This window comes from Bacillus shivajii (assembly GCF_020519665.1).
Lineage (GTDB): Bacteria > Bacillota > Bacilli > Bacillales > Salisediminibacteriaceae > Bacillus_CA > Bacillus_CA shivajii.
The window spans coordinates 115,343-576,715 of sequence record NZ_CP084703.1 but is presented as its reverse complement, the minus strand read 5'-3'; the positions used below and the strand labels follow the sequence as shown (position 1 = coordinate 576,715).

Genomic DNA, 461,373 nt, shown 5'->3' with positions numbered 1-461,373 from the left:
CGTCCTTAGGCAACTTCATCACAGATGCGATGAGAGATGCTGTAAGTGATGCTGATATGGCCATTACGAATAATGGTGGTATCCGCGCAAATATCGAGGAGGGTGTAATTACTGCTTCCGATATTTACACAGTGGAACCATTCGGTAACGAACTTACTGAGATGGAGATCACCGGAGAAGATTTAAGAGATGTTATTGAGTATTCTTTCTCCAGAAGCGACAGCATAGATCTGCAGGCATCCGGATTAAATTACACGATTTACACGGATGAAGACGGCGCGTATGTGGACGCTGATCTTTATGTCGATGGCGAGCTAATCGACGACAGCAAGACTTACACGCTGATTACGAATGACTTTATGGCAGAAGGAGGAAGTGGCTATGACTTCTCTGAAGCCACTGTCATTCAGGAGGCTGCCGGCTATATCACAAACGCGATGTTCCAATATATGGATCGCTTAATGGAAGAAGAAGGAGCAGTTGACTACGAAGACGGTGAAGGTCGCATTTCAATTGAAGAAGCGACAGAAGAAGATTAATAGTTTTTTTGAGGGGCCGCAGGTGCGGTCCCCTTTTTTGCACTTTTCGGTTAATTGAAATTGTTGTAGATGAAGCTGTTATCAACGCTTTAAAAGGACACAAAAAAGTTCAAAAGTTCGAGGTAATTATAAATTTGTTCTTCCCCTAGCGCACGCGTTGTACAACAATTGATTACTTTAAACAATTATTAGGCTTTTGGTTTTTCTTTTCCCATAGAATCAAATAACTGTGTAGCTGATAAGGCATTGAATGGTAATGTGACATTGTGTTTAAGTCCTTCGTTGTAAGATGCTTTTAAGTCTGTCATTAGAACGCCTAATGAGGTATCTGCAGTCCAGTCAGAAATATCGTTCCAATTTCGAACTACCCAACTATCACCTGTACTTTCTTGAAGTAAGTTTAATATCTCTTCCTCAGGCAAGTCATATTTCTTCGCTAATTTAAGTCCTTCAGCTACTGCATTTATGTTAATACCCAGAATCATATTGTTAATTAATTTTGCCGCCTCGCTGTTACCTGGTTTATTACCGTAGTAGAACGTATGGGACCCTATCGCATCAAAGTATCCCTTGAAATGATCCACGATTGCCTCAGAACCTGATGTCATAATTGATAATGTACCAGCTTGAGCACCTGAAACCCCACCACTTACCGAAGCAGAAATTATTTTTAATTCACTTTCTTCATCGACTTTCTTACCTAATTTATTCATTGTATCAGGGTCGAGAGTACTCATGACAATAATTGTTTTATCTTTTGGCTGGGCAGATAATAGACCATCTTCTCCAAAAATGATGTCAACATTTTGTTCATAGTCACGAACCATTGAAATGATCGCTTCGTCAGCTTGTTCTGCTACCTCTTTTAAAGTATCTGCCATTATTATTCCAGCACCGTTTGCCTTTTCATATACCCCTTTGAAAGCGTCATAGCCTATCACTTCAAAACCGGCTTTCTTTAAATTAACTGCCATTGGAAAGCCCATCGCTCCTAGTCCTACAAATCCGATTTTTTTACTCATTAAAATTCCTCCTATTTTTAAAAAAAGTTATAATCTATCACATCATTAACTTTATAAAAAGTTGATTAGCTTTGTGTTTGTATGATAAGTCGACACAATCGTGTTAAGGTTATGACCTTAAGAATCATTAAGCTAACCCTAAAAGAAACATGACAACAACAACAGCTATAGAAATATCTGGTTAACACTTATTCTGATAAATCTATTTTTAAAGGTCTTTTATTGTTAGTCCAGTTATTTTATTCAATATTATCAAGAATTCAGCTTAAGGAACAATTGATATGGCTCCTGACTCGATTGTAATAGCCCGGTGAACCGTTCGAGTCTACTAGCCTTACAGAAATAATGTTTCTTTAGCCCAAAATTAATTTAGCTCTATTATGAAATTACCTCGAATTCAAGTCTTCAAGGTACTGGCCTGTATTTGGCATTTAATTTTTGTATGAAATGGCAATTAAGGTTATACAAACACCTGAATTTTCATCCATACGCTATGAGCTTGACACGGAGCCTCTATGGTCATCAAATCAGGCAACACGGCAAGTATATAGCTTGCCAGGCGTAGTAGCCTATCATGACCATCTCTCCGTATAAAGCTGTGTTTATTCATGAATTTGTGCATACGCTTATTTGCTAAAAGATACATTTTTTAAATGCCATAAACACCGGAAGCACCGCCTAACAAAAACTTTTGGAGATATCTTTTCTTCAAAAGTTTGTTAGTGGTGCTTTTTTGCTTTTTTAAAACGATGAATAACTATGAACAATAGTGGAATGTGAATTATGTAAGCAAAATGAAAAAGACTTCTCAGCAGTTTAATCAACTAATGAGAAGCCTCTTTCATATACTTGATGTTAGCATTTTGTTAGCAAATCACTACAAAATCCTATTATATCAAGGGTTTCAGGGGCAGATTACATCATGCCGCCCCTAAGGTGAGAGTGTGTAATATCTTACACGCTGTGTGCGTAGAGTGCGTTATATCAAGGTTTTGTTAAATTTTGTCTGTAACATCTTTAAAGTGAATTGACCGTTTTTAATGAACTCCGTGAGCAAAAATGTGAGCAACATCGTTGATTTATTATCTAAAAAATAACTTCACTTACACATAACAGGATAAAAGAGTATAATTTTATCGGTCCTAATTTAAAGTAGCAGAATGAGCATAGGAGTTATTTTGACACCCACGATGCTATTTAATATATTTTAAGAACAATGAAAAGATAGGATATTATATACTTTCTTTCCTCCACCTCATTATAACATTGTTAAAAGAAGGAGTTTTCCATTCTTCTAACCACTCTTTATGAAATTTAATACTTTGTGATCTTGGTTCAGGATTTGGCAATTCCAATTTAACAATACTTGGTATTGGGGTAGAATCGCCAACAACCAAACATTCTCCAGCAGAAAGAGTTGGCAACACCTCAGATATAGACCGAGAATTATCCGGCAATAAATTTTTGATATAACTTTGATCATTAATATTTGTTAACCGTAAATTTATAAAATTATTACACTGCGCTAGTATTGTGTCTGAAACTTCTGAAGGCCTTTGACTAACAACCATTAAGCTCAAACCATACTTTCTACCCTCTTTAGCAATTCTTTCAATTGACTTTCTTGCTGCCTTATAGTCATTTCCTCCTGTTCGAGGAATATAATTATGCGCCTCCTCACAAACAACCATAAATGGTATATTATTGTGTTCTTTCTGTTCATGTTGTAGTTTAGAATAATGAAATGCAAAATCAAAAATAATACGTGATATTAAGCTAACGGTGGTACTCAAAACTTCAAATGGAATACCACTTAAGTCAATAATTGTAACATTTGATTTATCTAAATATCCCATAAATTGTTTTAATATTTCTTCAAAATGTTCAGTCCTATATTTAGAATTTTCTTCGATGTCTTGATTTAGTAATAGAAAATCTAAGCGCTTATCATTTACTTTTGTTTCAAATCTAGATAAAAATCTGTTAAATTCACCGTTAAATGAACCATTAGATGCTTTAGTAGCTTTTGTATTATTAGAAGTAGTGAATTCCAATTTACGTTCAAAATATAAACTTCGGTCCTCAACAAGCTCACCATTGCTCAACTTTGGAAGATGTTGTTCTCCCTCTATTTTGTTGATAACTTCCTCATTTAAATTATAAATATAATTAAATACTTCATTAATATTAAAATAAATTGGTGAATCATATGTAACTTTTTTAAATTTAGGATTATATTTCTCTTTATTTAAAATTACTGCTCGTTTAAATTGAGACACTTGATTATGAGAATTTTGTTCATTACTTTCTATAAATAAAGATTCTAATTCTTCAGAGTTCATTAACCAATATGGTAGTTTTAATTTTTCTACATCTAAATAATTCAAGTCAAAATTTTCGTTCTTACCAATTTCAAATGCTGATCTATATTCTGAATGTATGTCAAAAATGATTATATGAGAGTTCTTTTTCTTGTCTTTATTTATATTTTTTGCTTCATTAATACCTACAACGTTTTGTAAAATTTTTGCTACAGAACAAGACTTTCCGGATCCTGTTGAACCTACAACAGCAACATGCTTACTAAAAAATTTATCTCCATCCAACGTGAAATCAATCTTATCGTTTTGAGCCAATTTTCCTAGATGAAACATTTTATTATCTTTACTATTGAATATTTTACCTAGTATGTTATTTTCAACTAAAAATACTGGTTCGGTTGGGGAGGGGAGGGAGGGGTTACCCTGATAAAATTCTTCCCCTTTAAATATTCCTATTGGTTGTACAGTAAGAATAAATACATCTTCATCCTTTTCTGTTGCAATCTTAATATTTTGAATAACACATAGTACAAAGTTATGGTTGCCCTCTTGAATTTTAACATACTTACCTATCTGTAATTCCGATTTAGCGCTTTCAAAAACCTTCAAATTATCGATTTTCACCAATATAGATTGAGGAGAACTTTCTACGACACTTCCTATTTTTTTATCCATATCATATCTCCTTTATAATTGATAATAAATATTTCAATTCCTTTAAATTATTAATATCTATACGCGATACGTTTACATCTACTGTATCTATTAAACTGATATCTATTTCTCCTAAAACAAATAAATCATCGCACTTATTCATATTAATATATTGGTTTACTTCATCTGAAAAGCAAGTTACCTTAGCTTTAAATTCTACCCAGTTATCTTTAACAATTCTTTTAGGTTCTTTTGCGAATTCCTTAAAGTAAAATGTGTCACCAATATAGCCAGTAATTATAGAAATATCTCTTAACACAAACCTTTTGTGATATTCTGACAATCTATTTTTATCTGTCTTTATAAAAAAGCATGGAGTTTCCGTATGTAATTTAATTTTGGAGTTATAATATTCAAGATAGTCTTTAACGAAAAGAATAAATTCATCATCAAAATCTTCAATTGAATTCGGGTCAATTAAGAAATACCGTAATCTAGAATTAGCATTTAATGACGGCATTAATTGTTTCCTTTTTATCTTTAATAGTTCCTTACGAGATAATAGTTCACTTGTCCATCGACTCATAGCTGTTTTTTTGTTCTTATTTAAGAAACCTATTAATTTGTCTTTGTTCGTTATCCTTTTACCTGCTTCTGGTAAAATACTAAATTCGGCAATATATTGAATAGCATTAGGATAAAATAAATCATTAACATCATCAGTTGAGAATCCTTCTACTTGTAATAACCCCTTGGATTCTTCAGTTAAATTTTCATAAGAATCACCAATTTCAAAAACAAAGTGGTTCTTTAAAAAATCATCTATATCAACAACTAATTCAAGTTTATTTATTCTGTAATATTCCTTTATTTGAGCTTTTTCCTCAGAAGTTTTACTAGGCTTTTTTAATAAGTCTTGGATTTTTTGATCCTTTGGAGGCTTAATTTTAGATATGTATTTATTAATATAATCAAAGTTAGTTGTTGTAATAATTTCCTCAAGTTGTTTTTTTGTGATCTTTTTAATTCCAATTCTTTCATTAGGAAAATACGCATATAGAATATATTTAATGTTAGGATTTTCATTTTCCAAAAAATGACACATCATTTGAAGAACCGGTTTATATATATCAGATAAATTAAATTGTTTTTTAGACTCGTGGTATTTGCACTGTATTGCGCTAGTAAAGTTAGAGTCTTTTACATCTATATCTTCTATAATTCCCTCTATTTGTATAGCTTCTTTATAACCACTTTTCAAAATTACATTTAATGTTTTGTTGAACTGATATAAAAATCCCTTTATTGTATGATCAGCTTCCCTACTCATTGCAACCTCCCTCTATAAATATCCTGTTATTACTGGATTTCTCATCAATTGTATCTACTATAATATTAAAGTATCATACAAATTAAACGAATTATCGACAAAGTCACATCGAACCTCTGATTTTCGTAATGTTTAATTATATATTCCCTTGATTCTATTTCAAAGAAAAAGATTGGTGTTTACTCTATTTTGAAATCATTGGTGAATATTGTCAATGTAAATCTTGTTTTGACAAATACGTTTGAATAAGCCCTGTTTATTCTGTCCATACTTAAACCAAGTTGTTAGTGCAACTTGTATGTCAATCAAGGAAGAGGTGTAAACAACACCTCTTCCTTTTGTTATTTCTAATTAACTTTCAAACCTCCAAAAAATTTCCCATTTACTCTTCAAATATAAAAATCCCAAGATATAATGATTTTCGATTAACCGGTTAGTTCATAAAAATTTAATAATGTAACAAAACAAGCGAAGACCGCGTTCAAATGACAGAGGATAAAAGTAAGAAACGAGAACTAAATGAAGGCATGATTGATAGGTTGCTAGACAAATGTAAAGAGGCGAGGGTTTCGAAGTACATTATCGAAAGGTTTGTTCATTACTATGTTAGGCAAGGGGGTGATAACGGTGCAAAATCTGATTCAGCTACTAAACGAGTTAGAAGTACCAGCAATTGAATCAAAGATCGTTATTGTACCAAGAGAACGTAACACAGAAAGTGACCTCTCCTATCAGTTACAGATAAATCTAGATTCAGACACGAAAAGTAAATAGTATAAATTTAACCCTTCCCGTCAATGAATGAAACGACAACATGGCTATCCAATAGTCATTAAGACTGTTCAAAATAAAATGGCAAGACTATTAAAGGTTTCAGGACTGAATCACGAGTTAACACCACATTCACTAAGACACACCATACATCACTCTTAGCAGAAGCCGGTGTAGGGCTTCCACAAAATATGGACCGACTTGGCCATTCCGATGTTCAATTCACCAAAAATATATCCCCTTTTGTCACAAAAAATGAAAAAGAAGCTTCTCACAAGTTTCGTCAACTTATGAAAAGCTCCTTTATATATGTTAGCAAAATGTGATCATTTCACTCTCACCTTACTTAAAAATCCCATTATATCAAGGGTTTAAGGGGCAGATTACATCATGCCGCCCATCTGTCCCCAGGTAGTAACATCTTATTCAAAGTAGCTTAAACGTGCGTTAAATCAAGGTTTTTATATTCCAACAATGTAACATTTAACACTAAAATATACTACTTTTTTTAGGGGAGCAGTACCTTTTTAGTACCTTTAATCTGAAATCAAGTAATATTTCACCATTTGTAAAGTAACTTTTTCATTCATACGATTACATCTTAATTCAAATAGTACGTTAATGAAATCACAATATTCGCTAAATTAATTATTCATTCTCATCCCCAGTTGTGTTCATGCCATGAGTAGTACTCTTCTCTTACATTAGCTATTAAAACTATAAAAATTATTTACTTTTCGCAAAGATTACACGGTGATTTTCTACGAACTTTGTTTCTTATAGCTGTGTATTCTTCGTTTCCACAGATATTACATTTCCAAAATACTTTCTGTTGAGAATGAATAGAGATTTTCAAAATGTCTACTTTTTTATTTTTTTTATAATCCCAATGCTTTATTAACTCTGGCAGAGAATTTATTAGCAAGTTATATTTCTTTGGTACCCTTCCAGAACACCTAGGACAGCCACTACCCTTTTTCTTATTTCTCTGATCAACTCTTGCACTATATCTATAGGAACATTTTAAGCACTTCCAAGTGGCAGTATAAGAAGACCTAGGGCTTACTTCTAAGGGGGATTTAATATTGCCCTCCAAATCCCACTCCATTGTTAATCTTGGATTATTTGCAGCTAAACTATTTTCTTTTAAAATTCTTCTATTACTACAATATGGACATCTTTGTTTAGATAAGGTTATTTTACAAATTCTTTCTTCCCAAAAATGCCCTTGATCGCATTTCCACCAGGCTTTTTTCCCACTTCCATATGAAACAATATAGGGTGATAAATCATTTTTACCATAGTCCCACATTCTTAGTATGTTAGGGAACTTTGCAGCCAAACTATTTTCTATTTTAAAGCATTCTCTACAGGTAGGGGTCTTTATTTTTTTACATATCTGTTGTTGGTAACTATGCCCCTTTTCACATATCCACCAGGCTTTATGGTTTGAACCTGGAACATAATTAAATATTGTTTTTTTATTTTTTTCGTTATCCCACTGTTTAATTAATTCAGGATGATTATAACCGAGTGAATTCATATAAGTCACTTTTTTATTTGAACAATACGGGCAACCATTTCCTTTAACTCGATTTACAATAGTTGATTGCCACCTCTCTTTACACACTACACATATCCACCAAGCTTTATTGTTACTTCCATAAGGAAAGTAACGTGGCCTAAGTAGACCATTATTTTCAGTATCCCATTCTTCTTCTAAATGAGGCTTTATACTCAAAAAATTATTCTCTAGTATTTGGCTAATGTACTGTTGCTGTATTTTTATTGAATCTCTTCTGACATCGATATCGAGCGTTATATGATTAACATTAGCATAATTAAAAAGATCTGCCATTAATAATTTTAATTTCTTATTTAATTCATCAGTAGAATTGTTTTTTAGTTGATAACATATATTACCTACATCAACTCCTTGTAACTCATGCCCCCTGAACCTCCATAAAATAATATCCGATAGTTTTAATTTATTGTTCTTTTCAATATCTTTTACTTTGTTTTTTATATGGTAATAACCATCATACTCAATCCCTAACTGAAGTGAAGGAATGAAAACATCAATCTCTATTTGATTAAATTTATATCTATTTTCAGCATCCCTAAAGTGCTGCTTCACATAATAAAATATTGCTTGCTCATTAAATGAAGTTTTAAATTGACTGGAACACTGTCTGCAACCTAGATATAAGTTGGTTCTATTTTTAGGTGATTGTTTAAATTCATGACCTGATATACATATCCACCAGCAATTCTTTGTGTAATTTGCTGAGACTTCAGAAGGCAGTTTTTTATTCTTTGTTGGATGCCACTGCTTTGCTATATCGGGCTTTTTGACTTCTAGGGAATCCTCATAAACAACTATTTTGTTATTACATACAGGACAACTATTCAATTTCTTATCTTTAATTACCATTTTGAATTCATGTTTCTTTTCACATATCCACCAAGCTTCACTGCCCGAACCACTAGTTACACCAAAAGGGTTCATTTTGTTTTTCGAAGGATGCCATTGCTTTGCTATTTCCGGTTTATTCCTAGCCAAACTATTTTCATAACAAACTTTCTGGTTTGAACAATATGGGCATTTAGAGGTTTTTATTGAATAAACTCTTTTTTTAAAATCATGCCCCCTGTTACAAATCCACCAAACTTCTTGACTGGATCCATAAGGTACATCTTCAGGTTTTAGTGGATTATTTTTTCTGTAATTCCAATATTTCAATAAATCAGGGTATTTTTCATAAAAGGATTTCATCTAATCATTCCTAACAATTTGTATTAATATAGATTAACCCCTTAATACCTCTTTTTGAGTATTAGAGAAAAAGCTATAATCCTCTAGTAATACAGTATTTTTTACGCTCTTAAATTTGACTGGTTTTACTTTGATCCATGAAGTGTAGAAAAGACTGATATAAAGGGATTTTTGATACTTTCATTTTAATGAGGTTTAGTGCTATTTTTCAAAGTAGATAATCAAAAGATCATTAAGGATCATCATTAATATATTTATGGCGGGCAATATGAGGTAATGGTGCATGTGCTACACACATTAAAAAATATGGTTGGTGTTCATAGTAGATTCACTTGTGAGGTGCAAAATCGTTTATCGTAGACCAAGTCACAACCGTCAACTCTAAACGATGTATATCCTGGTTAAATGCCCATTATTCCAATTCATTAAAAACTTTGTTCCTACAGCTACTCCCTATCCTCTGTAATTCTTTAAATTCCAACAACAATGTTAGCAGAATGTTTATTTCTTCTCTCATTACCGCCCATAGCTACTAAGAATCCAACTAATTTATGGTCACTCTCAGTGACCTGAATAGTAGAGTCATCATTGGATTCAATACTCAATATCATCTTTCGTTAACTAATTATCACTTTATTTCTCTCCCAGCAATTAAAAAGTTCAGTAATAAATAAACAAAAACAGTAGAGCAGCGAGAATTTGTTCCGCTATCGCTCTTTAATTAAAAGGGGTTGTAACCTTTGTCAAAGGGTATAAAAACTATATAGATTGCTCCTAAAAAAACAAGCCAAAAAAGTACTGATGTAAGTCGTTGCCTGAAGTATTTGGTCTTTTTTATTAAAAGGCCAAATACCAAGGAATAGAGTACGAATAGTAGATATGATAATCCGAACCAGTTAATCCACGTATTTCCAATATATTCAATTCCAGAGCTCTCATAAGTATTTTTTAGAGTACTTCTTGAAAGAAAAAAACCAATTATTAGAAAGAAAAGTACTTCAAAAAATCGAATAATATCCTTTTTCCACCACTGCAAAAATCTCCCCTCCTATTTAACACTTCACTTGTTAAAAGCATTATTTCCACAACTCCACTAAACTTTCCTTTAGCTGTATCCTCAATAATTATCATTGGTGTTAACTACATTACCTGCTATGTCTATAAAACGGATATTTAGATCATCAGTTTGAATTTCGTTTTCAGTGTCAATAAATACCCAAGATCGATTATTATTATCAAGTTCTAAAATCATTGCTTCATTATCATTAAGTAAGACCTTTTCTGTATCAAATGCATACTCATCTGGTATCCACCCTGTAATAAGACTTGAGGTCCTTGAAATGCTGTTTGAATTGTCTCCGGTAGAAGTAGAATATGAACCCATCCTCCAACCAAAAGAATTTTCTTCAAATAGGGCGAATGCGAAACGGTTCCCAGCATCAAATAAAATTACTGCATAATTGTCATTTTTGCTAATCGTTTTATCAACAATATCATCTTGTTTGATGTTTTCTAGAACAAGCAAATTATCAAACGCTTCCTCTACTGAAGAAAAACTTATACTTTTTGTTTCAATAAGTGCGAGAGAAACATACAGCATTAATAAAGTTATAATTACAGTTAAAATGACTTTTTTGTTAAAATGAAACCGTCTTTGTTTCAATTGTTCTCCCCCCATTCTTCATTAGTACTCTTTTCCTAAACTCCCTTTTCTTTAAGTGCATTATTTCACAACACCTATATATTCGCTCCATCCATTTTAACATAATTATCCAATTTGTTTTTTTCTTACTAAGGATTTCACAAGTTAAATTACAGCAAAATCAACAAAAAAGTATGTAATTTCCGCTATGAAAATCCATACATTTTTATTTTCCATATTTTATTTATGCCTCTAAATCATATATATTCGTATACCCCCATGTTTCCAATTCAATATATATTTACCTCAACAAATTACAATTAATAATGAATAGTAATTTTTGTCCTTCTGACTGACAACAAATACAGCACAAGGTGGAAAATATTGTTATCCACAAGACGGATAACAATTTTAAAAGTGAAAATTTTGTGGAAAAGTAGAGAAAACATACAAACGGCAGGTACTCTGCTCATGACCTATTTCAAAGTATACATGATATAATTTTTTTGTATTAAAAGTTATCATAATTACCATCGTCACAAACAAAAATTTTATAAAACAGTTGAAATTATCGGATTATTTTATTAATATCAATATTAGAAACACTCCCCTTATAAAGTTACCTCAAAATTATCTTCGAAAGGAGCCTCTATTATGGCAAATAGTGAAATTAAACGTATGACATCTGCGTATGAATTACTCTATGAAATCGAAACCTCTTTAAAGGATCACGTAAGTCAAACGTTATCCAAAACTTACGGGAATCATTGGCCAATTGTCCTAAAAGACAAAAAACGCTTCGAAAAGGTCTACTTTCATGACCTCATCGTCTACTATGGGAAGTATCCCCCTCTTGATAAATTTTTCTCATTATCCCAGCGAAAGAAATTATACAGATTAACAAATGTTCGAAATAAAATTGCACACATGCACCATTTATCTTCTTCAGATTACGAACTCCTAACAGAATGTCACCAGCTAGTTTTCCAAAATCTTAGGAATGGAAAAGCATCAAAAGAAAAAACACCACCACTGACTAAAGTATAATAATATAACAGGTAGGTGATTCATATGACTAAAAACAAAACTAGTACAAATAAATGTAAGCAGAGTATTAATAAGCAATCACAGAATGCGTTCGTTAAAATGTTAATTGATCAAGGAGCAGAGGTTAAGTTCACGGACTCATTAGTCGAAGGGTATACAGGACCAATTATTACAAACGATAATGAAGATAACGGTTCAAACAATGCTTAATTCGTCTTCAATTTATATATAAACGACCGTTTAAACAGATTACTTGTATGAATAGATACTATATAAGTGACCAGTACTATTGAAGAAAATAGGTAGGGGCATACACCCTTTCACCCTGTATGCCCCCTGAACAATTTAACCGGATATTTGAGAGTAAGTGTATGACACTTTTAAATTTACGACCTTTTATTAACCCCCTCTTCATTATCCTCTTCCGCTAGATAAATTTTTGTTACTTGATCACGACCGTGCCCTAGGAGCTCTGCAACCTCTTTTCTTGCTTTCTTCTTTTTCATACCATTATCGATACGTAGTTTATATTGCCACCTAGCATAAGAATGTCTCAGCCCATGAAAATGCAAAGGCTTTTTGTCATCCTTTTCATCATCGGTAAAGAATGTCCGATAATTGCTAATCCAATTTTGAATAGATTTCATCGCTTGCTTGTGTGTTCTGCCATGCCTCAAAAAGATTTTTTCATTTGTCTCGACTTTCAAGATCTCCGCAATCAATCGTTTTGCAGCCGGATTAATTGGGGCATCTCTAGGAATTCCACCTTTAGTATTACTCAAAGCTAAATACTCTTTCTTCATAGCATCCCGTACTTGAGTCCTGGTCACCGCTGTTGTTTCTTCTATCCTTAACCCAAGTAATCTACCGAAACGAATAGCCCAATCAATATCTGTTCTACCCATTTCTCTTGCTATCGATAAGGCATGCTGTACTTCATCATTTGACCAAGCACGATCAACTCCACCCATTTTTCTTTTTTCAGCACCTACGAGAGAATAATCTCCAGACAACTTCGGATACCGCTTTTTCGGCAACATTGAATGTAGTTTTTTAATACTTGAAATATCCGTTTTTATCGTAGTTGCTGTGATTCCTGACTCTATCGATGCTTTAACAAAGGACTCTAGATGCTTATCACTAATATTTTTAAAGTTCTTAGAAGAATATTCTATCGCAAGATGCTTACAAAACACACGTACACCAGCACGGTACCTCTCTGTCCCTCGCTTACCTTGATAATGTGTTCTCCAATCAAATACTTTTTCAGCTTGCCTCCATAAATTATCAAAAACACTTTTTTGTTTTTCAGTCATATACCAGCTTCTTTTATCCATTTTTTCACCTTCCTTAATTTGTACATAGGTATCCCATTGGCAAAGGGTCGAATTTCATGTCTATTTCATATCTAAGCACTTTAAGAAACGCTTCATATCAGGGATCGGCTTTTTCCTCCCTACGTTGTCTCACTCTTTGTACTTAGACCAAAACAAAAACATGTTGCGTTCAATTTTATTTATTAGTTAAGCAGCAAACGGCATAAGAATCCCGCTTAGCGGATGCCTCTCGGCTATGCCTAATGCACAAATTACTTACACGTCATATACGTGCCACCATCTTGGTGAGTGCATCGTAGATTTCTCCTTTTCCTTATGAAGGGCTACGACCTCCCTCACATGATCGACTTTACCAACTTGTTTCCCACCTTTATTTGGTGTCGCCATATCTATGACTCTTCGTATTAGCTCGCCAGCTCCCTTATTTTGAAGCATATTTACTGGATTGCGAGATAAGGGACTCGCTGAAGTTTGAAAACGATACTGTTTCCTCCATTTCAATTTTTCTTTTACCACTAATTTTTGACCTTCTGTCCGTTTAATCATTTTGGCTATTCTTTTAAATATCATTTTAAAATCCTCCTCTGCATTCTCTGGTTTAAAACACAAAAAAGGCGCACCGATCCTCACTACGTTCATTAGTGATTTTCGATACGCCTTACGCGTTGATTTAATAATTTTAGATTATAGCATACTTTTGGTTCTTTGAACGTTCTCTTTCTGCAGACCGAGCTTACGATCGGAAAGTATACGTCCCTACTTGCTCACCTAGAGCCTATTTATCTGTCTGCCTTCATTTAGCTCTCACTAAGTGAGGAAATGTACACAGACTAAAATAAGATAATTGGAATATAAATCAATTTTACCATTGTCTCTCAATTTTTCAAGTCTATTTGAAAAAAAGATATGATTCACCTTATATCAAATTTGTTAAACACTTCACAAAGTGATCTTATATAAAATTATCAATTAGTTAGACTAAGATTTAGTTTACAAACGATACTATCTGGTTTTGATGAAATGCGACCTAAACAATTTAATTATTAATGGATAACACCGCCAAAAAAACGAACGTATGTTCTTGATTTTTCAACAAGATTTGTTATCCTTATTAAAGGAGCGTGATTTTCATGAACTTAAAGGATAACCGTGATCGCGGAAATATAAAGTGGACAGCTATGATGTTACCAGAGCATGTTTCAATGCTTAAAGAAAAGCAGCATGAGATGTTAAAATGTCAAAAGCCAAAATTGGATCCTCAACAAATTGAAGAATATGAGTTTCAAATTGCAGAAGCAGTGGAATACAATTTGACATTAACTTTTGAATATTGGAAAGATGGCTTTAATGTGGAGTTTGATGGTCAAGTACATTTTGTAGACCATGTCTTAAAAAAGCTTCATGTTGTCAATGAAAATGAGGTTGAATATATTTCAATTCAATGCATTGCATCTATTCGGTAATATTTACAACTCTATATATTCCTTCAAGTCATTATGTTTCCAATATTAGTAGTTCATAACTCTTCTGTTAATTTTATTTTTTTAAAATTAGAAGAGGGCACAAACACCAACTTCGCTTCTGATAGAAATGACGTTTCATCAAATACTATGCTGGTTTATGGCGGCGGTGACTACTGACTTTCGTTCCATCAGCTCTTCTATAAGAGCTAACAGTAACGGTCATAGGGCCACGACGGCGAGGGCTGCAACTACACTTTCCACGACGTTTTGCCATATTGACCACCTCCAATCTCTAAGAGATTAGAAGTGAGCGGTTGGTGAGTGACCTCTTAATTAATAGTTCAACAAAGTCAATCAAAAACCTTCATAAACTTGAGCATAATAGCCTATTACTCATAAACATTAAACTGGGTATTTCTACAAGAATAACAAGTTAAACTACCAGATAAGGGTGAAACAGGCTTATGACAATACATACATTTTCTTTTTGTATGACAACTAACTTCAAATTGTTTACTATTTTCATTGCTTTGCCTCACCTGAGCCTTGTTAGTATGTTTCTTCACGATAACAGCCAATCTCTCTTCCGCTTTCTTCTCCGTAAGAAACATGTCAACTCCATACTTAGCCTCTATTTTCCTTTTAGATGTTGGAATATCAACTAAAAAAAATTTATCATGAACTTTGTTTAAAACCCTCCCTGTTTCTACTTTACCAAAGGTAATCACGTATACCAGGTGTCCTGGAGTAATAGAATATTTCATATACTAACAATCTACTCCCTTTTTCATAAAATCTTTACTGTTTGAATGCATATAAAATAGAAAAACAAATACCCTCCATTCTCTCTCCGACTAAAGTTTCCATAGTTTAGTCTTTTCCACCGCTTAGAACAATGCTTTTACGAGAAGTGTTTGTATGGTACTCATCTCCTATAATATACCATAAAAATTGACCCTCTTAGTTGATATATACATTAATATTAGTGTACATTTGAGGTTAGGAATACATTATTACATGGGGAGTGAAGAGTATGATTAACAACATTATCAAAGAGGACTTAGAAAAATACATTAATAAGGGTTTTTCTAATTTACTTAAGCTTAATATAGAATCAATAGATGAATTAAAGACAATCAAATTAAGTGATTATCATATTAAAGCTAGCACCAAGGTCTTGAACAAGGACCAAAGAGAATTCACATACAACTTAATTACCATCAAAGGACTTGATTATTTATTGTGCTATCAGAATGTAGGCGACGAGTATTTCAACGGTTTTATAAGAGCATACGTAACGTGCCTTGATGACCAACATTTTTCAATTCCCGAATTTAATTCAGATAATAATATGTACAGAGCGCTTTATGATTCGGATATATACAAAGTTGATCACTCACTTGAGGATAATTTGTATGAGTCAGAGGTGGATATACTACCATAATCTAAGAAAAGTCCATACAAAAGTATGGGCTTGTCTGTGTAAACGACATTAAGAATGGCGCGCAATCTGACAACAGATTTTACACGCCATTTTCCTTTTTTATTGATTTTTTAACATTAATAGAAAAAATTCTTATTAAACTAATCTCCCGTTAGTTGCACAAGATTCTCCTGATGCGCAATAACTAATCGGATATGTTATGTTGCTGTTCAAAAAAAATTAGCCCAGCCCTTCTAGACTGAACTAAGATCTCCTCAATGTCTTCTTCAACTAATGCTCTCCGTTAGTTTCAGTTCATTACTTTTCAATGTAATATTTTCTATTAGGCATTAACTCTGCTTTTAATTCTATAAATATAAATTGTTAGAAGAATAGAAGTAATGAGAGAAGATATAACGAAAGGATTGCTCCACCATGTAACATTATAAACCGTACTGAAAGTAACCTCATTTGGCAATGTACCAGCTTGTTCATAGGCATCAACAATATCTGGAACATTAGTAACAGTTAATATGTAACCAGAAACCCATTGGGAAAGTAAAAATATAGCATTTAATGATAATAAAGAAATTAAAAAAATGGATATAATTTTTATTGGTTTGTTCCTCATATAAACACTTCCTTTCAATTCATAAATAAGTACATCCTTTCACAAAGTGAATTTATTTTTTATTTCTCTCATATATTGCTACTGCTAGGGTTGAAAGCCCAGCTAATATCGCTATTGGCAAAGCCTTTGCCATATGTGCTTCTGCATTATACTGATTATTATATACGATTAACAAAGAGAAAATGGATATCGCCATAACACTTATTAACGAATATCTTATTATGTAATTTGAGTTTTCATTTTTCATACTTCCGCCCTCCCTTTATGAGAATAAAAGTAGCACCAAGTTATAATGTTCTTCACCCTCTTAGTAACATAACAAGATCTGCTGGATCTTACCCTAAAGCACCCGTTAGTTAAAACGTTTACTGAATATCGCTAATTATTTGTGGGTCGTAATCCAATTCCATCTGGATGGTTTCCACATGTTGTTTGCCATCTATCGTTGTCCATTGAATAACCATAAAGGTCCTGTTTTCAATTTCACTGGGAGTTAGATGTTTTTCAGGATAAAATCCCCCTCCACCTTGCTTTGCAGGTCCATCTTCAAGTATGTCAGCATTAAAGGTGGACACATGGTGTGGTTTCTCCCCATCTTCAAAAAAATCATAAACTTTGACCTCGACTTCTCCATTTAATCCACTTGTCTCACCTAAAAAAGTCACTGAATGACTTCCAGAAGTACCTTGTTCCCCCACTCCCTGCCAAGCGAGTTGATAATCTGTTATCTCCCATTCCTCGCCTTGACCACTCATTTTCAATAAGTATTGAGTATTATCTATGGTGGTAGGAAAATACAGTTTAACAAAAGCGAAAGTAAGGAGGTTGGTAATGACAATCATTCCAACAACCCATGTTAGCTTTAATTTCAATTTATTTCTCCTCCCAACTAATCCAAACCTTTCAAGCCTTTATATAACGCTAAACTCCCCATTAGTTTAACATTATTTCCCATCTCATTGGCACAAAAAATAAGCCGCAAAGCTGCAACTCAAAATTTACTAACGCTCTCCGTTAGTTATACTTTTTGAACTTTTATTTCTTTTCATTTTCCTCTAATTTTAATTTAATTTGTTCTAATAACTCATTCTGTTTATCCTGTTTTTCTATGATTTTATCAGTCATCTTTTCAATCGTCTTTGTGATAGACCATAACGATAGAATAATAACAATTACTACTCCAAACATTCATTCACCACTCTCTCTTTAAATCTCTCGATAATTTAACCAAAGAGGAGTTATTTTGCTCCCCCGTTAGCGACACAGCGGCAGCGATAGTCTGTTCCGCTAATGCTCTCCGTTAGTGAAATTTACTTTTTAGGTAATTTAATGAACGTTTTATACATAATCAAAATATATGAAAAAATAAAAATTACCCAGATAAATGAAATTGCAGAAGTAAAAAATTGAAATAAATAAACACCTGCTAAAATCCCCATAGAAACGAGACATAATTTTAATAATGCAAAATCCCATATTGAATAATCCTTTGTAGTTTGAAAAACTTTTTGTACCCAACCCATTACTATATCAACCCTTTCCTTTTCAGATTAAAAGAATAGCCGAATATTTAACTATCCCTGATTTTTACTAAACTCCCCTTTAGTTTAACATCATTTTCCAGATGACTGGCACAAAAAATGAGCTGCAACATTGCAACTCGAAATTTTACTAACGCTTCCCGTTTGTTTAAGTACAATAGTTCACATAGTATTTATTCTTTACTTCTCACAACACTTAAAATTTCAGAAACCCCCATTGCAATACTTGCATTGAGCATTCCTAACACTGTCCAAATTAAAGTCATTCCATCATATTCCCCTATAAAATTCATTACAAAGAAAATAAAACAAAATGCAAATATCATTAGTCCGAAAACAAATAAAAATCTAACCAAAACTATACCTCCAGTAAAGCTCCCTGATAGCAGAATAACAGTAGTTGCGGCTTATTCCACTATCGCTCCCAGTTTGTTAAATAAGGGTTAAAGATTATAAAACTAAAACCATCAGTTCATCATCGAAGTATGTATCTTCAATTTTTAATCCTCTATTATCTATTCCATATGTCTTAAAACCTATTGAATGGTATAGATTTTTTGCAGGTAAATTACTTGATGTTACTGTTAAGTAGACTTGTTCTATCTCTTTTATATCTTTAGCCTTTTTTATTGCCTCAGTCATTAAAATTCTCCCAATACCACATTTACGCTTATCAGGATAAACATACATTGCAACAACGTTAGCTCTATGTTTTGTCTTGGGTTTGGTTTCTAAAATTAAAGTTACAACCCCTGCAAGCTCGTCTTCAACAAAAGCACCAAATGTAAAAAAATGCTCAAAATTTAAACGATTTTCAAAAGTTTCTAGAGAATATTCTTTTTCCTCTTCATAACTGGAACTGAATGCTTCAGGCACTGATTTTAACGCCTCTAATCGTATTTCTCTATAAATTAACGCATCTTCTGGTTCAAGTATTTTAATTACCAAAATAATCCCCCTTATTCTTATTAAATTCTTCTCCCCGTTAGTGTGATTCACATATTAATAGTTAGCGATTATTACTTTATAGAATGGACTATTTATTTTTTTGATAATAAATAATAAGTCTATGAACTTGAAAAAATAAAAAACCTAAGAGAAAAGTATTGATTAAGTAACCTCCATACAAACTTATATCAGCAATACCCTCTTCTTGTATGTCTTTTAGAATTAAAGCGAGTGTTATTACAGTTGGAAAAATGATAACCCACAAAATTAACTTTCCAGACCATTTTGGCATTGCCATCACTCCTTTTTAAAATCTTCTTTGTAAGTATTCGTTCTTGGAGAAACCTCCCCGTTAGTTTAAGTGAAAATCTTCACAAAATCACTACACCCTAACCAAATTTTAACATATACAACCAATTTATTGTTTAATTCATATGGAATGTTTATTGCGCATCAACCGTCTATTATGTAATAGTGCTCACATTTATTCCTAAATGAACTTAAATTAAAATGTATAAGTTCGAGATAAATGATCGTTTAAAAATAAAATTCGAACTTTGTTTTTACTACTTAAATGATTCTTTTTGCAAGGGGTGTATACACCCTCCTAAAGGTGTATACACCCCATCTAAAAAAAGTTCATTTTCTCTAGTAACATCAATGGGTTAAGGGTGTATACACCTAGAGAAAAAAACTGTGAATTATCCTTTAATAATAAGGGGGGGGTGTATACACTAATAATACTAATTAAGTAATAGTTATAGTGTACATAATTCTTTATTTCAAAGGCTGTTAACACTGAACAATATTTACAAATTAGTTTTTAGAATAGTTTTCTTTACCCGATATACTCAGAATATCTAAATCATGAAACTGTTACTATTTGAGCGCTGGTAAATGACATGTCATTTTGTGGTAACTTTCCTTTCATACGTTGGTACAAATTATGTCATAAATGGTACGTTTGGGTGGCAGTAAATCAAAAGGATAATTGCAACTTGTTTTTTACTACTTAAAAGATACATTTTTGCTTGTTGGGATCCCACCTCCAAAGTGGGATCCCAACATGTTAATTGAAGTTCTCATTTTCCAATTCCTTCAAGGTATAAAACGTGGATCCCACTTAAAGAAAAAAACAGTTTATAATCGAATAAAGTAAAGAAATTGGGATACCTGAGATACTAATTAAATGACAGTCCAAACAGAAAATACAACATTTGAATCGAATCAATTTAACGAACTGCAAATTCTAACTTTTTATGTACACACAACCTGTTAACAACCGTTAACAACGTTAACACGCTAATATTAAGGGCTTTTTTGTTAACAATGTTCCTAAAAGAAAGAACATACAGATTTAACTACAGAACAAGATCTCTCAATACCATTAATACTACAACCAAAAATAAGCTATTAATCACACACTGAATAATTCAGCATAAAAAAAGAACTCATTAACTTAGAGTTCTTCTTATACCTTTTATTAATTTTGTGAGATCAGGTAAGATGTTTGCTCTCAACCGCTGCAAACGAAGGATTTCTTAAACCCCATTTAATATTAACCATTTTTTTTCGTAAGTTCATCAAGTTGTTCAATAACTCTTCTAGCGATATTCTTTATTTCAAAAGGATTCATATTAAAATGTTCTGCAGCCCTCTCGATGGGAGTTTTCTGTTTGTCCATCTCGAGATATTCTCCAAAGTCCTTTGCACTCTTTGCCATTTCCACATCAACATAAATTATATACTCATATACTTTCCTATCAAATTCATCGAGGTATCTCATTGCATTCCGATGCTCCAAGTCATTAATTAACTCTTCAATTTCAAACCTTTCATCTTGAAACATAGTTTTCCCACCTTTAATGTATTTTACTATATTATAACTACATTTGAAATTATTGGGGATATACCATATTACAATTTATCTATTAAATGAACCCTAGAAAAATTACTATGATGCCACTACAACTACTTGGAGTAAAACCGAATTCTGTATCTATTTTGACACACTTTTTGATCGAGTTCTGTATCTAATTTGAATGGTACTAAAGACAAAAAAGATACAGAATAATAATTCTGTATCTTTTATCTTAATTTTGCGTTATTAATTTATGTTTTTTATACTTACCTTTTTGATCTGTTTCTATTCTTATAAAATTCCCTACTAAAAAGGAACTTTCGCAAAGTTAGTAAATCCAATTGGCCTGAAATCAATTGGGCCAAAATACTCTTGGTATCTTTTAGATACCCAATTAGACATCATTCCCATTTCACCTTCTTTATCTACAACTTGAATCGTTACCCGTTGTTCCGGCTTGTCTCTATATAAGTGTTTTTGAAGTTTGAATCTAAATAATAAGTCATCATCTGACAAAGAGTATCCAATAAATATAACTCGGTCTGCTTCCCTTAATAGGGCATCAGCTTTTGTTTGAAGTGTCAACCAATGACTGTGTACTTGATGCTTCTCTTGCATTGGAGGAAATAAGAATTCCTGTAACTTTGAATGATCATACTTACAATCTGTATTTGTATATGACTCCACTAATTTGTCAAATCTTCTTGGTCTAAAACAGGTTGGACAAATCATCCAGTCTAGAGAACCATGAAGTTTAATAACCTGCAACCTATTAGAACCTAAATCTATTTTCTGTCTATCAGCCTCTTCCCCTTCTTGGTCAAAATTTAAAATATAATCTATTTTGTCAGGAGAATATTGATTCTTCAAAGACTGATCAAAGAACATATCATAATTTAAGTTTATAAAACTAATTTCATTATTTGATTCAATAATAGGTTTCAGATTATAAATAAGTTGATCGTAATCTTGACTCTCTGGATCTCCATTGTTTAATTTATTCATAAATTGTCGCATATCATTTATAAGTTCGGCTTTAAATTTTCTTAAACGTGAAAGTGTAATATGACTACTGAAATTTTCCTCCCGATCTAAAGCAATTTCAATAAAATTTAATACTTGACTGAAGGAAGGAAAGCTTTTAGCTCGGTCAATATCACTACCAAAAGCTTCACTAATAAACTGAATAAGTTCGTCTCTTGGACTTTTTTCTTTTAGCATTGCGTAGAGCAATTGATTCCCATCTGGCATATATTTAAAGGAAGCTCCTGCTCCAAAAACAACTACTGTTTTTTCAAATTTTCTAATGGAATTTTCGTTTAATAAAACATCTAATGATTGAATATCTTCTTCTTCTAATTCATAGTCTTGAATTGAGCCCTGAGTAGAAAATGAAAAGCTATTAAAATCTCTTGCTATAAGTTTAATATTACCTAAATCTCGCCAAATTTTTTCATCTAAATATCTAAGTCTTGCACCATATTCTTCCCATTCTTTTATTAAAGAAGAAAAGTGAATATCATTAACATCAATTTTTATTTCTCCGTAGGTAGCATCATGACTAACATCTTTTCTTTCTATATTTAGCATGACAGTAGCAGAATGACTTAATGTAGTTAACCAAGCATTAAGGTGAGTAGTTTGATGATATGTCTGTTGTTGATAATTTAATTTCATTTTTTCACCTTCTTTAAGGTGAATTCTTTTCTGACACGTATATTAATGTCATCCTTTATGAGTTGTTTTAACTTAGCTATTTCTTCGTGTTTAGAGCTAGTATCTCTTAGTCCAGCAGCTAGATTTATTCTCACTATTAAGTTATGATCTTTAACTAGTTTTAATAATGTTTGAATCACTAAATCCTGGAGATGGACTGAAGATTCAGTCAATAAAGGGAGTAATTGCGGTAGCCAATATGCTGAAACTGCTTTTACACCAGTATCTTCGTCACCTGATGCCATAAGCATTTGTTGTACAGTGCTACGTAATAATTCTTTATTTCCTCTATTATTATCCCACAAAACCCCTAATGACTTTACACATTCAGCTTTCACTTCATCTGTTAAACTTGGCAAAATTCCAATGATTCTCTCTAGTACAATTGATAGTTCCTCTTCTGTTAACTTTATTCTAGCTAAAACCAATACTGTACCTACAAATACCGACGCTTGGCTCCCCATTGAACCAGTAAATAGACCTTTCTTTTCCATTAAATCAACCTTAGTTAATGACCTTTGAAAAATGTCACTCTTTATTTCATAATTTGCTAATATAGAAGGATTTGTAATAATTGAAATTCCTAGGTTATTTAAAGTTGCGTATTGTTCTTCTGGCTTCTTCGTTTTAACTGAAACATATTTTAGTAATACTGGTAGAGCAGCGTCTAAAAGCTTCTTGTCACTTATTGTTGATAGTATACTAGCTAGTATGGCTCCAAACCTATAATAACCATACGAAATTGTTCCACTCGATCTACTTTTTATTTCTTTATCCAGCTCTTTTATTACCCAGTTCACTATTGAGTTAAAAGATGATTCACTTATTAAAGTCAAAAACTCTGGGTACATTGAAATGATTACAATACTTTTATCATTACTCCACCATCTCTTTTCCAGGTAATCGGCAATTTCCTTCCTATGCTCTTCTTCAGCGTCTTTATTCATTTTGACCAACACATTTATTAGCAATTCTGAGTGTTCTTTTTCTTCCTTTAGATACTCTTTAACTTTATCTGAAGCTATCTTTAGATATTGTTGACTGATTTTTTCCCATGAAGGGATTTTGGATAACACTCTTATTATTTCATTTTTTAGTAGTACGTCACCATGATTATATTCAGTAAACATTTTATCTAAAACTGATTCTTGAGTTTTTTGATCCAATCTATCAAAAATCTTCCCTAACCCTCGAATTGACGGTCTTTTATAATCAAAGAATTTATTAAAAGAATAATTTAATTTAATTGTTTTAAGTAGTATACTAAGGACTAGGTGTAGGTCCTCTGTAGATACATAGTCCATCATTATATTAAGGGTATAGATCCTACCCAGTTTAAAGTGCCGGGCTTCCCTATCTACGAATAACCATATAAAGAAATCATTTAGTTGTTCTTTATTTTCAAAAGGAAAGTGGTCTTCAATAATACTTCTAATAGCTTTTTCATTGTTTACTATTACTGCATCATATAATGATATACGGATAAGTTGCTTATCATTAAGGGCATAACCTGCATTAATATAATTTTTAAGTCGCTCCGTAGATAAACTCATAACACCATTAAAACTTCCTACTATCTGAAAATATTGTTCAGAAAGGTTATAATTCCGATCTGCATTAAATAAATTATTTGAAGACCTAAACCCTGACTTACTCAACAAAAAATTTTGAAATAACTCATTTCGGATTTCAATATCAGAATTCTTTAGGTGTCGGTCGACATTTATCAATTCACCTTGGACTGTTTCCATTTTTCGCCTATTTGTATTAAGAGTAAATGCATCTTTTTGTGTTTTTACTATCTGCTCAGACATTCGGACGTTTAAATCTATTTCTTCTTTTAAACGTTTTCTTTCTAAATCATCGAGTTTAGCCTCTTTTAAAACCTCCTGTGCTTTTAGATAGCTCGTTAAGGTAAGTTCATATTCATTTTTAAAATAGTGATGAAAACCTTCATTCATATAGTAGATTGTAGATAGGTACTTATCATATCTCGATTCTTTTTTTGCTATTTCAAGTAATAATTGGGCTGTTTCAAAACTTTCACTTCTTACAAGAAAGCCATGAATATAAATAGCAACCGAGAACAGTGGAATATGTTCTGAACATTTAAGTAAATCATCTAGTTTCCCGTCTTCAATTTTTTCTTCGTTAAGTACAGTAACCATCAGATTCAATATTTGTTGTCGTATATTCCACTCTTTTTCAATATGGGTATCTTTTAGTTGTTCATATAATTCACAAAGTTTTAAGGAGTATTGACGTATTCTTTGTATCTCGTACCTTTCCACCCCTACCAATACTTGCAGAAAATAATAATAATAATATTCCGCACTAGTTATAGATGGGGCAAACTTTTGGTTAGGGTCATCCAAATAATGATAAGCATCTTCAACCCCAAACTCAAAACGACGGTAGACAACATGTTGGCATAGCACATGTAATTCTTTTCCAGTTATTTCCTTCTTCCCTATTTCAGTTTCCTTTGCGTTGCAACCGAACCCTTTATAAAGAAATTTATATATCGGCTCTATAATTGAGTTCACAATTTCACTCCTATCTAAATTTGGCAAGATATGTATTAACTATTTTACTTGAATTTCAATCCTATTAACAGATTTTAACCCTTATTCTTACATTAATAAATATTTACAAAAATATCCCCTCATTTGTTTTATAGATTTCCATACATAATTGTTATCCTTTACACGGATAACAAGACCCAAGTAAAATTATTATGCACCTATCATATTTAAACGAATGTTTAAAACTTTTCCTAAATGACTCCAATTGAGTCTGTTTTTTCTAAGTACTTACCTAAAAAAAAGTTGAATTAACTTATTTTCTGTCACAACTTAATTGAATTTTACTAGGACCAACTATTACCATCAAAACCTTAAGGAAACTGATCGTCAGAGAGAAACTATTGTCTAAAAAACATAAAAAACTATAAACTAAATAATTAAACATAATTTTGTTCAATAAAAGTACACTCTGCACGAACATATTAATATGTTGTAAAATCAATATAGGCATATGTTCAAACAGACTTGTTCTAAAGGCTAGAGAAAGTGTGATGGATATCCACAGAAGTACCGGAGTCGCAAGAAGTACAATAAACCGTATTAAGAAAGAATTAACTAAAATTGACTTATATAAAAATTTTCTTTAAAAAAGAAATACCCACTTCATCTCAAATATTGTACTAAAGCAAGATTTTTTATAAATCAAAAAAAAAGCAATGGTGGCACCATTGCCTTCTCGACCTTATTAGTTGATAATTAACTTGTCTTTAAACATGTACTCGTTACTGCATGGACAGTGTATCTGCAAAGTCGTAAGATATAATGTTTCTGTCAGCAGTGTTTTTCCAACCATCTTCTTCATGAGAATAGTTACTAATTGCAACAGAACCATAATCCTTAAAAAACTCGTTAATACTATGAAGAATATTGGTTTCTTCTTCGTTAAATACAGATGGGTCAAATTCTTGCTGTGCTTTAATATTAATAAACGTATACTCGTTAATGAAATCATAATCAATATCAATAAACTCATTTTTTTCAATTGTTGACAATAGTAGGTCATGATCCTTTGGAACAGGTCCATAAGGTAAACGGACATATGGCATGCCACTAATAGATATCATATTCCGTTTATAATTAAAGAAATCTGCATAAAAAAGTAATTTCATTAGTTTAGTTTTTTGTACACTGTTTTGGGTAAAGAATAAGATCATATTAATAAATTTATAAAAATCAAAGGAACTATATCCTGAATCAATTGTTTTTTCGTGCAATTTGTAATTTATATTTAATACTTCAATTAATCCCTTTTCCACTGAGTTTTGCTCAGTGTTTTTTAATTTTTCTATAATCCTCGCTTGCTCTTTTTCAGTAAATTTATGCTTGTTTGACTTAAAGTAATCATCTATTGCTTCTGGCTTTTCTTTTAAAACTTTTAATACATGCATATGTGAAGAGTCAGGAATGTATTTTCCGCTCTCATATCGTGCAATTGTAGCTTTACTCCATCCCAAAATACGTGAAAATAAATCCATAGACAGACCGTACTGCTGTCGAATAGCTTTAATATCTTGTAAAGAAAGGTTAACACGTTCTTCATACAAAGAAGTTAGAGTTTTCATGGTTTCTGAGTCCAACAACTCATCGTACAAGTCTTCTCCACAGGGACATTGTAAAACACGTTCGATGATTTCAAAAGTTTCACCTTTGAAATTGTATGAAGCTTTTCGTTGAACAATAGCAGCTTCAACATCCCTTTGGCAGTTATCACAAAACTTAACTTTTGTTGATACCATCATAGTGTCCTCCATTTTATTTTCCCCCATTATTAATTTATTTTATCTATATTGAAAGTATTATTACCAGTCTTCGTGGAAAGATAAACATACACATCCACGGTTATCGATTTTCATTTTAATGTAGGTTAAGACACCGTTTACTTCCTTTTTAAAAATCCAAAGAATTTTTCCGTCATGAGGTCTATCATTGTCAATAACAGGACCAGCTTCATAATGGTTTGGAGTAAGTTTTAACGTTTCATCCCACATTTGATCGACACCAGTTACGCCTATATCAAGAAGAGCTTCTATCCACTTTACTCTTTTTCCAGATGGATGGTTGTAAGTTCTTTTGATAAAGTCTTTCTTGCCTCTAGAGATGAGTTGTTTAGCTTCACGGAGAAAAGCTTTCTTTTCTTCTTCAGTAGCCACGCTAAAACATCATCTCCCTTAAATGTAGTATATCCAATATCGGTATCAAATGATACCAAAAAAATACCGATTCGACAAAACTTCCGTTAATTCGACAAAAATGCTTATAACAAAAGAAAAAAATGGAGGACATAATACAAGTATAGATTTTATTTCCAATATTACAACCATAATAAAACAGGAGAAAGAAACATTTTCTGCCTCATTCTCCTGAGACTTTGTAAATCATACCTGCTTTTCATTCAGAATTCTTTTTAATTCTCCCACTTCTTCTTCCATTAGTGTGACTCCCTTTCCCATTTTCACATGATCTGGTGCCCACTCTCGAAGATCATACTTTGGATCACGCCCATTCCAAATAACGAGATTGAGTTCTTTCTTCCATCCTTTCGGCGATTCAGATAATACACCGAGATGTTCGATGATTTCATATTTTATGTCTGCCACCGTAATCTACTCCTTAAAATATTACAAATGTACTTAATCGCGTCCTCGTAGTTCATTGTAAACTTCATCAATCATATCTTCCATTAAAAACTCTTTGAACTCTGCATCTTCAAGGATCTTCATGAAGAATTCCTCGTTGTTTTGCATACGATTTACGACAAAGTCCATAAATGTACGATTAAAACTAAACTTAAAGTTATCCTTAGTATTGCTCTTAGCTTTTTGTGCCAAATCTTCATCAGCTTTCATGTCTTCAACAATCTGGTCTCTTGATAATTTATCCGATTGCGTAAATTCGGTTCCAAAACGTTCATTCATTCTTTCAATGATCGAGGAAAGACGCTCTTTTTCTTCTTCTCCACCTGCAGCAGTTCCATGTTGCCCTGGAATGAGGTATTCACCACCAGTCTCATCAAGCGAAATACTTCCTTCAAACGTTTTTTCATTTCGGTAATATTCTAAAGCAACATCATCGGAAAGGTATACAGGGTCTTCGGCTTTTCGTGGGAGTTTCTTCAATAGTGAACTCAGATAAATAAATCTTTTGTGTAGATCGACATCAGAAAAAGGTCCAATCTGCAAAACAAAAGCATACGTTCTAACGAATTTCATCGCTGATGATTTAAAGTAATCTTGGTTTTCATCATCAAGCTCGTTAGTAAATCTCTGCACCGCAGGATCAAGGGCCGAATTAAGCTTCCCTTGAAAGCGTGCGCTTTTCGCCGGCTGATCACTGTATTGAAGGTTAGTAACGGCATCTACTTCCTCTTCGGTATACACTTGCATCGCATCGAGTTCATGTTGAACGTCATAAAGAATATTAGGGTCGGTTGTTTCACCCAGTCCAGTGACCTCATAATACGTTTGGAAGGCTGCTTGAATCGTCTCAGGATCATTCACAAAATCTAAAATAAACGTGTCATCCTTACCTTTGCACGTTCTGTTTAAGCGTGAAAGAGTTTGCACTGCCTTAATCCCATCAAGGGGCTTATCAACATACATCGTATGGAGCAATGGCTCATCAAAGCCTGTTTGATACTTCTCTGCGACAAGCAGGACTTGATAGTCATCGGTATGAAACTTCTCTGGCAATTCTTTCTCACTGAATTCGTTCAATTCTGCTTCCGTATAGGGGATTCCACTATCTTCAACCGTCCCCGAGAATGCAACAACCGTGCGCAAATCAGTATAACCCTTTGCTTTAAGGTATTTGTCAAAAGCAATCTTATATCGAACTGCATGAAGGCGACTCCCTGTGACGACCATCGCTTTCGCTCGTCCATTGATTTTGTGTCGAGTAACTTTTCGAAAGTGTTCTACCATGATCTCTGTTTTTTGTGCGATGTTATGTGGGTGAAGAGAGACGTAACGAGCTATTTGTCGGCTTGCCTTGTTCTTCACTACTTCCGGGTCCTCTTCAATGCTTTTTTCAATTTTATAAAACGTCTGATAGGTAACGTAGTTTTTTAACACATCATGAATAAAGCCTTCTTCAATCGCTTGGCGCATGGAGTAAAGATGAAATGGTTCATATGTGCCACCTTCTCCAGGGGTTCCAAACCTTTCCACGGTCTTTGGTTTCGGTGTAGCTGTGAAAGCGAAGAAGGAAATATTCGACTGATCTCCACTTTTCGCAATCTCTTCGATCATGCGTTCTTCAGCATCCGTTACTTCCCCTTCTTCCATCATGCTCTGTTCATAAGCTTCTTCCAACGTTATATCAGAAAGAAGGGCAGTCATCGCTGATGAAGCCTTCCCACCTTGTGAACTATGAGCTTCGTCGATGATGATTCCATACTTTCCACGGCTGAATTCACCAACTTTATCAAGAATAAACGGGAACTTTTGTAACGTTGTGATAATGATTTTTGTCTTGTTTTGGATTGCTTTCGCTAACTGGTTCGAATCTTCATCGATTTTCTCGACCATACCCGCCTTATGCTCCAGTTGATAAACTGCATCTTGAAGTTGCTTGTCTAGCACCCGTCGGTCTGTAATAACAATAACACTATCAAAGATCGGTTGTTCTTCTTCATCATGAAGTTTTGCCAAACGGTGAGACAACCACGATATACTGTTGGTTTTGCCACTCCCTGCCGAATGTTGAATTAAGTAATTCTTTCCTGATCGGTGTTCCACCACATCGGCTTCTATTTTTCGTACCGCATCAAGTTGATGGAAGCGAGGAAAAATCACGACTTCTTTCTCGTCAATAATATCACCATTACTGTCGCGAATATTTTCTTTTTGGATATAGACAAAACGAAAGAGAATGTCGATTAAACTCTCAGGTTGAAGAATTTCCTTCCATAGATACGATGTTCGGTAATCACCTTCCACAATTGGATTTCCTTTTCCTCCATTGTTACCTCGATTAAAAGGAAGAAAGAACGTCTTGTCTTTATTTAATTGTGTCGTCATATACACTTCATCGGTATCGACTCCAAAGAAGACAACGGCACGTTTCTTAAATTGGAAGAGTAACTCATTTGGGTCGCGATCTTTCTTAAACTGCTTCATCGAATCTTCAACAGTTTGCCCCGTCAACTGGTTTTTCAACTCCATAACTACCATTGGTAACCCATTGATTGAGAGCATCATATCAATGGACTTGTGGCTTCCAGTACTATAATAGACTTGGCGACTAACGGTAAAAATGTTTTGTTTATACTTTTCAATAAGCGTTCGGTTCATATCTGTTGGTGGTTTGTTGTAAGCAAGTTTGAGTGTGACGCCATAGTCTTTGACTCCATGACGTAAGCAATCGATCATTCCCCGGCGACTAAGCTCTTTACCAATGCGATTCATGACTTTGAACTGAAATTCTTCTTTATACGCTTTTCTTAACCTCTCCATCGACTTTGGTTGGGTCGCTTCAAAAAACGTAAAGAGTGTTTCTTGATCGATCGCCCACTTCTGAAAAGTCGCAAGAGCAGGGCCAGTTAACACTCGCTGTTGATACCCTCCTTGTATCAATTGTTGTTCAATGTTCTCTTCAAAGCCTCTTTCACTCATGTCGATACTCACGATGACGACACCTCCCCCTGTTTGGTTACATCCACCATCTCACGAACATCAATTTTACCTGTCACTGCTTCGTAAATGAGAGATTGGCGGTATTCTTTGAGTTTATTTATTACTTTTAGGTTGTTATCTATTAAATAATCAATTTCATTACTTATTTTATCTAAATAATTTGCAATTTGATTCTGTTCTTCTATCGGAGGAAGAGTGACTAGTATTTTCTTAAAGTCTTCAGAATATGTCCTCCACCTCATTAACATTATACCTCTACCATATTTGTAACAATCTCCCTTAAAGTAAAAATTCCTGAAATAATAATGGTAATAATCTTTATTTACCAAATCTTTATTTAACGGTCTATAAACATCATAATCTGGGCTTGTAACTCCATCAAATTTAGAGATGCCTATGGAGCCCATCCATGCAAGCAATTTATTTACTACAATATCTCCTTTTCTAACTATCTTATAATTTATTACAGTTTGTGATTTATTACCTTTTTGTTCCATATCCTTTCTTGGCCTAACACCAATACTTGTGAATAACGACAATAGTTCCGCTTCTTCGTTAAAATTCCTATCATTTACTTCAGAGAAAAGGTACTTAATCCTTTTCTCTTCCCAATGCTCAGGAATCTCCCCAATCCATTCCACACCAGAGTCCTTCATATTCACATTCGGGTCAAGTCCTTTCGTGACCGCTTCTGCAATGACCGACTGACGCTGTTCTTCGAGTAGTTCGATCAGTTTTTCTTTGTCTGTAATGAGAGAGTCGATGTCAGCGATCTTCTCTTCAAGAAATTTAACTATCTGAGTCTGTTCTGCTAAACTCATTACTAATAATGGCATTCTTTTTAAGTCTGAAAAACTCATTGATTGCCTTACTCCTGCACCTAAATTATAGAAAACCTTACTTATATCATAGGAGTGTAGTAAAAAGTAATAGAAATAACTATTGAATTCTTCTCTTTTCTTTTGGAGAGTAGTATAAGCAGAAGTAATAATCCCCTTACGCTTTACGTAACCACATCTAAGACTTTTTTTATCATTTTGCAAATCAGTCAAACGCAAAACAATGTTTCCCTCATTTACAATGTTATATGTTTCAAAGGACTCAGGTAAAAGCCCCATATTAGTTTCAACATTTCTCGACACTATATTTCCATAACTTAGGGAAAGCACATTAGTTTCCAGATTTCCAAAATTCTTATTTTTCAATTCACTAAATAACACGTAGAGTGGCTTTACCTCCCAAGATTCAGGAATATTACCAATCCACTCAATCCCACTTTCTTTATATGAGGGATATCTTTTAACTTTTTTCTTCACACCATCACCTTCTTCAACTTCTCTAAGATACTTGCTTCGAGTTCTTGAATTTCTGCCTTGATTTCGCTAGATGGTCTGAGTTCTTGATACTTGTAGAAGTGCCTTGTGAACGGAATTTCGTAACCAATCTTCGTCTTTTCTTCATCGATCCAAGCATCGGGTACGTGTGGCGATACTTCTCGTTCAAAGTAGTCATGAATGTTCTGTGTTAATGGTACGTTTTCTGTATCTCGCAACTCTGGATCAGGTTCCGCGTCACCTTTTTTATTCTTCACACATACGTCGGCAGTTTCATCTTTCTCCGATAGTGCTGCAAGAATCGCTTTCTGTAATGGTGCTTTCATCACTATTCCTTCGTTCGTAAACGTTGCTTTTAGTTTCTCTATGAACGTTTCTCGGTTTTTATATAATGTTTCATCATTCAACGTCTGTAATGCTTCGATGATTGCCTGTTGCTGTTTCTTGCCTTCTTCTCCCTCTTTTAGCCCTGCTTCACCTTTTTTCTTAGATTTTGCAAGGTTTTGGAACGCTTTTTGCTCATGCAAACGTTCGATTCGTTCTTCATCGACTTTGAAATTAAGTTTCAGCGGTCGTTCAACTACGATCTTTTGGTAGCCAAAATCCTCGTTATCAAAGATTTTTACATTTTCGTTTTCTTTAAACTCCCCATAAATACGAATAATCTCATCGATCTGCCCAGGTGAAATTTCATGTCTTTTTTCTCCCATGCTCTTGCGCATCTTCTGATAGAAATCCACTGCATTTACGAGTTGTATCTTTCCTTTCCGCCATGCAGATTTATGGTTGGTTAAAATCCAAATGTACGTGGAAATACCCGTATTGTAAAAAAGGCTTGTTGGCATAGCGACAATACCCTCTACAAGGTCATTTTCAATCATGTAGCTACGAATTTCACTTTCTCCACTACCAGCATCCCCTGTAAACAAAGGTGAACCGTTCATAATGATTGCTAATCGAGAGCCTTTAGGATTCTCATCACTGACAGGCTTCATTTTCGATACTAGATGTTGCAAGAACAGCAATTGACCATCACCAATACGAGGTAAACCAGCACCGAAACGTCCGTTCATCCCTAAATTCTCATGTTCTTCACGAACAACTCTTTCTGACGGCTTCCACTCAACACCATACGGTGGATTTGTGATGAGGTAGTCAAACCTTTCTGTTGGAAAAGCATCGCGCGTTAGCGTATTACCAAATTTAATATTCTGTGCTTCTTCGCCTTTAATCAGTGTATCAGCCTTGCACATCGCAAACGACTCTTCGTTTATCTCTTGAGCGAAAAATTCTAACTCAGCAGATTCATTCATTTCTTTTAAATATTCTTGAGCGATGGACCCCATGCCACCCGTACCAGCACAACTATCATAGAGCGTTTGTGTGATTCCTGGTTTCGTTAAGATGTCGTCATCATCATTAAACATCAATCCTACCATGAGGCGAACCACTTCACGAGGCGTGTAATGGTCCCCTGCTTCAGCATGTTCTGAATAACGACGGATCAATTCCTCGAAAATGTATCCCATCTCAAGATTCGAGACGACATCAGGGTGTAAGTCAACTTCTGAAAAACGTTTTACTGTTAGGTATAGAAGATCATTACGATCCATCTTTTCAATTTGCTTATCAAAGTCGAAATACTCGATAATCTCACGAGCGACTTTTGAAAAACCATTTATGTAATCACGAAGGTTTTCCGCAATGTTATCTGAATCATTGAGGAGTTTCTTAAAATCGTAGTTACTCGTGTTGTTGAAGAGTTGCTTAGATTTCCGGTTCAAAATTTCGTCTCTTGCTTCCTCAGGTAAATGCTTGAATTGTTCATAAGTTTTTAATACGTCCTCTTTGGTATCTTCTAAAACATTATCAAAACGGCGTAAAACCGCCATCGGTAGAATTACTTTACCGTAGTCTTCAGGCTTATAAGGTCCCCTTAATATTTCTGCAATTGTCCATAAAAAATTCACTTTATCTTGAAAGTTCACCATTTCATATTCTCCTTTATTTTTCACTAATGTATTGTTGTTCCTCTCTTTTCCTCAATTCACGGTAGAACGAGCTCCTACTAACTTTGGTAATTGCACAAATCTCTTTTACAGTCTTATCACCTTTTTCATACAACTCTATTGCATGATTCATACCAGGGTGCTCGTCCGTATATTTTTTTACCCGACCTCTAAACTTCCCTTTAATCTTTGCTTGTTTGATTCCTTCACGCTGTCTCATACGAATCATTTTACGTTCATATTCAGACAAACCGGACATGACTGTTAACAAAAACTCTGAAAAGGGGTTTTCATCTGTCATATCAAACCATGTATCTTTTATTGAACGTAGAGCCACTCCTCGTCCTTTCAACTCATCAACTAGTTGGAGTAGATCTACAGTTGAACGACTAATCCGATCTAAACTATGTACTACAATAACATCCCCATCAGTTACTTCGGACAACAATTTATGAAGAACTGGGCGGTCAGTTGTTGCTCCACTCATTTTTTCTTCAAAGATTGTCTCACAACCTTCTTCTCTTAGAGATGATCGTTGACGATCCATATTTTGATCCACACTTGAAACACGCGCATAACCATACTTCAAAATATCACCTCATTTTAGGATATATTTACTATTATTTTACACTTATTTTTGGAACAAGTAAATGGGATGTTGAAAACCCTTGAAAATCAACACCCAAACAAAGTCCCAATAGAGTAGAGCCTATTGGGACTTTGTACTATATACCCTTAATATATTGTATTACATTTTCACCTAAAACACTGGGCTGTTCGAATACCTGCATCATTTTAAATTCAAGGTAAATAAAAACATAAGAACAATCACCTTTTATGATAGAAGTTTTCCCATCTCCATAGGGTACTTTTCATTAAGGGATTATACTTTGTTCCAAATTATCACTTGGAGAACAAAATTCTCTCGGCTCTCAAAGATTCATTTTGAGCAATTTTTTTTCCTACATCTTGAATTGGCATTGGTACCTCTATAGCCATATCTGATACTACACTTCGAATTTTCCCTTTTTTATAAATATCGTCAAGTTCTTTAATTGAAGAATTCGAAGCAAAGCATGTTATCCTACTATTTTCTAACCTTGTATTTAAAATCTTTGCAAATAAATTATCAGCCCACTCAGTATATTTGTGCATTTCTAAACCAAAATTATCGATTATTAATAAATCAACATTAGAATAGAATTCAAAAACAGGGTTTGTACTCCTTTTTTGATTAATTTTTTCTTTGACCTCTTCAAGAATCCCCTCCGCCGTTTTATAGACAGCTAATAGTTTTGGATGCTTTGAGTTAAATTCATTTGATAGGCTGCACAATAGTCGAGTTTTACCACTACCTTTTTCTTTACCTTTTAAATAAATCCCCTTCCTTGTATCCTGAACTGAAGAAAAGTCAAAAACAAATTTTTCAGCTGCATTTTTTGCTAATTCAGCATACTCCCTTCCCTCCTCTTTATATACATCAAGACTAAAGTCACTGAAACGAACATCCTTAAAAACCTCAGGTACACTAGAATGGCTAATTTTAAGTTTATTTAGTTTCAATTGGTTGCACTTACATTCTTCTTTCCACTCATCTCTGACTGGCTCGGTACGTAACGCCCAGTCCTTATACCACACCCATCCCGAACCATCACATTCCCTAAATGGGCATGCATCACTAACATTACTAAGTTTAACTTTCCCTTGATTCACAATAGAGTTTTCGTCGTCTGTTGAGTATTTCTCTCTCATCATCTTCAGCCGGTCTGGAAGTAGGTTCTTTTGGTATTGTTGAATCTCTTTCATTTTTAAAGCTCCTTTCCTTTTTAGCATTAAATTGATCAATAACTATTTCAGCCTGCTTTTTTGTTTTTACTCCTTTTTCCTTCCAATTAGTCAAAACTTTATTAACATAACTAAAATTATTCGCCCTATAACTTAAAGCTATATTCATAGCTAACTCAACTAGCATAATCGGTTCATCAAAAGAATGACTATTCAGCCAATTTAACAATCTCTCTTCTTCATAGGTTGTTTTTGGATTGAAATTTTCCCTATAAAAATTAATAACATTTTCATAGATTTCTTTGTTTTTTTCTTTAATATTATTTTTTGTTGTATTTTCTGTAGTAATCTCTGGTATTGCTTTTACCTCATGTTCATACCTTTTTACATTTTGTAAGTTCGAGCTTACTTTAAATAAATCCGAAATTTCTATTTTATATCCCTCTAACGAATAACCTTTACTTAATAGAGCATTCTGGATTTTTATTAAGTTGACACGATACTGTTTAGTTCTATCCCATTTATAATTCGGATTATCCCTTTCATCGAGAAAACCCATTTGTACTAGTTTTTTTAAATAATCTCGCATGGCCTTTGGACTAACGTTAACCATTGTTTCTTCTACTAACTCTTCAGCCTTTTTGTATATCCAACCATTCCTTAGATGCACATCTCCACTGATTTCATTACGTGCTTTTTCTTCTACGATAAAATTATCAAAGTCTCTAACTCGCTCAGACCAATAAATCATCTGATTTAGGACAACTGCCAATTTAAAATTACCTGTAATATGAATTAACTCTTCTTTAATAACTGCTCTTTTTAATTTCCCCATATTTTTCATCCCTTACGTATTAGCACCGTGTAAAACCATGCACAATAACTATTCCTATAAGTGGAGAAGTTAAGCATGCTGAACCACAGCTAATCGCATTAGTTCTTCTCCGAAAACCCCCTCATTTCCGATATTTAATGCTTCACACAGTATCTACACCAAGCAACTCTAGTTAATTAACGGTATTCAAACTAAGGGGAATCAACTTGCTTAATTTTATCCCCATGTATTATCAAAAAAATATTTAACCAACTCACCACTTTTAAACCTCACATTAAGACACTGTTCCTTAACGTTTAATTTGACACTTTCAATATTCTTTCTACTATATTTTCTTTTCATCTCATTTCCCATTACTGATACGTGTAATTGATGCGTTCTGTCAAATATATTTCTATGTCTATATCTTAAAGAACTGTAACCTTTGATAGTCAAAGCAACCCACCACCATGTTTAGATTTTCATCTAATAGAAAGAGGGTCCCCCCTCTTCCTATTAGACCAAATCTTTAATTTAAGAAATCCCTAACTTTTTAGCCTCTTTTCGATTTTCAATCCAATTTTTTAGGTCTTCCTTATAAACTCTTTTTGAAAAACCAATGTCAAAATTCGGTATCCCTCCATGCTTAGGCTTTAATTGAAATAACTCATAAACCCTTCTCCTTGATATTCCTAGATACTCCGCAATGTGTTTTGCTGTTAAGATCTCCGGAAGTTCGTCCATTTTTTTCATAATAATCCCTCCGTTTTTGTTTCGTTTAATTAACACATAACAATAACACAATCTAATTACGTGAAAGTGTTTCGTGTTTCGTTAACGAAACAATAATACAAAATGATCATTTTTGTCAATAGTGTGTTTCGTTTTTATTTGAAATGGTTTATAATAAAAGTAAGATAACTTGGGAGGTATTTTATGGATCGCAAACAGTTCGGAAAGCTAATAGCAAAGTTAAGGAAAGAAAGTGGCTATGATAGCCAAAGAAAGTTTGCAACAGTAACAGGAGTCAGTAATGCATCAATCGCTAAAATAGAAAATGGTACTCAAAAAGCAAGGCCAGACACCCTAAAAGCCTTTTCTAAACACTTAACAGATATAACTTATGCAGACCTGATGGAAATGTCAGGATATTTAGAGGGGAGTATTAAACAAGAAAAGCATGATAAATACTCTAAATACGAGTTTATTTCAATGATTGAAGAGTTAACCATTGATCTGATTAAAAAGATGAGTAAAGATGATAAGTTTCTTCCCTTTGTTGAGGCAAAATTAAAAGAGTTAGAAGAGGTTGGAGGTAACCGCGATGTTGTCAAAAATGCTTCTTCTTTTATTAAGTTTTTTGAAAACCAAAACTTAAATATTCAAATCAATTTATATAGTAATATTCAACAAATTTATACGTTACCAGAAGTAAAAAATGAGATTGACTATTATAATACTCAAGATTCCTCAACAGAAATCGTAACTGACGAAGAAGTTAATGAAAGAATATACAAAATAGTTATGCATTATAACAATACCATCTCTGAGAATGAATCTAATTACGAAATTGTAAAACCTGAATTGATTGGAAATCACCATGCTTTCGCCTTAAGTGTATTAGATAACAGCATGCAAGGAATTGGTTTATTTAATGGAGATGTTGTGATATGCAAAAAGGAAGATGAGCTAAGAAGTTATATTTATGATACTAAAATTTGCTCAATCATTCTTCCTAATGGAGATGAAGTTATTAGGAAGATTCAATTTATAAATGAAGAAATTTTGCTAATACCATTCCACCCTGACTTTAATACAGAGATATTTTATAAAGATGACATTTCAATTACAGGTGAAGTAGTGCAAATAATTCGTACTTTAAATCAATAGTAGGAGGTTTAAATGAATGAAAGGATATTATTTCAAACCATACTGCAAGTGCAATAATAAATGTAGGTGTGATGCTACCTGGTACTTTAAACTTAGCCATGGTATCAATCCGCAGACTGGACAACCACACCAAGTTAAAAAAGGTGGATTTAAAACAAAAAAAGCAGCAAAGGAAAAAGCAAGAGAGATAGTCGATGATATTGATAATGGAACCTATATATCGGAAACACCCGTTACTTTTGAAGAGTTTGCTTATGAATGGTTAGGTATCTATCAAAATACAGGAAATGTTAAAGAAAGCACAATTCGAGTTAGGAATCACGAAATCAAGAGGTTATTGGATTACCTAGCACAGATAAGGTTAACAAAAGTTACTCGGAATATTTACCAAAATGCATTAAATGAATTAAAAAAACGTGGCTTTGCTCATAACACCTTAGATGGAGTACACCGAACTGGAAGAATGATCTTTAAAAAAGCAATCGAGTTAGAACTTATAAAAAAAGATCCTACGGAGTTTGCGTACATACCTAAAGATGTAGCAACAGTTGAAGACATTGAGAATAACTCTGATCTTCCAAATTATCTAGAATTAGACGAGTTAAAATTATTCCTAAATACCGCAAAAGAAAAAGGACTAGATCAAGACTATACAATATTCCTCCTATTATCACATAGTGGGATGCGCGTGGGGGAATTGTGCGCATTAAAGTGGAGCGACATTGACTTTCAATCTTCGACCATAAATATTACAAAGACATATTACAACCCTAGAAATAATGCAAAACAATACAAAATATTAACACCTAAAACTAAATCATCGGTAAGAAAAATCGCTGTTGATAATAATGTATTAAAGGAGTTGAAGAGTCACCTACACTTCCAAAATAAAGTGAAACTCAGAAAAGGAGCGAACTACAATGAAGAAGGATTTGTTTTTACACTAATTGACAATCACGCAGGTTACCCATGGAATCCTAAAAAAGTCGGAAATAGAATGAGAAGAATTTTAAAGCTTTCATCCCTTCCCGAAAGTTTTACACCACATAGTTTAAGGCATACTCACACTTCACTTTTGGCACAAGCTGAAGTTGAATTAAGTATCATTATGGAGAGACTGGGGCATATCGATGAAAAAACAACTAGAAATGTATATTTACACGTTACAAAGGATATGAAAATAGAGGCCATCCAAAAGTTTCAAAAACTAATGGATGACCTCTAATTAGACTTTATAGTACCTTTTTAGTACCTTTGAGGGCACTTGGGTGTTAAGAAGCTTATCACATCAAGCTTCAGATGGCATTATTACATCATGCCGCCCATTCCACCCATGCCGCCCATGCCGCCCATGTCAGGCATGCCGCCGCCAGCGCCTTCTTCTTCTGGAAGGTCAGCAACTACAGCTTCTGTTGTTAAGAACATAGCAGAAACGGACGCAGCATTTTGAAGTGCAGAACGAGTTACTTTTGTAGGGTCAACGATACCAGCTTCAACCATGTTTACATAGTCGCCATTTGCTGCGTTGAATCCTACTCCTACGCTTTCACCTTTTAGACGCTCAACAATAATGGAGCCTTCAAGGCCTGCATTTTGAGCGATTTGGCGTACAGGCTCTTCTAATGAACGAAGCACGATGTTAACACCTGTTGCTTCATCACCGGAAGCTTCAATTGCTTTTACAGCATTGATCACGTTAACTAGTGCCGTACCACCACCGGATACGATTCCTTCTTCTACTGCTGCACGAGTAGAGTTAAGTGCGTCTTCGATACGAAGTTTCTTTTCTTTCATTTCTGTTTCCGTAGCCGCACCAACTTTAACAACTGCAACACCGCCAGCTAACTTAGCAAGACGCTCTTGAAGTTTTTCTTTATCGAAATCAGAAGTTGTTTCTTCTAATTGAGATTTGATTTGGCTTACGCGAGCAGAGATTTCTGCTGCATCTCCAGCTCCGTCAACGATTGTTGTGTTGTCTTTTGTAACAACAACTTTCGATGCACGACCAAGTTGAGTGATGTTTGCAGATTTTAGGTCTAAACCTAATTCTTCAGTGATCACTTCACCGCCTGTTAATGATGCGATATCTTCAAGCATTGCTTTACGACGATCACCAAATCCAGGAGCTTTAACAGCTACTGCATTGAATGTTCCGCGAAGCTTGTTTACAACTAATGTTGCTAACGCTTCACCTTCAACGTCTTCAGCAATGATTAAGATTGGCTTGCTTTGCTGTACAACTTGCTCAAGTACAGGAAGAACTTCTTGAATGTTACCAATCTTCTTGTCAGTAATTAAGATGTATGGATCTTCAAGAACGGCTTCCATTTTGTCAGAATCAGTGACCATGTATGGAGATGCATATCCACGGTCGAACTGCATACCTTCAACAACTTCAAGCTCAGTTCCGAATCCTTTAGATTCTTCAACAGTGATAACACCGTCGTTACCAACGCGTTCCATTGCTTCAGCGATTAACTGACCGACTTCTTCATCAGCTGCAGAGATCGAAGCAACTTGTGCGATAGAATCTTTCCCTTCGATTGGCTCAGAAATGCTCTTTAACTCTTCAACAGCAACACTTGTTGCTTTTTCAATCCCTTTACGGATACCCATTGGGTTCGCACCGGAAGTTACGTTTTTAAGACCTTCTGAAATCATTGCTTGTGCTAAAACAGTCGCTGTTGTTGTACCGTCACCAGCGATGTCGTTCGTTTTGCTTGCTACTTCAGATACAAGCTTTGCACCCATGTTTTCGAAGTTATCTTCAAGTTCGATTTCTTTAGCAATCGTTACACCATCGTTTGTAATTAACGGAGATCCGAATTTTTTCTCAAGTACGACGTTACGACCTTTAGGTCCTAGCGTTACTTTTACTGCATCAGCTAATGCGTCTACACCACGTTTCATGGAACGACGAGCGTCTTCACTGAACTTAATGTCCTTTGCCATGCCTAATCTACCTCCTGTTTTTATGTAGTCGTTTTATTTTTAATTTGAAAGTCAGGTAATCTGTACGCGATTAGCCAATAACAGCTAATACATCGCTTTCACGAAGGATTAAATATTCCTTGCCTTCATATTTCACTTCAGTGCCTGCATATTTAGAGAAGATAACAGCGTCTCCATCTTTCACTTCTAGTGCTACTCGCTCACCGCTTTCAGTTACACGACCAGTACCAACTGCAACCACCTTTCCTTCTTGCGGCTTTTCCTTCGCAGAATCTGGAAGAACAATCCCGCTAGCCGTTTTTTCTTCTTGCTCGACCAACTCAATGACTAAACGATCACCTAATGGTTTTAACAAGGAAAACACCCTCCTTTAAATTTTTATTTCCGCATTTCAGCCACATTTTGTTTCATCATGAAACAGCTTTTGTGCTGATATGCGTTATTTGTTTGTCGATTATTAGCACTCGAGATTGATGAGTGCTAACACAATTATTATAATAATCAAACATAGATTTTTTTGCAACCCTTTTGCCTAGAAAAAATCATGAAAAATAAATCATATCTTGTAACGTTTCTTGCTATATACTAACAAAGGAGTTAACAATCCCTCTTCTACTATCAACCTTCGCAGGAAAAAATATACATACTATTATTGGCCGATCAAGCGATTCTTCTATTCTTACAACATGAGTATATTATGGTACAATAAAGTTTAGTTGTTCAATTAAGAAGACTTCAATGATTGTATATAAACGTCATACGTTCGTCGGTTAACTATATGCAACATGATGAATTCTCATTTTATTTTTTTATAAAGGAGATATGTACGTTGACAAAACGATATTGGCTCATACTTATAGCGTTCGTTGTTATGCAACTTGCTACTTCGCTTGTAACGATCCCGATATTACTTAGTACAGGTTTTTCCGGATCTACAGAAGAACTGTTCGGAATGGCTTTATTAATTACGTTTTCCATTGGGTTTGTGGTTATCGTCTATTTAACAGTGACGTCCAGACCAGATGAACATTTTATGCGCGACAAAGCAGATATTAGTACAACAATCTTATGGTCTATCCTTGGTATATTTATGGCTTTTGCTGCTCAGTATGTTGCGGCATTAATTGAAATGCTCGTTCTTGATATTGAACCAGGATCAGAAAACACACAACAAATAGTTGATATGGCTAATGCTGTTCCATGGTTAATGATTGTTGTAGCAGTTTTAGTTCCAGTCATGGAGGAAATTGTCTTCCGGATGGTTATTTTCGGAAGCTTGTATAAACGATTTGGTTTTTGGATTTCTGCATTATTAAGTGGCTTTATCTTCGCTATCGTTCATTGGGATTTTGAACATTTACTCGTTTATTTAGCAATGGGTGTTGTCTTTGCTTACCTTTATTGGAAAACGAAACGAATTATTGTACCAATTATCGCTCACGTAGGAATTAACTCTTTTGTTATGTTAATTCAAGTCGTTTTCGGTGAACAGATCCAACGTATCGTTGATCAATACGAACAAATGCAAATGATTATTGGAGGATTATTTTAATGGGAAAAAACCCGCGATTTACTGGATATTTATACTTTTTCATTGCTACTCTTTTTGTTATTTTTGCCATCCAGCAAAATAACCGAACTGAAGGCTGGGACGCTTTTACAATTATCCTAATGGCAGTTGCAGCAATTGACTATATGATTGCCTTTCGATTTTTTGGCATCGCAAAGAAACAACAACAAGAAAAGAAATAATATACTGAGTGCCAGGCACCTGGAAAATGATTACCAGGTTCCTGGCACTTTTTTTACCCTTCCCTTATTTACAAAAGATTTTTACTTCTTAGTTTCTAGAATATGAGCGTTGCTTATCTCAATCATTACGTGCTATGTTTTTATTGCACAACATGAATTCTTACTATCTAGGAGGAACATAATGAAACAATTTTTAAAGAAATTCCGTAAAGTGTCTATCCTTGCAATCTTACCAGTATCATTCGTTTTAGCTGGATGTGGCGAGGATACTGATGAAAGTGCTGAAACGTCCCAGTGGGATGAAATACAAGAACGTGGCGTGTTAAACGTTGCTACGTCTGGAACGCTCTACCCTACTTCGTTTCATTCAGATGAAGAAGGCTTAACTGGATTCGAAGTTGAAATCACTCGTGAAGCGGCTCAGCGCTTAGACCTTGATGTTGAGTTTACCGAAATGGGTTTTGACGGGATGCTAACGTCTATTAACAGTGGTCAAGTTGACTTTGCAGTAAATGATATTGATATTAATGAACGCCGAGAAGAAGACTTCCTATTTACAGATCCTTATAAGTTCTCTTATGGGTCGATGATCGTTCGCCCAGATGATCACTCTGGAATCGAAACATTAGAAGACCTTGAAGGGAAGCGTCATGGTGGTGCAGCAACAACGATTTATATGCAGATTGCAGAAGAGCATGGTGCTGAAGGAGTTACGTATGAAAATGTCACAAACGACACATATTTACGTGACATCGAAAATGGTCGTCTTGATGTTGTCATGAACGATTATTATTTACAATCACTAGCGATCGAAGCTTTACCTGAAATTGATGTTGTTATTCACCCTGATCTATTTTTCCATCCTAATAACCAAGCAATGATTATGAAAAAAGATCATGTTGTACTACAAGAAAACTTAAACCGTGTCATTAATGAAATGCTTGAAGATGGAACAATTACAGAACTATCCGAGCAATTTTTCGGCGGGCAAGATGTATCACAAGAGCCGGAAATTGACTTTGCTGACGAATAATAAAGGAGAATCTTTATGAGAGAGATACAATGGGAATACATTTTCGATCCACAATTAGCAATTGAATCCTTCCCGTATGTCATGCAAGGCATTTGGTACACGCTTTTTATCTCTCTCGTCAGTTTGGCCATAGGACTAGTCATTAGTTTATTTTTAGCGATCGCACGCTCTTCCTCTAGAGCGTGGCTTCGCTGGCCTGCTAGAACATACATCTCGTTTATGCGCGGTGTACCAATCCTAATCATCCTATTTTTACTCTATTTCGGCTTTCCTTACATCGGGATTCAGTTTAATGCAGTTACCGCAGCGATCATAGGTTTTAGTTTAAATAGTGCTGCATATATGGCTGAAATTAACCGTTCTGCGATCGCAGCTGTTCCAAAAGGACAATGGGAAGCAGCGAGATCACTCGGGTTATCTTATTGGATGACAATGCGAAAAGTCGTTTTGCCACAAGGGTTTCGTATCGCAGTCCCCCCGCTTTCAAATGTGATGCTCGATTTAATCAAAGCCTCATCACTTGCGGCAATGATTACCGTACCGGAAATTTTCCAAATGTCTCGGATCGTTGCTGGGCGAGAAATGGACTATATGACGATGTTTATTTTGGTTGCCCTCATTTATTGGGGGATCTGTTCGGTGATGACTGTTCTACAAAACTATTTAGAAAAGCGCTTTGAAAAATATGATGCTTATTAACGTAAAAGAAGAGGCTGACAATTTCGTCAGCCTCTTCTTTTATCACTAGTAAACAAATTAACAACTTTGACGCCCTATCCTTTTATTCATTTACTACTTTCGCTTTCATTTCTTCCTCTTTTTGTTGCTTCTTATATTCCTTACCTAGTAATAACCCTGCTGGAATAGAGATTAGTGTTAGTACTGCAATGACTAAAAACCCTTCTGTAATTGCCTGAATGCTTGCTTCTTCAAGCGTCATACCATTTGCTGCCATAACTTGAGCTCTACGAACCTCAAAGTAAACGGATATAAACACAATACCTAAAGCCGAACTCATTTGCCTTAATACATTATTCATCGCAGATCCGCGTGATATGAACTTCTCAGGAATCGCATTCATTCCGGTAGTTGTTGCTGGCATTGTACTAAGGCCCATCCCTATACCTCTTATGGCGTTAAGTACAAACAATACCCAAATCGCCGTTTGTAAGTCGATAAAACCGAATAAAAGCGTTCCAACCGTTGAAAAAATAAGACCACTTGTTACGACAAGTGAAGGTCCTTTTTTATCAAGGATTCTCCCACCTACCGTCATAAATATTCCTGCGAGTAAAGCTGCTGGTAAAAAGACAAGACCTGTCATAATGGCTCCGTAACCATACACATTTTGTACAAGCAGTGGGATGAGAAAAATTCCACCAAACAAACTAATTGAACTAATAATTGCGACCCAAACACTGTATGCGTAAGCTTTAATTTTAAATATCGATAGATCTAGTAAAGGTTGTTCTGTTTTGTTTTCGATTTTCACAAAGAAATACAATGCAATAGCCCCGATGATCAATAACGATATATTCAGTGGGTCATATAAATGCGCGAGTTCACTAATTCGCCCTAAAGCAAGTAAGATCGCCCCAACTCCAAGGGTCACTGTGACAAACCCGCTTCGGTCAAACTTCAAATTGTCTGCTCGCTTCGTTCGCTTTAGATAAAGCATTGAAAAGGTTAATCCTAAAAGACCTGTCGGTATATTACATAAGAATAACCATTGCCATGTACCAAGTTCAATAATGAAACCACCTAATGTAGGTCCAATCGTTGGTGCCATCATCGCTGCAATTCCCCAAATCCCAGTCGCCATCCCTCGTTCTTTTTTCGGGAACACTTGGAAAATGAACACCATGGAAAGGGGCATAATAAATCCGCCACCGACTCCTTGAAGCCCACGGAAAAAAATGAGTGATGATAGATTCCATGAAAACGACCCTAATAGAGACCCTAATAAGAAGAGGGAAACGCCAAACAAATACATTTCCTTCTTTCCGAACTTATCACTTAAAAAACCTGTAAGTGGCATCGTAATCCCCATGGTTACCATGAAGATCGTAATTACCCAACCAGCCGAAACAGCATCGGCATCAAAAACCTCCATGATATGTGGAACAGCTGGATTTAACATACTGTTATTTAAAATGACTGTAAATGTACCAAGTAACACAGAAATTAATACGAGCCATTTATGTGGAATTTTACTCATGTTTTCACCTGATTCCCTTATTAGTTAGCCAAAATGTTCGATTCTCGAAATATATAATTCTACTATACCAAAACATGTGTATGATTTCATGATAGAATTTAGGACTTTTTTGGAAATCAAAAACAAGTTCTTCCTATACAAAAAGCTGCAGGTACATTTCTCCCACAGCTTGTCTAAGTGATGACACTTATATATCGTTTTTGTTCCGTTTTCCAACAATGAAAGGGTATCAACCGTTTCATTACATTGGATAATGTTTCAAGAAGTAGATAAGGGATTGAAGTTCTACAGATAAATCAATATGATGAACTCGGACGTTGTCTGGTACAGATAACCTTGCTGGTGTAAAGTTTAAGATCCCTTTAATTCCAGCATCTACTAACTGATCAGCAATCCCTTGCGCTGCTGCTGAAGGGACAGTTAACATTGCCACTTCTGCTTCACCAGCTATGCGTTCTTTTACTTCATCTAAATGATAAATGGGAACGCTTCCAATTTTTTGACCGACCTTGCTTTCATCAACATCAAATGCCATCTCAATTCTCATATTGTTACTTTTCGTAAAGTTGTAATTTAATAAGGCAGTCCCTAAGTTACCGACACCTACTAAAATAACCTTTCTTATTTCATCTTGATCTAATGTTTTTCTAAAAAAGGTTAATAAATAATTGACGTTGTAACCATACCCTTTCTTTCCTAGCGCGCCGAAATAGGAGAAATCCCTTCGAATCGTCGCTGAATCGACTTTTACTGCTTCACTTAACTCTGTTGAAGATACACGATTTTTCCCTGATGCTTGCAAGCTTTCTAAAAAACGATAATATAACGGCAGCCTTTTTGCAGTTGCTTGCGGTATTTTTGTTTGATCGATATCCATTTTTTTCGCCTCCCACCATCATGAATTGGTTCAATCGCTCTTTTATCTCTTGTAGTCGCCGCTCTTTCCGCCGGTTTTCTCCTGCAAGAAAGTCTCGCCAATGACCATTCCTTTATCTATAGCTTTACACATATCATAAACTGTAAGTGCTGTTGCTGATGCAGCTGTTAACGCCTCCATCTCTACTCCTGTGCTCCCTTTCGTCTTCACACCAACTTCAATAAGAAGAATGTATGTTTCTTCACTTACTTCCCAGTCAAAATGAATATCCACACCTGAGAGTGATAATGGATGACACATTGGAATCCATTGCGATGTATTTTTGGCCGCCATTACTCCTGCTACTTGTGCAACGGAAAGAACGTCACCTTTTTTCATCGTTCCTGCAGTAATGCCCTCGTAAATATCTTTTGTCACTTGGACACTGCTTTTCGCCACAGCTGTGCGAACCGTTTCTTGTTTGTCAGAAATATCGACCATTTTTGCTCGACCTTGGTCATTAAAATGTGTAAACGAACCCATCGGTGCCCCTCCTTTTGTCTCTTCGTCTATTGTACACCATAGTTGGACAAACTGCACAATCCTTCTCTAGATTAGCAAGAATTCATGTTCCACTTTACTACAAATGTTGCCACTTTGCGTAACAGTCATGTACACTTATTTTGTAATGACCCAATGATGTGGTGAGGATGAAATAATATGATTTTATTACAATGTGTACAAATAACAAAGTCCTTTGGGGCTGAAACAATATTATCCAATGTAAAACTTGAAGTCCAAAGTCGTGAACGAATTGCTCTTGTCGGTCGAAATGGCGCAGGCAAGTCAACATTGTTAAAAATTATATCAGGAGAACTATCTCATGACTCTGGAGATATTATTATCCCTAAAAACGTTGAAATCGGTTATTTAGCCCAACATAGTGGCTTAAATACGAACCGCTCAATTTGGGATGAAATGATGTCTGTTTTCACCCATTTAAAACAAATGGAGAAACATTTACGAGAATTAGAAGAAAAAATGAGCAACCCAAGTGCACCAAACTATGAAAAAGTATTGCAAGAATATGATCAATTACAACAAGACTTTAAAGATCAAGGCGGTTACCAATATGAAGCCGACATTCGCAGTATTTTATCTGGGTTAAACTTCTCTGATTTTGATTACGATACACCGATATCCAGTTTAAGTGGTGGTCAAAAAACAAGACTCTCTTTAGGCAAATTGTTATTAACGAAGCCAGACCTTTTAATTTTAGACGAACCGACAAACCACCTAGACATAGATACACTCACTTGGTTAGAAAACTATTTAGCTGGCTATCCCGGAGCAATACTCGTTGTCTCGCACGACCGATACTTTCTCGATCGAATCGTAGATTATGTATACGAGCTAACCTTTCATTCAACAGTGAAGTTCACCGGAAACTACAGTGCGTACTTAGAGGAAAAAGCAAAACGCCTCGAGCTTGAAATGAAAATGTATGAAAAACAACAAGGTGAAGTGAAAAAGTTGGAAGACTTCGTCCAGAGAAACATTGCTCGTGCTTCAACAAGTAATCGTGCCAAAAGCCGTCGTAAACAGCTTGAACGAATGGAGCTGATGACAAGACCAAAAGATGATGATAAATCTGCAAATTTCCAATTTGATATAGACCGACAAAGTGGAAATGATGTGTTAACACTGCAAAACGTAACAATCGGTTATGATGGCGAACCATTAGCAACAAACATTGAATTAAAACTTGAACGTGGTGAAAGTGTTGCATTAATTGGACCTAATGGAATCGGAAAATCAACACTCATTAAAGCGATCGCCGACAAAATAAAACCGATCACCGGGCAAATTCAATACGGCAGTAACGTAAAGATCGGTTACTACGATCAAGAACAGACAGAACTTACCTCTAATAAAACGGTCCTACAAGAGCTATGGGATGAATACCCGCAAACGCCTGAAAAGGAGATCCGCACAGTTCTCGGAAATTTCTTATTTAGTGGCGATGATGTTCTTAAAATTGTTTCAGACTTAAGTGGTGGAGAAAAATCTCGTCTAGCACTTGCCAAGTTAATGATGCAAAATGCAAACATGCTCATTTTGGACGAGCCGACAAACCATTTAGATCTAGACAGTAAAGAAGTGTTAGAAAATGCCTTAATTGATTATCCAGGAACGCTCCTTTTCGTTTCACATGACCGTTATTTTGTTAATCGTATGGCAACACGGGTCGTCGAACTCTCTAGTGATAGGATTACAAACTATTTAGGGGACTATGATTACTATATAAATAAAAAGCTCGAACAAGCCGAATGGGCAGAGCTTGAAGCTAGTAAACAACTTCAAAACAGTCAAAGTTCACCTAACGAAGATAGTGAAAAACAATCGAAGCAAGATTACGAACGAGAAAAAGAGCTGAAGAAAAAAGCCCGCCAACGACAGCGTAAAATTGAAGATCTCGAAAAAATGATTGAAGAAGCTGAAATGAACATTGCCGAATGGGAAGAAGAATTATGCAACCCTGACGTTTATCAAGACCACGAAAAATCATTACAGTTAAACGAAAACATTGAAAAGACAAAGCAAAAAGTCGAAGCACATATGGAAGAATGGGAAGAACTACAACTCGAAGAAGAATAATTACGTGTTGAGCCAGGTATGCCCTGGCTCTTTTTTGTTCGTCACTCTGCGTGATTTGTTCTACATTTTCCTGATTTAATTGCGACTTTCTCCGTTTACTTGCGATTGTCCTCATTCACTAGCGAGCCCGCCTGTTTAACTACAAATTTTTTCAAGGATATTGACAATAAACAGGAAATCAGTAAAATAACAATTGAATTAGCACTCAGTGGTCTAGAGTGCTAAAAACGATTCAGTCTCAAATAATTTACATATAAAGGGGTAATGAAGATGCCGAAAATGGAATTTAAAGCAGAATCTAAACGTCTCTTAGAAATGATGGTTAACTCCATTTACTCACAAAAGGAAATTTTTCTGCGTGAGATTATCTCTAATGCGAGTGACGCAATTGATAAAATGTACTACAAAGCGCTAACAGATGACGCCATCAATTTTGACCAAGATAACTTTTATATTAAAGTAACATCAAACAAAGATGATCGCACATTAACGATTACCGATACTGGAATTGGGATGACAAAGGACGAGCTTGAGGAAAACTTAGGAACGATTGCAAAAAGTGGCTCTCTTGCATTTAAAAACGAAAATGAAATGAAAGACGATCACGATATTATCGGTCAATTTGGTGTTGGCTTCTACTCTTCTTTCATGGTCGCAGAAAAGGTAACTGTTGTAACAAAAGCATATGGCAGTGACGAAGCATATCGCTGGGAGTCAGACGGTGTTGAAGGCTATACGATCGAGCCTTGTGAAAAAGCTGAAATTGGAACGACAATTACCATCTACTTAAAAGAAAACGAAGAAGAAGAAAACTACGACGAATTTTTAGAAGAGTCCCGTCTAAAAAACATTATTAAAAAGTACTCTGACTTCATCCGTTATCCAATTAAAATGGATGTCACTGTTCACGAGCCGAAAGAAGACGATTCTGAAGAAACAGTAGAAACGATCGAAGAACAAACGGTAAATAGTATGGTTCCAATTTGGCGTAAAAATAAAAGCGAGTTAACAGACGAAGATTACGAAAACTTCTATCAAGAAAAGCGCTACGGTTTCGATAAACCGCTAAAGCACATTCATATTAATGTTGATGGGACGATCCGCTACAATGCGATCTTATTCATTCCGGAAACGATTCCGTTTGATTATTACTCAAAAGAGTTCGAAAAAGGGTTAGAGCTATATTCTAGCGGCGTGTTAATTATGGACAAGTGTTCAGATCTTTTACCTGACTATTTCGGCTTCGTGAAAGGAATGGTTGACTCAGAAGATCTTTCTTTAAATATTTCACGTGAAATCTTACAACAAGATCGCCAGCTAAAAGCAATTTCGAAAAACATTAAGAACAAAATTAAAAACGAATTAAAATCACTACTTAAAAATGAACGTGAAAAATACGAGAAGTTTTATGAATCATTTGGTCGTCAGTTAAAATATGGCGTTTATAGTGATTTCGGTCAAAATAAAGGTGATTTGCAAGACCTACTAATGTTCTATTCTTCAACTGAAAAGAAACTTGTTACATTAGAAGAGTACGTATCACGTATGCCAGAAGAGCAAAAGTACATTTACTATGCAACTGGTGATTCTTACGATCGTATTGAAAAGCTTCCTCAAACTGAGCTCGTTGCAGATAATGGCTATGAAATTCTCTATTTCACTGAAGACGTTGATGAGTTCGCGATTAAAATGTTAATGAGCTATCAAGAAAAAGAATTCAAATCCGTCTCTAGTGGTGATTTAGGCCTTGATTCAGACGACGATAAAAATGAGGAAGAAACAACAGAACATAAAGAACTGTTTGAAGAAATGAAGTCTGTTCTTGGAGAAAAAGTAAAAGATGTCCGCGTTTCTAAGCGACTAAAATCACACCCAGTCTGCTTAACGGCTGAAGGTGAAGTCACAATTGAAATGGAAAAAGTATTACAAAACATGCCAGAAAACCAACATGTAAAAGCAGATAAAGTGTTAGAGATTAACCATAGTCATGACATTTTCAATTCACTAAAGCAAGCCTTTGAAAACGATAAAGAGAAGTTTAACCTTTATACAAATTTACTATACAACCAAGCGCTACTTATTGAAGGCTTGCCACTCGAAGACCCAGTCGCTTTCACAAATGACATGAGTAAGATTATGAATTAAATGCTTGAAGCCCTGATGAACCATATTCATCAGGGCTTTTATTATTATTGTTTACATTTTTTCGTAAAATTTTGTTTTCCCGTAATTTAAAACGATTAACATTATATTCAAGCTTGTATTCGTTACTTCTCCACCTCAGTTTTAATCGACCAACCGTAACAAACACAGAGTGTGATAAACATCGATGTAGCTGCTGCGACGATGCCTGAATCATTTAAGAAAAGCAAGGCAATTGAAGCTACAATTCCAAGGTGAACGAGTAACGCTTGTAGATCGTCTAAGCTTCCTTTCCTTTTTCGCCACATCATCATCCCAATCAAAAAGTAACTCGTAATAAATAACTGTGTCCAATAAGAGATTCGAAAGATCTTCCAATTCATCTCAAGTTTCCTTTGAATGATTTGAAATATCCCTTTAAAATCACCACTAAACAGCTGCTGGAATGCTCGAGAAATATGGGTTTCAGACGGTCCTAGTTGAAGTGCAAATAAAATGGCAAAAAGAGTTATTCCACCTACTAAGACCGCTCCAAAAATAACCTCCATACTTCGTTTTTTCAAATATCGCTGGTAAAGGAAAAATAAAAGAACAGCTCCGACAGATATGCTCGCTCCTGCATTTGCACCTAAAGAAGAATGTGCAAGAAACACAAATAATACGGTAATCAGCATAAAAAAGACCATTGAACTCAACCGTAAATAAATATTCATCCTTTGTTTTTCTTTTAGCCACCGTAATAGGGGATACATCATAAACAAGCCGCTTGCTATATAAATGCCTGCAAACTCATTTCCAATCCCATAATACCTTGCCCCAATTACCGGATCATACCCTAAAAATGAACGTTGGATCAGAAAGTAGCCAGTCATGAGATCAATCGACAATGCGAAAAAAAACAAAAAGCATGCGATGCTAAAAGGATGTTTGGCCAGTTTTTTTAGTACAATCGCGCTAAATACACTAGCGAAAATAATAAAAACGACATATAAAAATGCTGGTATTCGTACACCTATGGGTGAGCTAATTAAAAACCACAGCGGTGAGAACACGCCGCTTAATAATAAAATTTCTGCTCGTTTCCTCCAAAGTTCAGTTTGATTCATCAGCCAGATCATCAACGACACTGTAATTAGCAATATAACAAGACCAGAAACATAACTTGAGAGTACTTTCGCTCGTTCTGCAAACACGTGATTGATTTCACCTAAACGGTCTTTAAAACTTTGATAACTCGTGGTTTTTTGTGGATAAGTTCTTTTTTCAATAGGGGATCCTACTGAATCAATCGTCGTATCATCCACATTTAGCGATGAAGCCCAGCTTACCGTCAAATCTGTATGACTAATAAGTGAATCTCTACGTGTTGTATGTGAATAAATAAATGTATCATTACCTAAGTCGCTTCCCCAAATCCACAAAGGAGCGAGCTGATTTTTTCCTGTGTATGCATTGTTATTGATATACGGGGATAAAAACCACACCTCTCCTTCCACGTGCTTTGTAGCTTGCCGTAACAACTGTTCCAAGTTTTTTAAAGTCCTTTCATATTGCTCGTTAAAAAACTCTTTTGTCATAAGCCGTTGTTCTTCCATTAAAAAATGTAAGTCTCCCCATTCGATAACTGTAAAAGTTTGTGGATAACTTTTTTGAATGTTAGTAACTTTCCCAATTGTTTTTTCGACACTTAAAGAAGTTCTTATCGGAATCTGAAGATCAGTGTCGTTTTCTTGTTGAATCATCCCATTTGCATTCCCGCTCTGATCAATCGTAATTAAAGTACCGTACCTCACTTTCTCCTCACTTGTATCAGCGTTTCCGATCACATAAGTGTACACACCATGCTCATTTAAACGCTCACCAAACGTTCCAACTTTTGGTGAGAAACTTGCTTTATTATTCTTATCCACAAGCAAGTGGAAAAACGGATGAACAAGACTACTTTTCGGTTGTTGACCTGTCCAACTTAAAACAAGGTTTTCTGCAAGAGTCCCATTCACTTCTTCCTCTCGTTCAAAGGCATTCCAGCCTTGCACACCTAACGCACGCTTTCCTGTACTGATAGAGACCATATTATTTAAGTAAGAGTATGTACCATCAGCTTTAACATTAAGAGCTGCATAGGCACCACTTTTCCACAATTGGCTCTCTTCTGTATTTTCAATAAGCCAATCTAATTCTTCAAATGAGAAACTAGGTACAAAAATAACTGTTATATGATTGTCTAATTGAGCTTCAGTCTCACTACAAGCTGCTTTTTCAGCGACAACTGTTAATAACATCGTTAATATAACAGCAATAGTAATATATCTTGCACAATAAATTGAGCTAACCTTGTATATTTTCTGACATATCCACATCTTCCACAACCCTATCCACATGATTTATCCATATTTCACAAGGATAATAATACTTATTCACAAAAACAACCACTTATCCACAGTTAAATTGTTAACAACTTAATTAGTCATATTTCAACATATTTTTTACTTTTCCCCATTATCCACAGTTTGTGCATAACATGTTATTAACAAGATCATACATTCGCCTTTTTTTAGTATAGGCTATATTGAATCAATTTCATAACTCAAAATATGAAGCGATATTCCGAATGATGAGTGTGAACTTCACTTCAGACGGACGCTTTCCCGAGGGCTTGTCTTCAGCTAACTTAGGCTCGACAACTCTTCGCCTAAGTGGATCTTCAGACTGCACTGATCCTCAGGGAGTCGCCGTCTTTTGTTACGTTCACTTTCAAATAAAACGTACATTTAATGAAATATTTATAATATCATTCGTTTCATTGCGCAAAAAACATAATTATGAAATTGATTCGCTATATTACATAAAGTTTAATGCCTCTTCCTCTAAAATCCATAAATTTATAGTGTATTTGTCTTTATAGAGCTAGTGTTGTTTTGTGCTTCGCTATCGGTGGATGCTTTCAGCTCTAGACACAAGTGCGACATCAACCATGGCGAATGAAAATAAGTTTTGATTGAATGAGCGAGGTCCACGAGACTCCTGTGGGAATAGCAACGAACAAAGCTTCGTCGAACCACGGTGAGCTGCGCCGACGCATCAAGCTACGTAGCATAGCTAGAAGAGGAAGAAGCAATTTAGCCCGTTGATCCAACATGACGATAGTCATGTTTAGCTGAGGCATTGCCCACGGTAAAGAAGACACTGCGATAGCAAGTGGAACGTAGCTAGAGCAGATGTCGCACTTATGCCTTGAGGTGAAAGCGAGTGGACAAAAGCGAATAATTCATTATTAAACTTCTTTTCATGGCATCGTAAGTAAAAAAACCTTCTTATCCTATTGTGGACAAGAAGGCGTTGCTTTAAAAGGTAAAAAACAGGTTTGTAAGTTAAACAATTATAGTTGTTTTCCTGGCTGACCATTTAAACGGTCATCAGATCTGACACCTTGTTCATACAAAATCGTTCCAGCTGCTGCAATCATTGCTGCATTATCTGTACATAACGATAACGGAGGAATCGTTACATGTATCCCTTTTTCTTCACAAGCTTCTGTAAGCCTTTCACGTAACCCTTTATTTGCAGCGACACCACCGGCGAGTAATAGATGTTTAACTCCCTTTTCTTCAGCTGCTTTCATCGTCTTTGTTACTAACACATCAATAACACTTTCTTGAAAACTAGCTGCAATGTTTTCCACAGGTAAATCTTCATTACGTTGTTTTGCATTGTGTAACTTGTTAATAACAGATGATTTTAATCCACTGAAACTAAAATCATATGAACCTTCCTCAAGCCAAGCACGAGGAAAGTCGATGCTTGCTTCTCCTTCATGAGCAAGTCTGTCAATATGGGGGCCTCCAGGATACGGTAACCCTAACGTTCTTGCTACTTTATCGTATGCCTCACCTACTGCATCATCTCTCGTTTCACCAATTACGTGAAATGAAGCATGTTCATCCATATAAATAAGTTCAGTATGCCCCCCAGAAACGACAAGCGTAAGGAGAGGAAATTCAAGCTCTTTAACGATATGATTCGCATAAATATGTCCAGCAATATGGTGAACACCGATCAGTGGCTTGTTTTGGGCAAAAGCAATCGCTTTAGCCGCATTTACACCAACGAGTAGTGCACCAACTAAGCCAGGCCCTTCCGTTACTGCGATCCCATCAATATCGTCAAATGTTACTTCTGCTTTTTTCATCGCTTCTTCTACAATAAATGTAATTTGCTCTACATGATGGCGTGAAGCGATTTCTGGCACAACCCCACCAAATCGTTTATGACTTTCAATTTGTGAAGAAACGACATTACTTAAAATCTCTCGGCCATTTTTTACGACAGCCACTGACGTTTCATCACAGCTCGTTTCTATTCCTAATATGATTGTTTGATTATTCATTGTCATGATAAATTCACCCACATTATTTGTGCATCTTCTTGATTATCTGTGTAATAGTTTTTCCGTATGCCACCTGCAACAAAACCAAGTTTTTCATATAACTTTTGCGCTGCCTCATTCGAAACACGAACTTCAAGGGTCAGCTTATTGGCTCCTAATGTTTTCGCCATATTCATTGAACCTAATAACAATTGCTCTCCAATCCCTCTTCTACGACAAGATGAGTGGATCGCAACATTTGTGATGTGGGCTTCATCGACAATGACCCAAACACCACAATAACCGATTACTTTCCCTTCTAATGATGCAACTAAATAGTAAGCAAACTGGTTTGTTGTTAACTCATTCAGAAATGCACTTCTACTCCAAGGAGATGGGAAACAGTCATGTTCCACCTCTAACACTTCGTCTAAATCTTCTTCTTTCATAAAACGAATGACAATCTCTTCCCCCATAGTATAGCCGCCTTACTAATTAGTTTACTTTTGTTTATTTTCAGCTAACCATTTCGCCTCTGCTTCTGCCAAACGTAAGTAGTTAGGTGAAAATAAATGTGTAAATTGATCTACTTCTTTTTTTGAACCAATATAAGCTAGTTCACTCGGTCGCGGATAAGTGATTGCTGGTTCCGCTATATGAGCACGGTCACCTAGCAACGATCGAACGACCTCTTCTTGCTTTTCCATTTCTGGGCTGATAAATATGATATCCTCGTCTAATTGTTTCATATCTTCTAACCATTCTTTATGTTGAATGATCTGATCTTCTTTTTTCTGAACAATGCTGCCACCTTCATATTGATAGAGCCCTGTGAAAACTTGTCCACGTCTCGCATCGATAAATGGAGAGATCACCCCAGGAAAGTACTTTCCGTTTTGTGCCATGACCTCAATACTTGATACCCCCACAACAGGAATGTTCAATGACCATGCCATCGTCTTCGCCGTTGTCACGCCAATTCTCACTCCGGTGTAAGAACCCGGACCTTCATTAACAACAATCCGATCCAAATCTTTCGGACTCATCTCTATTTCTTCCATTAACGTTCGGATCGCTGGCATAAGTCTCAGTGAATGATTCTTCTTTATATGTGTAACAAATTCTCCAGCAACTTTACCTTCTGTTAAAACTGCAACACCCATCACATACGTTGATGTATCAATCGCTAATACATTCATGATTCCAAAATCTCCTTGCATATGTTTTCATATCTTTCTCCATGTGGATAAAAAGATAGTCGTCTCTCTGTTTCGCCATCATGCTTAATGACAATTTCTAACCTTTCATCAGGCAACTGTTCTTCAATCATACTTGGCCACTCGACAACAGTCACTCCTTCTCCTTCGAAGTAATCATCTAACCCTAAGTCTTCCATTTCATCTTCTAACCGATATGCATCCATATGGTAAAGTGGAAGGCGTCCGACATATTCCTTCATAATGGTAAACGTCGGGCTATTCACATTACGTTTAATTCCAAGACCTTTTGCAAGTCCTTTCGTGAAACTCGTCTTCCCAGCCCCTAAGTCACCTTCAAGTGTCAGGACAGTCCCCTTTTCGAGAAGGGCTGCGATTTGTTTTGCCAACTCCCAAGTTTCTTGTTCTGAATGAGATGTATATCTCCACTGATTCATTTTCGTTCTGCCTCCAAATTTACAAGTGGTCATAACCCGTATTCTTGAGCTCACTTTTCACGCCATCTTTGATAAGAAATACTTGTCCATGTCCACGTTCAACATAACCTATTTTTTTCACCTTCAGCTGCTTTCGTTCAAATGCTTCAACAACTTTTGGCCAATCATGACGACTAACCGTTCCAACGAGCTGAAAATCTTCACCGCCGTACAACATCCATGACTCTTGTTTATCTTCCGTTGCTTTCGATATGAGTGGCGCTTTCTCAAGCTCATCCCGTTCTATACAAATGTTTACATGACTGGCATCTGCAATTTCTTTCGCTTCACTAGCAAGTCCGTCACTGACATCATTTAGTGCGACACGCCAATTATGATTTATTAAAATACGTCCAGCCTCTACCTGTGGTTGAGGTTGTTGATGCGCCTCGATATACGGCTTCCAGTCTGTCTTATCCATCGCCGTATGTCCGTGTTCTAATAGTTTCTCTAACCCGAAAGCAGATAACCCTAACTGACCAGTTGTAAACAAAACGTCACCAGGTTTAGCACTTGAACGTAGAAGAGCCGCGTTTTTCTCAACCTTCCCGATTACCGTCACAGTGAGTACAAGATTACTTGATGTAGACACTGTGTCACCACCGATTAAGTCCATCCCATAAGAATCACCGATTTCTTTTAACCCTTTATATAGAATATCAAGTTCATCTTTTTTCCACCCTTGTTTCGGAATGGCAATCGATACGAGATAATATTGCGGAATTGCGCCCATCGCAGCTAAGTCACTAATGTTAACAGCTAGCGCCTTATAACCAATGGATTGGATCGGCATTGTTTCCTTTGTAAAATGGACACCTTCTACCATTGTGTCCACTGCTAGGACCGAGTCAAACTTGTCATCTGATTCAACAACAGCGGCATCATCGCCGATTCCTGTTTTCACAGTCGGTTGGTGATGAGAGGTCGGTTTGACAGATTTAATCCAATTCAATTCATTGTTCATAAGACCACCTACTTTCTATTATTGCTATATTTGCATCATTTCCAAATATAAGAGACTTCTTACCTCTTTTCACCGTTCTTCATTATATCAAATAAAAGATTCATAAAACAGAACTGCCTTTTCTTTTTGGCTATTTACTAAAAGATTGTTGATTTTAGTAAAGTTAATCTCTCGAACTCGTTACAGGCAGACGCTTTCCGCGGGCACGGTCTCAACTTCCCAAAACTCACCATGTTCCTTTTGGGTGATTTTCAGCTCGTGCTGTTCCCGCTGGAGTCGCCGCCTTCCACTCTTCGAATTTATAAAAAATAACACTCTTTATCTGCAACGAGTAATCGCAGAAGCAACGAACGCCACAACACTGACTAAGCTATGAGTTGTGCCGACGGATCCTCATCAAAGAATCAGCTGTTAGTGGAAGGCACAACAAGCATTCGCTTCGCCAAATATACTTCGAGCTGCCTCGACGCATCATTTTCGAAGAAGTGCTTGAAGAGGAAGAGGCACCTAGTCTGCGACGAGCAAGCGTAGTGGCACAGAAGCAATCTATGCGAAAAGAGCCTTCTTTTTTCATAACTTGTTATCAACTTCATCTTTGTTTGAAGAATGATAAGACTGCATTTTTTCATAAAGAAAACGGTACGGATCGGATCCGTATACCGTCTTAATGAACCTTATTTGAATTCAGCAGAAGCAAGTGCTTTATTAAAAACATCAATAATATCTTCTTCATCTTCAATCCCAACTGATATCCGTACCATTGATGCTGTTACACCTAACCGCTCTCTTGTTTCTTCAGGTAACGGACGGTGGGATGTGCCGACTGGATATGTCACACTCGTTTCAACACCTGCTAGAGTTGGAACAACCTTGACCCAATCTAACTGTCTAAAAAATTCATAAACATCGCTGCCATCTGCTAAATCAATCGTTACAATGGCACCGTTTCCTTTATCAGAAGCATGTTTTGGGTAAAAAACTTGTTTAACTTGCGGTTTGTCACGTAATACTTCTGCTAAAACTGATGCGTTCCTGCATTGTTTTTCCATCCGTAAACTTAATGTCTTTAGTCCTCTCGTAGCGAGCCAACCATCAAAAGGGCCAAGGTTACTTCCTAAATGAACGACCTTTGACTTTGCCTTTTCCATTAACTCTCGGTTTCCAGTTAACACACCAGCTGATAAATCACTATGTCCACCAATATATTTTGTTGCACTGTGAACAACAAGATCCACTTCATATTCATGTGGACGAATTAAATAAGGCGTTGCAAACGTATTATCTACCATCGTCTTTAACCCGTATTTTTTGGCTAATTCAGTAAACCTTTGCAAATCTTCGACTCTAAGCAGTGGATTTGTAATCGATTCCGTATATAGCAAAACGGTTTCGTCTCGTATTTCTTTTTCTACTGCATCGATGTTTTCAAAGTTAACAAAACTCACGTCGATATTAAAATCGGCCAGTTCATGAGCAAATAATTGATATGTACCACCGTAGAGATCCTCTGTGGCAATAATGTGGTCTCCTGATTTAGCTATAGCTAATACCCCAGCTAAAATCGCCGAAATCCCAGAAGACGTTGCCACACCCATTTCTGCCCCTTCAAGGTCTGCAACCCCTTTGCCTAAATCATCTGTGTTCGGATTTCCCATTCGAGTATACAAGTAATCTTTTTTTCCTTGAAAAAAGTTTTCCATATCATCTAAATCTTGAAAGGAAAATGCAGATGTTTGATAAATCGGCTTCGTTTTACTTATTTCATTTGACTCTAGTTTTTCCTGAAAATGAACATTTTTCGTTTGGAAACGCATAATTATTCTCCTTTCATAGCTACCTTTTTCTTATCATACTGAATGTAAGTCTCTGTAACAAGAAAAGTCACTTTTTCTAACTTTTTTCACCTTAATTAATGTAAAAATGATCATACCTTCTATTTCCATTCCTTGTTCACTGTTACAATGAAACTATGACCAAATTTTGTAAAGGGGAATGTTTATGATTTATAAAGGTTTTAAAACATTGACTGAATATACATCTATTGCCCTGTATCCGATCATGATCGATTTTCTTTCATTCATGATTGCATTTATTGTATACGGCTTTCATTATCACTCAACCATTTCCTTTAAGTTTTCAATTAACCCTGGCCTTCCATCCATTTCTGACCTATTAGAAAATCCTAATGTCATCCATTCAGTTAATTTTAGCTTAGATGGCGCTAATAGTTTAGGTAGTTTCTCACTTCTCATTATTTTCATGTTCATCTTTCTTGCATTTATAGAAGGCGGGTTCATAGGTTTATTGCACAAAGGTGCCAGAGGCGAGGATGCTAATTTTCATATTTTCTTAAGGTACGGAAAAAAACATTGGCTTGATTTTATCGTCGTATTAATCATTCAATTAGCCCTCTTGTTTGTCTTATTTATTATGATGGTTCCATTTATGATTCCAGGGATATTCTTCGGCATGTTCCTTCTATTCGTGTTACGCATCTTGTTTATCTTTTGGGAATTTACAATCGTAACCGATGAACTACGACCTATCGATGCTCTAAAGAAAAGTAGATTTTACTTCAAAACTAGAATCCCTGAAACATTTGGAGTTATTTTTTCCATTCTTATATTTAACCTAATAAGCGGTCTCATTATCAATCAAATGTCTAGCCCTATCTTTTATATGATCTTTATTATTATGTACGGATATGTGGCAACAGGCTTTCAATTTGCGCTAATGCATACGTTTCACGAGTCAAAAAAAGAAGGGATCCCCAACACTTTATAAAAAATTTGGATCTTTTAAATGTATATTTTCTATCTCGAAGGGAACAATAAAGCTGTAAGAGAAAGTCTCTCTACACCTTTATCCCTTTTCTCACTCTGCAATACAGTAACTTCTTTATGAAATGATTCCCCCTTCATTTCATAAAAAACTAGGTTCGGTAATTACTGAACCTAGTTTTTTTTATCCCCTTTGGACTTCCTTTCAATCCGTTTGTCCGTGACTTTTTGGGTTTGTCCGTAACTTTTTGGATTTGTCCGTAACTTTTGGATTTGTCCGTGACTTTTTGGGTTTGTCCGTAACTTTTTGGATTTGTCCGTAACTTTTTGGATTTGTCCGTGACTTTGTGGATTTGTCCGTGACTTTTGGATTTGTCCGTGACTTTGTGGATTTGTCCGTGACTTTTGGATTTGTCCGTGACTTTTTGGGTTTGTCCGTAACTTTTTGGATTTGTCCGTAACTTTTTGGATTTGTCCGTAACTTTTTGGATTTGTCCGTAACTTTTTGGATTTGTCCGTAACTTTTTGGATTTGTCCGTAACTTTTTGGATTTGTCCGTAACTTTTTGGATTTGTCTGTAACTTTTTGGATTTGTCCGTAACTTTTTGGATTTGTCCGTAATTACGATATAAATTACTCTTTTTCCACACAAAAAAAGACACCCTCAACTGGAGGTGCCTTTGATTGCCCAGCAACGTCCTACTCTCACAGGGGGGCGCCCCCAACTACCTTCGGCACTGTTCGGCGCATGATGAACGGCGCATCTCCGCGTCATTCTCCCTCGCTCACTTCTCATGGACATCGTACATTCCGAGGCTCGCTCCGTCGATTCCTTGATCTACTTGTTCCTCATGCACCTCTTACGACTTCTCTTCATTATGCTTGTTATATCTTTCGATATAAATTCACTCTATTTTTCATACATAAAAAGACACCCTCAACTGAAGGTGCCTTTGATTGCCCAGCAACGTCCTACTCTCACAGGGGGAGAGCCCCCAACTACCATCGGCGCTGGAGAGCTTAACTTCCGTGTTCGGCATGGGAACGGGTGTGACCTCTCCGCTATCGTCACTGGACTTATGAAATTGAGAAGTATTGTACTCTCAAAACTAGATAACATTTGACTGATGACCTTCGGTCTGAAGGTTAATGTAATACTTTGGTTAAGCCCTCGATCGATTAGTATCTCTCAGCTCCACGTGTTGCCACGCTTCCACATGAGACCTATCAACCTCATCATCTCTGAGGGATCTTACTCACTTGACGTGATGGGAAATCTCATCTTGAGGGGGGCTTCATGCTTAGATGCTTTCAGCACTTATCCCGTCCACACGTAGCTACCCAGCTATGCTCTTGGCAGAACAACTGGTACACCAGCGGTGTGTCCATCCCGGTCCTCTCGTACTAAGGACAGCTCCTCTCAAATTTCCTACGCCCGCGACGGATAGGGACCGAACTGTCTCACGACGTTCTGAACCCAGCTCGCGTACCGCTTTAATGGGCGAACAGCCCAACCCTTGGGACCTACTTCAGCCCCAGGATGCGATGAGCCGACATCGAGGTGCCAAACCTCCCCGTCGATGTGGACTCTTGGGAGAGATTAGCCTGTTATCCCCAGGGTAGCTTTTATCCGTTGAGCGACGGCCCTTCCATACGGTGCCGCCGGATCACTAAGCCCGACTTTCGTCCCTGCTCGACCTGTATGTCTCGCAGTCAAGCTCCCTTATGCCTTTGCACTCTGCGAATGATTTCCAACCATTCTGAGGGAACCTTTGGGCGCCTCCGTTACTTTTTAGGAGGCGACCGCCCCAGTCAAACTGCCCACCTGACACTGTCCCTGAACCGGATCACGGTCCGAGGTTAGAATTCCAGTACAGCCAGGGTAGTATCCCACCGACGCCTCCACCGAAGCTAGCGCTCCGGCTTCCAAGGCTCCTACCTATCCTGTACAAGCTGTACCAAAATCCAATATCAAGCTACAGTAAAGCTCCATGGGGTCTTTCCGTCCTGTCGCGGGTAACCTGCATCTTCACAGGTAATATAATTTCACCGGGTCTCTCGTTGAGACAGTGCCCAAATCGTTGCACCTTTCGTGCGGGTCGGAACTTACCCGACAAGGAATTTCGCTACCTTAGGACCGTTATAGTTACGGCCGCCGTTTACTGGGGCTTCAATTCAGAGCTTCTCCCTAATGGGATAACCCCTCCTCTTAACCTTCCAGCACCGGGCAGGTGTCAGCCCCTATACTTCGCCTTGCGGCTTGGCAGAGACCTGTGTTTTTGATAAACAGTCGTTTGGGCCTATTCACTGCGGCTCTCTCGGGCGTAAACCCTAATAGAGCACCCCTTCTCCCGAAGTTACGGGGTCATTTTGCCGAGTTCCTTAACGAGAGTTCTCCCGCGCGTCTTAGAATTCTCTTCCCGCCTACCTGTGTCGGTTTGCGGTACGGGCACCAGTCACCTCGCTAGAGGCTTTTCTAGGCAGTGTAGGATCAGGAACTTCGCTACTAAAATTTCGCTCGCCATCACAGCTCAGCCTTACGGTAAGCGGATTTACCTACTTACCAGCCTAACTGCTTGGACACGGACATCCAATGCCGTGCTTACCCTACCTTCCTGCGTCCCCCCATTGCTCAAATGGTGACGTGGTGGTACAGGAATTTCAACCTGTTTTCCATCGCCTACGCCTTTCGGCCTCGGCTTAGGTCCCGACTAACCCTGAGCGGACGAGCCTTCCTCAGGAAACCTTAGGCTTTCGACGGAGGGGATTCTCACCCCTCTTTTCGCTACTCATACCGGCATTCTCACTTCCAAGCGCTCCACCCATCCTCTCGGTTGAGCTTCAACGCCCTTGGAACGCTCCCCTACCACTGTCCGTAAGGACAATCCATAGCTTCGGTGATACGTTTAGCCCCGGTACATTTTCGGCGCAGAGTCACTCGACCAGTGAGCTATTACGCACTCTTTCAATGGTGGCTGCTTCTAAGCCAACATCCTGGTTGTCTAAGCAACTCCACATCCTTTTCCACTTAACGTATACTTGGGGACCTTAGCTGATGGTCTGGGCTGTTTCCCTCTTGACTACGGATCTTAGCACTCGCAGTCTGACTCCCGAGGATAAGTATTTGGCATTCGGAGTTTGACTGAATTCGGTAATCCTGTGGGGACCCCTAGTCCAATCAGTGCTCTACCTCCAATACTCTTCCCTCGAGGCTAGCCCTAAAGCTATTTCGGGGAGAACCAGCTATTTCCGAGTTCGATTGGCATTTCACCCCTACCCACACCTCATCCCCTCACTTTTCAACGTGAGTGGGTTCGGGCCTCCATCCAGTGTTACCTGGACTTCACCCTGGACATGGGTAGATCACACGGTTTCGGGTCTACAACCACGTACTCATTCGCCCTATTCAGACTCGCTTTCGCTGCGGCTCCGTCTCTTCAACTTAACCTTGCACGTAATCGTAACTCGCCGGTTCATTCTACAAAAGGCACGCCGTCACCCATTAACGGGCTCCGACTACTTGTAGGCACACGGTTTCAAGATCTCTTTCACTCCCCTCCCGGGGTGCTTTTCACCTTTCCCTCACGGTACTGGTTCACTATCGGTCACTAGGGAGTATTTAGCCTTGGGAGATGGTCCTCCCAGATTCCGACGGGGTTTCACGTGTCCCGCCGTACTCAGGATCCACTCCGGAGGAAACGAAGTTTCGACTACAGGGCTTTTACCTTGTCCCGCGGACCTTTCCAGGTCGCTTCATCTACTCCGTTTCTTTGTAACTCCGTATGGAGTGTCCTACAACCCCAAGAGGCAAGCCTCTTGGTTTGGGCTAGTTCCGTTTCGCTCGCCGCTACTCAGGAAATCGCATTTGCTTTCTCTTCCTCTGGGTACTAAGATGTTTCAGTTCCCCAGGTCTGCCTTCTCATACCCTATGTATTCAGGTATGGATACCACCTCATTACAGGTGGTGGGTTCCCCCATTCGGAAATCTCCGGATCAAAGCTTACTTACAGCTCCCCGGAGCATATCGGTGTTCGTCCCGTCCTTCTTCGGCTCCTAGTGCCAAGGCATTCGCCGTGCGCCCTTTCTAGCTTAACCATTTTACTGCAGATCACCTTCGGATTTCTGCGTCAACTGCGCGCCTCATCATCCTCACGTACCAAAAATGTACGTTCCGGGGATTCGTCGCTTGTTTCCTTGAACTCCTTGGTGCTCTTTGTAAAACCAACTTTCTCAATTGGTTCCATCTGCGTATATGGCGTCAAATTAACCTTCTAAGACACTCGGTTGTACTCTGTCGAATCCATTACTGAATTCGTTTCAAACAACCGGTGAAGATCAATCAGTCTTAATCTGTTATCTAGTTTTCAAAGAACAATTTGCTGCAGATGATCGTCGCTCTTCTTCGTCAGCTTGATCTTCTCTGCAAAGCTATCTATCTTGAGAGACAAAAAAAAATAAACCTCTCAAAACTAAACAAAAAGCGCAAACGATCGATAAAGTAATGAGCTAATAGCTCCTTAGAAAGGAGGTGATCCATCCCCACCTTCCGGTAGGGATACCTTGTTACGACTTCACCCCAATCACCTGTCCCACCTTCGGCGGCTGGCTCCAAAAGGTTACCGCACCGACTTCGGGTGTTACAAGCTCTCGTGGTGTGACGGGCGGTGTGTACAAGGCCCGGGAACGTATTCACCGCGGCATGCTGATCCGCGATTACTAGCAATTCCGGCTTCATGCAGGCGAGTTGCAGCCTGCAATCCGAACTGAGAATGGCTTTATGGGATTCGCTCAACCTCGCGGTCTCGCTGCCCTTTGTACCATCCATTGTAGCACGTGTGTAGCCCAGGTCATAAGGGGCATGATGATTTGACGTCATCCCCACCTTCCTCCGGTTTGTCACCGGCAGTCACCTTAGAGTGCCCAACTAAATGCTGGCAACTAAGGTCAAGGGTTGCGCTCGTTGCGGGACTTAACCCAACATCTCACGACACGAGCTGACGACAACCATGCACCACCTGTCACTCTGTCCCCCGAAGGGGAAAGCCCTATCTCTAGGGTTGTCAGAGGATGTCAAGACCTGGTAAGGTTCTTCGCGTTGCTTCGAATTAAACCACATGCTCCACTGCTTGTGCGGGCCCCCGTCAATTCCTTTGAGTTTCAGCCTTGCGGCCGTACTCCCCAGGCGGAGTGCTTAATGTGTTAACTTCGGCACTAAGGGCATCGAAACCCCTAACACCTAGCACTCAACGTTTACGGCGTGGACTACCAGGGTATCTAATCCTGTTTGCTCCCCACGCTTTCGCGCCTCAGCGTCAGTTGTAGGCCAGAAAGTCGCCTTCGCCACTGGTGTTCCTCCACATATCTACGCATTTCACCGCTACACGTGGAATTCCACTTTCCTCTCCTACACTCAAGTCCCCCAGTTTCCAATGACCCTCCACGGTTGAGCCGTGGGCTTTCACATCAGACTTAAGAGACCGCCTGCGCGCGCTTTACGCCCAATAATTCCGGACAACGCTTGCCCCCTACGTATTACCGCGGCTGCTGGCACGTAGTTAGCCGGGGCTTTCTGGTTAGGTACCGTCAAGGTGCCGCCCTATTCGAACGGCACTTGTTCTTCCCTAACAACAGAGCTTTACAATCCGAAGACCGTCATCACTCACGCGGCGTTGCACCGTCAGGCTTTCGCCCATTGCGGATGATTCCCTACTGCTGCCTCCCGTAGGAGTCTGGACCGTGTCTCAGTTCCAGTGTGGCCGATCACCCTCTCAGGTCGGCTACGCATCGTCGCCTTGGTAAGCTCTTACCTCACCAACTAGCTAATGCGCCGCGGGCCCATCTTACAGTGTTAGGATAAATCCCAACTTTTACAATAGAGTCATGCGACTCTATTGGTCATCTGGTATTAGCCCCGGTTTCCCGGAGTTATCCCAGTCTGTAAGGCAGGTTGCCCACGTGTTACTCACCCGTCCGCCGCTGACCTCATAAAAGTAAACTTTTAATTGGTCCGCTCGACTTGCATGTATTAGGCACGCCGCCAGCGTTCGTCCTGAGCCAGGATCAAACTCTCCAATAAATTGTGATGAAAAAATCATCTTAAGAGTTTAATGTCTCTGACATCAAAAAAAAAAAAAAAAAAAAAAAAAAAAAAAAAATTCATTGACGGGATATTTTTATATCCCATTTCGCTTGGCTTTTTGTTTAGTTTTCAAAGGTCAATATATGGTGGGCCTGAGTGGACTCGAACCACCGACCTCACGCTTATCAGGCGTGCGCTCTAACCAGCTGAGCTACAGGCCCTCAAGCAACATTAACTACTATATCATCGATAAGATAATGATGCAAGAGTTATTTTAAAATAATTTTCATGGAGCGGGTGATGAGAATCGAACTCACGACATCAGCTTGGAAGGCTGAGGTTTTACCACTAAACTACACCCGCATATATTATAAATGACTACCTTATTATAAAACACTGAAATATCCTGGTCGGGAAGACAGGATTTGAACCTGCGACCCCTTGGTCCCAAACCAAGTGCTCTGCCAAGCTGAGCTACTTCCCGTATTATTTTTCGGATTAGCGCTGACAACTGATAAGAGATAGTTAATGGCGCGCCCGAGAGGAGTCGAACCCCTAACCTTTTGATCCGTAGTCAAACGCTCTATCCAATTGAGCTACGGGCGCCTATATTAGGCTGTTATATAAAATGGTGCGGTCGAGAGGATTTGAACCTCCACGGGGTCGCCCCCACTAGGCCCTCAACCTAGCGCGTCTGCCGTTCCGCCACGACCGCAACAAATGAAAGATTATTATAATGGTGCGGGTGGAGGGAGTCGAACCCCCACGCCCGAAGGCACTAGATCCTAAGTCTAGCGCGTCTGCCAATTCCGCCACACCCGCACACTAAAATAAAAAAAATGGCGGTCCCGACGGGAATCGAACCCGCGATCTCCTGCGTGACAGGCAGGCATGTTAACCGCTACACCACGGGACCACACTATTTGACGTCTATTATATTTAATTAATGGTGGAGGATGGCGGGCTCGAACCACCGACCCCTTGCTTGTAAGGCAAGTGCTCTCCCAACTGAGCTAATCCTCCCTATTTGTTTGAAATAAGCGGCGAATCTCTTTGTCAGATGCGCTCACTCACATCCTCACGTATGTGGTATACGCTCCAGTGCTCGTTCCCTTTCTTCCTCGACCTTCTTGCTTCTTTCAAACAAAACGATCTGCATAAGGGGCGGCGAATCTCTTTGTCAGATGCGCTCACTCACATCCTCATGTATACGAGACTTTGAAAAAACTAATGGTGACCCGTAGGGGATTCGAACCCCTGTTACCGCCGTGAAAGGGCGGTGTCTTAACCACTTGACCAACGGGCCTAATATTTAATGGCGGAGAAGGAGGGATTTGAACCCTCGCGCCGCTCACACGACCTACTCCCTTAGCAGGGGAGCCCCTTCAGCCACTTGGGTACTTCTCCATAAGAATGGCTCCACAGGTAGGACTCGAACCTACGACCGATCGGTTAACAGCCGATTGCTCTACCACTGAGCTACTGTGGAATATTGTTAGTGTTTTTTTGCGACTTTTATATCTTACACAATCAACAAGATTATGTCAACTGTTTTTTTACGGAGTCGCATTCTCTCTTAATTATATTTATCTGCTTACTTTTAGCTTGTCCCATTTATTAAGGAACAAAAATGAGTAAGGACTTCCCCCAAAAAAAGAAATGGCTCCACAGGTAGGACTCGAACCTACGACCGATCGGTTAACAGCCGATTGCTCTACCACTGAGCTACTGTGGAATAATAACGACAATTATTATTTTAAACAAAGATAATATTAATGTCAAACCCACGTTACTGTAGTTGTTCACTTCCTTAATGTTGTTGGTAGGCTCTCTTGATGAGATTTATATAATAGCATAGAGATTTAATAAAAATCAACTTTTTATCCAGAAATCGTTTTAACAATTTTTAACTTTCCTTTACACTTCCCACAAACATACTTCTTCGTATCTATTCTTCTTTTCCTTTTATAGATTAAATCACAAGAAGTACATTGGTACATATGAATGACCTTAGATTTTTTCCGAGTCCCAGGGAGTGTTTGACAATGCCTCGAGCCACCAACCGCTTTTAGCAAATTTTTAAACTCTCTATCTTTATGCATGTACCCTTTTCCTTCAATGTGTAAGTGGTAATGGCAAAGTTCATGCTTAATGATTTTTACTAACTCTTCATATCCGAAGTGTTCATAATGCTTTGGGTTGATCTCAATATGGTGATCTGCTAATGAGTAACGCCCCCCTGTTGTTCTTAACCTATTATTAAAATATGCATCATGCTGGAACGGCTTATTAAATGAATTTACCGATATCTGTTCAACTAACTGTTGTAATTGTTCATTATTCACTTCCTAGACACCCTCCTTTCCCAAGCCCACTTCAATACTTCAGTATCTATACTCCGCTATTTACAGCTTGTAAATATTACGTTCTTGTTATATCTTCATCAATTTGAAAACAAGGACAATCCTTCGAACATATATTAATTAATACTATCCGAACTATCATTTAATACGAACGAAAGGAGGTTACTTTATGCCCTCTTGGCTACGCAACCAATTACAAGAGGCCTATCAGCGTAAGGACCTGCGTAGAATCCGGATTTTAAACCAATGTTGGTTTTATTATAAAAGATCCACGCCATACTCGTCATCTAAATCACAATAAGATACTACTATAGAAATTTTTTAAGTTCTAATCTTTGATTGCCGAGCCTATAGGCGTTACTAGAACCATAGTTGAACTTATACACTTTAAAATTTTCACAGCGTCGAGTATTTTCTTACCAAAAGATTTGTAGATTCTTAACGATTTTAAAAAAGAGGGGATCCCCCCCTCTTTCCCAAGTTAGCCATTTGTCAGTTGCTTTTCCGGTTTTAACATCGTTAAGGCAATTCGTCCCTTTTTCATATCGACATCATCAACCCATACAGTAACAACGTCACCGACAGAGACAATTTCCATCGGATGTTTTACAAAGCGGTTGGCTAGCTTTGATATGTGGACAAGTCCATCTTCTTTTACACCAATATCTACAAATGCTCCAAAGTCAACAACATTTCTTATCGTCCCTTGTAACTCCATTCCCTTTGAGAGGTCATCCATTGATAACACATCAGTTTTAAGAACAGGCTTTGGAACATCCTCACGTGGATCACGCCCAGGTCTAGATAATGCATCAAGAATGTCTTGAAGCGTTGGAATACCTACACCGTATTTGTCAGCAAGTTCATTCACATTCAATTGCTCTATTCTTTCCTTAATATCAGTTGTCCCTAAATCCTCTTCCTTAATACTTAAGTCTTTCATGATTTCCTTTGTAACGGAATAACTTTCTGGGTGAATGCTTGTACGGTCTAGCGGTTGGTCACCATCAATAATCCTTAAGAAACCTATACTTTGTTCATATGTTTTATTCCCTAAACGCGGGACCTTCTTCAATTGTTTTCTATTTATAAACTTTCCTTCTTCTTCTCGGTATTTCACAATATTATTGGCTACGGATTTTGATAAGCCTGAAACATATTGTAATAATGAAGAAGAAGCAGTATTTAAGTTAACTCCTACTTGGTTTACAACTGTTTCAACGACGAAAGTAAGCTGGTCATTTAACTTCGACTGTGTGACGTCATGTTGATATTGACCAACGCCAACTGACTTCGGGTCAATTTTCACGAGCTCTGCAAGCGGATCTTGTATTCTTCTTGCAATAGAAACAGCACTCCGCTCTTCCACTTGTAAATCAGGGAACTCTTCTTTCGCTAATTTTGAAGCAGAATAAACACTCGCTCCCGCTTCATTTACAATTAAATAGTACAATTTACGATCTACTTCCTTCATTAGATCAGCAATAAATTGCTCAGTTTCACGAGATGCCGTACCATTTCCGATCGCAATCATTTCAATTTGATATTTTTCAATAAAGGATTTCACTTTTTCCTTTGCTTGGTCAACTGCATTTTTTGGTGGTGTCGGGTAAATGACATCAATATCAAGCACTTTTCCTGTTTCGTCTACAACCGCTAACTTACAACCTGTCCGATACGCTGGGTCCACCCCTAGCACAATTCTGTCTTTAAGAGGTGGTTGTAACAATAAATTACGCAAGTTTTCTGAGAAAATATGAATAGCTTGTTCTTCCGCCTTTTCAGTCATTTCTTTTCGTATCTCACGCTCTATGGATGGCTCGATTAAGCGTTTATAACTATCTTCAATTGCTTCTTTTAGCTGTACTTCAACAATGCTCCTACTATGTTTAATGATTTTTGATTTTATATATGTTATTACTCTATCTCGAGGTGCAACAATAGCAACTTTTAATACATCTTCTTTCTCACCTCGGTTTAGGGCTAGAACACGATGCGGGACGATTTTTTTTATTTCTTCACTATACTCATAGTACATTTCAAAGATATTTTTTTCGTCCTCAGCTTTTGATTTTTTCTCCGCTGAGATTTTACCTTCTTTAAATGTCATTTCTCGAATTTGCTTTCGAATATCGGCATCATCTGAAATATATTCACTAATGATGTCTTTTGCTCCTTGAATAGCATCTTCAACATCATTTACTTCTTTTTCTTCATTTATGTATTTCTCTGCTTCCTCTTCTATCGCCCCACTTTTCGGCAAAGCGAATATCCATTCTGCTAGTGGTTCAAGCCCTTTTTCTTTTGCGACTGTCGCTTTCGTTCTCCGCTTTTGTTTGTAAGGGCGATATAAGTCTTCTACTTCTTGTAACTTCGTTGCGTTTTCAATATTTCCTTTCAACTCTGTGGAGAGCTTGCCTTGTTCATCTATAAGGCGAATGACTTCTTCTTTTCTTTTCTGTAAATTAGACGCATACTCCCACGCTTCAAGAATTTGACGAATTTGCTCTTCGTCTAAGCCTCCAGTTAACTCTTTTCGATAACGTGCGATAAACGGGACTGTATTTCCTTCCTCATTAAGTTCTATAACACTTTTAATTTTTGTATCCTTTAATTTCACTTCATTTGTAACCTGTTTTAATAATTCATTTTGCTGCTCCGTCCACTCCAACATAATACCTCCTCAAAATATATACGGTGTGTCCATCATAATTATACTTTATCTTCCCAAAGAATGAAAATTACCTTTGACACACCTCTTCTAGCTAAAAAATATCGAATCATTCGAATTGTCATAATCGTTTTTGTTATGTAAAATAAAAGACGTTATGTAGATGAACTCTAAATGATCATATATTCTAGGAGTGAATGTCATGGGCCTAACATACGAAAAGGAATATACAGATTTTTTTAACAACAAAAAAGATGAATTTCTAAATGAATTGTTGAATGAGGCTGTTAATGCTCGAGAAAAAGTAAAAGAGATTCAACGCATCGGAAATATCGACCTCTTATCGAACGCCCATAACCTTGTTATGTATTCACTCAGTGGGAATGATGAAGTGTTAGAAGCGTTTGCAAAAAAAGAAGGGATTGCGTGGGCTAGCCATGATTTAACGCTCGACTTCAAGCTCGAGTGGGTTCAGTCTATCCGTAGAACACTTTGGCGCTTTCTACAGAGGTTCGAAGAAGAGAAAGACAAACAGACAGGAAGTGAGAACTTCTACAACCTTGAAAAACAAGTGAATGACCGTATCGATCGGTTCTTGACTGGATTTTTCCTAAATTATTCTGAGTATAAAGATCAGCTAATAAAATCTCAACGAGAACTAGTGGAGAATTTATCGGTACCCATCATCCCGATCTCTGATAAAGTCTGTGTCCTACCTCTGATTGGAGAAATCGATGTAGGTAGAGCTAGTAGAATTGAGGAGAAAACACTAAAAGAAATAGGTAGTCTCCGTATCGAAACGATTGTCATGGATTTCTCAGGAATTGCACATATAGACAATAACGTTATTGATCATATAATAAAAACAATCGACGGGTCTAACCTCATGGGATGCTCTTGTGTTATCACTGGCCTACGATCTGAAATTGTAAAGAAATTCACTAGCCTTAACTTAAAATTTGAGAGTAAAGCAGCAACGAAGGCTACATTGCAGCAAGCATTAGAAGATTACTTTGTTTCATCATAAATGAATGTAACCCTAATCATTCCATGTGATGAATGCCTCCTCAAACCTTTGTTAGGTACTTAAATAAATCTCAATGCACAAAAAGGGCTGACTTTATATTGTCAGCCCTTTAAAGCTCTCGTTCTACTTTTACAATAGTAGATTATTAAGCGATCTTTCCTATAAGGATCGTTGTATCATCATCTGAATCTTCCATATGATCAATGAGATGTTCAAGTACATATTTAGGGGAATCCATCCGAGAAATTATTTTATGATATTGCGGGTTAAAGATTAAGCCATCTGAAAATAAAATGAAACCCATCCCTTTTTCATAATTCAAACGCTGGATTTTAAACTCTCGTTTTTTCCCTGACATATAACCACGGTTAGGTACAGGACGATTTAATCTTCCTGATGGTGTATAAAAAATACAGCCAATGTTTCCCACATTACTGTATACAAGTTCTTCATTTATTAAATCTATTTTTAAAATCGTCAATACAGCACCACGCTTATGCCAAAGAACTTCATTACACTTTTTCATCAAGTCTTGTAAATCTAAATCGTGATTCTCTTTAATAATCTCAATCGTTGCTTCAGATGCATTCATCGCTTCTTCTCCACTACCAAGTCCATCAGCTACTGCACAGATAACGTAATCATCTGTTCTTGTAATGAAATAAGCATCTCCCGAACACCAATTACCTTTTTTTGCTACGTGATAAGTGCTGATTTCTATACCATTTATTTTCTGGTGCTCGATCATTATAAACACTCCGTCGGTTCTATACGTATCGATTCTCTTAATTTTTGTAAAGCTCTTCTTTGTAAGCGCGATACATGCATTTGGGATATGCCTAATTTTTCTCCGGTTTCTTTTTGGCTTAAATTATCAAAGTATGTTAACTGAAGAATTTGCTTTTCACGGTCTGTTAATACCTCAAAAGCTTTTTCTAACAGCAGATGTTGATCCGTTTGCTCATATCCAGCTTCATTCGAACCAACAAGATCAAGAAGTGTTACCGCACTTCCTTCATCATCAGCCTCAATCGAGCGATCAACAGATAAAGCTTGATAACTTTTTCCCATTTCCATCGTTTCTAGAACTTCTTCTTCAGAAACACCGATATGTTCTGCTATTTCAACCACCTTCGGAGAACGCTGTAACTCTCTTGTTAAATCTTCAACTGCACTCTTAATTTTAGGTCCTAATTCCTTAATTCGTCTCGGGACATGGACACTCCAAGTTTTATCACGGATGAAACGTTTAATCTCACCGACAATTGTCGGAACAGCAAATGATTCAAAGCTCCTTCCAAACGAAGGGTCAAAGCGCCTTAAAGCAGCAAGTAATCCAATCATCCCTACTTGAACTAAATCTTCATCATGGCGTTGACCTTTGGAAAACTTTCTGGCTAGAGCATAAACGAGATTTTCAAATTCTTTGACGAGCTTCGTTTGAATGACTTCGTCACCCGTACGTTGAAAATCCTCAATTAATCTTAAAATCTCTTCTTTATTGTTCTGTGATTTGTTCTGAGATCCCGTTGTCACTTTGTTCCACCTCATCTCTTTGCAGGAACTTCGTCATAACGATCATAACGCCTGAATCTCCCGTGATTTCCACCTTGTCCATTAACGTTTCAATTAAGAATAACCCGAGACCTCCTTCCTTGAGCTCCTCGATTGGCTGATCTGAAGATACCGGTCCATTCCCTTGTTTTAAATCTTCTATATTTATCGCACCGCCTTTATCTGCAACGATCAGTTCAAGGCGGTCATCAAAAACCCCACAATTAATCATCATTAAAGGGTCGTCCTCCGGGTCTTCATAAGCATGGTTGACAACGTTCGTACATGCTTCAGCAACCGCAATTTTTATATCTTCAATGTCATCATAGGAGTACCCTAATCGGTTTGCAATTCCTGAAACGGTCAAACGTACAACACCAACATATTCCGGTTTAGCAGGAACCTTCATTTCGATATGATCAGATGTGTGTGCCATTCTACGCCTCCTCCCTCTGACTTGCGTCAATATCGATCACTTCATTTAAGCCCGTAATCTCAAATAAACGTTTTACTCGATCGTTTACTCCAGAGATTTTAAGCGTCCCGCCCGCTTTATCAACAGACTTAAGTGCTCCGATAAAGATACCTAAACCTGTACTATCGATGTAACTGACTTGAGACAAGTCAACAATTAGTGTATTTTGGCCTTTTTCTGTTAAGGGCGCTAACGATTCTTTTAATTTTGCAGAAGTATATACATCAACTTCACCTGTTAAATACACAACATCTGCATTATTTTGTTCTTGAATGTCAATTTGTAAATTCATTTTTTCCCCTCCTGCAAACATTTGGATACACAACGACTTAGTACCCTTCATTTACACCTGTTAAACATTTTTTCGTAATATTAAGAGGGTAAAGTCATCCCTTAATTGAAAGTCTTGCATTTTTTCAAGGTCTCGATACACATTGTTTACAATTTCCTGGGCTGAGAGGTGTTTATAGTTCCTTATCATATCCGTTATTTTTTCACGTTCAATAAAGTCACCCTCAGTACGACATTCAGTCACCCCGTCTGAAAGTAACACAATGAAATCACCTGTTTCCATTTGATAGGAGCTTTCGTTATAACTCGTTTTCGGCATAATACCTAATACAAGTCCTTTCGTTTCAAGCTCTTCAAACCTATCTTCTTTTGCTCGATAATAAAAACCCGGTTCATGACCAGCACTTGCAAAGTGAAACTTATGATCCCTCGGATCATAAGAGCCATACATCATTGTAATGAACATGTCATCATCAATGTTTCGTTCAACAACCCGATTTAAATTCTCCAGCAAATCACCTGGCTGTAAACGCTGCTCTGGTAAACTGTCCATTGCATATTTGATCATCGACATACACATAGCCGCCGGAACACCCTTACCTATAACATCAGCAACAGCCACTCCTACACAACCATGTTCATCTTGTATATAGTGGTAATAATCACCGCTCATCTTCCCTGCCGGAACGCTAATCACACCGAAATCAACGTCTTCCATATCGACCTTATTTTCCGGAAGAAGCGATTGTTGCATTCTTGCCGCTACATTTAATTCCGATTCTAATTGCCTTTGACGGTCTCGCAAGCTTTGATGTTCCCGATAAGCAAGACCATAACCAATCATCACTTCAAGAAGTAAATCAAAAGAGTCTACGACTTCTTTCGGAAGGTCAGGCTTAATCTCTTGGAAAACAGATATATGAAGGCTCACCATTTCTTCTGGGGACATATCCTTCTCCATCATTTCCTTACTGAATTGCTGTGCATTATATAAAACTTCTTCACTTTGTTCTGATAAATAATTATTTAACATTTCTTTATAGAGTTGATACATCGAAAGCTTTGTCTCTTCCAAGCAGTGACACCTCCCTACCTGAGCCACTTCACAGCTGTTATCGTTGTCCCGTCATCTTGATCTGAATCGATTTTAAAATCGTTCATTAAACGCTTCACGCCAGGAAGCCCTGCACCAAGTCCTCCTGATGTAGTGAATCCATCTTCCATTACTTTTCTTACATCCTTAATTCCTGGACCTTTGTCTTTTGCAATAATTCTTATGCCTCTTTTTCCAGATGATGACACTTCTTCTATATAAATTTGCCCTTTATTAGCATATAAATAGATATTTCTTGCAAGTTCAGAAATCGCTGTTGTGATTCGTGCTTGATCTACAGTACCGAATCCTACTTCTCTTGCGAGTTTTCGTCCTGCCTGCCTAGCAGCAACGATCCCCCATTCACTATGAATATCCACATGGGTTTGGACTTGCATGCATCAACCCTCCAATTCGAGCTGGAGTCTTTCCAACCCTTTCTCTAGATCTAATGCTGTCGGTACTTCTTCAAGCATAATACCCATGTCAATGAGAGTAATGGCTACAGCGGGCTGAATACCGGTAAGAACTACTTTCGCTCCCATTAAGTTAGACATGTCTACGACATCACCTAAAACTTTGGCAATAAATGAATCAATCATTTCAACAGAGGTAAGATCTATAACAACTCCTCTAGAACCCTCCTCATGTATTTTACTTAGTACATCCTCTTGAAATTGGAGAGCTGTTTGATCATCCAATTCCACTTGAACAGAAATTAATAAGTAATCATGTAGCTTTAATATTGGGATGCGCAAAACCAAATCCTCCTTTAATTCTCAATATCTACGATTTTCCGGTTCGTTATTTCAAGAGCAGCTTCCATTCCTTTTTTCATGCTACTTTTCGTCGGAAACTTACTGAGATCGATCCCTAAGTTAACAATTGTTTGAGCAATTTCAGGCCTTATCCCTACTAATATACATTTCGATCCTATTAGTCTAACTGCGTCTGCTGCTTGAATAATATGATGAGCAACCATTGTGTCAACAACAGGAACCCCTGTAATATCTATTAACACCACTTCAGAACGATGGTTAATGACACCATCGAGTAAGTTTTCCATGATTAACCTAGCGCGTTCTGTATCTATTGTACCTATTAACGGCATCACACTAATTTTATCCACAACAGGGATCAACGGAGCAGAAAGCTCTTTCAAGGCCATTTTTTGCAAAAAAACCGTGTTTTCCCAAGAGCCCGAATATTCATTCACTAAGATGTTTACTACGCCGTCAATCCAGTTTTCAACTTCTTGGAAATATTCAATGGTTTGGGAAGGATTAGAACCTTCTTGAGATATTTTTTCTACAGTAATTTTACGGAATTCTTGTAGCCCTCGTGTTATATAATTTAGAGGCCAACCTAACTGGATCAGCTTTTCTGTAAATTCGATCAGCTCGTCCTGAAATTCGGTTTCATTTTTATCAACTGTTGAAATTAATTTCGTTACAAACTCGCGATTCGTATTTTCATACATCGCATCAGTAATGTTTTGTAACTGGTCTTGTGACCTAAATTGTGTAATTTCTTTCAACCATTCATCGACAATATCATTTTGACTATTAATGATAAGTTCACGAATAAATGAATTCATTCTATCATTGCCCCCACTTTATTCTACTTGTTGCTTCTATTATTTCACTGATTTTTGCTGATTGCAACGAAAGTAGTCCTTTTAACAACATTTCCGACAAGAGACCACATTTATCCACAACACATACCCCTATCTGTATCATTCACCCTCATTTATCATGGCATAATAAAAAAGATACAAAAACAATGTACCTTCTATATTAGTAACGACTATGCACTTTTATGACTCACTTAGCTATTTAGCATAACAAGAAATAACCCGAGAAAATACAAAAGACACCGATTTTTTTCGGAGTCTTTCATTATCATGTTTATATACGGCTTGTTTACCATACCATGAATAAGGATATAGATGTTTAAAAGTCAATCAAACCAAGACTGATCATCAAAGCATCATTAACTTTTGCCATCATATCATCATCCAGATGCGTGATCTTATCCGTTAGACGTTGCTTATCAATGGTGCGGACTTGTTCTAGAAGTATGACGGAATCTCGATCAAATCCATATCTTTTCGCATTAATTTCCACATGTGTTGGCAATTTCGCTTTTTGAATTTGCGCTGTAATTGCTGCCACAATAACCGTCGGGCTAAAGCGGTTCCCGATATCGTTTTGAATAATAAGAACCGGTCGGATTCCACCTTGTTCAGAACCAACAACGGGTGAAAGGTCAGCAAAATAAACATCACCACGTTTTACAATCAATCCCTTACACCCCACTAACTAAGCGATCCAACGTATTCTCGGCCTCCTCCTCAACAAGAAAGGATTCTGTTGCAATGTTCAAGTTAATTTTCGCCATTTCCATATAGCCTTGTTGCATCGTTTCGCGGATTTGTTGTTTCTTTTGTTCTCTCAAGTACATTTTCGTAGCTTGGTGAATTATTTCACTGCGGTTAACATTCTGTCTTTCCAGTAAACCATCAAGTTCGTTCACTAAATGTTGCGGTAAGCTTACCATAATTTTTTTTGTGTTCTCTTCGGACACAAAAAACACCTCCAACGCAGCATCATCCGTTTTTTTAATCCTTCTTTATAATATCACTTGCTATAGGCGATTGCAAAGTGACTTTTTGATCTTTAACAAAGTTTTTTCGGCAATTTTCCCTAAATCCCTCTAAATTGATCTCATTTTCTTGTGTCATCTCCCCTTTTTTGCTTTCTAAAAAATAGAGGATGAAGATTTTCAAACAGAACTTGGCTTATCGTTAAAGAGATTCTTAGTACTCTTTACCTGCGACGAGTAACCGCAGTATCAGTTATACTATCAACCGAAATTATATAAATTCTAATAGTACAAGAAAATGATCTGTTAAAAGATTTTATTATGCACATGTGAAATTTGGTTGTTTTGCATGATAGCCCGAGGTACACGGTAACTGATTGAACAAGGGATTTCATAACTAATTGTCTGAAGTCTTCTCGCCACTTCATCAATCGTAATGTGTTCTTCTCCTTGCTTCCCAAGTAATGTGACTTTAGTACCCTCTTCAACTCTTTCATCTAAAGAGACCATTAATTGATCCATACAAATACGCCCGACGATCGGACGCCTTCTCCCATCCACTAATACATCTCCACCACTATGGGCTCTTATCCACCCATCTGCATAACCGATTGGAATTGTTGCAATCCATTCATTTTCCTTTGTTTCATATGTCGCGCCGTAGCTTATAAATTCACCTTCCGTCATTTGCTTCACTTGAGTGATTCGACTATGAAGAGAAAATGCTTCAATAAGTGGAACTGGTAGTTCGTCTTTAATTTCCTCTGAAGGAGAAAGGCCATACATTGATATACCAACACGAACTAAGTTATAACTTCGTTCTGCAAATCTTAATGTAGTAGCTGAATTAGCACAATGTTTATACGGAACCACTTGTCCCCATTCTCGTTCAAACCATTGAACCATTTTATCAAAGCGACCTTGTTGTATTTCAACATAAGTTGTATCTACTTCATCAGCCGTAGCATAATGCGTATAAATCCCATCAACTTCAAATAATGGAGATTGCTTTAATGTTCTGATTAAAGCTTTTCCTTCCTCAATGGTTCTTATACCAATTCGTCCCATACCAGTATCAATTTTTACATGACATTTTATTTTCGGAGTGTTTTCATCAATTTCCTGAGCTACTTTTTCTACCCAATCTTTTTGAAAAACAGTAAGTGTAATCCCCTTTTCTGCTGCATAAATCGCATTCTCCGGCCTAACATGTCCAAGGACAAGAATAGGTGCTGTTATTCCAGCTTCTCTAAGAGCTATCGCTTCATCTAGGATCGCCACCCCTAAAAATGTCGCTCCAGAGGATAAGGCTGCTTTGGCTACATCGATCGCTCCGTGGCCATATGCATTTGCCTTAACCACCGCCATTGTTTCTACCCCTTTAGGAAGAATCGATTGTATATTGATTAAATTTTCCGATATTGCATTTAAGTTAACTTCGGCCCATGTATCTCGGTAAAAGGGATGTAATTTTGACAACGGATATGCCCCTCCTAGTTAGCGTTTCTTTATAAAAGCTATTTTCAATCTCTTATACCTTCATTTATATAGAAGCAAGCGTAAACTGTATATGAAGAAAAGAGCTTTTATAAAAAAATTCATTGATTGAAAAATGTGTTATTTATACATTATTATTTGCACACTCCGTTGTGTCAAATATTCTTATGAGATTTAACAACAATGCAAAATTTAAATTTGACGACCGTGAAAATTTAGTTTACGTGTAAACAGAAACACCGTTTATGTTGGGAAGTAGACGCTACTTGCTCTCACCATGTCTTGTTTACCACAGACAACACTTCCCAAAACAAACTTCGTTCGTTTTATGTGATTTTTGGGTCAAGCTGTCCCCACTGGAGTCTCGCAGCTTACTTCCATACCAATATGAGACAACCATAAAACTTTTAAACGAATATAGACCGAATGGTGGCCTTGTTCAATAGAAAAAGGCTCAGGTGGATCTAACCATGAGCCTTTCCCTAATTGTTATTTCTCTTCTGTGCCATAAACACTTCTTGCTATTGCAGCTAACTCTTCTTCACTTAGATGTTTAGAAGCTAAGAAGAAATCAGTGCCATTATATGACCAAGAGACTGTTTTTGTATCTCCCTCTTTCGTCAATGCACCGTATGTGAAACCGATATCGATCGGTTCACCACTGACAATGTCTACTGGCGTACTTGCTTCAACAACACGGCTACGTTGCTGAACTAATGTAAATGGCTGTTGGCCATCATAACTTAAAATCACTCGTTTTCCACTCTCTGTTTCTACCTCTTCAGAATGCTCTAACTGTGTGCCATCTGGGGAGAACATTGGATAGTAAACAGTAAATGGCTCTTCTTCCAAAGGCTCCCCCTCTGCAAGAGTTGGAACGTCCATATCAATACGTGCAGCTGTCATATTTCGATCCATATCGAAGTCACCATCATTAAACGTTGCATTCATCTCAAAGTTCGTAAATTCAACTTCTACAAGAACTTTCAAATCAACATCCATGATTTTCGCAGATGCAGGAGACAAATCACCTTTATTTAACATGACTTCTTGCTGATTTAAGTTTTTATTGGAATAGTTCGTGTTTGTTTGAAAAACATAATGATCTTCTGTCGCGGAAAAAGTTCTCTCTGGATCCATTAAAATATCATTAACGAGCGATTCATATAAATAGACTTGGCTATTATTTTCAGGCCAGTCACTTTGGAAACGAAAACTTTTATTAAGTGCTGGAGTTAATACAAAAACACCATCTTCATTTCGCAAAATAATTTGTCCATGTTCTTTTTCTGCATTGTTTAAAGCAACTCGATACAAAGTAGGATCTTTGTGCCAAACTTCCACTTCATACACTTGAGGCTCTTCCCCAGTTTGCAACGTCATCGTCGCTTGTGCCTTGTAGCCAGTTAACCCATCCAACGTTTTATCAAGATCTTCGATGACATCCTCCTGTGTTTTTTCCCCGCATGCAGCGAGTAACAACATTACTGTAGTCAAAAATGCTAGTAAGGAAACTGTCTTTTTCATTTACTCAACCCCTCTGTGTCTTTTCGACGACAAAGGAGGGATATAATTGTCACGAATGGTATCGGTATGACTTTAACACCTTCGGCAGATGATTAATTAAATCTGATGCGGTTATACTAAACACATCGTACTCTTTGAGTCGCTCATCTGCAACTTTACCATGAAGGTGGACAGCATTACAGATCGCTTCTAAAACAGACTGGTGCTGAAGAACAAATGAAAGAATCATCCCAGTGAGCATATCACCTGAACCACCTTTTGCTAAAGCTGAATTCCCGGTCATATTCACTCGCTGTTTCCCGTCAGGCGTAGTAACTATCGTATTAGGGCCTTTTAATACAACGTACATGTTGTAAGTTATCGCAAGTCGCTTTGAAATATCAAACCTGTTTTTCTCTACTGTATCTAAAGAGATATTCATTAGCCTTGCCATTTCTCCAACATGTGGAGTAACGATTGTTGGACCACCTTCTCTACCTTTCTTCCACTTTGATAACTCCAATGACAAATGATACAAGCCATCAGCATCGATAATTAATGGACCGTCAAACTCGTTAAACGTTTTATATAATTGATATTGATTTGCTCTTCCAACACCTGGTCCAAAAGCGATGGCATCGAATTTTTGATCATTGATTTGATCAATTGACAGGCTTGTTAATTCCCCATCTTCACTTCTTAATGGAAGAAACATTGATTCAGTTAATTTTTGTGAAACGGTCGGTAAAATGACATCCGGAACTGCTAAAGTAACAAGTCCTGATCCAGAACGTAAACAAGCTGACGTCGTTAAGATAGAAGCACCTGGCATTTGGACGGAACCTCCTATAATAAGCGACTTTCCTGCTGTGCCTTTATGAGCGTATCGATCTCGGTCTGGCAAGGTTTGTTTAACTTCTTCCTCAGTGATTACTTGTCTTTTCACAGAGATATTTTCATAGACTCTTTTTGGTATCGCAATATCAAGTGCATGTACCTTTCCATAGTAACGATCCATGTTCGGAAGAAAAGTACTGACTTTATAAGCGTCAAAAGTATATGTTTCATCTGCATTTAATGCTAAAAACGACTCTCCACATTCATGTGAAGGCAATCCACTTGGAATGTCTACCGAAACGACTTTCCCCTCCCACGATGTATTCACATACTCGATAATCGTTGAATAAGGACGCCTCGGAATACCCTTTACCCCTGTACCAAGCATCGCATCGATCAAGACATCACTTTCTTTAAGTTGCTCATAAAAACGGTGAGGTTGTTTCTCAAAAGAGTGCCATATATAATGGCTATTTTCATAGATCTCTTTATGCCGAAGTGCTGCTCCCTTTATTTTCCCTTCTTGAGGGATCAACCAGACATTCGTTTTTATTTGTGCTTCTTTTAGCAGCCGAGCAATGACAAAACCATCGCCTCCATTATTCCCTGAACCTATTAAGATGATGATCTTTGAGCCCTTATTAATTGAACGTAATAGTTGCCGAAAAAAAGCCTGACCTGCGTTCTCCATTAATGTTTCTTCACTAAGACCAATATGCTCCATGGTAAAGCGATCTATTTGGTGCATTTCGTCACCCGTTACCACGTACATGTTTTGTTCCCTCCCATCCGCATTAACACTATATGAGGCTGTCCACTACATTATGCAGACTAGCTTGACGAGCTTTCATTTTTTCCTGTCTCTTCAACGACTACTTGGGCAGCAGCATAACTTTTCGTATGTGTAATTGAAAGGTGAAAAGTCTTATCCAAAATATTTTTAACAACTAGTTTCGGTCGCCCAGAAACATCATTTGTGACTTCAATATCTTGAAATGAAAGTTCTTCTCCAATACCAGAGCCAAGGGCTTTACTAACTGCTTCTTTCGCAGCGAACCTTCCCGCTAAATATTCGATTTTTCTGTTCCCTTGTAACTTTTCAAATTTATGTATTTCATTAAAGGTTAAAATCCGTTCTGCAAATCTCTTTTGGCGAGTCATAAGTTTTTCAATGCGTTCTAATTCAATTAAATCAAGCCCTATTCCTAAAATCATGTCCATTCCCTCCGACAAACCTTTATATACCATTCTACACGAACAACGATTTGAATAGTCTAGTAATGTAATTTTTTTAAACTTGTTAAGATAGGTTTAACTTTGTATCCTGTGATAAAATAAATACTAATATCACCATTAAATGGATTATCTTTTCAAAAGGAGACCCACATATGTTTATTCGTAACGAAAGTTTTCAAGGATTTATACGGTCATATCCAGTTATTACAACACTTGTCGCTATTCATATCATTTTATACTTTTGGATCTCACTCTTTCCATTTTTAGGCGGTCAACAAATTAGAGACTTTGGAATCGGCAGTAACTTATTCATTGCCATGGGAGAATACTGGCGCCTTGTCACACCAATTTTCTTGCATGGTTCGTTAACGCATATGTTATTTAACTCTTTTTCTCTTGTCCTTTTCGGACCTGCATTAGAACAGATGTTAGGAAAAGTGCGTTTCCTTGTTGCCTATTTCACCGCCGGTATTTTAGCAAATATCGCTACGTATTTTCTCGGAGATCCATTTTTATTCCATTTAGGGGCTTCAGGAGCAATTTTCGGCTTGTTCGGCATTTATTTATATATGGTCCTTTATCGAAAAGACTTAATTGATGCAGCAAATTCTCAACTCATAATGACAATCCTTATATTAGGTGTCGTCATGACATTTATTAACCCACGAATAAACATCCTTGCTCACATTTTTGGGTTGATTGCCGGAGCTGCAATTGCACCACTTATTTTATATAAAGTCACACGCTTTGGAAAATACAGGCGCGCAACAGACCCGAATGAAGTTACATTTGATCCGAATAGGTGGAACAAGCAAGCAAAGCGAAAACAAACGTTAAAAGTGGTCGGTATTGTAGTCGGAGTTTTGATTGCACTAGCTATTATCGTATCAATCATGTTTTAATAAACCACAGTGAAAGTTTACTGTGGTTTTTTTGTACTCTTTTTATGCATATAGAAAGTCATTTCAACACACAAAAAGTTCTTGACAAAACCCTCTTTATTTATAATAATTATTAATAAGTAATTTATATCAACAGTTGTCTTCGTCATAGAAAAAAGCCTCCTTCAATCGTGAAGGAGACTGTTATAAGTCATAGTCCTATTCGACAAGAGCGACTAGCTCCGGTTTAATATCAAATGATACGATTGTACCTACTTCGAGATCTTGTTCGATCGGCGCATATATTAACATTGGTTCTTGAGATAATTGCGGTTCATTACGAAGGCGGACATACAATTCTTGATATTCGCCACCGTACGTAACTCGTTCAATTACACCACAATATTTTCCTTCTTCAGTTAATCGGCATCCTTCTGGACGAATCGAAAGCTTAACAGTGTCCAAATGCTCTTGCCATTGTTCAGGCAAACAAACTTTGCCGATATGCGTATGAATATGCTTTTGATCGAGGTCCATTGTTCCTGTGATTAAATTCGTTTTCCCTACGAATTGTGCTACAAAACAGTTTTTCGGACAACGATACATTTCTCTAGGTGAAGCAATTTGCTGAATAACACCATCTTTCATAACGACAACCCGGTCAGATACAGCAAATGCATCTTTTTGGTCATGAGTTACGATAATTGCTGTTGTATTTGCTTTACGTAAAATGTTCGTAACATCGAAACGCATTTTTTCACGAAGCCCCGCGTCTAAGTTACTGAAAGGTTCATCCATTAATACTACGTGCGGTTTCGGTGCTAAAGCACGCGCTAATGCAACACGCTGCTGCTGTCCACCAGAAAGCTGGGTAGGATAACGGTTTGCATACTCTTCTAACCCTACAAGCTCAAGTACTTCTTTTGCTCTTTTACGCTTTTCACGAGCTCCCCATTTATTCAGACCAAACATCACATTTTTAAGGATCGTCATATGTGGAAATAACGCATAGTCTTGAAACACCATCCCAATTCCTCGCTTTTCTGGAGGTAGAGATTGAGTTTCGTTATATACTACTTTCCCATCAATGTTTATCGACCCTTCACTCGGATGTTCAAATCCTGCAATCATTCGTAGAGTCGTAGTTTTACCACATCCACTTGGTCCTAGCAGTGTAACAATTTCACCTTTACGTATATTTAAATTGATATTTCTAACCGCAGGGTCCTGTGAACCAAGAAAATATTTCGTTATCGCATCTAATTGTATAAAACTCATACCTTACCCCTCCCTAGCTCCTCGGATGGTTTTAGCAGTGATATGTGAATCGGCTGTTTAAACCTAAAACTTTTAATAATTGTTGCTAATTTAGAATGATTCAAAATTAGTTGAGAATGATTTTCATTGTACATAAAGTATAGCACACGACTTTTTTTACCGTCAATGAAGTTCAAATCGTTGTCACAAATATTTCGAAAACATTTTCTTTTAATAAATGAATAAACACCTTCACTTATTTTATGATTTTCTCCCTCATATTATTTTTCCCTTTGGCTATTTTTGTTAACAACACAACTGTAGTGTTAATTACATTTTTTTACAAAATTTCACTAATCTTTCACAAAATGATTCTCATCACACTTCCATCATCCGCTATGATGAATATGGGGTTCTTAACAAGTAATGAATTTTGAAGGAGGGCAATTTATGAGCAAACCTATGCGCGACCATCAACCAAAACAAACGAGTCAAGAAAATTCATCCTTAAAAGGGACACTCGTTTTTGTCATGTCAATCGGCGGTTTCATATTAGTTTCTTGGTTTGCAGTTTTCTTCTTATTTTTAGGACGCATTTGATAAAAGGGGGCAATCATCGATGCATATACACAAGTATGAAAAAATTTGGTTAATCTTTGGAATTGGATCATTAATCTTTTTCCTTCTTGTTCTAGGAGTTGCAGCTTTTGCATTTGGACAACAACCACCAAGTCATATGGCTACAGTTGACTCACAAAACTTAGATCAAGACCCTGTCTGGTCGGAGCCTGGTTTAGAAAAAATTGATGAAAATACGTACAGAGCAAGAATCGTTGCACAGGCATACGGATATGATCCGGGTGTGATTGAAGTTCCAGAAGGAGCAAAAGTATATTTTGAAGTAACAAGTAAAGACGTCATTCATAGTTTTACAATACCTGGGACAAACGTCAATATGATGATTACTCCAGGACATGTCAATATGACATCACATACATTTACAGAACCTGGTGAACACCTTGTACTCTGTAATGAATATTGTGGCACTGGCCACCACTACATGCAAATGACGATTGAGGTGATCCCACAATGAGACAGTCTAACTTAGCGTTACAAGAAGATTATAGTTATGATATTCAACCAGGTGTTGATCCAAAAGACAGGAAGCTTGGAGTGGCTCATTTATCTGTCGCTTTTGTTGCCTTTCTAATTGGTGTCTTTGGCGGGTTACTCCAAGGTTTGGCTCGTGGTGGGATGCTTGAGCTTCCAGCATGGCTCACTTATTATCAAATTCTAACTGCGCACGGTGTGTTATTAGCTCTTGTATTTACAACATATTTTATTTTCGGGTTCTTCTTTGCAGGGATGAGCAAAACGCAAGGTGCTTTTTCTGACGGCTTAAGAAGATTAGGTTGGATCGGTTTTATCATTACAACAATTGGTACAATCATGGCCGCAACAATGATATTACTAAATGAAGCATCTGTTCTTTTCACGTTTTATGCTCCACTTATGGCACATTGGATTTTCTACGTTGGTTTAACGTTGTTTGTCGTCGGTACTTGGGTTGCATCAGCAGCACTTTTAACTCACTTTTATAAATGGAAAAAAGCTAACCCTGGTAAACCGACACCACTATTTGGATTTATGACAACTGCAACATTGCTACTATGGTTAGTTTCTGGTTTAGGTGTTGCAACAACGGTGTTATTCCAAATGCTTCCGTGGGCACTTGGTTTAACTGATGAGATTAACGTTTTATTAAGTCGAACACTTTTCTGGTACTTCGGACATCCGCTTGTTTATTTTTGGATCATGCCTGCTTACATGGTTTGGTATACAGTTATCCCAAAATTAATTGGGGGTCGATTATTTAGTGCTTCACTTGCAAAATTAGCATTTGTTCTATTTTTGCTTTTCTCAATACCAGTAGGATTCCACCATCAGTTAATGGAAGCTGGGATTACAGAGTTTTGGAAATTCCTACAAACTGTTTTAACGTTCGTCGTTGTGGTACCTTCCTTACTAACAGCGTTCTCCATCTTTGCCACTTTTGAGCAGACAGGGCGTGAACAAGGTGGTAAAGGGTTATTCAGTTGGATTAAAAAGCTTCCTTGGAAAGATGTACGGTTCTTCGCTCCATTTATGGGGATGCTTGTCTTTATCCCAGCAGGAGCAGGTGGAATCATTAATGCAAGTTTTCAGATGAATGCTGTCATCCATAATACGTTATGGGTTGTTGGTCACTTCCACTTAACAGTTGGAACGACTGTACTACTTACCTTCTTTGGTGCAGCATATTGGCTACTGCCTCACCTTACGGGGCGACGTTTTACAAAGCATGCGAATCGTTGCGGGATGGTTCAAACGTGGTTATGGGTAATTGGTATGTTCTTAATGTCAGGAGCGATGCACATCCTTGGTTTATTCGGTGCACCTAGACGAACAGCTTATACGACTTACCAAGACCATCCGGCAGCTTTAGAGTGGTTTGAAGGGATCTTCGTCAGTCATATTACAGTCGGAATAGGCGGAGTTATTTTAACAGCAGCTGGTGTACTCATGTTTTATAACTTTATTTATTTAACATTCTTAGCTCCTAAAGGAGAAACAGAATTCCCAGTGACACCAGATCCAGATGATACTGCAAGAACACCGAAGTTTTTGGAGAACTGGAAGCTGTGGATCGCCATTACGATTGTACTCATTTTATTTGCATACACAATTCCACTTTATGATATGATCGTGAATTCACCTCCAGGATCTCCTGGATTCGGAAACCTCATAAGATAGTCATTAGATAAAACAGGCAAAGGGAGTAATTTAGTCCCTTTGCCTGTTTTCTTATGTACTACTGTCATATATAAAATTAAGAAAACTCCTATGTCTCAAAAAGGTGCTAATGTTAATATATAAGATAGAATAAACATGACAAGATAGAAACTGTATTTATTGAATGACGAAAGAAGTGTGGTACCTTGAATACAAATCAATTAACCGTTTTGATCATAAAGTATTTACGCGAAGCAAAACGCGATGCATTTCAACTACTTCTTGAAGAACTACACCCTTATGACATTGCAAAACTATATCGCGAGCTACCTGACAAGCACCATTTTAAATTTTTAACCTTCCTAACATCTAAGCAAATTGCCGACCTTATGATGGAACTTGAGCCGGAAATGCAAAAAGAAGTTCTTCAAAAGCTAGGTATTGAAAAGTCATCAAAAATCATGGATATTATGGACAACGATGATTTAGCTGATTTATTAAGTGAAATCTCTGAAGAGAAGCTTGATGAATACTTGTCTGCCATGAAGCGTGAAGAATCAAACACGGTTCAGCAATTGATGAGCTATCCACCTGAAACTGCTGGGGGGATCATGACAAATGAATTTGTTTGGATTCGGGATTATTATACCGTTCGTGAAGCAGTCGATAAATTTAAAAGCTTTGCAGAACTGACAAGGAATATTTATTATTTATATGTTATCAATGAAGACAAAAAACTTGTAGGTGTTGTATCTTATCGTGACCTTCTTTTAGCAGATGTAGACGAAAAAATTAAGGGTATTATGTTCAACAGAGTTATTTCTGTTCCAGTCGGTACTGACCAAGAAGAAGTTGCTCAGCTTATTCAACGTTATGACTTTTTAGCTGTTCCAGTCATCGATGAAAACGATGTGTTAAAAGGGATTGTCACTGTTGATGACATTATTGACGTATTTATCGAAGAGGCAAATGAGGATATTGAAAAACTTTCTGCATCTGGTAAAGACATTGACTTTCAAACAAAAGCGACCGTTGCTTCTTACCGTCGTTTACCATGGCTCGTCTTACTTTTATTCATTGGATTAATATCTGGTACGATTCTCGGACAGTTTGAAGAAACCCTGGAAGCAGTAGTTGCGTTAATTTTTTTCATGCCAATGATTGCTGGAATGACAGGGAATACTGGCACACAATCTTTAGCTGTTGTCGTTCGTGGCCTTGTTACAAATGATTTAGATAGAAAAACGGTTGTGAAACTACTTTGGCGAGAGTTAAACGTTGGAATAATTATTGGGATCGCTTGTGGTGTATTGATCTTTATACTCGGCATGGTTTGGCAAGGAATGATGATAGGGGTAGTTGTAGGAATCTCGCTATTTGCTACGCTTATCATCGGAACGATGGCTGGAACAATTATTCCTCTTCTATTATATCGCTTTGGTATAGACCCTGCTGTCGCATCTGGACCTTTAATTACAACGTTAAATGATATCTTTTCGTTATTAATATACTTTGGTATTGCAACAACACTACTTCACCATTTAATTTAATAGCTTTGGGTAGTTGAGGCCGTGCCTGCGGCAAAGAAGCCACCGTGAATGCAAGCGAAGTGAAGTGATGCATGAACGGATGTCGCACTTGTGCCTTGGGGTGAAAGCGTCCGTCTATAGCTAAGACACACAAAATCAACAACAGCATTTTTAAAAGCTAGTGTTGGTTAACAGAGCTAATTTAAAACAGTTGATTAATACGATGCAAGCAACAGTTACTTATATTACGGCATACAAAAAGAACTTGGTTCACTTCTTTGAGCCAAGTTCTTCTTAGATGCTTTTTAAAGTAATTTTTCACCAAATAATGAACCGATCAGTCCTACTGCAGCTTCAGCTGTCTGGTTTTTTGCATCTAAAATTGGGTTTACTTCAACAAACTCCGCTGACGTCACAAGCTTACGTTCAGCAAGCATTTCCATCGCTAAATGCGTTTCTCGATATGTCGTGCCCCCAACGACTGGCGTACCTACACCGGGTGCATCCTGCGGGTCAAGTGCATCTAAGTCTAAGCTAAGATGAATCCCATCTGTATTTCTAGAAACATAAGAGAGCGCTTCTTCCATCACATTTGTCATCCCTACACGATCAATTTCATGCATCGTAAACACTTTGATTCCTTTTTCTCTAATAAGCTCACGTTCGCCTTCATCCAATGAACGTGCACCAATAATGACAATGTTTTCTGGTTTGATTTTCGGTGCAAAGCCTCCAATTTCAGTCAAAGTTGGGTGACCAATGCCTAGACTCACCGCTAGTGGCATTCCATGGATATTCCCTGAAGGAGATGTTTCGCCAGTATTTAAATCACCATGCGCATCATACCAAATAACGCCTAACTCTTTATGCATATGTGCAACCCCTGCAAGTGTACCGATAGCAATACTATGGTCTCCACCTAAAACTAATGGAAATTCTCCGTCATTTACAGCATCTTTCAAGCTCTCTGCAAGTGCTTGATTTGCTTTTACGACTTCATCTAAATCTTTTAAGTTATCTTCATTTTTTACATCATATTTTGGCGGACGCCCGATTTCAATGTCCCCACGGTCATTGACTTCATAACCTAAGTTTTCAAGACGTTCCACAACGCCGGCATATCGCATTGCACTCGGCCCCATATCTACTCCACGCCGCGTCTGACCTAAGTCCATCGGAACACCGATAATCGAAATTCGCTTGTTCATTTCTTTCACGTCCCTTTCCCTTCATTGAAACTAGTAAATTTTGTACCATCTATTATTCAATCGAAAGAAAGATCGTAATGCAATGTGTATAGCATCGGTTATCTCGTTATAAATCTCCTTAAAAGCTTGTTAAACGACATAGCCTTATCTATATGGCCCTTTACTTAGATAAGAGACCTCGAAGAGCAAAGGTTACATTTTGCGGTCTTTCGGCTAAGCGGCGCATGAAGTATCCGTACCAGTCTTCACCAAATGGAATGTAAACACGCATTTTATACCCTTCATTAGCAATCTCTTTTTGTAATTCATTACGAAAACCATATAACATTTGAAATTCAAATTGATCTTTCGGAATATTGTTCTCTTTAGTAAACGCTTTCACTTCATTGATAATATTATGATCATGCGTTGCAATAGCAGCATAGCTTCCGTTTAATAGATGTGTTTTAATAATTTTTAGATAATTCCCATCAATCTCTTTCTTATCTTGATAAGCTACTTCAGGAGATTCTTTATAAGCACCTTTAATAAGACGGATGTTTGTTCCTTTCAAATTCTGTACATCTTTTTCAGCACGATGTAAATATGCTTGGATTGCTGTCCCAACGCTATCATACGACTGTCTTAACTCTTGTAAAATATCTAACGTTGCATCTAAATGTGAGTAGTCTTCCATATCGATTCGAACAAAAATATTATGTTTTTTTGCTGTCTCTAGAATCCTCAGCATGTTATCACGACATAAATTACGGTCGATATCTAATCCAAGTTGTGTCAATTTGAGTGAGAGGTTGCAATTCACCCCTGATTCAGCAATAGCATCTAACGTACGAACACAATAATTTGCCGAATCAATCGCTTCGTCTTTGTTATAGACAAATTCCCCTAGATGGTCAACAGTACATACAAGCCCATGCTTATTTAGTTCTGCCGCCTTTTCCATTGCCTCCTGAATGGTTGTCCCTGCTATAACCTGCTTGGCACCAATCTTTGGTCCCCATTTTGTGGCTTTATTTTTTATAAATTTATTTTGAGATAAAAACAGGAAAAAATTTCTTGTAATCATCACCATTCAACCCCTTTCTTCTTCACGCTTCTCCTCACTCTTCATGAACAGGGCTTTCACGTGATTCGCTCATGATTTTTTCTGAACTTTCGTAATTTTAATAACATACAATATACTTCGTTTATACTTATGCTAAACTTTGGTGTTGAATTTTCGCTCCAAATCGTTAGTTCTTCCGCGTCGATCCAGAAGCCTCCACAGTGCTTACGCCAAGGCTAATCAGAAAATAAAATGAAGTAGTTAAGTTTGACAGCTTTTGTATTCACTTTCCACGGAAGATCCGTTCTGTGGGGTCTCGCCTGGCTCGTTTTCCCGTCGGAGTCTCACACAAGCTGTCAAATAACTAAAGTAATCACGACAAAAAACATCTTTCATATTTCATCGTGCGAAGGTTTTGCATATTAAAGAATGTTAATGCATTTTGAAAAAAAGAGGAGAGCCCGCTTTCACGAAGTTCTCCTCGATCTTAGTCGTTCTCTAACATTCTAATAATCTTACAACGTTCTATTGTATTAGTTCGAAAGAATTTTCTTTACCTTCTCAATTGCCCATGATAAATCCTCTTTTGAAATGACTAGAGGTGGTGCAAAACGAATCACATTTTCATGCGTTTCTTTACAGAGTAATCCTTCTGCTTTTAAAGCCTCACAATAAGGTCTTGCAGGGCCATTCATTTCAACACCGATAAATAGTCCTCTCCCACGAACTTCCTTGATTTTCGGATTGTCGATCGTTTTTAACTCATCCATAAAATGGTTTCCTAGTTCTAACGATCGTTCAACGAGTCCTTCATCTTCGATTACTTCAAGCGAAGCAATTGACACTGCAGCTGCTAGCGGGTTTCCACCAAATGTTGAACCGTGTGATCCTGGTTCAAATACACCAAGAACATCATCATTTGCCGCCACTACTGAAATTGGCATAACGCCTCCACCAAGTGCTTTCCCAAGTATAAATACATCCGGCTCTACACTTTCCCAGTCACAAGCAAACATTTTCCCAGAGCGACCGAGACCAGCTTGAATTTCGTCTGCAACATACAACACATTGTTCTCTTTACATACATCATATGCATCTTTCAAAAATCCGGTTGGTGGAATGTTGATTCCAGCTTCCCCTTGGATTGGTTCAAATAAAAATGCTGCCGTGTTTGGAGTGATTGCTTCTTTCAATGCTTGTAAGTCACCAAATGGGATCACTTTAATTCCAGGTAGCATTGGGCCAAAATCTTTTTTATATTCTTCATTCGAAGATAATGATACAGCGGTCATCGTTCTACCGTGGAAGTTATCTTCACATACAATGATCTCCGCTTCGCCTTGCGGAACTCCTTTTTCACGATAAGCCCAGCGGCGGACAGCTTTTACTGCTGTCTCAACCGCCTCAGCTCCTGTATTCATAGGGAGTACCATATTCTTCTTTGTTAAGCTCGTTACCTTCTCATAGAAAAGGCCTAGCTGATCGTTATGAAACGCACGAGATGTCAACGTGATCCGATCCGCTTGATCTTTTAACGCTTCAATGATTTTAGGGTGACGGTGCCCTTGATTCACCGCAGAATATGCACTTAGCATATCAATATAACGATTCCCTTCAGGGTCCTCAACCCAAACACCCTCAGCTTTTGAAATAACGATCGGTAATGGGTGATAGTTTTTGGCACCAAACTTTTCAGTTAAATCAATAATTTCCTTTGAATTAGTCATGCGCACTCCCCCTTTATCCAATTATTAATCTCAACCAGCCTTAAAACATGTCAGAAACAGTTTTTGGTTGTAAGAAGTGTAGTAAGTAGTCTGGACCGCCTGCTTTTGAGTCAGTACCGGACATGTTGAATCCACCAAACGGATGATACCCAACAATTGCTGCAGTACATCCACGGTTGAAGTAAAGGTTTCCAACATGGAACTCATCACGCGCTTGCTCTAAATGAGCACGGTTGTTCGAAATAACAGCACCTGTAAGGCCATATTCCGTATTATTTGCAATTTCTAATGCATGGTCGAAGTCTTTAGCCTTTGTAAATGCAACAACCGGACCGAAGATTTCTTCTTGCATAAGACGTGCCTTTGGATCGACATCAGCAAATACAGTCGGTTGAATGAAATAGCCTTTAGAAGAGTCTCCCTCTCCACCTGCCATTAACTTGCCTTCTTTTTTACCGATTTCAATATAATTTAAGATCTTATCAAATGCTGCTTGGTCATTTACAGGACCCATGAAGTTTGAGTTGTCATTGTAAGTAGGCCCGACAGTAAGCTCTTTCGTACGAGCGACAACTTTTTCTAACACTTCATCGTATACATCCTCATGGATAACTGCACGAGAGCAAGCTGAACATTTTTGTCCTGAGAAACCAAATGCTGAGTAAGTAATAGCTTCTGCAGCTAATTCTAGATCTCCATCTTGGTCAACGACGATCGTATCTTTACCACCCATTTCAGCAATGACACGCTTCAGCCAAATTTGACCTTCCTGAACTTTTGCAGCTCTTTCATAGATTCGGAGACCAACATCTTTAGAACCAGTAAAGTTAATGAAGCGAGTATTCGGATGATCGACTAAATAGTCACCGATTACAGAACCGCTTCCTGGGATATAGTTGACACACCCATCCGGAAGACCAGCTTCCATTAATACTTCCATAAATTTATACGCAACAACTGGTGTTGTCGTCGCTGGTTTTAATAAAATTGTATTCCCTGCCACTAGTGGGCCAACAGTTGTTCCAGCCATGATTGCAAAAGCAAAGTTCCATGGAGAAATCGTTACACCTACACCAAGTGGGATATAGTTAAATGAGTTGTGCTCAATCTCACGAGAGTTTATTTCAAATCCATCTTTAAGACGGAGCATTTGACGAGCATAATATTCTAAGAAGTCAATCGCTTCAGCAGTATCTGCGTCCGCTTCCTTCCATGGCTTACCTGCTTCATAAACTAAATAAGCAGAGAATTCATGTTTACGACGACGAATCATTGCAGACGCACGGAATAAAACATTCGCACGTGCAGCAGCATCCCACTTCTTCCAAGATTTAAATGCATTATCAGCTGCTTGCATCGCTTTTTCTGCAAGCTCTTGGTCTGCTTTTGAAACGTACCCAACAATTTCTTCACGATTAGAAGGGTTTTCAGAGACAAATTTGTCTTCTGTCATGATTTTTTCACCATTAATGATTAAAGGATACTCTTTCCCTAACTCACCTTTAACTAGCTCTAATGCAGCTTGAAACTCCTTACGGTTCTCCTCTACCGTAAAGTCAGTAAATGGTTCATGTTTGTAAGGTACTACCATGGACTGATCCACTCCTTTTATAAATTATTATCATAAAATTTTCACAGTTATAAATAATGCAATTTCCATGCCAACTTCAAAACCTCGAAATGACAGCCCTTACATTCTGACAATTGCAAAAAAAATTTGCACAAGAAAAATTTTTTTGCGCCTAAATGCAAAAAATATTTGCAGTTCGTCCGTATTCATTTGTAAAATAAGAAAGAGAATTGTTGAAAAATTCCCGCACAAATGATTAAACTACTTGAATCAATTTCATCATTCAAAATTAGATGGGAAATTCCGAATGATGAGCGTGAACTTCACTTTAGACGGACGCTTTCCCGAGGGCTTGTCTTCAGCTAACTTAGGCTCGACAACTTTTCGCCTAAGTGGATCTTCAGACTGCACTGATCCTCTGGGAGTCGCCGTCTTTAGTTACGTTCACTTCTAAACAAAACTTGGCTTTTCGCCATGTCTTAATGACGAAAGCCTTAGTTGCCGTTATACTATCGACCATAAAATATAAATTCTGATAGTACAAATAAAACGTACATCCAATGAAAAAAGTTATAATATCATTTGTTTCATTGTGCAAAAAACGTAATTATGAAATTGATTCACTTATCTAATTAATAAATCTCTGTTCGACACTTCGCACAAGATTCTTTAAAGGAGTCGGTTGGTTATGCAAAAAATAAATTCACTTCCCTACCTTGATCCGATTTATCACCAGCTATTAGATGCTATTGATGTAGGGATTCACGTCATCAACCAAGAAGGACACTCTGTTATTTACAATCAAAAAATGTCGGAAATTGAAGATATGGCAAAAGAGGACGTCATACATAAACAAATTATGGATATCTTCTTATTTAAAGATGAAAATGAAAGTAGATTACTACAGGCTTTAAACAAAGGCTCCGTAAGAAGAAACGCAAAACAAACCTATTTTAATTTTAAAGGACAAGAAATTACAACAATAAATCATACCTTTCCTCTTTATTATGGAAACGAAATCATTGGTGCAGTAGAAATCGCCAAAGATATTACAAAAATCGAGAGACTTACAAGAGAAACAGCTCGCGATAAGCAAGAAGCGAAATATACATTTGATAAAATAATTGGGGAAAGTGAACTCATTAAAGAGGTTATCGGAAGCGCTAAAAAGGCAACTCGAACAACTTCATCTGTACTTCTTACGGGTGAGACAGGGACAGGAAAAGAACTATTTGCACAAAGCATTCATAATGGAAGTGACCGTTCTGCAAAGCCATTTATTAGTCAAAACTGCGCCGCCTTACCTGAGTCACTCATTGAAGGTATTTTATTTGGAACCGTTAGAGGGGCATTTACAGGAGCAACAGAACATCCAGGGTTATTTGAACAAGCACATGGCGGAACATTAATGCTTGATGAAATAAACTCATTAAGCGCACCTTTACAAGCGAAACTCCTTCGTGCAATACAGGAAAAAACAATTAGACGAATTGGAGATACGAAAGATCGTTCTATCGATGTAAGAATCATCGCGACGATCAACGACGATCCTCTGAAATCTATCGAAAAAAATGAACTTAGGAAAGACTTATACTATAGACTCAGCGTCGTTTCAATCCTTATCCCTCCACTTCGTGACCGAAAAGAAGATTTACCCATATTAATTGATCATTTTATCGAAAAATATAATCACCGTTTTCAGTTACAAGTTCCCGATGTTTCAGATCAGGTCATGAATCTGTTTACCCAATATGATTGGCCAGGTAACGTAAGAGAACTTGAGCATATGATTGAAGGGGCTATGAATTTAATTCATTATGATGAAGAAATTGATTACAGCCACCTACCTATGCACGTGAGGACAAAATTCCCTATTGAAGAAACACCCTCTCAACACCATGTACCAAATAAACTTTTGACAGATCAGCCTATCACCCCATTAAATACGTATATGGAGGAAGTTGAACAAACCTATATTCAACATGTCCTAGACATTCATGATGGTAATGTTACTAAAGCTGCTAAAGATTTAAACCTTAGCCGCCAAAGCCTTCAATACAGATTGAAAAAATTCAAAGGAAAAGCGGAAAAAAATAATTACAAAGGTTAAATATTTGAGAAAGTAATATAAAAGGCATACTGACTTAAAGGTCAGTATGCCTTACCATTTATTCAATTTCAAAATTTGGAATAACCGTCTTTGACAACATATATTCCCCAATATAACCGCTACTTTCAGAATAAATTGTTAATGTTTCATGTTCAAAGTCAGAAGCTGTTACTAAAACTCCTCTTAAGAACAGTTCAAATAATTCTTGTTCTTCAACACTACTTATATTTTCATCACCAGAGAATACGAAATGTATCGTTTCATCTGACACATCAATTTCTGTAATTTCTATAAAATCTGGAACGATAGAACGGTACCATGTTTTTTCTTCAATTTCTTTCATTTGATGAATGGTTTCCTCAAAAGTGAATAATTCACCTTCTTCATCTGCTGCAGGCTCACCGATCATCGTGTTCCTTAACAAGTATTCTTTACCATGTTCATCTTCATAAACGTAATAGCCACGATTTACATTTAATGAATCAAGAGCATCAATTTCCCCTTCTTGCCCAAACATAATTCCTCGTTCATCACCAACATAAAATCTAACTTCATCAAATCCATAATGACCAAATAACTCCGATAAAGAATACGTTAAAGCATGATATTGAAATGCTGATAAACTTTGTAAACGATGATCCTCTTCAAAATATAGATTTGCTACCTCTCCGTCATCAAATTCAATTTTTTGAAGTGATTTTAACGGTAAGTCCTCGTGATTAGACAAAACATATACTAATACCTCTTCTAATGTTTCACCAGTTTCTTCTCCTATTTGAACAGATGTTTCAATAAGGGCAACACGTTCTTGACTAATTCCTCCCATATCTACGTCAAATACTCTTGGGACTGCTGTAATAATCGTTGTTGTTTTTTCCTCAACAGCCATACTTTGTTCTTCTCCGTTGTTTTCTTCTACTTCCGAAAACCCAGCTATTTCAGCATCTTCTTCTGTAAGATCACCACCGCTATCTAATGTGATTTCTACATCCGAATCGTCTTCAGTCATTATCGAAGCATTGTCGGCTGAATCATCTACAGCTTGATCCATTGAAGAAAATTCCTGCCCATCATTTTGTAGGAAAGAAGGTATGATAAGTAGAATCAAAAAAATCGCTGCAGCTGAAGCTAATGTCGGATAAATCCAAGGCCTTCTCTTCTTTGCAACTACTTCTGGCTTATGATCTTCTTCATTCATTTTCTTTTGAATGGCATTAAATAATTCATCCTTAGTACGTTCATCATTAACGGGAGGCATACTTTTTAGTTTTTCTTCAATGTCTTTTTCATCCCATTGATTTTTTTTCGTCATTGGCTTACCTCCTTTTCATGTTCTATATCACTGTCTTCTGCGTATTTCTTTAATGCTTTAAGCGCACGGTGTTGTGTTGTTTTCACTTTACTTTCCGTCCAGCTAAGGACTTCAGCCGTTTCCGTTATACTTAATGATTCAATATAACGCAATAAAATGACTTGTTGTTGGTCCTCTGTACACTTAGCGAGGCTTTTATATACTTGTTGCATTTCATCTTTTTGAACAAGAATTTCTTCAGGTAACGGAGCTAAGTCATAAACTTCAAATTCTCGTTCACTCCATTCGAATTCTTGCCCTTCCCACTTCCGCTTTTGGCGACTCTGTTTTCTTATCCAATCTATCCCAACATGCTTTGCTACAGAATATAGCCAAGTCTTTTCACTGCTTCTCCCTTCATAATTTTCATAGGAATTCAGCACTTTAATATATACTTCTTGCACTAATTCTTCTGCAACTTCGCGGCTTCTTACCATATAAAAGATATAGTTAAATAGTTTGTGATGGTAAGTTTCATATAACCGCTCAAATTCCTCTCTCACGTGTTTCCCTCCCCTATTTAATTACTTTGTCGTTATTTGAAATGTATAAGTTACAATAGAAAAACCAAGTTTTTTCTTTTCATGAAAAAACATTGGCTTTTATAAAATCATCCAAATTATATATGTGAAGAAGTTGCAACGATCTTAATGATAGAGACAACGAACCGTTATTTTGTAAATACCCAAACCCAGTATAAAGCCCCTCCGATAAAGCCGATAACTAGCAGTATCAAGGCTAATTGATAATTTTTCATATGCCGTATTCTCTCCCTTTTACCTTTGTTTCTCTTATATTATAGCAAATAAATAATGCTTTAAGTACGACACCAAGATAAAATACGAAAATTTACTCTTTTTTATGTCGGTTTGTAAATAGTAAAAAAGCTGTAGCAAATGATGTTTCCATTGCTACAGCTTTTGATTATGATTTGGGTGTTTTTTTCGGAACTATATCGAAGATTTCTCCCGTTTCAAACATTGCAATAACTTCATTCAGCCATTCGTAATAAGCTTCGGCACCACTCAATTTTTCTAAATCCAGAACTACTTTTTCCTCAATCTTTTCATATGTAGTAGTTTCTTTTAACTCCATTAATAGCACTTTTGTATCTTCGATCGCCTTCATATTACTCTCTGTTGCATTTCGCCATCTCGTAATAAAGACGTTTGAAAATGACTTATACCAATCTTCTTCAGCTTTGTATAAGTCTTTCCTGTTCCCTTTCTCCCAAACTCTTTCTACCATATTCGCCTCAGTTAGCGCACGAATTCCTGTGCTCATACTCGTTTTACTCATTGCTAACGCTTTACTCATATCATCTAATGTCATTGGTGACTCTGAAAAAAACACCGTCCCATATAATCGTCCTGCCGAAGACGTTATATCATACAAATGAACATTATTAGCAATTTCAGTAATAAAACGATTGCGTGCACTCTCTAATTTCTCATAGTCACTGTAATATTTTCGTTCGCTCGTCATATGCGAACCTCCTCCTACTTCTACTATTTAAAATCGTAGCAAATCCCATACTAATAATGAAAGTCGAAGATGGTATACGAATTAAGAGGAATTTGGAGGATATTGTAGTATCTTGTTTATAACTTCCGTACAGTTTTTTCTGAACGAACTTTAAGTACAAAACAAAGGATATATACTGTTTGATTTTATTTTATTTAACATTTATAGTATAAAAGGTCGAATTACTTAGAGCGAAATAACTAAAACAAAAGCTCAAACAGCACGTTATTTGCAAAAGTAAAAAATTGAGGTGGCTATATTGGCTAAAATTAAAGTCGAGAATTTAACGAAAGTATTCGGTAGACGTCCGAAAAATGCTCTGAAACTATTAGAGCAAAACAAATCAAAGGAAGAAATCCTAAAAGAAGCTGGTAATACAGTTGGAGTTAATAAAGCATCCTTTGAAGTCGAAGATGGTGAAATCTTCGTTATTATGGGACTTTCCGGAAGTGGTAAATCAACACTCGTCCGATTGTTAAATCGTCTCATTGATCCAACCGCAGGGAGTGTATGGGTAGATGGAGAGGACTTAGCAAGTATGAGTGACAGCGAGCTAAGAGAAGTTCGCCGTAAAAAAATGAGTATGGTCTTCCAAAAGTTCGGTTTATTTCCATTCCGTACAATTTTAAGTAATGTTGAATACGGCTTGGAAGTTCAAGGTGTTGCTAGTAGTGAAAGACGCGAAAAAGCTTTATCTTCGCTAGAACTTGTTGGTCTTAAAGGATATGAAGAACAGTATCCGGATCAATTATCAGGTGGAATGCAACAGCGTGTTGGTCTAGCAAGAGCACTGGCAAATGATCCTGACATCTTATTAATGGATGAGGCATTCTCTGCTTTAGACCCATTGATTCGTAAAGATATGCAAGATGAATTATTAGACCTTCAAGAAACAATGAAAAAAACAATCATCTTCATTACACATGACTTAGACGAAGCACTTCGTATTGGAGATCGCATTACAATTATGAAAGACGGTGCCATTGTTCAAATCGGTACACCAGAAGAAATTTTGACGAACCCTGCGAACGAATATGTCGAGAAGTTCGTTGAAGATGTGGACCGCTCTAAAGTATTTACGGCTGAAAATATTATGGTTCGTCCAGAAACAGTCAATGTTGAAAAAGACGGCCCTCGTGTAGCGATGCAACGTATGAGAGATGGAGGTATCTCGAGTATTTATGTCGTTAAAAGAAATCGTGAACTGATGGGGATTGTGCACGCAGATGATGTTTCAAAAGCTGTAAAAGAAAACGAAACAGACATCACTCCATTAGTGAATACAGATGTACCATCAGTGAAGATGGATACACCGATGGCTGAGTTGTTTGAAACAGCATCAACTTCTTCTGTACCAATTGCCGTCATTGATGACAACAAGAAATTACATGGAATTATTATTCGAAGCACAGTTCTTTCTGCGCTATCGGGAAATGAGGTGAACGGCAATGCTTGATTGGTGGTATGAAAATATTTATGCATGGTTTGATGGCTTACTAGATTTCTTACCTAGATTAGAGTTTGGTAGTTGGATTGAAAGTTTCGTAGATTGGTTGAGAAACGCTGATTTTATTTTTCAAAATATCCGTTCATTGATTGAATTCATATCTGTGAACGTATTTACTAATTTCTTTGCGCTTATCCCTCCAATTATTTTTATTTTAGTGTTAACTGGAGTTGCGTATAAGCTCACAAAAAATCAAGGTTCATATGGGTTACCTATTCTCGTATTTTTCGGGTTACTCCTTATTGAAAGTATTGGTTATTGGGATGATCTCATCTTAACGTTATCCCTCGTTATTACAGCAACATTAATTTCTGTCATCTTCGGTATCCCTGTTGGTATCTGGATGGCAAAGAATAATATCGTCCAAAGAATTGTTACACCAATATTAGACTTTATGCAGACAATGCCAGCATTTGTGTACTTAATTCCGGCAGTTGCATTTTTCAGTATTGGTATCGTTCCAGGGGTAGTTGCTTCTGTTATTTTCGCAATGCCTCCTGTTGTAAGGTTAACGAACTTAGGTATTCGTCAAGTTTCAACTGAAATTATTGAAGCATCTGATGCGTTCGGATCAACTGGCGCACAAAAACTATTTAAAGTACAGTTGCCAATGGCAAAAACAACAATCATGGCTGGTGTGAACCAAACAATTATGCTTGCTCTATCGATGGTTGTTATCGCAGCGATGATCGGAACAGACGGAATTGGCCGTCAAGTATATTATGCCGTTGGGCGTAACGATATCGCGATGGGATTTGAGGCGGGAATTTGTCTTGTTATTTTAGCGATTATTCTTGACCGCTTAACACAAGCAATAAACACTCAACGATAATTACTATGATGTTTTTCCCCTTTTTTAAAAAGCTCTGTTATCCATAGAAATTGAACTATTTTGATTAACAGAGCTTCTAAAAAAAGGAGTATATATAAAAATGGAGAAAAAAGGAGAGGTCAATTTTGACACTTAAAAAGTTTGGTTTAATTACAGGTTTATCACTGACTCTTATCGCAGCCGGCTGTGGCGCAGATGATGAGGGAGACACTACTGACATTGATGAAAATGCTGGTGGAGAAGATACTACAGAAGAAAATGGTGAAGACACTGCAGAAACAAATGTAGGTGAAGAGTTAGACTACACAATCACTGGTATTGACGCTGGTGCTGGAATCATGGCTGCTGCTGATGATATGTTAGAAGTTTATGGTCTTGAAGATTGGAACGTATCTGCAAGCTCTGATGCTGCAATGACTCAAGCACTTGGAGACGCTTATGAAAACGAAGAGCCAATCATCGTAACTGGCTGGACTCCACACTGGAAGTTCGCTGCATATGACTTAAAGTACCTAGAAGATCCTGAAGGAGTATTCGGTGATGCTGAATTTATCAACACATTCGCTCGTGAAGGGTTAGAAGAAGAACACCCATCTGCTTACCAAGTTCTTGAAAACTTCTATTGGACAGAAGAAGACATGGGTGAAATTATGATGGCAATCGAAGAAGGTCAAGGTGACGCTGAAGCTGCTCGCGAATGGGTAGACAATAACCAAGACACTGTTGCTGAGTGGACTGAAGGCGTTGACACTGTTGATGGCGATTCTATTGAACTAGTATTTGTTGCTTGGGATTCTGAAATCGCATCTACAAACATGATGGCAGCTGTTCTTGAAGACTTAGGATATGATGTAACAATTACTCCACTTGAAGCAAACTTCATGTTCCAAGCTGTTGCATCTGGTGAAGCAGACGCAATGGTTGCTGCATGGTTGCCTGCAACACACGCACACTTAGTTGAAGATTATGGTGACGATATTGTAGATTTAGGTGAAAACTTAGATGGTGCAAAAGTTGGTCTAGTTGTTCCGGCGTATATGGATATCGATTCAATTGAAGATTTACAATAAGATTTGTTATTCCCCTTTATAACAATATAGAAAAGGAGTCACTCGCATTTCATCCGAGTGACTCCTTTTTACTTGTGGTTAACTTGAATCGATCCGTTACTCCCTCTCAGTTTAATGTAATGTACCCCATCACCAAGTGTAGAACTGCCTTGTGAATTCTCTTTAATGATACGCCCTTCATACTCCCTTACCCAAGGGATATTCCCACTCACCTTACCATTGTTCGTTTCAGCATCAATCACAGCATCTATTTGTCTTGGAAGATTGACTCTAATCCTTCCGTTGGTTGTCCTGACTTCCCACTCCCCGCCAACATAGCTACTAGTTATGTCAATCGCACCATTTGTTCCTCGAACAAATAGGCTCTCTGTCAATTGTTGTGGTGCAGAAATTCCCAATTCTCTCTACCCATGCGGTAAACCGCATGGGATCTAACCATTTGTCTCCACAAAATCTTCATTCGTAATCTCTCAAAGCTTTTAATTCCATATGACATCCTCTTCGTTACTTTCGTTGTATTATTCACACCTTCAATGTAGCCATTGTTATAAGGATACATAAACGATTGGAGGATCTCTGTTTGCCATCTCTTAAACATTTTTACTACCCTTTGAAATGAAGGAATGCCGGACTCTTCCACAAAGGTATACCATGCTTCTAAACCAACTTTCGCATTCTCTGGTGTACTCTGTTTAAACCATTGGTCTAGCGCATTTTTCACTTCATATGCCTGTCTTAACTGTGGGTGTGCTTGTAATAGCTTTTCTACCTTCGCTTTGCCTTTCTCATCAAGCTTTTCAGGTGACTTCCATAAGAGTTCTTTACATCGTTTAAGCTTAATACGAGGGTCTTTTTGTAACTCATTCTGTAGTTCACGTCGCACTTCATCAAATGCCCAGTACCCGTGACGCATGAAATGAAACCGATCAGCTATGATTAGTGGACTCCCTAATTGTCTACGTACTGCTTCTTTAAATGCTTTGGATAAGTCTATAACAACGATCTCTACCTTACCGGTGTCGCATTCTTTAAAGTAATTTTCAATCGTTTTCACTTTTCGATCCGGTAATATATCAATGATATGTCGATTTTCTACATCAACGATCACAGTTTGGTACTTTTCTTTACCTGCATCTCCCTTAAACTCATCAATCGCAATCGCTCTTGGAAGGACTTTGTTTACAGTTATCTTCCGTTTGTCAAATAGGCGGAGGTAACGATTCGTACTCATTCCTGAGATTCTAGCTGCGTGTGTAAAACTCATTTCAGAACATAAGGATAACGCTTCTTGAGCAAGCATTGATGTATGTCGTTGGTATTTATCTAGAAAAGATAACTTCTCAAAAAATGCATGGCCACAGTTCATACAACGATATCTGCGTTTCCTTAATTGTAAGTAAACCTTTTTCTCTGCTATCTGAGCTCCTTGAATCGATTGCATTCTATATCCATGGATTCGCTTTGTCTTCTCTTTACATTTTGGGCACTTTTGTTTTCGGACTTCGCTATGAAGTTCAAACCAAAAGCACTGTTCTTCTTCTCCTGAATCAAATACGAATACATGCTTGTCTTTAATCCCTAATAACTTTGTGATAAAATCTAGTTGCACCTTAATTCTCTCCTTGTTTCTTTTTGTGTGGTAACTCAAGGTTAACAAAAAGAGAGAATTGGGTGCTATTTTTTTGTCTTTTTTTAGATCAAAGAGAAACATTGATCCGATAAGGGTGACCACAACATTCAGTATAGAACCAACAAATACATCTCCAAATACTTCATCGACTTCAATTTTTCCATTCGTCGTAACGGCATGTAGTTGACCGCCAATATCAGCAATTATTAACTTCGCATTCGTGCTTTGTACTTCTATATTTCCTTCGACTTCTTTTACATTTACCTCTCCATTTGTTGTATGAACCTGAACGTCACGCTGTATCGATTCCACACTAACCTTTCCATTTGTAACATCAATATTTAGATTTGCAGACTTTGGTACAAAAATTTTAAAATCAATAAAAACATTATTAGAACTAGAAAACCATGATGAAACACTTGTCTGAGAAATCGTATAATAAAATTTTTCTTCGGAATGTTCAATTGATAAAGCTTCTTCATAAGCCACCTTTAAATCATCAACATGATTGTGATTCGATTTCACATCGCCCGTTAAAGTAATCACGTCTCCTTCGACTCCTTCAACAGTGATATTTGCGTTTGGAATTTGAAAGAGAATCTCTTCTAAATCTGATGTTGATGCAAATGTTTCTTCAATTGTTATCGATGTGTTATAGCCCCCTCCTACAAAAGAGAACACATCAGTAAATCCTAATTTTTGTAAGGTAGAAAATCCGCTGATCATTAGCATGACAACAAACAAGAAAGCAATTAGCCCGCCATCAAAAGATAATGGTCGATCCTCTTCCTTATGTTTTAACTTATAAATAAACTCAATCCCTAAAGCAATAAGCAAGATCGGCCACATATATGAAATAATTGCACCCATTTCCCCACCTATTACATTCGATACAATCCAAAGAACACCTAATAAAATGAAGAAAAAACCAGCAGTGATTCGCCCAACTTTTGTACTTTTCACTTCAACCCCCCCTTCATTTCGTTCTATAAACTATCATACATCGAATCTCGGTGGTTTCCATCCTTTTTGATGCTAATATTAAAGTGAGTCTTTCGACATAATTTCTAGATTTTTGCACTCCACATATATTTTTCATGCTATATTTGTAACATCTACTCGAATTAGTCGACTAACTAAGTGATTAAGAAAATGAATATTCACAAAAGGAAGTGATCATCATGAAAAAAATGAAATGGTTATTGTTAAGTTTAAGCTTTGTTCTCGTACTAGCTGCTTGTGGTCAAGGTGACGATATAGAAGAGCAAGACCCAGCAGATGAAACAACCGGTTCACCAACAGATGAAGAAGTCGAAAGCGGCACAGAAGACGATGAGAACAGTGAAGTTGATACAGCAGAGTCAAGTGAAGCGACAGAAGAAGAGGAAGATGCAACCGAAGAAGACGTTGCAATGATTGATAACCTCTCACTATATTTCGCTGACGATCAATTAATGGCGACTTATAGATTAGAAACCGATTATTCTGTTACAGACAATGAAGCTGGAGCGAAAGAAGCGATGGACCTTTGGGTTGCAGGGCCAAATGCAGATAGCTTAATCGGCCTTTTACCTGACAGTGTACAAGTTCAATCTGTTACGTTTGAAGGAGATACTGCATACATTTCATTCAGTAACGACATCCTTGGTGCTAACTTAGGATCTTCAGGAGAGCTAATGTTAACTGAGCAAATCGCGATGGTAATGGAGCAATTTGGGTTTAACCAAACAATGATTTTAGTAGATGAAGAAACACCTGAGACATTCTTAGGTCATATGGATGCATCAGAACCAATTGAAGCAAATTCTCCAGAAGAATACGAGCTTCATGAATAATTGATGGCTATCGGTTGTCCAATGTATTTCATACGTTGGACAACCTTTTTTTCTGCACAAATATATCGATTGTTTTATAATACACGTGAGGGGAAAATAATTTTTACTTGAAAGGAGTTCTACTGCAATGTTAAAAAGTACAAATGAAACAGTGCTTCATTGTTATCCAGGCCTTGTCGCACTCGTAACAGCAAAACATGAAGGGGTTCAAAACATCATGGCTGCCGGATGGCACTCATACATTTCCTATGATCCACCGATCTATGGAGTCGCAATTGCTGAAGAGCGCTTCACTCACCATTTAGTCGAAGGTAGCAAAGGTTACGCAATTAACTTCGTTCCGGCTGAGTATGCCCATTATATCGAAAGATCTGGGAAACTCACTGGAAAAGATGGGGACAAGTTTCGCGAGATTGGCGCCGAATGGATAGAAGGAGACGTGGTCAGTGCACCAATCCTTAAAGATGCCTATGTCGCTTATGAATGTGAAGTTATCGATATCAATACATATGGTGATCACGATTGGATTGTCGGCAACATTCGAAAGTTCCACCAAGACAAAAGCAAATTTAATGAGAGTGGCTTACCGGATTTCGAAAAACTTCAATTACCGCTATACTTAGGGCGATCAAATTATTTAATTGCTGACACAACAACTACATTAAAAAAAATTGATATGAAAAAATAATCGTTAACAACCGTCTCCGGTTACACTTTTTTAACTCAGGTGTTTACGGAGACTTTTTTCTATTTACAGCCCTCGTACTGTTTTGTCTATTATTCTAGCGGTACTGACATAAAGAAAACTCGCCGATTGGCGAGCCTTGGGCGAAGACAGAGGCGTTAGTTGAACTTATACTTAGTTCTTAAAAATTTTCTCTACGTCGATCTACTTCTTCGCTAAAATTTTATCAATTCTTAACGTGTAAACAAAACTTGGCTTATCGTTAAAGAGATTCTTAGTAAGTGAAGTGTGCTTACTTAGAAGCTCTTATGCTTTAGTGCAAGTCCTAATGGCGAAAGCCTTAGTTGCCACAAGCATAACTCCATTGATTAAACTACGAGTTGCGACGAGTAACCACAGGAGCAACGAGCATTCGCTTCTCCGAATATTCTTCGAGCTGCCTCGACGCATCATCTTCCATGAAGTGCTTGAAGAGGAAGAGGCACGTAGTCTGCGACGAGTAACCGCAGGAGCAGTTACTTTAATCCTTTAGCAAAGTTAAAAATTCTTAAAGTGTAAGAAGAAGGTATACCAAAAGCTAGGCTTTGTATATATCCTCTCTTCTCTATTTATTTAAACTTTGTTTTACCTTCATCAAGCGAATGCTATTTAAAGTAACGAGTAATGTTGCTCCCATATCAGCAAAAATAGCGATCCATAATGTCAGCCATCCGAATGGTACTAGCATGAGAGCAAGTATTTTAATAGCAAGTGAAAAGATGATGTTTTGTTTAATGATTTTTAATGTTTTTTTACTTAAATCAACTAAGTATGGGAGCTTTTCAAGTTGGTCTCCCATCAAGGCGATATCGGCTGTTTCTAATGCGACATCTGTCCCGGCTGATCCCATTGCGATTCCAATATCGGATGCCGCGAGGGCCGGGGCATCGTTCATCCCATCTCCAACCATGGCAGTAATATATCCTTGCTCTTTCAAACGAGTAACAGCTTCGACTTTTTGCTCTGGTAGAAGGTGAGATTTGACCATGGTCACTCCCGCCTTTTTGCCAATTGCTTCAGCAGTAAACTGCTGATCACCGGTTAACATAACAATTTCTTCAATTCCTTTTTCACGTAACTTTTCTAGGATAGGATTTGTGCCCTTTCGAACTTCATCCCTTAAAGCAAATAGGCCGAAAAATTCATATTCACTTCCAATAACGACGACTGTTTTTCCTTCCTTTTGCAATTGATCAACTTTTTCTGACCAGTTCTTATTTAAAACATTTGGAAACGTATTTTCTACAAAGGTTGGGCTCCCAATGAATACAAAACCACCATTGACCACTGCCCCCATTCCTTTTCCTGTATACGTTTCTGACTTTTCAACAACCCATTCTGGCAGCTTTATATTTTCTTGAATCGTTTTCCGTACGATCGCTTCTGCAATTGGGTGTGTCGAGTATCGTTCGATTGCAAGAGCATACTCAAGTAATCTACTCCGTTCAATAGATTGTGCTGGGACGACATCTGTGACTTCTGGCATACCACGTGTTAAGGTTCCTGTTTTATCAAATGCGATTGCATTTATTTCTCCTATCTTCTCCAAATACATACCGCCTTTAATAAGAACCCCATTTTTCGCACTGTTTCCAATTGCAGTCACGATAGCCACTGGTGTTGAAATCACAAGTGCACATGGACAACCAACGACTAGTGTTGCTAACCCTAAGTAGATCCATTCGCTCCAGTCAGCTGCAAACATCATAGGTGGGACCATCATTACGAGAAAAGCGATAACAATAATTGCAGGTGTATAATACTTTGCAAATTTATCGATAAATTGCTGAGCAGGTGCTCTTTCTTCTTGAGCTTCCTCCACTAACCTTATAATCTTTGCTAATGTTGTATCTTCCGAGTGTTTTGTAACACGAACTTCTAACACACCTTCTTCATTTAGTGTACCAGCAAAAACATTGTCATCCTGTTCTTTTGTAACAGGAACACTCTCTCCAGTAATTGATGCTTCATTGACAGCTGAAGACCCTTTCAACACTTTTCCATCTAGAGGAATTTGTTCCCCTGGTCGGACGATGATACAGTCACCTACTTTTACATCTTTTATTGGAATAATATTTTCTCTATGCTTACCAAGGACAACTGCTTCTTTCGGTACTTTTTCTATTAGAGAGTGAATGGAGCGCCTCGCTCGGTCCATCGAATATGTCTCAAGTGCTTCACTAATTGCAAATAAAATGACGACGATTGCACCTTCCCCCCATTCTCCAATCAGTACCGCACCAATAATAGCTATAGTCATTAACGTTTTCATGTCAAACTGCAGTTTTGCTAAATTTTTAAACCCTTGTATAAATAGACGATAACCACCAATGGTCATTGCTAATAAAAATATTGTCATTGTGGCGGGATGTTCTTCACCATATTTAAAAAGAAAAATCCATCCAACAGTCACAAGAACTGCAGAAATCATAACAAAGATATTACTTCTCTCTTTCCAAAAAGGAACATTCTCTTGCATACGTTCAGATTCCTTACGAAGCTTTAATCCTTCAAATGCACCGGCTTTTTCTAATTCTTTAACAGTTGGTGTACCTTCTACAGCAATTTTTCCCGATGAAAAATAAACTTTTGCATCCTGTACACTTGGCAAGTCTTTCACATTCTGCTCGAACTGAGCAGCACAACTCGCTCATGTAAATCCTCGAACAATATAAATCTCTTTTTCAGCCATATCAATTCACCTCAATACGTTGCTTAAATGCAACGTCAATTAGTGACTCAATTTGCTCGTTTTCTATACGGTAAAAAGCTAGTTTGCCTTCTTTTCGATAATGTAGAACGCCTTGTTTTTTGAGAGTTCGCAAATGATGTGAAGCTGTTGCAACAGAAGAATCGATAATATTAGCCACATCACATACACACAACTCTCCTTTTTTCATAAGTGCATATAATATGGTTAACCTCGTCGGGTCCGCTAGTGCTTTGAAAACTACGCTGATTGTACGAATTTCTTCCACATTTATTTGAGACTTTGCGCTTGTTACTTTCTCTTCATCATAACAATAGATTTCACACGTATCCTTCACCATACAACTTCCTTCCTTTTCATTCTAATATATATTTGATTATATATATTATGAAAACTATATTCAAATGACAGTTTGAATATAAGGCTTGTCATATTAGAACATCATGACTCATATGAATAGATGAGCCTGTTTTAAGGTATTGGAGGAATTGCCATGTTTCTTTATATTATTCTCTTTATTATTCCGTTACTTTTATATGTGTACGCTGTACAAAAGCGTAGCAAAACACGTACAAAGATGGAAAAAATGATGGTTTCTATGGGTGGAGCAATGTTGTTTGGATTAACACTTGGTTTGTATATCGGAGGAATATTTCATGGGAGCTTCTTTCTCTCAGTTATTGTCGCTACATTGTTATCTGTTCTAGCTGGAATGATCATTGGAGGACCTCACGGCTCCCTCTCTCTTATGGAAGGGATCTTCTCAGGTGGGATGGCTGGGTTAATGGGGGCAATGACTGCTGAAATGTTAATGCCTCAAGAAATTCGGATCTTGCTGCTATTATTTATATTACTAACCTCATTAGCAAGCTGGTGGGTCGTATATTATTGGGAAGCTGAGGAAACGTCTTCTAAACTAAAATCATTTCTTTTAAATACAATAACTTTCTTTTACCTTATTGGTGTAGCGGTAATCTTTATTACACATCCGCCGTTTGAGGAATTGCCTTTAAAGGCTCCAGATCACGAACATATCCCCCATCATTGATGTAATGAATTCCTTTGTCTTATCGACTCCATAAAGAAAACTCGCCGATTGGCGAGCCTTTAAGGCGAAGACAAAGGCGTAGTTGCACTTATACTATACACATAAAAATTTTCACTACGCCGAAATTGCTTCTTAGCTAAATTTTATACATTCTTATAGTGCAAAGAAAAAAGAGGACGTCTCCATTCAGTGAGACAGCCTCTTTTACCATATCACTTGTTAAATTCTAAACCAATAGATAGTGCGTCACTCATACAAATACCTCTAACATTTGTTTTATTCATATTCTTACAGCATTCCATTACGTACTAAAAGGAGGCAATAGTGTTTCAAAGTCTTCCATGATCATAGCCCAAAACTCTCCATGGTCTGTCGTGATATACCCATTACCATAGAATGTTGTAAAAACAATCTCACTTTCATTTTGTGGGTTTACAGCAAGATATTGAATCCCGTCTTGTTCATCCATCTCTGGTAAAGGGACTACCTCATATGATCCATCATCTGCTAACCTTAACAGTTCCATTTTCCCAGTCCATACTGCGGCATACAAATGGTCTTCATGATATGTCATACTAATAACAGGCGCATCAACGTCCATCGCCTCGAATGTATCACCATAGTCCTCAGACAAATATAGTCCTTCACTTGTTCCAACCGCAACAACATTTTCTTCATAAGGATGAACAGCAATAAAATAATTCGGGTGGTTTCCATGATCATATGATGCTTGTGGTAAATTGTTCATCTCACTTTTTGTCCATGTTTCCCCTTCATTTAACGTGTAGTGTAAACCAGTCTCTTCCATTCTGCTGCTGGGCTCTGGATTATAGACATATATTGCATTTGAATAATAGCCTGCTCCTTTGACATGGAAATCTGTTTCTTCTAATAAATCAAGATTATAAATATTTTTTCCACCATCAACACTTTTAACTAGGCCTAATGGATCCTTTCCTTCAAATTTCGTGTCTGAACCTGGGTGACCGCTTGAATAAAAACCGTCGCTTACAGCATTAAAGCCCATGTAATCATTCAATTCTCCACTCGTTGTAAACCATCTACCTTCATCATTTAAAAGCAAACCTTCATGTGTTGCAAAATAAATGATGCCTTCATTGCCAGCAAACCCTAATCCGTGAATATGAGAAATGTCTACATTCTCTTCTTCAATAAAGAAATCATCCTCATCTAATTGAACTGATGCAGCTTCTAATTCATCAGGGGCATCAATTTGTGCATCATCGTTTTCTCCACATGCACCTAATAAAACAAGTGCTACAGTTATTGCAAAGCTTAATTTATTTATATTCTTCATAGGCAATTACCTCCTCTTTGTTGTTTATTCTTCTACAATTCACCTTGAAAATATGACGAAAACATGAAGAAAAATCCAACTTAAAACATATTATTACCTTTACTCATTTCCTTATCAAAAGTTATGCCTCAATAAAAATCACCTTTATTAATTCTCGAGTTTGCTCCGGAGAAGTTATCCCCGCTTCAGCTGTAATTAACAAGTCATAATAAACGCCATCCTTATACCTATTAATCACCCATTGATGATCTCGGTTTAATACAAGGAAGCTTTCACCTTCGATCTCCCATTCTTCTGTTTCCGCAAAATCTGAAATAAGCCGAGTAAAGCCGTCTTGACCAATACTTAAATGTGCGTAATAGTCAAAGTACGAGTGGTAATACACTTGTCGTACCGTTTTCCCTTCAAGAGCATTTCGTTCATTAAATTGATGTAATGCTTCTTCTTGAACTTCATTTTCTGGTGCCTTTCTTCCAAACGTAAATGAATATCGATGCGGCACCTCTGAATATCCGTGGTTTTCCGGTTGTTCGAAGTCTTGGTATTTATGCTCAACATTCGCAGATAACGCTACGATATCCCATTCACCAGGATAATGAAATGGATGATAGGTAAACTTCTCATGAATATGATCAAACGGAAATGTGTTCTTTTCAGTTGGCGTTTCATTTTCTTGACATGCGGACAAAATAAATAGCATGAAAAAAATAAAAAAAGCAAAATGACGCATGTGTATATATACCACCTTTATGAATGTTACATATATTAGAATCAATTTCATAACTCAAAATATGATGCGCTTTCCCGAGGGCTTGTCTTCAGCTAACTTAGGCTCGACAATCCTTCGCCTAAGTGGATCTTCAGCTCGTTGCTCCTGCGGTTACTCGTCGCAGATAAACAGTGTTCCTGCGGTTACTCGTCGCAGCTCGAAGCAGTTCGAAGAAGTATTGCTCGTCGCTGATCCTCTGGGAGTCGACGTCTTTTGTTACGTTCACTTCGAAATAAAACGTACATTTAATGAAAAAATCTATCATATCATTCGTTTCACTGCGCAAAAAACGTATTATGAAATTGATTCATATATTAAACAATTGTTTAAAAACAATAACCTTTTCAATATCACCCTTACGTTCTTTTCATGGTAAAATGAAAAGTGATGATTTTCAAAGGAGTATTCTTATGTATAATGACGATTTTAACAACCGCTTTCAAAAAGATGAAGCATTCCGGCAAAAGGCCCTTCACATTGTAGACAAAAATAGCAATTATTACTTCTCAAAATGGGAGAGGTCCTCTTCGCCATTAAAGTTTGCAGGGTTTAACTGGGCTGCGTTTTTCTTAAGTCCATTTTGGCTTGCTTACAGACAAATGTACGGGATGGTAATGTTGTATTTCATTCTTTATTTAATAGGAATCGTTTTAACGTCCCTTATATTACCCATGATGAACATTGAGCAAATACCGTTTGTACGACTTCTTTTTCCAATTATTATTTCTGCCTTTTTTGGGTTTAAGGGAAATGCCTTTTATGCAAAACGTATAAGAAGAATGATTACGGATGAGGAAACAATAGATAAGCCCACTGCACCACTTTTTAAAGGAAAGGGAACCTCTTGGATAGGCGCAGTGCTTGCACCCGTACTTATCGGTTTCTTATTATATTTACCAGCAGAATGGATTGAATCATATGAAACGTCATTGCCAGAAGGTGTATATGTTTACGATGCGGTCACTGGCCCACCCAAGTCATTAACAGATATAACCACGACACGCAAAGGGCACGTTCAATTTCAAAAATATGAGTCCACTATTCAACTTTTATTTTATAGTGATGAACCAATCGGAGATCGTACTTTCGAAGTAAAACTTGAATTTCGTGAAAAAGAACAAGATCCATGGGAAACCTTGCTCGAACGTCCTTATGGTTACTTTTCTTCCAACAGTGTTAATGTAACTCTGCTTGACGCCGAGCTTCCTTCCACAGCGATCGGTGAATACAGAGCAACCGTTTATATCGATGGTGTTGAAGAAGACTCAACGACCTTTGAAGTAATTATGGAAAGGGCTGAATAAACAGCCCTTTTTTTGTCAAGAAATCTTCGTTCCATTTGGAACATTTTCATCTACATTCAATAGCACAACATCGCCTTTCTCGGGGACTCCCCCCATTACTAGCACCTCTGATTTAAATCCTGCAATACGCATAGGTGGGAAATTTACGACAGCTACTATTTGTTTATTAATAATCTGATCGGGCTCGTACCTTTTAGTAATTTGTGCACTTGACTGTTTAATTCCTATTTCATCTCCAAAATCAATTCGTAACTTGATTGCAGGTACTCTCGCCTCCGGAAATGATTCAGCATTAATCACTGTCCCTACCCGCATGTCTAGTTTCATAAAGTCATCAAATGTTGCCATACTCATTATCCCTCCTTGATTAAACCATTCTTCACCCACTAAATCGTTCCTTCTAAAACCCCAAAAATCAAGAATATAAATCTTTTTGTTATACTAGTAATAATTCATTAAATTTTTATACGACTGAATGAATTTCATAACTCTAAAGATGATGCCAAAATCCGAATGATGAGCGTGAACTCCACTTCAGACGGACGCTTTCCCGAGGGCTTGTAAAAAATGCACTTATGAAATTGATTCGACTCATTTCGTTTTCTCATAGTATTACCAAACTAGATGGAACATTTACCTATTTAGGAGGGAAAGATATGTCAAGACCTTATACCGAAACGATTGCATTGATAAACGGCAGTATGAACCAAGATTCATATACTAGAAAGCTTTTAGAAAAAGTAGAATCTAGAATAAAGGAGCGAGGCTTTAAATCAACTTTTATCGATGTTAGAGAAATCAATGCACCTATATATGTTCCAGATGCTCAACCTCCAAAGTGTATCGTTGAAACCGAGGAGAAACTAATTGGCGCGGATGGGATTGTTGTTGGCTCGCCTGAATACCACGGCTCTTTTTCTGGTGCTTTAAAAAATTTACTCGATTATTACAACTCTTCACATTTTAAAGATAAACCTATTGCACTTGTTACAACAACAGGAGGAGTAAAAGCAGGCACAAACACGATGAATCATTTACGGCTTGTTTTTAGAAATTTGCATGGGCTTGTCATTCCTCCTCAATTTGCAATAAGCAAAAAAGAAGCAACTTCTGAACTATTATTCGACGATAACATGAATGCACGCCTTGAAACGCTCGTCTCTAGTCTGGAAAAAGAAATGAAGAAGAAAACACTCTATGAGAACTACTTCAACAATAAAGAAGATTAATAAATAATTACTCACCAAAATACAATGTGATGTAATCTCACTCTGCTAAAAATGAATTGGTTGACATGAAAATTGTCTCAGTGTGAGTTACACCCTTTCTTCCCTTACATAAGAAGTTGTGTTCTACACATACTAACCCCGATGATTTTTGCCAAAATTTATGACAATTCGTTACATTTTCTAGACAAAGTGGGAAAATCAATTTATCATAACCTATGTTTCCTATAAAAAGTAAGACTAGGAAAACATCATGAGAAAGAAGTCATTACATAATTTTAGAGAGGAGGCCATCCGCCCCGATTAAAAAGCGGATGAACTTTATCAATGAAGAAATTCGAATACGAAACGAAAAAGCCGAGTATCGTCTTTTATATTTCAGCCACACTCGTTGCTTTATTCGTCCTTTGGGGTGCTATTGGACCTGAATCACTCCAAGCTGTATCAGATTCTGCATTAGCATCCACATTAAATAACTTTGGCTGGTTTTATATGTTATGTACAGCACTTTTTATTGCCTTTGTTATTTTCCTAGCAGTCAGTCCTTTTGGACGCTTAAAGCTCGGTAAATCCGATGAAAAGCCTGAATATAAATTTTATACTTGGATCGGGATGCTTTTTTCTGCTGGTATTGGTGTTGGGTTTGTGTTCTGGGGGGTTGCTGAACCAGCACTGTATTACTTAGATCCACACCCTGACTACATACTTGAAAGTGATGAAGTCAAAGCGAATGTCGGTCTACGCTACGCTGTTTTCCATTGGGCATTACATCCATGGGCAATCTTTTCACTCGTTGCACTCACCTTAGCCTACGTTCAATTTAGAAAAGACCAACCAGCTTTAATTAGCTCTGCGTTCCAGCCACTATTAGGAGATAGAATATACGGACCGTTTGGAAAAGGGATTGATACACTTGCAGTCCTTGCAACGTCAACGGGGGTTGCAACGACATTCGGTTTAAGTGCATTACAAATTACAGGGGGACTTTCACATTTAACAGGAACGATCCCAAATAACGCGTTTACGCAATTAACTATCATTGCGATCGTGACAGTATTATTTATTTTCTCTGCGGCTTCAGGAATTAATAAAGGGATACGAATATTAAGTGTTATTAACTTAACAGTTGCTTCGATTCTACTCGTGTTTGTCATAATCGCGGGTCCAACGCTGTTTATTGCAGAAAGTATTGTAACGACTATTGGCGGTTATTTAGCAAATGTGACCCAAATGAGCTTAGATTTAAACCCATTTGGTGACGGTGAATGGTTAGGAATGTACACCATCTTCTTCTGGGCATGGCACATATCATGGGCACCATTTATGGGAATCTTTATCGCACGTATTTCACGCGGACGAACGATTCGTGAATTCGTAGCTGGAGTTTTAATCGTCCCTTCTCTTCTTGCAGTCATTTGGTTTACTGCTTTTGGAGGAACTGCACTTGATATGATCCTTCAAGGGAATGACCGCATTGGTGACCTTGTCGTAAATAATGTTGAAGTTGCATTGTTTGTGATGTTAAGTGAATTTGGGGTAATGGGGATTATCATGAGCATTTTAGCTGTACTCCTCATTATTATCTTCTTTATTACATCTGCTGACTCTGCCTCTTATGTATTAGGAGCAATGACAAGTGATGGAAGCTTAAATCCAAAGCTTTCCGTAAAAGTGATTTGGGGCTTCTTGATCGCTGGTACTGCAAGTGTATTATTATTAAGCGGTGGTTTGACTGGTTTACAAACGGCTTCCATTGTTGCAGCGCTTCCTTTTGCGATGATCATGATCGTCATGCTGTTCTCGTTAATCTTTATGATGGGTAAAGACTTACGAAGCGAACAGAAACTTTTCAGACGTCGACAAACGAAAAAAGTGAAAGAAGAAGTATATGGCGATATGTATGATACGATGAAAGAGAAAGTGTATGACGACATGAAAGAAGATGTATACGAACAAGTGAAAGAAGAAGTGTACGATGATATGAAAGACGATGTTTATGAACAAGTAAAAGATGAAGTGTATGATGATATGAAAGAAGAAGTATATGAACAAGTGAAAGAAGAAGTATACGATGATATGAAAGAAGAAATGTATGAAGAGTTCAAAGAAAAAGTTTATGATGACTTACGTGATGACCTTGAAGATCAACTAAGTGGAGACCTCGAGCCATCTAATGAGAAAGAAGAAACTTCTTCTGACAAGGAGAAAAACAATAAAAAAGAGAAGTAACTTTAAAAGGAGCTTGGATTGGAAAATCAAGCTCCTTTTTTTCTTATGCTACTTTTTTATTATGTTTCGAATGTCCCTTTAACAATTGGTCTCCCTTCATTAACCATCAACTGACCTAAAGCATACACTTTCTCTATTTCTAGTGAATGTTCGTCTAATAATAAGAGATCAGCATCATTCCCCTCAGTAATTTCACCTTTACCTGTTAGACCAAGAATTCTAGCTGGATTAATTGTAATTACCTTAAGTACGTCAGCTAAATCAAGACCCTCATCTTCAACGGCTTCGACAAAAGCTTCGTAGAGGGAGTGAATCTTTCCTACTTTTAACCCGATAAGACGTCCATTTTGATTAAAGTCAGGTAAACTTCCTTGCGCATCTGAAGTAAATGTCATTTGTTCAATCGGCACACCAGCGTCTAGCATACGTTTTAAAGCTTTACTGCTTTTTACTTCCCCTTCCTCTAGAAACTTCGGAACGGTACTTGTTGTAAAATCAACAAAGCCTCCCTTTTTCGCAAATTCGATCCCCTGCTCAAACAAATAAGGATTTCGATTAATATGAGTTGGATAAAATTGTTCAATTGGTATATTCGTTTCTTCGATCACCTTTTTAATAAGAGAAAGCCCATCAGAACCATCTCCAAGGTGAATGTTGACTACTCCTTTCTTTCCTGAGAGCATCCCACCAATACGTGCCTCGGAAGCTATCCGTGCAAGCTCCTTTTCTGTTGGTTGCGAAGAGCGATGGTCAGCAATCGCTATTTCCCCCGCTCCGATAATCACGTCTGTAAAAATCAAATCATCTTCAATTTTACCTGTTAAAGTACGAACGGGAATTTGATAGGAACCTGTATGCACATAACACGATATACCTTCCTCTTTCAAAGCCCTTGCCTTAGCAACAAGACTAGCCATTGTCCTCGTCGTCCCGTCAGTTCCAATCACACCTACGACAGTTGTCACACCACTTGTTGTAGCATCAGTTAGTAAAAGTTCAGGAGTACGAGTATGAAAACTCCCCTCACCTCCACCTCCTGTAATATGAACATGTCCATCAATAAATCCTGGAACAAGCACTTTCCCCTCTCCAGCGATGACTTTTACCCAATCCCATCCTTCAGGTACATCAATATGTTCAGCAATTTTTGCAATTCGCTTGTCTGCAATCAGTACATCTTTGACTCCAAGATTGGTTGGAGCATATACATGTGCATTTTTTATCAGTGTTAACAAAAAATGATTCCTCCTATTAATTTGTTACGAATTTAGTGTAGATTAATTAAAACAGCAATAACCATAAAGGTAATCGCAAGTGCAAAAATTAACAATTGAAATTTAATAATGAACTTAAACCAGATTCCCCAATCTATTCGAGCAGCACCTAGTGTTCCCATTAACGCAGCCGAAGTAGGAACGATAATATTTGTTAACCCGTCACCTAGCTGATACGCTAAAACAGCAATTTGTCGTTCTACGCCTGACATATCTGCTAAAGGTGCCATTAAAGGCATTGTTAACGCCGCTTGTCCAGATCCTGATACGACAAAGAAATTGAAAACAGACTGGAACACGAGCATTAAACTTGCTGAAATGACTTCTGGCATGTCATTAAACAATTGGCCAGCAGAGTAAAGAACTGTATTTAATACCGAAGCAGTAGCTGGATCATCTCCACCGAGGATAATCACGATCCCCTTTGCCATCCCTACAACGAGAGCTGCTGGAACTAAATCTTTCGCACCTTGTGCAAATCCTTCTGCAATATCGTTAACCCGCATATTATTTAGTTTAAAGATGACACCGATAATCCCAGCTACTAAACCAATCGTAAAGAACTGACTAGCAATTTCCGGAATATAATAAGCGTGCTGGACAACCCCCCATATAATCCATGCCACCCCTGCTACAACTGTCAAGATGACGAGAGCATGTCCTTTTGTAAAGTTTACCTTTATGTCTTTCTTTTCATATTCTTTTCTGAAATACTCATCTGATTGATATGATAACGAACGTGATGGATCTTTTCGGATTTTATTGGCATATTTCCACGTATAAAGGGTGCCTACTGCAGTAAACACAAGCCACATTACGATTCGAAATGGCGCTCCCGAAAGAACCGGGACATCAGCAACTCCTTGAGCAATCGCTACCCCGAATGGATTCATCCATGATGTAGCAAATCCAATTTGTGTGGCCACATAAGTGATCATCACTCCCACAATCGCATTATAGCCAAGAGCGACAACGAGAGGAACTAGAATCATTGCAAAAGCAATTGCTTCTTCTCCCATTCCAAACACAGCACCACCAAGAGAAAACATGAAAAACATAACCGGAATAATGAGAGCCTCTTTTCCTTTCGTATGGTCAATAACGGAAAGGATCCCTTCTTCAATCGCACGTGTACGCATAATAATTCCAAAAGCACCGCCAATGATTAAGATAAACGCAACGACCCCTACAGCGGACCCCCATTTACTTCCTGAAACAAGACCTTCAAAAACGTAATTTAAAATTCCAATTCCCCCACCTGGCTCAAAGAGGCTCGTCCCTGGTGTACCAACTTCTTCGTCTATCGTGAAGCTTTCTGGAATTAATACGGTTCTCGTTTCTTCAACCTCACCACTAGTGTAAGTAATTTCTTCCGTTTCGAATGATCCTGCCGGCACAAGGTAAGTAAGTAATGCTGCAAACAAAACGACAAAAAAGATGATCACGTATGTATGTGGCATTTCAATACCTTTTTTCTTTGTATTCTCTTCCATTCACTATTTCCTCCTTTTTTCATTATTCTTCACAAAATATTAAACGCAACTTTCATGCCAAGTTATTATCTAACTTTACCCTAGCTTTACCTCTCAAACTTAGGCAAAACTTTACCTGAACTTTTCTTATAACTTCGATCTCCTTCACTTTCTAGAGTATCCATAAGATGAAGGGCGATACTTATCTTTACATCGCTATATCGTAGTTTCTAAATCGCTACAAGTGGACATATTACAATCATGTCCTAAAATAATGCAGTATCCATAGTACAAAGGTTGTTTGGGAACTAAAAGTACAATCTCTTCTCTCATTACAGGATGTGGAGGAACAGAAATCAATCATCGATATAGGCAAACAAACAATTTTTAGAGAATAAAACAAAAGCATCCCTATGATACAGTACCAAAACTGCCCAAAAAAGAAGTTGTCTCCTTTGGACAACTTCTTTTTTCTAAAATAAATGACTTTGTTAAAAGCTAATGTTGATTTTACAAAAATACACTCGCTTGCACCTCTAGGCACAAGCGCCACGTCCTGTGGCATGCCCGGCATTAGGACATCCTTTCCGTCGAGACAACTCGATACAATAGAACTTCGACTAAAACCCCCACGTCCTGTGGGAACGTCGAAGTCACCAACGAGCGTTTACATCACGAGTAAGCTTCGAGTTGCTTCGACGGATAAACAACAGAGCCATACTAGTAGAGAAAGAGGCAGTCCTTGTGGAAGTTCGTGAAGCTGATGCTCGTCGCAGGCGTCTCGTGATTTTTGAAAATCAACAATGAAAGTTAACAGAGCCAAATAAATAAATATAATCCAATAATAAACGCCAGCGTACTTCCCACAATTGAGTAAGTTATGTATAAAATAAGCGGCTTCCACTTCTTTTTCTGAGCTAATGTAATCGCCTCGACACTAAACGTTGAAAACGTCGTAAATGCTCCGAAGAATCCGAGTCCGATGAATAAAAATGCCCATTCATCATAAATACCAGACTCTAAAAATGGAATTGACCTGTAACCAAGCGCAAAAAAGACACCAAGACCAAGAGAACCTAATATGTTTACATAAAGCATCGCTGTTGGAATTGAACGTTGCTTTGTATGCTCCTTTATCCAAACACCTAACAAATAACGAGCAACAGCACCAAGACCACCACCTAATGCAACAAGGACAATATTCATCCACTCTCACCTCTTTTCATATGCCCTTCCCCTAACTTTTGTCCGAGCATAAGCCCAATAAACGCAGCGATTATTCCCCCAATTACTGAAGCAATCATGTAAAACGTTACTGTTGTTAATGTTCCTTCATCAAAAAGAAAGACGGCATCTGCAGCTAACGTAGACATCGTCGTAAAGCCACCACAAAACCCTACTCCGATCGCTTCTTTTAAAATGACATTCATTTGCTTTATTAAAATGAATCCAGTTAGTAATCCAAGCAATAAACTTCCACTTATGTTTTCAATAATGGTCCCTAGTGGAAATAATAAAGTAGTTGTTTGTAGGTTAATTGCATATCGAAATAATGTACCTAATGCTCCACCTATAAAGATTGCCATTATCACAACTAATTGTTGTTTTTTCACCTTCCTCACCATCCTAAACAGTTTACGACTATTTTGCGAAAACCTCTAAAGGTCTTCTTTTTACAAATAAATGAAATTTTTTTATAAGTTCATGTTTGGAAATGATTTGAATCTGTGTATTTAAAAATAAAGGAACGTCTTCACACATTATTTCAATATAACACATTATATTTCATTCCAATAAATCAAGTCGCATCCTTTTTAAAGGATACTGCAAACATGATTATACCTATACGCGATTAGTTCATAAAGGTGGTGTAAAGCGATGACCGAAGAATTCATTTTCAAAGGAGAAACCGTTGACCTAGCAATTGAAAATGCATTAAAAGAATTGAATGTATCACGAGAAGGTGTCGAAATAGAAATCATTGAACAAGGCAAGAAAAAGCTTCTCGGGCTCGGGAATAAACAAGCTAAGGTGATGGTCATTGAGAAAGAGGATCATCCTTCTCCTAAAGAAGGAATACCATCATGGGAGTCCTGGCTAAAAAATCATGATGAACAAATAGAAGAAATTAATGAGCCTTCAGATGTATTCACACATACAAAAGTTGACTTAAACGGGAAAGCTTGGGTGAAGGACGCACAAATTTATTGCCAAGATACACCTGATAAAAAACCGATTGTCCAAGTACCAAAAGGAGCAACGTTATATAAAAATGGCGAAAAAGTTCATTTACAAACATACATTACTTCTAAAGATGAACTATATATTGACTTAGAGACGACTCGCGTTGAAACAAAATGGGCCGTCAAAATTAACGCAAACAAGGAAGTTGTTCAACTCCATGTTGAACCTGGTTATTATATCATTCGTCAGCTTGTAGACCAGCCTCCTCAAGAATCACTAATACTCGAAATTGAAGAAAAACGCCAAGCAAATAACGAACTAATAGCAAAAGATATCTTTGACGAATTAGAAAAAATGGGTGTATCAATTGGAATTCAAGAAGAAGAAATCACAAAAGCCTGCCGCACCAGTGAACCAAGAATATACACCATTGCTCTCGGTATTCCCCCTAAACACGGGATGGACGGAACAGTTGAATTCTCAATTGACATTGAAGAAAAAACGAAATTGTTCACAGAAGAAATTGATGGAACAATCGATTTTAGAGATTCTGTATATATTCCTTCTATTGACCGTGGACAAGTACTAGGTGTCATCGAACCTCCAACAGAAGGTGAGGACGGGATGAATGTTCTTGGTGAAATCATTCAAGCAAAAGATGGACAACCTATCATCGTAAACCCAGGAAAAGGGGTTGTGTTTCTCGAAGAAGATAACAAAATTTTAGCCATGGAATTTGGTCGACCGAAAGTAGAAACGACAGGCCAGCTTGTTCGTGTCTCTATTATGCCAAAGCTTGTTCACCGTGGAGATTTATCAATTGAAAATGGAAATATCGATTTTGTCGGAGATGTAGAAATTTTCGGTAGTGTCAATGAACAGATGATCATTGATGCCGATGGTTCAATCTATATCCATAACAGTGCAATACAAAGTACAGTCCTAGCGAAAAGTTCCGTTTTTATTCATAAACATTCGATTGGTAGCCAAATTACTGCTGGGAAAAATAATTTAATATTAACCGAGCTCGGTGATAAGCTTAAGCCATTTTTAGCTACCTTTTACCCGCTTATTAATGCAATCTCTCAGCTAAGCAAAAATCCATCGTTTCAAGCAAAATATACGGAAAACAACGGGATCGTCCCACTCATGAAAGTATTAATTGATCAAAAGTTCCCAACACTTAACAAACATGCTGTTCAGTTATTAGATGTAATAAACGAACAACAAGATACACTCGAGAAACGTTGGAAACATTTTGCAAACACCCTTTATAAAGGGATCGTTGTTTTGCATAAGGAAAGCTTTCTTAAACTAGACGATTTAATGAAATTCTACGAAGAGGGACAAGAGCTTTATGACTTCTGTCGAACGCCTGTGGAACCAAATTCAAAGGTTTCCTTATCATATGGGTTAAACAGTAATATTTATAGCAGCGGCGACATTCACATTTTCGGAAAAGGGGTATGGCATTCTGAGGTTTACAGTGAAGCAAGTGTTCAAATAAATGGAGCTTTAGTAGGGGGCGAAGTCTACGGTGAGAAAGAGGTCTATGTAAATACTGCTGGCTCTCCAACTGGTGTGAAAACAATGATAAAAGTACCTGCTACTGGAGTTATTAAGATTGATTTAGCTCACGAAGATACAATGATTCAAGTTGGTAACCGGAAACATATTTTTAAGAAAGATGAGTCAAAAGTGGTTGCAAGATTAGATGAAAATGAATTTCTCCTTCTTCATTAAGAAGAGCCTCGGATTCCCGAGGCTCTTCTAATTAATTTGCGTCAATTTCTTCTTTCATTTTATCAGTGAAGCCAATCGTATATGTTAATACAAACGCAACGCCGATTGAGATAATATTCGCTAAAATATATAAGATAAATTGTTCATTCATATATAAGAGCATTCCTGGTATTACTGTAATTGCCATTCCTGTGCCTTCTAAGTTTACTAATGCGGCGAAGAAACCACCAGCTGCCCCACCAATTAAACCCATGACAAATGGCTTCATATAACGTAAGTTAACACCGAAAATCGCTGGCTCTGTAATCCCTAAAAATGCTGAAAATGATGAAGGTAAAGCTAATGCTTTTAACTTCTTTGCTTTCGTTTTTAATCCGACTGCAAGTGCAGCACCACCTTGAGCCGCAATAGCACAAGTAATGATTGCATTAAATGGGTTCGCACCGTAACGCTCTAGTAATTGGATTTCTAAGAAGTTGAAAATGTGGTGTACACCGGTAATAACAATGATTTGGTGTGCAGCACCGATAATTAAACCACTTAACCCAAACGGAATGTTTAAGATTGCTTCAGTTGCCGACATCACGATGTTTTCAACCGCATGGAAAACAGGTCCAATCACAAACAATGCAAGAAGAATCATAATGAGTAACGTTAAAAATGGTGTTAAAATTAAGTCTAAAGCTTCCGGGACTCTTTTACGAACCGCTTTTTCTAGTTTTGCTCCAATAAAACCTGCAATAAATGCCGGTAGTACAGATCCTTGATAACCAATGACAGGGATAAAACCGAAAAATGTTAAAGCAAGATCAGGATCTTCGGCAACCGCCCAAGCATTAGGCAGCGCTGGACTTACAAGCATTAAACCGAGAACAATACCAATGATTGGACTTCCACCAAACACTTTAAATGCCGACCATGCAACTAATGCCGGTAAAAATGCAAATGCTGTATCCGTTAATATTTCAGTAAACAATAAGAAATTATCTGAGATATCTGCTGGAGTTAATCCGAACAATGCCAATATACTTTCTTGCATCAAAAGTCCACGAAGTCCCATAAATAAACCAGTTGCTACAAGAACCGGAATAATCGGAACAAACACATCCCCGAACGTACGAACAGCTCGTTGGAATGCATTCCCTTGCTTCGCAGTTTCTTGCTTTTGCTCTGATTTAGAACTTTCAGAAACCCCTAGAGAAATTACTTCTTCATGAATACGATTTACTGTTCCTGTACCAAAAATAACTTGATACTGACCCGAATTGTAAAAGGCTCCTTTTACTTTATCCAACTCTTCTACTCTGTTTTGGTCAATTTTTTCTTTGTCATTAACCATAATTCGTAAACGTGTTGCACAATGAGCAACAGAAGCTATGTTTTCTTTTCCACCAATCGCTTCAATTAGCTCTTCAGCTATTTTACGATTTTCAGACATATAAATACGCCCCTTTCATTTATTGTTATAATGTCCAAGTTTTACATCTAAATACGGTAACTGAATGATAGGTTGTGGAATCGATTCCACATTAATAAAAAATAAACAGGAATCAGTATGTAATCGATTCCATAAATTATATTAAACTATCACGAATAAGAAGTCTATACTTCATAGACAATTTTCTTGAATTTTCTCCACCGTTGTTAATTTGATTGATAAGAAGTTTCGCCGCTTCGCTACCTGCTTTTTCATTTTCATAGTCTACTGTCGATAATCGTGGTGTGACATACATTGACATATCTGAAGCACCAATACCAATTAAACTAATTTCTTTAGGAATTTGAATGTTTGCCTCTTTTATGGCCTCCATCGCTCCAATTGCTAATCGATCTGTCACAGCAAACACAGCTGTTGGTCTCACTTTAGATTGTATTAACATATTTTTCATTGCTTCACAGCCAGAATCAATATTAAATACAGCTTGTTGTACCCACCCTTCCTCAATTGGCAGGTCATTCTCCTTCAACACATCGACATAGGCTTTCTGGCGTAAATACCCCACTGCTCGATCTTTTTCACTCACACCGATAAACCCGATTCGATGATGTCCTTTTTCGATGAGTAGCCGAGTAACATCACATGCTGCGGAGTAATCATCATAGACAACAGAAGGAACCGAAGGCATGTCCTGACCTAGTGCAACGACTGGAACTTTCAACTCATGAATTTCATTCATTAGTTTATCATTAATATTTGTTGCTACAAGAATGATTCCATCTACCCTTCTACTTTGTAAAAGTCGAAGGTGTTCTATTTCTTTCTTTTCGTTTAAATTCGTATTGGCAAGTAGAATTTGGTAGCCATGCTTACTTAACTCTTCATCCATACCATTTACAACTCTACTTGAGGTTTCCGTACTAATTTTCGGAAGGATCACGCCGATGACTTTCGTTTTCTTTGTTCTTAATGATTTCGCTTGTTCACTCGGAACATATCCTGTCTGTTCGACAACCTTTAATACCCTTTTCCTCGCCTCACCACTGACATATCCAGAGTTGTTTATGACTCGTGAAACAGTTGTTCTAGATACACCAGCCATTTTAGCTATATCTTTTATCGTCACCAAACCTAAATCACCTTCCTTTTGAAGCGCTCATCCTGAATTATAACGATTTCATTGGATATATACAACATTGTTTCGTGTAGAGAGGCTCATGCTACCGTGTATCTACTATCTACTTATGTTTTAGGTGTTCTTGCTCCTTCGTTGAGGTTATTACTACACGATTGGACAAAAAAGGCACATGACGTCATCACTTATCCATACAAACCTTCAATGATTCCATAGTATATAAGCGAGAGGCCTCTTAAGTTAGAAATAAGGAGGGAATGACATGTCTTACACTACTGGTATCAGCCCACTTATTTTAGTATTGTTTATTTTATTAGTTATTGTTGGCTGCTTCTGCTACTACTAAGAATCACCTTTCGTCTAGGAACATTGAGGATAGAGGAACGCTTAAATAACGAGCGTTCCTCATTTTTTTATTGAAGCGAATTAATTTCATAACTCAAAATAAGATGGGAAATTCCGAATGATGAGCGTGAACTTCACTTTAGACGGACGCTTTCCCAAGGGCTTGTCTTCAGCTAACTTAGGCTCGATAACTCTTCCAGTATCGCTATGCAGCTTTGTCCGTCGAGACAATTCGTAGTTACTCGATGAAGCTATGCTCATCGCTGCCTCTTCCTCTACTAGCGAAGCGTTGTAGTGTATCCGTCGAGGCAACTCGACGCACATTCGTGAAGTAAACGCTCGTTGGATTAGCCGGCATGAAGAAGTCGCTCAAGACTTCAAATGACGGGGCGAAGCGACCTCGAGCGAAGCTACGGCATTGAGTTTGCTTCCTTGCAGCTTTGCGACGAGTAAAACGAAGTGACGCAGGAGTCAAGTAGGCGCTTAGCTGTCTCTTCCTCTACCAGCTTTCCTTCGAAGCTTGATCCGTCCACCGTGCAATACGCCACGTCCTGTGGCATGCGCGGCATTAGGACGTCCTGTCAGTCGAGACAACTCGAAGTACCTCTGAGAAGTAACGCTCGTCGCTGGAGCTAGACGCAACCACTAGCTAGAAATTTATCCACAAGCACATATTTTATAATTTCCTAGACCATGAAAAAAAGTCTATCCCTGACTAAACAGGAATAGACTTTTGATTTAGGTTTAAATCGCGGACGATTAAAGCTTTACTACGTTAGCAGCTTGAGGACCACGGTCGCCTTCAACGATTTCGAATTCAACCTCTTGGCCTTCTTCTAAAGTTTTGAAACCTTCAGCTTGGATTGCTGAGAAGTGTACGAATACATCGTCTCCACCTTCACGCTCGATAAATCCAAAACCTTTTTCTGAGTTAAACCATTTTACTTTGCCTGTCATGTTAACGGCCTCCTTAAGAGAAATAAAAATTGTTGAACCGTAAAACCATTTCATGCCTAAAGAACTTACTTCTGAGGCCGAAAACGTTTTTCGAATTCAAGTACATTTTGATAATATCATACAGCTACTACAGATGCAAACAAGGATATTGTCGAATAATACCTTTTTTCAAAATAAAACTGAATTTTCTTGAGTTTCCTCATGCTTCTGCAGATAGCACAATTAATGTAATAATAGAAACGATTGGGATCGCTGCTAATAAAGGGACAGAGAGAAAAAACAAGGATTGTATTTGCTTTTGGATGCTACTGGTTTCCATACGTTCTTTTGCCATCCGAAAACTACTAAACATATGAATGAGTCCGAAAATCGATACGATAAAAATAATTGCCAATGGTATCGTAATATTGCTAATTACTCCTTCACCGTAAATAAATGTACCTACAATTAATAATACAGGCACCGCTTCAACAATGGCTGTTCGTATAAATAGTTTCGTTTGTTGTTGTTGAATCGTTTTGTCTGTTGCACCTTGTTCCGAGCAATTTCTCATAAGTGCGCGAAAAATCATGGCAAAGCCTATAACAAAAATGGTTGTTGCTATGACTGGTAAGTACTCCACATTTATTCATTCCTTTTCATTATATTATGTTTCATTAATCGTTTCATGGTTCATTTCATAAGTCCTAAAAGCATCTTTACGTAGCTATATAGTGAGTGAACAAATAGAAAGAGTTGTTGCTTATGATGAATGATTATTATTTGCTCTAACGTCGATCGTACGACTGATTTCTTGTGTAAAAGTTTGAATATGTCCTTCAACCTGCTCCATTTCATACCCAGCCACTAAATTCACTTCATATTTTCCCGGTTCAACATTTACCATAACTGTTCGCCCTAGAAGTTGAACACCTTTTTGTAATAACTTTTTCTTTTCGACTTCAATATCCCCTGTCTCGTACTCGTAAATTTCATTATCATACACGGCTCCAATATGAGTGATATGATTATCAAATACAACTGTCGCTTCTTCTACACCATCATAAGTGAAAACAGGCGTTAAATAAAGTGTATCTCCTGTAAAAGCCGGATCCAATGATAGAATGACCTCTTGATGGCCTTGGTTCCCATTACACGCTTGAAAAGAAATTGATGTTAATAATAAGGAAATATAAAGAATGATTTTCATCTGAACACTCACCTCACCCCACATTACAATCATAATCTGATTATTAACCTACGTGAATCAATTTCATAACTCAAAATAAGATGGGAAATTCCGAATGATGAGCGTGAACTTCACTTCAGACGGACCCTTTCCCGAGGGCTTGTCTTCAGCTAACTTAGGCTCGACAATTCTACGCCTAAGTGGATCTTCAACTCGTTGCTCCTGCGCCACTACGCTTGCTCGTCGCAGGTAAAGAGTGTTCCTGCGATTACTCGTCACAGGTAAAGAGTGCTCCTGCGGTTACTCGCCGCAGCTCGAAGCAGTTCGAAGAAGTATTGCTCGTCGCTGATCCTCTGTGAGTCGCCGTCTTTTGTTACGTTCACTTCCAAATAAAAAGTACATTTAATGAAAAAAATTATCATATCATTCGTTTCATTGCGCAATAAACGTAATTATGAAATTGATTCATGTTTAAAGGAACATAGAAATCTACGTATCATCTATTATTTGTCAGCGCTATACACCCATTCGACAACAATTACCAAATCCATCCATTTAGTTATGATATTACTTTAAAGAGCCAACCCTATTCCCACATTGGATAACTATAACCACTCATAATTTCCATTTCATCACCAGGTGCCAGGCACCTGGTGATGAAATGGAAATGATATGAAGGGTGTTGGAAGTGGAATTAATAGATATAATAAAAAGCACCTATTGTTAGGTGCTTGAAATATAATTATTTGCTTCTATTTGTTCTAATGTCGATTTACTCAGTTTACTTAATGCTTCATGATCAGCGATAATCATTAAGTTAGGGTGGTTCTGTAAGACGGTTGCTGGACAAGATTCTGTAACCTCTCCTTCAATCAACTGCTTTAATGCATCAGCCTTTGATTTCCCCGAAGCTAAGAGTACCACCTGTTTACTTTTCATGATTGTAGCAATTCCCATCGTAATGGCATGAGTCGGTACTTCCTCATCTGACGAAAAGAATCGAGCATTTGCTTCTCTAGTAGATTTTGCTAACTCAACAACATGTGTTGTTTCATGAAAAGGGGTTCCTGGCTCATTAAAGCCGATATGACCATTACTTCCTATTCCTAGAAGTTGAATGTCAACGCCGCCTATAGTGTCTATTAACTCTTCATATCGCTTACATTCGGCATCTAAATCATTAGCCACTCCATTTGGTAAATGAGTTTGATCTGGTGAAATTGGTACGTGTTTAAAGAAATGATCTTCCATATATTGATGATAGCTGTTTAGGTGTTTAGCGTCTAATCCAATATATTCATCTAAGTTGATGGTCTGTACTGTTGACATATCAACTTTTTCACTATTAATACGAGTAGTGAGAATTTCATATGTCTTTACTGGTGTACCACCTGTTGCCAAACCGAGTACAAGATTTTTTTCACCCTTAATGCTTTCAAACAACATATCCGAGGCTTTTTCACTCATTTGTTTATAATGATCGACTTGAATGACTTTCATTTTCACCCCTCCTTTATACAACTGAATACTTTTGTTCCAGACACGTACGTTTGTTTTACATCGAATTGATCATCTAAGATTGTAAAGTCTGCGTCATACCCTATATTTAAAGAGCCTTTGCAGTCTTCTATCCCTAATTGTTTCGCAGGATTATATGTTGCCATTTGAATCGCTTCTTCAAATGAACAACCACTAAACTGAACCATGTTTTTCAGTGCTTCATTCATTGTCAGTATGCTTCCAGCAAGTGTTCCATCTTCTAAGGTTGCTTGACCATTTTCCACGAATACGTTTTGGCCCCCAAGCTCATAAGTGCCTTCATCTAAACCTTTTGCTCTCATCGAATCGGTGATGAGAATGATCCCATCAGCCCCTTTATGCTCATAAGCAAACTTCACCATCGGTTCAGCAATATGAATGCCGTCAACAATCATTTCAACAATGACTTCATTATGAAGCAAAGAGCCACCTGCAACACCCGGGTCTCGGTGGTGAATACCGCGCATACCGTTAAAAAGGTGTGTCGCGTGACGAACACCATTTTTTATAGCTGACGCAACTTGATCATACGTTGCATCAGAGTGGCCTATTGATGGAATCACATTCGTGTCGTTTAAATAGTTTACAAAACGTACTTCATCTTCTTCTGGGGCGAACGTAACAAGTCGTATATGACCTCCAGATGCTTCTTGGAATTGTTGAAACAAAGCGATGTCTGCCTTACGAATGTGCTCTTTCGGTTGTGCTCCTGCTCTCTTTTCACATATAAACGGGCCTTCCAGGTGTACGCCAATAACTTCGGCCCCTTGAACATTATCATTTTCTATATGACTTCTAGCTACTTCTAACGCCTTAAGTTTGTTCTCTGGTGATTGTGTTAGCGTCGTTGCTAAAAACGATGTTGTTCCCTCTTTTGGAAGCACCTGCTTCATTGTGGTTAATGCTCCATCTGTGCCGTCCATAACATCTGCATTTTCCGCCCCATGAATGTGCACATCAATAAAACCGGGAACGATTTTCACTGGATCATGAAAATGAACTTCTTCAACTTCATCATTGTATATCTCGTTATTAGCTTCACCTAGCTCAACAATTTTTCCATTTTCAATAGTTAGAAACGGGTTCTCAATTTTTCTGTCCTTCCCGTATAACGTTGCGTTATGAAAAATGAATGTTTTCCCCATTGGATTTCACTACCTTTTTTATGAAAGTAAAGGAATTCGTTCTTTATATTTCGCAATCAGCTTTTCATTGTGACCGTCAGCTCCGTCAATATTGCCGCTCAAGAAGATAGGTGGTGTACCGCCCTTTTCAGCAATCATTACAATCGCTTCTGATAAAATCCCGTTTAAAATGCTTGCTCCAATAACCGTTGACGTTGGTGTGAAAGGTACGTCCACTTTATCATGAGTTAAAACTGCATCACCCTTTACACTTCTATTATCAATAACGACATCGACAGTGTTGAATAAGTGTTTGCCGCTCTTATGCCTTGATGGCTGACTTTGTGAATACTCTAAGGATGTTATTCCAACGACAAATGCGCCTTGTTTTTTCGCATAAAGCGCAACATCAATTGGTACTGGGTTTCTTCCTGACGTCGAAATGACAAAAACAATATCCTCAGGCCGAATATCAGCTTTACTTATAAACTGTTCCGCGTAGTCGTTCTTTCGTTCAAACGTCGACGAGCGAACAGCCCCTTCATGAAGCATGAGACTTTCTTCAAAAATTGGTTTTACAGGAACAAGGCCTCCAGCACGGTAAAAGGCTTCTTCACCTAATACATGTGAGTGACCGGCTCCAAATAAGTGAATAATCCCATCTTTTTCGAGAGTATTAACGATTTTGTTAGCAACAGTTTTAAGCGTTTCGCCTTGATCTTGTTGAATTTCCTGTAATAGCTGTTTAATTTGATGAAAATATTGTTCCAGCATTGAGTTCCATCCTTTCCAACTTACCTTGTCATTTCAATCATAAATTTATAGCGATCCCCACGATAAACGGATTGAACATATTCAAATGGTCTTCCATCTGTTAAAAAGCTTTTTCGTTTTAAAATAAGAACTGGATCCCCAGCGTTTATTTTTAATATTTCACTTTCCTGGTGAGTTGCAACAGCTGGTTCGATCGTTTGTTTTGCACCCTTAATTTTCAACCCTAAATGTTCTTCAACATATTCATATAACGAGCTTTCCGCAAGGTCGATCGTTACATTTTTAAAAATCGCTTCTGGTAATGTTGTCACTTCAAATGCCATTGGCTCGTTATTTGCAAGCCTAACTCGACTCACTTCAAACCCTCTCTCCCCTGCTTGAAGGTTTAGCTCTTTACATAGAGCTGAAGATATTTCTACTGCCTGGAAATCATGTATTTCAGTACTAGGTAAAAAACCTCTCATTTTCATATCTTCAGAAAAACTTGTTAGCTTAGTTAATGGCTGTTCGAACTTTTTTTCTGCTACAAACGTACCTTTTCCTTTCTCCCTGTTTAACAGACCTTCATTTACAAGGTTTGTAATTGCTTGACGGATAGTCATTCGGCTAACATCGAACTTTTCAGATAGGACTCTTTCTGATGGGAGTAGGTCACCTGCCTTGAGGTCACCATTATCGATTTGTTTTTTTATCCCTTCTTCTAACTGATAGTAAATCGGTACGGGGGAATTTTTATTAATCAACGTCATTGCACACCTTTATTTTTAGATTCGTTCCTTTTATTATATTCAATTAACATATAGTTGTCTAGACCACTATGCCACAAATAATAACCTTGTTGGTTACTATTTGTAGTTAGGCAGCATTGCAGCTCCGATTACACCTGCATCTTTTCCTAGCTCCGCTTTCTTTATAATAAGGTCTTCTTTTAAACTTTCGTATAAGTAATTTTTTGCCTTATCATTTACCATTGCTAGAGCTGCGGACTGCTCCATTACACCACCGCCAAGGACAAAAACAGATGGGTTAAAGCTGTTTGCGATGTTCCCTATCCCTATCGCTAAATGAGTCATCGCTTGATCAATAATTTCATAGGCATCACGGTCGCCACTTTCCATTTTTTCAAACACAGCTTTTGCTCCACCACTGATTTCGTATTTTTCGTGGGCGAGCATACCAATTGCTGTTCCTGAGGCAAGGGTTTCTAAGGCACCTCCATTCAAATTTCCTACTTTCTTTCGATCTGATTCAATCACCATGTTGCCGATTTCACCAGCATTACCTTGTGCTCCATGGAAAATCCTTTCATTGATCACAATGCCACCACCAATGCCAGTGCTAACCGTAATGTAAAAAACTGTTCCATAGCCTTTTCCGGCACCAATAATCGCCTCACCAAGAGCCGCAGCATTTGCATCATTATCAACCGTTACATTCTTATTAAACGCTTGTTCGAGCATTTCTCGTAAAGGAACATTCCTCCACCCTTTTAAGTTTGGGGGATCTAGTATGACACCATCAAATGGATTTAAAGGGCCTGGGCACCCAACACCAATCGCCTCATATGATTTTCCAATTGTTACTTCATGAACCATCCCTTTCAGCTTTTCAACTAATGCTTCAGGTCCTTTTTCTGATTCTGTCGGTATCATTTTATGAGTTATCATCTTCCCATCCCTTGAAACAAGTGCTGCTCGCACACTTGTCCCACCAATATCTATTCCCACTGTGTAATTAGTCATTGTCGTTCCTCCCTTTATAAAGATCTTTAATGTTAGTTAAGACTGTGTCGCTTTATGTAAATGAGCTGCAAATTCAATTCTCTTTTATTTTACTATGAAAATTTGATGAGGAGTGAAGAGAATACGATCTTTTGCGTTTTTTAGTAATGGCCATTTTTGGACTTTTTTCTATCCATCTATCATTGTTATACAGTTGTAATCTCATACCCATAATCGAAATCATCAGACATGTATAAATAACCACCCCTCCTAAGTTATTCTTCGCCTCAACCATATTATATCAAGTACAATTCATTTGCCCATAACATTGAAATACATAAATATAAGATATTGTTAATAAAGGTGCCTGGCACCACAAAATGTGTCCAAATAGTGAAATCTATAGTAATAAAGAGTAAATATAAGTAATTGAGAGTAAAACCCTAATGTTTAACGCTTTCATTGGGTTTTGATATTTAATAAATATCTGTTAAACTTTTAATGTTTTTGCCGGTCGAGCTTCTTACGGAGAGGCTCATATATTTTACAACATGATAAAAAATAGAAAGAAGAGGTGCATGAATTGAATTTTACTCAAAAACTAAAAAATGAATGGTTAGGTAACGTAAGAGGTGACGTGCTTGCGGGCATTGTTGTGGCGTTAGCTTTAATTCCAGAAGCAATTGCCTTCTCGATTATTGCGGGGGTCGACCCAATGGTAGGGTTATACGCATCGTTTTGTATTGCAATTGTCATCGCATTTGTAGGTGGTCGCCCTGGAATGATTTCAGCAGCGACTGGGGCAATGGCGCTCCTAATGATTACACTTGTTGCGGATCACGGATTGGAGTACTTGCTAGCAGCAACAATTCTTACTGGTATTTTACAAGTTTTATTCGGAGTCTTTAAGCTTGCTAGATTTATGAAGTTCGTTCCACGTTCGGTGATGATCGGTTTCGTAAACGCATTAGCGATTTTAATTTTCACATCTCAGTTACAGCATTTTGTCGGTGAAGCTTGGCAGATGTATTCATTAGTCGCTCTAACGTTATTCATTATTTACGTATTACCTAAGTTTACGAAAGCTGTCCCTTCAACACTTGTTGCAATTATTGTCGTTACAGGTATTGCAATCATCATGAATGTAGGTGTTCGTACAGTTGGAGATATGGGAACACTACCGTCAACTTTACCAGTATTCGCATTACCAGATATTCCATTAACGTTTGAAACATTAATGATTATCTTCCCTTACTCACTCGCTTTAGCTATGGTTGGTATTTTAGAGTCACTTTTAACTGCTTCTATCGTTGATGATATGACAGATACAGAAAGTGATAAAAACAAAGAAAGCCGTGGCCAAGGGATTGCAAATATGGTAACTGGTTGCTTCGGTGGTATGGCAGGTTGTGCAATGATCGGACAATCTGTGATTAACGTAAAATCTGGCGGTCGTGGACGATTATCCGCACTCGTTGCAGGGGTTGTATTAATCATTTTAATTATTGCCCTACAAAATGTCGTCGTTCAAATTCCGATGGCAGCATTAGCTGGAGTCATGATCATGGTATCAATTAGTACATTTGACTGGAGTTCTTTACGCAACCTCCATAAATTGCCACGTACAGATGCAGCAGTGATGGTTGTTACCGTCTCAGTCGTTGTGTACACACACGACTTAGCACAAGGGGTTTTTGCAGGAATTATTTTAAGTGCGATTTTCTTTGCGTGGAAAGTATCGAAAGTAAAAGTAGAAAAGACGTTATCAAATGATGGCGTTCGTACGTATCATATCGAAGGTCAATTGTTCTTCGCCTCTGTCACTGACTTTTTAGATTCCGTTGACTTTAATGAAGACGTTGAAAAAGTTGTCATTGACGTATCAAAAGCTCAACTGTGGGATGATTCAGCAGTTGGAGCGATCGATAAAATTGAAATGAAGTTTGAACAGCGTGACATCAAGGTTGAGATGAAAGGTCTTAACAGTGAAAGTTCCGTATTGATGGACAAAGTCGGTGGATTAAGTAAAGCATCAGGACATTAAAAGAGGGACGGAGGAACGAAAATGTTTAAACACTTATTATTAGCAGTAGACGGTTCAGATCACTCACTCCGTGCCACAGATAAAGCGATTGAACTCGCAAACTTGTCAGGAGAAGAAGCTTCAATTGAAGTCATCTACGTGGTAGATGGGAAAAAATCAAAGGCAGACGTTCTTCAATACGGCGATTCTGATTCTGTGTCAAGAAAGCGCGTAGAGATGCTTAAGCAATTTGAGGAAAAAATTGAGGCAGCTCGGCTGACAGCTAAAGTAACTGTCCTGCACGGTGAGCCAGCAGAAACAATTATTGAATACGCAAATAACGGCTCATTTGACGCATTGGTTATCGGAAGTCGTGGACTGAGCACAGTTCAGACAATGATACTGGGAAGTGTCAGCCACAAAGTGATGAAACACGTAAAAGCACCCGTCATGATGGTGAAATAATAAGAAAAGCGCAAGCGCCCTCGCTTATCGACGATGAAAACTGCCTCTTCCTCTACGAGTACCGCTTCGTCGTATATCCGTCGAGGCAGCTCGCAGCTTAATCGTGCTGTAACCGCTCGTTGGAGGAGCACATTCGAGGAAGTATTCGTGAGATAGGAGAGTTGAAAGACGCGAGTCTTTCATTCTCGACTTATCGTAGCCGAGGTGAGGGAAGTTTCTCACATCGATAGGGGGCTGAGCTAGACAGCTATCCAGGGCCAAAAACTATATACTTTCTTACCTTTCAAGAAAAAACCAGCACTCACATAAAGTGGTGCTGGTTTTTTATACAAGCAACCGAATGCTAACATAAATAGTTCGGTTTGTTTATACAATTATGCTAATAAAGGTGCCTGGCACCATAAAGCCCACCAGCTAATGAGCTGGTGGGCTACTTCAAAGGTTAAAGATATATTATAATCGTTCGTAAACGATTTAAGAAGATGCAGCTTGTTGTTCTGGAACTTCCGGTTTATCCGATGGTTTTCCAAATAAGAATAACGCCCGATCACGATACAAAAACGCGATCGACAACAAGAATGCGAGAACATCAGCAAGTGGGAAGGCGAGCCAGACACCCATAACCCCAAAGTAGTGAGGTAAAATGAGAACTAGTGGTATTAAGAACAACACTTGCCTTGCCATTGACAACACGAGGGCCGGCTTTGCCATTCCTAGTGCCTGATATAAGCCGCCGCTAACCATCTGCGCTCCGATTAAGATCGCAGCCGCAAACATAATTCGCATCCCTTCAACGCCTGCTTCAATAACTTGAGGATCATTTGTAAATACGCGCATAAACCCATGTGGAAAAATCATGACTAATAAGAAAACGAACGTACCAATAGCTGTAGAAACCTTTAGTCCTAACCAGACCGTTTCACGGAGACGGTCCATTTGTTTTGCCCCGTAATTGTACCCAACGATCGGCTGCATACCTTGAAGGACACCCATCATCGGCATTAATGTGAACATCGCCACTCGCTGCACAATACCAAACACACCTACATAAAACTCACTACCAAAGCGAATAAGCATTGCATTTATCGCAATCATCATGACACTCCCTGCTATTTGACGCACTAACGCCGGAAGGCCAACGACGATCACTTCTTTCATGAGGTCAAATTTTGGTGTCATGTAAGCAACTGAAACAGCAATCGAACTTTTTCCTGATAAGAAATAACGCGCAACCACTCCACTTACCGAAGCTTGAGCAATGACCGTTGCTATCGCAGCACCTTGAACACCCATATCCAAACCAAAAATAAAGATCGGTGACAAAATGATGTTTAATACGGAAGGAATGATCATCGTCATCATCGCAAATCGAGCATTACCTTCAGAACGGATGATTGCGTTTGTAGAAAACGCAAATGAGAAAAAGACTGTTCCAAGTAAAATCGGGAACATATAATCTCTTCCATACCCGATAATCTCAGGAGTCGCACCGAACAAAATAAGTAGCGGCTCTAAAAAGGTAAAAGCACTAATAAATCCAATACTACTAAAAAAGACGATTAATAGTAAAATATTCCCGAAGACTCTATTTGCATCTTCTTCTCGTCTTTCTCCTAATCTACGAGAAATTACGGATGCACCACCGATTCCGACAGCAGCTGCAATGGCCATCATAATCATCATTAATGGAAAGGCAATTGTTACCCCGGCTACACCATCAATTCCTACACCATATGAGATATAAATGGTATCAACAACATTATATAAAGCCATAACAAACATCCCGACCATCGCCGGAATCGATAAGTTTTTCAATAACTTTGGAATCGGTTCTGTCCCTAACCGTTCACTTTGTTGTTTTTGCTGCATAGCTGTTCCTTCTTTCTATCGATATTATTCCGAAGTTTTATTTTCTTCTATGTTGCTTCGCAATCTTTTCAACCAAGAGAGAAGCAGTTTTTGCTCTTCTTCTGCAAAACCAGAAACTAACTCCTCCTCAAGATTTCCAACAGCATCCCAAAGCTTGTTTTCTAGCATTTCACCTTTTTTCGTTAAGGATATATGCTTTGTACGTCGGTCTTCTTGACTATCTTCCTTTACAATCAGCTCTCGTTTAAGCATCGTATCAATAATGCCATTCATCGTGGACCCTTTTATTAATAGTTGCTTTTGTATTTCTGACTGAGCCATTTTTCCATTTTGCACGAGTATATATAATACACGCGCTTGCGCCATCGTTAAATGAAATTCTGATAGCTTTTGATTGTACTTATTTTGTAAAAGGTGAGATACGACACTAACATGATGCCCCACCATTTGCTCCATATCTTGCTTGTTCATTTCATTAGCTCCCTAATTAAATATCTTTGGACATTATAACAGATTCGTATGATTTTTTGTTAAAAAATGATAATATTTTTTAGGTAGCTAACATTTCGATTGACGAATTAATTACCAAAACTTCAACTATCTCCAAGTTCTTAAAAGGAACACTTGAGAATTTTAGTATCATCATAAAAGATTTTAGCTGTTCGAGTTGGCTACATCTTTGATTATTAATCTACTAATAAAAGAATCTCGCCGATTTATGGGGGCCTTACGCAAACAGAGGCTTCGTTGACTTATACTTTACACTTTAAAGTTTTGCTCATATACCCTTTCTCAAAATGCAAAAAAAACAGCAGTGATCTAAATTCACTGCTGGTCACTTAATGACAATATGCAAGGCCAAACTTATCGAATTGTCCCGTAACATCTAAAATAAAGGAAAGATCTTGATCTTCGTCGAGTCGTAATGCAAATTCGTAATCCGTCTCCTCATGTTGTAAAGAAACTGCATAACGATCCTCTGCCTCAGAATAAATGACGTCTGTTACATCTATCTGTTCTGTCGTTACTTGGTATTCTTCTTCAACATATTCTTTAGCGAAGTTAGCTGCTGCTTTTTCTGCTTCAGATGTACCAGCAAGCATTAAATATAAGGTGAAAGATGAAATAAGAATGATGACGAAGCCACTCAATAAGAAAATACGTTTCACCTATTTCGCCCCCGTTCCGAAATTGTTATTACTTCTATTATAAGTGATTAGATCGTAATGAGGAACCATTTCCGACTATTTTTATAAGAATTATTAAATTATGTTTTTCTGTTATATATGAAAATATATATTGACAGAACACCTTATCTCTTTTACGATTACAGATGTGAAAATTAAATCCCTCGTTAGGTGAGGCTCCTGTACGGAGATATGCTACTGCCCAAAAACGTCCAAAGACGCCAATGGGTCAACTGGATTCATCGACTTAAGGTGTATTCTAATGTAGCTGGATATCGTCCTATGCCGTGCAGTGCTAAAGCTCTACGAATGGAGGACGTGATGAACAATCATGGTTTATTTTGTGATGCATGTAAACACCTTCATTCGTGAAGGTGTTTTTTTATTATTCGCAAAGAAAGAGGTGGTGTGGAATGGACCCTGTGCCCGATTATTATAGGTGCATGTATCAACGTTTATCAAAAAGAACCACAAAAAGAATAAACAAGGCCATTTCACATCTGAAGACGGCCTTGTTATAAGGAGGCTGTCAACATGGTTAAATTAACTGACCAAAATCGCGAGCAATATGCTCAATCAGTATTACACGCTTTAAACGCAAGTGAGATTGAGCAATATCGCGAATTATTTTTAGAACTTCACCCACAAGATCAATTAGATTTTTTCTTACAGTTAACGAAAGAACAACGTGCGAAAGTATATGAATATCTTTCTTCAGAAGAATTCGCAGCTATTTTCCAAGAGTTAGAGTTAGAAGATCAAAACAAGATTATGCAAGAGTTGCATGAAAGCTACGCTCAAGATATGATCTCTCATATGTCTGCCGATGATGTTGTTGACTTTTTAAGTGAAATTCAAGAATCTCGAGCAAACAAGATCATTGACGGTTTAGAGGACGAAGACGCCAAAGATATTAAAGAATTACTAGCTTATGAGGAAGAAACAGCCGGAGCCATTATGACAAAGGAATTCATTAATATCCGTGCTGCTTCTCCAGTCCGTGATGTCATTGACCTTCTTCGTAACGAAGGTCCTGACGCTGAAACCATTTATTACTTATACGTTATCAATGAAAAACATGAATTAGCTGGCGTTGTATCATTAAGAGATTTAATTATTGCTAATCCGGATAAAAAAGTTGAGGACGTCATGAGCTCTCGTGTCGTATCTGTAAGAACGAGTGATGACCAAGAAGAAGTTGCAAATCTCATTAAAAAATATGACTTCTTAGCTGTTCCCGTTGTAACATCGCAAAATAAGCTTGTTGGTATTATTACGGTCGATGATATTTTAGATGTCATTGAAGAAGAGGCTACAGAAGACTTTGGAGACTTTGCTGCTTCAAGAGGGGCGACAGATGTAAATATTAGTGCGTTTTCAGCTGCGAAAAAACGTTCACCTTGGATCATTTTATTAATGTTCTTCGGACTTATCACAGCCGGTGTTATCGGACAGTTCGAAGAAACGTTAGAAGAGATTGTGTTACTGGCAGTATTCATCCCACTTATTATGGACTCTGCTGGTAATACTGGGACTCAATCACTTGCCGTAATGGTTCGTTCTTTAGCTACTGGATCTTTCGAAAAGAAAGGATTAGTGAACACGATACGTCGAGAGTTTGGAACAGGACTTATGCTCGGATTAATCTGTGCGGTAGTTCTTATGATAGTCGTTCCGTTCTTATATGGTAGTTACTTGTTAGCGTTTATTGTTGGGATATCACTTTTCTTAACATTAAGCATCGCAACAATTATAGGCGCTGTAGTACCAGTTGCCATTAATAAATTAAAGCTTGACCCTGCGATTGCATCGGGTCCATTCATTACAACAGTAAACGATATTCTAGGATTATTAATTTACTTCACGATCGCAACATCGTTACTTCAATATTTATAAATGAAAATCCAAAAAAATTCCAGGTGCCAGGCACCTGGAATTTTTTTGGATTTACTTTATCTCACGCACGAGTGGCTTACTCATACAACGAGGTCCCCCCCGACCTCTTGCAAGTTCTGAACTCGGAATCTCAATTACCGTTAGCCCATTGTCTTTCAGCACTTTATTCGTATGTTCGTTACGGTCATAAGCAACCACCACTCCAGGAGCAATCGTCAATACATTTGTAGCACCATTCCATTGTTCTCTAGGTGAAGCGATGACATCCCCCTTTCCACATGGAAGAAAAGAAATACGATCCAATTTCAGTGATTCCTTTAATACTTTAATTAAATTTACCCCTTTATGACAATGAGTGGAATCTCCTTCATGCCTTTCAATCACATCCACTTTCATATCTTTCGTTTCATTGAAAAGTTCAGGATAAACAACAAATTTGTCATAGTCTATCATTGTGAACACCGTATCAATATGTACATACGCTCGCTTTTCTGGAATTTCCATAACGACTACTTTTTGGAACGTATTCGCTGAAGTTAGTAGTGCCTCCGCAAACTGTTCCACACCTTTACGTTTCGTCCGTTCACTCACTCCAACAAGAACTGTTTCTTCATTCAAAACAAGTTGGTCTCCCCCTTCAAGAGGATGAGCACCTAAAGGACCATAGTACTTTTGAATGTCACACTGTTGAAAATCCGGATGATAGTTTGCAATATATTCAAATAACAAAGATTCACGTGTTCTCGCATTTTCATACATTCGATTTACAGATAAACCATTTCCAATCACAGACGCAGGGTCTCTTGTAAAATAAAGGCTAGGTAACGGATCCAAATAAAATGGTTGACGGTCTCCCATCATCTTGTAAAGGTCCGCATTCGAAAATTTCCTCACTTCTGTTTTCGGAATCCCAGCTGCTATTTTCCAAACGAAGTCTGCATCCGAAAGTGATAGTAAATATTGAATGATTTCTTGTTTCGGGGACCCTAACTTTAACTTACTTTCTTTAACAAAATCCTGCAAAAACTTTTCTTTCACCTTTTGATTTTTAAACGTTTCTATTAGTAAATCATCTAAATAGACAACCTCGATCCCTTCATTTTTTAAAGTATCAGCGAAAATATCATGTTCACTTTGCATTCCCTCTAAAAAAGGGACTGCATCAAACAACAACCTATGCATCGTTTGAGGTGTTAAATGGATCGACTCTAGTCCTGGCCTTTTTAGTAGTACCTTCTTCAATGGAGCAACTTCAGAAAAAACTTGTAGCAAAGGCTTCATACACTTAACCCCTTCCCAAATAAATAAAAAAACACCCTACTATAAAAACGATGCCCATCCAAAGCGTAAATTATTCCATTTCTTCCCACGTGCCAGGCACCCGGAAATAAATTACCAGTCTCCTAGCACGGGTTAAAAAGACAAGAAGCCCTCATGTCTTTGTGACACGAGGGCTTTCCTTTCATTCTTTATCTAATATACCGTTCTCTAGCATTTTGCTAATTTGTTCTTTCTTTACTGGTGGACTAAATAGGAACCCTTGCATTCTTGGTCGATACAAGTTATAAAGGTATTCATATTGCTCTGTCGTTTCAATACCTTCTGTAACAACTTCAATCTTCAAGTTTTCACATAGTTTGAACATCCCAGATAACAACGCTTTATCAAAAGTATCGGTCGGAATACTTTTTAAAAAGTGTCGATCAATTTTTAACCTGTCTACTTTAATGTCTTTTAAATACTTCATTGAAGAGACACCTGTACCAAAATCATCTAATGAAACCCTCACATGAAGCTGTTTTAGTTCATTAGCAAAGTCCTGTACTTTTTCAACATAGGCTGTCACATCACTCTCAGTGATTTCCATTTCAAGTAAATGAGGTGGATACCCCTCATTAATCACTTCTTTTACTTTTTCAATCAAGCTACGATCCATAAGTTGTGTTTTCGAAACATTTATTGAGAGTGACAAATCGCTATATCCTGCCTCATGCCACTCCTTTACATCCTTGACTCCTTGCTCTAACACCCATTCACCAATCTTTTGCATCATCCCATTTTCTTCAGCAATTGGGATAAAGTGATTCGGTAGGATTAATCCACGATCAGGATGATTCCATCGTAATAAAGCTTCTAAAGAACTTACCTCACCTGCATCACTATTAATAATCGGTTGATAATAAACCTCTAGCTCACCATTTCCTAATGCTTTTTGGAGGTCACTTTCCAAAACAACATAATGATTGTAAAATTCTTTGTTTTGAACTTCATCATAGTAATAGTATCGGTTTTTACCACGGCGTTTCGCTTCGTACATCGCTATATCCGCTAGCTGAATAAGTTCTTCGGCTGACTGCCCATCATCAGGATACACACTAACACCAATACTTGATGTAACATTAAATTTCATCTTATTAACCTTTAACGGCTGAGCGATAGCTAGTAACAATTTTTGAATAAAAGCATTCAGTTCTTCATCTTTGCATTGGCTGATTAAAAGGACTAATTCATCCCCGCCCCAGCGCCCAATAATGGCCCCTTCTCCTACACACTCTGAGATCCGTGTAGTAATTTGCCGTAAAACCTTATCTCCAGCATGGTGACCAAACGTATCATTGATCCGTTTAAACAAATCAATATCTAAAAACAAAAGATACACTTTCTCATGACGATTGTTTTTTAAGTAATCATTCACTTTTACCGTAAATGCATGTCGATTTAAATAGCCTGTTAAGCGATCCTGTTCAGCCATCATTTTTATTTCTTGCTGCTTATCAGATAAAGCGATTAGCATTCGATTAATTCCTTCTTCAACGTCCGTGATTTCATCATTACCTTCAGCAGAAACTCGCTTCGTCACATCACGCGAGCTTTCTATATGCTGGATTTCTCCACTGATTCTTTTCATACGAGATAAAATTAGGCGATCTAACCAAAAAAGTGTTAATAACGCAAAACAAATCGTTAAGATACCATATGCAAAAAGTCTCCATCTTTGATTTGTTTGCGCTTGTAGATAAAAATCACGCGTTTCTTCAAAACTAAGCTGACCTAACGTCCCAGTATTTGTATACGGAAAAGCATACATGCCACGAATCGTATCTCCATCAACCCGTACGACGTTACGGACAACCCCTGTGTCATCTGTTTCCGCGGACCACTCGATCGTCAATCCAACATCTTGAGAAATAATACCTAATAATTCATCATTTAATAATCGTCCACCAATCAAAATTCCGTTCGGTTCTTCACTCATATACGAGTCATATATTGGGTGTGATGCTACCATCATCGCTCGATCGTTGACGAGAACGACTCCGTAATGCGCTCTACTAAGCGTGATAAAATTGTCAAAGTGTTTCCCAATATCCAAATGATTTAATAGAGAAACTCCCTCAGCTTCTCGGTCATAATCATGAAAAAAGATATCCCCTTCTCTATCGAGATAATATACGAAATCAATCACATTATTTTCAAAGGTATTTTGCGTCCAATTACTTTGAATATAATGCTCATTTTCTCCATTTAAAAACGTATATGAATCATCCCAAACTCCCCAATCGCGGGTAAAAGACGATAAGTCCTGTAGCCTTCTTACAATCGCACTTTCTACTCTATTGATATCTGTATATAACATTCTTTCTTCAAGCTCTTCGTATTGCCTCATCATTTGTGGATTAATAATGAAGTACACAAGTAGTAATAGAGACGATATTGATATAAAAATAACAACAAATGCTTTCCACGTTAACTTCATTACTGCCCACCCCTATAATTAAATTATCGACAAACCCCGATAATTATCGACCGTTACTATGATTATATTATCCTACTTTTTACATATAGAATAAAGGACTTTTTTTGTGAGATATTTTTGTATCCAAAGCACCTTGCAAACGCTCCAAACCCAAATAATTCCAGGTTCCTGGCGACTGGAATTATTTGGGTTTGTAATATAAGTAAATGTTATATTTAACAATTATTTATTTGTATTTTTCTTATGTTAATTGTTTACATACGATATTAGTAAACATATCTTTTTTCTTAAAAAGGAGGCTTCAACATGGAAAGAAGCGCAAAAGAGTTGGTAAAAGAGACATTTTCAAAGAATGCACAAAAATATTTCGATAGCCGAACTCATGCTGATGAAAGCAACTTACAACTACTTCTCGATTCAGTAACCCCAAAGGCTCATTGGAAAGCTCTTGATGTTGCAACTGGTGGTGGACATGTCGCAAAGCATTTAGCCCCACACGTCCAACAAGTACTCGCCACCGACTTAACAAAACAAATGCTAGAAAACACAGCAAAACATTTACAGCAACTTAAAAATATCGACTACGTTATCGCGGATGCAGAAAGCATGCCATTTTTAGATGAACAGTTTGATCTCGTCACTTGTCGCATTGCTGCACACCATTTTCCAAATTTGAATTTATTCGTAAAAGAAGTGTATAGGATACTAAAACCAGACGGTCTTTTTTGTCTAATTGACAACGTCGCCCCTGAAAACGATCACCTCAAGGTCTTCATGAACACTTTCGAAAAAATGAGAGACCCAAGCCATGTGAAAGCCTTGCCTACATCTGAATGGAAGCATCTATTACAAAATTCGTCCTTTAAACATCTAGAAGAATACTCGAGAAAAAAAGAACTGAATTATAAAGAATGGATGAAGAGAACGGTGGAAAAAGATGAAATTGCTCATGATGTCAACGCCTTCTTCCTCAATGCCAATCGAACAACAAAAGATTATTTTCACATCCAAGAGTATGATGAACACATCGTTTCCTTTTCTATCGATGAATGGATGATTATTTGTCAGAAGTGACACAAATTGTCCATTGACTTCCCTACCCCAATAGGGCAACATAGGCTTTGTGATAAGTTAACAACTCAACCATGTTGTTTAATCGGAGGGAAAAACATGTCATATAGTAAACTATTACTCATTGTTTCTGCTATATTCGCTACTCTCGGAGCTTTTATCGGCTCTCATATGGCTGGTGCCGGTTCTTACGCCTTACGCCCGGTTCATACGCACGTTTTAGTTGTTGGCTGGTTATCATTATTTGCATGGAGTGTCTTTTACAAAGTCTATAAACCTAAAAAGTCTCTTTTGACTACCCTTCATGTTTGGTCGGCAATTATTGGTACTATTGGTTTAACATCAGGTATGTACATCTACATGCTTAATACAATTCAACTCCCAGATGTCATCCAACTTATTTGGTATATTGTTGGAGGAACGATCTTAGCCATTAGTTTTATTTTATTTTTAATTTTAGCTATTATCCAAGAAGACCACGAATAAAGAAATGAGGATGACTCATAAGTGCCTTGCACTTTGCTTTTTAGTCAGCCTCAACATGAGAGGGTGTCCAATGAATTGAACACCCTCTTTCTACTTTCTTATCATACTATTTAACTCATTTAAAAACTCTCTGACTTGTGGTAGATCCACTACTTTGTTCTGATAGCATACCCACGTTTCTCTAACCAATTGTTCACCCGTACCTTCTAGAGGAACTTTTACAAATCCATCTCCTAAATCATCAACGGCACTTTTCGGCAAAACTGACAACCCCACCCCTTTTCTCATTAGCTGCTTACACGTTTCAATTTGATCGACTCGAATCGTTTGCGCAACTTTGATATGTCTTTGTTCACTGAGCCACTTTCGCACAACAGACTTTAACGAATCATCAGCTTGAAACTCTACAAAAGGACGTGGACAATTTGAGGTAAATTTATCAGCACGGTCAATTAAATATAATTGATCTGAAAACAGATGCTTACACTCCTGGCCTCGTACAAACTCTCCACGAACAATTGTAAGGTGATAATGATTAACATTTTCCTTAATCGTCTGACTTAGACCTGTTTTCAGCTCTACCTTTACCTTCGGATATTTTTCAATGTACTTTTCAAGAATAGGTGGCAAAATATATTGACCTATTAACGAAGATACACCTAGGGAAAGCGTACCACCAATTTCTTTTTCTTCCGATTCAATTTCATTACGAACATTTTTCTCTTCTTCTACAACCTTTTTTGCATGCGCAAATACCTTTTCTCCAGCCTTCGTTGGTACTAATTTTCTCGGTGTTCGTATAAATAGATTAACGCCCCAATCGTTTTCTACTTGCTTGAGCCGTTGACTGACAGCTGGTTGTGATATCAAAAGAGATTCAGCAGCCCCACGGATTGTCCCGCATTCATATAATGCGATGATTAATTCATACTCTTCGACTTTCATTTTCCCACCACCGATAACTTTTACTTATGAATTCACTAAATAAAACCATTATTTTTTTATTCGTAACTATAATTTACCATAAAGTTAGTCGTAAAAAGGAGGTTATGCTATGTTCGGAATGAATTTTCATGATCCAATCAATAAGAAGAGCTATACGGAGCGACAAGTAAGTGATTGTTGGAAACAGACGATCGCTAACCTACTTAAAGAGCGTTCTACCAAAAAGGGTGTTGATATTGGCTGTGGCGGTGGTATCTATAGCAGAGGATTGAAGGATCTAGGAATCGACGAAGTCATTGGCGTTGATTTCTCAAAAACCATGCTTAATACTGCAAAATTTGATAGTAAAAATTATGACAACCTTCATTACTCAGTTGGAAGCGCATATAATACGGGACTGCCATCAAATACGTTCAACCTCACCTTATCAAGGGCCGTCATTCATCACTTAGGCGACCTTGAACGTGCCGTTCTTGAGATGTATCGAATTTTGCAACGAAACGGCCAAGTAATAGTGCAAGATCGTACACTAGATGATTGCATGTTACCTGGATCTCACACCCATATTCGCGGGTATTTCTTTTCCACCTTTCCGCAATTAAAAGAGATCGAAACGGAGCGAAGGTACGAAGGTAAAACCGTTATATCAGTATTAAAAAAAGCAGGTTTTAAAAATATCCAAGAACTAAAACTTTGGGAGACTAGAAAAATATATGATTCGAAAACTAGCCTTTTTAATGAAATCATCACTAGAAAGGGTCGAAGTATTTTACATGAACTCACAGAAAAAGAGTTGCAAATCCTCATAAAAGAATTAGATACCATTTTACCAAACGAAACAATTGTCGAAAAAGACCGTTGGACCATCTGGACAGCAGAAAAATAAATACTTGAATCAATATAATAACTCAAAATAAGATGGGAAATTCAAAATGTGAGCGTGAACTTCACTTCAGACGGACGCTTTCCCGAGGGCTTGTCTTCAGCTAACTTAGGCTCGACAACTCTTCGCCTAAGTGGATCTTCAGCTCGTTGCTCCTGCGGTTGCTCGTCGCTGATCCTCCGGGAGTCGCCGTCTTTAGTTACGTTCACTTCTAAACAAAACTTGGCTTTTCGCCAAATCTAAATGGCGAAAGCCTTAGTTGCCGTTATACTATCGACCATAAATTTACAAATTCTGATAGTGCAAATAAAACATACATTTAATGAAAAAATTTATAATATCATTCGTTTCATTGCGCAAAAAACGGAATTATGAAATTGATTCACTTACTGAAGTTTTACAAATTATAATAATACGAAGAAAAACCACCGTCGATAAACTGACAGCGGTTTTCCCACAATTTTACTTACTTGTTATTTGTGCTTTCTTAAGGTCTTGCCCCGTAAGATCGAAACGATCTGCATTCATTACTTTGACCCAAGCATCAACAAAGTCACGGACAAATTTCTCCTTATTATCATCTTGAGCATAAACTTCTGCTAAGGCACGTAAAACGGAATTTGAACCAAATACTAGGTCGACTCTCGTTGCTGTACGTACGACTTCACCTGTATTACGATCTCTTCCTACATATTCGTTATCTTCTACAGGCTTCCACTCCACTCCCATGTCCAGCAAGTTAACAAAAAAGTCGTTCGTGAGTGTGCCGACACGATCAGTGAATACACCGTGTTGTGTACCACCGTAGTTTGTACCTAGTACTCGCATACCGCCAATAAGTGCCGTCATTTGTGGTGCAGTTAGGTTCAACAGTTGTGCCTTATCTAACAAGAGCTCTTCTGGACTTACACTATACTTTTTCTTTTGATAGTTGCGGAACCCATCAGCGACGGGTTCTAGTACTTCAAAGTTTTCTACATCGGTTTGGTCTTCGGTTGCATCGCCACGTCCTGGAGCAAACGGAACGGTTACATCAACACCTGCATCTTGTGCCGCTTTTTCGATTGCAGCACTACCTCCGAGTACAATCAAATCAGCAAGGCTGACTTTCTTATCTAGGTCCTCTTGAATACCTTCTAGAACATTAAGTACTTTCGCTAGTTGTTCCGGCTGATTCACTTCCCAATCCTTCTGTGGAGCTAGTCGGATGCGTGCACCGTTAGCCCCACCACGATGATCTGAGCCACGGTAAGTACTCGCTGCAGCCCAAGCAGTTGTTACTAACTCGCTCACAGTAAGCCCTGAGTTTAGAAGCTTTGTTTTAAGCTCTGCCACTTCTGCATCTGTTAATTCATAATCAACAGAAGGTACAGGATCTTGCCAAATAAAATCTTCTTCTGGAACTTCCGGGCCTAAATACCTTTCTTTAGGTCCCATATCACGGTGTAAGAGTTTGAACCAAGCACGAGCAAATACATCAGCAAACTCATCTGGATTCTCATGGAAACGACGAGAAATCTTTTCGTATTCCGGATCATGACGCAATGCCATATCAGCTGTCGTCATCATCGTTGGAACTTTCTTCGATGAATCTTCAGCATCTGGTGCTAAGTCCTTTTCATCGGGATCAACAATTTGCCACTGCCATGCACCTGCTGGACTCTTTGTAAGCCACCATTCATATCCAAATAATAAGTTGAAATAGCCATTATCCCACTGTGTTGGATTAGCCGTCCACGCACCTTCAATACCACTAGTTATGGCGTCTCGACCTTTCCCGCTACCATGTGTGCTTTGCCATCCTAACCCTTGTTCTTCAATAGATGCAGCCTCTGGCTCTGGGCCAACATGAGCAGCATCTCCAGCACCATGTGCTTTACCAAACGTGTGACCCCCAGCTATTAGCGCAACCGTTTCTTCATCATTCATCCCCATACGTGAAAACGTTTCACGTATGTCGTGAGCACTTTTATGTGGGTCTGGCTTACCGTTTGGCCCTTCTGGATTCACGTAGATAAGCCCCATTTGAACAGCAGCAAGCGGGTTCTCAAGCTCACGATCACCTGAATATCGGTTATCATCTAGCCATTCTGTTTCCGCACCCCAGTAAGTATCCTCTTCAGGATGCCAAATGTCCGCGCGCCCTGCTCCAAAACCGATCGTCTTACCACCCATTGATTCAATCGCAACATTACCTGCTAGAACAAGCAAATCTGCCCAAGAGATCTTGTTGCCATATTTTTGCTTAATCGGCCATAGTAGCCTGCGGGCTTTATCAAGGTTCCCATTGTCAGGCCAGCTGTTAAGAGGGGCAAAACGCTGGTTACCAGCTCCACCACCGCCTCGGCCGTCTCCCATACGATAAGTACCAGCAGCATGCCATGACATACGGATAAATAACGGACCATAATGTCCATAGTCGGCAGGCCACCAATCTTGACTGTCTGTCATTAGATCATGAAGATCTTTTTTCAAAGCATCATAGTCTAGCTTCTTAAATTCCTCTGTATAATCAAAGTCTTCTCCCATAGGGTTTGTTTTTCTATCATGTTGATTGAGAATGTTCAAGTTCAACGCGTTTGGCCACCAGTCTCGATTTGACGTACCGCTAGAACTGTTACTAGTTACACCACCGTGAAACGGGCACTTTCCAATATTAGCATTGTCTTTAGAATCCATACTTTTTTCTCCTCCCTATTCTTGTTTCTAGGATTTTGATGCATGAATCAAATTAATTACATCCCTTTAAACAACCTACATTATTTATTATAAATATAATCTTCTAATTAGTACAATCAAAAAGCTCAGACAAACATAAACACTATTATCATAGTATTTAACGAAATAAAATAGTATAGTTTATTTTCGACACCATTCTCATTTAAAAACAAATATTATCATTTATCACATGAAGATTACTCAATCTGTAATTGGATGCTTCGTCGTATTTGATAAAAATTGAAACAACAACTCGATCTGTTCCTCGGTGTTCCTTCCTTTTGATAAAGGTGGAAGGTCACCTTCATGAAAAAACTGCACACCAGATGTTTCAACTCCTTCACTTAAGTCTCCGCCCCTCCATTCACACTCCACAAACACTTTGTAATAGTGGAAAAGCTGTTTAGGGTGGTCGTGTTTATTTATATCTAAAATAGCTAACGTTTTCTTCGCCTTTACTTGAAGTCCCGCTTCTTCTAACACTTCTTTTTCTACATTTTCATTTAGTGAGAGCCCTACTTCACAGAAACCACCTGGCAAGGCCCAACAATCATCCATTTTCTCTTTAACTAGTAAAATCTGATGATCGTGAAAAATAACCCCTCGAACGTCGAGTTTTGGTGTCGGATAACCTTCCTCATTTTTATAGATGGAAAAAACCTTATCTGGACTTTCTTCAAAATGGTTCGCCATCATATTTGCAGCCATCTCCATTAATTCACAATAACGTTCTTTATCAAACGGATCCTTCGTAAAAGCAAGTCCCGCTTGAGCAATTGCCTGTATCCTTCTTGCATAATCTATTGTTCCTTGTGTCATATGAGCAACATTCCTCTTTCTATTTGGCTATTGTTTAAAAAATTGCCGCTTTTGATAAAAAAATCATCTTTCGAATCGTTTACAGACGGACGCTTTACCGCTTTCTTTTTATCATAAACAACAATCTATGCGAGAAAAGGGCCTTCTATTTAAATGAAAGTATATGAACGATACCGAACGTGTATTCTTGTACAATTTGCCTTCTGTATGTAAAGATGTTACAATGATCTTTGTGCCATTCGAGCACACTATGGTTTATACCTTTTCTAAAATGTATGTTCATAAAGTTAGAGGTTCGCCACAATTCCCTCATGACTTAAGAACATGTTAATACTGGAATCCTGTCCTACATTTAATCCTTATTTTTTCAGGCGCAACCAAGGAGTTGCAACGATGGAAGAGAGGTAGGGCTTTCGTTATTTAAGTTAAGTGTTTTATTGCTGCCAGACAGTGATCATTACCGCGGCCAAAAGGTAATGAACCATATATATTACAAAAGCGACCCGGCACATGCTGGCGTCGCTTTTTCCAATTTTACAGGGTAATATAAAGATTCTATATCAAAGTTGGAATTTCCTTTATTTGTAATGAACATGCGTTACATAGGCAAAATTGTCGATTGTTCTTCAAACACGTTCCTTGTATGATGGTATTCAGACAAGGATTATTTTATTCGGGAGTTTCAAACATCATGAGATATTACACACATATTACAACATCTCTTTCAATGAGTTTAATTTACGGACAACTAACTGATACAGCGCTCCCAACTTCAGTGTTGGTAGGAGTTGCTGTTGGTTCGGTTCTTCCAGATATTGATGAAACGAAATCTTATATCGGAAGAAGAACCGGGCCCATATCTCGATTTGTAAAAATGTTATTTGGCCATCGCGGCATCACGCATTCCGGCCTCGTTATCGCTTTCGCTATATTCGGTGCCATGAACACCGATATTGATTTCTTATTTGGTCTCTCTTTAGGTGTTATTTTTCATATTGTTGGAGATTTCTTTTCAAAAGGCGGGGTTCCTTTACTCTTACCTCTGACGAAGGACCGATTTAAGTTTCCATTGTATCGAACGGGGAAAACGAGTGAGTTTGTTATTTTTTGTGGATCCGTAGCATTTTTATATTATTTTTTCTTTATGTAGGCGTGAAATTTAGAGCCGTTTTTCATGAAAGTAGATGGTTCGTTTGGGTGTAGAAGCTACCCCAAAACTAATATTTATTTACAATGGAAAATGCCTTTTACTAAGCACTGTGGTGTAAAATTATTTTTTTATGAAGAATCAATTTCATTATTCCGTGTTTTGCGCAATGAAACGAATGATATGATAAATGTTTCATTAAATGTACGTTTTATTTGGAAGTGAACGTAACAAAAGACGGCGACTCCCGGAGGAGCAGTGCAGTCTGAAGATCCACTTAGGCGAAGAGCTGTCGAGCCTAAGTTAGCTGAAGACAAGCCCTCGGGAAAGCGTCCGTCTGAAGTGAAGTTTACGCTCATCATTCGGACATTCGCACCTTATTTTGAGTTATGAAATTGATTCATGAAATCTACTTATTTACATTTTTTGTGCGGCTTTATATTCTTGGTTCCCACTACATTACCTTATTTTCAAGCTATTTAAAAGGAGTTTTCACAATGCAACGCAAACCATATCCTGAGTTTTCCTGGTCTCTTTCACGACATAAATCAATGATCGATTGCGCTCGTAAATACGGACTGTCTTACTATGCATCACATAATGGTTGGTTTCGAGATTCGTCTGAATTTGCAAAAGAAGCTTACCGACTAAAAAAGATCACGAACCTTCCAATCTTGTTTGGACAAGAGGTTCACGATATGATCGAATCAGTCATTAATCACTACCTCGCGACTAGCAACATCCCTGACGAGGACCGTTTAACCACTCACATCCGCAATCAGTTGAATCGCGCTTTTCGCGACTCGGTAAAAGGTTATAACGATTGGTTTCAACGGCCGAATAAGTTTAACATGTTACACGAAATTTATTACGGCGGGAAACTGAGACAAGAGGCAATAGAAAAAATCGAGGAAAGGCTAGATGTTTGTATTACGAACTTCTTAAATAGTGATAGTTTTCGAGATTTAACGGAAAGGCGCTCCGAAATCGAGTTTTTAGAAAGTGAGCAGTTTCGCACGATGGAGATTGAAGGTGTAAAAGTCTTCGTTGTGATCGACGTTCTATATAAAGATTTAATAAACGATAAATGGGTGATCGTCGATTGGAAAACTGGTAAGGAGTCATTAGAAGATCGTCATCAGCTCGCAATCTATGCAATGTACCTCAGCCAGAAATTTGGTGCTCGTCTCGACCAAATTCAACTGCGTAACGAGTATTTGTTAACAGGGGATTGCCGTGTTCACGAACTCAATGAATCTGATTTAATGAATGTATATCACATTATGAAACATAGTTTAGTAGAAATGGGGAAATTCCTCGTCGACGAAGATGAGAACAAACCAGTAGATTTGTCTCTATTCCCAAAAACAGAGTACATCCAAAAATGTGACCGCTGTAACTTCCGTCAAATATGCGAACGTGATGATTAGCAAGTGCCAGGCACCTGGAATTCTTTTCCAGGTGCCTGGCACTTTACTTTTACTTCCAATTTTTTTGGATGAACGTTTCTCTCCCTGATTCAATTTGTTCTTGCTTATATTTTTCTGGATTTTTTTTATAAAATTTCTGATGAGATTCTTCAGCTTCAAAAAATACGGTTGCAGGCAAGACTTCAGTGACGATTGGATCTTTAAAGCGGCCGCTCTCTTCAATTTCTTTGCGCGATTGTTCAGCTTCTACTTTTTGCTGATCATTATGATAGAATATTGCGGTTCTATATTGGCTGCCACGATCAATGAATTGGCCTCCATCGTCTGTCGGATCAATTTGTGGCCAATATAAATCTAACAGCTTTTTATAAGGGAATTGTTCAGGATCAAATGTAATTTGGACCGCTTCGTAATGGCCGGACTCTCCTGTTTTCACTTGTTCGTATGTTGGATCAATCACATGTCCACCTGTATATCCGGAAACAACATCAATAATGCCTGGCAATTCATCGAACGGCTTCACCATACACCAGAAGCATCCGCCAGCAAAAGTTGCTTTTTCGTATATTTGCTCTTTCATATGTTTCCCTCCAAATCACTCGAATCTTTTTTCCATTTATCATAACATAGTAAAAGAGTTATAATATATAGTTAATGACGTAACTCATTAATTCAATCATGAAAATCAAAAGGGAGATTGTTACATATGAAAACACGTAAGCCGTGGCGATCGTTTTTAATCTTTATACTTTTAGGGTTTATAGGCTCTCTCACCCTTTTACCAATGTCTATCGAATTAATTAAAGTTCAATCCGAAGAATTCGGAATCGATTTAGGAATGCCGGCTGAGCAACTTGCTTTGCTGACGCTCGTCAATCCACTCATCCTTATTCTCGTCGCAACCGCTGCCGGACACATCCTTGCAAAAAAAGTCCAATTAACATCATTTATTTATGAAAAAGACCTTTACCAAAAACCATTTTGGTCCTCTTTTAAACCAACGATAAAGTTAGGAATTGTTGCTGGAGTGGCTGTCGGTGTGTTTCTCATCCTGACAGATGCCATTTTAAGTCCTTGGCTCCCTGATGAACTAAGTGCAACAAATGAATTTCCTGGCTTCTTCCATATCTTATCCGGCGTATTATATGGGGGAATCGTTGAAGAAATTATGATGCGCTGGGGAGTCATGACACTTCTCGTTTGGTTAATATGGAGAATTTTCCAGCGTAAAAAAGAGGCACCAACTCCTACGACGTTTTGGGTAGCGATCTTGTTTTCATCATTTGTGTTTGCAGTCGGCCACTACGGTGCTACAGCTGCTACCACGACTGTAACAACAATCGTTTATATACGAATGCTCCTATTAAACGGGGTTGCAGGCGTTGTTTTCAGTTGGCTGTTCTGGAAAAAAGGGTTAGAAACCGCGATGGTCGCTCACATATTCACCCACTTAACGATGGGACTCATTAGTTATTTACTGTTTTTCATTTAAGCCATTCAAAATCACTTGTACTTGGATCACCGACACTGATCCAAGTGTTTTTTATTTTTCATATGAATCAATTTCATAACTCAAAATTTGATGCGAAATTCCGAATGGTGAGTGTGAACTTCACTTCAGACGGACGCTTTCCCGAGGGCTTGCCTTCAGCTAACTTAGGCTCGACAACTCTTCGCCTAAGTGGATCTTCAGACTGCGCTAATCCTCCGGGAGTCGCCGTCTTTAGTTACGTTAATGAAATATTTATAATATCATCCGTTTCATTGCGCAAAAAACGTAATTTTGAAATTGATTCATATAAATACTCACGAGCAGATTCCAATCTAATTACATTTATTACATAATTTGTAATTGTCATTGACATCATAATACATAGTAGAAATTTATTTCATTAGGAGTTAACGATGAGAACAAAACATTCCCTTTTACTCATATCCATTTTACTAATCAATATATTCGGAAAAACATGGCGGGTCTTCCCCCAATATTACAAAGGGTTAGGCTTCATTATTTTTTTGAATTGCTGTTATTATTACCTTTGTAAAAGATACCTTGTTTGGGAGTTGAACCCTGGAGGGTTTAATTGGAGGTTTATAAGAGGGTTACATGTGTTTTTAATCACTCCGTTATTTGTTCTATCATATTTATCTCGAATTCCTGAAACGTTTTTAAAAAAAATCATTCATACGACAAAATGGGTGGCCTATTCCACATTTCTTGAACACATCATTCATGAACAGAAAATGATTCAGTTTAAATATGGGTGGAACGTCTACTGGTCTGGCCTTGTTTATTTTAAAATGTATATTTTCAGCTACTTATATCCGAAAAGACCTTTACTTACTTGGCTTTTATCGATATGCTCGGCAATTTTTTTCATATGGAAATTTAATGTGCCGCTAACAAAAAGACTATTAAAAGGGCCTATTTTTATTTTTGTCCCGACACGCTATAAGTTTCTAACAAATTATAAAATTTTATTTGACTCATTTTGGCACTCTTCTATGACTAAAGTGAAAGCAACGCTAATGTACAACTTGAAATTAGCTCAAAAGCGCCTTACATGATCATAATAGTAACATCTCAGACATTTTTTTGCTTGCAACCACCGCTCAAAAACTCTTCGCAAACGAATACCTATTCATTAAACACTTGGACGAAAAACGAATCCAAGTGTTTTATTTTTACTTCATCCTTGTCCGGAGCTAACACTGTTATCCATATTAACTCTCGCCTGAATCCATGATGAACTAAATAAATATAGGGTGTTTTCTAAGAGATTCTTTGCTTAATTATGATGAAATTTATCTTGGAAGACTCAGGTGAAACTTTATCTACGCATTTGGGATTAGGTTTAATTGGTTTACTTAAATAAAACCGAGAGGAGGCTCGCGGATCGCCCGTGGAAAGCGAGTCGGTGATTGGCATACCAACAACTACGATCGTCGATTCAGGTTACGACTCAATTTCCAATTATTTTACAGAAAACCACATAAAACTGTAAATTAATTGGAAATATATAATAAACGATCATTCAGGAGCTAAAAAAATGAAAACAAAACAAACGCTTTTAATTCTTTTTATTTTCATCCTAAATGTATACTTAAAAACGTGGCGACAATTCCCTAAGTATTACAAAGGATTGGCTTTCATCAGCTTTTTAAATTCTTTATACTATTATCTTTGTAAAAGGTACCTCGTGTGGGAGTTCACTCCAGGCGGCTTTAATTGGAAAGTGTTAAGAGCGATCCATGTATTTATCATCTCACCATTAATAACATTGTTATGTCTCTCTCAATTCCCTAATACGTTGATGAAACAAATTGTCCATACGATAAAGTGCACTGTACTGTTCACTTTCGCCGAACACTTTATTCATAAGCACAAGATGATTCAGTTTAAATATGGCTGGAACTTATATTGGTCTGCGCTTGTTTACATGAAAATGTTTTTATACGGTTACTTATATACGAAAAACCCAAAACTTACTTGGTTCCTTTCAATATGTTCACTCGTGTTTTTCACAATAAAATTTAAAGTCCCTTTGACAAAAAGGCTTCTAAAAGGCCCATTCTTCATGTTTTATGCACCACCTCATAAGGTTTTTTCTGAATATAAAACATGGTTGGAAACCTGTTTTCATTCAGCGTTAGTGAAAAAGCATACCATCATGAAAAGCTACGCCGACAAATTGAGAAGAGTTTTTTAACTTTCACCGAATAAAAAGCCTCCTATCAATATGCGTGATAGGAGGTCCTTATAATCTTTATTGTCTTATCCACTTCCAAATTTCTTTCGGTGTTGCATTTTTTCCGTACATTAAAATCCCCGTTTTAAATACTTTTCCAGCTAATTTCATGAGTAACCAAATACTCAAGAAAAGAATGACTAAAGCGAATATAATTTCCAGCCAAACCCATTCTTGCAAGATGGAAAGGCGGATTAATAGGACACCTGGTGATGTTAATGGAAAGTACGTTCCGATTTGTGCAATGAGGCCATTTGGATCTGATAAAATTGGCCCGATTAAAATAAATGGGAGCCAAGGTAACATAAAGATAATTCCTTGGAAGTTACTCGATGCTGAAATGTCTTCTACTGTTGCACCTATCCCGACAAATAACGAGGCAAACAATAAATAGCCAGCAATAGCAATAACAATTAGTACGACTAGTTCTGGAACAAATAAGTATTGCAGGATTGGTATTTCAGAGAAACGCCATAATATGATCGGGAAGACCATCGCAAACCATACGAGAACTTGAATAAGTCCAAGTGCAAAGTACCCAACAATTTTGCCTTGCATTAATTCCGTTGGAGTTAAAGACGATAACACCATCTCAGCAACCTTCTCTTTTTTCTCTTGAGAAGCACTCTGGAAAATCATCATTCCTGTGATCACTACAGAAAATAAGATGAGACCTGCAAAGGCACCTGGGATTAGTCGCTCTGCTGGATCTTGAGCAAGTAATTCTGTTCCCGATGTTTCTTGTTCTACAGTACCTTCTTCTCCCTCTACTTCTACCGTATCGTAGTCAATTGGCTGTACAACAACTCGAATTTCCTCTTGAGATAACCCAATGCTCGCAAGCTGGTATTGCTTTAATACAGGCTCTAAAACAGACAGATGCATCAAATCGTTCTCCGATACATCACTCGTTTTATAAACCGTTAAGAGCGACTGTATGATTTCATCTTCTGTGAGTGGAACATAAATGGTATTACTTCGCTGTTCCAACTCCTGAATAAATGATTCCTCATCTTCAATCGTACCAGCAAAATCTAAACGCATACTCTCTTGTGAGGTAAGTTGATCCACTTCATTTTCAATCGCCAGTTCATCACTTATATATAATTGAATTTGTGCTGGTTGTTCTGGCCCTCCACCCGAAAAGAGAACCGGCACTGAGAAGAAAAACATAAAAATAAGTGGTGTTAAAAATAATGAAATTAAAAAAGATTTGTTTTTTAAATTACGTTTTATCTCCCACCTAGCTACCTTTAAACTGTTACGCATGGTTAACACCCCTTCCTTCATTTGTCGCTATGTCAACAAAGATTTCATGAAGGGAGATCCGATCGATTGATAACTCTTGAATATCCAGCTCCTCTGGAAGCTCTTTTAACCAACGTGAAACCGCAACGTCACTCGTTAAATAAAGAACTGACGTCTCCCCTTTCTTTTCAACACGTTGAACAGAGCCAATCACTTTAAGCATTCCTTCTTCATTTTTCCCTCGTATCGTGCACTTAAAGTTTGCGTATTCCTCTTTCACATCATCGATTGAGCCATAAATAATTTTTCTACCTTTATGAATCATGAACAGCCTATCACAAAGTTCTTCTACGAGATTCATTTGATGTGAGGACAAAAGAATTGCAGTACCTTTATTTGCAAGCTCTTGAATTTCATCTTTAAAAATTTCTTGACTAACTGGGTCAAGTCCTGAAAATGGTTCATCCAATATTAACAATTCCGGTTCATGAATAATTGATGCTATAAATTGCACTTTTTGCGCCATCCCTTTTGACAACTCTTCAATTGAACTGTTTTCATTCCCTTTCAAATCGAATTTCTCTAAGTATGTTAACGCTCGCTCTTTCGCTTTTTTCAAAGGGTAATCCTTCAATTCAGCAAAATAGAGTAAAACATCCATCACTTTTACGTTTTTATATAGCCCTCGCTCCTCAGGTAAGTAGCCAATTTTATGTCTCGGGATGTCTTTTCCATTATGGTTGTGAAAATTGACTGAGCCTTCATCTGGATACATGATTCCCATGATGTTGCGGATCGTCGTCGACTTCCCTGCTCCATTAGGCCCTAATATGGCCATGATCTCGCCTTTCTTTACTTCAAAAGAAATGTCTTTAATAATTTGCTTATCCTTAAAAGATTTACCTAAATCTTTTATCGTAAGTACTGTTTCCAAACTTTCCACCCTCTTCTCTATGCAATAACTCACATAACTCTATACGATTATCATGAGATTTTGTTTCATAAATAGTCAGCGCATTCCAAATTTCATTTTACACCAACTATTCGCCTAAGTAATGTTTTTTATATGGTCATGAAAAGAGCCAAACCTAGAGAGAGACCTCTAGATTTGGCCGTTAGGACAATATGCATTGTTACTGTTGTTAGTAATTATCAAATTTACCTTGGGATAACTGGCAATAAATCTGTTTATTGTTTCTCTTCTTCAATTTCGATTTTCTTGCCGCCTGCAGATAAAAAAGTGAAAACTTCAATGTCGGGCTTCAATTTTGTTAATCCACGAATATACGGGGTCACTAAGTCTTTGAAATTCTCGGAAATCCCTTCTTCTTGGAGTGTGCCGTACACATACATTTTTTTATCATCCATCAAAAATGCAAGATAGCCAACCGCTTCATTTTTATCTGTCACAATATTTAAAACTTGAGCATCTTCTTTATAAAACTCAGGTGAAAAATAGATCTGCACTGTAACCCCTCCAGTTCCGACACTTGATCTTTTATGTAAATTCCATTCACTCATTAAGATGGCATCGATTTTATAAAAACATACACGAAAAAGCGAAAGGCAGCTCTCCTCTTTTTTTCACATAAACAAATCTTTTTTATCAAACAATAAAAGCGGAGGGAAATGCGATGACAACAAGTTCTGGATCACAACAAGAAAAAAAGCTTGAATGGTGGCAGCTTTCATTATTAGGGGTAGCCTGTACAGTTGGGACAGGCTTTTTTCTAGGATCTAGTATCGCTATTTCAATGGCAGGTCCGTCTGTCATTTTAGCTTACGCTCTCGCTGCGATCGGTACATATTTTGTATATGAGGCACTTGCAAAATTAACAATCGCTGACCCACAAGAAGGGTCGTTTCGTATTTATGCAAAAAAAGCGTACGGACGCTGGGCAGGCTTTAGTTGTGGCTGGGTTTATTGGTTATCAGAGTTATTAATCATGGGTAGTCAGCTCACTGCACTATCGATCTTTACACGTTTCTGGTTTCCTCATATTCCTTTATGGATCTTCGCCTGCGGTTATTCCGTTTTGGCGATTATCGTGATTCTAACTGGTGCAAAAGGTTTTGACAGAGTCGAGAATTTGCTAGCTGTTTTAAAAATTGCTGCCGTTGTCATGTTTATCGTGTTAGCAGGTGTCGCTCTATTTGGTTTTTTCGGTGATGGTGTAGAAACCGCCCCAATCCCGCGCACGATGGGTGGCTTTATGCCTAACGGGATCACTGGCCTTCTACCAGCACTCATTTTCGGTTTTTACGGTTTTGCTGGGATCGAAATTATCGGGCTTCTTGCCATTCGTTTAAAAAACATGGAAGACGCGATGAAAACAGGAAAAGTCATGTTTGCACTGCTAGCTTTTCTTTACATTACTTCCATTTCTCTTGCATTAATTCTAATGAATTGGGATCAATTCACGACAGATAAAAGCCCTTTCGTTTCCGCTCTTCGAGAGTACGCGATCCCTTATATTCCCCACATTTTTAACGGGGTCTTTATCATCGCTGGCTTTTCGACGATGGTTGCTTCTTTATTTGCAATGATTCGAATTCTTGTCAGTTTAGCAAATGACCATGATGCCCCATTCGTATTAGGAAAAATGACGAAAAAAGAGACACCTCTTCCTGCAATTGGTGTAACGGCAGGGGCCATTATTGTCTCCATCGTTTTATCGTTACTTTTGCCTGATCGAATTTATGAATATTTTACGACTGCTGCTGGTTTAATGCTCCTTTACAACTGGTACTTTATTATAGGTTCATCAAACCGGCTTTTAGAAATTACAACAGGTGACAAAGTGAAACGAATAATCGGCTTCATTATCGTTATGACCGCAATTGTCGGTACCGCATTTCACTCAATCAGCCGCCCTGGTTTTTATGTGAGCTTGCTGTTTGTTGTGATCATTGCGCTTATTACATGGATCATGGTTCGCATTTGGAAGAAAAATCAGTCCGGAAAAGATCCCGGGCCTGGATCCATTTTTACGAAAATAAAACAGTAGCCGCTTGAATGCCGAAATAGATCCCAAAAGCAATGAGAGATAGTCCTGATAAAATTGAGATCCCTTTGAGCAGCCTGTCTGTTAAAAATTTACGTAATGTGCTCGCGAACCCGGCCATTGTAAAGTCCCAAATCGTAATGCCTAAAAAGATTGCACCGATATATATGATGACTTGCTCTGTTCCGTACGAAGTCACTGTTTTGGCTAAAACCGACCCAAAAATTCCTAGCCAGAAAAGAATCGTTAACGGATTAAACAATGACATGAAAAAACCTGATAAAAAGGATTTTACTCGTGATTCCCCTGCCGTCCGCGTTTCAGAGTAATTCATTTGGCCTGATCCAGATAGACTTTCAATCCCGGTATAGACGAGAACGAAAAATCCAAACAGCCATAAAAAGGATTGAATAAAGGGTTGTTCAACTAAATGTACGACGCCTAAAAAAACTAAGAGCATGTACATTCCATCAGCAATTGTTGCTCCTAAACCGACAAGCCAAGCGTGAAAAAAACCATTTTTTATACCGCGATCCAACTGGGCCGCATTAATCGGTCCAATTGGTGCTGCAAGTGAAAGTCCTAATAACACATATGTGAAGAAAACCGTCATCAAACCAACCTCCATGAATTGCAATAACAGTACAAGCACGCTGCTTGTACATTGTATTCGTGGAGAGTTGAAGTTACGACACGAAGTTTTCGGCAAAAATAGCGGTTCGGGGAGGTTTGGTAGGCAGGTCGAGTGCGTGGTGTTGGTACAGCTCTGTGGCGCGGGAGCGTGTGTATTTTTATACATATACCGGTCTTTTATATTCGTTTTATCGCTCGTTTATACACGAATTGAGTCCACCACGATTGACTCCGGGTCAGTTGAGTCAGACTCAATTTTGTAGGACTCAGAAATCGAGAATAGCATAGAAAATGTCAGAATAATCAAGGTCAGACAACCGATCCAACAAATGGACTTCTTCTTCCAGGTCCATATTCTATTTATAATAAATACTGACTTTGTATATGTATAAAAAATGACAATAAGCTAAAACCGCTCATTGTCCAAATAGCACCATTTATTTTTTATCCAACATAAACTTTAATGAAAAATCTTCCCCACTAATTCGCTTAAACAATTCGTTGTATTTATACGTCCCTGAAGGTTTGATTACTTCATTCAATAGAAACTCTCCGAATTGTTCTGGCTTATCGAGAATTTCCGTATCATATTTTTCCTTAAACACTTGTTCGAGCATCGCACAAGTGACATCCCCCATAAAGTAATTGTGCAAATAAATCGGATGAGTCGTAAAGTGAATCATGTATGCCCAAGGCGGTGCTTCACCAAACGGCTCCTCACCAAGAACCTCTTTATGATTTTTCCAATAAACATCATAAATGTCCTCTAATGAATTCAGTTCATTTTTATAAAGGGCGTGGTCAAAAAAGATTCTGCCGATGCTTCTTAGTGAGTTTAGCTTCTGGTATTCTTTGAGCCTTGTAAATTCTTGTTCCACCTTATCTGTATCTGTAAAGAATTTGTTGTAGAAGGCTGGGCTGTACAAAAATCCTTGGAAAAGGTTAGCGATTCCTTCACTAATGATTCCGCTGACCCCTTTGTTCAAAATAATTTCTTCAGGATCAAGCAAGAAGGAGTGCACACCGTGACCTGTTTCATGCAGCAGCACACCGTATTCGAAATATTTATTTTTCACATTGGCAAGGATTCTTGAATCTTTCCCTGTCTCAACGGGGAAGTTATAACCCCACTCAGACTTGTTTGCTCTTGGAAAAATGTCGTACGTAATGTTCATTTTTGTAAGATCAATACCGAACATTTGGAACAGATCTTTAATATTTGTATAATACTCTGACATATCGACGTCCTGATTTAAAGAAGGAGCGATTTGTGATTGAATGTACTGCTCATCCCACGGCATAATCTCGTCGTCGTTTAAAAATTCTTGCGCATACTTTTTTCTCCCTTCTTTCATCTCTGGGAGAATATCGTGAAGTTCTGCTAGCCAGCTATCAAAGATCGTTGTATCAAGCTCATTTGCCTCAAGCTTGTACGTAACATAGTTCTCTGCACCATATAGCTTCGCATATTCTTTTCGTAAATTAATCAGTTCAATAAACCCGTTATCAACCATCAGTTGATTAATTTGATTTCTTGCAAAAAAAGCTTCCTTTCTTCTTTCACGGTTACTGTCCATACTTAATACTTGAGCTAACTCAACAGCTGACACTTCTTTTCCGTCAAGCTTGTAACGGAACGTGTTGAGAATCTTTGAAAGTTCATTTACTTTCTTTTGAATCTTCACATTTAGCTCATTTAGTTCATCCGACAAGTGGTATGGCTTGAACGAGCGATGTAAAATTTCGACCTTTCTTTGTTCAAGAGGGGACAGATCTTGCTCGAGATACTCTTCTATCGTTTCGAAGTTCTCTTTGTCTTTTAACACATCCATCATTTTTAAGTATTCATCTTGTACACCAAAATCATAGCCCGTTGTAAACAGTGTCCAATTTAACTTACTATATTGGACTTGATGATTATGTAATTCTTCTGCGATAGTTGTTAGTTTTTTCATAGTTTTCTGACACACACCTCCATTAGTAAAGACCATGTTTTTCGCCAACAAAGGCGAAAACCTAGGTCTTTTCTTATACTTTCATTCTTAGTTAAATTTGAAGATTTGAAAGTGAAAAAATAACTACATAAATTGTAACACACCAAGAAGAGCACTTCGACATAAATTTAGACACACGAAACAATTCAAAATAACCAATTCATCCCAGGTGCCTGGCACTTGGAAGTACTTGGAATAAATTAGTTATCGTTTCAATCTTCTCCGACGAGTTTTACTTCAAGTTCAAGTTCGACGCCGAATGTATCTTTTACAGTTTCACGTACCATGTTGATTGTTTTAATGTAGTCTGTTGCTGTTGCGTTGTTTTTGTTCACGATAAAGCCTGCATGTTTCGTAGACACTTCGGCACCACCAAACCCTTTTCCTTGAAGGCCGCTATCTTGAATCAGTTTGCCTGCAAAGTACCCTGGTGGACGTTTGAAGACACTTCCTGCTGATGGATATTCAAGTGGTTGCTTTGATTCTCGTTTATATGTGAGGTCATCCATCGTTTCTTTAATGATAGTTCGATCACCTTCTTCAAGGTTGAAGACCGCTTCTAGCACCATATAGCCTTTTTTTCCGAGAATACTTGTACGGTAATCAAGTTCTAATTCATTTTTCACAAGCTTGAAGCGTTCCCCTTCCTTAGAGACGACCGTAACGTGATCAATCACATCTTTGACTTCTCCGCCATAGGCACCAGCATTCATGACCATCGCACCGCCAATTGAGCCAGGAATTCCACAAGCAAACTCTAGACCTGTTAAATGATGATCTAACCCAAGACGAGAGGCATCTTTAATGTTTGCCCCCCCTTGAGCGATTAACTGAGTGCCGCGAACTTCGAGTCCATTTAGTTTTTTCAAGTTCATGACAACACCACGAATGCCCCCGTCGCGAACAATCATATTCGAACCGTTACCTAGCAGCATAAACGGAAGATTGTTCTCATACGTATACTCAACAACTTTCGCTGTTTGTTCGTGTGTTTCAGGAGTGACAAAGTAATCTGCCTTTCCTCCAATTTTTGTTAACGTATGATTTTTCATCGGTTCATCTTTAAGAACGTTTTTTTCTGTACATATATCAACAAGTTGTTTATAGATTTGATCCATCGTTTTTCCCTCTTTTTCAATGATTTCCTAGTTTAGTATTATGCATTATTCGAGTTTTGACAACCGTTTTGGGCTCCAAATATGCATTTTCCCACATTTCACTATTTTTATCCAAATGTGAAGGTGGCATTTTACTTGTTTTTTACGGCTTCATATGGGAAAAATAAAAGTGAGCAACAGTTCGATCAGAAGTTTTAGATTGGAGGAAAAAATGAAAGCAATCAAGCTATTATATAAAAGGTTTCGCGATCATCGTTTGATCGATTTAGCTGCACAATGCGCGTATTATTTACTGTTATCGTTGTTCCCGTTTCTTATTTTTTCCGTTACATTGTTATCCTACTTACCTTTTACATTTCAGGATTTATATGAATTTATTAAAGTCGATTACATTCCTCCTGATGTGTTAGCAGTTGTTGAAGATCAATGGGATGTTATTACAGGTGAGCATAATACAGGTCTACTCTCTTTAGGGGCTGTTTTCACTTTATGGACGGCTTCTCTCGCATTGAATTCGATTTTGCGTTCATTGAACCTATCCTATCATGTCACAGAAATGCGCAGTATGCTTTTATCCCGCTTCATGTCCATTTTACTTACAATCGGCTTACTGCTTGTTGTAGTTGCTGCCTTTGTTTTTCAAGTAATTGGTGACCGTTTCAGTGAATACTTAGCGTTTTCAATCCCATTACTTGATGGAGCTTTCTTCCGCTGGTTACTTAGCTTTGTGATTTTATTTGTCGTTTTTTCGGTCTTATATTTAATCGGGCCAAATATTCGCCTGCATGTTCGTGAAGTATATATTGGTGCTCTGTTTGCTGCAATTGGTTGGCATATTACATCACTTGGCTTTTCATTTTACCTCGACAATTTTGCAAACTACTCAGCAACGTATGGAACAATCGGTACGGTCATAGCGTTGATGGTTTGGTTTCACGCCTCATCACTACTCATTTTACTTGGGGGAGAAATCAATGCGATGATCAAAGAGGATGATATTTAAAAATAGCAGAAACGCTCGCTATTGAAGGACAAAAAGGCGCATCCTTATTAGGTGCGCAGTTCCTTTTTCGAAGTGAAAAACAATGAAAATCAATAGAACTAGCAATACGTTTAACATGTTGCCTTATTAGTGTGGTTTTTATTAAGATAAGCACTCGAATCCGTTTACAGGCGGACGCTTTCCGCGGGCACGGCCTCAACTTCCCAAAACTCATCAACCTCGTTTTGGGTGATTTTCGGCTCGCGCTGTTCCCGCTGGAGTCGCCGCCTATCACTTCTTCGAGTTATAAATTCACTGCGAATATAGCATGGTTTCATCAATATTTTTTAAAAATATTACTTCAAATAATACCATAATAATTATATATTATTTACTCTTTAAAAGAGGTGCTAATTAATACATTATTTTATATGGAAGCAACCGAAAGAACGCCTATATATCAACAAGTATAAAGGAGAGAATTCAGGCACGCATCACCTCTCAAAAATGAACTGTTATTTAATATTATCTCCCTTTAGTCGGAACTACTTACTCATAAGGTTGGCGCCTTCTGTTTCATTTCTTTTTCTTGCGTTCTGCAAGCTCATTTTCATTTTCGCTCTCTTCAACAAAATGCTTAAGCATCGAAAGCTTATTTTCCCAAAACTGTTCGTAATATGCGACCCAGTCTTTCACTTTTCTAAGTGGCTCTGGCTGTAGTGAAAACCACTTTTCACGTCCAAGCTTTTCAGATTTCACGAGTTCCGCTTCAGAAAGGATCGTCAAATGTTTAACAACCGCTGTTCTCGTTATCGGAAAGTGCTCACTAATTTCGCTTATTGGACGTTCTTTTTCGGCAAGAAGTTGAAGAATCTTCCGACGCGACGGATCGGCGATCGCTTGAAAAACATCGTGTTTAGGTGCCGCAGTCATTACCCTTCAACAGCCTTCTTCAGAGCATCGTAAACGATCGATTCCCAACCATTATTCATGCGGTCATGAACAGTTCCTTGCTTTTCTCCTGTACCAGTAATAACGTCTTCTGCGTTCCCCCAACCACCGTGGGTTAACGTAAATTCCGTTTTACCGTCTACCTCTGTTAATTCAAATGTGACAAACCATCCAGAGCGGTCCCACGTAAAGGATAGCTTATTCGGCTCATCAATTTCAGTTACCTTACAAGGCGATTGGCCAAATGGTGATTCGAGGTAAAACTCATGCCCTTCTTTTGGTTCAAAATTATTCGGCATAAACCATTCTGCAATTCCTTCAGAAGTTGCGACTGCATCCCATACCTTTTGAATTGGTGCATTTAAAACGAGGTGTTTTTGAATTTCAGGTAATTGGTTATTTTGTTCAGACATTGTAACTCTCCTTTTTTATGAAACCTTTTGGTGTTATTTTATAGTTTATATAACCATATGGTGTTATGTCAATCATTGTTTTATACTATTTAATGTTCATGTGCTTTCTCATTGCTTTATTAAATTTAAGAATCAGAAAGCTTAATTACTGCAATGAAAAGAGAGTTCTACGAGGAAACGGGAGTGAATGTTGAAATCATTAAAAATATAGGTGTGACAGACTTTATGCTACCATGGGAGTGGAAAGAGTTTACCGATGTACATCATATTGCTGTTTTTTACCTTGTTCATAAAATAAGTGGACAGTTAACCTGAGCAATTTGCCGGCCAGGACTCGATAGGTGCTACATGGGTCTCTGAGCAAGATGTTTTAAAAGACAATTTCTCACCACTCGTTCTTGAAGCGTTTGAATGGCTGAAAACAGGAGAAATCAGCTTACATATGAAGCGTTATGAAACATGGGAAGTTAACGTTATACAAGTGTTTAAAGGAGTGTCTCAAAATGAACTTACATGACTATAAAGTAACGATGATAGATGGAAAAACGAAGGATTTAGCTGAATACAAAGGAAGTGTCGTTCTTATTGTTAATACAGCAACGAAGTGCGGGTTTGCCAAACAGTTCTCTCAGTTAGAACGGCTGTATGAGCAGTATAAAGATAATGGGCTCGTGATCTTGGGGTTTCCGAGCAATCAATTTTTAAATCAAGAGCCTGGGGATAATGATGAGGTCTTGACCGCTTGCAGAAAAAACTATGGCGTATCCTTTCCCCTCACCGAAAAAGTGGACGTAAAAGGCGCCGACATCCACCCTGTATTTGAATTTTTAACAAAAGCAAAACCAGGCCTTCTAAATGAATCGATCAAATGGAACTTTACGAAGTTTCTTGTAAACCATAATGGAGATGTCGTTGCTCGGTACGCTCCTAAAACAAAGCCCGAAGCAATAGAAAGTAAGATAAAAGAATTACTCGAGTTGTAAACAAGCTATGAAATCCCATGTTGTTCCAGGTACCTCTCACCTGGTGATATACCGTTGCCAGTTGCCGTAAATAAGTCCAGATCATGCTAGATCTGGACTTGATATGTTTTATTTTCGTAATAATTCTAGATCAAACTTCGGAACAAATCCTTCTTCTGCGGCTCGGCCAAGTAGCGATTCAATCGCTTTAAAGCCATCTTCACCAAGGTCTCGCGTAAACCCATTGACGTAAAGGTCAATATGCGATTTTGCTACGTCGACACTCATTTCTTGTGCGTGCTTCATCACGTAATCTTGAGAAGCTTCTGGGTTTTCCCACGCGTAGTCAACCGATTCACGAATCCATTTTGTAATGGAAGACACATCTAATGACCGTTTCGCAATGATTGCTCCTAAAGGTATTGGAAGCCCTGTATCTTCTTCCCACCAGTTACCAAGGTCTGTCATCATATGAAGACCATACTCCCCGTATGTAAAACGGGCTTCATGGATCACTAATCCTGCATCAATTTTCCCATCTCGTACAGCTGGCATAATTTCGTGAAATGGCATGACAATGATTTCACCTACATCGCCTGGTACTTGTTGCGCTGCCCACAGTCTAAACAAAAGATAAGCCGTCGATTTTTCACTTGGGACTGCAACAGTTTTTCCACTTAAAAATGAAGGCTCATCCACTCCTTCTTTTGTTAGAACAAGGGGGCCACATCCGCGCCCAAGCGCCCCACCGCACGGGATAAGGGCGTACTCATCTAACACCCAAGGCAGTGCCGCAAACGAAATTTTCATCACTTCTGGGCCTTCGCCTTTGGCTGACCATTGGTTTGTTTTATCAATGTCTGCATACGTCACATCAAGCGCTGGTGCTCCTTCAATTAATCCATGTGCCCATGCATGAAAAACGAATGTATCATTTGGACACGGTGAATATGCGATGTTCATTTAAAAGACCTCCTTTAACGCTACACTTGCTTTTTCTAATGCTTGTAACGCTTCTTTAATTTTCCACGCTCCGCGGTCTCTCGGTCCAACTGGATTTGAAATGGCTCTGATTTCAACAGTCGGAATGCCTTGCTGTTTTGCTGCTGTTGCAACGCCAAAGCCTTCCATTGCTTCAACAGCTGCTCCAGGTATTCTTTCAGCTAAAACTTGAGTAGTCTCTCTCGTGCCTGTAACCGTTGCTAATGTAAGAATTGGACCTTGATAAGTCGAGAGATCCGCTTTCTTGAGTTTTGTCACGATGGTTGCAACGAGCTGTGAGTCGTTTATCATTCGTGATTCGCCGAATCCCAATTCCTCGATTGGCTTAAATCCATTTGGTGACTCTGCCCCAAGATCTGCAGCAACCTGTTCTGTTGAAACGACAATAGAACCAACTTCAGCAACTTCTGGAAAGCCGCCGCCAATTCCCATATTAATAACGAGATCGTACTTTTGCTTTGTAAGTTGAACCGCTGTCGCAGCCGCCGCATTCATTGGTCCAACTCCAATGACGTGAACATCGAACTTAGAAACGTCCACTAGCCCACGTTCTATCGCTTCTTTTTCAGCGTCTACAGATGTTACAATGAGGATTTTCTCCATGTTCGTATTCATTTCGTTTCTCCTTTTTATGTAAAACTACTTTCAGTTTATCAATTTGGGGAACGTTTAGGAAGTGAGAGGTACAAGCTTAAGAAGTAATAATTATGACTGATTTTTATATCATAGAAAAAGTTGTTTTGCTAGTGAGTTCAGGTTTGTATAGTTGACTTGTTGTCTGACCTCTATTCTTCACTCGTTCTCTCAAAGATTCTCATGAATTGAGTCCTACAAAAATGAGTCTGACTCAACTGACCCGGAGTCAATCGTGGCGGACTCAATAAGTGAATAAAAACGAGCAATAACGAATATTAGACTGCCGAATATGAATAAATATTCACCACACAAAAAAACACCCAAACGTTTAAAAGGAATTCCTCTTCCATATATTGAATAAAAGAAAGAACAACTTCTCTTCCAAAGGGTGTGCGCTTATGAACCATGAGGATTATAAAAGTCGTGATTTAATCGGTGGTATGTACAAAGACCATGAAAAGAAAGGCGGTTTCGATAACCTTCCAGGCAAAGGGAAACCACTGACTCATGAGCAACTAAATTCAGATCCACTAAACAGTGTGTTGAAAAATGCCGGCTTCCTTCCTGAATGGGTGAAACTGCAGCATAAAGTCAGAGATTTAGTTGCTGACTATATATTCAAGCGAGACAAAGGCTTCTTTAACGAAAAGGAAGCGAAAAAATACTTAAAAAATATTAACCAACAAGTGAAAAAGTATAATCGACACTGCCCATATTCTTTGCAAAAGCCACCTATAACGGCCGATTCTATCGATAAAGAAAAAGCTCGTTGGCAATAGAAAAAAATCCAGGTGCCAGGCACCTGGATTTTTTTCTAAGCTGTCTGTTGTTTCGTACGTTTAGCGAACGTTCATTTCACTAGGCTGAGGCCCTTTTCGTTCACCACGATCTAAGCCATTTATTGTCTCCATATCTTCATTTGTTAACTCAAAATCAAACACATCATAGTTTTCTTCAATACGTGATGGTGTGACTGATTTAGGAATGACAATTGTGTTGTTTTGTAAGTGCCAACGAATAATGACTTGGGCTGGAGTCTTCCCATGTTTTTCTGCAAGGGCTTGAATAACTTCATTTTCTAACACTTCTCCACCTTGCATAAGAGGGCTCCATGCTTCCACAAAAATATCATGCTTTTTACAGAAATCTTTCAGTTCATTTTGTGCTAAGTATGGGTGGCACTCTACTTGATTTAAGACAGGCACCACGTCACACTCATCAATAAGACGCTGGAGGTGATCAATATCAAAGTTACAGACGCCAATTGCCTTCACTTTTCCGTCGTGATAAAGCCTTTCTAATGCTTTGTATGTATCAACATATTCGTCAAATTCAGGTGTCGGCCAATGGATAAGATATAAATCGACGTAGTCTAAGCCGAGCTTTTCTAAGCTTTCATCAAATGCTTTTAACGTATTTTCATAGCCTTGATCGGCATTCCACACTTTCGTTGTGATGAACAATTCTTCACGTGGTACATTCGTCTCGCTTAGCGCTTTACCTACGCCACGTTCATTTTTGTAAATCATCGCTGTGTCAATCGAACGGTACCCAACTTCAAGCGCTTTCAAAACTGCCGGAGTCGCTGCTTCATCTTCCACTTGCCAGACGCCAAAACCGAGTTGTGGTATCTTTACGCCATTATTTAATGTCATTTCGTTCATTAAAACCACTCCTATCAGTAAATTAACAATCCCTTTGTAGTATAGCACAGAGATAAAGTGAGGTCTTTTCTCACCATTTATCGCATTGAAAAACCCCTAAAGCTTTTCCAGCTATAGAGGGCTTCGTCCGCTCATTTTTATAATGTTTTTGCTTCTGCATTTAAGTTGTCTGCTGTAACGGCAATTTGATAAACAGCTTCGTTTAATTCTTTAATAACAGCGTTGACACCTTTTAATTCTTCCTCGACATTCGTATTTTGCTCTTTCGCTTTTTCTGTTTCGGAAACAATATGATCAAAGAAGTGATTCGTATTCCCGAGCCCTTCAGCATTTTTTCCAATTAGCTCTTCAATACTAAAGACATCCTTTGATACAGTATCAATCCGGTCTTTCGTCTTTAAAATTAAGTCTGAAACGTTACTAACAGAGTCTTTCGTTTGCTCTGATAGTTTTCTAACTTCATCAGCAACGACCGCAAAACCTTTCCCCGCTTCTCCAGCTCGAGCTGCTTCAATCGCAGCATTTAATGCTAATAAGTTTGTTTGGTCTGCAATTGATTGGACGATGGTAACGATGTCACTAATTTTATCAGACATCCCTTTAAGTGCTTCAATTTCTTCTGTAATCTGCTCCATGTATCGATCGATTTTTTCTACTTCGTCATATTGGCCTTTTAGTTTCGCTTGTCCCTCTTTTGACAAACGTTCAACCTCACCCGACGATTTAGAACCAAGTTGGCTATGGGTTACGACGTCCTCAGCTTTATTCTTTATTTCATCAATCGACGCACTCGTTTCCTCTGATAAAGCAGCTAATTCTTCCGCCGTTCCATTTACTTTTTGTTTTAAAACTTCCTTCGCCTTGGCTTCCTCATTTCGAATACGTTCATTTTCTTTTTCATATGCTTCAAGAACTAGTTGTTGTTCAATATTTAATATTTTTGTCACAGCGATCAACGCTTTAAAACGGTCTTCTGCACTCTTAATTTCTTTTTCTAATATAGTAGCAACGGATTGTAGCAAGTCTTGAAAGGCACACATATACCATTTCGGCTCGAGACCTATTCGAACATGGGTGTGAGCAATAATAATCCGTTGCCTTACAAACTCTTCATCAATTACACCATTAAACATTTCTTGAATATGCCTTGTTAACGTTACTTTCAACCGATCTACCGAACTATGCTCATTAATGATCTCAACTAATTCATCGTTACGAAATAAATTGTTATAAAATTGATCAACAATCTCTTCAATATCTTTTTCTATGTATGGCTTGAGAGATTTCACCACTCCTAAGTCCCTTTCAGTCAGTTGAATCATCTCAAGCTGCTGTTGTAACTCAGCTGATACGTGAATTTCTCCTCTATCCTCCCAGGTTTGCTGGCTTGTTTGTCGCTTTGATTTGGTTAATGATTGTAATAGCAACGTTCATTCCTCCATTATTTTCGGTCGTTAACTTTTGTTTCTTTACTACTATGAAAATAGTAATAATTGCTATATTCATTATAAATGAGCACTATTAAAATGCATAGTTAAATAACTTTGGGAATTCAGAACTTTGCAACCTTATAAATAACTCATTCAAAAGGATTTTGCTCCATGAGAAGCGAAAATATCCATAGAAATGTTCTAAAAAAGTAGAAAAGAACGATTTATCTATAGTTCTAATATGAAAGGAAGATTGGATGTCTTTTAATCAAGTAATCTCTCGCAAAGGAACATCATCATTAAAGTGGGATATGACGAAGGCAGTGTTTGGGACTGACGATATTTTACCGATGTGGGTTGCTGATATGGATTTTTCACCACCTCAAGCTGTTATAGATGCTCTCAACGAGCGTGTGAATCATGGGGTTTTTGGTTATACATATGTTGGTGATTCAGTGTCTGAAGCTATCATCGATTGGCAAAAGCGACGCCACACATGGAATGTCAAAAAAAGTTGGCTTCTATACAGTCCTGGCGTCGTCAAGTCAATCGCAACCATCATCCAAGCATTAACAGTATCTGGAGATAAAGTCTTAGTTCAGTCACCGATTTACGAACCCTTCTTAACGATTCCAAAGGCAAATGATCGAGAACTCGTCAATTGCCCACTCGTTCAAGGAGATTCAAACTATGAAATCGATTTTGAAGCGTTCGAAGCATCACTCAAAAATGGCGTAAAGCTCTTTATCCTTTGTCACCCACACAATCCAGTGGGACGCGTATGGAAAAAAGAGGAGCTTACAACGATTGCCGAGCTTTGTGAAAAATATGATGTGACCGTCGTCTCAGATGAAATACATTCAGACCTTGTCTACAAGCCCCATACACATATTCCATTTGCATCATTATCAGAGGAAATCGCTAAACGTACGATTACATTGATTGCACCTAGTAAAACATTTAACCTTGCTGGCCTCCAAGTATCAGCAATGATTAGCGAAAATGTAGAATACCGGAAAAAAATAAAAGCGATTCATAAAAGCCAAGGACAGTTCACCCTTAATCCTTTGGGAATTTCAGCGATGGAAGCAGCCTATAAAGAAGGTGATGAATGGCTCGAAAACTTGCTCGATTATTTAAAAGGCAATGTCGACCTTGTTAATCGTTTTTTATCTGAACACCTTCCTAAAGTAAAAATGATCGACATTCAAGCCACATACTTAGTTTGGTTAGATTGCCGGGAACTTGGATATACGGATGAGGATCTAAAGAAATTACTAATACACAAAGGGAGGTTAGGCCTTGAGGCAGGACCGAAATTCGGTCAAGGTGGAGAAGGGTTTGTAAGAATGAACATCGCATGCCCTCGTGAAGTGGTCCAAGACGGACTTTTGCGATTGAAAAAAGCATTTGAATAAAGTAATTTGAACAGTAAAGTTGAGCCAGCTCCTTTAACTATAGGAACTGGCTTATTTGTTTAATAAATATGTTTCACACGACCTACTTGTCCATCTTCAAGCCGCACTTTAATGCCATGTGGGTGTTGTGCTGATTTTGTCAGTAAATCTTTAACCACGCCTCTAGTTAGCTTACCTGTACGTTGATCTTTTTTTAAAACAATATCAACTTCAACACCGGTTTGAATGTTTTGTCTATATTGGCCATCCATTACGAGTCCTCCATCTACTATTAAGATATGTTAAGTATACCTTATCTCAGCGTTTTTTTTTCAATCGGTCTTCATATTTGTCCTTTGTTTTTATAGAGGAAGAGGCAACAAAATTTAACACAGCCATTTTAAAAAGACGGGACAACCCCCTTATAGGTGTTGTCCCTCGTTTGATTATAAAATTTCTAACTGCACGATTAGTGCTAGTAGTAGTTGAAGTAGTACTTGAATATTGATAGCGACTTGTGTGTCTGTTCTTGTAACGTCGACCCCTTTTGAGTTTTCGATGACAATCTTTTGGAATGAAAGTTGCTTTGTTTTTGCCGTTTGCAGTAAGTCTTGAGTAATTCGTTCTGCTTGACTACTATCTGCAATTGAAATGTGAATGATTAACGCAATTGCTGCTTGAAGTGCTGCTTGTAATGACACCGCTGCCTTTGTATCAGTTGTTTTGACAGTGATATCACAACAATCCTTAATAAAGATATAGTCCTCCGACTGTTGTAGTGTTTTATTTACTTGATCAGCATTCTGCGTATCATCTGCAGCCATTGGGTGACAAGCATTGGGGTCTAGTGCTGACCAGCGCCCTTTAGATTTACCTTTTCCTGAATAGTATACTTCTTGGTTCATTTTTTCTCCTCCTTTCAATTACAGTCTATTCACTCCACATATTGCCGATTGGACAAGCTCCCTAAGACAAATTCATTAATTTTAGTTCCATTCACGAAAGCCTTTAGACAGATGACTATCTTTTGCCTTGGAAAAATGCTTTGTTTAAAACTACAGCACGAAATGAATCATTTGTTTATCTTTTTCTATTGATGAAATTTTTCAACGTATTGAGATCATTTGGTTGCTCATGAAATGGCTTACTTGTTGGTCTGGATACCGGTTCTTCAGTCGTTTCAACTTGAGGATCTACTTCCTTATCCCTTCCACCATCCACGTCATTTTCTGTCATCGTCTGCTCATGATTCTCCAAAAAATGATCGACACTTTTTTTCAAATCATCGATCATCTCTTGAACTTTTTTTCGATCTTCTCTTGAGATTCTTTGCTTTTTGACTTTCGCATCATGTTTATCAAGCACTTTGCCTACCATCAATTCAATAATTCTTTCTTGTGATTTATCCATTCTTTCACATCCTTTTCATCACTTGTCATCTATTAACAAGCTATGCGTAACCTCTACCCCTGTGCTAAGTGAAATGCGGATTTACTGGTACTGCATGAAATATCGGAAAATGGTATGCTAAGGAAAAAGTAGAAAAGGTGGTTTCAATGGCAGAACAGCTTCAAATTGGTGATATTGTTACAGGAATCTATAAAACTGGAAAATATATTGGAGAAATTATTGGGGAGCACCCACGTATGCCACATTACGTTGTGAAGGTGTTAGCTGTCGAAAAACACCCACAGCAAGGCGACTTACATAGCCCGAAAAATGTTGACGTACCGTTATTTCATAACAGACGGGCCCTTGGCCATAACGAAAAAGCGAATATGCCGAAAGCACAAATTCGGCGATTTGAAGGGGAAGTTCCTGATTACAAAGAATCATTACGCCAAGCACTGCAAGACCAAAAGCAGACGCTTATTGAAGATGGAAGTGACTGGGCAAATAAATCATTAACTAGCCTCGAAACACTAGAAGAGGATTACTTTAATTAATTAATTAGAAAAAGCCTGCCTCATGTACATCCTCGAGGCAGGCTCTTTGTTACACGTTAAGCGTACTATGTCAAATACTTTTTTTAGATTTTTGTTTATACCAAATAAACCCGTCTTAATAATTGGTGATAATTGGTAATAAGAAAGCGACTGACAAAGAACCCTATGAAAGTTAACCACTACTTCTCAAGTCTGAAGTCGTTATCCTCGTGTTCAATACTGTAGGGATGCATTCTGGCATAAGTACAATCTTTTGATTTCATTAACGTACAATTCGCATTTACAGGACGAGGTGGATATTGCTTAACTTCGAGGTCTGAATGCCTCTAGAATTTTGATCCGATCTCACCTCGACCTCAGAAGCAGTGGTAACTTTATTTGTTTTTTAATTATGCAGCTGATAAAGTTTTATGACTTGTGTTAGTTGTACTTATCAGACAGTTGTATGATAGTTTTTTATTGATTTCTTCTAAGATTTCATATGGTGTTACTTTCGAAATAAATGGCCTTTTATCACGAAGCATCGCAAAGGCAATTTTAATAAACTTGTTCCCTAAGGCAATAAAAACTTTACGAGCGTGTTTTCCTTTTTCTTTTAATCTCGCTACAAATGGTTGTAGATCTTTATTGTGCATAGATAGGCAACGACCAAGGTTATAAATGATATAACGAAGGTGAGGATTTCCTTGCTTCGAAATGCGCCCAAAATACCCTTTTCCACCACCTGATTGTTTCATGATAGGATTAGTTCCAGCTTTTTTAATGATTTGTCCAGGGTTCTCGTATTGAGAAATATCACCTATTTCGCTATAAAGTTCTGCAGCGGTGACCACGCCGATACCACGAGTAGACAGAAGGAGCTTGCCCTCCGTTTGAAGAAGGAGTGTTTCAATCTCTTGTCCAAATGAACGGATATTTTTGTTTACCCTTTCTAGATCTTCCAGCTTAGTTTTAAGTACAACTAGTTCTGGTCTAAGCTCTGCAAGCGAGCGAGAAAGGGCCTGGTTTGCCACATACAAGAGCTTTTCAATTGTACTCTTACGCAATTTCAAATTGTGTTCCTTAGAAAGCCTTAGAAGCCCTACTTCTCCTAGCTCAAGGATATAAGAAGGATGTGGAAAATGACTCATGAAGAAGAGGGAAGACTTCCCCCAAAAGTCGCTAAAAACTTTAACTTTTTTCCGTTTGTTTCCTTCTTGGACGGCATAGCCTTGAAATTCACGCCAAATGTGATCCATTAACACCCGGATCTCCATTTGAAGAGAAGAGCGCTTTCTGATTTCTTGTCTCCTCACTCTTGTGAAGGTAAGAAGTTGACGCTGGATACCTTCTGCCAAAGTAAATTCAGTGCCTTTATTATTCTTAATACAGTGGGCAAGGGCTACGAGGTCTATATCATCTGTCTTACACCAATTCAGTGCGCTAGCACGCTCCTCGAAGGTAGTATAAGCATTGAATATTTTAACACCAAATCCTTTATAGCCAAGCTCACGGACAATATCCTCATAGTAATGTCCAGTAGCTTCAACACCAAGGAAAATTCTTTGAGCGTCATTGTTCGTAATCGCATTATTAATCTTTGAACATAAGTAAGATATTCCATCTGTATTGACAGAAAAGAAAAATGGTTTCTCAATAACATCGCCAAAGTAGTTGCATATCAAGGCCTTTTGATGAAGTTTCGCTGCATCAATAGAGACGATGAGTACTTTTTCTAAGTCCACTCCTCTCAATTGATCTCGAAATAAACTTCCTTTTTTGCCTTGAATATGATAACTTTTACTAGTCCCCATATGACTTCAACCTCCATTTTTGTGAGTGGGTGATGAGATTGAGTTCCTTGTCAGGTACTTTAATCTTACTTGAAGTCGCTGGGGATTTTTTATGTTTTTTATTGGTAATTACATTATTTCATACACCAGAATTCATAAAATTTTAGCGGAGTAGAAGCACGACGTAGTGAAAAATTTTTAAGAATTAAGTATAAGTTCAACTAACACCTCTGTCTTCGCCTAAAAGGCTCGCCAATCGGCGAGTTTTCTTTATGATCCAAATATTTTTGTGTTTTGTATATTGTTGACCCATCTTTCAAGAAGGCCGACTTTTTTATACGGTGCGTCACTAAGTTCTTTCGTATATAGTTTATAATTATCTTTGCCATGATTTTTTGCATAGTACATTGCTTGATCTGCGTGTTCAATCAATGTCTCTTTATCTTCACCGTCATCTGGGAACATACTGACGCCGATACTTAATGAAATCTTCGCTTCTTCTCCATTAATGTCATAAGGGTTGCCTACCGTTTTTAATATCCGTTCAGCAATTGCTTGGATTTCTTCCTTACAAGTTTCTTCAAAAACAACGACAAATTCGTCACCGCCAATTCGTGCAATGAGATCTTCGTCCCTAATACTATCATTAAGGCGAGTAGCAACTTCTACAAGTAACTGATCACCGGCATCATGACCTAAGTTATCATTGACGTCTTTAAATCCATCCAAATCAACGAACATGATTGTGAAGTTATGGTTATGTCGCCTTGATCTGGATAAAGCTTTATCAATATGGCGATCTAATGATTTTCGATTTGGAAGATCCGTTAAATCATCATAAAAAGCCATCTGTTTTAGTTCTAGCTCTAATTTTTTACGATCTGTCACATCGATTAATTCTCCATGCACTTTTAATAATTCATGATTAGAGCCAAGAATTGGTGTTGAAATCTTCACAACCCAATTAACGTCACCTTCTGATGTCACTACTCGAAATTCAGATTGAATCGACTCACCTGAAAGTAATCGTTTCTCCTCTTTTTCGATACGTTTTACATCTTCAGGATGAATCATCTCTTTCCATATATGCGGACTCACCATGAGCTGTTCATTCGTTAATCCATAAATTTTTTGGACTTGTTTCGAGAAGTAAATTTGATTTCTTCTCAAATCATATGAAAAAACAGCCCCTTCAAGAGAATTGAAGATTACCTCATACTCGGTATTACTATTAGTTAATGAATCATTTTTTTCCTTTATCTCGTCTATTTCTTTTCCAAAATGGTGATTTTGAGCTAAAAGTTGATCATACTTATGCCCAAGCCACCAAACAACCGACGTTACTAACAAAAGTAAAATAAATCGAAAGGTATATTCCTGACCTATTATTAAATAATGATGAATAGCCTGAGCAATAATAAACAACATAACGACACTAGCAACAATTCGACCTTTAAATGTCATCATTTTTCCCCTATTCTTTTCAATTCGTGTATTGTAGTATGAGTTGCTAAGTACTTTCTAATTGAAGCGATGAAAAATACCCACCACCTATTAATACCCAACACAATACACGTCTGTAACATCTTTTAGTTTACTTGAAAAGTAGAAGAATTGCACTTTAAATTTGACAAAAATCGACTTTATTTGTGATTTTTTTCGACAATAGTTTCACTTATTAGTTCCTGTTTCTTCTTACTCTTGACAGGACTTCCCTTGTCAAGCGATGATATATTGAAAGCAAATTAATGATAGCCGCATACGGGCGGCTTTATAAAATAAAAGATGACATGATTCAGGAGGATTTATGACTAAGAAAACGATTGTATTTACAGGTGGCGGTACCGCAGGACATGTAACACCGAACATTGCGATTATTAATGAAATGGATAAACGAGAGTGGGACATCCAATACATCGGATCGAAAAAAGGCATCGAAAAAGAACTGATCGAGAATATCGATATTCCTTATCATAGTATTTCTAGTGGGAAACTAAGACGTTACATAGATTTCGAAAATGTAAAAGATGTTTTCCGAGTCTTGAAAGGCTGTATCGACGCTCGCAGAACGTTAAAGAAGCTTCGTCCAAACGTGATTTTTTCTAAAGGTGGATTCGTCTCTGTACCTGTCATTGTAGCTGCAAAGTCTTTAAAAATACCAACGTTCATTCACGAAAGCGACATGACGCCAGGGCTTGCGAACAAAATTTCACAACGCTTTGCAACGAAGGTGTTTACTTCGTTTGAGGAAACAGCAAATTTCTTCCCAGCTAGTAAAGTACAAGTGATCGGATCACCGATTAGAAAAGGGATTTTCGCTGGTTCAGCAGACAAAGGAAGAGAATTTCTCGGGTTTGATCGAAAGCTTCCAATCTTAACGATTATGGGTGGAAGTTTAGGCTCGAAAAAAATCAATGAAGTAGTAAGGGGTACATTAGATGAGCTCACAAAAAAGTATCAAGTTATTCATCTATGCGGAAAGAATAACTTAGATCCTGATTTAGAAGGTAAAAAAGGGTATAAGCAATTTGAATATGTAAACGATGAACTCCCTGACATTTTAGCTGCAACTGATTTCGTCCTCACACGTGGAGGGTCAAATGCGATCTTTGAATTTTTAGCGCTAAAGATTCCGATGCTAATCATTCCTCTAAGTAAGCGACAAAGCCGTGGCGACCAAATATTAAACGCCAATTCGTTCGCAGAAAAGGGCTATGCAGTGAAGTTAGAGGAAGAAGACCTAAACAACGAATCATTGCTCGATCAGTTAAATGAGATTGGAAAAAATCGTGGTCAATTTGTTCAATCAATGGATGAGTCGAGGCAAAGTGAAGCGCTTGATATCATCATTGAAGAAATCGAGAAACAGTCGTAAAAAAAACTTGCCCACAATAGAGAATAAAAGTTGCCTGAATAAGCTTATACGCTTGTTCAGGCTTTTTATGTTGCTCTCAAGTGATTAGTAAACTGAAGGGGCTGTACCTGGTACACTTCTACCTAGTATCACTTCACACTTCTCGATATCACCTACCGAATCAATTCACTTTAGTTTTAACTAAAACAGCCTTATTCATGTAGGTTTATGGAAAATCCGCCGATGAAATCGACAAATTCGTTCATTCCTCATTTCACAAACTACCGATACAAACCGTGTTAATATGCGATATAAGATAGTTAAATAAACGTTTGTTTAACTATTTTTCAACAAATTTAGAGCGAAGTTATAAGAAAGTTGTCAAAACGGAAGAATGCACCCCATTCAACATTCAGCGTCAAAATCTTCATACTCTCTTTCCCAACTAACGTCATCATTCTTAGTTTTTGCGCCGAGGATCAAACACTACTTATTTTCATCGACTATACCTCAAGACCCTAAAAAGAGACTTGCCATCATCGATGGTTCAAGCCTCTTTTTTCGCATTACATATTGTTTTTAATTTACCCATTGATCGACTAATTCTCTATTCTCCTCAATCCATTGTCTTGCCCCTTCTTCAGGGTCATCAAGTTCATTAATAATTGACATGAGCGATCCTAAAGAGTCATCATCCATAAACCAATTATCCATCCATTCAACAATCTCTGGGTGTTCCTCGCTAAACCCAAGCCTTGTCATATAGTAAATGTCATCTGGATCACCGTATACGTTTCGGCCATCCTCCAAGTACTTCAAATCATAATCAGCAAATGCCCAATGAGGACTCCAAAGTGTAACAACAATCGGTTCTTCACGCCTGTAAGCATTTTGCAATTCCGTCATCATTGCAGGTTCTGATGATTCTACTAAATCCAAATCAAGATTATATTCTTCAAGCACATCATTTGTTAATCTCATTAAACTAGATCCTGGGTCAATCCCAACAATTCGATCTACATCTAATTCTTCATGTCTTTCACTTAATTCCTCAATGCTGTCAACATCCATATATTCTGGTACAGCAAGTCCAAGCACTGTTCCTTCATACCAGATATCATGCATTTCAATATCCTCTTCATATTCATCGAATAAAGGCTCGTCAGTAATGGGTAACCAAACTTCAGGCGCTATATCTAAATCACCACGCGCAATCCCGGCCCAAACTGGTTGTTTTTCGATCGCGGTAAGACTAACGTTGTAGCCCTTTTCCTCCAACAACAACTTCCACATATTTGACACCGCAATATTTTCTGCCCAGTTATTTAAACCGATATCGATATCACCACGTTGCTCTACATCTCCATCACCAGTCCCTGGGCCTCCTTCATCTGCTGGTGGAGTACACCCTATTACTGTTCCAATGATCATTAATAAACAAACAATATACACACACCGAAACGATTGGATACTTTTCATTTTCTGAATCTCCCTTCATCAACAATTTTCAAGTTGTCATTATAACCAAAGTATTTGCATCAATTGGATAACTATACACAGACACCTAAAGCCTATTATTCAGCCAATGAAAAATTATTTTCATAATAAATACTCGTTCGTAGATACTAAAAAACATGAAAACTCTAATTTCAGGGGTGGAGATATGACACAAGCAAAAGTAAGAGTTGAAAATGTTACAAAGATATTTGGAAAGTCCCCCAAAAAAGCTGTTGAGCTCCTAAATGCAGGGAAATCAAAAAAGGACATTTTAGAGAGCACTGGGAATACTGTTGGTGTAAACAAAGCGAACTTCGAAGTTTATTCTGGAGAGATTTTCGTGATCATGGGGCTATCCGGAAGTGGTAAATCGACGCTTGTCCGATTACTTAATCGGTTAATAGAGCCGACTATTGGACATGTTTACATCGATGAATCTGACATTGTCAAATTGAATAAAGAAGAATTAAGAGAAGTCAGGCGTAAAAAGATGTCAATGGTTTTTCAACGCTTTGCCTTATTTCCTCATCGTACTGTTTTATCTAATGTTGAGTACGGTCTACATATACAAGGCGTGCCTAAAGAAGATCGGGAGAAAAAGGCAACAACCTCTCTTGAACTAGTCGGCTTAAAAGGATATGAAAATAGTTATCCCGATGAGTTAAGTGGCGGAATGCAGCAAAGGGTTGGTCTTGCCAGAGCCTTAGCTAATGATCCTGATGTATTACTTATGGACGAAGCTTTCAGTGCGTTAGACCCACTCATTCGAAAAGATATGCAAAATGAACTTTTAGAGCTTCAAGAAAAAATGGAAAAAACAATTATCTTCATTACTCACGATTTAGACGAGGCATTAAGAATTGGCGATCGTATCGCATTAATGAAAGACGGTAGCATTGTCCAAATCGGCTCTCCAGAAGAAATTATGATGAACCCAGCCAACGACTACGTCGAACGTTTTGTTGAAGATGTCAACTTATCAAAAGTATTGACTGCTGAAAATGTTATGAAACGAGCCGAATCACTAAAAGTCGATCGAGGACCTCGTGTAGCATTACAGTTAATGAAAGAAGCTGGACATTCTAGCTTGTATATCGTTGATAATAAACGGAAATTGTTAGGAGCTGTTACAGCAGATGCTGCTTCTTCGGCAATAAAAAATGAACAAAAAATAGAAGATATCCTTATCAAAGACTTACCTACCGTATCACCAGATACGGTACTTGAAGACTTATTTGAAAAAATGACCTCCTCGTCACTTCCGCTACCTGTCGTCGATGAGGAAAACCGATTAAAAGGAATCATTATTCGAGGAAGTATTATTGGAGCATTAGCTGGAGATGATGACTATTTAAATCAAGGTGAGGTGAAAACAGATGAATAACTTCCCTGCAATTCCACTTGGATCATGGGTTGATTCATTGGTTGATTTTTTAACCTATAATTTCTATGGTTTCTTTGAAGGAATCGCAATCGTTGTAGGAGCCGTTGTCGATTTACTTGTATCCATATTATATATGATTCCACCATTTGTATTTATTGCCGTACTCGTTGCACTTGCCTGGTGGACAAGTCGCTGGACCATCGCTTTATTTACCGCCATTGGTCTATTGCTTATCTACAACTTAGGATATTGGATGCCAATGCTTGATACATTAGCACTAGTATTATCTGCGGTTGTTATTTCAATTATTATCGGTGTGCCAATCGGCATATGGGCTTCACAAAGCGAAGGTGTACAAAATGTCGTCACTCCAATTTTAGATTTCATGCAGACAATGCCTGCGTTTGTATATTTAATCCCTTCAATTTTATTTTTTGGAATTGGTGTAGTACCTGGTATTATTGCTTCTGTCATTTTTGCGATGCCACCCACCATCCGGCTTACAAATCTAGGCATCCGGCAAGTACCAGCAGATCTCGTTGAAGCAGCCAATGCATTCGGTTCAACAACAAGGCAAAAGCTTTTTATGGTACAACTTCCTTTAGCCACAAAAACAATAATGGCAGGAATCAACCAGAGCATCATGCTTGCGTTATCAATGGTTGTTATCGCTTCACTTGTTGGTGCCCCAGGTCTTGGTGCCGATGTTTATCGAGCGGTTACACAAATTCGAGTGGGTCTAGGGTTTGAAGCTGGTTTAGCCATTGTTATTTTAGCGATTATTTTAGACCGCATTTCACAAAACTTTGGGAACTTGAAACGAAGTTAGATCTTTTAGAACACAGAAAAAGAGTACTTCCATTTATGAACCTCGGAAGTACTCTTTTTTAACGATTATTCCACTTCAACAACAAAAGGAAAAACAAGAACATCTTCATCTTCAAACTTAAACTCTGCCCACACTTTATACGCCCCTTGTTCTGGGAAGTATGCATCAAAGTCTGTCGATTCTTTAGAGGTAGGGTGAACGTGAATAAATTGTTCAATGTTCTCATCGATAATGACGACATGGCCTAATGCACCTAAATACGACATCGGCGTTTCACCTTTTAAATCGAATGACAAAGTGACATGTTCACCAGATACCAACTCAGAGAAGGATAGCTCTACTTCTTTACCATTTTCAACTTGTAAGAGCTCTTCATCCGCGGACAATCCTACATTTCGTTCCGTAGCCTCTCCAGCATGAATACGAATCGGCTCAATGACATACTTTTCACCTTCAGGTTTCATATCAACAAATACATAGTACTGACCATCATTTAAGGAAGCCTCTGTTTCAAACAGACCATCATCAATTTTTTCAGGGTGGAAATGATGGAATTCTTCTAAATCGTCTCGAACAACGATGAGGTGCATTAGCCTTTCATGTGTTTCAAGAAGGGTTGGTCCATGGCCATATTCGTCTTGAACCTTGACCTGAATTAACCCACCTTCAAATGTTACACCTACCTCGACAGTCTGTTCACCGCTTGGTTCTCCATGACCGTCATGCACTCCATCATCATGAACATTTTCTGTCACTTCTTCATGATCTGCTCCATGATCTTCATGCATCTCTCCACTCGTTAATGGGTTTTCTCCAGTAATAAAACTATACCCTGCAATAACAGCTGTCAGATAGACAATTCCTGATATAACCCAAACTTTTACACCACTCATGTTTCACCCCTCCTTACTTTACAAGTTTCACTTTTTGTAAGCGTAATGCGTTTAATACGACCGAAACTGAACTAAAGGCCATTGCAGCTCCAGCTACCCAAGGTGCAAGTAGACCAATTGCTGCAATCGGAATCGCTGAGGTGTTATAAACGAATGCGAAAAACAAGTTTTGTTTAATATTACGCATCGTCTTTCTACTCATACTAATTGCATCTGCAACACTATTTAAATCACCGCGCATTAGAGTGATATCCGCTGCTTCAATGGCAACATCTGTCCCTGTTCCAATTGCCATACCGATGTCTGCAACTGCTAAGGCTGGTGCGTCGTTAATACCGTCACCGACCATCGCAACTTTCTTTCCTTGTTTTTGCAGTTTTGCGATTTCATCACTTTTTTGTTCTGGTAAAACTTCAGCAATAACTTCTGAGAGCCCAACTTCTTTGGCAATTGCCTCCGCTGTTCGCTGGTTGTCACCAGTAAGCATAATCACTTCGAGACCAAGGCCTTTCATACGTTGAATTGCCGTTTTTGATGTTTCTTTCACTGTATCTGCAACAGCTACCACTCCTGCGAATATTCCGTCTACAGAAATTAACATCGCAGTTTTTCCTTGGCTCTCTAAGGTTTCCATTCCTTTTTCTGCATCAGATAAACGAATGTCATACTTCTTCATCAACTTCCGTGTACCAACAAGCACTTCACGTCCTTCTACTGTGGCACGAATACCATGTCCTGGAATCGCCTCAAAGTCACTTGGGTCTGTTAATTCAATTCCCTTATCCTTCACACCATTTACAATCGCTTGAGCTAGCGGGTGTTCTGAGTTCTTTTCGGCTGATCCGACGAGATGAAGGACTTGCTCTTCAGTAAAATTGCCTGAAACAGAAACATCCGTTAATTCTGGTTCACCTTTCGTTACTGTACCTGTTTTGTCTAAAACAACCGTTTGAATCGCTTGCGTATTTTCTAAATGCTCGCCACCTTTAAAGAGGACACCAATTTCCGCTGAACGTCCAGACCCTGCCATAATGGATGTTGGCGTAGCAAGACCTAAAGCACATGGACAAGCGATAACTAAAATTGAAATCATCGGAATTAACGCGGAACGAAGATCTCCTGGTGTAATAATAAAGTACCATGTAAGGAAGGTAAGTATAGCAAATGCTACAACTACAGGTACGAAAATACCTGATACTTTATCAACCATTCGTTGAATGTCAGCTTTTGACCCTTGTGCTTCTTCAACGATTTTTACAATTTGTGAAAGTGCCGTATCTTTTCCTACTTTTGTTGCTTTCACTTTTAATAAACCGTTTTTGTTAATCGTCGCTCCGATTACTTCATCCCCTTGCGACTTATCAATTGGAATGCTTTCACCTGTAATCATGGACTCATCAACAGCCGATCTTCCTTCAATTACTTCACCGTCTACGGGGACTTTCTCACCTGGTTTCACGACGACTGTATCTTCTGTTAGTACTTCTTCAATTGGTAACTCAACCTCTTCTCCATTTCGAATAACGGTTGCTGTTTTTGCCTGAAGACCTAACAGCTTTTGAATCGCTTTGCCCGTTCTACTTTTCGCACGAACTTCAAAAAGTTTTCCTAACACAATCAATGTAATAATAATCGCAGCTGCTTCAAAGTATAATTCCGGCATTCCGACAGAACCAGCACTCATCCACGTCCAGCCGAGATATATACTGTAAAAATAAGCTGCACTTGTTCCTAAAGCAACGAGGACATCCATATTGGCACTCTTATTTTTTAACGCCTTATATGCCCCTGTATAGAACTGAGCACCAACAATAAATTGAACCGGAGTTGCTAACGCTAGCTGGACCCACGGGTTCATAAACATGTCAGGCATATAAATAAACATCGTAAATTCAAAATGTGCAACCATTGTCCATAATAGCGGCAATGTTAAGATCGCCGATAAAAGAAACTTCCCGGTCTGTTTTTCAATTTCCTTTTCCTTATAGTCTACTTTACTTCGTTCATCTTCTTTAGGGAGTAGCTGAAAACCTAGTTTTTTAACTGACTCCATCATATCTTTTGCTTTTACTTCACCGTCATCATACACAACCGTTGCCGTTTCAAGAGCAAAGTTTACATTTGCAGAAGATACGCCCTCCATTTTGTTCAAACGTTTCTCAATTCGATTTGCACAAGCTGCGCAAGTCATACCTGAAACATTAAATTCTTTTTTTTCATTCACAACTTGAAAGCCTAGCTTTTCAATTCTTTTCTCAAAATCCTCAATGTTCGTTTGCTCTGGATCATATACAACTTTTGAGCGCTCTAAAGCAAAGTTTACATTCGCTTCATCTACGCCATCAATCTTTGAAAGACCTTTTTCAATTCGATTTGCACAAGCTGCACAAGTCATGCCAGATATTTTTAGTGTTGCTTCTTTATTTGCCAATGGTTTTCCCCTCCTATACAACATGGGGGTATAGTTCTGTTTTAAGAGTTAGTGATGATGATTTTATTTCTTAAATTCCTTTGCTATCCCCATTCGTCTAAAACTTTGGTGTCATCCCCATCAGTAAGTGCTATGTTTCTACACCTCTAAACCATATTATACATTACGGTAGTAGGGTATATTAAGTCACGAGTTTAAGTACAGATGATAATATATTTAGAAAATACCGTGCTACAAAGTGCAACACGATATTTCCATTTAACTAAACTACGTCAAAACCTTGATCGTCGATCTCTTCTTTTATTTTCTCCAATGATATTTTACTTGTATCAAATTCAACATCAACAAGTCCTTCATCTAAGTTCACTTTCACACTAGAAACACCGTTTAGTTCACCCACACTGCCTTCAATAGATGATACACAGTGACCACAAGACATACCTTCTACTTTAAGAGTTTCTTTTGACATTTTTCATTCCACCTTTTAAAAAATATATTTTATTTCATTAATTTAGAAACAGTTTTCAAAAATTCATCAACAACTTCCGTGTCTTCTTCTTTTAACCTTTCCATCACACATGTTTTCATGTGACTGTCTAATAATAAACGTGAGACGGAATTTAGTGCGGATTGTACAGCTGACATTTGATTTAAAATATCATCACAGTACACATCCCGTTCAATCATGCCTTTGACACCACGAACCTGGCCTTCGATTCGGTTCATTCGTTTAATCAAACTTTCCTTCACATCCGATGGGACTTGACCGTGCATTTCATGTTCTTCACAACATGATTTCTCCTCATTTTCAGCGATTTCTAATTGCTCTGCCAAACCTCTCGCCTCCAATCCTACCATGTATCATCATAGATTTAATTGCATTATACTATACCCACCCATTGTATTTAAAGTGACAAAATTGTTAAAGCATTTCAAAGGTTCCTTTTACATTCCCCCGTCAACACTTCCTTTATTTTATCAAATCCATATCTATCCACGAATTTTGCCATTCTCTCTCTTTTTCTTCCGTTATTTCGGTACACATCTATGACACGGTCTACTAAATTGTATAACTGTTCTGGTTCTAACCCATCCTGCAACAAAACGCCTGTCTGTGCATCTTCTCCTACGGCCTTTCCCCCAATATACAACTCATAGTGATCTTTTCGTTTGATCACCCCGATGTCGTTAATCAGAGGTTCACCACATGCATTTGGGCACCCTGTATATGCTGGACGTAAAGTAAATGGTACTTCTTGGCCAGCAATTCGTTTATTTAATTCAATGGCAACTGGCATCCCCTCTTCTTCTGCTCCTTTACAAAAGTTACACGTTCGTAAGCTTTTCACATAAGGTCCTACTTTATAAACAGCTAGCCCTGCTTCTTCTAATTGTTTCGTGACCTCTTCTACTTTTGATTCTTCAACTTTAATTATTAATTGCTGAAAAGTCGTTAATTCAATTTCTTGATCTTCATCTAAATACTGACTTAAAATCATTAGCTGTTTCGGTTTCAGTTTTGCTCCAAAACCTATCCCACCATTCACTGCTAAAGGAATCATTTTAACTTTTGTCATGTTTAGCCCCCTCCATTTGAAAATTCAAAATTCTTATTATATGCATTATACAATACCCCACACAGGTATACAATGTATATTCTATAAACATTTTACTCTCTAAAAATGCGTAATTCTTTTCCTCAACTTATTGACACGTTATAATATCCTATAAACATAAAAAAAGGATAGTACAAGCATTACAATAAGTCCCCCTTTCACGTTTGAACGACCTGATCATAGGTTACAATAAAGAGAAGGTTTAAAGCTATGAAGCGGTTAATATGATAAATAGGAAAAAGCTTTCGAAAAAAGGAGAGGTTTCGACATGAGTGAGACGAGCCATTTACATAATGAAGCGATCGAAATGTTAAGGGATACGAGCCGAACATTTTTCATCCCAATTACCCACCTTCCTGAACGTTTGAAGGAAGCAGTTACAGGGGCTTATTTATGTATGAGGGCGATCGACGAGGTCGAGGATCACCCTGAGCTTCCTGCCGATGATAAAGTAAAGCTATTACGTTCGATTAGCGAAACGTTACAAGGCGAATCGTACAAAGATGAGCTTGCAGCTATTTTCAAAAACTACAAACATATTTTGCCTGAAGTGTCGTTACGACTTCATGATTGGATCACCGTTTGTCCAAAGGAAGCTTTACGTAACGTATTAGATTCGACTTCAACGATGGCTGATGGTATGGCTAGTTGGGTTGAAAAAAACTTTGATATCCAAACCAAAAAAGATTTAGACGATTACACATATTATGTTGCTGGTTTGGTAGGTGTCATGCTCTCCGATCTTTGGAAATGGTATGATAATATCGAAACAGATAAGGAATTAGCGATCGCCTTCGGTAGAGGTCTACAATCTGTAAATATCTTACGTAACCGTGATGAGGATTTAGATCGTGACGAAGTCGATTTCTTCCCAAACGGTTGGGGATGGGATGAAATGTTTCGTTATGCACGAAAAAATTTAGCAATGGCTGATCAATACATGGAAAGTATAAATAACGAGAAAATCCAACATTTTTGCCAGATCCCGCTTGCACTTGCTCATGCAACACTTGATGCTATAGCTGAAGGGAAAGAAAAAATTAGTAGAACGGAAGTCCATGATATTGTCAATAAAGTTGTCAATGAATAAGTAAGACGAGGAACTTTCTTCAAGGAAGTTCCTTTTTATTATGAACCATTTTCCTTAATATTGCTTTTATGATGTAGGAAATCAAGGAATCGGTACGTATTGACGATTTCTCGTCTTCCATTCATAAATATAAGTTCCCTTCAGGTCATGTTTCCATTTCACTACTTTATTTCTCAGTCCTCCACACACTTCAAATATTTTCCATTTTCCGATGTTTTATTATTATTTTTTTATAGGATGAAAGTTCGAGGCATTTTTACTTATATTACATAATACTATGAAACAATCGTATATAAGCAAAAATACAGTGTAAGCTTTGTTATGCACCCCTGTCCAAAAAGGTGGTCGTTTAATGAAAATTCATGTCATTTTACTCATCGTTTTATTCGTCATTAGCCTTGTTTTCCTTTCGCTTATAAACAGAAGTTCAGATGTTATCTTAGGAAGACAACTACCAGAAGTTAAGACGGCACCGAAACAAGAATTGTTGGCTGAACGTTTCATTAAAAAACATATGATCAATGATGATGGTACTTTTAAAACATCATTTATAAATACTAATGAAATGCCGTACTGGGCTGCTCAAGGAGATGAAACATTATCTGAATCATTAGGGCTATGGATGGAGTATGCTTTGCTAAAAAAAGACATCGAATTGTTCCACAGGGCAGCACTTACACTAGAGGACGAATTCCTTATGAAGAACGGATTAATACGCTGGAAAGTCCATAGTAAAGAAGAGAAAGAAGTCAATGCACTGATTGATGATTTAAGGATAGCACATACTCTTTATAAAGGTTGGAAACTGTGGAATGAAGAGTCATACCTTCTATTAAGTGAAAAAATCAGTGGCGCAATCGTTACACACAATATAGAAAATCATTTGTTTGTCGATTTTTATGATGGAAATTTAAATCAAAGCAGTACAAATATAACCCTTTCGTATTTGCAAATGGACCCAATTGGTCATTTGTATGATAGGGGGGTTGTACCATCAGAGACTTATGAACGAATATTAAACTTATTAAATGTTATATCACCTAGCTCCATCTTTTTTCCGACATCATACGATAGTGCTACAAAATCCATCACCTTTCATGAGATTGTTCATATGATTGATCAAGCGTATCTTGCTAGAAGTTTAAAATATGCTGGGATCGATCACAAATTATTTCTATCATTCATTCAATCGGAAATCGATAAAGGCAAAGTATATGGGAAATACAAGCGTAGTTCACTAAAACCTGCCGTTCATTATGAATCTCCAGCAGTGTATGGATTATTGGTTCTGTATACCATTGAGGCAGGAGAAAGCCAATTAGCCAAGCAACTTTATGAAAGAATGAAACAATTCCAAATTGCAGAAGAGGATCACATGTATTATGGGGGATATATTGATCAATACACAATGAACACACACATCTTCGATAACTTACTTCCTCTTTTAGCAGAGAGGAGAATGATTGATGCAACACTTATTGACTGTAAGTAAAAAGGTAAAGTATTTTATTTATCAACTTTCCCTTATTTTTTCTATCATGATCGGTGGTTATTACTTCCACTTAACTTACACGACCCAAACCGATATCCTTTACTTCCTCACCTTTTTAACACTCGTTGTCATCGGGGTGTTAAAAGGAAGAATTGTCAGTCTAGGGATTAATCTACTAATTATCTTTTTCATTGGTAGTTATAAGTTTTGGGAAGCGTGGGTGTTAGACCCGCAAGATTCACTAGAGCGACTTACTGTTACATTTGGATGGCTCCTTTTATTCCTTATCGGTTCAGCCGTATCGGGGATGAGCCATCAAATCATTACATTCATTTTTAAGGAAAATGAAAAGCTCCACCAAAAATATAATGATCTTGTTATGGTTGACTTGGATACTGGGCTTGATAACCGAAAGAGGTTTGAACTGATATTGGAAAAAGAGTTTAAGCGATCAGCTCGATATCATTATGATCTTAACTTGCTTTTAATTAAAACAAACCACTTCGACGATTTTGAAACACTTTATGGTCAAAAAGAGACGAGACACTTCACTCTAGAAATATCAAAAAAGCTTAATAAAAATACGAGAATTAGTGATTTTAGATTTAGAGTACAGAAAGATATATTTGCAATATTACTTACTAACACCCCCCGAGAGCATGTCGATGTTGTTATTCATAAACTAGAGCAACAGCTAACGAGTCATACATTATTAAACAGTAAGAAAGAAGTCACAACCTCATATTCATTCGGTGTCAGCCACTATCAAAAAGAGATGAAAGGGTTTAGAGATATGTATGAAAATGCTAAACAAGACCTTGAAACCTATATTTATTAAATCATCCTTTATAGGGTTATGTTTCCTTATGTTTCTCCCTTCTCTTATAAGTGCGCAAGAGACAGTAAATGAGCGTAAGACACCGGATATATTAGTCGTTTATCAACAAGGCGTAGACTCTTTGCACTTAAGTGAATTCATCAATTTAATAAGTTACTATTCATTTCATATCACTGTAAAAGCCGAAGAGGAAGTCACTAGCGATCATGTTCAAAATGTTACACACCTCATTTATTGGGGAAGTGATCAATCAACATTCCGTGACAAAGTTAAGGAGTTCATAAGAGGCTTTGAAGGTAACCTTCTACTCATTGGAAAACATAGTTTGGTACCCTTTAAACAAGAGTTTCCAATTTCTATATCAACAACGACACAAGTTAATGGCATCTCTTTTAATGGGAAAAGTCAGTGGCAGCACTTATCTGAACAGATCATGATAGATAAGGTGATTGTTCCCTCTAATGGAGCAACCGTTTTATTGGAGGGCTGGAAAGGGACATCTCAATCTTATCCTGTACTTATTCAGGATGATCAATTGTATTATCTTGGATTACAGACATTTTCTAACGAAGTTGTGCAACTTTATATTATTGAATCACTGCGTACGTTTTTTCAAGTTCCATTAAGTTCCGATCACAATTTCGTGTTAATTATCGATGACGTTCATCCATTAACAAACGTTGATCATTTAGAAACATTAACAGATTATTTATTAAACGAAAATATCCCATTTCTAATCGCCGTTCAACCTGTTTATTACCACTTCGAAAGGAAGAAAAATTATATACTCTCTTCCTCTCCTAGTCTCATTGAGCGATTACAATACCTTCAACACCAAGGAGCAGGAATACTTGCAAAAGGACAGTATAAAGAAAGAGACCTCTACAGGTCCATTCAAGAACTCGTTTCACATCACTTACCCCCAATAGGTCTAAAAATAAATGAACCTACCATTTCAATAAAAGATTTATCAACAATCTCGCAATTATCTTCTACGATCATTAGCAACTTCCATAAGTCATCACTAAAAGGTAACGCTCGTATTGCAAGTTTCGAAAGGACCGAACCATTTGTACTCATACCTAAATCGTTATATGTGACAGAACTAGATCCTCTATTATTTAGCAATCATTTTCAAAAAGAACTTGTTCAAATAGGAACGTTACAAGAAAGTGTAAACGGCATTATTTTCCCTGCATATTTAGAAGAGGAACTATTAACAACGCTCGTAAAATCTATCTATTCAACGTTTAACGACCCATTTTTTGACATGTTGCAATTAAACCATGAAGTAAATGTTCCTTATGCAAGCGTACAATTCAACAAGACGGAAGGCTATACAGTATATGAAGACATTCCCCTTTTTCAAAAAATGATCAATCGCTACTCGTTAAGTTTAATCGAGTTTATATTATGGGTTGTCGTCATAATCGTCGCTTTAACTATCAGCTTGTTTGCCATTCATACGTTAAGACTTCGTATTAAAAAACGAAAACGATTATTTGAGGAGAGAAAAGTGAATGGCAAATAACTTGTTCATCTTATCGTTAACTTTAATTTGGGTCATGCTGTTATATCATATGTTTTTAATGCAAGGCGGCTATTTTCACTTTTTAAAATACCAACACCCTATCGAAAAGTGGCGTAAGCAAATAGGAGATTATCCTTCTGTCAGTGTATTAATTCCTGCTCATAATGAAGAAATCGTCATCGAGCGCACACTTAAAGCGATGGTGAGATTTACTTACCCGAAAGACAAATTAGAAGTAGTTGTGATCAATGATCAATCAAATGACCAAACAGGAGAACTAGCTAGGAATGTGAGTAAGCAATACCCTTTTATAAAAGTTGTGGATACGCAAGCTCCTTATGCCGGAAAAGGAAAAGCGACGGCTTTAAATTATGGATTAAAGGCATCAACGGGTGAAGTTATTGTCGTATATGATGCTGATAACACGCCTGAACGTTCTGCTTTAAACTACTTAGTTTTAGGTTTAAACACTGAAAAAATAGGCGCCGTAGTTGGCAAATTTCGTGTGATCAATGCACAGAAAAACTTACTAACAAAATTCATTAATATTGAAACAATCGGTTTCCAATGGCTAGCACAAGCAGGTCGTTGGTTTTGGTTTAAAATCACGACGATACCTGGTACAAACTTTGCGATTCGACGGAGTATACTCGAAGAGCTCGGCGGTTGGGATCATAAAGCACTCGCTGAGGATACTGAACTCTCGATTCGTGTTTATAATCTCGGATATCATATCCGCTTTTTCCCCGCAGCAATTACATGGGAACAAGAGCCTGAAAATTGGAAGGTTTGGTGGAAACAAAGAACACGCTGGGCAAGGGGAAACCAATATGTCATTTTAAAGTTTTTAAAAAGTTTTTTTAAACTTAAGAGGAAAAACATCATCTTCGACTTACTTTACTTCTTTTTTACTTACTTTTTATTTTTAGTGGGGGTGATGCTTTCCAACACCATTTTTATCGTGAATCTTTTTTATGATTTGAATTTACAAATCGGAATAGTTGCTCTCATACTATGGGTACTCGCTTACCTTTTGTATATTACAGAAGCGATGATTGCCTTAAGTATTGAAAAAACAGAAATGACCGCTCAAAATTTTTTCGTCGTAGCGCTAATGTATTTTACTTATTCACAGCTTTGGATTTTATTAGTCATTTATTCGTTTTTTTTAGAGTGCAAACGTACTTTTTTCAAACAAGAAGTGAAGTGGGATAAAACAAAACGTTTCACTTCAAAACAGTCTTCTGATACGAACGGTGAAGGTGTGAAAGAACATGGGTAAACGAAATCATGATCTATATTCCAACGGCTTACTGAATCGAAAAGATCGGATTGCTCGTTCCAAAAAACGAGGATATCGTCCTTATAGAAAACGAATCAAGACAATAATAAAGGGCTTGTACACCTTCTCCCTCTTTTCTATACTCATTTTTTTAAGTGGAGCTACACCTCATTTCGTAACAACAATGGATTCAGAAAACGAAGTAGAAATAACATACCAAAACAACGAGGATATAAATGAAATACGTAATGAAAACAGTGTCATGTTAACAGAAGACAGCTTTGATGAAACCTCAATTGAAAGATTTTCAACTCACCTTGAAAACTGGTCTGCCCTTAGTCAAAGGGGAGAAACTAGAGAACATGGTCAGATCACCTCATTCGTTGCTGACGATGTAAAAATGGTCGGTCCTAGCCAGGTCGACATGTATTACGAAGCACCACTCTTAAAAAAAGGAGACGATCATTATATTTATTTAACATTCAGTCACTCTCCATTATTATTACCTGAAACATCAACATTGACAGTTGAGGTGAATAACCAACCTGTTCATAGTATGTTTTTAACATCTGAGACAGCAAATCATTCTTCCTTAAAAATAAAACTAGATGAGTCAATGGTAACGGAGGGATTTCATAAAGTTACTTTACTGTTTCAAGGATATATTACCGATGATCTATGTCAACGAGCTGTTGACCCTTCTAATTGGCTCGTTGTTCATTCCAATTCTTTCGTTCACCTTGATGTAGGTGACTTTGTACAACAAACGGACTTATTAAAACATTATCCTTATCCATTCATACAACCTGGTTATACTGAACCGCTACAATTTTACCTTGTCGTCCCTGACCATCCTTCAGAACCTATTATTTCAGCAGCAACTCAGCTTGCTCACTTTTTACGTTCACAAGTTCATACAAGTGATTATGCAGTTATCATCACTGAATCTGAAACATCCGCAATAGATGATTTAAAAAATATCATCGCAGTGGGGCGCTATGACGATTGGAATGGGATCATTAAAGAAACGTTAACAACGCGCAATTTAGATATAGGTCGTAACTACGTAACGATTGATACGTTTATTTTAGATGAGATAAACAAACAGTTTTTATTTTTTGGTGGGGATGAAAACGATTTGATTGAAAAGAAAATTCCTCTTTTAACTGAGCAACACGTTATTAAACAGTTAGCAGGGAGTTCGTTATCTGTTGCCCAGTTACCAGAGACAATAGACGACAATGAAGACATGACATTTGATTTGAAAAGTAAAGGTATGGAGGATTTGCACTTAAATTCTAGATTTAATACTTCACCAGTGATCCGTTTCGACCTTCCACTATATGGGGAAATCGAGGAACACCCAACGTTACATGTAAATATGCGTATATCTCCATTACTTCATGAATTGGTTGATGAAGGGGTAGACGAACACTTAGGAATAAACATTTATATAAACGAAAAGCCTTATACAATTCCACTAAGAAGAGCAGTTGCGCTAGTAAATGAAAGAAATGAGCTCACCTATGAGGTCCCTATCGATATTGAAGATATCAACGCCTCTAAGTATATTGAAGTTATCTTTTCTACGAACCTTGTTAGTCAAGAAGTCGACTGTATACAAAGAGATGATTCTACACGCTGGATCGAAATTGAAAATAGTAGTTTTTTTGATTTCTCTCTTGTTGAAAGCTCAGAGATTAACTTTTCGAATTGGCCAGCTCCTTTTGTAAATGCTCACGGCTTACAAGATACGACGTTTATTCTTCCTGATAAATTAAATGGCCAAATGCTGAGTCAGCTAGCACAATTGACCTCTTCAATGGTTCCACACAAGGAAAATATCAGAAATCTCAATATTGTATATGAACGTAATGTTGAAGATGTAACAAGCCATTTCATCAATGACCATATCATCTCCCTTCATGAAAAGCTTTGGGATACGAATGAAAACACTTTATCGAGTAGCCCTTTTCTTTTAGAAACGTTACAATACATCGCCCTTATTGAACCATCCCTTTGGAATGAAGAAAAAGCAATGGCCACCTTCCAGCCATTTATCACACCTAGAAAAGATCAACCATTTTTTGACCCAGAAATGTTAGTCACTCTTCAAGAAAATGATAAACGAACAACCACCATTGGAATGAGCCAATCCGGAAACGTCATCTTAGACGAAAAACAATTATCTGTTGTAACACCAACTGTTCCTACCACGGAAGAACCAGCACTGCCATGGTGGATTAGCCTATTATTTATCATCATCTTCCTTTTTTCCATATTTCTATTCGTTCTTTTACTGAAAAAGAAAAGAACAAATGAAGATTAAAAATGAAAAGGTTTCTGCCCCTTACTGCATAAAGTGCACGTCAGGGGTAGAACTCCCATCTCTTCTCCTCCCTCCATTCCTCACATACCAAGGTATCAACATTGAGCTTTAACACAGCCTTTTATTAAAGAAAAAAATCAACATTTTTGTCAGATCCCGCTTGCACTTGCTCATGCAACACTTGATGCTATAGCTGAAGGGAAAGAAAAAATTAGTAGAACGGAAGTCCATGATATTGTCAATAAAGTTGTCAATGAATAAATGACAGACTTGATAGCATTGAAATTAAAGGCCTGGTGTACATTCACCACGGTCTTTTTATTTTTCTATACTTTTTCAAGACTCGTTTACCTCTACTGTTACGGTTCACTTTGAAAATAGAGCATTTTATTTTTCATTCATTAACAAGTTTTGTAAGATAGAAAAATATGAGACTTCTCCAAAGGAGGTACTTCAAATGAACGTTCTTATTATTATTAGCGGTGTTATATGCCTTTTAGCACTAGTGACAACAATCATCATTGGAATTAACCCGAAAGATGAGAATTATACAAATACAACAATAAGTAAAGTAGTATGGCTTTCAGTTATTTATATCGTCACTTTTATTCCACTCACGGTTTTCACACTTCTTTATTTTGTTATGCGATGAAATTCACAAAGGTTAAGACTAATAAATCAAAAAAACTAGTGACAGAACCAGCCTTTAAAAGGCTAATCCTAACACTAGTTTTTCAAGCTATAATTTGAACTTACTTACCTCTACCTGTAATTCCTCCGCCATACTTGCTAACGTTTCAGCAGCTGATGTAATCTCCTCCATTGAAGCCATCTGTTCTTCTGCCGAAGCCGCTACAGTTTGCGCATACCCAGAAGATTGTTCCGCAACATTTGCTGCCTCGTTAACCGATGCAGCCATCGATTCAGATCCAGCTGAAATTTGTTGCACCGCTGCAGAAACTTCAGTAATTTGCGTCGAAATATCTACAATAGATTTTGATATCGAACCAAATTCCGTCCCTGCTTCATTTACAGAATTGATTCCTTTTTGAACAGATTCTCGACCTTCTCCCATCACTGAAACGGACTGATCAATCCCTTTTTGGATATCTTCAACAAGATTTCCGATTTGATTCGCAGAGTGATTGGACTGTTCCGCTAATTTACGCACTTCGTCAGCAACAACAGCAAACCCTTTTCCATGTTCCCCTGCTCTAGCAGCTTCGATTGCGGCATTTAATGCTAATAAATTCGTTTGTTCCGCGACATCTGTAATTAATGAAATAATACTACCAATTTCTTTGGACTTATCTCCTAATTGACTGACGACATTCGCAATCTCTGCCGTTTTTGTATCAATTGCTCCCATTTGTTTAACAGCATTTTCAACAACCTTTGTTCCGTTTGCAGACTTTTCATCTGCTGTCGCACTCGAATAAATTACGGATTCAACACTTTTAGCAATTTCCTGCATACCACTTTTGATTTCACTTGCCGTTTGATTTGCCGAGTTTGTACTTTGAACTTGATTATCGGCCCCTGTCGCTACTTCTTGAATGGACTCTGTAATTTGATTCGTTGCCTTACTCGTTTCTTCTGCGCTAGTTGTTAACTCTTCTGAAGAAGCTGCCACTTGTTCTGCATTCGTTGAAATCTGAGAGACCATATTACGTAAACTATCAGTCATTTCATTGAACGACTCATTTAAGTCATATACCTCATCACGGCTTTTAACTGTCAGCTTCTCTATAGATAAATCGCCTGAAGCTAATTGTTTTGCATTTTTCGCTAATCCGATAATCGGTCTTGATATTAGGTTTGAAACGATAATTCCAGAAACAATTGCTAAAATGAATGCAATGACACTCATCGCAACAACAAATACCATTGCTTGGTTCGTTTCTTGAGTCGTTTGCGTATATTGTTCCTCTACAACTCCATCTAACCATTCTGTAAATCCTTCAGCTTCGTCTGCCATCATTCTACCTCGGGGAATGATATAATTGACTGTACGGTCAATTGCTCGATCGATATGGGTATTCCCTAGGTTTAAAGCTAAATTGACTTCTTCCATATATTGTTCATTCATCTCTTCAATTACATCTAAACGTTGCACTGTTTCCTCAATAGTACTCAACGCTTTTGCTTCCTCAATTAATAGAAAGATTCGTTCATTCGCTGCCTCTAATCTTTCAAGCTGTTCTTCGTCTTCAGTTAATAAATACCCTCGCATATTACTACTTTGCCGACTAATATTGTACTCAATTTCTGAACTAATATTTCTTACTTCAATGACCGTATCAATGATATAACTATAAGAATTATTTGATTGATTCATATTTATGTAGGAGACTACGCTTGCCACACCAAAAATTAATGAAACGAACAAAAAACTAGCAATTAACTTTGTCCTTAACTTAAGTTTCAATTTCCTTGCATGATTGTCATTCTTTTTTTTCTTGAATTTCGAAATCATTCTTCACCCTCCACTTAATTTTCTTTGATGACTTTTAAATACTTTTTTCCAGCTCACATTATGGAAAATAAAAAAGACTATTCTAAAATAGTAGAATAGCCAAACATTTACCTAGGTATATCGTATTTGGTAACCAGGCGATCATAGTGACATACACCTTAGACCCTAGGCTTTGCGTCCTATCCTTTCGAGATAGTTTGCCTTTTACATGATTATTTATATTTACTTTTCCAATAAAATCTATTCTATAGAATAATCTTACATAAAGCAACAAAAAAATAGGAAATTCGACACACCCTGACGAAGAATTTCATTTACAATCATTGGAATCTAATCTGCTCTTAAATGGGGTTAACTTATCATATCAACTTCTCGAACAAAAAATTGCCCGCCAGTACGGCAAGCAAAATAGAAAAGGTAAATATTATTTTATAAGTTTTAATGAAATCCCAAGTTATTAGTTTGTTTGTAACTTAGGTACATTCACCTAAAACCATTATTAACTCATTAACTCTTAACGCTCTTCCCAAAGAATTCTCCCTCTTCAAACGTGTGAGGGGTTAGCCCAACGTTAGTGGTGAGTATTTCACTTGCATACATCCAAACCACTTTTTATTACTAAATAGAACTTTTCGTCTTGCACCTTTATCCTTTCTAGATCACACTCGATTTCATTCCTTACTTCAGGCAACCAATTGCGTTCTTGTAGGATTTCAACCATTTCTAATCGCAAGAGCCAGTCGTATTTATCTGTCTTCTTCAATTCCTCCCAAACTGCTGCAATGACAACAATTCCAGCAGTCTGAATACCTGTTCTCACACCTCTGATTTGTTCATATAGATCATTTAACCGAGAGAGTGTAGTCAATGTATTATTACCGCTATGACTATTCAAATGATCATGAAGACAAAACATTGGGATTGTTTCTTCAACAGATAAATGATACAACCCACAATTTGGATCAAATAAAACTTCATCTTCATATGTAACAAAGCAATCACGGAAAGTCACCTGTATCGTTTTATCGTTTTCCCTTATAACCTCTGTAACAATTCCCCTTACTTCAATGCCACTTGTAAATAACAAACTTACTCCTTTTCCAACCGATACTCCAAGCATTGTAAGATCCTTCTCAGTAAGATCCTGAAATTTTCTAGTTACTCCTTTTAATTGGTTAAATGGCTTAAATCTCTTTCCACTTTCTTGGTTACCCTCCCCATTTATATTTAATAGCCATGACATAAACCTTCCATTAACAACCCCTTTATGTACATCATGCTTTTGACGTAATATAAATCTTTTAATTGCAGTTTGAATTGCGGTAAACCTTTCATTACAATGCGTAGAATCAGATTCTGTCAGCATGCAATAATCCTCCCCTTATTATAAAATCATGGATTTGCATTTTTTTCTCGAGAACTCACCTTCAAATGGCTTAACCTATTGTCGACTCTATAAGTACACAAGTTACACATTCCCTTATATTTACAGTATAAAACTTATTTCCCTAATTTTTTGTAAATAAATATGAATATCGAATTACTACGAAGTTATCTGATCCATAAGACACATTCCTTATGGAAACTTTTTATAAATTGTATTGACCACCCGGTCGATACGGTGTTAACATAGTGTTGACCATGTGGTCAACACGCTTTAGGTAAAGGAGGATGGCACGTATTAACTCACCATTTCACAAACTAGCAGCAGAAAAAAAACAGCGCATTATGAACGCCGCTTTTGAAGAGTTTATTCAAAAGGGTTATGAACAAGCATCAACAAACGCGATTGTTAAACGAGCTGGTATCGGAAAAGGAACGTTGTTTCACTACTTCAATAGTAAGAAGGATCTCTTCTTATTTTTGCTCGACCACTGCATTGACATCAGTGACAAAGAATATATAGACAAAATTGATACAACCGAAGGGGATATCATTAAACGATTTAGAGACGCAGCCTTGTTGAAAAAAAGGATGATGGCAAAATACCCCTATTTGTCCGATTTCATCCTTGTAGCCTTTTCATCAAATTCAAGTGAACTAATCAACGCATTACACGAACGTAGACAAACACTAGAGAAAAAAGGGATTGGTAGAATTTACGAAAACATTGATACGACTCTTTTTAAAGACGATCTCGATGTAGAGAAAGCATTACAGCTCATTACGTGGGCACTCGATGGCTATCGAAATGAAAACGAACGAAAACTAAAAGGAAAAACGTTCACCCTAGAAGAGTTCGATCTGCTTCATAAAGAATTTGACGAGTATCTAGAAGTATTAAAAAAAGCTTTTTATAAATAAGTGGGGTGGAGAAAATGTCATTAATTAACATGACGGGAGTTACAAAGCATTATGGCAAGGTAAGAGCGCTTGACGGGCTTGATTTAGACGTGCGAGAAGGGGAAGTTCTCGGTTTTATCGGACCAAATGGTGCTGGTAAGTCGACAACAATTCGGATTTTGCTTGGTCTCCTTCAAAAATCAAGTGGACAAATATCAATGTTTGGCAAAGACCCTTGGAAAAATGCTGTTGAATTACACCGTAAAATCTCTTACGTACCAGGAGACGTTAACTTATGGCCCAATTTAACAGGTGGCGAGGCGATCGACTTATTAGCACGACTACGGGGAGAAGTTAATCAACAACGTCGCAAAGAGTTAATTGAGCGTTTTAACCTTGACCCAACCAAAAAGTGTGGTACGTATTCCAAAGGAAACAGACAAAAAGTAGCATTAGTTTCTGCCTTTGCTTCTGATTCTGATTTATTTATTTTAGATGAGCCTACTTCGGGACTTGACCCATTGATGGAAGCAGTCTTCCAAGAATGCGTAGCAGAAGTAAAAGCTCGTGGAAAAACAGTTTTACTTTCAAGCCACATCTTAGCCGAAGTAGAAAAGTTATGTGACCGCGTTGCAATTATTCGCGAAGGAAAAATCGTAGAATCTGGATCATTAGATGAGCTTCGCCATTTAACTCGTACATTCGTTACGGTTGAGACAGAAAAAGAAATCACAGGTATTGATACGTTATCTGGCATCCATAACCTTGAATTGAATGATCGTGAGGCAAAGTTCCAAGTAGAAACCTCTCAAATGGGTAATACTTTGCAACATTTAACACAATTTGAGGTGAAAAATTTAACGAGTACGCCTCCTACATTAGAAGAATTGTTCATGCGCCATTACGGTGATTCAGAAAGTAAAGATGGTGACACGCAAGGAGGTGACAAAGGTGAGTAAAGAGCAAACCTTTACTGGAACTGGTACGATGCTCCGTTTCATGTTGCGTAGAGATCGTATTCGAATACCCATTTGGATCATAGCCATCACTCTTAGCATTGTTATCTCACTCATTAGTTTTGAAGAGTTATATGTAACTGATGCTGAACGACAAACAATGGCCATGACGATGACAAATCCCGCTGCGATTGCACTTTCAGGTCCTGACCTTTATTTAGAGAATTATACTGTTGGTGCGATGATCTCACACCAAATGATTGGGATGGCTGGAATTGTTGTCGCTTTAATGAGTGTCCTCTTCATCGTCCGTCATACGCGTAAAGAAGAAGAAACTGGGCGGGCTGAGTTAATTCGAGCTTCTGTTACAGGAAGACATGCGAATACTACTGCAGCACTCATCCTCGTACTTGGGTTGAATATCGTTCTTGCGCTAGTTTTAGCTCTTAGCATGGGGGGATTAGGGTACGAATCCGTCACTTGGGAAGGTTCGTTTTTATTTAGTGTTGCATTAGCTTCGATCGGCTTTATTTTTGCTGCCATTGCGATTTTTTTCGTTCAACTCATGGAAACTGCTCGTGGAGCGACGGGATTCGGTACTGGAATGATCGCCGTAGCCTTTACTTTACGTGCTGTTGGTGACATTGATAACAGTCTCTTATCATGGCTTACGCCAATTGGCTGGGCACAACAAACGGCAGCGTTTGTTGACAATGATTGGTCACCATTATTGCCTAGTTTTTCTTTCACAATTATTTTTACCTTAATAGCTTATAAGTTAAGTACAATGCGAGATGTTGGAGGCGGAATGATCCGCCCTCGCCAAGGACGCGCTCATGCCACTTCATTATTGACGAACCCAATCGGTCTTGCTTATCGATTACAAAGAACGAGTTTGATCATTTGGAGTTTTGCCTTATTAATATTCGGAATGTCTTATGGGGCCTTTCTTGGAGAAGCTGAAGAAATGATGGCTTCAATGGAAGATACGCTCAATGAAATGCTTCCTCAAATGGAAGATGGAGTGATTGCTGATAGTTTTGCCGCAATGTTTATCTCTGTTTCAGCAATGGTTGCCGCGATCCCTGCTTTACTAAGTTTATTAAAGCTTCGTGGTGAAGAAAAAGCCGGGCGTATTGAACCACTCCTTTCAGGGGCATTAGCGCGAACTCGCCTGTTAGGAAGTTATTTAGTCATCGCCTTACTTGGCAGTGTTTTCTTATTATTTATGGCAGGCTTTGGCATGGGGATCACGGGAAGTCAAAGTATGAACGATTCTAGTTATCTACTTGACTTGACGATCGCAGGGTTAGCTTTTGCTCCTGCTTTATGGGTAGCAATCGGTTTAGGAGTGGCACTGTTTGGTCTGTGGCCTAAAAAAGCAGCATTTAGTTGGGCAGTAGTTATTTACGCATTTTTCGTCGTCTATTTAGGTGGCGCTTTACAGTTGCCTGAATGGGTCATGAATTTGTCACCATACGAGCACATCTCAAGAATACCTGCTGAAGATTTAGTGATTACGCCGTTACTTAGCTTAACTGCAATTGCTATTGGATTAATGATTGTCGGTATAACTGCATTTACAAAACGTGACATAGATATGTAAGTTGATAAAGGGTTAAACGCACTGGATTATTGTGTCCAGTGCTTTTCTTTGAGTAATTGTATCATTTCTTCTTCGTTTGGCTTCTTACGTGGAATGATTACTTCTTGCGTGCGATCATCCTCTCTCATGTGCTATCATTTCTTCTCATGTGGATTCAACACCTACTCCTACCCCCCTCTGAATACACTACTTTTCCTCTCACATCAAACAAAATTACCTTCCCTCAATCTAATTTCTAACTCAGATAATTCGACAACTGACCATATACAGCAACCTATGTCTATCGAAATTGGCTGAACCTCCACTTATCTTATCGGAAAAAAGTTAAACAAACGTTTGTTTAGTCCGTACCTCTTCACACAATAACTGAATCCCCCAGGTATCTACCACCTGGGGATTAAGGAAAAAGGTTTTCACTCTTCCTCTTTCATGAATTGAACTTGAACTTCTACGACATCGCCGTCCTTAAGGTTGTATGTGTCTCTTAATTTCACGTCTGTTGCGATTTCGATAATTGTTCTTGGGTGCCCCCCTTGCCCCGATGCATTTTTATCGGTCCGAAGTATAAATGCTCTTCTATTGAATATTCTACACTCTTGCAAACTAACAGATACTTCTCCACCATATTCTTCTCGCTCCAACCTTATTGAATCACTTGGTAAATCATAAGGTTCTTTGAGTTTGATATTTAAAGTACCAGGAAAGAGAACCATTCCTGTTTTTTTCTTATAGAAAGAACTAAGTTTTTCAATCCAATAAGAAAAATTCCCATATCCACTAACCACTTCTCCTCTTAACCGTTTCATCCTCTCCCACCTTTTCAACCAGTCCTCTTTTACACCTTATTCTACCGTTGAAAAAGTTTTCCTTCTTATTGCCACCCAACCAACCTCTCAAGAAGTTGAAACGTATAAAGTAGATGAAACGTATATATTGTTAGGAGGGTGAGATATGCTGACTGATTTGAACGAAAAACTAAAACTTGTAAAAGAAAAACAGAGGAAAAAGCAAAAATGGACAGATCATTTAAAGCGCGCGGAACATTTTTTAATCGAAGAAAAAAATCACGCCGCTAAACTGAAAGCTCAGTTGGAGAAAGAAAAAGAAGATGTTGAGCGTCTTGAGAGTTTTTCATTAACAAATGTTTTTTATTCACTGACAGGAAGAAAGCTCGAAAAGCTTGATGAGGAAAAGCAAGCAGTGCTCTCTGCAAAACTCAAGTACACAGAAGCGAAGGAAACGGTTGAAGATCTGGAAAAGGAAATTGCTGAATATGAGTCATTATTAAAAACTGTTGCTGATTCGGGTAGAGAATATCGACGACTATTGGCTGAGAAAGAAGACTTAATCCATGATTCTAACTCTCCTTGGAGTATTGAGTTGTACGCATTATCAGAAGAAGAGGCCGAGCTTCAATCGATGAAAAACGAATACGAGGAAGCAATTGAAGCAGGCCAATTTGCACAAAAAGAAATAAAAAATGCTATCGACTCACTAAATAAAGCTAAAGGCTGGTCAACATTAGATATGTTTGGTGGCGGAATGATTACAACAGCGGTCAAGCATAGTCACCTTGATACGGCCAAGGATGATATACATGAAGCTCAGAAGCAATTGCGCCATTTTCAAGAAGAACTGCAAGACTTAGAAGATCATTTTCATGCAAACTTAGATATTGGGAATTTCCTTACTTTTGCTGACTACTTCTTTAATAGTTTGATTGTAGACTGGATGGTGCACGGAAAAATCACCGATTCATTAGAGCAAATCGAACGTGCCGAAAGCCAAGTAGTGACGATGATGAACAAGTTAAATACAGACCACAAGGAAATTAGCGAAAAGTTAGCAGAAACGAAGAAAGAACGACGTAAATTACTCGAATCTGCTACATGATTACCTTTAACTAAATGGAGCTTCGTCTAAACTCGTTCACCCCCTGTGGAAGTGAACGCTAGTTGAAGTTCGTCTTCATACGTAAATGTCTCCCCATTAAAAGGAGGCTGTGCATGACAGCCTCTTTTCTCATCTCTCATATTTTCGAAAAAATGTTTTGATCGATAATGCACAGTGATGAAATGTAAACATCGCATACGTAATGGCTATTACCGGTACGAGCGGAATCCACGGTTCATCTCGAATATACTGCCTTGTATCACTCAACATACTTCCCCACGTTCCTAATGCATTTTGCACTTCTACCGGACCCTCCTCCATCGTAAACCACTCTTGAGCAATAAACATTGATAGGAAACCGAGTTGGCCAAGTAACAACTTTACCTTCGCAAGCTCTTGAAAAAACAACATAGCCATCGTTGGCCCAAAGTGTCGCACATCATACTTCATTAGCCTAAACCAGCCATTTGACCCTGTGCTAACTGATGCTTCATAAAAGGGCTCATTACGTAAATGTTGCCATTCGTTTGCGAACAAAAAGGTAAGTCTACCTGTTTCAATGGCAACTAAAAGTAAAGTTCTTGCCACCCAACATCTAAATATGGTTTTAAAAAGGAATTCGAATGTACATATTTAAAAGAGGCGATTATATTTTGTAACTCCAATGTTTATACACCAACAACACATATACCATATAGGGTTGAGCTTAGGATGACTAGCCTCTTTCCTTCTCCCTAAGAAACTACAAAATCATGTAAAAACTATATATTCGTTGTAAATACGAACTTTCGTGTATTACGATATCTTCAAATGCGTTTCAACGTAAGGTGGTGATTCCTTTTGCAAAGCTTCTTCCGCAACCATCGTTTTATGTTATTATTCCTTTCAGTCATTTGGTTGAAAACGTTTATCGTTTCTGAAGCTACTTTCCATATCAATATTAATCAATTTTTAGAAGCACTCATTTTTGCACTTAATCCATTGATTTTTTTATTTACCATATACAGCATTGGCTTACTATTTAAACCAAAAGCACAACTGTTCTATTACTTCGCGTTAAGCATGGTACTTTCGGTTATCTTGTACTCAAACGTTGTTTATTACCGCGAGTTTAGTGATATCATTACACTTCCGATGCTGCTTATGAGTTCAAATATGGGAGATTTAAGCACAAGCATTTTTGAGCTCATTCATATTGCCGATATCCTTTACTTCATTGATCTTGCTCTACTTGGATTTCTCATTTATAGGCAACCAGTATGGCTAACTGTTACAAAGATCCAGTTTAACAAGGCAAAGTTTCCAGCAATCATTTTACTTCTTTTACTTGCGGTTGGTCTCACACAACTGAAGGTCGTTGACCAAAAATATTCGTTTAACCGCGACCAACTTATACAAACGCTCGGGATTTATAATTTTTATCTGTATGATGCATACCTTCATACACTAACGACTACTCAAGTGATGTTTTCTGAAGAAGATGACTGGTCATCGATTAAGGAATATTTAGAAGAAAACCGTGGTATGTCAAACCTAAATTACTTTGAAGCAGCTAAAGACATGAACGTCATCGTCGTTTCACTCGAGTCTGTGGAAAGTTTTGTTTTCGGTGAAACATTAAACGGTGAGGAGATCACTCCATTTTTAAATGAACTCATTGAAGAGAGCTATTACTTTGAAAACTTTTATTATCAGACGGGTCAAGGGAAAACATCTGATGCAGAGTTTATCATTAATACCTCCTTGTACCCGTTAGGGCGAGGCGCTGTTTTCCTTACTCATGATGAAAATGAATATCGTGGTCTCCCTGAAATTTTATTAAATCACGGTTACCATACAGCAACATTTCATGCGAACAACCAATCATTTTACAACCGGGATGTCATGTACCCGAATTTAGGGTATGAAGACATTTATTCATTCAGTGATTACAATATTTCAGTCATGAACTCTGTCGGTTGGGGAATGAAAGATATCGATTTTGTTGAACAGTCGCTCGCGTTTATTGAAGAGTTACCACAGCCTTTTTACGGAACGATGTTAACATTAACGAACCATTTTCCTTATGAGCTAGATGAAGAAGATCAATTTATTGATGAGTTCGATTCTGACAGTGAAATCGTCAACCGTTATTTTCCAACGGTAAGATATACTGATGAGGCGATGCGTGTACTCGTTGAAGGGTTGAAAGAAAAAGGTTTATATGAAAATACTGTTCTCGTCATGTACGGCGATCATTATGGCATTGCAAGCAGTCATTATGGTGAACTAGGTAAATTTCTAGATAAAAGAATTAATATGTATGAAGCCATTAAGCTTGAGCGTGTACCGTTGATCGTTCATATCCCTGGTATGGAAGGAGAAACCATTGATACCGTCTCTGGGCAAATCGATGTCATGCCAACACTTTTAAATTTACTTGGTATTTCTGAAGAAAATAAAACAATGTTTGGCTCTGACCTATTCTCCTATAACCGAAACGATTTCACAGTATTACGTGATGGCAGTGTTATTACAGACGATCTCATTTACTCAAATGACCGCTGTTTCGACCACGAAACAGGCGAAGAGTTAAGTTTGGCTACTTGCGAACCACTCAAAGAGCAAGGGGCTCGTGAACTAAATTTTTCTGACAAGATTATATACGGAGACTTGTTCCAGTTTCTTGACTAAATGCAAAAGAGCTGCCCTTCCTGGATGTTTTTACATGCAGGAGGGACAGCCTTTTTTATATTTTTATGATGATTTTACTTCTGCCTGATTTTCTTCTGTGTACCAAATAAATTTACCTGTGTATCCATAGAGGATGACAAAGAAAATGGCCGCAAAGCTTAACCACATATATGGTAGATAAGCTAGCGTCGGAACACCAAACAAGGCAACCATAAATATTCCATTATCTGACCACGGAACCATACCAGAAGTTAATGTACCTCCGACTTCCGTATTTCGTGATAACACTTTACGATCAACCTTTAACTTATCATAATTTTTCTCCATAATTTTTGGCGTTAAAATTAATGATACGTACATCGCACATCCAAACACATTGGCGAAAAATCCTGTTAGTAACGTCGATACAGAAAGTCGGCCCGTGTTCGTAATAAACCTCGTAAAGGAGTCGACAATGACTTGTAAGGCTCCAATATGGTTTAAAACCCCACCAAAACCAAGGCCTAATAAAATAACAACGATTCCACCAAGCATGCTAACAATACCGCCACGATTTAATAAGTCATCTAAAAATTCACTTCCTGATGCAATCGTAAATCCGTTATAAGACGTTTCAAGTGCTGGGACAAAATCCATACTTTGGAAAAACACAGCCCAAATCACGCCAAGTAGTGAACCGAATGCAATCGTCGGAACAGCTGGTTTTTTCATCGCGAGTAATATAATAACGATTGCTGCTGGAATAAGCATAAGCAAACTAATATTAAATGTGTCATCCATCGAAGACAGGATCGAGTTAATACGCTGTTGATCGACCGTACCATCAATGACTGTAAAACCAACAACTGTAAACGCAATTGCACTGACGACAAAAGCAGGTATACTTACATATAACATAGAACGAATATGATCAATCACATCGACTTTTGACATTGATGCGGTTAACACCGTACTATCCGATAAAGGTGAAAACTTATCACCGAAATAAGCTCCTGATAGGACCGCACCTACAACCATTGGCATTGGAATTCCTAACCCTTCACCAATTGCAACCATTGCAATTCCTGATGTACCTGCCGTTCCCCAAGATGTACCAGTTGCTAAAGAAGTTAAACAACAAATAATTAATGTTGCTAACAAGAAAATACTTGGATGAATCGTTTCTAGACCAAAGTAAATGATACTAGGAACAATTCCTCCAGCAATCCACGTACCGATAAGAGCACCGACAGCGATCAAAATAAGTACCGCGTCGAGCCCCCTCGAGATCCCTGCTTTAATCGCTTCTTGTAAACTTTCATAACTATAACCTAATCTCTTACCTAGTAAAATCACAATAAAAAGTGAAATAAAGAGTGCTAGTTGAATAGGTAATTCAAATGTTGACGTAAAAGAAAAAGCAATAACTAAAAATAAACCTAGTACGATAATGACTTCAAATAGAGTAGGCTTTCTAATCGATTCGCTCATTTTATCCCTCCTATTTTTATTCAATGGTGATATAGATTCTTACATCTGTCGACTGAACGTTCGCTCACATAACTTACGAAAGAAATGAATTTTGATATAACTAACACTGTATCACATAAAAGCAATAAAGTTAAAGTGTTAAAGCACTCCACTACTTTCCATCCAGAAACAATTACTCCTCTTCACTTTTACAAGAACCGAAATCCCCTTATGTATGACACGAATGCCTTTATTCACCCCCAAATATGATTTATTTCACTTAGTTATAACGAATAATATACCAGGAATTGTCTTAAAAAACAAAATGTTATAATAATTTACAAGATAAAAAAGGACTGCCCGAGCCGTGTTTTTCACGTCGGACAATCCTCCATAAACTATCATTATTTTTCCACTAAAATCGTATAAACGTCATGCGTTTCAAACGTTTCATTTACTTTTAATCCTGCCGATTCGATATCTTTTTTGAGCTCTTCAGGTGCTAGTCGCTCATGTAAAGGTGGACCAACTTCGCCCTCAACTCTTGCCCACTCAACAATCGCTGCTTTACCACCATCACGGAGCATTCGCTTTATTTCATGAAATGCTTTCACACGATCATCAACTTCATGCATCACAAAGGCTGCGACAATACTATCGACACACTCGTCTGCTAGAGGAATCTCCTCTAAATCTGCTTCAATAAACCCTACGTTTTCAAAGCCTTGCTCTGTCGCTCTAACGCCTAGCATCCCGAGCATTTCCGGTTCAACATCGACCGCATAAACTTCACCTTTCGTACGTTCAGCGAGTGGTAATGTGAAATACCCATTTCCCGCTCCTAAATCCGCGGCATTTCCTTCTGCCGGCAATGCTAATAAATCAGCAACCCATTCTGAGTCGATCAGTTCTTTTCTTTTCGGATCTAATAACCGTTCTGCTTTTTCGGGATTAAACCTGTGACCTGCCATTCAAACTCTCTCCTATCCTTTAAACTTAGTTTATCGCTTTTATCATTTCACTAGTTACAAACTGAAGCTCGCCATTTGTTAAGTCAAAAACCATTCCAATCACAGGAACGTTGTGTCCATGCTCCAAGTATACAGGATGACTTTTCATATTTTCCACTTGAGCCAACACGTTATGTGTAGCTAAACTCTTCGAGGAACAAGCGCCATCCCCTTTACGAGGTAAACTGTCTTGAATATGTGAAAGCCATGACTTCATTTCTTCATCCTCATATTCATTCCAAGCAGCATCGATTCCACCACAACCAGTGTGCCCAATAATAATAATGTAACTGACCTTTAAATAGTGAAGCGCATAGTATAAGCCTGTTGCAAGGCTCTCATCATCATGACTCACCTGATTTGCAACATTACGGTGTATCAACATTTTCCCAAGTGGCATTCCCGTAATGACTGACGGACTTACCCTTGAATCACTACAAGATATCATAAAGAATTCAGGTTTTTGACCTTCTTGTAGTTTTGAAAAAAAATCCGGATCAATCTCATTCATACGCTTTATAAATTCTTGGTTTTTCTCTCGTAACGTTTCAACGTTCATTGCCATCACCTCTTTCAATTTTGGCGAACGCTTCATCAATCGTATGAACAATGTTATCTTCATATTTTTTTCCGAACGTTGCTTTTTTCAAGAGATCTCTTACAGGCCCTTTCACAGTAGCGAAATAAACGTTAATACCTTGTTCATTTTCATGCGTGACCCATTCATCAAGCTCATCAATGGCAACAGCATCCATATCGTTGACTGCGGAAAAATCTAAAATGACATCGGTTACGTTACGGTTGTTTGTTAAATAATTACGAAGCTTCTCCTCTATATAAGCCATGTTTGCAAAATATAGTGCTGAATCAATCCGGATAATGAGCGTGCTCTCATCTGTTTTCGCCTCTGGAAAGCGTTTGACGTTACGATATACACCTAAATCTTCAACCCAACCAAGTTGGGCTATATGTGGCTTTCCACTTCTGTATATGAAAACAGCGAGTGAAAAGACGACTCCAATGGCAATACCTGCTTCGATCCCAATCATTAGTGTCGCGATAAATGTTACGAATAACGACATCGCATCGACTCGTTTGACTTCCCAAAGATGTTTCAATTCTTTCACATCGATTAATCCATAAACAGCAACGATAATGATCGCGGCAAGTACCGCCTGTGGTAAGTAATAAAACCACGAAGTGAAAAAGAGCAACGTAATAATAATAAAAATGGCGGTAAACATAGTGGCCAGCCCTGACTTTGCACCAGCATCGTAGTTTACAGCTGAACGGGAGAATCCACCAGTGACTGGAAAACCAGAGAAGAAGCTCGTTCCAATGTTCGCCACCCCTAACGCACGGAGCTCTTGATTCGGTTCAATCGGATATTTTTCTTTCGTTGCAATCACTTTTGCCATTGCGTATGACTCAACGAAGGCAATAATTGATATCGTTATCGCGATTGGCAGGAGTGCTGTAATAACTGAAGGGTTGATCATTGGGATCGAAAGGCTCGGTAAGCCTTGTGGAATGTCACCAACAATTTTCACTCCAGCATCATGGATGTCGAGAATTTGGACAAAAACAATGGAAAGAACGACAACCACAAGTGGACCTGGTATCTTTGGCACCTTCTTTTTCAGTAAAAAGAGAATGACTATGCTGATTAGACCTATAAGGACAGTTGGGAGATGGACACTTGAGATTTGTCGGACTGCTTCATACAAAAGCACAAAGATATTTTTTGAATTCCCTAAGTCAACACCTAGTAAATGCTTTAGTTGGCTGAAACCGATGATGATTGCTGCCGCAGATGTAAAACCACTTATAACAGCATGAGAGATGAATTTTGTGATTGCTCCTAATTTAAAGACACCTAAAAGGAGCTGAATAACACCAACGAGTAAGGCAAGGAGCAATACGTATGAAATATATTCGTCTGTCCCTGGTTCAGCAAGACCGGATACTCCGGTAAAAACAAGTAATGAGACCATGGCGACAGGGCCTACTGCAAGCTGTCTTGATGTACCAAAAAGTGCATATATAATGAGTGGGATTGTTGAAGCATAAAGACCTATAACAGGTGGCAATCCAGCAAGCATCGCATATGCCATCCCTTGAGGAATGAGCATGATCGCAACTATAAGACCTGCATTTAAGTCGCCACGTAAGTCTTTTCTTAAGTCATAATGTTTTGAAAGCGTATCTAGTAAAGGAAACCAAGAACGCATTATTAGTCACCTACTTCCCTCTAATACGGATGTTCACAAAATTGTCGGGGACCTGGTCCCCGACAATTTTATGAACATTCTATTTATTAGTTTAAGATTTTTTTAACCAGAATTTAAGGACACCGTCTTCTTCTGTATCTTTAAGAAACTCGTTACCTGATGATTTTGCCCATGCTGGAAGGTCAGCTTTTGCTCCTTTATCCGTTACGTGTACTTCGAGAATGTCACCTGCGTTTAATGTGTCCATTTCTTTTTTTACCTTTACGACTGGCATTGGACAAGCTAACCCTTTAGCGTCTAATACTTTTGTACTTTCCATTTTTAATATTCCCCTTTCGTTTTTCACGAGTTTTATTGTGGTTTGGCGGAGACGCCGGTATGGCGACTGCCCAAGCATCTTCTTTATCTATTATTATTCACTTACAGCACAGCGATTTGGACCAATTTCCATTTCTGTTTGTTCTTCATCTGATGGATCGACTTTCCCCATGTTTGTTTGACGAATTTCTTGGTACGCATTTGGTTGTGGTGGTAAGTTTTCTGAAACAGTTTTACGGAATTCACTTTCATCGTCAATGTTTAAACCGTGGTTTTTCTCAAAAAGTACACCAAGCTTTTCCATAATACGACCTTGGCTATCCATCTCTTCATGTTTTGCAAAGTGAGCTGGTAATACGTAAAGCTCTCCACTTAAGTCTGCATAGATGCTGTAAAGCGTGTTACGAAGATCTGCAACCCAGTCTTCTGCTTTACCAGCAAGGTCAGGACGTCCGATGGAGTCGATAAACAGGATGTCTCCTGAGATCAAGTATTGGTCATCAATCACCATTGACGTACTTCCGATCGTGTGACCCGGTGAGTAGATCGGATGGATTGTCACTTTTGTGTTTCCAACTTTAATATCCTTGCCATCTTCAAGCGCTTCGTATTCAAATGTCACTTCCTCTGCATCTTTTGGAGGCAGCCAGTACGTTGCATTTGTTTTCTCACGAAGCTTACGTCCTCCAGAGATGTGGTCTGCGTGTAGGTGCGTGTCGATGACATGCTTTAATGTTAAGTTGTGTTCTTTAAGGAATTCTTCGTATGGCTCTGTCATACGTGCAGAATCGATAATTGCTGCCTCACCGTTTGATACAACAAGGTAAGAAAGACATCCTTTACCTAGACGGACAAATTGATAAATCTCTCCGCCATCTTTTAAGTCACCAAGCTTTACCGGCTCTAAATGTTCACTCCAAGACTTCATTCCACCTTCTAAATAATGAACGTCACGTTCTACGTCTTGCGCTTCAACGATTTGGTCAGCTACAAATTGAGACGATCCTTCTTTCGCACACACAACTAAAAGCGGCTTATCTGTTGGAAGTTGATCAAGAATGTCGTCTACTCCATCCATAAGGTCGAAGTACGGCTTGTTAATAATGTGTACGCCTTCCCCTTCGATTCTCCAATCATCAAATGCATCGGTGTTACGAACATCTAAAATGAAGATTTCTTCACGATTAATTACCTTATTCCCAAGTTCTTTAGCAGTCATTGGTTTCATACTCATAGTAAAGTACCTCCCTTGGTATTCGTTCACAAAATTGTACGGGACCTGGTCCCTGAAATTTCAATTATTCCACTGTTTTTGGCATGGTTCTTGCCCTTTTGTGGCAAATTTATTAGAACGTTAATGTTGTATTTGCATCTTTCGCGAAATCTAGGAATGATGCTGCACCGCCAACTTCAACTCCATCAACGAATGCATCTTTTTCAAGGTCCATAACGTCCATTGTCATTTGACAACCGATAAATTTTACTCCTAAGTCTTGTGCAGTTGTCACAAGTTCTTCAATAGAAGGAACGTTAGCTTTTTGGAAGCCTTCTTGCATATGCTCTGCTCCTTCAGGCATTGGAAGCTGCTTGTGCCCTTCTTTATGAATGAGCTGTAACCCCTCAAAAGTAAAGAATACTGTCACTTCTGATCCAGACGCTGCCGCGGCAGTCGCCAAGTTATATACTTTATAGGCATCGAATAAACCACCGTTTGCCGCAATAATCGCTACTTTGTTACTCATGTTTGTAACCTCCTTAGTATTCATTCACAAATTTGTACGGGACCTGGTCCCTGAATTTTTTGTTATAACACTGTTTTTGGCATGGTTCTTGCGAGTTAATCTGACTCGGTTTCGCCTTGCCATTCGGACATTCCTGGCTTAACGTTCGTTACATTTTTAAAGCCTCTTTCTTCTAGTAATTGAGCGGCCATGTTACTACGATTTCCTGTACGACAAACGACATAAATGTCATCATCTTCGTTTAGCTCTTTAATTCGTGAGTCAAGCTCGCCTAATGGCATTGATTGTGCTTTAGGAATTCTAGCGAATGCATATTCAGCTGGTTCTCGAACATCAATCACTTTAATGTCATCTCCTGATTTCAACTTTGCTTCAAGCTCATCATTATTTATGACGTGTGGATACGTCGTTTCTTCTTTTGCTTCACTAGGGTCTGCTTTACGAATGTAATGAATGAGTACATCTCCATCTTCTTTAGATCCTAAATACTGGTGGCCTGTGTTTTTCGCCCAACCTTGCATATCAGCTAGTGAACCTTGATCGGTTGCTTGAATTTCTAACACTTGCCCTGGTTCTAATTCATCAACCTTTTTCTTTGTCTTAACAATTGGCATTGGGCATGCTAACCCTTTTGCATCTAATACATGATCTACTTTAATACTCATATCGCATTCCTCCTGAATACATTTTAAGGATTATTTCTAAATAACTGACTGAACATCATCTTGTTTAGTGTGTTCAATAAAGGTTTACCTATATACCTAGTGGGGTATTATTCCGCTTAAATTTTTTTAGGGTTATAATTACCATAACCCCTATAGGTATATTACAAAACATATAAAGTTTTGTCAACTCCCCTTGGATCTGAACCTTCGATTAAATGTTACGCCCTCTATAATGAGGGGCCTTAAAACGATGCGTTAATACTAGACAATCACTTCAATAGGGATGTTGTTTTTTTGTTCCTCAACATTACCCCTGTGGGTATATTACAAAACATATAAAGTTTTGTCAACTCCCCCTTAGATCTGAACCTTTGATTAAATGTTACGCCCTCTATAATGAGGGGCCTTAAAACGATGCGTTAATACTAGACAAACACTTTAATAGGGATGTTGTTATTTTGTTTATTAAAATTACCCCTGCGGGTTTATTACAAAACATATAAAGTTTTGTCAACTACCCTTGGATCTGAACTTTTGATTAAATGTTACGCCCTTTATAATGAGGGGCCTTAAAACGATGCGTTAATACTAGACAAACACTTCAATAGGAATGTTGTTGTTTTGTTTCTCGCAATTACCCCTATGGGTATATTACAAAATATATAAAGTTTTGTCAACTGAATTTACTAATTTTTCCTTGATTACGTATTGTAGGAAGATGAAACTTATTTAATAAGGATATTTACCGAATGTAAAACAATTAAAACTTCTTTTTATTCGGCTACCTTACGAAAGATTTTCCTTTATAGCTTATAATTTCAGTCAATTTTTTTACTAGTAGATACTCCTATCTCCTGGGAACTAGTGCAACATCTATAATTCCCTCACCTTGTTCGCTTTCACGGTGTCTTCTGTGAACCTGGATAACACTACAACTTTTCGAAAATAATCTTTCTCCAAATAAACCGGCAGAGCAAACGCCAACAAGTGATTATAGAATTGTTCAAATAAACTACGCTCAAAGTTTATGTTAGACACCTCCAATATTCCACTAATGTTTGTCCACCGCCTTTTTCATTTACCAATAAGCTCATCATATGCCCCTCATTGTATACATATCACTTCTTCATAAGGAAACCTTTAATCTTTTTGTCAACACTTTTCACAAAATTGTACTAGACCTGGTCCCCGAACTTTTTTATTAACTTTCATGAAATTTTCATAAAGGGTCTTTATTGTTATTGGGGAAAGGATGATTTGCATGCACGATGTTTGGATGGTCGGTCCTGTTATCCTTCCTGTTGTCTGGCTGGTTACGGCTATTTCGTTAATCATTGGGTTTCTCTTTTTACGTTATTTTTCTCCTTATAAAGAAAAGAGCCACCAGATAATAAGAGATCGGACGGCTAATGGAGTTATTTTTATCATTATTGGTTTTTATTTCGGCTCAATTCCATTAAATATGACAACCTTTTTACGCGATCCGCTCGCTGTCCTTAGTTACCCTAGTGGGCAATATGAGCTGATTATGGGGCTTCTTATCGCACTCATTTATTTCATTATTCAGCACATCAAAAAACAAGCATTTATGAGAGATACATTAACAGCCCTATTCTTTGTCGTTCTCGTTGCTGATTTCATTTTTGCTTTTTCAACAGGCAGCTCTGGCTCAACTGTTACGACAGAGTCCATTCCATTTCCAGAGCATCCAACCGCACTTTACACAATGCTCATAACTGGAACAGCTGCCATGCTCCTTGTAAAAACAATGCAAATACCTCTAGAAAGACGTGCGGAATACACATTGTTGACCTTTATCGGTTGGAGTTTCGGAAAGTGGACCATTACTTCCTTTGAAGTCACATCACATTTTTTCAGTGTTTATGTTACAGACGACTTCTACTTATTTTTCATGCTCGCAACAGCAGTGGTCTTGATATTAAAAATAGCTATTAAAAAGAAACAGGTGATTGGATGGAAGAATTAGCAAACATTACAATTTGGGCAGCTTTTGCTGCAGGTGTTATCTCATTTATTTCTCCTTGTACGTTACCGTTATTTCCGGCTTATCTTTCTTACATAACCGGGATGAGTGTAAAAGAACTTGAAGCAAATCAGAACCAACAAGTCCGCAAGCAGTTGATGCTTCATACTTTATTTTTCTTACTTGGGGTTTCGTCTATTTTCTTTGCACTCGGCGTTGGAGCAACGTTCTTCGGACAATGGCTACAAGGACTCATTATCGGATCCTCTGGTGACTTAGTTCAGCGGTTAGCAGGTATTTTCATTGTATTTATGGGGTTATTCGTCGCAGGAGTCATCAATATGAACTGGCTGATGAAAGAAAAGCGATTCAGATTTGCGAGAAAACCTGCAGGATTTCTCGGTACAACTTTTGTTGGCATGGGTTTTGCCGCAGGTTGGACGCCTTGTATCGGGCCAATCTTCGCTTCCATTCTTATGCTCGCTACGAGCGATCCATCACAAGGGTTCTTGTACACAGCGTTATATATTACTGGATTTGCACTTCCTTTTTTCGTTTTAACATTTTTTATTGGTTCGACGAAGTGGATCATCAAATACAGCCAAATCATTATGAAAATTGGTGGATCAATCATGATCATTATGGGCGTTCTTCTGTTCACCGGAAAGCTAGCAGAAATCTCGATATTTATCTTGCGGTTGATTGAAGGAACATGGCTCGAAAGACTCGGTTAAAGGAAACACACCGATTTACAAGTCTTAAGACGAAAACAGAGGCTTTGTTGAACTTATACTTTTTATCTACGTCGAATAAGCAACGCAACGATGCCTAAATTTTATAAGGTCTTAAAGTGTAAAAAATAAGAAAGGGTGGATATGAATGAAAAAGTGGATTCTATCTATAGTACTGTTTGGGATGATCGGTTGGACACTATATGAATCAATCGATTGGGAAAGTTCATCAAGGCAAGGAAGTGATGAAGTCGTACCTGAAGAAGCCGAATTTGAAGATGCTAACAATGACAATGAACAAACGGAAAAGGAACAGATTGTCATCGACGAAGATGATATTGGCCTAGACGAAGGAAATTACGCACCCGATTTCACATTAGAAACGTTAGACGGGGAAACAATGAATCTGTCTGATTTTCGCGGTCAAAAAGTGATGATTAACTTTTGGGCAACATGGTGTCCTCCTTGCCGAGCAGAAATGCCAGATATGCAAGAAGTCTATGAAAATCACGACATTCAAATCATTGCCGTTAACCTAACTGAAACGGAACCAAGCGTTGATCAAGTAAAGGATTTTCGTGATGATTTCGGGTTAACTTTCCCTATCCTGCTAGATCATGATATTGAAGTTGCTGGCCTTTATGAAATTCAACCAATCCCTACATCATATATGATTGATACAGAAGGTCGTGTACAAAGTATTGCCTTTGGTGCATTAAATAAAGAAATGATGGTACAACGTTTTGAAAATATCGACTAAAATAAGGATATATACATCATTTTACGAAGGTGATTACGATGAGCCAACTTGTCCTCGTTGTAGAAGACGACGATATGATGAGAGATTTAATCAAAATTTATCTTGAGAAGGACAATTATGAAGTCATCACGGCTGCAGACGGCGAAGAAGCAAAAGAACAGTTTACGATGCACTCGCCATGTCTTGTTATTCTTGATCTCATGCTTCCAAAGGTGAGTGGTGAAGAAGTTTGTGAATGGATTCGAGAACAAGAACGAAATGAAGTGTCGATCATTATGCTAACTGCCAAAACGAGTAGTGAGCAGAAAATCAAAGGTTTGAAAATTGGGGCGGATGACTATATTACAAAACCATTTAGCCCTAATGAAGTAGTAGCTAGAGTTGAAGCCGTACTCCGTAGAGGTGGACAATTTTGTCAGAAAATTAGTCACCGAGGACTTGTCATTAAGCCGCGTAAAGGGGAAGTGCTACTAAATGGCGAGCAAACCAAACTAACAAAGTACGAGTTCAACTTGCTCTATTACTTCATGGAAAACCCGAATGTTGTTTTATCACGCGAACAACTCGTTGAGCAGATTCACCCTTATGCTGAAAGTACGATCATGGATCGTACCATAGACGCTCATATAAAAAAGCTTCGCGAAAAAATTGAAGATACCCCTTCAAAACCTGAAAGAATCATTACAGTACGAGGAATGGGGTATCAATTTGTTCCATAAATCAAATAACAAGTCACCAAGCATGTTCTTTCAACTGACATCGATCAATTTTGGAATCGTCGCTCTTCTCATTATCATTAGTAGTTATACAATCTATACTACCGCTTGTTTTCTTGTGGAGGAGCTCCCGGCTGTATCTGAAGAAAAACAAAGTGCATTTAATGAGCAATTAGCCGTTTTTTTATGGTGGATTACACCGGTCATCATTGTCGTAGGTGCGTTGTTTCACTATATTTTCACAAAAAGAATGATGACCCCACTGCAAGAGCTTGTAAAATCAACAACTGCACTAAAAGAGGGAAAGTATCCTCCTCAAATTACGACAACTTCTTTTCGAGAGATCGATCAATTAACCATGCATTTTAATGAACTGAACACGCGTTTAGAAAAGAACGAAGAGGCACGTAACAAGATGTTAACGGATATGGCTCATGAATTACGCACACCACTTTCTAACATTAACGGTTACCTTGAAGCAATGAAAGATGGGGTAATTAACGGTAACCCTGCTCTCTATCAATCGCTTCATAAAGAGTCAGAACGGTTAATTGACATGGTCGAGCAGATTCATGAAATGAGTAAGTGGAATGAAATTTCTTCTTATTCAATGGGACAAAAAGAAAAACATGATATTCGTACAGTTCTAGAAGAAAGCATCGGATTATTCGAATTAAAAATGAAAACAAAAGGGATTCCGTTCGAGTCTGAGCTTATGCCTAAACAATTATTTATAAATAAAGAAGGCATACAGCAAGCTGTCACAAATTTATTGCAAAATGCGATTCAGTATTATGAAAATGATGACCTCATCCCTATTAAAATTTGTGGTTTTGTCGAAGGCGATATGTATGAAATTCAAGTAACAAGCCCCGGCCCTCCTATTCCAGAAGAAGATAGAGAGTGGCTATTCGAACGCTTTTACCGGATCGACTCATCACGCAGTCGAAAAACAGGTGGGACTGGGTTAGGTCTTGCTATCGTAAAGGAGATTGTCGTTACACATCATCAAGGTGGTGTCGGTGTTACTTCTTCAAACAATATCCATACATTTTCAATGAAGCTACCGATGAAAAATACCCCAAGTAGTTGATGCGCTACTTGGGGTATTCCTTATTCATCAGTTTTTTGTTGACCTGATGAATATGCTTGATCTATTTTGACGACTTCATACTGTTACTTGCGAGTTTCTCCGTTTACTTGCGACTTTCTCCGTTTACTTGCGACTTTCTCCGTTTACTTGCGACTTTCCCCAGTTACTTGCGACTTTTCTCAGTTAATAGTTCTTTATCGACTTTTAACAAGCATCTGGATTGCTTCTTCAATCATTTCTTCACGCTCTGCTTCTGTTTCTGTATCATCTCGTAAACAAACTTCTAAATTTTTGGCGACGACATATGCGGTTGCACGATCCACTGCAGAACGAATCGCTGACATTTGCGTAATAATGGATTTACAATCTTTCTCTTCCTCCATCATTTTTACAATGCCACGTACTTGACCTTCGATTCGCTTCATTCTGTTTTTCATATCTTGTGAGTATTCCATTATTACCCTCCTACGAGTACAAGTTATTTCGATTTGTCAATAAAGTTCACAAAATTGTACGGGACCTGGTCCCGTACAATTATTTTTTTATTGGGCCTGCCCAACTGGACATGCCACCTCGGACATTAATCAAGTTAGAATAACCTGCTTTTTTCAGTTTTTTCGCTGCAAGCATACTACGATTTCCGCTTCTACAGATTAAGACGATTTCTTTATCTTTTGGAAATGTGTTTATTTTAGATCCCAGTTCACTTAACGGAATATTTTTCATCTCTCTTATGTGACCTGATTTAAATTCATGCTTTTCCCTCACATCAACAAAATAAGCACCTTGCTTTGATTCTATTTTTTTCTTTAGATCGTCTGTTGTGATTTGCCCGACACCTTTTGCTGGCATCATTTGCTTTACTAAGAAGATAAAAAGAGCAGCCATCAGTGCATAAATGATTAGATCCATTGTCATTTCTCCTTTAAGAAGCAAGTAAAAAATTCACGAATCCAACAGAGAAACGTCCTTCCTCTATTGAATCCGATCATGTTTTAAACAAGCGAATTAAATAAACAAGTTAATATTTGAGTCTTCTGCTTCTGCAAGGTATGCTGCGACACCTGCAAATTCAAGACCATCAATGAGTTCTTCTTTTTGTAATCCCATAACGTCCATTGACATTGTACATGCGACCATCTTGACATCTAAGTCTTGTGCTAATTCAATTAACTCAGGAAGTGTTGTCACATTGTGTTCTTTCATCATTTTTTTCATTAAGTTAGAACCAACACCGCCAAAATTCATTTTAGATAGACCTAATTTTTTCGGTCCTCTTGGCATCATTTTACCGAACATTTTTTGTAAGAAGTTTTTGTTTTTTACATTGATTGCTTCATCTTTCCGAAGAACATTCAGCCCCCAAAATGTAAAGAACATTGTTACTTGTTTCCCCATTGCTGCCGCTCCTGTTGCGATAATAAAACTTGCAATGGCTTTATCTAAATCACCGTCAAATACGATCATTGTTGCATTATTTTTCGGATTGTTTTCCATGTTTTCCATGAATCATTTCCCCTTTCAAATTTTAATCGTCACATACCGTGTGCGGTATCTTTCCTACAGATACAATATTATACCCTATCAGGTATGTTGTCAACCTTATAAACATAAAAATATAGTTAAGATCTAAAAAAACCGTAGCACCCTTCAAGTGATACGGTTAAGAAGTTACATAAATTTATTTCGATAATGACTCAATGTAAGAAGTGGCCATATATATCGGTAGCTATGATAGTTGATATAAAAATCTCCAGGAAGGCCAGCCCCAGTTGGATAACGGTGCTGCCAACTATCTGTTGCAAGTAAGTTTATTAACTGATTGATCCCCCTCTTCATCTCATCAGTCGGTTGATCATAAAAAGAAATGAGAGCGTCTAAAGCCCAGGCTGTTTGAGAAGGGGTACTCGCATTTAATGGAACATATTTTTTGTAAACATCGCTGTAACAAGACTCCCCCCAGCCACCATCATCATGTTGAACGGACAGTAACCAACCAGTCCCTCTTTTTAGCGCTGAATGATTCGAATGTACTCCAACTGCTTTCAAGCCTGTAATCGCAGCCCATGTTCCATATATATAACAAATCCCCCAGCGTCCGTACCACGAACCATTTTTTTCTTGATGCTTCATTAACCAGTTTACCCCTTTACGTATGTTCGGATAGATTCGGCTTAAATGAACACCATTACCTAAAAATTCGAGCGCCCTGCCTGTTAAATCTGCAGTTGAAGGGTCTAGAAAAACACGTTCTGCATCTTTAAATGGAATAAGAGCAGCAAAAGGCTTATTAAGGTTCCTTTCAAAAGCTGGCCAACCGCCATCATTATTTTGCATCGTTAAAAGCCAAGATGCACCTCTAGAAAAGCTATTTTGGTAATTTCCATACCGGGCAGCGATCCGATGAATCGCTCTTAAAGATGCGGACGTGTCATCGACATCAGGATTGATTGTATTAATATGTGAGAAGCCCCAACCACCTGGCATTGTAAAAGGATTAGTAAGTGCCCAATCACCAAATTTATAATGTTGTTTCGATAATAGGTATTCTCCTGCTTTTATAATCATTGGGGCTGTTTCAGGTACACCCGCTTTTTGCAATGAATGACTAATAAGTGCCGTGTCCCATACGGTAGATGTCGTAAATTGAGCATGCCATTGCCCATTTGTATGGCATATGAATTGTTTCAGGCCTTGAACCGCACGCACAATCATTGGATGACTTCGGTTATATCCGAGAGAAAACAAAGCAAAAATCATGAAAAAGGTAGCCGGTGCGTAACTATAAAGCGTTCCATCTCGTTCGATCCGTTCGAGCATAAATTGCTCTGCCCTTTTAAATGCTGATTGGCGAACCTGTTGTGGGAACTGTTTTATTTTTTCTATCTCTTTTTTTATTAAAGAAAACACTCTTTCCTCTTGGTTATTCTCATTATTAAGCGTTGAAAAACGAGTGATTATTTCATCTAAGTTAGGGGTTTTTTCCGTTTTTAATTGGTAACGTTGGTTTGAGGTAATTAAAATAGGAGCAAAATGAACACGAGCATAGCCTACAAAGTCATAAAAGCTAATTGGTGATGAAGGCGGGAGTAAAATCATTTCAATCGGGACTCTCAGCTCTTTCGGCCATGTGATTTGGCCGGTAACTGCAAGCATTGCTTTTGTAATATATTGCACTTGGTGAAGTCCGCCTTGTTTAATGATAAATGATTTGGCTTGAATCATATTATCTGCTTGAGGATCGACATAACCTGAATAAAGTAAGGCATAGTATGCTTCCACTGTTGCAGAAAGATTCCCCTCTTTTTCATCATGGAAAAGTTTCCATGTCCCATCCTCATCTTGATGTGCTAGTAATCGTTCCACAAGTTTTTGAATAAGCAGCTCATCACGGTCTTCAAGCGTTCTAAGAAGAATAATCATATAAGCATCTGTAAGTGGGCCAGACTCGAAACAAAACTGCCAAGAACCGTCCGCCTGTTGGGATGTACGTAATTTATGCATGATTGAATCAATCGCAGCATGAATGTTCATTTCCATCTATCCCCTCCTCCTCAATATAATCGTATAACAATACTTGAAAAGAAATGCTCCCTTTAACATAAAAAAGCCCATCCAAAGAGTATCTAATTCCATATTTTTACCACGTGCCAGGCACCTGGAAGTTAATGGAACACAACCCTTCATCAAGCATACATGTTTAATATTTTAATGATCAAACTAACGTGGAAAGGAGAGATTAACTTGAATAACCAAGCTATCCGAAATTTAATGAGTCAACATGTTGTTTCTGTATCACCTCAGCAATCTGTACAAGAAGCTGCCGCATTAATGGAACAAAATGATGTTGGTGCGATTCCTGTTGTTGAAAATGGCCAAGTACGTGGGATTATTACTGATCGCGACATTACACTTCGTGCGACAGCACACGGTATGCAAGGGAATGCACCGGTATCCGAGTGCATGAGTGATCATTTAACAGTTGCTGATGCAAACATTGATGCGCATGAAGCTGCTGAAATCATGGCTCAACATCAAGTTCGCAGACTGCCTGTCGTTGAAAATGGGCAGATCGTTGGAATGCTTTCGATTGGAGACTTAGCCACAGAAAACATTTATCAAAATGAAGCTGGAGAAGCACTATCAAACATATCAATCCCAACGCACAACCACCAACACGGGCAACATTAACACTCCTCTCCTAATAAAGGACTGTCCGCAATGAATGAACATGGTTGCGACAGTCCTTTTTCTTAGAAAGAAAAAAGCCACTATGTTACGATTAAATGAGAGAAATCCAACCTGACAAATAGGAGTTGACTGTGCATACATGGCTCTCTGGACAATCTGTTGGACGTGTGAAGGTAAGGGAACTGTAGAAAAAAATATGTTTTTCTTTAAGCAAGAGGTTAAATGTGAAGATTGTGGTGGTAAAGGTCGCGTAAAAACTTCGTCAATCAGACGAAAGATGTTTCGAAAATCATTAAAAAAACACAACAATAATAACAAGAGCTAAACAAAAAATCCCATAAAACAAGCAAGAATTCATCGGAGAATCTTTGTTTGTTTTATGGGAAGTTTTATAATGAACTTCTTCATTTAACGATATGGATTAAATATCCATGTATTAGACACCTGGATATTTGTGATACTTTACGATTTTACTTGAACGTGACCGTTACCGTTGTTCCGACGCCCTTGTTACTTTCAACTTGGATACTTCCTTTATGCGCATCAATAAGTGCTTTTACAATCGAAAGGCCGATCCCGAGCCCACCTGTTTTACGGTTTCTCGATTTTTCACCACGGAAGAATCGTTCATAAATATGATTGAGCTCTTCTTCAGTCATTCCTTGCCCCGTATCTTTCACAATAAACTGAGTTCCTTCTTCACTATGAAACGCTGATAATTCGACTTCATCACCCTCGTCTGTGTACTTCAACGCATTATTAAGCAAGTTGGTCATGATTTGGATGAAACGGTCCTGGTCTGCATAGAAAGTGTTTGCTGTTGTCTCACCTAGCGTAAAAGTAATCCCTTTTGCTTCAAACGATGGCTTAAACCGTTCATACAACGAACTTAGTAAATCCTCAACATTTAACTCCTCAATATAAAGCTGTAGTTGAGGGTTTTCTGCTGCATGTAATTTTTCCATTTCATTAACAAGCCGTACAAGCCTCATGAGTTCTTGGTGACATTGCCCAAGCCTTTCTTCTGTTGGTTCAAATATTCCGTCTTGCATCGACTCAAGTTGACTTCGCAATGTTGCGAGCGGCGTTCTTAATTCATGAGCGAGGTCACTTGTGAACTGCCTCCGCAGTTGCTCCCCTTTATTTAAGGATTCTGCGAGTTCATTAAACCCTTTCGATAATTCCTCGATTTCTTTTACTTCATGCCCTTCAGGAATTCTTGTTTTTAATTGATGTCGCTTTAATGCATTCGTCGCTTGACTGATTTTTTTCAAACCTCTCGTTAACCTCTTAGAAAAAACAAAGCTAAGGATCAACGATAATGCTGTCATAATAATCACTGCACCTATTAAATACTTATTAAACTGAGTAAGAAACTCAATATCCGCTGTTAAAAATGTGGCAGGGTAATACGCAATGATCGTGGCAACCTCTTCACCATTAACGATTAATGGGTATGACTTTTCGTCGAACATATCCGATTCAAGATCTACATCCCTTTGTGACGCGCCCATCATATGGCTTCTCATTCCACCCATTTCAGCAGAATCAAGCAAAAGTTCTCCATCAAGAGTATATAGTTGAAAGTACAATTGGTCTTCAAAACCGTAATGATGCATTAACATGATCGTCGAATCACTTAGGGCTCCTTCTGTTTGAAGATCGCTCTCTATTTCTTCAGTGAGAGTAGAAATTTGTGCCTCACGATTCGTCGCTAAATATTCATCAAACGTTTCTTGAACACCGAAAAAAATCGCAATGGCAACGAGGAAGATTCCTCCTAATGAAAGCGCAAGAAATGAAGTTAACAGTCTACTATGAAGAGTACGAAGCATCCCGTTTGCCTCCAAACTTATAGCCCATACCAAACACCGTTACAATATACTTTGGATGTTTTGTGTCTTTTTCAATCTTTTTTCTAAGGTTTTTAATGTGGACATCAACACTTCGTTCGTACCCTTCATAAAAACCGTCGTCTTGAATGCCCGTTAATAAATCAGCACGACTAAATACACGGCCAGGGTACTTCGCCATTGCGACTAATAAGTTATATTCAATCGGTGTTAAGGCTACCCATTCGCCCTCAAGAGTGACTTCTTTCTTTTTTATATCAATGACTAGCTCTTTATCGTTAAAAGAAAAGACGTCCATTTTATTCAACGTATTCGTCCGACGTAATATCGCTTCCATCCGAACAATCACTTCACGGGGACTAAACGGTTTTGTGACGTAATCATCTGCACCAATGACAATACCCTCAATTCGATCCTCTTCTTGCGTTTTTGCTGTTAACATCATGATCGGTGTATCTGACGTTTGGCGGATTTGCTTGCAAATTTCTTCACCTGGCATATCCGGTAACATTAAATCGAGAATGATAAAGTCTGGGTTGGTTGACTTGATCCTCTCCAAGCCTTCTTTCCCGTTTTCTGACCATTCTACTTCATAGTTTGCCTTTTCGAGATAAGCTTTTAAAACTTCAATGATCATCGGTTCATCTTCTACAATAAACACTTTTATCGCCATGAATGACCCTCTCCATTCTATTATAAGAAAAGCGCAAGCGCCCTTGTCTCTTCCTCTACAAGTTATGCTTCGTAGTTTATCCGTCGAGACAGCTCACAGCTTGTTCGAAGAAGTTTCGTTTGTCGCTCCCGACGATGAAAACTGGACTGAGCCGAGTGAGATAAAGGAGAGTTGAAAGACGTCAGCCTTTCATTCTCGACTTATCGTAGACGAGGTGAGGGAAGTTTCTCACGTCGATAGGACGCTGAGCTAGACAACTATCCAGGACAAAAATCTTATACTTTTTTATCTGTTGAAAAAAGTATATCATACGATTCAATAGCGTCAGCATGCGAAAGAAAATCTACATAACTTCTTCATATCTTCTTCATTCCTTCTTTATTTCTCGTGGTTAAAATGAAGGTAGAAAAACAAAGGAGATGATGAAACATGAAAAAAATGATTATTGGTGTACTTTCACTAGGTTTAGTATTTGGGGCTGGTGCATCGATTGTAGCTGCTAGCGAAGATGGTTTCCCTGGGTTTGAAGATGGAGTCCCTAAATTTGAAGAAATGTTACCGTTTATGCAACAAATGCACCCAAACTGGTCTGATGATGACCTAGAGTCAATGTATAATGCGTGTCATGGTGAAGATGGTAACCGAGGGCCAGGTATGATGGGTTCAAACTTTGGCAATGAATGATTTTCATGGAGCTCTGGCTGTTTGAGTCAGAGCTTCATTGTTTAAACCGGTTATAACATTTTACGTTTACTTTTTAAAACTTTATTTTCTGTGTTCATACTTTCTTTATAATTATCATTTACAATCAGTTGTATACCCTAAGAGGTTTACGAAGCCAACCTTCACTTAAAAAAAGGTTGTGCAAATACGAGGTGACTTTTCATGATGCATGGATATGGTGTTGGTTTCGGAGGATGGGGCATATTTGGAATGCTCTTTCAAATCGCCCTTCTCGTTGGTTTTGTATACTTGATCGTCTATCTCTTCCAAAGTTTCACTCGTCCAAAGCAAAATGAAGAAAAAACAAGCTTACAAATATTAGAAGAGCGCTATGCACGAGGTGAGATAAGCGAAGAAGAATTTAAAACAAAAAAACGAATATTGAAAGATTCATAACAAAACACGATACCATTACAAACATTTAAATAACCCAGCATTAACTAGGTGCCTGGCACCTAGTTAATACTGGGTTTTCTTTGTTGTTTTCGTTTTAAACCTCATCCATCATTCGACACCTCGATCAATTACTAAAACAATCAGGTATGATTCATGACGAATCGATACAAAAAACATCAAAAAATAGTTAAACAAACGTTTGTTTAGTACGTACCTCTCCCTCTTCAAATCATCCAATAAACCCCAGGTGCCAGGCACCTGGGGTTTATTGTGAAAAGGTATTGGTATTATCCTTTTTGGATGAAAACCGTATTGTACTCTTGAGTACTGCTTTCTTTAAGAATGACATGACCATTCTTTTCACACCATGATGATACATCTCTTGTGAAGTTCGAATCTGTCGCGGTAACTTCTAAGACTTGGCCGCTTGATAATTCTTTTACCGTCTTATTCACATTCATCAGGGGACCAGGGCATTGTATGCCAGTAACGTCAATAGAATGATCTGGAGTTAAATCATTTTCCGCATTCTTATTTACTGCACTTTCTTCACTTTCAGTATTTACACCATTATCATTGATAGAATCGGATAGCACTTCGTTTTTTCGATACACGGCAGAATACGTTTTCCAACCACCATCTAAATTTTTCACGTGATAACCGTTTTCTTGTAAAACTCGAGTCGCCAAGTAACCTCTCAAACCGACTTGACAATAGACATAAACGGTTTGATCCTTCGGTAACTCATTTAATCGATCACGTAAGTCATCAAGTGGAATATTTTTTGCGCCTTCAATATATCCTGCTTCAACCTCGATTGGCGTACGCACATCAATAACCGTTTCACCTTTTTCAATCAACTCATCAATTTCGTTCCATTGCACCGTTTCAAGTACATCATCCATCACATTTGTCGCAACATACCCTGCCATATTTACTGGATCTTTCGCTGAAGAATACGGTGGTGCATAAGCGAGTTCTAAATCCGGTAAGTCTTCTACTGTTAAGCCACCTTTAATCGCAGTCGCAATGACATCAATTCGCTTATCTACCCCAGTTTTTCCGACAGCTTGTGCGCCATAAATCTTTCCTGATTCTTTATCAAAAACAAGTTTTAACGCAATCGCTGAAGCACCTGGATAGTACCCTGCATGAGAGCCTGGGTGAATATGAATCACTTCATATGGAATGCCAAGACGTTGTAATGTTTTTTCGTTGTTTCCCGTTGCAGAAACTGCATAATCAAACACTTTTGCAATCGATGTTCCTAATGTTCCGTTATATTTTTCACCTTTCCCATAAATGTTCCCAGCAACTAGACGCCCTTGGCGATTCGCTGGCCAAGCTAATGGAATCATTGTCGGTTTGCCGTTGATATAATCTTTCACTTCAATGGCATCACCAATCGCGTAAATGTGTGGATCGCTTGTTTGTAAAAAGTCATTTACAATAATTCCACCACGTTCACCGACATCTAGTCCTGCATTTACAGCAAGCTCATTTTCTGGACGAACGCCAATCGATAAAATGATCATATCTGTATCAATTTCTTGTCCAGATTGCGTGATCACTTTCTTTCCTTCATTTTCGAAAGCAGCTACACCATCTTCTAAAATAAGGTTGACCCCTTTATCTTCAAGATGACGGTGAATGATCGATGCCATTTCATAATCAAGCGGCGCCATGACTTGATTACCCATTTCAACAACCGTTACTTCGACACCACGATCATATAAGTTTTCTGCCATCTCGAGCCCAATAAATCCACCACCGACAACGACAGCCCGCTTCGGATTTTCTTCGTCAACATAACCTTTAATGCGATCTGTATCAGGAACATTCCGCAATGTGAAGGCTGCTTTCGTTTCGTTTAAACCAGGAATTGGCGGTACGATCGGACGAGCACCTGGAGATAATACAAGCTCATCATATGACTCCTTGTACGTTTCGCCTGTGTCCACTTTTCTTATCGTTACCGTTTTCTTCTCACGGTCGATCGCTGTCACTTCACTCAAGTTACGAATATCCATATTGAATTTTTTCGACATGCCTTCCACTGTTTGAACAAGTAACTTTTCGCGGTCTTGGATCGTTTCCCCAATGTAATAAGGTAAGCCACAATTGGCGAACGAAATATATTCTCCTTTTTCAAACATCACAATTTGTGATTTTTCATCTAATCTTCTTAAACGCGCTGCAGCAGTCGCACCACCTGCTACTCCGCCGACAATAACAATTTTTTTACTCATGATAAAACCTCCTAAACCACTTCATTACCCCTAGTGGTATGTTTTGTTACAATTAAAATGATACCACATAGGGTATATAAAGCAATAATATGTACCATACTGTCACATAACTTTCACACCTTTTAAATTGTGATTAGTATACGTTATGTTAACTAGATATCAGAGATCTCTACTCACAAACTATGTAGAAACCTATAATATTAAACATCTGCTATGCTAAAATAAGAAACAACATTATTAAAATGGAGCTTATTCGAAATGAATATCATTGAGAGATTCTATACATTTATAATATTATTTGCCGTACTAATCGGCATTGCTTTCGGCCAAGTTCATGTGATTCACATAAATGCCGAAACAGTGATCACACCAATGCTCGTCATCATGCTTTACTTAACCTTCTTACAAATTCCATTGGCGAAAATACGAGAGTCATTTAAAAACATGAGGTTTACGTATACATCCGTCGTGTCGTGATTAACTTTATTTGGACTCCAATTCTTGCGTGGATCTTGGCGTCTTTGTTTCTGCCCAACCACCCAGCACTTGCGATCGGGCTCATCATGCTACTTGTCACCCCTTGTACGGATTGGTACTTAATTTTTACAAGGATGGCGCGGGGGAATGTTGCCTTATCTACTGCGATATTACCAGTCAACCTATTATTGCAAGTTGCATTATTACCTATTTATTTATGGATGTTTTATGGTGAAACGGGTGTTGTCGACATGATGACGTTAGCTCAAAGTGTTGTAATCATCGTCATTCTCCCGCTTCTTCTCGCTGCTCTTACAAATGCATGGTTAAAAACTCGATCATCTTCTCGCGAAAAAATATTATCTTATGCAGAGAGTCTCCCGATCATTTTTCTAAGCTTGGCGATTGTCGCAATGTTCGCTTCGCAAGGGCATCTGTTAGTGGAAAACCTCGATCTCATGTTAAAAATGGTTGTGCCAATCTTCCTATTCTTTCTCATTAACTTTATCGGCGTTCAACAAATCGGGCGGCTCATCAACCTCCCTAAGAGTGACAAAGTAAGTTTAAGTATCACGACGCTCGCTAGAAATTCGCCGATAGCACTAGCGATCGCGATGACGGCGTTTCCTGACCAACCGCTGATCGCATTGACGTTAATTGTCGGTCCATTACTTGAACTCCCTCTTTTAGCCGGGGTCACACACGTGCTTTTATCGCTTAACCGAAGGAATAACAAAAGGCATTAGAGAGATCGATCTCTCTAATGCCTCTTCTTCTTATTACGAACATAAGTCTTTATCTTCACTTACATTTCTTGCACACTGGTCACGCACTTTTACTTCATCTAAATACCAGTAAGCTTTATTTTGGTGCATGGTCAGTTTCATGTCCCTTCCAGCTACCGAATCATCCTTGAAACCGTAATTTAAAATATATCCAACTGCTTTATATTCACTAGGGTATTCTATTCTTAACGTTGTTTCCCACACATCTAACCCTAACCAACTCATCGTTTCTTCTTCCAACATCCATTCATACATTAATGCAGTCGGTGTTTCCCAGCTTTCATCCGTAGGGAGATAAAAATGATCCGCGTCCCCTTCCCAATCACGCCATTCGGTAGTTCCACGCATCCAGCCATTTTCTTCAGTCATTGAAAAATCCCTGACATATTCCCAAATTTGAGTATCCGCATCTCTCCATAATCTTGGGGCTTCCTCTTTGGAAATTTTAATATACTCATCTTCATATCCTTCTTGACCTTCTAATTGTTGAATTGCTTCCTTAAGATCTTGTTGTTGACCTTCCAACTGTCGATGAGCTTCATCTAGTTCATTTTCGCGCTCATCTAATTTCGCATAAAGGTCCGCCAATTCCCCTTCTAACGCACCCACTTTTTCTTCACTATTTGAACACGCACTAAACATAACGAACAATAATCCAAAAATGATTAACCGCTTATACAAAATATCCCCCCCAAAATAATAGCCATGAACACAATTCATGCGTTCGAAGCTTATAAATCATTCCAATAAAATGTGGTCTTATATTGTATATATTTTACATAAACAGCCAAATCCCTTTTATTCTTTTTATGACACATCCAGTGCCATTATTTTTTCACACGTCACCCTCCCTCGACACACGTTACTTCAGAGCTTCCAATAGCTGCATTTATTTCTTTGATCAGCTGCTTTAGCTCCTCACCTTTTTCAAATGCCTTTAATGCTTGATTTGTTTTTGGTGCAATCTTATATTTTTCAAAAACGACAATCGTCTCCGGCCAGCTATTTGCAATTCCTGAAACAGGCATGTCTTTTGTAATAACCATGTTCTCCCTCCATCGAAGATTAGATATTTCAATTATAATACGATAGTATCAAATGATAGAGTACATTCACTCGTAAAACACGAATATAGGCGGTGCCGTTTATGACATTAAAATTGAAACTCATCATCTTTTTATCTCTCTCTATCCTTGTCGTTACTGGGCTCATTTTCAATGTCGGCTTTTCAGATGATGTTCACGACATCAAGGAGGTAGTCATCGCATCTCAGAATGACCCTTCAACGGAAGTCATTCATATTGAATTTTTGAATGATCGTAAGGCGATTGCGTTTTACGAACGCGCAACTCATGAGTACAAATACTTTGGTAATGTCGCATTGCAACAAAAGCTGTTTAATTGGCAATCTGCTGGTGGCTCAGCAAGTTATATATCTAAAGATTACCCTTTGAACTGGACATTCTCTAACTTAGAAAAACAAGGGTTTAACGACTACACCGATTTATTAAGTGGAAAGATTACTGACCCTAAAATAGACGTTGTTCAAATTAAAACGAAGAATGACAATGAGTACGAAGCGCAAGTCATTGAATATCGACCAGGAGAAAAATTTTGGTTTTTCGTTAGTGACGGTGAAAATTTAATCGGTTCCACTGTCACTGGACTTTCAAAAGCCGGAGAAATTATTGATGAAATAACAGGATAAACACATGTCATGGGGATTGGCCTATTTTGCATATAGACAAACGTCGTACTGCCAGTTACTTGAATAGGATGTTGTTGACAGATAACAGGAGAGGAGACTGCAATATGAGACATCATCCATTTTTTCATCAACACCCTATGCACGTACATTGCCCAGATCCATGCGCGTTCGGACATATGGGGCCAATGGGACCTATGGGGCCAATGCACCCACAATTCGGAGGGCCACAAATGACAATGCCAGCTCAACATGATCCATTCATGGGACAGCAACCATTCTATGACAACCACATGTGGAATAATCATGGCTTCCCACCTGGATACATGCCGATGCATAATAACGCCTGGGATAATAACTGGGGGAATAACTGGGACAACAACAACTGGAATAACAACAACTGGAATAATAACAACTGGAATAATAGTTAAAAAGTACGATGTAAAGGAGCATAGCACAGCTACGCTCCTTTTAATTTTTACGTGTTATTAAAATTTTTGTGCTACAACGTAAGCAAAAGTTGCCGCTATTACCGCTTTTATTAAAGGCAAATACGGGTAGTACACGTAGGTAGTTATACTACTAGTTGCACCGTCTATTTCTGACATGTCCAAATCTTTTAAAAATATCGATGTAACAATCATGCCCGAAATCATTTCAAAAGCGATTAAAAGTATTACAAACGTAATAATAAATAACATATATTTTTTCATTTTGAACACTCCTATAACTAGTTATTACGTATACCTCGTGATAAAGTTTCAAGCACCACTAATAATTGGAGTATCCTTTCTTGGTTATCTCTCGTTGTATAATTATAAAAAATACCCTTTAGTAAATTCAGTTATACTCTTTTTTTCACGATTTGAGTCCACCACATTTGACTCCGGGTCAGCTGAGTCAGACTCAATTTTGTAGGGCTCAAAAATCAAGAGAAAATAAGCGAAAGTAAGTAAAAACGAGGTCAGACATCCCCATCCAACAAAATGTCTCACCGCACGCCACTTTAAGACCCATAGTTTCCCTAAAACACTATGAATGAAAATAAAAGCACCGGTCCCTGATTAAATACACAACACTGATTTGCTTAGCTAACAAACCAAAACATTCATAAGTTATTCAAATCACTACTCCTTCACTGTAAGACCGAGGGCTTTAGAAAACCCTATCGCCTGCTCAGGGGTTACAATACACCCTGGTAAATGTTCGACAGTTACAGTGATGTTTTCGAATTGGCAACTACTTAAATCAATCCCTTTCAAACTTGTTCCAGCGATGTTAAGTTCCTCAAGGCTACATTCCTCAAACTGTACCCCATTTAACTTACATTCATACAAGTCGGCATTGTTCATTAACGTCTCACGGAACTTCACATGTTTTATATCAGAGAAACCAAACGACGCATAATTCGCTGTACACTCCTCAAACATGACATTCCGAAAAGTTGAACCTGACAAATTTGCACCAGTTAACTTTGACTTAGTAAAAACAGCACGGTGAATAATTGCATCACTAAAATCAACATTAGAAAGGTTACAATTATCAAAAATGACATCAGTCAACTCGATATTCCGAAGCGAAACATTTTCAAATGTCACATTTTTAAAGAACACTTGATCAAAATATAATTTGTCTGTGAATTGATTAAGAATCGTGCAATTAACCAATTGACCAGAACGAAGCTCATCCTCATCGCTCAAGTTTTCCGAGATTTTAAGAATGGGTAAACGTTCCGGTAACTTTGCTCGTTCAATTTTCAAATTATTTTTCATTGTGCCATCTCCTTCACGTGTAGCGAAAAATCTTGTTCATTCTAAAATCTCGTTGTACTTGTCAGACAAGCTTTCTTATAAAAACGACATCTCTCAATTATTCATTCGCCGGTAGTGAAGTATTCCCTTCCTCCGCACATGAAAATAGCATTTTCTTCAAGAGTCATCCATCTAAATATTCGGTCTATTCGGACAGAGATTTGCAATTTCTTTCGAAGTATATGAATGTACACTCTTTTGGTTGAATTTGGTAAAAGTAACATTCCAACTTTTAATACACCATAGGAAGGAAGTTAGGGGAGTCGTGTTGTACGCAAAAAATGAATAAAACGTAAGAACCAATACGATCGGCACATTTTTCACTCCCCTAAAAAAAGTGATTATTTACACTCTTCAACGGGTATATGGCTACGTATTCACTTAAGATTTTATAAAGATGAATTATGCTTCTTTACATATATGAGTGCCCATTTAATGACTGCTATTTAAATCAAACGATCAACTTTACATTCTTCCAAGGGGCGTTGCTGATGAAAACAAAGATTATCAATGAAGCATACTGGCATAGAGCGCTTGCATGTATTGCTGTTGTGATCACTCATGCTGTAAATACAACACTTACGAATTACGAATTTACAATTTCACAATTCAATGAATATGCTCTTATCTTAATTAGATTTATAGCTTTCTTTGGAACACCAACGTTTATTTTCATATCAGAGCTTCTCCTTGCTCATGCATATCCTAACGGTGTTCCAAAAGGTTTTTTTATGAAACGAATCAAGTTTTTATTGTTTCCATTTTTAACGCTTGCTATTGTGTTTGCAAGTGTAGAGAGTCGTACACAAAATGAATTTTTTCACCAAGCCTTTTTCAACATTTTTCTAGGTGGCTATACTGGCTATTTCATATTAATTATCTTCCAATTTTACATTTTGCATGTCATGCTACATAAACAATTGTCAAAATGGTCTCCGAAACTCGTTTTATGTGTCACATTCATGATGAATGTCGCTTACTTAGCTTACTTTAATTTCACGGCGCCAATAAACATTCCATTAGGCGAGTATATTTGGCAACGGGGCTATTGGTTACCATTTCTAGGGTGGGTGTTCTACTTTGCCTTAGGCTATTACTGTGGGAAAAACTATCAAACGTTAAAAGAAAAAGTGACAGAGTATAAAAAACTTATCATTAGCATGACTCTCATGTCACTGCTTCTGATGATCTTTTTCGTTAGAAGTGACACCTTAACGGTTGTTTCTTCAAAAAGAGCGGACATGATTTTTTATACAACTGGAGTCATTTTTCTTGTAATCATGTTAACATCACAGCTGAAACACGTTCCTAAACCAGTTCTTTTTATGAGTAAATATTCGTTCAATATTTATTTGCTTCATAAAATTTTTCTCTATTATTTAGAGCCCATAAATGGGCTACATCCGCTTATCTACTTCCTTTTCGCTATTGCATTTTCTATCTTTGGAGCGGTTCTTGTTTCAATCATGTTACGTGCCTTTTCATTTAGTCCCTATTTTATTGGCAAAACGTTGCCTGTTCCCTCACATTTGAAGCGGAATAACCACCAATATGGCAGGGAGATCCCTAATAAAATCGATGTCATAAATAAAGACAGTTTATAAAAATTTTTTAAAAAAACGAGACAGGTACAACATTGTACCTGCCTCGTTTTGCGTCTTATAAAAATTTACTTATTGCCTCTTCAATTCGCTCATCCGTAAACGGTTTTACAATAAAATCTTTTGCACCAGACTGAATAGCTTCGACAACCATCGATTGCTGTCCCATCGCTGAGCACATAATAATTGTAGCATTACTATTAATCTTCTTAATTTCCTTTACTGCTTCGACACCGTTCATGTTTGGCATTGTAATATCCATCGTCACTAAGTCAGGTTGTAATTCTTCGTATTTCGCAACTGCCTGCTCCCCATCTTCTGCTTCTCCGACGACTTCATGTCCTAATTTCGTTAAAATGTTTTTTAGTTGCATTCTCATAAATGCAGCATCGTCTGTAATTAAAATTTTACCCATTGAATTCTGCTCCTTTTAACATCATGTATGTATTAATTTTTCCGTGTTCTGCTAAATGAACAGGAAGACAAATTGACTTTTCAAAAGCTGTATATTTAGAATTTCCGACGATAACCGTAGGTGGAGAAATATCTAAGGATACCCCTTTTTCTGAAGTGTTAGTAACCATATTGCCAGAAATCATATTCCCTAATTCACCAGTAAATGATTCTAGCATGTCTCCTTCTAGTTCCATACCATATAACGCTTTTCCTACAGAACTAAACGTTTGGCTCTCCCCTTCGAGTAGTATTTGCCCAGACAAATCCCCATTCACTCCAATCAACACACCAATTTCAGTTTGTCTGAACGGCTCTTTTACGATCGAAGGTTTGCTGACTGTCACGTTGGCTGACATGACTTCAGTTATCGCTTTTGCCATACCATTTAATGCGTCAGTAATCATCTCATTATAATCTTTCGTACTAGTAGCTGTTGACATACATTCACCTCCCTAGGACACCATTTACAGTGACGACTCATTTATTTATTAAACTACTTCTTTTAATTTTTGAAATAAGTGAGCATCCATTTCTGTTAGCATATATTGAATGTCCGGCAAGAGGATCAACCGGTCCTCCATCTTTACAACATTCATTGATTTCGTAAACTCATTTTCTGCAATATTTACTGATTCAACTTTGTCTTGAGGGATATCGAGAACATCATAGGCATGGTCGACAAGAAGCCCGACATTTGTATCCTCAATTTGTACGAGGATGATTCTATTTCTTTCATCTGCTTCAGAATGTTGATTTAGTAAATATGTCCGTAAATCTAAAATTGGTGTTACGGCGCCACGAATTTTTGTTATTCCTAAAATATGTTCAGGGGTTTTGGGAACAGGAGTAATCGTCTGTGGCTTTTCGATTGCAATTACTTGCTCGATTGGAAAGCCAAACTCCTCATCACCAACCCGACATACAACAGCTTTATTAAATTGTTCACTCATGGTTGTCCTCCTTCTATTCGCTTCCAAGTCTCTTTTCTATTAAGTATAAATGGTATCTAGGAAAAAGTAAGTAGTTCTTCTTCCTCTTCTCAAAAAAAATTAAACCTAGTAATATATTATACTTAAATTTTAAATGCATCTAAGCCGAACTGCAATTCTTTCTTTACTTTTTACCGATATATCATTTTTTACATCTCACTTGAAACTTTAAACTTTCGAACGAGCGCATCTAAACTAGTAGATAAATCTTGCAATTCACTGCTCATGTTCTTTAACTGGCTCATTGCGGCTGCCTGTTGATCTGTCGCTGCGGCAATTTCTTCTGTACTTGCTCTTGACTCTTCAACGACAGCAGAAGTATGATTTACCGACTCACCGACTTGTTCACTACTATTTGTCAGTTCTTTAATGGTTTGTGTAATTTCAGCCGTTTGCTCTTTTATCGATAACATAGACTGATTGATTTTGTTAATCGTTTGTTCCGTATTGCCTACCTCTTCTACCATCCGATCTATTTCATTTCCACTTAATTTTGTATCTGTAACAATTTCTTCGATGCCATGATGGATCTCATTGACTAAGTCTTGGATTTGTACCGTTGAATCTTTTGATTCCGTTGCAAGTTTTCTTACTTCATCTGCAACAACAGCAAACCCTTTTCCGTGTTCACCCGCTCTAGCAGCCTCAATTGATGCATTTAATGCTAATAAATTTGTCTGCTCGGAAATGCCGTTAATGATTTCAATGACTTCATGAATTTTTTGAGACTTATTACTCAATTGGTTTACGTTTTCGATTGTCTCACTTACTTGTTTTTTCGTAGAATCAGACCTTACTTTTGCTTTAGAAATCGCTTCTACTCCTGTTTTTGCTTGTTCGATGACATATGAAGCTGATTCATCGACATGTTCAACACTGACCGAAAATTGTTGTAAACTTGAAGCAGTCTGAGTCGTTTCTTCAGCAATACGTCCCACTTCCTCGACCAACTTTTCTGAAGCCGTTGAAAATTCATCAACACTTGAAGCAATCTGCTCTGAAGATTCAAATGTCTCACCTAATGACTCTTTCATTTCACTTGTTCTTTTTTGCAACGTCCCACTTGATTGCTGGATTTCCTCAATTAATTTTTGCATTTGATCTGCTGTACCATTAAACACATGTGATAGTGTTTCGAATTCATCTCCCGTTTTCAATTCAATCCGCTTTGTATAGTCGTTTTCCATAAATGATTGCGCTAATTTCGTCAATTCATTTAGTGGTTTTTTGAGAATCAAGCGGATAATGACGTAAGCACCGAAAGCACCTAGCAAAATACCGACTCCCGCAGTTACCACATTGATGACCAGGACATTGTCACTATAATTTTGAGCGACCCCTGTAACCGTCGTGCTTAATGAAGTAATTAAAAAAATTAAAACAATGATTAGTACCGTTAATTTCGTTTGCAGTTTTAGTCGTACTTTAGGTGCCTTCTTCTGTTCAGACTTCCGTTTCATCTTTCTCTCCCCCTCTTTTTATACAAAACTTTTTCATCGCGCGAAGCACTTTTCCCACTAGTCAGATAATTAATGGTGTAGGAACAATTTCTTTTCTAGCTGTTCCCCCAAGAAATCTAACTTAACTGTTCATTTTTTATTTGAATTTCTGCGTTGTAGTAATTGTAATTATTAAAAAATAGATTCTTAAACAGAACTTGGCTTATCGGTAAAGAGATTCTTAGTACTCTTCACCTCCGACGAGTAACCGCAGGAGCACAAAGCAACAGCTTCGTCGAAATAACTCCGACCTGCGACGAGTAACCGCAGGAGCACCGAGCAATACCTCCAAGAATAAACTCCGAGCTGCGACGAGCAAGCGTAGCGGCGCAGGAGCAAGCGAAGTGTGCTTACATAGAAGCTCTTAGGCTTTAGTGCAAGTCCTAATGGCGAAAGCCTTAGTTGCCGTTATACTATCAACCGAAATTATATAAATTCTGATAGTATAAAATAAAAAAAGCCCATACCTCAGGTATGATCATTCTAGAGAATGCAGCTGGCTGGCATACTTTTTTTAGTTTAGCCCCTTTAGCTTTGCGTCCGACCTTTTCAAGTCGTTTGCCCTGAGTATTTAAACTGAATAGGACTATTATAACACTTCAAAATCATTATAACCAACACTTTTCTACACTATCTCTACTTATTTAACATCATCGGACAATTTCCGACACCTGAATTTTATCAGTTTCCCCACACGGTAAAAAATCTCCAAATTAAAAGAAGAGAGCGAGGCGCTCCCTTACAAATTTCAAATATAAAAAACGATTTTCCCAATTTGTTTTGATAAATTCTAACCTTTGAAAGGCTTTATGATATTCTTCGAGCGAATAGATATGATTGATCACCGGTTTGATATTATATTTTTCAATAAACTGTAGCATGTTTTTATATTCTTCTCTGCTCCCCATCTTTGTACCTAATAAATTATATTGTCCGTAGAAAAATTCACGAATGTTTATTTGTACGTCATCACCTGCGCTCCGAAGAATTCTCAGCTTCTACTGAAGAACAGCTATCAGTTGTAGAGGAGCTATATTCACATTCGGAAAACATTAAAGAATTAGCTGAATCATTACAAAATGAAATTGAACGTTTTCACGTATAACTCCTAAAAGCTCAACCACTGATTGGGCTTTTTTATTTTTGAAACAAAAAATGTCGATGAAATCTTCATTCTTACACGTCGAAAATTACAAACGAATCGTATTCTCTGTTTCATTATAAGTTTTTTTGTTGAAAAAAAGTTAAACAAACGTTTGTTTAGTCCGTACCTCTTCGTCACCATCACAGCCCAAAATCAGCGGTATGTTCATACCCACAGAAGGCAACGTAATAAATACAAAAAAAGGCTTGCCCCTATGCATCACACGCACTAGAGAACAAGCCCTATATTTTTACTTATCATTTTTCAGCCCTAAAACCTCTTCTTCCTTCAATCCAGTCACTTCAGTAATAAGTTGTAAGTCTAAACCTTTTTTCAACATCTCACTCGCTACTTGGTTGACTCCTTTTTCAATCCCTTTCTCCATTCCTCTACGTTCATAAGAAACCATCACTTCCATTACCTTTTCTCCTTCTTTCTTATCCATTTGTTTCACCTCTTCGATTAATTGATTTTCCTCTTCTGATGACAACTTCAAGTACGTCTCGAAAAATCCTGTTAGAAGTGTTTGTCTTGCCATGTCTATATTCATTCTTACGATCATACGTAGAAATTCTTTTTTCACTTCTATTCGTTCACTATCATTATATCCCATTTTTGCTAGTAAAGCCGCTGCAACAGGGTTTTCTTTACGAACGAAGTCTCTCCAATTGTGCTTTTTTAATTCTACTTTCAAAAATTGATAATGCAATGTTTTCAAAAATGGAAATGATATTTCAAAGATGTTTGGCTCATTGCGGATTGTGTCGTAGCTGAATATGGCAATCGGTACTATCTTTCGTCGGTATTTCTCATACAGTCTTGAAAAGTAAAGGAACATTCGTTCATTGAAGGAGTCTTGCGCATAACTTTGAGGTTCTAAGTGGATGATAATTAAGCTATCTTCACCTTTCAACTTTGTTTCGGCTAAAAGGTCAACTCGATATTTTTCACCGGCGGTAACATCTGTGTACAATTCTTCAGACAAAAAGTTTAACTCACTGAAATCAATTTCTTCGTAAACCTCTGGGAAAAACAACAACATAAACTCTTCAAAATAGGTCGTTAACAACTCTTTAAACAAGCGATCATGATCTACCGTCATCGGCGTCCCTCCCCCCATACACAAACGTACGTTCTTATTAATGGTATTATAAAATGAAGCCTTAACAAAATCAACAAAAAACCTCCTAAAGCTCTGCTGCTTTAAGAGGCCTTCACTTCGTTCGTTTAGTACTCCTTCTCAAACTTTTTCTTACTTCTGACTGTATCAATCGGACGAACCGCTTTTTCAATTTGATCACGTTTTGATTCCAAAAATGGCGGTAAAGACAACTTCTCCCCAAGTGTTTCATAAGGCTCATCGTCCATAAATCCAGGTCCGTCTGTTGCTAACTCAAACAAAATTTGTGGTGCGACTCGAGTGTACATCGACTTAAAGAAGAAACGGTCAACATAGCCAGATGTTTGGAAACCAATTTGGCCTAAACGATCAATCCATGATTCTAGTGCGTCACGATCTTCGACTCGAAATGCAGCATGATGCACCGTTCCAAAGCCTTGGCGAGCCGTCGGAAGTACTTTGTTAGGTTCAACAACAACTTGCGCCCCATTTCCACCTTCACCTACCTCAAATAAGTGAAACGATCCTTCCTCGTCAATTTCTTTAAACAAGAAAGCTTTTTCGAGTACTTCCTTGAAAAAATCAAATTCCGCAACTCGAATATAAAGTGGCCCTAAACCAGTAATCGCATACTCTAATGGAATTGGCCCATCTTGCCAAGGCGTTCCAGCAGCAACACCATTATCGTTTTCATCTGAAACGAGTTGGTATTGTTGATCGTCAAAGTCAACAAATGATAACGTTTTTTTACCAAACTGCTCTTTAATTCCTGTATGTTTAACACCTTGCCGATCAAACCGTTTCACCCAATAATCTAATGCAGCATCACTTGGTACACGAAAGGACGCTTTATAAATTTCATTTGTCCCATGAGAGCCTTTCGGGATACCAGGAAAATCGAAGAACGTCATATCCGTTCCAGGACTTCCCGTGTCATCTGCAAAAAATAAGTGATACGTCTGAATGTCATCTTGGTTCACTGTTTTTTTTACTAAACGCATCCCTAACACATACGTGAAAAATTCATAGTTTTTCTCCGCACTGCTTGTTATCGCTGTTACGTGGTGTAAACCTTTTATTGCATTCATGCCATTTCCCCACTTTCTAGAGTGTATCCATCAATTTTTTTAAAGAGCTAACCGGAAACTCCGATTAGCTCCTATGATTATTATTGATTTCCTTTTTTAATCCATTCTCCTACTTGAACTGTACGTTTTGCTTGATATAATACACCTTTTTTCACATCTTCAACCATATTCCCATCTTGGTCAACTGTGACACTCACGCCATACGGGTTTCCGCCAACTTCAAATTGGACAGGGTCTGTATATCCTGGTGATGCAATGATTGAACCCCAATGGTGCATCGTTTGGTATAAAGCAAGAATCGTTGCTTCTTGACCACCATGCGCGTTACTTGCTGAAGACATTGCACTTACTGCTTTGTTGGCAAGTTTTCCGTTAAACCAAAGGCCGCCAGTAGTGTCTAAAAACTGCTTCATTTGTGCTGGTACGTTGCCAAAACGAGTCGGTACGCTAAAGATGATCGCATCTGCCCATTCAAGGTCATCTAACGTTGCTTCAGGAACGTCCTTCGTTTCTTCAAGATGTGCTTTCCATGCCGGGTTTGATTCGATCGCTTCTTGAGGAGCAAGCTCTGGTACTTTTACCAGTTTCACATTCGCACCTGCTGCTTTTCCACCTTCTTCTGCCCATTTTGCCATTTTGTAGTTTGTTCCTGTTGAACTGTAATAAATAACTGCTAAATTAATGTTTGACATCTCAATCGACTCCTTTTTACTTCCAAAGATTTTTTTGATGAATTCCATCATGATCACCTAACTTCCTTAGTATGCGAAAACCAGGTATACCATCCTACTTACTTCTTTCCCAACTTTTATGAGACTTACTCATTATATCTCAAATTCAGTTATCTCTATTTCGAGATATAAGGCCTGGAAAATGTAGAACGTAACCCCTCCCCTTATTTTTTGAAAACTTATTTAATATCTCTAATTCGTATTATATACTATCGTTTATTTCGAATTCAAGATATTTCACTTTATTTTTGTAAGTTGTTATAAAAAGTATAGATTTATAGCAATTTAGAAATTCGAAACATTCCCTTTTTCATAAAGTTTACAGAGGATCTGCAGCATAATATCCTAGCTTTTTCAGTTGATCAATGACAAGTTCTTTTTCTTTCGTATCGAGTCCACCAAATATGCTGTTAATTGCTTCTTTGTGCTTTGGGAAGATTTCATTCATCAAAGTATGACCTTCATTAGTAATTACCGCATACGTTATCCGACGATCTTTTGGGCATGGCTTTCTAACCAAATACCCTTTCTTTTCCAGCTTATCGACGACATAGGTAATGCTGCTACTCGCAATTAATACTTGGTCACCAATTTTTTGGATCGGCTGCTCCCCTTTACTGTATATTAGCTCAAGTACCGCAAACTCAGTCGGGTTCATTCCATACGTTTTAATATCCTCTTCCACTCGTTTACGAATCGTTTGAAAGGCACGGGATAAAACAACGAAAAGCTTTAACGATAATTCCTCTTCCAATTGTTTGTTATCTTGAGAATCCATTTATATCATTCCTTTTCAGGCATTATCTCGAATTCGAGAAGATTATATAACAAGTGTTATTTACTGTCAATTTTATTTAGGGGGAATAAAGAGAAAGCGAGCATCACCTTCATGCTCGCACTTCAATTTATTCAACAAATATCATTAATGAACGTACATACTGATCGACCTTTCGTTGTTTTTCCTCATCAGACATTGCTTGGAAGTCATTTTCATCTTCAAAAAAGACATGACTTAATAATATTCCGGCTAAAAGTCGTGTGCATTGTTCTACATCTACCTTTTGATCTTTTCTAGAAAAATGAGTGTCAATGGCACTTCTTAAGCTCGCTGAAATGATTTTCGGAAAGTTTACTTCTTCATCTAAGTTCCCCATAAAGCTTTCAGCAATTAACCTCTGCACAATCTTTCGATTTTTAGAGACCATTTCAAGCCGGTCCATTAGAATCCTTTCAAAAAATAATCTAGAATCTTCTGTATCCCCGTAAGCAAGTAACTTGTTTTGAAAATGCTTTTCGATCATTGACTTTATCACTGTTTTAAATAGATTTTGTTTGTTCGTAAACTTACGAAACAAGGTTACCTCTGCGACGTTCGCCTCTGAGGCTATCTCCTGGGTCGTTGCTTGGTTATAACCTCTTTTAAGAAAAACATCAAGGGCAGCATGTATAATTTGCTCTGTTTTATCTCTCATTAAAATCACCTTCACTATTGTAAGTCAATCATACACACAATATAACACAACGATGATTGGAAGGCATTTTTTCCATCGGTCATCCAGCACTTATTTGGTGCTTATCGACTTTCGTCTTCACAAAGCGATCAAGGATCAAAAGAACAGCCGGCATGACAAATATGATGCTACATAACGCTAGTAGAATATTAATAAAGGTCATTAAACCGAAATGACTTAAGATGACAAAGTCAGAGATAAGTAGCGCACTAAAACCTCCAGCTGTCGTAAGAGACGATACAATAATCGCCTTTCCGATTTTTTCGTTTGCAATATAGACTGCCCCTAAACGGTCAACTCCCTGTTTTCGTTCCTCATAGAATCGTTCCATTAATAAAATTGTAAATTCTGTCCCAATTCCAATAATGAGCGCACCTAATGTGGCAGTCAACGGTGTGTAATCGAGTCCTAGAAAGTGCATGATCAACCCTGACCAGCCAATAATAAAGCTGATCGGAAGAAGTGGTATAAATGCTTTAACCGGGTGGCGATACATAATTAAAAGACCTAAAAAGACTAAACCCATTCCGAGTAACGTCATTTTGTATCTTCCTGTTGATAAGGCAGAAATCATTTCAACATCGACGACTGTTTTCCCTGTGACCGTAACATCCAAGCCTTCTGGAACGCTTGACTCATTTAACGTCTCGTGTAATTGCTCAATAAATGTTTCAAGTTCATACGTTTCCATATGTGCAATGCCAAGCTTTATGACGCCTGCAGTTTCTTCTTCGTTGATAACCATCTTCCGTTGCTCGATCGGAAGGCCATCTAGTAAATGTGGGACGTCACTAGCAGTCGGTAATTCTCCTTCATTTATTTGTTTTAGTAACGTGTTCAATGAATTTATTTTCACAACTTCATTCGTGAACTCTGCCTGAAGTGATTCTGTCATATCTTCAGACCAGTTGAGCACTTGTTGACCGTAAAGGTTTTCTCCTTCATATAGAAGTGCCACTTCTTCAGTTGTCCCAAGAATCTCTCGCAATTCTTGAACTTCTGCTAATTCCTGCATGTCTTGCGGAATGAAATTCTCTACGTTCGTTTCAACCCCTGCATCGAGATCGATATAAATACCTACAACAGCAATAGCAATCGCCAAAGGAATAATGATCCACTTTAATTTTAAAACGAAAGTCGTAATCTTCTTTATCATGTTCTCGAGACTTGAACTTTTCTCACTTTGTTTTCGTGATTTCACCCGTTTAAAGTTAAACGTATCTCGAATAAAGAGTAACGGTATTAAAATGAATAACCCTATAAAGAAACTAATAACAATACCAATCGTTAACATTTTGCCAAAGTCCTGAACCATCGGTACTGGCGACGTATTTAATGCTAAAAAACCGAGGGCCGTTGCTAGTAGCGCAGTAAAAACAGCTGGACCCATATTTATGATCGTTTGTTTAGCAAACTTTTTCGCGTCTTGATTCATCAATTGTTTCCCTCGTTTTCTACTCACTTTCTACACCACCATTTTCATCTTGTGCCATTTCATCTGCATACCTACTATGGAATTGAATCGCATAATCAATACCAAGTCCAATTAGAATTGGAAAAACAGCCATTGAAACCATCGTCAAAGGAATCGATAACCAGCCCATAAATCCTACCGTTCCAATCACAGCGAATAAAACCATTACTAGCGGTAGTAGTCGCCACCTGACACGGAAAATGATAGAAAGAATAATGATCATGATCGTTACAGATAACATCATCATTTTTTGCACACTTTCCATCATCGAACTTTGAATCGCCTGATCAAGAACGGGTTTTCCTGACACGAGTGTTTTTTCTCCTTCGAATGGCTGTTTAGAAAGCGCTTCGTGAATAGAATCGATGATTTCATTCTTTGTAGCATCGTCAACGCCACCATTAAAACGTATATTCATAAGCACATATTCTTCATCAACCACAACACTTGAGAAAACGTCTCGCAGCTCATCCTCCTCATAAATGAGCGCTTCGATGGTTTCCTTCTCTTGCGGCAAACTCGGAACCATGACGTCAGAATAGCTTTCGATTTGTGCCAAGTTATCACGAATATCTAACAAATTTTCACCAAAGGTGTTTAGCTTACTTCCAAGTTGATTCAACTCTTTTTCTACGGATTGAAGTTGCTTATTTGCCCCCATACTTCGGGCTGGCAGTTGTTCAACACTTTCAGGTGATGCAGGTGAGTCGATTTCCATCGTTTGAAGTTGGCTCCCCATTTCACCAAGGCCTTCAATAATCCCGCCAACCCCAAAAAGGGATTGCTCGTGCTGTTTTGCTGTCATATTTTCAATGATTGTTACTGGACTAATGACACTATAAATTTCTTCATACTGTTTCAACGTTGTTTCTATCTCCTGCATTCTTTGAAGGTTGTAAGGAGAAAACAGTTCTTCCAAATTATTAGCCTGGTGCAGCATAATTACAGATTCCCCACCAAATTCCTTTTCCAGTCTTTCATTATCCTGATAAACCTGTGTATCTGTTTGAATGAGTGTATCGTTTCCTGTCGCCATTTCTAGGTTCGCAACACCTGGTACAAGTAATGCAACTGTGACAATGAAAAATGCCATCACTTTAAATGGTCTTGCAGTAACCCATTTCGCAACGAACTTAAAAAAATTCATGCCCTTTCCCCCCGACTAATGAATGTAAGTACTAACTTACATTTGTAATTGTAATGGGGCCCTTAAATTTTGTCAAATGCCATTTTACGTCTAGTTTTAAAACAATGTGGTGGGCAGTGCATATAGGGAGTGCCAGCATGCTAAGGTGCGAAAACCTGTTCATAAAATTAGAGGTAGGAGTTTTAATACAAGCCTTAACATTGAAAATGGCATGGAGATCTGTTTAGCTCTCCATGCCACCTATAGTAGTGTTGTTCGATCATTGTATTTTTCCATTAATCTTTAGATATACTAAGAAAAATTAATTAAGGGTGTGAAACAATTGTTTAATAACGAAATCAAACGAATCCTGCTTGGGAGTACAATCCTTTCCGCTATACTTAGTGCAACGATTATTGTCCTAACCTTGTATCATCATCAACAAGTAACCCGAATACTAAGTGCCAGACACTTGTCGAAAAATCATTGATATTCCTTTTTATATTTATATATTCGATAAAGGCTTCCTCCACCAATAATCATTGCAATGATGATGTATAGATTGCCTCTTTCAGTATCAAACAAATTAAACACCGATCCAATAATGACAATGATTGCTATGATTAGAATGAAAAGGTCAAAGCCTTTCTCGAATTTTTTACTTGCAGGAGCATTACTCATCCTTATCCCCCTTTATGCTTTACAAACTTACCTTCTTAATTATACAACATCTCTATTAATTGTGTTTTCATCAAGTGCTTATAATTTCATAAGCGTATTACAAGCGACTCGCTATTACAATCAACTTTATTGTGCATGCTCCCTTGCAACTTTTCCTTCTCCCTCCGATTGTTTTGCTTGTGTCGTTAATACGACACCACCCATTACTGCAATTGCACCGATGATCTGCATGCTCGTAATTACCTCACCTAACCAAAAATAGGCACCTACCATCGTAAATACGGGCAGAAAATTCAGAAATACTGAAGCTCGAGAAGCCCCCAATTGTTGAACAGCGCGATTATAAAAGATCAATGCAACGAGCGATGGAAAAACCCCTAAATATAAAAGACCTGTTATATAGCTTGGATTCGCCAATGTTGGAACACCAGCAATGAACCATTCAAACATAACAAAAGGTAATAACACAATAACCGAAACACCTGTCATTACGAAAAGTGCCGCATACGGAGGAAGGAGGTGTATCCATTTCTTGACGTAAATTGAATAGATAGCCCACGTCCCTATTGCACCAATCATAATCGCATCACCAATATTCCAATCAATGTTTGCTAGTTGAAAGATTCGGCCATCCATCACGACCCATACAGCACCTATAAAAGATAATATAATGCCGAGCCATTGAACTTTTCGCAACCGCTCCCTTAATAACCAAGCACTTAAAACAACTGTGACAACGGGAATCACCGTTTCAAGCACAGCTACATTCGTCGCAGTCGTAAACTGTAATGAACCATATATAAATGTGTTAAAGAAAGTTACCCCTGTTAACGTCATAATTAATACCGGCTTTTTATATTGCAAGAATGTTGCCCTATGCCTCCAAGCACTAAGAATCCCTATCGGCAATATAACAATAAAAGCTACCAAAACACGAAAAAAGGCAATTGTAAATGGCGGTAATTCGTTAATCGCTTTTCCTATAAGAATATTCCCTGCATAAAAGATGACAACGAAAATTAGTAATATGTATGAATAAATAATATGCACCTCATTTTACAAATTCACAAACACTTTTATAACAACGTAACACTACCAATAACGCTTTCCTCTGATCCAATTATAGATGATTCATTAAAAGAGACATGATCGTCACACCTATAATCATTAATAGTAATGATAAAAAGATAGCTAAGATATTACGTTTCCTGCCACCACGGATTATATATGTTACAGGTACAATAATAAAATATATAATTGTTAAAATAATCAGCGGATACCCAAAAGCATTTGGCAAACAAAGAAGTTCCACATATAGATAGACGTAAAATAAATATGATTGTAATAATAACGTCACTAGAATCGTTGCATATATTTTATGCTTAAACGTTGATTTGAATTGTGTTTTCCTCAGCTGATAAAGAAACAAAACACAAATAATAAATAACAATAACGGGATCATTTGCGACCAAATAGAAATGCCTGTCCCTATACCACATTCTATTCGTAAGTAAATAAAAAAATATAGGATAGAAAATTGAAGTAACGTTGATATAGTAATAAATATCCACATATAGCCGCGTTTCACCCCTGAATGCGGTAATAAAAAGATTTGCAAACACAAAAATGATAGAATGATAACAATAAAAATAAAGAGTAACGTTTCACCCCACATGGTTGACCTCCGTTCCTCATTGAATAATAAGAGCTGTCCCACAAGTGCTCTGCATCTTGTTATTGGGACAGCCCATACAGCTCAATAGATTACCTTGTTAATAATTCGACTGTTAAATCAATAACTCCTCTATTTCCGTGAATAGGACTATGAGTAACCATACTATCAGGTCCTGCAAAGACATATCTTTTTCCTTCAAGAAGCTGGTCCCCCAAGTCATCTTCAAACATTTTCATTTTCCCACTATAACCTAAACCACCATTTAACGTTACCCATCCATCTGTTTCTCTAATATTAAAATTGTCATCATTTAAATGCTCGCTCACCCAATCTAGGAACATGTCTCGCTCATCGCTATTAGAAGGTGATGGTGGCTCAGCGTCCCGATAACATGTCATATCACCCCATGTACTTTCATTACAAGTTGGAGATATAACAAATCTCGGTGTTCCCTCAGCATTTTTTTCAGAACCGATAAACCGATCCCTTCTAAGAGCAGCCCCCATCATCATGTGATATTCCGTTCTCGAAGCGACATAATCTCTTTCATCTGGAGTATGACCAGGGATCACTTCACTATTATTGTTCAATGCTCTTATTTGGTTTTCTACTACTAGTTTTTCATATAAATGACTGTCTCTATCAAGGTCTTTAAAAGCATTTACAGGACCCCACCCAGCTACATCAAGATAAGTACCGAAGTGTGGCGTCGCCCAGGTGACTAGATTATCAATATAAACCACTGGATCTGTATCTAACTCATACATGGAGCGAGTAATTAAACCTCCCATACTATGAGCAACAACATTTATCACAGGCTTATGGTGGGGCGTCGGCCTCTCTAATTTGCCTTCATTTATTAAATTATTTAAGTATGCACGAAAATCAGCATCGGACCCTCTTGCATAAAACGTATCATCACTCTCTCTCCAACAGCGTGCAGTCCTTATATCCGTATCACCACATGTTCTCGATGTAATGTAGGCTTGGTTAGCATAGTTAAATACCATTACATGTTCACTGCTGCTATCAAACATTGTTCTAGGATTAGGAGCTCCATGATATTTGGTATACAATCGTTCATATAAGCGTCCAACATCAAAGGCATTTACTTCTTGGGAAGAGGTATTGGCAAACGTTAAACCATTTGTTTGGGTATAATTGTCTGCTTCTTTACTATCCATTCCCCAAGGCGCTAAATCATTATATGCCCCATATACGTTTCCAACATTTGATTGAACTCCATGTAATAAAAATGTAGTAGGTTGATATTCTTCCAATGGGTGATTGTCAATTTTATCCCAATAACCATCTCCATCTGTGTCGACACGATTCGGATGTGAATAGAAGTCATACACTTGTACTTCTATAAATTCTGGACCAGAACTTGAGGGAACCGTAATGACTCCCGAACCTCTAGGTGGGAAAACGAGTTGTTTACTATCTGCATATCCATCACCGTTCGAATCCGTTACTAAGTCATTAGGATCTGGCTCTTGTTTTAGCTGTGTTGTCGTTCCATCTGATAAACGAATCCAAACACCATCTGATACGTCCTTACTAACTAGTCCAACAATTTCTAAAAGACTTGTGTAAAAGTCACTATAGAGGTTATTATAAACCCCACCAGTCGATGTATATAACGGAGCATATAAATCTTTCCACGTACTCGTTGTAATAACAGAAGTTGTTATATCATCTTCTACTAAATTTTCTATCACATCTTCCATCGAGTTCACATCAGGAAAGCGTGTTTCTTCATTGTAATTTGCATCAGTAATTAAGATCATATGACGACTGGCATTTTCCCGAAAGCCCATTCTTCTTCCTTCTTCAAGAGCATCAACAGCAGATTCCGGAATAGGCCCTCCCCCTGTTGCGGTCATTGCTGCTACTTTATCTTGAAAATCTTCAGGATCTAAAAACCATCCAAGATTTTGTGTTGAATCAGGCCCATCATACGTAATATCTTTATAGTCTATCAAACCAAGGCGGGCATCGACGTTTTCTAAGTTTAATTTTTCAGCAAACTCAATCACATTGTTCCGTACGTTACTAATGGCCCCACCCATTGAACCAGTTGTATCAATGACAAAGACTATATCTGCTACCCCTTTTTCTACAATCGGGGTATCCCAAGAATTATCGTCATCAAGGTCCACACCCCAAGACCTTAATAAAGTAGGAATGTGAGCTACATAATAAATGCTAAAATGATCAACAGTTGTTGAAATCGTATGATTTTCTTGGTCAAGAGTAGTATCCAAGAGTTCAATGTTGCCTTTATCATAGTGCACAATTGCAAGTTCTTCTAACTCATATGAATCATCCATCTTAAACTCTAAATCAGCATACTCGAATTCATTTTCTAGCTGAATGTCAATCGGTTTTCCAACAATATAAATAAGGTCTTCCAATAATTTATTTTCGCTATCATCACTCACCGAAATGGACCGGTTAATATCCCCTTTCCCTTTAATTGTTAGCGATGGAAGTGCAACATTATCATCTGTATGCACCTCTTCTAAATTTTCAATTTCAACCTCTTGAACTAACAATTCTTCTGAATCAATGACTCCATTTCCATTTGTATCTTTCAAAAGTGGATCAAAACCTAGCCGTACTTCACTTCCATCCAATAAACCATTCCCACTCGTATCTGGGTTCAAAGGATCGGTCCCATAAATGTGTATCTCTTCATAATCAGTAAGTCCATCATTGTCTGTATCGGAGTTCCAAGGATCTGTACCATGTTGATATTCTTCTAAATTTGTTAAGCCATCTCCACTAAAATCTAAATCTGCAACTTCGGAATCCATATCAGAAGGATCTGAATTTAACACATAATACTCATAACCATCTGGAATCCCGTTTCCATTTGTGTCAGGATTGTAAGGGTCTGACCCTATTTCTAGTTCAATTTTATCTGGTAAGCCATCTCCATCAGAGTCAACTTCTGCCGTATCAACGATTACGACGTTAGAAATCGGTTCTTCTTCTTCTGCTCCCGTAATAAGTTCTACATAATAGAAATAAATGTTTTCATCCCACCCTAACGTCTCTTCATAGAAGGGCTCTTCTACTGATGTTATGAGCTCTACCGAATCGGCATATTCCCATGTGCCCTCAGATTCATCATGTAATACTTCTCCTCGATAAAGTCGGTATTCATCTACTCCTTCGACAGTAGACCATGAAAAATCAACCACATCTTGATCCCATTCAAAATCTAAGATAAAAGGGCTATATTCCACCACTTCATTTGAATATGGACTGATTTCTTCACCTGAAACGGCCTCTACAACATAGTAATACGTTGTAAACTCCTCAACATCACTATCTACATAGGTTGTATCGGTAACATTAGAAGCGAGTATGTCATAATTACCACTTTCTGTTCCCCGTTTAACAGTATATGAATCAGCTTGATTAATTTCATTCCATCTTAGTATATTTATCGTAGGCTCTGGATGATATAATGACAACCTCGGTTCTGGCTCTAGTTCAAAGTCAGGGTCATACTCCTCATAGTCTATTAACTCTAAAATTGGTGCCTGATTATAATAAACGGTAAAGGAATATGAAGCATTATTAGGTGCATTTTGTCTATTTGAATTATTGGCTGCTTTTAAGTGTAATTCAACTTGCAGCTCTTCAGAATCGACTTTTTCTCCATCCAATAAAATTTCGATAACGTTTGATTTAGCATCAAAAGTTGCACCCATTTCATCTTTGTTTATCAACACTTCAAAACTTCCTCTATTAAATTGCTGATAAAATCTGTTGTAATTTCTGTGAGATTCATCCAAATATATTTCAATTATCGAGCCTTCACTAAGCTGTTGTTTATGTTCAGGGATCGTATGTAGGATAGGCAGTTCGAACTGTTTATCCGAGTTACCTCTCCCTTCAGCAAAAGCACTATGCATGTTCATAGGTGAAATAAGTGTAAATAAAAGTAACGTAATTAAAAGCACACTTAAAGTTTTTTTTAATCTTTTTTTCACATTAAACACCTGCCTCTATTAAATTTTTTATATTAAATAGAACGATTTAACTACTCCCCTTTCCTCATTTTTCAAATCACAATCTATTATAATGATCATTCTATTTTTTGGAAGTTATGGGCCACCACTGTGTACCGGTACTTTGGTGTAAAATGTCAAATTTTGGTGTTTAACGTTTTGTTTGAAGTAAAAAGCAAGATTAGTAGTAATGTCGGAATCGTTAGAGACTGTAAGTATTCAAGGCGGTTTAAACATTATCTCTAAAGAGGTCATTGGTTAATAGTATGATATGTAAAATAAATCCAAATACCTATCATCTTCCATCAATCATTTTCAGGTGCTTTTGGTGCAGGAATATCGTCTTTACTGTTAGTTCGAACCTGCATTTTTATTCCTTCATCACTTTAATTTTTCTCTTGGAGTTATTATGGTGATTATTAACTTGCGGTTATATAACTGTATTAAACCGTTTGTCAAAAAGCCCCTTAGGTTACGAATCCCTAAGGGGCTTTACGTCTTTCAATAGAGTAATCTCTATCGATACATCCCTACACACCATGTTCTTACGCTCCATCATTACCTTTCATTTTACTACCAGACAGAAGTTTAACCCCACCAGCAATAAGAATTAGACTGACCACAAAAATGTGAAAGTATTGGTGATACCACATTCCAACCTCAACCTGCAGTAATTCTGTCAGCCGAGGTGCAAATGACGGAATAAAGACTCGGTCTAAAAGAAAGTAACCCCCAAGCACAATAAACCCAATCCCAATCCACCGCTTATGGTTCATTAAATACGGAATGATCGGCTGATCATCAATAGGCTCCTCATCTTCACGACTTGCTTTTTGCAGCCCATCAAAAAAGCTGTAAAACCAAATGATCGGAATGAGGAAAATAAACACCCCAAGACGTAAGATATCTAATACATAAATGGCTAACAAAAAGGCCGCCATTAACTGAATCCCACGACGTTGATAACCAAGATAAAGGTGTCCAGCCCCTGGGAAAATGGCTAATAGAGTTGCGATCACCTTGCTTTTTTGTCCATCTGCACGACGATTCTCGAGATCATCTAGAAGCGAACGATCCTCTAGTGTTTCTCCGCGCTGTTTTTTATTTAAATGTTGGACAGAGTCAAAGAAGCTGTACACCCAAACGACTGGTAAAAACGCCATAAACACGAGGAAGGCATCTTGTCGCATCAAAAATGATACGAAAAAGATCATGATAGCCGCCCCAAGAAACGCTGTCAAAAACGTAAAGCCTCGGTTCATTAACCCGAGTTGGAAGTGACCGACTCCAGGAATAAATGATAGAACAATCGTAAAGAAACGCTCCGACTCTAGTTGTTCACTACCTTCCCCTTGTTCCATCGCTTGATGGTACTGGCGTGTACTAACCACGAGGGTATCAATAAAACTGACAAGGTAGAAAAAGAAACCAACGGCCCCACCCAACAATAAAAAGTTGATGTTATTTCCAATAACGGTTAAAAACAATCCTCCTCCGGCAGGAAGTACGGTCATAAAGAAATAAAACATCCCTCGAAAAATATTCCCACAATAAAACTGACCCCCACCAGGGAAAAATGAGAGTAAAAAGGCAACTAATGGGTGTCTATGCTGATTATTCATTGTCTACTCCTCCTTCATTTGCTTTTGAAAACGCTCGGTCAAGAATTTGTGCAGTAATCGAAGGTGATTCTTCAGAAAGTGTCGACCGTTGAAGATCGTCCACATAGCTGGTGATCGACTGAAAAACCCCTGACGACATGAGCACGATCGTTAATGAAGCAGCGACTACATAATGAAATGCTGTTTTTTGATAAAATGGCCGATTTGTTTTTTCCTGCTCGGTTACGTTTGAAGAAGAGAAATCGGTCTCGACCTTACTCATCACTGAATCTGTAAAAGCTTTCTCATTATTAACACTTGGAAGGTTTCTACTAGATTCTTCGATCGCTTCTATATAAAGATTCATACACGCATCACAAGTAAACAAGTGATCTTCAAACTCCTGTCTCGTCTCATCAGGTAATTCACCATTTACAAATTTCAGCCATTCACCTTTTGAACGATGCTTCATGAAAAATCCTCCTCCTTCCAATGTTCTCTCATCCACTTTCTTGCACGATGCAGCTTCACCCGTACCGACTTCTCATTTATCCCTTGCTCTTCTGCTAGCTGACGAAAGCTTTTTTCTTCTATATAGTAGCCGTAAACAACAAGCCGATAGTTAATTGGAAGCTCATTGACCCGCTCCCGAACACCTTCTTGTAATTCTCGGTTAAAGTAAGCACCTTCAGCCGTTTCTCGTGAAGCTGTAACGAGTTGCAGTCCGATGTCTTCTGTTACTTCTTCCTTTCGCCTCTCCTGTTTTCGTTTTATATCAATCGAATGGTTGACAGTGATCCTAGCCATCCATGTTTTCAATCCTTTTCCTTCGTAGTTAGGGAGAGACGAATAAATCTTGATAAATACTTCTTGTGCTGCATCTTCTGCATCTTTCTCATTTCTGAGCACCCCGAATGCCGTTTGAAAAATAAACGTACGATACTTCTCAACAAGCATTCGGTAAGCATGGTCATTGCCATGTAACACTTGTTTAATTAATGCTTCATCACGAATGTCTCTCCCCTCCTTTCCGCCTTACACAAAATAGACGAAGCTCATTTACACTTTGACTACAGTTTTTTTGGAAAAAATATAAAAAAATATTATAGAGAATCAGTTTCATAACTCAAAATAAGATGCGAAATTACGAATGATGAGCGTGAACTTCACTTCTAAACAAAACTTGGCTTTTCGGCAAGTCTTAATAAGGAACTTCGGTTAAAGTCGATCACGTCGTGTGATCAACGCCGAAGTCACCACATCCTGTGGAAGTAAGCCTTAGTTGCCACAAGCTCAACTCCTATGATTAAACGTCGAGTTGCGACGAGTAAACGCAGGAGCAACGAGTATCGGCTTCCTCGAAATCCCTTCGAGCTGCGACGAGCAAGCTTAGCGGCGCAGGAGCAATTATCTATCGACCATAAATTTTTAAATTCTGATAGTACAAATAAAACATACATATTTGAAAAATTTATAACATCATTCGTTTCATTGTACAAAAAACGGAATTATGAAATTGATTCTAGAAAGTGAAATATAAATAAGTACCACCTATTTTGTACTGGTGGTACTCTTTTTTCTAAGCAAAATTAATACGACCTTTTTCCCTCAAGCAAATGCTTGTACGCTAAATTCATGATCTCAATCGCCTTTTTCGATTTTTCTTCGTTTTCTATGTATGTTGAATCGAGCAGTACTTCTCTTTCTGCTTGGTGTTTAAATGTTAAAAATGCATGTAACACGCGTTCATTAATTTGTTTCGCTTCCATATTGTTGCGATGGTGCGTTTGCAAATAATGATTGTAGTTAATGATTTTTACCATAGAGACAGAAATAGCATCTTGCGGAAGCTTACCTACAAAGTTCGCCACGCCAGCACCACCAGCAGCACCTAACAATGCGCCTCCTCCAATTAATATTTGCATACCGCCAGCCATTCCGAGACCTCCGGCAGCAATCGCTCCCCCTCCTATCGCTGCTAATCCAGCTGATGTCGCAGCCGCTCCAGAAAGTCCCATCGCACCACCGATTGCTCCAGCGATGACTGGAGCTGCTAACCCTGCGGTTAAAAGGGCTGCGCCTGTTCCTGCAAGGCTCCACTTAATCACTTTTCCCCAGTAGTTATTTACTTCTTTAAGAAAATGGTTTGCCTCCTTTAACATTTGTTTACCTGTCTCCTGAGAAAAGCCACACTCTCTAGAAATGACACCGATTCCTCCGTAGATATCACGTTCCTTCTGCCCCTTTGGAAAACCTTCCATTTCACCGTAAACTGGCGTAAGTACCGCTTCTTGAAGCACTAAATAAAGCTTGTACTGATTTTCTCGTTTCGCTAAAAACTGACTTTTAATCTCTTGAAGTGATTGACTGCGAATCGCCGTTTGATGGGAACCTAACGATTGCCACGTATCGTTTGACCACTTATTCAACCAACGCTGTTTTTCGTTGATTTCCTTAGTGAGTTGATCACCTTTCCAGTTATCATACGAACCTTTCATAGAATGGTAGGAATTTTTTAAGCCGCCTATGAACCCTGGTTCCTTCGGTTTTTGTGAAACACTCTCCTCGCTCTCCATTTTCTGTCTCACAATTCGAATATCCTCATGCACCCTTAATTCTACTAATTTTATAATAAGCGCTAGGCCATAAACATCGATATGAAATTCATCGATGGCCCCAACCGCTAACGATTTGTTCATGTTCCTTCCCCTTCCTATGAAAAAAACGTGGTGTTATTTATATACTACAGAGATTATACCTTGTTTTTCTCGAATAATTAATGAATGAACTTTAATAAAAAAGCTCTTATTGTTTAATGTCGATACTTATCCATGCTTTGTCCGCGAAAAATCTGGTTTATCCGTAACTTTTTGGTTTTGTCCGCAAGAATTTGAGTTTATCCGTAAGTTTTTCATTTTGTCCGCGAAAATTTCAGTTTATCCGTAAGTTAAAATTATTCTAATTAATCCAAGACCAAAAAACACCTCCTAACGAAAGAAGGTGCTTCGGCATTTTACTTATAAATACTGCAAAAGTGACGTTGCAATCGTGAAATAAATTAATAAACCTAAAATATCATTTACTGTTGTAATGAAAGGACCTGAAGCAATTGCCGGATCTAACTTCAATTTATTAATTGCTACTGGTACAACAGCTCCAATGATCGTTGCAATACTTAGTGTTAAGAAAAGTGAAACACCAACGATAAAAGCTAGTAAAAAGCTTCCATAAATAATAGGAACTAAAATCATTAAGACAACGGCACATATTAACCCTAGCATGAGCCCTGTTCCAAATTCTCGTCTTACCGTATGCATGAGACCTTTCTTTTCAAATGTCCCTGTTGCTAAAGAACGTACCATAACAGCGAGTGACTGCGTACCGGTGTTACCAGCTGAGTCCATGATCAGTGGAATAAACACAGCAAGTAATACAATTTCCTCAAGGGTCTCTTCAAATTGTCCAATGACCCCTGCCGTAATCAATCCGAAGAACATAAGCATGATGATCCATGGAGAACGCTTCTTCGCAGCAGTGAACGAACTGATATTAACATCTGTAGCTCCTTTTGTTGCAGAGATCTCTCCAAAGTCCTCATCTGTTTCTTCTTCTAAGACGTCCATGACATCATCAACCGTAACGATCCCGATTAACTCATTTGTCGTTGTCACAACAGGTGCTGCAATGAAATCATAATCTTTGATGATTTTTGCAACTTCCTCTTGGTCAGTATGCGCTTCGATTGTAACAATTTGTGTACTCATTAAATTGACGACTGTTTCATCTAATGGTGCCGTAATTAAATCACGCAACGAGATAACACCAATCAATTTATCTTTTTCATTTACAACATAAAGATAATAGATCGTCTCCGCATCAGGACCTAACTTTCGTAGATGGTCCATCACCTCTGAAACTGTATCTGTTGCTTTAATGGCGATATACTCCTTCGTCATAATAGCCCCAGCAGTTTGCGGTGGGTAAGAAAGAAGTTCGATAACTTCATCTGCTTCGACTTTTTCCATTGCACTTAAAATTTCTTTTGCATTTTGATCATCGATTTCACTTAGAAAATCTGCTGCGTCATCTGCTTGCATGAAGTTAAACATTTTTGCCGCATACGTTTTATCAATCTCATCAATGACTTGCTTTTGCATATCAACGTCTAAGCCTTGGAAAATATCCGCTAGCTCCTCAGCACTTAAATATTGATAAACGTAAGCCCTTTTTTCCTTGTACAGCGTTTGGAAAAGTTCCATTTGATCTGTTGGGTGTAATTCAAGAAACTTTTCACGGAATGTTTCTTTTTGTTGGTTTTTGATCGTTCGAAAAATCTCTTCAAAGTAAGCTTCACGAGCCTCTTCATTTAGTCGATTCATGGTTTCCCTCCTAAAAATAAAGGGTATTTTCATCCTTTATTGATTAACATACCCACTTTTCTTCTCATAACAACTACAAATTTTCACCGAATCATTACATCATAACCACCACTGGAGGTAGAAATGGGTTCTTTCTTTTCTTCTTTCTTGTTGTACATCTGCCTTGATTACTAACAGTTCCGTAATGATTCAAACTGGGATCACTGTCCATTTCCATTTTCCACCTCCATTTATCAAAACTAAAAAACCCATCTTCATACGAATGAAGATGGGTTAGCATGCAACCTTAATCAAATGCACCTGAAATAAACGCCTAAAAAGGCATAAAGATGCTGTCAGATCTTCCTCCATTCGTAGAGCTTTAGCACTGTGCGGCATAGGATTACATCCAGCTACATTAAGAACCACCTTATGTCGATAGTTCCTGTTGACCCATTGGCGTCTTTGGACATTTTTGGGCAGCAGCGTATCTCCGTCACAGGAGCCTCACCTAACGAGGTTTATTAACTTTACCTATGTCATCTTAAAAGACTAAATTCAATCTGTCAACAAGTTCTTTGAAAAAGTTCAAAAGAAATTTCATGAAAAGTATCCCTTTTTCCGTTATAAGTATATGTACCATTCCCGCAACTTGTCCTAGATAAAATACGTATTTTAAATAATATGTTGTTTTTGCCTGTTTATATAACTCTACTTTCCTTTTTTACCCAAAAATCAAACATACATATGTTACGATAACAAGAAAAAGTTATTCAAGACAGTTTGGAGGCATATAATTGAAACAAAATAGCATTGTTATATTCATCATTCCACTTATTTTATTTAGCATAATCTTTCCAGGTATCGCTTTTGCTAACTCATCATGGCAATGGTTAACAGATAGCCCGATGACGCTATTGCCGTATGCCATCCTATTTACGTTAGCAGTAGAAATCTTAGCCATCCTTGTTTTTGGCCAACTCGTAAAAAATCTTTCATTAAAAATAAAAGCAATGATCTTAATTATCGTTGCGAATCTCGCTTCATTTTTACTCCCTTATTTATTTCGAGCGCTTGAAGTTCAAGCTGTTGCTGGCTCTTGGGAAAATGCTTGGTTTGCTGCATTTGAAGCAGGACCCTTTTATATTGTTTTAACAGGTTACTTATTCATGACATTACTTGTTGAAGTACCGATTATTTATTTTTTCTTAAAAAAACATACGACAAATAACAGAATCCTCTTCATTGTGATTGTTTCAGCTAACATATTAACAACAGCTGCGATTGCTGCCATAGAGCGTATGATGTTCTACGGACACTGGTAATAGGGTGAATAAAGGAGGAATAATAATGGAGCTAAGTATCAATTATCTCTTTTCTGTCTTTATACCCGGCCTATTATTTTGGTGGGCATTACTGCTGATTATTGCTCGAATTATGAGTAAAGTAACCGAAAATTCATGGGCAAAAGATTTAATGGTGACTTTTATTCAAAGCATTATGATCCTTCTTCTCATGCCAATTTTATTTGAACTTTTGATGTGAACTCATTTTAAACTCTTTTTCATCCCTTTCACGAGATAACCACCTCTAAATTTCCGTGGTTCATATGAAATGATAAATGCTTTTGGCTCATAACTTTCAATAATTGCAATCACTTCATCCTCCCGGTTACGCGCGGTCAAGATTTGCAAATGATACCGAATACCGTCTCTACCTTTCCCTTCAAAAATTGTCACACCAAATCCTTGACTGCGTAACGTTTCAACAAGCTCTTCATTTAGGTTTATTAAATTCACAGCTAAATTTGAGTAACCAATCGCCAATTTATTCTCAATGAGTCCCCCTAAATAAATACCAACGCCAAAACCAAGCGCATAAGTGAGCATTTCGTATATATTTTGATCCCCACTTAATACAATCGACAAACCAAATACATAAACTAAAGCTTCTAAAAAACCGAAACCTGTTGCCATCCCTGTCCTGTTTTTAACAACAAAAATGATCCTTAATGTTAAGAGCGGAACTAAAATAATTTGTAGCATAAAAATTAAGATGATATTTAACATACCCTCTCCCCCCTATGAATGATTTTGTATTTTCATTTCCATACCCTTCTCACTTAACAATTAATCTTTCCACGTAATAAAGACTTTATTTCTTCACGGTTGTAAAAGAGAGACAAAGTGCAAAAAAACCTGCTGGCATGTTACCAACAGGTCAGTGTACATAATGTGTAAGAAAATCCTTACTCTTTCGGTGTCTCCTCTGAAATCTGCTTTAATGATTTTACTTTTCCATGAGGATTCTGGGCATTTTTACGCTTTCTAAATTGTCTTTCCTTTTGTCCTTTTGATTGTGTCACGTATGATCCCCGCCTTACATAATGACATTTTAAGGTTAAAAAAAGAGTGGTCGCTTGGACCACCCTTTTTACGAGTTGATACTTCCTACTCTGGGGTGAAATCGATGTTTGTCTTCTGGAAACACCTCATTTGTTCGTTCGTTTCATTTTCCTTTTGAAGTGAGTTGTTGCCCTTTAATTGTTCAACACTACCACCCCTCAAGGTCTTTTTAACGACGAATCCCAATAACAAGTATCACTCTTTCGAAGAAGGAATGTTTCATCCCCTCTTCAGTCATTATATTGTGCAAAAAACAAGGTTTTATGCAAATATATCTCAAAAAAATTTAAGGGGGAAATAAGATACGAAATTCCCAATGATGAGTGTGAACTTCACTTCAGACGGACGCTTTCCCAAGGGCTTGTCTTCAGCTAACTTAGGCTCAACAGCTCTTCGCCTAAGTGGATCTTCAGACTGCGCTGATCCTCCGGGAGTCGCCGTCTTTTGTTACGTTCACTTCCAAATAAAACATACATTTAATGATAAATTTATAATATCATTCGTTTCATTGCGCAAAAAACGTAATTATGAAATTGATTCTGGGGCAATAAGTTTTAAAAAAATCAGCTGCCTCCACATGTGCATCGCAACTTAATGATAGAAGGATTGAATTTTTTCTAAGTCGGTAACAAATTCATTCATCTCTTTCTGATTCAAACGGACAAGTAACTGATCATATAGCGTAAGCACTTGGCCTTCCGTATCATCCTTATGCTGATTTAAATACTTAGCAAGCGTGTTACATTGCTGCTCATTTAACCTCGTTTCTGTCTCCAAGTCCTTCACTTGTTGTAATGTAAATTCGTTTGTCTGTTCGTCAAACTGACCAGAAATTAGGTTTCCATCTACTTTCATGCACTCACTTCCTCTAAACGCAATGATTTCTCATTAGTTTTTTTCAATTTATCATAAACATGCATAACTAATATGAATCCCAAAAAAGAAACTCTAGAAAAGCAGAGTTTCTTCAAACGTTATTTTATCGGCATATAAATGTCCAATTCACTGTCTGGACAAGTTGGACTAAATTTTTCCCCATACACTTCGACAATCCAGTCGTATTCATGTTCGTACCCTTGTTCAGCGATCCATGCATCCAATTCATCGTATGTTTCCCTTATTTTATGGATTTCGCCTTTATGAGTCATACGCATGAACTTCCGTGCTGGTATCATCACCGACGACATTCCTTCTGGTAGAGGCGACGTATCATCCACTAGAACCGTTGCATAGTAAGTGCCAACCACATCGGGGGCAGGCGGTTCGCCAGGTCCATAAAAAGCCACCGTCACACCTTCTTCGTGCGGTATTTCATGAGCGATTTCCATTAGCTTTGAGAATGTTTTTGGTATTTCTAAAGGGTAATCCTTAAAACAACAAGAATTCTTAAATCCGATCGCATTGAAACCTTTTTTTACAAGTTCACACGTCACGTTCGATTCCCCTTTCTCCATAAAAATTCAACGCTATTACATTCCACGAAAATTTGGAAATTCCTTCATTTCCAACTAAAGGAGATATACTATCAGCATTCGCAAGCTCTACACCATCACACCCGGAAATCGTTTAAACTACTTGAGGTGAGCCCTAACCACTCTCCATTAAGAAAGGTTTAACAACAGCATATCTCCACCCAAGTATATAAGTTTTGTCCACTAAATGTCGAACCTTTTTATAAGACATTCCTCTACATTCATGGCATACTGTTAATATCTCAATGATTACAAAGTACCGCTTCCAAATTTAAAAAGGAGTACAAGCAAATGAAAAAACTTTCAAAACTTACATCAAAACGAAAATATGTATGGATCACAATTTTACTTTGGGTCATTGTCGCTGGAGCCTTAAGTGCCGCACCATCTGCAAATGATTATACAATTAACACTGGTGCAAATGACCTCCCTAGTGATGCTGCGTCCGTTATCGCAGATGAAAAAATTCAAGCCTACTTCCCAGATGACGACGGTTTACTTGCTTTACTCGTTTTCACCTCTGTTGATACTTGGAATGAGGACAGTTGGGAGCAAGTTAGTGAAGTAAGCGAATGGATTGCTGATGAAGGGAACGTCCCATTTGTTGACGCCGTTGTTCCTTTTCACCAGTTCCCAGACCATGTGAAGGACGCTTTCCTTTCTGAAAGTGGCGAAACAATGGTCCTTCCTGCGGTTTTGAAAAATGGTCTCGAAATGGAAGAAATTAATGAAACAATTGTTGCGATCGATACGTTCGGTAATGACAATTTAGAAGGTGGCCATTTACATATAACAGGATCGGCTGGTATTGCCTCTGACACGATTGCAATCTTCTCAAACGCTGATCTCGTATTACTCTTTTCAACGATCGCGCTTGTTCTTATTTTATTAATTATCATTTATCGCTCACCGTTACTGGCACTATTACCACTCATTGCTGCAGTGTTTGTTTATCAAGTTGTCGATCGTGTTCTTGGTATACTTGCAGCAAACGGCGTTTTTACGATTGAAGCGCAAACATTATCCATTGTGATGATTTTATTATTTGGAGCAACAACAGATTACAGCTTGTTTATTTTCTCTCGGTATCGCGAGGAGCTTAGAGTCATTGAAAACAAATATGAAGCGATGAGCCGTGCTGTTCAAGGTGTTGCAAGTCCGATCTTTTATAGTGGTGGAACCGTTTTTGCTGCGATGCTCGTCTTGTTACTCGCTCATTACGGCCCTTATGAAAACTTTGCTCCGACATTTGCCATTACGATAGCCTTTGTCCTTCTTGCTGGATTAACGTTAATTCCAGCACTGTTTACAGCTGTTGGACGTAGAGCATTTTGGCCGTCGATTCCAAGAGTTGGCGAAGAAACATTAAAGAAAAATCGTTTTTGGAGCAATGTTGGGAACCTCGTTACGAAAAAGCCATGGGTATCTGGGGGCATTGTGCTCATTTTCCTTTTAATTAACGCGTTAAATGTTCCTTCCATTCAATATTCATTTAACTTAATTAACTCGTTCCCTGAGGATATGGGTTCTCGTGTTGGTTTTGAAAAATTAGAAGAAAGTTTTCCAACAGGGGAGTTAGCTCCTGTCACTGTGTTACTTGAACATGACGATGAGTTCACCTTCAACGAAGAGCAGATTGACAACTTGGAGTCCTTACAATCCAATCTCGTTGCAACAGATGGGGTTTATGAAGTGAATTTACCAGACCTTGAAGATAACGAGGAATACGACAATGCGCTAAGCTTCGAACTTCTCTTAGATGGAAATCCATTTGATCATGCAGCACTCGATACATTGGATTACTTAAATCACGAAAAAGAGGATTTCTTAGAATTAAGCGGTCTGTCGCCTGAGACGTACAACCTTTATTTTTCAGGTGAAACAGCAAAACAAGCAGACGTTCGCTCTTTAAATGATCGAGATACGATCGTGGTTTCCCTCGTTGTTACGATCGTGATTCTTGCCATGCTCATGTGGCATACGAATTCACTTGTCGCGCCAATTTATATGATGGCAACGATTCTTGTCTCTTACTTATCAGCTCTTGGATTAAGCTGGTTTATCTTTGAAAACTTCTTCGGGTTTGAAGGGATGAGTTACCGCATCCCACTCTATGCTTTCGTCTTCCTCGTTGCATTAGGGGTCGATTACAACATTATGCTTATCTCACGTATTCGAGAAGAGACGAATCAATTTTCCATCAAACATGCCGTTCAACGCGGTGTTGCTTTAACCGGTGGGGTCATTTCATCAGCTGGTCTCATTCTCGCCGCCACATTTGCGGTTCTAATGACACAGCCAATCTTGGAACTATTTATGTTCGGTTTCATCGTTAGTATTGGGATTTTAATCGATGCTTTTCTAGTGCGTGGAATGCTTGTTCCAGCAATAGTGACGTTACTTGGCAAGTGGAATTGGTGGCCGCAACGTAAAAAACAATATGTAAAAGAACGGTAAATTGATCGAAATGGAAAGCTCTCGTCAATGTTCACGGGAGCTTTTTCACATTGCTAGGTGAAGTGGTGTATATTTATAAAAAACACAATCTTTATTATTCATTTATACTCGGTTTTATTCATGAATTGAGTCCTACAAAATTTAATCCGGGTCACTTGAGTCAGACTCGTTTGTGTAGGACTCAATAAATAAGAAAAAATAAGTAAATGAAAGAAAATGAAAGGTCAAACAACATCACCTCCACCTCCCTCACCTTCAAAACACGAATTCCCACCTACCTCCTGCTCCACGTTATTGCATGAGCGTGAATAAAAAGTCACATATCTTTTTTTATAAGAAACCACCCAATAAATTTCCATTTTATGATACAATGCCTCGAGGAAAGACATATAACGAATATTTCAAAAATAAAGAATTATACATATTTATTGGGAACTTTTTTGTAGGCCATTCGTAACTAATATTAGTCCACCATCACTTTCTTTTTATTAGAATGGTTTCTCAAACAATCCAAGAAAGTGATTCATCTAAAATTTAAGGAGGAAAAAGAATGCTAGAGAACATTGTTTTTGCGATTGTGTTGTTTATCGTCGTACCTATTCTTGCAATCGCCGGTATCGTTGCATTTATTACTTTTAAGATTCGTTACAAGACAGCAAGATCGAACGAAGCACTCATTATTACCGGGCCGAAACTTGGTGACCCAGAGAAAGACAATCGGATTTTCACCGATGAAAATGGTCGTAGTTTAAAGATCATCCGTGGTGGCGGGATATACTTACGCGTATTCCAAACGTGTACGCCTGTTGACCTCAACTCATTCCAGATCAAAATCACAACACCGAAAGTATACACAGCACAAGGTGTACCGGTCATTGCAGATGCAATTGCTTCGGTAAAAATTTCAGATTCATTGCACGGAATTGCAAATTACGCCGAACAGTTTTTAGGGAAGAAGGATAAAGAAATTCAAGATGAAGTATCGAAAGTTCTCGGTACGAACCTTCGCGCGATTTTATCAAAACTATCTGTTGAAAAAATCAATAATGACCGTGAAGCATTCAACATCGAGGTACGTGATATTGCCCAGCACGAACTTGATAACATGGGCTTTACCATTACATCATTTGGTCTAGATGACCTTCGGGATGCAGATGAAGAAAATGGATACTTAGATAACTTGGGGCGTCCTCGTATCGCTGAAATTCGTAAAAAAGCCGACATGGCTGAGTCCGATGCAGAAAAAGAAACGAGAATGTACAAAGCGAAAAACGATCAGGAAGCACAAGAAGAAGAAAATATTAGACTTAGTGCGATCGCTGAATCTCGCAAAGAAAAAGATATTAAAGAAGCACGCATTAAAGAGGAAACAGAACGAGCTCGTGCCCGTTCGGAGCAGTCCTACCACCTCGAGCAAGCGCAATTGAATCAAAAAGTTAAAGAAGAAGAAATGAAGATTCAATACATTGAGCGTCAACGCCAAGTTGAACTCGAGGAAGAAGAGCAAAAGCGTCGTAAAACACAAGCGGATGCAAATGCATATGACATTGAAGCCAAAGCACGCGCAGAAGCAGAGAAAGCTCGCATTGATGGAGAAACGAGAGCGAAAATCGAACGTGAAAAAGGTGCTGCTCAAGCATCCATTGAACGTGAACAAGGTCTTGCACAAGCAGAAGTTATCCGTGAACAAGGTCGTGCCGAAGCAGAGGCAAAAGAACTCATGGCCGAAGCAATGGAAAAATACGGAGAAGCAGCAGTTATGGAAATGTTCATCAAGATGCTGCCTGAATATGCTCGTGAAGTATCTCAACCACTCTCAAACATTAGTGAGATGAAAGTGATCGACATGGGAGGAAATAGCTCTCAAGGCGGTGCATCTAGTGTTGCCAATAACGTGACAAAAACGATGGCCGGTATTCAAGAAAGCTTGAAAGAATCCACTGGCATGGACTTAAAAGCAATGCTCGAAAGCTACACTGGGGTCGTACAACCAACTAGTAGTAAAGGTGAAGAAGCAAGCGCGAAAGAAGAGGCATCGTCTACAGAAAAAGAAAGTGAAGAATCGGATAACAAAGAATCATAATTAGACAGAAGGCTAAGAGGTTGTTCCCTCTTAGCCTTTATTATGTGTTGATACCGCACCAGCAAAAGCTGGTCGCACGTGAGACGGAGTCATCGCACGCAAGACAAAATCAACGCACGTGACACGCAACCACCGCACGCAAGACAAAATCATCCCACGTGAGACGCAACCACCGCACACAAGACAAATTCATCCCACGCGAGACAGAATCACCGCACGCAAGACAAATTCATCACACGTGAGAAACAACCACCGCACGCAAGACAAAATCAACGCACGTGACACGCAACCACCGCACACAAGACAAAATCACCGCACGCGGCAACAATACATAGCAATTAACCTTTCAGTTTCACTTTTTTTGTCGTTATATAACGAGTCACTATGTCTTTAAACAATTCCCTCTCTTGCTTTGTTTCGAAAAACCTTTTTGGCAGTAAAATCGCTTTATTTTTTGACACGTATAATTGAAACAAAACATCTTGCTCATAGACTGAAAGGATGTCTGTCCATTCATAGTGCGTATTTGATCGTTTCAAAGTTTGGTTGATCCCTTCTTCATTCACTGTATATGTCATCTCACTTTTTATCATTTGGTCACTCTTAAACTCTTTGCTTACCTTTAACCTTAGTAAGAAAATAAAAATGAAAGTTACCGTCCCAGCGACAAGTAAGGCAATAAACCCATTAATAATAACAACTAAAATCAATGATCCAGTAATCGCATTAGCAGAAAGAATAAACATTAGAATAAAAGCGAACAGAAAATAACCGAGGACAAACTTTTTATTATGATAACGGTTATGATGGAGCAAATCATCAAGCTTTAACGCACCACTGACCGTTACTTCTTCTTTATGTGTCACCAAACCACTCCCATTAACTTACTTTTTATATCTATCAACTGCTTCATCGTTATAACATTAATAACGATTTACATCTACCCACATTGATTTAATACTTGTAACCACAAAACTAATAAGCCCTGCGGCAAGTAGGCTGAACAACGTTTTTCTAGCTAGATTGTCTGTTAGTCCAAACATTACATATGCTTCGATTTTTTGAAAACTAGTCGGTTCATTCGCCCATTCTATGACGCCACCAATTGGCAAACTGAGCAAAACAAATATTGTAATAAAAACGACGATAAATGTTCGCAGCATTGTTTTATGGAAAACCATGAGTCCATCCCCCTACTCCAAATCTACCTATTTGTATAACGCTCAATTACCTCTCCATCAGTGCCGATTAATTTATATTTAACCTCTTCGGCGTTTGGAAATGTTTCATAAACCGGGGTGATAAACACTTGGTTTTCTAGAAGATCCGTTGTAAATGTCGTGACCTGAACCTCATCATCTACTTCTGAGACAGTAAAATGCACTTCAACTTTCTCAACTTGTTCATCTCTATTTACAATCCCTGTTAAATAGTTCTGCTCAGTATCTGGATGAACGAATTGTTTTGTTTGAAAGTCTGGTGCATCTCCGTCAATTTCCATTGCAACCTCTTCGTTTACATCTTTCTTAAACTTGTTATTTTTCGATTTATATGTGGCAGTCGTAACAACTCGTGATTCACTGTCTTGTCGATCAAACATAAATATGACGATCTTTTCGTCTCGGTCTTCGTGCATGACTTCATTTATCCCACCTTTTGTGTCAGCATTTATCGCAGCTTCTAACGTTGAATAATAGTCATCATCTGAATTCAAGGCATCACATGCTGATAGGAGAAAGAAAATGAAAATACATAATACAAACTTCTTCAGGTTCGTCACCTACTCTCATATTTATAGGGCCTATCTATACATTTCAACAATGAATAGATGAATACCTTTAGAGTCTAAAGCCCATTAAATTAATTCGCTTCTTTTAACACATCGTTTTGATAATACTTTCTTTTTGATGGCTGAGCGGTAATAACGCATAATGCAATGGCAATTAGTAGCATAATCAAAGAGCCTGCAATGACGACCAGCTGAACAGAAATAATTTGAGCAGCTAAAGCAAATATCAGCGTCATGGCGATCACGAATAATGCTTGAACAAATCCGTAAATACTTCCAACTCTCCCCATGACTTCAACTGGGATATTATTTTGATAAAAAGTTAGAAAACCTGTATTAGCAAATGAAAGAAAAAACGCAAGAATAAAAAAGCCTAAAGCAGCCATAAAAAAAGATTGGGAAAAAGCATAAATGACATATCCGACTGAAACAAAAATTGAACCTACTCCAATTAGCAGAGATGTATCAATTTTTTTCACAAAAATCGTATTCACAAAAGCACCAATAATAATCCCTAATCCTGCAATGCTCACTAGGAATCCATATTCACTGTTTGATAAATTCAGCACTTCTTTCGCAAAAACTGCTTCCAAAGAATCAACAACTTCTGTCATAACAAGAACACCACTAAATAAAAAGTAAACCGACATAATATAGAGGCTTCTCCGACTAAAGGTAAGGACAATTTTCCAGTCTTCTTTTAATAAATCGAATGAGATGGTATGAAAGGTCTTTGAATTGTCTAAACGTTTTTCTAAATTAGGCATCAATAAAGTCAATAGTGCTGATATGAGTAATGCACTGGCATTGATGTATATTGCCAAAACAGGAGTCCCAATGAAAAACAGTATCCCAGCTATCGCAGGACCAATTAAGAAAGCACCTGAATCGATTAAACTTCGTAACGAGTTAAAACGTTTCCTCTGATCTTGTGGAATGAGTTTCGTTATGTACGTCATAGATGCTGGGCTAAACATCGAACCAGCCATATTGATAAAAAAGACGACTACATAAATCAACCAAAGCGATATTTCAAAAACCATTGGTAAAAAGACGATACACACAGCACGAAAAAGATCGAATATAACCATTAACGTTCGTTTATTAAAGCGATCGATAAAACTCCCTGCCCAAAAGTTTGTAAACAAAGTAGCTAGTGGTATAAGTATATAGAGTGCAGCAACTGCTAATGGTGACCCTGTCATATCAAACACCATTAAATTTAGTGCAATCAAATAAACCCAAGCCCCGACATTCGAAATACCAATGCCAAATAATAAGATGAATGGATATTTCCACTTTGTGAGCATCTTCACTTCTCTCCCTCCCTACAATTTTTTGATAAAAATAAAAAAATCCCACCCCCAAGACATTTGTCTTGAGGACGAGATTATAATAATCGTGGTGCCACCCCAGTTTATTAATATGTCACCATATTAACCTTATCAAGTACGGCATGAAATCATGCTTATACCTTAGCTCTATAACGGGAGCTCCCGTCACACCATCCCCTTAATAGGTTCCAATGTAACGCTCAGAGTCTTGGTTCAATGAAAATGTTCATACTCTTTTTCAGCAAGCAGAGCTCTCTGTAAAGAACCTTTCCATCTACTCTTCTATTCATCGCGTTTTTAAATATTTTAATAAGATTAACATACGTGGAAAATTTTGTATAGCACTATCCTCGTTTTGTTAACCTCAAAGCCCTACTTTAGTCACATATTTATTTCATTCATAGTTAATCATATATGTAACATACAAATGATAGGAGTTTTCGTTGTTATGCTTTGGGTTTTCAGTGGATTGACGCTTGCCCTAATCGTGTCACTGTTCAAGCTACGAGAAAACATGAACCCATTACTCATAATCGGTGCTTATTTATTCTCTAATATTTTCATCGAATTATCTGGAACGTTTATTAGCATTAATTTAGAACTGACAGAAACTCCGAATATCGAGGTCGGTTTATGGACACAGAAAATAGCTTCACTCGGTTCGAAGCCACTAATTGCCGTTTGGGTGAACTATTTTATTTTTTCAAAGATCAATTGGACGATAAAATTAATGATCGTATCCCTTTCCATCGCCATATTCGTTTTTCATGAGTTCGTGTTTATCAAAGCTGGATATTTAACATTCGAGAACTGGAACATGTACTTTGAATCACTCCGATATATCGTCATTATCATACTTACTGTTGGATGCGTAACATTTCTTAAAAACTTGTTGAAAAAAGAGATGGTGACCTTTTCATGATCATTTATCCACCAGAAAACTTTGATGAAAACGAGATTTTTATCCTCGTCACCTTAGTCATCGTCTGGTTTTTCATTTTTATGCTTAAAAGACATTTAACCCCTGTCGAAATCGTCCTTATCTGGACACTGAACATTTACTTTGCCTTTACGGCAGATATGACACTGGGTGTTGAACCATTAAATTTGTATAGCAGCAACGATACACTGAAGTTTGAAATTTTCGATTTCATTCTCTTTTTTATCGGCTATCCACCTTTTGCTTATTTAGCAGCGAATTACTATAAGCCACGCAGCTTTTCGAGATCTGGAACGATATTATTTGTTATTATTTGTGCATTGTTTACAACCTTTTTTGAATGGTTATCACTTTTTTACGATGTATTTACATTTAAAGGATGGAAGAGTTATATGTCCATCCCCGTTTACATCATCGTGTACGGATTAAGCATTTGGTTACTTAATTATATTCAAAAGAAAAAGCAATGCCCGAGTCAGCAACGTTCATAAAATAAAATCAAAGTTTTAAAATAAGCTGCTTTGTTTTTAACATATGCCCGTAAAAATCTTCGTCGTATTCTTTTACAACCTCAAACCCTTTTGCTTCATAAAACCTTTCACCCGATTCGTTCCCTTTTTCTACTTCGACAAATAGCTTTGATACGTTATGAAGCTCGTGGATTCCGGCATCGAGAAGTTTGCTTCCGATGCCTTTTCCTTGTCCTACAGGATAGATGTAAATAGCTCCTAACTCAGCTTCTTCTGACTCTCTTCGAAAAAAGTTCGCAAAGCCAACGACTTCACCTTTAATCTCGGCTACAAATAATACTGTTTTTTCAACACGTAACGCCATATTTTCATCCGAATATGCTCGACTTACAAACTTGTCTTGAATGTCTCGTGGGATTAAGCCGTCATACGTATCATGCCACGTTTCTCGCGCGATTTTTTGTATTGCAGAAAGATCCTCAAGTGTTGCCTTTCGAACCATTACATCATTTTTCACCAACGACCCCTCCTTAAAAATAAAAAAGCCCGCCTCTATAAATGTGTGTTCAAAAAGGAGGATAAAAAGGACCGAGTCGGTTAAGTTCGCCACGTCCTGTGGCAACACCGACACTAGCACGTCCTGTGCGTCGAAAGTTCGAGGCGGCGCAGCTTTGAGGATCGGAGCGTATGCTTTTAGATACGTGAGAACCGAAAAAGCAAGCCAACAAAGAAATTCGATGTGTCATTTTCACCGGACTTTCTGAACATCATCTATAAAAGAGACGAGCTAATCATCACCCGCGGTACCACTCCAGTTAACCTCATTAGGTTCCCTTACTGTTGTTAACGAGGAACTTCCCCGACATACTCTACTTAACGGTTCAAGTACGTTTCTCAAAAGTGCGGTTCATTACACTAGTTTTACCAGGCTCGCACCATCCCTGACTCGCTTTGAAAACTTGAGTAATTACTCTCTTTCTCATCGAATATTTGTATAATTTTTACTATTGCATACTAGGTGGAAAGCTAATTCAATGAATTTTCTGTATTTCAAATCTAATATTGACCGAGTAAACCTTTTTTCATCGCTACTTTCTCACACAGGTTGAAGACGAAAAGTCCTAAAGCTAGGTAGACGAGTGAGTTCGCGAAAAGAATCGCATAATCAGTTCCTGGAATTTGTGTTAACGTCAAATTTTCCATCATCACATCTCTCACCATATTTACTCCCTTAACAAATGGAGCAAATGCAAGAAACGGTGCGACAGTCAACGGAACAAAAACGAGCGCCATTAATACGAATTGGAAGATTTGTAGAAACGCCTGAATTTGTTTAACAATAATCGCTAACCCTGCAATCATAAAGCTTACACCGACCATGCTCACCATTGTGACTAAAATGATCGGGACCGTCGTTAGCGGATTAAGGTTCAGCCATTGTCCTGAAGTTAGCATTGCTGCAAAAAGCAAGATAACCATAACGAGAGATTGTAACGAAAACTGACCAATGATTCGGGTAAGCATGATCCTCCAAACGCCCATCGGCGACATGTAAAGTTGTTCTAAAGTTCCACGCATCGCTTCTGTAATGACGGAAAAACCGATAAAATTCATCGTCATCATCGTCAAACTCCAAAAGGCAACACTGACAATGGAATATTGGACATTTGTATCAAAGCTAGCCGGATCACCGATAAACATGATTCCAAAAAAAGCTGCGAGAAAAATGAAATAAAACGTTATAAGCAGTGCTACCGTGTTTGGTAAATAGCGCTTCAGTTCAATATATTCTTTTCGAACATTTGCTTTTAATAAATTAAGCCAACGCATAGTCGGTTTCTCCTTTCACGATCTCCATAAACACTTGCTCAAAATCGATCGACGTTCGATCAATCCCTTCAACGAGCGTTCCTTCCGTTTTGAATATATCAAAAAGCTCATAAATATCCTCACTTCGTTCTAAATTCACTTCAACAATGGCTTGATGCGACTCGTTTTTATACGTACTTAAAGGGAACGTAGCGGATAGTTTATCTTGTTGCGCTTGGCTGAGTGCACTCCCTAGTTTTATCGAATACGCTCTCGTTTCAAACAGCTTAAGGAGATTCTCCACCTTCTCATCAACGACGACCGTTCCTTTATTAATAATAATTGTGCGGTCACATAATTCTTGAACAACTGGCATGTCATGTGAACTAATGATGATCGTGCGTTTTTCCTCTTTAACAATTGTTTTTAAGATCTCACGGAGCTCATAGCTAATCTCGACATCAAGACCAAGCGTGGGCTCATCTAGTAAAATGATTTCGGTATTTGCTAAAAGTGCCACTGCAATCGCTAACTTTTGCTGCATCCCACGCGACAGTCCATTCACAAGTTCATTCTCTTTTTCTTTTAACCGAAATTGCTCTAGCAGTTTCTCAACTTGACTTGCAACTTGCTTACGAGACTTGCCACGATTGCCAGCAAAGTACTCTAAGTTTTCTCTAACCGTGAGTCGCCAATACAGATTCCGGTTTCCCTCTAATACCGCACTAATATGACCGAGTGCCTTCAATCGATGTTTATTTATATCAAATCCATTAATATGGATTGAACCCGAATCAGCTTTCAGCAAACCGCAGATCATCTTAATCGTCGATGTTTTTCCTGCTCCGTTTGGTCCAAGTAGCCCGAGCACTTCACCACGTTGCACATTAAAAGAGACACCATTCACAGCCCGAGTTTTTTCTTTCGTTTTACGTTTCACAAACTCTTTACTAATTCCTCGTACTTCAATTAAATTATCCAAGTGATTCATCCTCTCCAACACATATTCTCTTTTCGGTAATTTCATTATATTCGGAAAAATAATGTAATTAAACTTTCTGCAGACGGAAATTTCCTCCGTCTTAAGGTGGAGGTGGTTATGGTGGTGAGTTTCAAGGGCTTACTCACAGGGTATTCCCTTTTTTCGTCCGGTCAATGACCTAAAATCACGCACCACGAGCGCATAAAAAAAAACAGCTTCTGCTCATGTTAAATGAGCCAGAAGCTGTTTCTGACCGCGGGATTCAATATACCGCGCTTAATAAGTTAAGTATATGCTCGTCAGACTACCGATGGCTTACTACCTGGAATGCTCTCAATCGTCTCTTTTCTAGGAATAATCGGACTGATGTTTTGGCGATTTGCTAAAAATTCCGGACGAGGGCTACTTCCAGAGAACGGTGCCTGCAGCTTGTTTTCAATGCTATTATAGACGAAGAATACATTACTTCGTGGGAATGGCGACATATTCCCAGCCGAACCGTGCATCGTATTACATTCAAAGAATAAAACGGATCCAGCAGGTCCTGTCGCTGTATCAATTTGACCGCCTGCTTGGTCAACGAGCCATTCTAGACTATCATGATCAGGCACACCTAACTCTTGTTTTTTCAGTGAGTTTTTAAAGTTGTTTTCTGGTGTCTTACCGGGACAAGAGATATACCATTTGTGAGAACCTGGAATGAGCATGAGTGGACCATTGTATTCATAGTTATCCGTTAAGATAATCGAACAGCTCACCGCTCTCATGTTTGGCATTCCGTCTTCCACGTGCCACGTTTCAAAATCTGAATGCCAGTAGAATTCTTTCCCTTTAAAACCTGGCTTAAAATTGATACGTGATTGTGTGATATATACAGAGCTGCCTAGAAGCTGCTGCGCTACCGATACAAGACGCTCATTTTCTGAAAGACGTTTAAAAAACTCGCTGTTTTTGTGAACTTCAAAAACAGAGCGAACGTCATTACTTCCCGGCTCTTTAATGACATCATCTGCTTGTCGGTTTCGATTTTCTTCCATCATCTGAGACAGTTCTTCTTTCATAAACGTTACTTCATCTTCTGAAAATAATTGTTTACAAAGAAGATAGCCATTGTCTTCATATGATTGAAGATCTTCTTTTGTCAATGGACCTTTCTGTTCATTGGAGCTACTGAAAATCACAGGGTCTTGACGCTTCAAAATCTTAGTGTTATCTCCGATTCTTGAAGGATACAAGTCTACCATTTTACAACCACTCCTTGCTTATAAATTTGTAATTTCGAGGTACATCACCCCTCTACCCCTACTCTACTAATTTAAAACAATTGTGCAATAGTCGTATCCTTTTACATAATGGTCTATAATGGCAAGAACAGCCAAATAGGAAGAATATGGCCATTGAAATTAATATATCACCGTTAAGCCCTTTTTATTTCATTGTATCAACTTCTCCACCCTAATCTAACAAACTACTGTGTTAGGAAGTATTTATAATAAGCTGGGAACTCACGGACCGTGGAATAAAGATCCCTTAACTCAAAAATTTCTGCATGCGCCGAATATACTTCTTCAAAACCTTCTTGTTTAAATGCTAGTTTCGTCCTTGAAATATGAAAATGTTGCGTAATGACCATGACGCTATCTAATCCAAATTGATCCATGATGACACGCGAATTTTCCGCCGTCATCGCTGTATTGTATCCATTATCGTCTTCGATAATTCTATCAGTTGGAATGCCTTGACCTACTAAATCGTTTTTCATCACTTTGGCTTCTTCAAAACCTTCCTCACCGACACCACCACTAACAATCACGTAATCAAAATATCCCTCATCATATAACTCTGCAGCTTTATCTAACCTCGCTTGTAGCCTTTTTGACGGTTCCCCGTCAAGCTCCACTTTGTTTCCTAACACCACTGCAGCATCTGCTTGATTGAGATCATCCGTGAAGCCATCAACGACGATAACTACCGTATGGATCACAAACCACGCTACGAAAAAGATGAAAAAAATCAAAAAGAACCTTTTAAACTTCGTTTTCCATCCTATCAGCATAGTGAGCTCCTCCTTTTTGAAAAATCGCTATCATTATTTTAACATTATTTTCCTCATTTCTGTTAGACCACAAAAATCACATTTCTATAACTTTCTTTCATCCCTCAAATCTATGTGTGCTTCCGATTGTAAAGAAAACGTAAAGACTCTCCTTTGATCTTTATTAAATCTTTACACTCCGTTTATAAACAGTTAACAAATACTATGTAATATTAAAAACGTTGAAACACACGAACTTTAACAAAAACAAGGGGATGATCTTGTGGAACTACCATTACGTGACTTACTATTTATGTTTTTTGGAGGACTCGGTCTTTTTCTATTCGGTATTAAATTTTTAGGAGATGGCCTTCAAAAAGTAGCAGGCGATCGCCTTCGTGATATTTTAGATAAATTTACGACAAACCCAGTGATGGGTGTATTTACAGGTATTATTGTCACGATTCTATTACAAACGAGTACAGGAGCAACTGTTTTAACAATCGGTCTTGTAAACGCAGGATTTATGACATTTAGACAAGCCATCGGCGTCATCATGGGTGCAAACATCGGAACGACAGTTACAGCATTTATTATCGGTTTAAAAATCTCCGAATACGCATTACCGATTATGGCTTTAGGAGTACTCTTAATCTTCTTCTTTAAAAACAAAAAAGCAAATAACTTCGGACAAGTATTTTTCGGGTTTGGAGCATTGTTTTACGGTTTAGATATTATGGGGAACGGTTTATATCCCTTACGTGAATTAGACCTCTTTATAGACTTAACAATTACTATGAGTGAAAACCCGATCCTTGGGGTTGTGATCGGAACAGCTTTTACGGTCGCTGTTCAAAGTTCATCAGCATCGATTGGATTATTACAACAACTATTTGATCAAGGGGCTATTCCCCTCGAAGCGGCCTTACCAGTTTTATTTGGTGATAACATTGGAACAACGATTACAGCCGTTTTAGCAGCGTTAGGGTCTTCATTAGCTGCAAAACGTGCGGCAGCATCACATGTTATTTTTAACTTAGTAGGAACGACGATTGTTCTCATATTCATTGTCCCTTATACGGCAATGATCGATTCATTAAGTTCTTTCTTGAACTTAAACGCACCGATGACAATTGCCTTTGCGCACGGGATTTTTAATACGGCGAACGTCTTGCTTCAATTGCCTTTTATCGCTTTATTAGCGGCGTTAATTATGAAGTTGGTGCCCGGGAAAGAAACGGTCATTGAATATAAAGCGCAACATTTAGATCCAATTCTTGTTCAACAGTCTCCAGCCATTGCGTTAGGACAAGCGAAAAAAGAAACATTACGTATGGCAGAGCTCTCGGAAAAAGGATTAATACAAGCTCGTGACTTTGTGATTACAAATGAAAAACGCCATGCAGAACTTACGTATCAATTTGAAGATGCGATTAACAACTTAGACCGTAAAATTACGGATTACTTAGTGAAAGTGTCTTCGAATTCATTAACATCTCACGACTCTCAAATTCACTCGATGTTGATGGATACAGTTCGCGATATTGAACGTGTCGGTGACCACATGGAAAACTTAGTTGAACTTGCAGAATATCAAATCACGAATAAAGTGAAGATCTCTGAATCTGCGACAGAAGATTTAACGGAAATGTTTGATTTAACAATCGATACATTACAACAAGCGATTCTTTCATTAGAAAACAATGATGTGGACGCAGCTCGCTCGGTTGTATTAAAAGAAGAACAAATTGATAAAATGGAACGTAAATTACGTAAACAACACATTCTTCGCTTAAATGAAGGAAAGTGCAGTGGCTCTGCAGGAATCGCCTATGTCGATATGGTTAGTAATTTAGAGAGAATCGGTGACCACGCCGTAAACATCGCAGAAGCGGTGATTGGGGAAGAATCTTAAAACAAAATTTCTAAATAAGACGACCGTTGACGCCCTCCAATGTAAAAAACGTCTTTTTACAAGAGGCAAACGAGCAAACACGAGGATGACTCATAAGTGCCTAACACTTATAAGTCACCCTCGTTTTTTATTGAGTATAAGCAATAAACATCATCACTATTTTTTATGACTATAATGTTATTTTTATGGGCAAGCTCATTTAAAAAATCATCATTTTCTTCCATCATAGTGAAAAACTCTGAAACGTCATTAGATAACAATCGTAAATAAATGAGAGGAGGACACTGAAGTTTAGAAAATGGTCGTTTTGTAGCAAAAGAAAAACTGTGAGCACATACCAATTTCAAATCTCCCCTTCGATATACGAAGATGAACAGTTCTTCATATGACATTTATCTTATTTAATTACTTGTATGAGAAATAAATGACCGGACATTCGTCATAAGTATAAAAAAGACATAATTTTGTAAGGAGTGTTTTAGCATGAATGCTAGTAATCCCGCCGGTTTTTGGATTCGCCTTGGTGCAAACATTGTAGATGGTATTTTTCTATCTATCGTTTTAGGCATCATTTCGCTCATTATATACGGCCAATTTTTCATTGATTCGTATACGTTTCTCGATCTCTTACAACTTTTATACTTCCTCATTCTTCCTGTCGTTTGGTACGGATACACGTTAGGGAAGCGAGCAGCTGGCATCCGTATCGCGAGGGTTGACGGGCATAAAGTCGGAATCGGAACAATGCTTTTGCGAGATATTGTGTCTGGATTGGTTTATCTTATTTCATTCGGAATCGCCTTGATTGTTAGCATTTTTATGGTTGCGTTAAGAGAGGATAAACGATCCATCCATGACTTCATCGCAGGAACGTATGTAACATACGACACCCCAGAAGATGATGAGCTAATATGATCATCCAATAAATTCCCAGGTGCCAGGAACCTGGATTTTTTTGTATAATACCGGTTATCTTTCATCATTTTATTTAGTATATTTGCACTAAGTTTATGTAAGAAATTAGTTGTGAATTTACAAAAAATTCATTATAATGAAGCTACACCCATTGAGAGAGGAGCATTCATTATGAATAGAAAGTCTGAAAGTCCTTGCTACTTTGATGGAAGAGGTATTGAGAACTTCCGCCTTCAAGCGAGAAATAAGAAAAATGAAGTCATTATCAAACCTAAGAATGTCGGAAAATTAGTGAAATTCCCACATTATCCATATCTTGTTCAATCATAATCTCCAAATAAAAATAAAACAGGGATTATACCGAAAACCCCTGTTTTTTCAATCATTCTATTAAAATTGTTTTGCTACACTTGCTGCTTGTTCTAAACCTTCAGCAATGATTTCTTCCGCATTGTCTGGGAACTGGTTATGGCCTTCAACAATCACTTTTGTAATGTCTTCAATGCCCCAGAAGTTTAGCATGTTGCTTACGTAATTCACAGCCATTTCAGCAGCTTGTGCCGGTCCTTCTGAGTAAACGCCACCTCTTGCATTTAATAATGCTACTTTCTTACCGTTTAATAAGCCAACTGGCCCTTCTGCAGTGTAACGGAATGTCTTTCCAGCTTGTGCTAAATAGTCTAAATACGTGTGTAATACAGCAGGTACCGTGAAGTTCCATAGTGGGAAAGCAAAAACTACTTTGTCAGCCTCAAGGAATTGATTTAAATACTTGTTTACGAGCTGTGTCGCTTCCTCTTCAGCATCAGTTAATTCCAAACCATTTGCAAGTTTAAACATTCCATTGATCTTATTTGTGTCATAGTATGGTAGATTTTCCTCAAACAAATCAAGTTCTGTAATCTCATCTTGTGGGTTCGCTTCTTTATAATTCTCAAGGAATTTATGGTAAAGTTTCACACTTACCGCTTGTTCAACTGGTCTTGAATTTGCCTTAATAAATAATACGTTTGCCATCTAAATAACCTCCAATTATTTGATAAAAGTTGTTATAGCAACTTTGTAATATCATATTGTTGTCACAGCAACTAAGTAGGATAGAATAATCAGCAACTACTGACTATTTTTTAAAACATTCTCTCTGACTTTTGAAAGTAGCCTCTCCAGCTCTTGTAGTTCTTCTTTTGAAAGTCCGTCGCAAACAATTTCATCAAATTCTTCAGAAACAGGAACGACTTTTTTTCCATGCTCTTTCCCAGCAGGCGTAAGATAAAGTTTCACTGCACGACGGTCATCTGTACAATGCACTCGTTTAATAAAGCCCTTTTTCTCAAGGTTTGATGCCATTCTTGCCACATTCGTCTTATCTTTTGCGAGCTTTTCAACGATCTGGTTTTGCGTTAATCCATCTTTTTCCCACAGGAGCATCATAATCAAATTTTGCTCAGGAGCAAGGTTATAAGGCTCTAACCTTGATTTAATAAGACTCGTCAAAAGAAGGTCTGTTTTATGAATTTTTATACTGATATAGTCTTGAAAAGAAAATTTCAAATAAATCCCCTCGCCCATTTAGTTGCTATACATACTAAATACAAAAGCTAGTATAAATAACCTCATACGTATTGTCAAATAAAAATGTCCCTATTATTCGTTCATTTAATATCTTTGATCTTCCACCCGTCTTCCTTGACTAACGTAAATACAAGGTCTCCCCAATCTGCGTTATAAAATAGAATGATCTGATCTTCCATTTTGGAAATGCTAATTAATTCAAGATCACTAGTTGGGATCCACTCCCTCATCGTTGTACTGCCGTTCTCTTTGTTAACGTTAATGGAGAAACTACTAGATTGCTCAATTATCGTTATGTTATCCGTAAGAAGTGACTTTGCAACTTCCAGCTCATCTATTTCTGCAAAAAGCTCGACTGTCTTTTTCGCATCCAAAAAGTCTTGATAAACCATCGGTTTAATGGAGCTTGCCTCTTCCTTTAACTGTGCGACCTCATCTTTTAACCGCTCATTTTCCTCTGTTAATTTTTCGAGCTTACCTTCATCAACAGAATCTGCCGCTTGTTCATTTGGATCATTAAAGACAAATAGAACCGAAACAACAATGAGCGCAACAACAGCAAAACTTATTACATTTTTGTTCATCATTCTCACCACTTCTCTTATGTATGACGTATTCAGTTTATCATGATTTTCCATTCCGTTGGAAAACCTTAAGATTCCCGCTAACAAAATAAAGGATTTCTAACAAAACCGTACAATACTTAATAAAACAGAACAAAACTTAACAACTCGTGACGAAACTCACAGAAACATATAAAACAATCTACTAATATGGACAATAGCAAGTTTATTTTAAGGAGGGCTCGGCATGGGTGATAAAATTTATACACCTGAAGAAATTGCTCAGCTACTGCAAATCTCAAAACATACCGTTTATGAATTGATTAAACGAAAGCAACTCATTGCATTTAAAGTTGGAAATAAAATGAGAATTGAAGAACGTGAGCTGGAGTCCTTCAAAAACCAGCAATCGACTGTTAATCGTGATCCTTTACACTCAAATGAACAAAGTAGTCTTCGTCTCGCTGGAAGTCACGACCTCCTTCTCGAGAAGTTTTGTCAAGACATTCATCAAAATGAACAACATCCACTTCGCATACAAACTTCTTTTATCGGTAGTTTAGAAGGTTGTATGGCTTTATACCGAAACGAGTGTGACGTCGCTGCTGTTCATTTATTCGACCGTAAAAGCAGGACGTATAATCTACCGATCATTGAACAGTTTTTTTCGTCAAGTCCGATTACCGTCGTCCACTTCACAAAACGAAAGCAAGGATTTATTGTGTCCCGAGGAAATCCAAAGGAGATTACCGATTGGCATTCTTTAGCGGAAAACAACATCACGTTTGCGAACAGACAGAAAGGCTCTGGAACGAGACAACTCCTTGATTTCCATTTAAAAGAAGAGCAAATCTCACCTTCATCGATTGTCGGCTATGAAAATGAAGAATGGACGCACTATATGGCAGCGACTCACATCTTAAATGGTTCAGCCGATGTTACTTTAGGCATTGAGCCTGTCGCGCATTTACTCGGCCTAGAGTTTATCCCGATCGTCGAAGAATCATTCGACTTCATTTTTAAGTGGACGGATGAAAATAAAGACAAGCTCGCACAACTGCAAAATACTTTGCAATCAAATGACGAATCGGACGTGCTACATTCCATCTCTGGCTACAACACATCCGACATGGGCAACACGCTTTACACAAATCTATCAACAATTTCATGAATCACAACTTAGGAGGAATCAGCTATGAAACACCAAATGAAACTTTTTTTGTTTTCCACTCTATTTTTCGTTCTACTTACTGCTTGTAACAATGCAACGGATGAAGCAACAGCTTCCGACGAGGCTAACATCGGTGGAGAAATGATTTTATCAACGACGACAAGTACTTATGACAGTGGATTACTAGATGAACTTATTCCTATTTTTGAAGAACAAACTGGAGTCAATGTAAAAATCATTGCTGTTGGTTCTGGACAAGCGTTAGCAATGGGGGAAAATGGAGAAGCAGACGCTCTGTTAACACACGCCCCAGCAGCAGAGGAGATAATAGAAGAAGGCGGTCATGTGATCAATAGACATCGGGTCATGCATAACGATTTTGTCGTCATTGGCCCCGTTAATGATCCTGCAAATATTGAAGAGTTGACTGTTGATGAAGCTTTTCAAACAATTGCTGAAGACCAGCATCTGTTTTATTCGAGAGGGGACGATTCCGGCACACACAAAAAAGAGGAAGAAATCTGGGAGGTTGCTGGAGTATCACCTGAATATGATGACTATATGGAAACAGGACAAGGAATGGCAGACACTTTACGCATCGCAGCTGAGCGTGAAGGCTATACACTCACTGACCGCGGAACGTACTTATTCCTTAAAGAGCAGCTAGAAACGTTAAAAATTCTCGTAGAAGGCGACAAATACTTAGAGAATATTTATCATGTCATGCAAGTAAATTCGGAGCTATCTGATCAAATCAATGAGGAAGCGGCTGAAGCTTTTGTTGAGTTCTTCCGTTCTGAAGAAGTGCAATCCATTACCGGAGAATACGGAATAGAAAAGTGGGGTCAGCCTTTATTTTTCAATAATCAATAACTATTTTTTAGGACGAAAATTGAGGTGTAGAAAATGGAACTCGTCTGGTCTGGACTTATTGAAGCCATTCGTATGATTTTTCAACTAGATCAAGAAGTACTTCATATTACGTGGGTGACAATTCAAGTTAGCTTTTTATCTGTCTTAGTGAGTACGATTGTCGGAATACCTGTCGGGATGCTTTTAGCTTTTAAGCGTTTTCCTGGTAAAAAAATTGTTGTGCTAATCGCTCATGCAGGAATGGGCCTTCCACCAGTCGTTGCAGGATTATGGGTGACAATGGTTTTATGGCGCTCTGGCCCACTTGGGGATTTAGGGTGGTTGTTTACAACGAAAGCGATTGTAATCGCCCAAGTCGCTGTATCCTTACCGATTATTATTTCTCTTACGTATTCAGCGTTTAAAAAATTGGATCGTTCTCTACTATTACAAATTAAAGCATTAGCACCTACAAAATGGCAGACACTCATTCTTTATGTAAAAGAAGCTCGCTTCGGGATCATGGCTGCGATTATGGCCGGACTGGGCAGAGTGTTAGCAGAAGTTGGGGCAGCAATGATGGTCGGAGGAAATCTCAAAGGGGAAACGAGAATTCTTACGACTGCTATGGTGATGGAAGTGTCTCGCGGTAACTTCCACATCGCCATTGCCCTATCATTTATTCTCATGTCTCTTGCTTTACTTGTCACGATTTTATTACTACGTCTTCAACAAAAGGATGTGGCAGCATGAAACCATTCATTACATTTGAAAACATTGTGTGCCACCGGAATGGAAAAAAGACTGTTGGCATCGATCACCTTTCACTAGATAAAGGCGACCGTTTAGGAATCATCGGTCCGAATGGCGCGGGTAAGTCTACGCTATTAAAAGCTTGTGCATTACTCGAACCACCTAATGAAGGAAGTGTGACCTATCAAGGAAAGCCTTTGTCCGTTGCTTCCCCCGCTTTACACATTCGTAGAGAGTGGGCTTGCGTTTTCCAACATTCACAAAGATTCCAAAGTTCCGTGTTTCATAATGTTGAAATCGGCTTAAAGATTCGTAAACTGCCAAAAGAAGAGCGGCATAAAAAAGTGATGAAATGGCTAGAAACCTTTCGAATCGATCATTTAGCAAACGAACATGCCTTTTCGTTATCAGGTGGAGAGGCACAACGGATGAACCTTGCACGCGCCTTCGTGTTGGAGCCATCGGTGCTGTTCTTAGATGAACCGTTCTCCGCCCTCGACTTCCCGACGAAAATGAGTCTGATTGAAGAGTTAAATGGAGTACTTAAGGAAACAAAAACGACCGTGTTATTTATTACCCATGACTTAACCGAAGTAAAGCTTTTGACGAACAGGTTGCTTTATTTAGAAAGTGGAGCTGCCTATGATAACGGTGCAACTGATGAAGTTTTAAATGATCCTTCAAACAAGCTGGCCACGTTTTTGAAGCCATGGCAAATCAAAGAATCATTTCAACACGTTGACATACATGCGAAATGATCCCCTTCATTAATTTCCATTAATCCCCATGTGCTTGGCAACTGGGGATTAATGGTTACCCAATTAATTACTCAACGTGATACACTTCCACATTTGACCAAGTGGATGGCCAATTCTTTTTGACAAGACGCTCCTCATAAATTGCCGCTCTTTCTTTTGTCTCTTGAAAAAACGGTGTTGGCTTTACTTCCATGTTAAGTACATCTCCCACCCCGCAAGGTGCTGTTAAAATAACGTTGCCTTTGGCATCTAACTTTAGCCCTAACGCTGTCGCCGTTTCTGGAAACTTCGAAATCGCATCGACCGAACTCGTATAAGGCTCAATGTTGTTTACAACGTGCATTCTTGCCTGATTCTTCACCGACCAAGGGACGTCTGGTAAAACTAGATTCAGCTCCACTTCCAACGTTTTTTCGTGATCCTCACTTACATTCGCCGGGTCAAAATAAATGACATCGATGTCTGGCATCGAAGTTCGTTCATTAAAACCGTGCAAGGCATCCCAAATTTTCGATCTGACAAATCCAGCGCACACCCACCAGTCTGGAAGGTTCAATGATTTTGAAGCTATCAATATATCCATCATCCACTTGTCTTCTTCAACGAGCTCAACAATCTCTTTCTCACTCTTTATATTCATATGTCCTCCCGCTCCACCTAAAGTGAACGAAATTTTCCGTCTATTATCGTTAGTACTTTAACTATTTTAACATAAATAACCAATTCCCTCCCCCGTATAAAATAGGAAGGATAGTTCGATATTTAAACAAGGAATGAATAATTTTCCTATTCATACAAAAAGTATAAAAAAGTGGGAGGGAAAAGAAAATGGGCTCAACACACGACACTCAGTTAACATCAGCAGAAATCGCCAATCTATGGGCGACTTATATAAACAATACAATGTCCGTTTGTATTCTTGAATATTTCACAAAGACAGTTGAGGATGAAGAAATAAAACCTGTGATCGACGATTCACTACAACTTGCAAATGAATATATCCAGACCATCACTACCATTTTTAATAGTGAAAACATCCCAATTCCTCAAGGTTTTACTGAGAAAGACGTAAACCTTAATGCACCTAAATTATTCACCGACATCGTCCTTATTAATTTCGTAAAAAGCATGGCAAAAGCAGGATTAGGTACATATTCAATTGCACTTTCTTTAAGCTCTCGTGATGATGTGCGCTCTTTATTTCGCTATTGCATCGAAACAACAACAGACATGGATGAAAAATCTTTGCAAGTATTAAAAAACAAAGGGCTTTATATTCGCCCACCATATATTTTGTATGAAAACAACTTGGCCAAAAGGCAATACTAAAATAAGCCCTCCTATCCCTGTTTTTTTTCGAGGGCTTGTCTATGACATTTATGTACTATTATTACTGCTTATGCAGTTTTTTCGTCAGATGTTGCTACTGTATAGCCTTTCTTTTTTAGGTATTCGATCATCTTTAGTTCTTTGTTTTGTAGGTTTTGGTGAACGTATTCGGGGCCTAGTTCCTCATACGGTTCTCCTTTTTTTAAAACGTTATAAGCTATGGTTAAAATTAAATGAGCTGAAGCCATTTGAGCTTTCTTCTTTCCTTGCCGTTTCATAATTCTTTTCCGGTGTGCAGAAATTCGATTATTTTGCTTTGAGGTCGCTAATGCGCATTCAACTGCCATGGTTTTTAATGCTTTGTTACCTTTTACTGTTTTACTCGTTTTTTTTTTACCAGCACTTTCATTATTTCCTGGACTCACACCAGCCCATGATGCAAGGTTTTTAGCAGATTTAAATACATTCATATCAACACCCATTTCTGCAATAAATGTAGCTGCACCAGCTTGATTTACTCCAGGGATCGTATCCAATAATTCTACTTCCTTGCGATAAGGAGTTAAACATTGATCGATTTGTTCTTCCAACTCTTCGATCGTTTTTTCTAAATAAACCATGTGATTCCAATGATAACTTAACATATCACGATGGTGACGACGAATACGTCCATTGATCGCTTCTTCGATCTCTTTTAAGCTTGCTTTTGTGCGCCAATGGACCATGGTATTAAGATCCTCTATTTCAATTTTTTCGCCATTGATCATTGCTTCTAAAATTTTTCGACCTGATTGGCCGAAAATATTTGATAGTACTGAAGTGAGTTTAATATTAGCGTCTTGAAGGACTTTATGGATCCGATTCTGTTCAGCTGTACGATTACTAATGAGCTTTTTTCGATACCGTGTGAGATCACGTAAATCTCTAATATCTTCGGGTGGTACAAAATTTCCTTCAATAAGTCCACTTCGCAATAGTTTTGCAAGCCATTCTGCATCTTTTACGTCAGTTTTTCTACCAGGTACATTTTTCACATGTTTGGCATTGGCAAGGGTAAGCTGGAAGTGAGATTCTAGAATGTTCCATACAGGTTTCCAATACACTCCTGTACTTTCCATTACTACATCTGTTATTTCAAAGGTTGTTAACCAATCTTGTAATTGTAGTAACCCGGTTGTTGTTGTGGAGAAAGACTCTATCAACTTTTTAGGTCTTTTATCTAATGGACCGTACAAAACACAAGCTACCACTGTTTCTTGGTGTACATCTAGGCCTGCACATCGTTCAATCATTGCTTCCATAAGAGAACCACCTTATTAATTTAGTAAACAATACAAATGACAGTAGTTCTGTTTCAAAAATTTTGTATACGTGTTCTAGACACAGTAGTTGGTACTTCTATACTGTCATAACCAGTTTCTTATACGGGGTATCTTTTTCAAGACCCACCAATGTATGTCCAGCCTGGCTGTATTGTTATTAACTGTATTTCCACATATCAAATAAGGTAGTCCATACTTTGGTAGAAATTCGTTTTCATTGTAGATGGTGGCTACGAGAGCGTAGCCATGGTTTTTCTTATCCAGATAAAGTTCGATTTGTTACGAAGAAAAACTTCTTGGCTGGCTTCACTTCAAAAAGACGACCTTTATTAGCCCAAGAAATTACACACCTTTTTACAAATTTAGATGGAAACACATTAGGGAAAACCTTAATGATCGCTTTTGCGCAAGTCGCAGATTCAAAAGAGGTTCGAAGTCTTATATGGAGAGGGAAAGGGATTGCCGAAAAACATATAAAGCTTTTTTCTCAAAAGTTAATCGAGGATCATTTACCGACACCAAGCCCGTGGGATGCAGGGGTGACTAAATCTCAAGAATCACCTTTCTCAGATAAGCTGATCATAAATTTCATTACATTTCTATGTGCATCTAGTATTGGTAATTATGGACTCGCAATGGGGACAAGCCCAAGACATGATTTAGGTTTTCTATTTGCTCGGCTTAGTATGGAGATTGCCTCATACACCGAAGATCTTGCTGACTTCAACATTGAACAAGGCTGGATGGAAGAACCTCCACAAGCAGCAGACCGGGAAAACTTAGCTGATATTTAGAAGCAGAGGGACGGTTCTCTTGCTTCTTTTTGCTATGACTTGGGAAGCAGAAGGACCGTCCCCATGCTTCGACAGCTTACACTTACCAATCAACACCACGCACATCGTTACCAAACAATTTGTCAGCAACTAGATGCCCCTCTTCGTCTAAAGCTCTAATTGTCCATGTTTCCTCTGTGTATTCATCGAGTACGAAAAAGGCATAGTTGTCGTCGACTTCTTTGAATTCATACATATCAAGGTGGTCGTTCACTGTTTCCATTGTAAAATTGTAGGATTCTGATGGATGAAGTTCATCAAAGTGATCACCGACAACGATATATTTTATTTCTGGTGTCGCCGTCTTTACACCAACTAAGAATCCATCATCTTCATTACTACCATACCCAGCAGCTTGAAATGGCATTTGTTCCTCCACATAATATCCATTTGTCCCACCCGCGTATCGATGAAGGAATCCAAAACTCTGTTTGACCTTTGCTAAGCCAAATGTGCGCTGATCTTCATCTTCATATAGAAGTGCTTTTCCATAAACCGTGTCATAGGAACCGACTTCGTTTGCGTTCCCTGGAACTGTTTCTATCGCTGTGAACCGAAATCCAAAGAGTAAAACAACTGCAATGACTGAAAACATCGCGATCATAGAAACAATTGAAAACTTTCTATTTTTCACGACAACACATACAAGTATGACAAGAGCAAACATTATTGATATGACCATAAATGTTCCCATAATAGCTCTACTTTTACATCCAATGCATAACGACAGGTACGCCAATGATTAGTACTGCAGTTATTTTTAGTAGAATTGTAGGCTTTCGACTTAAACCTTCCCGATTTTCCCCTGCTGACCAAAAAAACTGTATTTTGTTTTGGTCAATGATAAAGATGTACACGAGACCCCCCATCGTGATGATCGATGTATACGCCTCATAATCTATGCCTAGGCTTCGGTAAAGGTATTGAATGAAACCTGTAATGAAAGCCGTTAATATTAAGACGATCCAAAACCGGCCAACGATTTTTAACCCTTTCTTCATTGAGTCACTCCTTTATGTACTTATGAATATCACCTTTTATGATTACGTTCATTTTAACGTACGGTTTCACATCATCATTTTTCCTTCGAGTGCACTTAAAAGATTTTACGTTTACACCTAAAACATGGCGGGAAAAACAAAAGTGACTCTGATTTTAAGAAAGGGGCTATCTAGCAATGGAAAAGACACAACGCTTGCCACACAAACATATGAATGAAAAACACAATGGTTTGAGTACTGCCCAAGAAGTCATTTATAGTAAGGATTTTAAGAAAGCAGACCGTGCCGCCGAAGCGGTTATGGCTAAAAGCAACGATTAGCACCAAAATTTATTTTCCCCCACTGACTAAATCGGTGGGGGATTTTTAGTTATTAGAAGCAGAGGGACGGTTCTCTTGCTTCTTTTTGCGGTGCTTTGGAAGCAGTAGAACCGTCCCCATGCTTCTTACACACATACACCATTTCGTTACTATCATTTGTAATGGGCGTTTCATTCCAATCCTCGTAAACATGTAAAATCTCGAAACCATGGGCGTCTAACAGTCGCTCCATCTCCTTCGGAAAAACATATCGTAAGTTGATGTTAGTTCTTTTTTCGTCAATGACGCATCCTTGATTGTCTTTATATTTACGAATCGTCGTACAATGCTGGACTTGATCTAGCGCATCATAACGACTGATTGTGTATACATCAACTTCATGTGACGTTTCCGGATCTGGGTATGTTCGCCAATACTCTTCTGAACTCTGGTGTATTAGGTCTTCTTCTACCGGAAACCTTGTGCCAAAAATGAAAATACCACCGTTTTTCAAATGACGATTGACTGACTTGAGCAGTCCGTCTTGATCTTCGTTTGTAAGGAAATGCTGAAACGAGTTACCGACTGTATAGATGAGCGAACTCTTCACATGCAAGTCCAAATTTGTACAGTCTTGCTTTAACCATTTCACATTAAGGTTCAGGTTATCTGCCTTCTTTTTCGCTTCATCAAGCATCCCTTGGTGGACGTCGACACCGATCAGTTCATACCCTTCCTGCCCCAAAGGAATCGTTGCCCTTCCTGTTCCACAAGCGACATCGATGATCGGGCCATCCATTTTTTCTGCCCATTTTTGCAAAAATGGAATGTCGCCCTTGTAACGTTCATTTTCGCGATCGTATAAAGCAGGGTCGTCATACTCCTCGAAATTGTCTAGTAAGCTTTTATTTTTCATATAAAACTCCTTTAAAGGTCTTCTTGAAATTCGTTATTATCAATAAGTTCTTCCCACTCTTCAAATGATAGTTTTTGGGTCATATTTTTTAATTCTTTCGGTACTTCAATATGACACATCAACTCTAAACTGTTACCATCTGGGTCGTTAAAGTACACTGATGCATTCCCTTGGTGTGGCCTGATAAAAGGCTCGACAGTGGTTCGACTTCCAAATGGAACAGCCTTCACACCGACCGACTCTAACCAATTTAGCGAATCTTTTAAGTCCTCATAGTTCACGCGAAAAGCGAGATGCCTTAATGAAGGATGGTACGCTGTTTCGTACTCCTTGCCTTCCCACAAACCTACCCAGCTTTTCCCTTCTTCAATCCAAAAGAAAGCTGTATCCTCATCTTTCCAAGCAAAATTAAGACCGAGCTTTTTGTAAAACTCCATTGAAACTTCCAAGTCTTTCACCGGTAAATGTGCTTCATATAATCCTTTAATCATGTGATCACCCTCCTTGTGTATAGGTTATATCTCTCACACAACTACTACATCAAGTAATGATCTGAATTTTTCTACGACTTTTGGTGTAAAAGGACTTTTTAATTAATGGAATATATTCTCACGATTGATTTCTGGTTTGAAGAACAACCACAACCTTATTAACTGTAATGATCGATAAAACGATCGCAATCAATATAGCTAGAAGGCTACCGACCAATACTCCGAGTGAAGAATCGACAATGACAAACTGATTCCATATGAAGTTGGCAATCATTATATAGATGATAAAAAAGACAATGACAAGCACGTATCGAACGATATTATTCATATGTGACCCCCCCAGATTCAAAAAACTATAAACCATTACTTAACTCCTCTGCGTTTTTAAAATAAACAAGATTATCAGTCCACCCGCCAAATTCATCAATAAAGCCTTTTCGTACACATTCATACTCCATCCCGACGCTTTCCACGAGTCTAATTGAAGCAGTATTATCAAGGTTGATGTGAGCCTCAATACGATGATAGTGCAACTTATTAAACGCAAGCTTAAGCGCTGCTGCGACAGCCTCTTTACCGTAACCTTTCCTCCAATACTGATTGTGGATCGAATATCCAAATCTTGCCCATTGGAAGTTCTCTCTTTCTATAGTAGAAAAGTCTACGGCACCAAGGTGTGCTCCATCTTCCTTTCGAAAAACACCAAAGACATACGCTTGATCCTCTTTAGCGATCTTCTGATGGTTGTCAACGATCGCATGAAACCAACCCTCGGTACAGTCATTCATATCCATTTTCCCTTCATCATGCCTATGTTGTGAAGGTCTTCTATTCTCAAAACCAGTTAACCAAGCTTCATAATCCCCATTTTCAAAAGGTCTTAAAATGAGTCGGTTTGTTTCAGTTCCAAAATCAAACTTCTTCAAGTAAACACCCCTTCTATTATTCTATGGGCTTGACGTGCGGGAAGCAGAAGAACCGTCCCCATGCTTTCCCATGCTTTATCACTCATACACAAATATTTCTACCTCTCCGTAAAACTCCTCATCTAATGACACTTCGAAGTTCCAAAATCCTCCGACAGGTAATGTTGCGGACCCTGTCAGCCTTCTCATCTCTTCTTCGCTTCTTCTTTGGGGGTCTAGGACTGTGACCATCTCTTCAGTATCTTTATGTATTGCAGCAATGGCTACCTCTTTCCCTTCATATACCTCAAATTCCTCTTCAAATGAAAACACATAATTTAACTCCTCACCCACTGTTACTTCTGGTCTTGGTAACGACATACGAAACAGAAAAACATGGCCATCAAGTGCATCATACCGTTCCATATACATCGTTTCATAGTGTTTACGATATTCATGAAGGTTCTCTAGGTCTGAGCCTTCAAGGTCACTTTCATAAATATCTTTTAAGATAATCTCAAGCCGATCCTCCAACTGTTTCCTCTGTTGTATGAGGGTTTCATTTCGCGATTCAAACTCATAGGATCTTGATTCATATAATTCAGCTTTATACTCGAGCTCATTTATCTCTTGTTTTAAACGCTCATTCTCTTTTTGTAACTGTTCCGTGGTTTCATTGCTCGCTGTATCCAAATTGTCATCAGGCTCTCTGAAAATGAAAAGCGCTATAACGACAAACAAAGCGACAACAGCCAAACTAATCGTGTTTTTATTCATTGCACGTTATTCCTCCTGATGGTATTGAGGCATGGGGACGGGTCTCTTGCTTCTTTTTGCGATGCTTTGGAAGCAGAAGAACCGTCCCCATGCTTCTCCGTCTCATTGACATTCCCCCCCGTTGCAGAAATTCGTTTATATATGTTTACATTCGCTGCTAGTAATGATATACCTTGAAAATGAAACGTATTACGTGAAACTTCCTTTAAACCGTAGTCGTATATTACATATGACATTATCCTAAAAGGAGTGTTTTCATGGAATTTATACTTAATAACCCATTATTAATAGGATTTGGAACTTTATTTGTTCTTCTTCTATTTCTTATTTTAAAAAGGAGGAAAGTGAATTGAAACAAGACGAAAAAAAGCGGCCATTAAGTTTCATCAATACAATATTAGCAACCATTTTAATCGCAGTTGTCATTTACAGATTCACAGTTGATGAAAGTTGGGAGCCATTCCCGAATTTCTTTTTGTTTGTTATTCCAACGTTGTTTTTATTGTTTGGGATCGAGTATGTTCAGGAGGAAATGAAGGTAAGAAAAATCTTAGGTTATGTTTATTTGTTTATTTTTTTCCTTGGTTTAATCGCGATTATTTTAAGACTCACAGGAGTAACTACATAATAGCAGGTGAAAAAATGAAGTGGTCAATTTTACAAATCAGCACCGCTTTCGCAATCATTGCGATCATGGCGGTATTAGAATTTCAAACGGGTTACCGGACGATGGAGCCGACAACCGGTCAATGGACACCAGTCTATTCGGCTTACGTAACCTTTTTTATCATTGCTCTCGTCATTAGCTGTTTTTATTTCTTATTTTTATTTGAAGCAAAAAAAGAAAAAAGTTTATTTAGCAGGAAAATGTGGGGGAACATGCCGAAGAAGGTTCTCATTGTAGGTGCCTTATCAGCGGTGTTATTTATTGCTTTAGGAGCGACAGGCATGGTGTTTGAGTGGGTCGAGGAATGGCGCTTTTTGCTTTATATCTTTCTCGTTTACTTCCTTTTTCTCATTTACGTGTTCATTTTTTCCTTCGAGCATAAGATGAAAAAATTTGCGAAGCCCTACGAAAAAACAGCGTTTATCTCTTACATATGGACGCTCCTGCTCTTCTTTATTTTATTTGTCTTCTTTTAGAAAGTTGGGGATTATATGCCATTTACATTTGTTTTTATGCTCATCATCTTGATCACTTCAGCAGTCGTCATTTATATGAGCTTGTTGGCAAAACGCAATTCTGTCAAACAAGAAAAGGGACTTAGTTTTTACCTTTATTGCTCCATACTCGGTCTTGTCATTTTGACGATGGCCTTTTGGTTTGCTGGCGGGTACATGTTGATATCGGATGAAGGGATTAGCGATCGTTGGTTCACATTCATACATATTTACCTTCCTTTAGCTTGTCTCTTTTTCTCTTTCTTTTTGTTTAGGAAATTCCCGCTTTTAACAGGATTAGGTGGGCTTTTCGCCTTTTGGTCCCTCGCATTTTCAGGACTCATAATTGGCATTACGAGTATGTAGTTGTAATTGAAGAGTTGAAGACTCGAAATCTATTAATAGATTCGAGTCTTACCTTGCACGTTACGAATTTATAAAAATTTTAGCAAAGATGTACCCCAACGTAGAGAATATTTTTTAGAACTAAGTATAAGTTTATCGACTAAAAAAAGCGATGTGCTACCGCAACGTAGGTGCTAGTACGTCCTGTGCGTCGCAAATATGAGTGTACAACTTAGCCTTTCCGATAAGCCAAGTTTTGCTTATCTATTAGATTATGCCTTTGTTCGATATTCTACATTAGATTTATTTAATGTTTCATCTTTTCCGAATAAGAAATGTTTATACATATCAGGAGAATATTTTGAATTTATTGCTTTATGACCAACTGCTTCTGTAACTTCTCGAATCATTGCTGGTGAAGCTCCGCAACATAACCCTAGATAATTAATTCCAATATCATGAGCTTCTCGAGCCCAAGCAGCGAGCTCATATCGATTATGATATAAAGGGTCTAATGAAGTAGGAAAAGTAGTTTCGGTTGGTAAACAACAACTACATCCTCCGTCAGGGAGGTTAAAAAATGTTGGATGTTCTTTGGTGGTTCGATATGGAATAGGAAGAGCACCTACGTAACCATCAACATTTTCACGAATCTTTTCAATATAAGGTTGCATCGTATTCGGACCTCGGAAACAGTTCATTCCGACAACTAAAGCACCTTTCTCCTCTAATATTTGGCAAGATTCTTCAACAGTGTAACCATCACGAAGGATGTTTTCTCCCATTAACCCTAATGTTATAACAGCAGGAATTCCTGCTTTATTAATTTCTTCAAGAGCAATGACAGCTTCTTCATGGAAGTAGAAAGTTTCACCGTTAATAAAATCAACACCTTCTTCTTTACACCAACTAACCATTTCTGCAAACATAGCTCTTACTTTCTCTTTTGATTCTGGATCATTTATATCATAAATATTTGTATTTGAGATGTTTCCAGCAACTAGTGCTTCCTCAACAGGGTGTTCTTTAGCAACTTCTTTTGCTAAACGAATGGCATTTCTGTTTAATGGCTCTAACAATTCTTCTTTTCCAATAATGCGCATTTTTTCACGATGGGCGTTATACGTAAATGCTAGAACAACATCTGACCCTGCTAACATAAAGTCACGGTATGTTTGTTTTAAGGCTTCTGGATTATCTATAGCTACTTCAGGAACAAATGACCCTGCTTGTAAATAGCCACGCCTTTCAAGTTCGAATAAATACCCTTCACCTGCGATAACTGGTCCTTCTTGTAATCTTTGTTCTAAACTTCTTTTAGCCATTGTCATCTACTCCTTTTTTTCAACAATTAAATTTAATTTATAAAAATTCAAGGGGCAAACGGTAAAAGTCATAAAACTTAAGTATATAAAACTATTTAAATAGACCCAATATCTTGTTTCACTTTATTTTTTGCTCTGACTGTTTTGAATGCTCCCTCAAAATCTTTCATTAAGTCATCTGGATTTTCTAATCCGACAGATAAACGTAGTAATCCATCGTGTATTCCTCTTTTTTCTCGTTCCTCTTTTGGCATCGCTGCATGAGACATTTTTGCTGGGTAAGATAGAATTGATTCTACAGCTCCTAAACTAACTGCAAAAACAGGAATTTTTAACTCAGTAACGAATGTCTTAACGGCATCTGCATTTGATAACCTAAAAGAAAGGACTGCTCCAGATCCATTTGATTGACGGAAGTGGATCTCAGATCCAGGATGTTTTTTCAGCCCAGGGTAATAAACTTTTTCAACTTCCGAAACAGTTTCTAGATATCTAGCTATTGTTTCAGCTGATTGCTGAGACTGTTGTATACGTACATGTAATGTTTTTAGTCCTCTTAAGACGAGCCAACAATCTTGAACACCAAGGACGGCACCAAATGTATTTTGTAGGAATGCTAATCGTTCTGCTAATGCATCATCTCTTACAGCAGCTAATCCGGCTACAACATCACTGTGACCAGAAATAAACTTAGTCGCACTATGGAGGACGACATCCGCTCCTAAATCTAAAGGCCTTTGAAGAGCAGGGGTTAAAAACGTATTATCAACAAACGTTAAACAACCGGACTCTTTTGCTAACTGACATATCCTTTGAAGGTCAGAGATTTTCAAAAGTGGATTAGAAGGTGTTTCGATATAGATGACTTTCGTATTCTGTTTTATCTTTTGTTTGATTTCAGTTAAATCTGATGTATCGATAAAGGTGTACTCAATACCGAAACGTTGAAGGACTTCGGTAACCATACGATAAGTGCCACCGTAAACGTCTTCTGATATTAGGACATGGTCTCCTTTTGAAAGGAGCAAAAAAGCGGTCGAAATAGCAGCCATTCCAGATGAGAAAGCAAATCCACTCGATCCACCTTCGAGTTGAGCAATTGTTTCTTCTAATGCTTCTCTTGTCGGATTACCTGAGCGACTATAATCATACTTGCCAAAAGATTCAATATATGATTGATGGAAGGTAGATGTATGGTGTACAGGAACACTGACTGCTCCAGTTTGTTTATCAACAGACTGATCGTTATGAATAAGACGAGTTTCGAAACGATGATTGCGGTTACTCATTATTTGCCACCTTCTTTTCCGCATTTTTTAATGCTTGATCAATATCTTTCTTTAAATCTTCTGCTTCTTCAACCCCTACAGAGAATCTCAATAAGCGATTACAGACACCATTTTTAATTCGAATTTCTTCTGGTATGTCCATATGAGTTTGTGTAGCAGGGTAGGTGATAAAGCTTTCAACTCCACCTAAGCTTTCTGCAAAGGTTATAAGTTGTAAGTATTGTAGAAATGGATCTACTAATTTCTCATCGGAAACACGAAAAGATACCATCCCACCGCGACCAGTATATAAAACATCAGTGATTGCTTCGTGACCTTCTAAGAAACGAACAATTTCTTTTGCGTTTTCTTCGTGTTTTTTCATTCTTAATGGGAGTGTTTTCATCCCCCTAATTAACAGCCATGAATCAAGAGGAGATAATGTGGCTCCTATTCCGTTGTGGTGGAGGGCGAGCCTTTCACACAATGCTTCTCCTTTTGCTACAATTAAGCCAGCTAGCACGTCATTATGACCTCCTAAATATTTTGTCGCACTATGAATGACGATGTCTGCGCCTTCTAAAATAGGCTGCTGAATGAGTGGTGTGTAAAACGTATTATCAACGATTAAATAAAGGTCGTAACATTCCGAAAGATCTGAAAAATGGTTGAGGTTTGCCTCCTGCATCAAAGGGTTTGTAGGAGATTCGATAAAAAATGCTTTCGTATTTTCATTGATTAATTCCTCGAAGCTTTTAGGGTAACGGATGTCTGCATAGTGAAAGACAACTCCGTATTGGTTTAAAAGCTGTTCGAATAGTCGGTACGTTCCGCCATATAAATCATGTGAAACGATGACCTCATCTCCTTGTTTGAATAAGGCAAAAATCGTATGAATAGCAGCCATTCCTGAACTACAAGCAAAGCCTTGGTCACCTCTTTCCAAATTAGCAATCGCTTTTTCAACAATATCTCTAGTTGGGTTTCTCGTTCTTGTATAGTCATACCCCGTCGACTGGCCAATACCTGAATGTTGGTAGCTTGTTGAAAAGTAAACAGGTGGACTAACCGCACCTGTTACTCGTTCGCTACGATTTCCTATTTGAACAAGCTCGGTGTTCATGCTACAGGGTACCTCGTCTCTTTCTATACTCATCCCACGCCCCTCCAAATCTCTTAATAATGAATCAAAATAAAAAGTCGACCCCTTTTTAAGAGGTCGACGAAATAATAATGTAAGGATTCGCCGGACCTCTCATCTTTCAAAGCATTCGCTTTGCTGGATTTGGCACCTTTTGAATAAAAGCTATTCAATGGTTGCCGAGGTTTCAAAGGGCCAGTCCCTCCACCTCTCTTGATAAGAGTCCTTATCGACTGTTGTTTAATTTATATTAGATAATAAATTGAAAATTCAAATTAGTCAACATGTTTATGGGATTTTTTTCTAAAATTATCATGAACTACTTACATGATCATTATCCTTTTTTAACTCTTGTCAGAGAAATAGAAATCGATAAAAGATAATAATCACTTGTTTTGTCTGGCACTTTCACTCCAAATGTTTGTATTTGCATGATAAAGCTCCTCAACTAAAATAGTGTCCTCTAATTATTAAAATCAGTTCTCCAATTAACCCTGCTATGAAAAATAAAAAGTAGTAACTAGCTGAAGTGGTGTCTCGGTTAAAAAGTTCCTTGAAGGCCTTTATTATTACTTTATCAAACTCAAACCACTTTAAAATCCATCCAATAACTAAAAACGACAAAATAGCCATTGATTTCTTCCTTTCGTGAAAAATCTATGATTATTTAAGCCTACTTTAACTTGGCCTGAAATTGTAGTGCTACCTGGTAGATTCATACCTGGTACAAACATACCAGGTACGTGACAACTCCTTGCACCTACAGCCCTTTTGTTAAGTTAGTGGCTTTATGTTCGATTAAATCTACTTCTTTTTTCCAGTAAGTCTTGATACCGTTGTTCTGAACAACTGCTCCATTTGGAACTTGCTTTAAAACGAGAATGAAAGCAAGCATATCGACAGAAGAGGCAGCTGCATTAAGTACAATTAAAACCACAAGGAATGGTGTAAGCATGCCTAACAAACCAAGAATAATAGGTAGAAAGATTGAAAGAATGACAAATGGTGCAACGCTGATGATAATAAACCGAGCTTTTGTCATCCTTTCTTCTGTATAAACGAAGCCTCCGAAGCAAGTGAGACCTAAATACGTACAGTTAGAGCGAAAAAATCGAGGAACAAAAACCGCATGGATAAGTTCATGAACGATGATCATGAAAAAAATTGCTAAAATGGTACCAAGGTGAATAGTTACTGTGAAGCCTTCTGAAGTGAATCCAAACCGTTCCATCGAAAAGTTAAAATAAAGTGCGATGATTCCTATTGCAAGAGCTGCATTCATAAACATAAGCGGAAGCGACAAAAGAATACTCGTCGCAATTCTTCCCGGCTCTTTTAACGGCTTAAAGCCATCTTCGATTAGATCAGCATGCTTCTTATCATCAGTTTTTGGAAGTTCACGAGCGTATTTCATCCCCGCACCACCTTACGTTATTGTTTATTATTCCTATGACGTAACTCATCGCGAATATCTCTTAAGTATTCATTTCTTTCCTTCATGAGCTTGATGATGTAAAAGACAACGACAAGCGTTAAAATTGGAATACCGAGGTAAATGAGTAAGCTAAAAAGACCGAAAAATAGACCTGCTTCCATCACTGTTTCATCCCCCTTTCGCGAAAGAATGGTTACTCAAATGATTCTCACAAGTGGTACCTCCGCATCACATATAATATAGACCATAACCTACTGTTGAAGGTGTCTGGTGCTTTTCTTTGTGTCATCCTCACTTTCGTTAGTTTTCACTTGAAAGCATTTGTGCAGCTGTCTCATGCATTTCTTTCAAACCTGACGCTTGAGCATATTCAGCAACAGTGATGCCACTTGTTGTTAGAAGTTCAACAATATGTTCATCCATTCTTGACCAAGTTTTCCCTCCAGCATTGTCATAAGCGTCGATTAACTTTGTTAGCCCATCCTTACCAAAGAGGAGATGATGGGACATGAAGTCTACAGACACATCAGCGATCCCTACTTCTGTCCAATCAATTAAGCCGGTTACATGATTGTTCTGATCAATAAGGATATGACCTGGGTGTAGGTCTCCATGTTTTACTCCTACATGAGATGGCCAAAGAGACTCTTCAGCTAGCCACGCTTGCCAACGGTCCCATAAATTTTGATTGACATCGTATTGTTCTTTCACACGTTCCATTCTCTGTTTCATGGAGCCTCTTATCTCATAAACGCTAATCATTTCGACACCAATATGATTGAATTCTTGTTGAGGTAATGAGTGTAAATTCGCTAGAGCCTTTCCTAATGAGTGATAATATTCGGATGGTACATTGGTTTCATCAAAACTCCAGACATAGTCTTGTTGTTCAACATCAACCGTTGCGGCAGGAATACCACTTAGTTCCTTATAGGCAATTAAGTCTTCTGAGAAGATTGACCAATTGGGAACTTGGAAGTTTGCATGGTTATGAATGAAATCTAACGCTTTTTTCTCTTGTATTGCATGTCTCATCGATTCTTGTCTACGTGGAACCCTTAGTATCCATTTATCTCCGTTTTGATCTTTCGCATGTGCGACTCGAAAGTCCACACCGGACTCATTCATTTTTATCGTGTCTTCTAATATGTCTAGTCCTTTACGATTTGCTAATTGTTTCATTTCATGTTTGTTCATTTTGATTTCCTCCAAAGGGTGCATTATAAATTACGTGCAATGTTTATTACCTTTTTCGTATATTATAACCATTAACTTACTAGGTTTAAGACCAACAGGATGACAAAGATAGACGAAATGCTCAATGAAAGATCCCCATTTTTCTTCTATTAGCTAAAATATCTTCCATTCCACGAGCCACAACCAATAAGAACATCCCTAATAACCCCAAAGTAAATCCAATATCAAATTGGGATGTCAGTTCGTTCATTCCCATTTAGTTTAACACTTTTTTCCAATAATTTGGCATAAAAAAATGAGTTGCCTATATGCAACTCGAATTTCACACCCGTCTTTGTTTAGTTGAATAATGACAAAAACGCTTGATTTCATTTCAAGCGTTTTTGTATGTTAATTTCAGTCTCAATTTTATTGCTAAATAAATCCTTTTAAGACAACTGCATTGTTGTCACACAAGTATCGTCATTTTCAAATGTTGAAATCTCTGATTCTACCTCTTTTCCGTCATGCACGATCGTTACATGATACGTTTTATCGCGAGGTAGCCATATATCGAGAAATCCGTTTGCTTCTGCTTTTATTGTCTCGTCCATTACGACGTTACCATCGACATCTTCAATGTATACATCAAAATCTTCATTAGCTAACTCTCCCTGACAACCTGTCAGGTTATGAATGCTTCAAGGATGGGTCTCATTGATATACGGAGCAATTGAGACGAAAAACTCGTCTTCAGGTAATTCATAGATGACGTCTTCCTCACCGCCTTTTGTGACGATTAACTCATGTGAATTAATTCTAGCGACTCCTTCAGTGTTGTTTCCAACACTATAGTCATTGACCAACTCTTTAATATCATCGGCTTCTTTCGTTATATTGCTGCTATCTTCGTTTATTCCGAATATAAATGCGATGAGGACAACAGAAAAAATGCCAACCACCGCAAAGAAAACTCCCTTTTTCATTAGACCATTCACCTCCTACCTCTATTATTTTACTTTATTTTCACCTCTTTTCCTCCCCTATTTTTATTTGTTCACAATTCTATCGATTTTTTCATTCGACTTGCGAAATTCCTTGTTGCTTTTTTCACGGATAACGACTACAATTTACAATTAAAATAGATTGATAGATTAGAATTTTCTGACTCTAATATAAAACAGAGGCAACACTTTTGTTTTTACCTTAAATCATACATAGGAGGCAACGCGACATGGTTCAATATGAAAAGGCGAAGTATTATAATTACAAGGAGATCACCGAACTCCTGCATCAATGGCAAGAGGATCACCCCGATCTATTCAACGTCGAGACGTTCGGCAAAAGTTATGAAGGGCGCGATATTTGGTATACGGAGATCACACAACAGCACACAGGTAACGCAGAAGACAAGCCCGCTTTTTATATTGATGCGAATTTACACGCGGGTGAAGTGACCGGTTCAGCTGTTGCGCTTTACACGATTCACTACTTGCTAAACGAATATGGCAACGATGAGTTCGTTACCCATTTGCTCGATACGAGGACCTTTTACATCATCCCGCGTATTAGTGTCGACGGCTCTGAAGAATATTTAAATACCCCTCATACCCCGCGCAGCAGCACGAAGGTTCGACCGTATTTTGAGGAGGAAGATGGCATTTTAGCAGAAGATTTAACCGGAAACGGTGTCATCACATCGATGCGTGTGAAAGCTGAAAACGGTGCTTGGAAAAAATCCGAAAAAGACCCGCGTATCATGCTTCGCCGAGGGCCTGCCGATTATAAAGGAGAGTTTTATCATGTTTTTACGGAAGGACTCGTGAAAGACTTTAACGAAGAAGATCCTCTTTTCAGTGGAAAAACAAAGTATTATCTCGATATTAATCGGAACTTCCCTGCCAACTGGGAGCAAAATGACGTATCAGGGAACTACCCGCTCTCAGAACCAGAGTCGCGCGCTGTCGCTGAGTTTCTTATGGAAAAGAAGAATGTGACCGGCATCATCTCGTATCATACCGCTGGTGGCATCATCTTACGCCCGTCTGCAGAAAAGAAAGATGATGACATGAACCAAGACGACTTGAACATGTTCAAAGCGCTCGCAAAACGTGGAGAAGAGCTGACTGGATACCCGAGTGTCAGTGTCTTCGAAGGATTTAATTATCAAATTCCGAAAAAGCCATTACGTGGCGTCTTCCTCGAATGGACGTATGAACATTTAGGCATCTTCAACTACACGACGGAATTGTGGGATATGGCAAAAAGCGCCGGGATTACGAAGCCTCTCGATAATTACGCTCGCTACTGGCTCGATGTGTCAGAAGAGGATCAGTTGAAAGCATTCGCATGGAACGACAATGAATTAGCTGGAGAAGGGTTTAAAGAGTGGGAGAAGTTTGATCACCCACAATTAGGCGAAGTCGAAATCGGCGGCTGGGATTTGAAATATACGAGACAAAACCCGCCACTTAAGTTTTTAGCCGGTGAATTGCACGGAAACATGTTATTCACGTTAGAGCATGCTGCCGCATCGCCTTTACTACAAGTGACAAATACGAAAGTCGAGTCGCTCGCTGATGACTTGTACCGCGTTTCCGTTAAGGTCGAAAACACGGGCTACTTGCCGACGTATGTATCTGAAAAAGCAAAAGAACGCCAGCAAGTACGTGACATTCAAGTCATTCTCGATGGTAAAGGTGTCGATGTCGTCCAAGGAAAAGCCGTGCAAAAGATCGGCCATTTAGATGGTTATGGGAAAAAACCCGAAGCAAGTTTCTTAATGGCGCCAAACGTCCTATCTACAAAGACCGTCTCATGGGTCGTAAAGGCAAATGGAGCCGATAAAGTGAACGTGAAAGTGACGTCTTGTAAGGCTGGAAATGTGAGCAAAGAAGTGAAGCTATGATGCATGGGGACGGTTCTCCTGCTTCCATTAAAACCTTGTAATAGATAAATCATACATGTTGGTCACCATGAATTTCTCATGGTGACCTTCCTATGCGCGGAATCTGTTCCGTATGCGTAGAAATACTCTCCTCTATGCGTGTAATACTCCCTTCTGTGCGCGCAACCTCATTCTCTATGCGCGCTATACCACCTTCTATGCGCACGCTTAAATCACTCACGTCTCCACTTTCAATAAGTCAATACAACAAAAATAGCAGCCCGAGCGATTTAAACCGCAGAAGCTGCCATTTCATTTCTTATTCTTATACCATCATTGTTTCCATGTCTGTTTCAACTTCGTTAATACCGCTAATGCCGAAGTTTTCGACTAGCACTTTCGCTACATTTGGTGATAGGAAAGCCGGTAGTGTTGGCCCAAGCTTAATGTCTTTCACACCAAGATGTAACAGTGCGAGTAAAACAATGACTGCTTTTTGCTCATACCATGCTAGGTTGTATTCGATCGGTAGTTCGTTGATGTCGTTGAGTTCAAAGATTTCTTTAAGCTTCATTGCGACAACCGCTAATGAGTACGAGTCGTTACATTGTCCCGCGTCAAGTACACGTGGAATGCCACCGATATCATTTAAAGGTAACTTGTTGTAACGGTACTTCGCACAGCCTGCTGTTAAGATGACTGTATCTTCAGGAAGTGTTCTTGCAAAATCTGTGTAGTATTCACGAGACTTCATGCGACCATCACAACCTGCCATAACGAAGAACTTTTTGATTGCGCCAGTCTTCACAGCATCGACAACCTTGTCTGCTAGTTCTGTTACTTGGTTGTGTGCAAAACCACCGACAATTGTTCCTTCTTCAATTTGAGTTGGTGATGGTAGACGCTTCGCGTGTTCAATAACTTCTGAGAAGTCTTTCTTACCACCTTTTTCACGGTCTGGAATATGTTTAAAACCAGGGTATCCTGTTGCTCCAGTTGTGTAAATACGATCCTTGTAGCTTGCTTTCGGTGGAACGATACAGTTCGTTGTGAATAAAACTGGCCCGTTAAAGCTTTCAAACTCTTGTTTTTGCTGCCACCAAGCGTTTCCATAGTTTCCGACGAAGTGATCATATTTTTTAAACGCTGGGTAGTAGTTGGCCGGTAACATCTCTGAGTGTGTATAAACGTCAACGCCTGTACCTTTCGTTTGTTCGAGAAGCTCTTCAAAGTCTTTTAAATCGTGTCCACTCACTAAAATTGCCGGGTTATTGCGGACACCGATTTCAACTTCTGTCATTTCTGGGTGTCCATATGTTGATGTGTTCGCTTGGTCTAACAGCGCCATCACGTCCACGCCAAACTTCCCTGTTTCCATGACTAAGTTCGTTAGATCATCAGCTGTCATTGAATCATCTTCTGTTGCAATTAATGCTTTTTCAATGAAGTCGAATACTTCGTCATTGCGGTGCCCTAAGTTGTCGGCATGCTCTGCGTAAGCTGCCATTCCTTTAAGCCCGAACAACACAAGTGAACGTAAGCTACGAATATCTTCATTGTCTGTTCCTAAAATTCCAACGTACTTTTCTTCAGATTTCGCTTTGAAGTCAGAACGATTGCCTGTCCAAACTGCGAAATCTTTAAACGACTCTTCAAGAGTCCCCTCTTTTTTCAGCTCAGCCTTGATGACCTCACGCTCGACAAGTGCTTTTTCAATACGATCCGCGATCATATCATCATCAAAGTTCGCATTCGTAATCGTTGTGAACAACCCTTCGATAATTAAACGATCTGTCTCTGGACGGTTAATTCCAGCTTTTCTTGCTTGCTGGTTATACTCAGAAACGCCTTTAAGCGTAAAAATTAACAAGTCCATTAGGTTCGATAATTCACTTGGTTTTCCACATACCCCAACATCAAGGTTACACCCGATGTTTTTCATCGCTTCTTGACATTGATTACAAAACATACTCATCTGTAAATCCCCCTCGTTGATTAACACCCTTTTCACAATGTTAAGGTTACATGATGTTTTAAAAAAATGTTGTGACCTAAATCACGTAAAACCAGTTGTCACAGAGATGTCAATTTTTGAGGAAGCGTGGGGAAGCGTGGGGACGGTTCCGGTGCTTCATGGAGAAGTACGCGGTGAGTAGGGGGTTCTTTCTATGTGGAAAAGGGTTCTTCCCCACGTAAGAAGACACTCTTTCCACGTGAGAAGGAGTTTATCGCACGTGAAAACGAACCACCGCACGTGAAATCAATCCACTACACGTGTGATCAATCCACCGCACGTGAGATCAAACCTTCGCACGTGAGAGAGGACTTCCAACCTCTTGCTTTAGAAACTACAAAAAACCAACCTTCACTCTCAAAGTAAGGTTGGCCCTAATTAGCTACTTTCCTTCTGTTTTTTCACGATCAAGAAGGATTTGTTTAATTTCTTGAATGTCTTGCTTTAATTCTTTATTTTCATTGTACAATCGGTCCATTTGCTCTTGGCGAAGTGCTTCGTCGTCTTGGCCTAAGTAACTTAAGATGACGGCGACGACAAGGTTTAAAATGACGAGTGCACCGATGATAATAAATGAAACGAAATAAACCCAAGCCCATGGGATTTCATTAATGATTGGACGTGCCACTTGGCTTGCCCAAGACTCAAACGTGACAACTTGCATTAATGTGAATAACGCCGAGTGGAAGCTGCCGAAAAACTCATCTTCTAGCACTTCACTAAAGAACGTTGTTCCGATAATGGCATAAATGGAAAAAATCAAGACTGACAGGCCTAGAATCCCTGTTAAAGCTGGGACAGATTTCATGAGTGAATCTATGATTTTTCTCAGAGCAGGGATTGCTGGAATCATTCTGATTAAACGCAATACCCTGATCAACCTCAACACACTTACAAATGGCGTTGAGTAGAAAGCTAGACTTGCGACAACGATACTAAAATCAAAGATATTCCACTTGTCGGAGAAATACCCTCTAAAACCAAGACCTATCATCTTTAAAACGAGTTCGATCACAAATACCCAAACAATGATTTGGTCTAAAGCGAGCAAAATGCTGTTACCAGAAAGGTACGTCTCAGCCACAATGATCAAACCGTTAAAGAGGATAATCGCGATCACGATCGGTTGAAAGTACGGATGCTCGACAATTCGTTTCACCTTTTCTCGAAACGAGTTGTTATTTATATTAGGTTCTTCTCTATGTTTTATTTCCACTGTATCAATCCACCTTTTCTGGAAGCGTAGGGACGGTTCTTTTGCTTCCTAAACTACTATTTTAATGAAGCAATGATAAAAAAACAATGGTAGAAGTGGGAAGCGCGGAACTATTCAAATGTTTTCTAGCAATGTCTGATTCTAGAAATAGAATTGACCCCCTACATTTATAGATATTTACTGAATATTATCAACCCTCCTTTATGTGCACTCACATTACTTGTTTACTTTTGTTAATACTCTAAGTTTAATATTCCTGTCCCCTTTTTTAGTTTAAGCTCTTGTTTAGCGTTACTAATATTTAGTTGGTGCTTTTCCTGCATGAATTGTGAAACGTCCCTTCCCCTTATAAAATCGTATATTTATATAAAAATACTAGACTATCACTTACAATGTTCAAAATAATAGTTCTTAAGATCTAGGGAAGTCATAAGTATTTTTCACAATTGTAATTATTTTGATAATTCTAACTATAATATCCATTTTTATGTGCTAATATATTGATGAAATTACATAAAAAGGATGTGGAGAGATGAAAAGGTTAGTTTGTAGTTTTTTAGTTTTAGTTTTGTTCTTTGGAATGATGACTCCGGTATTTGGACAGGGAAAAGGTAACTCTTCAACTACCTCTAGTAACGTCGATGTTTTGAAGCTAGTAGAACCTTATGTTGAGTTACAAGAAGATGGAACATTAGCTTTAGAAGGGGTACCAAGAGGATTGTACCAAGCTTTTGAGCTTGAAAATCTAGAATACCATTTCGACCAGATTAATAAAGAAGTGTTAGATGGTAATTTAGTAATTGACGAAGAGCTTAATATTAGTGAAACCGGTTTTTCAACCTTTCACCATGCTGGATATGGTAGTTGGGCTTACCATTGGTGGGGGTATCAACGATTATTTAATAACAGTCAAGCTAATGAATATTCATCTCATTTGCGTGACAGAGCTGCTGGTGCAGCTATGGTAACAGGGGTTTTCGCTAAATTCCCACCAATATCTGGTATAGCTGGTGTTTCTTCTGGTTATTGGGCTCTCTTAGCAAATCGTGTTGATGCAAACAATAATGGTAATGGTGTTCAAGTAAGTGTTACTTGGGTAAATGTATTTAGCGTAAGTTCACTATAAGTTCAGGCAAAAAAAGTGTATGGCTTAAAACCCATACACTTTTTAATTCTGTTTCTTTCTTACTTTTTTATAGATAATAGGTACTATTACTAAAATCAATATAAAAAATGAAATTTGTGATATAAAAGGAATCAATTCATTCATTTCTTATTTCTCCTTTTTATTAATAGATTTTAGATAAAATTACTTGGGATAAAAAAGCAGTTATAAGAATCAAACCCCCTAAAATATGTAAAATGGATGATGAAGAAATAATAATAATACCACTCCCAATTAAAACTATAAATAATAAAAAGTAAAACATTATTAAAAAGAATGTAAAGTACATTGCCTTTTCCCTAATCATCTTAATTCTCTCATCATTTGCTTGATATTGAGAGTTTAAGTAGCTTAAAGAAAAGAATACAATTGAAACTGAGAAAAGCAGGAACCCCATAGTAGATAACTCAGTGTTATCATTTAACAATTCATTTATGGATATATAAATACTTACTCCTAGAATAAACAAACCTAACAATAAATTTCCCTTCGTTGATTTCATTATAGTCCACACTCCTTTATTTCTTATAATCTTTATCTTCTAAGAAGAAAACATCTTCGACTTTTTTATTAAGCAGCTCAGCAATATGCATTGCTAATGGTAAAGAGGGGTTGTATTTTCCTTTTTCAATTGAAGAAACAGTTTGTCGAGAAACACCTAACTTTTCAGCAAACATATCTTGTGATAAGCCACTCTTTTTTCTAAGTTCCGATACTTTGTTTTTCAAATCTATTCCCCCCTTCAACAAAGGCGACGTAAAGCTTCCTTTACATTATAATCGTAAAGGAAGCTTTACGTCAATGGTTTATATTTTGAAAATTTCATATATTAAGTTATGTAAGAATTCAACATACAAAAATGCATTTTAAGAACATGAGTTACATATAAAACTACCAATCGAAGACGACTACCCGAAACTCCAACCATTTATGAATTGTTAGGCGACCATGTTAATGGGCTCCAACATATTGCAGACAATAAAATACACGTCAGTTGACTGGCTAATTGCAACCGATTCGTTAGTCACTTTTTGTTATCACAAATGATTTTTCTTATTTGTAAGTTATTTGTACAAATATGTAAACCCTGACACAATTGGCTATGTAGTTCATTGGGAATAAAAGGATTATCAGTCTATTTATGTTAGGATTAAGGTAGTTAAACAAGTGATTTACACTTTAACTTTCGAGGAGTAATGCTAAAGAAGTCGAGTTGCTAAAAAGGGGCAAAAGTTATGCAAAGAACGGACCTACCATTTGTTATTGCCATTGCTGGAGTTTCTGGTGGAGGAAAAACAACAGTTACGAAAGATTTAAACGGTCGTTTACAAAACTCTAAAACACTATTCTTTGATGACTACGATTTTGAAGGACCTTACGATATTATTGATTGGGTTCATAATGGAGCTAATTATGATGAATGGAACTTAACTCCATTAACTAGAGATATAAAAGAATTACTAAATGAGCCTTTAGATTACATTCTCATCGACTTTCCGTTTGCCTATAAACATTCGGAAACAAGTAAATTAATTGACCTTACCATTTTTATTGATACGCCATTGGATATAGCTATGGCACGCAGAGTAATAAGAGATTTTAAAAATAGCTCCAACGAAAACATCTTAAATGAGATGAATAATTATCTGTCACAAGGAAGACGGGGCTATCTTGAGATGCTAAAAACGGTGAAACCGGATTCAGACATTGTTGTGGATGGGACACTAACCGTATCTGAAATGACAGATATAATATTCGGGAAAATCTCAAATTAATAAGAAGCAATCATTGTTATGAAGGAGAGGAGTTTTGAGAAATGGGATTGTTTCGGTTCTTATTTTCAAAGTATAAGTGTTTAGTACATACAGCGTTTGGAAAAGAAAAGTATTTTAACGTTGTTAGCAAATTAAAAGAAGAAGGTATACCTTATCAAACAGGTATTAAAAGCAACCCAAACACTTACCAAAATATTGGTCACAATGATTATGCACAATATGATATTTATGTATAAGAGAAAGATGAACATAGAGCACAGCAAGCTATACATAAATAACAATATAATAGAAATGACTTGGTTAGGTTACAGAACCAGCCATCCTCATCCCCTTTTCTTATAATGAAAATATCGTCCCGATTACGATACGCCTTCATTCAAGGTATCTATCAACGCAACCCTGGAAAAGATGAAAATATATGAATCTTTGAAAGGGGCTACAAAGATGTTTGAAATTATAAAAGATATCCTTATCGTTTTTGGACGTATCGTAACGATTTTACCTTTACTTCTATTTATGACCCTATATATGGGAAAGCGTGCGATTGGGGAATTACCGATCTTTGATTTTTTAATTATCGTCACCTTAGGTGCAGTGGTCGGCGCTGATATCGCAGACCCGAATATTCATCACCTTCCAACTGCCGCTGCGATCATTGCCATTGGTGTTTTTCAACGAATTGTTGCCAACTGGAAAATCTCAAATCGAAAAATCGGCCGATTACTGACATTTGAACCAAATGTCGTGATTCAAGATGGTAGATTCATTCGTAAAAACTTGAAGAAAGACCGTTATTCAGTCGATAACATCCTGCAAATGTTAAGAGAAAAAGACGTCTTTGATATTAGTGAAGTGAAAACAGCAGTGATTGAAGCAAATGGGGCTTTATCCGTGTTAAAAAAACCGGGAAAAAATTCTGTGACGCGCGAAGATATGAACATCGTTAAATCAACATCTGCCATTGCCTTCCCTGTGATCATAGAAGGAACAATTTACTCCAATGTCATGAAAGATCTTCACTTAAATGAACCATGGCTAAAACAACAATTAACTGCCCAAGGCATTGATGACATAAAAAACGTATTCTTCGCCTCGATCAATCGAAATCATCAATTACACGTTTCATTAAAAGATGAACGAAACGTAAACATTCCGCCTATAAAGCACTAGGAAGCATGTGGGCGGTTCTCTTGCTTCTATTAACACGAAGTATGTCATTTTTTTAAGGAGTGGAACAATGAATACGAATAAAAAAGCACTTGCAATCTTTTTGATCTTTTTAAGCATTGGGATTTTCGGTTATTTCCTTTTTATAAATGTTTTCATTCCTAACATGATGTAGCATTTTTTAAGATTAAAAGTTTTTTTCAGCTGAACCAACTTCTATATCCGAAAAGTAATAGCAGCTTCTGTATACGGTTACCCTCATATACGGAATAAAACTGTGATTATTATCGCGATGCATGATCACCTAAATGCTTTGACAAACTATTATTAATTACCCTGTTGAAAGGGGTTTAAAGAATAATGGTGATTGATTGGTTAGGATGGTTAGGATATTTATCTTCCTTTATTGTCCTCGTTTCTTTATTAATGAGTTCAATCATTAGCTAAGATAAATCAATTTATTAGGGTCTTCTCTTGCGACCATCCTTTTTTCTGTCGCTCACTTTTTAACTTCTCAGCAAAAATCATTTATATAGAACACCTCACACTTTTCTTGTCTCTTCCAGTCATAATTATTGATTGATTTCATCCGAAATGTAAAGCTCTTTATGGTTGCAACGCTCCGCAACCTCTAGTTGACAGTTGATTTGAAGGGGTTTGTGGCGTGTTAGTATGGGGAAGGACCTCTTGATTGACATTGGCCATTGACAGAAAAAATAAAAGAAAACCTCTCAAACTGAAGGTGAGTTTGAGAGGTTTCAAAGTTCAAATGCGTAATTAAATTTATCATCAATTTGTATACATAACACTAAAATTTTCTAAAGGGAAGTATATGCTTCACCTATAAAACCTTTCACAAATGAAATCTTCTTATCTTTAAGGTCTTTCCAATCGCCTTTTAAGTCGGATTTTGGTAAAGATTCATAGATGAATAACCAATATTGTCCAAAATCCTCCTTATCTTTATTCAATTCTCTAGCCAAACGTTTAAATTTTTTAACCTCAGTGTTTATTTTATAATAATCACAATACAAAAAAGTTAGTAATAATAATAAACAATGGTTGCTACTCCTGATTTCTTTAAAATCTAAATGGTCAAACACAAAATTGTACTTAAGTGCAAAGTAAATAGCATAAGATACTTCTTCAAAGTTATTTGCTTGCAGTCCCTCTTTATACAATAGGTGAGAGTATTCCATGATTTGCTTTATATTTACTTTAAATGCATTAAATACATTATCCTCTAATAAAGGCACTAGGTAAGGGTAAATAATTGAAATATGAAAAACATTTTTCACAAAATAATCAATTGCGTTTTTCGTTAATTCCTTTTTTGCTACTACTTTAATTGCGTATTTTAAAATTGCTGAATTATTATTCTCATGTACTAACTGTATTGCAAGGTCCAAATAAGCTCGGACATCCTTGAAGTCCATATAATCTTTCTTATTATATTTCAAGAATGAATTTAACCTTCTAATCCATTGCTCTGTAGCTGCCATTGGTAATGGGGTAATAGTTGTTTTTTTATGATTTAGGATTAAATTATAGTAACGTAGTTGTTCAGAAAGATCTAATAGAAAGTTTTGCCCTTCTTCATAACTAGTTACATAACATGTATAATCGTCGACATGTCTAATATAATTCCATTTCTTTTTACTTAGCTCATAATCAACAGAAGTCAAAATTATCTCAGATAAAACATTAGAGGTGTGTGGGCCAATCAAAAATCCATGAGTTTCACCATTAGTAGTATTTCTTACATAAAAATCTAATTGATTGTACCACTCGTTGCGTTTATTTTTATTACTCTTTGCAGTATCCTTTCCAACTAATGCCCATGAGAGTGAATGTGTATACATACTTGGAAAACAAGTTGAAATATCAGCATTCACTAAAAACCTGCTTCCAATAAGTAAATCTGGTTCTGGAGTACCATCACTCTTAAAGTTCTTATAATTCATTTCAAAAATCTTTTTGCTTTCTTTAATTTTCCTAATGTGTATTCGACTCTTCTTATAACCATCATTAATAGTATTCCTTCTAAAATGTTCTATGATTTCATCCCAATTATCCTTTAAATGTAGGCAAAGTTTTTGGTAAGCCATAGGATTTGGTATTCCTAGCGAACGAGGAATATTAATATTCCTCATATTTTCATAGTAGATATATGATTGTTCTTTTTTTGTACTATTAAATGTAGGGTTATATGCTTGACAATAATCAAAAAATGCCTTCGATGATAAAAATGGCGGTAATTTCTCATTAAATAAACCATATCCAAGAAGCCCTTCATATAATTCATCAGCAGTTATATTCTTCATGAACTTATAATACTTCTTACTCACTTTATCCTTCCTTACTTAAATATTTTAGTAAAAAAATTCCATTATACACATTAAAATTCTCCATTTTATGACGTGATACCTGCTAAATCCACAATTTTTTGTTCATAACTTTTCACTTACTTAAGGATTTGACCTCTTCCCCTAGAAAGGCTAAAATCTTTCTAGAAGAAAGAGGGGCGATTGCGATGCCTAACTTTACATACGGCACAACGACGATAGAATACGATCTTGAATACAAGGCTGACAAACGGGACATTTCGATTTCCGTTGAATGGCTAAATGGTGTCAAAGTGACGGCGCCGCAAAAAATAGATGAGTCGCAACTTGAATCTGTTTTATATAAAAAAGCGCCATGGATTTTGCAAAAATGGAATGATTGTAGAGAGATTGTCGACCCTCCTGCACCGAAGGAGTTTGTAAGTGGTGAGAAGTTCTCGTATTTAGGGAGAAACTACCGCTTAAAGGTACGAAAGCATGATGAGTTGAAAAAAAGTAAGCTTGTATTTTGGCAAGGAAAGTTCCTCGCTGATATACCTGCTTCTTATTCTGATGAGGAAAGAATTGAAGAGCTTAAACAGCTGTTTAAAACGTGGTACAAGCAGCACGGGGAGTCAAAACTGAAAGAACGTCTCGACATGTATGCGGGGAAATTGAACGTTGCTCCTACGAAATTTGCGTTGAAAGAGCAGAAAATGCGCTGGGGCACGTGTACTAGTGACAATGTAATTTATTTGAACTGGCGGATCGTCATGGCACCAGTTCCAATCATCGATTATTTGCTCGTTCACGAACTCACACATATTAAACACCCGAATCACTCTCGGGATTTTTGGAATTGCCTTTACTCCATATTTCCAGATTACGAACAACGAAAAGAATGGTTACGAAAAAACGGCCCAACGCTTACGATCGAGTAAGTGTTGGGCTTTTAACTACGTGTCATATTTTCCCTTCCCCACTAATCATAAATTACTAATAAAACATATATGAAAAATTAAACTGTCTTCATAAAACAAAACTTATTTTTAAACCTTATATTTTTTATTATTTATTTTTTGATGTTAATATTATTCTATACATTCATTTAATTTAGGAGAATCATATATGATTAATAGATTAGTGTTAGGGGAAGCTGCTTATTTCTACTATCTAAACAGTCCTCTTTCAGAAAGGTATATTAAAGGATTATTTATAAAGGTCTCTAGTAAAAAATCTGGTCCATACACTACCAAGATAATTCAAGATCGATATACGTTTGGAGATAAAAGGATTAAATACTCATTGTGTATCTTTAAATTTAAGGCCAAACCTAACTTTTTAGAGGAAGGCTCTGAAGAAGAAATTAAATATGCATACTTATTGATTTTAGAATATTCAAACATGGTTATTATAAATAAAAAAAATATTAGTGGGCTTAACACATTATTAAAAGACTATATTAGTGATGTTGAATACACTACTATTTCGCGCTTATTTTTAAGCAATACTTCAAACTTTGAAAAACTAACTATGATAAATATGGACATTAGTAATAATGCAATTAGAAGGAGAAACATCGAAGCAAATGATTTAACAAGTGTCTTTTCTCCTGTTTATTCTAGTAAATATATAATTAACAATATAAGAATTAACGATAAAGACAGTAGGATATCACTAGCCCTTAACACTTCTAAGATTAATAAACTTGGTAAGAAAGTTTCTATTGATGAATATTTTCAATGGGCGGTTAGCGTGGTTGATAAGGTTGAAGCTTTTCAGTTAAGAGAGTCATATCTAGATAACTTTTCAGCACCTGTAGATAACCAAGAAGAATTAAAAGAATTAGAACCAACTTCAATATTATTCCTTTTTAATGATTTATTAGCTGATTTTGAAAGAGGGTTAATTGAAGAAGTTAGATATAACTTTAGAGATAAAAGCAGAAAAATAGACCTACAGAAGTATTTAAGTGAGTTTGATACATTATTTAAAGTCGAACGTATAGAAAATAACTATATAGTGCCGAATTCTATTGATAATAAATTAAAATTGAAAAGAAATAAAGTTTCTCTTTCAATTCAATCAAAAAAGTTAAAGAACATAACTATTAATTTCTTTAATAAAGAAGTTAACCTTCAAGAATATATTAATAAAAATCAAAATTACATTATTACATTTTCACAAATAGAACATGTCTATTCTCATAAAAAGTTATTCAAAGATTCAAAATTACTAGGTAATTTAGAAGCGTTTTTAGATGTTTTAGAGCCATATGAAGCTTTAAGTACTATTACATCTGAGAAAGGTAATAATTCTCCTGATTCTTCTAGTTTTAACTCTAACTCATTGTTCTTTTTTATAGAAAATACATTAGCGTCTAATGTTGATTACTTGTTTTGTGATGATTTAGGAAATGAATTTGCTGATTTTATATCTATTAACGATTCAAAAAATATTTGCTATTATCATGCTAAAAGTGGAAATTCAAGATTATCCGCTTCTGATTTTCAAGTAGTTCTTGCACAAGCTCTTAAAAACATAGGGAATATGAGCATTACTTCAACTGACTTAGAACGTAAAATAGAAAAGTGGAATGAAAACATAAAAGATACTAATATATCACTTACAAGAATAGGAGATACAGCTGAAAATGGTGGAAAATGTTTTATTAAAACACTAAGTACACCTAATTCAATAAAAGAAGTTTATATAGTTGTAAATTTTCTTTCTAAATCAGCATTAGAATCGGGACTTAATAGATTAAAGCAAGGAAGGCCTTGCCAACATGAAATTATTCAGATTCTTTGGCTACTTTCATCGTTTATATCAACATGTAAAGAACTAGGATTAATAGTTCGTATAACTTGTTTACCTTGACCTAATCATTAATTGGGAACGTTCGATAAAGAACGTTCCCTTCTCCTACTTCCTATAATGCACCGAAGCTAGATCCATCAACTGCTGTGCAACAGCGTCCAACTTCTCTCGCGGACACTTGATTGCGCGTAACTGTCGTTTGATCTTCTTCCGCATTTCGCGTTTAATGTCGTCTTTTTCGGTCCATTCGATGACGGATTCTTCTTCGATGACTTCGGTGATGATGAGGGTGAGTTCGCGTAACCCTTCTTTATCGTCACCGTAATCGAGTTCTTGTTCAAGCATTTGATAGAATGGCAGTTGCTCGCGTGCTAGGCCATGTTCTTCACTTTTTTCCGAAGAACTTCGCATGTCATCGATCAATTCGCGTAATGCCTCTGCGTATTCGGCGATCTCCATTTGCTTTGCCCGGCGCGCGTTAATCAACTCTTCTAATTTTTCACGAAGCGAAGAATAATAGACCGGGTTTTCGTCGATCTTCACTTTAATTTCATGACGGATCGCGTGCTCCATTTCGGCTGCTTTTGCTTCTGGTGTTTCCGCTTTTTCGAGTTGCTGTTCGAACTTGTTCGATAAAATATTGATTGGATCATGTAGTACTTCAATCGAAGACGCATGCAAGTGTTCAGCAATGAGCTGCTTTACCTTTTCACCACAGTCGGAAATATCCATTCCTTCTTCACGGAAACGAGATTTTGCTAGCTGACGGATCTTCCCTAAAAACTTCAAATCGTCCAAGTATGGTTGTGCTTTCGGATTCGGCATCATCATATCCATACTTTCCGCAAACCGTTTAAACGCTGTTTCAAATTCATTTCGAACGTCTTCTGGTTCCAACACTTGGACACACGCATCTGAGTCCTCGCGATTGACATAGTCAAAGTATCTCATTGCGGCACGGTGTCTCGTTTGCAAACGCGGAAGCTCGCTATCCATCGGCTGCAAGGCACCTTGGACGTCTTGTTTTGTAAAAATACCAAGTGCTTGCTCTAAAAACTTCGAAACGCCGTAATAATCAACGATTAATCCGTAATCCTTTTTGTTGTACGTCCGGTTCGTGCGGGCAATCGCCTGCAATAAGTTATGTTCTTTCAACGGTTTATCCAAATACATTACTTGCTCAATCGGTGCGTCAAAACCAGTTAAGAGCTTGTCACAAACGATAATAAACGCAAGCTTGTCTTCAGATAACGGCTTTTTAAACCGCGCGATATATTTTTTTTCCTCATCAGACGAGATGTGGTATTGCTTCAAGTCCTCTTTATCGTTATGCCCACCCGAGATGACAAGCACAGATTCATAGTCACTCAACTCATCAAGTTTTTCCTTATACATAGCAGCTGCCTCACGTGTGACGGCAACAACTTGAGCTTTAAATCCGTTTGGTTCGATATGCGTTTCATAATGCTTGACCATATCGATGACAACCTGCTCGACTCGCTTCGGTGAGGCAATGATCGCTTCTTCGGTCGCGTACTTTTTCTTAATTTCTTCTCGCGTTTCTTCATCATACTCACGAAACTTGCGGTCAAAAAGATCATCAAGCGTTTCCCCATGAACATGAAGCTGTGGCATACGCGCTTCATAAAAAATCGGTACGGTCGCTCCGTCTTCAACAGCTTGTTCAATCGTGTATTTATCAATGTAAGGGCCAAACGTGCGTGTCGTACTTTTATCTTCTTTATCGATCGGCGTTCCGGTAAAACCAAGGTAACACGCGTTCGGCAATGCGGTACGCATATTCATCGCAAGCCCTTTGTACTGACTTCGGTGTGATTCATCGACCATGACGAAGATGTTTTCAGAAGTCGATAGTTCAGGGTATGCCCCATTTTCTTTATCTTCTTGGAACTTCTGAACAAGCGTCATAATCGTTGAACCAGGTCCTTGTGAAAGAAGCTCCTTTAAGTGATGGACGCCATCAGCTTGTTGAGGATTCGGAAAGCCACAACGCCGGAACGTATTCGTAATTTGATCATCTAAATCTTTTCGATCTGTCACAATGACAATCGTTGGGTTTTCAAGTTGTTCGAGCCGTCGCAACTTCACAGCTAAGTAAAGCATCGTGAGCGATTTCCCGCTCCCTTGTGTATGCCAAACGACACCACCACGATCAATCGGTGACTTTGCATGGCGAATCCGGTCAATTGCTTTTCTCACCGCACGGAACTGTTGGTAACGCGCAAGCTTTTTTATCGTCCGACCACCTTCTGGCTCATAAACGATAAAGTTTTGAATGAGATCAAGGAAGTTTTCTTTCGTCAGCATTCCTGCTGTTAAAATGTCTTGGGCGGTCGGGCTCTCACCAATTTCTGGTGTTGTTAACGGATATGGGTCTTTCCAGAGCCCATAGTGCTGTGCTAACGCACCGATCGTTCCCGCTCTTGCACGATCATTACTCGTTGTAATCATAAACTGGTTGTAATGAAATAATCGCTCTTGGTCGTCTTGGTAACGTCTAATCTGCTTTACCCCTTGTCCGATTTGCTCATGAATGTTCAGCATCGGACTTTTACATTCAACAACGACTAATGGCAAGCCGTTGACAAAAATAAGAAGGTCAGGTCGAATCGTGCCTTTTGCATCTGAAATACTGAACTGATCAACGACAAGGTACTCATTGTTTTCAGGCGTTGAAAAATCAATGAGCTTAACCGTCTGGTTTTTCTTCCCATTTCCTAGGTCTTGCTGAACGGAAATGTAGTTGACGAGCAGATCATGGAACTTCTCGTTTGCTTCCATTAAGCTTGTCGCTTCAATATGAAGTACTTGGCGCATCACCTTCCGCACATTGTCATCACTCATCCACGGGTTTAATCGTTTGATTGCATGCTCTAAACGTCTACGGAGAATAACGTCATGCGCGGTTTCACGTTCAGAATCAAGATCCGGACCATATGCATATTCATAGCCTATCCCTTTCAGCTGTTCAATCATCCGATTTTCAACTAACTGCTTTTCGTTCCAATCTGACGTTGAGGTCATCCCCTCACCCCCTATTCATCATCCACTTTCACACGAACTTCCCCCGTAAGAAGTACTTGCATGAGGCCTTTTTTTAGCGTTTGAAATCTTTGTAATGTACACTTATTTACTTCCAATTTGTTTTCAAAGTTATTTAATATTTCTACAACCTTTTCTTGTTCAGTTAAACTAGGGGTCGCAAATTTTAATTCCTTTAATTGTTCGAGCCTTATACCTTTTACAGTTGTGCCAGTTCCAAGCCTTTCAATTTGTGCAGATTTATTTAGATAACTCCATAATAAAAATTCAGTTGATATAAGCTTTTTGTCAGGTACTAGTGCTTTTAGATCTTGGTTTATTGCTACATCTACTAAATTTGTAAAAGCCTTTCCAACCGCCATCCTAGTTGCAACTATGATATTCCCCTTTGGTATTAAATTTGCTGCACTATTCTCTATAGCTTCTTCTGTAATATATTCTAATGAACTACTTAACTTAAAATACTTTAAGTCTTTTACAGTTATCCAAGGAATGTTACCTGTGTAATATTTAGCAACTTTTCTTGAAGGAGTTCCCCCTCCTACAATTTTCTCAACCAAATCATTTAGTTTTTTCACTTCCCACTCCTCAGGAATCTCGCCAATCTCCGTTTTCTTAAAGCGTGTATGCCCGATTCCTCTCGTAAGAAGTTGTTGCATTAACCCTTTTTTCACTTTTTCGGTTTGTTCAATGATGGCTTCTGTTTTTTCAATTGCTTCATCGACAATAGAAAGAATATCAGCTATTTTTATTTGCTCTTTAAATGGCGGAACTAATACATTAAGTTTATTTAAATTTTTTTGACTAATACCCTTTGCAGTTGTCCCTGTAGAAAATCTATCTAATAATGACTGAAACTTAGGTGACATCAAAAAGTATTTAAAATAAGTATTATCTATACTATCTTGTGTCTTCAAAGCTACAACCCTTTGGCTAAGAATATACTTTTTATTATCTGGTACTTGTCCAACATTACCTAAAGGTGCCTCCATGGTCATCAAGACATCACCTTTGGATAGCTCTTTTTTTGACATCCATTTTTCATATAGCTTTTGAGAACCCATATTGCATTCTAATGAAAAATCAATTTTCCCCATCTTAACATTATTTGCTGAAAGGGCTGGGATTTCTCCCCCCCCCCATTCCATCCCTAACTTTTTGGGGGTTCTACCTCTATAATCTATAATATCCTTAATGCTATCTTTAAAGGAAATTTGCTTCCATTGATTAGGTATATTACTCACCATACCCCAACTCCTTCAAGTAGCCGTACATATTGTCTTCGATTTCATTACGTTCTTTTTCGAGTTTTCGGAGTTCGGCTAAGGCTTCGCCAACATCAATTTGTTCTTCTTCCTCTGTTGTGTCGATGTAACGGGCGATGTTTAAGTTGTAGTCGTTTTCTTTAATTTCATCTAATGACACAGGACGGCAATACTTTTCTACTTCTTCCCATCTGTCATAAGCAGAAACGATTTTTTCAATGTCTTGATCGCGAAGAACGTTTTGGTTTTTCCCTTCTTGAAAATCGTCTGCTCCGTGAATGAAGAACACTTTTCCTTTTTTATCTTCGTCTTTATTTCGGTTCAAAATCAAGATACATGCTGGGATTCCTGTTCCATAGAATAGATTTGATGGAAGACCAACGACAGCTTCAATTAAGTCTTCATCTAACAGTCCTTGACGGATCTTTCCTTCTGCTGCGCCGCGGAATAAAATCCCGTGTGGCATGACGACACCTGCTTTTCCTTCGTGGTTGAGTGTCGAAACCATATGTTGTACGAAGGCTAAGTCACCGGCGTTTTTCGGTGGTAATCCGAAACGGAAACGGCCGTATTCATCACCTTCTGCTTCTTCACGCCCCCAGTTTTTTAAACTAAACGGAGGATTCGCGATGACGCGATCGTAAAGAATGAGTTCGCCGTCTTCGGTCAGCTTTGGTTCACGGATCGTGTCTCCTTTTTCAATTCGGTGGTCACTTAACCCGTGTAAAAGCAAGTTCATCTTACATATTGCCCACGTGTTCAAGTTACGCTCTTGACCGTGAAGGGTTAAGTTCCGTGGATTGCCACCTTCTGATTTAATGTAGTCAACGGATTGAATGAGCATCCCGCCTGAACCAACGGTCGGGTCACAAACACGCATGCCCTCTTCTGGCTTAATTAAATTTACGATTAATTCAACGACTTTACTTGGCGTGTAGAATTCGCCGCCTTTTTTCCCAGCATCATCGGCGAATTGTTTAATTAAATATTCGTAAGCTCGTCCAAGCATATCGGGTTCAGATAAGTTCTCATTACGAAGATCAATCGCACTAAAATGTTGGACTAATTGTAAAAGGAGCTTGTCTGGTAGCTTTTCTTTATCGTTAAAGTCAATATTTGCAAGAACCCCTTGTAGTGATGGGTTCTCTTCCTCTAACGCTTCGAATGCCTTGTTAATAGCATCACCAATGTCTTGTGTACTTGCTTGGATGTTTTTCCAACGTGCACGTTCTGGAACGAAGAATTGGTGTTCGTCGCGATCGTACCAACCGTAATCGTCGCCTTCTTCTTCCTCAATGTTTTGGGCCGTTTCAACGAATACGTCGTTTAATCGTTTTAAAAACATGAGGCCGAAAATGTAGTTTTTATAGTCAGAAGAGTCGATGCTCCCTCGTAGAATGTTTGCTGATTCCCATAAATGTGCTTCAAGTTGTTGCAAAGTAAGTTTGCTCATATGTGTCTTCCTTTCTCCTTCTGTATGTAAGGGGGTAACACGAATTGTGCTACCTCTATGTTGTCACGCTTTTCATCATGATTTTCTCACCATTTTCAATAAATGGTGCTTGGCCATCATCAATGATTGCTTTCATTTCTTTCGTCCATTGTCCGTCACTCGAAAAACGAATTTTGTTTAACTGTCTTCTAAGCTCAGTCAGCGTTGTTTCCCCTCCGAATTGATGTTGCAAAACATGAGCTACAAAGCTAATTGGGTCTTTAATAGCTTGTGCTTTGTCTTGATCTACGATGATGTGATGAGTCGTTCCAACTAGTAAGAAACGTTCGTCTTGCCGTAAACATGAGACGAGTAAGTCCGCTGTCCATTCAATTTCATTTTGTAAAGGTGGTAATGCTGTGCCCTCTATGACCTCTTCCGTTATAACATATGGTTTTTCTGATGAGGCCTGCTCTTTTACGTATGTGTGAACGACCTCATATAACTTTTCTCTCAATTCTTCATTATAGCCGATCACATCTTTATGAATATATTCAGAGTTTGAGCTCCGCTTGTACGTGAGGATGCTCTGAATAAGAAGAGCATTGTAGAGCGCTTCTTGTCTAGCACCAACCTCATCAATGAACCATGTTTCTAATTCATCTCTGGACACTTCCATGCCTTGTTCAAGAATATAGCTTTCTACAAGGCTATTGACAGTTACCGGGTTATCGGTGACTTCTGCGACAATGTGTGGAAAACGTATAAAGTGCAGTTCATCACCAAAACGTTCCCGTAATAACGCATACAATAGGTGTGGTGTCTCAATATTTAATGAACGACATAGTGACTCCGTTTGTTTATATACTCCGTAGATTTGTATGGAGTCATGATGCTCTAGCTGTTGTCTAACGGAATCAACGATCGGCTGCAAATCTTCCTTTGTACGGTCCTCATACCAATGCAACAATGCTACTTGAGCGTGGTCGTAAGAAATAAATGATTCGTGAGTAGAAAGGTTGTATTGTACCGTAAACGGCTTCCAGCCTAAGTTCGTAACAAAGTGATACATTAATTCTTCTGTTTTGACTGGTCTGCCTTTTTGCTCAATAAAATCACGCATTTGCTCAAAGTTAAACCCTATTTGCGCCCCTTCATTTGCAATCCGAGGATATTTCGGGAATATCAATTCGTCTGAGTAATTCCGCCTCAATAAGTCGTACAATGCATACTCTGATGGAATTCCAGCGTGATTAAGTTCCTTTTCAAACATGGAATAGATTTTTCCAATTAAGATGATGTCCCGCTTTTTTAAGAGCACAACTGCGTGATCTTTCATTTCTTCTAGGATGTCATACGATTTTTTCAAAAAGGAGTGGTGGATGTACAAGCCGCGTCCCCACATGACATACTTATCAGCTTCTTCATCGCGTAAAACGATCGAAGCAAAGTCTCTCCCTTTACGAAATGTTCCTGCTTTGATGGCATTTCCTTTGCGAATGAGTTCAGCACTATTTTTATACACTTCAACACCCTTAGGGTATTGCTTCATCACCATTTCAGTAATATCAGCGTTTGTTGAGTTTTTCAGGATCCACTCGTTCGTTTCGCTCGTTTTCATGACGAGTTGTTTACTCCACGCTTTCGTAATATGTGGAGGTACAGAAAGGGATTCTGCCCAATTGTTGAAGTAAGACTCTAGCTCATGATCTGTCAGTAAAGATCCACGCAAATCATTTCGCATCATTTTTGCTAGTTTTCCCTTTTCATCCTCTAATGCTTGTTTTGATACGTTTGTTAACATGTTTAATTCGTCATCATAGCGAATCCCCTGATCGTCGAGTACATATGTGATAATGAAATGTTCGAAAAGCGTTTCGTCTAATGTTTTTTCAAAAAAGCCTGTCTCCTCTATTGGCAGCTTAACAAACTCATGCCAGTCGTACATAAGCGACAGTACCCGTTCAGCAAACCTTTTTAGCATTTGTTGAATGCGTTGCCTTGTAACGCCAAAGTCATTTCCTAATGCGCCAATTGAGTAATTTTCACCATTGAGAAAACGTTCATGACGCCTTTTCATCATCTTATAATCATTTTCAACAATTCGAAACCCTTTTCTTGTTACTGGGTCTTCAAGCGCTTTGACCTGTTCTGTCGCTTCGGTGAACAAAAATATTTCTTGTTCTTCTGGTGTCATGCTTGCTAATTTTTCCGCTCGTTCCTTCGTTTTCTTCTCATGCTCTAGCTCTACAATCAATTGAGCGAAGAATCGCTCTACTCTTCCAAGGCCTACACCTTTTAAGTTTTGTAATGATGATAGGTCATTTGGCAAATCTCTTATGCGTTCATACCCATTGTCTTTCAACCCACTCACAACAGAGTCGACGCCTTGAAAAGAGAACTTGTCTATCGAAAGATCAAATAATATTTCAGGAACCTGATACGTTTTGTTGTTTAAAAATAGGGTTCCTGGTTCGACCTCTATTTCTGTCGCCTCTTTACTACCTTGGTTTAATAGCTGCTGCAAGTGGTCCCAAAACTTTTCAACAGCTTTTGGTCCAGACCCTTTTACTTGCGTATGGAATCCGTCAAGTGACTCAGGCAGTTCACCTAAAGTCGTAATCTTGATGTTTGATAGACCTTGTACGAAGTGTTGACAACTAGGGAAATCGTCAATGTTTATCTCTTTCTCTTGTTGTTCACGTTCTAGTGTTAACTGCTGACCATTAAATGTGAGTCGTTTTATTGATGGCTCTTCATCTTTTTGACTAGCTATATTCTCAATGGGCTCCTCTTTTTCCACCGGTTCCTGGAATTCAGGCTTTTCCGGTTCTTGTTCTTCTACTACATCCGTTTCAATCGTAACGTACACTTCTTCTTTTTTCTTCCCCATTAAAAACCAAGCTGGCTTGTGTTTTGTTGCTTGACTTCCTTTTTTCGCAAAGCGGAAATACACTTTTTGTTTTTTTAATGGGAGTAAGAGGTCGCTTAATTCCCATCCTCCTACCACCCATAACGTCCCACCGCCTTCGCGTTTATCGATCACTTCTAGCTGTTTTTGTTTTAAATAACCTGCGAGAGTAACTGTTTCAACGGTTTTGGGCTGTTCTATTGTTTGTTTTGGTTCGGGTTCAGGTTTTGATTCCTCAATAGGCCCTCGTTCTTGTTCTGTGATTTGCGGTGTCTCATCTGTAATAAAGACAGGCTTTTTATTCAATAAAAACCAAGCTGGCTTACGTTTCGTCGCTTGACTTCCTTTTTTCGCGAAACGGAAGTATACACCTTGATCTTTCAACGCGAAGAGGTCGTCTTTAATCCCCCAGTCACCGATGATCCACAAAGCCCCGCCTTTCTCACGTTTATCAACAACTTCATACCCTTTGCTCTCCAAATAATCCGCGATTGGGGTACCTTCCGTCGATTCAGTTGTTGTTACTCGTTTTACTTGCTGTTCATCTTCTGACTGGTCTTTTTCTGCTGATTCGTTGTTTCCACTTTCAGGTTCAGCTGTCTCTACGACTTCCTGCTCATTTTGTCGTTGTGGTGGCACAGCTGCTTCTCTTGCTTGTTTCAATTCTTCTTGTAATAGCTTGAACTTCTCTTCAAATGTCTCGGTGATCGTCTTTTGTACAGACTTAGCAACGATCTGTTCTAGCTCGCTTTGTTCAACGTTGGAATTACCTTGTGCTTTGGGGAGCTCGTACTTCGGCGCTTTAAAGTTTACATCGCCATATAACTCAACAAACCAAACCGCGATCTGAAACAAGTAGCGATGCGCCATAATCCCATCAGAAACGGAAAGCGAATCGCCCTCATGTGACGCTTTGTTTCCGGCCTTTCGAACCGAGTCAAAGTAGCTTTTTACGTCGTCATCAATGACGCCTTCTTTATATAAGAAACGAATACGTTCGTACTGCGTGTATTCGTACACTTCGTTGTAATCTTCTTGATCCATCACTTTTTTCGCAAGTTTCTCCGCAAAGAGCCTCGCTTTCGTTAAAACGGCATGAGGATCTGTATATAATTGGCTTTCAATGCTTTCTGCCATTTGAGCCAAGTTCTCATCGATGTTTTTTAAGAAATGAAAAAGCGAATTCGTACTCATCGTGATCCTCCTTTTTAACTATGATTCCCAAATTCTAGTATATCAAAGATTTATGCTTAAAAAAGGAGATGAAAGTTGTAAAATTTGAACGTTTTGAGCACTAACAGTTTGATTTATTCGTTGGCTGGGGTTGAGCAGCTCGTTTGGGGTGATTTGTCCGCGAAAATTTGAGATTGTCCGTAACTTTTTCGGTTTATCCGTAAGAATATGGGTTTGTCCGTAAGAATATGGGTTTGTCCGTAAGAATATGGGTTTGTCCGTAAAAATGTGGGTTTGTCCGTAACTTTTGCTCTTTATCCGCGAAAATCGCGATTTGTCCGCTAGTTAAAATAATTATCATTTAGCAACAGACTTATTTAGACTTATAACCAATATTGATTTGTTTACCGCCTTTGAGACAATTACCTTTTTTTCAACCTGGACCAGTTTCTCCGCGAAAAATTCAATTTGTCCGTGACTTTTTCGGTTTATCCGTAAGAAATTGAGTTTATCCGTGACTTTTTCGATTTATCCGTAAGAATATGGGTTTGTCCGTGACTTTAGCGTTTTATCCGTGAAAATCGCGATTTGTCCGCAACTTAAAATAATTATCATTTTGCACAAACCGATTTTAGAGCTGAAATAACAAATCCCCGAGAACTGTGCATTCCCGGGGATTGTTTAAACCTAAAATACTTTAACTTTTTTTGCGGTACAAGTGCATGGTGAGTGGTGCGAAAATGACGATCAGGATCGCCGAAGCAAGTAGCACCCAGCCGATGTCTGCACTTGTCGCGGTTCCGTGCATAAGACCACGAACGGCCGTTACGAGTAATGACACGGGATTTACGTCAACGAAACCTTGTAACCACGATGGTAATGTGTTTGGATCAATGAACACGTTACTGACAAACGTTAGTGGAAAGAGCACCATCATGCTGACACCCATCAATGATTTTTCCGAACGGAGCACTAATCCGAGCACCGTCCAAACCCACGATAAACTAAAAGAGAAAACGAGTAGGACCAACACTCCGAGAACGACTCCAAGGACTCCTCCATCCGGGCGAAAACCAAGGATGAGCCCTAGCCCGATCATGATTGCTGCCGCTATCGAGTAACGGACCGTGTCAACAAGTAAGGCTCCGACAAGGACAGATGGTCGCCAAATTGGAAGCGACCGGAACCGGTCAAACGTCCCTTTCGTTATGTCATTGTTGAGCTCCATTCCCGTATACATCGTGATCGTCACAACCGTCATCGCTAAAATGCCCGGCAGTAAATATTGCAAGTAAATATCCGTTGAACCAGCAATGGCTCCTCCGAATAAGTACGTAAACATAAGTAAAAACATAATTGGAAATACAGTTACGTCGAGCAATTGTTCAGGGATGTACTTGATTTTTAACAAGGCTCGCCAGCCAAACGTCATCGAGTTCGTCAGACCGTTCGCCTGCTTCGGACGACTCCTCTTGGAAAGCACGTCATGGATGGCTTTTTCTTCTACAATGCTTGATTGTTGATCATGCTCTTGACTCATCCTTCAGCACTCCCTTCTTGTTTTTTCTCCTCGTCAGCCGTTCGACCTGTTAACGTAAGGAACACTTCATCTAAGCTCGGCTGGCCTAACGAAAAGTCGGTCACTGTGATTTCTGCTTTCGTTAATTCGGAGAGTGCTTCAACGGCTTTTTCGTTATCGGACACACGCGCTGATAACGAGGCTGGATCGGAAGCGAGTTGGACATCTGTTTTTAATAAGTCCTCAAGTAATTCGGCAGCTGCCGGACGCTGTTCAGGATCTAATAGACGAACTTGTAATGCACCTGAGCCAACGGACGCTTTCAGTTCCCCGCTTGTTCCTTCGGCGATGATCTTGCCTTGGTCAATCACTGCAATGCGATCAGCGAGTTGATCGGCTTCATCTAAATATTGTGTTGTGAGAAGCACAGTCGTTCCAGCATTAACAAGTGCTCTAACAATATCCCACACCTGATTTCGGCTACGTGGGTCGAGCCCTGTTGTCGGTTCATCTAAAAACAAAATCTCTGGTGTAATCACTAAGCTTGCTGCAATATCGAGTCTTCGTCTCATCCCACCAGAATATTTTTTCACTTGGCGTTTCGCTGCGTCATCAAGTCTGAACGCATGAAGCAGTTCATTCGCCCGCTCCTTCGCTTCTTTTCGAGAATAGCCTTGAAGCCTCGCAATAAGGACTAAATTTTCCATTCCTGATAAATTTTCATCAACGGATGCGAATTGACCCGTTAAGCTGACTTTTTTACGAACTTCATCGGCTTCTGATACTAAGTCGTGCCCAAGAATATTCGCACTTCCCCCGTCTGGTTGGAGTAGCGTCGCGAGCATCCTCACTGTCGTTGTTTTTCCCGCTCCGTTCGGTCCTAAAAATCCGTACACCGTCCCCTTCGGAATTCGGAGGTCGACATTATCAACAGCACGGTTGTCACCGAAGTTTTTCACAAGGCCTGTCGCTTCAATCGCAAGCTCTCTGTTATGTAAATGGTTGTCTCCCAAAGTTTTCACCCTTTCCTCACATTTCTTTCCCATATCTATGATAACGCATAATGAAAAAGAATCATCAGTCTTGGGGCTGAAAGTGGAGTCGGTTTTCGGTCTCGTGTTGAATCATTTACTCATGGGTGATGGTTTTGGCTTGTTGTGATTATTCCTGCTCATATATCTTATTGTAAGTTAAAGGAATAGAAACATTACGTATAAATGTTATAATAAGGATTTGGATAGAGAGGTGGTGTAAAGATGAGTGTAAATCGCGAAGAACTCAAGCGTATGATTGATCAAATCCCAGAAGAAGAGGCTCTAGAAGTGTTTGACTTTATTAGTTATTTAAAATTAAAGCGAGAAAAGAAAGCTTTAGACCAGTCAGACCTAGATACGCTATCAGAAGATGAAAGTCTCATCAAACAGGTAACAAAGAGCAGACAAGAGCGGCAGAAAGGACAAGTTTATACTAAAAACCAAGGACTTATGTATTTAAGAGAGAAGGTTGATAATATTGAACGTGAATAAGTCTTTTGATGTCTACTGGTCACAAACTGCACTTAATGAACTTGCAAATATTCTCGCTTCCCCCTCCAGAAGTTAAAGAGAAAATTTACCTCGATTCTTTAACACGTTTATCCTACAGCCCTACTATTACTGCAAAACAAATATCTCATGGTCCCTTAGAAGGATATTGGGTTAGACTTGGTCTATTCCAAGTCATTCTAGTTTATGAAATTGACGAAGATAATTTAATTGTTTGGATCGATGGTATTAAACATAAAAGGGAGAATGTCTATTGGAAAAGATGATCCCCGTGATAGGTTTTTCGATCCCCCTGTAAACTCTCCAAAAATCCACTCCATGTACAATTACTACCTAAAAAAAAACATTATATCAGAAGAGACAGACCATTCGAAACTCTCACATGCTCTAACAACCAACCCATGATGATTCTTGCCTCATTGTGCTTCATTATGTCGAGAAATAGTTAAACAAACGTTTGTATAGTCCGTACCTCTTCTGAGTTGTTTTGCAACTTCTCTCATTTACTTGCGAGTTAGCAATACCCATCATCCGCCTTGCTCAAACACCAACTCACCATCTTCAGAATAGCCTTGGTAAATATGGTAGTCTCCGATCATAAAGTAATACGTATCGCCGTTTATATGAATCATCGTTGCTTCGGATAAGTCGTTAGGAGTCTCACGGTTTGCCATTTTTATTTGCTCAATTTCTGGGTTGTTAACCTTTCCGTGCACGACTCGAATTTCTGTAACGAACTCTCCTTCGTCCGTAAACTCGCGATGAAAGTCATTGTATACCGTAAATTGGTCATGATCCATACGCGTCCAGCTATCCGGACCGACATTTTTCCAACCGTCCACATCAGTTTCCGTAAAATAGGCAATACCTAACCCTTCCATATTCCCTATTTGAGGCTGGTCCCCTTCAGGTATCGTTGAATACATCACAACATAGACACCATCAACCTCTTCAATATGTATCGTTTCCAACACGTCAAATGGAATGTCGTTTTCGATTGCTTCTTCTAGCGTCTCGTTTTCGCCACATGCAGATATGAAAAAGATCGTACAAATCAACAAAACTAGTTTTTTTACCTTAATCATTAAAGCCTCCCCCTTTCGCCCTTTCATCCTACCATATCACTTCCAATACTAACCATTTGCAAATGATAAATGATATGATAGAACTAATACTCGAATGTGAAGGAAGTGAAAAAGTGAGTAATGAAAAAGAAAAATTGCTAAGTGGTGAGCTTTATGATGCCGCAGACCCATTGTTAGTGACAGAGCGACTAAACGCTCGAAGACTTACGAGGATATACAATGAAACGTTGGAAACGGAAGAAGATAGACGAACGGCGTTATTACAAGAACTGTTTGGTTCAACCGGGAAAAATATATTTATAGAACCCACATTCCGTTGTGATTATGGGTACAACATTCATGTCGGTGAGAACTTCTATGCAAATTTTGATTGTGTTTTTTTAGATGTATGTGAAATTCGCATCGGTGATAACTGTGCCATTGCACCAGGAGTGCACATCTATACAGCAACTCATCCATTAAATGCGAAAGAGCGAATCGCCGGTCCAGAATACGGGGTCCCCGTGACGATTGGCGATAACGTGTGGATTGGAGGACGAGCCGTCATTAACCCAGGAGTTAATATTGGAAACAATGTTGTGGTCGCTTCGGGTGCCGTTGTCACAAAGGACGTTCCTGACAATATCGTCGTCGGTGGTAACCCTGCCAAAGTGATGAAAGAGCTAGATTAGGTTGGAAAGAAGGACGTGATTTTTTGAAAAAATTAGGGGGAATACTATTAACTTTAATGCTTTTATTGATTGGGTGTGCAAAAAATGCTCCTTTAGAGACCGAAGCACTCGGCTCATTAGAACAAATCAATGAACATAATCGTTTTTATACAGAGCACAATTTTGATGAATTGCCAGACCCTACATATGATTTTTCAAATAGTGATGAGGAAGAGTTGTCAGAAGAAACGTTACAAACGCTACGATTGAATCATGAGCAATCGTCTTTCCCAGTTACAACCGAAAAAATGATCGAGGATGTGGAAACCTTCCATCTAGCATTAAAACACATGTATGCGTTGTACGAATATATGGGTGGCGACGAAGCGTTCCAAACTGCGCGAGACGATGTTATTGATCATTTAAATGGATTAGATGATGACGCTGAACTCACTCAATTTCAATTTATAAATTTATTAAAAAACCACTATGACTTTATTGAAGATACGCACTTACTTATTGATGAATCGCCGATGGCCGACTTTCAATATACTTTTTATGCATCCGAACGTTTCCAGTTTCAAAAAAAAGATACTGGTGAGTTTTCGTTAATTGGAGAAAACGATGTGATATTATCTTCTATTAATGGTAATGAAAATATAGAAGATTTTTTAAAACCGACGATAAGCGATAATGGAGAAATTGCATTTATTGTTGGAACATTTTCAACGTCGTTAACTCTTTCTGAAAGAGATTGGACATTAGTTTTTCAAAGGGCTGATGGTGATGAAGAAGCCTTTATCGAGCTAAGGCCGGTAACAAGTACATTGGCTAGATATGAATTAGGTGATCCATTTGCTTTTGGTGAAAAAGAAGGGATTCCCTGGCTACAATTAAGAAGTATGTTTTTATTTGAAGATGCCCCGATCGATTATGATGATATCATTGATACGGCCAATCACCTTCAAGGGGAACCTTATTTTGTTTTAGATTTAAGAAGTAATCATGGTGGAAGTATCATTTTTGTTGAAAAATGGCTGGAAGCATTTTTTGGTGAGTCGATTAGCTGGCACTCACAATTTCACCAATTGTTTTCAAACACAAGTTTGACGTTTGTGGAAGATACGATCGACTTTTATTTAGAACACGGTATTTCTGCTCAGACTTTTGAAGAGGAGTTTACCGATTTGTTTAAAATTGAAGAAATTGAAAAGCCGATCGAACCGTATTGGGAAACCGAAGAACGTGCTTTTCAAGCCGTAGATGATAATGACACACACATTTTCATTTTAGTCGATAACAATACAGCATCAGCTGGTGAACATTTTGTATCACAATTAAAAAAGGCGAATAATACAACCGTGATCGGTATGAACACGCGCGGTTCAATGATTAGCGGAGACGCACTGATGTGGCAACTCCCTCACACTCGTATCCAAATGTCTGTCCCAGTAACCTTCAACTATAGTCCTGACTTATTGGAAAAAGAAGCGATTGGGATTCAACCGGACTTCTGGGTGCGTCCAGAACAAGCAGAGCAACGAGTTCTATCTTTTATAAAACAACATACAAAGGACTAATAACATGGATAGCCCAGTTTACGGTCGTGGACTGGGCGTTTTTTTCTTAAAAAGGATCAAGCCCCTCTTTATCGAATACTTCTTTAATCCTTTCTTTCATTGAAAAGGTGGTATTCGTGACGTGTGGATTTGTGAAATAGAGGTCAAGCCACTCGTAAAGCTAAAAGTAACACCAAAGGATTTTCCTTTTTTAGAAAGTGTAATGCACCACGACGCATCGGACTAGACTATGAAAACAATTTTGAAAGCATTTTTTGTAAAAAAGTAACATCACCCCAAAAACGAACGTACGGAGGTTTATGTATTGATGAAAAAGACATTGAAGCAGTTTGAAAGTACGATTGATGAGGTTTTACAGTTAGAAGGACGTAATAATGAGGTGTTACTTGAACCTATTCATGAGGGTAAATGGTCTATTCGAGAAATCGTCGGGCATATGTACTATTGGGATAAATATAACTTGGAGCAAATGGTTCCCAAAATGGCTGCTGGTGCTGACCTCCCTCCATTTCCTAACCATGATAAACAAAATGAAAAAGCGATCTCCTCTCTGAAAGAGAAATCTGTTGAGTCAATCATCCACTCCTTTGTAAAAACACGAAAAGCCATCATTGAAAGCTTACTCGACATAGATTACGATGTGAGGTTTACCATTGGTGGTGGCAAAAGGAAATTTTCGATTGAAAGCTTTATAAAAATCTTCATCAAACATGACGCTCATCATTTAAAACAAATCAATAAAAAATTGTAGTGTCCTTAGTTACTCGTGATAAAAGAAGACAAATCACTTCGTGCATTTGAAAGCTATTCTAACGATTTAGTAAAATACAGACAGAGGTTCTTTCCCTGTTTTCTCTATGTCGCACAGGTGTCACTGATCACCCACTTGACATGTAAGTGAAAAGACAAAGGTCAAGTTGAAACAGCGTATAAAATATCATCGTCATGAAACGTTTTTCCTCCAACACCGTTATAAAGTGTGACTGCAGGTACATTCGATTTGTTCGTAATTAAAAATAACCTCTCACAATCATTCTGTTTACATATCTCAATAAAACTTTTCATTAATTTTTTCCCAATCCCTTGTTTTCGATGCTCTGGCAGTACCTCTACTTGATGCATATACATCATGTTTTTTCTTCCATCAAACCGTTGCAATTCATAGCCGTAAGCAAAGCCAACCAACTTATGTTTATCTTCATATGTGAGTAAATAGTTATTTTTTCCAGACAAAAATAATTCAATTTGTGGAATAGACGCATTTCTATTAAAAAACAATTCCACGACTTTCATCGCTTTCTCGGTATCTGTTTGTGTTAACCTATATACTGACATCAACTTTCCTCCATTATGCCAAAATCTTTTCTTTAAGTACTTCTACCCCAAAAGAACGAAATCCTTTTAATTGAATTCCTATCTTCAATTGTCACAATTCCTAATTTGCATGTGCTCTATGAATGTTATCGTCACTTCATCCACTTTTCCCGAAGAAAACGAGTGAAGCTGTTGTAAATATTCCATAGAGTTCTTGGTAATCCTTTCTATATAAGGAGGGTTATACAATGCTAATGATCTTTGAATTAATGCGAATAGCAATTAAAATAAGAAAAATTACTCTCATCTTTATAACAGTCCTCTTTTTAGCAGGCAGCTCCTTTATCGTACACTGGCTAGAGCCTGAAATGTTCGAAAGTCCATTCATTGGATTTTGGTACGTCATGACGACTGTCACAACGACAGGTTACGGTGATTTCGTTCCAGATACGACAATCGGAAAGGTTTATGGACTTTTTTTATATTTTTTCGGCATCGGTTTGATCGGGGTTGTTATTGGTAAAGTCGTCGAAGGTTATGGGCTATTTCGAAAGCTAAAGGAGGAAGGGAAGTTGCGATACAGAGGAAAAGACCATTATGTTATCATTGGGTGGTCAAACAAGGCACAGCACACAATAAATGAATTGTTAGAGATGGACGAACACGCAAACATTGTATTAATCGATTCCCATACGTACACCCCAGTAGAACATGAAAATATCTTTTATATTCAAGGAGATCCAACCGATAAACGAACCCTCGAACAGGCAAATGTACAAGTTGCAAATGCCGTGCTAATTTTTACGAATAATCAAGATAATGACCCGGTTGCTGCTGATGGGAAGTCACTAATTATTGTTTCCTCCGTGGAGAGTTATGCAGTCGAAATGAACACCGATATTTATACGATCGTTGAAATCTTAAAAAATAAACACATCCCTAATTTTAAACATGCAAACGTTGATGAATTCGTCATCGCTGACGAAGCACTGTCAGACATTATGGCAAAATGTGCGATACATAAAGGCGCGAGTAAGTTAGTGATGAACCTGTTAAGTAGAAAAAGTGGTGTAGATATATGGAAACTAAAAAACACAGGGCTTTGGAAAACATACAATGAAGCTTTTGAAGAGCTAAAAACGTTAGGTGCAAACTTAATATCAGATAGAAATGACTTCCACATATTAAACAAGCTAGAAGAACCGATCCCAGAAGAGGCTGAACTATATGTCATATGCAGTAAAGAGACGTATCAAAAAATTGCTCAATAATAAATGACCGCAAATGCTTAGCTGATTTAGCTAAGCATTTTTCATAAAAAAAGATATTGACAAACTCTTTCTATAGGAGTAAATTATCGATTATCAAAATAACAATTCAAAACCTTTTTATCGCTGAATCTGAAAAGAGCGGAGGAACCATTTATTGGCGCATGTTCTGCGTCTAGGGGTGAATCTTATGATAAGTAGGGGTACTCTTATCCCCTAATCCGACAGCTAACTTCGTAAGCGTTTGAAGAGAAAGGTCTGAAGAAGACCCTTCTTTGAAGAGGTCTTTTTTTGTTGAAGGAGATGAACGTTATGCCTAAAAAAAATCAATTTGCCATCATTGGGTTAGGTCGCTTCGGTGGCAGTGTTTGTAAGGAATTGATAAAACTTGGTCATGAAGTCCTGGTTATGGATAACCGAGAGCACAAAGTCAACGAGTATGCCAACATTGCTACCCACTCAGTTGTCGCTGATTCCACAGATGAAAAAACACTAAAGTCATTAGGTATCAGAAACTTTGATTATGTCATTGTCTCGATTGGTGACGATATTCAAGCAAGCATTTTAACAACTCTTGTATTAAAAGAATTAGAGATTAGTCAAGTTTGGGTGAAAGCAAAAAATGATTATCATCATAAAGTACTTGCTAAAATTGGAGCAGATATGATTGTTCATCCAGAAAAAGATATGGGCAGACGAATTGCTCAACAACTCTCGGATGAAAAAGTCATTGATTATATTGAACTGTCCGATCGCTATAGTATTGTTGAACTAATTGCTACAACAAAACTAAGGGGAAAAACATTGATCGACCTAGATATTCGTGCAAAGTTTGGAGTCACAATACTCGCAGTTAAAAAAGGGGAAGAAATGGATATCTCACCAATGCCTGACACGAAAATTGATGAAGGTGATCTACTCATCGTCATTGGAGAAAATAAAGACATTAAACGATTTGAAGATCAGGCGATGTAACATGAAATTACACAATCCACTAAAAAGATGGAGCTTTTCTCCCCCACAACTTTTAGCTATAGGGTTTGGAGTCGTCATCATTTTTGGTACGTTCATGTTAATGCTTCCGTTGAGCACGACAGAAAGCATCTCTTGGATCGATGCACTTTTTACAGCCGCTTCTGCAACAACGGTTACAGGGCTAGTTGTATTAGATACTGGTTCAAACTTTACAACATTTGGCCAAGTCATCCTTATGATACTTATTAAAGTTGGTGGATTAGGATTAATGACCTTTGCCGTCATTACAATTATAGTACTAGGGAAAAGAATTGGCTTAAAAGAGCGAATCCTGATCCAACAAGCACTCAATCAACATTCCATTGGGGGAGTAGTTCGGTTAGTAAAAATATTATTTATTTTCTCAATCGTAATGGAACTCATTGCTACAATATTGCTTTCTATTCGGTGGGTACCTGAATACGGATGGGGATTCGGAGTTTTTACAAGTCTCTTTCATGCTATTTCAGCCTTCAACAACGCAGGATTTAGTTTATGGTCCGACAGTTTATCAGGATATGTTGGCGATCCAATTGTAAACTTGATAATTACTATTTTATTTATTATTGGAGGGATTGGATTTACTGTTTTGTATGATGTCATGACAACAAAAAGATTTCGTCATTATGCATTACACACAAAAATCATGCTAGTTGGTACGGTTATTATTAATGTTGTAGCAATCATCGTCATTTTTCTTTTAGAATATACAAATCCTCTTACTCTAGGAGAACTTACAACTTATGAAAAAATATGGGCTTCTTACTTTCAAGCAGTAACACCGAGAACAGCGGGATTTAATACGATTGAAATTGGTGATATGAACCCTGGATCTATTGTTTTTATCCTCCTTCTTATGTTTATTGGTGCAGGTAGCGCCTCTACTGCAAGTGGTATTAAACTGACAACATTTATTATCATTACCTTAGCTGTTTTTACCTACTTAAAAGGAAAACGAGAGTCACACATTTTTGAACGCCGAATAAATGAAGATATTATTATTCGAGCGCTAGCTATCGTTGTCACAAGTCTAGCAATCATTTTCCTATCCATTTTCATTCTAAATATTACCGAACAAGCCCCATTTATCATAATTGTTTTTGAAGCATTTTCTGCGTTTGGTACCGTTGGTTTATCAATGGGTTTAACTGACGAGCTATCCCTTTTAGGTAAACAAATGATTATCGTCTTAATGTTCATCGGTCGTATTGGTCCCCTAACATTGGCTTTTGCTCTAGCAAAATCTTCTAAGCCAAACATCTCTTATCCAAAAGGAGATGTGTTCACAGGTTAAAAAGTATGGTAGATAAGGAAAAAGCCGCTTGAATAAAAGTGGCTTTCCTTATAATTTCATTCGGTCACATAATAGTCGTCTTGGCGTGTTTATTCCTTCTTGCGTGCGTTGACTCTGGCCCACGTGCGATTATTTCTTCTCACGTGTGATCAGTTCTGACCCACGTGCGATTATTTCTTCTCACGTGTGATCAGTTCTGGCTCGCGTGCGATTATTTCTTCTCACGTGTGATCAGTTCTGGCTCGCGTGCGATTATTTCCTCTCAAGTGTGATCAGTTCTGGCTCGCGTGCGATTATTTCTTCTCACGTGTGATCATTCCGGCTTGCGTGCGATTATTTCTTCTCACGTGTGATCAGTTCCCGCCCACGTGCGATCTCTACATTGATTCACCCACCGACTAACGCCATTATTTTCCAGGTGACAGGCACATGGAAAATAATGGCGTTTTTCTGAGGGCTACTTCTTTGCTTCAAATGTGATGATTTCGCTGTCTTTTGTCGGTTCCTTTCCATATTCATAATCGGCCGACACTGTAATGTCTTTAAAGCCGACTTTTTCTAAGACAAGTTTGAATTCTTCGGCGCCATACCAACGTAACGGGAACTCCTCGAGTTCAGTTTCAATTAGCTTATTATTATGCCACTTTTCGTATTTGTGGTGGTAGATCGTTGTTTGGTTGATGAAATTGACGTCGACAAGTTTTGATTCTAATGTGATGAGGTCACCGTCTTGATTTTTCCAAGAACGCGTACCTACTTTCCCCATTTCAAACTCTGTTGGGATGAATAGATCGATGATCAATCGTCCGCCATCTTCAAGATGATTATAAAAACAATCGAGGGCTTCCATCGATTTTTTCCGGTCAGTTAATAATAAGAACGATCCCGTTGGCAAGATGACCGCTTCATATTTTTCCGGAAGAGCAAGTGCTGACATATCTGCTTCATATAGTTTTGGCTCAAGCCCGCGCTTTTCACAATGGTTGCGGCAAATTTGAAGCATTTCGGGTGAGTAATCCATGCCATCTACTTCAAATCCGTCTTCTAAAAGTGGTATAAGAATCCTCCCAGTTCCTGCTGCTGGCTCTAAAATCCTTCCTTTGCAATCTTTTAATCTCTCATTATAATACTCAACATCACCGAATGAATGTCCGATTGGCTTATCTAAGTCATACACTTCGGTAGATAGTTGGCTGTAAAAACTGAACATGTTATGCACCTCATTTTTTCCAATAATAAATGGCCAGTATCAAGTGGGTGGTATTCTAAGGCCGTTACCTATGTAACAAATAGTATCCAGGCCTTTTCACCATTCCTGCCATAACAACATACATTCGATACATATTCTTTTTATCCTCTATATTTTTCCAGAAAAAAAAAAAAAAAAACACCCGAGCATAACACTCAGGTGTTGATAGAAAACTAGTTATTGAATTGCCGCTTTCGCTTGAACAAGTCCATGACCATATTGGTGCGAAGCACCTAAGTCAACTGCTGTTTCTTGTAGAAGTTCACGCAGTTCAACATTTGATAAACCTGGGTTCGCTTCCCAAACAAGTGCAGCTACACCAGCAACGTGTGGTGATGCCATAGACGTTCCGTTATAAGAATCATAACCATCTCCAGGAACCGTACTTAGAACACTTACTCCAGGAGCTGATAATTCAACAGCCGGACCAGTACTTGAGAACGTAGCGCGGTTGTTATTTTCATCTACTGCAGCAACCGCAATGACAGATTCATAGTTGGCAGGATATCCGACCGTGTCGTTATTACCGCCACGGTTTCCACTGTTCCCTGCAGCAGCGACAACTAATACGCCCTCTTCATATGCTAGATTACTAAACTCTTCTAAAATCGATGATGATTGAGAGCCACCTAAACTCATGTTAATAATATCCATGTCGTTTTGGATGGACCATTCAATTCCTTCAGCGATACCAGCATAAGAGCCACTACCGTCATTGTTAAGAACTTTAACAGCATAAAGGTTCGTTGAATGGGCAACACCTAGAACGCCTAGGTCATTATCAATCGCACCAACTGTTCCGGCAACATGTGTACCATGACCGTTTCCATCATAAAACGGGTCGCTATTGTCTGCATCATCAAATACAGAATATCCGCCTTTCACATTTGCAGCGAGATCCTCATGAGTATTATCAATTCCCGTATCTAGTATTGCGACATTCAGTCCACTACCTGTATAGCCCATATCATGCACGTCTGTTCCTTGAACATGTGGAACACCCCAAGGTACCGTTTGCCCTAAAGCTTCTGCTACAGCGTTCTCCTCGACATGCTCAATTTGCGGGTGGTTCGCTAACCCTTGAGCCTGACCAGCAGTAAGTTCAAGGTGAAAAGCTGGCAATAAGTCAAATGCGTGGAGAATATCCTCATCCTCTACACCAAAAGCTTGTAAAACTCCTTTTTCAGCAGGGCCATTAAACATTACTAAATAATCATCTGTTTGTTCATCCGCACTCATCGCTGGTACATATAAACCGATCACTAACGTTACGGCCATGAACATCGCAAAAACTTTTTTCATTAAGAAACCTCCATTTTTTTAATTTTCATCTTTGGCCAAAGATTTTTCCTATTGTTATGTAAAACAACAGGCTTTCGAAAGGTTCCGCTGCGGTTAATCAGAATTATCAATTATTTTTATGAAGAAGTCTATACTTTACGTCATTTATAAAGGTTCACGACAAAAATCGACAAAACTTCCTTTGAATCATAGTCCTTCCTTTACGTTTTACCCCTTACTATCAAGGTTATTGGTATTTACTGTATGTGTCTTGTTAAAAAATAGTAAAAACATAGTCATTTCGTTCCAATGTTTAGAATATTCATTATATTGTTTGTTTTTATAGTCCATTAATCTTAGAATGGTTAACATACCGAAGTTCTCTTCTTAGGGAGGATGATGAATTGTGATTGGTAATCGACTGAAAACATTAAGAATACAAAGGAACCTTACCCAAGAAGAATTGTCAGAAGGCATAATTTCTTCGTCCTACATATCTCAAATCGAAAACGACAAGAAAGTGATACCGAGATATATTGCGGAGGATCTTGCAAACAAGTTAAATGTACCTGTTGATTACCTATTAGGAAAAGATTTAGAGAAAAATGTCTCTTCGATTAAGCAGCAACTTGTCAATGCATTTCGTTTCATCGACGAAAAAAATTACGCAGCATTCATACAACAAGTAAACGAGTTAAAACAAAGTCACAAAGAATCTATAAGTCATCCCGATGTAAGGACTTACCTTCAGGTCGCTAATATTTTTATAGAGTTTAAAAAGAAAAATTATCAAGCAGTGAAAACAATGACGACCGACTTAGTCAAAGACGCCCCTCACTTTGATCCGTATCCTCACATGATTATTAATCGGATACAAGGCGGTCTCGCATATTTTCATCATGAATATGAGGAAAGTATCGCTCATTACAAAAAAGCAACCGACATCGCGGCAGTTAATGAGTTTAAAGATCAAATAGGCCGACTTTATCAATTCATGGGAACGTGTCATGCAATCATTGATAACTTTTACAAAGCAATCCAAGCCTTCTACTCAGCACTTCATTGGTTTCAGGAAGTAGCCGATTTAAAGGGGCAAGTATGCACGTATATTAATTTAGGAAATGCTTTAGCAGATATTCAAGAGGAAGAAGAAGCTGTTCGCCATTATAAAAAAGCACAATCCTTAATCGCATATTTGAATGATGCATATTTAGAATCAACGATTGAATATAATATGGCGTTTTCAGAATTTAATTTGAATAACATATCGAAAGCCTTATCTCATTTAAATCGTGCAATTGATATAAAGAAAAAACTCAACGACGATTGTGGATTAGTTAGGTGTCAGCTATTGAAGTGTGAAATCAATTTGGCTGATCAAGACTTAAAAGAAATGCGCAGAACATTATTTAACATGCTATATCGCATGGATCATATTAATGATCCGCAGATCCTCGCACGGTATTACCGTACTTTTGGCGATTACTTTTATACACACGGCAAAATGCATGAATACGAAAACTACTATAAAAAATCGATTAAGTACTATGAAGAAATCAATCTTTCAAAAGAAATTTCAAAGCTCTATTTTTCTTTAGCAGAAAACACCGGCAACGAACAGTACTATAAATATTCTGCTCAACATGTTAATTAATGAAGGGGGTGATACAATGAAGAAATTCTTTTTTGCTGTTGCTGCTGCACTCTTTTTAACTTCTCTCCCAGTCAACTTTGAAGTTGACGTCAGTAGTGACCGTGAATGGGTAGAGCCAGATTCTGTTGGCGACTACCAGTAACCTCTTGAAAGGAAGGGGGGACAGCGTACCAGGGACTTGTCGAATCTTCTTTATAAGAATTAAAGAATGATACAAGTTTTTATGTATAGAAACTAGATTACCCGACAATAATATAAACATAAGTATATCCCCCCTTTCTCATAGACCGGTGCCGTATGCCAAGCACCGGGCTTTTTTTGGTCTAAAGTGGTTATAGAGTGCCAGGCACCTGGTAAAAAATATCCTTCTACAATTCAAGAAATATATGAATTATATGTATAAAAGCTAGATTTTACGTCAATGATATAGACATAAGTATAATCCCCCCTTTCTTATAGCTCCGTGCTAGTTGCCAAGCACGGAGCGTTTTTTGTGTGCAAAGTGCCAGGCACTTGTCGATTTCCCAGGTAACATGTCGAATTCTCATAAGTAATAGACCATCAAAAAAGACTCTATTTGATAGAGTCTGATGAATGGAATATTACTTTTTTTCAGGTTTTACTTTCCCGTCTGACAAGTAATTTAGTACGGAGCTGATGAATACTTTGCTGATATCTTTCATCGAACGTTCATCGACGTTGAACTTCGGGTGATGATGCGGATAGACAGCATTGATGTCTCGGTTTTCACCACCTACGATAAAGTACACTCCTGGTACGTGTTGTTGATAAAGTGAATAATCTTCACTTCCCATTAAAGGTTCTGCTTCCACCACTTTACCTTCATCAAAAATGAGTGTTGCCATCTCTTTCACACGATCTGTTTCTTTCGAGTCATTATAAATTGATGGACAATCACCGAAAAATTCAATGTTCGCTTTTGCTCCTGTTCCTTCACACGTAGATGTTGCCACTCTTCGTAACGCGATCTCAATATTTCTCCGAACTTCGTCATTATATGTACGCACCGTTCCTTTAATCATCGCTTTATCAGGGATAACGTTGTTCGCCTCACCACTATGGAATGACCCCACGGTCACTACTGCCGCTTCTAACGGATTAACGTTTCGGCTAACAATTTGCTGTAAATTCACAACGAGTTGACTAGCTGTCACTAATGGATCAACTGTCATATGCGGCATCGACCCATGCCCGCCTTTTCCCATGACTTCAATTTTGAAGTCATCTTGAGCAGAAGAGAAATACCCTTCACGAACGGCAAATTGTCCAAATGGTATATGACTCATAACATGAGCACCATAAATGACATCGACACCATCTAAACAGCCATCTTCAATCATCACTTTTGCTCCACCTGGTGTTGCCTCTTCTGCATGTTGGTGAATAAAAACGACTGTACCTGAAAGTTCCTCACGTACCTCGCTGAGAACTTTTGCAACCCCTAACAAAGCCGATGTATGAATATCGTGCCCACAAGCGTGCATCACACCAGGAACACGTGAACGGTAGTCTACTTTTTTTTCATCTTGAATTGGTAATGCATCAAAATCGGCACGAAGCGCCACCGTTTTACCGGGCTTCCCACCTTTGAGAGTACCGACAACACCACGTCCACCAACACCGGTTTTAACTTCAATACCTAGATTTCTCAAATATTCAGCAATTTTCTTCGGCGTTTCGACTTCTTCATTAGAAATTTCAGGATACATATGCATATCTCTACGAAAATCTACAAGTTCTGAATAAATTTCTTCTAATCTATCAAAAAGGGAATGAATCAATTTTTCTTCCTCCTTAACGTTACACCGATAAACAAAACTTGGCTTATCGCCAAGTCCTTATGGCGAAAGCCTTAGTTACCGTTATATTCTGTCGAGTAGGAAGAGGGTTCACACCCTCACCCCCTCTCAGAACCGTGCGTGCGGAATTACCGCACACGGCTCCTCCCTATACCCTTTACTGAATATAGCTGATATGTGACCTCAGATTATAAATATCTACTTTCTTTCTTGGTGACGGTAATGGAAATTTATTCATGAAAAGGTTAAACTTATCCCATGTAAAAGATTTCCTTTGACTCCTTCTATTCATCCATTTGAATAGAAGGAGTCTTATATGATAGACAAATTCCTCCACGGTAGGAAGGTTATCAGTGATACAGTAGTAGTTGTAGTAACCCTTTAGTGAACGTTGGAGTCTATCCATAATCGCTTGAATTTTAAGATTGCGTTTTGACTTTAACCACTCTTTTGTTTCTTTTAGTTTTGTTCTCATTTTCTTCTTGTCGGTTTTCCTTTTAACGCGAAACTTTCCTTGTTTACTTTCACTACAATAGTGCGTAAAACCTAAGAATTTAAATGTTGGTGGTTTGTGATTCCCTGTTCTTTGCTCATTTTCCTTGGCAAACCTTCCAAATGGAATAACTTTTGTTTTGTCTTCAGCGATTTCTAGGTTAAACTTCTTCAATCGTTCTTTTAACGCACGGTAAAACTGTTGTGCATCTTTGTGATATTGAAAACAACATACAAAATCATCTGCGTACCTCACTATGTAAGCTTGTCCTTTGCATCTTTTCTTTACATGCTTTTCAAACCATAGGTCTAACACATAGTGTAGATAAACATTTGCAAGAATCGGAGAAGCTAGGCCGCCTTGCGGCGTTCCAAATTCATCTTTGTACCACTTCATATCCTTTACATACCCTGCTTTAAGAAATCTATTGATTAACCTTAATACGTTAGGATCATTGATCCGATGTTTTAGAAATTCCACCATCCATTTGTGATCCACATTGTCAAAGAACCCTTTAATGTCTACATCAACGATATAGTTCGTGTACCTTCTTTCAATATACATATTAAGTACCTTTAGCGCATCATGACAGTTTCGGTTTGGCCTGAAGCCAAATGAGCAATCTAGAAAGTCTTGTTCATAGATTGAATTTAAGATTTTGGCTAAACCTTTTTGAATGATCTTGTCTTCATACTCTGGGATACCTAGGGGACGCTTCTTCTTAGAACCTGATTTATCAATATAAACCCGTTTAACTGGTTGTGGTTTGTAGCTTTGTTTCTTCATTCGATTGATAAGATATTGAAGGTTCCCTTCCAGGTTTTCACTGTATTCTTGTTTCGTTGTCCCTAATATACCTGGTGCTTTATTTCCGTTGAGTTGATGATGACACTCTTTTAGGGAATCTTTATTCAGTAAGTGGATCAGTGAAGTAAATTTTAGTTCTGGGTTTGTTTTCGCTACTTCAGCTATTCGCATCAGTTTTGTTTCCATGAGATATGCCCTCCTACCTCTGTGTGTAGTTCATGTGTCCCTGATTCGATCGATACAAGGTGGATGCCTTTCCTCCGTCAGCGTTACCCGACTTCATTGGTACTACGCATCCATCCGACTTCCTGAATGACATTTGGCTTCCTCACTTTGTATCGCTTGTCTACCATACTTCTTTTCCAGAAGATCATTCAGGACCTCCCGAGTTGCCATACCCTACCAATGTCCAGCGTGCCGAGGTCACAGACTCCGGGGAAACCTATATAAACTTACCATAGTGTTTATACAGGTATTGCTTTCTGGAATTATAAGACCATCAGCTTTCCCATTTATAAGTTTTCGAAGCTCAATCCCTTCAACCACTTGGCTTACGGCCCACTGTCTTACTGTCTACGCTTAAAGGTTATAGTTGCCTACAACCCTCCAAGACTCGTTACGGGTGAGTGGTTAGCTCTTGCCCGGTGGGGTTCCCACCCACTATAAGATATAACCTATGCTCGGACGCTCTATAAATTCTGAAAGATGTATGAAATGTTTCTCCTACTTACGAATTGTATCATAATTAACGGTGACGACCTTCTTCAAGGACACAGTTAACATCCCCTTATAAAAATACATTTTTTAGGAGGGATTTTATATTTTTTCGCTAATATATAGGTTATTGTAAAAAAAGGAGCTGAATATATATGCCACATTTCATTCCACACATTGCAACAATTGAAATTCCTGTTTCAAACCTCGATAGATCCATAGATTTCTATGTCGATGTTCTCGGCGTTGAGGTGATTTTCAAAGGAGAGACGAACGCAATGCTAAGTTTCAAAAAACAAGGTATTCCGACGATCTTTTTAGTTGAAACGAAAAAAGTCGAAAGTTTATCTTTTGAAAACACGTACACTGGCGTCACACATGGTGTGATAGATTTTTACACACCGGACCTCAAAAAACTTCATGTTTCACTAGCCGAAAATGATATCGAAGTCGGTCCTTTAAATGTTCACCCTGAAAATGGCATGGGTGGCTTCGGGTTTAAAGATCCAGATGGCAATCTTTTAAGTGCAACAAATGTGCTTCATGAGGGGCAGTAAAAGCCGAGCGCCGTATAATGGTTACGGTGCTCGTTTTTTTATGAAGGATGATATTCGAAAGGTCCTTCAAAGGCAAAATCGATAAATGTTTTCAATCATACCTCTCCCCTTCAATCACTCGTTCAATAGTGCTTCTTATATATATATTTGAAATCATATGATTTGTTACACATCGCAAAAGCTACGGATTCACGTAGCGATAAAGGACTTCCATTAAAATTTTCTTTTCTTAGGGGATTTTATCGTTTCTTCGGTAATAATGTCGACTCAGCCGTGTGTCGAACTTCACCGTAAAAGCTTGACTTTCCGGATCTTAGGATCGTTCTAAACAAAAAAATTGATTTTTATAGGATAAATTTGGAGAATCTACACACGCTACTATGAGAATATCGAAAAGGAGCAGATAGTTATGCACAAATTTTTATTAGGAATGATGGCGGCGTTTATTTTGTCTTTAGGTTCCCTTGGATTTATGCCATCTGAGACAAATGCTGAAAATATGGATGAAGTAAACGATGTAAAGTTAACAGAGGAGCAAATCGCTGAAATATCTGCATTACACCGCGAATCGCTAGAAAAAAATAAGGAAATCATCAACAAATACGTTGAGTACGGTGTATTTTCAGCTGAAAAAGGTCAAAAAATCATTACTCATTTTGAAAAACATTATGACAAACTCGAGAAGAACGGTTTCATCCCAAAATGGGATAAAAACCGTGGTAAACACGGTGACAAAGGCGAAAGAGATGATTAAAAAACGTTAAGCCAGCGCCCTAAAGGTGCTGGCTTTTTACCCCTTAACAACTTATAATCCCCTCCCAGGTACCTAGAACCTGGTTATAGGAAACCCACTAGGTTTTAGGCTCACGTGAAGATTGATTCCACTTGTTCTTTATATCTTTTTCACTGCTTCTTCTATGTCATCTTCACCTGAAATAAGATCGAACGATCGATTTTGAGTATGCTCATCGTTTAGAGAGGCGACGATTGTTTTTGCGACATCTTCACGTGGGATGGACCCTCGTTGTAAGTTTTCAGCAGCGGTAACTTTTCCTTTACCTGGCTCATTTAACAGTCCTCCCGGTCGGATGACTGTGTATTTGAGTCTACTATCTTCAACGATTCGATCAGCATAGTGTTTTGCAACATAGTAATGTCTAATCTTCTCATTCCAGTTATCCCTGTTGTGTGCTTGGTGTGCACTAACCATTACATATCTGTCGACGCCTGCTTTTTCCGCAGCTTCTACCGTTTTGACCGCACCATCGAGGTCGATCAATAGCGTTTTATCTGCTCCAGTTTGACCACCCGATCCTGCAGTAAAGACGACCGCGTCAAAACCTTTCATTGCCTGTGCGAGATCACCAACAGCCCCTTCTAAATCAGCGACTACTGCTTCAACACCTGACTGTTCGAACGACTGCTTTTGCTCTTGTTTTCTTACCATCGCTTTCACTGTATGCTCATTGCTTTCCTGTAACATGCGTACAAGGTGCCTACCAATTTGTCCGTTTGCACCTATAACAAATACCTTCATTCTTTCAGCCTCCTTGCATAGTTTCGTTCTACCCTAAACTTAGTTTTTGAAGTTGGAAGCTCATGTTGCTTCGCTGATGCAAAATACCTGCACATCGTTGCCTTCTTGATTTTTATTGTTTCATGAAGCGGATCCACGATCAAATCATCTGTTTCAGTCACGTGCCACTTGCTCCTCATACCACTTCGGCACTGTTCGTCGGAACTCGTCATGATCGGCAATAACTTCTAGCGAATATTTTTTAAGCAGCTCATATTGTCCATTGCTCTGCTTCACCCCCCAAACGAGTGCGGAGACAACATGCATCGCGCTATATAATGCATACAAATTCCAAAATGAATCATCAACGCCACGACCACCGTGATAACCGTCAATAATCGCTTTTGTAAACGGAATACTAACTTGTTTTGAGAAAAAAACCTAGTTTTTGCAAGTCATGAATTGGATCTCCCCAGTCCATTCTTTGAAAATCAATGATACCAGCAAACTTTTTATTATGTATGATCAAGTTTGATGGGTGAAAGTCATCATGTTGAAACGTGTTCGGTCTGCGTTTCATGATATCTTCATTTTCGAAAATGTATGTTTGAAGCATCCGCTTTATTTTTTCATCCATAGGTACGTTCTTGAGCTCGTTTAAATACCGGTCACTTTTCTTCTTTTTCACGGACCACCATGACGGATAACCGGCAGGAGCTTGCACTTTATGAAGCTTCTGCAACTCTTCGCCAGATTGAAAACCCGCCTCATACTGCTCTTCCCTTGTTAACTGAGACATCGCGGCTTCAGCATCGGTGCCTGGAAGATAAGTAAGGATCATATAGGCAACGTTCCTCTCTTCTAACACACCAAATTCAAGAGCTGTCGGCACATAGGTCGAATAATCTCCCACCTTTTTAATCGTATCGAACTCATTTTTTCTCCGCTCAAGATCGTCAGTTGAAAAAATTCGTAATAAATGCTGATCATCGATTACATATTTTTCATCATAGGAAAAACCTTTCATAAGCCCAACAACCCGACTAGCATCTTTTAAAAAACGAATGTTTTCGACAAAGTATTGGTCCATATACTGCCCCCTTTTTCAACATTAAGTCGATTTACATATCTGGATATAGCCAAGGTATTGCTGGTGGAATGCCCGCTTCAGGTAAAAGGTACATAAAGACAAACATGAAACATATGAAAAAGCCAAACATCACGACAAAAAACGAAAGAATTGGTTTTACGCGCTTCATTAACGCGTACACTCCGCAAACAATACTCGCAATTCCTAGAAATAACTCGAAAAGTGCGATTGGATATACGGAATAATGTTCGATAATGTAAATTCTCGCGAAATTTAAAAAGGTCATTAATAACATAAAAATAAATTGAAACGTAATTCCAACATATAAAACTTTCAATTTCCTCTCCCCATACTCGAAAATCCCCTTTTAGATGTTCTATGTAACTACTTATACGAAACTTACCTTCCTGCATTCCAATGGAAAATACTAGTTATTTATATGGAAAGCAAAGACATCTCTTTATATACTGAGGAAAAATGTTGCATTATCATATTTATTAATTTATTTTCACTGCTAAATAAGCCCGTTCTGTTTACCGAACTCAACCAAAGCCTCATATGGGTCTCCTGCTAACCCGAGGATTTTACAAAATGCCGGTTCCGTTTTATAACCTTTTTCTTTCAAAGCGATGACTGCTTCTCTTAGATGGGGCTGCTGTTCCAATACCGAGTGCTCAATGACCATATGTAGGTAAGCATATTGCTCTTGCACAGGTTGTGGCTGACCAAATAATTCAAATTCAAACGCTTGAAAAATAAAGTTGGCTTTTATAACAGACAGTCCTCTTATCGTGCGTCTCTTCAATCGAAATTGTTCCTTTCCTCTATACAAAGCTTTGACCTTCTTTTCAAACTGAAAGAAATCAGTCACTTCCATAATCACATCTAAATCAGATCCTTCTACATCAATGCCGATTGGCAACGTGCCGCAAAGAATAGGTTTAAAAGCAGCTAGGTCTTCCATCACCCCTAATTGGCGTATCGCTTGATAAGCAAACTGTTGTTTTTCGTTCCCATATTGTAAATAATCAATTGATTCGAACATGATCGACTCCTTGTCATTTATCGGGATGAGAGTATTTTGTCGAGTACTGTGATTTACTTGCGGCTTTTGGGATGTGGTGACTTTTCTCGTTTCTCCACGACTTCCAAGATTTCTTCACGAATTCCGCGAACAAGTCTCCCGCTTCTCTTTTTCCATCAAATAAATCAACAAATTTCGATCTTCAGGAAATGAAAGCTCTAACTCTTTTAATTCTTCTGCGTTCTTCCAAGCAATTTCATAAATTAATTGATCTGGGTCTTGAATTTGCTCTTCTCCCCCAATGACATTAACGCAAAAGTAAGGGACTTCGACACGAGCCTCCGAGCACTTTTTCACGAAAACTTCGTCTACAACTTCTACTTCATATCCTGTTTCTTCCCAAACCTCACGAATACAACATTGTGCAAATGATTCGTTCGGTTCCTTCCCACCTGATGGGACCGACCACTTCTTTTTTTCCTCTGGCTTTCCTTGTAACACCATTAACAATTTCCCTTCATTATTGATGCAAACAGCTGCTGAGCCTTGCCATTTCTCCATTTTGCCAGCCCCTTTTCCAAAACACCCGCTACTAAAAGGTAAGAATAAACGCTTTTAACTTATATTTACCGTAGTCAAGCAGCCATTCATCGTAAAGATCGTTCATATCCATTTCGTGAACATTGAGCTTTTGTTTTTTGAAAAAATCTTGCCATGTCTCGTAACTGAAAAGTCCTAACGTATGAACGTCTTGATGTATGGAAAGCTTTCCGTTTTCACGAATAAGGAATACCATTGCGGCTTCGTAAGTCTTGTCAGAGGTAATATAATTGTTTTCAAAAATCGTGATATGCACATTGTCTTTTGCTCCATTATATGCAAAGTTATTCTCATGAAAACTTTCCTTTGGATGTGTGACGATGAGGATCACGCCATTTCTTTTACAATGTTTTGCTGCATTTTGTACAGCTTGTTCAGCCTCTTCTTCTGTTGTCATATACATAATTGAATCTGGAATCATGACAACATCGAATTTTTCACCAAGAGCGATCGTTCTCATATCGCCTTTTATATACGTCACTTCAGGGTTTCGCTCTTTCGCAATTTCAAGCATGCCGTCACTTATATCGACCCCTGTAACATCAAAATGCTTTTTGAAATGAAAGTCGTGACCACCAGCACCAGAGCCAAAGTGGAGCATCGTCTTACAATCAAGAGTTGTATGTTTTTTGATTGCGTCAATATATCCCCTTACTTCTTCTTCATACTCTTCTGGAGGCGCAATAATTCGTTCCGTCCACGCGAGATCGTTATATCCTTTCCATGTCAAGAAAACACCACCTATTTTCTGATACCTACTAAAAGTATGACAAGGCCTGTGAAAAACATTAACGGAAACATTATCATCATTAATGCGATCGCGGCAAAGCCACTTCCTTCATGGATTCCGTACAAAATAGAAACAATCCATGAAAATATAGGCGCAACCACAAACATCGTAGTTAAGCCACAAATGATCCACCTTTTTTCACGATATTTTTGACCTATAAATAACGCGACGATGATTGATAATCCAAAAAGAATCAATGCCACTTCCATCTGAACTCCCCCTCAACCCATACGATTAGCTACCAAGTAATCTCGAGCATCCCGGTTGCGCTGTCTCGTCCGTGCAAAAAAAAGTAGACCCTCTCTTTGACTTCATTTATACGAAAAACACCACCATAGCCATGAATTCTATAGTGTCCATCATCATGTTTTTCGTTCAGCTCTTTTTCATCATCTCTCATCCAAGGGACTTCATCCACCTTTTCTCCGCCTGTAATGACTTCTAGCTTGAAGTCGCCTTCTTGCAACCGAAGATTGTAATCAAACGAATACTGATTATCAGCTGGCTCAAAAGAGTAAATGATCTCTCCATTCAACGAATCGACTTCTAAGTCAATATCTCCATATTCGACATGCTCTTTAAGAGTAAGGTAACTACCTTCAACCTCAGACATTACCTCCGGGCTTTCGCACCCATTCATGATGAGCACCACAATCAATAACAACAACGACAAGAAAACCTTAGTTGTCTTCATCTATATCTTGGTCCCCTCCTTTTTTTCTGAATATTATGCAATTTACCACTATAACCATTTTAACATAATTATCCATTTACAAGTGTTTGTTACCTTTTATATTCATGCTAAAATGTTCATAACGAAATGCGAAAAAAGGAGTAAAGAATGGAAGCTTTTATATACGGATTCATTTTAGCTTTTAGTCTCATTCTGCCAATGGGACCACAAAACGTTTTTATTTTTACCCAAGGCATTAACCAACCTACATACAGAAAAGCACTACCCTCAATTTTGACGGCTTCGATTTCTGATACGCTTCTCATTCTCGTTGCGGTGTTTTCATTAACAATGATCGCTGACATCTTTGAAAACTTGAGACCAATCCTTCTTATCGGTGGATTTGTCTTTTTGCTCTATATGGGGTGGACAATTTGGAAAGCAAGTGCGAAAGAGCGTGACCAAGACCCTCCAGCCACAGCGAAAAAACAAGTGGCTTTTGCTGCATCAGTTTCTTTACTAAACCCGCATGCATTACTCGATACGATTGGCGTGATCGGCACCCAGTCCCTTATTTTTTCTGGCGTTGACAAGTGGCTTTATATGACCGCGACGATTTCCGTCTCCTGGTTGTACTTTTTCATGCTTGCTCTTCTTGGTCGACTCATTGGCCATAAAGATAAAAACTTTATTTTTCGTACCGTGATTAATAAACTTTCAGCCATTACGATGTGGGTACTTGCTATTTACATGCTCTTTCACTTGTAAGTCCTGCAAAACAAAACTCAAAATGTCGGGAGAAGTTTCTCTGACGCTACAAAATACGAACATGCAGAAGGTCCAGAAATCCTGACAGCACCGATAAGCATAGTAAAATTTGGATTCCAATTGTAAAAAATAATGGCTCGACTGAACACACGTGTACTTTTACAGGTGTGCTTTTTCTTTTCACTTTTCAATACACAAGCACTCATCCGCTCACACCTACATTAACTAATGGTAACTACGTTTTTCAGGAGGGGAAACTCCTATGTATCCAAATCATTATTATTACTATAATCCATATTACCGTGGCGAGAACCAGTCAGCTCTGGCTAAAGATATGATGAAGGCGATCAATGACGAGTACAGTGCCATTGCTTTTTATAGGAAATTAGCAGATATGGCACATACCGATGAGGCAAGAAGGCAAATTCTCGAGATTCGAAAAAATCACGTACGGCATTTCGATGAATTTAATCGTATTTATAAAAATTTAACGGGTAGAAAGCCAACCCCTGAGGTCAAAGAAGAGTGTCCCAATACTTATAGGGATGGGATTTTAGCAGGGTTCAAAAATGAACAAAAGACTGTTAATTTTTATTTAGATATTGCAGATCGCACTCAGGATGCTTCCATAAAAGAAATATTTAGACGTGCTGCAGCAGATGAACAAAATCATGCGGTTTGGTTTTTATTTTTTCTTCAACAACATTAGACCGAACTGCTATGGAGCAACAGTTGTCCCTAATGAGCTAAAAAATAGATAGGCGCTGGTAGGAGCAATCCACCAGCGCTTTTTGTACCGTAGTTGTTTCGTTTTTTCATTTAGCGATTTACAAGCGAGTTTTCATCGGTTCTTTGCGAGTTTCTTCAGTTACTTGTGACTTTCCTTTTTACTTGCGAGTTCCTTGATTTACTTGCGAGTTTCATCAAATATTTGCGACTTTACTCAGATACTTGCGACTTTCACTACATACTCATTTTTTAAAACGTCGATTAGTAGTTTTGCAACTTCCGAAGTAAATTCGCTGCATCCTTTTCCATGACAATCAAATCCTTGTACTCTTTTTTTACAAAGCCTTGTTCAATCATGTGATCAAATAAAGAAACGAGCGGTGTGTAATAGTCATTTATGTTCAGAAGTGCGCACGGCTTATCATGATAGCCAATTTGTGCCCATGTAAATACTTCGAACCACTCTTCTAATGTACCTGCCCCTCCAGGTAGTGCAATAAAGCCATCAGCATATTGGGCCATGAGCGCTTTTCTTTCATGCATATCTTTAACAACATGCAGTTCGGTTAAGTTTTCATGTGTGATTTCAAGACTTGCCAGCTTTTCAGGCATGACGCCAATCACTTCTCCGCCTGCATCAATTGCAGCATCGGCAACAGCTCCCATGCAGCCGACAGTCGCTCCTCCATACACCAGCTTGATTCCATTTTCAGCAAGATGCTTCCCTAGTTTTCGCGCTTCTTCCATATAAATGGGGTCATGCCCTTCACTTGACCCACAATAAACAGCAATTGTTTTCATCATTTCAATCCTTTCCTAGTCATTATGTTCCTTTATTGTATTACATTTTCATGAAAAAAATAGCTGTTGGATGTAGAGTTTTGGCATGTGTATTTTTATTAATTATATCGTCTTTTATATTCGTTTTTTCGGCTGTTTATTCATGGATTGAAGCGTACAAATTTGAACCTGCTTCAGCTGAACCTGCTTCAAAAATGTAGAGTTCAAAAGCTAAAAATATCTAAGTATTACAGCGAAATTCAAAGGTCAGACAACCACCACCTCACCACGCGGGATAGCATCATAATCTACCTGCTTTCCAGAATATCTTTCAGCCTAAATAATACTGCATAACTACTCAATTTTTCTCTGCCTATCGACAAATAAAAACAGCCCCCACCAGAGAGCTGCTTTTTCCTTCTTCTATCATACGATCTTTTCGATCAATCCATGTTGTTTGTTAAGAGAATATATTTTATTTTGCATTTACGTATTCTTCGCGAATAACGAGTTTTTGCCATTGAATTTGATCTTGAACGCTATCTTTTGTTTCCTTGTTTCCTTTTTTCACTTGGTTGTCTTTTTTCATTTTGAATTCCTCCATTTTTCATCGATGGGATGATGTTTTTTTCTTGGTGGTTTAGTTAAACTAGTTTATCTCAATGACGAACGGGTCATTGGACGTATTTACGACCTTCTTGCTAAAGATTTTCTTTCTAGCAAGACTCATTCGTTTTCGACACTGTTTTCATTACAAATCCAAACTACATGTCCCCGTTTGTCATTTGAGGGTTTCTTTCGGTAACTGGCTGGCTTATTCGACTTGAACGTAGCCCCTATAGTTTTGCGTCACCATCTTTCGGTGGCTTTGCCGTTTCGTACACCGCAATTTGGATTTGACCCAAAGATGATGTAAGAAGAAGGTTATAAGTATATTATATACCATTGTCTGAACATTCTCAATAGAAAGAATAAGAAATTTCGACATTTTTTTCTTGTTTTCCTTTTTCTAATAAATTGGCGCTCTTAAAGCTTATTGCTAATTTAATGAAATGCCTAAGGCGCACCCATGTATCTTTAAGTCTAAAAAGAGAAATTGCTGTGAAATTGCATGATTTTTCATCGCTGATACATACTAAAGTTGACTTAGGGGGGTGAAAAGTCATGGCTTATAAAAACAATAAAAACAACCGTAACAACCATAAAAATAACAATAAAAACAAAAATAAAAATAACCAATTAAACCTCAACAATACGAGTACAGAATTCGCAAATGAAAATGATGCTCAAGATTTAAACAACCGGAATAATCGTAACAATAACCAAAACAACTAATGGTGAAAAAAAAACGTACAAAAGTTCTTTGCTCGCTTTCACCACCTTCGTTAGGCTGTAACTAAAAAACCCCACTTGCATAGTGGGGTTTTTACTCATTAATATACTAACTGAGATATTGTATGAATATCCTCTTTTGCAGATTTGGCATTTGGATTTCGGATAAGTCTGAGCCATATTTTTGAGATTGTCCGGCTCCTGTCCCGCTTACTATCAACGATAAACGTGATTGGCTTGTTCCGTAATGCTGTTTCCTTGATCAATCGATTGGCACGCTCAACTAAGGATGGTACATCAACGTGATGGTCATCATTGTACAGTTTGACAATATCAACATTATCGTCAAAAGGAAGAGCTTCCATATCTTTCATCCGCATATCAACAAGCACATTACCACTTGGGTCATATTCCTCTAAAAAACTATGGTCAATAATTTGAATAGGAAGGCTTTTTGCTAAGCTAGGGAAAAAGATGAATTTCCCTCTTTTAATAATCAAGATTTCCTTTATATCGTTTAATGCATTGCTTGTCCACTGCATAAACAATGTAAGTAATAAGACTGCAGCTGGAAAAATTAGAAACGGTTTCAGTATATAATCGATTGGATTAAAAGCAATCGCCCACACATGTATATTTAATAAGTTAAAAACTGCATATGTTAAAACCATGCTCATGATCGTAGTAGAGATAGCAGAATAAATTTTCCACTCATTTTCTTCCTTTGCATCATGAAAGTAAATATGACTCGCCCACTGCTTTGTAGTGATATAAAAATCTTTCATACGACTGAATGCATAACTTGTCCATTTCACGAATAGGATCATCAATAAGAGAACAGCAGGGAAGACGATCAACGGTTTTACCAAAAATTCGACCGGTTGAAAGCCCATCGTCCATACGTACACATGAAAGTAATTATAAATAGCATAGGTCATCGTTAAACTAACTAAGATATAATACACCATTGTGTAGTTGCTTTCATTTCTTTTTTCACTGCTCAACATATGTAACATCCCCTTAAATAGTTTGTCCGCTCTCGGTTTGCACCCATTGTAGCATGTAGAAATTGTCACTTTTTAAGAATCGTTAAACAATTTCTTTCATAGAATGCGAAGAATCGGCACTACTATTTGCTCGGAGGATATTGATTTTGTCTAACTTTTACCGCTTTGTGCATATTTCGTCTAAAGAAACTCAGTGACCACTAATTTAACCAAAAAGGCTCTTTACGTTTAAATAAAACTTGGCTTATCTCTTAGTAAGCGAAATGTGCTTACATAGAAGCACTTATGCTTTAGTGCAAGTCCTTAATCTGTAAAAAAAGAACTCCACCAATGGCGGAGTTCTCTTTTTTACTTTGTCTATGAAACATTTAAGCTACTTTGACTTATTTTACTGAATCTTTTAATGCTTTACCTGGTTTGAATGCTGGTACTTTAGAAGCTGGGATTTCGATTTCTTCCCCAGTTTGAGGGTTACGACCTTTTCTAGCCGAACGCTCACGTACTTCAAAGTTTCCAAATCCGATAAGTTGTACAGACTCTTCTTTTTGTAAAGACTCTGTAATAGTTTCGAAGATTGCGTCTACAGCTGTTGTTGCATCCTTTTTCGTGAATTCTGCCTTCTCTGCTACTGCGTTAATTAATTCTGTTTTGTTCATGTTTCTCTCTCTCCTTCATTTTTCGAATATTTACCTTGTTTCATACACAGCATTATCGTACAACAAATTAACCCAAAATAACAATGTTGACAACGATAATACTTTTAATGATCCTGATGATTCGTCTCAAAATGATTCTTTATTAGTGTTGACCGATTTTCAAAATTTAAAACAATGAATCTATGATTTTTCATTTTTTTTCGAACCTTTAATTCTTCGATCATGTAAACCATCTCTGTTTTAATCTCAGAAGCCTTTTCAAATTCATACGCATTCCTTGCAAATGCAAGCTCTTTCACTAAGTACTGATACTTTTCTTTTAGTTCCTCCGTTGTTTGGTCAGGTAAAGCTAGCATTTCTTTTACGTTAGGATCGACTTTATACATTTGCTTTCTCCTTCCATCAACTTTTTTTAGAAACCGTATTAGTTGAATTAATTTCATAACTCAAAATATGATGCCTAATTCCGAATGACGAGCGTGAACTTCACTTCAGGAGGACGCTTTCCCGAGGGCTTGCCTTCAGCTAACTTAGGAAACGGAATTTTGAAATTGATTCAGTTATGTAAATGAATATGATTAAGTGGAAATAGATAGTCGTATTTTATATTTTCAAAAAATTATAGATTGAAAGAGACAATGGTTGCCTTCAATCAGCCTCTCTATCCCAATAAACTCTAACTTCTTTCATATTAAAACTCTCACTACATTTCGTACACACGATGAACGGAGCGTGTATCGGGATGCGATAACAAATTTCTTGATGTGAAAATTGCTTATTACACATTTTACACGAAGGTTCGTAACTGATCCTGATCGCTGCACATTCTAGATGATCAACTTTAATTTTCTTCATCGAATTCCCTCTTTATCTAACATGATCAATGTATAGTCAGCGTCTAGATGAATATAAAAAAATACACCCCGAACCATACAGGATGCATTATCCTGAAACGGTAGCTGGCTGGCATTGCTCATTGCTTTAGCCCCTCTAGCTTTGCGTCACTATATTTCCATAGTTTTGCCATTATCATTTCATTACACTTAAATACGTACAAAGACTAATGAGAATTATATTATATGTTTTGAAAAATAGGAAGATATATAGACAAATTCCGACAAATGACTCATTCGGGTCTCAGACCTTTTTACATGTATTAGATCGGCTTTTTTCTCTTTATGTAGAGAGTGGAATTTTATTCATTTTTGGGTCTTTATTATTCGTCAAATCTCCCGTTTATTCATGAATTGAAGCCTACACGTTTGAACCTGCTTCAGCTGAAGCTGCTTCAGCTGAAGCTGCTTCGATTTTGTAGGGTTTAATCCCAGAGAAATCGCGAATTACGTTGTGAAAAACAAAGGTCAGACAACCTCACACTGAAAGCCTCTCCCTTAATACGAAAAACCTTCGACGTAAACCGCTGCATTATTATCAAAAAATAGTGGCCTCCCCTTAAGGAAGACCACATACCGTAAATATTCCCTAATGTATTTATTACTTCTCTATCGCTAATGGGAGCTGTTCTTTCGAAGCATCTCCCCTTTTAAATAACGAAGAATCGCCTATAACTAATATTGTACCGAGCACCACTAAAGACGTTCCACTTGTGAGAAGAATGGCAACCACACCAAATTGCTGTACAAGAAAACCACCGACCAACGGAGATATTAATACGGTCAAGCTGATCACGGAGCTGGCAATTCCAGATACACGTCCGATATCCTTGTCGGTCGTTTCGGTTTGGATCATGAACTGGAACGTTATTGTTAACAAACCGACACCGAGACCGCCGACAAAGCCAAGTGCAACAGGTATCCAAATCATGAATCCCTCTCGCAAAAAACCGAGACCGCCGAATGCAGCACCAATCAGCAGCATACTTGCGCCAAAGAGCCACCCGTAATGGGTCAAGGTCTTAAAACGATTTAAAATCATAATCATCGTTACAGCACCTAGGCCAGTGGCACCCATTAACCAGCCGGCGATTTCAGGTAAATGTGGGGCAATCTCTCTGAACAGCACTGGAAATTGGAAGTCGACCATTTGCAGCGCTGTAAATCCGAGAAAGACCGCAGTTAAGCTTACATAAAGAACCCGTGTTCTTAAGACAACGCTCCAGCCTTCCCGCCACGATGACCAAAAACTGCTTTTCTGAGTCTCATCATCTTTTTTTACCGTTGTTTGTTCTGCCATCTCTTTATTAAGCAAAATGAATAGCAAGATAAATGCTGAAATGGTAAACGCGATTGCATTAATTAAAATACAAAGCTTTGGCGAAACAAAACCGATGAGTGTTGCACCAACAAATGGTCCAATAATTTTCGAAAGATGATTGACCGTCCCGTTTAGTGTCACCGCCTTCAAAATTAGCCTCTCTTCTACCACAAGTTTGATAAGTCCTTGTTGTGCCGGACTGTGAACGACATTGACTGCCGATCTTAATGAAATAATCACTAACGCGATCCACGGTGTATTTGTAAATAAAAGCAAGACTGTCAGTACTGCTGTCGTGAAATCGGAGATCATCATAATTTTTACTTTATGAAATTTGTCTGTCAATACTCCAGCAATTTGACCGAACAGTACTTGCGGCAAAGCAAATGCGACAGGAATCAATGCGATCACGAGTGGACTTGTGTGCCACACATAACTAAATAAAATAATAATCGCGACCATGTCAAACCAATGACCTAGCATTGAAACAGAATAAGAAGCAAACAGCTTCATGAAAATTTTATTTTGCCAAATTGTAGGCTCTTTCGAATTTATACGTTCTTCCATTAATGCCTCATCCCTTCAACAAATATGTGATTTTGTTTAAGGGTACCGCACCAATGTCAGAGGAATATCAGAGATTTTCATCAAATTCTTTTTTTATTAACTTCTTTACTTCCGACAACCTATAACGTTCATTTACTTCTTCTTTTTTTAGCCAAACCATCTCCGCGGCCTCTTTATCGTGATAGATGGTTGTTAATTTTTCTGCGACAAACAGCGTAACGAGCATATGCATCGCAAACTTTGTTTTTTCAATAATGGTAAACGACTGCGAAATCAAGTCGAGCGCTTTAGTACGTTGCTTTCTTTGCAGTAAATAGTAACCTTTTAGTAACAAGAATAACCCATACTCCCTTTGAAATGACTGCTTTTCGAAAAACTGTTCCAACGTTTCGATTTTTTCTTCCGCGAGCTTATGATTCTTTGCACAAAGCGCATATAACAGCCACCATACTTGGTAAAACCCATAGAACCCTGGCATGTCGGTCGTAATCCGTTCATTGGATTCCACAAGCCTAGCGTGTGCTTCCTTCAACCTATCTGATTTAATATCAATTAAAATTCGAAAAAGACCGATGTCTTCATGATACCAAGGTTCAGCTATATTCTGGGATTGCTCGTATTTGATCAAGGTTTTCTGCATTTTTTCAACGTCGTCTTCAAGCAAAACGTCCAAGCCGAGTAATGGAAAAGCTCTCTTCTCAAACGGAAGCGACGAGCGAAGGAGCGTTATGAAATCCCCTTGTAAAAAATGAAGTGTGGCCTCCTGTTCCTCATCAAGCTGTAGTCCGAATGTATTTTTGTCCAATAACTGATGTATCGCTTCTCCCTGTCCATAAAGGTGATATTTATATATTAAGTTTTCTGTTAGTTTGCGGATTTCTTGATCCTGACTGAAAGGAAGCGTCGTTGTTCTACTTTGTTCGGTAAAAACAAGTTTGTATCCATAGCCTTTAACTGTTTCTATTTTTATAAGGTGGCTAAGCGGCTTAAGTTTTTTTCTTAACCGGTAAATATGATCATCTACAGTTCTGTCAGAAGGAACTTGCAATGGCCATACTGCATCAAGAAGCTGCTGACGGGACAATGCCTTGTTTACGTACTCATGTAAATATTGAAGCAGCAAGTATTCCTTTCTAAGCAATTTGACCACCATTCCATCAATATTTACAGAATAATCGTCAATATGGAACGTTAACCCCAATGCCACTCACCTGCCTCGACAAAAATTTAAGTTATTAATATTATCATACCATTCATCGTGTGCATATTTTGGTAACTTTATTGGCATACGGTGCAGGTTTGTATTTTTATTCATTCCAACTTCACTCGCATTCGTTTTTCCTCCCGTTTATTCATGAATTGAAGCGTACACATTTGAACCTGCTTCAGCTGAAGCTGCTTCGATTTTGTAGGGTTAAACGACAGAGAAGGCACGAATTAACACGCGAAAAACAAAGGTCAGACAACTGTAATCGTATATATAAACATGTAAAAAGCAAAAAAGACTGTATAACCACATATACAGCCTTTAAATATTTATAAATGGATGCCTGTTATAATAAACGACCTCACAATTCTAGTCACTGAATACCTTGATATCATACAAAAGAAGCTGGAACGTGAAAAAAATGGTCGTAGGTAACGCAAAATAAGCTACCATAAGTGGCATTCCTTCTATGGTGTTTGAGGCGGCTAAACTATAAGCCGTTGCTTCTATCATAAACGAGAGCATCAACGCTGAAGTGATGCTAAGCGTGAGTTTTACCCCTTTTCGTTCCGCTTTGCCTTCCGCATAACAGCCAATGCTAATCAATAATAAGATGATGAATAAAATGAGATACATATAAACCTCCACAATTTCTGTTTAAATGTTTCTATCAAATTCGTAAAATACTTTCTACTACCAAATCATTTACATGATCACCTTATCTTACCATAAAATATCCAGTTCCACTTTGAGATAATACAACAGATATTGTCATGATAATCATCATCATTTCGATTTTCAGGATATACTGCGTACAATCCGTTCTGCTGCTTTCCTAGCTCCAGAAATATTTCTTGCGACTGGACCTATTTCCAATTCGCTTAATGGTCCTGATACGTATAAATGTTTACACCACTCTAAGGAAGGTTGAATAATTGGATATCCACATTTGGCACACTGTAACTGCTCTTGTTTTATTAGATTTGTTAGCCATTCATCATTTGGCCTATGAGGAATAAATCCAGTTGCTAATAATACAGTATGACTAACGATGTTATACCCATCATTTAATGTTAGCTTTATTTCTTTATTATTTATTACGGAACCACCTTGAACTTCGCCATCGATTATATTAATCTTTTTTTCCTTATCTAACCGGATTAACTTTTTATATAAATCCTTTGGTAAAGAGCCTTTATGTCTCGCTTGGTTGATTAAAATACGTCGTTTTTCGAAGTCTTTTATTCCCTTAAAATAGGACATGAACTTCGGTCCTAACCACCCAGGGTCACTATCAAATGATTCAACTCTAAACGGGTGTCTTTTCAATAAAGTAACTTTACCTGGATATAGTCTAGATAATTTAATGGTTAAGTGTGCAGCAGTAATTCCGCCACCTATAACTGTAATAGGGGGCGAAAATGTATTCAAATCACTGACATTCTCATCATAGATGTGGTGTATTGGTAGCTTACCTGAATGAAGTGATTTCACCCAACCAGGAATATTCAGTTGATTATTTACGCTAATAGCAATGACAATATTTTTCCCAAAAATAACTTCACCATTTACCGTATGGACTCTCCAACTCCCCTTTTCCTTTGAAACATGATTGACTTTCCCTTGAAGCCAAGACTTTTGTAAATTGATTCTATCTAACGTGATATCACAATGTTCGTTGAATAAGTGCAATGAAGGCCTATCATATGGTCCATAGAACACTTTTTCCTCGTTTGTTTTTTTGGCATACTTCTCCAAACCTAAGGGGTCCATATCGATATGGTGAACAGAGGGAGAGCGAAGATATTCCATTCCTATTAACTGAGTATTTCTCTTCCATTTATATAATGGTTCGGGGTTAGGGTCTATGATTTTTAACTTATCTGTGGTTGTCTTTCCACTCTGTATTAAAAAATTAGCGACAGTACACCCATGTACCCCTCCACCTATAATAATCCAATCGTACATATAATCACCCTCCCACTATATAAATCGTAATAATTACGTTTTATATAATATACGAAACAACGAACAATTACAACCTTAAACGGATAGTCCATGGTCCAGACTAATCCGCTAGTTGCTGTGCACTAACTATATATCTTCCTAATTTTAAAATTATGAATATTTTTTAGGTGTGTATTTTTATTCAATTTCCAGCCTCTCGTATTCGCTTTACCTCTCGTTTATTCATGAATTGAACCGTACAAGTTTGAACCTGCTTCAGCTGAAGCTGCTTCGATTTTGTAGGGTTCAATCTTCGAGAAATCTCTAATTACAAAGCGAAAAACTAAGGTCAGACAACCACCATCGTAAATACTAACTTTAAACAAACAAAATAGACTGTATTCCCACATCCTCAGCCTTAAATATTTATAAATTAACCTCTTCCAACCGTCTACGCCCCCGCCCCGAATCAAAAAAAAGCACGACCAACCGTATAAAACGATTGATGTGCTTTTTTTGGTGTACGTTCTTATTGAGCTACAGCATAACGTTTTTTTTCAGACGTCTGCTGTTGTTTTTTCAAACGGGCAATATCTACTCGAATGTACAACGACACAGCAAATGCAATGACAAAGAGGGCGACAAACAAATATAGAGTAGCTGTATAGCTGTTCGTCATCTCACGAATCCATGCCACTAGAAGCGGCCCGCTGAGTCCAGCTGCTGCCCAAGCAGTTAAAATGTAGCCATGGATTGCACCTAGCTGTTTTGTTCCAAACAAGTCTCCAATGTAGGCAGGGATTGAAGCAAATCCCCCTCCGTAGCAAGTTAAAATAATAAAGAGAAGGATTTGGAACATTAACACATTCGTTACGAGTGGCAGTGTCAAAAATGCAACGATTTGGATGCCAAAAAATAACGTATACACGTTAGGTCGGCCGATATAGTCTGATATCGAAGCCCATCCAATTCTGCCGACACCGTTAAAGACACCCATAACCCCGACCATTGTCGCAGCAGTTATCACAGACATACCGGTAATTTCCTGCCCCATCGGCGAGGCTACTGAAATGATCGCGATTCCACAGGTGACATTTATAAATAACATGGTCCATAGCGCCCAAAAACGTTTTGTTTTAACAGCTTCATTTGCTGTTAAGGAAGAGAGGTTTACTGGAAGTGCCTTTTTGAAAAGCCCCTTCTTCTCACTAACATTCTCAATATGATCAGCCATCCACCCTTTTGGAGGTGGTGCTAAATATTGCGACGAGCTAAACATAACAATAAAATAGATAGCCCCAAGAACGAAGAACGTATTGGCAAGTCCGACAGATTCAATGAGACGAGCCATGATTGGGCTACTGATCATCGCTGCAAAGCCAAATCCCATAATAGCAAGACCTGTTGCCATTCCTCTACGATCTGGAAACCACTTCACTAATGTCGATACTGGTGAAATATAGCCTACGCCAAGACCGATACCGCCAAACACTCCATAAAAAAGATATAAAAGCATAATAGACTCGGTCATCATCGCCAAGCCGGAACCTGCAATTCCCACACCGAAAAAAATAGAGGCTATGGTTCCAGATTTCCTAGGACCGTACTTCTCGACAAAGTGACCCATAAACGCTGCTGATAAACCTAAAAATAAGATTGCAATACTAAACGTTAAAGATACTTGCTGCATGCTCCAGCCAAATTGATTCATTAATGGCTGTGTAAAAACACTCCATGCATAAACTGAACCGATTGATATATGAATACCGACAGCTGATAATGCAATCAGCCAACGGTTTTTAATTTTTTTTTTCATCATCGTATACTCATTTCTTTTTGTGACGTTTCAATTTCACGTGTGAGCATTTGCTTCACGTGTTTGACTTTTCCTTTCGCAGGTGGTTTCACATATGAGTTAGCTTGTAGAGAAAGCCGAGAGCTTCCCATTGTTTCAAAACGATCATATCCTTTCCACCTTTCATTACTTTAAAGGTAGGCTCGGTTCAACAGAAGCCGAGCCTATTGTTTTATAGCACCACATCACTCTGTTAGACCGCTGTGGAGTTATGCGAAAATCTCGCAACCCTTCATATAAGAGAGCATGTGACACGTCACAACATTATGATTTGATCGCGCTTGTTCCCTTGTATGCCTTTCGATAAATCTCAGCAAGCTCTGTAACGAGCGGCATTTTTGGGTTTGCCGGTGTACATTGATCTTCAAAGGCAAGGTCAGCGAGCTCGTCAACCTTCGCTTCAAAAGCTTTCTTATCAATTCCGCACGCAGCAATGCTTGTCGGCATATTCATGTTTTCTGCTAGGGAGATGATCGCTTTAATGAGACTTTGTACACCTTCTTCTGTCGTTTCTGCCCGTAACCCAATTGCCTTTGCAATTTCTGCGTACTTTTTGTCCGCTTGGAAATACTCATATTTTGGAAATGCTGCAAATTTTGTTGGACGCTCGGCATTATATTGAATAACATGAGGCAGGAGAATCGTGTTAGACCTTCCATGTGCAATATGGAATTCCGCCCCTAGCTTATGTGCCAAACTATGGTTGATACCTAGGAATGCGTTAGCAAAGGCCATACCTGCAATCGTCGAGGCGTTATGAACCTTCTCTCTTGCTAACTCATCGCTTCCATTGTGGTACGCTGTTGGCAAGTACTCAAAAATCAGCTGAATTGCTTTAATTGCAAGGCCATCTGTGTAGTCATTGGCCATGTTGGAAACATACGCCTCAATCGCATGCGTTAGCACATCCATTCCGGTATCTGCTGTTACATCCTTTGGTACCGTCATGACAAACTGTGGATCGACAATTGCTACATCAGGGGTTAGTTCATAGTCAGCTAACGGATATTTCGTGTTCGTTTGTTTATCCGTTATGACCGAGAACGACGTCACCTCAGAACCGGTACCGGAAGTCGTTGGAATCGCGACAAATTGAGCTTTCTCTCCTAGTTTCGGATACTTAAATACGCGTTTACGAATGTCTAAAAACTTTTGTTTCATGCCTTTAAAATCAGCATCCGGATGTTCATAGAAGAGCCACATCCCTTTCGCTGCATCCATTGCTGACCCTCCGCCAAGTGTAATAATACAATCAGGTTGAAACTTCCTCATTCTCTCAGCGCCCTTCATGACCGTTTCAATCGAAGGATCTGGCTCGACATCTGAGAAAATTTCAGCGTGAACATAGTCCGCGCGTTTCCTTAAATAGTATAAGACCTTATCAACATAGCCCAAGTTAACCATGTGAGGGTCAGTTACAATAAAGACTTTTGAGATATTTGGCATTTTTGATAAATACTGAGTAGAATACTTTTCAAAGTATACTTTTGGTGGAACTTTAAACCACTGCATATTCACATTCCTTCTCGCAATTCGTTTTATATTTAAAAGGTGGACCGCACTGACGTTTGAGGAGACAGAGTTTTTCCCATATGATCCGCAGCCGAGAGTCAGAGACGGCAGATACGCATTATAAATGTCGCCAATTGCACCTTGAGATGAAGGAGCATTTGTAATGATTCTTCCGGCTTTCATTCTCATCCCGAACGCTTGAATCATGGCTTCACTTTCTGAATGAATCACCGCTGAGTGTCCAAGGCCTCCGAACTCTAGCATTTGCTCTGCACGCTCAAGCCCTTCCTCTGAGCTATTCACTTGATACATGGCCAATACCGGACTCAACTTTTCTCTTGAAAGGGGATGATCTGGACCAACGGCCGTTAATTCTGCAATTAAAATCTTCGTATTTGCAGGAACATTAACACCTGCTTTTTTCGCAATTTCATAGGCTGGAAGACCAACAATCTCTCCATTAACAGCACATGCTTCTTCATTTATGACTAGCTTTTCAACCTTGCGCTTTTCTGTCTCAGTTAAAACATGACAACCATTGTACAGCATTTCCTGTTTTACAGGTTCATAAATCTCCTTATCGACGATGACGGCTTGCTCAGAAGCACAAATCATTCCGTTATCAAAGGTTTTCGATAAGATTAAGTCGTTCACAGCGCGTTTAACACTTGCTGTTTTTTCAATATAACAAGGAACATTCCCAGGTCCAACGCCTAATGCTGGCTTTCCTGTGCTGTAAGCTGATTTCACCATCCCAGCTCCGCCGGTTGCTAGTACGAGTGCGACACCTGTATGATTCATCAGCTCCTGTGTTGCTTTAATGGACGGAACTTCAATCCATTGGATACAATGTTCAGGTGCGCCTGCTTCAATCGCTGCCTCACGAAGTGTTTTTGCCGCTTCACTGCTTGATTTTTGTGCGGAGGGATGAAAAGCGAAAATAATTGGGTTTCGTGTCTTAATGGCAACTAAAGCCTTAAACATCGTTGTTGACGTTGGGTTTGTGACCGGTGTTACACCTGCTACAACACCTACTGGTTCGGCAATGTGAATGACACCTTCTTGCTCATGCTCCTCGACAATTCCGACTGTTTTATCATATTTAATGTTGTTGTACACGTACTCGGTCGCGAATAGATTTTTAATGATCTTGTCTTCGTAAACGCCACGTTTTGTTTCCTCGACCGCCATTTTAGCAAGTGGCATATGTTGTTCGAGTCCCGCTAATGCCATCTTCTTGACGATTCTGTCTACCTGTTCCTGATCGTACGTCAAAAATTCCGTTAATGCCTTTTGACCATTGTTCACTAATTCATCAATGACTGTTTCAACACTTTGCTGCTTTTTTTCAGCTGTTGCCATTTTGATTCCTCCTTGATTAAATCCTCGTTTCATTTTTTAGAAAAACATATGTGGATGGGCATTAGGTAATTAAATATAAGTACTTTAGTTTTTTGTGAAATATTGAGCATGATGTAACAAAAAAATAGTTATTCACACACTTTATTTCTTGGAATCTTTGTAATCGAAGCCTCACTGTACAATTTGGTGTTTTGTTTTAATGAACAGTCTATTATTTTGTGAATTATTGATCAAACTATGTCACAAAAATTACTCACATACTGGATTTCTTGGAATCTTTGTAATCGAAATATCACTATACAATTTGGCGTTCTGTTTAATAATACAAACATGATTTACCGTCCAAATATATGATGGAGTGTTACAATTTTCTTCAAACATCATGGCTTCAAATTCATCATTAACGAGCGTTTCAAACATCTCTTTGGAATATGTCTCCGTATCGGTTGTAAATTCTCTCCATTCGCACAAGATCATTTGTCTCAACTCCTTTTCTCTTCTTGAGTACATCGTATCACAAATCTCTTTGTGAAATATTGAACAATCAATGACAGTTTATCATTCAATTCGAAATTATAGATTCCCTTCCTCCGTAATATTACGAAATTTTATTTTTAAAATTCCTCTAGTAAAAGCTTGCTGAAAACAAGTCATTAACAAACATTCATAGATTTGTAGTTTATTAGTGCAGCTGTGTATTGGATTATAGTAGGAAACTTCGCTGGCGGGTTGTATTTTTATTCATTTTAAGATCTCTCGCATTCGCTTTTTCTCGTTTTTATTCATGAATTGAGTCCTACAAAAATGAGTCTGACTCAGCTGACCCGGACTCAAATATGTAGGACTCAATCCCCGAGAAAACATGAATTACTGAGCGAAAAATAAAGGTCAGACAACTACCATTGTAAATATCAACTTTTTAAAACAAAAAGGCTATACATCCCCATATACAACCATTAAATAAATATAAATTCACCTCATAGATCCCCTATTTATCACAAAAACGCCGAGAGGACAATTCCTCTCGGCGTTACTAGCTTATTCTACTGTAACTGATTTTGCTAAGTTACGTGGCTTATCGACGTCGCAGTCACGGTGTAGTGCTGCGTAGTAAGAGATAATTTGAAGTGGAATCACGCTCACAAGTGGAGTAAGGTATTCGTGTACTCGTGGGATGACAAGTGCATCATCTTCCTCTTCGAAACCTTCCATACTGATCATGCAAGGTGATGCACCACGTGCAACAACTTCTTTCATGTTTCCACGAATGCTTAAGTTTACGTGCTCTTGCGTTGCAAGGCCAACCACTGGTGTTCCTTCTTCAATTAATGCAATTGTTCCGTGCTTTAATTCTCCGCCTGCAAAGCCTTCTGCTTGAATGTAAGAGATCTCTTTCAGCTTCAATGCTCCTTCTAAACAAACGAAGTAGTCAACAGCACGGCCGATGAAGAAACAGCTGCGAGTAACACTCAAGTATTCACGAGCGATGACTTCAAGAGCTTCTTTTTGGTCTGTTAATGTTTCCATTGCATTTGCAACGATCGCAAGTTCTTGAAGTGGATCAAAGTCCATTTCAACCCCTGCTGCTTTTGCCGTATCAACAGCTAAGATCGCTAAAACAGCCATTTGTGCTGTGTAAGCTTTCGTTGATGCAACGGCAATTTCTGGACCTGCATACGTGTGTAACGTGTAATCTGCTTCACGAGAAAGCGTAGAGCCAGGTACGTTTGTAATCGTTAATGCTTTATGACCTTGTTTTTTCACGTTGACTAACACACCACGAAGGTCTGCTGTTTCTCCACTTTGGGAGATGAAAATAAAGAGTGGTTTTTCGCTAATTAAAGGCATGTTGTACAAGAATTCACTTGCGATATGCGTTTCAACCGGCTTTTTCGCAATCTTTTCGATCAGCTGTTTTCCAACAAGTCCCGCGTGGTAACTCGTTCCAGCTGCAATAATATAAATACGGTCAGCATCGTTCATCGCTTGGCGAATATCTTCGTCAAGCTTAATACGATCATCTTCGTCTTGGTATTTCGTAATGATATTACGCATAACAAAAGGCTGCTCATCAATTTCTTTAAGCATGAAGTGAGGGTACGTACCTTTTTCGATATCACTTGCATCAAGTTCCGCTGTGTAAGGATCGCGAGACATAACTGTACCGTCTAATGTTTTAATTGTTGCACTTTCACGTGTTACAACAACAATTTCTTCGTCCATTAACTCAACGAATTCATTTGTCACTTGTAGCATCGCCATCGCGTCACTTGCAACAACATTGACGCCGTCACTTAAGCCAACAAGTAATGGACTTTTGTTTTTCCCAACATAGATTGTTTCAGGGTCTTCCTTATCCAACAGAGCAGTCGCGTATGATCCCTTCAATAGACTTAATGTTTTACGGAATGCTTCTTCTGTCGTCATTCCTTCATTTGCAAAACGGTCAATCAGCTGTACGATAATTTCTGTATCTGTATCACTGACTAAGTCAACATCTTGAAGGTACTCACGGCTTAACTGATTGTAGTTCTCAATCACTCCGTTGTGTACGATTGTAAAGCGATTCGTTTCGCTCTGATGAGGGTGAGCATTCACTTGGCTTGGTGCTCCGTGGGTCGCCCAACGCGTATGACCGATTCCGATAAAACCTTCTTCATTCGTGTCAACTACTTCACGAAGGCTTGCAATTCGGCCTTTTTCTTTATAAACGTGAACACCTTTATCATTTGCAATCGCAACCCCTGCTGAGTCGTATCCTCTATATTCAAGCTTCTCAAGACCTTTTAGTAAAATCTCCTTAGCATCCTCTGTTCCTACGTATCCAACAATACCACACATAAAACATTTCCTCCCTCATGTGGGACAAGAAATGCCAGGGGCACTCTTGCCCCACTCTTTATATTCGTTATCATTTATCTTTTAATCATTAGAATTCAAGTATTCCATGAAAAACCAATGTTGAATCTCTTCCCCATAAGGTTTGAATACTTGTGACTCATCATTACGATTCCTTTTGTTCAGAAAGTCGCCTTTCTGTTTTAGGGCATCGTTTTCGGTTGTGATGAGTAAGCAACCGGGAGGCATCCGCCGAACCTTCGATAAACCTCCTCCTCGTCAACTATTCAACCTTTACCGTTCGCTGAATAGTCCAGGCGCTTTTAAAAATGGAAAAAATAGTTGTCCGTTCCTCCTTCCTTATTTTGAATCTCATACATCATACTACACGGCTTGGAGCATGGTCAATCAAAATTTTTGGACATAATCTTGCCCTTATAGACTTGCTTTTTTCCCTCTTTTTCACCTCCTTTAAACGACATTTTTTTTAGTCCAATGGTTGCTAATCAAAGTGGTATGAAACCATGTTAATAGGAGATGACATCCTTCATTAAGTCTATGACGTATTTCTTTAAACATTTCTTAGATAATATAAAATATGCATGGATAACATCGAAAGTGCTATCCATGCGCGTTTTCTACTATTCTAAAGAACCTAATTCCCTTTTCACAACATCAACAATTTTTTGCACGTATTTATCACAAAGCTCTTCAGACGGCGCTTCTGCCATCACACGTACTAGTGGCTCTGTACCTGATGGACGTACAAGAATACGGCCTTCACCTTGCATTTCTGCTTCTACTGCGTTGATTTCATCTGTAATGACACTATTGTTGTGAAGTGCATGCTTATCTGCAACTCGTACGTTCACAAGTTTTTGCGGGTATTTCTTCATTTCAGATGCAAGTTCAGATAATGGCTTACCTGTTGCTTTCACAATTTGGCAAAGCTGAAGTGCTGATAACAGTCCATCACCTGTCGTTGTATAGTCTAAGAAAATAATGTGACCAGACTGCTCTCCACCAAGGTTGAAGCTGCCATTACGCATTTCTTCCATCACGTAACGGTCACCTACTGCTGTTTGCTTCGTCTCAACACCGATTTCCTCTAACGCCTTATAGAACCCTAAGTTACTCATTACTGTTGATACAGCCGTATTATTGTTTAATCGACCTTGTTCTTTCATATACTTCGCACAAATGAACATGATTTGGTCGCCATCAACGATCTTACCATTTTCATCGACTGCAATTAAACGATCTGCATCGCCATCAAACGCGAGACCAATGTCAGCCCCTTTTTCTTTCACAAGTTCAACAAGTGGGTCAGGATGTGTTGATCCAACGCCATCATTGATATTTACACCATTTGGCGAGCTACCAATCGTTGAAATTTGCTCTGCTTCTAAGTCAGCGAATAGATGTGTCGCAAGTGGAGAAGCAGCTCCATGCGCACAATCAATTGCAATGTTTAAACCAGAGAAATCTTCTGTGATTGTCTGTTTTAAAAACTGAAGGTACTTCTGACCACCCTCAAAGTAATCATTCACTTGACCAACTTCACCACCAACTGGCCGTGGTAAGTCATCTTCCATGTCGTTTTCTTGCTGTAAAAGCTTCTCAATTTCTTCCTCTTGACTATCTAACAGTTTAAACCCGTCAGATCCAAAAAACTTAATCCCATTGTCTTCAACCGGATTATGAGATGCTGAAATCATGACACCTGCATCTGCGCTTAATGCCTTTGTTAAATATGCCACTCCAGGTGTAGAAATAACGCCTAAACGCATCACTTCCGCACCGATTGATAACAATCCAGCAACTAGTGCCCCTTCAAGCATATGTCCTGAAACTCTTGTATCTCTTCCGATTAGGATCTTTGGTTTTTCTGTTTCTTTTGTTAGTACATAGCCACCGAATCTACCAAGCTTAAAAGCTAGTTCAGGTGTTAGCTCTTTATTGGCTACCCCTCTCACACCATCTGTTCCAAAAAACTTTCCCATTAGAATCTCTCCTTAAGGTTTTTATCTATATTCGAATGGTAGGTAAATTCATCTTTTAAGATGTATTTTCATCTTCTTCGCCGTCCGAATCAGATACTTGTGAGTTTTCAGAGCCTCTTTCGTAAACAATGAAATTCACATCTGTCCGGCCTTTTTCCACTCGGATGTTTTGAGGCCCTCGATATTCGATCGGTAATTCATGCTCCCCATCTTCTAACTCTTCAGCATTGACGAAAACTTGAATATCATCTCTTTCAAGGCGGTCTAAAACATTTGGACTCCCCATTACAACAATGTCAATCAACCCTTCTGAAGGGGATAAGAACGTATAATTCTGCCCTTCAGATAAGCCGATAATTTCTATCTCTACATCAGAAAATTCATATGTTTCTTCTTCCGTTGTTTCTACTTCAATGATTACTGTCTCGGGTTCAACCCGTTCAACGCCATCTGGTACAGGGACATCAACCTCAAACGTTGTATCACCTGTAATTTCGCCCAAATCAACAGATATCCCATCAATAAAGGAAATATCATTAATCACATCAACAGGGCCATAAATTGTTACCGTATCTGGGTTTGCCGTAATCGAATCAATCGCTAACCCTTCATTTACTTCTCCTTCACGTTCGATGTTCACAGGAACTTCCTTGTTCGGGCTTGTGATCGGTACTGTTACTTCCACAGCAGGTGGATCAGTATTAACCGGGATTTCATTGCCATTCTGGTCAAGAACGATCACAGCCCCGTTCTCTTGAAACGGACTATTTCTTCCTGATACATCGACAGACGTACGCACTGAGGCAATTTGTTCTATAATCCCCTGTGCAGCAGTTACATCAACTGCTGAAGGATTAACCGTTGGGGTCCCTATCGTATACCCTTCTTCGAGCTCTCCTTGATTTTCTAAATCAATTTGAACAGGGAATGAGACCGTTTGTTTTTCCTGCATCGTTACCCGCACAGTCATCGGCACGATTGAGACCGATAAATCTTGAGGAAAACCGTCGTGCCTGACTCGTTCATAATGGTCACCAGCTTCCTTATCCCTTAAATCAACGAATACTTCGTATTGAGGTCTGGCAAGCTGTGAAACCGTCAAAATATTTTGTGGTCCCCTGAGCGTTACTTGAACCGTTTCTGGGGCATCAGTGACAACATAACGATCTTCATCATATAAAATCGTTAGTGGTACGTCTTCTAATACTTTTGAGCCATCTGTAATCCCAGGAATTTCACCTGGCTGGGTGTTCACATTACGGTTATCCATATTCACCATTAAAAAGAGCATGACAGCAATTAATACGGACACCGCTTTAATGACCCACGGGTTACTAAACCATTTATCCATTCTTTTTCCCTCCCCATTGCCAGCGTGAAGAGGAATTGTTTGATTCTTTCTTTATCAATTCTTTTTCAAGTAAGGTACGAAGGTTCTCCTCATCTATATTTCGATGAAGTTCCCCGTTTTTTGTCATTGAAATGCCACCCGTTTCTTCAGAGACGGCTAACGTAATCGCGTCTGTTACTTCACTTACGCCAAGCGCAGCCCGGTGCCTTGTCCCTAATTCTTTTGATATAAACGGGTTTTCAGACAATGGTAAGTAGCAGCCTGCTGCCTCAATCTGATTTTGCTTAATAATGACCGCTCCATCGTGCAAAGGTGTATTCGGTATAAAAACATTAATTAATAACTCCGACGTTAATTTCGCATTCATCGGAATTCCTGTCTCTACATAATCGTTCATACCTGTCTCACGTTCAATCGATATAAGGGCACCAATTCGACGTTTCCCCATATAGTTTGCTGCTTTCACAATATGATCAATCGATTGCTTAACTTCCTCTTCTTCGGCTGTTTGCCCAGAAGAGAATAGCCTACCACGACCGAGTTGCTCTAGCGCACGGCGAAGTTCAGGCTGGAAAATGATAATAATTGCAAGTAAACCGTATGTAACAGCATTCCCCATAATCCACTGCAACGTGTTTAAACCGAGATAGCCACTTAAAAACCATACAGCTAAAATAACGATGATCCCCTTAATTAACTGGACTGCCCTCGTCCCGCGGATCACCATGATTAACTTATATATAACAAATGCCACTAGTGATATATCTATGGCAATAACTAATAATCTCAATAAGGAAATGTCCTCAAACATGGCATGTCCTCCATCATAGTGTTAGCTTTCTATACCCACATTTGTGGTAACTTTATCATTATATCATAAATTTGTGAAATATTAATTCTTCAAATTTCACTAAATTTTAGTCGGTTGAAAATTCATCTAACCTTCGTACACCACTTTCACGAATAGTTTTTCAGAATTACGAATAAGTCATTCCTCTCCCCTTGTTTGCAGCCTCGTTTTTTTGTATGGTGCACATATTATACGTATTTATCATAACAACCTTATTTCGTTTTCGAGCTTTCATTATTTTCGTCACAGACGAACTGTTTGAGTCGGGTTCTCATAAAATTTATTCGTAATCATATCAAAGTTGACTGTATTTACATATAAGTTGATCATATTCTCTCCATGATTGACTGCATTTACATATAAGTTGGTCGTATTCTCTCCAAAGTTGACTGTATTTACATATAAGTTGGTCGTATTCTCTCCAAAGTTGACTGTATTTACATATAAGTTGATCGTATTCTCTCCAAAGTTGACTGTATTTACATATAAGTTGATCGTATTCTCTCCATGATTGACTGCATTTACATATAAGTTGCTCGCATTCACCCAAAAGTTGAGCCCCCCGTCAAAATTAACGTAAAAAAACTGCCTCGTTTTACCGAGACAGATTCATGTTTTTAATCATCTTTTTCCGAGTCATCTTCTTCATCTTCTCCACCAATAAAGCTAACAACTTCTGAGAAAAATGATTTTGTTTGGTACCATAACCAGTCAAAGATTTGGTTAATTTCTTTGATTTCACCAGCAACTTGGCCAGCAGAGGCCATGTATCGTTCACCATTTATGATGGTGATATCCCCCAATACTGCACCGTTTATTTCAATGTCTCCATTTCGAATAACAATATTTCCGGTAATTGTCTCACCCTCTGGGATGACGACAACTCCACGATCTTCATCAACGATGAAATGGCCGTCCCCAGTGACGCTAATCTCTTTGGATCCATCCTGCCATATAGAAGAAAGACTTACGATAAATACAAGGAAAAACACTGCCGCTGTCATGATCATCGGATGTTTTCTTATCCATGTTTTCCATTTGTCGGACTTAGATTGCTTCGGCAGCTGGTTCATGACACCCTCAGTGAAGTTAGATGGTGCCTCGATATGTGAAGCACTCTGAATAATCGCGATTGTTTTGCGCATTTCTCGCATATCTCGCTCGCACTCACTACAATTAACTATATGATTTTCAAACTGCTTTTTTTCAAGCAGGGTCATCTCTTCATCTAAATATTTATGAATGAGTTCTAATTTGTCTTTTTTACAAGCCATCACCATCGCTCCTTCCCTGCCGACTTATGAATCTCGCAGCCTTTTTCTTAATGCTTCTCTGCCCCGATGTATCCTCGTTTTTACTGTCGCAACAGGTAGATTAAGAATTTCACTAATTTCTTTCAAAGAAAGGTCCTCCATATATTTTAGGATGATAGCTGATCGATATTTCGGTGGTAACATCATTACTTCTTGCTGAATCCATTCTTGCATCTCATGTTGTACAACTTGATCTTCTGGTAATTGTTCATCTGTTGAAATTTGTGAGTAATATGTAAGATCCTCGGTACCGGCCACCTGATCTTCTAAATGGAAATCAGGTTTTTTCTTTCGTATTCGATCAATTGCTAAATTTGTAGCTATGCGAAAGATCCAAGTCGAGAACTTACGATTAATATCATAAGACTCAATATTTGTATAGGCCCTCAGGAAAGCTTCTTGAGCGATATCTTGCGCTTCATGCGAATTCCCGAGTAATCGGTATGCTACTTGGTATACTTTATCTTTATATAACTCAACTAGCTCGGCAAACGCCTGTTGATTGCCCTTCTTCACTTCAATTATAATCTTTTTTACGACTAAATCCATTGTATTACCTCCGCTCTTTCGCGGTTATCTCCATTTACGAAAACAACCCGTAAAAGGTTTCAAACAATCTTATTTTACCATTGTTTGTAAAAAATGAAATCATATTGTAAAAATGTTTTATATTTTCTCAATACGGGTACAATGAAAATAACAAACGAATAAACTTTAAAGGAGGCTGCTCATGGGATTTTCCCAATGTGAAAAGGAATTGTTAAAAGAGATTGAGTATGCGCGAAATCAAATGCACCTTTTATCAAACTCCAAGCAGCGAACTTCAAGAGAAGTAGTAGAGATCAGCACTTATCTAGACACACTACTCAACAAATACCAGCAAATCAACGTACAACAATATAAAAAAGCGCAGTAGTTAAAAGAAAAAAAGAAGGAAGCCAAATTCGAGTGATTTGGCTTCCTTCTTTTTTTATTTTTATTCAGTTAAAAATATGAATGTAGCGGCTTTAAGTTAGGGGTTAATGCACCTGAGGCAAAACTTGTCACTATTCGGTTGTCTGACCTTGTTATTTTAAGCGATTTTGTTTGTATGCTCGTTTATTGAACCCTACAGAATTGAAGCGGCTTCAGTCGAACCTGCTTCGATTTTGTAGGGTTCAAATCATGAATATTATAGAGTATACATGCATAATAAATTGTATATTCTTTTACTACAAAACCAATTATAAAGTACAAAAAAACTCGGGTATATACTTACCCAAGTGGTTGTTTATAGTCATGGTGGAGCCTAGCGGGATCGAACCGCTGACCTCCTGCGTGCAAAGCAGGCGCTCTCCCATCTGAGCTAAGGCCCCGAAGTCTAGCAAATGTAATTCAATGACCTGTTTTAAGTTTATTGTTTCACCATACGTTTAAAAGAAAATGGTGAGCCATGAAGGACTCGAACCTTCGACCCTCTGATTAAAAGTCAGATGCTCTACCAACTGAGCTAATGGCTCGTAGCTTATTCAATGATGCGATTTCATGAAGCTTACGGACGATGTTATGCTTTGTGGTCGTACCTGTTTCTTCCTCTGCTAGCTTGTCCTTCGATGCTTGATGCGTCGAAACAACTCGTAGCTTATTCGTGATGTTAACGCTCGTAACTGAGCTAATGGCTCTCTTTGTTTAAATAACCTGCGAATCTCTTCGTCAGATTCACTCACTCGCTTCCTCACGTATTGAGATACGCTCTGGTACTCGTTCCCTTTCTTCCTCGACCTTCTTGCTTCTTTAAAAAAAGCCTAAATAATCAAGGTCCAGCTACCTTATAAGGATACGATGTTATGCTTCGTGGTCTTACCTGTTTCTTTTTATTTGCAAAAATGCTTTTAAAAAAGAGAATGGCAGGGCTAGCAGGATTCGAACCTGCGAATCACGGAATCAAAATCCGATGCCTTACCGCTTGGCTATAGCCCTATGTAATTTGATAAAATGGTGCTGGCCAGAGGACTTGAACCCCCAACCTACTGATTACAAGTCAGTTGCTCTACCAATTGAGCTAGGCCAGCTTATTATATGGTGGAGGATGGCGGGCTCGAACCACCGACCCCTTGCTTGTAAGGCAAGTGCTCTCCCAACTGAGCTAATCCTCCCTATTTGTTTGAAATAAGCAGCGAATCTCTTTGTCAGATGCGCTCACTCACATCCTCACGTATGTGATATACGCTCCAGTGCTCGTTCCCTTTCTTCCTCGACCTTCTTGTTACTTCCTCTTCTAGCTTTCCAACGAAGCACATGCGTCGTAACAGCTCGAAGCAATTCAGTGAAGCATTTACTCGTTGCTTCTTTCAAACAAAACGATCTGCATAAGGGGCGGTGAATTTCTTCGTCAAATGCACTCGTTCGCGTCCTCATGTATCTTCAATACACTCCGGAGCTCACTCCCTTTTTTCCTTGAACTTCTTGTTTCTCTCAAACAAGATATTCTGCATAAGGGACGGCGAATCTCTTTGTCAGATGCGCTCACTCACAGCTTCTACGCTTACTAATGTGAATCAAATTCATTCAAGATGAAGACAAAAAATAAAAATGGTGACCCGTAGGGGATTCGAACCCCTGTTACCGCCGTGAAAGGGCGGTGTCTTAACCACTTGACCAACGGGCCTTATATTGGAGCTTCCTAGCGGGCTTGAACCGCTGACCTCATCCTTACCATGGATGCGCTCTACCAGCTGAGCTAAGGAAGCAATGGCTCCACAGGCAGGACTCGAACCTGCGACCGATCGGTTAACAGCCGATTGCTCTACCACTGAGCTACTGTGGAATAATATCTATGCCCAGCAACGTCCTACTCTCACAGGGGGAGAGCCCCCAACTACCATCGGCGCTGGAGAGCTTAACTTCCGTGTTCGGCATGGGAACGGGTGTGACCTCTCCGCTATCGTCACTGGACATATGTTGCTCCCCGACTCGCTCGGAGAAGCTTTCTTTGAGACATTTGATATATTACTATTTTTTTTCACGCATTGCAAGTAGTTCCGCTAAAAAAATGAAAAGTTTTTTTAGCTGGCTAAAAGGCCTTTATATCTGCTCATTGAGAGAACACCACACTAATTAATCGTGGTCAATTTAGCTCTTTTTTATTCTTTCCAGTATATTGTTTTTGGCGAACATACTTTAAATATTCTTTCGGTGAAGTAAAACGTTTATACAGTTGAAAAATAAGTTGATACCTTTCTTCCATTGCACGCTTTACTATGCCATCAATGCGCGAGTCAGTTAAGTCTAACAACAATTCCTCTAACTCGCGTTTTAATAAATACTCGACTTCTTGTGATTCTTTCCCGTTTAACATAAGACCAAACATATAGACACCTCCGACAAACTAAAAGCTTCCTTTTTCAAAAAATGTAAGAAGCTGCTAAAAAGATTATTTTCTTTTTTAACTAATTTTATTCATAATTGCCTGTCCACCGAATATAGATGAATTAAAGAATGGACAAGGGGGAAAAATAATGAATTTCATTTGGGTTTGGAACGCGAAAACGTTGAAGCGATATATGATTATAGCGATTGCCGCCTTTTTCACAGCGGGGATTTTTTATGTAGAAAGATCTCAGATCCCTGTTTTTTCAACAGATGATAAAGCTGTTGCCATCTATAAAGTGGAAGCAGAAGATAAAGAAACTTCCCTCACATTTAATGTTAGCTGGGGCGAAGAACGGACAATTCCAATATTAGATACATTAAAAGAACATGAAGTAACTGCAACTTTCTTTGTATCTGCAGCTTGGGCCGAGCGCCACCCTGAAGTTGTAGAACGCATGGCAGAAGATGGGCACGAAATTGGTAGTCACGGGTACCGTCATGAACATTACACTCGTTGGGAAGAAGACCAAATTAAAAAAGATATTCAAACTGCTCATCGTATCGTCCAAGAAATTACGAATGAAGCACCGAAATTTTTACGACCGCCAAATGGGTCATTTGATCAGCGTGTCTTGAATGTCGCGGAAAACTTAAATTATGACGTCATTCATTGGAGTATCGATACTCAAGATTGGACAAATCCTGGAGTTGATAACATCGTCGATACCGTCGTCTCTAATATTTCAAACGGAGATATTGTCTTGTTCCATGCTTCAGATTCAGCAAAGCAAACAAATGAAGCATTGCCAACAATTCTTGATGCTCTAAAAGGAAAAGGCTATGAATTCCCAACCATTTCAGAGCTCATTTCTGGATCTGAAATATCAACAGAAGAAGTACGGTAAACAAAAAACCATAAAATCCCAGGTGCCTGGCGCCTGGGATTTTATGGTTTTTATCCTTTTTGTTTCTTTTTGGATGTCTCTGTTTTCTTTTGTTGCTCGACTGGTTCGTGCAGACGATGTAGCACAAGAATTTGCCATGTATTCGCGACTAATAAAGGGACAACCGCATTAAGTAAGAACGTAAAATCATTTTCTCTTAATGCCGGGAACCACTCAATTGATGTAACAACAACCATAAAAAAAACTGTCGGCACAAACGCCGTATAATTTGTATCTTTACTTTTCAAATAAGCAACAATCAAGGCATAAATGAGTAATAATGTTGGCAAAATTGCATATCCTGCCATCGATTCTCCAGGCTCAGCAAATGCCATATGACGGAAGAACATCAAATCAAACAATGCAAATGCAATAATAATGACTTGAACCCTCGTCCAAAGTCTTTGTGATTTAAAGATACCAAGACCAAAACGATGAATCGTTAAGTATGCAAAGAAACCCATTTGAGCAATGACTGTCCATATCCCGGCCGTGATCCCGATCATCAAGATACCACCGAAACTAAAGTTCATTAAATCATTTATATGTGTTTGCCAGTCTAGAATAAATCCCATAAGAAATCCGGCCGTTGTTCCTATAAGTAACGTTGTATAAAATAAAAAGACTACTTTTTGTGATTTCACAACATTTCCTCCTGTACATTTTCAGTCCAACGTTTATTGTATCAAAATTCCTTTTCCCTTCGCTACTCTAATTTTTAACCGACACATCCTGTTCACAAGTGAATAAAACAAAAGCATCCTAAGCATATTATTAGAAAAGCGTAAGACGCCCACCTATCGGCGACACTCTTTACCTGCGACGAGTAACCGCTGGAGCACCGAGTAAATCATCATCGGTAAAGCTTCGAGATGCACCGAGCACGGGCTCTTCGATATAAAGACGAGTTGTGAAGAGCAAACGTAGTAGCGCAGGAATACCAAAAACGTGTCTCTTCCTCTCACAGTAGCGCTTCAAAGATCTGTCCGTTCAGACAACTCGGAGTATGCTTGTGTTGCAGACGCTATCTGTTAGTTTAGACAACTACCAAGAGATAGAATTTTTATAAATTCTTGTCTTTTAAAAAAGAGTACTTGAAAGGAGCTTCGTCTTGTGAAGCCTAACAATTTTGCACTTAAACTATTGCTTATTTTTTTAGCGATCATCATATTTACAAGCTGCGCAGCCGCTGAAGAACAAAACGCTCAGCCTGATTATGAAAGTACAAAAAAAATGATGGTTGATATGTTAAAAACCGATGAAGCTAAAGATTCCATTAAAGAAGTCCTCCAAGATGATGAAGTTCGCCAAGAGCTTGTCATGGAAGAGGATTACGTCAAAGAAACGATTCAAACGACCCTCACTTCAGAAGCGGGAAAAGAATATTGGCAAGAAGTCATGCAGGACCCTGATTTTGCCAATGCATTTGCGGAAAGCATGCAACAAGAAAATGAAAAAATGATGAAAAACTTAATGAAAGACCCCGAATATCAAGGAATGATGATGTCAGTACTGAAAGACCCAGAAATGGAAGAGAAGTACTTAGAGCTCATGCAAAGCAAGGAGTATCGTCAACAAGTTATGACTGTCATGGCAGAAGCCTTTGAAAGCCCGTTTTTCGTTGCAAAAATTAATGAAATCTTAGCGAATGTCGCCGAAGAACAAATGCAAAAACAAGATAAAGGTGACGAAGAAGGTGAGGAAGAAGAAAAAGACGAAGACGAGGAATAATCCTCGAGCTTCGTCTTTTTTTATGCGGATATTCTCTTGGAAAAAATAAAGGTAAATCCAGCTAATCGTGTTTTGGTGTCAACGAGGGTTGTCTGACCTTGATAAAATTCGCTTTTTCGTTGTTTTTCTCAATTTCTGAGTCCTAAAAAATTGAGTCCGGGTCAGCTGAGTCAGACTCAATCATGTAGGACTCAATTGATGAATAAAGCAAAGAATAAACGAATATAACAAGGCCTCATTTGTATAAAAATTCACCGCCCCCACTCTCCTAATGCAAACAAAAAACCCGGCTTCAAGTAGCCGGGTTTTCCAACAATCATTTATTTTTCTGTTTGAGAAATCACTTTGTCTGCAATTTCCATATATTTTTCACCGATTTGGTGGTCTGTATCGTATACAGAAGGCGCGAAGTTTTCTTCGTCAATTTCTGGTTGGCCTAATGGGATGTTTGCTAGCACTTCACTGTTAAGTTCTTTCGCTAGCTTTTCACCGCCGCCTTTACCGAAGACATACTCTTTCTCGCCTGTTACTTTACTTTCGAAGTAAGCCATGTTCTCGACAATACCAAGAATTTCATGTTCTGTCTTTAATGCCATTGCTCCCGCTCTTGCTGCAACAAATGCTGCTGTGGCATGTGGCGTTGTTACGATAATTTCCTTCGACTGTGGAAGCATTGAGTGAATATCTAATGCGACGTCACCTGTTCCTGGCGGTAAGTCAAGAATTAAGTAATCAAGATCATCCCACTCCACTTCACTGAAGAAGTTGTTTAGCATTTTACCAAGCATTGGTCCACGCCAAATAATTGGTGAGTTATCCTCTACAAAGAAGCCCATGGAAATGACTTGTACATCAAAACGAGTTACTGGATAAATCTTTTGTCCAACAACTTTCGGACGCTCTTCAATACCCATCATGTCAGGAACACTAAACCCGTAAATGTCAGCATCAATAATTCCAACCTTTTTCCCTTTACGCGCAAGAGATACTGCTAAGTTAACGGAAACCGTTGATTTACCAACTCCACCTTTACCACTTGTAACTGCGATAAATGTCGTTTTGTCTGTACGGTCTAATAATGAACCGCCTTCTTCTTCTCCTGCTGTTCCACCATGTTTTTGCAGTTCTTCATCAGACATTTTTTCAAAACGGAGTCCTACTGATTCTGCACCGGCACTTTTCACTGCAGTAACCACTTCTTGTTGTAATTGCATTTGCTCTGCCGTTCCTGGCTGAGCAATCGCTAATTTTAAACTAACCATATTATCTTTAATTTTCAATTCAGTAACTGAATTAAGATCAACGAGACTTTTCTTTAATACGGGCTCGTGAACATCTTTCAATGCATTTAGCACTTGTTGTTCTGTTAACATCGTAACACCGCCTTTAATAGGATAAATATGTATTCGAATACGTTTATAGTGACAGTATAACACACCTTTTCCACCATCGTGATGATATAAATCACATCTGTCATAAAACCATCAAAAATGACTTAATACGTCAAAAATTCGTCAAAATAATAATAGAAATTACACCAGGAATAAGACGTCCTGGTGTAATGTAGCTCTGCTTTTTAATTCCCGCTTGGCAGTGGGTCATCACTGTAATAACGCAAAAGCCCTTCATATATCGATGCTGCAACTTGTTCTTGGTATTCTTTTGTTGTTAATAATTCAGCTTCGCTAGGGTTTGATAAAAATCCAACTTCAACTAGTGCACCAGGAATACTCGCTTGTTGAATTAAATATACACTGTTGATTGGCTTTGCTTCACGTGTTGTATTATCAAGGTTTCTACGAATTTCATTTTGGATTTGCTTTGCCATCATTTCATTTCCTTCGATGGATCGATTATAAAATGTTTGTGCCCCTCGCCATTTCGGAGACGGTATGGCATTTAAATGTATACTTACAAAAGCATCCGCATCAGATTCATTTATTAAGCTGACCCGCTTCCTTAAGTCCTCTACTTTTCGTGAGCGGATTTTTTTTGTACTTTCAGCAGCTAAATCATGATCCCCTTCACGCGTCATTAAGACTAAAGCGCCTGCTTCCTGCAAATAATCACGTAAAATAAAACTAATTTGAAGCGTAATATCTTTTTCTAAATCACCAGCTTTTGATGACGCCCCACCGTCGATACCACCATGGCCAGGGTCCACGACAATCACCTTCCCCGATAATGGCAAATGCCAGCCGGTCGAGTCCTCACTCGAAAATTGATACTGAATGAAAATTAATAGTGCCCCAAGGCAAATTAGTCCAATGACATACTTCCACGCTTTCTTCATCTCCCTCGTCCCTCCTTGTCCCTTTTAAATATATATTGGGACGAGGACGTATTTATGAATGCAATTTAATGGAGACGAAGCCGGTGACGTTTTTCTCCTTCTTTAAATCCCGTAGTCCACCATTTATCTAAAAATGCTGTGCACTTTTCTTTAACTTTATCTGATTCGTTGTCGTCGAGATGAAACCATGCTTGAAACTGACTAACACACTGCTGGATATACGCGTCTAACTCATCTTGGCAACGTACTTTCACTTTTTTAGGGGGATCACCATAGTAACCAAACCGACTGAATTCAGACCCTAATAAATACGCATCAATGCCAATATCTAGGCAAAAATCCGTTAAATATAATTTTCCCACTGACTCACCAAATTGTTGTGAAAAAAACGTTTGAAACACATCTGTTTTCATCGTTTGAATTGACAATGAACGCAAAATGCTCCGTTCAAATTTCCATTGTTTTTTCCTTCTTTTTTCTCCTAAAGATGTAATCACATTCATGGTTGTTCGCCTCAACTTTATAATTTCTCTTTAGAGGTAATTTCATGTCTCCTCTTTCATCTTTAGTTTCCTTTCCTAGCTAAAATTCATAAGGACAAAAACTTCCCAATCATAGAGGATCCAACCATGGAACAGCTGGCAGATGTTGTTTCAAATTAAAAAGGTGCCAAATGTATCTTTGGCACCATACTTTTACTTAACGATCAATTCGTAAGCAAAGACACAATGCTCCTAAACAGATTAATTTGCAACAACATTTCTTATGACGTCTTCTACTATCACAACAGTGGCGTCGTTGTCTATTTTTTCTTCTGTAGTCACAACGCAATTGAATATCATCCTGACATTGACAGCCTTTAACCTGATTTACACTCATTATCTTCCCTCCTTTCCATACTGCTAGTACATCTTATTAAGGGGGAAGTTTTTTTGACTAAACCACTGTATTTAGATTAAAAAAAATTACCATTTTAACCAAGTCATCCACATTCATTTGTTTACCAAAAAGACGCCCTGTACCACAGAGCGTCTACTGAACATTTTCTATTTAATTTTTTAAAGGTTGATTTCCATTACCGTTCCCTTGATTTCCATTGTTCTTCAATAATACTTTTAAACCTTGCCCCATGTCAGACGCTAACACGTAATTTCTGTCGACAAACACGCCCCATACATTTGATTGGTCTGGTGTATAACGGCCAATTTCTACAGGATTACTCGGGTCCGTAATGTCTACTGAGATCACGCCACCAGAGTAATATGATAAGTACAACGTATTCCCTCGTACTTTCGGGTCATGTACTGTGTTTGCAAACGTAAAACCTCTAAAGTCATACGTTAAATCAGTCGTAAATTCACTTAATAATACAGGGTTTGTCTTATCTCGTATATCAAAAATTCTTGTATAACCGTATGCATCTTCATAACCTTCACCGTGCGGGTTCGCAACTTCACGTGTTTCAATTAATACAGTACCTCCACGTGCAAGAGCGGCAGAGTGTGCTGCCCCTTTTTGATCATCTGCATATTCTGTTCTACCAAGGTACTCAGCGTTTTCTGGATCACGAATATCAAAGATGACCGTTCCTAGATCCCACATTGACACATACGCATAATGACCATTGTTGTCTGTAATGACACTATGGTTAAAAACAGGTCTTGTGTGGCCGTCCGGAGCATGCCAATGATACCCGTTAAAGTCGTCTGCTACTTCAGGTAAGTCACGCGGGTCAAATTCCCAAAGTAATTCAGGGTTAGCAGGGTCGCTTACATCAACAATTTGGAAATCCTTCTGCTCACCATCTGTAAAATAATCAGCATAAGGATTAGAAAGCAGCATAAGCGCACGATTTCCTTGCATTGTTAAGTACAATTCATGCGTTCCTCTAATATCTCGGTCTAACTCATAAAACCCTAAACGCTGTGGATAATAGGGGTCAGTAACATCATATAATAACGCCCCACCAATACTATCCGGGCGATCTGCATTATTGCGTGATGTCTGCTGTAAACTTACGACAGCGAGATCCCCTTTAAAGTCTGCCGTGTTGACACTTTTTACAATGACTTTTTCTTGCCATGTATGAGGGATATCATGTGCGATTTGCGCAATTTCTACTGGATTTTCCGGATCCTTCAAATCAAAGATTCTCACTCCACCATTGGCGCCATTCGCTGTATGTGTACCAAGGTACGCAAACCCTTTATGCGCATATACATCTGCCGTATTGTTTTGTACGCCATCAACTTCACTAATTTGTACTGCAGCAGCTTCATGTAAAAACTTTAAATTCTTTTCTCCACTTTCTTCTGGTTCCCCTAACATTTCAAGTGCATCATGATCAAAAGGCAGTGCTTCTGTTTTTTGCCCTCCCTCAAATGCATCATGAGCAAGTCCTGTTGGAATCACCGCTGGAAAAACTAGTGCGCCAGCTAACATAGACGATAAAATGACTTTGTTTCGTTTTTTCAAATACAACGCCTCCTAAAGAGTAATAGTTCCTAACTTCTTAGGACAAAGTATATAAAACGCGAAAATATTTCGCTACACGAAGTTTTCTTCTATTTTCGAATAATTTCACGCTTTTGTCAGTCCATTGTCATACATGACTGAAACCGAATGTCGAAACGTGATGAATCCCTTAATTGATAACGTCAATGGCATATAAAAATGCGATGTTCCACCTATCATTTCAGTATTAGTGATCATCTTGTTTTGTCCATATACAAAACCGAAACTTTTCCACTATAAAAACAGTGTCTATATCCCTAACCTCAAAAAAGAAAAACTGTCCCAAAAGTTTGAGACAGCTTACACATCATTAATTGCCTATCATATTTTTAATTAACTTTTTACATATTCTTCTGAATGATTCTTGGATTCTTTAAACATTTAACTTGGATTTCGAAGAACTCTTTCATCCTCTTTTTGCTCTTTTTTCTTATACAGTTTCAACTTCGCTACATTTTCTTTTAATGATCGGTCGTAGTCAAAGTTCTTCATCGATTTCGCTTGCTCTTTTATTACTTCTTCCGTTTCAAGAAGTTGTAAATAAAAGACTTGCTCTGCACTCGTCATTTTATCCCAATGCCCTTCTTCTTTCATTGCACCCTTCCATGTACGAATACGTTCGATATTTTCTGCTAGTACCTTCGTCATTTGTTCTTGCAACGTTTCTAATTTCGCTGCCGTTTCCACAGTAAAAACCCAGTCCTCTTCTGTCAGAGCTCTCCGCTTCCCTTTTAACTCTTGTAAATGAGCCCAAAAATTCTCGTATGTTTTCTTGTATGTAAGCTGATAAGATAATAAAGACTTAATTAATTCATAGCCATCATGAAGCTTATCACTCGATTTTTTATCCATGAGTTTTAACGGAGTACGGAAAAAATCTAAGTCAACTGCAGCCCTCATACGAGACTCTTCTTGAATCTTTTCCATTAACCGATAAAACTGATACAAGCGCTGATGAGCCTTTTTCGCATCTAAAGCAACTTCCTCTTTATCGGAAAAAATCGCCGTCCCTGTTGGTTGCCTCATTTTTAAAAAATCCACTAAAAAATATCTTCTTCCATTTATTTCGTATGAATAAGGATAGACGGTGACTTTCTCCATCCAGAACTTATGCCGTTTTGCTTTTTTCTTTACTTGAGATAGGAGACGATTAAACATATTTCTCAGTCCTTACCTTTGAATAACTTTACTTTCACTTTATTTTACCATATCGTCGAGTAACTCTAGGTTAAAGAACTCCATAGACGATGTTTATGGGCGAATTCGACTATTTCTCACGTGCAATAACCACCTCCTCACTTCCGAGGGAGATAGAAACGTGATTGGGGTCAGGAAAACCCACTCTCACCCCATTACGAAAACGTATCCATTTTATGATTTTTGAATATGCCCCCTACGACCCTTATTTTTTCGTTGAAGTTGCCTAAAAGCCGTGACTCCATCCATTTAGCTTCATATATTAAAGTGAACCAAACTAAATGTGGTGGTGTTTATCATGGCAACTGACACAATAAGAAAAACACCTTACGTTGGTATATTAGTGTCACAAGAAAACGTAAGTCTTCTTATAAATCAAAAACCTAATAAGAAATTATCTTCCTTAAACAAAGCAAACGTTTATGCGAAAACGAACCTTTACTTTTTTTCTCTTAAAGGAATCAATTATGAGGAAAAACATATTAAGGGTGTTCATTATGACTTATTTAAGAAGAAGTGGATGAGAGGGGTCTTTCCATTTCCTGATGTGTTTTACAATCACAGAGGTAACATTAATAGATCATTATCTAGACAACATAAGGAGTATAAAACATTTTTAAACCGACTAGCACAATTAAATACGTTTTATGTTAATTACGTAGAAAGCTTTAATAAATGGGAAGTTTACAATAAATTACGAATATGCTCTTCTCTAAAAAAACATTTACCATCCACGCAATTACTCTCATCAGTAAAGACCTTGCAAACAATGTTTACCAATTCATCTGTGTTATATGTGAAAGCAGCAAAAGGACGGCAAGGGAAACAAGTCATTCGCGTTGAGAAAAAAGAAGATGGGACTTTTGAATATTGTTACTACCACAATCAAACTTTCTTACAAAAAGTACCTAACCTTTACATTCTATACCGTAAGTTGGGAAGATTCTTTGAAAAAAAAGAAGTCATTGTTCAGGAAGCGATCGATTTGTTTGAAGTGGATGAAACAAAGGTAGATATTCGAGCCGAGGTACAGAGAAACGGCCAAGGGGAATTAGAAATAATCGCACTGCCTATCCGGCAATCTCCAAAAACTTCACCCATCACCACAAAATCAGACTGCCATACGTTTGAACATTTTTTCACCTCGATTGTCGGTTACTCAAAAAATGAAGTCAGCCAACTAAAAGAAGAAGTAGAAGCTTTTGTGAAAGACATCTATTTATGCATAGAAAAGCATTATGGACCTACAGGAGATTTAGGGATTGATTGTGCAATTGATAATAAGGGAAAGTTATGGTTTATAGAATCAAATTCACAGTCTGCTAAAGTATCTTTAGAGAGAGCTTACGATGACGATACTTTTCATAAAGCTTTCTTAAACCATCTTGAATATGCAACCTTTTTATTTGAACGTGCCCGCAACTAACCCATGGTTTGGCGAAGTGTACACTGATCTCAAAGGCTTGAAAAAGCCCTCCCCGCTCTAAGAGCAAAGAGGGCTGAGCACATTTCTATACTTACTCGCTTCCGGTTAATCCTTCAATGCTTACCTCAACTCGCCGGTTTTTCTGCCGGCCTTCTTGGTTATCTGATCCATCTGCATGACGATTTCTTGCTATTGGCTTTGTTTCTCCAAAACCTTCTGCAGTAAGCCTTGTTTCATCTACACCTGCATCGACAAGAGCTTCTAAAACAGCTTCAGCTCTTCGTTTAGAAAGGTCCTCGTTATATTCCAAACTTCCATGATTATCTGTATGACCAGCAATATGAACAGCTCCATCTGTTGCTTCAATGACTTGCACGATTTCATGAATTACCTCATCAGCTTCTGGACGAAGGTTATCGTCATCGAAATCAAAAAGAATGCTTCCTGGTAATGTTAATAATGTACCTAAGTCTATATCAACTGCATTAAACTTACTTAGTGTTTCTATCATCTCGATTTCTGCTTGTGACGAACCATCTATCCCCTCAGTAACAATTGCTCTACTCGTTGGTATTGTTCCAGTAATAGTACTGACATCCATCATTTCTTTTATTTCTTTCAAGAACGGTTCCACCGTAACCGTTGATGTTGGGATAGAGTCTCCCTCCTCTACACCTTTAGCTTCTTCATTAATAACTATATCAGAATCTTCTTCATTCATCTGTTCAACATCAGATACTGAATCAGAAGTATTGATACAGGAAGCTAACAGTCCCACAAGTATAAATACTCCGCCGATGGCACTAAGTTTTCGTACTTGTTTTTTATAAGGTAGTCGTTTAGTTATCCTCTCCACGGAATGCACCTTCTCCCATCATCTACCGTCCCAAATCAATAGTATCAAACACAAACTTTGGATTACTTACTATGGCTGAATCTCCACCGAACGTATCATTTAATGTTAAATGAAGGGATGTAGCTTCATCTGGTAACATACCAACAAATACGAGAGACGCTGTCATTCGATCTCCTTCGGGAATATCAAGGCTTTCATTATCTTCAGGTGGTAAGTAAAAATACTGGACTTCCCCTATATCATCTTCTAATACTGCTCCATTTCTTCCCCCTGCTGTAATTGAAATATCTCGTTCGGCTGCATTAATAACACTAATATTGACCGTAATATATTCTTCATTAAAGTTAATACTTTCTAGTGTCAAAATCGTTCCGTTATCATGATATACCGTTTCATCAACTTCCAATGTTTCTGGTAAATGACTCTCCCCTACCTCTGCAGTTAAGTCATCTTCTCTACTTCCTTCCGAATCACTTTGATCTCCAGAATCTTCAGTTATTTCTTCAGAATCAGACTCATTACCATTCTCTACTGCCTCATCTGCGGTTGTTTCTTCATTACCTTCATTGCTAGCCGTATCACTTGCTTCTTGATCCGAATCACTCATTTCCTCAATACGTTCGTTGGCTCCCCCATTTGTTTCATCAGTACCAGATGCAGCATCGTCATTAGAACAACCAACGACCAGCATTGTTGTCAAAAGCGAAATGAAAATAAAAATAAGTAAGTGTCTATTGACTTTGATGTCATTTGCTCTCATTTGATCAACCCCTAATGTATTTTAAAGTTGTAGGAAAACCGCAAACAAATTGGATAAAAGTTCCATAATCACACTGTAAACTATTAAAATTTTCCGAAAACAGTAAAGCAATATAAATAAGGTGATTCATATAAATACCCGTCATTTTAACTATAAATATAATAAATAGTTATTAAATAAAGGTCGCTCTCATGTATTTTTGCCTAGGTAGAATGTTAGGTAAGGTCTTATTGGAGAAGTGAATAAGTGGAATCATGCCTTTAGAATGAGCGTATCGTTTTTTTACATCAAAAAGCCCTCCCTGCTCCATGAGAGCAAAGAGGGCTGAGCGTTGATATAACAAGGATATTAACGCTTTGAGAACTGAGGTGCACGACGTGCTGCTTTAAGACCGTATTTCTTACGCTCTTTCATACGTGCATCACGAGTTAAGAAGCCTGCTTTTTTAAGTGTTAGGCGGTATTCTGGGTCCGCTTGTAAAAGCGCACGTGCAACACCATGACGGATTGCACCTGCTTGACCAGTGTAACCTCCACCATCAACAGTTACTTTTAAATCGTAAGTTCCTTCAGTTTGTGTTTCAGCAAGTGGTTGTCTAACGATAAGTTTTAACGTTTCAAGGTCAAAGTACTCATCAATGTTGCGTCCATTAATTGTGATGTTTCCATCTCCTGGTACTAAATGAACACGTGCAACAGAGTGCTTACGACGACCTGTTCCGTAATATTGAACCTGTGCCAAGAAAATTCCCTCCTTCTAAATTAACCGCGTAGCTCGTAAGCTTCTGGTTTTTGTGCTTGGTGTGGATGCTCGCTTCCAGCATACACGTGAAGTTTCATGCCTTGTTTACGACCTAATGATCCTTTTGGAAGCATTCCTTTGATCGCAAGTTCTAGCATTTTAACTGGCTTACGGTCACGCATTTCTTGCGCTGTCATCGTCTTAAGTCCGCCAGGGTATTGGCTGTGACGGTAGTATAGCTTGTCAGCTAATTTATTACCAGTTAAGTGGATTTTTTCTGCATTGATGATGATTACGTGATCACCAGTATCAATGTGTGGTGTAAAAGTTGGTTTATTCTTACCGCGTAAGATACTTGCTACTTCAGAAGCAAGGCGACCTAGCGCTTTACCTTCCGCGTCTACAACGTACCATTTACGCTCAACTTCGCTTGGCTTTGCCATATATGTTGTACGCATTTGTTTCCCTCCTAAATAACTCTTTCAATCAAACATGAACAATCCTACAAATCAGTGATTAATTTCCGTACCCGGGGCTAGTGGGCTTAGAAATACCATATAACATCTTATAATATATAAACGGCAATGTCAATAAGATGTACACCAGGTTTCGTTGTCTTTTTTTTATTTTTCTTTGCCCAATTTCTGGATTTCCTTCTCTAAAGCCTCGTTATCATAAAAAACATGCGCTAAATATAATCCTGACCCCGGTGCTGTCGGGCTTGCAAGCTCTCGATTTTTGCCTTCTAAAATCCGTGGTACTTCCTCTGGCTCACGATCTCCTTGTCCAATATCAAGTAATGTGCCCACGAGGATACGAACCATTTGATAGAGAAAGCCGCTTCCTACAAATGTAAATGTCCATTCGTCATCACTTTGCTTTATATCAATCGCAAAAATTGTCCGGACTTTATCGATGACTTCTGTTTTTGGTGAAGAGAAACTCGTAAAATCATGAGTCCCTATTAAATGTCCTGCAGCTTCTTTCATTTTTTCTAAAGACAATTGAGCCGGTAAGTGATGCGTATAATTTCGCTTAAACACATCTTGCATGTCCGCTGAATTTACAATATAGCGATACTCCTTACCAACCGTATCAAAGCGAGCATGAAAGTGCGGTTCAACTTCTTTCACTTCTTTGACGACAATATCGTTTGGCAAAAGACTGTTTAATGCTCTTGGCCATCGGTCTTCTGGAATGGATAATGTCGTATCAAAATGTATTGGCTGATTGATCCCATGCACCTTGGCATCTGTTCGCCCAGAGCTAATTACTTTAAAAGTAGGGACTTTATGTATTTTTTTAAGTGCATTCTCAAGCTCTCCTTGCACAGTCCTCGCATTCACTTGCACTTGATAACCTGAAAAATTCGTTCCATCGTATGAAACGATCGCTTTAAGACGCTTCATGACTTTTTCCTCCTATGAAAACAACACTCTCGTACTGGCCGAGATGAGCATAAAAATACCAATAACGCTCAATGCAAACGTATCTTTTCTTTGCCAATCTAGCTCGCGAAATTTTGTCCTTCCTTCTCCACCTGCATAACCTCTCGCTTCCATTGCGACCGCTAAATCTTCTGCTCGTTTAAAAGCTTGGACGAAAAGTGGGATAAAAATTGGGGTAAGTGCTTTTAAACGACGCCATAAAGATCCTTCTGTAAACTGAGCTCCTCGAGCCATTTGTGCCTTTATAATTTTTGACGTCTCGTCCAATAAAGTCGGTATAAATCGTAAAGCGATCGATATCGTTAATGCGAGTTCATGTATCGGTAGTCCGATTCTTTTCAACGGAGATAACAATCTCTCAATCGCATCTGTCAAATCTACCGGTGTCGTCGTAAGCGTCAGTAACGAAGCCATCATAACGAGCATGAGAAGTCGAATAGCAACAATACTCCCTTCAATGACACCACCTAAATAAACCGTCATAAATCTCCATTCGAACAAGACTTGGCCTTCTCTAGTAAAAAATACGTGAAAAAGTAAAGTGAAAAACAGAATAATAAAGATGACGCGCATACCTTTGATAAAAAAACGGAGAGGGATATTTGCGATATACAAAGACGCAATTGTAACTATCATCGCTGCCCCTAGAGAAGCTGGATGACGGCTTATAAATAAAAAGATCATAAATAAAAACACAGCAACCATCTTTGCCCTAGGATCCATCTTATGGATAAAAGACTTACCAGAAACATACTGTCCAATAATCACGTTATCTAGCATCCCCATCTATCCCTCCTCAAATAAGCAAGGATCTCGTCGATTGTTCCATCTAGATCAAACTGTGCTACATTCATATCATTGAAATTTGTTTTTTCTTTTAAACCGTTGAGCAACGATACAGATTGTGGAACAGATAGACCAAGGCGCTTCAGTTGATCCGCTTTAGAAAAAATGTCAGTTGGAGTTCCTTCCATCACAACTCTTCCGTCTTCCATGACAATTACGTTTTTAGCATACTTTGCTGCATCTTCCATTTGGTGAGTAATAAGGACAACGGACCGGTCTTCTTTTTCAATATACCATTCATAAAATAACCTCATGATCTCATCTTGACCTTTTGGATCTAAACCGGCTGTCGGCTCATCTAAGATTAATATACGAGGGTCTGAAGCTAACACACTAGCAATCGCAACCCTTCTCATTTGTCCACCACTTAACTCAAAGGGAGACCGATGATAATACTCCTTACCTATTCCAACCTTAGAAAGGGCTTCAGCAGCCTTTTGCTGAGCTTCATTTTTTGTAAATCCGAAATTTACTGGCGCAAAGGCTACATCGCCAATAACTGTCTCAGCGAAAAGTTGATGCTCAGGATATTGAAAAACCATCCCTACATTTTTTCTTAGTTCATAAAGAGACTTTTGCTTCGTTTTACTAGTGATCGTCCAATCACCTACTGTCATTTCACCCTTTGTCGGCTTTAATAAGCCATTTATATGTTGAATGAACGTAGACTTCCCAGACCCTGTATGGCCGATAACAGACGTATAGGAACCACTAGGCAAATGTAAGGAAACATCTTTTAAAGCCTGTTTTTCAAATGGCGTCTTTTTCATATATGTATAACTTACTTCGTTTGCTTCAATGTACATATCGCGTTCACCAGCTCTTCCTCGCTCATCAAGCCGTTAGGAAGCTCGATGTCACGTTCTTTTAGTCGTTGAATCACTTCAAAAAGAAACGGTGGCTTTAATTGACTTTGTTCTAACGCTGAAAGATGATTAAATAATTCTTTTGGCGGCAAATCATAAAGGAGTTCACCTTGTTTTAAAATGATTACCCGATCTGAATATAATGCTTCCGTCACATCATGAGTAATTGTAACAATCGTCATTTTCTCATTTTGTTGAAGTGTCCTTGCAATATCAAGTACTTCTTTTCGACCTGACGGATCAAGCATCGATGTTGCCTCATCTAAGACGATCACTTTCGGTTTTAAGGCAAATGCACCTGCAATTGCTATACGTTGTTTCTGTCCCCCAGATAGCCGGTGTGGTTCCTCGTCTTCTAAACCAGCGAGCCCTAGCTTTTCAATACTTTCTGATACGCGAACTAACATTTCATGCCTAGGTATTCCAGCATTTTCTAATCCAAATGCAATATCGTCACGTACAGTTGGCGCAACAATTTGATTATCAGGATTTTGAAATACCATTGCTACAGACCTTCTAATATCGGTTAGGTTTCGAGCAGTTGATGAATCGAAACCATTGACGATTACTTGTCCCATATTTTCATCAGGCGTATAAAGAGCAATGAAAAACTTCGCTAGTGTAGATTTACCGGAACCATTATGACCAAGGATTGTAATCCATTCCCCTTCATATATAGACAAGTCAATGGCGTTTAATACGAGGGGATCTTGTTCTCGATATCGAAAAGAAAGGTCTTTTATATAAATCATTTCATTTTCCACTACGTTCCCCTCCAATTTTTCTTACTACCTGCCTCGAAACTATTGATAGTCTATATTATACCGAAAAAAATAGTAGTGGATTGTGTATGAAGTAGATTTGTTCATGAAAATATCGCCCACCGTAAATGCTTAATTTTCGTCGTAAATTTTCTAAAGACCCCAACATATATTTTAGAGCCTAAATTACAAGCATAACTCCATTGATTAAGCCACGAGTTGCGACGAGTAATCGCAAGAGTAGTTATACTCTCAACATTCTAGTAGTACAAAAAAAGGGCACAGAACAAGAACCTTTCCATGAAGGTTCGAGTCTCGCCCTTTTGCAACATTTATTTAAGTTTACACTAGTTCGATAACAGCCACTTCTGCGCCGTCTCCACGACGAGGTCCTAGCTTAAGAACACGTGTATAACCACCTTGACGCTCTTCATAGCGTGGTGCGATGTCATCAAATAACTTTTGGATCGCATCTTGGCCAGTTTCTTCGTCAGCTACTTCATTACGTACGAATGCAGCAACTTGGCGACGTGCGTGTAAGTCACCACGCTTACCTAGAGTGATCATCTTTTCTACGATTGAACGAAGCTCTTTTGCTTTTGGTTCAGTCGTTTCAATACGCTCGTTAATGATTAGATCTGTAGTTAAATCGCGAAATAGTGCTTTACGTGCACTTGAATCACGACCTAATTTTCTGTATGCCATGTGAGTCCCTCCTTCTCAGGTCATATTCTCCGTGGCTAAACAAAAGAAGTAATGATTAAGAGAAGAATCTATTCTTCGTTACGAAGACCTAGACCTAGTTCACCTAGCTTCTCTTGGACTTCTTCTAAAGATTTACGTCCAAGGTTACGTACCTTCATCATGTCTTCTTCGGATTTTTGAGTTAATTCTTGTACCGTATTAATTCCTGCACGCTTTAAGCAGTTGTAAGAACGAACGGAAAGATCTAACTCTTCAATCGTCATCTCAAGCACTTTTTCTTTCTGGTCTTCTTCTTTCTCGACCATAATTTCAGCATTTTGTGCTTGATCTGTTAAGCCAACAAAAATATTTAAATGCTCATTTAAAATTTTGGCGCCAAGAGATACTGCTTCTTCCGGGCGAATGCTTCCATCAGTCCATACATCAAGCGTTAACTTATCAAAGTTTGTAATTTGTCCAACACGAGTGTTTTCTACTTGATAGTTTACACGTGACACTGGTGTATAAATGGAATCTACCGGAATTACACCAATTGGCATGTCATCTTTATTGTTCATTTCAGCCGGGGAATACCCACGTCCACGACTAGCTGTTACTTTCATGTTAAATTGAGCTCCGCTTGAAAGTGTGGCAATATGAAGGTCAGGGTTTAAAACCTCCACATCACTGTCATGCATTATGTCTGCTGCTGTAACTACACCTTCACCTTGTGCATCAATTTCTAATGTTTTTTCATCATCTGAGTAAATCTTAAGAGCAAGTTTCTTTAAATTGAGGATAATTGTCGTTACGTCCTCGACGACTCCTTCAATTGTAGAAAATTCATGAAGAACCCCATCAAACTGTACAGTTGTTACTGCAGATCCAGGTAGAGAGTTCAGTAGGATTCGACGGAGAGAGTTCCCCAGCGTTGTCCCATATCCACGCTCTAAAGGTTCTACAACAAATTTCCCGTATGATGCATCTTCATTAAGCTCTACAGCTTCAATCTTTGGCTTTTCTATTTCGATCATTAAACAAACCCTCCTTCAAAACGTCGAAACCCCGGTTGACATTGGTTTATCAACCGGAATCCCTCATTGGGCACATCCCGACCTGTCACGAAAACCGTCAATACCTTATTAAAGAGAGTCCACAAACGGACCTACTACCTCTTAAACCATTATTGACAAGGGTATGGCCATCCATACCTCTGATGCGACTAAACTCTACGACGTTTTGGTGGACGGCAGCCGTTATGTGGAACTGGAGTGACATCTTTGATCATACTAACTTCTAAGCCAGTTGCTTGAAGTGAACGAATAGCAGCTTCACGTCCAGCACCAGGACCTTTTACGGATACTTCTACAGCTTTCATACCGTGCTCCATAGCAGCTTTTGCAGCCGTTTCAGCAGCAGTTTGTGCAGCAAATGGAGTTGATTTACGAGAGCCTTTAAATCCTAATGCACCAGCACTAGCCCAAGAGATCGCGTTTCCACGAGGATCTGTGATCGTTACGATCGTGTTGTTGAAAGTAGAGCGAATGTGCGCAATACCGGATTCAATATTTTTACGTTGACGACGCTTTGAACGAGTCGTTTTCGCTTTAGCCATAATCGAACATTACCTCCTTTACTTCTTCTTGTTCGCTACAGTACGACGTGGACCTTTACGTGTACGTGCATTGTTTTTCGTCTTTTGACCTCGAACAGGCAAGCCACGACGATGACGGATCCCACGATAAGAACCGATTTCAATTAAACGCTTAATGTTAAGAGATACCTCACGACGAAGGTCTCCTTCTACTTTAATACTGTCAACTACTTCACGGATTTTCCCAAGCTCTTCTTCAGTTAGATCGCGAACGCGAGTGCTCTCAGAAACGCCAGCTTCTTTTAAAATCTCAGATGCTGTGGATTGTCCGATTCCGTAGACATATGTCAAAGAAACGACAACTCGTTTGTCACGAGGAATGTCGACACCAGCAATACGTGCCATGCTTTTACACCTCCTGTGAATTAACCTTGTTTTTGTTTGTGTTTAGGATTTTCGCAAATTACCATGACGGTACCTTTTCGGCGAATAACCTTACATTTTTCGCAAATGGGTTTCACTGATGGTCTTACCTTCATGTTTTCAACCTCCTTATGTTGCGGAGTGACATTAATTTGTCTTTTTATTTATATCGGTACGTGATACGACCACGAGTCAAATCATACGGAGACAATTCTACAGTCACTTTATCACCAGGTAAAATACGAATGAAATGCATACGAATCTTCCCAGAGACGTGAGCCAAAATCTTATGACCGTTCTCTAATTCTACGCGGAACATCGCATTTGGAAGCGGCTCAATCACCGTTCCTTCTACTTCGATTACATCTTCTTTGGCCATGAATTTACTCTCCTTCCTTCAGTAAATTATCATCGATATATGTTGAAATTGCAAACCGCAATTTTGCATTGGTTACACGACCCGTTTCAACAATGCTATTTTTCACTTCCGAAGCAATGATATTTAATCGCTCGAGATGCTGGATATTCTTTTTCTTTGCTCGGTCAACTTTACGTTTATCACCATCGGCAATTCGAACAAAACGATCATCCAGTATTTCTATAACACAAGCGAATTTATCTTTGTCTCTTCCGTTCAAGATTCGCACAAGCTCACCAACTTGCGGAACCGATTCAGGATCTTTCATTCAGCGACCACCTTCATCAATCGGTTTTTGTCAAAATTTCATATCCTGTGTCAACAATAGCAATGGTGTGTTCAAAATGGGCACACATTTTCCCGTCTGCCGTTACGACTGTCCAATTGTCTTGTAACGTTCGAACATGTCTGGAACCAGCGTTTACCATTGGTTCAACAGCTAAAACCATTCCTGACTTAAGTCTGGGTCCTTTTCCCGGAGGTCCAAAGTGTGGGATTTGTGGGTCTTCATGAAGTTCTTGCCCTACTCCATGACCAACGTATTCTCTTACGATTGAGAAACCATAAGATTCTACATACGTTTGAATCGCATGAGATATGTTGGATAGACGCTCTCCTGGCTTCGCTTCCGCTAGTCCTTTGAATAGTGATTCTTCGGTGACTTCTAGGAGCTTGCGGGTTCCTTCGGAAATGTTCCCGACTGGATAGGTCCATGCGGAGTCCCCATGATACCCTTGATAGTTGGCGCCGATATCAATGCTGATAATGTCACCATCTTTGAGTACTCGATCCCTAGGGATTCCGTGTACCAACTCATCATTTACTGAAGCGCATATGCTCCCAGTAAATCCATTATAGCCTTTAAAAGATGGAATCGCATCATGTGAACGAATAAGCTTGTCAGCGATATTGTCCAATTCCTTCGTTGTAATACCAGGCTCAATGTGTTTTTGAAGCTCTTGGTGGGTTAAGGCTACGATTTTACCTGCAACACGCATGATATCAAGTTCTCTCGGCGTCTTACAAATAATCATCGATTAATTCCTTTCAATATCTCATCAAGATCTTCGAAAACTAGTTGAATGTCTTGTTGTCCATTAATATTACGAAGATAGCCTTTTCCTTCATAGAAGTCGACGAGCGGTTGTGTTTGTTCTAAGTTGACTTCCAGGCGTTTTTCAACAGTCTCTGGCTTATCGTCATCACGTTGAATTAAGTCACTACCATCTTTGTCGCACTTTCCGGCTACTTTCGGAGGATTATAAAGTTCATGGTACGTTGCACCACATGTAGGGCAGATCCAACGTCCTGTTAACCTTCTAAATAAATCCTCTTTTGGAACCTTTATATACAATACATGGTCTAACCTACGACCAAGATCTTCTAACATTGATTCTAACGCTTCTGCTTGGGCAACCGTTCTTGGAAAACCATCCAGCAAAAATCCGCCTTTACAATCATCTTGGCTAAGTCGTTCACGAACAATACCAACAGTTACTTCATCAGGAACAAGATTACCTTCATCCATATAAGCTTTTGCTTTTAAGCCAAGCTCAGTACCACCTTTAATCGCAGCACGGAACATGTCCCCTGTTGAAATATGTGGAATGCCGTATTTTTCGACGATTTTTTCTGCTTGGGTTCCTTTTCCGGCACCCGGAAGTCCCATTAAGATCAAATTCATCTCTCTACCCCTCCACCGTTTGAATTTACGATCGAAGGCAAAGGGAGCCTGACTCCCTTCCCTTTACTTTATAAATCCTTTGTAAGATCGCTTTATTAATTGACTTTCAATTTGTTTCATCGTGTCTAATGCTACACCAACAACGATCAATAACCCTGTACCGCCAATTTGGACGGCTGGAGGTAATCCTGCTAATTCTGTGAAGAAAACAGGAAGTATTGATACAACTGCCAGGAATAGCGCTCCGACGAATGTCAAACGATATAGGATTCGAGTGATGTACACTTGCGTCGTTTTACCGGGACGGATACCAGGAATGTAACCGCCTTGTTTTTTCAAGTTCTCCGCCATCTGTTCTGGGTTAACTTGGACAAACGTATAAAAATACGTGAAACCGATGATTAAAGCAGCATAGACTACAAGTCCAAATGGCGCTGTATAATCAAAGTTGGCCGTTACCCAACCTGCAATTGCACTTTGATCCCCAAAGAATCCAGCAACTGTTGGTGGAAAAATGAAGAGTGACATTGCAAAGATGACAGGGATAACCCCGGCTGAGTTCACTTTTAACGGCAAGTGAGTTGATTGACCCCCTTGCGGTTTCCCGGCAACCAATCGTTTGGCGTATTGCACTGGAATTTTACGTAATGCTTGTTGCACAAAAATGACTCCGACCACGATGGCTAAAAGTGCAATTAAGAGCAACAAAATTACGACTATGCTAATAAATAATTGGTCACCTGCGTCAGCGATTTGAGTCGCATAAATTTGGTTTACCCCATTTGGGATTGCAGCAGCAATACCGGCAAAGATCAAAATGGAAATACCATTTCCGACCCCATTAGCAGTAATTTGCTCACCAAGCCACATTAAGAATGCAGTACCAGCCGTTAAGGTCAGTGCAATGAGTAAATACGTTGCAACTGTCGGGTTAGGTACTAAGTTTGGGAATAGACTGTTAAACCCAATTGACATCCCTAATGCTTGAATAAATGCAATGACAATCGTACCGTATCTCGTCACCGCAGCTAGTTTTCTTCTACCTGCTTCCCCTTGTTTTGACCATTCAGCAAATTTAGGGACAACATCCATTCGTAATAATTGGACGATAATGGATGCTGTGATATACGGCATGATTCCCGTCGCAAAGATGGAGAATCGCTCAAGTGCTCCACCACCAAATGTATTCAGGAAACCAAATGCATTCATTTGACCTTGAAAATCTAACGCCTCAGCATTTACTCCAGGAGCTGGAATATGAGCACCGATACGGAAGATTACTAGCATGATCAAGGTAAATAATATTTTCTTTCGTAAATCACCAACACGCATGATATTGGAGATTGTTTGAAACATTAAACCACCTCAGTCGTTCCGCCGGCAGCCTCGATCGCTTCTTTAGCAGATGCAGAGAACTTGTGTGCTTTCACAGTAAGTTTACGTTCAAGATTTCCGTTTCCTAGAATCTTGATTCCGTCTTTTTCATTACTTACAACACCTGATTCGATAAGAAGTGCTGGAGTTACCTCCGTTCCTTCTTCAAAACGATTTAGCGTTTCAAGGTTCACAATTGCAAACTCTTTACGCGTTGGGTTTGTAAATCCACGTTTCGGTAAACGACGGAAGATAGGCATTTGTCCACCTTCGAACCCAGGACGAACACCGCCGCCAGAACGAGCGTTTTGACCTTTGTGACCTTTACCAGCCGTTTTACCGTTACCGCTAGCGATACCACGTCCAACACGATTGCGCACTTTACGTGATCCTTCAGCAGGCTTTAATTCGTGAAGTTTCATATTGGCACCTCCTCAACTGTATAACTTAATTATGCTTGAATCTCTTTAACACTGACGAGATGAGAAACTTTGTTGACCATTCCGCGAATTGCTGAATTGTCCTCTTGTACGACAGTGTGGTTCACTTTACGAAGACCTAATGTCTTCACAGTGATACGCTGATCTTCAGGGCGTCCGATCAGGCTTCGCTTGAGGGTGATTTCTAATTTATTTGCCATGCCAAATCCCTCCTTAACCTAGCAACTCTTCAACAGATTTGCCACGTAGTTTCGCTACTTCTTCAGGACTCTTTAAGCTGTCAAGTCCTTCGATCGTTGCACGTACCATGTTAATTGGGTTGTTTGATCCTAAGGATTTGGATAAGATATCTCCTACACCAGCTAATTCTAATACCGCACGTACAGGTCCACCAGCAATAACTCCAGTACCCTCAGATGCAGGCTTTAATAGTACGCTACCCGCACCAAACTGCCCAGTGATTTGGTGTGGAATTGTAGTTCCTTGGATTGGTACGCGAATTAAGTTTTTCTTACCATCTTCAATTGCTTTACGGATTGCTTCAGGTACTTCTAAAGCTTTACCCATTCCGAAACCAACGTGTCCGTTTTTATCTCCAACGACAACCAATGCAGCAAAGCGGAAACGACGTCCACCTTTTACTACCTTCGCAACTCGGTTGACGGTAACGACTCTTTCTTCAAGTTCCAATTTATTTGGGTCGATACGCATGAATTTCCCTCCTTCTAGCCTTGATTAAAACTTCAGACCAGCTTCACGAGCTGCATCCGCAAGTTCTTTTACACGACCGTGATATAAATATCCGCCACGATCAAATACTACAGACTCATGACCTTTTTCTAAGGCACGCTTAGCTACGAGTTCGCCGACTTTTTTAGCTGCTTCTATATTTCCGCCGTTTTCAAGTTTTAGTTCTTTATCTAAGCTTGATGCACCTACAATTGTAACGCCATTTACGTCATCAATTAATTGTGCAGTCACGTGCTTATTAGAACGGAAAACATTCAAACGAGGACGTTCTGCAGTTCCTGTGATCGAGCGACGAACGTGTGCGTGTCTTTTTTTACGTACAACATTCTTGTCAGCCTTAGTGATCATTGAACGTCATTCCTTTCTTTCCGCTATTTAGGCTTATTTACCTGTCTTACCTTCCTTACGACGTACATATTCGCCTTGGTAACGAATACCTTTTCCTTTGTAAGGTTCAGGTTTTCTTACTGCGCGAATGTTAGAAGCAAGTGCTCCAACGCGTTCTTTGTCGATTCCTTTAATAATAACCTTCGTGTTTTCAGGAACATCGATTTCTAAACCGTCTTCTGGTGTGAACTCAACAGGGTGAGATAGACCAACGTTTAGTACTACCTTGTTCCCTGATTTTTGCGCTCTGTATCCAACACCAACAAGCTCAAGCGTCTTTTCATAACCTTTTGTTACACCTTCCACCATGTTATTGATCACAGAACGAGTTGTTCCGTGAAGCGCACGGTGGTCTTTATGATCAGATGGTCTTTCAACCGTAATCGTGTTATCTTCAACTTTCACGACGATATCATGGTGAAGTTCTTTTGTTAATTCACCTTTTGGACCTTTAACAGTCATTGTATTTCCTTCATGTTTTACTTCTACTCCTGAAGGAATTTCAATTGGTTTAACACCAACACGAGACATACCTTACACCTCCATTCTTGCGTTCAAATTACCAAACGTAAGCCAATACTTCTCCGCCAACTTTTTGCTGGCGAGCTTCTTTATCCGTAATGACTCCGTTAGAAGAGGAAATGATTGCAATTCCTAATCCCCCTAGTACACGTGGAAGCTCATCTGCTTTCGCGTATACACGAAGTCCTGGTTTACTAATTTTCTTAATGCCTGTGATAACACGCTCATTGTTAGCACTGTATTTAAGGAATAATCGTAGGATACCTTGTTTGTTATCCTCGATGAATTCATAATCACGAATGAAACCTTCGCGCTTTAAAATATCTGCAACTTCCTTCTTAATCTTTGAAGCTGGAAGTTCTAAACTATTGTGTCTTACAGTATTCGCGTTGCGAATACGAGTCAGCATATCAGCAATTGGATCTGTCATGACCATCGTATTTACCTCCTTCCCTAAACGGAATTACCAGCTAGCTTTTTTGACGCCCGGAATTTGACCTTTATACGCAAGTTCGCGGAAGCAGATACGGCAAAGCTTGAACTTACGAATGACACTATGTGGGCGACCACAACGTTCACAACGTGTATATTCTTGAACTTTAAACTTTTTAGGTCGTTTATTTTTAGCGATCATTGATTTTTTCGCCAAGGTCTTCACTCCTCCCTTTTGGCAAGTTCTTATTTTTGAAACGGCATGCCCATTTGAGTGAGAAGTTCACGTGCTTCTTCGTCAGTGTTAGCAGTTGTAACAACTACGATGTCCATTCCGCGAACTTTATCAACTTTGTCATACTCGATTTCTGGGAAAATAAGTTGCTCTTTTACACCTAACGTGTAGTTTCCACGTCCGTCAAAAGCTTTCTTTGATACACCACGGAAGTCACGAACTCGTGGTAAAGAAACACTAATGAGTTTATCGAGGAAGTCGTACATACGCTCACCACGTAAAGTAACTTTTGCACCGATAGGCATTCCTTCACGTAGTTTGAATCCTGCGATTGATTTCTTCGCTTTTGTAATTAATGGTTTTTGACCTGTAATTTCAGTTAGCTCCTCAACAGCCTTATCTAAGACCTTCGAGTTCTGAACCGCATCACCGATTCCCATGTTAATTACGATTTTCTCTACCTTTGGTACTTCCATTACGGAAGCGTAATTAAATTTATCATTAAGAGCAGGAACGATTTCCTGATTATATTTTTGTTTCAGACGATTCATTGAGTAAACCTCCTTTCAGCCTCTAGCGATTATTTATCTAAAGATTCGCCAGACTTTTTCGCAATACGTACTTTCTTTCCATTTTCTACTGTATACCCGACACGCGTTGGTTCGCTAGTCTTAGGATCAATAGGCATCACGTTTGATACGTGAATTGGAGCTTCTTGATTTAAGATTCCGCCTTGTGGGTTAGCTTGAGATGGTTTCGCATGTTTTTTCACCATGTTTACGCCTTCTACAAGCACTCGGTAGTCAGTTGGGTATGCTTCAAGGATTTTACCTTCCTTGCCTTTGTCTTTGCCAGAGATTACTTTAACAGTATCTCCTTTTTTGACATGCAATTTTGGTTGAGACATAAGGGCACCTCCTTAAGACGTAAATTTCCGTTCATTTATGATTAAAGCACTTCAGGAGCTAAAGATACGATCTTCATGAATTGGTTTTCACGCAATTCACGTGCAACTGGTCCAAAGATACGAGTTCCGCGAGGACCCTTGTCGTCACGAACGATTACCGCAGCGTTCTCATCGAATTTGATGTAAGAACCGTCTGGGCGGCGCGCACCACTCTTTGAACGTACGATAACTGCTCGAACAACTTCACCTTTCTTGACAACGCCACCAGGTGTTGCTTGTTTTACAGAACACACGATAACATCACCAATGTTCGCAGTTTTACGGCCAGTACCGCCTAGAACTTTAATACACTGTACTTCACGAGCTCCTGAGTTATCAGCTACTTTTAATCGACTTTCTTGTTGAATCATAGACTTCTTTACCTCCCTTCAGGTAAGTAAACATAAACTTCTATTAAATAATTACTGCTTCTTCTACAACTTCGACTAAGCGGAAACGCTTATCTTTTGATAATGGACGAGTTTCCATAATTCTCACTCGGTCGCCGACTTTAGCAGTATTGTTCTCATCATGAGCTTTTAATTTCTTAGAATACTTAACTCGCTTTCCGTAGAGCGGGTCCATTTTGTACGTTTCTACTGTAACTGTGATCGTTTTATCCATTTTGTCGGATGTAACACGACCAACATAGCTTTTGCGGTTGTTACGCTCTGTCACAGTGCAAACCTCCTCTCAGGATTATTCGTTCGTGATACCTAGTTCTCTTTCACGCAATACCGTTTTTGCACGAGCAATAGCTTTCTTCACTTCACGAATGCGGGCTGGATTGTCTAACTGTCCAGTCGCAAGCTGAAAGCGAAGGTTGAATAACTCTTCTTTTAAAGACTTTGATTTTTGTTCAATCTCAGCAGTGGTAAGGTTGCGAATCTCATTAGCTTTCATTTGCGTCACCACCCACTTCTTCGCGTTTTACAAATTTTGTTTTAATTGGCAATTTATGTGAAGCAAGACGTAATGCTTCGCGAGCTACCTCTTCAGATACTCCTGCAATTTCAAACATAATCTTCCCAGGTTTCACTACTGCTACCCATCCTTCTGGAGCACCTTTACCGGAACCCATACGTACCTCTAATGGCTTAGCTGTGTAAGGCTTATCTGGGAAAATCTTAATCCATACTTTACCTCCACGTTTCATATAACGTGTCATTGCAATACGCGCTGCTTCGATTTGACGGTTAGTGATCCAAGAAGCTTCCACCGCTTGTAAACCGTATTCACCGAAATTAACTTCTGTTCCGCCCTTCGCACGACCGCGCATTTTACCACGGTGTTCACGACGGAATTTTACACGTTTAGGCATTAGCATGATTAATTTCCTCCTTCCTCTTGTTTCGTTCCTTTCGTTGGAAGGACTTCTCCGCGGTAGATCCACACTTTAATTCCAAGCTTACCGTAAGTAGTATCTGCTTCTGCAGTACCATAGTCGATATCAGCTCTTAATGTGTGTAGTGGAACCGTTCCTTCGCTATATGATTCAGAACGAGCAATGTCTGCTCCGCCAAGACGTCCAGATACTTCTGTACGAATTCCTTTTGCGCCAGCGCGCATTGTGCGTTGAATTGATTGTTTCATTGCACGACGGAATGAAATACGATTTTCTAATTGGCGAGCGATATTTTCTGCAACTAAACGAGAATCCATGTCTGGCGTTTTCACTTCATTAATGTTGATGTGAACTCGTTTACCTGTTAATTGATTTAATGCTTTACGTAATGCTTCTACTTCAGAACCACCTTTACCGATAACCATACCTGGCTTAGCAGTGTAAATTGTTACGTTTACTCGGTTAGCAGCACGTTCAATTTCAATGGTGGATACAGAAGCTTCTTGTAGGCGCTTCTCCAAGTATTCACGAATTTTAATGTCTTCGTGAAGTAGGTCAGCATAATCTTTTTCTGCGTACCATTTAGACTCCCAGTCGCGAATAACGCCAACACGAAGTCCATTAGGATTTACTTTTTGACCCACACTTATCCCTCCTTCTTTTCTGTAAGAACGACCGTAATATGGCTCGTACGTTTGTTGATTCGGCTCGCACGTCCCATTGCACGTGGGCGGAATCGCTTCAATGTAATGCCTTCGTCAACGTATACTTTGCTGACAACTAAGTTATCAGGTTCCATTTCATAGTTATGCTCTGCGTTCGCAATGGCTGAATTTAAAAGCTTCTCAACAATTGGAGATGCTTTCTTTGGTGTGTGGCGTAAGATGGAGATTGCTTCACCAACTTCTTTCCCACGAATTAAATCAACCACTAAGCGTGCTTTACGAGGAGCAATGCGCACTTGTTTTGCAACTGCTTTTGCTTCCATGGAAAGTACCTCCCCTCTTTATTAACGTCGTGTTTTCTTGTCATCTGCTGCATGGCCTTTGTACGTTCTTGATGGAGCGAACTCCCCAAGCTTGTGACCGACCATGTCTTCAGAGATATAAACCGGTACGTGTTTGCGACCGTCGTATACGGCAATCGTATGACCGATGAATTCAGGGAAAATTGTAGAACGGCGAGACCAAGTTTTGATCACTTTTCTATCTTCACTCTCGTTCATTCCTTCAACTTTCTTCATAAGATGATCATCCACAAAAGGTCCTTTTTTCAAGCTGCGACCCATATTTGTACCTCCCTTCGTGATTGATCTACGGTTCTGCTACTTGAGAACCGTAGCACAATCCCGTTATTTTTTGCGACGACGCACAATGTATTTATCCGTGTCTTTGTTTTTATTACGTGTTTTGTATCCAAGTGTTGGTTTACCCCATGGAGACATTGGTGATTTACGTCCGATTGGCGCACGTCCTTCACCACCACCGTGTGGGTGATCACTTGGGTTCATAACAGAACCACGAACTGTTGGGCGTTTACCTAACCAACGAGAACGACCTGCTTTACCAATGTTAACAAGCTCATGTTCTACGTTACCAACTTGACCTACTGTCGCGCGGCAAGTAGCTAGGATTAAACGAGTTTCGCCTGAACGTAAACGTACTAAGACGTAATCTCCTTCTTTACCTAAAAGCTGAGCTTCAGCGCCAGCAGAGCGAACTAATTGTCCACCTTTTCCAGGGCGAAGTTCAATATTATGAATAACTGTACCAACAGGAATGTCTTTTAATTGAAGTGCGTTACCGACTTTAATGTCAGCATCTTTACCTGACATTACTACAGTTCCTACTTTCAGTCCTTTTGGAGCTAAAATGTAACGCTTCTCACCGTCAGCGTAGTTGATTAGAGCGATGTTTGCAGAACGGTTTGGATCGTATTCGATCGTAGCAACGCGTCCTGGAATTCCATCTTTTTCACGTTTAAAGTCAATCACACGGTATTGGCGCTTATGCCCACCACCTTGGTGACGTACTGTTAAACGACCTTGGTTATTACGACCACCGCGTTTTGATAAAGGCTCTAATAGAGACTTTTCAGGCTTGTCTGTAGTGATTTCTTGGAAATCTAAGACGGACATCCCGCGGCGACCATTACTGGTTGGTTTATACTTTTTAATAGCCATTAGCTTTTCCCTCCTTCACAGTAAATTCGTTCTTATACACCTTCGAAGAATTCTAGTTCTTTACTATCTGGTGTAAGTTGTACAATGGCTTTCTTGCGCTTGCGAGTATAGCCTGTATAACGTCCGAAACGCTTGAACTTACCTTTGTAGTTCATTGTGTTTACGTTAGAAACTGTCACGCCGAAGATCTCTTCAACAGCTTTTTTAATTTCTGTTTTGTTAGCACGAGGATCTACATCAAACGTGTATTTCTGCTCAGCCATAAGATCTGCAGTACGTTCAGTAATGATGGGGCGCTTAATAATATCTCTAGCGTTTGCCATTATGCAAGCACCTCCTCTACCTTTTTCACAGCGTCTTGTGTAATGACGATATTGTCATGATGTGCAATATCAAGTACATTCACACCGTCAGCAGTGACGAATTTTACGCCTGGGATGTTACGAGCAGATAAAGCAACGTTGTCGTTGTAGTCCGCTGTTACAACTAGTGTTTTATTTTCCGTAGACAATCCTTCAAGAACATTAATAAGTTCTTTTGTCTTTGGAGCTTCAAATGATAATCCTTCCAATACGCGGAACGCTTCTGCATTCACTTTGGAAGAAAGAGCAGATTTTAACGCCAAACGACGTTGTTTTTTCGGTAATTTATATCCGTAGTTGCGTGGTTTTGGTCCAAATGTTACGCCACCACCAACCCAGATAGGTGAACGAATCGATCCGTGACGAGCACGTCCTGTTCCTTTTTGTCTCCAAGGTTTACGTCCGCCGCCACGAACTTCTGAGCGACCTTTAGTAGAATGTGTACCTTGTCTTTGTGATGCTTGTTGCATAACGATTGCGTCATATAAAACACTCTCATTAGGCTCAATGCCGAACACTGCATCTGAGAGTTCAATATCGCCTACTTGTGAGCCAGTTTGGTTATACAAAGTAACTTTAGGCATCTGGGCTCCTCCTTTCCTGTTCAATCTTATTCAGCAGATTTAACTGCAGATGTTACAGAAACGTAGCTCTTCTTCGCTCCAGGTACGTTTCCTTTTACTAGTAGTAAATTGCGCTCTGTATCTACACGTACGATTTCAAGGTTTTGGATAGTAACTTGTTCTCCACCCATGCGTCCAGGTAATAGTTTACCTTTACGAACGTGGTTCGGATCAACAGGTCCCATCGCACCAGGACGACGGTGATAGCGAGAACCGTGAGACATTGGACCGCGAGATTGGTTGTGACGCTTGATTGCACCAGCAAAACCTTTCCCTTTAGACGTTCCAGTAACGTCTACAACGTCTCCTTCTGCAAATGTATCTACTTTGACTTCTTGACCAATTTCATAATCCGCAAGATTAATATCACGGATTTCTTTAACGAAGCGCTTAGGGTTTGTCTTCGCTTTTGCTGCATGACCTTTTGCTGGTTTGTTTTGGTTGTTTTCTTTTTGGTCAGCAAAACCAATTTGGATTGCTTCGTAGCCATCACTCTCAACTGTTTTCTTTTGAAGGACAACGTTGTCAGCTGCTTCAACAACAGTTACAGGTACAACCTCACCGTTTTCAGCAAAGATTTGAGTCATGCCTAGTTTCTTACCTAAGATTCCTTTGGTCATGAGTCACACCTCCTATAATTTCATTACATTAAAATGTATTAAAGTTTAATTTCGATATCTACGCCAGATGGCAGATCTAAACGCATCAACGCATCAACAGTTTGCGGCGTTGGATTCACAATATCAATTAAACGCTTGTGAGTTCTCATTTCAAATTGCTCACGAGCATCTTTGTATTTGTGAACGGCACGCAAGATCGTGTATACGGACTTTTCAGTTGGAAGCGGGATTGGACCTGATACACTAGCACCGGATCTTTTAGCCGTTTCAACAATCTTTTCCGCTGATTGATCTAAAATTCTGTGATCATACGCTTTTAAACGAATGCGAATCTTCTGTTTTGCCATTTGATTACCTCCTTTTTCGCCCATTTTTGGAAATAGACTTGCTCATCGGAAATTTATCCTGACCACCTGCCATGGCAAAGGGGCCGGGTGTGTCAGCAACCTTCCAATTCATAGCCTGTCAGTGACCAACATTAAACATTATACTAAAAACCAAGATATTATGCAAGTTTTTTTTATAAATAAAGTATCCGGCCACACTTTTCCTATTATACATAGACTGTATATTCTTTTCAACCACTTATGGGTGAAATATCACAATTAATATTAGAAATTGTTGGCAGATAAAAAAGCATTCGTGGATTGGGATTTAAATATTATACCTTTAGATTATTCTTATTTGCCGGAGTACTTGATATCACCGATCATTTTAATCTGAATTTCATGGTATAAGATATAAAGAAAAACGAGTTTCTACTATATAACATAAGTTTTTTAAAGTAACCAGATCAATTAACCCCTACCATAACTTTTTATTATATTTAATATTTCTCGATCTCGACTTCTAAAAACTATGACATTTTTAATTATCACTCTGTAAAAGCTCACTGTTAATTATGCGACTCACTTTTGTAAAACATTTGCACCATCTGGCACAAGCGCGACATCGGTTCTAGCTTCGCTTTGCTTGGTTTTAAAAGGCCATATATATGAAATGTAGTTATTGCCATTGCTTTAGTGCCGATAGAATAACTATTAATCATGACTTTAAAAATTTCTCCTATTAAAAAAAAGACCCTAGGACGATGTCCTGGGGTCTTTCATAGATGTCAATTACTCAGTGATTTCAGCAACGACACCGGCACCTACAGTACGTCCACCCTCACGGATAGAGAACTTAGTACCTTCTTCAATCGCGATTGGCGCGATTAGTTCTACAGTCATTTCAACGTTATCTCCAGGCATAACCATTTCTACGCCTTCTGGAAGTTGAATTACACCAGTTACGTCCGTAGTACGGAAGTAGAACTGTGGACGGTAGTTAGAGAAGAATGGAGTGTGACGTCCACCTTCTTCTTTTGAAAGAACATAAACTTCAGATTTGAACTTCGTGTGTGGAGTGATTGAACCTGGCTTTGCAAGTACTTGTCCACGGTTGATGTCTTCACGAGAAACACCACGTAGAAGTGCACCAATGTTATCTCCAGCTTCAGCATAGTCAAGAAGCTTACGGAACATCTCAACACCAGTTACAGTAGTCTTCTTAGACTCTTCTTCGATACCGATGATTTCGATTTCGTCACCTACGTTTAATTGTCCACGCTCAACACGTCCAGTTGCAACAGTACCACGACCAGTGATTGAGAATACGTCCTCAACTGGCATCATGAATGGCTTATCTTTGTCACGCTCTGGAGTTGGGATGTAAGCATCAACTTCAGCCATTAGGTCGACAATAGCTTGCTCGTGATCTGCATCTCCTTCAAGTGCTTTAAGAGCAGAACCTTTAACTACAGGAATGTCGTCTCCTGGGAAGTCGTACTCAGAAAGTAAGTCACGTACTTCCATTTCTACTAACTCAAGTAACTCTTCGTCGTCAACTTGGTCAGTTTTGTTAAGGAATACTACGATTGAAGGTACACCTACTTGACGAGAAAGTAGAATGTGCTCACGAGTTTGTGGCATTGGGCCGTCAGCTGCAGATACAACTAGGATCGCACCGTCCATTTGAGCGGCACCAGTGATCATGTTTTTAACGTAGTCTGCGTGTCCTGGGCAGTCAACGTGTGCATAGTGACGAGTGTCAGTTTCGTACTCAACGTGTGCAGTTGAGATTGTAATTCCACGCTCACGCTCTTCTGGAGCACCGTCGATTTGGTCATATGCCATCGCAGTACCTTTACCAGATTTCTTGTGTAGTACGTTAGTGATTGCTGCTGTTAAAGTAGTTTTACCGTGGTCAACGTGTCCAATTGTACCGATATTGGCATGCGTCTTGGAACGATCAAATTTTTCTTTAGCCATTTTGAAATCCTCCTTAAATTAAGAAAGTATAATTTTTTTATTTAGTAGTAAGATGATTTAGGTTTGTCTAATCACCTTTCTTAGCTTACAACAAATTAACTACAGAGACAATAATTCTTGTTTATTGTCCTGATTGTTTTTTAATAATTTCTTCTGAAATGCTCTTTGGTACTTCTTCATAGTGATCAAAGTGCATTGTGTATTGGCCACGACCTTGCGTGTTTGAACGAAGAGAAGTCGCGTAACCAAACATTTCAGAAAGTGGCACCATCGCTTTAACGATTTGTGCGTTACCACGAGCTTCCATACCTTCTACACGTCCACGACGAGAAGTTACGTCACCCATGATATCTCCCATGTATTCCTCTGGAACTACTACTTCTACTTTCATAACCGGCTCTAGAAGAACTGGGTTACATTTTTTCACAGCTTCTTTAACTGCAAGAGATGCTGCTACTTTAAATGCCATCTCGTTAGAGTCAACATCGTGGTAAGATCCATCATAAAGCTTAGCTTTAACGTCGATTACAGGATATCCTGCGATCATACCGTTTTCTAGAGCTTGTTCAAGACCTTGACCTACTGATGGGATGTATTCACGTGGAACAACACCACCAACAATCGCATCTTCAAATTCAAATCCTGCGCCCTCTTCGTTTGGAGTAAACTCTACCCATACGTGACCGTATTGTCCACGACCACCGGATTGACGTACGAATTTACCTTCACATTGAGCAGCTTGGCGAATTGATTCACGATATGATACTTGAGGAGCACCAACATTCGCTTCAACTTTGAATTCACGTTTCAAACGGTCAACGATGATGTCAAGGTGAAGTTCACCCATACCAGCGATGATTGTTTGACCTGTTTCTTCATCAGTATGCGTTTGGAATGTAGGGTCTTCTTCAGCCAGCTTTGCAAGTGCAATACCCATTTTATCTTGGTCAGCCTTAGATTTTGGCTCAACAGATAATGAGATAACAGGCTCTGGGAATTCCATAGACTCAAGAATAACAAGATCCTTTTCATCACATAGAGTATCACCAGTAGAAGTATCTTTTAAACCTACACCGCCAGCGATATCTCCAGCAAAACATGTTGGGATCTCTTCACGGTGGTTCGCGTGCATTTGTAGGATACGTCCCATTCTTTCACGCTTGTTTTTCGTTGCGTTCTTAACATAAGAACCAGCATTAACTGTACCTGAGTAAACACGGAAGAAAGTAAGCTTACCAACGTAAGGGTCAGTTGCAACTTTAAATGCCAATGCTGAGAATGGCTCGTTGTCATCCGCTTTACGCTCAATAGTTTCTTCTTCGTTTCCAGGAACGTGACCTTGAATTGCAGGTACATCTAATGGTGACGGTAAGTAGTCGATTACTGCGTCAATCATTAGTTGAACACCTTTGTTTTTGAATGCTGAACCACAAAGAACTGGGTAAAATTCAACATTACAAGTACCTTTACGAATCGCCGCTTTTAGCTCATCGACAGTAATTTCTTCACCTTCTAGGTACTTCATCATAAGCTCTTCATCAAGCTCAGAAACTGCTTCAACTAGTTTCTCACGATACTCTTCCGCTTGAGCTTTATACTCTTCAGGAATTTCACGTGCTTCACTACGAGTTCCTAAGTCATCCATATAGAAGTAAGCTTGCATGTCAACAAGATCAATAATACCTTCGAAGTCATCTTCAGCACCGATTGGTAACTGAATCGCAGCTGCGTTCGCACCGAGGCGGTCATGCAATGTGCTTAATGAATAAATGAAATCTGCACCGATCTTGTCCATTTTGTTTACGAAAACAATTCGTGGTACATGGTACGTTGTTGCTTGGCGCCAAACTGTTTCAGTTTGTGGCTCTACACCAGATTGAGCATCGAGTACTGCAACTGCACCGTCAAGTACACGTAAAGAACGCTCAACTTCTACAGTGAAGTCTACGTGTCCAGGTGTATCGATGATATTAATACGGTGTTCTTTCCATTGAGCTGTTGTCGCAGCAGATGTGATTGTAATACCACGCTCTTGTTCCTGCTCCATCCAGTCCATTTGAGAAGCACCTTCGTGTGTTTCACCGATTTTATGGATACGCCCAGTGTAGAAAAGAACTCTTTCCGTTGCTGTCGTTTTACCGGCATCGATGTGTGCCATGATACCGATATTACGTGTTTTTTCCAAGGAGAACTCTCTTCCCATTGGTCAATTTCTCCTTCCTTAGTGAAGATGTTATTTTATTTCAGGGTATGTAGTTAAAGGAAGGGAATCCCCTCCTTCACTCTTCCCCCGGCTGTATATTCACCCTTAGTTTCCTAAGGTGGAGCTAAGGGAGTATATTACTTACCAGCGATAATGAGCAAATGCTTTGTTTGCTTCAGCCATGCGGTGAGTGTCTTCACGCTTCTTCACAGCTGCACCCGTGTTATTCGCTGCGTCCATAATTTCATTTGCAAGACGCTCTTCCATCGTTTTTTCACCACGAAGGCGAGCGTAGCTCACTAACCAACGAAGTCCTAAAGTCGTACGACGATCAGGTTTAACTTCGATCGGTACTTGATAGTTAGCACCACCAACACGGCGAGCTTTAACTTCAAGAACTGGCATAATGTTTTTTAACGCTTGTTCGAATACTTCTTGTGGGTCATTACCAGTACGTTCTTGTACTAGTTCAAATGCTTTATAAAGAATAGTTTGTGCTTTACCTCTTTTACCGTCAACCATAATACGGTTGATTAAGCGAGTTACTAACTTTGAGTTGTAAATCGGATCAGGTAATACATCTCTGCGAGGTACAGGTCCTTTACGAGGCATAAGGTTCCCTCCTTTCACGAAATCATTAATTTTTAGCGCATGATTGACGCATTATTTTTTAGGTCTCTTAGTTCCATATTTAGAACGACCTTGTCCACGGTTCTCAACACCTGCAGTGTCAAGAGCACCACGTACGATGTGGTAACGTACCCCCGGTAAGTCTTTCACACGTCCTCCACGAATAAGTACAACACTGTGTTCTTGAAGGTTGTGTCCAATACCAGGAATATATGCCGTTACTTCAATTTGGTTAGTTAGACGCACACGAGCATATTTACGAAGGGCAGAGTTTGGTTTCTTAGGTGTCATAGTTCCAACACGAGTACATACACCACGTTTTTGTGGAGAACTTTGGTTCGTTTGTACTTTCTTGAAACTGTTGTACCCTTTGTTCAATGCTGGCGAGTCGGATTTTTCTACTTTCGCTTTACGACCTTTACGCACTAATTGATTAATAGTAGGCATGCGATATCCTCCTTTCATCTATGATTTATTTAAGCCCACTGGTCCAGGTGGTTCATAATTGTGTAAAAGGAAAGTTTTTGCCTAAAGGAAGGCCAATAGGCAAAAACTTATTTTTACTTTTTCAAGGCAACAATCGCTGCATTCACATCAATTCCACAAGCTTTTCCAAGCTTTTTCATAGAATCGACATTAATAATTGGAATACCTTGTGATTCGGCTAGTTTCACTGCTTTATGCAAAACCTTCGGATCTGCATCTTCTGCAACGACCAGCTCTATAACCTGTTGATTTTCCAGTGCTTTAAGCGTCTGTTTCGTGCCGACGACTTTTTCGTTTGCCTGGTCTACTTTTTCATAAGACATTTTTCATCCTCCAAAGCATCAGGTGTTTGGCACACTTTGATATATTACCATCGTAATCAACGCGTGTCAACATTAATTTGCATTTATTCTTGAATAGATACTTCTTCTACCATTTCATCTGTCGCTTCCTCTTCAACATTCGTTGAAGTGATCTTGCGATATCGTTGCATTCCTGTTCCTGCAGGAACAAGTTTACCGATAATGACGTTTTCTTTCAAGCCGACAAGTTCGTCTCTCTTACCTTTGATAGCTGCATCAGTAAGAACTCGTGTCGTTTCTTGGAAAGAAGCAGCAGATAAGAATGAATCTGTCTCAAGGGATGCTTTTGTAATACCGAGTAAGACAGGAGTTCCCATTGCCGGAGTACCTCCACGCAATAGAATATCTTTGTTCGCTTCATTGAATTGATGCACTTCAACAAGGGATCCTGGTAATACTTCTGTATCTCCAGCATCGACAACACGGATCTTTCGAAGCATTTGACGTACCATAACCTCTACGTGTTTATCTCCGATTTCTACCCCTTGCATACGATAAACTTTTTGTACCTCGCGTAAGAGATATTCTTGTACACCTTGTACACCAGAAACTAAAAGTAATTCTTTAGGGTCAATTGAACCTTCTGTAAGTTCTTGACCTGGTTTCACTTGATCGCCAACTTCTACTTTCATTCTAGCACCGTATGGCGCAACGTAGTTACGTGTTTCAATTTCACCTTGTACGACAATTTCTTTCTTTTCATTTACTTCTTTAATGTCGCTAACTGCCCCTTCGATCTCTGAAATAACAGCCTGACCTTTCGGGTTACGTGCTTCAAACAGTTCCTGGATACGCGGTAAACCTTGGGTAATATCATCTCCTGCTACCCCACCTGTATGGAATGTACGCATTGTTAACTGAGTACCTGGTTCACCAATTGATTGAGCAGCAATGATACCAACCGCTTCTCCAACCTCAACTTCAGCACCTGTTGCTAAGTTTCGACCATAACATCTTTTACAAACGCCATGTTTAGTATCACAAGTAAATGCCGAACGAATGACAACAGACTCTACTCCTGCATCTTCTACGACTTTAGCAGAATCTTCATCCATTTCAACATCTTTTTCTACTAATACTTCACCTGTCTCAGGATGCTTAATTGTATTAAACGCCACACGACCAACAAGGCGGTCGTATAACGGTTCAATTACTTCTGTACCTTCAGTAATTGCCGCAACCTTTAGTCCACGATCTGTACCGCAGTCATCTTCACGAACGATCACATCTTGTGCAACATCTACAAGACGACGTGTTAAGTAACCTGAATCGGCAGTCTTCAAGGCTGTATCGGCTAGACCTTTACGCGCACCGTGCGTAGAGATAAAGTACTCAAGTACTGTTAAACCTTCACGGAAACTTGATTTGATTGGAAGTTCAATAATACGACCAGACGGATTCGCCATCAGACCACGCATACCAGCAAGTTGCGTAAAGTTTGATGCGTTACCACGAGCTCCGGAATCACTCATCATAAAGATTGGGTTCGTATCTTCAAGTGTTCCCATTAATCGATTTTGGATCTCGTCTTTTGCTGCACTCCACACTTCGATGACTTTGTCATAACGTTCCTCTTCAGTAATTAAACCTCGTCGGAACTGCTTTACGACACGGTCCACTTTTTTCTCTGCATCGTCAAGGATTTCTTGCTTATCCTTCAATACAACAATGTCAGATACACCGATTGTAATACCGGCTTTTGTGGAGTAGTGGAAACCTAGATCCTTCATCTTATCAAGCATGACAGACGTTTGAGATACTTTAAATTTCTTAAATACTTCAGCGATAATGTCACCTAAGAAACCTTTCTTAAATGGTGCGACAACATCTCTGTTTTCGTATTCTTTTTTAACATCTGTGCCAGATGGAACAATGTATTTATCAGGTGTTTCAATCTCTAAGTTTGTTGCAGTTGGTTCATTTACATATGGAAACGATCCTGGGAGAATTTCATTAAAAATAATTTTCCCTACGGAAGTTAGGAGTAATTTACCTTCGTGTTCTTCCTTGAAGTTCGTTTTCCCAAGAGATCCAACAGGGATAGCCACTCTCGTATGAAGGTGGACATGTCCATTTCGATACGCAGTAAGTGCTTCGTCTGCATCTTTGTAAATGTTACCTTCTCCAATTGCCCCTTTACGCTCAAGAGTTAAGTAGTAGTTTCCTAATACCATATCTTGAGACGGCGTAACAACTGGTTTACCGTCTTTAGGGTTTAAGATGTTTTGAGCTGCAAGCATAAGTAAACGAGACTCTGCTTGGGCTTCTGCAGATAATGGAACGTGCACCGCCATTTGGTCACCGTCAAAGTCTGCGTTATAAGCAGTACATACGAGTGGGTGAAGCTTAATCGCACGACCTTCTACTAATGTCGGTTCAAATGCTTGAATCCCTAGTCTGTGTAACGTTGGCGCACGGTTTAAAAGGACCGGATGTTCTTTAATGACTTCTTCTAATACATCCCAAACTTCCGGTTGCACTCGCTCAACTTTACGTTTTGCACTCTTAATATTGTGAGCTAAACCTTTGCTAACAAGCTCTTTCATTACAAAAGGTTTAAATAATTCAAGTGCCATTTCTTTAGGTAAACCACATTGATACATCTTCAAGTGTGGTCCTACCACGATAACAGAACGACCAGAGTAGTCTACACGTTTACCAAGTAAGTTTTGACGGAAACGACCTTGTTTCCCCTTCAGCATATGAGAAAGAGATTTTAGCGGACGGTTACCCGGTCCTGTTACAGGACGACCGCGTCGCCCGTTATCAATTAAAGCATCAACAGCTTCTTGAAGCATACGCTTTTCGTTTTGAACGATAATGCTTGGTGCCCCAAGATCTAATAGGCGCTTTAATCGATTGTTTCGGTTAATCACACGACGATATAAGTCGTTTAAGTCAGACGTCGCGAATCTTCCACCATCTAATTGAACCATTGGACGTAATTCTGGTGGAATGACTGGTAAAACATCCATGATCATCCATGCCGGGTTGTTCCCTGAATTACGGAATGCCTCTAGCACTTCTAGTCGTTTGATAGCACGAGTTCGACGTTGACCTTGAGCTGTAACGAGCTCTTCTTTCAACATATTTACTTCTTTATCTAAGTCTATATCTTGTAACAATTTACGGATCGCCTCTGCCCCCATTTGGGCTGTAAAGGAACGACCGTATTTTTCACGATACGTACGATATTCTTTTTCTGAAAGAAGTTGTTTAAGTTCTAATGGTGTATCCCCAGTATCGGTTACTACATAGGAAGCGAAATAAATAACTTCCTCAAGAGAACGCGGAGACATGTCTAAGACAAGACCCATACGACTTGGGATCCCTTTGAAGTACCAAATATGAGAGACCGGGGCAGCTAATTCAATGTGCCCCATTCGCTCACGGCGTACTTTTGCGCGAGTTACCTCTACACCACAACGATCACAAACGACACCTTTGTAGCGTACTCGCTTATACTTCCCACAATGACATTCCCAGTCTTTTTGCGGTCCAAAAATACGTTCACAAAACAATCCATCTTTTTCAGGCTTTAACGTACGATAGTTAATGGTCTCTGGTTTTTTCACTTCACCTCTAGACCAAGAGCGAATCTTGTCCGGAGATGCAAGACCAATTTTCATATACTCAAAGTTATTCACATCTATCAAGGGGCTAACCTCCCTTTCAGCATTCAAGTTCTCCCATTAACCGTTTGATTCACCGGACTCAAGGTTTAAATTCAACTTGTCATTCCCTTGTTCTTCTTCATCATCAAGTTCAAGCATTTCTATTTCCTCTTCATTGCTTGATAGCATCTTCACGTCCATACCTAAGCTTTGAAGTTCCTTGATGAGAACTTTGAATGACTCTGGTACACCTGGCTCAGGTACATTTTCACCTTTTACAATCGCTTCATACGTTTTCACACGTCCAACAACATCATCGGACTTAACGGTTAGAATCTCTTGTAATGTATAAGCTGCACCATATGCTTCAAGTGCCCAAACCTCCATCTCACCAAAACGCTGTCCCCCGAACTGTGCTTTACCACCTAACGGCTGCTGAGTAACAAGTGAGTATGGTCCAGTTGAACGAGCATGTAACTTATCATCAACCATGTGTGCAAGTTTAATCATGTACATGATCCCAACAGACACACGGTTATCGAATGGCTCTCCAGTACGTCCGTCATATAAAACGGTTTTACCATCGCGTGCCATACCTGCCTCATCAAGAGTACTCCATACATCTTCTTCACGAGCACCATCAAATACTGGACTAGCTACGTGAATACCTAAGTTTCTCGCTGCCATTCCTAAGTGCATCTCAAGTACTTGCCCGATGTTCATACGTGATGGTACACCAAGAGGGTTTAACATGATGTCGATTGGAGTGCCATCTGGTAAATAAGGCATATCTTCCTCTGGTAAAATACGAGAAATTACACCTTTGTTACCGTGACGTCCAGCCATCTTGTCACCTTCGTTAATCTTTCTTTTCTGTACGATATAAACACGTACTAATTGATTAACTCCAGGAGGCAGTTCATCGCCATCTTCACGATTGAAGACTTTAACGTCTAAGACAATTCCGTCTCCACCATGTGGTGCACGTAGTGATGTATCTCGTACTTCACGAGCCTTTTCCCCGAAAATCGCATGTAATAGACGCTCTTCTGCTGTTAACTCAGTAACCCCTTTAGGTGTTACCTTACCAACAAGGATATCTCCGTCTTTTACTTCCGCACCCACTCGAATAATTCCACGTTCGTCAAGGTTCTTCAGTGCATCTTCACCAACGTTTGGAATATCACGTGTGATCTCTTCAGGTCCTAACTTAGTATCGCGGGCTTCTGATTCATACTCTTCAATATGAATTGAAGTATATACATCATCTTTTACGAGGCGTTCACTTAAAATGATCGCATCCTCATAGTTGTAACCTTCCCAAGTCATGAAACCAACCATAACGTTACGTCCTAAGGCCATTTCACCTTTTTCCATGGATGGTCCGTCAGCAAGGATTTCTCCTTTTGATACGATGTTCCCTTCACTGACAATCGGACGTTGATTATAGCAAGTACCTTGGTTTGAACGCTCAAACTTTTGAAGATTGTAGCGTACGACATCTGTTTCTACTTCTTTTCCGTCGACTTCTTCAATCTTACGAAGTTGTACATATTTACCTGAGACTCTTTCTATGCGCCCCTTCGTTTTCGAAACGACTGCTGCACCAGAGTCCTTAGCAGAAACATATTCCATTCCAGTACCTACAAGAGGTGATTCCGGCTCTAATAGCGGAACGGCTTGACGTTGCATGTTCGCTCCCATTAATGCACGGTTAGAGTCGTCATTTTCTAAGAACGGAATACATGCTGTCGCAGCTGATACAACTTGCTTTGGAGATACGTCCATGTAGTCTACTCGGTCACGTGGAACAATAATGTTTTCACCACGGAAACGACAAATAATATTTTCATCAACAAATGCCCCGTTTTCATCTAACTTCGCATTCGCCTGAGCTACAACATAATTATCTTCTTCGTCTGCAGTTAAGTAATCAAACTGCGGACTTACTCTTCCAGATTCATGGTCTACCTTACGATATGGTGTTTCCATAAAGCCAAATTCGTTCACTTTCGCATAACTAGAAAGCGAGTTGATTAACCCGATGTTCGGTCCCTCTGGCGTTTCGATTGGACACATACGACCATAGTGAGAGTAGTGTACGTCTCGCACTTCAAACCCTGCACGTTCACGTGTTAGACCACCAGGTCCAAGTGCTGAAAGACGTCTTTTATGCGTCAATTCTGCTAATGGATTTGTCTGGTCCATAAATTGAGATAATTGAGAGCTTCCGAAAAACTCTTTAATAGACGCAATCACAGGGCGAATATTAATTAGAGCCTGCGGAGTAATCATATTTGCATCTTGAATGGACATACGCTCACGTACAACGCGTTCCATTCTTGATAAACCAATACGGAATTGATTTTGTAATAATTCCCCTACACTACGAAGGCGACGGTTACCTAAGTGGTCAATATCGTCTGTGTTCCCTACTCCGTGTAGTAGGTTAAAGAAGTAGTTAATAGATGCAATAATATCAGCTGGAGTGATATTTTTAACTGCTTTCTCTACAACCCCATTACCAATTACGCGAATCGGTTCATCCTCTTCTGTACCATTTGGAGGGTGAATCAAGACGGATTGAAGATCTACTTCTTCATCTTCAACCACTCCACCGTGAAGAGTGATATGTTTAAAACCGACATTATTTTCTAAATAAGGAAGTAAACGATCTAATAATCTGCGATCGATCAACGCACCCTCTTCTGCTAACACTTCTCCTGTGTCAGGATCAACAAGTGTTTCTGCTAGGCGTTGGTTGAAAAGACGGTTTTTAATATGCAGTTTTTTATTAATCTTATATCGACCAACATTCGCTAAATCATATCGTTTCGGATCAAAGAAACGTGATTCTAACAAACTTTTTGCATTATCGACTGTTGGAGGCTCTCCAGGACGAAGACGTTCGTAGATTTCCAGTAGCGCTTTTTCAGAGCCATCTGTATTATCTTTTTCAAGCGTGTTACGTAAATACTCATCTTCACCTAATAGATCAATGATCTCTTGATCTGAACCAAATCCAAGAGCACGTAACAATACAGTGACAGGGATTTTACGCGTGCGGTCTATACGAACATAAACGACGTCTTTTGCGTCTGTTTCTAATTCCAACCATGCACCACGGTTCGGGATTACAGTAGTCGTAAAGCCCTTCTTTCCGTTTTTGTCAATCTTCTCACTGTAATAAACACTTGGTGAACGGACGAGTTGAGAAACAATTACTCGTTCTGCACCATTAATGACAAATGTTCCCGTATCAGTCATGAGAGGGAAATCTCCCATAAACACTTCTTGCTCTTTCACTTCACCTGTCTCTTTATTAATGAGACGTACCTTCACACGAAGCGGAGCCGAATACGTTACATCTCGTTCTTTGGAATCTTCTACTGAATATTTCGGTTCCCCTAAGCTATAATCAATAAACTCAAGCACCAAATTACCAGTAAAATCTTCAATTGGAGAGATGTCTCCGAACATCTCGCGAATACCTTCATCAAGAAACCATTGATAAGAAGCTGTTTGAATCTCAATTAAGTTTGGAAGATCCAACACTTCATTGATTCGGGCATAGCTCCTTCTCTGACGGTGGCGTCCATACTGAACTAGTTGACCTGTCAACTGATTCACCCCTTAAAAACTAACGTTTTTATCATCATAAGAATGGTATACCATTTGTACTTGCCATTCTTTGATACACTTTTTTCAGGCATTGCCTTTTTTTACTTGTGATGTGCTATTTTCTACCTCTTAGGAAAAACACCCTAGACAAGGTTGCTATTCTCACTTTTTTTGGACCGCAGCCAAGCGTAATGCTTGTCACTTCACTTTTCATTGTGAAGCTTTTGAGAATGAATGAACCTCGAGCTCATAGAATAAAATACTCGAGCTGCTCATTCATTCTCAACAGGCGGCCTATAAAGCAATCACTTTATCGAAGCAACCAATTTAGATGTAAATCATTATGTAAAAAACAAAAAAAGGGCCTGTAAGACTTCTACCTAGTCAAAGCATAAAAGACGTTAATAGTTTGTCCAAATTCACCCTTTTTATACACATCACCTATTTTTTCCATCATCTTTTTTGATAAAGATGATAGCATAAGAAAACAAAGGCTTGACTTTTTAAACTCTAGTCATCATACTAACCTTGAATTTAAAAGCATATTTGCCCCATTTTCAACTTTATATTCATACGCATTAAATAACATTAACACAACTAATTTGTTGAGTCAATCTTTTTCCCTCTTATAATGAAAAATCCTTTTGACTTGTTTACAATCTCGACATCTAGCCCTAATTCTTCTAGTTTTTTCATCGTAGAAGGAGCACCTTGCTTCTTTTGTATCACTAGCCAAAGCTCACCGTTTAACTTCAATGCTTCTACTGCTTGCTCATACAACTTGAAAATAACTTCTTTCCCAGCCCTGATCGGAGGGTTCGAAACAATAGCGGAATAAAATTCATCCGGTTGGTTCTCTAACAAATTATTTTGCTCTACAACTACATTACCAACACCATTAACCTTCGCGTTTTCGATTGACAATGAAATTGCACGTTCATTTATATCAAACATGTGTACCTTCCGATTTTCGTATCGTTTTGCGATCGCAATACCAATTGGTCCCCAACCACAACCGACATCAGCAATCGGTCCTGCCACATCTAATGTTTCTTCAAATGTTTCTATTAACAACTTTGAACCGAAGTCTATTCCTTTTTTAGAAAAAATACCTCTATCAACAATATACTGAAAAGTTACTTCATTAATTGTTTCGGTAATCTTCTTTCTCTGACTTTCCACTTCTGGTTTTTCTGAATAATAATGATTAGACATTGGAACACCTCCAATCAAACTACTATACCTTTTACCATTGTCGTCGCACAACATACTTTTTATTAGGTTATTTATCAAGTGATACGAAAAAACTCGCTTTGTCTCCAAAGCGAGTTTTTCAATAAACCATTGTCAAGCTTACTTAAGCTCGATGCTAGCTCCAGCTTCTTCAAGCTTAGCTTTCATTTCATCAGCTTCTTCTTTAGATACGCCTTCTTTAAGTGTTTCTGGCGCTCCGTCTACTAGTGCTTTTGCATCTTTTAAGCCTAGGCCAGTGATTTCACGAACAACTTTAATTACGTTGATCTTAGATGCACCTGCAGACTCAAGTACTACGTCAAATTCAGTTTGCTCTTCAGCAGCTTCAGCAGCGCCACCGCCTGCAACAGCTACAGGAGCTGCAGCTTCTACTCCAAACTCTTCCTCGATCGCTTTAACTAGATCGTTTAATTCTAAAACAGACATTTCTTTAATCGCATCAATAATTTGCTCTTTAGTCATTTTGTTTTCCTCCTATAATTTTAATTATTTTAAACCGCTAGGCGACAAATTGGTATGTTCCGATTATGCACCTTGCTCTTCTTTTTGCTCTGCAACAGCTTTTGTAGCCAATGCAAAGTTTCGTACTGGAGCTTGCATAACGCTGAGTAGCATTCCAAGTAATCCGTCGCGAGATGGTAGTTCCGCAAGTGCTTTTACTTCTTCTAAAGAAGCTACGCGACCTTCGATAATACCAGCTTTAAGCTCAAGGTCTTGATGTTCTTTAGCGAAGTTATTTAACACTTTCGCAGGAGCAATTACATCATCGTTACAAAATGCAATTGCTGTCGGCCCTACTAATTGCTCATCAATATCAGTTAGTCCAGCTTCAGCTGTCGCACGTCGAACCATTGAGTTTTTGTAAACTTTGAAGTCTACATTCGCTTCACGAAGTTGCTTACGAAGTTCAGTCACTTCTGCAACGTCAAGTCCACGGTAATCTACAACAATTGTAGATTGGCTTTCTTTAAGCTTTGTTGTAATTTCATCAACAAGTTGCTTTTTCTTTTCGATAACAGCGCTCATCATGACACCTCCTGTGCAAGATTGTTCATACCGTACCGTATAAAAAATGCCCCCATGCAGACACATGGAGGCAGTAATATCCGAAAACCTATTTTTTAAAAATAGGATCCATACGTTACTTACCTCGGTAGGGAATTAAGCAATTAATTATGCACCTACTGTCTACGGTATGACGATTTATTTAATTAACAAAAACTAGTATATCGACTTCGGTTAGCGAAGTCAATATCTAATTAACCTTTATAGCTGGAAATATCTACCTTAAGTCCAGGTCCCATTGTTGAAGCTACCGCAACATTGCGCATATAAGTTCCTTTTGCTGCTGCAGGCTTTGCTTTTAACAATGTATCAATAATTGTTTCGAAGTTTTCAACAAGCTTGTCCGTGTCGAAAGAAACTTTTCCAATCGGTACATGGATGTTTCCAGCTTTATCAACGCGGTATTCTACTTTACCAGCCTTGATTTCGTTAACAGCTTTTTCAACTTCAAATGTTACAGTACCTGTCTTAGGGTTTGGCATAAGACCTTTAGGTCCTAATACACGACCAAGTTTACCTACTTGTGCCATCATGTCAGGAGTTGCAACAACTACATCGAAGTCGAACCAACCTTGGTTTACTTTGTTGATTAAGTCTTCTTCTCCTACATAATCTGCACCAGCAGCTTCCGCTTCCTTCGCTTTGTCCCCTTTAGCGAAAACAAGAACTCGTTGAGTTTTACCTGTTCCGTGTGGAAGAACAACTGCTCCACGGATTTGTTGGTCTGCTTTCTTTGGATCTACACCTAAACGTGCAGCAAGTTCAACAGTTTCATCAAACTTTGCTGTTGCTGTTTCTTTCACAAGCTCCACTGCTTCGCTCGCACCGTAAACTTTTTCACGGTCAACGGCTTTCAGTGCATCTTGGTACTTTTTACCTTTCTTAGCCAATTTCATTTCCTCCTCAATTGTGGTTTTAGCGGTTAGACCTCCCACTAATAAAGGTTGCGAACCTGCACTTGCAGGCAGGATAAGACATCCTTTACTCGCAACCTCCATCTACAAACATGGGTTTAATTAGTCTTCAATAACAATTCCCATGCTACGGGCAGTACCTTCTACCATACGCATAGCTGCTTCTACATCAGCAGCGTTTAAGTCTGGCATTTTAGTTTCCGCGATCTCGCGTACTTTATCACGCTTTAATGTAGCCACCTTGTTTCGGTTAGGCTCTCCAGATGCAGTATCAATTCCTGCTGCTTTCTTTAGCAACACTGCTGCAGGTGGAGTTTTAGTAATAAATGTAAATGAACGGTCTTCAAATACCGTAATCTCTGCAGGGATAATTAAGCCCGCTTGTTCTTGTGTACGAGCGTTAAACTCCTTACAGAATCCCATAATGTTAATACCTGCTTGACCTAAAGCCGGACCAACAGGTGGAGCTGGGTTCGCTTTTCCAGCAGGGATTTGTAACTTTACAACTTTAATGACCTTTTTAGCCACGCGACACACCTCCTTAAGTCCGTGATGTGGTATACCGAGCAATCGCTCTCCCACTCATATGTCTGCAATTTATTGCAGGAAAAAACGTGAACGATTTGGTTCACGTTAATTAACAACATTAAGATTTTATCACTTCACAAAATAGATATCAAGTCTTTTCTCAAGCAATTATATTTTTTCAACTTGAGAGAATTCTAGTTCAACCGGGGTTTCCCTTCCGAACATGTTTACATGAACTTTCAATTTATTTTTGTCTGGATAAATTTCTTCGATTGAACCAATAAAGTTCGCAAATGGACCTTCTTTTACCTTAACAGATTCCTTGATCTCAAAGTCAACCTCTGCTTTCGGTTCTTCTACACCCATTTGACGTAAAATCATCTCTGCCTCTTCTGGAAGCAATGGAGTTGGTTTCGATCCAGCACCACTAGAACCAACGAAGCCAGCGACACCAGGAGTGTTACGTACAACGTACCACGAATCATCTGTCATAACCATTTCGACGATGACGTAACCTGGAAATACTTTCTTGGTTACTTGTTTGCTTTTACCATTTTTCACTTCAGTTTCTTCTTCTACTGGAACGAGAACTCGGAAGATCTTGTCTGTCATTTCCATTGATTCTACTCGTTTTTCCAAATTCGTCTTTACTTTATTCTCGTAACCGGAATAAGTGTGAACGACGTACCAATTCTTTTCCATGCGTTCAGGACAAACTTGTCCTTCCCTCCTCTAATGGCCTCATATTTTCATATAACTTAGTTTAAAATGAAGCGAATAATCGTTGAAATAACATAATCAGAAATTGCAAAGAAAACCGCAATAAAAGCTACAGTTGCAATAACAACTCCTGTATACCTAACCAATTCATTACGCGTTGGCCATGATACACGCTTCATTTCTGTTGAAACATCTTTTAAAAACTTAGTTGGTTTTTTGATGCCTTCTGCCACCTTCCGCCACCTCCGATATTATGATCATTAATACGATCTATTTCGTCTCCATATGAGTTGTATGTGTTCCGCAAGTCTTACAATATTTCCTTACTTGAAGCCTATCATTTTGCTGGTTATCTGTCTTCATCGTAGTGTAATTACGTGAATGACACTTTGTACACGCTAGGACAACTTTTTTAGACATCGTCCCTCTCCTTTTTCACCTTACGTTCCATACTACATACTTATAAAATTTATCATAGAGCTTGTCTATATGTCAATCTCACTTACCTTCACCATTGTCGACGTTTTTTCCGGTTTTCATAAGTGAAAAATGAAGATTGACTTTAATTAACATATGTAAATAAAAAACAGGGAGAGTCCCTGCTTATAGCTTAACACCTTTTAATTCCACATATCTTTCCAATTTTCTTTTCACGCGTTGTAAAGCATTGTCTATTGACTTAACATGTCGATTTAAGTCCGAGGATATCTCTTGATAGCTTTGACCATCAAGATATAACATTAACACTTTCCTCTCTAAGTCACTGAGTATTTCCCCCATCTTCAGTTCGATATCATCGAACTCTTCTTGGTTAATTAGCAACTCTTCTGGGTCACTTACTTTCGAACCACAAATGACATCTAATAATGTACGATCGGATTCCTCATCGTAAATTGGCTTGTCCAATGAAACATACGAATTTAAAGGAATGTGCTTTTGTCTAGTTGCTGTTTTTATTGCCGTAATAATTTGACGAGTAATACACAGCTCTGCAAATGCCTTAAATGACGAGAGTTTATCCCCTTTAAAGTCACGAATTGCTTTGTATAAGCCAATCATACCCTCTTGAACGATATCCTCGTGGTCAGCCCCTATCAAGAAATATGACCTTGCTTTCGCTCGTACAAAATTCTTATATTTATTAATCAGGTATTCAAGCGCAGTACTATCCCCTTCTCGCACGTACTCAACGAGGCTATCATCTTCTATCCCATCATATTTGGCTTGCAGATTATTTTCTATGAGGTCTAAAGCCACCGCGATCCCTCCGACCCTGCTTATTTCGATGTTTAAAAAGTTGCCTCACAATGATCTTATGTATGTCTTCAAGAAAAGGTTTGCATAAAAACCTTCAATTCCTATTCCCACCTTGAAATGTAAGATCTTTTTAAACAAAGTGAATTATCTAAATATAGAAATATTATACAGGATAAAAATCAAGAGCGTCAAGGTGGTCATCGGTCACCTCGACGCCATTTTTCGAAAATTTCTGCCATTTCATCAGTAATAGGTAGTTTTGTTTTTGCTTTCTTTTTTTTAGTTCGGATTACTTCTTTTTTGATTCCTTTCTCAATGGACTCCATTTCCGTCCTTAATTCACGCGCTGATTTTCTAAATGCACCGCTCGCAAAGATCACTCTTTGCTCTACAAAGTCTGATGTCGCAACATAGATTTGTGTGTCGATTCTTTTTAGCTCATTTACGAGTTTTTCAATGCGCTCATCTGCTGTTTCTTTTTCCCGAGTATATAAAATGTTGAGTCTATAGTTTCTATATTTCTTGCCAACGCCAGGAACCATGTGGGCATCAAAAATAATCATGACTTCCATACCTGTATATGCCTGATATTCTGCCATTTTTTCAATTAAGATGTCTCGAGCATTCTCTAAATCATTTTGCTGTAACTTACGAAGTTCTGGCCAATCTCCAATGATATTATATCCGTCAACAAGTAAAACACGGCGCATTGTTATTTCATTCCTTGTGGATACCTACGACGATATACTTCATACATTAACAAGCTCGCTGCAACTGAAGCATTGAGTGAGGTAACTTCACCTGCTAAAGGAATCTGTACAAGGAAATCACATTTTTCCTTTACTAATCGACTCATTCCTTTTCCTTCACTACCAATTACAAGGCCTACTGGCATATCAAGATCCACTTCACGATAGTCTTGTTCACCTTTAGCATCTGTTCCTACAAACCAAAGTCCGTCTTTCTTCAATTCGTCCATCGTTCTAGCTAAATTCGTTACTCGTGCCACTGGAACATGTTCAATCGCTCCTGCTGAAGCTTTAGCGACAGTGGAGGTAAGCCCAACCGACCTTCTTTTTGGCACAATGACACCATGAGCACCTACAGCATCTGCTGTTCTTAAAATTGAACCGAGGTTATGTGGATCTTCAAGCTCGTCCAAGATAAGAAAAAACGGAGCTTCATTCTTCTTTTCTGCAGCTTCAAACAATACCGACATATCTTGATACTCATATGCTGCAATTTGAGCGACAACCCCTTGATGGTTAGCCTCTTGTACGAGTTGGTCCACCTTTTTCTTTGGAACAAATTGTACATTCACTTGAGCTTTTTTTGCTAATTGGATCACTTGAGACATTTGACCGCGTTGTGAACCCTCTGCAATCCATATTTTATATATCGGGTGTTTCCCTTTTAAAGCTTCAATTACTGGATTTTTACCAGCTATATAATCATTTTTTTGCGTCATCATTATCCTCCTTTCTTTCAATGATCTTTACTGCTTTTTCAACAACTTCATCTAAACGCTGTTCGCTCCCCGTTAAATATAAATAACCAATTAACGCTTCAAAAGCTGTACTATACCGGTACGTCGAATGGTCAGTATTTTTTGGTATCGTCCCAGACTTAGCATTGCGCCCTCTAAGAGCTACTGCCTTCTCCTCTTCACTTAGCCATTCTTCATCAAAAAGCTGATGAAGAACTTTTGATTGTGCTTTTGCTGAAACGTATTCAGTCGCCGTTCGGTGAAGTTTATTCGGTCGGACTTGTCCACTAGCAATGAGGCGGTATCGAACATACATTTCCAATACCGCATCCCCCATATATGCTAACGCAAGAGCGTTCAACTGTTCTGGTTCACTAACTGCCTTATTTAGTTTCACCTTTTCATTGCCCCCTCTTCCAACGTGTTCCTTGAGGGGTATCTTCAAGAATGATATTTTTCTCTTTTAATTCATCACGAATCTCGTCTGCACGGGCGAAGTCACGATTCTTCCTAGCATCAATTCGTTCTTGAATTAAAGCTTCAATATCTTCATCCAAAAGTTCCTCTTCTTTTTCTAACTGAATGCCTAACACAAATGCCATATCATTGAGTTGCGTTAAAAATTTCTCTAGTACATCTTTATTTGTGTGCTTTTCACGTAAATAAAGGTTTGCTGTTTTAACTAAGTCAAACATCACTGCTACTGCATTCGCGCTATTGAAATCATCATCCATTTCCTCAATGAAGCGAGTGTGGTGTTGATCAATTTCATTCATCCACTTCTCTTTATCTTCTCCTAAGTTTGCCGTTTCATTTCGACGGTGACTCACATTTTCATACGTTGTTTTAATACGTTCCAAGGCACTCTTTGCACCATTTAACTGCTCATCACTAAAATTAATAGGACTTCTATAATGCGCATTTACAATAAAGAAGCGTACCACTTCTGGGTCAAACTTCTTTATGATGTCATGGACGAGAATGAAGTTCCCTATTGACTTTGACATTTTTTCGTTATCAATATTGATATAGCCATTATGAAGCCAATAATTGGCCATTTTTTGTTCATTTAACGCTTCAGATTGAGCTATCTCATTTTCATGGTGTGGGAAGGAAAGGTCTTGGCCACCAGCGTGAATATCAATTGTATCTCCTAAATACTTCTTTACCATGGCAGAACATTCAATATGCCAGCCTGGTCGCCCTTTACCCCAAGGACTTTCCCAGTTAACTTCGCCTGGTTTAGCACTTTTCCATAAAACAAAATCTAATGGATCTTCTTTTTTATCACCAACATCGATTCGAGCACCCGCTTGTAAATCATCAATAGACTGGTAAGAAAGCTTGCCGTACCCATCAAACTTTCTCGTACGGAAATAAACATCTCCTTGCGACTCATAAGCATAGTTTTTTTCAATTAATCGCTCGATAAATGAGATAATCTCCGGCATTGTACCAGTCACTCGCGGGTGTTCATCAGCTTTTTGCACACCTAAAGCTTCTGTATCTTCATGGTATGCTTTAATAAACCTTTCTGCTATTGTCGTGACATCCTCGCCCATCTCTTCTGCTGCTTTTATAATTTTGTCGTCAACATCGGTAAAGTTCGAGACATATTTTACTTCGAACCCTCTATATTGCAAATAACGACGGACCATATCAAACACAACTGCCGGCCTTGCATTCCCAATATGAATGTAATTGTAGACGGTTGGTCCACACACATACATCTTAACCTTACCTTCTTCAATTGGTTTAAACGATTCCTTTTTCCTCGATAATGTATTATACATTTGAATGCCCATTACTTTTACTTTCCTCCTTCATTCTTCTCAATCTTTCCGTTTCCAGATTTCAAAACATTGACCTCTTCTTTTAACCTTAATATTTCTTGCTCCAGTTCTCGGAACTTATCAGCTACAGGGTCTGGTAAATTAATGTGATCTAAGTCTTGTTTAATTTTCACACCATCTTGAATTACTACTCTTCCTGGTATTCCAACGACAGTAGAGTTCGGAGGAACTTCTTTTAAAACGACCGAACCCGCTCCGATATTCGAGTTCTTCCCAATTCTCATTGAACCTAATACTTTCGCTCCTGAGGCAATGAGGACGTTATCTTCTATCGTTGGGTGACGTTTACCTTTTTCTTTCCCAGTACCACCTAGTGTAACTCCTTGATATATCGTCACGTCATCTCCGATTTCACAAGTTTCACCAATAATGACACCCATCCCGTGATCAATGAATAACCGTTGCCCGATTTTTGCACCGGGGTGAATTTCGATACCAGTAATAAAACGGCTAACTTGAGATAAAAACCTAGCAATAAAATAAAGGCGCTTCTTCCATAACCAATGAGCAAAACGATGACACCAAATCGCATGAACACCTGCATAATTAATCATAACCTCTACCCTGCTTCGCGCAGCTGGGTCTTGTTCAAGCACGACATCAACATCATTACGTAACGTTTTAAACATCCTTTTGCCCCCTTCCTTTCGATTGTTACAATATAAAAAAAACGCCCCTGTGTCTTTAAGACACAGAGACGCTTACACGCGGTTCCACTCTGTTTAAGCAACATTTGCTGCTTCACTTCCCATCGTTAACGGCTTTTGTGCCGCCCTCAAATAATGGACATGAATGTCTTTCTTCAAGGGGCTCAGAGGTGCATTTCCATTATGCTTTCCTTAAGCTGCTTCCAGCCGATGACAGCTCTCTCTCGTAAGGAAAAACAAAATGTACTTCTCCTCTTCAACGGTTTACGTTTATTGATTTAATACTTTTTCTAACCTCGTAATCACAACTTCTTTACCTAATAACTCAATCGCTTGAGGAAGGTCAGGACCGTGTTGCTGACCCGTTGTCGCAACTCGGATAGGCATAAAGAGTTTCTTACCTTTATGACCCGTTTCTTTTTGTACTTCCTTCATTGACGATTTTATTTGATCCGCTTTAAATTCTTCAAGAGAAGCGATCTTCTCTTTAAATACATCGAGAACTTCTGGTACTTGTTCTTCTTCTAAAACTTGTTTTGCATCTTCATTATAATCGATTTCAGTCTTAAAGAACAACTCTGTTAACTCTACAATCTCTGCACCAAAACTCATTTTCTCTTGATGGAGTGCAATCAGTTTGTGTGCCCACTCACGTTCAGCATCTGATAGTTCTTCTGAAAGCCTTCCTGCTTTAATTAAATGAGGTAGAGCAAGATCTACAACACGATCAACATCTGCTGCCTTCATATATTGGTTATTCATCCATGCTAACTTTTTCGTATCAAAAACTGCAGGGGCTTTAATGACTCGCTCTAGGCTAAACTGCTCAATTAGTTGTTCTTGTGTTAAAATTTCTTCTTCTCCACCAGGGGACCAACCTAAAAGTGCGATAAAGTTTACAATTGCTTCAGGTAAGTAGCCTAAATCCCGGTATTGTTCAACGAATTGTATAATTGACTCATCTCGCTTACTCATTTTTTGACGGTCTTCATTTAAAATTAATGAAGCATGAGCAAACCTTGGTGTTTTCCACCCGAACGCTTCATAGATTAGTACTTGCCTTGGTGAGTTAGATAAGTGCTCTTCACCACGAATGACATGGGAGATTTCCATTAAGCGGTCGTCAATAACTACCGCAAAATTGTACGTTGGTACACCATCAGTACGAGCGATGACAAAATCGCCAATCCCATCGGCTTCGAAAGTAACTTCCCCACGAACAATATCATCAACAACAACTGGCTTATCTTCTGGAACACGGAAACGTACAACAGGTTTTCTTCCTTCTTCTTCATATGCTTCACGTTGCTCTTTTGTTAAATTACGATCACGCCCACTATATTTTGGCGTTTCTCCTCGAGCGCGTTGCGCTTCCCGCTCAGCTTCTAACTCTTCTGCTGACATGTAGCAGTAGTAAGCTTTCCCTTCATCAATTAACTGATTAATATACTGCTTATAAATATCAAGACGGTCCATACTCTTGTATGGCTCGTGCGGCCCACCTACATCTACACTTTCATCCCAGTCGATACCAAGCCATTTCATACTTTCCATCAGCTTCTCCGTAGCTGTATCTACATTTCTCGCTTGGTCTGTATCTTCAATTCTTACAATGAATTTTCCATTTTGGTTACGAGCAAATAAATAGTTAAATAATGCAGAGCGAGCTCCCCCAATATGCAAATGTCCCGTTGGACTTGGAGCAAATCTAACACGTACTTGTTGAGTCATTTTATGACACCTTCCATTCTTTTGTTCTACTTTCATGTATCTTTTTTCGGCAAGCCAAGTCTTATTTATTAGCCTCCCCTATATTATCACTTTTGCGGTACATTCGGTCAAATTTTAAAATAGCATCGTTGTTACTAGTTATGATTTTACAGATTCAAGGAGAACGACTGCCATTGAGGCAATTCCTTCTTCCCTTCCGGTAAAACCTAACTTTTCTGTTGTAGTAGCTTTCACATTCACTTGGCTGATATCAGCCTCTAGCAACTCAGCAATTCGTTGCCTCATTTGTTGAATATATGGAGCCATTTTTGGCTTTTGTGCCATAATCGTGCAATCCACGTTACCTAAAGTCATCCCTTTTGCTTTCGTAATTGCCCATACTTCTTGAAGTAATTTTGCCGAGTCGGCATCTTTAAAGCGAGCGTCTGTGTCTGGAAAGTGCTTTCCGATATCCCCTTCCCCAATAGCTCCTAATACCGCATCTGCGATCGTATGTAATAACACATCAGCATCTGAGTGCCCTACTAACCCCTTTTCATAAGGGATTTCTACCCCTCCGATGATTAAAGGTCTCTCCTCGGTTAACTGATGAACATCGAACCCTTGTCCAATCCGAATCATCATAGATCTTCCTTTCTCTTTTTAATAATCGCTTCTGCAAACAGAAGGTCCTCTGGTGTAGTAATCTTAATATTTTCATAATCGCCTTCAACAATCTCTACGGGCTTATTTACATATTCCATTAAACTTGCATCATCGGTACCTAAATAATGGTACTCATCAGCTTCTTTATGTGCGCGCAATATTTCAGAACGACGAAAAGCTTGTGGTGTTTGAATTGCCCACAAGCTAGAACGGTCAATCGTTTCTGCAACGAGTCCGTCTTTCACTTTCTTAACTGTATCCTTAATTGGTACCGCTACTGTTGCTGAGACACCAGCTTCTACACAATGTACAAGCTTTTTAATGACAGCTGTTTTCACAAAGGGCCGTGCTCCATCATGGACTAACACGACTGGATCACCTTCTACTGCTTTTAGTCCTTCATAAACACTGTTTTGCCTTTCTTTACCACCAGGTACTAACTTAACCACTTTACGAATGTTATTCTTTTCAACTAGTTCTTCCATTTCATCTTGCTCTTCATGGTTAATGACTAAAATGATGCCTTCACAAAGAAGATCCCCCTCAAACACACGTAATGTGTGGATAAGGAGAGGATCTTTATCAATCGTTAAAAACTGTTTATTTTTCCCTGCTTCCATTCTTTTCCCTTGACCAGCAGCAGGTATGACAACGTAGTAGTTCCCCATATTTATCTTTCCTCTTATAGTGCTTTTTCTAGTAATTTCGGTTTTGCGAAAATCATTCTACCAGCAGATGTTTGTAATACACTAGTAACGATGACTTCTATTTCTTTACCAATATAATTGCGCCCTTCTTCTACGACGATCATGGTTCCATCGTCTAAATAAGCTATACCTTGGTTCTGTTCTTTTCCATCTTTAATCACTTGTACAGCCATTTCTTCACCTGGAAGAACAACTGGTTTTACTGCATTTGCTAAATCATTAATATTTAATACTGCAACACCTTGTAAGTCACAGACTTTATTTAAGTTAAAATCATTTGTTACAACATACCCATTTAATAATTTGGCTAATTTCACAAGCTTACTATCAACTTCTTGAATCTCTTCAAAATCCCCTTCATAAATCTCAACCGTCACTGAAAGTTCCTTTTGAATTTTATTTAAGATATCTAACCCTCTACGTCCTCGATTACGTTTTAAAACATCAGAAGAGTCTGCGATATGCTGAAGTTCTTCTAAAACAAAACCAGGAATAATTAGCTTCCCTTCTAAAAAGCCCGTCTGACAAATATCCGCAATTCTTCCGTCGATGATTACACTCGTATCTAATATTTTCAGTGAACCTAAGTCCTCTTCCTCAGAACCTACCTCAGATCTCTTGCGATCCTTCATATTCCCTCTAGTTGTCACTGGAAAGATATTCATTAACTCATCACGTTTTTTAAAGCCTACTTGGAAACCTAAATAACCTAGGAGTAATGTTAAAAAGAGAGGTAATATCGTACTGATCACTGTTATTTGAACAGCCTCTAAAGGTAAACCAATGAGGAAAGCTATAATTAATCCAATACCAAGTCCCATTGTACCAAATAGCAAGTCTGTGACAGGAGCTTTGACAAGTGTTTCTTCTGTTAAACGTATAAAACCAACAATATCATCAACAAACCAAAAAGTAGATAAAAATAAAATAATTGCACCTATTGCCGCCCCAGTATACGCATTCGTTAACCACCCAGGGACATCACCCATATTAAGTAGTTCAATAAGATCTGGTATAAATAAAAAACCTAGCGTCCCGCCAACAAAAAGAATAAATAATTGAATTATTTTTCGAAGCATTTTCTACTTCACCTCCTTTAACCATTATAGACAAGTAGTGAAATTTCAAACATTAATCAAGAAAAATCACAAAAAGTTACATAATTCTTAGTCCTCACACTTCCCTGAGGATACTAATACCTTACCAAACGATACGGAAAACTGTCAAATGAAGCAAAACATAAAATTATATCTTTTATTCACTAGTTCGTCAAGAAGTGATTATATTTGACATCAAATGTGGCGGTCGATAAATAGCTGTTCTTGAATTCTCGTTAACCCTTCTTTAATCTTTCTCGCACGTGCTTCACCAATACCATCAACCTCATCTAGCTCTTCTGTCGTTGCCCTCATAATATGAGGTAAATCTTCAAACCTTTCGATGAGATTTCTCACCACCATAGGTGGGATACGTGGAATCTTATGAAGAATCCGATAACCGCGAGGACAGATAGCGAACTCTGCCAAATTTGTTGTTTTCGAATACCCTAATAATTTAACGATCACTTGATCGTCTAACAACTCTTCACTAGACATTCGTTTTAACTGTTTTATTAGTTGTATTGGGTCTTGCTTTGGATTTTTCATATAGTCTTTCACGAGTAAGACCGCATCTTTTTCAATGTTAGATACGAGTTCTTCCAACTGCATTGAAATTAATCGCCCTTCGTTCCCCAATTCGTTTACGTAATTTAAAATTTCACTTTTAATACGTAGAACCATTTCTACTCGATGCATCACTTGTGATACTTCTTGGAATGTCACAAGTTCCTCAAATTCTAATGCTCCTAAATTTGTAATACTTTGATCTAGTACAGATTTATACTTCTCAAGCGTTTGTACAGCCTGGTTTGCCTTTGTTAATATGACCCCAATATCTTTTAAAGCATACCTATAATCACCTTGATATAAGGTAATGACATTCCGACGCTGCGAAATTGAAATCACTAAATTGCCAGTCTGCTTTGCCACACGTTGCGCTGTACGATGTCTAATTCCTGTTTCCGTAGAATCAATCGCATTATTTGGAACTAGCTGTGTATTGGCGTACAAAATACGGTCACCATTTTCATTTAAAATAATGGCACCGTCCATCTTTGCTAGCTCATACAAATAGGCTGGTGAGAATTCGCAATTAATGAAAAATCCCCCATCCACAATATTCATCATTTCATTATTGTAACCAAGTACAATTAAGCCACCTGTTTTTGCTCGAAGGACATTATCAATCCCTTCCCTTAATGGTGTCCCTGGAGAGACAAGCTGTAAAACGTTACTAATAAAGTTTGAATCATAATTCGAATTTTGGTGATCCACTCGTTGCTCCTCCTAACGTCACTTCTAAAGCTTCGTTTACCGTTGTTACACCGACGACATCGATTCCTTGGGGAATTGACCACCCACCGATATTCTTCTCTGGTATAATAACTCGCTTAAACCCTAGTTTCTCTGCTTCTAGTACTCGTTGCTCGACTCTAGAGACACGTCTTACTTCTCCTGTTAAGCCAACCTCTCCAATAATTACATCAGTAGGAGAAGTTGGTGCATTACGAAAACTAGATGCAATTGCAACTGCAATAGATAAGTCAATGGATGGTTCATCAAGGCGGACGCCACCAGCAACTTTTACATATGCATCAGAATTTTGTAACAGCATACCTACACGTTTTTCCAAAACAGCCATTAGTAAAGAAATCCGGTTGTGGTCGATACCTGTTGCCATTCTTCTAGGGTTTCCAAAACTCGTCGGTGAAATTAATGATTGAATTTCAACTAAAACCGTCCTCGTACCTTCCATCGAAGCAACAACTGCTGACCCAGCCGCTCCGGATGAACGTTCTTCAAGGAAAATTTCAGAAGGATTTAGTACCTCTTCTAACCCTATCTCCTTCATTTCAAATATACCTATTTCATTGGTTGACCCAAACCGGTTTTTTACTGCTCGTAGAATTCGATATGTATGATGACGTTCTCCTTCAAAATATAAGACAGAATCAACCATATGCTCTAAAAGGCGAGGTCCAGCAATTGAACCTTGCTTTGTAACATGCCCGACGATAAAAATAGCAATTCCCTTTGTTTTTGCCACTCTCATAAATGCAGCCGTACATTCACGAACTTGTGAAACACTGCCAGGTGCACTACTTACATTGTCCAAATAAACCGTCTGAATCGAGTCAATAATGACAAGCGTCGGATCAATTTCCTCGATCGCTTTCTCTATATATTCCACATCTGTTTCAGCTAAAACATAAAGCTCATCGCTTGCTATCCCTAACCTGTCCGCTCGAATCTTTGTTTGCTTTACAGACTCTTCACCTGAAATATATAGTACTCTTTTTTTGTTTTTAGACATTTCTGCAGAAACTTGTAAAAGAAGAGTGGATTTTCCTATTCCAGGATCCCCTCCAACCAGGACTAAAGAACCTGGAACGATCCCTCCACCTAATACACGGTTTAATTCATTAATATGCGTATCATATCGATTTTCTTCTTTTCGTTCGATTTTTGTTATCGGCTGGGGCTTCATTGTTTTAGCATTTGGGGATGTAACAAATCCTCTCTTTTTTTCTGTTGGTACAGCTGCAAACTCCTCTACCATCGTATTCCAACTTTGGCACCCTGGACACTTCCCCATCCATTTCATCGATTCATATCCGCACTCTTGGCAAACATACTTTGTTTTCTTTTTCGCCATATGAAATCCCTTCCTATCAATACCTTGAAAAATATTTCTATTTTTTATTCTATCATGAAATATTTCATCTCAAAATTATGAACCATTTTAGCGTACTTTAGAGAAAAAAACCGGAAAAAGCAAATGACTTTTCCCGGTTTTGATCCTAGAAATAACGATTAGCTTGTCATCGCTTCCGAAGTAACGACAAACTCTTCATCCTTCACATCAATAATTACTTTCTGACCTTTTGAAATTGTGCCTCGTAATAACTCTTCAGAGAGACGGTCCTCTACTTGCTTTTGCAATGCTCGACGTAATGGTCTTGCACCATATTCAGGGTCAAAGCCTTCATCTGCAATTTTATCTTTCGCCGCTTGCGTTAACTCAAAATCAATGCCTTGCTCTGTGAGACGCTTTTTCAGCTGATCTGACATTAACGTAATGATCTCTTTAATATGATCTTTCTCTAGTGAATGGAAGACGATGATTTCATCAATTCTGTTTAAGAATTCCGGACGGAAACTCTTCTTTAACTCTCCCATTACTTTTCCTTTCATATCTTTATAATCTTCACCATCTCGCTGTGCTGTAAATCCTAAGCTTTTCGCTTGTCGTAACGTACTAGCTCCAACATTAGAGGTCATAATGATCGCTGTATTCCGGAAATCGACACGGCGCCCTTTTGAGTCCGTTAAGAACCCATCTTCAAGTACTTGGAGAAGAATATTAAATACTTCAGGGTGAGCCTTCTCTACTTCATCAAGCAAGATGACTGAGTATGGCTTTCTACGAACTTTTTCCGTTAATTGACCACCTTCGTCATGGCCAACATATCCCGGTGGTGAACCGACAAGACGAGACGTTGTATGCTTTTCCATATACTCTGACATATCGATTCGAATAATCGCATCTTCGTCTCCGAATAATGATTCTGCAACTGCTCTAGCTAGTTCTGTTTTACCGACACCTGTAGGTCCAAGGAAAATAAACGAGCCAATCGGACGTTTTGGATCCTTAAGCCCGGCTCTAGCTCTACGAATTGCTTTGGAAACAGCTTCCACTGCCTCGTTTTGACCAATGACTCGATTATGAAGAATTTCTTCCATACGAAGTAAGCGATCTGTTTCTTCTTCAGCAAGTTTACTTACTGGTATTCCCGTCCAGCTTGAAACAACCATCGCAATATCATCCGTGACAACTTCGGAATTCTCTTGACCTTGTTTTTCTTTCCATTGCTTTTTCAAGTCATCTAATTCTTCGCGAATTCGTTGCTCGCTATCTCTTAACGATGCTGCTTTTTCAAATTCTTGACTTTGTACAGCTGCATCCTTCTCTTTGCGTGTTTCTTCAAGTTTTTGCTCCATCTCTTTTAAGTTCGGCGGTGCTGTGTAAGACCTTAGACGAACTTTTGATGCTGCTTCATCAATTAAGTCAATCGCTTTATCCGGTAAAAATCGATCAGAAATGTAACGATCTGATAGTTTTACAGCCGCCTCAATAGCATCATCAGTAATTGTTACACGATGGTGCGCTTCATAACGATCACGCAGTCCTTTTAATATTTGTGTTGACTCTTCTAGTGTTGGTTCATCAACTTGAATTGGCTGGAATCTTCGTTCTAATGCTGCATCCTTTTCAATATATTTACGATATTCATCTAAAGTGGTTGCACCAATACATTGCAACTCTCCGCGTGCAAGGGATGGTTTTAAAATATTCGACGCATCAATTGCACCTTCAGCACCCCCTGCACCAATTAATGTGTGAAGCTCATCGATGAATAAAATGACATTAGCTGCTTGACGAATTTCTTCCATCACTTTTTTCAAGCGATCCTCAAACTCACCACGGTATTTCGTTCCTGCAACAACTGTTCCCATATCTAATGTCATTACACGTTTATTTCGTAATGTTTCAGGAACCTCATTGTTTATAATTTGTTGCGCAAGTCCTTCTGCAATGGCGGTTTTACCAACGCCGGGTTCTCCAATTAGAACTGGGTTGTTTTTAGTACGACGGCTTAACACTTGAATGACACGTTCAATTTCTTTTGAACGACCAATAACAGGATCGATTTGGTCTTCTTTTGCAATCGCTGTTAGGTCTCGCGCTAAACTATCTAATGTCGGTGTATTCACATTACTTCCACCTCCATTAGCCGACTGCTGCTGACTATTTGAAGATTCGCTGCTTCCTAACAGCTGTAATACTTGCTGCCTAGCTTTATTTAAGCTGACTCCTAAGTTATTTAAGACTCGTGCTGCAACCCCTTCTCCTTCACGGATTAAACCAAGAAGCACATGTTCAGTTCCAACATAGGAGTGTCCTAGTTTTCTAGCCTCATCCATAGAAAGTTCAATGACTTTTTTCGCGCGTGGCGTATAGTGCACTTGCTTTGTTTTCTCTTCCCCACGTCCAATTAAATTTTCAACTTCAGTTTGAATTTTATCAGAGCTTAATCCAAGGGCACTCAGTGCCTTTGCAGCAATTCCTTCTCCTTCGCGAACTAAGCCAAGAAGAATGTGCTCAGTACCAATATTGTTATGACCTAATCGTACGGCTTCTTCTTGTGCTAAAGCTAAGACTTTTTGTGCTCTTTCTGTAAAACGTCCAAACATCATGTTTCTCCACCTCCGCTTTGAAATTCATCCTCTAATTTTAGTCGTTCTCTAATAAGTGCTGCTCTTCTTTGATCTCTTTGGTCGGGTGATAATATTTCACCTGCATATTGTTGTAAAAATCCTGGTTGTGTTAATATCATTAATTCATTTAAAATGTTACCTCTTACATCCCTAATTAACCCCATGTCAATACCAAGCCGTACATCTGACAATCGTTGTGTCGCTTCTTTAGATTCAATGTTTCGACAGTATGAGAGAGTCCCGTAAGAACGATATACACGATCCTCTATTTGTATTTTTGACTGTTCTAAAAGAAGCTCTCTTGCTGATCGCTCTTGTTGAACAAGCTGCAACACGACACTACGTAAGTCATCAATAATGTCTTGTTCTGACTTTCCAAGCGTCATCTGATTGGAAATTTGAAACAAGTTACCTAATGCTTCGCTTCCTTCCCCGTAAATTCCTCTAACAACAAGGCCTAATTGGTTAATTGCAGGAAGAATTCGTTTCATTTGTTGTGTTATGACTAATGCAGGAAGATGCATCATAACAGAAGCTCTCAGTCCAGTGCCTACATTGGTTGGACAGCTCGTTAAGTAACCGTGTTTCTCTGTGAATGCAAAATCTACTTTGTCTTCCATCCAATCATCTAACTCATTGGCATATTTCAAACCTTGGTTCAGTTGAAAACCTGACAATAACACTTGAATGCGAAAATGATCTTCCTCATTCACCATGACGCTTAATGACTCATCTTCACTTAACAAAACCGCACCTGCTTTAGATTCATCTGAAAGGTTAGGGCTAATTAAATGCTTCTCAACGAGTACTCTTTTTTCATTTTGCTTTAACTCATCCATATGAATGAGTTCTAGTTCCCCAAACTTTCGGTGGGAATGACCCGCAAATTTTTCTTTAACATTTTCTACGATTTGATTTAGTTCCTCTTTTGAAGCAGTTATTGGAAAAGGTTTATCAGCTAAGTTTCTTGCATATCGAACCCTACTGCTTAATACAATATCTGCTTCAGGACCTTGATTATTCATCCAAGGACTAATCGCTTTATTGATAAAGTTTTGTAGAGACATCCCTCACCCCTCCTTCTTCTCATCTAAGCTCTTTTCTAAGGAGCGAATTTGATCTCGCACTTCAGCTGCTTTCTCAAATTCTTCTTTTTGGATCAAACCTTGCATTTGTGACTTTAACTGCTCAATCTCCTTATGAATATGGAGGTCCTCCCCTAGCCTTTTAGGTATTTTACCTCCATGAACAGCATTTCCACTATGAATACGTTTAAAGATTGGGGTTAACTTCTCACCAAAGGTTTTATAACATTCTGCGCAGCCAAACCTACCAATCTCAGCAAATTGAGGGTACGTCATTTTGCATACTTTACAAGATAGTTCGTGCCCATTCTTTGAAATACTTGAATCTGACGAAGTCATTGGCTGCTCAAAGTCGAGTAGTCCTGATAACAATTGATGAATTGAGTAACTATTTGACCCTGGAATATAATCTCCCTTTTCCTTTGCACATTGATCACAAATGTGAAACTCAGTTTTCTTGCCATTTATGATTTTTGTAAAGTGCAAAGAAGCTTCTCTTTGATTACATTCTTGACAGAGCATGCCTTACCCCTCCTTCTTTCACTAATTAATCTAATTCTTTATACTTTAATGTTGATACCATTGCCTTTAATAACCTAGCCCTAACTTCATCCCTATATGGGAGTTTTAAGTTAAGGGTAGATCTTTCGATCGCACTTAACATTAAATTTGCTTCACGTTTTGATACAGCTTCTTCTTCAAGAAGTCTCAGTACAATATTCGTTGCAGAAGCTTGAGGAATTTCCTGACCAATCATTTCAATAATTTGATCGAATAATGCCAACTGATCATCAGGGCGTACCTTAATAATACGGATATACCCGCCACCTCCGCGCTTACTTTCTACTAAATATCCCTTTTCGACAGTAAAGCGCGTACTGATAACATAATTAATTTGGGAAGGAACACAATCAAACTTTTCAGCCAACTCACTTCGTTTTATTTCAATTCCTTCTTGCTTACTATCATCAATAATACGCTTTAAATACTGTTCGATCACATCCGATATATTCCCCATCACAACCCCTCCTGCGAGTAATGAACAGGTTAATTCTTTTACTCATGATTTCAATACCTCTTGGGCATACTTATTATAAAATTGTTTGTTATTTTTGACTTTGACTATCTTTGACTATACTTTTATTATAATCATATTCACATAATCTGCAACCATTTTGCTTAGAGGAAATATCTGTATCTTTATATAGTATAGCCATGAATTTGTTGGTTAATTCTAACGAGAATCTAAGTATATTTCACGAACAAACGGGAAACGTTGTACTTGATCTACTACATTAAACATGACTTCCTCTTTTTGATATTCCACCAATAAGCGATATTCAATCATTTGTTTGTCATTATAAATTTTTTGTTTCTCACCTTTGATGCTACTCACTGACAATTTTTTGTCCTCGAATGCTTTTACAACAAGGTTTAATTCGCTAATATCTTCTTCAACAAGCATAATTACTTGTTTCTTATTATTTTTTGATAAGAAACTAAAATTAATTTTCCCAAGGAAAAATAAACTTAAAATCACAATAACGGTCGTCAAGATTCCAGCAGTATATAACCCTGCTCCCACTGTTAAACCAATTCCAGCTACTACCCATATCGAAGCGGCTGTTGTTAGTCCTCTTACTGTATAACCCTGAACAAGAATTGTTCCTGCACCAAGAAAGCCGATTCCACTTACAACATATGCAGCTAAACGTGATGGGTCAAATGTAACAACCTCTGGATTTTCACTCATATATGTTTCAAATCCATAAAATGACAATAACATAATTAAACAAGACCCCACACTTACCAACATGTGTGTTCGAAAACCAGCGGGGTGATGATGAAATTCTCTTTCAACTCCTACTAATCCCCCTAATAATGCTGCTAATACCAATCTAATAGTCATTATTCCAATATCATCTGTAACAAACCAATCCCATCCCATCTAACTTCACCTACCCTATACTAATTTTGATTGGTTACCTTTTACTTTTCCTAACCCTTCTTGTTAATAAACTTTTTAAACAAGCTATAGGGGGTAAATAATTCACGAATCAAATTCCAAAATTGTTTGACATTGTAATTGGTAATACTTCGACGTTTAACTCTTATTTCCTTTATTGCAACTTTAAATTGAAAGTTACTTACTATATCACTATGCCTCTATCAAACTCTCTTATTATCTAAAATCTTTTAATAATTAGCCGTCTAAGTTAAAGGGAGCAAGAGAAAGTTGATATAACATCGACAAAGTACAAGACTAATGACTAATAATATACGAAGAATCGTTTAAGAATATGTTTTTGAATAATCTTGTTATTAAGTCGATCACTTATATATGTAGTTAAATTTATTTTTTAGAAAATTAGAAGTCTAAAGTGTTAAGTGTTAATTTTTGATTTTTTTACTCATTTTTTATGAAAAATGCCCTTACCTTACATATGATCGGTTAAGACTTTCCCCGTTTACTTGCGACTTCTATGATTTGTTCACCACTTTCTTGATTTGCCTTTTTTGCACGCAAAAAAGAAACCTTTCATTTAAAGGTAAACACACCGGCTCTCTGTCAATTGTTGTGGTGCAGAAATTCCCAATTCTCTCTACCCATGCGGTTTAAACCGCATGGGATCTAACCATTTGTCTCCACAAAATCTTCATTCGTAATCTCTCAAAGCTTTTAATTCCATATGACATCCTCTTCGTTACTTTCGTTGTATTATTCACACCTTCAATGTAGCCATTGTTATAAGGATACATAAACGATTGGAGGATCTCTGTTTGCCATCTCTTAAACATTTTTACTACCCTTTGAAATGAAGGAATGCCGGACTCTTCCACAAAGGTATACCATGCTTCTAAACCAACTTTCGCATTCTCTGGTGTACTCTGTTTAAACCATTGGTCTAGCGCATTTTTCACTTCATATGCCTGTCTTAACTGTGGGTGTGCTTGTAATAGCTTTTCTACCTTCGCTTTGCCTTTCTCATCAAGCTTTTCAGGTGACTTCCATAAGAGTTCTTTACATCGTTTAAGCTTAATACGAGGGTCTTTTTGTAACTCATTCTGTAGTTCACGTCGCACTTCATCAAATGCCCAGTACCCGTGACGCATGAAATGAAACCGATCAGCTATGATTAGTGGACTCCCTAATTGTCTACGTACTGCTTCTTTAAATGCTTTGGATAAGTCTATAACAACGATCTCTACCTTACCGGTGTCGCATTCTTTAAAGTAATTTTCAATCGTTTTCACTTTTCGATCCGGTAATATATCAATGATATGTCGATTTTCTACATCAACGATCACAGTTTGGTACTTTTCTTTACCTGCATCTCCCTTAAACTCATCAATCGCAATCGCTCTTGGAAGGACTTTGTTTACAGTTATCTTCCGTTTGTCAAATAGGCGGAGGTAACGATTCGTACTCATTCCTGAGATTCTAGCTGCGTGTGTAAAACTCATTTCAGAACATAAGGATAACGCTTCTTGAGCAAGCATTGATGTATGTCGTTGGTATTTATCTAGAAAAGATAACTTCTCAAAAAATGCATGGCCACAGTTCATACAACGATATCTGCGTTTCCTTAATTGTAAGTAAACCTTTTTCTCTGCTATCTGAGCTCCTTGAATCGATTGCATTCTATATCCATGGATTCGCTTTGTCTTCTCTTTACATTTTGGGCACTTTTGTTTTCGGACTTCGCTATGAAGTTCAAACCAAAAGCACTGTTCTTCTTCTCCTGAATCAAATACGAATACATGCTTGTCTTTAATCCCTAATAACTTTGTGATAAAATCTAGTTGCACCTTAATTCTCTCCTTGTTTCTTTTTGTGTGGTAACTCAAGGTTAACAAAAAGAGAGAATTGGGTGCTATTTTTTTGTCTTTTTTTAGATCAAAGAGAAACATTGATCCGATAAGGGTGACCACAACATTCAGTATAGAACCAACACACCTACATCACTTATGAAGCCCCTTCACTCTGACGGTTGTTGCACAGGTTCTTTCCTTACTCAGATACCCTTTTTCCAAATAACAATTATTAGACGCATGGTCCTTCTCATTCGCAATACAAAAAAGACACCCTCTTTTGAAGGTGCCTTTGATTGCCCAGCAACGTCCTACTCTCACAGGGGGAGAGCCCCCAACTACCATCGGCGCTGGAGAGCTTAACTTCCGTGTTCGGCATGGGAACGGGTGTGACCTCTCCGCTATCGTCACTGGACTTATGAAATTGAGAAGTATTGTACTCTCAAAACTAGATAACATTTGACTGATGACCTTCGGTCTGAAGGTTAATGTAATACTTTGGTTAAGCCCTCGATCGATTAGTATCTCTCAGCTCCACGTGTTGCCACGCTTCCACATGAGACCTATCAACCTCATCATCTCTGAGGGATCTTACTCACTTGACGTGATGGGAAATCTCATCTTGAGGGGGGCTTCATGCTTAGATGCTTTCAGCACTTATCCCGTCCACACGTAGCTACCCAGCTATGCTCTTGGCAGAACAACTGGTACACCAGCGGTGTGTCCATCCCGGTCCTCTCGTACTAAGGACAGCTCCTCTCAAATTTCCTACGCCCGCGACGGATAGGGACCGAACTGTCTCACGACGTTCTGAACCCAGCTCGCGTACCGCTTTAATGGGCGAACAGCCCAACCCTTGGGACCTACTTCAGCCCCAGGATGCGATGAGCCGACATCGAGGTGCCAAACCTCCCCGTCGATGTGGACTCTTGGGAGAGATTAGCCTGTTATCCCCAGGGTAGCTTTTATCCGTTGAGCGACGGCCCTTCCATACGGTGCCGCCGGATCACTAAGCCCGACTTTCGTCCCTGCTCGACCTGTATGTCTCGCAGTCAAGCTCCCTTATGCCTTTGCACTCTGCGAATGATTTCCAACCATTCTGAGGGAACCTTTGGGCGCCTCCGTTACTTTTTAGGAGGCGACCGCCCCAGTCAAACTGCCCACCTGACACTGTCCCTGAACCGGATCACGGTCCGAGGTTAGAATTCCAGTACAGCCAGGGTAGTATCCCACCGACGCCTCCACCGAAGCTAGCGCTCCGGCTTCCAAGGCTCCTACCTATCCTGTACAAGCTGTACCAAAATCCAATATCAAGCTACAGTAAAGCTCCATGGGGTCTTTCCGTCCTGTCGCGGGTAACCTGCATCTTCACAGGTAATATAATTTCACCGGGTCTCTCGTTGAGACAGTGCCCAAATCGTTGCACCTTTCGTGCGGGTCGGAACTTACCCGACAAGGAATTTCGCTACCTTAGGACCGTTATAGTTACGGCCGCCGTTTACTGGGGCTTCAATTCAGAGCTTCTCCCTAATGGGATAACCCCTCCTCTTAACCTTCCAGCACCGGGCAGGTGTCAGCCCCTATACTTCGCCTTGCGGCTTGGCAGAGACCTGTGTTTTTGATAAACAGTCGTTTGGGCCTATTCACTGCGGCTCTCTCGGGCGTAAACCCTAATAGAGCACCCCTTCTCCCGAAGTTACGGGGTCATTTTGCCGAGTTCCTTAACGAGAGTTCTCCCGCGCGTCTTAGAATTCTCTTCCCGCCTACCTGTGTCGGTTTGCGGTACGGGCACCAGTCACCTCGCTAGAGGCTTTTCTAGGCAGTGTAGGATCAGGAACTTCGCTACTAAAATTTCGCTCGCCATCACAGCTCAGCCTTACGGTAAGCGGATTTACCTACTTACCAGCCTAACTGCTTGGACACGGACATCCAATGCCGTGCTTACCCTACCTTCCTGCGTCCCCCCATTGCTCAAATGGTGACGTGGTGGTACAGGAATTTCAACCTGTTTTCCATCGCCTACGCCTTTCGGCCTCGGCTTAGGTCCCGACTAACCCTGAGCGGACGAGCCTTCCTCAGGAAACCTTAGGCTTTCGACGGAGGGGATTCTCACCCCTCTTTTCGCTACTCATACCGGCATTCTCACTTCCAAGCGCTCCACCCATCCTCTCGGTTGAGCTTCAACGCCCTTGGAACGCTCCCCTACCACTGTCCGTAAGGACAATCCATAGCTTCGGTGATACGTTTAGCCCCGGTACATTTTCGGCGCAGAGTCACTCGACCAGTGAGCTATTACGCACTCTTTCAATGGTGGCTGCTTCTAAGCCAACATCCTGGTTGTCTAAGCAACTCCACATCCTTTTCCACTTAACGTATACTTGGGGACCTTAGCTGATGGTCTGGGCTGTTTCCCTCTTGACTACGGATCTTAGCACTCGCAGTCTGACTCCCGAGGATAAGTATTTGGCATTCGGAGTTTGACTGAATTCGGTAATCCTGTGGGGACCCCTAGTCCAATCAGTGCTCTACCTCCAATACTCTTCCCTCGAGGCTAGCCCTAAAGCTATTTCGGGGAGAACCAGCTATTTCCGAGTTCGATTGGCATTTCACCCCTACCCACACCTCATCCCCTCACTTTTCAACGTGAGTGGGTTCGGGCCTCCATCCAGTGTTACCTGGACTTCACCCTGGACATGGGTAGATCACACGGTTTCGGGTCTACAACCACGTACTCATTCGCCCTATTCAGACTCGCTTTCGCTGCGGCTCCGTCTCTTCAACTTAACCTTGCACGTAATCGTAACTCGCCGGTTCATTCTACAAAAGGCACGCCGTCACCCATTAACGGGCTCCGACTACTTGTAGGCACACGGTTTCAAGATCTCTTTCACTCCCCTCCCGGGGTGCTTTTCACCTTTCCCTCACGGTACTGGTTCACTATCGGTCACTAGGGAGTATTTAGCCTTGGGAGATGGTCCTCCCAGATTCCGACGGGGTTTCACGTGTCCCGCCGTACTCAGGATCCACTCCGGAGGAAACGAAGTTTCGACTACAGGGCTTTTACCTTGTCCCGCGGACCTTTCCAGGTCGCTTCATCTACTCCGTTTCTTTGTAACTCCGTATGGAGTGTCCTACAACCCCAAGAGGCAAGCCTCTTGGTTTGGGCTAGTTCCGTTTCGCTCGCCGCTACTCAGGAAATCGCATTTGCTTTCTCTTCCTCTGGGTACTAAGATGTTTCAGTTCCCCAGGTCTGCCTTCTCATACCCTATGTATTCAGGTATGGATACCACCTCATTACAGGTGGTGGGTTCCCCCATTCGGAAATCTCCGGATCAAAGCTTACTTACAGCTCCCCGGAGCATATCGGTGTTCGTCCCGTCCTTCTTCGGCTCCTAGTGCCAAGGCATTCGCCGTGCGCCCTTTCTAGCTTAACCACTTTGCGGCAGATAACCATCGGATTTCTGCGTCAGCTGCGATCTTCGAGATCCTCACGTACATGTTGTACGCTGTGGCCTCTCATCACTTGCTTCCTTGAACTCCTCGGTTCTCTTTGCAAACCAATATCATAATTGGTTTTACCACGTATGGCGTCATATTAACCTTCTAAGACACTCGGTTGTACTCTGTCGAATCCATTACTGAATTCGTTTCAAACAACCGGTGAAGATCAATCAGTCTATATCTGTTATCTAGTTTTCAAAGAACAACGACGCACAGGATGTGCTAGCTTCGGCGTTATCGCAGGACGCGATGTCTTTAGCCGAAGTTCCTTAAAATCCTTACGTCTTGAGAGATAAAAAATAACCTCTCAAAACTAAACAAAAAGCGCAAACGATCGATAAAGTAATGAGCTAATAGCTCCTTAGAAAGGAGGTGATCCATCCCCACCTTCCGGTAGGGATACCTTGTTACGACTTCACCCCAATCACCTGTCCCACCTTCGGCGGCTGGCTCCAAAAGGTTACCGCACCGACTTCGGGTGTTACAAGCTCTCGTGGTGTGACGGGCGGTGTGTACAAGGCCCGGGAACGTATTCACCGCGGCATGCTGATCCGCGATTACTAGCAATTCCGGCTTCATGCAGGCGAGTTGCAGCCTGCAATCCGAACTGAGAATGGCTTTATGGGATTCGCTCAACCTCGCGGTCTCGCTGCCCTTTGTACCATCCATTGTAGCACGTGTGTAGCCCAGGTCATAAGGGGCATGATGATTTGACGTCATCCCCACCTTCCTCCGGTTTGTCACCGGCAGTCACCTTAGAGTGCCCAACTAAATGCTGGCAACTAAGGTCAAGGGTTGCGCTCGTTGC

General features: G+C 38.4%; 437 protein-coding genes, 20 tRNA genes, 7 rRNA genes, 4 pseudogenes, 8 riboswitches and 4 other annotated features (2 of these 480 only partly in view). Of the genes and pseudogenes, 122 read left to right on the top strand and 346 right to left on the bottom strand.

The window, feature by feature from the left end; all coding sequences use genetic code 11:
• On the top strand, positions 1 to 539 hold the final stretch of the coding sequence (locus LGQ02_RS02870) for a bifunctional metallophosphatase/5'-nucleotidase (protein WP_226516735.1). The gene continues 1,069 nt to the left of window position 1, outside the view; 539 of the gene's 1,608 nt are visible here — the last part of the coding sequence; its start codon lies beyond the left edge, outside the window; the stop codon is at positions 537 to 539.
• Between the two features lie 188 nt (positions 540 to 727).
• Here the strand turns inward: LGQ02_RS02870 and LGQ02_RS02865 are convergent, their stop codons facing one another.
• The 3 genes from LGQ02_RS02865 to LGQ02_RS02855 form a co-directional block, all read right to left on the bottom strand.
• Positions 728 to 1,561 (bottom strand): NAD(P)-dependent oxidoreductase, encoded by an 834-nt coding sequence (locus tag LGQ02_RS02865; RefSeq protein ID WP_226516734.1) that lies wholly within the window; start codon positions 1,559 to 1,561, stop codon positions 728 to 730.
• Positions 1,562 to 2,793: 1,232 nt separating this feature from the next.
• Positions 2,794 to 4,557, bottom strand: a complete 1,764-nt coding sequence (locus LGQ02_RS02860; protein ID WP_226516733.1) for an ATP-binding protein — start codon at positions 4,555 to 4,557, stop codon at positions 2,794 to 2,796.
• Between the two features lies 1 nt (position 4,558).
• Positions 4,559 to 5,866 (bottom strand): hypothetical protein, encoded by a 1,308-nt coding sequence (locus LGQ02_RS02855; RefSeq protein WP_226516732.1) that lies wholly within the window; start codon positions 5,864 to 5,866, stop codon positions 4,559 to 4,561.
• Between the two features lie 627 nt (positions 5,867 to 6,493).
• Here LGQ02_RS02855 and LGQ02_RS02850 point away from each other — a divergent pair.
• Positions 6,494 to 6,640 (top strand): hypothetical protein, encoded by a 147-nt coding sequence (locus LGQ02_RS02850; protein ID WP_226516731.1) that lies wholly within the window; start codon positions 6,494 to 6,496, stop codon positions 6,638 to 6,640.
• Positions 6,641 to 7,367: 727 nt separating this feature from the next.
• On the opposite strand, the gene LGQ02_RS02845 is transcribed toward LGQ02_RS02850, so the two are convergent.
• Both LGQ02_RS02845 and LGQ02_RS02840 read right to left on the bottom strand, forming a co-directional pair.
• Positions 7,368 to 9,413: a zinc-ribbon domain-containing protein gene (locus tag LGQ02_RS02845; protein WP_226516730.1), complete on the bottom strand. Its 2,046-nt coding sequence runs from the start codon at positions 9,411 to 9,413 to the stop codon at positions 7,368 to 7,370.
• Positions 9,414 to 10,530: 1,117 nt separating this feature from the next.
• On the bottom strand, positions 10,531 to 11,076 hold the full coding sequence (locus LGQ02_RS02840; protein ID WP_226516729.1) for a hypothetical protein: 546 nt from the start codon (positions 11,074 to 11,076) through the stop codon (positions 10,531 to 10,533).
• Between the two features lie 633 nt (positions 11,077 to 11,709).
• Between LGQ02_RS02840 and LGQ02_RS02835 the strand changes: the two genes are divergently transcribed.
• Together LGQ02_RS02835 and LGQ02_RS02830 are read left to right on the top strand one after the other, a co-directional pair.
• A complete protein-coding gene (locus LGQ02_RS02835) occupies positions 11,710 to 12,102 on the top strand; it encodes a hypothetical protein (protein ID WP_226516728.1) in 393 nt (130 codons plus the stop codon).
• Between the two features lie 24 nt (positions 12,103 to 12,126).
• Positions 12,127 to 12,312 carry a hypothetical protein gene (locus tag LGQ02_RS02830; protein WP_226516727.1) on the top strand — a complete coding sequence of 62 codons (186 nt, stop codon included), beginning with the start codon at positions 12,127 to 12,129 and terminating at the stop codon, positions 12,310 to 12,312.
• Between the two features lie 176 nt (positions 12,313 to 12,488).
• On the opposite strand, the gene LGQ02_RS02825 is transcribed toward LGQ02_RS02830, so the two are convergent.
• Positions 12,489 to 13,439, bottom strand: a complete 951-nt coding sequence (locus LGQ02_RS02825) for a tyrosine-type recombinase/integrase (RefSeq protein WP_226516726.1) — start codon at positions 13,437 to 13,439, stop codon at positions 12,489 to 12,491.
• Positions 13,440 to 13,694: 255 nt separating this feature from the next.
• On the bottom strand, positions 13,695 to 14,009 hold the full coding sequence (locus LGQ02_RS02820) for a hypothetical protein (protein ID WP_226516725.1): 315 nt from the start codon (positions 14,007 to 14,009) through the stop codon (positions 13,695 to 13,697).
• A gap of 560 nt (positions 14,010 to 14,569) precedes the next feature.
• Here LGQ02_RS02820 and LGQ02_RS02815 point away from each other — a divergent pair.
• A complete protein-coding gene (locus tag LGQ02_RS02815; protein WP_226516724.1) occupies positions 14,570 to 14,902 on the top strand; it encodes a YolD-like family protein in 333 nt (110 codons plus the stop codon).
• A gap of 145 nt (positions 14,903 to 15,047) precedes the next feature.
• Here the strand turns inward: LGQ02_RS02815 and LGQ02_RS21245 are convergent, their stop codons facing one another.
• Positions 15,048 to 15,176, bottom strand: a complete 129-nt coding sequence (locus LGQ02_RS21245) for a hypothetical protein (RefSeq protein WP_264184003.1) — start codon at positions 15,174 to 15,176, stop codon at positions 15,048 to 15,050.
• Positions 15,177 to 15,291: 115 nt separating this feature from the next.
• Positions 15,292 to 15,666 (bottom strand): hypothetical protein, encoded by a 375-nt coding sequence (locus LGQ02_RS02810; protein WP_226516723.1) that lies wholly within the window; start codon positions 15,664 to 15,666, stop codon positions 15,292 to 15,294.
• Positions 15,667 to 15,935: 269 nt separating this feature from the next.
• Between LGQ02_RS02810 and LGQ02_RS02805 the strand changes: the two genes are divergently transcribed.
• A complete protein-coding gene (locus tag LGQ02_RS02805) occupies positions 15,936 to 16,346 on the top strand; it encodes a hypothetical protein (protein ID WP_226516722.1) in 411 nt (136 codons plus the stop codon).
• 322 nt (positions 16,347 to 16,668) lie between these two features.
• Here LGQ02_RS02805 and LGQ02_RS02800 read toward each other — a convergent pair whose 3' ends face one another.
• The 19 genes from LGQ02_RS02800 to LGQ02_RS02710 form a co-directional block, all read right to left on the bottom strand.
• Positions 16,669 to 16,956 carry a hypothetical protein gene (locus LGQ02_RS02800; protein ID WP_226516721.1) on the bottom strand — a complete coding sequence of 96 codons (288 nt, stop codon included), beginning with the start codon at positions 16,954 to 16,956 and terminating at the stop codon, positions 16,669 to 16,671.
• Positions 16,957 to 17,008: 52 nt separating this feature from the next.
• Positions 17,009 to 17,203, bottom strand: a complete 195-nt coding sequence (locus LGQ02_RS02795; protein ID WP_226514489.1) for a hypothetical protein — start codon at positions 17,201 to 17,203, stop codon at positions 17,009 to 17,011.
• Between the two features lie 118 nt (positions 17,204 to 17,321).
• Positions 17,322 to 17,828: a hypothetical protein gene (locus tag LGQ02_RS02790; RefSeq protein ID WP_226514488.1), complete on the bottom strand. Its 507-nt coding sequence runs from the start codon at positions 17,826 to 17,828 to the stop codon at positions 17,322 to 17,324.
• 163 nt (positions 17,829 to 17,991) lie between these two features.
• Positions 17,992 to 18,144, bottom strand: a complete 153-nt coding sequence (locus tag LGQ02_RS02785; RefSeq protein WP_226516720.1) for a hypothetical protein — start codon at positions 18,142 to 18,144, stop codon at positions 17,992 to 17,994.
• An 803-nt stretch (positions 18,145 to 18,947) separates the two neighbouring features.
• The gene (locus tag LGQ02_RS02780; RefSeq protein ID WP_226516719.1) at positions 18,948 to 19,445 is read right to left on the bottom strand and encodes a GNAT family N-acetyltransferase; all 498 of its coding nucleotides are present in this window, start codon (positions 19,443 to 19,445) and stop codon (positions 18,948 to 18,950) included.
• Between the two features lie 88 nt (positions 19,446 to 19,533).
• Complete coding sequence (locus tag LGQ02_RS02775) at positions 19,534 to 19,737, bottom strand: hypothetical protein (protein WP_226516718.1); 204 nt, start codon at positions 19,735 to 19,737, stop codon at positions 19,534 to 19,536.
• 1,266 nt (positions 19,738 to 21,003) lie between these two features.
• Positions 21,004 to 21,294 (bottom strand): hypothetical protein, encoded by a 291-nt coding sequence (locus LGQ02_RS02770; RefSeq protein WP_226516717.1) that lies wholly within the window; start codon positions 21,292 to 21,294, stop codon positions 21,004 to 21,006.
• Between the two features lie 318 nt (positions 21,295 to 21,612).
• Positions 21,613 to 22,983 (bottom strand): SIR2 family protein, encoded by a 1,371-nt coding sequence (locus tag LGQ02_RS02765; RefSeq protein ID WP_226516716.1) that lies wholly within the window; start codon positions 22,981 to 22,983, stop codon positions 21,613 to 21,615.
• Positions 22,980 to 25,568, bottom strand: a complete 2,589-nt coding sequence (locus tag LGQ02_RS02760; RefSeq protein WP_226516715.1) for a hypothetical protein — start codon at positions 25,566 to 25,568, stop codon at positions 22,980 to 22,982. Before LGQ02_RS02760 ends, LGQ02_RS02765 begins: the two co-directional genes overlap by 4 nt.
• Positions 25,569 to 26,329: 761 nt before the next feature.
• Positions 26,330 to 27,346, bottom strand: a complete 1,017-nt coding sequence (locus tag LGQ02_RS02755) for a type II TA system antitoxin MqsA family protein (RefSeq protein ID WP_226516714.1) — start codon at positions 27,344 to 27,346, stop codon at positions 26,330 to 26,332.
• A gap of 60 nt (positions 27,347 to 27,406) precedes the next feature.
• Positions 27,407 to 27,757 carry a hypothetical protein gene (locus LGQ02_RS02750; protein WP_226516713.1) on the bottom strand — a complete coding sequence of 117 codons (351 nt, stop codon included), beginning with the start codon at positions 27,755 to 27,757 and terminating at the stop codon, positions 27,407 to 27,409.
• A 225-nt stretch (positions 27,758 to 27,982) separates the two neighbouring features.
• The gene (locus LGQ02_RS02745) at positions 27,983 to 28,204 is read right to left on the bottom strand and encodes a YdbC family protein (protein ID WP_226516712.1); all 222 of its coding nucleotides are present in this window, start codon (positions 28,202 to 28,204) and stop codon (positions 27,983 to 27,985) included.
• 33 nt (positions 28,205 to 28,237) lie between these two features.
• Positions 28,238 to 31,231 (bottom strand): type I restriction endonuclease subunit R, encoded by a 2,994-nt coding sequence (locus LGQ02_RS02740; RefSeq protein WP_226516711.1) that lies wholly within the window; start codon positions 31,229 to 31,231, stop codon positions 28,238 to 28,240.
• Entirely contained in the window at positions 31,228 to 32,556 is a 1,329-nt protein-coding gene (locus tag LGQ02_RS02735) for a restriction endonuclease subunit S (protein ID WP_226516710.1), read from the bottom strand. The genes LGQ02_RS02740 and LGQ02_RS02735 overlap by 4 nt, the downstream gene beginning before the upstream one ends.
• Positions 32,553 to 34,565, bottom strand: a complete 2,013-nt coding sequence (locus LGQ02_RS02730; protein WP_226516709.1) for a type I restriction-modification system subunit M — start codon at positions 34,563 to 34,565, stop codon at positions 32,553 to 32,555. The genes LGQ02_RS02735 and LGQ02_RS02730 overlap by 4 nt, the downstream gene beginning before the upstream one ends.
• A gap of 13 nt (positions 34,566 to 34,578) precedes the next feature.
• On the bottom strand, positions 34,579 to 35,130 hold the full coding sequence (locus tag LGQ02_RS02725) for a recombinase family protein (RefSeq protein ID WP_404802401.1): 552 nt from the start codon (positions 35,128 to 35,130) through the stop codon (positions 34,579 to 34,581).
• A 356-nt stretch (positions 35,131 to 35,486) separates the two neighbouring features.
• A complete protein-coding gene (locus tag LGQ02_RS02720; protein WP_226516708.1) occupies positions 35,487 to 36,296 on the bottom strand; it encodes a DnaA ATPase domain-containing protein in 810 nt (269 codons plus the stop codon).
• Positions 36,277 to 37,203, bottom strand: coding sequence for a DnaD domain-containing protein (locus tag LGQ02_RS02715; RefSeq protein ID WP_226516707.1), 927 nt, complete (start codon positions 37,201 to 37,203; stop codon positions 36,277 to 36,279). The genes LGQ02_RS02720 and LGQ02_RS02715 overlap by 20 nt, the downstream gene beginning before the upstream one ends.
• A gap of 513 nt (positions 37,204 to 37,716) precedes the next feature.
• Positions 37,717 to 37,935 carry a helix-turn-helix domain-containing protein gene (locus tag LGQ02_RS02710; RefSeq protein WP_226516706.1) on the bottom strand — a complete coding sequence of 73 codons (219 nt, stop codon included), beginning with the start codon at positions 37,933 to 37,935 and terminating at the stop codon, positions 37,717 to 37,719.
• A 183-nt stretch (positions 37,936 to 38,118) separates the two neighbouring features.
• On the opposite strand from LGQ02_RS02710, the gene LGQ02_RS02705 reads away from it, so the two are divergent.
• Positions 38,119 to 39,072 carry a helix-turn-helix domain-containing protein gene (locus LGQ02_RS02705; protein WP_226516705.1) on the top strand — a complete coding sequence of 318 codons (954 nt, stop codon included), beginning with the start codon at positions 38,119 to 38,121 and terminating at the stop codon, positions 39,070 to 39,072.
• A gap of 16 nt (positions 39,073 to 39,088) precedes the next feature.
• Complete coding sequence (locus LGQ02_RS02700; protein ID WP_226516704.1) at positions 39,089 to 40,297, top strand: tyrosine-type recombinase/integrase; 1,209 nt, start codon at positions 39,089 to 39,091, stop codon at positions 40,295 to 40,297.
• A gap of 83 nt (positions 40,298 to 40,380) precedes the next feature.
• Here the strand turns inward: LGQ02_RS02700 and groL are convergent, their stop codons facing one another.
• Positions 40,381 to 42,024, bottom strand: a complete 1,644-nt coding sequence (groL, locus tag LGQ02_RS02695; protein WP_226516703.1) for a chaperonin GroEL — start codon at positions 42,022 to 42,024, stop codon at positions 40,381 to 40,383.
• A gap of 70 nt (positions 42,025 to 42,094) precedes the next feature.
• Entirely contained in the window at positions 42,095 to 42,379 is a 285-nt protein-coding gene (groES, locus tag LGQ02_RS02690) for a co-chaperone GroES (protein WP_226516702.1), read from the bottom strand.
• 474 nt (positions 42,380 to 42,853) lie between these two features.
• On the opposite strand from groES, the gene LGQ02_RS02685 reads away from it, so the two are divergent.
• The 4 genes from LGQ02_RS02685 (at position 42,854) to LGQ02_RS02670 (ending at position 45,508) form a co-directional block, all read left to right on the top strand.
• The gene (locus LGQ02_RS02685) at positions 42,854 to 43,576 is read left to right on the top strand and encodes a CPBP family intramembrane glutamic endopeptidase (protein WP_226516701.1); all 723 of its coding nucleotides are present in this window, start codon (positions 42,854 to 42,856) and stop codon (positions 43,574 to 43,576) included.
• Complete coding sequence (locus tag LGQ02_RS02680; protein WP_226516700.1) at positions 43,576 to 43,776, top strand: YdiK family protein; 201 nt, start codon at positions 43,576 to 43,578, stop codon at positions 43,774 to 43,776. The genes LGQ02_RS02685 and LGQ02_RS02680 overlap by 1 nt, the downstream gene beginning before the upstream one ends.
• A gap of 181 nt (positions 43,777 to 43,957) precedes the next feature.
• Positions 43,958 to 44,809 carry a transporter substrate-binding domain-containing protein gene (locus tag LGQ02_RS02675; protein WP_226516699.1) on the top strand — a complete coding sequence of 284 codons (852 nt, stop codon included), beginning with the start codon at positions 43,958 to 43,960 and terminating at the stop codon, positions 44,807 to 44,809.
• Positions 44,810 to 44,824: 15 nt separating this feature from the next.
• Positions 44,825 to 45,508, top strand: a complete 684-nt coding sequence (locus tag LGQ02_RS02670) for an amino acid ABC transporter permease (RefSeq protein WP_226516698.1) — start codon at positions 44,825 to 44,827, stop codon at positions 45,506 to 45,508.
• Positions 45,509 to 45,590: 82 nt separating this feature from the next.
• On the opposite strand, the gene LGQ02_RS02665 is transcribed toward LGQ02_RS02670, so the two are convergent.
• The 3 genes from LGQ02_RS02665 to moaC all read right to left on the bottom strand — a co-directional run bounded on the left by LGQ02_RS02665 (position 45,591) and on the right by moaC (position 48,426).
• Positions 45,591 to 47,027: an MDR family MFS transporter gene (locus LGQ02_RS02665; RefSeq protein ID WP_226516697.1), complete on the bottom strand. Its 1,437-nt coding sequence runs from the start codon at positions 47,025 to 47,027 to the stop codon at positions 45,591 to 45,593.
• 241 nt (positions 47,028 to 47,268) lie between these two features.
• Complete coding sequence (locus LGQ02_RS02660; protein ID WP_226516696.1) at positions 47,269 to 47,904, bottom strand: redox-sensing transcriptional repressor Rex; 636 nt, start codon at positions 47,902 to 47,904, stop codon at positions 47,269 to 47,271.
• Positions 47,905 to 47,946: 42 nt separating this feature from the next.
• Positions 47,947 to 48,426, bottom strand: a complete 480-nt coding sequence (moaC, locus tag LGQ02_RS02655) for a cyclic pyranopterin monophosphate synthase MoaC (RefSeq protein WP_226516695.1) — start codon at positions 48,424 to 48,426, stop codon at positions 47,947 to 47,949.
• 177 nt (positions 48,427 to 48,603) lie between these two features.
• On the opposite strand from moaC, the gene LGQ02_RS02650 reads away from it, so the two are divergent.
• Complete coding sequence (locus LGQ02_RS02650; protein WP_226516694.1) at positions 48,604 to 50,541, top strand: ABC transporter ATP-binding protein; 1,938 nt, start codon at positions 48,604 to 48,606, stop codon at positions 50,539 to 50,541.
• Positions 50,542 to 50,811: 270 nt separating this feature from the next.
• Positions 50,812 to 52,686 carry a molecular chaperone HtpG gene (gene htpG / locus LGQ02_RS02645; protein WP_226516693.1) on the top strand — a complete coding sequence of 625 codons (1,875 nt, stop codon included), beginning with the start codon at positions 50,812 to 50,814 and terminating at the stop codon, positions 52,684 to 52,686.
• A gap of 122 nt (positions 52,687 to 52,808) precedes the next feature.
• Here the strand turns inward: htpG and LGQ02_RS02640 are convergent, their stop codons facing one another.
• The 7 genes from LGQ02_RS02640 to LGQ02_RS02610 form a co-directional block, all read right to left on the bottom strand.
• Positions 52,809 to 55,043: a hypothetical protein gene (locus tag LGQ02_RS02640; protein ID WP_226516692.1), complete on the bottom strand. Its 2,235-nt coding sequence runs from the start codon at positions 55,041 to 55,043 to the stop codon at positions 52,809 to 52,811.
• A gap of 1,019 nt (positions 55,044 to 56,062) precedes the next feature.
• Positions 56,063 to 57,070 carry a tRNA (adenosine(37)-N6)-threonylcarbamoyltransferase complex transferase subunit TsaD gene (gene tsaD / locus LGQ02_RS02635; RefSeq protein ID WP_226518194.1) on the bottom strand — a complete coding sequence of 336 codons (1,008 nt, stop codon included), beginning with the start codon at positions 57,068 to 57,070 and terminating at the stop codon, positions 56,063 to 56,065.
• Between the two features lie 2 nt (positions 57,071 to 57,072).
• Positions 57,073 to 57,525 (bottom strand): ribosomal protein S18-alanine N-acetyltransferase, encoded by a 453-nt coding sequence (rimI, locus tag LGQ02_RS02630; RefSeq protein WP_226516691.1) that lies wholly within the window; start codon positions 57,523 to 57,525, stop codon positions 57,073 to 57,075.
• 24 nt (positions 57,526 to 57,549) lie between these two features.
• Complete coding sequence (tsaB, locus tag LGQ02_RS02625) at positions 57,550 to 58,248, bottom strand: tRNA (adenosine(37)-N6)-threonylcarbamoyltransferase complex dimerization subunit type 1 TsaB (protein WP_226516690.1); 699 nt, start codon at positions 58,246 to 58,248, stop codon at positions 57,550 to 57,552.
• Positions 58,245 to 58,703: a tRNA (adenosine(37)-N6)-threonylcarbamoyltransferase complex ATPase subunit type 1 TsaE gene (tsaE, locus tag LGQ02_RS02620; RefSeq protein WP_226516689.1), complete on the bottom strand. Its 459-nt coding sequence runs from the start codon at positions 58,701 to 58,703 to the stop codon at positions 58,245 to 58,247. Before tsaE ends, tsaB begins: the two co-directional genes overlap by 4 nt.
• A 19-nt stretch (positions 58,704 to 58,722) precedes the next feature.
• Positions 58,723 to 59,706 (bottom strand): thiamine-phosphate kinase, encoded by a 984-nt coding sequence (thiL, locus tag LGQ02_RS02615; RefSeq protein WP_226516688.1) that lies wholly within the window; start codon positions 59,704 to 59,706, stop codon positions 58,723 to 58,725.
• 674 nt (positions 59,707 to 60,380) lie between these two features.
• Entirely contained in the window at positions 60,381 to 61,520 is a 1,140-nt protein-coding gene (locus LGQ02_RS02610; protein ID WP_226516687.1) for a trans-sulfuration enzyme family protein, read from the bottom strand.
• A gap of 184 nt (positions 61,521 to 61,704) precedes the next feature.
• Between LGQ02_RS02610 and LGQ02_RS02605 the strand changes: the two genes are divergently transcribed.
• A complete protein-coding gene (locus LGQ02_RS02605) occupies positions 61,705 to 62,490 on the top strand; it encodes a hypothetical protein (protein WP_226516686.1) in 786 nt (261 codons plus the stop codon).
• Positions 62,491 to 63,445: 955 nt separating this feature from the next.
• On the opposite strand, the gene rrf (LGQ02_RS02600) is transcribed toward LGQ02_RS02605, so the two are convergent.
• The 16 genes from rrf (LGQ02_RS02600) to LGQ02_RS02525 all read right to left on the bottom strand — a co-directional run bounded on the left by rrf (LGQ02_RS02600) (position 63,446) and on the right by LGQ02_RS02525 (position 70,910).
• A 5S ribosomal RNA gene (gene rrf / locus LGQ02_RS02600) occupies positions 63,446 to 63,562 on the bottom strand.
• A gap of 83 nt (positions 63,563 to 63,645) precedes the next feature.
• A 23S ribosomal RNA gene (locus tag LGQ02_RS02595) occupies positions 63,646 to 66,581 on the bottom strand.
• Between the two features lie 426 nt (positions 66,582 to 67,007).
• Positions 67,008 to 68,562 (bottom strand): 16S ribosomal RNA (locus tag LGQ02_RS02590).
• Together the 16S, 23S and 5S rRNA genes with 12 tRNA genes alongside form the textbook arrangement of a ribosomal RNA operon.
• Positions 68,563 to 68,709: 147 nt before the next feature.
• Positions 68,710 to 68,786 (bottom strand) — tRNA-Ile (locus LGQ02_RS02585).
• Positions 68,787 to 68,854: 68 nt separating this feature from the next.
• Positions 68,855 to 68,928 (bottom strand) — tRNA-Gly (locus LGQ02_RS02580).
• A 44-nt stretch (positions 68,929 to 68,972) separates the two neighbouring features.
• Positions 68,973 to 69,049, bottom strand: a tRNA-Pro gene (locus LGQ02_RS02575).
• 45 nt (positions 69,050 to 69,094) lie between these two features.
• Positions 69,095 to 69,171: transfer RNA gene (locus LGQ02_RS02570), tRNA-Arg, on the bottom strand.
• A gap of 23 nt (positions 69,172 to 69,194) precedes the next feature.
• Positions 69,195 to 69,280, bottom strand: a tRNA-Leu gene (locus LGQ02_RS02565).
• Between the two features lie 22 nt (positions 69,281 to 69,302).
• A tRNA-Leu gene (locus tag LGQ02_RS02560) sits at positions 69,303 to 69,387 on the bottom strand.
• 18 nt (positions 69,388 to 69,405) lie between these two features.
• Positions 69,406 to 69,481 (bottom strand) — tRNA-Asp (locus LGQ02_RS02555).
• 31 nt (positions 69,482 to 69,512) lie between these two features.
• A tRNA-Val gene (locus tag LGQ02_RS02550) sits at positions 69,513 to 69,588 on the bottom strand.
• Positions 69,589 to 69,796: 208 nt separating this feature from the next.
• A tRNA-Glu gene (locus tag LGQ02_RS02545) sits at positions 69,797 to 69,871 on the bottom strand.
• A 10-nt stretch (positions 69,872 to 69,881) separates the two neighbouring features.
• Positions 69,882 to 69,972, bottom strand: a tRNA-Ser gene (locus LGQ02_RS02540).
• 7 nt (positions 69,973 to 69,979) lie between these two features.
• A tRNA-Asn gene (locus tag LGQ02_RS02535) sits at positions 69,980 to 70,054 on the bottom strand.
• Between the two features lie 171 nt (positions 70,055 to 70,225).
• Positions 70,226 to 70,300: transfer RNA gene (locus LGQ02_RS02530), tRNA-Asn, on the bottom strand.
• Between the two features lie 145 nt (positions 70,301 to 70,445).
• Positions 70,446 to 70,910 carry a SprT family protein gene (locus LGQ02_RS02525; RefSeq protein ID WP_226516685.1) on the bottom strand — a complete coding sequence of 155 codons (465 nt, stop codon included), beginning with the start codon at positions 70,908 to 70,910 and terminating at the stop codon, positions 70,446 to 70,448.
• A gap of 187 nt (positions 70,911 to 71,097) precedes the next feature.
• Between LGQ02_RS02525 and cmpA the strand changes: the two genes are divergently transcribed.
• Positions 71,098 to 71,229: a cortex morphogenetic protein CmpA gene (cmpA, locus tag LGQ02_RS02520; protein WP_226516684.1), complete on the top strand. Its 132-nt coding sequence runs from the start codon at positions 71,098 to 71,100 to the stop codon at positions 71,227 to 71,229.
• Positions 71,230 to 71,409: 180 nt separating this feature from the next.
• On the opposite strand, the gene LGQ02_RS02515 is transcribed toward cmpA, so the two are convergent.
• Positions 71,410 to 73,602: a Tex family protein gene (locus LGQ02_RS02515; protein WP_226516683.1), complete on the bottom strand. Its 2,193-nt coding sequence runs from the start codon at positions 73,600 to 73,602 to the stop codon at positions 71,410 to 71,412.
• A gap of 199 nt (positions 73,603 to 73,801) precedes the next feature.
• Between LGQ02_RS02515 and LGQ02_RS02510 the strand changes: the two genes are divergently transcribed.
• Complete coding sequence (locus tag LGQ02_RS02510; protein WP_226516682.1) at positions 73,802 to 74,626, top strand: STAS domain-containing protein; 825 nt, start codon at positions 73,802 to 73,804, stop codon at positions 74,624 to 74,626.
• Positions 74,627 to 74,771: 145 nt separating this feature from the next.
• Here LGQ02_RS02510 and LGQ02_RS02505 read toward each other — a convergent pair whose 3' ends face one another.
• From LGQ02_RS02505 to acpS, 14 genes are all read right to left on the bottom strand, one after another.
• The gene (locus LGQ02_RS02505; protein WP_226516681.1) at positions 74,772 to 75,374 is read right to left on the bottom strand and encodes a SpoIIE family protein phosphatase; all 603 of its coding nucleotides are present in this window, start codon (positions 75,372 to 75,374) and stop codon (positions 74,772 to 74,774) included.
• The gene (gene sigB, locus LGQ02_RS02500) at positions 75,374 to 76,162 is read right to left on the bottom strand and encodes an RNA polymerase sigma factor SigB (RefSeq protein ID WP_226516680.1); all 789 of its coding nucleotides are present in this window, start codon (positions 76,160 to 76,162) and stop codon (positions 75,374 to 75,376) included. The genes LGQ02_RS02505 and sigB overlap by 1 nt, the downstream gene beginning before the upstream one ends.
• Positions 76,125 to 76,616, bottom strand: coding sequence for an anti-sigma B factor RsbW (gene rsbW, locus LGQ02_RS02495; RefSeq protein WP_226516679.1), 492 nt, complete (start codon positions 76,614 to 76,616; stop codon positions 76,125 to 76,127). The genes sigB and rsbW overlap by 38 nt, the downstream gene beginning before the upstream one ends.
• A gap of 1 nt (position 76,617) precedes the next feature.
• Complete coding sequence (locus LGQ02_RS02490; RefSeq protein WP_226516678.1) at positions 76,618 to 76,947, bottom strand: STAS domain-containing protein; 330 nt, start codon at positions 76,945 to 76,947, stop codon at positions 76,618 to 76,620.
• 60 nt (positions 76,948 to 77,007) lie between these two features.
• Positions 77,008 to 78,021 carry a PP2C family protein-serine/threonine phosphatase gene (locus tag LGQ02_RS02485; RefSeq protein ID WP_319003506.1) on the bottom strand — a complete coding sequence of 338 codons (1,014 nt, stop codon included), beginning with the start codon at positions 78,019 to 78,021 and terminating at the stop codon, positions 77,008 to 77,010.
• Between the two features lie 14 nt (positions 78,022 to 78,035).
• Entirely contained in the window at positions 78,036 to 78,437 is a 402-nt protein-coding gene (locus tag LGQ02_RS02480) for an anti-sigma regulatory factor (RefSeq protein ID WP_226516677.1), read from the bottom strand.
• A gap of 3 nt (positions 78,438 to 78,440) precedes the next feature.
• A complete protein-coding gene (locus LGQ02_RS02475) occupies positions 78,441 to 78,797 on the bottom strand; it encodes an STAS domain-containing protein (protein WP_226516676.1) in 357 nt (118 codons plus the stop codon).
• 14 nt (positions 78,798 to 78,811) lie between these two features.
• Positions 78,812 to 79,636 carry an RsbT co-antagonist protein RsbRA gene (locus tag LGQ02_RS02470; protein WP_226516675.1) on the bottom strand — a complete coding sequence of 275 codons (825 nt, stop codon included), beginning with the start codon at positions 79,634 to 79,636 and terminating at the stop codon, positions 78,812 to 78,814.
• A gap of 355 nt (positions 79,637 to 79,991) precedes the next feature.
• Positions 79,992 to 80,342: a type II toxin-antitoxin system PemK/MazF family toxin gene (locus LGQ02_RS02465; RefSeq protein WP_096190514.1), complete on the bottom strand. Its 351-nt coding sequence runs from the start codon at positions 80,340 to 80,342 to the stop codon at positions 79,992 to 79,994.
• Between the two features lie 4 nt (positions 80,343 to 80,346).
• Positions 80,347 to 80,625: a CopG family ribbon-helix-helix protein gene (locus LGQ02_RS02460; RefSeq protein WP_096186805.1), complete on the bottom strand. Its 279-nt coding sequence runs from the start codon at positions 80,623 to 80,625 to the stop codon at positions 80,347 to 80,349.
• 324 nt (positions 80,626 to 80,949) lie between these two features.
• Positions 80,950 to 82,122: an alanine racemase gene (alr, locus tag LGQ02_RS02455; protein ID WP_226516674.1), complete on the bottom strand. Its 1,173-nt coding sequence runs from the start codon at positions 82,120 to 82,122 to the stop codon at positions 80,950 to 80,952.
• Positions 82,123 to 82,629: 507 nt separating this feature from the next.
• Positions 82,630 to 83,667: a LolA family protein gene (locus LGQ02_RS02450; protein WP_226516673.1), complete on the bottom strand. Its 1,038-nt coding sequence runs from the start codon at positions 83,665 to 83,667 to the stop codon at positions 82,630 to 82,632.
• A gap of 49 nt (positions 83,668 to 83,716) precedes the next feature.
• Positions 83,717 to 85,255, bottom strand: coding sequence for an NAD(P)H-hydrate dehydratase (locus LGQ02_RS02445; RefSeq protein WP_226516672.1), 1,539 nt, complete (start codon positions 85,253 to 85,255; stop codon positions 83,717 to 83,719).
• A 59-nt stretch (positions 85,256 to 85,314) separates the two neighbouring features.
• Positions 85,315 to 85,698, bottom strand: coding sequence for a holo-ACP synthase (gene acpS / locus LGQ02_RS02440; protein ID WP_226516671.1), 384 nt, complete (start codon positions 85,696 to 85,698; stop codon positions 85,315 to 85,317).
• A 173-nt stretch (positions 85,699 to 85,871) separates the two neighbouring features.
• Here acpS and LGQ02_RS02435 point away from each other — a divergent pair, with 173 nt between their 5' ends.
• Complete coding sequence (locus tag LGQ02_RS02435; protein WP_226516670.1) at positions 85,872 to 86,621, top strand: rhomboid family intramembrane serine protease; 750 nt, start codon at positions 85,872 to 85,874, stop codon at positions 86,619 to 86,621.
• 198 nt (positions 86,622 to 86,819) lie between these two features.
• Here LGQ02_RS02435 and LGQ02_RS02430 read toward each other — a convergent pair whose 3' ends face one another.
• Positions 86,820 to 87,878 (bottom strand): ABC transporter ATP-binding protein, encoded by a 1,059-nt coding sequence (locus tag LGQ02_RS02430; RefSeq protein WP_226516669.1) that lies wholly within the window; start codon positions 87,876 to 87,878, stop codon positions 86,820 to 86,822.
• A 429-nt stretch (positions 87,879 to 88,307) separates the two neighbouring features.
• Between LGQ02_RS02430 and LGQ02_RS02425 the strand changes: the two genes are divergently transcribed.
• From LGQ02_RS02425 to mgtE (LGQ02_RS02410), 4 genes are all read left to right on the top strand, one after another.
• Positions 88,308 to 88,457 (top strand): cytochrome c oxidase subunit 2A, encoded by a 150-nt coding sequence (locus LGQ02_RS02425; protein WP_226516668.1) that lies wholly within the window; start codon positions 88,308 to 88,310, stop codon positions 88,455 to 88,457.
• 19 nt (positions 88,458 to 88,476) lie between these two features.
• Positions 88,477 to 88,950, top strand: a complete 474-nt coding sequence (locus LGQ02_RS02420) for a cytochrome c oxidase subunit II (RefSeq protein ID WP_226516667.1) — start codon at positions 88,477 to 88,479, stop codon at positions 88,948 to 88,950.
• A complete protein-coding gene (locus tag LGQ02_RS02415) occupies positions 88,947 to 90,650 on the top strand; it encodes a b(o/a)3-type cytochrome-c oxidase subunit 1 (protein WP_226516666.1) in 1,704 nt (567 codons plus the stop codon). Before LGQ02_RS02420 ends, LGQ02_RS02415 begins: the two co-directional genes overlap by 4 nt.
• A gap of 185 nt (positions 90,651 to 90,835) precedes the next feature.
• Positions 90,836 to 92,179, top strand: coding sequence for a magnesium transporter (mgtE, locus tag LGQ02_RS02410; RefSeq protein ID WP_226516665.1), 1,344 nt, complete (start codon positions 90,836 to 90,838; stop codon positions 92,177 to 92,179).
• Between the two features lie 284 nt (positions 92,180 to 92,463).
• Here the strand turns inward: mgtE (LGQ02_RS02410) and rocF are convergent, their stop codons facing one another.
• From rocF to pruA, 4 genes are all read right to left on the bottom strand, one after another.
• Complete coding sequence (gene rocF, locus LGQ02_RS02405; RefSeq protein ID WP_226516664.1) at positions 92,464 to 93,366, bottom strand: arginase; 903 nt, start codon at positions 93,364 to 93,366, stop codon at positions 92,464 to 92,466.
• Between the two features lie 160 nt (positions 93,367 to 93,526).
• Positions 93,527 to 94,432, bottom strand: a complete 906-nt coding sequence (locus tag LGQ02_RS02400; RefSeq protein WP_226516663.1) for a proline dehydrogenase family protein — start codon at positions 94,430 to 94,432, stop codon at positions 93,527 to 93,529.
• Between the two features lie 512 nt (positions 94,433 to 94,944).
• Complete coding sequence (locus LGQ02_RS02395) at positions 94,945 to 96,138, bottom strand: ornithine--oxo-acid transaminase (RefSeq protein ID WP_226516662.1); 1,194 nt, start codon at positions 96,136 to 96,138, stop codon at positions 94,945 to 94,947.
• A 40-nt stretch (positions 96,139 to 96,178) separates the two neighbouring features.
• Positions 96,179 to 97,729: an L-glutamate gamma-semialdehyde dehydrogenase gene (gene pruA, locus LGQ02_RS02390; RefSeq protein ID WP_226516661.1), complete on the bottom strand. Its 1,551-nt coding sequence runs from the start codon at positions 97,727 to 97,729 to the stop codon at positions 96,179 to 96,181.
• A gap of 667 nt (positions 97,730 to 98,396) precedes the next feature.
• On the opposite strand from pruA, the gene LGQ02_RS02385 reads away from it, so the two are divergent.
• Complete coding sequence (locus LGQ02_RS02385) at positions 98,397 to 99,818, top strand: sigma-54 interaction domain-containing protein (protein ID WP_226516660.1); 1,422 nt, start codon at positions 98,397 to 98,399, stop codon at positions 99,816 to 99,818.
• Between the two features lie 58 nt (positions 99,819 to 99,876).
• Here the strand turns inward: LGQ02_RS02385 and LGQ02_RS02380 are convergent, their stop codons facing one another.
• The 3 genes from LGQ02_RS02380 to LGQ02_RS02370 all read right to left on the bottom strand — a co-directional run bounded on the left by LGQ02_RS02380 (position 99,877) and on the right by LGQ02_RS02370 (position 102,654).
• Positions 99,877 to 101,130, bottom strand: a complete 1,254-nt coding sequence (locus LGQ02_RS02380) for a hypothetical protein (RefSeq protein WP_226516659.1) — start codon at positions 101,128 to 101,130, stop codon at positions 99,877 to 99,879.
• Positions 101,127 to 101,672, bottom strand: coding sequence for an RNA polymerase sigma factor SigX (sigX, locus tag LGQ02_RS02375; RefSeq protein WP_226516658.1), 546 nt, complete (start codon positions 101,670 to 101,672; stop codon positions 101,127 to 101,129). The genes LGQ02_RS02380 and sigX overlap by 4 nt, the downstream gene beginning before the upstream one ends.
• A gap of 421 nt (positions 101,673 to 102,093) precedes the next feature.
• A complete protein-coding gene (locus tag LGQ02_RS02370; RefSeq protein WP_226516657.1) occupies positions 102,094 to 102,654 on the bottom strand; it encodes a GbsR/MarR family transcriptional regulator in 561 nt (186 codons plus the stop codon).
• Between the two features lie 298 nt (positions 102,655 to 102,952).
• Between LGQ02_RS02370 and proV the strand changes: the two genes are divergently transcribed.
• The 3 genes from proV (at position 102,953) to LGQ02_RS02355 (ending at position 106,102) form a co-directional block, all read left to right on the top strand.
• On the top strand, positions 102,953 to 104,149 hold the full coding sequence (gene proV, locus LGQ02_RS02365; protein ID WP_226516656.1) for a glycine betaine/L-proline ABC transporter ATP-binding protein ProV: 1,197 nt from the start codon (positions 102,953 to 102,955) through the stop codon (positions 104,147 to 104,149).
• Positions 104,142 to 105,032: an ABC transporter permease gene (locus tag LGQ02_RS02360; protein ID WP_226516655.1), complete on the top strand. Its 891-nt coding sequence runs from the start codon at positions 104,142 to 104,144 to the stop codon at positions 105,030 to 105,032. Before proV ends, LGQ02_RS02360 begins: the two co-directional genes overlap by 8 nt.
• 125 nt (positions 105,033 to 105,157) lie before the next feature.
• Entirely contained in the window at positions 105,158 to 106,102 is a 945-nt protein-coding gene (locus LGQ02_RS02355) for a glycine betaine ABC transporter substrate-binding protein (RefSeq protein ID WP_226516654.1), read from the top strand.
• A gap of 68 nt (positions 106,103 to 106,170) precedes the next feature.
• Here LGQ02_RS02355 and LGQ02_RS02350 read toward each other — a convergent pair whose 3' ends face one another.
• Complete coding sequence (locus tag LGQ02_RS02350; protein ID WP_226516653.1) at positions 106,171 to 106,500, bottom strand: DUF4097 family beta strand repeat-containing protein; 330 nt, start codon at positions 106,498 to 106,500, stop codon at positions 106,171 to 106,173.
• Entirely contained in the window at positions 106,473 to 108,695 is a 2,223-nt protein-coding gene (locus LGQ02_RS02345; protein ID WP_226516652.1) for an ISL3 family transposase, read from the bottom strand. Before LGQ02_RS02345 ends, LGQ02_RS02350 begins: the two co-directional genes overlap by 28 nt.
• Before the next feature lie 218 nt (positions 108,696 to 108,913).
• Here LGQ02_RS02345 and LGQ02_RS02340 point away from each other — a divergent pair, with 218 nt between their 5' ends.
• Positions 108,914 to 109,567: a GerMN domain-containing protein gene (locus LGQ02_RS02340; RefSeq protein WP_226516651.1), complete on the top strand. Its 654-nt coding sequence runs from the start codon at positions 108,914 to 108,916 to the stop codon at positions 109,565 to 109,567.
• A gap of 127 nt (positions 109,568 to 109,694) precedes the next feature.
• Positions 109,695 to 110,255: a flavin reductase family protein gene (locus tag LGQ02_RS02335; RefSeq protein ID WP_226516650.1), complete on the top strand. Its 561-nt coding sequence runs from the start codon at positions 109,695 to 109,697 to the stop codon at positions 110,253 to 110,255.
• Positions 110,256 to 110,856: 601 nt separating this feature from the next.
• On the opposite strand, the gene LGQ02_RS02330 is transcribed toward LGQ02_RS02335, so the two are convergent.
• On the bottom strand, positions 110,857 to 112,983 hold the full coding sequence (locus LGQ02_RS02330; RefSeq protein WP_226516649.1) for a heavy metal translocating P-type ATPase: 2,127 nt from the start codon (positions 112,981 to 112,983) through the stop codon (positions 110,857 to 110,859).
• A gap of 1 nt (position 112,984) precedes the next feature.
• Positions 112,985 to 113,341 carry an ArsR/SmtB family transcription factor gene (locus tag LGQ02_RS02325; protein WP_226516648.1) on the bottom strand — a complete coding sequence of 119 codons (357 nt, stop codon included), beginning with the start codon at positions 113,339 to 113,341 and terminating at the stop codon, positions 112,985 to 112,987.
• Positions 113,342 to 113,494: 153 nt separating this feature from the next.
• Between LGQ02_RS02325 and LGQ02_RS02320 the strand changes: the two genes are divergently transcribed.
• On the top strand, positions 113,495 to 114,049 hold the full coding sequence (locus LGQ02_RS02320; protein ID WP_226516647.1) for a hypothetical protein: 555 nt from the start codon (positions 113,495 to 113,497) through the stop codon (positions 114,047 to 114,049).
• Between the two features lie 301 nt (positions 114,050 to 114,350).
• Here LGQ02_RS02320 and LGQ02_RS02315 read toward each other — a convergent pair whose 3' ends face one another.
• Both LGQ02_RS02315 and LGQ02_RS02310 read right to left on the bottom strand, forming a co-directional pair.
• Complete coding sequence (locus tag LGQ02_RS02315; RefSeq protein ID WP_226516646.1) at positions 114,351 to 115,367, bottom strand: F510_1955 family glycosylhydrolase; 1,017 nt, start codon at positions 115,365 to 115,367, stop codon at positions 114,351 to 114,353.
• Between the two features lie 121 nt (positions 115,368 to 115,488).
• Positions 115,489 to 116,097 (bottom strand): hypothetical protein, encoded by a 609-nt coding sequence (locus LGQ02_RS02310; protein WP_226516645.1) that lies wholly within the window; start codon positions 116,095 to 116,097, stop codon positions 115,489 to 115,491.
• A 449-nt stretch (positions 116,098 to 116,546) separates the two neighbouring features.
• Between LGQ02_RS02310 and LGQ02_RS02305 the strand changes: the two genes are divergently transcribed.
• Positions 116,547 to 117,440 (top strand): DUF2628 domain-containing protein, encoded by an 894-nt coding sequence (locus LGQ02_RS02305; RefSeq protein WP_226516644.1) that lies wholly within the window; start codon positions 116,547 to 116,549, stop codon positions 117,438 to 117,440.
• 15 nt (positions 117,441 to 117,455) lie between these two features.
• Here LGQ02_RS02305 and csaA read toward each other — a convergent pair whose 3' ends face one another.
• Positions 117,456 to 117,788, bottom strand: a complete 333-nt coding sequence (csaA, locus tag LGQ02_RS02300) for a chaperone CsaA (protein ID WP_226518192.1) — start codon at positions 117,786 to 117,788, stop codon at positions 117,456 to 117,458.
• A 308-nt stretch (positions 117,789 to 118,096) separates the two neighbouring features.
• Between csaA and LGQ02_RS02295 the strand changes: the two genes are divergently transcribed.
• Together LGQ02_RS02295 and LGQ02_RS02290 are read left to right on the top strand one after the other, a co-directional pair.
• Positions 118,097 to 118,669 (top strand): NADPH-dependent FMN reductase, encoded by a 573-nt coding sequence (locus tag LGQ02_RS02295; protein ID WP_226516643.1) that lies wholly within the window; start codon positions 118,097 to 118,099, stop codon positions 118,667 to 118,669.
• Between the two features lie 324 nt (positions 118,670 to 118,993).
• Complete coding sequence (locus LGQ02_RS02290) at positions 118,994 to 120,895, top strand: BCCT family transporter (RefSeq protein WP_226516642.1); 1,902 nt, start codon at positions 118,994 to 118,996, stop codon at positions 120,893 to 120,895.
• A 59-nt stretch (positions 120,896 to 120,954) separates the two neighbouring features.
• Here the strand turns inward: LGQ02_RS02290 and iadA are convergent, their stop codons facing one another.
• The 4 genes from iadA to LGQ02_RS02270 form a co-directional block, all read right to left on the bottom strand.
• Positions 120,955 to 122,130, bottom strand: coding sequence for a beta-aspartyl-peptidase (iadA, locus tag LGQ02_RS02285; RefSeq protein WP_226516641.1), 1,176 nt, complete (start codon positions 122,128 to 122,130; stop codon positions 120,955 to 120,957).
• A gap of 32 nt (positions 122,131 to 122,162) precedes the next feature.
• Entirely contained in the window at positions 122,163 to 123,662 is a 1,500-nt protein-coding gene (yfcC, locus tag LGQ02_RS02280) for a putative basic amino acid antiporter YfcC (protein ID WP_226516640.1), read from the bottom strand.
• Positions 123,663 to 124,451: 789 nt separating this feature from the next.
• Positions 124,452 to 124,847 carry a fluoride efflux transporter CrcB gene (gene crcB, locus LGQ02_RS02275; protein ID WP_226516639.1) on the bottom strand — a complete coding sequence of 132 codons (396 nt, stop codon included), beginning with the start codon at positions 124,845 to 124,847 and terminating at the stop codon, positions 124,452 to 124,454.
• Complete coding sequence (locus tag LGQ02_RS02270) at positions 124,844 to 125,254, bottom strand: fluoride efflux transporter FluC (RefSeq protein WP_226516638.1); 411 nt, start codon at positions 125,252 to 125,254, stop codon at positions 124,844 to 124,846. Before LGQ02_RS02270 ends, crcB begins: the two co-directional genes overlap by 4 nt.
• 265 nt (positions 125,255 to 125,519) lie before the next feature.
• Here LGQ02_RS02270 and LGQ02_RS02265 point away from each other — a divergent pair, with 265 nt between their 5' ends.
• Positions 125,520 to 127,568, top strand: coding sequence for a flagellar assembly protein A (locus tag LGQ02_RS02265; RefSeq protein WP_226516637.1), 2,049 nt, complete (start codon positions 125,520 to 125,522; stop codon positions 127,566 to 127,568).
• Between the two features lie 31 nt (positions 127,569 to 127,599).
• Here the strand turns inward: LGQ02_RS02265 and LGQ02_RS02260 are convergent, their stop codons facing one another.
• Together LGQ02_RS02260 and LGQ02_RS02255 are read right to left on the bottom strand one after the other, a co-directional pair.
• The gene (locus LGQ02_RS02260) at positions 127,600 to 129,006 is read right to left on the bottom strand and encodes a sucrose-specific PTS transporter subunit IIBC (RefSeq protein ID WP_226516636.1); all 1,407 of its coding nucleotides are present in this window, start codon (positions 129,004 to 129,006) and stop codon (positions 127,600 to 127,602) included.
• Between the two features lie 136 nt (positions 129,007 to 129,142).
• Positions 129,143 to 130,135, bottom strand: a complete 993-nt coding sequence (locus LGQ02_RS02255) for a LacI family DNA-binding transcriptional regulator (protein WP_226516635.1) — start codon at positions 130,133 to 130,135, stop codon at positions 129,143 to 129,145.
• A 268-nt stretch (positions 130,136 to 130,403) separates the two neighbouring features.
• On the opposite strand from LGQ02_RS02255, the gene LGQ02_RS21445 reads away from it, so the two are divergent.
• On the top strand, positions 130,404 to 130,487 hold the full coding sequence (locus tag LGQ02_RS21445; RefSeq protein WP_226518191.1) for a YjcZ family sporulation protein: 84 nt from the start codon (positions 130,404 to 130,406) through the stop codon (positions 130,485 to 130,487).
• 758 nt (positions 130,488 to 131,245) lie between these two features.
• Here the strand turns inward: LGQ02_RS21445 and cspD are convergent.
• The 8 genes from cspD to LGQ02_RS02210 form a co-directional block, all read right to left on the bottom strand.
• Positions 131,246 to 131,443 (bottom strand): cold-shock protein CspD, encoded by a 198-nt coding sequence (cspD, locus tag LGQ02_RS02245; protein WP_096186760.1) that lies wholly within the window; start codon positions 131,441 to 131,443, stop codon positions 131,246 to 131,248.
• A gap of 199 nt (positions 131,444 to 131,642) precedes the next feature.
• Positions 131,643 to 132,065: a hypothetical protein gene (locus tag LGQ02_RS02240; RefSeq protein WP_226516634.1), complete on the bottom strand. Its 423-nt coding sequence runs from the start codon at positions 132,063 to 132,065 to the stop codon at positions 131,643 to 131,645.
• A gap of 120 nt (positions 132,066 to 132,185) precedes the next feature.
• On the bottom strand, positions 132,186 to 132,632 hold the full coding sequence (locus LGQ02_RS02235; RefSeq protein WP_226516633.1) for a hypothetical protein: 447 nt from the start codon (positions 132,630 to 132,632) through the stop codon (positions 132,186 to 132,188).
• A 702-nt stretch (positions 132,633 to 133,334) separates the two neighbouring features.
• Positions 133,335 to 134,111 (bottom strand): glucosamine-6-phosphate deaminase, encoded by a 777-nt coding sequence (nagB, locus tag LGQ02_RS02230; protein ID WP_226516632.1) that lies wholly within the window; start codon positions 134,109 to 134,111, stop codon positions 133,335 to 133,337.
• Between the two features lie 2 nt (positions 134,112 to 134,113).
• Entirely contained in the window at positions 134,114 to 135,295 is a 1,182-nt protein-coding gene (gene nagA, locus LGQ02_RS02225) for an N-acetylglucosamine-6-phosphate deacetylase (protein WP_226516631.1), read from the bottom strand.
• 18 nt (positions 135,296 to 135,313) lie between these two features.
• Positions 135,314 to 136,048 carry an SIS domain-containing protein gene (locus LGQ02_RS02220; protein ID WP_226516630.1) on the bottom strand — a complete coding sequence of 245 codons (735 nt, stop codon included), beginning with the start codon at positions 136,046 to 136,048 and terminating at the stop codon, positions 135,314 to 135,316.
• 20 nt (positions 136,049 to 136,068) lie between these two features.
• Positions 136,069 to 136,791 carry a GntR family transcriptional regulator gene (locus LGQ02_RS02215; RefSeq protein WP_226516629.1) on the bottom strand — a complete coding sequence of 241 codons (723 nt, stop codon included), beginning with the start codon at positions 136,789 to 136,791 and terminating at the stop codon, positions 136,069 to 136,071.
• Between the two features lie 102 nt (positions 136,792 to 136,893).
• Complete coding sequence (locus LGQ02_RS02210) at positions 136,894 to 137,790, bottom strand: ROK family protein (RefSeq protein ID WP_226516628.1); 897 nt, start codon at positions 137,788 to 137,790, stop codon at positions 136,894 to 136,896.
• A gap of 562 nt (positions 137,791 to 138,352) precedes the next feature.
• Between LGQ02_RS02210 and LGQ02_RS02205 the strand changes: the two genes are divergently transcribed.
• Positions 138,353 to 139,813: a SulP family inorganic anion transporter gene (locus LGQ02_RS02205; protein WP_226516627.1), complete on the top strand. Its 1,461-nt coding sequence runs from the start codon at positions 138,353 to 138,355 to the stop codon at positions 139,811 to 139,813.
• Positions 139,814 to 139,834: 21 nt separating this feature from the next.
• A complete protein-coding gene (locus LGQ02_RS02200) occupies positions 139,835 to 140,257 on the top strand; it encodes a universal stress protein (RefSeq protein WP_226516626.1) in 423 nt (140 codons plus the stop codon).
• A gap of 474 nt (positions 140,258 to 140,731) precedes the next feature.
• Here the strand turns inward: LGQ02_RS02200 and LGQ02_RS02195 are convergent, their stop codons facing one another.
• The 3 genes from LGQ02_RS02195 to LGQ02_RS02185 form a co-directional block, all read right to left on the bottom strand.
• Positions 140,732 to 142,126, bottom strand: a complete 1,395-nt coding sequence (locus tag LGQ02_RS02195; RefSeq protein ID WP_226516625.1) for an MATE family efflux transporter — start codon at positions 142,124 to 142,126, stop codon at positions 140,732 to 140,734.
• A gap of 24 nt (positions 142,127 to 142,150) precedes the next feature.
• Entirely contained in the window at positions 142,151 to 142,597 is a 447-nt protein-coding gene (locus tag LGQ02_RS02190) for a MarR family winged helix-turn-helix transcriptional regulator (RefSeq protein WP_226516624.1), read from the bottom strand.
• Positions 142,598 to 142,965: 368 nt separating this feature from the next.
• Complete coding sequence (locus LGQ02_RS02185) at positions 142,966 to 143,295, bottom strand: hypothetical protein (protein WP_226516623.1); 330 nt, start codon at positions 143,293 to 143,295, stop codon at positions 142,966 to 142,968.
• Between the two features lie 174 nt (positions 143,296 to 143,469).
• Positions 143,470 to 143,634, top strand: a riboswitch (M-box (ykoK) riboswitch).
• A gap of 213 nt (positions 143,635 to 143,847) precedes the next feature.
• Between LGQ02_RS02185 and mgtE (LGQ02_RS02180) the strand changes: the two genes are divergently transcribed.
• Positions 143,848 to 145,209, top strand: coding sequence for a magnesium transporter (mgtE, locus tag LGQ02_RS02180; RefSeq protein ID WP_226516622.1), 1,362 nt, complete (start codon positions 143,848 to 143,850; stop codon positions 145,207 to 145,209).
• A 51-nt stretch (positions 145,210 to 145,260) separates the two neighbouring features.
• Here mgtE (LGQ02_RS02180) and LGQ02_RS02175 read toward each other — a convergent pair whose 3' ends face one another.
• Positions 145,261 to 146,490 (bottom strand): arginine deiminase, encoded by a 1,230-nt coding sequence (locus tag LGQ02_RS02175; protein ID WP_226516621.1) that lies wholly within the window; start codon positions 146,488 to 146,490, stop codon positions 145,261 to 145,263.
• A gap of 181 nt (positions 146,491 to 146,671) precedes the next feature.
• Positions 146,672 to 148,966, bottom strand: coding sequence for a bifunctional diguanylate cyclase/phosphodiesterase (locus LGQ02_RS02170; RefSeq protein ID WP_226516620.1), 2,295 nt, complete (start codon positions 148,964 to 148,966; stop codon positions 146,672 to 146,674).
• A gap of 306 nt (positions 148,967 to 149,272) precedes the next feature.
• Here LGQ02_RS02170 and LGQ02_RS02165 point away from each other — a divergent pair, with 306 nt between their 5' ends.
• Together LGQ02_RS02165 and LGQ02_RS02160 are read left to right on the top strand one after the other, a co-directional pair.
• Positions 149,273 to 150,040, top strand: a complete 768-nt coding sequence (locus LGQ02_RS02165) for a class I SAM-dependent methyltransferase (RefSeq protein WP_226516619.1) — start codon at positions 149,273 to 149,275, stop codon at positions 150,038 to 150,040.
• Positions 150,041 to 150,136: 96 nt separating this feature from the next.
• Positions 150,137 to 150,523 carry a hypothetical protein gene (locus tag LGQ02_RS02160; protein WP_226516618.1) on the top strand — a complete coding sequence of 129 codons (387 nt, stop codon included), beginning with the start codon at positions 150,137 to 150,139 and terminating at the stop codon, positions 150,521 to 150,523.
• A 90-nt stretch (positions 150,524 to 150,613) separates the two neighbouring features.
• On the opposite strand, the gene LGQ02_RS02155 is transcribed toward LGQ02_RS02160, so the two are convergent.
• Positions 150,614 to 151,468 (bottom strand): LysR family transcriptional regulator, encoded by an 855-nt coding sequence (locus LGQ02_RS02155; protein WP_226516617.1) that lies wholly within the window; start codon positions 151,466 to 151,468, stop codon positions 150,614 to 150,616.
• Between the two features lie 109 nt (positions 151,469 to 151,577).
• On the opposite strand from LGQ02_RS02155, the gene LGQ02_RS02150 reads away from it, so the two are divergent.
• Positions 151,578 to 152,354 carry a class I SAM-dependent methyltransferase gene (locus LGQ02_RS02150; RefSeq protein WP_226516616.1) on the top strand — a complete coding sequence of 259 codons (777 nt, stop codon included), beginning with the start codon at positions 151,578 to 151,580 and terminating at the stop codon, positions 152,352 to 152,354.
• Positions 152,355 to 152,813: 459 nt separating this feature from the next.
• On the opposite strand, the gene katG is transcribed toward LGQ02_RS02150, so the two are convergent.
• Positions 152,814 to 155,030, bottom strand: coding sequence for a catalase/peroxidase HPI (gene katG, locus LGQ02_RS02145; RefSeq protein WP_226516615.1), 2,217 nt, complete (start codon positions 155,028 to 155,030; stop codon positions 152,814 to 152,816).
• 240 nt (positions 155,031 to 155,270) lie between these two features.
• Positions 155,271 to 155,888: an NUDIX hydrolase gene (locus LGQ02_RS02140; protein WP_226516614.1), complete on the bottom strand. Its 618-nt coding sequence runs from the start codon at positions 155,886 to 155,888 to the stop codon at positions 155,271 to 155,273.
• A gap of 691 nt (positions 155,889 to 156,579) precedes the next feature.
• Here LGQ02_RS02140 and LGQ02_RS02135 point away from each other — a divergent pair.
• Both LGQ02_RS02135 and LGQ02_RS02130 read left to right on the top strand, forming a co-directional pair.
• Positions 156,580 to 157,038, top strand: coding sequence for a metal-dependent hydrolase (locus tag LGQ02_RS02135; RefSeq protein ID WP_226516613.1), 459 nt, complete (start codon positions 156,580 to 156,582; stop codon positions 157,036 to 157,038).
• Positions 157,039 to 157,532: 494 nt separating this feature from the next.
• Positions 157,533 to 158,465, top strand: coding sequence for a PD-(D/E)XK nuclease family protein (locus tag LGQ02_RS02130; protein WP_226516612.1), 933 nt, complete (start codon positions 157,533 to 157,535; stop codon positions 158,463 to 158,465).
• Between the two features lie 49 nt (positions 158,466 to 158,514).
• Here LGQ02_RS02130 and msrA read toward each other — a convergent pair whose 3' ends face one another.
• On the bottom strand, positions 158,515 to 159,045 hold the full coding sequence (msrA, locus tag LGQ02_RS02125) for a peptide-methionine (S)-S-oxide reductase MsrA (protein WP_226516611.1): 531 nt from the start codon (positions 159,043 to 159,045) through the stop codon (positions 158,515 to 158,517).
• A 126-nt stretch (positions 159,046 to 159,171) separates the two neighbouring features.
• On the opposite strand from msrA, the gene LGQ02_RS02120 reads away from it, so the two are divergent.
• Both LGQ02_RS02120 and LGQ02_RS02115 read left to right on the top strand, forming a co-directional pair.
• Positions 159,172 to 159,957 carry a CPBP family intramembrane glutamic endopeptidase gene (locus tag LGQ02_RS02120; protein WP_226516610.1) on the top strand — a complete coding sequence of 262 codons (786 nt, stop codon included), beginning with the start codon at positions 159,172 to 159,174 and terminating at the stop codon, positions 159,955 to 159,957.
• A gap of 617 nt (positions 159,958 to 160,574) precedes the next feature.
• Positions 160,575 to 161,033: a hypothetical protein gene (locus tag LGQ02_RS02115; protein WP_226516609.1), complete on the top strand. Its 459-nt coding sequence runs from the start codon at positions 160,575 to 160,577 to the stop codon at positions 161,031 to 161,033.
• Positions 161,034 to 162,232: 1,199 nt separating this feature from the next.
• Here the strand turns inward: LGQ02_RS02115 and LGQ02_RS02110 are convergent.
• The 3 genes from LGQ02_RS02110 to LGQ02_RS02100 all read right to left on the bottom strand — a co-directional run bounded on the left by LGQ02_RS02110 (position 162,233) and on the right by LGQ02_RS02100 (position 164,929).
• Complete coding sequence (locus LGQ02_RS02110) at positions 162,233 to 163,483, bottom strand: ABC transporter permease (RefSeq protein WP_226516608.1); 1,251 nt, start codon at positions 163,481 to 163,483, stop codon at positions 162,233 to 162,235.
• A complete protein-coding gene (locus LGQ02_RS02105) occupies positions 163,476 to 164,396 on the bottom strand; it encodes an ABC transporter ATP-binding protein (protein WP_226516607.1) in 921 nt (306 codons plus the stop codon). Before LGQ02_RS02105 ends, LGQ02_RS02110 begins: the two co-directional genes overlap by 8 nt.
• A gap of 254 nt (positions 164,397 to 164,650) precedes the next feature.
• Complete coding sequence (locus LGQ02_RS02100) at positions 164,651 to 164,929, bottom strand: hypothetical protein (protein WP_226516606.1); 279 nt, start codon at positions 164,927 to 164,929, stop codon at positions 164,651 to 164,653.
• Between the two features lie 167 nt (positions 164,930 to 165,096).
• Between LGQ02_RS02100 and LGQ02_RS02095 the strand changes: the two genes are divergently transcribed.
• Positions 165,097 to 166,470, top strand: coding sequence for an amino acid permease (locus LGQ02_RS02095; protein ID WP_226516605.1), 1,374 nt, complete (start codon positions 165,097 to 165,099; stop codon positions 166,468 to 166,470).
• On the opposite strand, the gene LGQ02_RS02090 is transcribed toward LGQ02_RS02095, so the two are convergent.
• The 3 genes from LGQ02_RS02090 to murB all read right to left on the bottom strand — a co-directional run bounded on the left by LGQ02_RS02090 (position 166,451) and on the right by murB (position 170,212).
• Positions 166,451 to 167,080, bottom strand: coding sequence for a LysE family transporter (locus LGQ02_RS02090; protein ID WP_226516604.1), 630 nt, complete (start codon positions 167,078 to 167,080; stop codon positions 166,451 to 166,453). The genes LGQ02_RS02095 and LGQ02_RS02090 overlap by 20 nt on opposite strands.
• 457 nt (positions 167,081 to 167,537) lie before the next feature.
• Positions 167,538 to 169,055 carry a M3 family metallopeptidase gene (locus LGQ02_RS02085; RefSeq protein WP_226516603.1) on the bottom strand — a complete coding sequence of 506 codons (1,518 nt, stop codon included), beginning with the start codon at positions 169,053 to 169,055 and terminating at the stop codon, positions 167,538 to 167,540.
• 251 nt (positions 169,056 to 169,306) lie between these two features.
• Positions 169,307 to 170,212: a UDP-N-acetylmuramate dehydrogenase gene (gene murB / locus LGQ02_RS02080; protein WP_226516602.1), complete on the bottom strand. Its 906-nt coding sequence runs from the start codon at positions 170,210 to 170,212 to the stop codon at positions 169,307 to 169,309.
• Between the two features lie 211 nt (positions 170,213 to 170,423).
• On the opposite strand from murB, the gene LGQ02_RS02075 reads away from it, so the two are divergent.
• Positions 170,424 to 171,215: a YihY/virulence factor BrkB family protein gene (locus tag LGQ02_RS02075; protein WP_226516601.1), complete on the top strand. Its 792-nt coding sequence runs from the start codon at positions 170,424 to 170,426 to the stop codon at positions 171,213 to 171,215.
• 555 nt (positions 171,216 to 171,770) lie between these two features.
• Here LGQ02_RS02075 and LGQ02_RS02070 read toward each other — a convergent pair.
• Complete coding sequence (locus LGQ02_RS02070) at positions 171,771 to 172,127, bottom strand: ArsR/SmtB family transcription factor (protein WP_226516600.1); 357 nt, start codon at positions 172,125 to 172,127, stop codon at positions 171,771 to 171,773.
• Positions 172,127 to 172,558, bottom strand: coding sequence for an SRPBCC family protein (locus tag LGQ02_RS02065; protein WP_226516599.1), 432 nt, complete (start codon positions 172,556 to 172,558; stop codon positions 172,127 to 172,129). The genes LGQ02_RS02070 and LGQ02_RS02065 overlap by 1 nt, the downstream gene beginning before the upstream one ends.
• A gap of 183 nt (positions 172,559 to 172,741) precedes the next feature.
• Between LGQ02_RS02065 and LGQ02_RS02060 the strand changes: the two genes are divergently transcribed.
• Both LGQ02_RS02060 and LGQ02_RS02055 read left to right on the top strand, forming a co-directional pair.
• Positions 172,742 to 172,873 (top strand): NUDIX hydrolase, encoded by a 132-nt coding sequence (locus LGQ02_RS02060; RefSeq protein WP_264184002.1) that lies wholly within the window; start codon positions 172,742 to 172,744, stop codon positions 172,871 to 172,873.
• A 188-nt stretch (positions 172,874 to 173,061) separates the two neighbouring features.
• The gene (locus LGQ02_RS02055; RefSeq protein ID WP_226516598.1) at positions 173,062 to 173,541 is read left to right on the top strand and encodes a glutathione peroxidase; all 480 of its coding nucleotides are present in this window, start codon (positions 173,062 to 173,064) and stop codon (positions 173,539 to 173,541) included.
• A gap of 108 nt (positions 173,542 to 173,649) precedes the next feature.
• On the opposite strand, the gene LGQ02_RS02050 is transcribed toward LGQ02_RS02055, so the two are convergent.
• Together LGQ02_RS02050 and LGQ02_RS02045 are read right to left on the bottom strand one after the other, a co-directional pair.
• Entirely contained in the window at positions 173,650 to 174,483 is an 834-nt protein-coding gene (locus LGQ02_RS02050) for a 1,4-dihydroxy-6-naphtoate synthase (RefSeq protein ID WP_226516597.1), read from the bottom strand.
• Positions 174,484 to 175,137 carry a futalosine hydrolase gene (locus LGQ02_RS02045; protein ID WP_226516596.1) on the bottom strand — a complete coding sequence of 218 codons (654 nt, stop codon included), beginning with the start codon at positions 175,135 to 175,137 and terminating at the stop codon, positions 174,484 to 174,486.
• A gap of 419 nt (positions 175,138 to 175,556) precedes the next feature.
• Here LGQ02_RS02045 and LGQ02_RS02040 point away from each other — a divergent pair, with 419 nt between their 5' ends.
• Positions 175,557 to 175,937: a DnaJ family domain-containing protein gene (locus LGQ02_RS02040; protein ID WP_226516595.1), complete on the top strand. Its 381-nt coding sequence runs from the start codon at positions 175,557 to 175,559 to the stop codon at positions 175,935 to 175,937.
• 60 nt (positions 175,938 to 175,997) lie between these two features.
• On the opposite strand, the gene LGQ02_RS02035 is transcribed toward LGQ02_RS02040, so the two are convergent.
• The 3 genes and pseudogenes from LGQ02_RS02035 to LGQ02_RS21435 form a co-directional block, all read right to left on the bottom strand.
• Entirely contained in the window at positions 175,998 to 176,822 is an 825-nt protein-coding gene (locus LGQ02_RS02035) for an aldo/keto reductase (protein ID WP_226516594.1), read from the bottom strand.
• Between the two features lie 137 nt (positions 176,823 to 176,959).
• Positions 176,960 to 177,769 (bottom strand): methyl-accepting chemotaxis protein, encoded by an 810-nt coding sequence (locus tag LGQ02_RS21440; protein WP_404802400.1) that lies wholly within the window; start codon positions 177,767 to 177,769, stop codon positions 176,960 to 176,962.
• A pseudogene (locus tag LGQ02_RS21435) lies at positions 177,767 to 178,144 on the bottom strand (protoglobin domain-containing protein); the annotation flags it as partial. The pseudogene LGQ02_RS21435 and the gene LGQ02_RS21440, both read right to left, overlap by 3 nt.
• 365 nt (positions 178,145 to 178,509) lie before the next feature.
• Between LGQ02_RS21435 and LGQ02_RS02025 the strand changes: the two are divergent.
• Positions 178,510 to 179,670, top strand: a complete 1,161-nt coding sequence (locus LGQ02_RS02025; protein ID WP_226516592.1) for a MalY/PatB family protein — start codon at positions 178,510 to 178,512, stop codon at positions 179,668 to 179,670.
• Positions 179,671 to 179,729: 59 nt separating this feature from the next.
• On the opposite strand, the gene LGQ02_RS02020 is transcribed toward LGQ02_RS02025, so the two are convergent.
• From LGQ02_RS02020 to LGQ02_RS02010, 3 genes are all read right to left on the bottom strand, one after another.
• Entirely contained in the window at positions 179,730 to 179,921 is a 192-nt protein-coding gene (locus LGQ02_RS02020; RefSeq protein ID WP_226516591.1) for a YwbE family protein, read from the bottom strand.
• A gap of 174 nt (positions 179,922 to 180,095) precedes the next feature.
• Positions 180,096 to 180,554: a spore coat protein gene (locus tag LGQ02_RS02015; protein WP_226516590.1), complete on the bottom strand. Its 459-nt coding sequence runs from the start codon at positions 180,552 to 180,554 to the stop codon at positions 180,096 to 180,098.
• A 175-nt stretch (positions 180,555 to 180,729) separates the two neighbouring features.
• Positions 180,730 to 181,059, bottom strand: coding sequence for a hypothetical protein (locus tag LGQ02_RS02010; protein WP_226516589.1), 330 nt, complete (start codon positions 181,057 to 181,059; stop codon positions 180,730 to 180,732).
• Between the two features lie 146 nt (positions 181,060 to 181,205).
• On the opposite strand from LGQ02_RS02010, the gene LGQ02_RS02005 reads away from it, so the two are divergent.
• Positions 181,206 to 181,595, top strand: a complete 390-nt coding sequence (locus LGQ02_RS02005; protein ID WP_226516588.1) for a kinase-associated lipoprotein KapB — start codon at positions 181,206 to 181,208, stop codon at positions 181,593 to 181,595.
• Between the two features lie 389 nt (positions 181,596 to 181,984).
• Here LGQ02_RS02005 and LGQ02_RS02000 read toward each other — a convergent pair whose 3' ends face one another.
• Both LGQ02_RS02000 and LGQ02_RS01995 read right to left on the bottom strand, forming a co-directional pair.
• A complete protein-coding gene (locus tag LGQ02_RS02000; RefSeq protein WP_226515085.1) occupies positions 181,985 to 183,388 on the bottom strand; it encodes an IS110 family RNA-guided transposase in 1,404 nt (467 codons plus the stop codon).
• A gap of 249 nt (positions 183,389 to 183,637) precedes the next feature.
• Positions 183,638 to 184,834: a diguanylate cyclase domain-containing protein gene (locus LGQ02_RS01995; protein WP_226516587.1), complete on the bottom strand. Its 1,197-nt coding sequence runs from the start codon at positions 184,832 to 184,834 to the stop codon at positions 183,638 to 183,640.
• Positions 184,835 to 185,174: 340 nt separating this feature from the next.
• Between LGQ02_RS01995 and LGQ02_RS01990 the strand changes: the two genes are divergently transcribed.
• The gene (locus LGQ02_RS01990) at positions 185,175 to 186,242 is read left to right on the top strand and encodes an undecaprenyldiphospho-muramoylpentapeptide beta-N-acetylglucosaminyltransferase (RefSeq protein ID WP_226516586.1); all 1,068 of its coding nucleotides are present in this window, start codon (positions 185,175 to 185,177) and stop codon (positions 186,240 to 186,242) included.
• A gap of 558 nt (positions 186,243 to 186,800) precedes the next feature.
• Here the strand turns inward: LGQ02_RS01990 and LGQ02_RS01985 are convergent.
• Positions 186,801 to 187,700, bottom strand: coding sequence for a glycine betaine ABC transporter substrate-binding protein (locus LGQ02_RS01985; protein WP_226516585.1), 900 nt, complete (start codon positions 187,698 to 187,700; stop codon positions 186,801 to 186,803).
• A 184-nt stretch (positions 187,701 to 187,884) separates the two neighbouring features.
• Between LGQ02_RS01985 and LGQ02_RS01980 the strand changes: the two genes are divergently transcribed.
• Positions 187,885 to 189,102, top strand: coding sequence for a quaternary amine ABC transporter ATP-binding protein (locus LGQ02_RS01980; RefSeq protein ID WP_226516584.1), 1,218 nt, complete (start codon positions 187,885 to 187,887; stop codon positions 189,100 to 189,102).
• Entirely contained in the window at positions 189,095 to 189,931 is an 837-nt protein-coding gene (locus LGQ02_RS01975; RefSeq protein ID WP_226516583.1) for an ABC transporter permease, read from the top strand. The genes LGQ02_RS01980 and LGQ02_RS01975 overlap by 8 nt, the downstream gene beginning before the upstream one ends.
• A gap of 65 nt (positions 189,932 to 189,996) precedes the next feature.
• On the opposite strand, the gene LGQ02_RS01970 is transcribed toward LGQ02_RS01975, so the two are convergent.
• The 5 genes from LGQ02_RS01970 to LGQ02_RS01950 all read right to left on the bottom strand — a co-directional run bounded on the left by LGQ02_RS01970 (position 189,997) and on the right by LGQ02_RS01950 (position 194,832).
• Entirely contained in the window at positions 189,997 to 190,824 is an 828-nt protein-coding gene (locus tag LGQ02_RS01970; RefSeq protein ID WP_226516582.1) for a hypothetical protein, read from the bottom strand.
• Positions 190,825 to 190,837: 13 nt separating this feature from the next.
• Positions 190,838 to 193,219, bottom strand: coding sequence for a heavy metal translocating P-type ATPase (locus tag LGQ02_RS01965; RefSeq protein WP_404802399.1), 2,382 nt, complete (start codon positions 193,217 to 193,219; stop codon positions 190,838 to 190,840).
• 298 nt (positions 193,220 to 193,517) lie between these two features.
• Positions 193,518 to 193,724, bottom strand: coding sequence for a copper chaperone CopZ (gene copZ, locus LGQ02_RS01960; RefSeq protein WP_226516580.1), 207 nt, complete (start codon positions 193,722 to 193,724; stop codon positions 193,518 to 193,520).
• 29 nt (positions 193,725 to 193,753) lie between these two features.
• Entirely contained in the window at positions 193,754 to 194,029 is a 276-nt protein-coding gene (locus tag LGQ02_RS01955; protein ID WP_226518189.1) for a metal-sensitive transcriptional regulator, read from the bottom strand.
• A 158-nt stretch (positions 194,030 to 194,187) separates the two neighbouring features.
• The gene (locus tag LGQ02_RS01950) at positions 194,188 to 194,832 is read right to left on the bottom strand and encodes an NAD(P)/FAD-dependent oxidoreductase (protein ID WP_226516579.1); all 645 of its coding nucleotides are present in this window, start codon (positions 194,830 to 194,832) and stop codon (positions 194,188 to 194,190) included.
• A gap of 307 nt (positions 194,833 to 195,139) precedes the next feature.
• Here LGQ02_RS01950 and LGQ02_RS01945 point away from each other — a divergent pair, with 307 nt between their 5' ends.
• From LGQ02_RS01945 to LGQ02_RS01915, 7 genes are all read left to right on the top strand, one after another.
• Complete coding sequence (locus LGQ02_RS01945; RefSeq protein ID WP_226516578.1) at positions 195,140 to 195,961, top strand: squalene/phytoene synthase family protein; 822 nt, start codon at positions 195,140 to 195,142, stop codon at positions 195,959 to 195,961.
• 352 nt (positions 195,962 to 196,313) lie between these two features.
• Positions 196,314 to 197,453, top strand: coding sequence for a hypothetical protein (locus LGQ02_RS01940; RefSeq protein WP_226516577.1), 1,140 nt, complete (start codon positions 196,314 to 196,316; stop codon positions 197,451 to 197,453).
• Positions 197,428 to 198,291: a diguanylate cyclase domain-containing protein gene (locus LGQ02_RS01935; protein WP_226516576.1), complete on the top strand. Its 864-nt coding sequence runs from the start codon at positions 197,428 to 197,430 to the stop codon at positions 198,289 to 198,291. The genes LGQ02_RS01940 and LGQ02_RS01935 overlap by 26 nt, the downstream gene beginning before the upstream one ends.
• A 28-nt stretch (positions 198,292 to 198,319) precedes the next feature.
• Positions 198,320 to 199,822: a DUF2334 domain-containing protein gene (locus tag LGQ02_RS01930; protein WP_226516575.1), complete on the top strand. Its 1,503-nt coding sequence runs from the start codon at positions 198,320 to 198,322 to the stop codon at positions 199,820 to 199,822.
• Complete coding sequence (locus LGQ02_RS01925) at positions 199,812 to 201,104, top strand: glycosyltransferase family 2 protein (RefSeq protein ID WP_226516574.1); 1,293 nt, start codon at positions 199,812 to 199,814, stop codon at positions 201,102 to 201,104. Before LGQ02_RS01930 ends, LGQ02_RS01925 begins: the two co-directional genes overlap by 11 nt.
• Positions 201,097 to 203,433: a cellulose biosynthesis cyclic di-GMP-binding regulatory protein BcsB gene (locus tag LGQ02_RS01920; RefSeq protein WP_226516573.1), complete on the top strand. Its 2,337-nt coding sequence runs from the start codon at positions 201,097 to 201,099 to the stop codon at positions 203,431 to 203,433. Before LGQ02_RS01925 ends, LGQ02_RS01920 begins: the two co-directional genes overlap by 8 nt.
• A 457-nt stretch (positions 203,434 to 203,890) precedes the next feature.
• Positions 203,891 to 204,085 carry a hypothetical protein gene (locus LGQ02_RS01915; RefSeq protein WP_226516572.1) on the top strand — a complete coding sequence of 65 codons (195 nt, stop codon included), beginning with the start codon at positions 203,891 to 203,893 and terminating at the stop codon, positions 204,083 to 204,085.
• 87 nt (positions 204,086 to 204,172) lie between these two features.
• Here LGQ02_RS01915 and LGQ02_RS21430 read toward each other — a convergent pair.
• The 3 genes and pseudogenes from LGQ02_RS21430 to LGQ02_RS01905 all read right to left on the bottom strand — a co-directional run.
• A pseudogene (locus tag LGQ02_RS21430) lies at positions 204,173 to 204,805 on the bottom strand (methyl-accepting chemotaxis protein); the annotation flags it as partial.
• 357 nt (positions 204,806 to 205,162) lie between these two features.
• A pseudogene (locus LGQ02_RS21425) lies at positions 205,163 to 205,909 on the bottom strand (CHASE3 domain-containing protein); the annotation flags it as partial.
• Between the two features lie 125 nt (positions 205,910 to 206,034).
• Positions 206,035 to 206,121, bottom strand: a riboswitch (cyclic di-GMP riboswitch).
• A 374-nt stretch (positions 206,122 to 206,495) separates the two neighbouring features.
• Positions 206,496 to 207,275: a hypothetical protein gene (locus LGQ02_RS01905; protein WP_226516570.1), complete on the bottom strand. Its 780-nt coding sequence runs from the start codon at positions 207,273 to 207,275 to the stop codon at positions 206,496 to 206,498.
• A 305-nt stretch (positions 207,276 to 207,580) separates the two neighbouring features.
• Between LGQ02_RS01905 and LGQ02_RS01900 the strand changes: the two genes are divergently transcribed.
• Genes LGQ02_RS01900 through LGQ02_RS01890 form a run of 3 tightly spaced genes read left to right on the top strand, consistent with a single transcriptional unit; the run spans position 207,581 to position 210,754 of the window.
• Positions 207,581 to 208,213, top strand: a complete 633-nt coding sequence (locus LGQ02_RS01900) for a TetR/AcrR family transcriptional regulator (protein WP_226516569.1) — start codon at positions 207,581 to 207,583, stop codon at positions 208,211 to 208,213.
• A gap of 14 nt (positions 208,214 to 208,227) precedes the next feature.
• Positions 208,228 to 209,151: an ABC transporter ATP-binding protein gene (locus tag LGQ02_RS01895; protein WP_226516568.1), complete on the top strand. Its 924-nt coding sequence runs from the start codon at positions 208,228 to 208,230 to the stop codon at positions 209,149 to 209,151.
• On the top strand, positions 209,144 to 210,754 hold the full coding sequence (locus LGQ02_RS01890) for an ABC transporter permease (RefSeq protein WP_226516567.1): 1,611 nt from the start codon (positions 209,144 to 209,146) through the stop codon (positions 210,752 to 210,754). The genes LGQ02_RS01895 and LGQ02_RS01890 overlap by 8 nt, the downstream gene beginning before the upstream one ends.
• Positions 210,755 to 211,167: 413 nt before the next feature.
• Here the strand turns inward: LGQ02_RS01890 and LGQ02_RS01885 are convergent, their stop codons facing one another.
• Positions 211,168 to 211,560 (bottom strand): DUF120 domain-containing protein, encoded by a 393-nt coding sequence (locus LGQ02_RS01885; RefSeq protein ID WP_226516566.1) that lies wholly within the window; start codon positions 211,558 to 211,560, stop codon positions 211,168 to 211,170.
• Positions 211,561 to 211,705: 145 nt separating this feature from the next.
• Here LGQ02_RS01885 and LGQ02_RS01880 point away from each other — a divergent pair, with 145 nt between their 5' ends.
• The gene (locus LGQ02_RS01880; protein ID WP_226516565.1) at positions 211,706 to 212,647 is read left to right on the top strand and encodes a hypothetical protein; all 942 of its coding nucleotides are present in this window, start codon (positions 211,706 to 211,708) and stop codon (positions 212,645 to 212,647) included.
• A 129-nt stretch (positions 212,648 to 212,776) separates the two neighbouring features.
• Here LGQ02_RS01880 and LGQ02_RS01875 read toward each other — a convergent pair whose 3' ends face one another.
• A complete protein-coding gene (locus LGQ02_RS01875; protein ID WP_226516564.1) occupies positions 212,777 to 213,235 on the bottom strand; it encodes a hypothetical protein in 459 nt (152 codons plus the stop codon).
• Positions 213,236 to 213,487: 252 nt separating this feature from the next.
• On the opposite strand from LGQ02_RS01875, the gene LGQ02_RS01870 reads away from it, so the two are divergent.
• Positions 213,488 to 215,320, top strand: a complete 1,833-nt coding sequence (locus LGQ02_RS01870) for an LTA synthase family protein (protein WP_226516563.1) — start codon at positions 213,488 to 213,490, stop codon at positions 215,318 to 215,320.
• A gap of 63 nt (positions 215,321 to 215,383) precedes the next feature.
• Here the strand turns inward: LGQ02_RS01870 and nhaC are convergent, their stop codons facing one another.
• The 8 genes from nhaC to LGQ02_RS01830 all read right to left on the bottom strand — a co-directional run bounded on the left by nhaC (position 215,384) and on the right by LGQ02_RS01830 (position 222,735).
• The gene (gene nhaC, locus LGQ02_RS01865; RefSeq protein ID WP_226516562.1) at positions 215,384 to 216,790 is read right to left on the bottom strand and encodes a Na+/H+ antiporter NhaC; all 1,407 of its coding nucleotides are present in this window, start codon (positions 216,788 to 216,790) and stop codon (positions 215,384 to 215,386) included.
• Between the two features lie 383 nt (positions 216,791 to 217,173).
• Positions 217,174 to 217,740, bottom strand: coding sequence for a class I SAM-dependent methyltransferase (locus LGQ02_RS01860; RefSeq protein ID WP_226516561.1), 567 nt, complete (start codon positions 217,738 to 217,740; stop codon positions 217,174 to 217,176).
• Between the two features lie 25 nt (positions 217,741 to 217,765).
• A complete protein-coding gene (locus tag LGQ02_RS01855; protein ID WP_226516560.1) occupies positions 217,766 to 218,338 on the bottom strand; it encodes a carbonic anhydrase in 573 nt (190 codons plus the stop codon).
• Entirely contained in the window at positions 218,328 to 220,010 is a 1,683-nt protein-coding gene (locus tag LGQ02_RS01850) for a SulP family inorganic anion transporter (RefSeq protein ID WP_226516559.1), read from the bottom strand. Before LGQ02_RS01850 ends, LGQ02_RS01855 begins: the two co-directional genes overlap by 11 nt.
• 91 nt (positions 220,011 to 220,101) lie before the next feature.
• On the bottom strand, positions 220,102 to 220,329 hold the full coding sequence (locus LGQ02_RS01845) for a sulfurtransferase TusA family protein (protein ID WP_226516558.1): 228 nt from the start codon (positions 220,327 to 220,329) through the stop codon (positions 220,102 to 220,104).
• Between the two features lie 93 nt (positions 220,330 to 220,422).
• On the bottom strand, positions 220,423 to 221,562 hold the full coding sequence (locus tag LGQ02_RS01840) for an MBL fold metallo-hydrolase (RefSeq protein ID WP_226516557.1): 1,140 nt from the start codon (positions 221,560 to 221,562) through the stop codon (positions 220,423 to 220,425).
• A gap of 112 nt (positions 221,563 to 221,674) precedes the next feature.
• Entirely contained in the window at positions 221,675 to 222,070 is a 396-nt protein-coding gene (locus LGQ02_RS01835; protein ID WP_226516556.1) for a DsrE/DsrF/DrsH-like family protein, read from the bottom strand.
• A gap of 95 nt (positions 222,071 to 222,165) precedes the next feature.
• Complete coding sequence (locus LGQ02_RS01830) at positions 222,166 to 222,735, bottom strand: sulfurtransferase TusA family protein (RefSeq protein ID WP_226516555.1); 570 nt, start codon at positions 222,733 to 222,735, stop codon at positions 222,166 to 222,168.
• Between the two features lie 1,261 nt (positions 222,736 to 223,996).
• On the opposite strand from LGQ02_RS01830, the gene LGQ02_RS01825 reads away from it, so the two are divergent.
• The 5 genes from LGQ02_RS01825 (at position 223,997) to LGQ02_RS01805 (ending at position 228,019) form a co-directional block, all read left to right on the top strand.
• Positions 223,997 to 224,722 (top strand): hypothetical protein, encoded by a 726-nt coding sequence (locus tag LGQ02_RS01825; protein WP_226516554.1) that lies wholly within the window; start codon positions 223,997 to 223,999, stop codon positions 224,720 to 224,722.
• Complete coding sequence (locus tag LGQ02_RS01820) at positions 224,710 to 225,453, top strand: cytochrome c biogenesis CcdA family protein (protein WP_226516553.1); 744 nt, start codon at positions 224,710 to 224,712, stop codon at positions 225,451 to 225,453. The genes LGQ02_RS01825 and LGQ02_RS01820 overlap by 13 nt, the downstream gene beginning before the upstream one ends.
• Positions 225,454 to 225,598: 145 nt before the next feature.
• Positions 225,599 to 226,210: a redoxin domain-containing protein gene (locus LGQ02_RS01815; protein ID WP_226516552.1), complete on the top strand. Its 612-nt coding sequence runs from the start codon at positions 225,599 to 225,601 to the stop codon at positions 226,208 to 226,210.
• 38 nt (positions 226,211 to 226,248) lie between these two features.
• Positions 226,249 to 226,929 (top strand): response regulator transcription factor, encoded by a 681-nt coding sequence (locus tag LGQ02_RS01810; RefSeq protein ID WP_226516551.1) that lies wholly within the window; start codon positions 226,249 to 226,251, stop codon positions 226,927 to 226,929.
• A complete protein-coding gene (locus LGQ02_RS01805) occupies positions 226,919 to 228,019 on the top strand; it encodes a sensor histidine kinase (protein WP_226516550.1) in 1,101 nt (366 codons plus the stop codon). The genes LGQ02_RS01810 and LGQ02_RS01805 overlap by 11 nt, the downstream gene beginning before the upstream one ends.
• 194 nt (positions 228,020 to 228,213) lie before the next feature.
• Here LGQ02_RS01805 and LGQ02_RS01800 read toward each other — a convergent pair whose 3' ends face one another.
• The 4 genes from LGQ02_RS01800 to shc all read right to left on the bottom strand — a co-directional run bounded on the left by LGQ02_RS01800 (position 228,214) and on the right by shc (position 231,559).
• On the bottom strand, positions 228,214 to 228,474 hold the full coding sequence (locus LGQ02_RS01800; RefSeq protein WP_226516549.1) for a metal-sensitive transcriptional regulator: 261 nt from the start codon (positions 228,472 to 228,474) through the stop codon (positions 228,214 to 228,216).
• Positions 228,475 to 228,553: 79 nt separating this feature from the next.
• The gene (locus tag LGQ02_RS01795) at positions 228,554 to 228,931 is read right to left on the bottom strand and encodes a rhodanese-like domain-containing protein (protein ID WP_226516548.1); all 378 of its coding nucleotides are present in this window, start codon (positions 228,929 to 228,931) and stop codon (positions 228,554 to 228,556) included.
• A gap of 96 nt (positions 228,932 to 229,027) precedes the next feature.
• Positions 229,028 to 229,516 carry a DsrE/DsrF/DrsH-like family protein gene (locus LGQ02_RS01790; RefSeq protein ID WP_404802398.1) on the bottom strand — a complete coding sequence of 163 codons (489 nt, stop codon included), beginning with the start codon at positions 229,514 to 229,516 and terminating at the stop codon, positions 229,028 to 229,030.
• A gap of 174 nt (positions 229,517 to 229,690) precedes the next feature.
• Positions 229,691 to 231,559, bottom strand: coding sequence for a squalene--hopene cyclase (shc, locus tag LGQ02_RS01785; RefSeq protein WP_226516546.1), 1,869 nt, complete (start codon positions 231,557 to 231,559; stop codon positions 229,691 to 229,693).
• Positions 231,560 to 231,763: 204 nt separating this feature from the next.
• On the opposite strand from shc, the gene LGQ02_RS01780 reads away from it, so the two are divergent.
• Positions 231,764 to 232,210 carry a CBS domain-containing protein gene (locus tag LGQ02_RS01780; protein ID WP_319003504.1) on the top strand — a complete coding sequence of 149 codons (447 nt, stop codon included), beginning with the start codon at positions 231,764 to 231,766 and terminating at the stop codon, positions 232,208 to 232,210.
• Positions 232,211 to 232,680: 470 nt separating this feature from the next.
• On the opposite strand, the gene LGQ02_RS01775 is transcribed toward LGQ02_RS01780, so the two are convergent.
• Together LGQ02_RS01775 and LGQ02_RS01770 are read right to left on the bottom strand one after the other, a co-directional pair.
• Positions 232,681 to 234,045, bottom strand: a complete 1,365-nt coding sequence (locus tag LGQ02_RS01775; protein ID WP_226516545.1) for a sensor histidine kinase — start codon at positions 234,043 to 234,045, stop codon at positions 232,681 to 232,683.
• Positions 234,026 to 234,736 (bottom strand): response regulator transcription factor, encoded by a 711-nt coding sequence (locus tag LGQ02_RS01770; RefSeq protein ID WP_226516544.1) that lies wholly within the window; start codon positions 234,734 to 234,736, stop codon positions 234,026 to 234,028. The genes LGQ02_RS01775 and LGQ02_RS01770 overlap by 20 nt, the downstream gene beginning before the upstream one ends.
• A gap of 429 nt (positions 234,737 to 235,165) precedes the next feature.
• Here LGQ02_RS01770 and LGQ02_RS01765 point away from each other — a divergent pair, with 429 nt between their 5' ends.
• Together LGQ02_RS01765 and LGQ02_RS01760 are read left to right on the top strand one after the other, a co-directional pair.
• Positions 235,166 to 235,420, top strand: coding sequence for a CUE domain-containing protein (locus tag LGQ02_RS01765; protein ID WP_226516543.1), 255 nt, complete (start codon positions 235,166 to 235,168; stop codon positions 235,418 to 235,420).
• Positions 235,421 to 235,621: 201 nt separating this feature from the next.
• Positions 235,622 to 235,855 carry an SHOCT domain-containing protein gene (locus tag LGQ02_RS01760; RefSeq protein ID WP_226516542.1) on the top strand — a complete coding sequence of 78 codons (234 nt, stop codon included), beginning with the start codon at positions 235,622 to 235,624 and terminating at the stop codon, positions 235,853 to 235,855.
• A 287-nt stretch (positions 235,856 to 236,142) separates the two neighbouring features.
• On the opposite strand, the gene LGQ02_RS01755 is transcribed toward LGQ02_RS01760, so the two are convergent.
• The gene (locus LGQ02_RS01755; protein WP_226516541.1) at positions 236,143 to 238,104 is read right to left on the bottom strand and encodes a CoA-disulfide reductase; all 1,962 of its coding nucleotides are present in this window, start codon (positions 238,102 to 238,104) and stop codon (positions 236,143 to 236,145) included.
• Positions 238,105 to 238,362: 258 nt separating this feature from the next.
• Here LGQ02_RS01755 and LGQ02_RS01750 point away from each other — a divergent pair.
• A pseudogene (locus tag LGQ02_RS01750) lies at positions 238,363 to 239,327 on the top strand (arsenic resistance protein).
• A 33-nt stretch (positions 239,328 to 239,360) separates the two neighbouring features.
• Here LGQ02_RS01750 and LGQ02_RS01745 read toward each other — a convergent pair.
• Complete coding sequence (locus LGQ02_RS01745) at positions 239,361 to 240,047, bottom strand: hypothetical protein (protein WP_226516540.1); 687 nt, start codon at positions 240,045 to 240,047, stop codon at positions 239,361 to 239,363.
• 161 nt (positions 240,048 to 240,208) lie between these two features.
• On the bottom strand, positions 240,209 to 240,412 hold the full coding sequence (locus LGQ02_RS01740; protein WP_226516539.1) for a hypothetical protein: 204 nt from the start codon (positions 240,410 to 240,412) through the stop codon (positions 240,209 to 240,211).
• Between the two features lie 101 nt (positions 240,413 to 240,513).
• Between LGQ02_RS01740 and LGQ02_RS01735 the strand changes: the two genes are divergently transcribed.
• Complete coding sequence (locus LGQ02_RS01735; protein WP_226516538.1) at positions 240,514 to 241,074, top strand: hypothetical protein; 561 nt, start codon at positions 240,514 to 240,516, stop codon at positions 241,072 to 241,074.
• Positions 241,075 to 241,178: 104 nt separating this feature from the next.
• Complete coding sequence (locus LGQ02_RS01730) at positions 241,179 to 241,502, top strand: hypothetical protein (RefSeq protein ID WP_226516537.1); 324 nt, start codon at positions 241,179 to 241,181, stop codon at positions 241,500 to 241,502.
• Between the two features lie 57 nt (positions 241,503 to 241,559).
• On the opposite strand, the gene LGQ02_RS01725 is transcribed toward LGQ02_RS01730, so the two are convergent.
• The gene (locus LGQ02_RS01725) at positions 241,560 to 241,784 is read right to left on the bottom strand and encodes a hypothetical protein (protein WP_226516536.1); all 225 of its coding nucleotides are present in this window, start codon (positions 241,782 to 241,784) and stop codon (positions 241,560 to 241,562) included.
• Between the two features lie 414 nt (positions 241,785 to 242,198).
• Positions 242,199 to 242,843, bottom strand: a complete 645-nt coding sequence (locus LGQ02_RS01720) for a pentapeptide repeat-containing protein (protein ID WP_226516535.1) — start codon at positions 242,841 to 242,843, stop codon at positions 242,199 to 242,201.
• 530 nt (positions 242,844 to 243,373) lie between these two features.
• Here LGQ02_RS01720 and LGQ02_RS01715 point away from each other — a divergent pair.
• Entirely contained in the window at positions 243,374 to 244,486 is a 1,113-nt protein-coding gene (locus LGQ02_RS01715) for an acyltransferase family protein (RefSeq protein ID WP_226516534.1), read from the top strand.
• Positions 244,487 to 244,541: 55 nt separating this feature from the next.
• On the opposite strand, the gene LGQ02_RS01710 is transcribed toward LGQ02_RS01715, so the two are convergent.
• The 21 genes from LGQ02_RS01710 to LGQ02_RS21230 all read right to left on the bottom strand — a co-directional run bounded on the left by LGQ02_RS01710 (position 244,542) and on the right by LGQ02_RS21230 (position 268,199).
• Positions 244,542 to 244,898, bottom strand: a complete 357-nt coding sequence (locus tag LGQ02_RS01710) for a response regulator (RefSeq protein WP_226516533.1) — start codon at positions 244,896 to 244,898, stop codon at positions 244,542 to 244,544.
• Positions 244,891 to 245,379 (bottom strand): chemotaxis protein CheX, encoded by a 489-nt coding sequence (locus LGQ02_RS01705; protein WP_226516532.1) that lies wholly within the window; start codon positions 245,377 to 245,379, stop codon positions 244,891 to 244,893. The genes LGQ02_RS01710 and LGQ02_RS01705 overlap by 8 nt, the downstream gene beginning before the upstream one ends.
• A 48-nt stretch (positions 245,380 to 245,427) precedes the next feature.
• Positions 245,428 to 245,889, bottom strand: a complete 462-nt coding sequence (locus LGQ02_RS01700; protein WP_226516531.1) for a chemotaxis protein CheW — start codon at positions 245,887 to 245,889, stop codon at positions 245,428 to 245,430.
• Between the two features lie 188 nt (positions 245,890 to 246,077).
• A complete protein-coding gene (locus LGQ02_RS01695; protein ID WP_404802397.1) occupies positions 246,078 to 246,962 on the bottom strand; it encodes a methyl-accepting chemotaxis protein in 885 nt (294 codons plus the stop codon).
• A 953-nt stretch (positions 246,963 to 247,915) separates the two neighbouring features.
• Positions 247,916 to 248,000, bottom strand: a riboswitch (cyclic di-GMP riboswitch).
• Between the two features lie 821 nt (positions 248,001 to 248,821).
• Entirely contained in the window at positions 248,822 to 249,673 is an 852-nt protein-coding gene (locus LGQ02_RS01685; protein ID WP_226516529.1) for an Rpn family recombination-promoting nuclease/putative transposase, read from the bottom strand.
• Positions 249,674 to 249,798: 125 nt separating this feature from the next.
• A complete protein-coding gene (locus tag LGQ02_RS01680; RefSeq protein ID WP_226516528.1) occupies positions 249,799 to 250,779 on the bottom strand; it encodes a ring-cleaving dioxygenase in 981 nt (326 codons plus the stop codon).
• 80 nt (positions 250,780 to 250,859) lie between these two features.
• On the bottom strand, positions 250,860 to 251,471 hold the full coding sequence (gene wrbA / locus LGQ02_RS01675) for an NAD(P)H:quinone oxidoreductase (RefSeq protein ID WP_226516527.1): 612 nt from the start codon (positions 251,469 to 251,471) through the stop codon (positions 250,860 to 250,862).
• Positions 251,472 to 251,829: 358 nt separating this feature from the next.
• Complete coding sequence (locus LGQ02_RS01670; protein ID WP_226516526.1) at positions 251,830 to 252,288, bottom strand: MarR family winged helix-turn-helix transcriptional regulator; 459 nt, start codon at positions 252,286 to 252,288, stop codon at positions 251,830 to 251,832.
• Positions 252,289 to 252,415: 127 nt separating this feature from the next.
• Positions 252,416 to 252,982 carry a TetR/AcrR family transcriptional regulator gene (locus LGQ02_RS01665; protein WP_226516525.1) on the bottom strand — a complete coding sequence of 189 codons (567 nt, stop codon included), beginning with the start codon at positions 252,980 to 252,982 and terminating at the stop codon, positions 252,416 to 252,418.
• A gap of 79 nt (positions 252,983 to 253,061) precedes the next feature.
• Positions 253,062 to 254,483: an efflux RND transporter permease subunit gene (locus tag LGQ02_RS21240; protein WP_264184001.1), complete on the bottom strand. Its 1,422-nt coding sequence runs from the start codon at positions 254,481 to 254,483 to the stop codon at positions 253,062 to 253,064.
• Complete coding sequence (locus tag LGQ02_RS21235; RefSeq protein ID WP_264184000.1) at positions 254,476 to 255,642, bottom strand: MMPL family transporter; 1,167 nt, start codon at positions 255,640 to 255,642, stop codon at positions 254,476 to 254,478. The genes LGQ02_RS21240 and LGQ02_RS21235 overlap by 8 nt, the downstream gene beginning before the upstream one ends.
• A gap of 462 nt (positions 255,643 to 256,104) precedes the next feature.
• A complete protein-coding gene (locus LGQ02_RS01650) occupies positions 256,105 to 256,302 on the bottom strand; it encodes a hypothetical protein (protein ID WP_226516524.1) in 198 nt (65 codons plus the stop codon).
• 126 nt (positions 256,303 to 256,428) lie between these two features.
• Complete coding sequence (locus LGQ02_RS01645) at positions 256,429 to 257,352, bottom strand: DMT family transporter (RefSeq protein WP_319003503.1); 924 nt, start codon at positions 257,350 to 257,352, stop codon at positions 256,429 to 256,431.
• A gap of 70 nt (positions 257,353 to 257,422) precedes the next feature.
• Entirely contained in the window at positions 257,423 to 257,977 is a 555-nt protein-coding gene (locus LGQ02_RS01640) for a hypothetical protein (protein WP_226516523.1), read from the bottom strand.
• Between the two features lie 89 nt (positions 257,978 to 258,066).
• Positions 258,067 to 261,984, bottom strand: a complete 3,918-nt coding sequence (locus tag LGQ02_RS01635; RefSeq protein WP_226516522.1) for a VWA domain-containing protein — start codon at positions 261,982 to 261,984, stop codon at positions 258,067 to 258,069.
• A gap of 563 nt (positions 261,985 to 262,547) precedes the next feature.
• Positions 262,548 to 263,624 carry a hypothetical protein gene (locus LGQ02_RS01630; protein WP_226516521.1) on the bottom strand — a complete coding sequence of 359 codons (1,077 nt, stop codon included), beginning with the start codon at positions 263,622 to 263,624 and terminating at the stop codon, positions 262,548 to 262,550.
• A complete protein-coding gene (locus tag LGQ02_RS01625; RefSeq protein WP_226516520.1) occupies positions 263,617 to 264,075 on the bottom strand; it encodes an anti-sigma factor family protein in 459 nt (152 codons plus the stop codon). The genes LGQ02_RS01630 and LGQ02_RS01625 overlap by 8 nt, the downstream gene beginning before the upstream one ends.
• Positions 264,072 to 264,590, bottom strand: coding sequence for a sigma-70 family RNA polymerase sigma factor (locus tag LGQ02_RS01620; protein WP_319003502.1), 519 nt, complete (start codon positions 264,588 to 264,590; stop codon positions 264,072 to 264,074). Before LGQ02_RS01620 ends, LGQ02_RS01625 begins: the two co-directional genes overlap by 4 nt.
• A gap of 602 nt (positions 264,591 to 265,192) precedes the next feature.
• Positions 265,193 to 266,302: a hypothetical protein gene (locus tag LGQ02_RS01615; protein ID WP_226516519.1), complete on the bottom strand. Its 1,110-nt coding sequence runs from the start codon at positions 266,300 to 266,302 to the stop codon at positions 265,193 to 265,195.
• Positions 266,303 to 266,620: 318 nt separating this feature from the next.
• Positions 266,621 to 267,982, bottom strand: coding sequence for a magnesium transporter (gene mgtE, locus LGQ02_RS01610; protein ID WP_226516518.1), 1,362 nt, complete (start codon positions 267,980 to 267,982; stop codon positions 266,621 to 266,623).
• A gap of 94 nt (positions 267,983 to 268,076) precedes the next feature.
• A complete protein-coding gene (locus LGQ02_RS21230; RefSeq protein ID WP_264183999.1) occupies positions 268,077 to 268,199 on the bottom strand; it encodes a hypothetical protein in 123 nt (40 codons plus the stop codon).
• 121 nt (positions 268,200 to 268,320) lie between these two features.
• A riboswitch (M-box (ykoK) riboswitch) is annotated at positions 268,321 to 268,487 on the bottom strand.
• Between the two features lie 271 nt (positions 268,488 to 268,758).
• Here LGQ02_RS21230 and LGQ02_RS01605 point away from each other — a divergent pair.
• Positions 268,759 to 269,286, top strand: coding sequence for a hypothetical protein (locus tag LGQ02_RS01605; protein WP_226516517.1), 528 nt, complete (start codon positions 268,759 to 268,761; stop codon positions 269,284 to 269,286).
• Positions 269,287 to 269,311: 25 nt separating this feature from the next.
• Entirely contained in the window at positions 269,312 to 269,506 is a 195-nt protein-coding gene (locus LGQ02_RS01600; protein ID WP_226516516.1) for a hypothetical protein, read from the top strand.
• A gap of 2 nt (positions 269,507 to 269,508) precedes the next feature.
• Here the strand turns inward: LGQ02_RS01600 and LGQ02_RS01595 are convergent, their stop codons facing one another.
• The 4 genes from LGQ02_RS01595 to LGQ02_RS01580 form a co-directional block, all read right to left on the bottom strand.
• Positions 269,509 to 270,030, bottom strand: coding sequence for a DUF2179 domain-containing protein (locus tag LGQ02_RS01595; RefSeq protein WP_226516515.1), 522 nt, complete (start codon positions 270,028 to 270,030; stop codon positions 269,509 to 269,511).
• 179 nt (positions 270,031 to 270,209) lie between these two features.
• Positions 270,210 to 270,326: a DUF6254 family protein gene (locus LGQ02_RS01590; RefSeq protein WP_226516514.1), complete on the bottom strand. Its 117-nt coding sequence runs from the start codon at positions 270,324 to 270,326 to the stop codon at positions 270,210 to 270,212.
• Between the two features lie 631 nt (positions 270,327 to 270,957).
• Entirely contained in the window at positions 270,958 to 271,221 is a 264-nt protein-coding gene (locus LGQ02_RS01585; RefSeq protein ID WP_226516513.1) for a hypothetical protein, read from the bottom strand.
• 119 nt (positions 271,222 to 271,340) lie between these two features.
• Complete coding sequence (locus LGQ02_RS01580) at positions 271,341 to 271,799, bottom strand: GyrI-like domain-containing protein (protein WP_226516512.1); 459 nt, start codon at positions 271,797 to 271,799, stop codon at positions 271,341 to 271,343.
• Positions 271,800 to 272,129: 330 nt separating this feature from the next.
• Here LGQ02_RS01580 and LGQ02_RS01575 point away from each other — a divergent pair, with 330 nt between their 5' ends.
• Positions 272,130 to 274,295 carry an MMPL family transporter gene (locus LGQ02_RS01575; RefSeq protein ID WP_226516511.1) on the top strand — a complete coding sequence of 722 codons (2,166 nt, stop codon included), beginning with the start codon at positions 272,130 to 272,132 and terminating at the stop codon, positions 274,293 to 274,295.
• A gap of 550 nt (positions 274,296 to 274,845) precedes the next feature.
• Complete coding sequence (locus LGQ02_RS01570) at positions 274,846 to 276,378, top strand: flotillin family protein (RefSeq protein ID WP_226516510.1); 1,533 nt, start codon at positions 274,846 to 274,848, stop codon at positions 276,376 to 276,378.
• Positions 276,379 to 276,716: 338 nt separating this feature from the next.
• Here the strand turns inward: LGQ02_RS01570 and LGQ02_RS01565 are convergent, their stop codons facing one another.
• The 4 genes from LGQ02_RS01565 to LGQ02_RS01550 all read right to left on the bottom strand — a co-directional run bounded on the left by LGQ02_RS01565 (position 276,717) and on the right by LGQ02_RS01550 (position 279,477).
• A complete protein-coding gene (locus LGQ02_RS01565) occupies positions 276,717 to 277,244 on the bottom strand; it encodes a YcxB family protein (protein WP_226516509.1) in 528 nt (175 codons plus the stop codon).
• A 57-nt stretch (positions 277,245 to 277,301) separates the two neighbouring features.
• A complete protein-coding gene (locus LGQ02_RS01560) occupies positions 277,302 to 277,559 on the bottom strand; it encodes a hypothetical protein (protein WP_226516508.1) in 258 nt (85 codons plus the stop codon).
• Between the two features lie 23 nt (positions 277,560 to 277,582).
• Positions 277,583 to 278,092, bottom strand: coding sequence for a hypothetical protein (locus tag LGQ02_RS01555; protein ID WP_226516507.1), 510 nt, complete (start codon positions 278,090 to 278,092; stop codon positions 277,583 to 277,585).
• A gap of 146 nt (positions 278,093 to 278,238) precedes the next feature.
• Positions 278,239 to 279,477 carry an MFS transporter gene (locus LGQ02_RS01550; protein ID WP_226518184.1) on the bottom strand — a complete coding sequence of 413 codons (1,239 nt, stop codon included), beginning with the start codon at positions 279,475 to 279,477 and terminating at the stop codon, positions 278,239 to 278,241.
• A 67-nt stretch (positions 279,478 to 279,544) separates the two neighbouring features.
• Positions 279,545 to 279,800 (bottom strand) — a binding site (T-box leader).
• A 149-nt stretch (positions 279,801 to 279,949) separates the two neighbouring features.
• Here LGQ02_RS01550 and LGQ02_RS01545 point away from each other — a divergent pair.
• Both LGQ02_RS01545 and LGQ02_RS01540 read left to right on the top strand, forming a co-directional pair.
• Complete coding sequence (locus tag LGQ02_RS01545; protein WP_226516506.1) at positions 279,950 to 280,423, top strand: hypothetical protein; 474 nt, start codon at positions 279,950 to 279,952, stop codon at positions 280,421 to 280,423.
• A complete protein-coding gene (locus tag LGQ02_RS01540) occupies positions 280,420 to 280,932 on the top strand; it encodes a hypothetical protein (protein WP_226516505.1) in 513 nt (170 codons plus the stop codon). The genes LGQ02_RS01545 and LGQ02_RS01540 overlap by 4 nt, the downstream gene beginning before the upstream one ends.
• A gap of 7 nt (positions 280,933 to 280,939) precedes the next feature.
• Here LGQ02_RS01540 and LGQ02_RS01535 read toward each other — a convergent pair whose 3' ends face one another.
• The 5 genes from LGQ02_RS01535 to LGQ02_RS01515 form a co-directional block, all read right to left on the bottom strand.
• A complete protein-coding gene (locus LGQ02_RS01535) occupies positions 280,940 to 281,413 on the bottom strand; it encodes a GNAT family N-acetyltransferase (protein WP_226518183.1) in 474 nt (157 codons plus the stop codon).
• Positions 281,414 to 281,686: 273 nt separating this feature from the next.
• Positions 281,687 to 281,903: a binding site (T-box leader), on the bottom strand.
• Positions 281,904 to 281,967: 64 nt separating this feature from the next.
• Positions 281,968 to 282,741 (bottom strand): ABC transporter permease, encoded by a 774-nt coding sequence (locus LGQ02_RS01530; protein ID WP_226516504.1) that lies wholly within the window; start codon positions 282,739 to 282,741, stop codon positions 281,968 to 281,970.
• Positions 282,728 to 283,702 carry an ABC transporter ATP-binding protein gene (locus LGQ02_RS01525; protein ID WP_226516503.1) on the bottom strand — a complete coding sequence of 325 codons (975 nt, stop codon included), beginning with the start codon at positions 283,700 to 283,702 and terminating at the stop codon, positions 282,728 to 282,730. Before LGQ02_RS01525 ends, LGQ02_RS01530 begins: the two co-directional genes overlap by 14 nt.
• 299 nt (positions 283,703 to 284,001) lie before the next feature.
• A complete protein-coding gene (gene thpD / locus LGQ02_RS01520; RefSeq protein WP_226516502.1) occupies positions 284,002 to 284,946 on the bottom strand; it encodes an ectoine hydroxylase in 945 nt (314 codons plus the stop codon).
• Between the two features lie 224 nt (positions 284,947 to 285,170).
• Positions 285,171 to 285,758, bottom strand: coding sequence for a YdcF family protein (locus LGQ02_RS01515; RefSeq protein ID WP_226516501.1), 588 nt, complete (start codon positions 285,756 to 285,758; stop codon positions 285,171 to 285,173).
• Between the two features lie 292 nt (positions 285,759 to 286,050).
• On the opposite strand from LGQ02_RS01515, the gene LGQ02_RS01510 reads away from it, so the two are divergent.
• The 3 genes from LGQ02_RS01510 to LGQ02_RS01500 all read left to right on the top strand — a co-directional run bounded on the left by LGQ02_RS01510 (position 286,051) and on the right by LGQ02_RS01500 (position 288,897).
• Entirely contained in the window at positions 286,051 to 287,652 is a 1,602-nt protein-coding gene (locus LGQ02_RS01510) for a Na/Pi cotransporter family protein (protein ID WP_226518182.1), read from the top strand.
• A gap of 483 nt (positions 287,653 to 288,135) precedes the next feature.
• Entirely contained in the window at positions 288,136 to 288,567 is a 432-nt protein-coding gene (locus LGQ02_RS01505; protein ID WP_226516500.1) for an RDD family protein, read from the top strand.
• A 171-nt stretch (positions 288,568 to 288,738) separates the two neighbouring features.
• Positions 288,739 to 288,897, top strand: a complete 159-nt coding sequence (locus tag LGQ02_RS01500; protein WP_226516499.1) for a hypothetical protein — start codon at positions 288,739 to 288,741, stop codon at positions 288,895 to 288,897.
• A gap of 60 nt (positions 288,898 to 288,957) precedes the next feature.
• Here the strand turns inward: LGQ02_RS01500 and LGQ02_RS01495 are convergent, their stop codons facing one another.
• The 3 genes from LGQ02_RS01495 to LGQ02_RS01485 all read right to left on the bottom strand — a co-directional run bounded on the left by LGQ02_RS01495 (position 288,958) and on the right by LGQ02_RS01485 (position 290,726).
• Entirely contained in the window at positions 288,958 to 289,584 is a 627-nt protein-coding gene (locus LGQ02_RS01495; RefSeq protein WP_226516498.1) for an FMN-dependent NADH-azoreductase, read from the bottom strand.
• Positions 289,585 to 289,680: 96 nt separating this feature from the next.
• A complete protein-coding gene (locus LGQ02_RS01490) occupies positions 289,681 to 290,118 on the bottom strand; it encodes a MarR family winged helix-turn-helix transcriptional regulator (protein WP_226516497.1) in 438 nt (145 codons plus the stop codon).
• Between the two features lie 101 nt (positions 290,119 to 290,219).
• The gene (locus tag LGQ02_RS01485; protein WP_226516496.1) at positions 290,220 to 290,726 is read right to left on the bottom strand and encodes a bZIP transcription factor; all 507 of its coding nucleotides are present in this window, start codon (positions 290,724 to 290,726) and stop codon (positions 290,220 to 290,222) included.
• A gap of 223 nt (positions 290,727 to 290,949) precedes the next feature.
• Here LGQ02_RS01485 and LGQ02_RS01480 point away from each other — a divergent pair, with 223 nt between their 5' ends.
• The 4 genes from LGQ02_RS01480 to LGQ02_RS01465 are packed head-to-tail and all read left to right on the top strand — an operon-like array spanning position 290,950 to position 294,236.
• A complete protein-coding gene (locus tag LGQ02_RS01480) occupies positions 290,950 to 291,873 on the top strand; it encodes a helix-turn-helix transcriptional regulator (protein ID WP_226516495.1) in 924 nt (307 codons plus the stop codon).
• Between the two features lie 24 nt (positions 291,874 to 291,897).
• Positions 291,898 to 292,746: an ABC transporter substrate-binding protein gene (locus LGQ02_RS01475; protein WP_226516494.1), complete on the top strand. Its 849-nt coding sequence runs from the start codon at positions 291,898 to 291,900 to the stop codon at positions 292,744 to 292,746.
• 33 nt (positions 292,747 to 292,779) lie between these two features.
• Complete coding sequence (locus LGQ02_RS01470; RefSeq protein WP_226516493.1) at positions 292,780 to 293,478, top strand: ABC transporter permease; 699 nt, start codon at positions 292,780 to 292,782, stop codon at positions 293,476 to 293,478.
• On the top strand, positions 293,475 to 294,236 hold the full coding sequence (locus LGQ02_RS01465) for an energy-coupling factor ABC transporter ATP-binding protein (protein WP_226516492.1): 762 nt from the start codon (positions 293,475 to 293,477) through the stop codon (positions 294,234 to 294,236). Before LGQ02_RS01470 ends, LGQ02_RS01465 begins: the two co-directional genes overlap by 4 nt.
• Before the next feature lie 67 nt (positions 294,237 to 294,303).
• Here the strand turns inward: LGQ02_RS01465 and LGQ02_RS01460 are convergent, their stop codons facing one another.
• Positions 294,304 to 294,876, bottom strand: a complete 573-nt coding sequence (locus LGQ02_RS01460; RefSeq protein ID WP_226516491.1) for a nucleotidyltransferase family protein — start codon at positions 294,874 to 294,876, stop codon at positions 294,304 to 294,306.
• A gap of 188 nt (positions 294,877 to 295,064) precedes the next feature.
• Between LGQ02_RS01460 and LGQ02_RS01455 the strand changes: the two genes are divergently transcribed.
• Entirely contained in the window at positions 295,065 to 295,565 is a 501-nt protein-coding gene (locus LGQ02_RS01455) for a DUF3231 family protein (RefSeq protein WP_226516490.1), read from the top strand.
• 68 nt (positions 295,566 to 295,633) lie between these two features.
• Here LGQ02_RS01455 and LGQ02_RS01450 read toward each other — a convergent pair whose 3' ends face one another.
• A complete protein-coding gene (locus LGQ02_RS01450; protein WP_226516489.1) occupies positions 295,634 to 296,866 on the bottom strand; it encodes an IS110 family RNA-guided transposase in 1,233 nt (410 codons plus the stop codon).
• A gap of 218 nt (positions 296,867 to 297,084) precedes the next feature.
• Here LGQ02_RS01450 and LGQ02_RS01445 point away from each other — a divergent pair, with 218 nt between their 5' ends.
• The gene (locus tag LGQ02_RS01445) at positions 297,085 to 297,681 is read left to right on the top strand and encodes a DUF3231 family protein (RefSeq protein WP_226516488.1); all 597 of its coding nucleotides are present in this window, start codon (positions 297,085 to 297,087) and stop codon (positions 297,679 to 297,681) included.
• A gap of 82 nt (positions 297,682 to 297,763) precedes the next feature.
• Here LGQ02_RS01445 and LGQ02_RS01440 read toward each other — a convergent pair whose 3' ends face one another.
• Complete coding sequence (locus LGQ02_RS01440; protein ID WP_226516487.1) at positions 297,764 to 298,402, bottom strand: hypothetical protein; 639 nt, start codon at positions 298,400 to 298,402, stop codon at positions 297,764 to 297,766.
• A gap of 25 nt (positions 298,403 to 298,427) precedes the next feature.
• On the bottom strand, positions 298,428 to 298,721 hold the full coding sequence (locus LGQ02_RS01435; protein ID WP_226516486.1) for a hypothetical protein: 294 nt from the start codon (positions 298,719 to 298,721) through the stop codon (positions 298,428 to 298,430).
• A 176-nt stretch (positions 298,722 to 298,897) separates the two neighbouring features.
• On the opposite strand from LGQ02_RS01435, the gene LGQ02_RS01430 reads away from it, so the two are divergent.
• Positions 298,898 to 299,041 (top strand): YfhE family protein, encoded by a 144-nt coding sequence (locus LGQ02_RS01430; RefSeq protein ID WP_226516485.1) that lies wholly within the window; start codon positions 298,898 to 298,900, stop codon positions 299,039 to 299,041.
• 52 nt (positions 299,042 to 299,093) lie between these two features.
• Here the strand turns inward: LGQ02_RS01430 and LGQ02_RS01425 are convergent, their stop codons facing one another.
• From LGQ02_RS01425 to LGQ02_RS01405, 5 genes are all read right to left on the bottom strand, one after another.
• A complete protein-coding gene (locus LGQ02_RS01425; RefSeq protein WP_226516484.1) occupies positions 299,094 to 299,936 on the bottom strand; it encodes a class I SAM-dependent methyltransferase in 843 nt (280 codons plus the stop codon).
• Between the two features lie 11 nt (positions 299,937 to 299,947).
• Positions 299,948 to 300,427: a VOC family protein gene (locus tag LGQ02_RS01420; RefSeq protein ID WP_226516483.1), complete on the bottom strand. Its 480-nt coding sequence runs from the start codon at positions 300,425 to 300,427 to the stop codon at positions 299,948 to 299,950.
• A gap of 118 nt (positions 300,428 to 300,545) precedes the next feature.
• A complete protein-coding gene (locus LGQ02_RS01415; protein ID WP_226516482.1) occupies positions 300,546 to 300,755 on the bottom strand; it encodes a hypothetical protein in 210 nt (69 codons plus the stop codon).
• A gap of 25 nt (positions 300,756 to 300,780) precedes the next feature.
• Positions 300,781 to 301,353, bottom strand: coding sequence for a GNAT family N-acetyltransferase (locus LGQ02_RS01410; protein ID WP_226516481.1), 573 nt, complete (start codon positions 301,351 to 301,353; stop codon positions 300,781 to 300,783).
• A gap of 78 nt (positions 301,354 to 301,431) precedes the next feature.
• Positions 301,432 to 302,109, bottom strand: a complete 678-nt coding sequence (locus LGQ02_RS01405) for a hypothetical protein (protein ID WP_226516480.1) — start codon at positions 302,107 to 302,109, stop codon at positions 301,432 to 301,434.
• A 349-nt stretch (positions 302,110 to 302,458) separates the two neighbouring features.
• Between LGQ02_RS01405 and LGQ02_RS01400 the strand changes: the two genes are divergently transcribed.
• Genes LGQ02_RS01400 through LGQ02_RS01390 form a run of 3 tightly spaced genes read left to right on the top strand, consistent with a single transcriptional unit; the run spans position 302,459 to position 303,636 of the window.
• Positions 302,459 to 302,737: a hypothetical protein gene (locus LGQ02_RS01400; protein WP_226516479.1), complete on the top strand. Its 279-nt coding sequence runs from the start codon at positions 302,459 to 302,461 to the stop codon at positions 302,735 to 302,737.
• Between the two features lie 14 nt (positions 302,738 to 302,751).
• Positions 302,752 to 303,252, top strand: coding sequence for a hypothetical protein (locus LGQ02_RS01395; RefSeq protein WP_226516478.1), 501 nt, complete (start codon positions 302,752 to 302,754; stop codon positions 303,250 to 303,252).
• Positions 303,253 to 303,267: 15 nt separating this feature from the next.
• Complete coding sequence (locus tag LGQ02_RS01390) at positions 303,268 to 303,636, top strand: hypothetical protein (protein ID WP_226516477.1); 369 nt, start codon at positions 303,268 to 303,270, stop codon at positions 303,634 to 303,636.
• Positions 303,637 to 303,887: 251 nt separating this feature from the next.
• On the opposite strand, the gene LGQ02_RS01385 is transcribed toward LGQ02_RS01390, so the two are convergent.
• From LGQ02_RS01385 to LGQ02_RS01355, 8 genes are all read right to left on the bottom strand, one after another.
• Positions 303,888 to 304,940 (bottom strand): homocysteine S-methyltransferase family protein, encoded by a 1,053-nt coding sequence (locus tag LGQ02_RS01385; RefSeq protein WP_226516476.1) that lies wholly within the window; start codon positions 304,938 to 304,940, stop codon positions 303,888 to 303,890.
• 95 nt (positions 304,941 to 305,035) lie between these two features.
• Positions 305,036 to 306,229: a cystathionine beta-lyase gene (metC, locus tag LGQ02_RS01380; protein ID WP_226516475.1), complete on the bottom strand. Its 1,194-nt coding sequence runs from the start codon at positions 306,227 to 306,229 to the stop codon at positions 305,036 to 305,038.
• Positions 306,222 to 307,364 (bottom strand): methionine biosynthesis PLP-dependent protein, encoded by a 1,143-nt coding sequence (locus LGQ02_RS01375; RefSeq protein WP_226516474.1) that lies wholly within the window; start codon positions 307,362 to 307,364, stop codon positions 306,222 to 306,224. The genes metC and LGQ02_RS01375 overlap by 8 nt, the downstream gene beginning before the upstream one ends.
• Before the next feature lie 96 nt (positions 307,365 to 307,460).
• Positions 307,461 to 307,572, bottom strand: a riboswitch (SAM riboswitch).
• A gap of 537 nt (positions 307,573 to 308,109) precedes the next feature.
• Entirely contained in the window at positions 308,110 to 308,763 is a 654-nt protein-coding gene (locus LGQ02_RS01370) for a DUF3267 domain-containing protein (protein ID WP_226516473.1), read from the bottom strand.
• A gap of 17 nt (positions 308,764 to 308,780) precedes the next feature.
• Complete coding sequence (locus LGQ02_RS01365; protein WP_226518403.1) at positions 308,781 to 308,948, bottom strand: hypothetical protein; 168 nt, start codon at positions 308,946 to 308,948, stop codon at positions 308,781 to 308,783.
• A 136-nt stretch (positions 308,949 to 309,084) separates the two neighbouring features.
• Positions 309,085 to 309,981, bottom strand: coding sequence for a macrolide 2'-phosphotransferase (locus tag LGQ02_RS01360; RefSeq protein ID WP_226516472.1), 897 nt, complete (start codon positions 309,979 to 309,981; stop codon positions 309,085 to 309,087).
• Positions 309,982 to 310,102: 121 nt separating this feature from the next.
• Positions 310,103 to 310,237, bottom strand: a complete 135-nt coding sequence (locus LGQ02_RS21225) for a hypothetical protein (protein ID WP_264183998.1) — start codon at positions 310,235 to 310,237, stop codon at positions 310,103 to 310,105.
• Positions 310,238 to 310,409: 172 nt separating this feature from the next.
• Positions 310,410 to 310,946, bottom strand: coding sequence for a CueP family metal-binding protein (locus LGQ02_RS01355; protein ID WP_226516471.1), 537 nt, complete (start codon positions 310,944 to 310,946; stop codon positions 310,410 to 310,412).
• Between the two features lie 248 nt (positions 310,947 to 311,194).
• Here LGQ02_RS01355 and LGQ02_RS01350 point away from each other — a divergent pair, with 248 nt between their 5' ends.
• Positions 311,195 to 312,868, top strand: a complete 1,674-nt coding sequence (locus LGQ02_RS01350; protein WP_226516470.1) for a M14 family metallopeptidase — start codon at positions 311,195 to 311,197, stop codon at positions 312,866 to 312,868.
• A gap of 304 nt (positions 312,869 to 313,172) precedes the next feature.
• On the opposite strand, the gene hcp is transcribed toward LGQ02_RS01350, so the two are convergent.
• Both hcp and LGQ02_RS01340 read right to left on the bottom strand, forming a co-directional pair.
• Positions 313,173 to 314,822 carry a hydroxylamine reductase gene (gene hcp / locus LGQ02_RS01345; RefSeq protein ID WP_226516469.1) on the bottom strand — a complete coding sequence of 550 codons (1,650 nt, stop codon included), beginning with the start codon at positions 314,820 to 314,822 and terminating at the stop codon, positions 313,173 to 313,175.
• Positions 314,823 to 315,243: 421 nt separating this feature from the next.
• Positions 315,244 to 316,077, bottom strand: coding sequence for an ion transporter (locus tag LGQ02_RS01340; RefSeq protein WP_226516468.1), 834 nt, complete (start codon positions 316,075 to 316,077; stop codon positions 315,244 to 315,246).
• Between the two features lie 532 nt (positions 316,078 to 316,609).
• Here LGQ02_RS01340 and LGQ02_RS01335 point away from each other — a divergent pair.
• Entirely contained in the window at positions 316,610 to 317,203 is a 594-nt protein-coding gene (locus tag LGQ02_RS01335; protein ID WP_226516467.1) for a hypothetical protein, read from the top strand.
• 163 nt (positions 317,204 to 317,366) lie between these two features.
• On the opposite strand, the gene LGQ02_RS01330 is transcribed toward LGQ02_RS01335, so the two are convergent.
• Together LGQ02_RS01330 and LGQ02_RS01325 are read right to left on the bottom strand one after the other, a co-directional pair.
• Complete coding sequence (locus LGQ02_RS01330) at positions 317,367 to 317,744, bottom strand: permease (protein ID WP_226516466.1); 378 nt, start codon at positions 317,742 to 317,744, stop codon at positions 317,367 to 317,369.
• A 16-nt stretch (positions 317,745 to 317,760) separates the two neighbouring features.
• Positions 317,761 to 317,970: a helix-turn-helix transcriptional regulator gene (locus LGQ02_RS01325; RefSeq protein ID WP_226516465.1), complete on the bottom strand. Its 210-nt coding sequence runs from the start codon at positions 317,968 to 317,970 to the stop codon at positions 317,761 to 317,763.
• Positions 317,971 to 318,477: 507 nt separating this feature from the next.
• On the opposite strand from LGQ02_RS01325, the gene LGQ02_RS01320 reads away from it, so the two are divergent.
• From LGQ02_RS01320 to LGQ02_RS01310, 3 genes are all read left to right on the top strand, one after another.
• Positions 318,478 to 319,017 (top strand): nucleoside/nucleotide kinase family protein, encoded by a 540-nt coding sequence (locus tag LGQ02_RS01320; RefSeq protein ID WP_226516464.1) that lies wholly within the window; start codon positions 318,478 to 318,480, stop codon positions 319,015 to 319,017.
• A 41-nt stretch (positions 319,018 to 319,058) separates the two neighbouring features.
• Positions 319,059 to 319,253, top strand: a complete 195-nt coding sequence (locus LGQ02_RS01315) for a hypothetical protein (RefSeq protein ID WP_226516463.1) — start codon at positions 319,059 to 319,061, stop codon at positions 319,251 to 319,253.
• A 208-nt stretch (positions 319,254 to 319,461) separates the two neighbouring features.
• Entirely contained in the window at positions 319,462 to 320,187 is a 726-nt protein-coding gene (locus tag LGQ02_RS01310; protein ID WP_226516462.1) for a YetF domain-containing protein, read from the top strand.
• 815 nt (positions 320,188 to 321,002) lie between these two features.
• Here the strand turns inward: LGQ02_RS01310 and LGQ02_RS01305 are convergent.
• On the bottom strand, positions 321,003 to 322,532 hold the full coding sequence (locus tag LGQ02_RS01305; protein WP_226516461.1) for an RNA-directed DNA polymerase: 1,530 nt from the start codon (positions 322,530 to 322,532) through the stop codon (positions 321,003 to 321,005).
• Positions 322,533 to 322,717: 185 nt separating this feature from the next.
• Between LGQ02_RS01305 and LGQ02_RS01300 the strand changes: the two genes are divergently transcribed.
• Positions 322,718 to 323,449, top strand: coding sequence for a M48 family metallopeptidase (locus LGQ02_RS01300; RefSeq protein WP_226516460.1), 732 nt, complete (start codon positions 322,718 to 322,720; stop codon positions 323,447 to 323,449).
• Between the two features lie 187 nt (positions 323,450 to 323,636).
• The gene (locus tag LGQ02_RS01295) at positions 323,637 to 325,388 is read left to right on the top strand and encodes a hypothetical protein (RefSeq protein WP_226516459.1); all 1,752 of its coding nucleotides are present in this window, start codon (positions 323,637 to 323,639) and stop codon (positions 325,386 to 325,388) included.
• A gap of 45 nt (positions 325,389 to 325,433) precedes the next feature.
• Here the strand turns inward: LGQ02_RS01295 and LGQ02_RS01290 are convergent, their stop codons facing one another.
• The 6 genes from LGQ02_RS01290 to LGQ02_RS01265 all read right to left on the bottom strand — a co-directional run bounded on the left by LGQ02_RS01290 (position 325,434) and on the right by LGQ02_RS01265 (position 337,704).
• The gene (locus tag LGQ02_RS01290; RefSeq protein WP_226516458.1) at positions 325,434 to 328,373 is read right to left on the bottom strand and encodes a type I restriction endonuclease subunit R; all 2,940 of its coding nucleotides are present in this window, start codon (positions 328,371 to 328,373) and stop codon (positions 325,434 to 325,436) included.
• An 11-nt stretch (positions 328,374 to 328,384) separates the two neighbouring features.
• Complete coding sequence (locus LGQ02_RS01285) at positions 328,385 to 329,638, bottom strand: restriction endonuclease subunit S (RefSeq protein WP_226516457.1); 1,254 nt, start codon at positions 329,636 to 329,638, stop codon at positions 328,385 to 328,387.
• Positions 329,628 to 331,109, bottom strand: a complete 1,482-nt coding sequence (locus tag LGQ02_RS01280; protein ID WP_226516456.1) for a type I restriction-modification system subunit M — start codon at positions 331,107 to 331,109, stop codon at positions 329,628 to 329,630. Before LGQ02_RS01280 ends, LGQ02_RS01285 begins: the two co-directional genes overlap by 11 nt.
• 55 nt (positions 331,110 to 331,164) lie before the next feature.
• The gene (locus LGQ02_RS01275; RefSeq protein ID WP_226516455.1) at positions 331,165 to 335,193 is read right to left on the bottom strand and encodes a DUF4145 domain-containing protein; all 4,029 of its coding nucleotides are present in this window, start codon (positions 335,191 to 335,193) and stop codon (positions 331,165 to 331,167) included.
• Positions 335,194 to 335,869: 676 nt separating this feature from the next.
• Positions 335,870 to 336,712, bottom strand: a complete 843-nt coding sequence (locus tag LGQ02_RS01270; RefSeq protein WP_226516454.1) for an ABC transporter permease — start codon at positions 336,710 to 336,712, stop codon at positions 335,870 to 335,872.
• Complete coding sequence (locus tag LGQ02_RS01265; RefSeq protein WP_226516453.1) at positions 336,709 to 337,704, bottom strand: ATP-binding cassette domain-containing protein; 996 nt, start codon at positions 337,702 to 337,704, stop codon at positions 336,709 to 336,711. The genes LGQ02_RS01270 and LGQ02_RS01265 overlap by 4 nt, the downstream gene beginning before the upstream one ends.
• A gap of 243 nt (positions 337,705 to 337,947) precedes the next feature.
• On the opposite strand from LGQ02_RS01265, the gene LGQ02_RS01260 reads away from it, so the two are divergent.
• Positions 337,948 to 338,217, top strand: coding sequence for a hypothetical protein (locus LGQ02_RS01260; protein ID WP_226516452.1), 270 nt, complete (start codon positions 337,948 to 337,950; stop codon positions 338,215 to 338,217).
• Positions 338,218 to 338,762: 545 nt separating this feature from the next.
• Here LGQ02_RS01260 and LGQ02_RS01255 read toward each other — a convergent pair.
• Positions 338,763 to 339,320 (bottom strand): hypothetical protein, encoded by a 558-nt coding sequence (locus LGQ02_RS01255; RefSeq protein ID WP_226516451.1) that lies wholly within the window; start codon positions 339,318 to 339,320, stop codon positions 338,763 to 338,765.
• A gap of 113 nt (positions 339,321 to 339,433) precedes the next feature.
• Here LGQ02_RS01255 and LGQ02_RS01250 point away from each other — a divergent pair, with 113 nt between their 5' ends.
• From LGQ02_RS01250 to LGQ02_RS01240, 3 genes are all read left to right on the top strand, one after another.
• A complete protein-coding gene (locus tag LGQ02_RS01250; RefSeq protein WP_226516450.1) occupies positions 339,434 to 339,991 on the top strand; it encodes a maltose acetyltransferase domain-containing protein in 558 nt (185 codons plus the stop codon).
• Between the two features lie 23 nt (positions 339,992 to 340,014).
• A complete protein-coding gene (locus tag LGQ02_RS01245) occupies positions 340,015 to 341,550 on the top strand; it encodes a S41 family peptidase (RefSeq protein ID WP_226516449.1) in 1,536 nt (511 codons plus the stop codon).
• A gap of 307 nt (positions 341,551 to 341,857) precedes the next feature.
• Positions 341,858 to 342,301: a DinB family protein gene (locus LGQ02_RS01240; protein ID WP_226518181.1), complete on the top strand. Its 444-nt coding sequence runs from the start codon at positions 341,858 to 341,860 to the stop codon at positions 342,299 to 342,301.
• Between the two features lie 161 nt (positions 342,302 to 342,462).
• Here the strand turns inward: LGQ02_RS01240 and LGQ02_RS01235 are convergent, their stop codons facing one another.
• Positions 342,463 to 342,885: a GNAT family N-acetyltransferase gene (locus LGQ02_RS01235; protein WP_226516448.1), complete on the bottom strand. Its 423-nt coding sequence runs from the start codon at positions 342,883 to 342,885 to the stop codon at positions 342,463 to 342,465.
• A 227-nt stretch (positions 342,886 to 343,112) separates the two neighbouring features.
• Between LGQ02_RS01235 and LGQ02_RS01230 the strand changes: the two genes are divergently transcribed.
• The 3 genes from LGQ02_RS01230 to LGQ02_RS01220 all read left to right on the top strand — a co-directional run bounded on the left by LGQ02_RS01230 (position 343,113) and on the right by LGQ02_RS01220 (position 346,440).
• Positions 343,113 to 344,135: a potassium channel family protein gene (locus LGQ02_RS01230; protein ID WP_226516447.1), complete on the top strand. Its 1,023-nt coding sequence runs from the start codon at positions 343,113 to 343,115 to the stop codon at positions 344,133 to 344,135.
• A gap of 111 nt (positions 344,136 to 344,246) precedes the next feature.
• Positions 344,247 to 344,391: riboswitch (cyclic di-AMP (ydaO/yuaA leader) on the top strand.
• 53 nt (positions 344,392 to 344,444) lie between these two features.
• Complete coding sequence (locus LGQ02_RS01225; protein WP_226516446.1) at positions 344,445 to 345,107, top strand: potassium channel family protein; 663 nt, start codon at positions 344,445 to 344,447, stop codon at positions 345,105 to 345,107.
• Between the two features lies 1 nt (position 345,108).
• Entirely contained in the window at positions 345,109 to 346,440 is a 1,332-nt protein-coding gene (locus LGQ02_RS01220) for a TrkH family potassium uptake protein (RefSeq protein WP_226516445.1), read from the top strand.
• 457 nt (positions 346,441 to 346,897) lie between these two features.
• On the opposite strand, the gene LGQ02_RS01215 is transcribed toward LGQ02_RS01220, so the two are convergent.
• Together LGQ02_RS01215 and LGQ02_RS01210 are read right to left on the bottom strand one after the other, a co-directional pair.
• Positions 346,898 to 347,650: a class I SAM-dependent methyltransferase gene (locus tag LGQ02_RS01215; protein ID WP_226516444.1), complete on the bottom strand. Its 753-nt coding sequence runs from the start codon at positions 347,648 to 347,650 to the stop codon at positions 346,898 to 346,900.
• Positions 347,651 to 347,866: 216 nt separating this feature from the next.
• Positions 347,867 to 348,991 carry a S8 family peptidase gene (locus LGQ02_RS01210; protein ID WP_226516443.1) on the bottom strand — a complete coding sequence of 375 codons (1,125 nt, stop codon included), beginning with the start codon at positions 348,989 to 348,991 and terminating at the stop codon, positions 347,867 to 347,869.
• A gap of 385 nt (positions 348,992 to 349,376) precedes the next feature.
• Here LGQ02_RS01210 and LGQ02_RS01205 point away from each other — a divergent pair, with 385 nt between their 5' ends.
• Positions 349,377 to 350,624, top strand: a complete 1,248-nt coding sequence (locus LGQ02_RS01205; protein WP_226516442.1) for a helix-turn-helix domain-containing protein — start codon at positions 349,377 to 349,379, stop codon at positions 350,622 to 350,624.
• 16 nt (positions 350,625 to 350,640) lie between these two features.
• On the top strand, positions 350,641 to 350,766 hold the full coding sequence (locus tag LGQ02_RS21220; RefSeq protein WP_264183997.1) for a hypothetical protein: 126 nt from the start codon (positions 350,641 to 350,643) through the stop codon (positions 350,764 to 350,766).
• 460 nt (positions 350,767 to 351,226) lie between these two features.
• Here LGQ02_RS21220 and LGQ02_RS01200 read toward each other — a convergent pair whose 3' ends face one another.
• Positions 351,227 to 352,426, bottom strand: coding sequence for a M20 metallopeptidase family protein (locus LGQ02_RS01200; RefSeq protein ID WP_226516441.1), 1,200 nt, complete (start codon positions 352,424 to 352,426; stop codon positions 351,227 to 351,229).
• A gap of 175 nt (positions 352,427 to 352,601) precedes the next feature.
• Complete coding sequence (ltrA, locus tag LGQ02_RS01195; RefSeq protein WP_226514859.1) at positions 352,602 to 353,930, bottom strand: group II intron reverse transcriptase/maturase; 1,329 nt, start codon at positions 353,928 to 353,930, stop codon at positions 352,602 to 352,604.
• A 683-nt stretch (positions 353,931 to 354,613) separates the two neighbouring features.
• On the opposite strand from ltrA, the gene LGQ02_RS01190 reads away from it, so the two are divergent.
• Both LGQ02_RS01190 and LGQ02_RS01185 read left to right on the top strand, forming a co-directional pair.
• On the top strand, positions 354,614 to 355,015 hold the full coding sequence (locus LGQ02_RS01190) for a VOC family protein (protein WP_226516440.1): 402 nt from the start codon (positions 354,614 to 354,616) through the stop codon (positions 355,013 to 355,015).
• 409 nt (positions 355,016 to 355,424) lie between these two features.
• A complete protein-coding gene (locus tag LGQ02_RS01185) occupies positions 355,425 to 355,769 on the top strand; it encodes a YckD family protein (RefSeq protein WP_226516439.1) in 345 nt (114 codons plus the stop codon).
• Positions 355,770 to 355,907: 138 nt separating this feature from the next.
• Here LGQ02_RS01185 and LGQ02_RS01180 read toward each other — a convergent pair whose 3' ends face one another.
• The 9 genes from LGQ02_RS01180 to LGQ02_RS01140 all read right to left on the bottom strand — a co-directional run bounded on the left by LGQ02_RS01180 (position 355,908) and on the right by LGQ02_RS01140 (position 360,729).
• Positions 355,908 to 356,552: an SDR family oxidoreductase gene (locus LGQ02_RS01180; protein ID WP_226516438.1), complete on the bottom strand. Its 645-nt coding sequence runs from the start codon at positions 356,550 to 356,552 to the stop codon at positions 355,908 to 355,910.
• A complete protein-coding gene (locus tag LGQ02_RS01175) occupies positions 356,549 to 356,713 on the bottom strand; it encodes a hypothetical protein (protein ID WP_226516437.1) in 165 nt (54 codons plus the stop codon). Before LGQ02_RS01175 ends, LGQ02_RS01180 begins: the two co-directional genes overlap by 4 nt.
• A 236-nt stretch (positions 356,714 to 356,949) precedes the next feature.
• The gene (locus LGQ02_RS01170) at positions 356,950 to 357,621 is read right to left on the bottom strand and encodes an aminoglycoside phosphotransferase family protein (protein ID WP_226516436.1); all 672 of its coding nucleotides are present in this window, start codon (positions 357,619 to 357,621) and stop codon (positions 356,950 to 356,952) included.
• A 31-nt stretch (positions 357,622 to 357,652) separates the two neighbouring features.
• Positions 357,653 to 357,958 (bottom strand): hypothetical protein, encoded by a 306-nt coding sequence (locus LGQ02_RS01165; protein WP_226516435.1) that lies wholly within the window; start codon positions 357,956 to 357,958, stop codon positions 357,653 to 357,655.
• 177 nt (positions 357,959 to 358,135) lie between these two features.
• Positions 358,136 to 358,666, bottom strand: a complete 531-nt coding sequence (locus tag LGQ02_RS01160) for a DUF4269 domain-containing protein (protein WP_226516434.1) — start codon at positions 358,664 to 358,666, stop codon at positions 358,136 to 358,138.
• Between the two features lie 114 nt (positions 358,667 to 358,780).
• Complete coding sequence (locus tag LGQ02_RS01155; RefSeq protein ID WP_226516433.1) at positions 358,781 to 359,206, bottom strand: NUDIX hydrolase; 426 nt, start codon at positions 359,204 to 359,206, stop codon at positions 358,781 to 358,783.
• Between the two features lie 31 nt (positions 359,207 to 359,237).
• Complete coding sequence (locus LGQ02_RS01150; protein ID WP_226516432.1) at positions 359,238 to 359,975, bottom strand: class I SAM-dependent methyltransferase; 738 nt, start codon at positions 359,973 to 359,975, stop codon at positions 359,238 to 359,240.
• A gap of 11 nt (positions 359,976 to 359,986) precedes the next feature.
• On the bottom strand, positions 359,987 to 360,244 hold the full coding sequence (locus tag LGQ02_RS01145; RefSeq protein WP_226516431.1) for a hypothetical protein: 258 nt from the start codon (positions 360,242 to 360,244) through the stop codon (positions 359,987 to 359,989).
• Positions 360,245 to 360,273: 29 nt separating this feature from the next.
• Positions 360,274 to 360,729 carry a hypothetical protein gene (locus LGQ02_RS01140; protein ID WP_226516430.1) on the bottom strand — a complete coding sequence of 152 codons (456 nt, stop codon included), beginning with the start codon at positions 360,727 to 360,729 and terminating at the stop codon, positions 360,274 to 360,276.
• A gap of 147 nt (positions 360,730 to 360,876) precedes the next feature.
• On the opposite strand from LGQ02_RS01140, the gene LGQ02_RS01135 reads away from it, so the two are divergent.
• Positions 360,877 to 361,476, top strand: coding sequence for a LysE/ArgO family amino acid transporter (locus LGQ02_RS01135; protein ID WP_226516429.1), 600 nt, complete (start codon positions 360,877 to 360,879; stop codon positions 361,474 to 361,476).
• Between the two features lie 262 nt (positions 361,477 to 361,738).
• The gene (locus LGQ02_RS01130; protein ID WP_226516428.1) at positions 361,739 to 362,185 is read left to right on the top strand and encodes a ferritin-like domain-containing protein; all 447 of its coding nucleotides are present in this window, start codon (positions 361,739 to 361,741) and stop codon (positions 362,183 to 362,185) included.
• 281 nt (positions 362,186 to 362,466) lie between these two features.
• On the opposite strand, the gene LGQ02_RS01125 is transcribed toward LGQ02_RS01130, so the two are convergent.
• Positions 362,467 to 363,006, bottom strand: coding sequence for an LOG family protein (locus LGQ02_RS01125; protein ID WP_226518180.1), 540 nt, complete (start codon positions 363,004 to 363,006; stop codon positions 362,467 to 362,469).
• Between the two features lie 776 nt (positions 363,007 to 363,782).
• Positions 363,783 to 363,868, bottom strand: a riboswitch (cyclic di-GMP riboswitch).
• A 281-nt stretch (positions 363,869 to 364,149) separates the two neighbouring features.
• On the opposite strand from LGQ02_RS01125, the gene LGQ02_RS01120 reads away from it, so the two are divergent.
• On the top strand, positions 364,150 to 364,320 hold the full coding sequence (locus LGQ02_RS01120) for a hypothetical protein (RefSeq protein WP_226516427.1): 171 nt from the start codon (positions 364,150 to 364,152) through the stop codon (positions 364,318 to 364,320).
• A 98-nt stretch (positions 364,321 to 364,418) separates the two neighbouring features.
• On the opposite strand, the gene LGQ02_RS01115 is transcribed toward LGQ02_RS01120, so the two are convergent.
• From LGQ02_RS01115 to sigW, 17 genes are all read right to left on the bottom strand, one after another.
• Positions 364,419 to 365,324, bottom strand: a complete 906-nt coding sequence (locus LGQ02_RS01115; RefSeq protein ID WP_226516426.1) for a hypothetical protein — start codon at positions 365,322 to 365,324, stop codon at positions 364,419 to 364,421.
• Between the two features lie 383 nt (positions 365,325 to 365,707).
• Positions 365,708 to 365,980 carry an HU family DNA-binding protein gene (locus tag LGQ02_RS01110; RefSeq protein ID WP_226516425.1) on the bottom strand — a complete coding sequence of 91 codons (273 nt, stop codon included), beginning with the start codon at positions 365,978 to 365,980 and terminating at the stop codon, positions 365,708 to 365,710.
• 104 nt (positions 365,981 to 366,084) lie between these two features.
• Positions 366,085 to 366,366, bottom strand: coding sequence for a hypothetical protein (locus LGQ02_RS01105; RefSeq protein WP_226516424.1), 282 nt, complete (start codon positions 366,364 to 366,366; stop codon positions 366,085 to 366,087).
• Positions 366,367 to 366,931: 565 nt separating this feature from the next.
• Positions 366,932 to 367,015: riboswitch (cyclic di-GMP riboswitch) on the bottom strand.
• Between the two features lie 459 nt (positions 367,016 to 367,474).
• A complete protein-coding gene (locus tag LGQ02_RS01100) occupies positions 367,475 to 368,761 on the bottom strand; it encodes an MFS transporter (RefSeq protein ID WP_226516423.1) in 1,287 nt (428 codons plus the stop codon).
• A gap of 67 nt (positions 368,762 to 368,828) precedes the next feature.
• Entirely contained in the window at positions 368,829 to 369,962 is a 1,134-nt protein-coding gene (locus LGQ02_RS01095) for a winged helix-turn-helix domain-containing protein (RefSeq protein WP_226516422.1), read from the bottom strand.
• A gap of 375 nt (positions 369,963 to 370,337) precedes the next feature.
• Positions 370,338 to 370,604: a hypothetical protein gene (locus LGQ02_RS01090; protein ID WP_226516421.1), complete on the bottom strand. Its 267-nt coding sequence runs from the start codon at positions 370,602 to 370,604 to the stop codon at positions 370,338 to 370,340.
• A 162-nt stretch (positions 370,605 to 370,766) separates the two neighbouring features.
• Positions 370,767 to 371,936 carry an FAD-dependent oxidoreductase gene (locus LGQ02_RS01085; RefSeq protein WP_226516420.1) on the bottom strand — a complete coding sequence of 390 codons (1,170 nt, stop codon included), beginning with the start codon at positions 371,934 to 371,936 and terminating at the stop codon, positions 370,767 to 370,769.
• A gap of 508 nt (positions 371,937 to 372,444) precedes the next feature.
• On the bottom strand, positions 372,445 to 373,731 hold the full coding sequence (locus tag LGQ02_RS01080) for an L-lactate MFS transporter (RefSeq protein WP_226518179.1): 1,287 nt from the start codon (positions 373,729 to 373,731) through the stop codon (positions 372,445 to 372,447).
• Between the two features lie 303 nt (positions 373,732 to 374,034).
• Positions 374,035 to 376,644 carry a bifunctional acetaldehyde-CoA/alcohol dehydrogenase gene (gene adhE / locus LGQ02_RS01075; RefSeq protein ID WP_226516419.1) on the bottom strand — a complete coding sequence of 870 codons (2,610 nt, stop codon included), beginning with the start codon at positions 376,642 to 376,644 and terminating at the stop codon, positions 374,035 to 374,037.
• A gap of 249 nt (positions 376,645 to 376,893) precedes the next feature.
• Complete coding sequence (locus LGQ02_RS01070; protein WP_226516418.1) at positions 376,894 to 377,121, bottom strand: hypothetical protein; 228 nt, start codon at positions 377,119 to 377,121, stop codon at positions 376,894 to 376,896.
• Positions 377,122 to 377,682: 561 nt separating this feature from the next.
• On the bottom strand, positions 377,683 to 379,485 hold the full coding sequence (gene glmS, locus LGQ02_RS01065; RefSeq protein ID WP_226516417.1) for a glutamine--fructose-6-phosphate transaminase (isomerizing): 1,803 nt from the start codon (positions 379,483 to 379,485) through the stop codon (positions 377,683 to 377,685).
• A gap of 638 nt (positions 379,486 to 380,123) precedes the next feature.
• Positions 380,124 to 381,485 carry a phosphoglucosamine mutase gene (gene glmM / locus LGQ02_RS01060; RefSeq protein WP_226516416.1) on the bottom strand — a complete coding sequence of 454 codons (1,362 nt, stop codon included), beginning with the start codon at positions 381,483 to 381,485 and terminating at the stop codon, positions 380,124 to 380,126.
• A gap of 55 nt (positions 381,486 to 381,540) precedes the next feature.
• Positions 381,541 to 382,836: a CdaR family protein gene (locus LGQ02_RS01055; RefSeq protein ID WP_226516415.1), complete on the bottom strand. Its 1,296-nt coding sequence runs from the start codon at positions 382,834 to 382,836 to the stop codon at positions 381,541 to 381,543.
• Entirely contained in the window at positions 382,829 to 383,647 is an 819-nt protein-coding gene (gene cdaA / locus LGQ02_RS01050; RefSeq protein WP_226516414.1) for a diadenylate cyclase CdaA, read from the bottom strand. Before cdaA ends, LGQ02_RS01055 begins: the two co-directional genes overlap by 8 nt.
• Positions 383,648 to 383,929: 282 nt before the next feature.
• Entirely contained in the window at positions 383,930 to 384,232 is a 303-nt protein-coding gene (locus LGQ02_RS01045; protein ID WP_226516413.1) for a hypothetical protein, read from the bottom strand.
• A 71-nt stretch (positions 384,233 to 384,303) separates the two neighbouring features.
• The gene (locus LGQ02_RS01040) at positions 384,304 to 384,960 is read right to left on the bottom strand and encodes a zf-HC2 domain-containing protein (protein WP_226516412.1); all 657 of its coding nucleotides are present in this window, start codon (positions 384,958 to 384,960) and stop codon (positions 384,304 to 384,306) included.
• Between the two features lie 24 nt (positions 384,961 to 384,984).
• A complete protein-coding gene (gene sigW, locus LGQ02_RS01035) occupies positions 384,985 to 385,548 on the bottom strand; it encodes an RNA polymerase sigma factor SigW (protein ID WP_226516411.1) in 564 nt (187 codons plus the stop codon).
• A gap of 181 nt (positions 385,549 to 385,729) precedes the next feature.
• Here sigW and LGQ02_RS01030 point away from each other — a divergent pair, with 181 nt between their 5' ends.
• On the top strand, positions 385,730 to 385,915 hold the full coding sequence (locus LGQ02_RS01030; RefSeq protein ID WP_226516410.1) for an aspartyl-phosphate phosphatase Spo0E family protein: 186 nt from the start codon (positions 385,730 to 385,732) through the stop codon (positions 385,913 to 385,915).
• 363 nt (positions 385,916 to 386,278) lie between these two features.
• Here the strand turns inward: LGQ02_RS01030 and LGQ02_RS01025 are convergent.
• The 10 genes from LGQ02_RS01025 to LGQ02_RS00980 form a co-directional block, all read right to left on the bottom strand.
• A tRNA-Ala gene (locus LGQ02_RS01025) sits at positions 386,279 to 386,354 on the bottom strand.
• A 68-nt stretch (positions 386,355 to 386,422) separates the two neighbouring features.
• A tRNA-Lys gene (locus LGQ02_RS01020) sits at positions 386,423 to 386,498 on the bottom strand.
• 385 nt (positions 386,499 to 386,883) lie between these two features.
• A tRNA-Gln gene (locus LGQ02_RS01015) sits at positions 386,884 to 386,958 on the bottom strand.
• 16 nt (positions 386,959 to 386,974) lie between these two features.
• Positions 386,975 to 387,050, bottom strand: a tRNA-Thr gene (locus tag LGQ02_RS01010).
• Between the two features lie 8 nt (positions 387,051 to 387,058).
• Positions 387,059 to 387,134 (bottom strand) — tRNA-Val (locus tag LGQ02_RS01005).
• 437 nt (positions 387,135 to 387,571) lie between these two features.
• Positions 387,572 to 387,646, bottom strand: a tRNA-Glu gene (locus tag LGQ02_RS01000).
• A gap of 6 nt (positions 387,647 to 387,652) precedes the next feature.
• A tRNA-Thr gene (locus LGQ02_RS00995) sits at positions 387,653 to 387,728 on the bottom strand.
• Between the two features lie 2 nt (positions 387,729 to 387,730).
• Positions 387,731 to 387,805 (bottom strand) — tRNA-Asn (locus LGQ02_RS00990).
• An 11-nt stretch (positions 387,806 to 387,816) separates the two neighbouring features.
• Positions 387,817 to 387,933: ribosomal RNA gene (gene rrf / locus LGQ02_RS00985) — 5S ribosomal RNA — on the bottom strand.
• 172 nt (positions 387,934 to 388,105) lie between these two features.
• Positions 388,106 to 388,348: a hypothetical protein gene (locus tag LGQ02_RS00980; protein ID WP_226516409.1), complete on the bottom strand. Its 243-nt coding sequence runs from the start codon at positions 388,346 to 388,348 to the stop codon at positions 388,106 to 388,108.
• Between the two features lie 148 nt (positions 388,349 to 388,496).
• On the opposite strand from LGQ02_RS00980, the gene pdaB reads away from it, so the two are divergent.
• Positions 388,497 to 389,255 (top strand): polysaccharide deacetylase family sporulation protein PdaB, encoded by a 759-nt coding sequence (gene pdaB, locus LGQ02_RS00975; RefSeq protein ID WP_226516408.1) that lies wholly within the window; start codon positions 388,497 to 388,499, stop codon positions 389,253 to 389,255.
• A gap of 50 nt (positions 389,256 to 389,305) precedes the next feature.
• Here pdaB and LGQ02_RS00970 read toward each other — a convergent pair whose 3' ends face one another.
• Positions 389,306 to 389,938: a KinB-signaling pathway activation protein gene (locus LGQ02_RS00970; protein ID WP_226516407.1), complete on the bottom strand. Its 633-nt coding sequence runs from the start codon at positions 389,936 to 389,938 to the stop codon at positions 389,306 to 389,308.
• A gap of 469 nt (positions 389,939 to 390,407) precedes the next feature.
• Here LGQ02_RS00970 and gerD point away from each other — a divergent pair, with 469 nt between their 5' ends.
• Positions 390,408 to 391,025, top strand: coding sequence for a spore germination lipoprotein GerD (gerD, locus tag LGQ02_RS00965; RefSeq protein WP_226516406.1), 618 nt, complete (start codon positions 390,408 to 390,410; stop codon positions 391,023 to 391,025).
• Between the two features lie 320 nt (positions 391,026 to 391,345).
• Here the strand turns inward: gerD and LGQ02_RS00960 are convergent, their stop codons facing one another.
• The 5 genes from LGQ02_RS00960 to LGQ02_RS00940 form a co-directional block, all read right to left on the bottom strand.
• On the bottom strand, positions 391,346 to 392,398 hold the full coding sequence (locus LGQ02_RS00960) for an Mrp/NBP35 family ATP-binding protein (protein ID WP_226516405.1): 1,053 nt from the start codon (positions 392,396 to 392,398) through the stop codon (positions 391,346 to 391,348).
• A 203-nt stretch (positions 392,399 to 392,601) separates the two neighbouring features.
• A complete protein-coding gene (gene cwlD, locus LGQ02_RS00955) occupies positions 392,602 to 393,318 on the bottom strand; it encodes an N-acetylmuramoyl-L-alanine amidase CwlD (protein ID WP_226516404.1) in 717 nt (238 codons plus the stop codon).
• 65 nt (positions 393,319 to 393,383) lie between these two features.
• Complete coding sequence (locus LGQ02_RS00950; protein ID WP_226516403.1) at positions 393,384 to 393,821, bottom strand: DUF2521 family protein; 438 nt, start codon at positions 393,819 to 393,821, stop codon at positions 393,384 to 393,386.
• A gap of 547 nt (positions 393,822 to 394,368) precedes the next feature.
• The gene (locus LGQ02_RS00945; protein ID WP_226516402.1) at positions 394,369 to 395,793 is read right to left on the bottom strand and encodes an LVIVD repeat-containing protein; all 1,425 of its coding nucleotides are present in this window, start codon (positions 395,791 to 395,793) and stop codon (positions 394,369 to 394,371) included.
• A 420-nt stretch (positions 395,794 to 396,213) separates the two neighbouring features.
• Positions 396,214 to 396,990, bottom strand: coding sequence for a hypothetical protein (locus LGQ02_RS00940; RefSeq protein WP_226516401.1), 777 nt, complete (start codon positions 396,988 to 396,990; stop codon positions 396,214 to 396,216).
• A gap of 337 nt (positions 396,991 to 397,327) precedes the next feature.
• Here LGQ02_RS00940 and LGQ02_RS00935 point away from each other — a divergent pair, with 337 nt between their 5' ends.
• The gene (locus LGQ02_RS00935) at positions 397,328 to 398,455 is read left to right on the top strand and encodes a YheC/YheD family endospore coat-associated protein (RefSeq protein ID WP_226516400.1); all 1,128 of its coding nucleotides are present in this window, start codon (positions 397,328 to 397,330) and stop codon (positions 398,453 to 398,455) included.
• A 91-nt stretch (positions 398,456 to 398,546) separates the two neighbouring features.
• Here the strand turns inward: LGQ02_RS00935 and LGQ02_RS00930 are convergent, their stop codons facing one another.
• From LGQ02_RS00930 to LGQ02_RS00560, 75 genes are all read right to left on the bottom strand, one after another.
• Complete coding sequence (locus LGQ02_RS00930) at positions 398,547 to 399,311, bottom strand: OmpA family protein (RefSeq protein WP_226516399.1); 765 nt, start codon at positions 399,309 to 399,311, stop codon at positions 398,547 to 398,549.
• 22 nt (positions 399,312 to 399,333) lie between these two features.
• Positions 399,334 to 400,071, bottom strand: coding sequence for a hypothetical protein (locus LGQ02_RS00925; protein ID WP_226516398.1), 738 nt, complete (start codon positions 400,069 to 400,071; stop codon positions 399,334 to 399,336).
• Between the two features lie 348 nt (positions 400,072 to 400,419).
• Positions 400,420 to 400,812, bottom strand: coding sequence for a 30S ribosomal protein S9 (rpsI, locus tag LGQ02_RS00920; RefSeq protein WP_226516397.1), 393 nt, complete (start codon positions 400,810 to 400,812; stop codon positions 400,420 to 400,422).
• Between the two features lie 20 nt (positions 400,813 to 400,832).
• Entirely contained in the window at positions 400,833 to 401,270 is a 438-nt protein-coding gene (rplM, locus tag LGQ02_RS00915; protein WP_226516396.1) for a 50S ribosomal protein L13, read from the bottom strand.
• A gap of 165 nt (positions 401,271 to 401,435) precedes the next feature.
• The gene (gene truA / locus LGQ02_RS00910; protein ID WP_226516395.1) at positions 401,436 to 402,221 is read right to left on the bottom strand and encodes a tRNA pseudouridine(38-40) synthase TruA; all 786 of its coding nucleotides are present in this window, start codon (positions 402,219 to 402,221) and stop codon (positions 401,436 to 401,438) included.
• Positions 402,222 to 402,233: 12 nt separating this feature from the next.
• Positions 402,234 to 403,040: an energy-coupling factor transporter transmembrane component T family protein gene (locus tag LGQ02_RS00905; RefSeq protein ID WP_226518178.1), complete on the bottom strand. Its 807-nt coding sequence runs from the start codon at positions 403,038 to 403,040 to the stop codon at positions 402,234 to 402,236.
• Positions 403,034 to 403,912 (bottom strand): energy-coupling factor transporter ATPase, encoded by an 879-nt coding sequence (locus LGQ02_RS00900; RefSeq protein WP_226516394.1) that lies wholly within the window; start codon positions 403,910 to 403,912, stop codon positions 403,034 to 403,036. The genes LGQ02_RS00905 and LGQ02_RS00900 overlap by 7 nt, the downstream gene beginning before the upstream one ends.
• A complete protein-coding gene (locus LGQ02_RS00895; protein WP_226516393.1) occupies positions 403,888 to 404,736 on the bottom strand; it encodes an energy-coupling factor transporter ATPase in 849 nt (282 codons plus the stop codon). Before LGQ02_RS00895 ends, LGQ02_RS00900 begins: the two co-directional genes overlap by 25 nt.
• Before the next feature lie 339 nt (positions 404,737 to 405,075).
• Positions 405,076 to 405,438 (bottom strand): 50S ribosomal protein L17, encoded by a 363-nt coding sequence (rplQ, locus tag LGQ02_RS00890; RefSeq protein WP_226516392.1) that lies wholly within the window; start codon positions 405,436 to 405,438, stop codon positions 405,076 to 405,078.
• A gap of 68 nt (positions 405,439 to 405,506) precedes the next feature.
• Positions 405,507 to 406,451, bottom strand: coding sequence for a DNA-directed RNA polymerase subunit alpha (locus tag LGQ02_RS00885; RefSeq protein ID WP_226516391.1), 945 nt, complete (start codon positions 406,449 to 406,451; stop codon positions 405,507 to 405,509).
• Positions 406,452 to 406,639: 188 nt separating this feature from the next.
• A complete protein-coding gene (rpsK, locus tag LGQ02_RS00880) occupies positions 406,640 to 407,032 on the bottom strand; it encodes a 30S ribosomal protein S11 (RefSeq protein ID WP_226516390.1) in 393 nt (130 codons plus the stop codon).
• Between the two features lie 18 nt (positions 407,033 to 407,050).
• Positions 407,051 to 407,416 carry a 30S ribosomal protein S13 gene (gene rpsM / locus LGQ02_RS00875; protein ID WP_226516389.1) on the bottom strand — a complete coding sequence of 122 codons (366 nt, stop codon included), beginning with the start codon at positions 407,414 to 407,416 and terminating at the stop codon, positions 407,051 to 407,053.
• Positions 407,417 to 407,436: 20 nt separating this feature from the next.
• Entirely contained in the window at positions 407,437 to 407,550 is a 114-nt protein-coding gene (rpmJ, locus tag LGQ02_RS00870; protein WP_003322638.1) for a 50S ribosomal protein L36, read from the bottom strand.
• 44 nt (positions 407,551 to 407,594) lie between these two features.
• Positions 407,595 to 407,813: a translation initiation factor IF-1 gene (gene infA / locus LGQ02_RS00865; RefSeq protein ID WP_010896341.1), complete on the bottom strand. Its 219-nt coding sequence runs from the start codon at positions 407,811 to 407,813 to the stop codon at positions 407,595 to 407,597.
• A 4-nt stretch (positions 407,814 to 407,817) separates the two neighbouring features.
• Positions 407,818 to 408,120, bottom strand: coding sequence for a KOW domain-containing RNA-binding protein (locus tag LGQ02_RS00860; protein ID WP_226516388.1), 303 nt, complete (start codon positions 408,118 to 408,120; stop codon positions 407,818 to 407,820).
• A gap of 16 nt (positions 408,121 to 408,136) precedes the next feature.
• Positions 408,137 to 408,886 (bottom strand): type I methionyl aminopeptidase, encoded by a 750-nt coding sequence (map, locus tag LGQ02_RS00855; protein ID WP_226516387.1) that lies wholly within the window; start codon positions 408,884 to 408,886, stop codon positions 408,137 to 408,139.
• Positions 408,883 to 409,536, bottom strand: coding sequence for an adenylate kinase (locus LGQ02_RS00850; RefSeq protein WP_226516386.1), 654 nt, complete (start codon positions 409,534 to 409,536; stop codon positions 408,883 to 408,885). The genes map and LGQ02_RS00850 overlap by 4 nt, the downstream gene beginning before the upstream one ends.
• 63 nt (positions 409,537 to 409,599) lie before the next feature.
• On the bottom strand, positions 409,600 to 410,892 hold the full coding sequence (gene secY, locus LGQ02_RS00845; RefSeq protein WP_226516385.1) for a preprotein translocase subunit SecY: 1,293 nt from the start codon (positions 410,890 to 410,892) through the stop codon (positions 409,600 to 409,602).
• Entirely contained in the window at positions 410,892 to 411,332 is a 441-nt protein-coding gene (rplO, locus tag LGQ02_RS00840; protein WP_226516384.1) for a 50S ribosomal protein L15, read from the bottom strand. The genes secY and rplO overlap by 1 nt, the downstream gene beginning before the upstream one ends.
• Positions 411,333 to 411,361: 29 nt before the next feature.
• The gene (rpmD, locus tag LGQ02_RS00835; protein WP_226516383.1) at positions 411,362 to 411,550 is read right to left on the bottom strand and encodes a 50S ribosomal protein L30; all 189 of its coding nucleotides are present in this window, start codon (positions 411,548 to 411,550) and stop codon (positions 411,362 to 411,364) included.
• 13 nt (positions 411,551 to 411,563) lie between these two features.
• Entirely contained in the window at positions 411,564 to 412,061 is a 498-nt protein-coding gene (rpsE, locus tag LGQ02_RS00830) for a 30S ribosomal protein S5 (protein ID WP_226516382.1), read from the bottom strand.
• 24 nt (positions 412,062 to 412,085) lie between these two features.
• Positions 412,086 to 412,448, bottom strand: a complete 363-nt coding sequence (gene rplR, locus LGQ02_RS00825) for a 50S ribosomal protein L18 (RefSeq protein ID WP_226516381.1) — start codon at positions 412,446 to 412,448, stop codon at positions 412,086 to 412,088.
• Positions 412,449 to 412,481: 33 nt separating this feature from the next.
• Positions 412,482 to 413,018 (bottom strand): 50S ribosomal protein L6, encoded by a 537-nt coding sequence (gene rplF, locus LGQ02_RS00820; RefSeq protein WP_226516380.1) that lies wholly within the window; start codon positions 413,016 to 413,018, stop codon positions 412,482 to 412,484.
• 28 nt (positions 413,019 to 413,046) lie between these two features.
• The gene (gene rpsH / locus LGQ02_RS00815) at positions 413,047 to 413,445 is read right to left on the bottom strand and encodes a 30S ribosomal protein S8 (protein WP_226516379.1); all 399 of its coding nucleotides are present in this window, start codon (positions 413,443 to 413,445) and stop codon (positions 413,047 to 413,049) included.
• A 27-nt stretch (positions 413,446 to 413,472) separates the two neighbouring features.
• Positions 413,473 to 413,658: a type Z 30S ribosomal protein S14 gene (locus LGQ02_RS00810; RefSeq protein WP_096186223.1), complete on the bottom strand. Its 186-nt coding sequence runs from the start codon at positions 413,656 to 413,658 to the stop codon at positions 413,473 to 413,475.
• 29 nt (positions 413,659 to 413,687) lie between these two features.
• Positions 413,688 to 414,227, bottom strand: coding sequence for a 50S ribosomal protein L5 (rplE, locus tag LGQ02_RS00805; RefSeq protein ID WP_226516378.1), 540 nt, complete (start codon positions 414,225 to 414,227; stop codon positions 413,688 to 413,690).
• Positions 414,228 to 414,256: 29 nt separating this feature from the next.
• A complete protein-coding gene (gene rplX, locus LGQ02_RS00800) occupies positions 414,257 to 414,568 on the bottom strand; it encodes a 50S ribosomal protein L24 (protein ID WP_226518177.1) in 312 nt (103 codons plus the stop codon).
• A gap of 56 nt (positions 414,569 to 414,624) precedes the next feature.
• Positions 414,625 to 414,993 carry a 50S ribosomal protein L14 gene (gene rplN, locus LGQ02_RS00795; protein WP_226516377.1) on the bottom strand — a complete coding sequence of 123 codons (369 nt, stop codon included), beginning with the start codon at positions 414,991 to 414,993 and terminating at the stop codon, positions 414,625 to 414,627.
• Positions 414,994 to 415,036: 43 nt separating this feature from the next.
• A complete protein-coding gene (gene rpsQ / locus LGQ02_RS00790; RefSeq protein WP_226516376.1) occupies positions 415,037 to 415,300 on the bottom strand; it encodes a 30S ribosomal protein S17 in 264 nt (87 codons plus the stop codon).
• 21 nt (positions 415,301 to 415,321) lie between these two features.
• On the bottom strand, positions 415,322 to 415,525 hold the full coding sequence (gene rpmC, locus LGQ02_RS00785) for a 50S ribosomal protein L29 (protein ID WP_078578514.1): 204 nt from the start codon (positions 415,523 to 415,525) through the stop codon (positions 415,322 to 415,324).
• The gene (rplP, locus tag LGQ02_RS00780; protein ID WP_226516375.1) at positions 415,515 to 415,949 is read right to left on the bottom strand and encodes a 50S ribosomal protein L16; all 435 of its coding nucleotides are present in this window, start codon (positions 415,947 to 415,949) and stop codon (positions 415,515 to 415,517) included. Before rplP ends, rpmC begins: the two co-directional genes overlap by 11 nt.
• 2 nt (positions 415,950 to 415,951) lie before the next feature.
• On the bottom strand, positions 415,952 to 416,611 hold the full coding sequence (rpsC, locus tag LGQ02_RS00775) for a 30S ribosomal protein S3 (protein ID WP_226516374.1): 660 nt from the start codon (positions 416,609 to 416,611) through the stop codon (positions 415,952 to 415,954).
• 2 nt (positions 416,612 to 416,613) lie between these two features.
• Complete coding sequence (rplV, locus tag LGQ02_RS00770) at positions 416,614 to 416,955, bottom strand: 50S ribosomal protein L22 (RefSeq protein WP_226516373.1); 342 nt, start codon at positions 416,953 to 416,955, stop codon at positions 416,614 to 416,616.
• A gap of 21 nt (positions 416,956 to 416,976) precedes the next feature.
• Positions 416,977 to 417,255: a 30S ribosomal protein S19 gene (gene rpsS, locus LGQ02_RS00765; protein WP_226516372.1), complete on the bottom strand. Its 279-nt coding sequence runs from the start codon at positions 417,253 to 417,255 to the stop codon at positions 416,977 to 416,979.
• Positions 417,256 to 417,318: 63 nt separating this feature from the next.
• On the bottom strand, positions 417,319 to 418,149 hold the full coding sequence (rplB, locus tag LGQ02_RS00760) for a 50S ribosomal protein L2 (protein WP_226516371.1): 831 nt from the start codon (positions 418,147 to 418,149) through the stop codon (positions 417,319 to 417,321).
• Between the two features lie 32 nt (positions 418,150 to 418,181).
• On the bottom strand, positions 418,182 to 418,472 hold the full coding sequence (gene rplW / locus LGQ02_RS00755; protein WP_226516370.1) for a 50S ribosomal protein L23: 291 nt from the start codon (positions 418,470 to 418,472) through the stop codon (positions 418,182 to 418,184).
• A complete protein-coding gene (gene rplD, locus LGQ02_RS00750) occupies positions 418,472 to 419,095 on the bottom strand; it encodes a 50S ribosomal protein L4 (protein WP_226516369.1) in 624 nt (207 codons plus the stop codon). Before rplD ends, rplW begins: the two co-directional genes overlap by 1 nt.
• A 26-nt stretch (positions 419,096 to 419,121) precedes the next feature.
• A complete protein-coding gene (gene rplC / locus LGQ02_RS00745; RefSeq protein WP_226516368.1) occupies positions 419,122 to 419,754 on the bottom strand; it encodes a 50S ribosomal protein L3 in 633 nt (210 codons plus the stop codon).
• 38 nt (positions 419,755 to 419,792) lie between these two features.
• The gene (rpsJ, locus tag LGQ02_RS00740) at positions 419,793 to 420,101 is read right to left on the bottom strand and encodes a 30S ribosomal protein S10 (RefSeq protein WP_226516367.1); all 309 of its coding nucleotides are present in this window, start codon (positions 420,099 to 420,101) and stop codon (positions 419,793 to 419,795) included.
• A gap of 771 nt (positions 420,102 to 420,872) precedes the next feature.
• A complete protein-coding gene (tuf, locus tag LGQ02_RS00735) occupies positions 420,873 to 422,063 on the bottom strand; it encodes an elongation factor Tu (RefSeq protein ID WP_226516366.1) in 1,191 nt (396 codons plus the stop codon).
• Between the two features lie 121 nt (positions 422,064 to 422,184).
• Positions 422,185 to 424,266, bottom strand: a complete 2,082-nt coding sequence (gene fusA / locus LGQ02_RS00730; RefSeq protein WP_226516365.1) for an elongation factor G — start codon at positions 424,264 to 424,266, stop codon at positions 422,185 to 422,187.
• Between the two features lie 141 nt (positions 424,267 to 424,407).
• Complete coding sequence (rpsG, locus tag LGQ02_RS00725) at positions 424,408 to 424,878, bottom strand: 30S ribosomal protein S7 (RefSeq protein ID WP_226516364.1); 471 nt, start codon at positions 424,876 to 424,878, stop codon at positions 424,408 to 424,410.
• 51 nt (positions 424,879 to 424,929) lie between these two features.
• On the bottom strand, positions 424,930 to 425,343 hold the full coding sequence (gene rpsL, locus LGQ02_RS00720) for a 30S ribosomal protein S12 (RefSeq protein WP_226516363.1): 414 nt from the start codon (positions 425,341 to 425,343) through the stop codon (positions 424,930 to 424,932).
• 113 nt (positions 425,344 to 425,456) lie between these two features.
• Entirely contained in the window at positions 425,457 to 425,705 is a 249-nt protein-coding gene (locus LGQ02_RS00715; protein WP_226516362.1) for a 50S ribosomal protein L7ae-like protein, read from the bottom strand.
• A gap of 83 nt (positions 425,706 to 425,788) precedes the next feature.
• Positions 425,789 to 429,400 carry a DNA-directed RNA polymerase subunit beta' gene (rpoC, locus tag LGQ02_RS00710; protein WP_226516361.1) on the bottom strand — a complete coding sequence of 1,204 codons (3,612 nt, stop codon included), beginning with the start codon at positions 429,398 to 429,400 and terminating at the stop codon, positions 425,789 to 425,791.
• 36 nt (positions 429,401 to 429,436) lie between these two features.
• Positions 429,437 to 432,979, bottom strand: a complete 3,543-nt coding sequence (gene rpoB / locus LGQ02_RS00705) for a DNA-directed RNA polymerase subunit beta (protein WP_226516360.1) — start codon at positions 432,977 to 432,979, stop codon at positions 429,437 to 429,439.
• Between the two features lie 597 nt (positions 432,980 to 433,576).
• Positions 433,577 to 434,194 (bottom strand): class I SAM-dependent methyltransferase, encoded by a 618-nt coding sequence (locus LGQ02_RS00700; RefSeq protein ID WP_226516359.1) that lies wholly within the window; start codon positions 434,192 to 434,194, stop codon positions 433,577 to 433,579.
• A gap of 138 nt (positions 434,195 to 434,332) precedes the next feature.
• The gene (gene rplL, locus LGQ02_RS00695) at positions 434,333 to 434,695 is read right to left on the bottom strand and encodes a 50S ribosomal protein L7/L12 (RefSeq protein ID WP_226516358.1); all 363 of its coding nucleotides are present in this window, start codon (positions 434,693 to 434,695) and stop codon (positions 434,333 to 434,335) included.
• A gap of 63 nt (positions 434,696 to 434,758) precedes the next feature.
• Positions 434,759 to 435,259, bottom strand: coding sequence for a 50S ribosomal protein L10 (gene rplJ, locus LGQ02_RS00690; protein ID WP_226518176.1), 501 nt, complete (start codon positions 435,257 to 435,259; stop codon positions 434,759 to 434,761).
• Between the two features lie 33 nt (positions 435,260 to 435,292).
• Positions 435,293 to 435,445: a sequence feature (ribosomal protein L10 leader region), on the bottom strand.
• Positions 435,446 to 435,492: 47 nt separating this feature from the next.
• A complete protein-coding gene (gene rplA / locus LGQ02_RS00685; RefSeq protein ID WP_226516357.1) occupies positions 435,493 to 436,188 on the bottom strand; it encodes a 50S ribosomal protein L1 in 696 nt (231 codons plus the stop codon).
• Between the two features lie 126 nt (positions 436,189 to 436,314).
• Complete coding sequence (gene rplK / locus LGQ02_RS00680) at positions 436,315 to 436,740, bottom strand: 50S ribosomal protein L11 (protein WP_226516356.1); 426 nt, start codon at positions 436,738 to 436,740, stop codon at positions 436,315 to 436,317.
• A gap of 168 nt (positions 436,741 to 436,908) precedes the next feature.
• Positions 436,909 to 437,442 (bottom strand): transcription termination/antitermination protein NusG, encoded by a 534-nt coding sequence (gene nusG / locus LGQ02_RS00675; RefSeq protein ID WP_226516355.1) that lies wholly within the window; start codon positions 437,440 to 437,442, stop codon positions 436,909 to 436,911.
• 56 nt (positions 437,443 to 437,498) lie between these two features.
• Positions 437,499 to 437,693 carry a preprotein translocase subunit SecE gene (gene secE / locus LGQ02_RS00670; protein ID WP_226516354.1) on the bottom strand — a complete coding sequence of 65 codons (195 nt, stop codon included), beginning with the start codon at positions 437,691 to 437,693 and terminating at the stop codon, positions 437,499 to 437,501.
• A gap of 37 nt (positions 437,694 to 437,730) precedes the next feature.
• The gene (gene rpmG, locus LGQ02_RS00665; RefSeq protein ID WP_226516353.1) at positions 437,731 to 437,880 is read right to left on the bottom strand and encodes a 50S ribosomal protein L33; all 150 of its coding nucleotides are present in this window, start codon (positions 437,878 to 437,880) and stop codon (positions 437,731 to 437,733) included.
• 183 nt (positions 437,881 to 438,063) lie between these two features.
• Positions 438,064 to 438,702 (bottom strand): RNA polymerase sporulation sigma factor SigH, encoded by a 639-nt coding sequence (gene sigH, locus LGQ02_RS00660; RefSeq protein WP_404802396.1) that lies wholly within the window; start codon positions 438,700 to 438,702, stop codon positions 438,064 to 438,066.
• 212 nt (positions 438,703 to 438,914) lie between these two features.
• Complete coding sequence (locus LGQ02_RS00655) at positions 438,915 to 439,427, bottom strand: NYN domain-containing protein (RefSeq protein ID WP_226516351.1); 513 nt, start codon at positions 439,425 to 439,427, stop codon at positions 438,915 to 438,917.
• 2 nt (positions 439,428 to 439,429) lie between these two features.
• Positions 439,430 to 440,185, bottom strand: a complete 756-nt coding sequence (rlmB, locus tag LGQ02_RS00650; RefSeq protein WP_226518175.1) for a 23S rRNA (guanosine(2251)-2'-O)-methyltransferase RlmB — start codon at positions 440,183 to 440,185, stop codon at positions 439,430 to 439,432.
• Entirely contained in the window at positions 440,169 to 440,540 is a 372-nt protein-coding gene (locus LGQ02_RS00645; protein WP_226518174.1) for a Mini-ribonuclease 3, read from the bottom strand. Before LGQ02_RS00645 ends, rlmB begins: the two co-directional genes overlap by 17 nt.
• A 64-nt stretch (positions 440,541 to 440,604) precedes the next feature.
• Positions 440,605 to 442,008, bottom strand: a complete 1,404-nt coding sequence (gene cysS, locus LGQ02_RS00640; protein ID WP_226516350.1) for a cysteine--tRNA ligase — start codon at positions 442,006 to 442,008, stop codon at positions 440,605 to 440,607.
• Between the two features lie 5 nt (positions 442,009 to 442,013).
• Positions 442,014 to 442,685, bottom strand: coding sequence for a serine O-acetyltransferase (gene cysE / locus LGQ02_RS00635; RefSeq protein ID WP_226516349.1), 672 nt, complete (start codon positions 442,683 to 442,685; stop codon positions 442,014 to 442,016).
• A gap of 61 nt (positions 442,686 to 442,746) precedes the next feature.
• Positions 442,747 to 442,972: a binding site (T-box leader), on the bottom strand.
• Position 442,973: 1 nt separating this feature from the next.
• A complete protein-coding gene (gene gltX, locus LGQ02_RS00630; protein ID WP_226516348.1) occupies positions 442,974 to 444,434 on the bottom strand; it encodes a glutamate--tRNA ligase in 1,461 nt (486 codons plus the stop codon).
• Between the two features lie 138 nt (positions 444,435 to 444,572).
• The gene (gene ispF / locus LGQ02_RS00625) at positions 444,573 to 445,055 is read right to left on the bottom strand and encodes a 2-C-methyl-D-erythritol 2,4-cyclodiphosphate synthase (protein WP_226518173.1); all 483 of its coding nucleotides are present in this window, start codon (positions 445,053 to 445,055) and stop codon (positions 444,573 to 444,575) included.
• Positions 445,055 to 445,747, bottom strand: coding sequence for a 2-C-methyl-D-erythritol 4-phosphate cytidylyltransferase (gene ispD, locus LGQ02_RS00620; RefSeq protein WP_226516347.1), 693 nt, complete (start codon positions 445,745 to 445,747; stop codon positions 445,055 to 445,057). The genes ispF and ispD overlap by 1 nt, the downstream gene beginning before the upstream one ends.
• A gap of 14 nt (positions 445,748 to 445,761) precedes the next feature.
• Positions 445,762 to 446,865, bottom strand: a complete 1,104-nt coding sequence (locus LGQ02_RS00615) for a PIN/TRAM domain-containing protein (protein ID WP_226516346.1) — start codon at positions 446,863 to 446,865, stop codon at positions 445,762 to 445,764.
• Between the two features lie 213 nt (positions 446,866 to 447,078).
• Positions 447,079 to 448,161 (bottom strand): DNA integrity scanning diadenylate cyclase DisA, encoded by a 1,083-nt coding sequence (gene disA, locus LGQ02_RS00610; RefSeq protein WP_226516345.1) that lies wholly within the window; start codon positions 448,159 to 448,161, stop codon positions 447,079 to 447,081.
• Positions 448,136 to 449,542, bottom strand: a complete 1,407-nt coding sequence (radA, locus tag LGQ02_RS00605) for a DNA repair protein RadA (RefSeq protein ID WP_226516344.1) — start codon at positions 449,540 to 449,542, stop codon at positions 448,136 to 448,138. The genes disA and radA overlap by 26 nt, the downstream gene beginning before the upstream one ends.
• 158 nt (positions 449,543 to 449,700) lie before the next feature.
• Positions 449,701 to 452,145, bottom strand: a complete 2,445-nt coding sequence (gene clpC, locus LGQ02_RS00600; protein WP_226516343.1) for an ATP-dependent protease ATP-binding subunit ClpC — start codon at positions 452,143 to 452,145, stop codon at positions 449,701 to 449,703.
• Complete coding sequence (locus tag LGQ02_RS00595; protein ID WP_226516342.1) at positions 452,142 to 453,233, bottom strand: protein-arginine kinase McsB; 1,092 nt, start codon at positions 453,231 to 453,233, stop codon at positions 452,142 to 452,144. Before LGQ02_RS00595 ends, clpC begins: the two co-directional genes overlap by 4 nt.
• Positions 453,234 to 453,236: 3 nt before the next feature.
• Complete coding sequence (locus tag LGQ02_RS00590; RefSeq protein ID WP_226516341.1) at positions 453,237 to 453,773, bottom strand: protein-arginine kinase activator protein McsA; 537 nt, start codon at positions 453,771 to 453,773, stop codon at positions 453,237 to 453,239.
• A gap of 25 nt (positions 453,774 to 453,798) precedes the next feature.
• Positions 453,799 to 454,269: a CtsR family transcriptional regulator gene (locus LGQ02_RS00585; protein ID WP_226516340.1), complete on the bottom strand. Its 471-nt coding sequence runs from the start codon at positions 454,267 to 454,269 to the stop codon at positions 453,799 to 453,801.
• 216 nt (positions 454,270 to 454,485) lie between these two features.
• The gene (locus LGQ02_RS00580; RefSeq protein ID WP_226516339.1) at positions 454,486 to 455,199 is read right to left on the bottom strand and encodes an MgtC/SapB family protein; all 714 of its coding nucleotides are present in this window, start codon (positions 455,197 to 455,199) and stop codon (positions 454,486 to 454,488) included.
• A 668-nt stretch (positions 455,200 to 455,867) separates the two neighbouring features.
• A complete protein-coding gene (locus LGQ02_RS00575; protein ID WP_226514668.1) occupies positions 455,868 to 457,061 on the bottom strand; it encodes an ISL3 family transposase in 1,194 nt (397 codons plus the stop codon).
• Positions 457,062 to 457,362: 301 nt separating this feature from the next.
• Positions 457,363 to 457,479, bottom strand: a 5S ribosomal RNA gene (gene rrf, locus LGQ02_RS00570).
• 83 nt (positions 457,480 to 457,562) lie between these two features.
• Positions 457,563 to 460,498, bottom strand: a 23S ribosomal RNA gene (locus tag LGQ02_RS00565).
• Between the two features lie 432 nt (positions 460,499 to 460,930).
• Positions 460,931 to 461,373, bottom strand: a 16S ribosomal RNA gene (locus LGQ02_RS00560); it runs 1,112 nt beyond the window's last position.

Excerpts from the sequence above, each read along its gene's own strand:
- LGQ02_RS01280 (WP_226516456.1), bottom strand. The coding sequence starts at position 331,109 with ATGAGCAAACTTACTTTGCAACAACTTGAAGCACATTTATGGGAATCA.
- rpsM (WP_226516389.1), bottom strand. The coding sequence starts at position 407,416 with ATGGCACGTATTGCTGGTGTCGACATTCCTCGTGACAAACGAGTTGTC.
- LGQ02_RS01430 (WP_226516485.1), top strand. The coding sequence starts at position 298,898 with ATGGAAAAGACACAACGCTTGCCACACAAACATATGAATGAAAAACAC.
- LGQ02_RS01120 (WP_226516427.1), top strand. The coding sequence starts at position 364,150 with ATGGCTTATAAAAACAATAAAAACAACCGTAACAACCATAAAAATAAC.
- LGQ02_RS00850 (WP_226516386.1), bottom strand. The coding sequence starts at position 409,536 with ATGAATTTGATCTTAATGGGACTTCCGGGTGCCGGAAAAGGAACCCAA.
- LGQ02_RS02165 (WP_226516619.1), top strand. The coding sequence starts at position 149,273 with ATGGAAAGAAGCGCAAAAGAGTTGGTAAAAGAGACATTTTCAAAGAAT.
- LGQ02_RS01700 (WP_226516531.1), bottom strand. The coding sequence starts at position 245,889 with ATGAGTGAACAATTTAATAAAGCTGTTGTATGTCGGGTTGGTGATGAG.
- murB (WP_226516602.1), bottom strand. The coding sequence starts at position 170,212 with ATGGATCAAATCTATAAACAACTTGTTGATATATGTACAGAAAAAAAC.
- LGQ02_RS02865 (WP_226516734.1), bottom strand. The coding sequence starts at position 1,561 with ATGAGTAAAAAAATCGGATTTGTAGGACTAGGAGCGATGGGCTTTCCA.
- LGQ02_RS01830 (WP_226516555.1), bottom strand. The coding sequence starts at position 222,735 with ATGAGTATTAAAGTAGATCATGTATTAGATGCAAAAGGGTTAGCATGC.
- ltrA (WP_226514859.1), bottom strand. The coding sequence starts at position 353,930 with ATGGAAACAAAACTGATGCGAATAGCTGAAGTAGCGAAAACAAACCCA.
- groL (WP_226516703.1), bottom strand. The coding sequence starts at position 42,024 with ATGGCAAAGGACATTAAGTTCAGTGAAGACGCTCGTCGTTCCATGAAA.
- LGQ02_RS02680 (WP_226516700.1), top strand. The coding sequence starts at position 43,576 with ATGGGAAAAAACCCGCGATTTACTGGATATTTATACTTTTTCATTGCT.
- LGQ02_RS01460 (WP_226516491.1), bottom strand. The coding sequence starts at position 294,876 with ATGAATATAAAGAGTGAGAAAGAGATTGTTGAGCTCGTTGAAGAAGAC.
- cwlD (WP_226516404.1), bottom strand. The coding sequence starts at position 393,318 with ATGAAGAAAGCGTGGAAGTATGTCATTGGACTAATTTGCCTTGGGGCA.
- LGQ02_RS01915 (WP_226516572.1), top strand. The coding sequence starts at position 203,891 with ATGAACGTTCTTATTATTATTAGCGGTGTTATATGCCTTTTAGCACTA.
- LGQ02_RS01475 (WP_226516494.1), top strand. The coding sequence starts at position 291,898 with ATGAAACACCAAATGAAACTTTTTTTGTTTTCCACTCTATTTTTCGTT.
- LGQ02_RS01295 (WP_226516459.1), top strand. The coding sequence starts at position 323,637 with ATGATTAATAGATTAGTGTTAGGGGAAGCTGCTTATTTCTACTATCTA.
- LGQ02_RS02450 (WP_226516673.1), bottom strand. The coding sequence starts at position 83,667 with ATGAAAAAGACAGTTTCCTTACTAGCATTTTTGACTACAGTAATGTTG.
- rplR (WP_226516381.1), bottom strand. The coding sequence starts at position 412,448 with ATGATCACTAAGGCTGACAAGAATGTTGTACGTAAAAAAAGACACGCA.
- LGQ02_RS01730 (WP_226516537.1), top strand. The coding sequence starts at position 241,179 with ATGAGACATCATCCATTTTTTCATCAACACCCTATGCACGTACATTGC.
- LGQ02_RS02810 (WP_226516723.1), bottom strand. The coding sequence starts at position 15,666 with ATGAAATATTCTATTACTCCAGGACACCTGGTATACGTGATTACCTTT.
- LGQ02_RS01470 (WP_226516493.1), top strand. The coding sequence starts at position 292,780 with ATGGAACTCGTCTGGTCTGGACTTATTGAAGCCATTCGTATGATTTTT.
- LGQ02_RS01255 (WP_226516451.1), bottom strand. The coding sequence starts at position 339,320 with ATGATTAAGGTAAAAAAACTAGTTTTGTTGATTTGTACGATCTTTTTC.
- LGQ02_RS02610 (WP_226516687.1), bottom strand. The coding sequence starts at position 61,520 with ATGCGTTTCCAAACGAAAAATGTTCATTTTCAGGAAAAACTAGAGTCA.
- rpsJ (WP_226516367.1), bottom strand. The coding sequence starts at position 420,101 with ATGGCAAAACAGAAGATTCGCATTCGTTTAAAAGCGTATGATCACAGA.
- LGQ02_RS01390 (WP_226516477.1), top strand. The coding sequence starts at position 303,268 with ATGCCATTTACATTTGTTTTTATGCTCATCATCTTGATCACTTCAGCA.
- katG (WP_226516615.1), bottom strand. The coding sequence starts at position 155,030 with ATGGATTCTAAAGACAATGCTAATATTGGAAAGTGCCCGTTTCACGGT.
- rpmJ (WP_003322638.1), bottom strand. The coding sequence starts at position 407,550 with ATGAAGGTAAGACCATCAGTGAAACCCATTTGCGAAAAATGTAAGGTT.
- pruA (WP_226516661.1), bottom strand. The coding sequence starts at position 97,729 with ATGGTAGTACCTTACAAACATGAACCATTTACTGACTTTACGGTAGAG.
- LGQ02_RS01760 (WP_226516542.1), top strand. The coding sequence starts at position 235,622 with ATGATGCATGGATATGGTGTTGGTTTCGGAGGATGGGGCATATTTGGA.
- LGQ02_RS02190 (WP_226516624.1), bottom strand. The coding sequence starts at position 142,597 with ATGAACAAGCAAGATATGGAGCAAATGGTGGGGCATCATGTTAGTGTC.
- LGQ02_RS02140 (WP_226516614.1), bottom strand. The coding sequence starts at position 155,888 with ATGACACAAGGAACAATAGATTATGCAAGAAGGATACAGGCAATTGCT.
- LGQ02_RS02155 (WP_226516617.1), bottom strand. The coding sequence starts at position 151,468 with ATGAAAGTCGAAGAGTATGAATTAATCATCGCATTATATGAATGCGGG.
- wrbA (WP_226516527.1), bottom strand. The coding sequence starts at position 251,471 with ATGTCAAACATTAATTTAGCAGTTATTTATTACAGTTCAACAGGAACA.
- rpsS (WP_226516372.1), bottom strand. The coding sequence starts at position 417,255 with ATGGGTCGCAGCTTGAAAAAAGGACCTTTTGTGGATGATCATCTTATG.
- LGQ02_RS01650 (WP_226516524.1), bottom strand. The coding sequence starts at position 256,302 with ATGAGTAATGCTCCTGCAAGTAAAAAATTCGAGAAAGGCTTTGACCTT.
- rplB (WP_226516371.1), bottom strand. The coding sequence starts at position 418,149 with ATGGCTATTAAAAAGTATAAACCAACCAGTAATGGTCGCCGCGGGATG.
- LGQ02_RS01685 (WP_226516529.1), bottom strand. The coding sequence starts at position 249,673 with ATGACGGTAGATCATGATCGCTTGTTTAAAGAGTTGTTAACGACCTAT.
- rplL (WP_226516358.1), bottom strand. The coding sequence starts at position 434,695 with ATGACTAAAGAGCAAATTATTGATGCGATTAAAGAAATGTCTGTTTTA.
- LGQ02_RS02195 (WP_226516625.1), bottom strand. The coding sequence starts at position 142,126 with ATGCAGCAAAAACAACAAAGTGAACGGTTAGGGACAGAACCGATTCCA.
- LGQ02_RS02835 (WP_226516728.1), top strand. The coding sequence starts at position 11,710 with ATGGCAAATAGTGAAATTAAACGTATGACATCTGCGTATGAATTACTC.
- LGQ02_RS01170 (WP_226516436.1), bottom strand. The coding sequence starts at position 357,621 with ATGGACCAATACTTTGTCGAAAACATTCGTTTTTTAAAAGATGCTAGT.
- LGQ02_RS01160 (WP_226516434.1), bottom strand. The coding sequence starts at position 358,666 with ATGTTCGAATCAATTGATTATTTACAATATGGGAACGAAAAACAACAG.
- rplF (WP_226516380.1), bottom strand. The coding sequence starts at position 413,018 with ATGTCTCGTGTTGGTGTTAAACCAATTGAAATTCCTTCAGGAGTAGAA.
- LGQ02_RS02650 (WP_226516694.1), top strand. The coding sequence starts at position 48,604 with ATGATTTTATTACAATGTGTACAAATAACAAAGTCCTTTGGGGCTGAA.
- LGQ02_RS01440 (WP_226516487.1), bottom strand. The coding sequence starts at position 298,402 with ATGGTCATATCAATAATGTTTGCTCTTGTCATACTTGTATGTGTTGTC.
- LGQ02_RS02000 (WP_226515085.1), bottom strand. The coding sequence starts at position 183,388 with ATGGGGACTAGTAAAAGTTATCATATTCAAGGCAAAAAAGGAAGTTTA.
- LGQ02_RS02295 (WP_226516643.1), top strand. The coding sequence starts at position 118,097 with ATGTCAAGACCTTATACCGAAACGATTGCATTGATAAACGGCAGTATG.
- LGQ02_RS02435 (WP_226516670.1), top strand. The coding sequence starts at position 85,872 with ATGTTTATTCGTAACGAAAGTTTTCAAGGATTTATACGGTCATATCCA.
- LGQ02_RS02775 (WP_226516718.1), bottom strand. The coding sequence starts at position 19,737 with ATGCCAAAATGGTCTGGAAAGTTAATTTTGTGGGTTATCATTTTTCCA.
- LGQ02_RS00900 (WP_226516394.1), bottom strand. The coding sequence starts at position 403,912 with ATGTACATTGAAGCAAACGAAGTAAGTTATACATATATGAAAAAGACG.
- LGQ02_RS01595 (WP_226516515.1), bottom strand. The coding sequence starts at position 270,030 with ATGTTAAATATCATCTTAATTTTTATGCTACAAATTATTTTAGTTCCG.
- LGQ02_RS01310 (WP_226516462.1), top strand. The coding sequence starts at position 319,462 with ATGTTTGAAATTATAAAAGATATCCTTATCGTTTTTGGACGTATCGTA.
- LGQ02_RS02310 (WP_226516645.1), bottom strand. The coding sequence starts at position 116,097 with ATGCGTCATTTTGCTTTTTTTATTTTTTTCATGCTATTTATTTTGTCC.
- LGQ02_RS01835 (WP_226516556.1), bottom strand. The coding sequence starts at position 222,070 with ATGAGTAACAAAGTAGCGATTATTGCGGCAAACGGTGGTTTATTCGAT.
- LGQ02_RS02090 (WP_226516604.1), bottom strand. The coding sequence starts at position 167,080 with ATGACGGTTTTCTTCACATATGTGTTATTAGGACTTTCACTTGCAGCA.
- msrA (WP_226516611.1), bottom strand. The coding sequence starts at position 159,045 with ATGAAAGAGCAAATATACGAAAAAGCAACTTTTGCTGGCGGATGCTTC.
- LGQ02_RS01815 (WP_226516552.1), top strand. The coding sequence starts at position 225,599 with ATGAAAAAGTGGATTCTATCTATAGTACTGTTTGGGATGATCGGTTGG.
- LGQ02_RS01100 (WP_226516423.1), bottom strand. The coding sequence starts at position 368,761 with ATGGAAGAACGTATAAATTCGAAAGAGCCTACAATTTGGCAAAATAAA.
- LGQ02_RS01990 (WP_226516586.1), top strand. The coding sequence starts at position 185,175 with ATGACTAAGAAAACGATTGTATTTACAGGTGGCGGTACCGCAGGACAT.
- LGQ02_RS01740 (WP_226516539.1), bottom strand. The coding sequence starts at position 240,412 with ATGGTTATTACAAAAGACATGCCTGTTTCAGGAATTGCAAATAGCTGG.
- LGQ02_RS01840 (WP_226516557.1), bottom strand. The coding sequence starts at position 221,562 with ATGAGTATGAAACCAATGACTGCTAAAGAACTTGGGAATAAGGTAATT.
- LGQ02_RS02605 (WP_226516686.1), top strand. The coding sequence starts at position 61,705 with ATGATTTATAAAGGTTTTAAAACATTGACTGAATATACATCTATTGCC.
- LGQ02_RS01285 (WP_226516457.1), bottom strand. The coding sequence starts at position 329,638 with ATGGTGAGTAATATACCTAATCAATGGAAGCAAATTTCCTTTAAAGAT.
- LGQ02_RS01975 (WP_226516583.1), top strand. The coding sequence starts at position 189,095 with ATGAATAACTTCCCTGCAATTCCACTTGGATCATGGGTTGATTCATTG.
- LGQ02_RS01070 (WP_226516418.1), bottom strand. The coding sequence starts at position 377,121 with ATGATCTTGTGCGAATGGAGAGAATTTACAACCGATACGGAGACATAT.
- LGQ02_RS02035 (WP_226516594.1), bottom strand. The coding sequence starts at position 176,822 with ATGAACGAAATGACATTAAATAATGGCGTAAAGATACCACAACTCGGT.
- LGQ02_RS00645 (WP_226518174.1), bottom strand. The coding sequence starts at position 440,540 with ATGGGGGATGCGGTATTGGAAATGTATGTTCGATACCGCCTCATTGCT.
- LGQ02_RS01330 (WP_226516466.1), bottom strand. The coding sequence starts at position 317,744 with ATGAAATCAACGAAGGGAAATTTATTGTTAGGTTTGTTTATTCTAGGA.
- LGQ02_RS02820 (WP_226516725.1), bottom strand. The coding sequence starts at position 14,009 with ATGATATTTAAAAGAATAGCCAAAATGATTAAACGGACAGAAGGTCAA.
- LGQ02_RS01920 (WP_226516573.1), top strand. The coding sequence starts at position 201,097 with ATGGGTAAACGAAATCATGATCTATATTCCAACGGCTTACTGAATCGA.
- LGQ02_RS00715 (WP_226516362.1), bottom strand. The coding sequence starts at position 425,705 with ATGTCTTATGAAAAAGTAGACCAGGCAAACGAAAAAGTCGTCGGCACG.
- LGQ02_RS01495 (WP_226516498.1), bottom strand. The coding sequence starts at position 289,584 with ATGGCAAACGTATTATTTATTAAGGCAAATTCAAGACCAGTTGAACAA.
- LGQ02_RS02110 (WP_226516608.1), bottom strand. The coding sequence starts at position 163,483 with ATGCGTAACAGTTTAAAGGTAGCTAGGTGGGAGATAAAACGTAATTTA.
- LGQ02_RS01190 (WP_226516440.1), top strand. The coding sequence starts at position 354,614 with ATGCCACATTTCATTCCACACATTGCAACAATTGAAATTCCTGTTTCA.
- LGQ02_RS02340 (WP_226516651.1), top strand. The coding sequence starts at position 108,914 with ATGAAAAAAATGAAATGGTTATTGTTAAGTTTAAGCTTTGTTCTCGTA.
- LGQ02_RS01560 (WP_226516508.1), bottom strand. The coding sequence starts at position 277,559 with ATGGTTTTCCATAAAACAATGCTGCGAACATTTATCGTCGTTTTTATT.
- yfcC (WP_226516640.1), bottom strand. The coding sequence starts at position 123,662 with ATGGAAGAGAATACAAAGAAAAAAGGTATTGAAATGCCACATACATAC.
- LGQ02_RS01795 (WP_226516548.1), bottom strand. The coding sequence starts at position 228,931 with ATGGATCTAATCATTTATGCACTGATGGCTGCTCTTTTTATCTTCTTA.
- LGQ02_RS01275 (WP_226516455.1), bottom strand. The coding sequence starts at position 335,193 with ATGAGTACGAATTCGCTTTTTCATTTCTTAAAAAACATCGATGAGAAC.
- LGQ02_RS02025 (WP_226516592.1), top strand. The coding sequence starts at position 178,510 with ATGTCTTTTAATCAAGTAATCTCTCGCAAAGGAACATCATCATTAAAG.
- LGQ02_RS02015 (WP_226516590.1), bottom strand. The coding sequence starts at position 180,554 with ATGAACCAAGAAGTATACTATTCAGGAAAAGGTAAATCTAAAGGGCGC.
- adhE (WP_226516419.1), bottom strand. The coding sequence starts at position 376,644 with ATGGCAACAGCTGAAAAAAAGCAGCAAAGTGTTGAAACAGTCATTGAT.
- LGQ02_RS01235 (WP_226516448.1), bottom strand. The coding sequence starts at position 342,885 with ATGTCAGTATATAGGTTAACACAAACAGATACCGAGAAAGCGATGAAA.
- LGQ02_RS02805 (WP_226516722.1), top strand. The coding sequence starts at position 15,936 with ATGATTAACAACATTATCAAAGAGGACTTAGAAAAATACATTAATAAG.
- LGQ02_RS01370 (WP_226516473.1), bottom strand. The coding sequence starts at position 308,763 with ATGAAATACGCTCGTGAACTTCCAAAAACTGATGATAAGAAGCATGCT.
- LGQ02_RS01945 (WP_226516578.1), top strand. The coding sequence starts at position 195,140 with ATGAGTGAGACGAGCCATTTACATAATGAAGCGATCGAAATGTTAAGG.
- LGQ02_RS02135 (WP_226516613.1), top strand. The coding sequence starts at position 156,580 with ATGAGATATTACACACATATTACAACATCTCTTTCAATGAGTTTAATT.
- LGQ02_RS01755 (WP_226516541.1), bottom strand. The coding sequence starts at position 238,104 with ATGAGTAAAAAAATTGTTATTGTCGGCGGAGTAGCAGGTGGTGCGACT.
- LGQ02_RS01775 (WP_226516545.1), bottom strand. The coding sequence starts at position 234,045 with ATGCTTCGTACTCTTCATAGTAGACTGTTAACTTCATTTCTTGCGCTT.
- rimI (WP_226516691.1), bottom strand. The coding sequence starts at position 57,525 with ATGGGGGAAGAGATTGTCATTCGTTTTATGAAAGAAGAAGATTTAGAC.
- LGQ02_RS01900 (WP_226516569.1), top strand. The coding sequence starts at position 207,581 with ATGGCACGTATTAACTCACCATTTCACAAACTAGCAGCAGAAAAAAAA.
- mgtE (WP_226516622.1), top strand. The coding sequence starts at position 143,848 with ATGGTTAAATTAACTGACCAAAATCGCGAGCAATATGCTCAATCAGTA.
- LGQ02_RS02830 (WP_226516727.1), top strand. The coding sequence starts at position 12,127 with ATGACTAAAAACAAAACTAGTACAAATAAATGTAAGCAGAGTATTAAT.
- rpsL (WP_226516363.1), bottom strand. The coding sequence starts at position 425,343 with ATGCCTACTATTAATCAATTAGTGCGTAAAGGTCGTAAAGCGAAAGTA.
- rplC (WP_226516368.1), bottom strand. The coding sequence starts at position 419,754 with ATGACCAAAGGAATCTTAGGTAAGAAACTAGGCATGACTCAAATCTTT.
- LGQ02_RS02660 (WP_226516696.1), bottom strand. The coding sequence starts at position 47,904 with ATGGATATCGATCAAACAAAAATACCGCAAGCAACTGCAAAAAGGCTG.
- tsaD (WP_226518194.1), bottom strand. The coding sequence starts at position 57,070 with ATGAATAATCAAACAATCATATTAGGAATAGAAACGAGCTGTGATGAA.
- rplO (WP_226516384.1), bottom strand. The coding sequence starts at position 411,332 with ATGAAACTTCACGAATTAAAGCCTGCTGAAGGATCACGTAAAGTGCGC.
- LGQ02_RS02415 (WP_226516666.1), top strand. The coding sequence starts at position 88,947 with ATGAGACAGTCTAACTTAGCGTTACAAGAAGATTATAGTTATGATATT.
- LGQ02_RS02070 (WP_226516600.1), bottom strand. The coding sequence starts at position 172,127 with ATGACTGCGGCACCTAAACACGATGTTTTTCAAGCGATCGCCGATCCG.
- LGQ02_RS02670 (WP_226516698.1), top strand. The coding sequence starts at position 44,825 with ATGAGAGAGATACAATGGGAATACATTTTCGATCCACAATTAGCAATT.
- LGQ02_RS01425 (WP_226516484.1), bottom strand. The coding sequence starts at position 299,936 with ATGAAAAATAAAAGCTTACTAGACAATTTCGAGGAGTATGACGACCCT.
- LGQ02_RS01905 (WP_226516570.1), bottom strand. The coding sequence starts at position 207,275 with ATGCTGACAGAATCTGATTCTACGCATTGTAATGAAAGGTTTACCGCA.
- LGQ02_RS01770 (WP_226516544.1), bottom strand. The coding sequence starts at position 234,736 with ATGGCGATAAAAGTGTTTATTGTAGAAGATGAACCGATGATCATTGAA.
- LGQ02_RS01570 (WP_226516510.1), top strand. The coding sequence starts at position 274,846 with ATGCTAGAGAACATTGTTTTTGCGATTGTGTTGTTTATCGTCGTACCT.
- LGQ02_RS21220 (WP_264183997.1), top strand. The coding sequence starts at position 350,641 with ATGAAGAAATTCTTTTTTGCTGTTGCTGCTGCACTCTTTTTAACTTCT.
- LGQ02_RS01055 (WP_226516415.1), bottom strand. The coding sequence starts at position 382,836 with ATGGATAAATGGTTTAGTAACCCGTGGGTCATTAAAGCGGTGTCCGTA.
- rpmD (WP_226516383.1), bottom strand. The coding sequence starts at position 411,550 with ATGGCAAATAAATTAGAAATCACCCTCAAGCGAAGCCTGATCGGACGC.
- LGQ02_RS00935 (WP_226516400.1), top strand. The coding sequence starts at position 397,328 with ATGGCAACTGACACAATAAGAAAAACACCTTACGTTGGTATATTAGTG.
- LGQ02_RS02765 (WP_226516716.1), bottom strand. The coding sequence starts at position 22,983 with ATGAAATTAAATTATCAACAACAGACATATCATCAAACTACTCACCTT.
- LGQ02_RS01405 (WP_226516480.1), bottom strand. The coding sequence starts at position 302,109 with ATGAATAAAAACACGATTAGTTTGGCTGTTGTCGCTTTGTTTGTCGTT.
- LGQ02_RS01215 (WP_226516444.1), bottom strand. The coding sequence starts at position 347,650 with ATGTTCAGTTTTTACAGCCAACTATCTACCGAAGTGTATGACTTAGAT.
- metC (WP_226516475.1), bottom strand. The coding sequence starts at position 306,229 with ATGAGTAACCGCAATCATCGTTTCGAAACTCGTCTTATTCATAACGAT.
- LGQ02_RS02395 (WP_226516662.1), bottom strand. The coding sequence starts at position 96,138 with ATGACTAATTCAAAGGAAATTATTGATTTAACTGAAAAGTTTGGTGCC.
- LGQ02_RS01510 (WP_226518182.1), top strand. The coding sequence starts at position 286,051 with ATGTTTTTTGGAGGACTCGGTCTTTTTCTATTCGGTATTAAATTTTTA.
- rplM (WP_226516396.1), bottom strand. The coding sequence starts at position 401,270 with ATGCGTACAACATATATGGCAAAGCCAAGCGAAGTTGAGCGTAAATGG.
- LGQ02_RS02380 (WP_226516659.1), bottom strand. The coding sequence starts at position 101,130 with ATGACGAAAAAAAATCAATGGGATGAAAAAGACATTGAAGAAAAACTA.
- LGQ02_RS01155 (WP_226516433.1), bottom strand. The coding sequence starts at position 359,206 with ATGGAGAAATGGCAAGGCTCAGCAGCTGTTTGCATCAATAATGAAGGG.
- LGQ02_RS01715 (WP_226516534.1), top strand. The coding sequence starts at position 243,374 with ATGAAAACAAAGATTATCAATGAAGCATACTGGCATAGAGCGCTTGCA.
- LGQ02_RS02265 (WP_226516637.1), top strand. The coding sequence starts at position 125,520 with ATGACCGAAGAATTCATTTTCAAAGGAGAAACCGTTGACCTAGCAATT.
- LGQ02_RS02505 (WP_226516681.1), bottom strand. The coding sequence starts at position 75,374 with ATGATCGAGCACCAGAAAATAAATGGTATAGAAATCAGCACTTATCAC.
- LGQ02_RS01535 (WP_226518183.1), bottom strand. The coding sequence starts at position 281,413 with ATGGTTCGAAAGGCAACACTTGAGGATCTTTCTGCAATACAAAAAATC.
- LGQ02_RS01985 (WP_226516585.1), bottom strand. The coding sequence starts at position 187,700 with ATGAAAAGTATCCAATCGTTTCGGTGTGTGTATATTGTTTGTTTATTA.
- LGQ02_RS01220 (WP_226516445.1), top strand. The coding sequence starts at position 345,109 with ATGAAATTACACAATCCACTAAAAAGATGGAGCTTTTCTCCCCCACAA.
- rplE (WP_226516378.1), bottom strand. The coding sequence starts at position 414,227 with ATGAATCGTCTGAAACAAAAATATAATCAGGAAATCGTTCCTGCTCTT.
- LGQ02_RS02095 (WP_226516605.1), top strand. The coding sequence starts at position 165,097 with ATGACAACAAGTTCTGGATCACAACAAGAAAAAAAGCTTGAATGGTGG.
- rplD (WP_226516369.1), bottom strand. The coding sequence starts at position 419,095 with ATGCCTAAAGTTACTTTGTATAACCAAACTGGCTCACAAGTAGGCGAT.
- LGQ02_RS01130 (WP_226516428.1), top strand. The coding sequence starts at position 361,739 with ATGTATCCAAATCATTATTATTACTATAATCCATATTACCGTGGCGAG.
- LGQ02_RS01080 (WP_226518179.1), bottom strand. The coding sequence starts at position 373,731 with ATGAAAAAAAAAATTAAAAACCGTTGGCTGATTGCATTATCAGCTGTC.
- LGQ02_RS00590 (WP_226516341.1), bottom strand. The coding sequence starts at position 453,773 with ATGCTCTGTCAAGAATGTAATCAAAGAGAAGCTTCTTTGCACTTTACA.
- secY (WP_226516385.1), bottom strand. The coding sequence starts at position 410,892 with ATGTTTCAAACAATCTCCAATATCATGCGTGTTGGTGATTTACGAAAG.
- LGQ02_RS01530 (WP_226516504.1), bottom strand. The coding sequence starts at position 282,741 with ATGCGTTGGCTTAATTTATTAAAAGCAAATGTTCGAAAAGAATATATT.
- LGQ02_RS21245 (WP_264184003.1), bottom strand. The coding sequence starts at position 15,176 with ATGGCAAAACGTCGTGGAAAGTGTAGTTGCAGCCCTCGCCGTCGTGGC.
- LGQ02_RS01695 (WP_404802397.1), bottom strand. The coding sequence starts at position 246,962 with ATGAAAGAGTCATTAGGTGAGACATTTGAATCTTCAGAGCAGATTGCT.
- LGQ02_RS01450 (WP_226516489.1), bottom strand. The coding sequence starts at position 296,866 with ATGGAAGCAATGATTGAACGATGTGCAGGCCTAGATGTACACCAAGAA.
- cdaA (WP_226516414.1), bottom strand. The coding sequence starts at position 383,647 with ATGTTTGAGGACATTTCCTTATTGAGATTATTAGTTATTGCCATAGAT.
- LGQ02_RS02050 (WP_226516597.1), bottom strand. The coding sequence starts at position 174,483 with ATGAACATCGCATATTCACCGTGTCCAAATGATACATTCGTTTTTCAT.
- LGQ02_RS01825 (WP_226516554.1), top strand. The coding sequence starts at position 223,997 with ATGCACGATGTTTGGATGGTCGGTCCTGTTATCCTTCCTGTTGTCTGG.
- LGQ02_RS02325 (WP_226516648.1), bottom strand. The coding sequence starts at position 113,341 with ATGGTGAAGGATACGTGTGAAATCTATTGTTATGATGAAGAGAAAGTA.
- LGQ02_RS02055 (WP_226516598.1), top strand. The coding sequence starts at position 173,062 with ATGAACTTACATGACTATAAAGTAACGATGATAGATGGAAAAACGAAG.
- glmS (WP_226516417.1), bottom strand. The coding sequence starts at position 379,485 with ATGTGTGGTATTGTTGGATACGTAGGAACAGAGGATGCTAAGGAGATT.
- LGQ02_RS02445 (WP_226516672.1), bottom strand. The coding sequence starts at position 85,255 with ATGTACGTGGTAACGGGTGACGAAATGCACCAAATAGATCGCTTTACC.
- LGQ02_RS00585 (WP_226516340.1), bottom strand. The coding sequence starts at position 454,269 with ATGGGGAATATATCGGATGTGATCGAACAGTATTTAAAGCGTATTATT.
- rsbW (WP_226516679.1), bottom strand. The coding sequence starts at position 76,616 with ATGGCACACACATCTGATCATATCGAAATGAAGGTTCCTGCTAAACCG.
- LGQ02_RS02400 (WP_226516663.1), bottom strand. The coding sequence starts at position 94,432 with ATGATTACAAGAAATTTTTTCCTGTTTTTATCTCAAAATAAATTTATA.
- LGQ02_RS00885 (WP_226516391.1), bottom strand. The coding sequence starts at position 406,451 with ATGATCGAAATAGAAAAGCCAAAGATTGAAGCTGTAGAGCTTAATGAA.
- LGQ02_RS00925 (WP_226516398.1), bottom strand. The coding sequence starts at position 400,071 with ATGAGAGCAAATGACATCAAAGTCAATAGACACTTACTTATTTTTATT.
- LGQ02_RS02490 (WP_226516678.1), bottom strand. The coding sequence starts at position 76,947 with ATGAATTTACAAATTGACATTCAAGAACAAAATAATGCAGATGTTGTG.
- LGQ02_RS01485 (WP_226516496.1), bottom strand. The coding sequence starts at position 290,726 with ATGATGAACAAAAATGTAATAAGTTTTGCTGTTGTTGCGCTCATTGTT.
- rplV (WP_226516373.1), bottom strand. The coding sequence starts at position 416,955 with ATGGAAGCAAAAGCAGTTGCAAAACAAGTGCGCATTGCTCCTCGTAAA.
- tuf (WP_226516366.1), bottom strand. The coding sequence starts at position 422,063 with ATGGCTAAAGAAAAATTTGATCGTTCCAAGACGCATGCCAATATCGGT.
- rplJ (WP_226518176.1), bottom strand. The coding sequence starts at position 435,259 with ATGAGCGCTGTTATCGAAAAGAAAAAGCAACTTGTTGATGAAATTACA.
- LGQ02_RS02315 (WP_226516646.1), bottom strand. The coding sequence starts at position 115,367 with ATGAAGAATATAAATAAATTAAGCTTTGCAATAACTGTAGCACTTGTT.
- LGQ02_RS01105 (WP_226516424.1), bottom strand. The coding sequence starts at position 366,366 with ATGTATAAAGTCGATCCTAACGTAAAAGAAATGCTAGCTTTACCTGAC.
- LGQ02_RS01965 (WP_404802399.1), bottom strand. The coding sequence starts at position 193,219 with ATGACTTGTGCAGCTTGTGCAAATCGAATTGAAAAAGGTCTTTCAAAG.
- LGQ02_RS01880 (WP_226516565.1), top strand. The coding sequence starts at position 211,706 with ATGCTGACTGATTTGAACGAAAAACTAAAACTTGTAAAAGAAAAACAG.
- LGQ02_RS02305 (WP_226516644.1), top strand. The coding sequence starts at position 116,547 with ATGTATAATGACGATTTTAACAACCGCTTTCAAAAAGATGAAGCATTC.
- LGQ02_RS01230 (WP_226516447.1), top strand. The coding sequence starts at position 343,113 with ATGCTAATGATCTTTGAATTAATGCGAATAGCAATTAAAATAAGAAAA.
- rpsH (WP_226516379.1), bottom strand. The coding sequence starts at position 413,445 with ATGGTCATGACAGATCCAATTGCTGATATGCTGACTCGTATTCGCAAC.
- LGQ02_RS02515 (WP_226516683.1), bottom strand. The coding sequence starts at position 73,602 with ATGTTGGAGTGGACGGAGCAGCAAAATGAATTATTAAAACAGGTTACA.
- LGQ02_RS02700 (WP_226516704.1), top strand. The coding sequence starts at position 39,089 with ATGAAAGGATATTATTTCAAACCATACTGCAAGTGCAATAATAAATGT.
- LGQ02_RS00940 (WP_226516401.1), bottom strand. The coding sequence starts at position 396,990 with ATGTTTAATCGTCTCCTATCTCAAGTAAAGAAAAAAGCAAAACGGCAT.
- LGQ02_RS01940 (WP_226516577.1), top strand. The coding sequence starts at position 196,314 with ATGAAAATTCATGTCATTTTACTCATCGTTTTATTCGTCATTAGCCTT.
- LGQ02_RS01680 (WP_226516528.1), bottom strand. The coding sequence starts at position 250,779 with ATGAATGCAATAAAAGGTTTACACCACGTAACAGCGATAACAAGCAGT.
- LGQ02_RS02010 (WP_226516589.1), bottom strand. The coding sequence starts at position 181,059 with ATGGATAAATCACAAGAAAGAATTATTGAATTGATGGTAGGCAAAGTG.
- LGQ02_RS02200 (WP_226516626.1), top strand. The coding sequence starts at position 139,835 with ATGTTTAAACACTTATTATTAGCAGTAGACGGTTCAGATCACTCACTC.
- LGQ02_RS01950 (WP_226516579.1), bottom strand. The coding sequence starts at position 194,832 with ATGACAAAAGTTAAAATGATTCCTTTAGCAGTGAATGGTGGGATAGGT.
- LGQ02_RS01630 (WP_226516521.1), bottom strand. The coding sequence starts at position 263,624 with ATGAATAATCAGCATAGACACCCATTAGTTGCCTTTTTACTCTCATTT.
- LGQ02_RS01895 (WP_226516568.1), top strand. The coding sequence starts at position 208,228 with ATGTCATTAATTAACATGACGGGAGTTACAAAGCATTATGGCAAGGTA.
- LGQ02_RS02730 (WP_226516709.1), bottom strand. The coding sequence starts at position 34,565 with ATGGTGAACTTTCAAGATAAAGTGAATTTTTTATGGACAATTGCAGAA.
- LGQ02_RS01125 (WP_226518180.1), bottom strand. The coding sequence starts at position 363,006 with ATGAAAACAATTGCTGTTTATTGTGGGTCAAGTGAAGGGCATGACCCC.
- LGQ02_RS02755 (WP_226516714.1), bottom strand. The coding sequence starts at position 27,346 with ATGATGGTATCAACAAAAGTTAAGTTTTGTGATAACTGCCAAAGGGAT.
- pdaB (WP_226516408.1), top strand. The coding sequence starts at position 388,497 with ATGAATTTCATTTGGGTTTGGAACGCGAAAACGTTGAAGCGATATATG.
- LGQ02_RS01210 (WP_226516443.1), bottom strand. The coding sequence starts at position 348,991 with ATGAAAAAAGTTTTTGCGATGTTCATGGCCGTAACGTTAGTGATCGGT.
- LGQ02_RS01395 (WP_226516478.1), top strand. The coding sequence starts at position 302,752 with ATGAAGTGGTCAATTTTACAAATCAGCACCGCTTTCGCAATCATTGCG.
- LGQ02_RS01735 (WP_226516538.1), top strand. The coding sequence starts at position 240,514 with ATGACATTAAAATTGAAACTCATCATCTTTTTATCTCTCTCTATCCTT.
- LGQ02_RS02150 (WP_226516616.1), top strand. The coding sequence starts at position 151,578 with ATGTTCGGAATGAATTTTCATGATCCAATCAATAAGAAGAGCTATACG.
- rplW (WP_226516370.1), bottom strand. The coding sequence starts at position 418,472 with ATGGCAAACGCTAGAGATATTATTAAGCGCCCCATCATTACTGAACGT.
- LGQ02_RS01145 (WP_226516431.1), bottom strand. The coding sequence starts at position 360,244 with ATGGAAGTGGCATTGATTCTTTTTGGATTATCAATCATCGTCGCGTTA.
- LGQ02_RS01925 (WP_226516574.1), top strand. The coding sequence starts at position 199,812 with ATGGCAAATAACTTGTTCATCTTATCGTTAACTTTAATTTGGGTCATG.
- LGQ02_RS02335 (WP_226516650.1), top strand. The coding sequence starts at position 109,695 with ATGTTAAAAAGTACAAATGAAACAGTGCTTCATTGTTATCCAGGCCTT.
- cysE (WP_226516349.1), bottom strand. The coding sequence starts at position 442,685 with ATGTTTAAAACGTTACGTAATGATGTTGATGTCGTGCTTGAACAAGAC.
- LGQ02_RS02385 (WP_226516660.1), top strand. The coding sequence starts at position 98,397 with ATGCAAAAAATAAATTCACTTCCCTACCTTGATCCGATTTATCACCAG.
- LGQ02_RS02260 (WP_226516636.1), bottom strand. The coding sequence starts at position 129,006 with ATGTCTGAAAATCGTAAAATAGCTGAAGAGCTAATTGAAGCGATTGGT.
- htpG (WP_226516693.1), top strand. The coding sequence starts at position 50,812 with ATGCCGAAAATGGAATTTAAAGCAGAATCTAAACGTCTCTTAGAAATG.
- LGQ02_RS01850 (WP_226516559.1), bottom strand. The coding sequence starts at position 220,010 with ATGCGTTCTTGGTTTCCTTTACTAGATACGCTTTCAAAACATTATGAC.
- moaC (WP_226516695.1), bottom strand. The coding sequence starts at position 48,426 with ATGGGTTCGTTTACACATTTTAATGACCAAGGTCGAGCAAAAATGGTC.
- crcB (WP_226516639.1), bottom strand. The coding sequence starts at position 124,847 with ATGAATATTGTCCTTGTTGCATTAGGTGGTGGTCTTGGTGCTGTTGCT.
- rplN (WP_226516377.1), bottom strand. The coding sequence starts at position 414,993 with ATGATTCAACAAGAAAGTCGATTAAAAGTAGCTGATAACTCAGGAGCT.
- LGQ02_RS02370 (WP_226516657.1), bottom strand. The coding sequence starts at position 102,654 with ATGACGAGCGAACGAAAATATTACAGTGACTATGAGAAATTAGAGAGT.
- LGQ02_RS00860 (WP_226516388.1), bottom strand. The coding sequence starts at position 408,120 with ATGAAAGATCCTGAATCGGTTCCGCAAGTTGGTGAGCTTGTGCGAATC.
- LGQ02_RS01625 (WP_226516520.1), bottom strand. The coding sequence starts at position 264,075 with ATGAAGCATCGTTCAAAAGGTGAATGGCTGAAATTTGTAAATGGTGAA.
- LGQ02_RS01720 (WP_226516535.1), bottom strand. The coding sequence starts at position 242,843 with ATGAAAAATAATTTGAAAATTGAACGAGCAAAGTTACCGGAACGTTTA.
- LGQ02_RS01140 (WP_226516430.1), bottom strand. The coding sequence starts at position 360,729 with ATGAAGACAACTAAGGTTTTCTTGTCGTTGTTGTTATTGATTGTGGTG.
- LGQ02_RS00595 (WP_226516342.1), bottom strand. The coding sequence starts at position 453,233 with ATGTCTCTACAAAACTTTATCAATAAAGCGATTAGTCCTTGGATGAAT.
- LGQ02_RS02785 (WP_226516720.1), bottom strand. The coding sequence starts at position 18,144 with ATGTTTGGAGTAGTAATTGTTATTATTCTATCGTTATGGTCTATCACA.
- LGQ02_RS02320 (WP_226516647.1), top strand. The coding sequence starts at position 113,495 with ATGTTTCTTTATATTATTCTCTTTATTATTCCGTTACTTTTATATGTG.
- LGQ02_RS01725 (WP_226516536.1), bottom strand. The coding sequence starts at position 241,784 with ATGAAAAAATATATGTTATTTATTATTACGTTTGTAATACTTTTAATC.
- LGQ02_RS21230 (WP_264183999.1), bottom strand. The coding sequence starts at position 268,199 with ATGGAAATGGACAGTGATCCCAGTTTGAATCATTACGGAACTGTTAGT.
- infA (WP_010896341.1), bottom strand. The coding sequence starts at position 407,813 with ATGGCCAAAGAAGATGTAATCGAAGTAGAAGGAACGGTGATTGAGCCG.
- rocF (WP_226516664.1), bottom strand. The coding sequence starts at position 93,366 with ATGAACAAGCGAATTTCGATTATCGGTGTTCCGATGGACTTAGGTCAG.
- LGQ02_RS00950 (WP_226516403.1), bottom strand. The coding sequence starts at position 393,821 with ATGAATGTGATTACATCTTTAGGAGAAAAAAGAAGGAAAAAACAATGG.
- LGQ02_RS02170 (WP_226516620.1), bottom strand. The coding sequence starts at position 148,966 with ATGAAGTTAACGTGGAAAGCATTTGTTGTTATTTTTATATCAATATCG.
- LGQ02_RS02065 (WP_226516599.1), bottom strand. The coding sequence starts at position 172,558 with ATGTCTGAACAAAATAACCAATTACCTGAAATTCAAAAACACCTCGTT.
- LGQ02_RS00615 (WP_226516346.1), bottom strand. The coding sequence starts at position 446,865 with ATGCTTCGAAAAATAATTCAATTATTTATTCTTTTTGTTGGCGGGACG.
- LGQ02_RS01860 (WP_226516561.1), bottom strand. The coding sequence starts at position 217,740 with ATGGCAGGTCACAGGTTTAATCCCGAAAAAGCAGAACGGTTATTAGAT.
- LGQ02_RS01955 (WP_226518189.1), bottom strand. The coding sequence starts at position 194,029 with ATGCACGGTCAAGTCCCATCGGATGTGAAGGAAAGTTTGATTAAACGA.
- LGQ02_RS01350 (WP_226516470.1), top strand. The coding sequence starts at position 311,195 with ATGGTTCAATATGAAAAGGCGAAGTATTATAATTACAAGGAGATCACC.
- LGQ02_RS01705 (WP_226516532.1), bottom strand. The coding sequence starts at position 245,379 with ATGTCAACAGCTACTAGTACGAAAGATTATAATGAGATGATTACTGAC.
- LGQ02_RS01185 (WP_226516439.1), top strand. The coding sequence starts at position 355,425 with ATGCACAAATTTTTATTAGGAATGATGGCGGCGTTTATTTTGTCTTTA.
- rplP (WP_226516375.1), bottom strand. The coding sequence starts at position 415,949 with ATGCTAATGCCTAAACGTGTAAAATTCCGTCGTGAACACCGTGGTAAA.
- LGQ02_RS01315 (WP_226516463.1), top strand. The coding sequence starts at position 319,059 with ATGGGATTGTTTCGGTTCTTATTTTCAAAGTATAAGTGTTTAGTACAT.
- acpS (WP_226516671.1), bottom strand. The coding sequence starts at position 85,698 with ATGATTTTAGGAATAGGGCTTGATTTAATTGAATTAGAACGCATTGAA.
- rpsK (WP_226516390.1), bottom strand. The coding sequence starts at position 407,032 with ATGGCTAAAGCGAAAACGACTCGTTCAAAGCGTCGTCAACGTAAAAAT.
- LGQ02_RS01320 (WP_226516464.1), top strand. The coding sequence starts at position 318,478 with ATGCAAAGAACGGACCTACCATTTGTTATTGCCATTGCTGGAGTTTCT.
- csaA (WP_226518192.1), bottom strand. The coding sequence starts at position 117,788 with ATGGCAACATTTGATGACTTTATGAAACTAGACATGCGGGTAGGGACA.
- LGQ02_RS01135 (WP_226516429.1), top strand. The coding sequence starts at position 360,877 with ATGGAAGCTTTTATATACGGATTCATTTTAGCTTTTAGTCTCATTCTG.
- rlmB (WP_226518175.1), bottom strand. The coding sequence starts at position 440,185 with ATGACGCAAAAAAATGATTATATAGCTGGTAAAAATCCAGTAATTGAA.
- fusA (WP_226516365.1), bottom strand. The coding sequence starts at position 424,266 with ATGGGAAGAGAGTTCTCCTTGGAAAAAACACGTAATATCGGTATCATG.
- LGQ02_RS02860 (WP_226516733.1), bottom strand. The coding sequence starts at position 4,557 with ATGGATAAAAAAATAGGAAGTGTCGTAGAAAGTTCTCCTCAATCTATA.
- LGQ02_RS02675 (WP_226516699.1), top strand. The coding sequence starts at position 43,958 with ATGAAACAATTTTTAAAGAAATTCCGTAAAGTGTCTATCCTTGCAATC.
- LGQ02_RS02040 (WP_226516595.1), top strand. The coding sequence starts at position 175,557 with ATGAACCATGAGGATTATAAAAGTCGTGATTTAATCGGTGGTATGTAC.
- LGQ02_RS02360 (WP_226516655.1), top strand. The coding sequence starts at position 104,142 with ATGCTTGATTGGTGGTATGAAAATATTTATGCATGGTTTGATGGCTTA.
- LGQ02_RS00960 (WP_226516405.1), bottom strand. The coding sequence starts at position 392,398 with ATGTTAACAGAACAACAAGTGCTAAATGCATTGAAAGATGTTCACGAG.
- LGQ02_RS01180 (WP_226516438.1), bottom strand. The coding sequence starts at position 356,552 with ATGAAGGTATTTGTTATAGGTGCAAACGGACAAATTGGTAGGCACCTT.
- LGQ02_RS01240 (WP_226518181.1), top strand. The coding sequence starts at position 341,858 with ATGAAAAAGACATTGAAGCAGTTTGAAAGTACGATTGATGAGGTTTTA.
- LGQ02_RS01640 (WP_226516523.1), bottom strand. The coding sequence starts at position 257,977 with ATGTGGGGTGAAACGTTACTCTTTATTTTTATTGTTATCATTCTATCA.
- LGQ02_RS01435 (WP_226516486.1), bottom strand. The coding sequence starts at position 298,721 with ATGAAGAAAGGGTTAAAAATCGTTGGCCGGTTTTGGATCGTCTTAATA.
- LGQ02_RS02210 (WP_226516628.1), bottom strand. The coding sequence starts at position 137,790 with ATGACTAATTACACAGTGGGAATAGATATTGGTGGGACAAGTGTGCGA.
- LGQ02_RS02855 (WP_226516732.1), bottom strand. The coding sequence starts at position 5,866 with ATGAGTAGGGAAGCTGATCATACAATAAAGGGATTTTTATATCAGTTC.
- LGQ02_RS01845 (WP_226516558.1), bottom strand. The coding sequence starts at position 220,329 with ATGGAAAGTACAAAAGTATTAGACGCTAAAGGGTTAGCTTGTCCAATG.
- LGQ02_RS02800 (WP_226516721.1), bottom strand. The coding sequence starts at position 16,956 with ATGAGGAACAAACCAATAAAAATTATATCCATTTTTTTAATTTCTTTA.
- LGQ02_RS01600 (WP_226516516.1), top strand. The coding sequence starts at position 269,312 with ATGGAGCTAAGTATCAATTATCTCTTTTCTGTCTTTATACCCGGCCTA.
- LGQ02_RS02175 (WP_226516621.1), bottom strand. The coding sequence starts at position 146,490 with ATGAAGCCTTTGCTACAAGTTTTTTCTGAAGTTGCTCCATTGAAGAAG.
- LGQ02_RS01030 (WP_226516410.1), top strand. The coding sequence starts at position 385,730 with ATGGGATTTTCCCAATGTGAAAAGGAATTGTTAAAAGAGATTGAGTAT.
- LGQ02_RS21225 (WP_264183998.1), bottom strand. The coding sequence starts at position 310,237 with ATGGGAATGAACGAACTGACATCCCAATTTGATATTGGATTTACTTTG.
- LGQ02_RS02430 (WP_226516669.1), bottom strand. The coding sequence starts at position 87,878 with ATGAGTTTTATACAATTAGATGCGATAACGAAATATTTTCTTGGTTCA.
- LGQ02_RS02005 (WP_226516588.1), top strand. The coding sequence starts at position 181,206 with ATGGCAGAACAGCTTCAAATTGGTGATATTGTTACAGGAATCTATAAA.
- LGQ02_RS01290 (WP_226516458.1), bottom strand. The coding sequence starts at position 328,373 with ATGACCTCAACGTCAGATTGGAACGAAAAGCAGTTAGTTGAAAATCGG.
- LGQ02_RS01085 (WP_226516420.1), bottom strand. The coding sequence starts at position 371,936 with ATGTACGATTGGATTATTATAGGTGGAGGGGTACATGGGTGTACTGTC.
- LGQ02_RS02470 (WP_226516675.1), bottom strand. The coding sequence starts at position 79,636 with ATGAATTCATTTATTCGTGAACTTATCATTAATAGTCAAAATGATATT.
- LGQ02_RS01090 (WP_226516421.1), bottom strand. The coding sequence starts at position 370,604 with ATGTATCTCATTTTATTCATCATCTTATTATTGATTAGCATTGGCTGT.
- LGQ02_RS01585 (WP_226516513.1), bottom strand. The coding sequence starts at position 271,221 with ATGAAAGTAGATGGAAACCTAATTTCTGGTCAGTTTGACGAACAGACA.
- LGQ02_RS01980 (WP_226516584.1), top strand. The coding sequence starts at position 187,885 with ATGACACAAGCAAAAGTAAGAGTTGAAAATGTTACAAAGATATTTGGA.
- LGQ02_RS02420 (WP_226516667.1), top strand. The coding sequence starts at position 88,477 with ATGCATATACACAAGTATGAAAAAATTTGGTTAATCTTTGGAATTGGA.
- thpD (WP_226516502.1), bottom strand. The coding sequence starts at position 284,946 with ATGGTAGACTTGTATCCTTCAAGAATCGGAGATAACACTAAGATTTTG.
- LGQ02_RS01550 (WP_226518184.1), bottom strand. The coding sequence starts at position 279,477 with ATGCTCACAAAGTGGAAATATCCATTCATCTTATTATTTGGCATTGGT.
- thiL (WP_226516688.1), bottom strand. The coding sequence starts at position 59,706 with ATGAACAATGAATTGAATTGGATTAAATCTGTCAAACCGACCTCTCAT.
- LGQ02_RS01670 (WP_226516526.1), bottom strand. The coding sequence starts at position 252,288 with ATGGATTCTCAAGATAACAAACAATTGGAAGAGGAATTATCGTTAAAG.
- radA (WP_226516344.1), bottom strand. The coding sequence starts at position 449,542 with ATGGCGAAAAAGAAAACAAAGTATGTTTGCCAAGAGTGCGGATATGAA.
- rpmG (WP_226516353.1), bottom strand. The coding sequence starts at position 437,880 with ATGTCTAAAAAAGTTGTCCTAGCGTGTACAAAGTGTCATTCACGTAAT.
- LGQ02_RS02480 (WP_226516677.1), bottom strand. The coding sequence starts at position 78,437 with ATGCAAGTCCAAACCCATGTGGATATTCATAGTGAATGGGGGATCGTT.
- LGQ02_RS01270 (WP_226516454.1), bottom strand. The coding sequence starts at position 336,712 with ATGAGTCAAGAGCATGATCAACAATCAAGCATTGTAGAAGAAAAAGCC.
- LGQ02_RS02290 (WP_226516642.1), top strand. The coding sequence starts at position 118,994 with ATGAAGAAATTCGAATACGAAACGAAAAAGCCGAGTATCGTCTTTTAT.
- LGQ02_RS01615 (WP_226516519.1), bottom strand. The coding sequence starts at position 266,302 with ATGAACAAATCGTTAGCGGTTGGGGCCATCGATGAATTTCATATCGAT.
- LGQ02_RS00580 (WP_226516339.1), bottom strand. The coding sequence starts at position 455,199 with ATGGGATGGGATTGGTTTGTTACAGATGATATTGGAATAATGACTATT.
- LGQ02_RS02715 (WP_226516707.1), bottom strand. The coding sequence starts at position 37,203 with ATGGGGAAATTAAAAAGAGCAGTTATTAAAGAAGAGTTAATTCATATT.
- LGQ02_RS01575 (WP_226516511.1), top strand. The coding sequence starts at position 272,130 with ATGAAAAAACTTTCAAAACTTACATCAAAACGAAAATATGTATGGATC.
- LGQ02_RS00905 (WP_226518178.1), bottom strand. The coding sequence starts at position 403,040 with ATGCTAGATAACGTGATTATTGGACAGTATGTTTCTGGTAAGTCTTTT.
- LGQ02_RS01260 (WP_226516452.1), top strand. The coding sequence starts at position 337,948 with ATGAGTGTAAATCGCGAAGAACTCAAGCGTATGATTGATCAAATCCCA.
- LGQ02_RS02825 (WP_226516726.1), bottom strand. The coding sequence starts at position 13,439 with ATGGATAAAAGAAGCTGGTATATGACTGAAAAACAAAAAAGTGTTTTT.
- LGQ02_RS01930 (WP_226516575.1), top strand. The coding sequence starts at position 198,320 with ATGTTTCTCCCTTCTCTTATAAGTGCGCAAGAGACAGTAAATGAGCGT.
- LGQ02_RS02120 (WP_226516610.1), top strand. The coding sequence starts at position 159,172 with ATGAAAACACGTAAGCCGTGGCGATCGTTTTTAATCTTTATACTTTTA.
- LGQ02_RS01455 (WP_226516490.1), top strand. The coding sequence starts at position 295,065 with ATGGGCTCAACACACGACACTCAGTTAACATCAGCAGAAATCGCCAAT.
- LGQ02_RS21445 (WP_226518191.1), top strand. The coding sequence starts at position 130,404 with ATGTCTTACACTACTGGTATCAGCCCACTTATTTTAGTATTGTTTATT.
- LGQ02_RS01375 (WP_226516474.1), bottom strand. The coding sequence starts at position 307,364 with ATGAGTATAGAAAGAGACGAGGTACCCTGTAGCATGAACACCGAGCTT.
- LGQ02_RS02045 (WP_226516596.1), bottom strand. The coding sequence starts at position 175,137 with ATGAATACGAACATGGAGAAAATCCTCATTGTAACATCTGTAGACGCT.
- LGQ02_RS01385 (WP_226516476.1), bottom strand. The coding sequence starts at position 304,940 with ATGGCTAAAAGAAGTTTAGAACAAAGATTACAAGAAGGACCAGTTATC.
- LGQ02_RS01115 (WP_226516426.1), bottom strand. The coding sequence starts at position 365,324 with ATGTTGAGCAGTGAAAAAAGAAATGAAAGCAACTACACAATGGTGTAT.
- LGQ02_RS21235 (WP_264184000.1), bottom strand. The coding sequence starts at position 255,642 with ATGAATTTTTTTAAGTTCGTTGCGAAATGGGTTACTGCAAGACCATTT.
- LGQ02_RS02220 (WP_226516630.1), bottom strand. The coding sequence starts at position 136,048 with ATGCTGGAACAATATTTTCATCAAATTAAACAGCTATTACAGGAAATT.
- cysS (WP_226516350.1), bottom strand. The coding sequence starts at position 442,008 with ATGGGCATTCAAATGTATAATACATTATCGAGGAAAAAGGAATCGTTT.
- tsaB (WP_226516690.1), bottom strand. The coding sequence starts at position 58,248 with ATGAATGTATTAGCGATTGATACATCAACGTATGTGATGGGTGTTGCA.
- LGQ02_RS00700 (WP_226516359.1), bottom strand. The coding sequence starts at position 434,194 with ATGTCTAATCATTATTATTCAGAAAAACCAGAAGTGGAAAGTCAGAGA.
- LGQ02_RS01515 (WP_226516501.1), bottom strand. The coding sequence starts at position 285,758 with ATGCTGATAGGATGGAAAACGAAGTTTAAAAGGTTCTTTTTGATTTTT.
- LGQ02_RS02725 (WP_404802401.1), bottom strand. The coding sequence starts at position 35,130 with ATGGATCGTCAACGATCATCTCTAAGAGAAGAAGGTTGTGAGACAATC.
- LGQ02_RS01810 (WP_226516551.1), top strand. The coding sequence starts at position 226,249 with ATGAGCCAACTTGTCCTCGTTGTAGAAGACGACGATATGATGAGAGAT.
- LGQ02_RS02815 (WP_226516724.1), top strand. The coding sequence starts at position 14,570 with ATGAACTTAAAGGATAACCGTGATCGCGGAAATATAAAGTGGACAGCT.
- LGQ02_RS01500 (WP_226516499.1), top strand. The coding sequence starts at position 288,739 with ATGAATAGAAAGTCTGAAAGTCCTTGCTACTTTGATGGAAGAGGTATT.
- rpsG (WP_226516364.1), bottom strand. The coding sequence starts at position 424,878 with ATGCCTCGTAAAGGACCTGTACCTCGCAGAGATGTATTACCTGATCCG.
- LGQ02_RS01820 (WP_226516553.1), top strand. The coding sequence starts at position 224,710 with ATGGAAGAATTAGCAAACATTACAATTTGGGCAGCTTTTGCTGCAGGT.
- LGQ02_RS01665 (WP_226516525.1), bottom strand. The coding sequence starts at position 252,982 with ATGAGAGATAAAACAGAGCAAATTATACATGCTGCCCTTGATGTTTTT.
- LGQ02_RS00655 (WP_226516351.1), bottom strand. The coding sequence starts at position 439,427 with ATGCGCCGTGTTTTACTTGTTGACGGATATAATATCATTGGAGATTGG.
- LGQ02_RS02510 (WP_226516682.1), top strand. The coding sequence starts at position 73,802 with ATGGGCCTAACATACGAAAAGGAATATACAGATTTTTTTAACAACAAA.
- LGQ02_RS02665 (WP_226516697.1), bottom strand. The coding sequence starts at position 47,027 with ATGAGTAAAATTCCACATAAATGGCTCGTATTAATTTCTGTGTTACTT.
- LGQ02_RS01360 (WP_226516472.1), bottom strand. The coding sequence starts at position 309,981 with ATGAACAAACATGAAATGAAACAATTAGCAAATCGTAAAGGACTAGAC.
- rpmC (WP_078578514.1), bottom strand. The coding sequence starts at position 415,525 with ATGAAAGCTAATGAGATTCGCAACCTTACCACTGCTGAGATTGAACAA.
- LGQ02_RS02075 (WP_226516601.1), top strand. The coding sequence starts at position 170,424 with ATGAAAGCAATCAAGCTATTATATAAAAGGTTTCGCGATCATCGTTTG.
- shc (WP_226516546.1), bottom strand. The coding sequence starts at position 231,559 with ATGGAAATGAACATTCATGCTGCGATTGATTCAATCATGCATAAATTA.
- LGQ02_RS02845 (WP_226516730.1), bottom strand. The coding sequence starts at position 9,413 with ATGAAATCCTTTTATGAAAAATACCCTGATTTATTGAAATATTGGAAT.
- LGQ02_RS01885 (WP_226516566.1), bottom strand. The coding sequence starts at position 211,560 with ATGAAACGGTTAAGAGGAGAAGTGGTTAGTGGATATGGGAATTTTTCT.
- nhaC (WP_226516562.1), bottom strand. The coding sequence starts at position 216,790 with ATGAGCGAATCGATTAGAAAGCCTACTCTATTTGAAGTCATTATCGTA.
- clpC (WP_226516343.1), bottom strand. The coding sequence starts at position 452,145 with ATGATGTTTGGACGTTTTACAGAAAGAGCACAAAAAGTCTTAGCTTTA.
- LGQ02_RS01415 (WP_226516482.1), bottom strand. The coding sequence starts at position 300,755 with ATGAATAATATCGTTCGATACGTGCTTGTCATTGTCTTTTTTATCATC.
- LGQ02_RS02020 (WP_226516591.1), bottom strand. The coding sequence starts at position 179,921 with ATGGATGGCCAATATAGACAAAACATTCAAACCGGTGTTGAAGTTGAT.
- LGQ02_RS01970 (WP_226516582.1), bottom strand. The coding sequence starts at position 190,824 with ATGAGTGGTGTAAAAGTTTGGGTTATATCAGGAATTGTCTATCTGACA.
- gltX (WP_226516348.1), bottom strand. The coding sequence starts at position 444,434 with ATGACTCAACAAGTACGTGTTAGATTTGCTCCAAGTCCAACGGGACAT.
- LGQ02_RS01995 (WP_226516587.1), bottom strand. The coding sequence starts at position 184,834 with ATGATGACATTTAAAGGTCGAATTGTTGCTAGTGTCGTTATGTTGTTT.
- LGQ02_RS01420 (WP_226516483.1), bottom strand. The coding sequence starts at position 300,427 with ATGATTAAAGGATTATATGAAGCACATTTACCGGTGAAAGACTTGGAA.
- ispD (WP_226516347.1), bottom strand. The coding sequence starts at position 445,747 with ATGGGGAACTACTACGTTGTCATACCTGCTGCTGGTCAAGGGAAAAGA.
- nagA (WP_226516631.1), bottom strand. The coding sequence starts at position 135,295 with ATGGGGAAAACATTCATTTTTCATAACGCAACGTTATACGGGAAGGAC.
- LGQ02_RS01790 (WP_404802398.1), bottom strand. The coding sequence starts at position 229,516 with ATGGAAAACAATCCGAAAAATAATGCAACAATGATCGTATTTGACGGT.
- LGQ02_RS02770 (WP_226516717.1), bottom strand. The coding sequence starts at position 21,294 with ATGTTTCAAGATGAAAGGTTTGAAATTGAAGAGTTAATTAATGACTTG.
- nusG (WP_226516355.1), bottom strand. The coding sequence starts at position 437,442 with ATGGAAAAGAATTGGTACGTCGTTCACACTTATTCCGGTTACGAGAAT.
- LGQ02_RS02085 (WP_226516603.1), bottom strand. The coding sequence starts at position 169,055 with ATGAAAAAACTAACAACTATCGCAGAAGAATTACATAATCATCAAGTC.
- copZ (WP_226516580.1), bottom strand. The coding sequence starts at position 193,724 with ATGTCAAAAGAAACTCTTAAAGTAGAAGGTATGTCTTGTGGTCACTGT.
- LGQ02_RS01040 (WP_226516412.1), bottom strand. The coding sequence starts at position 384,960 with ATGGCTTGTAAAAAAGACAAATTAGAACTCATTCATAAATATTTAGAT.
- LGQ02_RS00980 (WP_226516409.1), bottom strand. The coding sequence starts at position 388,348 with ATGTTTGGTCTTATGTTAAACGGGAAAGAATCACAAGAAGTCGAGTAT.
- LGQ02_RS01110 (WP_226516425.1), bottom strand. The coding sequence starts at position 365,980 with ATGAACAAAACAGAATTAATTAACGCAGTAGCAGAGAAGGCAGAATTC.
- LGQ02_RS01935 (WP_226516576.1), top strand. The coding sequence starts at position 197,428 with ATGCAACACTTATTGACTGTAAGTAAAAAGGTAAAGTATTTTATTTAT.
- tsaE (WP_226516689.1), bottom strand. The coding sequence starts at position 58,703 with ATGAATCAGTGGAGATATACATCTCATTCAGAACAAGAAACTTGGGAG.
- nagB (WP_226516632.1), bottom strand. The coding sequence starts at position 134,111 with ATGAAAGTCATTCAAGTCGATCATTATAAACAAATGAGTGAAAAAGCC.
- LGQ02_RS01545 (WP_226516506.1), top strand. The coding sequence starts at position 279,950 with ATGCTTTGGGTTTTCAGTGGATTGACGCTTGCCCTAATCGTGTCACTG.
- LGQ02_RS01765 (WP_226516543.1), top strand. The coding sequence starts at position 235,166 with ATGAAAAAAATGATTATTGGTGTACTTTCACTAGGTTTAGTATTTGGG.
- LGQ02_RS02705 (WP_226516705.1), top strand. The coding sequence starts at position 38,119 with ATGGATCGCAAACAGTTCGGAAAGCTAATAGCAAAGTTAAGGAAAGAA.
- LGQ02_RS02130 (WP_226516612.1), top strand. The coding sequence starts at position 157,533 with ATGCAACGCAAACCATATCCTGAGTTTTCCTGGTCTCTTTCACGACAT.
- cspD (WP_096186760.1), bottom strand. The coding sequence starts at position 131,443 with ATGACAGGCAAAGTAAAATGGTTTAACTCAGAAAAAGGTTTTGGATTT.
- LGQ02_RS01710 (WP_226516533.1), bottom strand. The coding sequence starts at position 244,898 with ATGGGTAAAATTTTAATTACAGACGATGCTGCATTTATGAGAATGCAA.
- LGQ02_RS02795 (WP_226514489.1), bottom strand. The coding sequence starts at position 17,203 with ATGAAAAATGAAAACTCAAATTACATAATAAGATATTCGTTAATAAGT.
- LGQ02_RS01465 (WP_226516492.1), top strand. The coding sequence starts at position 293,475 with ATGAAACCATTCATTACATTTGAAAACATTGTGTGCCACCGGAATGGA.
- LGQ02_RS01855 (WP_226516560.1), bottom strand. The coding sequence starts at position 218,338 with ATGAACGTTGAAACGTTACGAGAGAAAAACCAAGAATTTATAAAGCGT.
- glmM (WP_226516416.1), bottom strand. The coding sequence starts at position 381,485 with ATGGGAAAGTTTTTTGGAACAGATGGTGTGAGAGGGGTAGCCAATAAA.
- truA (WP_226516395.1), bottom strand. The coding sequence starts at position 402,221 with ATGAAGCGTCTTAAAGCGATCGTTTCATACGATGGAACGAATTTTTCA.
- mgtE (WP_226516518.1), bottom strand. The coding sequence starts at position 267,982 with ATGAATCGACTAAATGAAGAGGCTCGTGAAGCTTACTTTGAAGAGATT.
- rplQ (WP_226516392.1), bottom strand. The coding sequence starts at position 405,438 with ATGGCATACAGAAAATTAGGTCGTGATTCAAGTGCACGTAAAGCACTA.
- LGQ02_RS01300 (WP_226516460.1), top strand. The coding sequence starts at position 322,718 with ATGCCTAACTTTACATACGGCACAACGACGATAGAATACGATCTTGAA.
- LGQ02_RS01540 (WP_226516505.1), top strand. The coding sequence starts at position 280,420 with ATGATCATTTATCCACCAGAAAACTTTGATGAAAACGAGATTTTTATC.
- map (WP_226516387.1), bottom strand. The coding sequence starts at position 408,886 with ATGATTATTTGTAAGACGCCGAGAGAACTTGATATCATGCGTGTTGCA.
- hcp (WP_226516469.1), bottom strand. The coding sequence starts at position 314,822 with ATGAGTATGTTTTGTAATCAATGTCAAGAAGCGATGAAAAACATCGGG.
- sigW (WP_226516411.1), bottom strand. The coding sequence starts at position 385,548 with ATGGATTTAGTCGTAAAAAAGATTATAATTGAAGTGAAGAAGGGCAAT.
- LGQ02_RS01335 (WP_226516467.1), top strand. The coding sequence starts at position 316,610 with ATGAAAAGGTTAGTTTGTAGTTTTTTAGTTTTAGTTTTGTTCTTTGGA.
- LGQ02_RS01480 (WP_226516495.1), top strand. The coding sequence starts at position 290,950 with ATGGGTGATAAAATTTATACACCTGAAGAAATTGCTCAGCTACTGCAA.
- LGQ02_RS02235 (WP_226516633.1), bottom strand. The coding sequence starts at position 132,632 with ATGAAAATCATTCTTTATATTTCCTTATTATTAACATCAATTTCTTTT.
- LGQ02_RS02710 (WP_226516706.1), bottom strand. The coding sequence starts at position 37,935 with ATGAAAAAAATGGACGAACTTCCGGAGATCTTAACAGCAAAACACATT.
- LGQ02_RS01800 (WP_226516549.1), bottom strand. The coding sequence starts at position 228,474 with ATGGAATACTCACAAGATATGAAAAACAGAATGAAGCGAATCGAAGGT.
- rpsE (WP_226516382.1), bottom strand. The coding sequence starts at position 412,061 with ATGCGTATCGACCCAAATAAATTGGAACTTGAAGAAAGAGTCGTTACC.
- ispF (WP_226518173.1), bottom strand. The coding sequence starts at position 445,055 with ATGATTCGGATTGGACAAGGGTTCGATGTTCATCAGTTAACCGAGGAG.
- cmpA (WP_226516684.1), top strand. The coding sequence starts at position 71,098 with ATGCCCTCTTGGCTACGCAACCAATTACAAGAGGCCTATCAGCGTAAG.
- LGQ02_RS02640 (WP_226516692.1), bottom strand. The coding sequence starts at position 55,043 with ATGTGGATATGTCAGAAAATATACAAGGTTAGCTCAATTTATTGTGCA.
- LGQ02_RS01505 (WP_226516500.1), top strand. The coding sequence starts at position 288,136 with ATGAATGCTAGTAATCCCGCCGGTTTTTGGATTCGCCTTGGTGCAAAC.
- LGQ02_RS01225 (WP_226516446.1), top strand. The coding sequence starts at position 344,445 with ATGCCTAAAAAAAATCAATTTGCCATCATTGGGTTAGGTCGCTTCGGT.
- LGQ02_RS02425 (WP_226516668.1), top strand. The coding sequence starts at position 88,308 with ATGAGCAAACCTATGCGCGACCATCAACCAAAACAAACGAGTCAAGAA.
- LGQ02_RS02160 (WP_226516618.1), top strand. The coding sequence starts at position 150,137 with ATGTCATATAGTAAACTATTACTCATTGTTTCTGCTATATTCGCTACT.